This window comes from Pseudomonas sp. UC 17F4 (assembly GCF_900101695.1).
Lineage (GTDB): Bacteria > Pseudomonadota > Gammaproteobacteria > Pseudomonadales > Pseudomonadaceae > Aquipseudomonas.
The window spans coordinates 174,882-595,000 of the sequence record NZ_FNKV01000001.1 but is presented as its reverse complement, the minus strand read 5'-3'; the positions used below and the strand labels follow the sequence as shown (position 1 = coordinate 595,000).

Here is a 420,119-nt window from a genome sequence, read left to right as displayed (position 1 = left end):
TATAATGGGTCAGCGACTTATATTCAGTGGCGAGCTTAACCGAATAGGGGAGGCGTAGCGAAAGCGAGTCTTAATAGGGCGTTTAGTCGCTGGGTATAGACCCGAAACCGGGCGATCTATCCATGGGCAGGTTGAAGGTTAGGTAACACTGACTGGAGGACCGAACCGACTACCGTTGAAAAGTTAGCGGATGACCTGTGGATCGGAGTGAAAGGCTAATCAAGCTCGGAGATAGCTGGTTCTCCTCGAAAGCTATTTAGGTAGCGCCTCATGTATCACTGTAGGGGGTAGAGCACTGTTTCGGCTAGGGGGTCATCCCGACTTACCAAACCGATGCAAACTCCGAATACCTACAAGTGCCGAGCATGGGAGACACACGGCGGGTGCTAACGTCCGTCGTGAAAAGGGAAACAACCCAGACCGTCAGCTAAGGTCCCAAAGTTATGGTTAAGTGGGAAACGATGTGGGAAGGCTTAGACAGCTAGGAGGTTGGCTTAGAAGCAGCCACCCTTTAAAGAAAGCGTAATAGCTCACTAGTCGAGTCGGCCTGCGCGGAAGATGTAACGGGGCTCAAACCATACACCGAAGCTACGGGTATCACTTAGGTGATGCGGTAGAGGAGCGTTCTGTAAGCCTGTGAAGGTGAGTTGAGAAGCTTGCTGGAGGTATCAGAAGTGCGAATGCTGACATGAGTAACGACAATGGGAGTGAAAAACTCCCACGCCGAAAGACCAAGGTTTCCTGCGCAACGTTAATCGACGCAGGGTTAGTCGGTCCCTAAGGCGAGGCTGAAAAGCGTAGTCGATGGAAAACAGGTTAATATTCCTGTACTTCTGGTTATTGCGATGGAGGGACGGAGAAGGCTAGGCCAGCTTGGCGTTGGTTGTCCAAGTTTAAGGTGGTAGGCTGAGATCTTAGGTAAATCCGGGATCTTAAGGCCGAGAGCTGATGACGAGTTGCCATTAGGCGACGAAGTGGTTGATGCCATGCTTCCAAGAAAAGCTTCTAAGCTTCAGATAACCAGGAACCGTACCCCAAACCGACACAGGTGGTTGGGTAGAGAATACCAAGGCGCTTGAGAGAACTCGGGTGAAGGAACTAGGCAAAATGGCACCGTAACTTCGGGAGAAGGTGCGCCGGTGAGGGTGAAGGACTTGCTCCGTAAGCCCATGCCGGTCGAAGATACCAGGCCGCTGCGACTGTTTATTAAAAACACAGCACTCTGCAAACACGAAAGTGGACGTATAGGGTGTGACGCCTGCCCGGTGCCGGAAGGTTAATTGATGGGGTTAGCTAACGCGAAGCTCTTGATCGAAGCCCCGGTAAACGGCGGCCGTAACTATAACGGTCCTAAGGTAGCGAAATTCCTTGTCGGGTAAGTTCCGACCTGCACGAATGGCGTAACGATGGCGGCGCTGTCTCCACCCGAGACTCAGTGAAATTGAAATCGCTGTGAAGATGCAGTGTATCCGCGGCTAGACGGAAAGACCCCGTGAACCTTTACTATAGCTTTGCACTGGACTTTGAATTTGCTTGTGTAGGATAGGTGGGAGGCTTTGAAGCGTGGACGCCAGTTCGCGTGGAGCCATCCTTGAAATACCACCCTGGCAACTTTGAGGTTCTAACTCAGGTCCGTTATCCGGATCGAGGACAGTGTATGGTGGGTAGTTTGACTGGGGCGGTCTCCTCCTAAAGAGTAACGGAGGAGTACGAAGGTGCGCTCAGACCGGTCGGAAATCGGTCGTAGAGTATAAAGGCAAAAGCGCGCTTGACTGCGAGACAGACACGTCGAGCAGGTACGAAAGTAGGTCTTAGTGATCCGGTGGTTCTGTATGGAAGGGCCATCGCTCAACGGATAAAAGGTACTCCGGGGATAACAGGCTGATACCGCCCAAGAGTTCATATCGACGGCGGTGTTTGGCACCTCGATGTCGGCTCATCACATCCTGGGGCTGAAGCCGGTCCCAAGGGTATGGCTGTTCGCCATTTAAAGTGGTACGCGAGCTGGGTTTAGAACGTCGTGAGACAGTTCGGTCCCTATCTGCCGTGGACGTTTGAGATTTGAGAGGGGCTGCTCCTAGTACGAGAGGACCGGAGTGGACGAACCTCTGGTGTTCCGGTTGTCACGCCAGTGGCATTGCCGGGTAGCTATGTTCGGAAGAGATAACCGCTGAAAGCATCTAAGCGGGAAACTTGCCTCAAGATGAGATCTCACTGGAGCCTTGAGCTCCCTGAAGGGCCGTCGAAGACTACGACGTTGATAGGTTGGGTGTGTAAGCGCTGTGAGGCGTTGAGCTAACCAATACTAATTGCCCGTGAGGCTTGACCATATAACACCCAAGCAATTTGAGCGAAAGCCAGATTGCGGTGTTGTGAAGACTGCACAGCCGAAGATTTGTAACTCACAAACATCACATACCCGATTCGCTGGAGTGTCTGAACAAGACCTTCTGGCAACAGAATTTCTTGACGACCATAGAGCATTGGAACCACCTGATCCCATCCCGAACTCAGCAGTGAAACGATGCATCGCCGATGGTAGTGTGGGGTTTCCCCATGTGAGAGTAGGTCATCGTCAAGATTAAATCCCGAAACCCCTATCTGCATATGCAGGTAGGGGTTTTGTCTTTAAGGTAGAAGCATCAAGAATTCGCTGGCACGTCGCAACAGACGGATCGGCACACAGAATTTCTTGACGACCATAGAGCATTGGAACCACCTGATCCCATCCCGAACTCAGCAGTGAAACGATGCATCGCCGATGGTAGTGTGGGGTTTCCCCATGTGAGAGTAGGTCATCGTCAAGATTCATTCCGAAACCCCTGTCTGCCCTGCAGACAGGGGTTTTGTCTTTCAGGGACCTGTCGGGAGCTGGCCTTGCCAGCGATGGGCTGCATAGCAGCCCCAGAACAGCCGCTGACTTACCCAGCTCTTCGCACCTTGCCACTGCGCCGCGCCTGCAACTTGCGCCACCAGATATACACCCCGGTCAGCGACAGCACCGCAATCATCACTCCCAACACTGCAATCAACACCTGGCCGGTCATGCCGATGATGCGCCCGCCATGTATGGGTAACTGCAAGCGGTAAAAGCGTTCCCCCAAGGTGCCTTGCCCGGCAATCTCCTTGCCCAGCAAATGCCCGTCAGTGCCGTGGAAGAACAACCAGGACTTACCCTGGGCATCGGTATCGTGCTGGCCAAACCCCGCACCATAGAAGTTGTACTCGAAGCTGTAGTACAGCTCACCGATCGGTGCCGTTAGCCCCAGCCGCTGACCTTCCTGCTGCGCCAGCTGGTAGGCCTGTTGATAGTTCAGCTGGGTCACCCCCAGTTGTTCCTTGGGTAACCCGCCACGGGCTTCATAAACGCTTGGCTCAATCGGTGAAAACAGTGACACCGCCGGTTTGAACACCTGGGCCGGCAGGTTCATTGCCACGCTGCTGATCGCAATCGGCAGCAGCAACAGCCACAACCACAAACCGCCCGCCCTGTGGATATCCATGTTCAGCCGATAGGCATGGCCACCCTTGATCTTCCAGGCTTTCGCCCACTTGCCCCAGAACGGCCGCCCACGCGGCAAGGTCAGCAGCACGGCGATAAAGCAGTCGATTACCCACATGATCGCCACCACACCCATCAGCAGAATCCCCCAGTTGCCGGGCAGGGTCAGGCTGTAATGCAGCTCGAGCATGAACGGCATGAAGTTCTCGCGGGAGAAACAGCATTCACCCCAGTAGCGCTGGCCCAGGGTCAACCCACTGACGGGGTCGAGATAGAACACCGTGTTCTTCTCGGCATAGGGCTCGCCGCTGGCTGGGTCATTGCGCGGCACCATGGCCAGCAGCGCCGCATGCCCGGGCTCGTTCGGGTATTCCATGTACCAGACTTGCAGGCGCGGATGCTCGGCCTGCAACTTATCCACAAGCACCCCGGGTTGCCGGCGTTCACCCACGGTGGGCGCTTCATAGAAGGACGGGTTGAGCCATTCATCCAGTTCGTGATGAAAGGCCAGGACGCTGCCGGTTAGGCCCGCCATGGCCAAAAACAGCGCAGTGATCAGGCCAAGGTAGCGGTGAAGCAGTACGTAAAGCTGACGCATGGGTAAAGGTCCGGAATAAGTCGCCAGATACAACAAAGCCAGCCCCCGGAATCAGGTGCTGGCTTTGGCGTTCATACAGGTGAGGTCAGAACTGGTAGCTGACCGTGGCGCTGACATTGCGCTCTTCGCCCATGTAGCAGTAACTCAGGCTGGCACAGGAGGCGATGTAGCTCTCATTGGTGAGGTTGTTGGCATTGAGCCGCACATCCACGCCCTTGAGCCCGACCTTGCCCAGGTCATAGCCAACCGACGCGTCGAACAGGGTGTAGGAGGGCACCTTCATGGTGTTCTCGGCATCCACCCAGCTGTAGCCGACATAACGCACACCGCCGCCCAGGCGCAGGCCGTCGAGGGCGCCCTGGCGGAAGTTGTAGTCAGCCCACAGCGAGGCCATGTGTCGCGGTGCCTGGGTTGGCGAGTTGCCCTTGTTGTCGAGGTCGCTGCCGAACAGCGTGCTTGGCATCGACTTGGCGTACTCGATGTCGGTGAAGGTGTAGCTGCCGAGGACTTTCAGGTTGTCGGTGACCTGCATGTGGGCTTCCAGCTCCAGGCCCTGGGAACGGACCTGGCCTACAGGACGATAGAACTCTTCCTGCGGCAGCTTGGAGGCCAGGTTCTCCTGCTCGATGCGGAACACCGAAGCGGTAAACAGGTTGTCAGTGCCCGGTGGCTGGTACTTGATGCCGGCTTCCCACTGGGTGCCCTCGGTCGGCGCCAGCGGATTGCCGGCCTGGTCGGCGTAGGAGTTGGGGTTGAACGACTCGGAATAGCTGATGTACGGCGCAATGCCGTTTTCGAACAGGTACAGCACGCCGGCGCGGCCGGTCAGTTTGGTGCGCTGGTCGCTGATCCTGGTGCCCAGCGGGCGGCTGGCTTCGGCGATACGGTTCTCGTCCGAGGTCTTCACCCAGTCCTGACGCAGGCCCAGGGAGAAGCGCCACTGGTCGAGCTCGATCAGGTCCTGCAGGTACACGCCGGTCTGCTGCAGCCGACGCAGGTAGCTGGTGGGGTTGTAGTAGGTGATTTTCGAGTTGCCGTACTGCGGGTCGAAGGCGTTGATCGGCGCCAGCGAGCCACTGCGCCAGTCGACCACGGTTTTGCGCCGCTGATAGTCCAGGCCCAGCAGGGTGGTGTGCTTGGCACTGCCGGTGAAGTATTCAGCCTGGAGCATGTTGTCGATGATGTACGCGTGGAGCTTTTCATCGCCGCCGGTGTAGTAGCGGTTCAGCTCGTTGCTGGTCGGCGTGGTCCAGCCCCAGGCATACACCTGGTCCATTTTCACCGTCGAGTCCAGGTAGCGGAAGTTCTGCCGCGCGGTGAAGACGTCGTTGAAGCGATGCTCGAACTGATAGCCGAACGACTGCTGGTCGCGCTCGTAGCGGTCGACACCCGGCTCGCCTTCGAAGAAGTGATCGGAGATACGCTGGCCATTGCGCTGGTGCAGCGCGCCATCGGCCGGCACGCCGCCGTGATAGCCGCCGTCGGGGTCGTGCTGCAGGTAGGCCTGCAGGGTCAGCGAGGTGTCTTCGCTGAAATTGATGCTGACAGTCGGGGCCAGGGCGAAGCGTTTTTCCTCGTTGTGGTCGAACTGGGTGTCGGACTGATCGGCCAGGCCCACCAGACGGTAGGCGATGCGCTTGTCGTCATCCAGCGGGCCGCTGAAGTCGAAACCGACACCACGCTGGCCCTGGGTGCCAACAGTGGCCTGTACCTGATGGTAGGCCTCGTACAGTGGCTTCTTGCTGGTCAGGGCGACCAGGCCGCCGGGTGAGCTGCGGCCATAGAGCACCGAAGATGGCCCCTTGAGGATGTCCACGCGCTCAAGAAAGTACGGATCGACCTGCATGGTGCTGTAGGTGCCGCTGTCACCCATGGACTTGAGGCCGTCCAGGTAGATGTTATCCACAGAGCCGTCGTTGAAGCCGCGCATGGCTACGTAGTCGTAGCGGTGTGTCGCACCATAAGGGTTGGTCAGCACGCCCGGGGTGTAGCGCATGGCCTGGGCCACGGTCTGCGAGCCCTGGTCGTCCATTTGCTGACGGGTCACCACCGATACAGACTGCGAGGTTTCCAGGATCGGCGCACTGGTCTTGGTCGCAACCTGGCTGTGAGTGGCGTTGTAGCCTTCCATGCTGCCCAGGGCGTTACCCAGGGCGAACTCACGCACTTCGGTGCTTGGCAACGACAGCGCTGCGTCCTGTGCCTGAGCCCGCAGCACATAGCTGCCGCCATCCTGGCTGACGGCCTCCAGGCCCGAACCGTTGAGCAACTGGCGCAGCGCCTGGTCGGTGGCGTAGCTGCCTTGCAGGCCCGGCGACTGCAGGCCCTGGGTCATTTGCGGGGTGCTCGACAGGGTGATCTGAGCCTGGCGGGCGAACTGGTTGAGCACCTCATCCAGAGAGCCGGCAGGGATGTTGTACTGCTGGCTGACACTGCCTGCTGGTGATGCAAGTGTCATTGCCGGCACCGCAGTGATGCCCAGGGCGGTGCCGAGCAGCGCGGCGCGGATGGCCTTGCCGAGGACACTGGAACAGGCAGAATCTAAGGAAGGTTGAAAATCATTCTTCTTGTTGAGCCGCAACAGGGGCGAAGCATTACGCATGGAGAGCATCCGTAGAGTCGGTAAGGGCAGAAAGAGTCGCTTACTGTCCTAGCCGGACTCGTGGGTAAAACCCGCCAAAAAAAAAATCACTTCACGCCAGCCGTTCCAGGCGCACCCACCAGCGGGTGCGATAGCTGACCTTGATCGGCAGTGTCTGTGGCAGCAGTTGCAACAGCTTGTCGGTGTCTGCAAGGCGGAACACACCTGACAGGCGCAAGTCGGCAATGTCGTCGGCGCAGCTGACATAGCCATGGCGATAGCGCCCGACTTCAGCGAGAAAATCACCCAGGCGCATGTCGCGGGTGACGATCAGCCCTTCGGCCCAGGCGCCGGCATCCATGTCCTGATTGTGCAGCAGGGTCGCGCCGCGGGCATCGAGGCGATAGCTCTGGCCGGCGTGAATCCATTGCATCGGGCCTGGCGAGTGGATGGCGACGCTGCCCTGGCTGACGCTGACGCGGGTGCAGTCGTCGTCCTGGCGCACCACGAAGCGGCCGTCGAAGCCTTGCAGCAAGGCTTCGCGGGTGCTGACCAGCAACGGTCGAGCCGGGGTGCTTGTGTCTTTGGCGCAGGTCAGCATCAACTCGCCGTGCTTGAGACGAATCAGGCGCTGATCGGCCTCAAAGGCAAGGTCTGCGGCGCTGTTGGTGTTCAGTTGCAGCAGCGAGCCATCGGGCAGGCGCACGCTGCGACGCTGGCCGGTGGCGCTGGCGAAATCCGCAGTCCAGGGGCTGATTAGCTGCAGGTCCTTACCCAGCCAGGTCGCCGAGCCGAGCACCAGCACGCCGCTGAGCAGCTTCAGGGCCTGGCGTCGTTGCAGGCGCTGGCTGCTGTTCTCAAGGGTCTGCAAGGCCACACTGGCCCCTGGCACGGCGCGCAGGTTGAGTTCCTGCTGCAGCGACTGCACTCGTTGCCAGGCCAGCTCGTGCTCCTGATGGGTTGCACGCCACTGTTCGCATTGCTGCTGCAGCAGCGCGTTGTGGCCGCTTTCGCGCAGCTTGAGCATCCAGTGGATGGCTTGCTTGACCACGCGCGGGCCGGGGTTGAGGGTGGTCATGACGGCTTACGCCTCTGACTCGTAGCGCAGCAGGTAGCAATGATAGAGCGCATCGGCCACGTAGCGTTCGACCGAACGCAGCGACACGCCCATCTGTTCGGCAATGTCCTTGTGGCTCAAGCCTTCGCACTGGGCCAGGAGAAACGCGCGACGCACTTTCGGCTTGAGGCCGTCGAGCATCTGCGCGATGCGCTCAAGCAGCTCCAGCAGCAGTTCGCGGGTTTCAAGCGAAGGCACTTCGGCCTCTGGCAGATGCGCCAGGGCTTCGAGGTAGGCGCGCTGCAGCTCCTCACGGCGCCAGTGGTCGATCACCAGGCCGCGAGCGATGGTACGCAGGAATGCCCGGGGGGCGTTCAGCTCCAACAGTTCACGCCGCTGCAACAGGCGCACGAAAGTGTCCTGGGCCAGGTCCGCGGCATCGGCGGCGTTGCCCAGCTTGCTGCGCAGCCAGGTGTTCAGCCAGCCGTGGTGATGGCTGTAAAGCGTGTGCACGGACTCTCGAGAGGGCATGAAGGTGCGCTGCTGAAGGGGTCATAAATGATAATTAGTCTCATTGTTGGCATCCTTGGAATATTTTGCAACTGTTGATCAGGGCAAGCTCGCTCTTGCCGGAGCGGGCTTGCCCCGCGATCGGGTTTAACTCAGCAAATTCTTCACATTGTTCATTGCCTCATCGGCAAACCCCTGCAAAAACGCCTGAAAGCCAGGCATTGCCTCGCTGCCGCCTTGCCATGGCTCGGCCTGGATGGTCCAGGTCGCCCGCGCCTGACGCTCGCCCAGCGCCTCGACCTGCATCGCCGCCCACAGGTTGCCGATGTTCAGGCTGGTGTAGATCAGGCTCCAGGTCATGTACATGGCCTGGTCGTCGCGGCTGTTGAGCTGCTCGATGACCACGTTGCCGTCCTTGAACAGCTTCTTGCGCACCGAGCGTACGCCGCTACCGGTCATCTCGATGTGCGCCAGGGCCGGGATGAACACCGGGAAGCCGGCAAAGTTGCCGACGATGTTCCAGACGCTGGCGGCAGCGCTGGCGATCTCGACGCTGGCCACTACGTGGCAGCCTTCGGGGTTGTGGATAAGTGTGTCGGGTTGGAGTGCTTGCATGGTGTCTCTCCTGGTTGGGTTGAAGCTGCTCAGATGAAGGCGATGTCGTGCAGGTACTGGCAGCCGCGTTGCAGCAGCTGCGGGGTTTTGCGCGGGTAACGGGCGCCCATGCGCTGGACGCCGGCGCGGGCGTTGTCGTGCTGGATTCGCGAGATGTCGCCGATGTCTTCCTCAAAGCCGTCCAGGTAGAAACCCAGCACATCGAACAGGGCGTTGTCGCGGTCGACCCGCTGCAACTGCCGCTGCCACTGCTCAACGCTGACCAGCTCGAATGGCCTGCCGCTGTCGCGGAACACCGAGACGTAATCGCGCCAGCTCAAAGGCTCGGGGTTGTGCAGGTTGAACACCGCCCGTTCGGGCTGGTAGCGGCTGCTGTGGAAGGCGATGAAGCGGGCCAGAAAGTCCACCGGCATCAGGTCGAAGTTGAGCTCCAGCGCCGGCACCTGGCCGAGTTGCAGCGAGCCTTTGAGCATCAGCATCAACCGGTTGCGCTGGGGCTGGCAGATGCCATTGCGGCTGTCGAAGGTGATGTTGCCGGGGCGGTACAGGTTGACCCACACGCCCTGGGCGCGGGCGCGCTGAAGAATGCGCTCGCCCACCCATTTGCTCAGGTTGTAGCCGTTGCGGATATAGATCGGCGGGGTGGCGGCCGGGTCTTGTTCGAGGACCTGGCCGTCGGCGTCGATGGCGCTGCACGCCGACAGGGTCGAGATGAAATTGAAGACCTTCTTGCGCCGGCCTTCGCACAGGCGCAGGCACTCGAACAGCGGCTCGACGTTGTCGGCGGCGAGGCTCTGGTAATCCAGCACATGGTTGACCTGCGCGGCGTTGTGCAACAGCGCGCCGTACTCGCTGTCGAGGTAGTTGTAGTCGGCTTCGGCGAGGCCCAGGCGCGGCTGGCGCAGGTCGGCGGCGAAGACTTTCACCCGGCTCATGTCCAGCCCATGCAAGCCGTTCTCTACCAGCGCCGCGCTAAAGCGTTGCTCGGCTGACTGACTGGCGTTGGCGCGCACCAGGCAGGCCACTTCGCTGGCGCCCCATTGCAGCAGCGCTTCGACCAGGTGCACGCCAAGAAAGCTGTTGGCGCCGGTGACGATCACCTTGTGCACATCGCCCAGTTGCGCCACTGGCAGCACCTGCAAGCCCAGTTCGCGGCAGGCGTCGCGTTCAGCTTGCGGGTCGAGGCCAGGCAGCTGTGCCTGCTCACCGCTGACCAGGGTGGCCAGGCGTTGCACTGTCGGCATCTCGATAAAGCGGTTGATCGCAATGCCGCGGCCGAACTGTTCGCGAATGGCCAGCAACAGGCGCGACAGCAGGATCGAATGGCCACCGAGGCTGAAGAAGCTGGCGTCGGTGGAAATGTCCTGCTCGGGCAGTTCCAGCAGCGTGCTCCACAGGCCAACCAGCTGCGCTTCGACCGGGGTTAGCGGACCGAAGTGATGCCGGCTCGGCGCCAAACCCAGCGGCAGTGCCGCCAGCGCCTGGCGGTCAACTTTGCCGTTGGCGGTGTAGGGCATCTGCGCCAGTTGCTGATAGAAACCCGGGCGCATGTAGTCGGGCAGCCTTTGCTCGGCGTGCTGGCGCAGCGCCGCTTCGCTGTCATCACCGGTGGCTTGCGCGCAGAACGCCAGGATCCGCCGCTGGGCATCGATGATCACCGCCACCTGGCGGAACAGGCCGCTGCTGCGCAGGCAGTGCTCGATCTCTTCGGGTTCGACGCGAAAGCCGCGAATCTTCACCTGGTTGTCGCGCCGGCCACAAAGCTCGATACCCTCGGCCGTCCATTTGCCGATATCGCCGGTGCGATACACGCGCAACAGGCTGCTGTCGCCTGGGCTGAGGTTGAGGAAGCGCTCGTTGCTCAGGGCAGGATTGTTCAGATAGCCCAAGCCCACGCCCGGCCCTGCGATATACAACTCACCGGGGCAGTTTTCGATCACCGGTTGCAGGTTTTCGTCGAGGATCAGCACCCGCGTGTTGGCGATCGGGCAGCCCAGGTTGCGGTTGTTGTCGCCAGTGTTGAACACCCGGGTGGTGGCCAGTACCGTGGTCTCGGTCGGGCCATAGATGTTGTGCAGTTGGCACTGCCCGGCCAGGCGTGCAATCACCTCCGGTTCACAGACGTCGCCACCGGTGACCAGGTGCTTCAACTCCAGGGTTTGATCGCGCGGCAGGATGCTCAGCAGTGCTGGCGGCAGGAAGGCGTGGGTGACGTGCTGTTCGCGCATCAGCGCCAGCAATTGAGCCGGGTCGCGGCGCTGGTCTTGCGTGGGCACCACCAGTTCGCCGCCGGCGACCCAGGTGGGCAGGATGTCCAGCAGCGAGGCATCGAAGCCGATGGTCGAAAACTGCAATGCCCGGCTGTGCTCATCGAGTTGCACGTGAGCGCTGTACCAGGCCTGGAAGTGGCTGAGGTTACGCTGGCTGAGCAGCACGCCCTTGGGCTGGCCGGTGGTGCCCGAGGTGTAGATCGCCACGCACGGGGCGTCTGGCGCCGGTCGCTGGCGCAGTAATGACGGCAACGGCTGCGCCAACGCTGCGGGCACCTGGCGCAGGTCGAGGCTTTTCACAGCCAAGTCATCCACTGGGACTTGACCGTCATGCAGCAACAGGCTGGCGCCGGCGTTCTTGAGGATGTAACGCAGACGCTCGGCGGGGTGCGCAGGATCCAGCGGCAAGTACACCGCCCCATAGCCGAATACCGCGAGCAGGCTGGCGTAGAGCGCTGCGGATTTGCCCATGCAAACGCCAATCACTGGCGGGTCGGCGTCAATAGCCAAGCCGGCCATCAATTGCTGGATGGCGACCGCCTGGGCGTGCAGTCGGGCATAGCTGATGCGCTGGCCGTTGAGGTTCAGCGCCGGGCGTTCGGCATGAAGTTGCAGGCTCTGCTGCAGGCGCTCGATCAGCGCTACTTCGCCAGTTGCCAGCAATGGCAGGCTGTCGTGCTGGTTGTAGCGATGCAGCCAGGCCAGTTGCTCCAGCCAGCCAAGACCTTGTTGCTGGTCCTCCTGCCCGGGGCTGATGGCGGCTGCCTGCTGCAGGTAGTCGGGGTTTCGCGAGAAACGGCTGACGTGCAGCGCGAGGGTTTGCTGCAGGCTGTCGATGGTCTTCCGGCGCAGTTGCTGGCCATTGCCGGACACCTCCGCTGCCAGCGGCTGGCGCTCGATCAACCGCTGCGCGGTGGCTGTGCCGGTCCAGCACAACAGCTCAAGTGTCGGCAGTTCGCCAGTGCTGTGCAGGTTGAGCCCCAGGCGCAGGCTCAACAACGCGCAGTCGCCGAGCCTGTGCCAATCGCTGGCACTCAGCGCCAGGCTGCCATCATCGATGAGCAGCTGTGGCCGGGGCCACGGGCGATGCTGCAAGGCTGCGGTGCTATCGGCCAGGTACAGCGCGTGCCCATGGTCGAGCAGTTCCTGGTGCAGCAGGGCCAATGCCGGGCTTGTGCCGATCAGACAGATTTGCAGGCGTCTCATGGCGCTCTCCTTGGTTCGGGCAGGTAATGCGCCAGGGCCTGTTGTACGCAAGGCGAATCGAGCATCGAGCTGGCGCGGAACAGGCGCAGGATGTTGCCCAGCAGCGGATGCCGGTGATCGATCGGGTAGGCCATCGCCGTTACCTCCTGGCGCAATGCTTGGCGCGCGGTCTCGCCGATCGGCAGGTGCTCGATCAGGCTGAAATCGAAGGTTTTCTGGATGTCGTTGGTCAGGTACTGGGCGAGGAACACCGGGAGGATGTCGGCAATGCACCGGCGATCCGCCTCCGGCGCGCTGTGCCAGTAGATGCGTACCAACCGCGCCCAGAAGGTCGAGTGGCGCCCCTCGTCGAGCAGGTGGTCGGCCATTAGCCCCTTGACCGAGGGCTTGACCGTGTCATCGCGGGCAAAGGCGGCGACGTCGTCCGTCAGGGTGTTCTCGGCAATACCTACGCAAATCAGCTCAAGGGCGTCGCGCAGATGTTCCGGTGCCAGCGCCAGGGCTGCGGGTATCGCCCGGCTCAGCTCGATCTCCCGGGGCAGGGCAATCGGCTCGATGCCGGTGAGGGCGATGGTCTGGTGCATGAAGTCCATGGCCACCAGGGCGTGGTAGTCCTCATCGACCACCACGGTCATGGCGTCATAGCGGCAGGCGAACGGAAAGCGAATGGCGAAGCGGTCCTTGGCGATCCGCCGGGCGGTGTGATCGACGATCTCGGTCTCGAAAATCACCACGTCGTTGATGAACTTGTAGAGGCTCTGGGCCAGGGCGAAATCGCGCTGCTGCGGGCACGCGCGGACAAAGGTTTCGCTGAGCACCAGCGGCTGGCGGCTGAGCGGGTAGATCAGGCGCTGATCATCCTCGACCAGGCGTCGTGGCCGGGTGCGGATGGTCGCCCGGCTCTCCCAGGCCTCGGCACAGGAGGTGTAGTCGAGGGCGTTCATGCGCTGGTCTCCACGACGTTTTCACGCATCGACAGGCGCAAGCGGTCCCACAGGGCAATGCGGCTGTCGACGGCGGCAATGGCGGCTTCGAGCACCTGGCGTTGTTGCACCGGGTCGCCTTTGACCAGCCTTGCCAGCAAGGCCTCGGCGGCCGGGCCGTGGTCTTCGGAATCGACCTCGATGTGCCGCTGCAGGTAGTAACGGAAGGTGGGCGCCTGTTCGCCGCTGATACCCCAGTCATCGAGGATGCGCTGGAACATGGTCGGGATGACGCTTTCGCGGCCATGCAGAAAGGCTGCTGCGACACCATGGGCCGGTGCGCCCAGGGCGGTTTCCAGCGTGTGGCAGACGAACTGCCGGGCTGCCTCGCTGGCGCCTGCACGCTGCAGGGCACTGGCGTAACCCACGCCTTCACGCTGCAGGCTGACGAAGCGCTCGATCGCCGCTGTGCTGGCGCCGACCTCGCGCATGGCGTCCAGGTACAGCTCGAAATGACTGTAGTGGCCCTGGCCGGGGCGGTCGTCGGACTCCTCGCCAAGAACGATTTCGTTGATCAGGCGTGCGGCGTGCGGGTCAAGCGGTGGCAGCCAGGGCAACTGGATACAGGTCAGCTCCTGCTGCAGGCGCTTGGTCAGCGACATGAAATCCCAGACGGCGAAGACATGGGTTTCCATGAACCGTTGCAATACCGGCAAACAATCGATTTCAGTAAAGATCGGGTGTGCGGCAAGTTCGGCTTTGCGGGCGATAAGAAGCGAAGTCAATGTATTCATGGGGTTTCCTGGTCACTGGCTAACATCCGGTTAATGTCTTTTCATCGGCGGCGGCGAAGTTTTCAGCGGCCGAGCAGGGGCCTCGACTGAATTATTCGATAACAGCGCAATGGCAGACGTATCGATGCAGTTGGCATCGTTTTCTTCGGTGAACGGGCACTTGGCGGTTGAGGTGGCCCGTGCCATTAAAAAGTTAGAACAACTTTTAAGTATTCGGCAACAACTTTGTTAATTATATTTGTAGTGATTGTTTTTAAAGTGTAAGTGGGCGGAATAAAACTTTTATAGTTAGTTTTATTGGCATGTAAGTGCTCCTTCCGGCAACCAAGTGTCAGAATTGAAACTGCATGAGTGAATGCCTCACTCGGAGCACTGAAACAATAAAAGTCGGACCTGATTGACTCTTGAGGGCAGCTGATCGATATCGGTCCTTGCCCGGCGCGCGGCTCCTTCTACAGGTGTGCGATAAGCAGACGACCTGGCCCGCCTGAGGGCGATCAGCGGTCGCTGCGCGGGTAAGAGTGTGCCGAAAATGCAAGAGCCGCCATGGCTGGCTGAAACAGCAAGAGACAAATCAGCGGCGCGGGCGCGCCCTTGGAGGGCAGGGTATCCCTGCGTTTGCAGGGCTCAGAGGCTGAGCAGGCCCAGGTGGGTGTTGATGATTTGAATCAGCCGCTGGTTGAGTTGCGGCGCATCGCCCGCGGCGTCGGGCAGTTCGATCAGCTCGATCTCCCGGCCGCTGTGGTCGTGCCAGCCGAGCATGCGCGGCAGCGATCCTGACGGATACAGCGCAGTGACCGGCACGCTGAGCCCGGCGGCCGCTTCGGCCGGGTCTGCCTGCGGGCTGTCGCTGGTGGCGACAAACAGGTGGCGGGTTTGCCCCGGGTGCAGTTGCTCGGTGTGCCGGGCCAGAGCCAGGGCCAATTGCGCCCCGGCACCCTGGCCGAACAGGGCGTGGGGTTTACGCAGGTACACCTGCAAGCGCTCGATCAGCGAGTCGATCAGGGTGTGGTTGCCGTGCAAGGGCAGTGAACGGATCGGGTCGCCGTAGGCCAGCACGTTGACGGTCACCAGTTCGATATGGTCGTTGAGCGCCACCGACCAGGCACGGTACTGGCTCAGATGATCCTGGCTGCAGGCAAGGCAGATCAGGCGGATCTGCGGCGGCTGGGCAGAGCCCGATACGGTTCTGCGCTGAAGTGTAGGAGCGTGCACTGCCTTTCCTTTCGCTCAAGGGGTGCCCCGAGCGCAATAGCTGCCAATGGCCGGGATTGCCGGCGATGGCGGTGGGTTCACTCTGCCGGTGGTCTGTTCAGGTAGGCCTTGATCGCTTTTGCCCCGTTGTTCAGGTGGCGCTCGAGAATCCTGATGGCATCTTCAACCGACTTGTCGTTTGCGGCGTCCACCAGCCCGATGTGATCGTCCTGGGTCAGCTTGCCCAGGCCCATCGATGACAGGTGGAAGCGCAGGAAGCGCTCTTCTTCGTTGAGCTCGTTTTCAATCAGGCGCAGCAGCTTCTGGTTCGGTGCCTTGCTGTACAGGCTCATGTGGAACAGGCGGTTGAGGCGCCCGATCTCGGCATGCCGGGTTTCGGTTTCAAGCTGGGTGATGTAGTTGCGCGCCCGGGCAATGTCGTCGGCATCGAGCAGCGGGATCGACTGGCGTAGTGCTTCGGACTCCAGAATGACCCGCAAGGCATAGGTATCGACGGCGTCTTCGCCGATCAATGGCGCAACCACCGCGCCCTTGTGTGCCACCACCTGCAACAGCGATTGCGCTTCGAGCTGGCGCAAGGCCTCGCGGACCGGCATGCGGCTGACACCGAACAAGGTTGCCAGCTCCTGTTGGCGCAAGGCCAGCCCAGGGGGCAGGCGGCCATCGAGGATGGCACTGCGCAGCCGCTCTTCAATCACGCTACGCGCCAGGTGTGGCGGCACTTGTTCGCCACCCAGGATTTCGCTCAGGGGTCTGGTTTTTCCGGCCACGCTGTTTTTGCCTGAAGTCGAAGTGAAATAATTGGATCCAATATCCAGCAACACTAGTTAGGGGAGGGATACTTGTCAAATAGCGGCGTTCGCCAACCCTTATTTATTAAGTAAACAGCAATCAACGGCCGCGCGCTTGCTATCGTGAAGGAAGTTTTTGTTCAAGGGAAGCCGGGTTGCAGCCCTCGCCAGACAGGGGGTTGCCCGTGGTCAACGGATTGCTGGCGCAATGATTGTAAGGTGCCATTGTTTTTTCCGGGTCGAGGCCGCACCATCGGCGTTTTTCCACAGGTCTGCGCGGATTATTCGCATTGGCGATACGTTGGGCTGTTCAATTGACCCTGCGCCGGCTCGGCCTGGCCGTGGTGCTCGGCTGCCTGTTACTGGGCGGCCTGCACGCGGATTGGGACTTCTCCCAGATCAGCCGCCGTGCCCAGTCGTTGTATGGCCCGCTGGGGCCTGGCCAGGACCGCATTGATGCCTGGCAGAACCTGCTGGCGACCCAGAAGCAGGGCAGCGAGGCCGAACGCCTGAAAGTGGTCAACCAGTTCTTCAACCAGCAGCTGCGGTATGTCGAAGACATCGACCTGTGGCGCGAAGTGGACTACTGGGCAACCCCGGTACAGTCACTGATCAAGGGCGCCGGTGACTGCGAAGACTATGCTATCGCCAAGTACTTCAGCCTGCGGCGCCTCGGGGTTCCGGCAGAAAAACTGCGCATTACCTACGTCAAGGCCCTGCGCCAGAACCGCGCGCACATGGTCCTGACCTATTATTCAAGCCCGGAGGCCATGCCGTTGGTACTCGACAGCCTGATCGATGCGATCAAGCCCGCCAGCCAGCGTCCTGACCTGCTGCCGGTGTATTCCTTCAACGGTGAAGGCCTGTGGCTGACTGGTGCGGGTGGTAACAAGAAGGTCGGCGACACCAAGCGCTTGTCGCGCTGGCAGGATCTATTGAAGAAGATGCAGGCCGAAGGCTTCCCCGCCGAGCCGGCTTACTGAAGGAGCACAGATGTCACTGTTCAAACAATTGCTGCTTGCCATCTGCCTGTTCCTGGTAGTCGCCTTCAGCGGCAGCTTCATGGTCAGCCTGGAGAGCTCACGCAGCCAGTACGTCAACCAGTTGCGCTCCCATGCCCAGGACGCCGCCACGGCGCTGGCGCTGTCGCTGACGCCGAACATCGACGACCCGGCGATGGTCGAGCTGATGGTCAGCTCGATCTTCGACAGTGGTTACTATTCGAGCATCAAGGTCATCGACACGGCGTCCAACGCCCTGCTGGTCGAGCGCCACGCCGAACCCGACCCCAACGGTGTGCCGACCTGGTTCATCCGCCTGATCGGCCTGGAGGCGGCCGGTGGCGATGCCATCGTCAGCCGCGGCTGGCAGCAGGCGGCGCGGGTCGAGGTGGTCAGCCATCCGATGTTCGCCCTGGCCAAGCTCTGGCAGAGTGCGCTGGGCAGCCTCGGCTGGCTGTTGCTGTGTGGCGCCCTGAGTGCGGTGCTTGGCGCCTTGCTGCTGCGTCGCCAGCTCAAGCCGCTGGACTACATGGTGGCGCAGTCCCACGCCATTGCCCGGCGTGAGTTCCTCAGCCTGCCGGATTTGCCGCGTACCCCTGAGCTGCGCCGGGTTGTGCAGGCCATGAACCAGATGGTCGAAAAGCTCAAGGCACTTTTCCAGGAGCAGGCCGAGCGCAGTGAAAAGCTGCGGGTCGAGTCGTATCAGGACAGCCTCACCGGCCTTGCCAACCGCCGCTATTTCGAGATGCAGCTCAACGCCTTGGTCAGCAACCTCGAAGAGGCGCGCCCGGGCTACCTGCTGTTGCTGCGGGTCAAGGACCTGGCCGGGCTCAACCAGCGCCTGGGCGGCCAGCGAACCGACCAGTTGCTACAGGCGGTCGGCCAGCAACTGCAACGCACTTGCGCCAACTACCCGGAAACCAACAACCTGATCACCCGCAGCCGCGGCGGCGAATTTGCCGTGCTGGCGCCGGGGCTGGTGCACGAAGAGGCGATCCAGCTGGCCCAGGCCCTGGAAGTGACCCTGCAGAGCCTGGCCGACACCGGCGCCAGCGATGTCACCCCGGTTGCCTGCATCGGCATGGCGCCCTACAGCCCGGGCGACGATCCGCAGGCCTTGCTCAAGCTCGCCGACGAGGCCCTGGCCCGCGCCGAGAGCCAGCTGGAGCCGGGCTGGGTGTGCCTGGAGCAAGGCACCGCGCCGCAAGCCGCCGATACCCACCACGCCTGGCATTCCTTGCTGGATGAAGCACTGCAGCAAGGGCGTTTCCAGTTGTTTTTCCAGCCGGTAGTGGCCTGTGAAGCGCCGGAGCGCGTGTTGCATTACAAGGTCATTTCGCGGGTGCTCGATACCCAGGGCCAGGCCATTGCCGCCGGGCGCTTCCTGCCGTGGCTGGAGCGTTTTGGCTGGTCGGCGCGGCTCGATGTGCTGATGCTTGAGCAAGTGCTCAAGCACATGCACAGCCACAAGGAAGCCCTGGCGCTGAACCTGTCGGCCGCAACCCTGGCTGACCCCAAGGCATTGCAGCGGGTCTATGACCTGCTTGCCCAGAACGCCGTGCTCGGCCCGCGCCTGACCCTGGAGATCGGCGAAGAGCAACTGCCGGAACAGGCCGTGCTCGAGCAACTCACCCGGCGCCTGCGGGCCCTGGGCTTCAGCCTCAGCCTGCAGCGCTTTGGTGGGCGCTTCAGCATGATCGGCAACCTGGCGCACCTGGGCCTGGCCTACCTCAAGATCGATGGCAGTTACATTCGCGCCATCGACCACGAACGGCACAAGCGCCTGTTCATTGAAGCGATCCAGCGCGCAGCGCACAGCATCGACTTGCCGCTGATCGCCGAGCGGGTCGAGACTGAAGGTGAGCTCAAGGTATTGCGCGAGATGGGTATTCAGGGGGTTCAGGGACGCCTGGTCGGCGAGCCGGCACCCTGGCGTTGAAGCAGGACGTGCAGGCCCGCAACGGGCCTGCAGCGGTCAGATCAGGCCGCCGTTTTCTTCACTGTCGTCGATCAGGTTGGTCAGCCCGCCCAGCACCTGGCGGGCATTGGAGCGGCTGAGCAGTTTGGCCTGGGCGCCGGGCGGCAGGTCGGTGATGCTGATCACGCCTTTGGTGGTCAGCACTTCGATCAAGTCCTCAAGCACCCGGATCATGTCCAGGTCACTCTGTTTGAGCTGCTTGAGGCTGTTCTCGACCACGTCGTCGGCAAACCACTCCTGGACCTCGGCATGGTCGGCCGGGAGCATCTCCGTGTATTCGGCGTAGGGTGCGGCCTCTACCCGGACCAGTTGGCCCTGTGCATCGCGTTGCACGTAGAACATGGGGTATCCCTCTGAATGTCAGTCCGTATCCGCAGTCAGCAGCATAGGCCAAGCTGGCCGGGCGTCTAGCCCCGGCGAGCGAGTATGCGCTGTGAATACGGTGCAGGCAAAGTCCGCAGCACCGCGCCAGCCCCGGGAGGGCTGGCGCAGGCCGTGGATCAGCTGTTGGAGTGGTCGATCTTGATGGTCGGGTCGGCACCGGTTACCAGCGAGTTGATCGTGGTATTGGCCCAGTTGACGCCTTCCAGCTTGATCGTCACATCGGCATTGGCCAGGCCACCTGTGGCATTGAGCTTGCCTTCGGAGCTGACCTGCAGCGTCGACTCACCGTTGACCGTGGTGATCTTCAGGTAGTTGTCGATGGTGCTGGCCTTCTCGCCCTGGAGCAGGTCGCTCAGGTCCAGACGGTCGCCTTCGGCAGCCTTGAAGTCCTTGATCACGTCCTTGCCGGTGTCGCCGGCCTTCCACACGAAGGTGTCGGCACCGCTGCCACCGATCAGGATGTCATCGCCCTTGCCGCCGATGAGGATGTCGTTGCCTTCACCGCCCAGCAGTGTGTCGTTGCCGGTACCACCGAGCAGGATGTCATTGCCCTTGCCGCCATCGAGGTAGTCGTTGCCACCCTGGCCGAAGAGAATGTCGTTGCCGTCGCCACCGATGAGGATGTCGGCGCCATCGTTGCTGCGCGACACATCGAACTCGCTGACGTGCTCGCTGATGTACTGGTGCAGCACACGGCCATCGACGTCACCCAGGGCTACGCCCAGCTTGCCGGCCACGTAGGCCTGCATGGCCTCGACACCGTTGCCGGCGATCGAGTCGAAGCTGACCAGGTCGCCGAACAGGATGTCGTGGCCGTCGCCGCCGCTGACCGTATCGTTGCCCGGCTTGGTGGCCTCGGTGTGTCCGAGGATCGCCTCGGCCAGCTTGCTCGGGTCGATGTTGGTCTGCGGCTTGCCGTCACTGTCGAACGGCTTGAGGTCGTTGACGTTGACGCCACTGTTGAGGCCGATGGCTTCAACGCTGGACAGCCCGCTGAGGATCTTGAAGCCGTCCAGCGAGTTGTTCCAGGTGTCGTTGCTGGTGCCATTGCCCCAACCGGAACGGCTGGACAGCTCGAAGGTGCCGTCGCCCTGGGCACGAATGGTGCCCGAGGTCGAGGTGTACCAGCTGCCGTAGTACTTGTACTGGGCATTGAGGTTACCGTCGGCGTCGATACTGACCCGGTTGTTGCTGTCCAGCTGGTAGCGGTTCAGCGTATCGCCAGGCTTGTAGTTGATCGCCTGGAGGAAGCTGTCCAGGGTCCAGCCGGAGTTGGCCAGCTGCGGGTTGCCTTGCTCGTTGGCCTGGTGGAAGGTCGGTTGGCCGTCGGTAATGAAGAAGGTCTGGTTGCTACCGGTGTTGCCGGCATTCTTCAGGGTCTGGAACCAGTTGGCCGTGGTCTTGAAGGCGTCCTCATAGTTGGTGCCGCCGTCGGAGTACATGGCCTTGAGCGCATCTTTCAGCGCTTGCAGCGAGCCGGCATCGGACAGGTTGACCGAGACTGACTTGTTCACCTGGCTGGAGAAGTCCACCAGCAGGATGTTCACGGTACCCGACTGCGCACCCTTGACGCTGTTGGCCAGGGTGTCGAACACCGACTGCAGGGACTTTTGCGCAGCGTCGACACCGGCGGCTTTCATACTGCCGGAGGTATCGACGATGAACGCCAGGTTGTAGTCCTGCCCCGGTACCACGTGCAGGCCGTTGACGTCGGCGACGACGATGTCGTTGCCGGTGCCAAGCTCGCGGCTGTCGTTCTCGGCCGTCAGGTTGCTGGTGGTGTAGGTATCCGGGTAAACGGTGACCTTGATGGTGCCCTGGGTGAAGTCGGTGCTGCCGTTGGCCTTCTCGGTTGCCCGCGAAGTGACGGTCACATCGAACTGGCCCTGGTAGTAGGCTGGCGGCTTGATGCTCAGGCCGTTGAGGTTCCAGCCGGTGACATCGACTTCGCCCTTGCCGACGGTGACAGTGTGGCCGGCGCCATCGCTGAGCACCGAGCCTGCCGGAATACCGCCGAGCTTGACGTTGAGGGTTTCCGAGCCATCGGTGTCGGTGAGGTTGGTGGCGATACCGACCAGCTTGACGGTGCCGTTCTCGGCGCCTTCATTGAGCTTGTAGCCCTGGTAGTAACCCTCGCCGTTGGCACCGTGCAGCTCGCCAACGGTAACGCCGGCGTTGGTCAGCTCGTTCACGCCCGGGTACATCGGGATGTTGGCGTTGCTCAGGTCAACCGGGGTGCTGCCGTTGACCGACAGGTTGACGTCATAGCTGCCCGGGCCGCTCTGGTTGGCGTGGTAGATGTCCAGGGTGTAGTAGCCGCTGATGGTCGGCTTGAACGAACCACTGATCGCACCGCCTGCGCCCCAGGTCGCCTGGGCCACATTCTTGCCGCCGATGGTGATCAGCAGGCTGTCATCGCCGACACCGCTGAAGCTGTAGGTCTTGCCCGCTTCGAGGTAGATCAGGCCGGAGGTCTTCGAGCCCGAACCGCCGACGACGCTGGCGTCCGACTGGGCGTTGGTGACCTGCGAGCTGCTGTTGGCCTTGCCCGAGTTGTCGAACACAGTTTTCAGCGCATCGCCGGTGATGCCGTTGCCGTTGGTGCCCAGGCCGTTGAGGCTGTTCCAGGTCTCTTTGACCAGGCCAATCGAGTTGACGTTGTTGCTGCCGATGTTCAGGTCAGGCTTGTCGGCCACCGGGGTGATATCGACCTTGATGGTGGCTTCGTTGCCCAGGCCCTGGCCGTCGGTTGGCTTGTACTTGATCTGTGCGTAGTCGGCTTCTTTGTTGCCGACGCCGGTGCCGCCGTTGGCATCGATGCCCGACTCGTTGCGATCCGGCACGAACTTCAGCTTGCCAGCGTCGATGTCGGCCTTGCTGAAGACCTTGCCAGCGTCGGCTTCAGTCAGGGTTTTCCAGACGTTGCCATCTTTGTACTGCAGCACGCCGTCGGCAGGCAGTTTGGTGATGGTCAGGCCCAGGTTGGCTGCCGGGGTGTCGGCATCGGTGATGCCGAAGTTGGCCCAGCTCAGCACCAGGTCGGTGTCTTCGGTACCCGTCACGGCGCCGCCCGCGGCAACCGGTGCCTCGTTGCTGACAATGGTGGTGGTGACACTGCCAGCGCTGCCGCTGATCGCCAGGTTCTCGAAGTTGCCGCCAGTGGCCGAGTCGATCTTCACGGTGAAGTTCTCGGCGCTCTCGGCAATGCCGTCACGGATGATCGGCACGCTGAAGGTACCGGTGTTGCTACCGGCCTTGATCACCACGGTGGCCACGCCGGTGTAGTCCGCACCATTGGTGGCGGTACCGGTATAGGTCAGCTTGATGACCACATCGGTTTGCGCCTTGTTGGTCAGGGTCAGGGTGTAGTTGGCCGAGTCACCTTCGGCCACCGAGGTGGTGCCGGTGATGCTGACGGTGGTGGTGTCGATGGTATCGGTCACCTGGGTGACAGCTGGCTGCTTGCTGATTGCCAGGTCTTCGAAGTTGCCACCGCTGGCGCCGGTAATGGTCGCGTTGACACTGCCGGCATCGATGTACACGTCATCCGCTGGCGCAGGCACGCTGGCAGTGCCGGTGGTCTTGCCGGCCTCGATGGTGATCGTCGCACCGTTGCTCAGGGTCACGGTGACCGCGGTCTGCGCCTTGTTGCTCAAGGTCGCGGTGTAGATGATGTTGCCACCTTCGGCAACCGATGGCGTGGCGCTCAGGGTCAGGTTGGTGGTGTCGATGGTGTCGGTGACGCTGGTCACGGCGGACGAGCCGTCGATCTTCAGTTCTTCGAAGTCACCACCGGTGCTGCCAGTGATTTTCGCACTGACGCTACCGGCATCGATGTACACATCATCGCCAGGGGCGGCGATGGTTACCTTGCCCTCGGTCTGGCCCTTGGCAATGGTGATGGTCTCACCGTTGCTCAGGGTCACTTTCATCTCGGTGCCCGCCGGGTTGCTCAGCTTGGCCACGTAAGTGATCGAGCCACCTTCAGCCACGGTCGGCGTCGCGGTCAGGATCAGGCTGGTGGAGTCCTTGGTGCCCGGGCCGTCGGTGACGGTGGTGCTGGTGTTGCCAGTGCTGACCAGTTTCTCGTAGTTGCCACCGGTGGTGCCGGTGATGCTGTTGGTCAGGGTCGGATTGGTGGTGTGCACGTTGTTCGGTGCAACGTAGTCCACGGTGCCGGTGCTGGAACCTACAGGGATGGTGATCTTCTGGCCGTTGGCCAGGCTGATGACCAGGTCGGAGCCGGTTACAGGCGCGCTGACTTTGGCGGTGTAGGTCACTACGCCGCCTTCGACCACGCTGTTGGTGCTGGCGGTCAGGGTCACGGTGCTGGTGTCGATGGTGTCAGTGACGTTGGTCACTGCCGGTACGTTGCTCACGGTCAGCTGTTCGAAATCGCCACCGGTGGTGCTGGTGACGGTCACGCTCAGCTTGCCGGCGTCGATGTAGACATCGTCGCTCGGGGCATCGATGGTGATCTTGCCTTCGGTCTGGCCCTTGGCGATGGTGATGACTTCACCGTTGCTCAAAGTGACCTTCATTTCGGTGCCGGCCGGGTTGGTCAGCTTGGCCACGTAGGTGATCTTGCCGCCTTCTGCCACGGTGTCGGTAGCCGTCAGCGACAGGCCGGTGTTGTCCTTGGTACCCGGGCCATCGGTGACGGTGACGGTGGTGTTGCCGGCGCTATCGAGCTTCTCGTAGTTACCGCCGGTGGTACCGGTGATGCTGTTGGTCAGGGCAGGGTTGGTGGTGTGTACGTTGTTTGGCGCAACGTAGTCCACGGTGCCGGTGCTGGAACCTACAGGGATGGTGATCTTCTGGCCGTTGGCCAGGCTGATGACCAGGTCGGAGCCGGTTACAGGCGCGCTGACTTTGGCGGTGTAGGTGACCACGCCGCCTTCGACCACGCTGTTGGTGCTGGCGGTCAGGGTCACGGTGCTGGTGTCGATGGTGTCTTTGACGTCGGTGACTGCCGGGGTGTTATCCACAGCCAGTTTCTCGAAGTCGCCACCGGTGGTGCCAGTGACCGTCACGCTCAGCTTATCGGCGTCGATGTAGACATCGTCGCTTGGGGCATCGATGGTGATCTTGCCTTCTGTTTGCCCCTTGGCGATGGTGATGACTTCACCGTTGCTCAGGGTGACCTTCATCTCGGTGCCGGCCGGATTGGTCAGCGTCGCGGTGTAAGTGATCGACCCGCCTTCATTGACCGTTGGAGTCGCGGTCAGCTTGAGGCTGGTGGTGTCGTCGGTGCCTGGACCGTCGGTGACGGTGGTCACCGGGTTGCCCGCAGTGTCCAGCTTCTCGTAGTTACCGCCGGAGGTGCCGGTGATGCTGTTGGTCAGGTCTGGGTTTGTGGTGTGCACGTTGTTTGGTGCAACGAAGTCCACGGTGCCGGTGCTGGAACCTACAGGGATGGTGATTTGCTGACCGTTGGCCAGGTTGATCACCAGTGCAGAGCCGGTCACCGGAGCAGTAACCGAGGCGGTATAGGTAACCACGCCGCCTTCGGTAACGCTTGGAGTCGCGGTCAAAGTGACAGTCGACGTATCGATAGTGTCAGTCACTTCGGTGACGGCTGGGGTGTTATCCACAGCCAGCTTCTCGAAGTCACCACCGGTGGTGCCGGTCACAGTGACACTGACTTCACCGGCGTCGATGTACACGTCATCCGCCGGCGCCGGCAGGGTAATGCTGCCTTCGGTCTGGCCTTTGGCAATGGTGATGACTTCACCGTTGCTCAGGGTGACTTTCATCTCGGTGCCCGCCGGGTTAGTCAGCGTGGCGGTGTAAACAATCGAACCACCTTCTTCAACCGAGCCAGTCGCGGTGAGTTTCAGACCGGTAGTGTCATCGGTGCCTGGGCCATCAGTAACGGTAGTTACCGGATTACCAGCGGTATCCAGCTTCTCGTAGTTACCGCCGGTGGTGCCGGTGATGCTGTTGGTCAGGTCCGGGTTGGTGGTGTGCACGTTGTTCGGTGCAACGAAGTCCACGGTGCCGGTGCTGGAACCTACAGGGATGGTGATTTGCTGACCGTTGGCCAGAGTGATCACCAGGTTCGAACCAGTTACTGGCGCAGTAACCGAAGCGGTGTAGGTAACCACGCCGCCTTCGGTGACGCTTGGAGTCGCGGTCAGGGTGACGGTGCTGGTGTCGATGGTATCGGTGACTTCAGTTACAGCGGCAGCCGGGTCGACTTCGACTTTCTCGAAATCGCCGCCAGTAGTGCCAGTGATGGTCACACTAACTTCACCGGCATCGACGTACACGTCATCCGCCGGCGCAGGCAGGGTAATGCTGCCCTCGGTCTGGCCCTTGGCGATGGTGATGACTTCACCATTGCTCAGGGTCACCTTCATTTCGGTGCCCGCTGGGTTAGTCAGCGTAGCGGTGTAGACGATGTCGCCGCCTTCAGCGACGGAGCCGGTGGCGGTCAGCTTGAGACCGGTAGTGTCATCAGTACCTGGACCATCAGTAACGGTGGTCACCGGATTACCTGCGGTATCCAGTTTCTCGTAGTTACCTCCGGTGGTACCGGTGATGCTGTTAGTCAGGTCCGGGTTGGTGGTGTGCACGTTGTTCGGTGCAACGAAGTCCACGGTGCCCGAGCTGGAACCCACAGGGATGGTGATCTGTTGGCCGTTGGCCAGGTTGATGACCAACGCAGAACCGGTCACTGGAGCAGTAACCGAGGCGGTATAGGTAACCACGCCGCCTTCGGTAACGCTTGGAGTAGCGGTCAGAGTGACGGTGCTGGTGTCGATGGTGTCAGTCACTTCGGTGACGGCTGGAGTGTTATCCACAGCCAGTTTCTCGAAGTCACCACCGGTAGTGCCAGTCACAGTAACGCTGACTTCACCGGCATCGACGTACACGTCATCAGCCGGCGCCGGCAGGGTGATGCTGCCTTCGGTCTGGCCCTTGGCGATGGTGATGACTTCACCATTGCTCAGGGTGACTTTCATCTCGGTGCCAGCTGGATTGGTCAGCGTAGCGGTGTAGATGATGTCGCCGCCTTCAGCGACGGAGCCGGTGGCGGTCAGCTTCAGGCCGGTAGTGTCATCGGTGCCAGGTCCGTCGGTAACGGTGGTCACCGGGTTGCCGGCTGTATCCAGCTTCTCGTAGTTACCACCGGTGGTACCGGTGATGCTGTTGGTCAGATCCGGGTTGGTGGTGTGCACGTTGTTCGGTGCAACGAAGTCCACGGTACCCGAGCTGGAGCCGACCGGGATGGTGATCTGTTGGCCGTTGGCCAGGTTGATGACCAGCGCAGAACCGGTCACTGGCGCAGTAACGGAAGCAGTGTAGGTGACAACGCCGCCTTCGGTCACGCTCGGAGTCGCGGTCAGAGTGACGGTCGAAGTATCGATGGTGTCGGTGACTTCGGTCACGGCTGGAGTGTTATCCACAGCCAGCTTCTCGAAGTCGCCACCGGTGGTACCGGTCACAGTGACACTGACTTCACCGGCGTCGATGTACACGTCATCCGCCGGCGCCGGCAGGGTGATGCTGCCTTCGGTCTGGCCTTTGGCGATGGTGATGACTTCACCATTGCTCAGGGTCACCTTCATCTCGGTGCCGGCTGGGTTGGTCAGTGTGGCGGTGTAAACAATCGAACCACCTTCTTCAACCGAACCCGTCGCGGTCAGCTTGAGACCGGTGGTGTCATCAGTACCTGGACCATCAGTAACGGTGGTCACCGGATTACCTGCAGTGTCCAGCTTCTCGTAGTTACCGCCCGAAGTGCCGGTGATGCTGTTGGTCAGATCCGGGTTGGTGGTGTGCACGTTGTTCGGTGCAACGAAGTCCACGGTACCCGAGCTGGAACCCACAGGAATGGTGATCTGTTGGCCGTTAGCCAAATTGATCACCAGCGCGGAGCCAGTCACTGGCGCAGTAACCGAAGCGGTGTAGGTGACAACGCCGCCTTCGGTGACGCTTGGGGTAGCGGTCAGCGTGACGGTCGACGTATCGATAGTGTCAGTCACTTCGGTCACGGCCGGGGTGCTATCCACAGCCAGTTTCTCGAAGTCACCACCAGTGGTGCCAGTGACAGTGACACTGACTTCGCCCGCGTCGACGTACACGTCATCAGCCGGCGCCGGCAGGGTGATGCTGCCTTCGGTCTGGCCTTTGGCAATGGTGATGACTTCACCGTTGCTCAGGGTGACTTTCATCTCGGTGCCCGCCGGGTTGGTCAGCGTGGCGGTGTAAACAATCGAACCGCCTTCTTCAACCGAGCCAGTCGCGGTGAGTTTCAGACCGGTAGTGTCATCGGTGCCTGGACCGTCGGTGACGGTGGTGACCGGGTTGCCGGCAGTGTCCAGCTTCTCGTAGTTACCACCGGTGGTGCCGGTGATGCTGTTGGTCAGGTCCGGGTTGGTGGTGTGCACGTTGTTTGGTGCAACGAAGTCCACGGTGCCGGTGCTGGAACCTACAGGGATGGTGATTTGCTGACCGTTGGCCAGGTTGATCACCAGTGCAGAGCCGGTCACCGGAGCAGTAACCGAGGCGGTATAGGTAACCACGCCGCCTTCGGTAACGCTTGGAGTCGCGGTCAAAGTGACAGTCGACGTATCGATAGTGTCAGTCACTTCGGTGACGGCTGGGGTGTTATCCACAGCCAGCTTCTCGAAGTCACCACCGGTGGTGCCGGTCACAGTGACACTGACTTCACCGGCGTCGATGTACACGTCATCCGCCGGCGCCGGCAGGGTAATGCTGCCTTCGGTCTGGCCTTTGGCAATGGTGATGACTTCACCGTTGCTCAGGGTGACTTTCATCTCGGTGCCCGCCGGGTTAGTCAGCGTGGCGGTGTAAACAATCGAACCACCTTCTTCAACCGAGCCAGTCGCGGTGAGTTTCAGACCGGTAGTGTCATCGGTGCCTGGGCCATCAGTAACGGTAGTTACCGGATTACCAGCGGTATCCAGCTTCTCGTAGTTACCGCCGGTGGTGCCGGTGATGCTGTTGGTCAGGTCCGGGTTGGTGGTGTGCACGTTGTTCGGTGCAACGAAGTCCACGGTGCCGGTGCTGGAACCTACAGGGATGGTGATTTGCTGACCGTTGGCCAGAGTGATCACCAGGTTCGAACCAGTTACTGGCGCAGTAACCGAAGCGGTGTAGGTAACCACGCCGCCTTCGGTGACGCTTGGAGTCGCGGTCAGGGTGACGGTGCTGGTGTCGATGGTATCGGTGACTTCAGTTACAGCGGCAGCCGGGTCGACTTCGACTTTCTCGAAATCGCCGCCAGTAGTGCCAGTGATGGTCACACTAACTTCACCGGCATCGACGTACACGTCATCCGCCGGCGCAGGCAGGGTAATGCTGCCCTCGGTCTGGCCCTTGGCGATGGTGATGACTTCACCATTGCTCAGGGTCACCTTCATTTCGGTGCCCGCTGGGTTAGTCAGCGTAGCGGTGTAGACGATGTCGCCGCCTTCAGCGACGGAGCCGGTGGCGGTCAGCTTCAGGCCGGTAGTGTCGTCAGTACCTGGACCGTCGGTAACGGTGGTCACTGGGTTGCCCGCAGTGTCCAGCTTCTCGTAGTTACCGCCGGTGGTGCCGGTGATGCTGTTGGTCAGGTCCGGGTTGGTGGTGTGCACGTTGTTCGGCGCAACAAACTCAACCGAACCAGTGCTCTGACCAACAGGAATAGTGATCTGCTGACCATTGGCCAAAGTAATAACCAGCGCAGAACCGGTAACCGGCGCAGTCACCGAAGCGGTGTAAGTAACTACGCCGCCTTCAGCAACACTGCTGTTCGCTGTCAAAGTGACAGTCGAAGTATCAATGGTGTCAGTAACTTGCGTTACAGCCGGAGTGCCATCTACAGCAACTTTTTCGAAGTCGCCGCCAGTGGTGCCGGTAACAGTGACGCTGACTTCACCGGCGTCGATGTAGACATCATCGGCAGGCGCAGCAACGGTAATGCTGCCTTCAGTCTGCCCCGCAGCAATGGTGATCACTTCACCATTGCTCAGGGTGACCTTCATTTCGGTGCCAGCCGGATTGGTCAGGGTGGCGGTGTAAACAATCGAACCACCTTCTTCAACCGAGCCAGTCGCGGTGAGTTTCAGACCAGTAGTGTCATCGGTGCCTGGACCGTCGGTGACGGTGGTCACTGGGTTGCCCGCAGTGTCCAGCTTCTCGTAATTACCACCGGTGGTGCTGGTGATGCTGTTGGTCAGGTCCGGATTGGTGGTGTGCACGTTGTTTGGTGCAACGAAGTCCACGGTGCCGGAGCTTTGGCCGACCGGGATAGTGATCTGTTGGCCGTTGGCCAGGTTGATCACCAACGCAGAGCCGGTCACTGGCGCAGTGACCGAAGCGGTATAGGTGACGACACCGCCTTCGGTGACGCTTGGGGTAGCGGTCAGAGTGACAGTCGAAGTATCGATGGTGTCAGTCACTTCGGTGACGGCTGGAGTGTTATCCACAGCCAGCTTCTCGAAGTCACCACCGGTAGTGCCAGTCACAGTAACGCTGACTTCACCGGCATCGACGTACACGTCATCAGCCGGCGCCGGCAGGGTGATGCTGCCTTCGGTCTGGCCCTTGGCGATGGTGATGACTTCACCATTGCTCAGGGTGACCTTCATTTCGGTGCCCGCCGGGTTGGTCAGCGTGGCGGTGTAAACAATCGAACCACCTTCTTCAACCGAACCAGTCGCAGTCAGCTTGAGACCGGTAGTGTCATCGGTACCTGGACCATCAGTAACGGTGGTCACCGGGTTGCCCGCCGTGTCCAGCTTCTCGTAGTTACCACCGGTGGTGCCGGTGATGCTGTTGGTCAGATCCGGGTTGGTGGTGTGCACGTTGTTCGGTGCAACGAAGTCCACGGTGCCGCTGCTCTGGCCGACTGGAATGGTGATTTGCTGACCGTTGGCCAGGTTGATCACCAGCGCGGAGCCAGTCACTGGCGCAGTAACCGAAGCGGTGTAGGTGACAACGCCGCCTTCAGTCACGCTCGGAGTCGCAGTCAGGGTGACGGTCGACGTATCGATAGTGTCGGTGACTTCGGTGACAGCAGGGGTGTTATCCACAGCCAGCTTCTCGAAGTCGCCACCGGTGGTACCGGTCACGGTCACGCTGACTTCGCCAGCATCGACGTACACGTCGTCTTCTGGAGCTGGAACAGTGATGCTGCCTTCAGTCTGACCCGCAGCAATGGTGATGACTTCACCATTGCTCAGGGTGACTTTCATCTCGGTGCCGGCTGGGTTGGTCAGGGTGGCGGTGTAAACAATCGAACCACCTTCTTCAACCGAGCTAGTCGCAGTCAGCTTGAGACCGGTAGTGTCATCGGTACCTGGACCATCAGTAACGGTGGTCACCGGGTTGCCCGCAGTGTCCAGTTTCTCGTAGTTACCTCCGGTGGTACCGGTGATGCTGTTAGTCAGGTCCGGGTTGGTAGTGTGCACGTTGTTCGGTGCAACGAAGTCCACGGTGCCCGAGCTGGAACCCACAGGGATGGTGATCTGTTGGCCGTTGGCCAGGTTGATGACCAACGCAGAACCGGTCACTGGAGCAGTAACCGAGGCGGTATAGGTAACCACGCCGCCTTCGGTAACGCTTGGAGTAGCGGTCAGAGTGACGGTGCTGGTGTCGATGGTGTCAGTCACTTCGGTGACGGCTGGAGTGTTATCCACAGCCAGTTTCTCGAAGTCACCACCGGTAGTGCCAGTCACAGTAACGCTGACTTCACCGGCATCGACGTACACGTCATCAGCCGGCGCCGGCAGGGTGATGCTGCCTTCGGTCTGGCCCTTGGCGATGGTGATGACTTCACCATTGCTCAGGGTGACTTTCATCTCGGTGCCAGCTGGATTGGTCAGCGTAGCGGTGTAGATGATGTCGCCGCCTTCAGCGACGGAGCCGGTGGCGGTCAGCTTGAGACCGGTAGTGTCATCAGTACCTGGACCATCAGTAACGGTGGTCACCGGATTACCTGCGGTATCCAGCTTCTCGTAGTTACCACCGGTGGTGCTGGTGATGCTGTTGGTCAGGTCCGGGTTGGTGGTGTGCACGTTGTTTGGTGCAACGAAGTCCACGGTACCCGAGCTGGAACCCACAGGGATGGTGATCTGCTGACCGTTGGCCAGGTTGATGACCAACGCAGAACCGGTCACTGGCGCAGTAACCGAAGCGGTGTAGGTGACGACGCCACCTTCAGTGACGCTTGGGGTAGCGGTCAGCGTGACAGTCGAAGTATCGATAGTGTCGGTGACTTCGGTCACGGCTGGGGTGTTATCCACAGCCAGTTTCTCGAAGTCGCCACCAGTAGTGCCAGTCACAGTAACGCTGACTTCACCCGCGTCGACATACACGTCGTCTTCTGGAGCTGGAACAGTGATGCTGCCTTCAGTCTGACCCGCAGCAATGGTGATGACTTCACCATTGCTCAGGGTGACTTTCATCTCGGTGCCGGCTGGGTTGGTCAGGGTGGCGGTGTAAACAATCGAACCACCTTCTTCAACCGAGCTAGTCGCAGTCAGCTTGAGACCGGTAGTGTCATCGGTACCTGGACCATCAGTAACGGTGGTCACCGGGTTGCCCGCAGTGTCCAGTTTCTCGTAGTTACCTCCGGTGGTACCGGTGATGCTGTTAGTCAGGTCCGGGTTGGTGGTGTGCACGTTGTTCGGTGCAACGAAGTCCACGGTGCCCGAGCTGGAACCCACAGGGATGGTGATCTGTTGGCCGTTGGCCAGGTTGATGACCAACGCAGAACCGGTCACTGGAGCAGTAACCGAGGCGGTATAGGTAACCACGCCGCCTTCGGTAACGCTTGGAGTAGCGGTCAGAGTGACGGTGCTGGTGTCGATGGTGTCAGTCACTTCGGTGACGGCTGGAGTGTTATCCACAGCCAGTTTCTCGAAGTCACCACCGGTAGTGCCAGTCACAGTAACGCTGACTTCACCGGCATCGACGTACACGTCATCAGCCGGCGCCGGCAGGGTGATGCTGCCTTCGGTCTGGCCCTTGGCGATGGTGATGACTTCACCATTGCTCAGGGTGACTTTCATCTCGGTGCCAGCTGGATTGGTCAGCGTAGCGGTGTAGATGATGTCGCCGCCTTCAGCGACGGAGCCGGTGGCGGTCAGCTTCAGGCCGGTAGTGTCATCGGTGCCAGGTCCGTCGGTAACGGTGGTCACCGGGTTGCCGGCTGTATCCAGCTTCTCGTAGTTACCACCGGTGGTACCGGTGATGCTGTTGGTCAGATCCGGGTTGGTGGTGTGCACGTTGTTCGGTGCAACGAAGTCCACGGTACCCGAGCTGGAGCCGACCGGGATGGTGATCTGTTGGCCGTTGGCCAGGTTGATGACCAGCGCAGAACCGGTCACTGGCGCAGTAACGGAAGCAGTGTAGGTGACAACGCCGCCTTCGGTCACGCTCGGAGTCGCGGTCAGAGTGACGGTCGAAGTATCGATGGTGTCGGTGACTTCGGTCACGGCTGGAGTGTTATCCACAGCCAGCTTCTCGAAGTCGCCACCGGTGGTACCGGTCACAGTGACACTGACTTCACCGGCGTCGATGTACACGTCATCCGCCGGCGCCGGCAGGGTGATGCTGCCTTCGGTCTGGCCTTTGGCGATGGTGATGACTTCACCATTGCTCAGGGTCACCTTCATCTCGGTGCCGGCTGGGTTGGTCAGTGTGGCGGTGTAAACAATCGAACCACCTTCTTCAACCGAACCCGTCGCGGTCAGCTTGAGACCGGTGGTGTCATCAGTACCTGGACCATCAGTAACGGTGGTCACCGGATTACCTGCAGTGTCCAGCTTCTCGTAGTTACCGCCCGAAGTGCCGGTGATGCTGTTGGTCAGATCCGGGTTGGTGGTGTGCACGTTGTTCGGTGCAACGAAGTCCACGGTACCCGAGCTGGAACCCACAGGAATGGTGATCTGTTGGCCGTTAGCCAAATTGATCACCAGCGCGGAGCCAGTCACTGGCGCAGTAACCGAAGCGGTGTAGGTGACAACGCCGCCTTCGGTGACGCTTGGGGTAGCGGTCAGCGTGACGGTCGACGTATCGATAGTGTCAGTCACTTCGGTCACGGCCGGGGTGCTATCCACAGCCAGTTTCTCGAAGTCACCACCAGTGGTGCCAGTGACAGTGACACTGACTTCGCCCGCGTCGACGTACACGTCATCAGCCGGCGCCGGCAGGGTGATGCTGCCTTCGGTCTGGCCTTTGGCAATGGTGATGACTTCACCGTTGCTCAGGGTGACTTTCATCTCGGTGCCCGCCGGGTTGGTCAGCGTGGCGGTGTAAACAATCGAACCGCCTTCTTCAACCGAGCCAGTCGCGGTGAGTTTCAGACCGGTAGTGTCATCGGTGCCTGGACCGTCGGTGACGGTGGTGACCGGGTTGCCGGCAGTGTCCAGCTTCTCGTAGTTACCACCGGTGGTGCCGGTGATGCTGTTGGTCAGGTCCGGGTTGGTGGTGTGCACGTTGTTTGGTGCAACGAAGTCCACGGTGCCGGTGCTGGAACCTACAGGGATGGTGATTTGCTGACCGTTGGCCAGGTTGATCACCAGTGCAGAGCCGGTCACCGGAGCAGTAACCGAGGCGGTATAGGTAACCACGCCGCCTTCGGTAACGCTTGGAGTCGCGGTCAAAGTGACAGTCGACGTATCGATAGTGTCAGTCACTTCGGTGACGGCTGGGGTGTTATCCACAGCCAGCTTCTCGAAGTCACCACCGGTGGTGCCGGTCACAGTGACACTGACTTCACCGGCGTCGATGTACACGTCATCCGCCGGCGCCGGCAGGGTAATGCTGCCTTCGGTCTGGCCTTTGGCAATGGTGATGACTTCACCGTTGCTCAGGGTGACTTTCATCTCGGTGCCCGCCGGGTTAGTCAGCGTGGCGGTGTAAACAATCGAACCACCTTCTTCAACCGAGCCAGTCGCGGTGAGTTTCAGACCGGTAGTGTCATCGGTGCCTGGGCCATCAGTAACGGTAGTTACCGGATTACCAGCGGTATCCAGCTTCTCGTAGTTACCGCCGGTGGTGCCGGTGATGCTGTTGGTCAGGTCCGGGTTGGTGGTGTGCACGTTGTTCGGTGCAACGAAGTCCACGGTGCCGGTGCTGGAACCTACAGGGATGGTGATTTGCTGACCGTTGGCCAGAGTGATCACCAGGTTCGAACCAGTTACTGGCGCAGTAACCGAAGCGGTGTAGGTAACCACGCCGCCTTCGGTGACGCTTGGAGTCGCGGTCAGGGTGACGGTGCTGGTGTCGATGGTATCGGTGACTTCAGTTACAGCGGCAGCCGGGTCGACTTCGACTTTCTCGAAATCGCCGCCAGTAGTGCCAGTGATGGTCACACTAACTTCACCGGCATCGACGTACACGTCATCCGCCGGCGCAGGCAGGGTAATGCTGCCCTCGGTCTGGCCCTTGGCGATGGTGATGACTTCACCATTGCTCAGGGTCACCTTCATTTCGGTGCCCGCTGGGTTAGTCAGCGTAGCGGTGTAGACGATGTCGCCGCCTTCAGCGACGGAGCCGGTGGCGGTCAGCTTCAGGCCGGTAGTGTCGTCAGTACCTGGACCGTCGGTAACGGTGGTCACTGGGTTGCCCGCAGTGTCCAGCTTCTCGTAGTTACCGCCGGTGGTGCCGGTGATGCTGTTGGTCAGGTCCGGGTTGGTGGTGTGCACGTTGTTCGGCGCAACAAACTCAACCGAACCAGTGCTCTGACCAACAGGAATAGTGATCTGCTGACCATTGGCCAAAGTAATAACCAGCGCAGAACCGGTAACCGGCGCAGTCACCGAAGCGGTGTAAGTAACTACGCCGCCTTCAGCAACACTGCTGTTCGCTGTCAAAGTGACAGTCGAAGTATCAATGGTGTCAGTAACTTGCGTTACAGCCGGAGTGCCATCTACAGCAACTTTTTCGAAGTCGCCGCCAGTGGTGCCGGTAACAGTGACGCTGACTTCACCGGCGTCGATGTAGACATCATCGGCAGGCGCAGCAACGGTAATGCTGCCTTCAGTCTGCCCCGCAGCAATGGTGATCACTTCACCATTGCTCAGGGTCACCTTCATTTCGGTGCCAGCCGGGTTGGTCAGCGTGGCGGTATAAACAATCGAACCACCTTCAGCAACCGAGCCAGTAGCGGTCAGTTTAAGACCGGTAGTGTCGTCAGTACCTGGACCATCAGTAACGGTAGTCACCGGATTACCGGCAGTGTCCAGCTTCTCGTAGTTGCCGCCGGTGGTGCCAGTGATGCTGTTGGTCAGGTCCGGATTGGTAGTGTGCACGTTGTTCGGCGCAACAAACTCAACCGAGCCAGTGCTCTGACCAACAGGAATAGTGATCTGCTGACCATTGGCCAGAGTAATAACCAGCGCAGAGCCAGTCACCGGCGCAGTAACCGAAGCGGTGTAAGTGACCACGCCGCCTTCAGCAACACTGCTGTTTGCGGTCAGGGTGACAGTCGAAGTATCGATGGTGTCGGTAACTTCGGTGACCGCCGGCTGGTTGCTGACCACCAGGTTTTCGAAGTTGCCGCCATCGACCTTGTCGATGCTGACGCTGACGTTGCCGGCATCGACATACACGTCATCGCTCGGCGCCGGCACGGTGACGCTGCCTTCGGTCTGGCCGGCGGCGATGGTGATCACCGCGCCGTTGCTCAGGGTCACGGTCACCGGGGTGCCGGCCGGGTTGGTCAGGGTCGCGGTGTAGATGATCGAGCCGCCTTCGGCGACGCTGCCGGTGGCGTTCAGGCTCAGGCCGGTGTCATCGATCGAGTCGGTGATGGTGGTGACCGCCGGGTTCGGGTTCGGTACCAGGTTCTCGAAGTTGCCACCAGTGGCGCCAGTGATGGTGGTGCTGACGCTGCTGCCGTTGTTGTAGACGTCGTTCGGCGGCGTCTGCACATCAACGGTGCCGGTGGTCTGGCCGGCGCCGATGGTGATGGTGCTGCCGTTGGACAGGGTGACGGTCACCGGCGTCTGCGCCGGGTTGGTCAGGGTGGCGGTGTAGGTGATCACGCCGCCTTCGGTGACACTCGGGTTGGCCGTCAGGCTGACCGTGGTGGTGTCGATGGTGTCGGTGATCTGGGTCACTGCCGGGGTGGTGTCCGGGGTGATGATCAGGCCCGCGCCGCCGGTGGTGCCGGTGATGGTCGCGGAGATTTCACTGCCGTCCAGGTACACGGTGTCGTTCGGCGGGATGGTCACGCTGACGCTGCCGCTGGTCTGCCCGGCGCTGATGACGATGACCTGGCCGTTGGACAGGGTCACGGTCAGGTCGGTCAGCGGTGGCTGGCCCAGGGTGGCGGTGTAGATGATTACGCCACCCGCCTCGGTGATCGACGGCGTGGCACTCAGGCTCAGGCCGGATTCGCGTGTAGGCGTGGTGGTGTTGGGGTTGTTGGCATCGTCCCGGCCGCCCAGTTCCTGGGTCGCAGCGCCGGTGACAAAGCCGATCGGGCCGGTTGGGAAGCCAATGGTCGGGTCGACCGAGCCTGCCGTGGCGTCGAGCATGACGAAGCTATGGCCACCACCGGCCGCGCCGCCGCTACCGGCGGCCGACGGGCCTGCTGCGGTGGCTTCGAGTTCGGTGGTCGGGTCAGCGCCGGCGGCGATGGCCTGCTGCAGCTCTTCGACCGAAGGCGCAGCCTGGGCGGTTGCTGCCGCCAGGTCAGTGCTGCTGTCCGGGGCCTCGGCACTCCACTGGGTGTCACGGCCCAGGTCCAGGGTGCGGCCGTCGGCCAGTTCCAGGGTGACGGCGCCGGCCAGGCCAGTGAGCACCTGCTCGCCAGCGAACAGGCGGTCACCTTCGATGAGTACACGTTGAATCCCTTCTGGGGATACGGCGATTACTTGGCCAACAATGCTTTTGACGATGGCAACAACACTGCTCATTGGACTCTCCGGGCTACCCGTTCAATTTGGCTTCCATGCCAGCCGGCGCTGAATTGCCGCTTTCTGATGGAATGTTTCAATAGTATGTTTGGTGCTTTTGACGTCAATATATTGTCGATAACTGTTGGCTATTAAGTTTATGCCAAAGTATTGACCTTCCTGCTGCCATCCTAAACAATCAGCACCGTAATGTCACATTGATATTTGAGCGGCTGCCACTCTTCCTCCGTACGAACCAAGTACCCCTTCGGAAGTTTCCGACATAAGGTCATTCCGGTTGCCATTTTCTAATGCAGCAACGATTTCTGCTGTGATTTGGGACAAGACGTCCCTGGGAAAAAAGTTAAATGCGCGCGTCACTGTTCACTGCTCTTCCTTTCGTCCTCGCCACCAGTTTCGTTCAAGCACAGAGCCTGCCAGAGGCCATGCAGAAAGCCCTCGAGGTACACCCGGAAATCCAGGCCGGGGTTAACAGCCGAATCGCTGCCGATTACCAACTGCGCGCCGCCAAGGGTGGTTACCTGCCACGTGTCGATGTGCTCGCCGGTTATGGCCGTGAAGGTACCGACAGCCCGAGCACCGGCAACCGCTGGGAAACCCTCAACCGTGGTGAGTCGAGCGTGCGCCTGCGGCAGATGGTCTTCGACGGTTTTGCCACCTCGAGTGAAGTTGGCCGTCAGCAAGCCACCGTCAACTCCCGCGCCTACTCGCTGCTGGGCGCCTCCGAGCGCACCGCGTTGACCGTTGCCCAGGTTTACCTGGACGTCCTGACCCGTCGCGAGATGGTCCGCCTGGCAGAAGACAATCTGCGTAGCCACGAACGCATCTATGACCAGATCAAGCTGCGCACTGCCCGTGGTGTCGGCCGCCTGGCCGACCTTGACCAGGCCGAAGCGCGCCTGGCCCAGGCCCGCAACAACCTGATCACCGAGCAGACCAACCTGGCCGATGCCAAGACCAACTACCTGAGCGTGGTCGGTCAGTTGCCGGACGAGTTAAGCAGCCCTGCGCCGTTTGTCGACCTGTTGCCGGCCAACCTCGACGAAGCCCGTCAGCAGATGGTCGAGAGCAGCCCGATCCTGCGTTCGGCAGAGTCCGATATCGCCGCGGCGGAGAAGCAATACGAGGCTGCAAAGTCTACTTTCTATCCGCGTTTTGATGCAGAACTCGGACGGACGGCCGATAACGATCTGGATGGCATGAACGGCCACAACAACGAATGGCAGGCTATGCTGCGTATGAGTTTCAACTTGTATGCCGGCGGCAGCAACAAGGCCGACCTGGAATCCAAGTCGTACCTGACCAATCAGGCGCTGGACATTCGCAACAATGCCTTGCGCCAGCTCAATGAGGAGCTCGGCCTGGCATGGAACGCTATGGACAACGCCAATGCGCAGGTGCCGATCGCCCAGCAATACGTCGATCACAGCAACAGTGTGCGCAGCGCCTACCAGAAGCAGTTCAGCCTGGGCGAACGTACCTTGCTAGACTTGCTCGACAGCGAGAATGAACTCTTCACTGCCCAGCGCCGTCTGGCTGAAGTGAAGAACAGCCAAGTGTTTACTCAGTACCGAATCAAAGCGACCATTGGTCAACTGCTCAAGAGCCAGGGTGTTGTCGCACCGATGGCCTCCGTGGTGCAGAACGACCTTAAACCGAAAGTGAACCTGCCAGGCATGAACTGAGGTTCACTGTTATAGCCAACCGCAACCGTTAAGAGAGCCCGCGTGGAATCAGAAGTCAGTCGAGTCCAGCTCAGCCATGATCCACGCAGTCAGCACGACGATCCGTTGCTGGACAGCCTGCTGTCTCTCTGCGTGCTGCACCAGAAGCCCGCCAGCCGGGCCATGCTGACCACCGGCCTGCCGTTGCCGGCCCAGCGCCTGAGCCCGGAGCTGCTGCCGCGTGCGGCGGCCCGTGCCGGCCTGCAGGGGCGCTTGCTGCAACGCAAGCTGGAGCAGATCCCGAGCATCGCCATGCCGGCGATGCTCCTGCTCAAGGACGGTCGCAGCACGGTGTTGCTCGGTTGGGAGAATGAGGACACCGCGCGCCTGTTGCTCAGCGAGAGCGACGGCGGCGAGGTGCACGTCAGCCGCGAAGCGTTGCTGAGCGACTACAGTGGCCGGGTGTTCTTCGCCCAGCCGCAGCACAAGTTCGACGTCAACCACGGCAACCTGATTCCGCGTGCGCGTTCGTGGTTCCGTGACACCCTCAAGCGCAGCCGCTGGCTGTACATCGACGCCATCGCCGCAAGCCTGGTGATCAACCTGATCGCCCTGGCCGCGCCGCTGTTCGTGATGAACGTCTACGACCGCGTGGTGCCCAACCAGGCCACCTCGACCCTGTGGGTCCTGGCCCTGGGGATTTCCGGTGCCTACATCTTCGATCTGATTCTCAAGGGCCTGCGCAGTTTGTGCCTGGACCTGGCCGGGAAGAAGACCGACCTGATCATCTCGGCGACGCTGTTCGAACGCATCGTCGGCATGGCCATGAAGTACCGGCCGGCACGGGTCGGCAGCTTTGCCCAGAACATTCATGAATTCCAGGGCCTGCGCGATTTTCTTGCCTCGCTGACCCTGACCAGCCTCATCGACCTGCCGTTCACCCTGTTGATCCTGCTGGTGATCGCCATCATTGGCGGGCACCTGGTGTGGATTCCGATCATCGCCTTCCCGCTGGCCCTGGGTATCGGCTACGCCCTGCAAAAGCCGCTGGTGGCGACCCTGGAGCGGACCATGGCCCTGGCCTCCGAGCGCCAGTCGAGCCTGATCGAAACCCTCGCCGGGCTCGATGCGGTCAAGGTCAACAACGCCGAAAGCGAACGCCAGTACATGTGGGAGCAGACCATCGGCACCCTCAGCCGCCTCGAGCTGCGGGTCAAGGTGCTCTCGGGCCTGGCGATGAACATTACCCTGCTGATCCAGCAACTGGCCGGCGTGGCGCTGATTTGTGCTGGCGTCTACCAGATCATGGCCGGCAATCTGAGCATGGGCGGCCTGATCGCTTGCTACATGCTCAGTGGCCGGGCCCTCGGCCCACTGGGCCAGCTTTCCGGTTTGCTGACCCGTTACCAGCAAGCCAAGGTGACCATGGTCTCCACCGACCAGATGATGGAGCTGCCGCAAGAGCGCAACTTCGAAGAGCGCCCGCTGAGCCGTCAGGTACTGCAGGGCGCCATCGAGTTTCGCGGCGTCGATTTCACTTATCCCAACCAGCAGAACCTGGCGCTCAAGGGCGTCAATGTGTCGATCCGCCCCGGCGAGAAAATCGGCATCATCGGTCGCAGCGGCTCGGGCAAGAGCTCGCTGGCCAAACTCATCGTCGGCCTCTATGAAGCCGATGCCGGCTCGTTGCTGGTCGATGGCGTCGACATCCGCCAGATCGACGTCAGCGAGTTGCGCCACAACATCGGCTACGTGCCCCAGGACATCCAGCTGCTGGCCGGTACCCTGCGCGACAACCTGGTCAGCGGTGCGCGCTATGTCGAGGACGAAATGGTCCTGCAGGCGGCCGAGCTGTCCGGGGTTCACGAATTCGCCCGGCTGCACCCGCAAGGTTACGAGCTGCAGGTCGGCGAGCGTGGCCAGAATCTTTCCGGTGGCCAGCGGCAGAACGTTGCCCTGGGCCGCGCCTTGCTGCTCAACCCGCAGATCCTGCTGCTCGACGAACCGACCAGCGCCATGGACAACACCGGTGAAGAACGCCTCAAGCAACGCCTGCAAGCGGTTATCGAGAACAAGACCGTGGTCCTGGTGACGCACCGGGCTTCGCTGTTGTCACTGGTCGACCGCCTGATCGTTGTCGATCGCGGGCAGATAGTCGCGGATGGCCCGAAAGCCGCCGTCATGGATGCGCTGAAGAAGGGGCAGATCAGTGTTGCTTAAGATGGATATGGGCCAGATCAAGGACAGCCTGCGCAGGTATTTCAAAGGTTCCGAATCGCTCAGCGGCCAGCCGCTGCCCGAGGTCAACAAGGCGCTGATCGAAGATGCGCCGCGCATCGTGCGCCTGACCATCTGGGGGGTAATCGGATTCTTCCTGTTCCTCGGGCTCTGGGCCAACTTCGCCATTATCGACGAAGTTACCCGTGGCGAAGGCAAGGCGATTCCGTCGTCGAAACTGCAGAAGATCCAGAACCTGGAAGGCGGCATCGTCGCGCAGATCTACGCCAAAGAAGGCGAGATCGTCGAAGTCGGCGACCCCTTGCTGCGCCTGGACGACACCCGTTTTGTCTCCAATGTCGGCGAGACTGAGGCTGATCGCCTGGCCATGGCCCTGCGCGTCGAGCGCCTGAGCGCCGAGGTTGAAGACCGGCCGCTGAAGATCGACGAAGAAATCCGCAAGGCTGCGCCAAGCCAGGCCGCCAACGAAGAATCCCTGTACCAGAGCCGTCGCCAGCAACTGCAAGACGAAATCGGCGGCCTGCAGGAGCAACTGGTACAGCGCCAGCAAGAGCTGCGCGAGTTCAGTTCCAAGCAGGGCCAGTACCGCAACAGCCTGCAGCTGCTGCGCCAGGAAATCAGCATGTCCGAGCCGCTGGTGGCCCAGGGCGCAATCTCCCAGGTTGAAGTGCTGCGCCTCAAGCGTGCCGAGGTTGAAAACCGCGGCCAGCTGGATGCCACCTCGCTGGCGATCCCGCGGGCCGAATCGGCGATCAAGGAAGTCGAGCGCAAGATCGACGAGACCCGCGGCAAGTTCCGCAGCGAAGCCCTGACCCAGCTTAACGAGGCGCGCACCGACCTGAGCAAGGCCCAGGCCACCGGCAAGGCCCTGGACGACCGGGTCAACCGGACCCTGGTGACCTCGCCGGTGCGCGGTATCGTCAAGCAGCTGCTGGTCAACACCGTTGGCGGTGTAATCCAGCCGGGCAGCGACCTGGTCGAAATCGTCCCGCTGGACGACACCCTGCTGGTCGAAGCGCGCATCCGCCCGCAAGACATCGCCTTCCTGCACCCGGGGCAGGAGGCGATGGTCAAGTTCACCGCCTATGACTTCACCATCTACGGCGGCCTCAAGGCCAAGCTCGAACAGATCGGCGCCGACACCATCACCGACGAAGACAAGAACACCTTCTACGTGATCAAGCTGCGCACCGAGCGCAGCCACCTGGGCACCGACGAGAAGCCGCTGTTGATCATCCCGGGGATGGTCGCTTCGGTGGACATCATCACCGGCAAGAAGAGCGTGCTGAGCTACCTGCTCAAGCCGATCATCCGCGCCCGGGCCGAAGCGCTGCGCGAGCGTTGACAGCATCGCGGGGCAAGCCCGCTCCTACAGGGGTGTGTAGGGGCGGGCTTGCCCCGCGAAGAGGCCCGCAACCTCACCATATGCTTATGCACTAAAGATATTTAAATTCTTCCTCTTATGACTTTATAGTCGATCCCCTGCGTACCTGCCGACCAATCGGCGCGCCGCACGACCGAACCAACACGGAACACCGTGAGTTTCTGATCGATGCGCGCACCTTTGGGCGCGCTCTGCGTGGGAGTGAATCATGTCAGCGGCCTCTAACGCCTTGTCGTCCATCGACAGCGCACAGCAGCAAGCCTTCGAAATCCTGCCGTTCAGCGGTGCCGTCGGCGCCGAGATCATCGGCCTGGACCTGAGCAAACCCGTCAGCGGCGAAGATTTCACCCGGATCCACCGGGCTCATCTCGACCACCATGTGCTGGTGTTTCGCGACCAGCGCATCAGCCCCGAACAACAGATCGCCTTCAGCCGCCGTTTTGGTGAGCTGCAGATCCACGTGCTCAAGCAGTTCCTGCTCAGCGGCCACCCGCAAATCCTCATCGTCTCCAACATCGTCGAGAACGGGCAGAACATTGGCCTGGGCGACGCCGGCAAGTTCTGGCACTCGGACCTGTCATACAAGGAACTGCCAAGCCTGGGCTCGATGCTGCACGCCCAGGAGCTGCCCAGCGAAGGCGGCGACACCCTGTTCGCCGACATGCACAAAGCCTGGGACGGCCTGCCCGAGGCCCTGCGCAAAGCCGTTGAAGGCCGCAGCGCCGCGCATTCCTATACCGCTCGCTACAGCGAGACCAAGTTCGAAGGCAACTGGCGCCCGACCCTGACTGCCGAGCAACTGGCGCAGGTGCAGGAAGTGATTCACCCGGTGGTGCGCACCCACCCGGAAAACGGCCGCAAGGCGCTGTTTGTCAGCGAAGGCTTCACCACCCGCATCGTTGGCCTGCCCGACGATGAAAGCCGGCAGATCCTGACCGAGCTCTACGCCCACAGCGTGCTCGAGCAGAACATCTACCGCCATCAATGGCAGCCCCATGACCTGGTGTTCTGGGACAACCGCTCGTTGATCCACCTGGCCAGCGGCTGCCCTGCGCACCTGCGCCGCAAGCTGTACCGCACCACCATCCAGGGCGATGCCCCGTTCTGATCTTTCGAGGAGTACAGCATGCGCAAATCAATCAGCCGCCTGGCGGCCAGTATCGGCCTGGGTGCCAGCCTGCTCGCCGGCAGCCTGGTGGCGCCGGCCACGGCCCAGGCCGAAGGTGAAATCCGCATTGCCGAGCAGTTCGGCATCGTTTACCTGCTGCTTAACGTGGTACGCGATCAGAACCTGATCGAAAAACACGGCAAGGCGCAGGGCATCGACATCAAGGTCGACTGGACGCAATTGTCGGGCGGCGCAGCGATCAACGACGCCTTGCTCTCAGGCTCGGTGGACATCGCCGGTGCCGGCGTCGGCCCGCTGCTGACCATCTGGGACCGCACCCAGGGCCGGCAGAACGTCAAGGCCGTGGCTTCGCTGGGCAACTTCCCTTATTACCTGGTGAGCAGCAACCCGAAGGTCAAGACCATCGCCGACTTCAGCGAGAAAGACCGCATCGCCCTGCCGGCGGTGGGTGTCTCGGTGCAGTCGCGCTTCTTGCAGTACGCCGCCGCCAAGCAGTGGGGCGACAAGGAATACAACCGCCTCGACAAATACACCCTGGCCGTCCCTCATCCGGATGCCACTGCGGCCTTGCTGGCCGGCGGCACCGAGCTCAACGCGCACTTCTCCAACCCGCCGTTCCAGGACCAGGTGCTGGCCAACAAGGACGTGCACGTGGTGCTCAACACCTACGACCTGCTCGGCCCGAACTCGCCGACCGTGCTGTTCGCCACCGAAAAATTCCGCAACGACAACCCCAAGACCTACAAAGCCTTTGTTGATGCCCTGGCTGAAGCCGCCGAGTTTGCCCAGAACGACAAGGCAGCCGCAGCTGACACCTACATTCGCGTGACCAAGGCCAAGATCGACCGCGAGGCGTTGCTGAAGATCATCGACAACCCGCAGTACGAGTTCAGCGTGACGCCGAAAAACACCTACCCGCTGGCCGAATTCCTCTACCGCGTGGGCGCGATCAAGCACAAACCCGAATCCTGGAAAGACTACTTCTTCCAGGACGAGAAACCGCTGCAAGGGAGCTGACCGGATGAACACCCCATTGCCAGGCCACACGGTCAGCAAGCTGAGCAGCGTCGCCACGCCGCCGCTGCTGCAGGTAGATAACCTAAGCCTTGAATACCGCACCACGCAGCGCGTGGTGCGGGCTACCCACCAGGTCAGTTTCGAAGTGGACAAAGCCGACCGCTTTGTCCTGCTCGGGCCTTCGGGCTGCGGCAAGTCGACCCTTCTCAAGGCGGTGGCCGGCTTCATCGAGCCCAGGGAAGGGCAGATCCGCCTGCAGGGCCAGGCCGTGCAGGGCCCGGGCCCGGATCGCATCGTGGTGTTCCAGGAATTCGACCAGCTGCCGCCGTGGAAAACCGTCAAGCACAACGTGATGTTCCCGTTGCTCGCCTCCGGCACGCTCAAGCGCAAGGAGGCTGAGCAGCGCGCCTTGCACTACCTGGAAAAGGTCGGTCTGGCGGGTTTCGCCGATGCCTATCCGCATACCCTGTCGGGCGGCATGAAAGCCCGCGTGGCGATTGCCCGGGCGCTGGCCATGCAGCCGAAGATCCTGCTGATGGACGAACCCTTCGCCGCCCTCGACGCCTTGACCCGGCGCAAGATGCAGGAAGAGCTGCTGCTGCTCTGGGAAGAGGTGCGCTTCACCCTGTTGTTCGTTACCCATTCGATCGAAGAGGCGCTGGTGGTCGGCAACCGCATCCTCCTGCTGTCGCCCCATCCGGGCCGGGTACGCGCTGAAATCCACAGCCACCAGTACAACCTGCAAAGCCTGGGCGCCAGTGATTTCCAGGCCTCGGCGCGGCGTATCCACCGCTTGCTGTTCGACGATGATGCCCAGGTCGAGCACGACCCGGCGTTGGGTTTCGCCGACATTCGCATTGCCTACTGACCGGGAGTTTTGCCATGACCACGATTGTTACGCCGCGTCAGGAATACGAAGTGGTTCTCGAACCGTTGCTCAGCGTTCCGCTTGAGCGCCAATTGCCGCTCGGCCAGCGCCTCTGGCAACAGGGCTGGCTGCGCAAGGGCCTGATCCTGATTCTGCTGGCTCTGGCCTGGGAAGCCATCGCCCGCTATCAGGGCAACGACCTGCTGCTGCCGAGCTTTTTACAAACCGCCGCGGCCCTGTACGACGGCCTGCTCAGCGGCGAGTTGCTGGCCAAGGTTGGGGTGTCGCTGGTGGTGCTGCTCAAGGGTTACCTGCTGGGCATCGTGCTTGCGTTCGGCCTGACCAGCCTGGCGGTGTCGACCCAGTTCGGCCGCGACCTGCTCAGCACCCTGACCTCGATGTTCAACCCCTTGCCGGCGATTGCCTTGCTGCCCTTGGCGCTGCTGTGGTTCGGCCTGGGCGACAACAGCCTGATCTTTGTGCTGGTGCACTCGGTGCTCTGGGCCCTGGCGCTGAATACCTACGCCGGCTTTCTCGGCGTCTCCGAGACCCTGCGCATGGCCGGGCGCAACTATGGCCTGCGCGGCTTGCGCCTGGTCGTGCATATCCTGATTCCGGCGGCGCTGCCGTCGATCCTCTCGGGGCTGAAGATTGGCTGGGCCTTTGCCTGGCGCACGCTGATCGCCGCCGAGCTGGTGTTCGGCGCCACCAGCGGCAAGGGCGGGCTGGGCTGGTACATCTTCCAGAACCGCAACGAGCTGTACACCGATAAGGTGTTCGCTGGCCTTGCGGTGGTGATCTTGATCGGCTTGCTGGTCGAGAGCCTGGTGTTCAACACCCTGGAGCGCATCACTGTGCGTCGCTGGGGCATGCAGCGCTGAGCGGCTCAGGCGCTTTGGTACTGCGCCGCAGCATTGTTGAGGGTTTCGGCAATTTGCTGGCGCAGGCTCAGGGGCTGCTCGACGATCAGCCCGTCACCCTGGCTCAGTAGCCACCAGCGCAGCTGCCAGCTGTTGCTGACGGTAGCTTTGAGGCGGTGCCCGGCGTCCAGCGGGGTCAGGTGCATATCGGCCGACAGCGGCGTCTCGCGCACCAGGCGGGCGAGGTTGTCGCTGATCCAGGCCTGCAGTTCGATCTTGTCGGTATCGCCGAACTGCAGGGCGTCGCTGCGCAGGTACGCTTGCAGGTCGAAGGCGCGCAGGCCTTCGGTGGGGCTGTCGAGAATGCGCAGTTTGCGAAAGCGATGCACGGCGAACTGGCGTATGTCGGTATAGGGCGCAGCGGTGGCAATCAGGTAGCTGACCTGGCCGCGCTGAATCAACGCCAGCGGGTTGAGGGTCAGTTCGCTGAGCTTGTCGTTGTGCGCCGAGTAGTACTGGCAGTGCAGCTGGTATTCCTCAAGCAGCGCATGCTGCACGGTCTCGAGGATACTGTCGGGCACTTCCGGGGCCTGCATGTTCATGTCCGGGCGTACGCTGGCGACCTTGTCCAGCCAGCGCGCCACCTTGTTCGCTCCCGACAGGTGTTCGAGCTTCTGCCGGGCATGGCTGAAGCGCGGGTCCAACACCTTGAGCATGCTCCCCGGCAACAGCGGGCGTACCGCCTCTTCCACCAGCGCCAGGCTCAGCGCCTCACTGACACTGATACCGCGCAATTCAATGCAGGCGTTGGCTGCCCAGTGCCAGCCGTACGGGATGCTCTTGTCGTTGCGCTCCAGCGGAAAAATCAGCGAAAGCTCGTTGAGATCGCGTTCGATGCTGCGCTTGCTGATGGTGAATCCTGCGTCCTGCAGGCGGCCAACCAGCTCGGCACTGGTAATGCCCGGTGAGCGGCTGGGCAACTGGCGCAGCAACTCCCATTGGCGGCTGAGGGTGGCGCGTGTCGTGGCGGAGGGCAAAAGGTGGCGTCCTTGTCTAGGCTTGCGGTTGTAGCATGGCGCCAGCGCAGTGATATGGCAATTAGCCATTTATGTATCCAGATCAAGGATGAAGCAGTTGAGTGCCCTAACTGAATCGTTCGCGACAGGTTTTGTCGTGGCCGTGCGCAGAATCACGCCTCATCACTCCCGCTGTTGGATCTGTGGGTAGTTCAATGAGGACGAACATGTCAGCTGCAAGCAACATCTACCCACTGCTTGAGCGCCTGTTGCCCGAGCGGATCATCCCTGCGCCCGGCCGCCCTGGCCGCCTGCAGCGGTTGTACGCCGGGGTCGGCATGCCCAGCCAGCGGGCAGTGCTGGGCGAGAGTTTCGCCCTGATCAGCCGCCTGGACGAAGCCAGCGACCTGCAGGCGGTGTACGACGACCTGCGCGCCCAGGCCCTGGAAGGCAACGTCGGCGCGCTCAACGACCTGGGCTGGATCTGGCTCAATGGCAAGTACTGGCGCGCCGACCCGACCCTGGCCGGGCACCTGCTGCGTATGGCGGCCCTGCAGGGCAGTGCCGCAGCCTGGTTCAACCTCGGCCAGCAGCATTACTTCGGCAAGGGAGTGGAGGTCGCCTATGCCAGTGCGGCAGAGTACTACCAGCAGGCGTTCGAGCGTGGCCTGGAACACGCCGCCGCGGCGTTGGGTGATCTCTACGAAGAAGAAATCTGTGACAGCGACAGCCAGGACTGGCAGGTCGACCTGCAGCAGGCCTACCGCTGGTTCCTGCGCGGCGCCCAGCGCGGTGACGCACGCTGCCGCTTCGAGGTCGGCTATCGCCTGCTGCATGGGCTGACGGTCAACGTCGACAGCAAGGCCGCCGTGTACTGGCTGGAACTGGCCGCCGTGGCCGGAGTGATGCAGGCTGCCGAAGAGCTGGCGGTGCATTTCAGCGAGGTCAACAACGCCCTGCGTTACCTGTTCTGGCGCGAGCAGGCGATCAGCCTGGGCAGCAAGCTGGCGCTGAACATGAAGCTGGACGATCAACTGCAACCTTGAACATGACGTTTGTCAGCCACTATTGACGGCAGGGGCGGTGATCGAAGAATATTGATAGTTAGCAAACTATGAATATAGCCACGAACCTCCCTTCATGACCCTCGACGCACTGCAACTCAACATCAGCAGCGGCATGGTGGTGGCCGGCCGGCACTGGCGGCGCATATGCCAGGCGACCCTGGCCGGCTACGGCATTTCCGAAGCCTGCGCGGTCCCTTTGCTGATGATCGTGCGCCTGGGCGATGGCGTGCACCAGGTCGCCGTAGCCCAGGCGGCGGGGCTCGAAAGCCCGTCGCTGGTGCGCCTGCTCGACCAGCTGTGCAATGCAGGTTTTGTCTGCCGTACGGAAGATCCGGTCGATCGCCGGGCCAAGGCTCTGAGCCTGACCGCCAGCGGTCGGGTATTGGCCGAAGCCATCGAAGGCGAACTGGTGCGCCTGCGCCGCGAAGTGCTACAGGGCATCGACGAAGCCGACCTGCTGGCCACCCTGCGTGTGCTGCGCGCCTTCGAAGACGCTGCCCAGCGCACCCCGGGCGTGCCGACGTGAACGGTTTTTTCAGCTCGATGCCGCCGGCGCGCGACTGGTTCTACGGGGTGCGCACCTTCGCCGCGTCGATGATCGCCCTGTACATCGCCTTGCTCATGCAACTGCCCCGGCCTTACTGGGCCATGGCTACGGTGTATATCGTCTCCAGCCCGTTCGTCGGGCCCACCAGTTCCAAGGCCCTGTATCGCGCCATGGGCACCTTGCTCGGCGCTGCCGGGGCGGTGTTCCTGGTGCCGCTGCTGGTGCAGACGCCAGTGCTTTTGACCGTCGCCGTGGCGCTGTGGACCGGCACCTTGCTGTTCCTCTCGCTGCACCTGCGCACCGCCAACAGCTATGCGTTGATGCTGGCCGGCTACACCCTGCCGATGATCGCCCTGCCGGTGGTCGACGACCCGCTGGCAGTGTTCGACATTGCCTCGTCGCGGGCCCAGGAGATCTGCCTGGGCATCGTCTGTGCGGCAGTGGTCGGAGCGATCTTCTGGCCACGGCGCCTGACCCCGGTGCTGGTTGGCGCCACTGGCAACTGGTTCAACGAGGCGATCCGCTACAGCGATACCTTCCTGGCCCGCGAGGCGACTGCCGATAAAGTCGGCGGCTTGCGTGCCTCGATGGTCACCACCTTCAACTCGCTGGAGCTGATGATCGGCCAGTTGTCCCATGAAGGCGCACGGCCGCAAACGGTGAAGAATGCCCGCGAGCTACGTGGGCGGATGATCCACCTGCTACCGGTGATCGATGCCCTCGACGACGCCTTGCTCGCCCTCGAAGGCCGTGCCCCGGCCCAGAGCGAACAGCTGCAGCCATTGCTGAGCGAAGCCCGCGCCTGGCTGCAGGGCACCGCGCAGGATCCATCGCCGGCACGCTGGTCGGCGTTGCGTGCGCACATCGAACATATGCAACCGAGCGCCGCCGCCCTTGATGAGCGCGCCTCGCTGCTGCTGTCCAACGCGCTCTATCGCCTGGCTGAATGGGCCGACCTGTGGCAAGACTGTTGTAGCCTGCAGCACGCCATCCGCAACGAAGACCTCTCGCCCTGGCGCGCGGTGTATCGGCACTGGCGCCTGGGCCGGCTGACGCCGTTCTTCGACCGGGGGCTGATGCTCTACTCGGTGTTCTCCACCGTCAGCGCGATCATCGTTGCCACCACCCTGTGGATTTTGCTCGGCTGGGGCGACGGCGGCAGCGCGGTGATTCTCGCCGCCGTGGCCTGCAGCTTCTTTGCCGCCATGGACGATCCGGCGCCGCAGATCTACCGGTTCTTCTTCTGGACTTCGCTGTCGGTGCTGTTTGCCAGCCTTTACCTGTTTCTGGTGCTGCCCAACCTGCATGACTTTCCGATGCTGGTGCTGGCCTTCGCCATACCGTGCATCTGCGTCGGCACCCTGACCGTGCAGCCGCGCTTCTACCTGGGCACCTTGCTGACTATCGTCAACACCGCCTCGTTCATCAGCATCCAGGGCGCCTACGACGCCAACTTCCTGACCTTCATCAACGCCAACCTGGCCGGGCCGGTGGGCTTGCTGTTCGCCTTCGTCTGGACCCTGGTGGTGCGCCCGTTCGGCGTTGAGCTTGCGGCCAAGCGCCTGACCCGTTTCAGCTGGCACGACATCGTCGGCATGACCCAGCCGGCCACGCTGGCTGAGCACCGGCACCTGGGCGTGCAGATGCTCGACCGGCTGATGCAGCAACTGCCGCGCCTGACCCAGACCGGCCAGGACACCGGCACCGCCCTGCGAGACCTGCGCGTGGGCCTGAACCTGCTCGACCTGCTGGCCTATATGCCACGGGTCGGCGCGCAGCCGCGCCAGTTGCTGGAGCGGGTGGTGGAAGAGGTGGGCGAACACTTTCAGGCCTGCCTGGACGCGCGCCGTCGGCTGCACGCGCCCGAGGTGCTGTTGCAGAGCATGGAGCGCGCCCGTCGCGCCCTCAACCTCAACGACCTGGCCGACAGCGCCGAGGCCCGGGTGCACCTGTTGCACGCCTTGAGCGGCCTGCGCCTGGCGCTGTTGCCGGGGGTCGAGGTGGTGCTTGAGCCATCCGACGATCAGCAACAACTGCCCTATGGCATCGATGGAGCGCCGCTGTGATCGGAGATCTGGATATCAGCGGGGTGTTCCTGCCCACGCTGCTGGTGATGATGGTCGTCACCTATTTGCTGTTTCTCGGTGTGCACGCGCTGCTCAACCGCGTGCATTTCTACCGCCTGGTCTGGCACCGGGCGTTGTTTAACGTTGCGCTTTACGCCGTGCTGCTCGGCACGGTCGATCACTTTTGCCGAAACCTGATGCTGCCATGAAAAAACCCTTGTTGACCCTGGGCCGCGTGGTCCTGACCCTGCTGGTAGTGACGCTGGCGACCGTGTTGGTCTGGCAGATGGTCATGTACTACATGTTCGCCCCCTGGACCCGGGATGGGCACATCCGCGCCGACGTGATCCAGATCGCCCCTGATGTTTCCGGTTTGATCCAGCAGGTAGAGGTACGCGACAACCAGGTGGTCAAGCGTGGCGACGTGCTGTTCACCATCGACCAGGACCGCTTCCACCTGGCCCTGCGCCAGGCCCAGGCGACCCTGGCCGAGCGCAAGGAAACCCTGGCCCAGGCCCAGCGCGAAGCCCGGCGTAATCGTGGCCTGGGTAACCTGGTGGCCGCCGAGCAACTGGAAGAGAGCCAGTCGCGCCAGGCCCGCGCTGAATCGGCCCTGGCCGAAGCCCAGGTGGCGGTGGATGCTGCGCAGTTGAACCTCGACCGTTCAGTGGTGCGCAGCCCGGTTGATGGCTACCTCAACGACCGCGCACCGCGTGCCCACGAGTTTGTCAGTGCCGGGCGGCCGGTGCTGTCGGTGGTCGACAGCGACTCCTACCACGTCGATGGCTACTTCGAAGAAACCAAGCTGGCCGGCATTCACATCGGCCAGGCTGTGGATATCCGCGTGCTCGGCGACAACACCCGCCTGAGCGGGCGGGTGCAGAGCATTGCCGCCGGTATCGAGGACCGCGACCGCAGCAGCGGCGCCAACCTGCTGCCCAACGTCAACCCGGCGTTCAGCTGGGTGCGCCTGGCCCAGCGGATCCCTGTGCGGATTGCCTTCGATGAGGTGCCGGCAGACTTTCGCATGATCGCCGGGCGTACGGCGACGGTGTCGATCCTTGAGGACAAGGGCCAATGAAACGGCTGTCACTGCTCGGCTTGAGCCTGCTGCTGTCGGCCTGCCAGATGGTCGGGCCGGACTACAACGTGCCCGAGGATGCCGCGATCCAGCGCGCCGACTTGCAGGGCCAACTGCGCCAGGACGCCAGCAGCGTGGTCTCGGCGCCCGTGCCGAAAGACTGGTGGCACCTGTATCAGGACGAACGCCTCAATGAGCTGGTGCGCCAGGCCCTGGCGGCCAACAGCGAACTGCGTGTGGCGGCGGCGAACATCGCCAAGGCCCGTGCCCAGGTCGAAGAGGCCGAAGCCCAGGGTGGCCTGAACGGCGGTGTGAAGCTGGGTGCCCAGCGTTTGCAGGAGTCTGGCGAAGCCTTTTTGCAACCAGAGAAAGTGCCGGTGGCCAACATCGGCGAGGCGATCATCAGCGCGTCTTACCAGTTCGACCTGTGGGGCACCCTCAAGCGTGGCGTCGAGGCCGCCCAGGCCAATGCCGACGCGACCCAGGCCGCCGCCGATACCGCACGCATCACCCTGGTGGCCGACGTGGTACGTGCCTACACCCAGGTCTGCGCGGCCAACGAGGAATACCATATCGCCCATGAGTCCCTGGACCTGCAGCAGCAGAGCGTGACCCTGACCCAACGCCTGCGCGATGCCGGGCGTGGTGACGAAACCCAGGTGACCCGCTCGCAAACCCAGTTCAAATCCTTGCGCGCCGAGCTGCCGCGTTACCAGGCTGCGCGTGAAGCGGGCCTGTACACCTTGTCGATGCTGCTGGCCAAGCCGCTCAACCAGTTGCCGGCCGGAACCGCCGATTGCGCCGAGCTGCCGCATATCGCCCAGGTGCTGCCAGTGGGCGATGGCGCCGCGCTGCTCAAGCGCCGTCCGGATATCCGCCAGGCCGAACGCAGCCTGGCCGCGGCCACGGCGACTATCGGCGTAGCCACCGGGCAGTTGTATCCGGACATCAGCATCGGTGCCCAGGTGGGCACCATCGGTATCCTGGAAAACCTCGGCAAACCTGCGACCAACCGCTGGGGCTTCGGCCCGCTGCTGACCTGGAATGTACCGACCAACGGTTCGCGGGCGCGCATCCGTGAGGCGCAAGCTTCGACCCAGGCGGCGCTGGCGCATTTTGACGGGGTGGTGCTCAACGCCATTCGCGAAACCCAGACCAGCCTTGCGCAATACAGCGCCTTGCTGGAGCGCCGCGATGCCTTGGCCGATGCCGAGCGTTCGGCGCAACTGGCGGCAGACCAGACCCATAGGTTTTACCAGGCCGGGCGTGAGTCGTTCCTGGCGGACCTGCAGGCGACCCGCACCTACACCGAGATGCGCGCGCAACTGGCGGCGGCCAATACCCAGGTGGCGATGGGGCAGATCGGCTTGTTCCTGGCGTTGGGTGGTGGCTGGTAGCTCGCGATGAGTCTCACTTATCCACAAGCCCTTTAAGCATCTCTATCGGCAACGGAAAGACAATCGTCGACGACTTGTCGCCAGCAATGCTGCCCAGGGTCTGCATGTAGCGCAGCTGCATCGCCCCCGACTGGCGGCCGAGCATTTCTGCCGCTTGCATCAGTTTCTCCGAGGCTTGCAGTTCACCTTCGGCATGGATCACCTTGGCCCGCCGCTCACGTTCAGCCTCAGCCTGGCGGGCAATGGCGCGGATCATCGACTCGTTGAGATCGACATGCTTGATCTCGACGTTGGCCACCTTGATGCCCCAGGCATCGGTTTGCGCATCCAGCACCTGGCGGATGTCCAGGTTCAGCCGTTCGCGCTCGGCCAGCAGTTCGTCCAGCTCATGCTTGCCCAGCACCGCGCGCAAGGTAGTCTGCGCCAGTTGGCTGGTGGCCATGAGAAAGTCCTCGACCTGGATGATCGCCTTCTGCGGGTCGAGCACGCGAAAGTACAGCACCGCGTTGACCTTGACCGAGACGTTGTCGCGGGTGATGACATCCTGTGGCGGCACATCCAGCACCACGGTGCGCAGGTCGACCCGGACCATCTGCTGGATCCCCGGAATCAACAGCACCAGCCCCGGCCCTTTGACCCGCCAGAAGCGCCCGAGCTGGAACACTACCCCGCGCTCGTATTCACGCAGGATGCGAAAGGCCGACAGCAACAATACCGCCAGCAGCGCCAGCAAGGCGCCAAAGCCCAGTTCGAAAAACATCTCAGTCTCCTTGCGCCGGTGGTTGTGCCTCGGCGCTGACGTCCAGTAGTACGCCCTTGCGTGTCATCACCCGGACGCGTTGCCCCACCTGCAGTGGCGTCTGGCACTGGGCCTGCCACTGTTCACCCTGCGCCTGCACCGAACCGATGAACGGGTCGCTGTCATTGACCGCCATCACCGTCGCCAGGCTACCCACCAGCCCGGCATCGCCACTGACCAGCGCGCGCTGGCGCGCCTTCATGGCCATGCCCAGCACGCCGCCGAGCAGCAGCGCCGAGAGCAGGGCGAGGGTCAGGATCAGCGCCAGGGGGATGCCGAAGCCGGGCACGTCGGTGTCCATCAAGATCACCGCGCCGACCACGAAGGCAACGATGCCGCCAAAGCCGACCACGCCAAAACTGGGCAGGAACGCCTCGGCAATCATGAAGGCGATGCCAAGCAGGATCAGCGCCGCGCCGGCATAGCTCACCGGCAACAACTGCAAGGCATACAGGGCCACCAGCAGACAGATGCCACCGATCACCCCGCCGACCCCGGAGCCCGGGCTCATGAACTCGAACATCAGCCCGTAAATGCCGATCATGATCAGGATCAGCGCCACGCTGGGGTTGGTGATCACCGCCAGCAGGCGCGTGCGCCAGTCCGGCTCGCGTTCGATGATGCTGACGTTGGCGGTGTGCAACTGCACGGCTTGGCCGGCGGCTTCGAGGCTTTTGCCATCGAGCTGGCGCAGCAGGTCGGGCAGGTCGTTGGCGATGCGGTCGATGACTTTCAGGCGCAAGGCTTCGTTGGCCGGCAGGCTGACCGATTCGCGTACCGCCTGTTCCGCCCAGTCGGCATTGCGCCCGCGCAGTTGCGCCAAACCGCGAATATAGGCGGCAGCGTCGTTGATCTGCTTGCGGGTCAGGGTGTCTTGTTCGCTGCTCGGTGCTGGCTTGTCGCCGGTGGGCGCAGCCGGGTCTTTCGGTGGGCCTGGCATCCCGCCGATCTGCACCGGCGTGGCGGCGCCGAGGTTGGTGCCCGGGGCCATGGCCGCGACATGGCTGGCGTAGAGAATATAGGTGCCGGCGCTGGCCGCCCGGGCGCCACCGGGGGCGACGAAGGTAGCGACTGGCACGGGGCTGGCGAGGATCGCCTTGATGATCGCGCGCATCGAGCTGTCGAGCCCGCCCGGGGTGTCGAGGCGGATGACCACCAATTGCGCCTGCTGCGTCTTGGCCTGCTCCAGGCCGCGTATCAGGTAGTCGGCACTGGCCGGGCCGATGGCGTCGTCGATACTCAGTACCAGCACCGGATTGCCGGGCGCAGCCCCGCCGCTCGTCAGGGCGCCGAGCATCAATAAAACCAGCAGGTGCCGACACCAGCGAGCGATCACCTGAATTCACCCGGGCTGTGCGTGTCCAATAAGTTTAGTCGGCTGCTTGCGGCAGCACGGCCTAAACTTCAGAAGTGGGGGCGCTGTATCCGGAGGTGCATCATGCGTATGGCAAAAACCCTGCAGCAGTGCCTGGACAAGGCCGGCTGCGACTACGACATCATTTCTCACCCGCACTCATCCACCAGCCTTGAGTCGGCCCGTACCGCTGGAGTGCCCGCCGAGCGGGTGGCCAAGTCGGTCATGCTCGACGACCGCCATGGCAACTATCTGATGGCCGTGCTACCGGCCAACCGTCACCTGGACATGAGCAAGGTGCGCGCCACCGGCGCCTGGCAAATGACCCATGAAAGTGGGCTGCCCCATCTGTTCGGCGACTGCGAGCGTGGCGCCATTCCGGCACTGGGCGATGCTTACTCGATCAAGATGCTGCTCGACCCGACCCTGACCCGTCAGGGCGATATCTATGTCGAGGCTGGTGATCACGATCACCTGATCCACATGAACATGACGCAATACCTGAAACTGGTGCCGAACGCCGAAGTGCGTGAGGTTTGCTGATGATCAACCCACTGCCAGGCTGGCGTCGTGGATGCCCGGCCTGGCCCCCAAGGAGTCACGCATGGAATCAAATATTCATCCGTTTTCGGAGCTCTTCAAACAGCTGGGCCTGGCTGATGATCCCCAGGGCATTGACCAGTTCATCACCAGCCACTCGCCGCTCAAGAATGAAATAAAGCTGGTTGATGCACCGTTCTGGACCGAGAGCCAGCGGGCATTTCTCAAGGAAAGCATTATCGAAGACTCCGACTGGGCCGTGCCGTTCGACCAGCTGAACGAGGCGCTGCGGCGTCCGAAAAAATAAACGCCGAGCGGCACATCGACCGGCGAATGGCGTTGCTATGCTCAGGAAAAACAACAAGGGGACAGCGCCAATGAAAGATCCCTATGCCGCCGGTTTCTGGTGTGCCGTGACCGCCCTGGGGCTGCTGACCGTCGGTTATTTCTATGGAATCAAACAGACCCACCAGTTGGGTCAGGCTCTGGTATTTCTTTACGCCGCCGGGGGCGTGATCGGGGCGCTGGCCCTGACCGCGCTGGCGTGGATTGCCTGGCAGCAACTGCGGGTGAGCAAACGCCAGTTGGCCCAAGGGCGAACCTTGGTGGCTATCTGGAACACCAAGGTTGCCTTGCGCCGGGTCGAAACCGTCTTCGACCGTTATTTCTGGGGCAGTTACTGGCAGCCCGGGCGTACCTTCCAAGAGGTAATGGGCGAGCTTGAAGGCACGCCGCTGGAGCAGAGCCTGGAAGCGCTGAAACGCCAATGCCGCGAGCTCGACCGCGAAACCCATGACCACCGCCGCCACTGGCTGGACAACGCCCGCGAGCTGTCTACGGTTGCCACTGCAATGGCCCGGGAGCGTTATCAACTGGACTTGTGCGACTCGCAGCAGAGCAGCGGGCGCGGCGCCGCGGTGCTCAACCGCGACCTGGAAGTGCTGGTGTACACCTGGTCAGCGCGCCTGCGCAGCTTCGACCACCAGCTCGATGAGCTGGAGGGCGAATACCGCTGAGCGTGCCGCGAATCAGTCGCCGCGAATGTACTGTTCCAGTTGCAGAATCATGTTGGCCTGTTCGGCGATGGCTTCCTTGACCAGGTCGCCAATCGACAGCAGGCCCAGCAGCTCGCCGTTCTCGACCACCGGCAGGTGGCGCAGGTGACTGTTGGTCATCATGTTCATGCAGTACTCGACGTTCTGGTGCGGGTCGACGGTAATCACCGGCGCACTCATGATCGCACTGACCGGCGTGCCTACCGAACTGCGGCCCTTGAGCACCATCTTGCGCGCGTAGTCGCGCTCACTGACGATCCCCACCACACACCCATCCTGCACTACCGGCAGGGCACCGACGTTCTTCTCGGCCATCAACCGCAGCGCATCGAGCACCATGTGGTCGGGGCCGATGGTGTGAACCTGGTGGTGCTGCTGGGCTTTTGTTTTTAGAAGCTGTGCCACGGTTTTCATAGAGGCCTCTGCGATGCTGGGAGTGGGTGACGGCAGATAGCTAAAGAATCGTGTACAGATCGCTGCAGGGCAAGGGCGAAAGCGGCATCGATGTGATTGAAAAACGTCATGGGCGCAAAAATGCCAAAGCGGCCAATGATGGCCGCTTTGCTTTGACTCTCGATCAAGCCGTGATCAGGTGTTTTTCGGGTTTGGGCCGAAACGGTTCGGGCCACGCTGGCTGTCCTGGCACAGGAAGATCAGGTTGACGAGCGGGAACAGCAGCCACCAACCGCTACGGTCGGTGTCGTGCATGCGCCGAACGGCTACGGCAATGCCCGGGACCAGCAACGCCACGCTGTACAGGTAAGCGAAGAGCGTGCCGGTACGGAGCTCGCGGTCGAGATAGGGCACCAGCATGTACACCAGGAAGGTGACCAGGATGAACAGCCAGTATTCCTGGCGGCGTGACCGACCGGAGAACAGGGCGTATTTCTTCAGTAGTTCAACGTACCAGATGCCGGCTGGCGCAGGTGCTGCAGTGAAGGTTGCAGCAGGTTGCGGTGCACCGCAGGCTGGGCAAGCCACGGCGCTGTTGTGGATTTCCTTGGCGCAGCCACGGCAAAAAACCATATTCATGTGTTGTCCCTTACATGACTAGCCAGATCAGCAAAATGAGCAAAATGCCTGACAACACCGCGCCAGTAATTGCCATGTAGGTTCGCGGTTCTTTTTTGACCAGGCTGAGCGAGCTCAGGACCAGCCCGGTGAGTGCAAACAAGCCCATCCCCCACAGGGTGTTACGATCCCAGCTGGCTGGTTCGAACAGCGTCAATACACAGGCGATGCACAGGATCAGCGAGCTGGCTGCCATCCAGGACAAGCGCTTGCCGGCAGGTTGCGTGGTGGCAGAGGGAGTCTGAGGGGCGCCGCACTGTGGGCAGCTGGGCGCCGTTTCATGGATTTCCATGGCACAACCGCGGCAAAAAACCATTGCCATGACAATTCCTTTTGATAGTTCCGCTTGCGTGGCGCAGCGCAGGGCGCGGCGGAGTTTATCAAAGACTTCGACGTTGGCGTAACAGCGACGGCGCCCTGCTGACCTCCCGAGGGATTCGGCAGGGCGCAGTACCTCAGCTCTTCTGCACGATCACCTGACTGTTCAGGTCATTGAGCATGGCGTCCAGGGTTGGCTTCATCTTCTCGAAGTCTTTCACGCTGCACACCGCTTTCGGGTTGTGGAAGTCCAGGCGGCGTTTGATCACCAGGCTGTTGCCTTGCAGGGCATAGTCGGCGCTGTAGTCGAAGTGTTTGTCCTTGAGGCTCACAGGCTTGGGCGCGGCGATGATCTTGACGTCGGCCGGGAACTCGAAGCGCGCTTGTTCTTCGGTGATGCCGGAGATGCAGGTGAAGTCCTGGGTGCGCTGCTTTTCAGCGATAAAGCCGAAGATATTCTGGGCGATGCCGCCAGCCAGGCTGGTCAGGGTCGGCACGCCGATCGGGCCGGGCAGGTTGACCAGGTTTTCGCTGCGGCCGTTGATGTGCATCTCGAAGGCGCCGCTGGTTTCCAGGTCGTCGCTGCTGATCTTGCCGCTGCCGCGCTGGCCGTAGGCGGCGAGGATGCGCTGGGTCAGCAGGTCGCGCTCGGCCGGCTGCATGTTGCGCATCATCCAGCGGTTCATTTCGGCGGCCCAGCCGTCGATTTTCGAAGCGTGACTGAAGTCGGCGGCGCCGCTGCTGGCCACGGTGTAGGTGGTGCTGTTGTGCACCAGGCCTGTTTGGGTGGCCGGAGTGTGGCCGAGCTTGCCGGAGCGGGTCAGCACGGTGGGTTTGTCCAGCACCGGAGCGGGCAGGTAGCCGCTGGCAATGGCTTCGGCGGTGGAGTCCAGGTACAGGTCCAGGCTCGGGATGTAGGTGACCACATGGTTGATCACGCCCAGGGTCGGCACCTTGGGCAGGGCGTAGGCATTGCCGAGGTTGATCAGCGCCGGGGTGCTGTCGATATTGACTGCGGCCAGCAGCGCTTCGAGCAGGGCCACGTGGTCCTTGCAGTCGCCATAACGGTTGCTCAGCACGGTATCGGCGGCATGCGGCACCACGCCGCCAGCACCGATGTAAACCGCCACGTAGCGAATGTTGCGGCGCACCCAGTCACCCAGGGCCAGGGCCTTGTCGCGCGGGTCGTCGATCTTGGCCGTGAGCTTTTCCGCCAGTTCGCGGATGGCGGGCGTCACTTCGCTGTTGGCGCGCGCCGCGTAGGCTTTGGCGAACTCGCTGTAGTCAGCGAAGGTGGAAACCGCCAGGTACTTGCCGTAGTCCGAGTAGGCTACTGCGCCCAGTTCTGTACGGGCGTTGTCACCCTGCACATAATCCCACTGGTAGACCTTGCGCCCAGGCTCGGCCTTCGGGCTGGACGCCTTGAAGCCCTTGGCCTCGGCATTGAGCTTGAGGTTCTTCGGCAGGTCGTAGATCAGGGTGAACTGCTGGGTCGGGTGGAACTGCGGCATCGCCAGGTCTTCGAACTGGCCAGGGAACAGCGGGGTCTTGCGCTGTTTCTTGAAGCTCAGCACCAGGCGATCGCCGACGGCGACTTCGGGGAAGATCACTACCTTGACCAGGCTGTCATGGAACATCGGCGCCTGGGACGATTGCTGCTCCTGTTGCTCCTTGATCTGCTCGGGGCTGACCTGCACTTTGCGGCCATCGGGCTTCTGGGTGTAGGCCTGGGTCACCTCGAGGGTTTCCAGGGTGCGGTTGTAGTACAACGACTGCTGGGCCTTGGCCTGGATCGCGCGTTCTTCATTGATCAGCAGGACCAGGTCCTGGGTGGCGGCGTAGCTGCCGTCTTCGGCCACCACGGTGCGTAGAATGTCCTTTTCGATGGTGACGGAGGGGTCGGTACCGTCGTCCTTGGCCTGTGCGATGTTCAAGGCGAACAGGCAGCACAACATCCCGACCCACCGGGCCGGGGTCACAGCGAACCGCTTCATAAAGATCCTTCTTGCTGGTGTATTCCAGGGGTCTGACTCGTTAAATGCGAATCAGTTAGTAGCATTTTGCCTTATAACTGGCTGTTGCTGCTGCGCCAATTTTTTCAGCGCAGGTTTTCCTGCGTTTTCTGTCCCTATCGATTCAAGGATTCAGCATGTTTACCAGGCGGCACTCCGTCATGACCCTCCTGTTGCTCGGCGCCGGTAGCGCCTGTGCCGACAGCGTCGAACTGGCGCCGCTGGAAGTGACCTCGACCCGGGTCAATTCCGCCTGGTTGCAGACCCCGGCTTCGGTAAGCGCCGTGGACATCGCCGAGAAGCCCGGCGAGCAACTGCTGACCCTCGATGGCCTGCTTTCGGCCGTGCCCGGCACCGTGTCGCAGAGCCGCTACAACATGGCCCAGGGCATGCGCCTGTCGATTCGTGGCTTTGGTGCGCGTTCGAGCTTCGGCATGCGCGGCATTCGCGTGATGGTCGACGGCGTACCGCTGACCATGCCCGATGGCCAGACCGAAATGGACGGCGTTGACCTGGGCCTGGTGGAGCGCATCGAAGTGATCCGCGGCTCGGCCTCGACGCTTTATGGCAACGGTGCAGGCGGGGTATTGGCAATCCAGACCCGAGAGCCGTCGCTGACACCGCAATCGTCCATCGATGTCAGTGGTGGCGAGTATGGCTACCAACGCCTGCGTGCGGAAACCAGCGGCACCTCCGGCAACCTTGGCGGCCTGCTGGCGCTCAATGTCACCAACCTCGACGGCTATCGCCAGCACTCCAGCTCCGAGGCGCGCAACCTCACCGGCAAGCTGCGCTGGCAGGGCGATGCAGGGCAACTGGGGGTAACGTTCCAGGCGCTCGACAACCGTTCCGAAGACCCTGGCGCCCTGACCCTCGCCGAAGTGCACGCCAAACGTGACCAGGCCCGCGCCCAGAGCCTGTTGTACAACTCCGACGAAGACATCACCCAGCAGCGTCTGGCGCTGAACTGGACCGGCGATCTTGGCGAGGCCGACAGTTATCAAGTGCGCAGTTGGCTGGGGCGGCGCGAGTTTGGCAATCGCCTGCCTTACGCCAATGGCGGGCAGACCTCCTACACCCGGCTGTTCGCCGGGGTAGGCGGGCAGTACACCCATAAGGCCAGCTGGTTCGGCCTGGATCAACACGTCACCGCCGGTGTCGATCTTGAACAGCAGCGCGATGAGCGTGAACGCCACAACAACCAGATCGGCGGTGGCACCGGGGCGCTGACCCTGCGTCAGCAAGAGAAGGCCGGCAGCGTTGGCCTGTACCTGCAAGACAGCATCGACCTCAGCGAGCGCTGGCAACTGACCCTGGGCGGGCGCTACGACAGCATGCGCCTGGCGGTGGACGACCGCTTCGAGCGTGACGGCGACGACTCCGGCTCGCGCACGCTGGATGACTGGAACTACAGCGCCGGCCTCAGCTATCGCCTGAGCGAGCATTACCTGGTCTATGCCCGCGTCGCCACCTCGTTCGAAACGCCCACGGTCAACGAACTGGCCAACCCGGCAGGTGGCGGCTTCAACCCGGGCCTGCAACCGGCCAAGGCGCTCAACCGTGAGCTGGGAATCAAAGGCGAATGGAGCGACGTGCGCGCCGAGGCGGTGCTTTACAGCATCGCGCTTGAGGATGAGCTGGTGCCTTACGTCGACGGCGGCCAGACCTTCTACCGCAACGCCGGCAAGTCGCGCCGCGACGGCGTTGAGCTGAGCGCCGACTACCAGGTGCTGGAGCACTGGCGGCTGTCCATGGCCTACAGCTTCAACAACTACCGCTACACCGACTTCAACGGCTTTGACGACAACCGCCTGCCGGGCATCCCGCGTCAGACGTTGTTTAGCGAAGTGGCTTACGAGCGTGATGGCTTTTATGCGCGCGTTAACATGAATGCCTACGGCCCGCAGTACGCCGACAACGCCAACAGCGCGCGGGTGGCCGGGGTCGCTTTGCTCAACTTGCGCCTTGGCAAGCAGTTTGATCTTGGCGGCCAGACCCTGGAGCCGTACCTGGGTGTGGATAACCTCAGTGACCGCCAGTACTACGACAACCTGCGCATCAACGATGGCGCCGGGCGCTACTACGAACCGGGGCCTGGGCGCACGCTGTACGCCGGTGCGCGCCTGAGTTTCTAACCCGGTAGGGGCGGCGGTGCGGCGACCCGACTTGCCCCGCGATTGCGGTCTGCCTGCCGTATCGGATCGCGGGGCAAGCCCGCTCCCACACAGGGAGTAACTGGGCCGGAAAACAAAAAAGGCCCAGGTATTCACCTGAGCCTTGATCGATATGGCGCACTCGGCGGGATTCGAACCCACGACCCCTGCCTTCGGAGGGCAGTACTCTATCCAGCTGAGCTACGAGTGCAACGCGGGCGCCATGATACCCATCTAGGCTGGCGGCGTCCATCGTCGAAATGGCTGTGGTCGATTTCGCACACTCCACGGGCCAAAAGTGACGTTGATCCGAAAAAATTCGCCGCACAGCGCTTTTTGTTCTTTTTTTCGAACACCCTATTGTCCTTTCTCGTCGTTGATCCTAGGATTCGTTTGAGATTTCAAACGCTCTCCTTTTTCTACAATCAATAATTCGCTCCGTGCCTGCACGGTGCAGTTAAGGAAGCCCGACATGCAGCTTAAAGACGCCCAGTTGTTCCGCCAGCAAGCCTTCATCAATGGAGAGTGGCTGGACGCGGACAACGGCCAGACGATCAAGGTCAACAACCCGGCAACGGGCGAGATCATCGGCACTGTGCCGAAGATGGGCGCCGCTGAAACCCGCCGTGCCATCGAGGCCGCCGACAAGGCGCTGCCGGCCTGGCGTGCGCTGACCGCCAAAGAACGTGCTGGCAAGCTGCGTCGCTGGTTCGAGCTGATGATCGAGCACCAGGATGACCTGGCCCGCCTGATGACCACCGAGCAGGGCAAGCCACTGGCCGAAGCCAAGGGCGAAATCGCCTATGCCGCTTCCTTTATCGAGTGGTTCGCCGAAGAAGCCAAGCGCGTGTACGGCGACACCATCCCGGGCCACCAGCCAGACAAGCGCCTGATCGTGATCAAGCAGCCGATCGGCGTGACCGCAGCCATCACCCCGTGGAACTTCCCGGCGGCGATGATCACCCGTAAAGCCGGCCCGGCCCTGGCCGCTGGCTGCACCATGGTGCTCAAGCCTGCTTCGCAAACCCCGTACTCGGCCCTGGCCCTGGTTGAGCTGGCCACCCGTGCCGGTATCCCGGCTGGCGTGCTCAGCGTAGTCACCGGCAGCGCCGGCGACATCGGCAGCGAGCTGACCGGCAACCCGATCGTGCGCAAGCTGTCGTTCACCGGCTCCACCGAGATCGGTCGCCAACTGATGGCCGAATGCGCCAAAGACATCAAGAAGGTTTCCCTGGAACTGGGCGGCAACGCGCCGTTCATCGTGTTCGACGACGCTGACCTGGACAAGGCCGTCGACGGCGCGATCATCTCCAAGTACCGCAACAACGGCCAGACCTGCGTCTGCGCCAACCGTATCTACGTTCAGGACGGCGTCTACGATGCCTTCGCCGAGAAGCTCAAGGCCGCAGTGGCCAAGCTGAAAATCGGCAACGGCCTGGAAGACGGCACCACTACCGGCCCGCTGATCGACGGCAAGGCCGTGGCCAAGGTCCAGGAACACATCGAAGACGCAGTCGCCAAGGGCGCCAAGGTGCTCAGCGGCGGCAAGCTGATCGAAGGCAACTTCTTCGAGCCGACCATTCTGGTCGACGTACCTAAGAACGCCGCCGTGGCCAAGGAAGAAACCTTCGGCCCGCTGGCGCCGCTGTTCCGTTTCAAGGACGAGGCCGAAGTCATCGCCATGTCCAACGACACCGAGTTCGGCCTGGCCTCGTACTTCTATGCCCGTGACATGAGCCGCGTGTTCCGTGTCGCCGAAGCCCTGGAATACGGCATGGTCGGTATCAACACCGGTCTGATCTCCAACGAAGTCGCGCCGTTCGGTGGTATCAAGGCTTCGGGCCTGGGCCGCGAAGGCTCCAAGTACGGCATCGAGGACTACCTGGAAATCAAATACCTGTGCATCAGCGTCTGATCGCAGCGTAAGGCTTTACCTCTGCCAGCGGGGCGCGAGAGCGACGTCTCGCTGGCCTTTTTTACACCGTACATCCAGTGGCCTGGGCCCCTGCAGCAGTCGATCAACGCATGCTGCCTGCAGTTGAATACCGGCCACTCCGACTTGAATCGCGCCACCTTGTGTGTGGCGAATTGAGGACATTATGAGCAAGACCAACGAATCTTTGATGCAACGTCGTGTCGCCGCTGTTCCACGCGGTGTTGGCCAGATCCACCCGATCTTCGCCGAGTCGGCAAAAAACGCCACCGTCACTGACGTCGAAGGCCGCGAGTTCATCGACTTCGCCGGCGGTATCGCGGTACTGAACACCGGTCACGTGCACCCGAAGATCATCGCTGCCGTTGAAGCCCAACTGCACAAGCTGACCCACACCTGCTTCCAGGTACTGGCCTACGAGCCTTACGTCGAGCTGTGCGAAAAGATCAACGCCAAGGTGCCAGGCGACTTCGCCAAGAAAACCCTGCTGGTTACCACCGGTTCCGAAGCCGTTGAGAACGCCATCAAGATCGCCCGTGCCGCCACTGGCCGTGCTGGCGTAATCGCCTTCACCGGCGCCTACCACGGTCGCACCATGATGACCCTGGGCCTGACCGGTAAAGTCGTGCCTTACTCGGCCGGCATGGGCCTGATGCCAGGCGGCATCTTCCGCGCCATCTACCCGAACGAACTGCACGGCGTGAGCATCGACGACTCGATCGCATCCATCGAACGCATCTTCAAGAACGACGCCGAAGCCCGTGACATCGCCGCAATCATCCTCGAGCCAGTTCAGGGCGAAGGTGGTTTCTACGTTGCGCCGAAAGAGTTCATGAAGCGCCTGCGTGCCCTGTGCGACCAGCACGGCATCCTCCTGATCGCCGACGAAGTTCAGACCGGCGCTGGCCGTACCGGTACCTTCTTCGCCATGGAACAGATGGGCGTTGCTCCAGACCTGACCACCTTCGCCAAGTCCATCGCTGGCGGCTTCCCGCTGGCCGGTGTGTGCGGCAAGGCCGAGTACATGGACGCCATCGCTCCAGGCGGCCTGGGCGGCACCTACGCTGGTAGCCCGATCGCTTGCGCCGCGGCCCTGGCCGTGATGGAAGTGTTCGAAGAAGAAAAACTGCTGGACCGCAGCAAGGCCGTTGGCGAGCGCCTGGTCGCCGGCCTGCGCAAGATCCAGGACAAGCACCCGATCATCGGTGACGTGCGTGCCCTGGGTTCGATGATCGCTATTGAAGTGTTCGACAAAGCCGGTTCCCACACCCCTAACGCTGCCGCTGTAGCCTCGGTTGTGGCCAAGGCGCGTGACAAGGGTCTGATCCTGCTGTCGTGCGGCACTTACGGCAACGTCCTGCGTATCCTGGTTCCGCTGACCTCGCCTGATGAGCAACTGGACCAAGGTCTGGCAATCATCGAAGAGTGCTTCGCAGAACTTGCGTAAACTGTGACGCATTAGAAGAAAAACCCGCTTCGGCGGGTTTTTTTTCGCCCAAAGGAAGGCCAGGCGGCTAAGGTTGCCTGTAAGGAGACACCTTGGAAGGTGCACAGGATTGCGTGTAGCGGAATATCGGGAGAGTTGTGTATGAGCGTTGTAGAGCCCGCCCAGGCACCTTGCGTGCTGATTGCCGAAGGCGACCCCTGGGTCCGGGACATGCTGAGCCAGATGCTGCTGAGCGTGCGCTGCGATGCGCGTTTGCAGGTGTGTGCCGATGGCTCGCAGGCGCTGGCAGCGCTGGCCAGCAAGCCGGACCTGATCATCGCCGCGCGCGAGCTGCCCGGCGGCGACGGCCTCGACTTGCTGCGCAACGTACGGGCCAAAGGTCGCCAGCCGGCACTGCCGTTCATTCTCATGAGCAACCGCAGCGATGCCGCCAGTGTCCGCGAGGTGCTGCCGTTCGCACCCACCGCTTACCTGAGCAAGCCGTTGAACATGGATTCGCTGCGTCAGCGCCTGGAAGACCTGCTGCTCAGCGCCGGCGAGGAGGTTGCCTGTCCGGTGCCGCCGTTGCAGCCGGGCTCGACCTTGCCGCGTTTTCTCGAAGGGCGTCGCGCCAATTCCGATGGCGGACCGCTGTTTGCCGACGTGAAACTGGCGATCAAGCGCAGCCTGCAACCCCAGGGCCTGGACCTCAAGGTGCTGGAGGCCGAGATCCGCAATGACCCGCAGGTTACCGCCGTGCTCATTGCCGCCGCCAACAGCGCCGCATTGCATCGCGATGGCGCGGTGCAGAGCCTGATGCAGGCGCTGAACAAGCTGGGCACCACCCAGAGCATGAACTTGATACTGGGGCTTGCGCTCAAGCGCAGCGCCAAACTCAGTGATCCGATCCTGTCGCGTCATGCCGAGCATTTCTGGGAGTTGTCACTGCACACTGCCGAATACGCGCGAACCCTGGCCCGCATGCTCGAGCTCGATCAGGAGCGCTGCTATTGCGCCGGCTTGCTGCATTGCCTGGGCGATCTGGCGCTGTTGCGTTGTTTGCAGGAATGGCAGCAGGCCGGCGGTGAGCTGGATGAAGACTCGGTGGAGCTGTCGCTCAACGAGTTTGGCGCGGCGTTCGGCTCGGCGCTGCGCACCCGCTGGCGCTTGCCGCTGGAGCTGCGTGAGCTGATTGCAGCGATCTACCAGTTGGGCGGCGGCGTGTATTCACGCGATGCGCTGGTGATGAACCTGGCCGGGCAACTGGCGCGCCTGCCGGCGGATCAGGGGCTCGAAGGCCTGGCTGAAAGCAAGACGGCGCGCTTGCTCAAGGTGGGGATGGCGGAGCTGGGCAGGTTGCGCAAGGTTTGAGACTCTGGGGCCGCTGTGCGGCCCAATCGCTGGCAAGGCCAGCGATGCTTTTCAGCCTCTTACAATCTGATTCTTGCCCTGGCGCTTGGCCTGGTACATGGCCGCATCCGCCCGGGCGAACAGGCTGTCCAGCGACTCATCTTCTTCAGTAATCCCGGTCAGCCCCTGGCTCACCGTCACTCCAAATACCTTGTCGTCATGGCTGAAGCTCAAGCGCTGGATCTCGCGCTGCAGGCGTTCGGCAATCTGCTGGGCGATCTCTGGGGTGCAACCCGGAAACACTGCGGCGAATTCTTCACCGCCAATGCGCCCGAACTGATCACCACGGCGCAACACCGCCTTGCCGGTGTCGGCGATGCGCTGCAGCACATAGTCGCCTTCCTGATGGCCGTAGGTGTCGTTGATCTGCTTGAAGTCATCGATGTCGAGCAGCAGGAACGCCAACGGCGTCTGCTCCAGTCGCGCGGTTTCGAAAGCGTGCTGGGCGCACTCGAAAAAGTGCCGGCGGTTGCTGCTCTGGGTCAGGACGTCGGTGGTGGCCAGGCGCTGCAGCTCGCCTTCGAGCTGCTTCTTTTCGGTGATGTCCTCGGCCATGCCAACGATGATCACCCGCTGGCTGGGGTCGGCTTGCTGGTTGATGAAGCATTTGTCGCTGATCCAGCGCACCTGGCCGTCGGCGGCGATGATGCGGTATTCGCGGTCTTCCACTGCGCCTTTGACCAGCACTTCGGCCAGGCTGCGTTCGGCGTAGTCGAGGTCGTCGGGGTAGATGCTGTCGCGCCATTCATTGAAGTCGGCCAGCAGCAGGCCGGCCGGGCGGCCAAAAATGCGTTCGTAGGCGGGGCTGACGTAAAGCACCTGGCGGCTTTCCCAGTCGAAGGCCCAGAGCACGGCGTTAACGCTGTCGAGCAACGAGCTGAACAGCTGTTCGCGCTCGCTCAGGCGCGCGACTTCGCCTTGGGCGTGCATCAGGGCCAGCAGGGTCTGGGCGGCTTCAGGTGGCGGATTGCAGGCCAGGGTTGTTGGTTTGTTCTTGACCATTTGCGCGGAAATTCTCACGACGGGGGCGTGCGGCCACGACCCGGCCCGCCACGCGGGCGATATGCCTGTCAGAGTGAGATTAGGCGGCTAAGTTCCGGTCGGCGCGCCGCGGGACGGGCGCGCCGATCAACGGCATCAGACCAGGGCAGGGCGCAGCGAGTAGGTCTTGAGCTGGGCGGCGAAGTCGCGCAGCGACTGGATACCGCTGGCTTCGGCCTCGTGCACCCAGTCTTTCATGGCCGCGAGCATGTCGTGGCCGTTGGCGCTGGTACGTACCCAGATTTGCTGCAGGGCCAGGCGTTTTTCGTAGATGGTCTTGAGTGCCTGGCTGTGCTCGAGCATGGTCTGGATGCGCAGGTGATGACGGTCTTCCAGCAGGCTGGTCTCCCGCGACAGCAAGCGCTTGGCACGGCGGAACTGGTGGCGCACCGAGTCGTCGACGCGGGCCAGCTCCTGCTTGACCAGCGGCGCGATCACCAGCTTGCGGTACTGGGCCATGATCTGGAAGCGGTTGTTGAGGATCGCCATGGCGGTGTCCATGTCCAGCTGGCCCTTGCCTTCGACCCGGTGGGCGATGGGCGCGACGCGTTGCACCTTGGCCAGGCGCAGCCAGCAGAACAGCTTGATCCAGGCCCAGCCCATGTCGAACTCCCAACGCTTGACCGAGAGCTTGGCCGAGTTGGGGTAGGTGTGGTGGTTGTTGTGCAGTTCTTCACCACCAATGATGATGCCCCAGGGCACCAGGTTGGTGGCGGCGTCGCGGCATTCGAAGTTGCGATAGCCGACCGCATGGCCCAGGCCGTTGACCACGCCGGCAGCCCAGAACGGAATCCACATCATCTGCACCGCCCAGATGGTGATGCCGGCGGTGCCGAACAGCAGCAGGTCGATCAACGCCATGAGGGCGATGCCACCGAGCTTGTAGCGGCTGTAGAGGTTGCGTTCGATCCAGTCTTCCGGGCAGTTCTTGCCGTAGATACGCAAGGTTTCCGGGTTCTGTGCCTCTTCGCGGTACAGCTCGGCGCCCTTGCGCAGGACCGTGGACAGGCCTTTGATCACTGGGCTGTGCGGGTCATCGACGGTTTCGCATTTGGCGTGGTGCTTGCGGTGGATGGCAGTCCACTCGCGGGTGTTCTGCGCCGTGGTCAGCCACAGCCAGAAACGGAAAAAGTGCTTGAGCCCGGCATTGAGTTCCAGCGAGCGGTGGGCAGAGTAACGGTGCAGGTAAACGGTGACACTGACGATGGTCACATGCGTCATTACCAGGGTAACTGCCAGCAATTGCCACACTGACAAGTTGAGCAAACCTTCGTACCACATAGGCTAAATGGCCCTCAAAAACATAGGGAACAGCGGGAAACATTATCCCTGCGCCAGCAAATAAAACCAGTCGGCCTTTTAGATAGGAGGTCACCGGATGTTTCTACCCTATAATCCCCCACAAATTTTTGTGGGTTTGCCCGGGACCTTATGTCTGCTTCCATTCGAGACGCCATGCGCATGGCGGCGCTCTACCTCGTGCTGTCGGTACTGTGGCTGGCTCTGTCTGATCAATTATTGAACAGTCTTTTCGATGCTCCCGAGCAAATCGCCCGCTGGCAGCTGATCAGCGCGCACTTCTGGGTGCTGTGCAGCGCCTTGCTGATTTTTGTCTCGCGCGCCCGTTTGCTCAACTTCATTGGCGTCGGCGTGCGCTTGCGCCGCGAGGACCGCGAGCGCCTGCGCATGGCGGCGGCGGTGTTCGACAGCACCCTTGAAGGGGTATTGGTCACCGACCGCGATGGCCTGATCGTGCACGTCAACCGGGCGTTCATGCAGATCACCGGCTACGACAAGGACGAAGTGCTCGGCCAGCGCCCGAGCAAGTTCAAGTCCGGCCGCCACGGTGCAGCGTTCTACCAGCAGATCTACGCCACCCTGGCCGAAAAGGGTGAGTGGAGCGGCGAGATCTGGAACCGGCGCAAAAGCGGCGAGGTGTATCCGCAATGGCAGACCATCTGCGCCATCAGCGATGACAGCGGCGAGTTGAGCCATTACGTTGCGGTATTCAGCGACATCAGCGCGATCAAGCATTCCGAGCGCGAGCTGGCCTATCTTGCCCATCACGATCCGCTCACCGACCTGCCCAACCGCCTGCTGTTCAACGACCGCACCCAGCAGGCCCTGGCCGCAGCGCAGAGCAACAAGCGCGGTTGCGCCTTGCTGCTGCTCGACCTCGATCATTTCCAGAGCATCAACGACAGCCTCGGTCACAACATCGGCGACCAGTTGCTCAAGGTGGTCGGCGAGCGCTTGAAGGCGCTGCTGGGCAACGGCGTGACCCTGGCGCGCCTGGGCGGTGACGAGTTCGCCGTGCTGGCCGAGAACTGCCCGCAGGTCGGCCAGGCCGCGGCCTTGGCCCAGAGCATCATCGACGGCATGAGGGCGCCGTTCGAAGTCGACCGCCAGCGCCTGTTCATCAGCGTCAGCATCGGCATCAGCCTGTTCCCCAGCGACGCCCTGAGCGCCGAGCAATTGCTGCGCAATGCCGACTCGGCGCTGTTCAAGGCCAAGACCTGCGGGCGCGCCGGTTATGCGCTGTACACCGAGGAGCTGACCGCCCATGCCCAGCAGCGGGTCGAAACCGCTGGTGAGCTGCGCCGCGCCCTGGAGCAGGAAGAGCTGCGGGTCTATTACCAGCCGGTGCACGACCTGTTCAGCAGCAAGATGATTGGCGTCGAGGCCCTGGTGCGCTGGCAGCATCCGCAGCGCGGGCTGGTGCCGCCCGGGGAGTTTATCCCGATTGCCGAACGCACCGGGCTGATTGCCGATATCGACACCTGGGTGCTGCGCCAGGCCTGCCTGCAGATGGTTAAGTGGCAGGCCGAGGGGCGGGCGCTGGAGTTTGTCGCGGTGAATATATCCAGCCGTCTGTTTGGCCATCGCGACCTCTATCAGCAGGTCGCGCAGGTGCTGCACGACACTGCGCTGGACCCCGCCCTGTTGGAGCTGGAAGTGACCGAAAGCGCGGTGATGGAAGACCCCGAGGTGGCGCTCGAGCAACTGCATCGCTTGCGTGAACTGGGCTTGCGCCTGGCCATCGATGACTTTGGCACCGGTTATTCGTCGCTGCTGCGGCTCAAGCGCCTGCCGGTGCAGAAGCTCAAGATCGACCAGGGCTTTGTCGCCGGCTTGCCTTGTGATGAAGACGATGTGGCGATCGTCCGGGTGATCATTGCTCTGGCTCGGAGCATGGGCATGCTGGTGCATGCCGAGGGTATCGAGCAGGCCGAGCAGGCGCGCTTTCTGCTGGAGCAGCAATGCCAGCTGGGCCAGGGCTACTGGTTTGGCCGGCCGGTGCCGGCGCAGCAATTGCGCTGGGCTTGAGGGCCCTATCGCGGGGCAAGCCCGCTCCTACAAGTGCAGGTGCGGCGGGGCGGCGATCCGACTTGTCCCGCGAAACTCTATTTCAGTTATATAAAAATTCTTAAATAGTATTTTTAAGAATATTCGCGCCCCCCTAAGATTGCCCTCAAGCCAGGCGCAGTCGCTCCCCTTCACGCACTGCACGGCACCCATATCACAGGAGCACGAGCATGAGCGCATCTCTGCGTAGCGTTGACGGTCAGGACGAAGCCACCATTCTGCGCGAAATCCAGAGCGCCCTGCGCGACCTGCGGTTTGGCGCGGTGGAAATCACCGTGCACAACGCCCAGGTCGTCCAGATCGAACGCAAGGAAAAGTTCCGCCTGCAGAACCCCGGCAACAAGCCCAGCTGATTATCGCGCCACCTAATTAGAAAAATACGCCAATCGGGAGCTTCACCATGTCCATCCGCCGTTATGCCCTGGCTGCACTCGCCAGCGCCGTTTTTGCCGGTTCCGCAATCGCCAAGGACTACGAACTGCTGAACGTGTCCTATGATCCGACCCGCGAGTTGTATCAGCAGTACAACGCCGAGTTCATCAAGCACTGGCAGCAGGCTCACCCGGACGACAAGGTGAAGATCCAGCAGTCCCACGGGGGTTCGGGCAAGCAGGCCCGCGCGGTGATCGACGGCCTGCGTGCCGACGTGGTGACCCTGGCCCTGGCCGGCGACATCGACGAAGTGGCCAAGCTCGGCAAGACCCTGCCGGACAACTGGCAGACCCGCCTGCCGGACGCCAGCACCCCGTACACCTCGACCATCGTCTTCCTGGTGCGCAAGGGCAACCCGAAAGGCATCAAGGACTGGGGCGACCTGATCAAGAAGGACGTCTCGGTCATTACCCCGAACCCGAAAACCTCCGGCGGCGCCCGCTGGAACTTCCTCGCCGCCTGGGCCTACGGCCTGAAAGCCGGTGGCAGCGAAGCCAAGGCCCAGGAGTACGTGAAAGAGCTGTTCAAGCACGTACCGGTCCTGGACACCGGCGCCCGTGGCTCGACCATCACCTTCGTCAACAACGGTCAGGGTGACGTGTTGCTGGCCTGGGAAAACGAAGCCTTCCTGGCCCTCAAGGAAGACGGTGGCGCCGACAAGTTCGACATCGTCGTGCCGTCGCTGTCGATCCTTGCCGAGCCGCCAGTGGCGGTGGTCGACAAGAACGCGCAGAAAAAGGGCAACGAGCAGATCGCCGAGGCGTACCTCAAGCACCTGTACAGCCCGGCCGGGCAGAAGATCGCGGCCGAGAACTTCTACCGTCCGCGTGATCCGAAAGTCGCCGCCGAATACGCCAAGCAGTTCCCTAAACTGGACCTGGTGACTATCGACAAAGACTTCGGTGGCTGGAAAACTGCCCAACCCAAGTTCTTCAACGATGGTGGCGTGTTCGACCAGATCTACACGGCGCAGTGATGCCCGGCAGGATAATCGCCGTTCAGTAGCCAGCATGGGCCCGGGATTCGTCCCGGGCTTCGTGCGTTCAACCAGGGACCTTTATGTCACGTCGTATTTCCCCCGTCATACCCGGCTTCGGGCTGACGCTGGGCTACACCTTGGTGTACCTCAGCCTGATTGTGCTGATACCGCTGGCCGCCATGTTCATACATGCCGCCCAGCTCACCTGGGAGCAGTTCTGGGCCATCGTCAGTGCCCCGCGGGTGCTTGCGGCGCTGAAGCTGAGCTTCGGCACTGCCCTCTACGCTGCCATCATCAACGGCATCATCGGCACCCTGCTGGCCTGGGTGCTGGTGCGCTACACCTTTCCCGGGCGCAAGATCATCGATGCGATGATCGACCTGCCGTTCGCCCTGCCTACTGCGGTTGCCGGCATTGCCCTGACCGCGCTGTACGCACCAGCCGGCCTGGTCGGCCAGTTCGCCACCGACCTCGGTTTCAAGATCGCCTACACCCCCTTGGGCATCACCCTGGCGCTGACTTTCGTGACCCTGCCGTTCGTGGTGCGCACGGTGCAGCCGGTGCTGGCCGACATTCCCCGTGAAGTCGAAGAGGCCGCCGCCTGCCTGGGCGCCAAGCCGCTGCAGGTGTTCCGCTACGTGCTGGCGCCGGCGTTGTTGCCGGCCTGGCTGACCGGTTTTGCCCTGGCCTTTGCCCGTGGCGTTGGCGAGTACGGTTCGGTGATTTTCATTGCCGGCAACATGCCGATGAAGACCGAAATCCTGCCGCTGCTGATCATGGTCAAGCTCGACCAGTACGACTACACCGGCGCCACCGCCATCGGCGTGTTGATGCTGGTGGTTTCCTTCATCCTGTTGCTGCTGATCAACTTGCTGCAGCGGCGCATCGAAACCCCTTGAAGGAGGCCACGTCCATGTCTGCGACTTCTATTGGCGCGGCCGCTTCGGCCAATGCTGCCCGCCGTGGCAGCGCCACTTCACGGCGTATCCTGATCAGCCTTGGCTGGTTGATCTTCGCCCTGTTCCTGCTGCTGCCGCTGGTGATCGTGGTGTCCCAGGGCCTGAAAATGGGCCTGGGCACGTTCTTCGAGGCGATCTTCGAGCCCGACGCCCTGTCGGCGTTGAAGCTGACCCTGATCGCCGTGGCCATCTCGGTGCCGCTGAACCTGGTGTTCGGGGTCAGCGCTGCCTGGTGTGTGAGCAAATACAACTTCCGTGGCAAGAGCATCCTGGTCACGCTGATCGACCTGCCATTCTCGGTGTCGCCGGTGATCGCGGGCCTGGTCTATGTGTTGATGTTCGGCGCCCAGGGCCTGTTCGGGCCGTGGTTGCAGGATCACGACATCCAGATCGTCTTCGCCTTGCCGGGTATCGTTCTGGCGACCATCTTCGTCACCGTGCCGTTCGTGGCCCGTGAACTGATCCCGCTGATGCAGGAGCAGGGCACCCAGGAAGAGGAGGCCGCGCGCCTGCTCGGCGCCAACGGCTGGCAGATGTTCTGGCACGTGACCCTGCCCAACATCAAATGGGGCCTGATCTACGGCGTGGTGCTGTGTACCGCGCGGGCGATGGGCGAGTTCGGTGCGGTGTCGGTGGTGTCCGGGCACATTCGCGGGGTCACCAACACCTTGCCGCTGCACGTCGAGATTCTCTACAACGAATACAACCACGTTGCGGCCTTCAGCGTCGCCAGCCTGTTGCTGATCCTGGCGCTCTTCATCCTGCTGCTCAAGCAGTGGAGCGAGTCCCGTATTAACCGTCTGCGCCATAACGCGGCGGAGGAATAATTCATGTCGATCGAAGTTCGTAACGTCAGCAAGCGCTTCAACGCTTTCCAGGCTCTGGACAGCATCAACCTGGATATCCACAGCGGCGAGCTGGTGGCTTTGCTCGGCCCGTCCGGCTGCGGCAAGACCACCCTGCTGCGGATCATCGCCGGGCTGGAAACCCCCGACCAGGGCAGCATCGTCTTCCACGGCGAAGATGTCTCGGGCCACGATGTGCGTGATCGCAACGTCGGTTTCGTGTTCCAGCACTACGCGCTGTTTCGCCACATGAGCGTGTTCGACAACGTCGCCTTCGGCCTGCGCATGAAGCCCAAGGGCGAGCGCCCGAACGAAAGCAAGATTGCCGAGAAGGTCCACGAGCTTCTGAACATGGTCCAGCTCGACTGGCTCAGCGACCGTTACCCCGAGCAACTGTCGGGCGGCCAGCGCCAGCGTATCGCCCTGGCCCGCGCCCTGGCGGTGGAGCCCAAGGTACTGCTGCTCGACGAGCCGTTCGGTGCCCTGGATGCCAAGGTACGCAAAGAGCTGCGTCGCTGGCTGGCGCGCCTGCACGAAGACATCAACCTGACCTCGGTGTTCGTTACCCACGACCAGGAAGAGGCCATGGAAGTCGCCGACCGTATCGTGGTGATGAACAAGGGCGTGATCGAGCAGATCGGCTCGCCGGGCGAGGTCTACGAGAACCCGGCCAGCGACTTCGTTTATCACTTCCTTGGCGATTCCAACCGCCTGCACCTGAGCGAAGGCCAGCACGTGATGTTCCGCCCGCATGAAGTGTCGCTGTCGCGTCACGAGATCGAAGGCCATCACGCGGCGCAGGTGCGCGACATCCGTCCGCTGGGGGCGACGACCCGGGTGACCTTGAAGGTCGAAGGGCAGAGCGAGCTGATCGAGGCCGAGGTGGTCAAGGACCATGACAGCCTGAGCGGTCTGGCGCGTGGCGAGACCTTGTTCTTCAAGCCCAAGGTCTGGCAGAAAGTGGCCAATATCTGAGGGCCTCATCGCGGGTCAAGCCCGCTCCCACAGGTACTGCATACACTGAACCCTGTGGGAGCTGGCTTGCCAGCGATGGGCTGCAAAGCAGCCCCTACCACACCCCGATCTTCACCACGCTGTCCTCGCGCGGTTCGCCATAGCGAAACCATTGCCCACGCCGCTCGATCTCGGCATGGCTGATGGTGGTCCGCCGCTTCAAGCTCCTGAGCCATTCGAACAGATAACCCTGGTGGGCCTCGCGCACGCTGGCATAGGCCGGGTCCGCACCCAGGTCGTGCAGCTCTTGCGGGTCGTTGAGCAGGTCGAATAGCTGTGCGCGAAAGCCGTCATAGGCCAGGTACTTCCAGCGCTCGCTGCGCACCATGGTCATCCGGCAACGGTCGATCGGCTGGCCCAGGCGCTCGCGGGCCGGGGCCTGGAAGGCGTAGTCGTATTCGGCAATGGCGTAGCTGCGCCAGGCGCTGGCGGTGCCATGCAACAGCGGAATCAGCGAACGCCCCTCCAGCCGATGCTCGGCACTCGGCAACCCCAGCGCGTCGAGGAAGGTCGGCAGCGCATCGATGGTCTCAACCAATCGCTCATCCACCGTGCCGCGGCTGACATCCGCCGCCGCCCGTGGATCACGCACAATCAGCGGTACGCCCACCGCAGGCTCTAGCAAAAACTCCTTTTCGCCCAGGCCATGGTCGCCGAGAAAATCACCGTGATCACTGGTGAACACGATCAGGGTGTCGTCCCAGCGGCCATTGCTTTGCAGCACATCGAACAGGCGCCCGAGCTGGTCGTCGATCTGTTTGATCAGGCCCATGTAGGTGGGGATCACTTTCAGGCGCACTTCTTCGCGAGAGAAGTTGAGGCTTTCCTGGTGCTGGCGGAACGCGACATACACCGGATGGTCGTTGCCTGGCTGAACAGCTATCGGCGCCTGCACCTGGCTGGCGTTGTACAGCGCGTGGTAAGGCGCCGGGGCGATGTAGGGCCAGTGCGGCTTGATGTACGACAGGTGCAGGCACCAGGGCTGCTCGCCCTGGGCCTGGATGAAGTCGATGGCGCGGTCGGTGCTGTAGACCGTCTCGGAGTGCTGCTCGGGCAGGCGTGTGGGCAGGTCGGCGTTGCGCATGTGCCAGCCGCTGAGAATTTCACCGTTTTCGCCTGCGGCGGCATTGGCCCAGCTGTGCCAGGGGTTGTCGCCGGTAAAGCCGTGGTCGCGCAGGTAGCGGGTGTAGGGCGCGCTTTCGCGCTTGTCGGCGAACAGCGGGTCGTCGGGGAAGATGCCATCGTGGCGGGCAACCGGTTCGAACCCCACCTCGTTGAGCTGCTCGGCCATCAGCGGGTCGATGGCCAGCTGTTGCAAGGCGTCCTGGTTCGGCGTGGCGTGGGTCTTGCCCACCAGCGCGGTGCGGATGCCGGCAGGGCGCAGGTAGTCACCGAGGGTCAGTTCATCCAGCGGCAGCGGCACGCCGTTCCAGGCCACCTGGTGGCTGCTGACATAACGCCCGGTGTAGGCCGACATCCGCGACGGGCCGCAGATGGTGCCCTGGGTGTAGGCGCGGCTGAAGCGCACCCCGGCGGCGGCCAGGCGGTCGATGTTCGGCGTGTGCAGATGGCGGTGGCCATAGCACGAGAGGTAATCGCGACGCAGTTGGTCGCACATGATGTACAGCACGTTGCGCACGGCAGTGGGGTGGGGCATGGCAGTCACCTGGGCAGATTTCAGCTGACTGTTTTCGCCGCCCGGGGCGCGCATCACAAGCGCATTTGCCGAATGCAGTCGATGCGTTTTGCGCAATGGCTCAGATCGCCAGTTGCTCCAGGTTGCAGGCGTCGAGGGCGCGGTCGGCCTGATCAGTGAGGATGATCTGTTCGATCATCGCCTCGGCCAGCGGCGACAGGCGCAGGCGCGCCTGGCTGACGATGCCGTAGCGGGTGTAGAGCTCTTCGCAGTCGTCACTCAGACCGTCGATGCTCAGCCGCACCAGTTTGCCGTTGGCGTTGTGCAGGGCGTCGCTGTAGGCGCCGCAGATGCCGATGGCATCGGAACTGAGCACCACCCCAAGCAGGCTGTAGCTGTTCTCGCACTCGACGTTGGCGACGAAATCCGGGCGGCCGCTGAGGTCGGCGATCACCTTGCGCAGGTTGGGTGGGCGCAGGGTGACGGCCAAGGGGTAGTGCAACAGTTGCTCGGCGCTGACGCTCGATAGCGCCGCCAGCGGGTGCCCGGCGCGGCAGCAAAAATGCCAGCGTCGAGGCCGCAGGCGCAGGGTCTGGTATTGCGGGTCGGCCTCGAAGCTGCGGGTGTCGGCGACGAAAAATTCGAACTCCTCGGCCAGCAGGCGCTTGTTCAGGCTCTGCCAGTCATCGACCTGAAACTGCACCCGCGCCTTGGGGTAGCGGCCGATGAAGCCGCCAATCGCCCGTGGTACCAGGCCCGCAGCGGGCGCCGGGCCGCAGCCGAAGCGCAGTTCGCCGGCTTCCAGGCCATTGAACTGGCTGATCTCGTTGCTCAACTGGCGCGCGCCGCTGATCAGCCGGCGCGCGTGTTCGAGCACCACCAGGCCCTGCTTGGTCGGTGGCAGTTCTTTGTGTGAGCGGTCCACCAACTGGCAGCCGGCGCTGTGCTCCAGGGCCTGGATGCTGCGGCTGAAGGCCGATTGCGAGAGGTTCACCGCGGTCGCCGCGGCGACGAAGCTGCGGTGCTCGGCAAGGGCAATCAGGTGGCGGAGTTGGCGCAGGTCTATATGCATTTTTCACATAAAAAGTATCGGGCAAATGCATTTGCTCTGCCTCTGGTGCACTCCTTATAAAGGCAATCTCTTATGCAGTAAATGTATGTCGAATCATAAATAAATAACTTAAAGGAATATAAATTCCTTTGCCAGGAGCCGCCCATGAGCCCGACCCTTCGCGCTGCACCCTTGTCTTCACGGCGGCTCCAGCGCCTGCCCCTGGCCTTGCTGCTGGCTGGCAGCGCGCACTGGTTGCCGGCTCAGGCCGCCGACTCGGCAAAGCCTGAGGTCAAGGCCAGCGACAGCCAGCTCAAGACCGTCACCGTCACCGCCCGGCGCCGCGAAGAGAGCGCCCAGGACGTGCCGACGCCGATCAGCGTGCTTGACGGCCAGGCCCTGGAAAGCCAGCGGGTGTATCGCATTCAGGACCTGCAGCAGCTGGTGCCCAGCGTCAACGTCGCCTATATGCACGCGCGCCAGTCCAGCGTGTCGATTCGCGGCCTGGGCAACAACCCGGCCAGCGACGGCCTGGAAGGCAGCGTCGGCCTGTACCTGGACAACGTCTACCTCGGCCGCCCGGGCATGGCCGTGTTCGACCTCATGGACATCGAGCAACTGGAAGTGCTGCGCGGCCCGCAGGGCACGCTGTTTGGCAAGAACACCACCGCCGGGGTGATCAACATCAGCACCCGTGCGCCGAGCTTCACCCCCGAGCGCAGCATCGAAACCTCGGTGGGCGAGGATGGCTACTTGCAGACCAAGGGCACCTTGTCCGGGCCCTTGAGCGAGACCCTGGCCGGGCGCATTTCGGCCTACCGAACGCGCAACGATGGCGACATCAAGAACGAATTCGACGGCCATACCCTCAACGGCGGTTCGCGCCAGGGCTTTCGCGGCCAGCTGCTGTACAAGCCCAACGAGCAGTTCAACCTGCGCTGGATCGGCGACTACAACGAAGAAGATTCCAGCGCCGGCACTCGCCTGCTGTACAGCACCGGGCCGACCATCAATGGCGTCAACCGCTATGAAGCGCGGGCCCAGGCGGCCGGGGCGACGCTGGTCGATGGCAGCAAGCGCAAGGTCAACCTCGATGACGATCAGCAGGTCACGGTGTTCCAGGGCGGGACTTCCCTGGAAGCCAACTGGACCCTGGACAACGACTTCACCCTGACCTCGGTAAGCGCCTACCGCTGGTGGGACTTCACCCCGCGCAACGATGATGGCCTGAACGTGCCGGCGGCCTACAACGCCGGGGTGTCGGTGCGTGATAAACAGTACTCGCAGGAATTTCGCCTGGCCTCGCCAACCGGCGGCTTCTTCGACTATGTACTGGGTGCCTATTACTTCGGCTCCGACCTGGACAACAAATCCTTCGTCCATTACGGGCCCCAGGCGGATATCTGGAACGGTACGCCAGCCGGGGCTCTGGCCAATGTCAGCAGCGTCGGCAAGGGCCATATCAAGACTGACAGCTTTGCCCTGTTCGCCCAGGGCACCTGGCACCTGACCGAGCGCCTGGATTTCACCGCCGGGGTACGCGGCACCTATGAGGAGAAAAGCGCCTGCGTCGATCGCGCCGCGGCCGTCGGTGGTGCGGCGGTTGCAGGCGCTGCGGCAACTGCGCGCCAGGGTCGGGTGGGTGCCTATGAATCGGGCGACCTCAACCAGTACAGCACCAGCCCTTCGGGCTTGCTCAACCTGAGTTATCGCTTCAGCGATGACCTGCTTGGCTACGCCACCTTGTCCCACGGCGAGAAGTCTGGTGGCGTCAACCTGGCGGTCGGTACCGCCCCGGTTGCCGGCGCCGATTCGCTGCTGATCGGCACCGAGCGCGCCAACAACGCCGAACTGGGCTTGAAGAGCACCCTCTGGGACCGTCGCCTGCAGCTCAACGCCAACCTGTTCTGGACCGAGGTGCACGGCTACCAGACCAACGCCTACGACGACGCCAACCGCGTGCAGTACCTGACCAATGCCGGCTCCGTGCGCTCACGTGGGGTCGAGCTGGAAAGCACGCTGATTCCGGTGCGTGGCCTGACCCTGAACATCAACGGCTCCTACAACGACGTACGGTATCTGTCTTACAAGGATGCCCCGTGCGCGCCGGAAGTCGCCCTGCAACCGGGGGCGCCGGCGGCCTGCGACCTCAGTGGCCACCAGGTAGTCGGCGCGTCGAAATGGATCGCCAACGCCAACGGCCAGTACCAGTGGGATCTGGACAACGGCCTGCAACCTTACGTCACCGCCAGTTACGCGTTCCGCTCCAATGCGGTGGGCACGGTCGAGGACTCGGACTTCGCGCAGATCCCCAGCTACGCCGTGGTCAACCTCTCCACCGGCTTGCGTGGCGACCTTGGCCTGGGCCAGTGGGATGTCTCGCTGTGGCTGAAGAACGCTTTCGACAAAACCTACTACACCACCCTCTGGAGCGCGGCCAACGGCGGTTATGAAGGCTTGCTCGGCACCCCGCGGACTTTGGGTGTGACCGGCCGCTACGACTTCTGAAACGGTGTTTTTCGATGCCTTTGGCGAATATTTTTCATGCCCTGCAGGCATGGCGTTTCAGGGCGTTGGCGCCAGCCCTTGAAGGGCGCGGCTTAGAGCGGTTCGACCCATTTGTATATGTATTTTGGTTCTATCCATAACTTTAAAAATTACTTTAAGACATAAGTAACAGAAGTTGATGATCCACCCCAGCGAAGGCAATTGACCTGCCTTCGACGAAACGCACTCACGTCCCAGGAGTTGATCAATGGGTAATGTCCAGACCGCCGCCAGTGCTCACGATGTGCTTTGGCGCCAGTCGCCGAGCGGCGAGCTGGTCGACCTCGGTCGCCCGCTGCGGTTGCCGCTGGCGCAGTTGCGTCTGCAAAGCACGCCGAAAAGCGCGCTGAGCCGTCGGGAGAAGATTCTGCTCGGGGTGTTTGCCCTGGCCTTGCACGGTGCGCTGGCGTACTGGGTGAGCCAGGCGCCGACCCCGGTGTTGCCGGTGGTGCCGCCGGAAATCCCGCCGATGACCATCGAGTTTTCCCAGCCAGCGCCGCCGGCCGTCGAGCCGCCTCCGCCACCGCCACCGGCAGTGGTCGAGCCGCCGCCACCGGTGGTTGATGAGCTGGCCGCCAAGCCTGCGCCCAAGCCGGTACCCAAGCCCAAGCCTAAACCTGTGCCTAAACCGGTACCCAAGCCTGCGCCCAAGGCGGTCGAGCAACCGCCCGTACCGCCACAACCGGCAGCACCACCAGCGCCCCCGGCTCCGCCGGCACCAGCGCCGGTGACCCCGGCGTCGGCCAACGCCGCGTACCTGAAGAACCCGGCGCCGGAGTACCCGTCGCTGGCCCAGCGTCGCGGCTGGGAAGGCACGGTGTTGTTGCGGGTGCGGGTACTGGCCAGCGGCAAGCCGGGTGATATCCAGATTCAGAAAAGCAGTGGCCGCCAGCAACTCGACGACGCCGCCCTGGCTGCGGTCAAGCGTTGGAGCTTCGTCCCGGCCAAGCAGGGCGACGTGGCCCAGGACGGCTGGGTCAGCGTACCCATCGACTTCAAGATCCGCTAATTCGCGCTAACAGAAGAGAGTATTGATCATGACTGTATTGGCATCCCCCCTCGAATCCATCGAAAGCGCGGTGATCTGGCTGCTGGTGGGCTTCTCCGTCGTCACCTGGGGCCTGGCCCTGGTCAAGGGCGTGCAGTTCGTGCGCCTGAAGAACCAGGACAAACGCTTTCACAAACAATTCTGGGCGGCTTCAAGCCTGGATTCCGCTGCCGAGCTCAGCCATGCGCAACCCGGTGCCGCAGCCCGGGTCGCCCAGGCCGGTTACGCCGCTATCGCGGTCGGCGAGCCAGGCCAGCAAGCCAGCGACCTGAGCCAGGCGATCAACCATCAGGACCGCCTCGAACGTGCCCTTCGCCAGCAGATCGTGCGTGAGCGTCGCTCGCTGGAAACCGGCCTGGCGGTAGTCGCCAGTATCGGCAGCACCTCGCCCTTCATCGGCCTGTTCGGCACCGTCTGGGGCATCATGGAAGCGCTCAAGGGCATCAGCGCCGCAGGTTCGGCGAGCCTGGAAACCGTGGCCGGGCCGATCGGTGCGGCGCTGGTCGCCACCGGTGTCGGTATTGCCGTCGCGGTGCCGGCGGTACTGGTCTACAACTACTTCTTGCGCCGCCTGAAGCTGACCGCCGCCGACCTCGATGACTTTGCCCACGACTTCTACAGCCTGGCGCAGAAGAGCGCGTTCCGGGTACTGGTGCACCCGACTGCCTACAAGGCCGCCGCTGGCCAGCACACCCAGAAAGTGAAGGAGGCATCCTGATATGGCCTTCTCGACCCAGGACAGTGACGAAGTACTCAGCGAGATCAACGTGACGCCGCTGGTGGACGTGATGCTGGTGCTGCTGGTGGTGTTCATCGTTACCGCGCCACTGCTGACCAACGCCATCCCGATCAACTTGCCCAAGACCGAGGCCGTGGCTCCGGTGGAACAGAAGGATCCGCTGGTGGTGAGCATCGACGGCGGCGGCAAGCTGTTTATCAACAAGGACGAGATCCAGCCGGATCTGCTGGAAACCAACCTGCAGGCGGCCAAGGCCAAAGACCCGGAACTGCGCGTACAGCTGCAGGCCGACGATGGCGTTAATTATGGGGAGGTGGCGCGCGCCATGGCCTCGATCGAACGTGCCGGTATCACCAAGTTGTCGGTGATCACCGCCCGCTGAGCAACATCTCTCAGGCAATGCTTCAGGGACCGGTCCTTCGGCAGGGGGTGGTCCCTTTTTTTATGAAAAATTTATATTTTGGTTATTAATAAATAGCTTCTTATTCCTTTACGAATATAACCACCCCCCTATACTGGGCCTCATGCACGCAAACGCAGCAGGAGGCGTCCCATGCGCAACGAGTCGATCCGTTACCTGATTGTGCCGGGCTGGCAAGGTTCGCCAGACGAGCATTGGCAAACCCACTGGCAGCAGGTGCTGCCCAACAGCGCCCGGGTCGAGCAGGCCGACTGGTTGAACCCGCAGCGCCAGGACTGGGTCGCAACTCTCGAGCAGGCGGTGGCCGCCGATGAGTCGCCGGTGATCCTGATCGCCCACAGCCTGGGTTGCATCACCGTTGCCCATTGGGCCGCGCAAGCCAGCGCTACCCTGTTGCGCCGGGTACGCGGTGCCTTGCTGGTGGCGCCGGCTGACGTCGAGCGGCCGACCTGTGCGCCGGCACTGCGCAACTTTGCACCGATTCCACAGCTGCTGCTGCCGTTCCCAAGCCAGGTGGTCAGCTCCGACAACGACCCGGCTGTCAGTGCCCCGCGGGCCATGCAGCTGGCCCGTGCCTGGGGCGCCGAAACGGGCTTCCTCGCAGGTGCCGGGCATATCAACGTCAAGTCCGGGCACCGTCGCTGGGAGCAGGGCTTCGCTTACCTGTACCGCCTGCAGAACCGTCTGGAACAGCACGCTCTACGCCGCGCCTGAGCTTCAGGCGCTGACCATTTGCCTTGATTCGAACGCCCGGCCGGAAAGCGCCAAGGGCGGGAGTTTGCCATGAGTAATCACGACACCTTCGGCCAGCCTTTGTTGACGTTTCCCGAGCTGGACAAGAGCCCGCTGAGCATCCGCGCCAAGGCGCTGGTATTCGTCGATCCGCGGTCGCGGCAATTGCGCGAAGAGCTCGAGCTGCTAGCGCCCCTGGCCCTGCCAGTGCTGATCCGCGGCGAAACCGGGACTGGCAAGGAATTGCTGGCCCGCCAGATTCATCGCGCCAATGATCGCGGCGGCTTGTTTGTTTCGGTCAACTGCGGGGCGATCAGCCCGACCTATGCCGACGCCGAGTTGTTTGGCTACAGCGCCGGTGCCCACAGCGGCGCGGCCAGCAGCCGGGCCGGATGGTTCGGCTCGGCCAACGGCGGCACCCTGTACCTGGACGAAATCGCCGACCTGCCGCTGCCGATCCAGATCAAGCTGCTCTCGGCGCTGGAAAACCGCGAAGTCACCCGCGTCGGTGCCCAGCAACCAAACCCGGTGGACGTGCGCCTGGTCGCCGCCTCGAGCATCGAGCTGGCCGAGGCGGTGAGCGCCGGCAAGTTCCACGACCGCCTGTACCACTACCTGCGCGAAGGCCAGCTGGAGCTGCCGGCCTTGCGTGAACGGGTCGGCGATATCCTGCCGTTGGCCGAGTATTTCGTTGGTATCTATAGCCCGCGCCTGAACCTGCCGGTGCCGTTGATCAGCGAAGCGGCGCAGCGGGTATTGGAGCTGCACAGCTGGCCGGGCAATACCCGTGAGCTTGAGAACGTCATTCACTTTGCCCTGCTGGTCAGCAGCGGTGAAGAAATCCTCCCCGAGCATTTGAACCTGCCGACACCCTTGAGCGCTCTGGCCAGCCAGCTGGAGCAGCTTCTGAGCCTTGGTGAGCCGGGTGAGCGCAGTGCTCTGCAACAATTGTTGGAGAAGACTCTGTTGCGTCTGACGCAACCCGCTGCCTGATGCCATGTATGGGGTGCATGGCGGCGTCCGTTGAAAATGGCATAAGCAGCAAAATAAAAGATATTGTTCTGGTATAAAAAATCTAGGTATTGTCCGCTTCAAGCCAGCTAGCAAAGTGCTGGCAACCCCCATCTTCGCCGTCGCCCGATGGCCATGTATTCGAATAAGGACTGCGCATGAAAAAGGCTCTGTTGTTGACTGCTCTGGCGGCCGCTCTGTCGGTTGCAGGTTTTGCCCAGGCGGGCGAGAAGCTGGTAGTTGCCGCTACCCCGGTACCGCACGCGGAAATCCTCGAGCTGATCAAGCCGACCCTGGCCAAGGAAGGTGTGGACCTGGAGATCAAGGTATTCACCGACTACGTGCAGCCTAACGTGCAGGTCGACCAGAAGCGCCTGGACGCCAACTACTTCCAGACCCTGCCGTACCTGAAGAACTTCAACGAAGGCAAAGGCACCCACCTGGAGACCGTGATCGGCGTGCACGTCGAACCCTTCGGCGGCTACTCGAAGAAGGTCAAGAGCCTGAGCGAACTGAAGGAAGGCGCTACCGTTGCCATTCCTAACGAAGGCAGCAACAGCGGTCGTGCCCTGCTGCTGTTGCAGAAGGCTGGCCTGATCACCCTGAAGGATCCGAAGAACGCCCTGGCGACCCCGAAAGACATCGCCGAGAACCCGAAGAAGCTGAAGTTCCGCGAGCTTGAATCGGCCATGCTGCCGCGTGTGCTCGATCAGGTCGACCTGGACATGATCAACACCAACTACGCCCTGGAAGCCGGCCTGAACCCGGCCAAGGACGCCCTGGTGATCGAAGGCGCCGACTCGCCGTACGTGAACTTCCTGGTGGCCCGTCCGGACAACAAGAACAGCGACGCCATCCAGAAGCTGGCCAAGGCCCTGACCAGCCCTGAAGTGAAGACCTTCATCGAGAAGAAATACAGCGGCGCGGTACTGCCGGCGTTCTAAGAGGCTACACACACACACATCCTGTGGGAGCGGGCTTGCCCCGCGATGCGATCTACCAGTCAAATCGCATCGCGGGTCAACCTTGCTCCCACAGTGCTTTCAATTCCCCGCATTGACCGCCCGGCGCAATGCCGTCAGCCACTTGATCAGTTCTTTTGCATCGAGAGTGGGGGCGCTATTCATCCTTTGTCTTCCTTGTTGGTGTGATGGGTCGACAGCGCTTGGATGGCATTTTCAGCAGAAAGATCCCGTCACCGCCAAGGATTTCGCAGGTTAGCTGTTTGGGTGATATCAATATGCAATAAAGGTATTTAAAGAAATATTTTTATACCTTTAGAGTCTACCTATTGTGCTCACCCGCACTGACAACCCCTGTGTAGAGCCGCCCGTTTACCCTCGGGCCGGTCCGAGATCCTGTCCATGTCGCATCGTCATCGTCTGCCGAGGCTCACTCCATGAGCTTCGACTTCGCCTTTATCCTTAGCACATTGCCAGCCTTTCTCAAGGCGGTGGGCGTCACACTGCAAGTCGGCCTGATCGCCATCGGTACTTCGCTGCTGGTGGCGCTGGTCAACGCCGCGATTCTGGTTTACCGCACGCCGTACCTGCAGCGCCTGGTCAAACTCTACGTGGAGCTGGCGCGCAACACGCCGCTGCTGATCCAGCTGTTCTTCGTTTATTTCGCCTTGCCGGAGCTGGGCCTGAAGATTTCCGGGTTCGCCGCGGCGATCATCACCATGACCTTCCTCGGCGGCGCCTACCTCACCGAGGTGCTGCGCGCCGGCGTCGAGGCGGTGCCGGTGGCGCAACTGGAGTCCGGCCGCTCGATCGGCCTGTCGGAAAGCCAGCTGCTGCGCCATGTGATCCTGCCGCAGGCGGGGATCCTCAGCCTGCCGGCGCTGTTCGCCAACTTCATCTTTTTGCTCAAGGAAACCACCGTGGTGTCGGCGGTGGCGGTGCCAGAGATCCTCTACACCACCAAGAGCTACATCGCCCTGTACTACAAGACTTACGAGATGCTCGCGGTGCTGACGCTGATCTGCGTGCTGTTGTTCCTGCCTTTGTCGCTGCTGCTCAGCCGCCTGGAACGGAGGCTGCAACATGGCCAGTTCGGGTCTTGAGTTGTTGCTGGTGTCTTTGCCGCAACTGGGCAAGGGCGCTGCGCAAACACTGGCGATTTCGGCGCTGAGCATCCTCTTTGCCACCCTCGGCGGCGTGCTCTACGGCGTGCTGGCGACCTTGGGCAAACGCAGTGTGAACCTGCTGCTGCGCATCTACCTGGAGCTGTTTCGGGCGATTCCGGTGCTGGTCTGGTTGTACCTGCTGTTCTTCGGCCTGCCGATTTTCTTTGCCGTGAGCATCCCAAGCTTCTGGTGTGCGGTGCTGGTGCTGTCGTTGTGGGGCGCCAGCGAAGTCGGCGAGGTGGTGCGCGGGGCGCTGCAGTCGTTGCCGCGCGGGCAGCGTGAAGCGGGGCTGTCGATCGGCCTGTCCGGCGCGCAGCTGTATGGCTACGTGCTGCTGCCCCAGGCGCTCAAGCGCATGACCCCGCCGACCATCAACATCTACACGCGGATCATCAAGACCAGCTCGCTGGCCGTGCTGATCGGCGTGGTCGATGTGATCAAGGTCGGCCAGCAGATCATCGAACGCACCTACGAGTCGGTGCTGATCTACGGCGCGCTGTTCCTGTTCTTCTTCTTCATTTGCTACCCGCTGTCAGCCGCCTCGCGTGCGCTGGAGCGTCGCTGGACACACGCATGAGCGCACTGATCGAGTTCAAGGGCTTCAATAAATTCTTCGGCGAGCAGCAGGTGCTCGACCACGTCGACCTGCAGGTGCGCAGCGGTGAAGTGGTGGTGATCCTCGGCCCCAGCGGCTGCGGCAAGAGCACTTTGCTGCGTTGCCTCAATGGCCTGGAAAGCGCCCACAGCGGCAGCCTGCGCCTGGCCGGTGAAGAGCTGCTGACGCCTGGCACCGACTGGCGCCAGGTGCGCCAGCAGGTCGGCATGGTGTTCCAGAGTTATCACCTGTTCGGCCACATGAGCGTGATCGACAACCTGCTGCTCGGCCCGCTCAAGGTGCAAAAGCGCGAGCGCCGCGAGGCCCAGGCCCAGGCCGAAGCCCTGCTGGCCCGGGTTGGCCTGCTGGACAAGCGCGACGCCTTCCCGCGCCAGCTTTCCGGGGGCCAGCAGCAACGCATCGCCATCGTCCGCTCGCTGTGCATGAACCCGCAAGTGATGCTGTTCGATGAAGTCACCGCGGCGCTCGACCCGGAAATGGTCAAGGAAGTGCTGCAGGTAATCCAGGGCCTGGCGCGCGACGGCATGACCCTGCTCATCGTCACCCATGAAATGGCCTTCGCCCGCGCGGTGGCCGACCGCATCGTGTTCATGGAGGCCGGCAGGATCCTTGAACAGCGCGACCCCGAGAGCTTCTTTACGAACCCGCAGAGCGCACGCGCGCAGCAGTTCCTGGAGAAATTCTCCTTTGTTGAAAGCCTGCCCAAAACACCCGCAAAGGAATTGTCATGAAAACTGCCAAGACGTCGAAACTGCTGTTGTCCCTACTCGGCCTGGCCTTGCTGGCCGGCTGCAACAAGGCTGAAGAACCGGGCAAGCCGGCCGCCGCTGGCGCCGCCCCAGCCACCAGCTACCTGGAAACCATCAAGGCCCGCGACAAGCTGATCGTCGGCGTCTTCACCGACAAGCCGCCATTCGGCTTTGTCGATGAGGCCGGGCGCTATGTCGGTTTTGATACCGACATCGGCCGCCAGTTTGCCAAGGACCTGCTCGGCGACGAGAACAAGGTCGAGTTCGTGGCGGTCGAGCCTGCCAGCCGTATTCCGTTTCTGCAAAGCGACAAGGTCGACCTGATCCTGGCCAACATGACCGTGACCCCGGAGCGCAAGGAAGCGGTGGAGTTCACCAACCCCAACCTGCGGGTGGCCGTGCAGGCCCTGGTGCCGGAAGGCAGCAGCGTGAAAAAACTCGATGACCTGGCCGACAAGACCACCATCGTCACCACCGGCACCACCGCTGATATCTGGCTGACCAAGAACCATCCGGACTGGAAGCTGCTCAAGTTCGAGAAGAACACCGAGTCGCTGCAGGCCCTGGCCAGTGGTCGTGGTGATGCCTATGCCCAGGACAACCTGATCCTGTTCAGCTGGTCGAAACAGAACCCGGGCTACCGCGTGCTGGAAGAAAAACTCGGTGAGGAAGCGCCGATTGCACCGGCGGTGAAGAAGGGCAACATCGAGCTGCGCGACTGGGTCAACGCCGAACTGGCGCGCCTGGGCGAGCAGAAGTACCTGCTCAAGCTGTATGACCAGTATGTGCGCAAGGAACTGAGCGATGACACCAAGCCTGAGAGCGTGATTGTCGAAGGCGGTAACTGGCAGGGCTGATCAATCGCGGGGCAAGTCGGGTCGCCGCACCGCCGCTCCCATCAGTGTCGGTAGGAGCGGCGGTACGGCGACCTGACTTGCCCCGCGAAGCTTTCAAGGCACCAGCTTCAAGGTGCTCTGCGCCGGAATCACCCCCATCTGCGCCTTCTGATAGCGGCCCTCGATATAGTCCTTGGCCTGATCGCCATAGTGGCGGTCAAACAACACCCCGCTTTGCCCGACCGGGTTGATGGTCAGTGCCTGGCCGGCATCGGCAAAGTCGATCAGGCGCCGGGTCGACGGCCCATAGGTCACCGGCCATGGCGCCGGGCCGATTTTCGCCGACAGGTTGTTGGGCACTTCATGGCTGCCCGGCGCGGCGAACGGGCCGACGTTGAACAACAGGTTGAGCGGCTTCTGCAGCCCCAATGGGTGGTTGTGGGTCAGGGTGTGTGCCTTGCCCCATTGCCAGCCGGCCGGGTCGTTGCCGAAGGTCTCGCGCAGGTGCGCCAGGGTGTTGCCCCAGGCCTGCTTCACCGCTGCGGTGCGATCGCCTTGCTCGCTGCTACCCTGTTTGCCCCACCAGGGTGAAGCGACGTCGGCCGCCAGGCGCGGCAATGCGGCGTCGATGGCGCGGGTGCTGATCAGGGTCTGGAACCAGGTGTCGCCCAGCTCGTCGTGCAGCGCCGCGTAGGCCAGTTCGTAGAGGAACTGGTTGAACAGCGTGGCACTGACCGAGTCCACCGGATAGTCACCATTCCACGCCGCCAGTTGCTCGACCAGTTCCTTCTCCTGATCGCCCTCGGCCACTTCGCGCAGCACTGCCAGTAGCGGCGCCAGGGTGCGCGGGCCGTAATCGGTGGCGGTGTCCAGTTGCAGCGCCTGGCTGTTTTGCTGGTCCCACTTGATCTGCGGGTCGGCCAGGTGCTGGTTCAGGCGCTGGCCACGGTCGGCCAGGTTGTAATAGCCCGGCACCGGTATGTTCGCTGGCGGCTGGAAGTTGGCCGAGACGATGTAGCCGCTGGCCGGGTTCTGCGCCTGCGGGTTGGCGCTGAAAGGATAAAAACCGAGCTTGTCGGCCTGCGCCGTACTGCCATCGAGAATGAAGCCCGGGTTGACTCCGGCAGGGCGAATCGGCAACTGCGCCGCCGCCCACCAGCCGATATCGCCACGGGCGTTGGCCCAGATCAGGTTGAGCCCGGGTGCCTGGATCTTCGCCGCCGCGGCGCGCATCTTGTCGAGGGTGTCGGCACGGTTGACCTGGTAGAAGCCATCGAGGATCGGGTTCTCGGTCTCCAGGAACGCCCACCACACGGCAATCGGCGTCGGGCCCGCCATGTCGCCCAGTACCGTGTTGACGATCGGCCCATGGGGCGAGCGGCGCAGGGTGATGTCCACCGGCGCCTCGTTCTTCACCGCGATCTGTTCGTGGGTCTGGCTCAGGGTTTGCCACTGACCGTTGACCTTGACCTGTTCGGGGTTGTCGGGGTTGACCTGTTCGGCGATCAGGTCGACGTCATCGTTCTGGAACATGGTCAGGCTCCAGCCGAAGTCGCGATTGTGCCCGAGTGATGCGAAGGGGTTCAGCGCCTGGTGATAGCCGTAGAGGTTGAAGCCGGGCGCGCTCAGTTCCGCCTCGTACCACACCGATGGCACGGCGAAACTGATATGCGGGTCGCCGGCCAGCAGCGGCTTGCCGCTGCGCGTGCGGCTGCCGGCAATGGCCCAGGCATTGCTGCCTTCGTATTGGGGAATGCCGGCATCGCCCAGGGCTTGCTGGCTGAGCTGCGCAAGCTGCTGCAGGCTTTGCCAGTCGCTGGCGGCCAGGGCTGGCGTGCTGGCCAGGGCGCCTTGCGGGTTCCAGTCGAGGTCGAAGATCTTCAGGTAGTCGGCGCCCAGCTGGTCACGGATATAGGTCAGCGCAGGCTCGGTGCGGAACGCTGCGGCAAAGCTGTAGGCCATGTAGCCGGCGATGCTGATGGTGTCCTGGGCGGTAAAGGGCCGTGGCGAGATGCCCAGCACGTCGAACTCCATCGGCTTGGGATGGCTGTCCTGCCAGGCGTTGACGCCCTCAAGGTAGGCCTGCAGGGCCAGCCAGGCGGGCGAGGTTTTGTCCTGGCGTTCGACGTAAAGCTCGGCCTGCTCGCGAATGCGCAGGCTGCGGAACAGGGTGTCGGTAGCGACCAGTTTGCTGCCAAGGATCTCGGCCAGCTCGCCACGGGCCAGGCGGCGGATGATCTCCATCTGGAACAGGCGATCCTGGGCATGCACATAGCCCAGGGCACGGTACAGGTCGGCCTCGTTCTGCGCCTGGATATGTGGCACGCCGCGGGCGTCGTAGCGCACATTGACCGGTGCCTGCAGGCTGCTCAGGGTAACCTCGCCCTGGCGTTGCGGCAGCTTGCCGTGCACGTACCAGTAACCGCCGCCGGCGGCCGCGGCGATGACCACGGCGAGGAAGGTCAGGCTGCGCTTCATCGTGACTCCTTGTGCTTTTTAGCGGATCGTGTGGTCCGATCATCGAGGTAAAGTCGGACAGAGGATAGCCCCAAAGGAGGGAAGATGAGTCTCAGTGAAAAGCAGAAGATGCTCAGCGGCCAGCTCTATCACGCCAGCTGCCCGCAGCTGCAGGCCGAACAGATCGCCAACAAGCACTGGATGCAGCGCTACAACAACAGCGCCGAGCTGCTCAATGAGCAGCGCCATGGTTTGCTGGTCGAGCATTTCGGCAAGGTCGGTGACGGCGCGGTGATTCGCCCACCGTTCTATTGCGACTACGGCTACAACATCAGTGTCGGCGCCAATGTGTTCATGAACTTCAACTGCGTGATCCTCGACGTCACCCCGGTAAGCATCGGCGATGACTGCCAGATCGGCCCGGCGGTGCAGATCTACACCGCCGACCACCCGCTGGACCCGGCGCTACGCCGCAGCGGCCTGGAAAGCGGGCGGCCGGTGAAGATCGGCAGCAATGTGTGGATCGGCGGCGGCGCGATCATCCTGCCGGGGGTGACGGTGGGCGACAACGCGGTGATCGGCGCCGGCAGCGTGGTCACCCGCGATGTGCCGGCGGGTGCCACCGTGGTGGGCAACCCTGCGCGGGTGCGCTAGGGCTGCCAGGGGCAGTAGCAGCCCACCGCCATGGTGTGCGTGGCGCTGACGGCGCGGCCCTGGCTCAGGGCGAGCAGGATCGGCTCGATGAAGCTGTTGCTGGAGTTGCAGGTGGCGCCTTCGCTGTAGGGGCCGAAGTAGGCCAGTTGGCCGTTACGGTCCCAGATCGCCACGCCGGGGGTGGCCGGCAGGTGTTCGGCGCCGGGCAGCTCGCCCAGCGGTTTGAGCGCACTGAGGGTGGCAGGCAGTTGGCCGCGGGTGCCGGGTTTTTGCACCACGTAGAACTCCACGCCTTGGGGGGCGAAGTGCTCGATCAGCTCGCCCAGGTGCTGCTGGTTGCCGACGTTGCACGGGCAGGCCGGGTCCCAGAAGTGCACCAGGCGGATCGGGCCGGGGCCGGCAATGCCCGCCGGCAGTTGCAGGCGGTCGCCGGAGAACAGCGCGGTCTGGTTGTCGAAGGTGCGCAGGTAGCGGCTCTGAAAACTGTCGTAGGCCCACCACAGGCCGGCGCCGCAGAGGGCGGCGAGCAACAGGCCAAGCAGGGTACGCAGGGGCGAGCGGGGCATGTCGGCAGTGTCCGAAAAAAGTCGCTTAGCTTGCCATGCCGGCGGCGACAGATGAATATCACAGGTCAATAACCCGCTTTTGTGTCTGGAATTCTTTTATGCCCGCGTCATTTCAGCCCGACTCCCTACGTGCCAGCCTGACCTCCCTGGCGGCGCGGCAGCCGCTGTCGACGCAGGGCCAGGTCTATCAGCGCTTCTACGGGCTGGATCTGCCCGCCCGCGAAGAGGCCCCGCAGAGCTGGCTCGGGCGCTTCGACGCCGCAGGTTTCGAGGTGGTCGGCCAGGTGTGGCTGCCGGCAGCGCCAGTGGCAACGCTGATTCTGCTGCATGGCTTTTACGATCACATGGGCCTGTACCGGCATGTCATCGACTGGGCGCTGGACCAGCACTATGCGGTGATTTCCTGCGACCTGCCGGGGCACGGGCTGTCCAGCGGCGAGCGGGCCAGCATCGATGATTTCAGCGCCTACCAGCAGGTGCTGCATGCGTTGTTCGAGCAGGCCCGCAGCCTTGAGTTGCCGCAGCCCTGGCACCTGTTCGGGCAGAGCACCGGTGGCGCCATCGTCGTCGACCATCTGCTGCATCACGGCGCCCAGAGCCCGGCCCAGGGCGAGGTGATCCTGCTGGCGCCGCTGGTACGGCCACGGGCCTGGCGCTGGTCGAAGTTCAGCTACCGGGTGCTCAAGCCGTTCGTCAACGGCATCGAACGGCGCTTTAGCGAGAACAGCAACGACCCGACCTTCTTGCCGTTCCTGCTGGCCGATCCGCTGCAGCCAAGGCGCCTGCCGACGGCCTGGGTCGGGGCGCTGCTCGATTGGGTCAAGCGTATCGAGGCGGCGCCGCTCAGCCCGCGCCAGCCGCTGATCATCCAGGGCGAATGCGACATGACCGTCGACTGGCCGTACAACCTCAAGGTGCTGGGGGAGAAGTTCGCCGCGCCGCGGATCCTGATGATCCCCGAAGCGCGGCATCACCTGGCCAACGAGCTGCCGGCGATTCGCGCGCGCTATTTCGAGTTCATCGACCAGCGCCTGGGCTGATCACTTCAGCTGCGAGGTTTCCTGGCCCACCGCAAGGCCGGCGCGGATCGCCGCCAGGGCCGCCTTGTAGTAAGCCTTGCCTTCAGCGGATTCGGCAAAGGTGGCGAACTCTTCAAGCTCGGCGTCGGACAGGTCGCGATAGACGTACAGCAAGGTGTTGTTCAGCTCGCTGCCGATCTGCTCCATCAAACGCTGGCGCTGGCCGTCGAGCAGGCCCTGGGCCTGGCCGCCACCGAGCAGGCCGGGGATCATCTGGCTAAGGCTGTCGGCGGCGACCCCGGCAATCGCCAGGCTCACTTCGGCACCGGCTTCACGGGCCGGCAGGGCCTGGGCCAGGTGGCCGATGATCAGCAGGCGGTTGTCGCTGGCCTGGACCTTGGGCAGGCCCTTGGCATTCTTGGCCAGCTGGTCGCGACGGGTGGCGAGCAGTTCGGCGGCGACGATCTTGCGCCCCAGCGGCGACTGGAAGAACGCCAGGGCCGGCGCTGGATCGCTGAGATTGGCGCGCAATTGGGCCTCGGCGCGTTTATCCACGGCCTGGGCCTGGAAGCGCTGATTGCTGTTATTGACCAGCGCCTGGTAAACCGCAGGCGGCAGGCTGTTGCGATAGCGCTGCTGGGCGGCATCGAGGGCATCGGTAAAGTGGGCGCGCTGCTCGGGCCAGCCGGCGACCTTGTAGAGTTGGTCGAGGCTGTCTGCCCAGACAGGCGTGGTGCAGATCATCATCAGCAGTAAAAACAAACGGCGCATTCAGGACTCCTGTCGGCAGGGCGCTATTGTCCTTGCCATGGCGGGGCTTTGTCGAGAAGCCATTGCATACTCTCGGCCAAGTGGCGCTGTCGGATTTCGCAGCAGATCGATACTATGCGCGACATGCACATATCCCCTGATGACCCCCTGCTGTTGCGCATCGTCGACGACCTGGCCACCCGTGGCTGGTCGCAGCAAGATACCTTTCTTCCAGAGCCTCTGACCCTGGCGCTGGCGGCCGAGTGCCGCAAACGCGCCGCCGAGGGCGAGCTGGAACCGGCAGCCGTGGGTCGGGGCGTTGCCCAGGAGGTCCGCGAGGGCATCCGCGGCGACCGCATCCAGTGGCTGGAGCCCGGCCAGGCCGAGCCTTGCGACCACTACCTGGCACTGATGGACAGCCTGCGCCTGGCCCTCAATCGCGGGCTGTTCCTCGGTCTTGAGGACTTCGAGTGCCACTTCGCCCTGTATCCGCCGGGCGCCTTTTATCGCAAACATCTTGACCGCTTTCGCGACGACGACCGGCGCATGGTTTCGGCGGTGATCTACCTCAATGAAGGCTGGCAGCCCGAACATGGCGGCCAGCTACGCATGACCCTCAAGGGTGATGTCGAGCACGACGTGCCGCCGATTGGCGGTTGCCTGGTGATATTCCTTTCCGGCGAAGTCCCCCATGAGGTGCTGCCGGCCCATCGCGACCGCCTGTCGTTGACCGGCTGGTTCCGCCGCCGTGGCAACGAGCCGTTCTGAGATGCACAAGGTCCTGGTCAGTGCCTGCCTGCTCGGCCAGCCGGTGCGCTATGACGGACGCGCCAGCGGCCATCCGGATTTGCTCCAGCAGTGGCAAAACCAGGGGCGCATCGTGCCTTTGTGCCCTGAAGTGGCCGGCGGCTTGCCAACGCCACGGCCACCGGCGGAGATCCTCGGTGGCCAGGGCGCAGCGGTGCTCGAAGGTGACACGCAGGTACTGACCGTCACGGGCGAGGATGTCAGTGTGCAATTTCTGGCCGGTGCGCAGCGGGCGCTGGAGCTGGTGCGGCGGCATGGCATCCGTATCGCGGTGCTCAAGTCAGGCAGTCCTTCGTGTGGCAATCTGCTGACTTATGACGGTACCTTCAGTGGCACCAAAGTCACCGGCGAAGGGGTGACTGTGGCGTTACTGCGCCGGGAAGGGGTGCAGGTGTTCAGTGAGCTGGAGCTTGAGGCGGCAGAGCAAGCCTTGAAACAGCTTTAACACCATCGCGGGGCAAGCCCGCTCCTACCGGGCCCGGTGGGAGCGGGCTTGCCCCGCGAAGCTTTTGTTACTTCGGCGGCTTGCTCGCATCCATCCCGAACCACTTCTGCGACAGCTCGCTCAAGCGGCCATCGGCCTTGATTCGCTGCAGGGCGTTGTCCACAGCGCTCTGGAACGCCGGGTTTCCCTTCTGAAACGGAATCGCCAGGGTCAGGATCGGGCCAACGGTGGCCCCCTTGCTCACCGCTTGCTGGCTGTCGCGGATGGCATAGGGCACCAGCAAACGGTCGCTGATGGCGGCATCGATCTGGTCGCTGGCCACGTCTTTGATCGGCTGCATGGCATCCGCGTAGCTGCGCAGGTCCACGCCTTCGACCACCCGCGCCTGTTCGGCGAACTGGCTGCCCTGGACCACGCCCAGGCTATGGCCCTTGAGGGCCTGGAGGGAACCCAGCGGGCGCTTTTCTTCCTTGCGCACGATCAGTTGGGCACTGGAATACGCGTAGGGCTCGCTGAAATCCAGGCGCTCCTTGAGCTCAGGGGTAGCGGCGATGTGGTTGATGGCGATGTCGTAGCTGCCGCTTTCAACGCCTTGCAGCAGGTCTTTGGCTTCAACCACGACAAACTCGGCGCGCACATCCAGTTCGTTGGCCAGCAACTGTCCAAGCTCGACTTCGAAGCCGCTCAGCTTGTCGTTTTCCTTGAAATTGAACGGCGCCATGTTGGCTTCTACGGCAATGCGCAGTTCACCGCGGTCGTTGACGTCGTCGATCAGCTCGGCCTGTGCCCATGGGCTGAGCAGGGTGGCAAGTAGTACCCCAATGGCAAAACGCATTTAAGCCCCTTGAATGCTTGGCAGTGAAATCGAGTCGCCGCGACTTTCTGGTGTTGTCACGGTCGAACACAACTTAAGACCACGTCAGGTGGAGGATGTTTAACGGGCGGCGAAATTTTTCTGTCACCGTTGTTAAACATGTTTTGACGCATTTGGACTATGGTAATCCACCGTTGCCGTTCGTTCAGTGGCAAGGGTTATTGAAGTAAAACACAGGAGAAGTGAATGAAAAGCCTATTTTCGCGTGCAGCCGTCGCCGGATTGCTGATGGGGGTCTCGGCCTTTGCCGCTGCCGCCGATGGCCTGAAAAGCCAGGAGCCGCCAAAAGCCGCCAAGGTCTTCATCGTTTCCCCGGCCGATGGCGCCACGGTCGACCAGACCTTCACCGTCAAATTCGGCATCGAGGGCATGGAGCTCAAGCCGGCGGGTGATCAGACCCCGCATAGCGGCCACCACCACTTGCTGGTGGACGTCGATCAAGAACCTGCAGCCGACCAGGTACTGCCAACCAGCCTGCTGCCGGAAAACAACGCGCCGCTGGCGGCGGGCCCGCAAGTGCTGCACTTCGGCAAGGCACAGACTGAAGTAAAACTGACCCTGACCCCGGGCAAGCACACCCTGCAACTGGTGCTGGGCGACAAGTTCCACGTGCCGTTCAAGCCAAGCGTCGAGTCGAAGAAGATCACCGTTACCGTCAAGTAAGGCGGGCATAAAAAAGGGAGGCCATCACGGCCTCCCTTTTTTGTCGCACGGAAAACTTAGAACAGAACGCGGGAACGGATGGTGCCCTTGATCTGTTGCAGTTTTTCTTGCGCCAGGTCCGAGTACTCGGCGTCAACGTCGATCACCACGTAACCGACTTTCTCGTTGGTCTGCAGGAACTGACCGGAGATGTTGATCCCGTTTTCGGCGAACACTTTGTTGATTTCGCTGAGTACACCCGGGATGTTTTCGTGGATGTGCAGCAGGCGGTGTTTGCCCGGGTGCGCCGGCAGGGCCACTTCAGGGAAGTTGACCGACGACACGGAAGTACCGTTGTCGCTGTACTTGACCAGCTTTTCGGCCACTTCCAGACCAATGTTGGCCTGGGCTTCAGCGGTGGAACCGCCGATGTGCGGGGTCAGGATCACGTTGTCCAGGCCACGCAGCGGGCTTTCGAATTGCTCGTCGTTGGAGCGCGGCTCGACCGGGAACACGTCGATGGCGGCGCCAATCAGGTGCTTGTCCTTGATCGCCGCAGCCAGGTGATCCAGTTCGACCACGGTACCGCGGGCGGCGTTGATCAGGATCGAGCCCTTCTTCATCGCGCGGATTTCTTTCTCGCCGATCATCCACTGGGTGGATGGCAGCTCAGGCACGTGCAGCGAGACGATGTCGGCCAGGCCCAGCAGTTCGTTGAGGCTGGTGACCTGGGTCGCGTTGCCCAGTGGCAGCTTGGTCAGCGGGTCGAAGAAGAACACCTGCATGCCCAGGCTTTCGGCCAGGACCGACAGTTGCGTGCCGATCGAGCCGTAGCCGACGATGCCCAGCTTCTTGCCGCGGATCTCGAAGGAGTTGGCCGCGCTCTTGATCCAGCCGCCACGGTGGCAGGAAGCGTTTTTCTCGGGGATGCCGCGCAGCAGCAAGATCGCTTCGGCCAGCACCAGCTCGGCCACCGAGCGGGTGTTGGAGTACGGCGCGTTGAACACGGCGATACCGCGCTCACGAGCGGCGTTCAGGTCAACCTGGTTGGTACCGATGCAGAAACAGCCGACAGCGACCAGTTTCTTGGCGCAGTCGAAAACCTCTTCGGTCAGTTGAGTGCGCGAGCGGATGCCGATGAAATGGGCATCAGCGATCTTTTCTTTCAACTCAGCGTCGGGCAGAGAACCGGTGAGGTACTCGATGCTGGTATACCCGGCGGCCTTGAGGACGTCCACGGCGGATTGGTGGACGCCTTCGAGAAGAAGGAACTTGATCTTGCTCTTATCGAGAGAAGTCTTGCTCATCTGCGTAAACCTGTGTCCCGGAGAAAAATGGCAGGGAAGTGAAGCTCTCGCAGCATCGGCCTGAAGCACGATCAGCGGGGGGCGTATGCTAGCATGAGTACCCCCCGATACGCCCATCCCTGGGACGTGAAGAGTGCTCAGGGTGACTATGAATAGTTCGAGAGTTCTATCGATGACCGATTCTGCGCTGATTGATGAGCTGATGACCCTGGTAGAGCCCGGCAAGGTGCTGACCGATGCCGCCTCCCTTGAGGCTTACGGCAAGGACTGGACCAAGCACTTCGCCCCCGCGCCCTCGGCCATCGTCTTCCCCAAGAGCATCGACCAGGTCCAGGCCATCGTGCGCTGGGCCAACCGGCACAAGGTCGCCCTGGTGCCGTCGGGCGGTCGCACCGGGCTATCAGCTGCAGCGGTGGCGGCCAATGGCGAGGTGGTCGTGGCGTTCGACTACATGAACCAGATTCTCGATTTCAACGAGTTCGACCGCTCGGTGGTCTGTCAGCCGGGGGTGGTTACCCAGCAGCTACAGGATTTTGCCGAAGACAAGAGCCTCTACTACCCAGTGGACTTTGCCTCGGCAGGTTCCAGCCAGATTGGCGGCAATATCGGCACCAATGCCGGCGGGATCAAGGTTATTCGCTACGGCATGACCCGCAACTGGGTGGCCGGCCTCAAGGTTGTCACCGGCAAGGGCGACCTGCTCGAGCTGAACAAGGACCTGATCAAGAACGCCACCGGCTACGACCTGCGCCAGCTGTTCATCGGCGCCGAGGGCACCCTGGGCTTTGTGGTCGAGGCGACCATGCGCCTGGATCGGGCGCCGAACAACCTCACGGCGATGGTCCTCGGTACCCCGGATTTCGACTCGATCATGCCGGTGCTGCACGCGTTTCGCGCCAAGCTCGACCTGACAGCCTTCGAGTTCTTTTCCGACAAGGCCCTGGCCAAGATCATGGGCCGTGGCGACGTGCCGGCACCGTTCGAAACCGACTGCCCGTTCTATGTCTTGCTGGAGTTCGAAGCCAGCAACGAAGAGGTGGCCAATGATGCCCTGGCCACTTTCGAGCACTGCGTCGAGCAGGGCTGGGTGCTCGACGGCGTCATGAGCCAGAGCGAGCAGCAACTGCAGAACCTGTGGAAGTTGCGCGAGTACATCTCCGAGACCATCTCGCACTGGACCCCGTATAAGAACGACATTTCCGTGACCGTGTCGAAAGTACCGGCGTTTCTCAAGGATATCGACGCGATCGTCGCCGATAACTACCCGGACTTCGAAGTGGTCTGGTACGGCCACATCGGCGACGGCAACCTGCACCTGAACATCCTCAAGCCCGACAACCTGAGCAAGGACGAGTTCTTTGCCAAGTGCGCGACGGTCAACAAGTGGGTGTTCGAGACCGTCGAGAAGTACAACGGCTCGATCTCTGCCGAGCATGGCGTCGGCATGACCAAGCGCGACTACTTGACCTACAGCCGTTCGCCGGTCGAAATCGAATACATGAAAGCAGTGAAGGCGGCGTTCGATCCTAACGGGATCATGAACCCGGGCAAGATCTTCGCGGTCGAGTAAGCCACAGGCACAAGAGCATCCAATAGCGCCAGGAGTCGTAATGAGCTATCAGCACCAGTATGTAGACGGCACGCGTATTCACTTTCCGCTGGGCAAGGTGGTGTGCATCGGGCGCAACTATGCAGAGCACGCCAAAGAGCTGGATAACCCGATCCCGAGTGAGCCGCTGCTGTTCATCAAGCCAGGCAGTTGCGTGGTGCCGCTGGACAGCGGCTTCAAGATCCCGACCGAGCGTGGCTCGGTGCACTACGAGACGGAAATTGCCGTGTTGCTCGGCAAGTCGCTGTCCACCAGCCCCACCGAAGAAGAAGTGCTCGACGCCATCTCCGGCTTTGCCCCGGCCCTGGACCTGACCCTGCGCGACCTGCAGGCGCAACTCAAAGAGAAGGGCCTGCCGTGGGAGCGCTCCAAGTGCTTCGATGGCGCCTGCGTACTGCCGCCGTTCGTGCCGGTCGGTGCCTTTGAAGACCTGACTGACATCGGCATCCGCCTGACCCTCAACGGTGAGGTGCGCCAGGACGGCAACAGCGCGCTGATGCTCAACCCGATCGTGCCGATGATCCAGCACATGGCCACGCAATTCTCGCTGCTGGCCGGCGACGTGATTCTCACCGGTACCCCGGTTGGCGTCGGCCCGCTCAACCCCGGCGACCAACTGGTGCTCGAACTGCCAGGCGTCAGCCGTTTCGAAAGCCAGGTGCTCTGAACCACCGACGTGGCAGCCAGAAATACTGGCTGCCATACTGCCCGTCGGCTTTTGCCATTTTTTTCACAATCGATCCGGATAATGCTTGCGGACCTGGCTCTGCGAAATGTGCCGGTACGGTGTTATCAACTGGCAAAAAGAGCACAAATCCATGGCCACTCCTCTTCCTTCGAGCAATTCCCTGCCGCCTGCGCGCAAGCGTGGCCTGGCCCTGCGCTGGTCCACCTGGCTGGTGGCCGCGGCGATCATCGGCTATGGCGTGGCGATCGCCATGCATTGGGATGACCGTGGCCTGCTCTGGTTGCAGGAGCGTTTCGAAAGTCAGAGCGAGCAACAGGCGAGCATCTGGTTGCCGGACTACCAGGTCGATATCGATGCCAAGGTATTGCCGGGCATGGAGGACGATGAAGCTTCAGACCTGTCCTACAACCCGGTGAGCAAAACTCTGTTCGCGGTCATGGGCAAGAATCCCTTTCTGGTCGAACTGACCCTTGAAGGCGATGTGCTGCGCAAGATGCCCCTGGTGGGCTGGAGCAACCCCGAGGGCGTGGCCGTGCTTGAAGGCGGGCGCCTGGCGATCGTCGACGAGCGCGATCACAAGATGACCATCGTCACCCTTGCTGCCGACACCAAGTCGCTGAACATCGCCGATTTCCCCCAATACGACCTCGGCCCCTCGGCAAACCAGAACAAGGCCTTCGAAGCCGTGGCCTGGGACCCTCTGCAGCAGCGCATCATCCTCGGCGAAGAGCGGCCGCCGGCATTGTTCACCTGGAAAAGCGACGGCCACAGCCCGCTGACCGGCGACAAGCAGCCGCTGCCAAGCGACGAACTGGACCTGCGCAACCTCTCGGCGCTGGGTGTCGACCCGCGCACCGGGCATCTGCTGGTGCTGTCGGCTGACTCCAACATGCTCCTGGAGCTGGACGAGAAGGGCGAGCAGGTCAGCTTCATGACCCTGCTGGGCGGCTTCAACGGCCTGAAGAAGCGAATTCCGCGCGCCGAAGGCGTGGCGATGGACGAACACGGCACGCTGTACATCGTCAGTGAGCCGGACTTGTTCTATCGTTTCAAAAAGCCGTGATTTCAGACTTTTCCTACGTCAGGATTTAAGTTTCGCTTCAGTTGAGTGTGGGAAGATTCAGGCTGTCACCCAAAGAGTCCACCTGAATGCGTCGCTACATCCGCCTGCCGCTGATTTTCCTGGTTGCGAGCCTGCTCGCCTTGCTCCTGGTCGCCGTTGCCGGGCAGCAATACCGTTTGTTCGAGCGCGGCTGGTTCAACCTCAAGACCTGGTGGCAGCCGTTCGAGCAGAGCATCGGCCTGGATCAATACCAGGTGGTGCTTGAGGCGCAACCCATCGAAGGCCTGGACGACGATATCTCGGCGCTGACCTTCGACCCTGACCGCAACAGCCTGTTCACCGTGACCAACAAGCGTTCCGAGCTGATCGAGCTGTCGCTGGACGGGCGTATCCTGAGGCGCGTGCCGTTGACCGGCTTTGGTGATCCGGAGGCGGTGGAGTACGTCGGCGCCAACAGCTACGTGATTACCGATGAGCGCGAGCAGCGCCTGATTCGCGTGCGCCTGACCGACAACACGCCGTTTCTCGACGCCAAGGATGCCGAACAGCTGACCCTGGGCATTGGCCTCAATGGCAACAAAGGCTTTGAGGGCCTGGCCTACGACTCGGCCGGCAAGCGTCTGTTCGTCGCCAAGGAGCGCGACCCGATGCTGATCTACGAGGTGCATGGCTTCCCCCACGACAACCCCGAGCAGCCGTATGCGGTGCATGTGGTACAGGACCAGAAGCGTGATTCGCGGTTGTTTGTGCGGGATCTGTCGAGCTTGCAGTTCGATGAGCGCAGCGGCCACTTGCTGGCGCTGTCGGATGAGTCGCAACTGGTGCTGGAGCTGGATGTGCAGGGCAAGCCGTTGAGCACCTTGTCGCTGCGCAAGGGTTTTCAGGGCTTGAACAAGAGTGTGCCGCAGGCCGAAGGCATCGCCATGGACGATGCCGGGACCATTTACCTGGTCAGCGAGCCGAACCTGTTTTACGTGTTCAAGAAGCCGGCCGAGTAGGCATTATCGCGGGGCAAGCCCGCTCCTACATTGTAGGAGCGGGCTTGCCCCGCGATGCTATCAGGCCTTGAGGCTCTTGACCCCTTCCGAAGTCCCCAGCAACAGCAGATCCGCCGGGCGCGCCGCGAACAGGCCGTTGGTGACCACGCCGACAATCGCGTTGATCTGGCTTTCCAGCTCGACCGGGTTGGTGATCTGCAGGTTGTGCACATCGAGAATGATGTTGCCGTTATCGGTCAGCACACCCTCGCGGTACACCGGGTCGCCGCCAAGCTTGACCAGCTGGCGGGCCACATGGCTGCGGGCCATGGGGATGACTTCGACCGGCAGCGGGAAGGCGCCCAGCACCGGTACCAGCTTGCTGGCGTCGGCGATGCAGATGAAGGTCTTGGCCACGGCGGCAACGATCTTCTCGCGGGTCAGGGCCGCGCCACCACCCTTGATCAGGTTCAGGTGCTCGTCGCTTTCGTCGGCGCCGTCGACGTAGAACTCCAGGTCGCTGACAGTGTTCAGCTCATACACTGGAATGCCATGACCCTTCAGGCGTGCCGCGGTTGCTTCGGAGCTGGCGACCGCGCCGTCGAAGGCGGTCTTGTGCTTGGCCAGGGCATCAATGAAGCAGTTGGCGGTCGAGCCGGTGCCGACGCCGACGATGCTCTTGTCGTCGAGCTTGGGCAGAATGAAATCGACAGCGGCCTGGGCGACAGCCTGTTTGAGTTGGTCCTGGGTCATGCGGGCTCCGAAGCGGGGAGGAGTATCGTGAAGGCGCGTAGTATAGCGGCTAAAACCCCTGCCTTGCTGTGGTCGCCCGACAGGGCGCTGGGGTAGACTCGCAAACCCCGCCCAACCGCTCAGTGATGCTTTCCCGATGCTCGAACAGTACGTCAAGAAGATCCTCACCTCGCGCGTTTACGACGTCGCCGTCGAAACTCCGTTGCAGACCGCCGGCCAGCTGAGCAAGCGTCTGGGCAACAACATCCTGCTCAAGCGTGAAGACTTGCAGCCGGTGTTCTCGTTCAAGATTCGCGGTGCCTATAACAAGCTGGCCCAGCTCAGTGCTGAGGAACTGGCCCGTGGCGTAGTCACCGCATCGGCTGGCAACCATGCCCAGGGCGTGGCCCTGGCGGCCCGTGAGTTGGGGATCAAGGCTACCATCGTGATGCCCAAGACCACCCCCGAGATCAAGATCGAAGGCGTGCGTTCGCGCGGCGGCAAGGTGGTGCTGCACGGTGACTCGTTCCCGGAAGCGCTGGCTTATTCGCTGAAGCTGGTGGACGAGAAGGGCTATGTCTACATCCACCCCTATGACGATCCGCACACCATTGCCGGGCAGGGCACCGTGGCCATGGAAATCCTTCGTCAGCACCCGGGGCAACTGGACGCGATCTTCGTCCCGGTTGGTGGTGGCGGCCTGATTGCCGGCATCGCCGCCTACGTGAAGTACCTGCGCCCGGAAATCAAAGTGATCGGCGTCGAGCCGGACGACTCCAACTGCCTGCAGGCCGCCATGGCTGCGGGTGAACGCGTGGTATTGCCGCAGGTCGGACTGTTTGCCGATGGCGTGGCGGTGGCGCAGATCGGCCAGCACACCTTCGACATCTGCAAGGACTACGTCGACGCGGTGATTACCGTCAGTACCGACGAGATCTGCGCAGCCATCAAGGATATCTACGACGATACCCGCTCGATCACCGAACCTGCCGGCGCCTTGGGCGTTGCCGGGATCAAGAAGTACGTCGAACTCAATGGCGTGGCCGGCCAGACCCTGGTGGCCATCGACTCCGGCGCCAACGTCAACTTCGACCGCCTGCGCCATGTTGCCGAGCGCGCCGAGCTGGGCGAGGGCCGCGAAGCCATCATCGCCGTGACCATCCCCGAGCAGCCGGGCAGCTTCAAGGCCTTCTGCGAGGCGGTGGGCAAGCGCCAGATCACCGAATTCAACTACCGCTACCATGCCGACGGCGAAGCACACATCTTTGTCGGCGTGCAGACCCATCCGGATACCGACCCGCGTAGCGCGCTGATCCAGAGCCTGACCGAGCAAGGCTTCCCGGTGCTCGACCTGACCGACAACGAGCTGGCCAAGCTGCATATCCGCCACATGGTCGGCGGCCATGCGGCGCGGGTCAGCGACGAGCTGGTGCTGCGTTTCGAGTTCCCGGAGCGTCCGGGGGCGCTGTTCAACTTCCTCAACAAGCTCGGCGGGCGCTGGAACATCTCGATGTTCCACTATCGCAACCATGGCGCGGCCGATGGTCGCGTGGTCGCCGGCCTGCAGGTACCGGATGATGAGCGCCACCTGGTGCCGGCGGCGCTGGCCAAGATTGGCTACCCGTACTGGGACGAAACCGATAACCCGGCGTACCGGCTGTTCCTGGGCTGAGCGTCTACGCTGTTGGGCAACGCCTGAGGAAGAAATAAGAAATGGAACTGCTGACTACCCTGAAAATCGCCCACATCCTGGCCACCGTGTTGCTGCTGGGCAGCGCCCTGGGGCTGGCGATCTGGACCTTTATCGCGCGCCGCAAGGGCGATGCCAGTGCCCACACCCGGCTGATGGCCCGGCCGCTGGTGTTTGTCTGGCTGTTGATGGGCATCTGCCTGGTGAGCATGCCCTTTACCGGCTGGTGGCTGGTGCACCTGATCGGCTGGCCGCTGGGCCAGACCTGGGTGCTGGGGTCCAGCGTGATCTACACCTTCGCAGCGTTCAGCTGGTTCTGGCTGCTGGCGCGGGTCAACCGCCTGCGCACGGCGCCGACTGTGGGCAACCCGAAATTCACCCTGGCGCTGGCGGTGTTCAGCGGTGTCTGTTTTATCGCCATCGCCGGGCTGATGGGTGCCAAGCCGGTCTGATCATGCGGGCTTCGGTGGGAGCGAGCAGTCGCTCCCATAGCGGCGATCAATCGCGCAGGCTGATCACCGGCCAACCGCGCTTTTCAGCTTCGGCGCGCAGGTTCGGGTCCGGATCGACGGCGACCGGGTTGGCCACCTTCTCCAGCAGCGGCAGGTCGTTCATCGAGTCGCTGTAGAAGTAGCTGTCGTCCAGGCTGTAGCCGTTTTCCAGCAACCAGCGGTTCAGACGCGTCACTTTGCCTTCACGGAAGCAGGGTATATCGGTACTGCGCCCGCTGAAACGGCCGTCGAGCATTTCGCATTCGGTCGCCAGCAGGGTCTGTACGCCCAGGCGCTTGGCGATCGGGCCGGTGATGAAACGGTTGGTGGCGGTGATGATCACCAGTTTGTCGCCGGCATCCTGGTGCTTTTTCAGCAGGGCCAGGGCCTTGGGCAGGATGATCGGCTCGACGCAGTCGCGCATGAAGTCGCGATGCCATTCGTCGAGTTGCGCCATTTCCGTGGTCGCGAGGATTTCCAGGCTGAAGTTCAGGTAGGCGTTCAGGTCCAGCTTGCCGGCCAGATAGTCCTGATAGAAGGCGTCGTTGCGGTTCTGGTACTCGACCGGGTCGAGAATGCCGCGTTCGCACAGGTAGTCACCCCAGGCGTGGTCGCTGTCGCCACCAAGGAGCGTGTTGTCCAGATCGAATAAAGCCAGGCGCATTTAAGTCACTCGCATAACATCTGAAAAGTCCCACAGAATACGGACTTTTCACATCGGTGCACATAAGGTAAACAGGCGCGTTGCTGGCCTTGTGACCTTTGTGGAACAATGCCGTGACATGCGTTTGCGAGGTTGCTGCCGTGATCGACCCCGATGGTTTTCGCCCCAATGTCGGGATCATTCTGACGAATGATCTTGGGCAGGTGCTATGGGCTCGACGGATCAACCAGGATGCCTGGCAGTTTCCCCAGGGAGGTATCAACCCCGAGGAAACGCCGGAAGATGCCCTGTACCGCGAGCTGAACGAAGAAGTGGGGCTGGAGCGAGATGATGTTGAAATTCTTGCCTGCACCCGCGGCTGGTTGCGTTATCGTTTACCCCAACGCCTGGTCCGTACCCACAGCCAACCGCTGTGCATCGGCCAGAAACAGAAATGGTTCCTGCTGCGCCTGGTCTCCAACGAGCAACGGGTGCGGATGGACTTGACCGGTAAACCGGAGTTCGACGGCTGGCGCTGGGTCAGCTATTGGTATCCGCTGGGCCAGGTGGTGACATTCAAGCGCGAGGTTTACCGCCGCGCTCTCAAAGAGCTTGCCCCGCGCCTGCTGGCGCGCGACTGACGACGGAGTTCGACCCCGAGCCATGCTCAATACGCTGCGCAAGATCGTCCAGGAAGTTAACTCCGCCAAGGATCTCAAGACGGCGTTGGGGATCATTGTGTTGCGCGTAAAAGAGGCCATGGGCAGTCAGGTCTGCTCCGTCTACCTGCTCGACCCCGAGACCAACCGCTTCGTGCTGATGGCCACCGAGGGCCTGAACAAGCGCTCGATCGGCAAGGTCAGCATGGCCCCCAACGAGGGCCTGGTGGGCCTGGTCGGCACGCGCGAAGAGCCGCTGAACCTGGAAAACGCCGCCGACCACCCGCGTTATCGCTACTTTGCTGAAACCGGCGAGGAGCGCTTTGCTTCCTTTCTCGGTGCGCCGATCATCCACCACCGTCGCGTGGTCGGGGTGTTGGTCATCCAGCAAAAGGAGCGGCGCCAGTTCGACGAGGGCGAAGAAGCCTTCCTGGTGACCATGAGCGCGCAGCTGGCCGGGGTTATCGCCCATGCCGAGGCCACCGGTTCGATCCGTGGCCTGGGCCGTCAGGGCAAGGGTATCCAGGAGGCCAAGTTCGTCGGTGTGCCCGGTTCACCCGGCGCTGCGGTGGGCAAGGCGGTGGTCATGTTGCCACCGGCCGACCTCGATGTGGTGCCGGACAAGACCGTTGATGACATCGACGCCGAACTGAAACTGTTCAACAACGCCCTGGAAGGGGTGCGCGAAGACATGCGCAACCTCTCCGCCAAACTCGCCACCCAGTTGCGCCCGGAAGAGCGCGCGCTGTTCGACGTCTACCTGATGATGCTCGAAGACGCGGCCCTGGGCGGTGAAGTGGTGCAGGTGATCAAGACCGGCCAATGGGCCCAGGGCGCGCTGCGCCAGGTGGTCGGCGAGCACGTCAATCGCTTCGAACTGATGGACGACGCCTACCTGCGCGAGAGGGCTTCGGACGTGAAGGATCTGGGCCGGCGACTGCTGGCCTACCTGCAGGAGGCCCGTCAGCTGTCGTTGGTCTATCCCGACAACACCATTCTCATCAGCGAAGAACTCACCCCGGCGATGCTCGGCGAAGTGCCGGAAGGCAAACTCGTCGGCCTGGTCTCGGTACTGGGCTCGGGCAACTCCCACGTTGCCATCCTGGCCCGGGCCATGGGCATTCCGACCGTCATGGGCCTGGTCGACCTGCCGTATTCCAAGGTCGACGGCATCGACATGATCGTCGATGGCTACAAGGGCGAGGTCTACACCAACCCCAGCGAAGTGCTGCGCAAGCAGTACGCCGAAGTCGTTGAAGAAGAACGCCAGCTGGCCCAGGGCCTTGACGCCCTGCGCGAACTGCCTTGCGTGACCCTCGATGGCCACCGCATGCCGCTGTGGGTCAACACCGGGCTGCTTGCCGATGTCGCTCGCGCCCAGCAGCGTGGCGCCGAAGGCGTCGGCCTGTACCGCACCGAAGTGCCGTTCATGATCAACCAGCGCTTCCCCAGTGAGAAGGAGCAGCTGGCGATCTATCGCGAGCAACTGGCGGCCTTCCACCCGCTGCCGGTGACCATGCGCAGCCTGGATATCGGCGGCGACAAGGCGCTGTCGTACTTCCCGATCAAGGAAGACAACCCGTTCCTCGGCTGGCGCGGTATTCGCGTCACCCTCGACCACCCGGAAATCTTCCTGGTGCAGACCCGCGCCATGCTCAAGGCCAGTGAAGGCCTGAACAACCTGCGCATTCTGCTGCCGATGATTTCCGGTATTCACGAACTCGAAGAAGCCCTGCACCTGATCCACCGGGCCTGGGGCGAAGTGCGCGACGAAGGCACCGACGTGCCGATGCCGCCGGTGGGGGTGATGATCGAAATCCCTGCGGCGGTGTACCAGACCCGCGAGCTGGCGCGCCAGGTGGACTTCCTCTCGGTCGGCTCAAACGACCTGACCCAGTATTTGCTGGCGGTCGACCGCAACAACCCGCGCGTCGCCGACCTCTATGACTACCTGCATCCGGCGGTGCTCCAGGCCCTGCAGAACGTGGTGCGCGATGCCCACGCCGAAGGTAAGCCGGTGAGCATCTGCGGCGAGATGGCCGGTGACCCGGCGGCGGCGGTGCTGCTGATGGCCATGGGTTTCGACAGCCTGTCGATGAACGCTACCAACCTGCCCAAGGTGAAGTGGATGTTGCGTCAGGTCAGCATGAGCAAGTCCAAGGAACTGCTGGCCCAGGCCATGGGCATCGACAACCCGCAAGTTATCCACAGCTCGCTGCAGCTGGCCCTGAAGAACCTGGGCCTTGCGCGGATGATCGGGCCAGGAGTGGGCAAGCCTTTGTGAGGTTTTGGGGCTGCTTTGCAGCCCATCGCTGGCTTGCCAGCGATAGCGTCAGACCTGCAAACACACCTCCCCCAGATGCCCGCCAAGCGGCCCAAAACTGCGCTCCACCATTTGCCGTCGGCCATCGGCCTCGACAATCAGCACGGTACTGGCTCGGGTCCCGTAGTTCTGGCTGGCAATGAACACGCTCGACAATAACCGCTCGGTACCCAGGCCGACGCCGGTCTCTGGCAGCTCGCTGTCTGCCGCCGGCAGGTTATCCCCAAGTAACTCCAGCAAGCGCTGTGGCTGTGGATCGGCCAGTTGCAATTGCAAGCCCGCCCGCGCCTTGACCAGCTTTGGCCAGGGCGTATCCAGGCCGGCGTTGGACAACCCGTAAACCCCGGCGCCCAGCAGCTGCGGCGTGGCTTGCCGGGCATTCAGGTAACCCAGTTGCGTGCTGTCGGCGACCAGCAGGTTGAACCCCGAATATTGCTGGCTGCGGCTGGCCACCTGATCCAGGTAAGCCTCAACCCCAAGCTCCCCGCGCAAAAACGCCGCCACCAGCTCGCCGCGCGAGCGCGTGCCCTGGGGTTGCTGCGGGTCGCGGATATTGGTCAGCGCGGCAAAGCGGCCGTTGGGGCCGACCCCCAGCCAGGTGCCGCCGGCTTCCAGGTCGCGCCCGGCGTAAACCCCGGGCGCATCTTCCCAGGCCCCCAGTACGCGGCTGGGGCGGGCGTAGAACTCATCACGGTTGGCCGCGACGATCAGCGGCTGGGCATGCCCAGGCCGCCAGGCAAAGGCGATCAGACACATAGGTGGACCTCTGTGTTTTTGCCCACTCTACCGATAGCGTCCGACGCGATCCATCGACTTAATGTGTCTTCACTAGAGCCGCAGGCCTACCTTCCGTTACCATGCCGGACTGAATTTACGGGGGCGACAATGGAATTCGTGCTCTATCTGGCGCTGGGCGCCTGCGCAGGCGTGCTGGCCGGGCTGTTTGGGGTTGGTGGCGGCATTATCATCGTGCCGGTGCTGGTGTTCAGTTTCACCCTGCAAGGCTTCGATGCGTCGGTGCTGACCCACCTGGCGGTGGGTACCTCGCTGGCGACCATTGTCTTCACCTCGGTCAATGCCATCCGCGAGCACCACCGCAAGGGCGCGGTGCAGTGGCCGATCTTTGTCTGGATGACCCTGGGGATCCTGGTCGGTGCGGGTATCGGTGCCAAGACCGCCTCGGCCATTCAGGGGCCAATGCTGCAAAAGATCATCGGCGTGTTCGCTCTGGTGATCGCCGCGCAGATGGCCCTCGACCTCAAGCCCAAGGCCAGCCGCGGCATCCCTGGCAAGCCCGGGCTGACCCTCGCCGGCAGCGTGATCGGCTGGGCCTCGGCGATCTTCGGCATTGGCGGCGGTTCGTTGACCGTGCCGTTCCTGACCTGGCGCAGCCTGCCGATGCAGCAGGCGGTGGCAACCTCGTCGGCCTGCGGCTTTCCGATTGCGGTGGCCAGCGCCCTGAGTTTCATCTGGCTCGGCTGGCACGACCCGCACCTGCCCGCCCATAGCCTGGGTTTTGTGTACCTGCCGGCGCTGCTGGGGATTGCCCTGACCAGCATGTTTTTCGCCCGCTTCGGCGCGCGCCTGGCACATAAACTGTCGCCACGCCTGCTCAAGCGGCTGTTCGCCGCGCTGCTGTTTTGCGTCGGTCTTAGCTTTTTGCTTTAACGAGAGGAGTCACCATGCTGCCTTATCCGCAGATAGATCCAGTAGCCCTTGACCTGAAATGGATCAAAATCCATTGGTACGGTCTGATGTACCTGGTCGGCATCGGCGGCGCCTGGCTGCTGGCCTCGCGTCGCCTGAACCGCTTCGACCCGACCTGGAGCCGCGAAAAACTCTCGGACCTGGTGTTCTGGCTGTCCATGGGCGTAATTGTCGGCGGGCGGTTGGGCTACGTGCTGTTTTATGACCTGCACGCCTACCTGGCCAACCCGACCTTGATCCTCGAAGTGTGGAAGGGCGGCATGTCGTTCCACGGCGGCTTTATCGGCGTGATGCTCGCCGCCTTGTGGTTCGGCAAGCGCAACAACAAGTCGTTCTTCGAGCTGATGGACTTCGTTGCGCCACTGGTACCGATCGGCCTTGGTGCGGGGCGTATCGGCAACTTCATCAACGCCGAGTTGTGGGGCAAGGCCACTGATGTGCCGTGGGCGATGGTCTTCCCGCCGTTCAGCGACCCGGCGCAGTTGCCGCGTCACCCGTCGCAGCTGTACCAGTTCGCCCTGGAAGGTGTGGCATTATTCCTGATCCTTTGGCTGTACTCGCGCAAACCGCGCCCGACCATGGCCGTTTCCGGCATGTTCGCGCTGTTCTACGGTATTTTCCGTTTCATCGTAGAGTTCGTGCGGGTACCCGATGCCCAGCTTGGCTACATCGCCTTCGGCTGGTTGACCATGGGTCAGTTGCTCTGCGTGCCGATGATTGTCGGTGGCATCTTCCTGATCTGGTGGGCCTACAACCGCAAACCCACGGTCAAGGCCGCCGTTTGAATTTCCACGGCAGGGCGATCCCCTGCCGTCTTTGCTACAGGTAAGCCATGAAACAGTATCTAGATCTGGTCCGCGACGTCATCGAAAACGGCACCCTTCAAGGTAACCGTACCGGTATCCGCACCATCAGCCTGCCTGGCGCCATGCTGCGCTTCGACCTGCAGAAGGGCTTCCCGGCCATCACCACCCGCAAGCTGGCGTTCAAGTCGGCCATCGGCGAGATGGTCGGCTTCCTGCGTGGCGTGAAGAACGCCGGCGAGTTCCGTGAGCTGGGCTGCAAGGTCTGGGATCAGAACGCCAACGAAAACGCCCAGTGGCTGGCCAACCCGTTTCGCCAGGGCCATGACGACCTCGGCGAGATCTACGGCGTGCAATGGCGCCAGTGGCCGGCCTACAAGCGCATCCCGCTGAGCAACCCGGCGGCCATCGAACTGGCCAAGAGCCAGGGCTTCCAGCAGATCGCCCAGGCCGAGGAAGACGGCGAAGCCTTCGTGGTGCTGTACAAGGCCATCGACCAGATCCGCCAGTGCATCGACACCATCCACAACGACCCGGGCAGCCGGCGCATCCTGTTCCACGGCTGGAACTGCGCCCAGCTCGACGAAATGGCCCTGCCGCCGTGCCACCTGCTGTACCAGTTCCACCCGAATGTCGAGACCAGGGAAATTTCCCTGACCCTCTACATCCGCTCCAACGACCTGGGCCTGGGCACGCCGTTCAACCTCACCGAAGGCGCCGCACTGCTGTCGCTGATGGGCCGCCTGACCGGCTACACGCCGCGTTGGTTCACCTATTTCATCGGTGATGCGCATGTCTACGAAAACCACCTGGACATGCTGGGCGAACAGCTCAAGCGCGAGCCGCTGGCTGCGCCGAAGCTGGTGATCAGTGATCGCGTGCCGGAATTCGCCAAGACTGGCGTGTACGAGCCAGAGTGGCTAGAGAAGATCGAACCGAGCGACTTCAGCCTCGAAGGCTACGAGCACCACGCGCCAATGACGGCGCCGATGGCGGTCTGATCCTGTAGGAGCGGGCTTGACCCGCGATGCGATGTGATTGACAGACCGCATCGCGGGTCAAGTCGGGTCGCCGCACCGCCGCTCCTACAGGTACCTTAATCAGTGCCCGTGGCTTCTGCCCACATGTGAATGCTCCGCCTCTGGCGCCGTTACTGCGCCATTGACCTCAAGATGCTGCAGGATCGAGCACTGGACCTCCTTGGGATGGCAGTGCTGACGCAGTTCCAGCAGTTGCGCCTGCAGTGCCTGCAGCCCATCGATGCGTGCCTTGACATGCTGGATGTGCTCGTCGATCAACGCATTGACGCTTTCGCACTGGTCATCCGGGCTGTCGCGCAGGCGCAGCAGGCTGCGGATTTCTTCCAGGGTCATGTCGAGGGTGCGGCAGTTACGGATGAAGGTCAGGCGCTCGACGTGGGCCTGGGTGTACATCCGGTAGTTGCCTTCGCTGCGCGCCGGCTCCGGCAGCAGGTTTTCCCGCTCGTAGTAACGGATGGTTTCCACCGCGCAATCGGTGGCCTTGGCCAGTTCTCCGATCTTCATCTGCAAATACCTCGACAAGTGGCTTGACCCTATAGTGGCTACAGGGTGTTCACTTGGCAACAGGACATTTAAGGATGAACCCATGAATCAGCCTGTCAGCCACACCCCCGGTAAAGCTCCTCACGATCATGAGCACAGCCATGATCACGCCAGGCATGAACATGCCGAGCACGCCCACAGCTGCTGTTCCCACGACGCCGCACCGGCGCTGGTGCAACTGAGCGAGGCGAGCAGCGCCGGTGCGCGCCTGAGCCGCTTTCGCATCGAGGCCATGGATTGCCCGACCGAACAGACCCTGATCCAGAACAAACTGGGCAAGCTGGCCGGGGTCGAGCAGCTGGAATTCAACCTGATCAACCGCATCCTCGGCGTGCGCCACACTCATGCCGACACTGTCGCCATCGAGCAGGCGGTCGCCTCGCTGGGTATGCAGGCCGACCCGTTGAGCGAGTCCAGCGACGAAGCTGGCGCTGCGCCTGCGCCGGTGAAAAAACACTGGTGGCCGCTGGCGTTGGCCGGTGTTGCGGCACTGGGCGCCGAAGCAATCCACTTTGCCGAGCTGGCGCCGTCCTGGGTAGTGGCCCTGGTCGCCCTGGTGTCGATCCTCAGTTGCGGTCTGGGCACCTACAAAAAGGGCTGGATCGCCCTGAAGAACGGCAACCTCAATATCAACGCACTGATGAGCATCGCCGTGACCGGCGCGGTGCTGATCGGCCAGTGGCCGGAAGCGGCCATGGTCATGTTCCTCTTCACCGTCGCCGAGCTTATCGAAGCGCGCTCGCTTGACCGCGCGCGCAACGCCATCGGCGGTCTGATGCAGTTGAGCCCGGACCTTGCTACCGTGCAGCAAGCCGATGGCCAGTGGCGTGAGCTGGACGTCAAGCAGGTCGCCCTCGGTGACCTGGTGCGCGTGCGTCCTGGCGAACGCATCGGCCTGGACGGCGAGGTGGTCAGCGGCCAGTCGAGTATCGACCAGGCACCGATCACCGGCGAGAGCCTGCCGGTAGAGAAGGGCCCCGGTGACAAGGTGTTCGCCGGCACCATCAACCAGGCCGGGGCGTTGGAGTACCGGGTGACGGCGGCGGCCGGGCAATCGACCCTGGCGCGGATCATCAAGGCCGTGGAAGAAGCCCAGGGCGCGCGGGCGCCGACCCAGCGCTTCGTCGACCAGTTCTCGCGCATCTACACCCCGGCGGTGTTTGCCTTCGCCCTGGCGGTGGCGGTGATTCCGCCGCTGTTCATGGCTGGCGCCTGGTTCGACTGGATCTACCGCGCGCTGGTGTTGCTGGTGGTGGCCTGCCCCTGTGCCTTGGTGATTTCCACCCCGGTGACCATCGTCAGCGGCCTGGCCGCGGCGGCGCGCAAAGGCATCCTGGTCAAGGGCGGGGTGTACCTGGAGGGCGGGCGCAAGCTCGACTTCCTGGCCCTGGACAAGACCGGCACCATCACCCATGGCAAGCCGGTGCAAACCGACCATGAAGTGCTCGAGCCGCTGTTCGAAGGCCGCGCCCAGGCGCTGGCGGCAAGCCTTGCCGATCGTTCCGACCACCCGGTATCCCGTGCCATTGCCGTGTTTGCCAATGAGCAGCGGTTGCCCCTGAGTGAAGTAACGGCCTTTGAAGCGCTGGCAGGTCGCGGTGTGCGTGGCGAGATCGACGGTGAGCTGTATCACCTCGGTAACCATCGCCTGGTCGAGGAGCTGGGCCTGTGCTCGGCACAGCTCGAAGCCCGGCTCGATACCCTGGAGCGGCAGGGCAAGACCGTCGTGCTGCTGCTCGACAAGTCCGGCCCGTTGGCGCTGTTCGCCGTCGCCGACACGGTCAAGGACAGCAGCCGCGAGGCAATTGCCGAGCTGCATGAGCTGGGTATCAAGACTGTCATGCTGACCGGCGACAATCCGCACACGGCCCAGGCGATTGCCGCCCAGGTCGGGATCGACCAGGCCCATGGCAACCTGCTGCCGGCCGACAAGCTCAAGACCATCGAGGACCTGTACGCCCAGGGCCATCGGGTCGGCATGGTCGGCGACGGCATCAACGATGCGCCGGCACTGGCCCGCGCCGAGATCGGCTTTGCCATGGCCGCGGCCGGTACCGACACAGCCATCGAGACCGCCGACGTGGCATTGATGGATGATGACTTGCGCAAAATCCCGGCCTTCGTCAGGCTCTCGCGCCAGAGTGCGGCGATCCTGACTCAGAACATTGTTCTGGCGCTGGGGATCAAGGCGATCTTCCTGGCAGTCACCTTCGCCGGCATGGCAACCATGTGGATGGCGGTGTTTGCCGACATGGGCGTGAGTTTGCTGGTGGTCTTCAACGGCCTGCGCCTGCTGCGTAAATAGAGGATCTATGTTGAGTTCCGAGTTGAAAGCCTTCTACATGGTTGCCCGCCTGGGCAGCATTACCCTGGCGGCGAAGAAACTCGGGCTCAGCCAACCGACGGTAACCACGCAGATCCGCAACCTCGAAAGCCAGTACGCGGTGGAGCTGTTCTACCGTGGCGGTCGCCGCCTGACCCTCAGTGACGACGGCACGCGGCTGCTGCCGATGGTCAAGGCGCTGCTGCAGCAGGAGGCCGATATCGAGTTCTTCCTGCGCAACAGTGGCCAGGGTCAGGGCAGTTTGCGTATCGCTGCCACGGCGCCGTACTACATCCTCGACCTGGTGAAGATCTTCCGCGAGCGCTTGCCGCAGGTGGAGGTGTCGGTGGAGATCGGCAACTCCCAGCAGGTGCTGGAATTGCTCGAGGACTACCGGGTCGATCTGGCCGCCTCATCGCAACTGGTCGAGGATGCACGGCTGGTGCGGCGGGTGCTGGGTACCGATCCGCTGGTGGTGGCGGTGCATCGCAACCATGTGCTGGCCAGCCGCGAATCGCTGCCGCTGTCGGCGCTGGCCGGGCATTGCCTGCTGGTGCGTGAGCAGGGCTCGACCACGCGCAAGCTGACCGAGCAGATGCTTGAAGCGGCGGGGGTGAAGGTCGGCTCGCTGCTGGAGATCGGCAGTCGCGAGTCGATTCGCGAGGCGGTGCTGCGCAATATCGGCATCAGCATCATTGCCCGCCATGAAGTGCCGCATAACCCCGAGCTGCGGGTGCTGAGCCTGGAGGGCGCGCCGCTGATGCATGAGTATCTGTATTGCTTGAAGGAGCGGCGCCAGGCGCGGTTGCCGGCGGCGTTTCTGGGGTTGGCTCAGGAAGTGGCGGCGGTAGAGGTGTAGGAGCGGGATTTGCATCACACCAAAATCTGCCTATACCACTATCGGCAACTTTTGCCTCTGCGCCACAGAACCTTCGCATTGTCCGCCTAGCATGGCCCTCATTCGTTCGATGAGGTCCTGCCATGAGCACTCCGGTCGCAAACCCTGGCGCACAGATGAAAGTGCGCGGTATCCACAAGCGCTTCGGCGCCTTTACCGCCCTGCACGATGTTTCCCTCGACGTCGCCGCTGGTGAGCTGGTGTGCCTGCTGGGCCCCTCCGGCTGTGGCAAGACTACCCTGCTGCGCTGCATCGCCGGCCTCGAGCGCCAGGATCGCGGCACCCTGTACATCGGCGACCGTGATATCTCCGAGCTACCGCCCCAGGCCCGCGACTACGGCATACTGTTCCAGTCCTATGCGCTGTTCCCCAACCTGACCGTCGAAGCCAATATCGCTTACGGCCTGGCCGGCAGCGGTCGTGACGAAGTGCGCCAGCGGGTGGCGCAGATGCTTGAGCTGGTGGGCCTGAGCGGTAGCGAGAAGAAGTACCCCGGCCAGCTTTCCGGCGGCCAGCAACAGCGCGTGGCCCTGGCTCGAGCCCTGGCCCCGGCACCGTCGTTGCTGCTGCTCGACGAGCCGATGTCGGCCCTCGACGCCCGGGTGCGCGAACACCTGTGCAGCGAATTGCGCCAACTGCAACGCCAGCTCGGCATCACCACCCTGATGGTCACCCACAACCAGGACGAAGCCATGTTGATGGCCGACCGTATCGCGGTGATGAACAACGGCCAGGTCGAGCAGTACGCCACCCCGCAGGAAATCTACGACAAGCCGGCCACGCCGTTCGTTGCCGAGTTCGTTGGCCAGGGTAACTGGCTGCCGTTCCAGCGCCACAGCGACAGCCATGCCCAGGTCGGTGCGCTGAACATGCGCCTGGCCGATGGCGGCAGCCAGGCCCGCAGCGGTCGGCTGTTCTGCCGCCCGGAAGCGATCAGCGTCAATCCGCCGGTGCATGAAGAGAACCTGTTCCCGGCGCGGGTGCGCGAGATCACCTTCCTCGGCAATCGCTGCCGCATGAGTTTCGAATTCAACGAACTGCCAGGCCATGCCCTGCTTGCCGAAGTCGCCCCCGAGTCGATGCCGCGCCTGGGCTCGCAGGACATCTGGGTCGCCTTGCCGCCGCGCAGCCTGCAGGTGTTTGCCTGAGATGGCCGCGCCAATCGCCATGCCGATCGCGCACGCGAAGGCAACCCGGCGCGCCGGTGTTTCGCTGGGTGATCGACTGTTCGTGGTCGGCGGCAAATGGTTGCTGCTGCTTTTGCTCACCGTCGCGGTATTGATGCCGCTGCTGGCGATCTTCTGGCGCGGTTTCAGCAGCGATGCCGGCCAGGGCGGCGGCCTGGTCGCTGCTCGCGAACTGTTTGCCAGCGCCAACTTTCACTGGCTGCTGGGCAATAGCCTGAAGGTCTCGCTCAGCGTTGCGGCCATTGTGGTGCCGCTGGCCTACCTGTTCGCCTACGCTCTGCAGCGTACACTGATTCCGGCCAAGGGCCTGTGGCGCGGCATTTCGCTGCTGCCATTGCTGGCGCCGTCGATGCTCCCGGCCATTGCCCTGGTCTATCTGTTCGGCAACCAGGGGCTGCTGCGCGAGCTGCTCAGCGACAATATCTACGGCTTCTGGGGCATTGTCCTCGGCGAGGCGATCTACACCTTCCCGCATGCGCTGATGATCCTGCTGTCGGCGCTGTCGCTGGCCGATGCGCGCTTGTTCGACGCCGCCTCGAGCATGGGCGCCGGGCCTTGGCGGGCGTTTCACAGCATCACCTGGCCAGCCACCCGGCAGGCGGTGTTCGCCGCCTTCTGCCTGGTGTTCACCCTGACCATCACCGACTTCGGTGTGCCGGTGGTAGTCGGTGGCGACTACCAGGTGCTGGCGCTGGAAGCCTACAAGGCCGTGGTCGGCCAGCAGCAGTTCGGCCGTGGCGCCTTGATCGGCATGGTCCTGCTGGTGCCGGCGCTGCTCAGCTTTGCCGTCGATGCCTGGCTGCGCCGCCGTCAGGGCGATTCGATGAGTGGCCGGGCGCAGGTGTTCCAGCCACAGCCGTCGCGGCGTCGCGATGCCTGCTTCATGGCCGTGGTCATCCTGATTTGCGCGGTGCTGTTGCTGGTGGTGGGCATGGCGGTGTACTCATCGCTGGTCAAGTTCTGGCCTTACAACCTGTCGCTGTCGCTCAAGCACTACCAGTTCGACGAAACCGCCGGTGGCGGCTGGCTGGCCTACCGCAACAGCCTGACCATGGCCCTGGGCACGGCGCTGATCGGTAGCGCGGTGATTTTCACCGGCGCCTACCTGATGGAAAAAACCAAGGGCCAGCGCAGCTTGAACCTGCTGCTGCGCCTGCTCAGCTTCGTGCCGATGGCGGTGCCGGGCCTGGTGCTGGGCCTTGGCTACGTGTTCTTCTTCAACCTCAGCAGCAACCCGCTGCATGTGTTCTACGGCAGCATGGCGCTGCTGGTGGTGTGCACCATTGCTCACTACCTGACCACCGCCAACATGACCGCGACCACTGCCCTGCGCCAGCTCGATGGCGAGTTCGAGGCTGCCGCGCTGTCGCTCAAGGCACCGCTGTACCGGCACTTCATGCGGGTCACCGTGCCGATCTGCCTGCCGGCATTGCTCGACATCATTCGCTACCTGTTCGTCTCGGCGATGACCACGGTGTCGGCGGCGATCTTCCTCTACAGCCCCGACACCATCCTTGCCGCGGTCGCCGTGCTGAACATGGATGATGCCGGCAACGTCGGCGGCGCCGCAGCGATGTCGACCCTGATCCTGATTACCAGCGCCACCGTTTCGCTGCTCCTGGCCTGGGCCTCGCGCGGCCTGTTGCAACGCTCCCAAGCCTGGCGCCAGCGCGCGCCGGGTCACTGATTGCCTCTCCCAACCTGTACTGTTCAAAGGAACCGCATCATGTTCAAGCCACTTGCTCTTGCCGCTGCCGTCCTCACTGCATTCAGCGTGCAGGCCTTTGCCGCCGATACCCAACTGACGGTGTACACCGCGCTCGAAGCCGAACAGCTCAAGAGTTACAAGCAGGCCTTCGAAAAGGCCAACCCGGACATCGAAATCAAGTGGGTGCGTGATTCCACCGGCATCATCACTGCCAAGCTGCTGGCCGAAAAAGACCGCCCGCAAGCCGATGCCGTGTGGGGCCTGGCGGCATCGAGCCTGGCAATCCTCGACCAGCAGGGCATGCTGCAAAGCTATGCACCGAAAGACCTCGGCAAGATCGGCGCCAACTACCGCGATGCCGCCAATCCGCCGGCCTGGGTGGGCATGGACGTCTGGGCCGCGACCATCTGCTTCAACACCGTCGAGGCCGAGAAGCAGGGCCTGAGCAAGCCGCTGAGCTGGCAGGACCTGACCAAGCCTGAGTACAAGGGCAAGATCGTCATGCCTAACCCGGCGTCTTCCGGCACCGGTTTCCTCGATGTCAGCGCCTGGTTGCAGACCTTCGGCGAGAAGCAGGGCTGGGCGTATATGGACGGCCTGCACCAGAACATCGGCCAGTATGTTCACTCTGGCTCCAAGCCGTGCAAGCTGGCTGCTGCTGGCGAATTCCCGATCGGCATCTCGTTCGAATACCCGGCCGTGCAGCTCAAGCGCCAGGGTGCGCCGCTGGACATCGTCCTGCCGAAGGAAGGCCTGGGCTGGGAGATCGAAGCCACCGCGGTGATCAAGGGCAGCCAGCATGAAGACGCGGCCAAGCGCCTGGCCGACTTCTCGGCGAGCCCGGCGGCCATGGAGCTGTACAAGGAAAACTTCGCCGTCCTGGCCCAGCCGGGCATCGCCAAGCCGCAGACCGAACTGCCGGCCGACTACGAACAGCGCCTGATCAAGAACGACTTCGCCTGGGCTTCGAAGAACCGCGACAACATCCTCGCCGAATGGCGTAAGCGCTATGACGGCAAGTCGGAGAAGGTCGCGCAGCAGTAACCGCATCGCGGGGCAAGCCCGCTCCTACAGTAGGAGCGTGCTTGCCCCGCGATAGCACTTTTGAAGGAACCTCAGATGACCGATCTACTCATCGTCGGCGCCGGCATCCTCGGCCTGTCCCATGCCTACGCCGCTGCCCGGCGCGGGCTCAAAGTGCGGGTCTTCGAGCGCAGCGCGACGCCCCTGGGCGCTTCGGTGCGCAACTTCGGCCAGGCCCTGGTAACCGGCCAGCCACCCGGCCAGATGCTCGAACTGGCCAAGGCCAGCAGTGGTATCTGGAAGCACTGGGCGCAGCAGGCCGGCTTCGAGCTCAAGGCCAATGGCTCGCTGCTGTTTGCTCGCACTGCGCTGGAGCTGGAACTGCTCGAAGCCTTCTGTGCCGAGCGCGCGCCACAACATGATTACCAGGTGGAACTGCTCAGCGGCGCCGCCTTGAACGACCTGTACGGCGGCCAGTTTCGCCACCACCGCGCCGCCTTGCGTGGCTTGCAAGACCAGCAGTTGTATTCCCGCGAAGCGCTGCCGAGCCTGATCCGCTTCCTGCAGCAGGAACTGGATGTAGCGTTTCACTTTTCAACCTTGGTACGTGCTATCGAACCTGGTCGCGTATCGACCACGGCGGGGGACTTCAGCGCCAGACAGATCGTGGTCTGCTCCGGCCACGACTACCAGACCCTGCTCGCCGAACCCATCTCCGCCCTGCAACCGCAGGTTTGCCGTCTGCAGATGCTGCGCGCCCGGCCGCGCTTCAAGCTCGACCTGCAGCACGCCTTGCTGACTGGCCTGAGCTGTGTGCACTACGGCGCCTTCGCCGACCTGCCGCAGGCCCAGGCGCTGAAAGCGCAACTGCAGGCCAACAGCCCGCACCTGCTGGAGCATGGCATCCACCTGCTGATCAGCCCGACGCCCCATGGCGAGCTGATCATCGGCGACTCCCATGCCTATGGCAGCGATGCTTCACCGTTCAACGCCGAGCAGGTCGACAACTGGATGATCGAGCTGGCCGAGCAGACCCTGGGCGGGCGCATCGAGGTGGTCGAACGCTGGCAGGGCGTCTATGGTTCAGGCGGGCCGGGGCCGTTTTCCTTGCTGCAGGTGGCGCCGGGTATCAGCGCTGCGCTGATGCACAGCGGCGTCGGCATGAGCGTCGGCCCGGCCCTGGCCGAGCAACATATCGCCCGTTTGCTGGAGGAGAGTGACTGATCATGGTTAGTGCCGAACAGATTGTCAGCGAGGTCTTCGCCTTGTATCAGCAGCATGGCAATGAGGACTACATCGGCGAGCCGGTTTCGCAGCTCGAGCATATGTCCCAGGCGGCGCAACTGGCGTTGGCCGAGGGCTATGACGATGAGGTGGTACTGGCGGCGTTCTTCCATGACATCGGCCATATCTGTGGCAGCGCCGAAGGCGACATGGGCGGCTATGGTGTGGTCAGCCATGAGCGTGTTGGCGCCAACTACCTGCGCCGCTGCGGCTTCAGCGAGCGTTTGGCCAGGCTGGTGGAGTACCACGTCGAGGCCAAGCGCTACCTGACCTTGCGCCAGCCGGGTTATTACCAGCGCCTGAGTGAGGCCAGCCGGCGCACCCTGGAGTACCAGGGCGGGGTGATGAGCGAGGCCGAGGCCGATGCCTTCGAGCAAGACCCGCTGTGCACGTTGAGCCTGCGCATGCGCCAGTGGGATGAGCTGGCCAAGGAGATGGATGTGCCGGTGATTGACCTGCAACTGCTCAAGGGCAAGGCGCTAAAGCTCCTGCACTAGCGCATCTATCTGCTCCTGGCGCTCGGCCTGATTCACTTTCGCCCCGGGATTGAGCGACGACCACTGCGGATGCGCCCGGGCCTTGCCCAGCGCTTGCGGCAGCTTGCCTTCGCGCCAGGTCTGTTCTTGTGGCGCCGTCAGCTTGATTCGCTCCAGCGCCGCATGGCCACGGGCATCCAGGGCGTGAATCAGCTGATGCTGACGCAACGCCAGCAGGCGCAACACACTGTCATCTACCGTCAACTCGCGCTGGCCCTTGAGTTTGCCGAGCAGGCGTGAGCCGTAGCTGCGGGCAGTCTGTAGCGCACCACCGGCTATCGCCCCGGCCAGCGCCGCGGCACCGAGGGTCAGGCCGCCGACCAGCAAATCGACCCCGGCCCCGGCCGCCGCACCGGCTGCCACGCCACTGCCCAGGCGTACACCGAGCAGCTTGAGGGTTTCCGGGTTGAACAGGTCATCGCCCCAGCGCCCGTCGAGCAAAGGCAGGTCGCTGCTGGCGGCGTCTTCCTTGCGAAACGCATAGAGCTTGAGCAGCGCTTCGACGCAGCGTTGCTCGCGCTGGCGCACATCGCGGCGCAGGGCTTCGATGGCCACGGCTTCGGCGCCAGGCTCGGCGACCACACTGCGCCGGCAAGCGGCGCAGTCGAGCAGCAGGTCGGCGACCAGGCGCTTGGCGCTTTCACGCCGGGCCTGGCGCTGGGCCTGCTGATCGTCGATCAGGCGTTGCAGCGCTGGTCGTGAGTGCTCCAGCATCAACGCCAGGCTTTCGTACAGGCGGCGCTCGCCGTCTTCTGGCGGGGCGACGCTGTCGAAGCGCACCAGCGCATGCAGCCCCAGGCGCGCCAGGGCTTCGCGCCAGTCAGCTTCGCGATGGTCGCTACTGGCGACGAAGTTGAGCACCGGTAGCAACGGCCTGCCGCAGCCGGCCAGCACTTGCAGTTCGTCGCGGTACTTGGCCAACACCGGCTCGCGGGCATCGATCACATACAGGCCGGCATCGCTGGCCAGCAGTTGGCGCAGCACCTTGGCCTCCTGCTCGAAACGCTGGCGCGCCTCGCTACCCCGCAGAAAGCGCTCCAGCCGTGCCGGGCCATCGAGGCGTTCGCCCGGCCGTTCCAGGCGCTCAAGGTAGTCGAGCAGGGCGATGGCGTCTTCCAGCCCCGGGGTGTCGTAGAGTTCGAGCAACGGCTCGCCGTCCACCGACAGGCGTGCGCCCTCGACATGACGGGTGGTGCTCGGCCGATGCGAGACCTCGCCGAAGCCGACATCGCGGGTCAGGGTGCGCAGCAGCGAGGTCTTGCCAACGTTGGTGTGGCCGACCACGGCCAGTTTCAGCGGCTTAGTCATGGCCATGCTCCAGCCAGTTCAGCGGGGCGCTGTCGGCGTAGCTCAAACCCAGCTGTTCCAGGGCCTGATGCCAGTCGCCCAGGCGTTCAGCGTCCAGCGCCTGACCGGGCATTGCCTGCAGCAGCCAGATGCGCGTGGCCCCGGCATTGCGCGCAAGCTCGGCGAGTAGCGCCAGGCTGCCGCGGTCGGGCGAGCGGCGCGGGTCGCAGGCAATCGCCAGGCGCGCTGGCGGAAAACGGCTGAGCTGTTCCAGCAGTTTGTTGCGCGACTCGCGGCTATCGAGGATACCGGCGTTGCTCACCGTTGCCGGCAGGGTAGGTGGCCACGGGCGTTTGTCGTCCAGCTCCAGGCCGACCAGCAGGGCGCCTTCGCTGTGTTCTTCACCAACGCCACGCACGATCTGCGGCAAGGCATCAGGCGCGGCGTCGTTGACGCCCAGGCGTTCGCTGCTGGGCATCAGCACATCGCGCAGCTGGCTGTAGCCGGGCAGCTTGAGGTCAAGTTGCAGGCGTGCCCGGCCACTGCGCCAGCGCCACAGGCACAGGGCGGCAAGCAGCAGGCGCGGAACGATACCGTATACCAGCAGCACGCCGAGCAGCCAGCCGGCCCAGGCCTGGCGGGCCAGCTCAAGTGCCGGTTGCGTGTCGCCGCTGGCGCGGATCATGGCCACGTCCGGCACGCTGAAGCCGAGTAATGCGGGCAGGGCGCCAAGGGCCTGGGTCAGGGCGACGAAGGTGTCGGCGCCGAGAATGGTGGTTTCCCAGACGAAGCCGTAACGTCGGGTGGCCAGCAGCATCAGCAGCATCAACAGCGCAGCGCTCAAGGCCAGCAGCCACAGGCTGTGCACCAACAGGCCGAGCAGCCAGCGATTGAGTTTTTGTCGCTGCAGCATCACCAGCAGGGCGGGGGCCAGGTGTGCGGCCTGGGCATCGCGGGCGAATTTTTCGCTCAGCCACAGCCACAGGCGACCAAGGCTGGCGCCCTGTTCACCGGCCAGAAAAAAGCCCAGCAGCCAGCCCAGCAACAGCAGCAGGTTCAACCCGAGCAGGCTGCCCAGGGCCCAGAACACGTTGACCGGGCGCAGGCTGTCGCCGAGGGCGGCCAGGGCCAGGCCGGCGCCGCTGAGCACGGCCAGTACCACCAGGGCTGCCAGCGCCAGGCGAGCGCCTTGTTTCCAGTGTTGCAGGGCGCTGCGCATGCCGTCGCGTTCGGCCAGCCACAGGGCGCGGCTTTCGATGCGCGCCGGCAGGTCGCCGCCTGCCTGGCGGGCGCGGCGGTTGGCTTCCTGGTCTTCCAAGGGGCCTGCATGTTCTTCGCGCAGGCGCACGGCTTCGGTGAGCCAGCGTTTGTCCAGGTCAGTCAGTGCAGTCACACGGTCTTCCATTGATCAAGTCAGCCCAAAGCATAACCCAGGCATCGAAGATCGGGCTTTGCTATCCTCGCCGGCATGAAAACATCACTCCCCCTCAGCCTGATCGCGGCCCTCGCCGAGAACCGCGTGATCGGCATCGACAACAGCATGCCCTGGCACTTGCCGGGGGATTTCAAGTATTTCAAGGCCACCACCCTGGGCAAGCCGATCATCATGGGGCGCAAGACCTGGGATTCGCTGGGTCGCCCACTGCCGGGGCGCCTGAACCTGGTGGTCAGCCGCCAGCCGGGCTTGCAGCTCGAAGGTGCCGAAGTGTTCGCCTCGCTGGAGGCTGCCATTGAGCGTGCCGAGCAGTGGGCACTGGCGCAGGGCGTCGACGAGCTGATGCTGATCGGCGGCGCGCAGCTGTATACCCAGGCCATCGAGCGCGGCCTGGCGGATCGCCTGTACCTGACCCGGGTTGAGCTCAGCCCGCAAGGGGATGCGTGGTTTCCTGAGTTTGATGCGGCGCAGTGGAAGCTGGCGTCGACTCAGGCCAATCCGGCTGAGGGTGACAAGCCGGCGTATCACTTCGAGGTCTGGGAAAAGGCCTGAAATGCATCGCGGGGCAAGTTGTGGCCCCGCGATGAGGTCGTCAGGAGTGCGTCAGCTGCGCATGTTCCTGCGCATCCAGCACCGACTTGTCGGTCTGTTTGAGCATCTGGCTGGTAATCGCCCCGGCCGTCATTGAGCCGTTGACGTTCAGCGCCGTGCGGCCCATGTCGATCAGCGGCTCGACCGAGATCAGCAAGGCCACCAGCTCCACCGGCAAGCCCATGGCCGGCAATACGATCAGCGCCGCGAACGTCGCACCGCCGCCGACACCGGCAACACCTGCCGAGCTCAGGGTGACGATCGCCACCAGGGTGGCAATCCACAGCGGGTCAAACGGATCGATGCCCACCGCTGGCGCCACCATCACCGCCAACATTGCCGGGTACAGGCCGGCACAGCCGTTCTGGCCAATGGTTGCGCCAAATGACGCGGCAAAGCTTGCGATCGACTGCGGAATACCCAGGCGCAGGGTTTGCGCCTCGATGCTCAGCGGGATGCTGGCGGCGCTGGAGCGGCTGGTGAAGGCGAAGGTCAGTACCGGCCAGACCTTGCGGAAGAAGCGCAGCGGGTTGACGCCGCTCATCGCCAGCAGCACGCCGTGTACCACGAACATCAGGCCCAGGCCGATGTACGAGACCACCACGAAGCTGCCGAGCTTGAGGATGTCGTCGAGGTTCGAGCTGGCCACTACCTTGGTCATCAACGCCAGCACGCCGTAGGGGGTGAGCTTCATCACCAGGCGCACCAGGCGCATCACCCAGGCTTGCAGGGTGTCGATGGCGGCCAGGGCGCGGTTGCCCTTCTCGGCGTCATCCTTGAGCAACTGCAGGGCGGCCATGCCGAGGAACACGGCAAAGATCACCACGCTGATGATCGAGGTCGGCTTGGCCCGGGCCAGGTCGCCTACCGGGTTGCTGGGGATGAACGACAGCAGCAATTGCGGGATGTTCAGGTCGGTGACCTTGCCCACGTAGTCGCTCTGGATCGCCGCCATGCGCGCGGTTTCGGCGGTACCGGCCACCAGGCCTTCGGCGGTCAGGCCAAACAGGTTGGTCAGCACGATACCGATCAGCGCGGCGATGGCCGTGGTGAACAGCAGCGTGCCGATGGTCAGGAAGCTGATCTTGCCCAGCGACGAAGCATTGTGCAGGCGCGCCACGGCACTGAGGATCGAGGCGAAGATCAGCGGCATGACGATCATCTGCAGCAACTGTACGTAGCCGTTGCCGACCAGGTCGAGCCAACTGATGGTGGCCTTGAGGACCGGGTTGCCGGCGCCGTAAATGGCATGCAGGGCAGCGCCAAACAGCACGCCGAGGACCAGGCCGACCAGCACTTTCTTGGCCAGGCTCCAGTTGCCATGACGGGTTTGCGCCAGGCCTAGCAGCAAGGCCAGGAACGCCAGCAGATTGAGAGACAACGGCAGATTCATTGAAGCTCCAGGAAAAAAGGCGGGGCATCGCCTCTGTGTGCGATTGCGAACAGAAATGCTAACAGCATGAAAACCAACGAATTTATATCGAAATGGAATTTCGATAGTCGTTTTTGGAATAACGCCAGGTCGCAAACAGAATGCTCGTGGCCGCTCAGGGGCGTGTCGGTGTCGCTGTCGGGTCGGTGCGCATTGCAGGCTTTGCTAGCGTGGGCGGGCCACTTTTCTGGAGAAAAGCACATGACGTCTGCTCCGAAAATCCTCGCCGCCGGCCTCGCCCTGTTGCTTACCGGGCACAGCTGGGCCACCGAGCTCAAGCACTGGCCGGCCGAGGCTGCCAAGCAACTGGACAGCATGATCGCGGCCAATGCCAATAAGGGCAACTATGCGGTCTTCGACATGGACAACACCAGCTACCGCTTCGACCTCGAAGAATCGCTGCTGCCGTTCATGGAGAACAAGGGCCTGCTCAGCCGCGACAAACTCGACCCGTCGCTCAAGCTCATCCCCTTCAAAGACACCGCCGAGCACAAGGAGAGCCTGTTCAGCTACTACTATCGGCTCTGCGAAATCGACGACATGGTCTGCTACCCCTGGGTCGCCCAGGTGTTTTCCGGTTTCACCCTCAAGGAGCTCAAGGGCTATGTCGACGAGCTGATGGCCTCGGGCAAGCCGGTGCCGAGCACCTATTACGAGGGTGATCAGGTCAAGCCCATTGAGGTGCAACCGCCGAAAGTGTTCGCCGGCCAGGCCGAGCTGTTCAACAAGCTGATGGAGAACGGCATTGAGGTCTACGTGATCAGCGCCGCCTCCGAAGAGCTGGTGCGCATGGTCGCTGCCGACCCCAAGTACGGCTACAACGTCAAACCGCAGAACGTGATCGGCGTCAGTTTGCTGCTCAAGGACCGCAACAGCGGCGCCCTGACCACCGCGCGCAAGCAGATCAGCGCCGGCAGCTATGACCCGCAGGCCAACATGGGCCTTGAGCTGACCCCGTATCTGTGGACCCCGGCCACCTGGATGGCCGGCAAGCAGGCGGCCATCCTCACCTATATCGACGAATGGAAGAAGCCGGTGCTGGTCGGTGGCGATACTCCGACCAGTGACGGCTACATGCAGTTTCATAGCGTCGACGTGGCCAAGGGCGGCATCCACCTGTGGATAAACCGTAAGGCCAAGTACATGGACCAGCTCAACGGCATGATCGCCAAGCATGCCGCGGCGCAGGCCAAGGAAGGCTTGCCGGTGACGGCGGACAAGAACTGGGTGATCGTTACGCCGGAGCAGATTCAGTAAGCAAAATAGATATCAATTGCGAATTCATCTCATCTTCTGCTAGCGTGCGCGCACCTTGAGGTCCATCGCCAGGAAGTACCGTGTCTTCGTGGAATACGCAGATTGCCCGCCTGTTTGCCGAGCACAAGAAAGCGCTGGAAGCCTTTGTTGCGCGCCGCACGGGCAATTCGCAGGTGGCAGCCGACCTGACCCAGGAGTCTTTCCTGCGCCTGGCGCGGCTGCCTGCCGACAAGAAGATCGACAACCTGCCGGCCTTTCTTTTCACCATTGCCAGCAACCTGATCCGTGACCACCAGCGCCAGGCCATCCGCCGCGAGCGCCTGGACGGCGGTGAGCCCAGCGACGAGCTGGCCTGCGAAACGCCCGGGGCCGACGAGCAACTCTCGGCGCTGCAGGAACAAGCGCTGATGCACGAGGCCATTCAGGCCCTGCCCGAGGCGACCCGGCATATCTTCCTGCTTTATCATGTCGACGAATGTTCCTACCGGGAAATTGGCGAGCGGCTGCAGATTTCCCCGCGTAGTGTCGAATACCAATTGCGCCGTGCGCTGATCGACTGCCGGGCCTTTATCAAGGCGCGCTTGCTCAGTGGCACGCCGGGGCCGCGTCCATGAACCGGCCATTTGCAGTGACGGATAGCCCGATGACCGACCCTCACGCCACGGATGCCGACGACCTGTTCGCCGAAGCCAGTGGCTGGTACTACCGCCTGCAGGCCGACGACGTCACGCCCGCAGAGCGTGAGGCCTTCAGCGCCTGGCTGGGCCAGGGCCCGGAACAGGCCCAGGCCTGGGACGAGGTGCTTGGCCTGCTCGGGGCCCTGCGTGAGCCGGCACGGCAACTGCGTCAGGCCCAGCGCGCGCGTTGGCGCCGACCGCGGCTGCAGCTCTGGGCGAGTGCCGCGGCGGTATTGCTGATGGTCGCTTTACTGGTGAATAGCCCCTGGCCGGACCGCTGGCGTGCCGACTACGCCACCGCCACTGGCGAGTCGCGCAGCATTGCCTTGGCGGACGGTTCGCAACTGCAGCTCAACACCGACACGGCCGTGCAGGTCGAGCTGGCAGGTGGCGAGCGGCGGGTGCGGCTGCTGCGTGGCGAGGCGTGGTTCGAGGTCAGCCATGATCCGGCGCGGCCATTCGTGATTCGCTCCGGCGATGGCTGGGTGAAGGTGGTGGGCACGCGTTTCAGCGTCGCCCGGGAAGGTGACCAGACCCGAGTGCGGGTTGCCCAGGGCAAGGTCCAGGTCGGTGCCGACAGCCATCAGTCGGTGCTGCTGGAGCCTGGTCGCGCCGTCGAGTATCGCGGCACACAACTGGGTTCGGCACATGCTTTCGATGTGGCCGCCGAGTTCGCCTGGCGCCAACGCCAGCTGGTGTTCCGCGAGCAGCCGCTGGTCGAAGTGGTCGATGCTCTCAACCGCTACTGGCCGGGGCAGACCCTGGTGCTGGGCGAGGGCCTGCGTCAGCGCAAGGTCTCGGGGGTGTTCGAGATCGACAAGCCCGAGGCGGTGCTCAAGGCCCTGACCCACACCCTGGGCCTGCGCGCCGAGCATTACACCCCGTATCTGCGGGTGTTGCGTGAGGGCTGAAAAATTTCTTACGAAAGTTTCAGGGTTTCCCCAGTAGCTGACGTCCTTGATCTCGTAGGCGCAAATAATAAGCACTCTCAGACAGTGCGGCGCTATTCAACGACTTCGACGATTCTGGGGAGCTTCACTGATGGAACATACCACCGCCACCCGGCGCCTGCCCGGCGTGCCCACCCTGCTGAGCCTGGCCATTGCCCTGGGCTGCGGCACACTGGCAACGCCGATACTGGCCGTGCCTGCCGCGCAAGCGCAGGAGTATCGCTTCGAGATTCCGGCGCAATCGCTGGATGCAGCGCTGGCGGCTTTCAGTGCGGTTACCCGGGTGCAGGTGCTGGTCGGCGCCGAGGTCACTCAGGGCTTGCGCTCCCCGGGCATCAGCGGCAGTTATCCACAGGACCAGGCACTGGCCCGCCTGCTGGCTGGCACTGGCCTGAGCGCCAGCTACATCGATCGCGACAGCGTGACCCTGGAAAAACGCCAGGGTGAAGAGGCGGCGCTGCAGTTGGGCGCGACCATGGTCGGCGGCAAGGTGCTTGGGGCTACTACCGAAGGCAGCCAGTCCTACACCACCGGTGCGTTGACCATCGGCAAGGGCGAACAGAAGCTCAAGGACATTCCGCAGTCGGTGTCGGTGGTCACCCGCCAGCGCCTGGACGACCAGAACATGAACAGCCTGCAGGACGCCATGCGTCAGGTGACCGGGGCGACGATCAAAAGCTACAACTCCGGCTCCAGCCTCAACGACGTGTACATGCGCGGCTTCCTGGTCGATCAGGTGCAGGTCGATGGTGTTTCGCAAATGACTGGCCAGGGCGACCTGATGACCAGCTTCGACCTGGCGATGTTCGACCGCGTCGAAGTGCTGCGCGGGCCTTCCGGCCTGTACCAGGGCGCGGGTGAACCTGGTGGCACCATCAACCTGGTGCGCAAGCGCGCCCTAGGCCAGTTCGCCCTGAGCGGCGAGCTGTCGGCAGGCTCCTACGATCATTACCACTCGACCGTCGACATCACCGGCCCGCTCAACAGCGACGGCAGCCTGCGCGGGCGCTTCGTCACCGCCTACGAAGACAACAAGTCCTTCGTCGACTACGCCCAGAACGAGCGGCCAATGGTTTACGGCCGGCTGGAATACGACGTGACCCCGGACACCACCCTGTCGCTGGGCGGCGCCTATCAGAAAAACCATTCGACCCCGGCGTTCGGCCTGCCGGCGTACGCCAATGGCAAGCTGCTGGACGTCAAGCGCTCGACCTTTGTCGATGCCAAATGGAACGAACTGGACGAGCACGTCTGGGAAAGCTTCTTCGAAGTCGATCATGCCCTGGACAACGGCGGCCAGTTCAAGACCTCGCTGACCTACCGCGACGCCGAGACCCCGACCCGCAACTTCACCTGGAGCGACGGTGCGGTCGACCCGGCCACCGGCGCCAGCTCGGCCGTGGCCTATTCCTACTACACGCACATCAAGACCCTGGGCCTGGACAGCTTCGTGACCTTGCCAGTGGAAGCCTTTGGCCGTACCCACGAGCTGACGGTGGGCGCCGAATACCAGCACCTGGACAAGGACTTCACCTACGGCGGCGGAGAATACTTCGACACCAACGTGTTCGACCCGGGCAGCATCAATATCCCTAAGCAGAAGTACCAAATGGACAACGGCAACTGGTCGAAATCGCACCAGTACGGCCTCTACGCCCGCACCAAGATCAGCGCCACCGACTGGCTGGACGTGATCCTCGGCAGCCGGGTGACCTGGTTCGAAAGCGAAGCGCACAACGCCAACGCCTTCTTCAACAACTTCAACAGCACCGAGTCGAGCATCAACCGCAAGGTCATCCCCTATGGCGCGCTGGTGGCCAAACTGACCCCGGAACTGTCGGCCTATGCCAGCTACACCAGCGTGTTCAAGCCGCAGACCGATGTGAATGCCGGCGGCGAGACCATCGCCCCGCGCAAAGGCAAGCAGTACGAAATCGGCCTCAAGCGCGAGTTTTATGAGGGGCGCTTGAATGGCAGCGTGGCGCTGTTTCGCATCTACGACGAAAACCGCGCCGAGCTGGTCGCCAACAACCAGTACTACGAGCCGCAAGGCAAGATCCGTAGCCAGGGTTGGGAAACCGAGCTGAGCGGCAACCTCACCGACAACTGGAGCATCAGCACCGGCTACGCCTTCACCATGCTCAAGTCGCTGAGCGGCGAAGACACCAACCAGGGCACCACCATCACCCCCAAGCACAACTTCAACCTGTGGACGCGCTACGAGTTCGCCGATGGCCCGTTGAAGGACTTCAGTGTCGGTGGCGGGCTACGGGCGGTGAGCGCCACCTACTACAAGCGTGACGTCGACTTCGTCCAGGGCGGCTACAGCATTGCCACGGCCCAGGTAGGGTACAAAATCAACCAGAACCTGTCGGCAACGCTGACGGCCAACAACCTGTTCGATCGTACCTACTATGAGCGGGTGGACAGTTCGTGGGGGTCGAACTTCTATGGCGAACCGCGCAACCTGACCTTTACTGTACGGGCCAAGTACTGAGTTGAGGCCATCGCGGGGCAAGCCCGCTCCCACACCTGTAGGAGCGGGCTTGCCCCGCGATGCTTTTCTGCTTACAGCCCGTCGAGCAGTGCCTTGTTGCGTACCGCGCCCTTGTCGGCACTGGTCGCCAGCAGGGCGTAGGCCTTGAGCGCCGTGGTCACTTTGCGTGGCCGCGCTTCGACCGGCTTCCAGCCTTTCTTGTCTTGCTCGACACGGCGCGCCGCCAGCTCTTCATCGCTGACCAGCAGGTTGATCGAGCGGTTGGGGATGTCGATCAGCACCTTGTCGCCGTCCTGCACCAAGCCGATAGCGCCGCCGGCTGCGGCTTCTGGCGAAGCGTGGCCGATCGACAGGCCCGAGGTGCCGCCAGAGAAACGGCCGTCGGTGAGCAGGGCGCAGGCTTTGCCCAGGCCCTTGGACTTGAGGTACGAGGTCGGGTAGAGCATCTCTTGCATGCCCGGGCCGCCTTTCGGGCCTTCGTAGCGGATGATGACGATGTCACCGGCCTTCACTTCGTCAGCAAGGATGCCGCGCACGGCGCTGTCCTGGCTTTCGAAGATCTTGGCGTTGCCTTCGAAGACGTGGATCGACTCGTCGACGCCGGCGGTTTTCACCACGCAGCCGTCCAGGGCGATGTTGCCGTACAGCACGGCCAGGCCGCCTTCTTGCGAGTAGGCGTGCTCGACGCTGCGGATGCAGCCGTTTTCACGGTCGTCGTCCAGGCTCGGCCAGCGGGTCGACTGGCTGAACGCGGTCTGGGTCGGAATACCGGCCGGGCCCGCCTTGAAGAAGTGGTGCACCGCTTCGTCGCTGGTCTGGGTGATGTCCCACTTGGCGATGGCTTCTTCCATGCTCGGGCTGTGCACGGTCGGCAGGTCGGTGTGCAGCAGGCCGCCACGGGCCAGCGAGCCGAGGATGCTGAAGATGCCGCCGGCGCGGTGGACGTCTTCCATGTGGTACTTCTGGATGTTCGGCGCCACTTTGCACAGCTGCGGCACTTTGCGCGACAGGCGATCGATGTCGCGCAGGTCGAAAGCGATCTCGGCTTCCTGGGCGGCGGCCAGCAGGTGCAGGATGGTGTTGGTCGAACCGCCCATGGCGATGTCGAGCATCATGGCGTTCTCGAACGCCTTGAAGTTGGCGATGTTGCGCGGCAGTACGCTCTGGTCGTTGTCGCCGTAGTAGCGCTTGCACAGCTCGACGATGGTGCGTCCGGCCTGCAGGAACAGCTGCTCGCGGTCGCTGTGGGTGGCCAGGGTCGAACCGTTGCCCGGCAGGGCCAGGCCCAGGGCTTCGGTCAGGCAGTTCATCGAGTTGGCGGTGAACATGCCGGAGCACGAACCGCAGGTCGGGCAGGCGCTGCGCTCGTACTCGGCGACTTTTTCATCGCTGGCAGTGGAGTCGGCGGCAATGACCATGGCATCGACCAGGTCCAGGCCGTGGCTGGCCAGTTTGGTCTTGCCGGCTTCCATCGGCCCGCCGGAAACAAAGATCACCGGGATGTTCAGGCGCAGGGCGGCCATCAGCATGCCGGGGGTGATCTTGTCGCAGTTGGAGATGCAGACGATGGCGTCGGCGCAGTGGGCGTTGACCATGTACTCGACCGAGTCGGCGATGATCTCGCGGCTTGGCAGCGAATAGAGCATGCCGTCATGGCCCATGGCGATGCCGTCGTCGACCGCGATGGTGTTGAATTCCTTGGCCACGCCACCGGCGCGTTCGATCTCGCGAGCCACCAGCTGGCCGAGGTCCTTCAGGTGCACGTGGCCCGGGACGAACTGGGTGAACGAGTTGGCGATGGCGATGATCGGTTTCTTGAAGTCTTCGTCCTTCATCCCGGTGGCACGCCAGAGGGCGCGGGCGCCGGCCATATTGCGGCCGTGGGTGGACGTTTTCGAGCGGTAATCAGGCATGAAGCACTCCTGGCGGCTAATCAGGTAACAAAAAGGGGAGTGAGCTTCTCTTGTCCTTTGCACCGAAGGCAGGTGGCCGCTGGTACGGATGAAGCCGAGATCGCCGCGGGATCGCCGTGCGCTCGGCCAGAGCTCATAAACCCGCCGGGGATGACTGGCGATGAATAGCCCGATTCTACACCGCTGCGGCCTTGAGGGAATGGCGTTGTGATAATTGGCCGTTGGCGCAGCCCGCAAGGTAAAGGCCTTGGCGTCGGCTGCCAGGCTTTGGGTAGACTTGCGCGCTTCGCACCCCACTGGCCAAAAGGATTTGCAATGCCTGCGATAAGTCGATCTTTACTGTTCTACCTGGCCATTGGCCTGCTGCAAGGCCTGGTGTTCCTCTTCGCCAGGCACATCCAGATTGATATCGCCGGGCTGCCATTTGGCCTGTGCGCCGCCGTGCTGGTGGCCGGGGTCAACCTGCAACTGCTCGGCAGTGCGGTGTTGCAACGCGGTACCGCCTGGCTGGTCCTGGGCCTGACGCTGCTGATCGGCTTTATCAGCAGCTGGACCTTCAGCCAGGACACGCTGGGCTGGGTCTGGCAGAGCTCATGGCTGGCCGCGGTTGTGGTGACCTACATCGGCACCGCCTTCATCCTCAGTTGGCCGACCCGCGAAGGGCTGCGGCCGCGTTATGAAGACCTGTTCCGGCATGCCTGGAACAACATCTTCATCGTCCTCCTGGCGCTGCTGTTCACTCTGTTGTTCTGGCTGCTGCTGTGGCTGTGCGGGCGCTTGTTCCTGATGCTCGGCATCCCCCAGGTCGAAGATGTGCTGACCTCGGCGCCAGTGGTGCGTATCGGTCTGGCTGTGGTGTTCTCCCTGGGGATGCGCATGGGCCTGGAGAACGAAAAGGTCATCGGCCTGTTGCGCGGTGTGCTGCTGACCCTGTGCCGTGTGTTGCTGCCACTGAGCGCACTGATCGCCTTGCTGTTCAGCCTGATGCTGCCGTTTACCGGGTTGCAGCCGATCTGGAACACCGGCTACTCGACCACCATCCTGCTGTTGCTGGTGGCTATCAACCTGTTTTTGGTCAACGGCGTGTTCCAGGATGGCCATCAGGCCAATCCTTATCCGGGTGTGCTCAAGCGCCTGGTCGAGGCCTGCTTGCTGTGCTTGCCGGTGCTGGTGGCGTTGGCGGGCTATTCAAGCTGGTTGCGGGTGAATCAGTACGGCCTGACGCCTGAGCGTATTCTCGCCCTGTTGCTGATCGGTGTGATGCAGGTGCACAGCCTTGCTGCGTTGTGGGCGGTGTTCGCCTCGGGCAAGGGCTGGCTCAATAGCCTGCGGGTCAGTAACCCGTGGATTGCCCTGCTCAGCGCGGTGCTGGTGGTGCTGTTCTATACGCCGCTGCTGAACCCTTTGCAGCTCAGTGCCAACAACCAGGTCGAGCGTCTGCTTAGCGGGCGCACCGCGATCCAGGAATTCGATGCCAGAACCTTGTATCACGGCCTGGGCAAGCCGGGACGTGAGGCGTTCACGGCGCTGCAAGAGCGGCTCAAGACTGACGAGCTGTTCGACGCTGAAGGCCGCAAGAGGCTGCAGTGGATCATGGAAGAATCCCACGCGCGGTACGGCGAAGACACTCGCGGGCCGAAACTGGAATGGTTGGGCCCCGAGCAGCCTGGCAGCGAGGCGTTCGCCAAGATGGTCATGGCCGAGACTCAATGCACCGGCAGGGGCTGCTTTTTGTGGGGCGTGGACATGGATGGCGACGGGCGCAACGAAGTGTTGATGATCCCGCGGCACACCTACGCATCCAGCGTTTTTCTGTTTGCCCGCGAGGGCAAGGGTGAGTGGCGCGAAGTCGGTAGCCTGCACAGTATTCGCGATAACACCGAGCGCCTGGTTCAGCTGATCCGCCATGGCCAGATGAAACCGGTGATGCCGCGCTACAAGACGCTGACCATTGATGGTGTTGACCTGACCTGGCAGCCCAACCGCTAGCGTCTTGCAGGCGAAAAAATCCCGGCACCAGGCCGGGATTTTTTATTGCACCACGCCTTAGCTGTTAGGCAGCAGGCGGCAGGTGATGCTCTTGATGTAGCGGGTTTCCGGGATCGCCGGGTGCACCGGGTGATCCGGGCCCTGGCCGCCGCGCTCGAGCAGCTGGATGTTGCGGTCCAGGTGACGGGCGCTGGTCAGCAGGATGTTCTGCAGGTCGTCTTCAGGCAGGTGCATCGAGCACGATGCGCTGACCAGAATGCCGTCCTTGGTCAGCAGGCGCATGGCTTGCTCGTTCAGGCGGCGGTAGGCGCCTTCGCCGTTTTTCAGGTCTTTCTTGCGCTTGATGAAGGCGGGCGGGTCGGCCACGATCACGTCGAAACGCTCTTCGGAGGCCTTGAGCTCTTTCAGCGCTTCGAACACATCGCCTTCGATGCAGGTCAGCTTCTCGGCAATGCCGTTGAGCCCGGCGTTACGCTCGACGCCGTCCAGAGCGAAGCCCGAGGCATCGACGCAGAACACTTCGCTGGCACCAAAGGCACCGGCCTGCACGCCCCAGCCGCCGATGTAGCTGAACAGGTCGAGCACGCGCTTGCCCTTGACGTACGGCGCCAGGCGCGCGCGGTTCATGCGGTGGTCGTAGAACCAGCCGGTCTTCTGGCCTTCCATGACCGGCGCTTCGAACTTCACGCCGTTCTCTTCAAGGGCCACCCATTCCGGCACCAGGCCGAACACGGTTTCAACGTAACGGCCCAGGCCTTCGGCGTCGCGCGCGGCCGAGTCGTTCTTGAACAGGATGCCGGTGGGCTTGAGCACCTGGACCAGCGCGGCAACCACGTCATCCTTGTGCTGTTCCATGGTCGCCGAAGCGAGCTGGACCACCAGGATATCGCCGAAACGATCGACCACCAGGCCCGGCAGCAAGTCGGAATCGCCGTACACCAGGCGGTAGAACGGCTTGTCGAACAGACGCTCGCGCAGCGACAGGGCGACGTTGATGCGGTGCACCAGCAGCGATTTGTCCAGGGCCAGCTTGGCGTCACGTGACAGCAGGCGGGCGCAGATCAGGTTGTTCGGGCTCATGGCGACGACGCCCAGGGCCTTGCCGCCGGCGGTCTCGAGGATCGCCTGGTCACCGGCCTTGAAGCCATGCAGCGGGGTCGCGGCGACGTCGATTTCGTTGCTGTAGACCCACAGGTGGCCGGCGCGCAGGCGGCGGTCGGCATTGGCTTTGAGACGAAGGCTGGGCAGGGACATGACGTCGCTCCGGGAAAAAAGAGCGGGATTATAACCCGATGCCTGACGCCTCGATGGGGAATAGCGACAAATTGCAACAGAGCGATGGCCTTTAGCTTCACCGCTGGCCAGTACGATCAGGTTAGAATCGCCGCTCAGCCCCGAGTGTGTACTTATGTCCCAGGAACTCTCCGCCGAACAGATCCAGCATGCCCTGCAAGGCATCAGCGTACCGCCGCAGCCGCAGATCATGGTTGACCTGCAGTTCGAGCAATACATGCCCGACCCTGACCTGGAGGTGATCGCCAAGCTTATCTCCCAGGACCCGGGCCTGTCCGGCGCGCTGCTCAAGCTGGTCAACTCGCCGTACTACGGCCTGACCAACAAGATCGCCTCGATCCAGCGCGCGGTGAACCTGCTCGGCAGCCGCTCGATCATCAACCTGATCAACGCCCAGTCGATCAAGGGCGAGATGAGCGACGACACCATCGTCACCCTCAACCGTTTCTGGGACACCGCCCAGGACGTAGCCATGACCTGCCTGACCCTGGCCAAGCGCATCGGCTCGCAGGCGGTGGACGAAGCCTATGCCCTGGGCCTGTTCCACGATTGCGGCGTGCCGTTGATGCTCAAACGCTTCCCCGAGTACATGAGCGTGCTCGAGGATGCCTACGCCAGTGCCGGTGCCGAGCAGCGGGTGGTCGACACCGAGAACCAGGTGTTCAACACCAACCACGCGGTGGTCGGTTACTACACCGCCAAGTCGTGGCGCCTGCCCGAGCACCTGAGCAACGCCATCGCCAACCATCACAACGCCCTGGCGGTGTTCAGCGATGACTCGGCGCGCAACAGCCAGCTGAAAAACCTGCTGGCGATCCTGAAAATGGCCGAGCACATCTGCGCTTCGTACCGGGTGCTGGGCAACCAGAGCATCGACCACGAATGGAATACCGTCGGGCACCTGGTGCTCGATTATGTCGGCCTGTCCGAGTATGACTTCGAGAACCTCAAGCAGACCATTCGCGAACTGGGCGGTCACTGATCCATGCCGGAATTGCCAGAAGTCGAAACCACCCGGCGCGGTATTGCGCCTTACCTGGAGGGCCAGCGGGTCAGCCGGGTAATCGTGCGCGACCGGCGCCTGCGCTGGCCGATCCCCGAGGACCTCGACATTCGCCTTTCCGGGCAGCGCTTCGTCAAGGTCGAGCGGCGCGCCAAGTACCTGCTGCTCAATGCCGAAGTGGGCACCCTGATCAGCCACCTGGGCATGTCCGGTAATTTGCGCCTGGTCGAGATTGGATTGCCGGCGGCCAAGCACGAGCATGTGGATATCGAACTGGAGTCGGGCCTGGCCTTGCGCTACACCGACCCGCGGCGCTTCGGCGCGATGCTCTGGAGCCTCGATCCGCTCAACCATGAGCTGCTGATCAAGCTCGGCCCGGAGCCATTGACCGATCTGTTCGACGGCGAGCGGTTGTTCCAGCTGTCGCGGGGCAAGTCGATGGCGGTCAAGCCGTTCATCATGGACAACGCGGTGGTGGTCGGGGTTGGCAATATCTATGCAACCGAGGCGCTGTTCGCTGCCGGTATCGACCCGCGCCGCGAAGCCGGGGGCATTTCCCGGGCGCGCTACCTGAAGCTTGCGATCGAGATCAAGCGCATCCTCGCCTGCGCCATCGAGCGCGGCGGCACCACCTTGCGCGACTTTATCGGCGGCGACGGCCAGCCGGGCTACTTCCAGCAGGAACTGTTCGTCTACGGGCGCGGGGAAGAGCCTTGCAAGGTCTGCGGCAGCATCCTGCGTGAGGTCAAGCTTGGCCAGCGCGCCAGCGTCTACTGCCCACGCTGCCAGAAGTGAAGGTGCTCAGCGCGGGCTGAGCACTTGTGCGGCACCCACGCCGCGGGGGTCGCTGGCGGCTTCGAGGGTTTGCCCGGCCTTGTCCCAGTACAGCACTTGCTGATTGCCATAGCTGCGGCCCAGGTCCTTGAGCGGGTAGCCGCGCGCCTGCAGCTCGCGCTGCTGCCCGGTGCTGAAAGCCCCCGGTTCGTGCTCGACCACATCGGGCAGGTACTGGTGGTGATAGCGCGGCACCGCCGGCCATTCGGCCACCGGCCGGCCCTCAAGAAAGCCCATCATCGACAGCAGCACCATGCTCGGAATACGGCTGCCGCCCGGCGTGCCGAAGGCGGCGAACTGGGTCGGGCTCTCGATAAAGCTCGGGCTCATGCTCGACAGCGGCCGTTTGCCGGCGGCCACGGCATTGGCCTGGCTGCCGGCCAGGCCGTAACTGTTGCTGCCACGCGGGTCGGCGGCAAAGTCGTCCATTTCGTTGTTCAACACCACGCCGGTGCCCGGGGCAGTAAACGCGGCGCCGAACGGCAGGTTGACCGACAACGTCGCGGCCACGGCATTGCCGTCAGCGTCGATCACTGCAAAGTGGGTGGTGTGATCGCCCTCGCGCCAGGCCGGGGCGGGCGGCAGGCTGCTGCTGGGCGTGGCCTGGCGGACGTCGATGCTGTCGGCCAGCGACGTCAGGTAATTACGCGCGAGCAGCTGTGGTATCGGATTGCTGACGTAGTCCGGATCGGCGAGCAGGCCGCGGTCACGGTAGGCCCGGCGCAATACTTCCAGTACGTAATGGCTGCGCTGTACAGGCTCGGCGCTCTGCCAGGGCAGGCGCTGCAGCATCGCCAGGCTCTGGGCCAGGGCCACGCCACCGGCCGAGGGCGGTGGGGCGCTGATCAGTTCGCGTTGATTGGCCAGCTGGTAGCGCAGCGGCTCGCGTTTGGCGGTGCGGTAGTTGGCCAGGTCATCCAGGCTCCAGATCCCGCCCGCGGCCTGTACCCCCTGCACCATGGCCTGGGCGCTCGGGCCGGCATAGAAACCGTCGCGGCCCTGGCTGGCGATACGTTCAAGGGTTATGGCCAGTTGCGGTTGGCGGATTTTAGCGCCCAGGGCCGGCACTTCACCGTTGATCAGGAACAGACGGGCGCTTTCTGGATCGTCGCGCAGTGCGCTCAAGCGCATCTGCGCGCGGTCGCGATAGATGCGGTCGACGGCAAAGCCCTGGTTGGCCAGGCGAATAGCCGGGGCCAGGGTACTTTTCAGTGGCAGCTTGCCGTAATGGGCAGCAAGGTCGGCGAGGGCTGCCGGCAAGCCGGGAATCGCCGCCGCCAGCGGGCCATTGATCGACAAGCCCGGCTGGACCTTGCCGTCCTTGAGGTACATGGCTTCGCTGGCCTTGCCAGGTGCGCGCTCGCGGGCATCGATAAAGGTATAGCGGGCGGGGGTGTCGCCCTCGCGCAGCAGGAAGAAGCCACCGCCGCCCAGGCCTGAACCATAAGGTTCGACCACCGCCAGCGCGGCGCTGACGGCAATGGCGGCGTCAAAGGCGTTACCGCCTTGCTCGAGAATTTCGCGTGCGGCGGCAGTCGCGTCGCTATGCGGCGTGGCAATCGCCGCGCGGCCCGGGCCTTGTGCCTGGGCACTGGCCATCCCCAGCGCCAGTACGGCGCCAAGGACCAGCGGGGCAAGCCGGGCGACGAACGGCATCAGGCCTTGCCGGTAATTCGGCGGTATTTTTCCATCAGCTGCTCTTCGCTCTCCGGATGTGCTTCATCCAGCGGGATGCAGTCAACCGGGCAGACTTGCTGGCATTGCGGCTCGTCGTAGTGGCCGACGCACTGGGTGCACAGGTTGGGGTCGATCACGTAGATCTCTTCGCCTTGAGAGATCGCAGCGTTCGGGCACTCGGGTTCGCAGACGTCGCAGTTGATGCAATCGTCGGTGATGATCAGGGACATGGGGACTCCGGCCAGGGCTCAGAACCCGGGCATTTGAAAACCAATGGGCACAATTGTGCCGCATTAGCGCCCGCAGTGCACGCGGGCGCCATGGTCAAATCACCGATGTCACTTCTTGAAGCGTTCGGTCAGGGCCTCGGCCACCACCGGGTGGACGAATTTAGTGATGTCACCGCCCAGCGCCGCGATTTCCCGGACCAGGGTCGAGGAAATGAACGAATAGCGCTCTGAAGGGGTGAGGAACAGGCTCTCGACGTCGGGCGCCAGTTGGCGGTTCATGTTCGCCAGCTGGAACTCGTACTCGAAGTCTGAAACAGCCCGCAGGCCGCGCAGGAACACATTGGCCTGCTGTTCCTTGGCGAAATGCGCCAGCAAAGTGGAGAAGCCGATGACTTCGACATTGGGCAGGTGCTTGGTGACCTCGCGAGCCAGTTCCACCCGTTGCTCCAGCGGGAACAGTGGGTTTTTCTTCGGGCTGGCGGCGACCGCAATGATCACCTGGTCGAACAGCCGCGAGGCACGCTCGACCAGATCGCCATGGCCCTTGGTAATAGGGTCGAAAGTACCTGGGTACAACACTCGGTTCATCGCGTCGTCCTGGCAGGAGTGCGTTGGGGAGTCGGATGGTATCGCAGCAGTGGCGGTCGGCCAAGTCGCCCGACCACGCTGAAGGCACTATAGACAGTGCGGCCATTTGTTGTCATCTGCCAGCCACCAGGCGCGCGGCCAGGGCGTCGCTGAGCCGGGCACTGAGGCCGTACACCGACAATTGCGGGTTGGCGCCGATGCTGGTGGGGAACAGCGAGCCGTCGTGAATCGACAGGTTTTCCAGCTGATGGTGCCGGCCCAGGCTGTCGCACACCGCCTGGCGCGGGTCTTCGCCCATGGCGCAGCCGCCCATGACATGGGCGCTGCCCAGGCGGGTACGAAACAGTTCAAGGTTCAGGCCGTCGATCATCTGCCGCGCCTCGGCCAGGTTTTTTGCATGGCGGGCATCGCTGTGCACCGGCATCACGCTGTCGGCGCCAGCGGCGAACTGGATCTCGGCCATGCTCTGGAAAGCCCGGCGCACGCCGTCCCAGGCATAGGCCGACAGCGGGTAGTCGAGCACCGGCGAGCCATCGCCGCGCAACTGCACCTCGCCGCCGACGCTGTCGGGGTGAAAACCGTCGCGCAGCAGGGCGAGCATCACGTGGGTGTGCGGCAGTTGCTCCATGCGCAGGGCGTTGTCCTTGCCGAAGCTGCCCAGCAAGGTGCTGGCCAGCGCTGGGTGCAGGGGCGGCACCTCGAGCTTGTAGCCGATCGGCCCGTTGACGCCGTCGCGCCACTGGAAATGGTCGGAGTAGATCGACTGCGGCGCGCCGTAGAACGGATTGACCTTGTCCTTGAACAGCCCGGCGCTGAAGTTGACCAGGTGCAGGAAGGTCCGCTTGCCCAGGCGCTCATGGGGGTCCGGAGCGTCCGAGCGCAGCAGCAGGCCGGGGCTGTTGATGCCGCCACCGGCAAGGATGTAATGCCGGGCCTTGACCCGGATCTGCCGGCCAGTGGGCTCGACGCAGCGCGCGTCCATGGCCACGCACTGCAGGCCGCTGATCTGTTCGCCGTTGTGTTCCAGGCGCTCGGCGCGGGCCAGGTACAGCAGCTCGCCGCCGTGCTCAAGGGTCGCCGGGATGCTGGTGACCAGCATCGACTGCTTGGCGTTGACCGGGCAACCCATGCCGCAATAGCCCAGGTTCCAGCAGCCGCGCACGTTGCGCGGGATCACTTTCCAGCTGTAGCCCAGCGCTTCGCAGCCGCGGCGCAGTGCTTCGTTGTTGGCGTTGGGCGGCATGATCCATGGCTCGATACCCAGGCGCTGTTCCATGCGTGCGAACCAGGGCGCCAATTCGGCGCTGCTCAGGCCTTTTACCCCGTGTTCGCGGGCCCAGTGCTCCAGGGTTGGCGCGGGGGTGCGAAAGCTCGAGGTCCAGTTGATCAGGGTAGTGCCGCCGACTGCGCGGCCTTGCAGGATGGTGATGGCGCCGTCCTTGCTCATACGCCCGATGCCTTCCTGGTAGAGGCTGGCGTAGGCCTGGTCTTCGAGCATGTGAAAGTCGCTGCTGGTTTTCAGCGGGCCTTCTTCGATGAGCAGTACCTTGAAGCCTGCAGCACTGAGCAGCTCGGCACTGGTGGCGCCGCCGGCGCCGCTGCCGATAATGGCGATGTCGGTTTCAAGGCTCAGGTCCTGGTCCAGGCGCGAGGCGTCACGGGTTTTCCAGCCACGGCCAAGGCCGTCGCGAAACAGGTCGGGTAAGGGCATGTTCAGCCTCTTGTGGTTATCGGTGGATCAGACCTTGGGTGGCCCTGGGTAGCCGCAATGGGCCCAGGATTGCGGCAGTTCGTACCAGGCCATGTGCAGCAGTTGCAGCAGCGAGGCATGGCCCATGCGCAACAGGTTCAGCGAGCTGTCCTGCCAGCGCTGCAAAAAGGCTTCGATCTGCACGCTGCTGGCGTTGTCCCAACTGCCCCAGATGCCGGTCAACGGCCCGCGGGTGAGCGTCATGGCGAGCACGTCGAACAGTTGCCGGGTCAACTTGAGCATGGCCGGCGACAGCGCGGCGAGCTTGTTGTCCAGCCCGCGCAGCAAGGCTTCGCGGTTGTCCGCCGCCTGGGTGCCAGCCAGGACTACCGGAATCAGCGCGTGGAGGATCGGCAAGTCGTTTTCGCGCAGGGTAATGAAGCCGCTGGCCGGTGTTTGCGCCGAGCAGCCGCTAAGGCTGGCGCCCAACCCGGCGGTGGCAAGCAAGGCGCTGGCGCCGAGGCTGAACTTGAGCAGCCCACGCCGGCTCAGCGCGGGGTTTACAGGCAGGCTTGTGGTCATTGTTATCAGGCCCGAGGGTGGTTTTTCAGCGAATGAACAGTGTGTACACCAGCTTGAGCAGCCCCTTGCCGTAAGGCGGGTAGATCAGCCGCGCGGCGTTGAAACGCTGCTTGGCGAACACCGCCTTGGCCTTGCTGAAGGTCAGGAAACCTTCATGGCCGTGGTAATGGCCCATGCCCGAGGGGCCAATGCCGCCGAACGGCAGGTCGTCCTGGGCGACGTGCAACAGGGTGTCGTTGAGGCACACGCCGCCAGAGTGGGTCTGTTCCAGTACCCGTTGCTGCTCGCTGCGCTCGTAGCCGAAGTAATACAGCGCCAGTGGGCGCGGGCGTTGATTGATGTAGGCCAGCGCCTGGTCGAGGCTGTCGTAGGGCACCAACGGCAGCAGCGGGCCGAAGATTTCGTCCTGCATCACGCGCATGTCGTCGCTGACTCCGAGCAGCAGGTGCGGCGGCAGGCGCCGGCCATGGCGTGGCTCTTGTGGGTACAGGTCGATGATCTCGGCGCCCTTGCTGCGGGCATCCTCGAGGTAACTCTCCAGGCGGGCCAGGTGGCGCGGGTTGATGATCGCGCTGTAGTCCGGGTTGTCGGCCAGGGTCGGGTAAAAGCGCCGTACGACGTCGCGGTAGGCCGTGGCGAAGTCCCCCAGGCGATCACGTGGCACCAGCACGTAGTCGGGAGCCACGCAGGTCTGGCCGGCGTTGAGGGTCTTGCCGAAGGCGATGCGTTCGGCTGCGTCGGCCAGCGGCACGCTGGCCGAGACAATGGCCGGCGATTTGCCGCCCAGTTCCAGGGTCACTGGCGTTAGGTTGTGCGCGGCGGCGAGCATCACCTGGCGGCCGACGCTGGTGGCCCCGGTAAACAGCAGGTGATCGAACGGCAGGCGCGAGAAGGCCTGGGCAACGTCGGCCTCACCCAGCACCACGCTGACCAGGTCTTCGGGGAAGATCTTGTCGAGCAGTTGCTGGAGCAACAGGCCGGTCGCCGGGGTTGCTTCGCTGAGCTTGAGCATTACCCGGTTGCCGGCGGCCAGGGCGCAGGTCAGCGGGCCGATGGCAAGAAACAGCGGGTAGTTCCACGGCACGATGATGCCGACCACTCCCAGCGGTTGGTACTGGACCTCGGCGCTGGCCGGCTGAAAGGCCAGGCCGACCTTGCGCCTGGAGGCTTTCATCCACTGCTTGAGGTGCTTTTCGCCATGGCGCAGGCCCTGAATGCTCGGCATCAATTCGGCCAGCAGGGTTTCGTTGGCACTACGGCCAGAGAAGTCCTCGTTGATCGCTGCGATCAACGCGTCCTGTTGCTCCAGCAGGGCTTCGCGCAGGCTTTTCAGCCATTGCCGGCGCTGTGGCGCAGAGGGCAGGGGGGTGCCGGCAAAGGCCTGGCGCTGGGTGGCGAACACCGCGTCAAGGGCGGCGAATTCGGTGGGCGGCAGGGAGCGGGTAGCGTCGGCGAGCATGCGAAACTCCACGGCAAGGCAGGTTTTCTAGAGCATATACTCTAATATGTGCCCGGTGCGACTGTTTTTCACAGCGCCTGCGGGTACATACCGGTGTGGATACACCGTAAGATGGACCTATTCATTCAAGCTCAACGCCTGGAATTGATCATGGCCCCGCGTATCAAGACCCGCGAGCGCATCGTGCAGAACAGCCTGGAGCTGTTCAACCAGCAGGGCGAGCGCAGTGTCAGCACTAACCACATTGCCGCGCACATGGAGATTTCGCCCGGCAACCTGTACTACCACTTCGCCAACAAGCAGGAAATCATCGCCGTGCTCTTCACCCAGTATGAAGAGCTGGTGGAAAGCTTTTTGCGCCCGCCCCAGGGGCGTGTTGCAACAGTCGAAGACAAGCGCTTCTACCTCAAGGCGTTGCTGGCGGCGATGTGGAACTACCGCTTTCTGCACCGCGACCTGGAACACCTGCTCGACAGCGACAAGGAACTGGCCGCCCGTTACCGGCGCTTCTCCCAGCGCTGCCTGCTGCAGGGCCAGGCGATCTACCGCGGCTTTGTCGAGGCCGGCATCGTCGAGATGGACAGCGTGCAGATCGAGTCGCTGACCCTCAATGCCTGGATCGTGCTTACGTCCTGGGTGCGTTTTCTCTGTACCACTCGCGAAAATTCCGCGCACTTGAGTGAAGAAGCCTTCAAGCGCGGTGTCTATCAGGTATTGGTGCTGGAGCTTGGCTTCGTCACCGCCAAGGCGCGCCCCGCCGTCGACGCCTTGTGCCAGGAATTCTACGTTTCGCTTAACCAGGCGCTGGAGCAATAACGCCCGGGCCTTATCCGTTCAATCGTTCAGGAGACTGTCATGCCCCTCGCGCAACTGATCACCGCCCAGCAATTGGCCGAACGCCTGGAGGCGCCGGCGCTGGTGATTCTCGATTGCCGTTTTGCCCTGGAAGACATCGATTATGGTCAGCGCAGTTATGCCGAGGGGCATATTGCCGGGGCGCACTTTGCCGACCTTGAGCGCGACCTCAGCGGGCCGATCATCAAGGGCGTGACCGGCCGCCACCCGTTGCCGGACCCGGAGCGTCTGGTCGAGCGCCTGCGGGACTGGGGCATCGACAACGACAGCGAAATCGTCCTCTACGACGACGGCCCAGGTGCCTTCGCGGCCCGGGCCTGGTGGCTGCTGGCCTGGCTGGGCAAGCGCAGTGGTGTATTCATCCTCGATGGCGGCCTCAAGGCCTGGCACGCGGCCGGGCTGCCGCTGAGCCTTGATCCGCCGGTCAAGCGCGAAGGCAACTTCAGTGGTGAGCCGGACGCCAGCCTGGTGCTGGATGCTGCGCAGTTGGGCGAGTGCCTGGGCAAGCCGGAGCTTACGTTGATCGATGCCCGTGGCCTGCCGCGCTTTCGCGGCGAGGTCGAGCCGATCGATCCGGTGGCCGGGCATATTCCCGGTGCACAATGCGCAGCCTTTACCGACAACCTCGGCGCCGACGGGCGGTTTCTGCCGGCCGAGCAGCTCAAGCAGCGCTTTGCCCAGAAGCTGGACAAGCGTTCGCCAGAGCAACTGGTCGCTTACTGCGGGTCGGGGGTGACGGCTTGCCACAACCTGTTTGCCCTGGCGCTGGCGGGGTATCCGCTGGGCAAGCTGTATGCGGGCTCGTGGAGTGAGTGGATTACCGACTCCAAGCGGGCGGTGGCCACTGGCGACTGAAAAGCATCGCGGGTCAGTTTCCAGCCAGCCACTGCGGAATCCGCCGCTCCAGGTAATACCCCGGATTCCGCACGCTGCCATCGACAAACCCTACATGTCCGCCCCGCGCATGCAGCTCAAAGGTGGTCTGCGCCGCCAGTTCATTGGCTGCTGGCAAGCTATGGGCGAACACGAACGGATCATCGCTGGAATGGATGATCAGCGTCGGCGTGCGGTTCTCGCCCAGAAAATACCGGCTGGAAGCACGTCGGTAGTAGTCCTTGGCATCGCTAAAGCCATTGAGCGGCGCGGTCACCCGGCCGTCGAAATCCCAGAAGGTGCGCAGGTTTTCCAGCGGCCCCAGGCGCTCCAGCGCGGCCAGCCCTTCGTGGTGGCCGTGATGCTGGAAGTGGCGCTGCTTGTCCTTCACATAAGCGAGCATGGCGCGCATGAAATGCGCCTGGTACACCCGGGAAAAACCCAGGCCGATGCGGTCGGCGCACTGGTCCAGGCGAAACGGCACCGACACCGCCACCGCCGCCTGCAACTGGCTGGCCGAGCCGGCTTCGCCCAGGTGCTTGAGCAGCACATTGCCGCCCAGCGAGTAACCCACGGCGTATAGCGGTGCCTGCGGACGCTGCGCACGCAGGTGATCAATGGCTTCGGCCAGGTCTTCGCTGGCACCGGAATGGTAGCTGCGTGGCAGCAGGTTGGGTTCGCCCGAGCAGCCGCGCCAGTTCAGCGCCACGCTGGCCCAGCCACGGTCGGCCAGGGCCTGCTGCATGCCGATGACGTACGGCGAGCTGGACGAGCCGGTGAGCCCGTGCAGCACCAGCACCACCGGGGTTGTCGCTTCATGGGGGCCGTGCCAGTCGAGGTCGAGGAAATCGCCATCAGCCAGCCACAGACGTTCGCGCTGGCGGCTCAGGGCCGCTGACTTGCGCCATAGTGGCCCCCAGAGCGTCTGCATGTGCGGATTGCCCAGCCCCAGGGCGGGTTTGAAGGGGCTGGGGGTTGAGGCAAACATCGTGGCGTACTCGCAGATCTGTTTCAGACAAGTGTATGTCCGGTTACTGGCAGTTGCCCGCACCGATCAGCCGGTTGCAGGCTCGATGTTCGGCAAGGCGTCTTGTTCGACCGTCGGGCCGACACTGATTTGCACCAGCTTGTCGAGCTTCAGGTGTTTTTTCAACGCGACTTTCAGCTGATCCAGGGTCAGCGCCTGGAGCTTGTCGAGAAACGCCTGGCGGTTGTCCAGCGGCAACTGGTTGACCCCGGTGTGGGTCAGGATATCGCTGATCTGCTGGTTGCTCACTGAACCCAACAGGTAGCTGCCGCGCAGCTTGTGCTTCGCGCCTTCAACCTCCTGCGCGGTCGGCCCCTGTGCGGCGTAGTCTGCAAGTAATTGCTCGAGCAACGCCATGCTGGCATCGCGGTACCTGGCCTCGACCGCAGTGGTAAAGGTCCAGAGGCCGCTGGCAGGGTGCTGGATCAGCTTTGATCTGGCGCCATAGGTCAAACCACGTTGGCTGCGCAGTTCATCGAACAGGCGCGAAGTCGCACCGGGGCCGCCCAGAATCAGATTGGCCAGGGTCAGCGCCGGTGCATCGGCATGGTGCACGTTGATGCCGGGTATGGCAAACAACAACAGCGCCTGGCTGCCCGAATGCTCAAGGTGATAGATCTCCGACTCGAAAGCAGCGGGCACGGGTAAAGGTGAGAGTGCCGGCCCGTCGGGCAGTGCTGACGAAACTTGAAGCGCAATGGCTTGAGCCTGCTCAAGCGAAAGGTCACCGACCAGGGTGATCAGTGCATTGCCCGCAGCGAACGCTTGCTGGTGAAATGCGCGGATATCGGCAATGGTCAGCGATTCAATTGCCTGGCTGGTGCCGGTGCTGTTCGTCGCATAGGGGTGATTGGCGTAAGCATGCTGGTAAAGCAGGTCGGTGGCCCTGTAGTTCTGGAACTCCTGGCGTTGTATGAGCTGGCTGGTGAGCTGATCCTTGATCGCCTGCAGCTTGTCATCGGCAAGTTGCGGTTTGCCGAGCACACCTGTCAGCAAGCCGACGGCTTTGCTGCTGTGCTCCTGGCTGCTGAGGCTGCGCAGGGTTACGGCCAGGCTGTCTCGCCCGGCCTGCTTGTGAAACTGTGCGCCGACCGCATCGAAGCCTTCGGCAATCTGCAGGGCATCGTACTGGCCTGCGCCCTCATCGAGCATGCCCAGGGTGAGTTGTGCCAGGCCTGCTGCGCCATCATCGCGGGCGCTGCCGGCAGCGAATACAACCTGCAGGTCAAACATCGGCAAATGGTTGTTCTGCACAAACAACACCTGGCTGCCCTGAGGCGTGTGCCACGATTCGATCGGCAATTGAGGGATGCTTGTCAGGGGGGCGGTGGATTTCAGGGATTGCAGCTCAGCCGCAGCGCTCTGGGCGTATGCAGTGACAGATGCTATCAACAGGACGATAGGTAAAAGGTTTCTCCTGAACTTATTCATCATCGACCTCCTTGGCCTGCAGGTAGGCGACCGTAAGCCGTTCGCGGGTGAAGTAGGTGTTGGCAGCCTGCTGTAGTTGTTCAGGCGTTATTCGCGCCAGGTCGTCGGCATCATTGTCCAGTTGAGCGGCTGGCAAGCCACTGCCGAGCAGGGCAGCCAAGTCGCCGGCCTGATAGTCGAGGGTGTCGCGGGCGAAGGTGTTTTCTGCCAGCAGCAGTGTTCGCGCCCGGGCAAGTTCGTCAGGTTCGGGAGGGTTTTTTTTCAGTGCCTGCAGTTGTGCCCAGATCGCCGCTTGCAGTTCGTCCAGTGGTCTGGGCTGAACGGTATTGATTGAAGCCTGGATCTCGAACAGGTTATCGCCCCTGGCCACCGGGTCGTAGCTGACTTCAGGGCGTGTCAGCAGAGTTTGCTGGCGCTCCAGCCGGGTGCTGAGGCGGGCGCTCAAGCCTTTGCCCAGCAGGGCCGAAAGCAGGCGCAAGGCATGTACGTCGGTTGCCGACGCTGCGCTGGCATAGGTCGGCACGTTGAAGGCCATGACCAGGGTTGGCGTACTGACATCTTCGTAGACCGTAACCTGACGGGGGCCGGGGGCAGCGGTCTGAAGGGGCTTCTTAATGAACGGCAGGTCTTGGCGGGGGAAACCGGCAAAATACTTTTCAACCTCGCGTTTCACCGCATCACGCTGTACATCGCCAACGATGATCAGCGTGGCATTGTTGGGCGCGTACCAGGTGCGATACCAGGCGCGCAGTTCTTCGTTGTGCATGCGCTGCAGATCGCTCATCCAGCCGATCACCGGGGTGTGATAGCTGCTTTGCGGGTAGGCAATGGCCTGCAGTTGCTCAAAGAGCCTTAGCAATGGATCGTTATCGACATTCTCTCGCCGCTCAGCCTTGACCGCTTCGATCTCGCGAACGAACTCGTGTTCGCTCAGCACTGCGCCTTTGAGCAGATCGGCATTGAGCTCCAGCGCTACAGCCAGCCGATCACTGGGGAGCGTCTGATGATGCACGGTGAAGTCACGGAGGGTGTAGGCGTTGTCCTCGCCGCCCAGGCGTTCGATGATCTGGGAGAGCTGACCCGGGGCGGTCTTGGCACTGCCTCGGTAGAGCAGGTGTTCGAGGGCGTGGGATAAGCCGGACTGCCCGGGGTATTCGTGACTCGAACCGACCTTGACCAGCATATGTGTGGTGACCACGGGCGCCCGGCGGTCTTCGCTGATGACTACGTGCAGGCCGTTGTCGAGGGTGAACTCATGGCGAATGGAGGGTTCGGCCAGGGCCTGGCCGGATAGCAGAAACAGGCCGAGCAGGTTGCTCCTGAGGGAGGTGCGTCGATCCATGACAGTGGTCCTTGTGGTTGAAAACAAGGCGCACGATCAAGCAAGCGTAAAGGTGAAAGGCGTTAGATATTTAGCGGGCACGACCCGGCGGCGGCCGGGTCGTGCTGATTGCTCAGCCGCGCTGCCAGAGTGCGTAGTAGACCTGGCCGGCCTTTTTCTCGCGGTGCAGGCGCCAGTTGCCGGGCAACTGCAAGGTCGATGGCGGGGTTTCGCTCTCGGTGTAGATCCAGGCGTTTTCGGCCAGCCACTGACGCTCTTCAAGCAGGGCGCAGGTGGTCGGCAGCAAGCCCTGGTTGAACGGCGGATCGAGGAACACCAGGTCGAAGGCCAGCTTCGGCTCACCCTGCAGGTAGCGCTGGGCGTCGGTCTGGATCACCTGGCCGCGAGGGCAGCGCAGGGTCTCGAGGTTCTGCCGCAGGCTGGCGATGGCCGCCGGGTTGCTGTCCAGGGCCACGGAATCGCCCGCGCCACGGGACAGCGCTTCGAGGTACAGGGCGCCGCTGCCGGTGTAGGCGTCGAGCACCTTGGCTCCTTCGATGTGCGGGGCAAGCCAGTTGAACAGGGTCTCGCGGACCCGGTCCGGGGTTGGGCGCAGGCCCGGCGCGTCAGGGAAGCCCAGGCGCCGGCTGCGCCATTCGCCGGCAATGATGCGCAGCTGGCCCTGGCCGTGGTGCGGCTTGGCCGGTTTTGCGGATGGACTGGCCATTAATGCTCCGGTACGCCAAGCGGTTGCTCGGCGGGTTTGTCAGTGGGCGGCGGCAAGGGTTTTTGCGGCACGCTTGGCCCGGCGGTGACGATAACCATCTTGTCAGCGGCCAGGTGTTTGTTCAGCGCTGCCTTGACCTGTTCAGTGGTCAGTTGCTGGGACTGCTGCATGTAGTCTTCCAGCCAGGTCAGTGGCAGGTTGTAGAAGCCGATGGCACCCAGTTGGCCAACGATGCTGGCGTTGCTGGCATTGGACAGCGGGAAGCTGCCGGCCAGTTCCCGCTTGGCGTCGTCCAGCTCAGCCTGGCTCGGGCCGCTCTTGAGGTAGTCGGCGAAGATGTCCTGGACCAGCTGGAGGGTGCCTTCGCTGAGCTCGGCACGGGTCTGCAGGTTGATCATGAACGGGCCACGCACCTGCATCGGGCTGAACACCGAGTATACGCCGTAGGTCAGGCCGCGTTTCTCGCGCACTTCGCTCATCAGGCGGGTGCCGAAGGTGCCACCCCCGAGGATCTGGTTGCCCAGCGACAACGCCGGGTAGTCCGGATCGTTACGATCAATGCCCAGTTGCGCGAGCATCAGGTGGGTCTGCTTGGACGGGAAGTCAATGTGGGTTGCGCCGGCCTTGGGTTCGCTTGGCTGGGCCACTTTGGCCAGGGCCGGGCCTTTTGGCAGGGCCGAGGACACCTGTGCGGCAATGGCTTCGGCTTCGCTGCGGCTCAGGTCGCCGACCAGGGCGATCACCGTATTGCCAGCGGCATAGGCCTTGGCGTGGAAGGCACGCAGTTGCTCCAGGGTGATCGGCGCAATGCTCTTGGCGGTGCCGTCACTCGGGTGGGCATAGGGGTGGGTGCCGTACAGGCGCTCGAACAGCTCGATGCTGGCCAGCTTGCCGGGGTTCTGCTTCTGGTATTCGAAGCCGGCCTGCATCTGGTTCTTGATGCGCGCCAGGGCGTCCTGCGGGAAGGTCGGCTTGCCGACCACTTCGGCGAACAGCTTGAGCGCAGGTTCGCGCTTGTCGGCCGCGCTCAGGCTGCGCAGCGAGGCCACGGCCATGTCGCGGTAGGCGCCGTTGCCAAAGTCGGCGCCCAGGCCTTCGAAGCCTTCGGCAATGGCGGTGACGTCCTTGCCGGCCACGCCTTCGTTGAGCATGGCGTTGGTCAGGGTCGCCAGCCCCGGGGCATCGCCGTCCTGGCTACTGCCGGCGGCGAAAGTCAGGCGCAGGTCGAACATCGGCAGCTCGCGGGCTTCGACGAACAGCACGCGGGCGCCTTCGGCGGTGTTCCAGGTCTGGATGTTCAGCTGCCGGCGGCTTGGCGCCTTGCCATCCAGCTCGGCCAGCGATTGCAAGGTGTTGGCCGCCTTGGCTTCGGTGACCGCAGCCGGTTGCGCGGCGTTATCCGATTGCGCAGGTTTGGCCAGGAAGAACGCCAGCAGGCCAATCAGCAACAACAGGCCCAGGCCGATCAGGGTATAGCGGGGTGCGCTGCGTTCACTCATGAGCGTTCTCCTCGGGCAGTACATGGGCAACGCTCAGGCGTTCACGGGTGAAATAAGTACGGGCGGCGTTCTGGATGTCGGCCGGGGTCACGCTTTTGAGCTCGTCCAGCTCGCTGTCGATCAGTTTCCACGACAGGCCGACGGTTTCCAGTTGGCCGATGGCGGTGGCCTGGCTGCTGATCGAGTCACGGTCGTAGACCAGCCCGGCGATGACCTGGGCACGTACGCGCTCAAGCTCTTCAGCCGACGGCGGGGTGGTTTTCAGCTCGTCGAGCAGCTTCCAGATACCGGCTTCGACGTCGGCCAGGGTCTTGTGCTTTTGCAGGTTCGGCATGGCCGAGATCACGAACAGGCTGTCGCCGCGGGTGAACGGGTTGTAGCTCGACGACGCCCCGGTGACCAGCTCCTGGCCGCGCTCCAGGCGGCTTGGCAGGCGCGCGCTGTAGCCGCCGTCGAGCAATGCCGAGATCAGCCGCAGGGCGTGCACGCTGCGCGGGTCCTTGGCGGTGGCCAGGCCCGGGGTGTTGAAACCGTAGATCAGGCTCGGCAGCTGGGTTTGCACATGCAGGGTGGTTTCCCGCAGGCCCGGCTCGGCCAGTTCGAGTGGCAGCTTGGCCGGTGGCACCGCGCGTTTCGGGATGGCGCCGAAGAAGCGCTGGGCCAGGCCCTTGACCTCGTCGACGGTGACATCGCCAACCACCACCAGGGTGGCGTTGTTCGGCACGTACCAGGACTCGTACCAGTGGCGCAGTTCCTCGACCTTCATGCGGTCAAGGTCTGCCATCCAGCCGATGGTCGGGGTGCGGTAGCTGCTGGCCGGAAAAGCCATGGCGCTGAACAGCTCGAAGGCCTTGGCGTTGGGCTGGTCGTCGGTGCGCAGGCGGCGCTCTTCCTTGATGACCTCGATCTCGCGGCTGAACTCGTCGGCCGGCAGGCGCAGGCTGGCCATGCGGTCGGCTTCAAGCTCCAGGGCCACCGGCAGGCGGTCGCGGGCCAGTACCTGGTAATAAGCGGTGTAGTCGTCGCTGGTGAAAGCGTTCTCTTCGGCGCCCAGGTCGCGCAGGATGCGCGAGGCTTCGCCAGGGCCGAGCTTCTCGCTGCCTTTGAACATCATGTGTTCCAGGGCATGGGAAAGGCCGGTCTGGCCCGGTGATTCGTAGGTCGAACCGACCTTGTACCAGATCTGCGAGACCACCACCGGCGCCCGGTGGTCCTCGCGCACGACCACTTTCAGGCCGTTGTCGAGAATGAATTCGTGGGTGGGTTGCGTATCGGCGGCGAAGGCCGCGAACGGCAGACAAACTGTGCTGAGCAACAGGCCAGCGGCGCGGCGGGCTAGAGCATTCATACGTTGTTTAACCTGTAGGACTGCCCGCGTGGTCTTAGCGTCGGCGGGCTTGGAGGTGCTAGGATACTGATCCGGTTGCCTGAGGACCATGCCTGTCATGGAACCAGCCCGAAGGCTTGATGACAAAATGCTGCGCAAGAACGAGCCGGATTAAAAGTAGACTGTTCTGCGTTAAAAGAATTTAAGAAGCGCCGCAGTGGCGCATCGCTACCCTGAGATAGCCGTCTTCCATGTTTGGTTCCAACGACGACAAAAAGACGCCGGCCGCGGCTGGTGAAAAGAAAGGCCTGTTCGGCTGGTTGCGCAAAAAACCGCAGCAACCCGTAGCCGAACAGCCGCAAAACCCCATTCCGGCTGAAGCGGAGCAACCGGCTGCGTTGCCGGTCGAAACGCCGGCTGCCGTTGCCCCGGTCGAGGTGGCTGCAGCACCTGTTGCTGCGCCTGCACCGGTTGCTGTTCCAGAGCCCGCTGCCGTTGCGCCCGTTGCGGCGCCGGTCGAGGTCCAGCCCGCAGCGCCCGTCGGCCTGGTGCTGCCCGTGCCGGAAGAGCCGGTTGCCCTGGTCGCCGACCTTGAGCCACACACACCCCCGCCGATTCCGCCGCGCCAGGAGCCTGCTCCCGCGCCAGTGGTTGAGCCAGTGTTCATCGCGCCTGAGCCGGTGGTGGTTGCACCTGAGCCGGTTGTAGCGCCGGAACCAGTGGTAGTGCCCGAACCCGAGCCTGTACCTGTAGTTGCTGCTGTTGCAGCGCCAGTTCCGGTTGCCGAGCCAGCCCCGGCCGAGCCAGCCGCACCTGTGCGCAGCGAAGAGAGCAAGGGCGGCTTCTTCGCCCGCCTCAAGCAGGGCCTGTCGAAGACCAGCGCCAGCATTGGCGAAGGCATGGCCAGCCTGTTCCTCGGCAAGAAGGCCATCGATGACGACCTGCTTGATGAAATCGAAACCCGCCTGCTGACCGCCGATGTTGGCGTCGAAGCCACCTCGGTTATCGTCCAGAGCCTGACCCAGAAGGTCGCGCGCAAGCAGCTGGCCGACAGCGACGCGCTGTACAAGTCGCTGCAAGACGAGCTGGCCGACCTGCTCAAGCCGGTCGAGCAACCGCTGCACATTCAAGCCCAGAGCAAGCCGTTCGTGATCCTCGTGGTCGGCGTCAATGGCGCCGGCAAGACCACCACCATCGGCAAGCTGGCGAAGAAGCTGCAGCTTGAAGGCAAGAAGGTCATGCTCGCCGCAGGTGACACCTTCCGCGCCGCAGCGGTCGAGCAACTGCAGGTCTGGGGCGAGCGTAACCAGATCCCGGTCATCGCCCAGCACACCGGTGCCGATTCGGCTTCGGTTATCTTCGATGCCGTGCAAGCCGCCAAGGCCCGTAACATCGATGTGCTGATCGCCGACACCGCCGGCCGCCTGCACACCAAAGACAACCTGATGGAAGAGCTGAAGAAGGTTCGCCGGGTCATTGGCAAGCTCGATGCCGACGCGCCGCACGAGGTGCTGCTGGTGCTCGACGCCGGTACTGGCCAGAACGCCATCAACCAGGCCAAGCACTTCAACCAGAGCGTTGAACTGACCGGCCTGGCCCTGACCAAGCTCGACGGTACCGCCAAGGGTGGGGTGATCTTTGCCCTGGCCAAGCAGTTCGGCCTGCCGATCCGCTATATTGGCGTGGGCGAAGGGATTGACGATCTGCGCACCTTCGAAGCCGAACCCTTCGTGAAAGCACTGTTTGCCGAGCGGGAGCATCCATGATTCGATTCGAACAGGTCGCCAAGCGCTACCCCAATGGTCACGTTGGCCTGCATGAGTTGAGTTTTCGGGTGCGTCGGGGCGAATTCCTGTTCGTGACCGGCCATTCCGGCGCCGGCAAAAGTACTCTGCTGCGCCTGCTGCTGGCCATGGAACGCCCTACCAGCGGCAAGCTGCTGCTGGCCGGGCAGGACCTGGGGCAGATCAGCAACGCGCAAATCCCGTTCCTGCGCCGGCAGATCGGCGTGGTGTTCCAGAACCACCAGTTGCTGTTCGACCGTACCGTATTCAACAACGTCGCCCTGCCGCTGCAGATCCTCGGCTTGTCCAAGGCCGAAGTCGCCAAGCGGGTCGACTCGGCGCTCGAGCGCGTGGCCCTGTCGGACAAGGCCGAGCTGTACCCGGGTGACCTGTCTACCGGCCAGCAGCAGCGCGTCGGCATTGCCCGCGCCATCGTTCACCGCCCGGCCTTGCTGCTGGCGGACGAACCCACCGGTAACCTCGACCCGCGCCTGGCCGCGGAGATCATGGGCGTTTTCGAAGATATCAACCGCCTGGGCACCAGCGTACTGATCGCCAGTCACGACCTGGCGCTGATCGCGCGCATGCGCCATCGCATGCTGACCCTGCAGCGCGGCCGCTTGATCGGCGATGGGGAGGCCGGGCAATGAGTGCGACACGCAGTCCCAAGGTTTCCGAGCGGGTAGCGCCAAAAGCCGCTGACCCTGCGCCGGAAAAGAAAAAAACCGGCGGCGGCCACGACGATGACGGCCCGGATTTCCGTACCCTGCTGCACGCCTGGCTGGAAAGCCACCGCTCAAGCCTGCTCGACAGCCTGCGGCGCCTGGGCAAGCAGCCGATCGGCAGCTTCTTTACCTGCCTGGTGATGGCCGTGGCCCTGAGCCTGCCCATGGGCCTGTCGTTGCTGCTGAGCAACGTCGAGCGCCTGGGTGGCTCGTGGCAACGCGCGGCGCAGATTTCCCTGTACTTGAAGCTCGATGCCAGCAGCCACGACGGCGAAGCCTTGCGCGAGCAGATCAAAGGTTTGCCAGGGGTTGCCGAGGCCGAATACGTCAGCCGCGAGCAGGCCCTCAACGAGTTCCAGCAGCAGTCCGGCCTGGGCGAAGCCCTGCGCGAACTGCCGGAGAACCCGTTGCCTGGGGTCGTGGTGGTGACTCCCGCAGAGGTCGACAAGCCGGCGCTGGAAGCCCTGCGTCAGCGCCTGGCCGAGCTGCCCAAGGTCGAAGCCGCGCAGCTGGACCTGGTGTGGGTCGAGCGCCTGGCGGCGATTCTCAAACTGGGCGACCGCTTTGTCTTCGGCCTGACCGTCTTGCTGGTCTCGGCGCTGCTTTTGGTAATTGGTAACACAATTCGCCTGCACATCGAGAACCGCCGCACCGAGATCGAGGTGATCAAGCTGGTCGGCGGCACCGACAGCTATGTGCGCCGGCCTTTCCTGTACATGGGCGCCTTGTATGGCCTGGGTGCCGGGGTATTGGCCTGGGGCGTGCTGGCGTTTGGCCTGAACTGGCTGAACGACGCGGTTATCGGGCTCTCCGGGCTGTACGGCAGTGATTTTGCCTTGGCCGGGGTTCCGTCAGCCGATGGTCTGTCCCTCTTGCTTGGGGCGGTGTTGTTAGGGTATATCGGTGCTTGGATTGCGGTCGCCCGCCACTTGAGCGAGCTTGCACCGCGATAGTGTCTTTTTGCTGGTATTGACTCTTTTCATTTTTAGGGAACTTGTTTCGCGGTTCCCGGTCAATGTTGGCAGTGCCTTTGGCACGAGTTTAGTGAGTCGGAGGTTTTTTCGTATGACCACTTCGTTGCAACCTGCCTATGCCCTGGTTCCCGGCGCAAACCTGGAAGCCTATGTGCACACGGTCAACAGCATTCCATTGCTGACGCCCGAGCAGGAGCGTGAACTGGCCGAGAGTCTCTACTATGAGCAGGATCTTGGGGCGGCTCGGCAGATGGTGCTCGCCCACCTGCGTTTTGTTGTACACATCGCTCGCAGCTATTCCGGCTACGGGCTGGCCCAGGCCGACCTGATTCAGGAAGGCAACGTTGGCCTGATGAAAGCGGTCAAGCGCTTCAACCCGGAAATGGGCGTGCGCCTGGTGTCCTTTGCAGTGCACTGGATCAAGGCCGAGATTCACGAGTTCATCCTGCGTAACTGGCGCATCGTCAAGGTGGCGACCACCAAGGCCCAGCGCAAGCTGTTCTTCAACCTGCGCAGCCAGAAAAAACGCCTGGCCTGGCTGAACAACGATGAAGTTCATCGTGTCGCCGAAAGCCTGGGTGTCGAACCGCGTGAAGTGCGTGAAATGGAGAGCCGCCTGACCGGTCAGGACATGGCCTTCGACCCGGCCAGTGAAGCCGACGACGACAGTGCATTCCAGTCGCCGGCCAACTACCTGGAAGACCACCGTTACGACCCTGCGCGTCAACTGGAGGATGCCGACTGGAGTGACAACTCCACCAGCAACCTGCACGAAGCCCTGCAAGGCCTGGATGACCGCAGCCGCGATATTCTCTATCAGCGCTGGCTGGCCGAGGAAAAGGCCACCCTGCATGACCTGGCCGAGAAATACAGCGTGTCCGCCGAGCGGATCCGCCAGCTGGAAAAGAACGCGATGAACAAGGTGAAAGCCTTGATCGCGATCTGAGCCGCGAAACGGCAATACCCAAAAAGCCCCGACGTGTCGGGGCTTTTTCATGATTCTCCGCCACCCTTGTCGAGACTGCTATGACCATTTCCTTGTATGCCGCTTCTGTTCCTGTCTTCAAGCAAATGCTCAACGCCTTGAGTGATGTGCTGAACAAGGCCGAAGCTCACGCCACGGCGAAAAACATTGATCCAAGCGTTTTCCTCCAGGCTCGCCTGTATCCGGATATGTTTCCGCTGGTTCGCCAGGTGCAGATCGCTGTTGATTTCGCCAAGGGCGTTTCGGCGCGCCTGGCTGAGGTCGAGTTGCCGAAATACGATGACAGCGAAACCACCTTTGCCGAGCTGCAAGCGCTGATCAGCAAGGTCCTGGCTTTCCTGGACGGCATTGCGCCGGCGCAGATCGACGGCAAGGAAGGCATTGAAATCGTGACCCGTCCGGGCACGCCGAAAGAGAAGCGCTTCAGTGGCCAGGCCTATTTGCTGACCTACGGCCTGCCGCAATTCTTCTTCCACGTCACCACCACCTACGCAATCCTGCGTCACAACGGTGTAGAAGTGGGCAAGCGTGACTACATGGGCGCGTTCTAAAACGTTTACCCAGTAATGGGCATGCAGTAAAAACCCGGCAAAGCGTGCGCTTTGCCGGGTTTTTTATTGCTTCCAAGGTGCCCGACGTGGGCTGTCCAGCTGGGCCAGGTAGCTGTTACCGCCGAGCTGGCGCATCTGCTGGCGAATCCAGCCTGCGCGTCGCGCCACATAAGTGCTGGGCCGGCTGGCGCTCCAGTTCAGCGGGCTGGGCAGCACCGCAGCCAGCAGGCTGGCCTGCTGGCGCGAAAGCTGGCTGGCATCGACGCCGAAGTGGTGCCGGGCGGCCGCCTGTGCACCAAACACGCCTTCGCCCCACTCGGCGCTGTTGAGATAGACCTCAAGAATCCGCTCTTTCGACCATAGCAGCTCGATCAGTGCGGTGAACCAGGCTTCGAGCCCCTTGCGCAACCAGCTACGGCCGGCCCAGAGGAACTGGTTCTTGGCCACTTGCTGGCTCAAGGTGCTGGCGCCGCGGATGCTGCCGCCGCGCTCGTTATGGGCCAGCGCCGCCTGGATGGCGTTGAAGTCAAAGCCCCAGTGGTTGGCGAACTTCTGGTCTTCGCCAGCAATCACAGCCACTTTCAGCTCATCGGAGATTCGCTCCCACGGCTCCCAGTCCCGTTGCAAGTCGATCGGCTGGCCATCGACCCAGGACTCGACCTTGCGCTCGACCATCAGGGCGGTGCCGGGCGGCGGCACCCAGCGAAACACCAGCACCAGCAGGGCGCTGCCTGCGGCAAACCACAGCAGGGCACGGGTGAGGCGACGGAAAATGGAAGACAGCATAGGCGATGGCTTGGCCGAAGCGATGGAGCGGGCCATTATACAGACCCTGTGCTGACTAGGAGTCTTCCCAATGCTGCGTAGTTTTCTGCTGCTTTCGGCGTTTTTCGGCTTTACCGGCGTGGCCCTGGGCGCCTTTGCTGCCCATGGCCTCAAGGGCCGGCTGAGCAGCGAATACCTGGCGATCTTTCATACCGGCGTCACCTACCAGCTGGTACACGCCCTGGCCCTGCTCGCGGTAGCAGTGCTGTCGGTGCACCTGCCCGGGCGTCTGGTCGGGTGGGCCGGTGGTCTGTTCACCCTGGGGATCCTGCTGTTTTCCGGTAGCCTGTATGTGCTGACCCTGAGCGGCATCGGCAAGCTCGGTATCATCACTCCCTTTGGCGGCCTGGCGTTTCTCGGCGGATGGCTGTGCCTGGGCCTTGCAGCCTGGCGCCTGAGCTGACCCGCGAGTCCGGATCGAGACGAATGGCGCGGCCCGGCCTTGGGTTTGCGCCCTGATCAGGGCTAGAATGCGGGCCCCTAAAAATAATGGCGGCCGTGCGCATGCGCATTCAACTGAACGGTGAACCTTTCGAATTGCCCGATGGCGAAAGCGTCGCGGCCCTGCTCAACCGGCTTGACCTGGCGGGTCGCCGGGTGGCGGTCGAACTCAACCTGGACATCGTGCCGCGCAGCCAGCACGACGTCACCACGCTGAACGACGGCGACCAGGTTGAAGTGGTGCACGCCATTGGCGGCGGCTAGGCCTTCGCGCTTCACCTGCAAGTCCCTCAACCTTCAAGAGGATTACCGATGAGCAACGTTCGTAGCGACAAGCCCTTCACCCTGGCCGGTCGTACCTTCCAGTCGCGCCTGCTGGTTGGCACCGGCAAGTACCGTGACCTGGAAGAAACCCGCCTGGCCATCGAGGCCTCCGGCGCCGAGATCGTCACGGTTGCCGTGCGCCGCACCAACATCGGCCAGAACCCGGGCGAACCGAACCTGCTCGACGTGCTGCCGCCCGATCGCTACACCATCCTGCCGAACACCGCTGGCTGCTATGACGCGGTCGAAGCCGTGCGCACCTGCCGCCTGGCCCGTGAGCTGCTCGATGGCCACAACCTGGTCAAGCTCGAAGTACTGGCCGACCAGAAGACCCTGTTCCCCAACGTGATCGAGACCCTCAAGGCCGCCGAAGTGCTGGTCAAGGACGGTTTCGACGTGATGGTCTACACCAGTGACGACCCGATCATTGCCCGCCAGCTGGCCGAAGCCGGTTGCATCGCGGTAATGCCACTGGCCGGGCTGATCGGTACGGGCCTGGGGATCTGCAACCCGTACAACCTGCAGATCATCCTCGAAGAATCGAAAGTCCCGGTGCTGGTCGATGCCGGTGTCGGTACCGCGTCCGACGCCACCATCGCCATGGAAATGGGCTGTGAGGCGGTGCTGATGAACTCGGCGATCGCGCACGCACAGCAGCCGGTCATGATGGCCGAAGCCATGAAACACGCCATTGTCGCTGGCCGCCTGGCTTACCTTGCCGGGCGTATGCCGAAAAAACTCTATGCCAGCGCGTCGTCGCCGCTGGATGGTCTGATCAAGTAAGAGCCCCTGATGACTGAATCGCAAGAAACGCCGATCACCACCGAAGGCGAAGAGCGCCAACACCGCCGCATCAAGAGTTTCGTGATGCGCGCCGGGCGCATGACCGAAGGCCAGCAGCGCGGCCTGGACCAGGGTGGGCCGCTGTTCATCCTGCCCCTGGCCGAGAGCCCGGTGGACTACGACCAGGTCTTCGGCCGCTCGGCGCCGCGTACCCTGGAGATCGGCTTCGGCATGGGCCACTCCCTGCTGGAAATGGCTGCTGCCGCGCCGGAGCAGGACTTCATCGGTGTCGAAGTGCACCGTCCGGGTGTCGGTGCGCTGCTCAACGGCGTGCTGACCCAGGGCCTGAAGAACCTGCGGGTGTATGACTGCGATGCCATCGAAGTGCTGAACAAGTGCGTGGCTGACAACAGCCTCGACCGGCTGATGCTGTTCTTCCCCGACCCTTGGCACAAAAGCCGTCACCACAAGCGTCGCATCGTCCAGCCGGAGTTCGCGCAGCTGGTGCGCAGCAAGCTCAAGGTGGGGGGCGTGTTCCATATGGCCACCGACTGGGAGCCCTATGCCGAATACATGCTGGAAGTGATGAACGTCGCCCCGGGTTATCGCAACCTGGCCGCCGACGGCAAGTGCGTAGAGCGTCCGGCCGAGCGCCCGATCACCAAGTTCGAACGCCGCGGCGAGCGGCTTGGGCATGGGGTGTGGGATCTGAAGTTCGAAAAACTGGCGTAGGTGATGTCAATCGCGGGGCAAGTCGGGTCGCCCCGCGATGCTTTTCAGCGCCGATCGGCAACCACGCCAATCAACACCAGCACAATCAGCAACACCGGCGCCAACGCATAGTTGTTGAACTGTGCCAGCCCCTTCACCACCCACGGGGTGGCATAGATCAATGCCGCACCGCTGCCGATCATCACCAGCAAGGCCATGAACGGTACGCGCAAGGCGCCTGCAAGGCCGCCCAGGCGTTGTTCGACCCAGCCTTTGATATCGGTGCCAAACAGCACCAGCAAACAGCCCACCAAGGCCAGGGAAATCTCCGACAGGTTGCTGCGACTCCAGCGGGAAACGGTCGAGAGCAGGTCGAGTACCAGGTCCATTCGCAATCCTTAGGTCAAGAAATACTGCAGCAGGTCGTTGAGGAACAACTGGCCACGCGCGGTAGCGACCAGTCGCGTCGGTTCGACCTGCAAAAGCCCTTTTTGTTCGGCTTCCCGCCGCGCCGCCGCCAGTTGCTCCAGGGGCAGGCCGGTACGCTGGCTGAACAGCTCGATGTCTACGCCCTGGGTCAGGCGCAGGGCGTTCATCAGGAACTCGAAGGGCAGCTCGTCCACTGGCAGCAGCTTTTCGCCGGCCTTGAAGGGCTTGGCCGGGTTCAGGTAGTCCTTGGGCAGCCGCGTCTTCCAGGTGCGCAGGATCCGTCCGTCGGGGTGGCTGAGTTTGCCGTGGGCGCCGGCGCCGATGCCGATGAAGTCGCCAAAGCTCCAGTAGTTGAGGTTGTGCCGCGCGGCGCGGCCCGGCTGGGCGTAGGCCGAGACTTCGTACTGGGCGTAGCCGTGGCTGGCCAGCAGGGCCTGGCCGGCTTCCTGGATGTCCCAGAGGATGTCGTCTTCGGGCAGCAGTGGCGGCTGGTTCCAGAACACCGTGTTCGGCTCCAGGGTCAACTGGTACCAGGACAGGTGCGTGGGGTTCAGCGCAATCGCCTGGCGCAGGTCGCCCAGGGCGTCGTCCAGCGTCTGGTCAGGCAGGCCATGCATCAGGTCGAGGTTGAAGTTGTCGAAGCCGGCATTGCGCGCCATGTCGGCGGCGCGAATCGCTTCGTCACCGTTGTGGATGCGACCCAGGGCTTCGAGCTTGGCCTGCTGGAAGCTCTGGATGCCGATCGACAGGCGATTGATGCCCAGTTGCCGGTAGGCCTTGAACTTCTCTTGCTCGAAGGTCCCAGGGTTGGCTTCGAGGGTGATCTCGATGTCGCTGGCAAACGGGATGCGTTGCTCCACACCGACCAGCAAGCGCCCCAGCGCGCGGGCGCTGAACAGGCTCGGGGTGCCGCCGCCAAAGAAGATCGAGCTGATCGGGCGGCCATGGACGTTGCCCAGCTCCTGGTCGAGGTCGGCGAGCAGGGCGTCGACGTAGGCTTCTTCCGGCAGTTCGGGGGTGGCGGCGTGGGAGTTGAAGTCGCAGTACGGGCATTTACGCACGCACCAGGGGATATGGATGTACAGCGCCAGGGGCGGCAGCTGTGGCAGGGCCGCCCGCGGTGCTTGGGAAGTAAAGCCAGCCTCGCCCAGGTGCAGTGGCTGTGCCGGCGAATGCTCGGTCATGCCAGGCCCAGACGTTGACGCAACAGGCTCATGGCGCGGGCACGGTGGCTGATCTGGTTCTTGTCGGCAGGGCTCAGCTCGGCGCTCGAGCAATCGCGCTCCGGCACCCAGAACAGTGGGTCATAGCCAAAGCCGTGCTCGCCGCTGGCCTGGGTCAGGATGCGCCCGTGCCACAGGCCTTCGCAGAGGATCGGCAGCGGGTCGTCGGCATGCCGGACCAGGGCCAGGACGCAGACGAACTGGGCGCCGCGCTGCTCCTGCGGGACGTCCTTGAGCACGTCGAGCAACTTGGCGTTGTTGGCCGCATCGCCTTTGCCATCGGCATAACGAGCGGAGTAGATGCCCGGCGCGCCGCCGAGAAAGTCCACCGCCAGGCCCGAATCATCGGCCAGCGCCGGCATGCCGGAAATGCGCGCGGCATTGCGCGCCTTGAGGATGGCGTTTTCGACGAACGACAGGCCGGTTTCTTCCGGCTCGACGCTGCTGAATTCGCCAATGGAACGCAGTTGCACGGTGTCACCGAGCATGGCCTGCAGTTCCTTGAGTTTGCCGGCGTTATGGCTGGCCAATACGATTTGCTGAAAAGTCATCATTCGCCTGGAAAAAGCTCTTGGTTGAAGCTGATGGTTTCGGTCTTGCCACCAATGCCAACGTCGATGGTGAAGGTCCGGGTTTCCTGTTGTTCAACAGGGAACTGGGCGATGTAGTAGATGGCGCCCTGTTCGGTGATCTGCTTGAACTTCAACGGCACCGAGTTGCTGGTCAGGTCCTTGACGGTGCCGCTGACCTGGGTGACCAGTGGCTTGCCAGCCTTGATCACCGAGACGTTGATCACGCCCTGGTTCTTGCTGCGCACCAGTTCCGCAGCCTTGGCAATATCTGGTTGCAGGAAGGTCGAAATGAAAGTGCTGTAGTGCACCGTGGTGTCACCGAACACTTCCTGGCGCTCGCCCTTGATGGCATCGGCGGCGACCGCCGTCACACTCAGGCAGGCAGTCAGTAAAAAACTCAACAAGCGGCCCATGATCGTTCTCCTCCGGTGTGCGGGTTAAACCGCGACCTTGTGTTCGGTAAGGCCGGGGCTGCTGACACGGTAAATGCCGATCTCACCTAGAAGATTAGGCCATAGCTTGCTCGCCCACCCGTGGCGGTGCAAATGGTCGACCGCCAGGCGGTCGAGGACCTGGGCGCGGCGTTCGCTGCACAGGGCCTCGAAGTCTTCGAAGGTACAGAAGTGGATGTTCGGCGTGTTGTACCAGGTATACGGCATGAAGTCGGAAACCGGCATGCGACCTTTGGTCGCCAGGTACCAGCGGCAGCGCCAGTGGCCGAAGTTGGGAAAGGTGATGATGCACTGGCGGCCGACGCGCAGCATTTCGTCGAGAATGCGGTCGGGGTATTCCACGGCCTGCAGGGCCTGGGTCATGACCACCACGTCGAAACTGTTGCTGGCAAAGTTGCCCAGGCCCTTGTCGAGGTCCTGCTCGATGACGTTGACGCCCTTGGCCACGCACTGGGCGATGTTGTCGGGGTCGATTTCCAGGCCGTAGCCGGCCACCTGCTTGTGGTCGCGCAGCGACGCCAGCAGTTCACCGGTACCGCAACCGAGGTCGAGTACCCGGCTGCCGGCGGGGATCCAGTCTTGGATGATTTCCAGGTCGGCTCTCATAGGCTCCTCAGCAGACGATGCGGTTCATGTAGTTCGTGAATCCCGTGATGTAGCGCGGGGTCGGGATCAGGAAGGCATCGTGGCCATAGGGCGAATCGATATCCAGGTAGCAGACGTTCTTGCGCGCGGCGATCAGCGCATCGACGATCTCCCGCGAGCGTGCTGGCGAGAAGCGCCAGTCGGTGGTGAACGACATCACGCAGTAATCCGCGGTGACATGCGCAAGAGTCGCTGCCAGGTCGCCGCCGTGGCTGGCAGCCGGGTCGAAGTAATCCAGTGCCTTGGTCATCAGCAGGTAGGTGTTGGCGTCGAAACGCCCGGAGAACTCCTCGCCCTGATAGCGCAGGTAGCTTTCAACCTGGAACTCGACGCTGTGGAAGTCGTAGTTGAGCTTGTCGCTTTTCAGCTCGCGGCCGAATTTCTCGCCCATGGAGTCATCGGACAGGTAGGTGATGTGCCCGACCATGCGCGCCAGCATCAGGCCGCGCTTGGGGATCACGCCCTGATCCTGGAACGAGCCGCCGTGGAATTCCGGGTCGGTGAGGATGGCCTGGCGTGCCACCTCGTTGAAGGCGATGTTCTGTGCCGAGAGCTTGGGTGCCGAGGCGATGTCCAGGCAATGACGCACGCGATCGGGGTAGGTGATGGTCCACTGCAGCGCCTGCATGCCGCCCAGGCTGCCACCGACGACGGCGGCCCATTGTTGGATACCCAGGCGATCGGCCAGGCGCGCCTGGCTGTGCACCCAGTCTTCCACGGTCAGTACCGGGAAATCGGCGCCGTAGGGCTTGCCGGTGAGCGGGTTGATGCTGCTGGGGCCGGTGCTGCCGTTGCAACCGCCAAGGTTGTTGAGGCTGACCACGAAGAAACGATTGGTATCGATCGGCTTGCCGGGGCCGATGCAACTGTCCCACCAGCCCGGCTTGCGATCGTCGGGGCTGTGGTAGCCGGCGGCATGGTGATGGCCGGACAACGCATGACAGATCAGCACGGCGTTGCTGGCGCTGCTGTTGAGCGTGCCGTAGGTTTCGTAGATCAGTTCATAGGCGGCCAGCGAGCGACCGCAGGCCAGCGCCAGCGGCTCGCTGAACTGTGCCAGTTGCGGTGTTACCAGACCGACCGAATCTTCGGGAAAGACAGTGGACATCGACCCTGCTCACGCTTGAATGAGGCGTAAGTCTAAAGACCACTGCGAAGTGCGGCAAGGAAAGCATCGCGGGTCAAGCCCGCTCCTACAGAAGTGCTGTGGGAGCGGGCTTGCCCCGCGAGTGATCAGACCAGCAGTCGCAGAATCTCCGGCATCCCGCTCATCGCCGCCAGGTTGTTGATCACCAGCATGTCGATCAGCTTCAGCGCCATGAACGCCAGGATCGGAGAGATATCCAGGCCGCCGAGGTTCGGCAGGATGCGGCGGAACGGCGCCAGAAACGGGTCGCAGATCTGGTTGATCAGCTCGGCGCCCGGGTTGTGGCTGCCCGGCGCGACCCACGAGAGGATCACGCTGATGATCAGGGCGAAGAAGAAAATCTTCAGAAACAGCGCGGTCACGCCAATGATCGACCAGACCAGCAATTGCAGCGGGTTGCCGGTGGTGCCGTAGGCCAGCAGCAGGGTCAGGCCCATCACCAGCAGCTGGATGATGATCGCCAGCAGCAGCGACGACATGTCCAGGCCGAACAGGCTCGGTATCACCCGGCGCATCGGCTTGAGCAGCGGTTGGGTGGCGCGTACGGCGAACTGGCTGAGCGGGTTGTAGAAGTCCGCGCGCACCAGTTGCAGGACAAAGCGCAGCACCACGATCAGCAGGTACAGGCTGCCGAGGGTCTGCAGCACATAGATTGCAGCGGTGTTCAATCCGATCATCTTCGGCTCCTTAGTTGCCCAGTTGTTCAGCCATTTCGGCCGAGCGGTGCGCAGCGGCACCCAGCGCCTGTTCCACCAGCGCTTCGAATCCATTGGCCTGGAACGACTTGATCGCCGCTTCCGTGGTGCCGGCCGGTGAGGTGACCCGACGGCGCAGTTCGGCGGCGTCAACATCGCTGCTGACCGCCATGTGCGCAGCGCCCAGGGCGGTTTGCAGGGTCAGCTTGGCGGCGGTTTCTCGTGGCAGGCCGAGTTTCTCGCCGGCGGCGGTCATGGCCTCGATCAGCAGGAAAAAATACGCCGGGCCACTGCCGGACACCGCAGTCACGGCATCCAGCTGTTGTTCGTTGTCCAGCCACAGGGCGATGCCCACGGCCGACAGCAGTTGCTCGGCCTGCTGGCGCTGGGCCGGCGAAACCTCGGCGGTGGCGAACAGGCCGCTGACGCCCTGGCGCAGCAGCGCCGGGGTGTTGGGCATGCAGCGCACGATCGGCTGGGCGCCGAGCCAGCTGTTCATGCTCGCGCAGGTGATCCCGGCGGCGATCGAGACGACCAGTTGCTCGGGCTTGAGCTTGGGCTTGAGCGCTTCGCACACGGCTTTCATCGCCTGTGGCTTGACCGCCAATACCACCACATCGGCGCCTTCGATGGCCTGGGCGTTGTCGGCGAACATCTCGATGCCGTGCTCGGCATGGATTTTCGCCCGCTGCTCGGCGCCCGGATCGCTGGCGCGGATCTGCGAAGCTTCCAGGCCCTGGGCGCGCAGGCCGCCGATCAGGCTGGCAGCCATGTTGCCGGCGCCGATAAAGGCAATACGAGTCTTGCTCATGTCAGGTCCTTGATAGGGAAAGAGGGAAAAAGCATGGGTCAGGGCTGGCCGTAGTCGCGGGCACCGAACAGCGCGGTGCCGATGCGCACCCAGGTCGCGCCCTGGGCAATCGCGGCTTCCAAGTCATGACTCATGCCCATGGACAGGGTGTCGAGGGGTAACTGAAGGCTCGCCTGCAACTCGCGAACCCGGGCGAAGGCCGCTTGTTGGGCGGCCTCGTCGTCGGTCGGCTCGGGAATCGCCATCAACCCGCGCAGGCGCAGGCGTGGCAGCGCGGCGATGGCGCTGGCCAGGGCCGGCAGCTCTTCGGGCGTGCAGCCAGACTTGCTGGCTTCGCCACTGACGTTGACCTGCAGGCAGATGTTCAGCGCTGCAAGGTTGTCAGGGCGTTGCTCGGACAGGCGTTGGGCGATTTTCAGACGGTCCACGGAATGTACCCAGTCAAAGTGCTCGGCAATCGCACGAGTCTTGTTCGACTGAATGGGGCCGATGAAGTGCCAGGTCAAGGGCAGGTCGGTCAATTCGCCCTGTTTGTTCAGGGCTTCCTGCAGGTAGTTCTCACCGACATCGCGCACCCCGGCGGCGAAGGCTTCGCGCACGGCAGCGGCGGGTTTGGTCTTGCTCACGGCCAGCAGCTGCACGGCCGCAGGCTCGCGCCCGGCGGCCAGCGCGGCGGCACGGATGCGTGCGGCGAGCGTGGAAAGGTTGTCTGCTATGGTGGACATTGATCGATGCCAGCGGCTCTTTGGGTCTGCGGCATTCTACCTGCTTGGCGGCCTTTGGGGAGTCTCATGGATGTGACTGAACTGCTGGCGCTGGCTGTGCAAGCCGGTGCCAGTGACCTGCACCTGGCGGCGGGCGAGGTGCCGGCGCTGCGTTTTGGGGGGCGTTTGCGGCCGCTGGAGCTGGCGGCGCTGACGCCGCAAGACATGGACGAAATGCTCGGGCAGGTAATGTCCGCGGCGCAGCAAAAGGATTTTGAAACACATCTGGATATCGACTTTGCCTTTGCCGTGCCAGCATTGGCGCGCTTTCGGGTCAATGCTTTCCAGCAACTGCATGGCGCCGCTGCAGTGCTGCGGGTGATTCCGGCGCAGGTCAGCAGCCTGGCAGAACTCGACCTGGGGGATGTGTTTCGGCAAATTGCCGAGCTGTCGGGCGGGCTGGTGCTGGTTACCGGGCCCACAGGGTCGGGCAAATCGACCACCCTGGCGGCTCTGGTCGATCACCTGAACCGTGAGCGGGCGCTGCACATCGTCACCCTCGAGGACCCCATCGAATTTATCCACAGCTCGCAGCGCAGCCGCATCAGCCAGCGCGAGATCGGCCGGCACACCCGGGGTTTTGCCCAGGCCTTGCGCGCAGCATTACGTCAGGACCCGGATGTGATCATGCTCGGTGAACTGCGCGATCCGCAGAGCATTCGCCTGGCCCTGACTGCAGCGGAAACCGGGCACCTGGTGCTGGCCACGGTGCATACCGGCTCGGCGGCTAAAACCATTGACCGCCTGGTGGATGTGTTCGCCGCCGAAGAGAAGCAACTGGTACGCGCCATGCTCGCCGAGTCGCTGCAGGCAGTGGTCTCGCAGGTTCTGGTGGAGAAGGTTGGCGGCGGCCGGCTGGCAGCCCACGAGATACTCCTGGCAACGCCTGCGGTGCGCAACCTGGTGCGCGAGGGCAAGGTGGCGCAGATTTATTCGGCGATACAGACAGGCGGGGCACAGGGGATGCAGACCCTCGACGCGTGTCTGCAGGGCCTGGTGCGTCAAGGGCTGGTCAGCCCTGAAAGCGCCCGGGAGCGGGCGCCGGGGCGTTTTTAGCGTTTGGCCAGGGCCAGTTGCTGGCTTTTTGGCAAGACACGTTTGGCAACCACGTAACGGCTGTTCCAGTACGGCTTGTTCAGGGTGTCGATGCTTACCCGTTTGCCAGTGCGCGGCGCGTGGATGAAGCGGTCGTTGCCCAGGTAGATGGCGACGTGGTTGACCCGGCGGCTCTTGATGTTGAAGAAGATCAGGTCGCCGGGCTTGAGGTCGTTGCGATCGACTTTTATGCCGTGGCCGCTGGCCATGGCGTTGGAGGTGCGGGGCAGGTCGACTTCATCGATGTCGTTGAAGGCGTACTTGACCAGGCCGCTGCAGTCAAAGCCCTTGCTCGGGCTGCTGCCGCCCCAGCGATACGGGGTGCCGAGCACGTTGACCGCGCGGCTGAGCACATCGCTGCTCTGCTGCGGCGACATGGCCGCGGCAACCGGCAGCGGTTTGCCCGGGCGAGCGCTGCGCTTGGGGCTGTGCTGGACTTTGTTGCTGCTGACGTTCTTGTGTGGACGCGCAGCAGTGGAATTGGAGGTGTACCCGGAGAAACCGTTGGGTAACCGTTGCTCACGATTGGTGGCGTGGGCAGCCAGTGGCAATAATAGGCAGATGGTCAGCCATGTCTTGAAAAAAGGACGCATAGGCAGGGCTCTGGTTGGTTAGCGCGCAACTTTATAACAGCTTTTTGATCAAATTCTGATCCGTTGGTCGATTCCAGGGGGCGGCAAAAACCGGCAGAAGCGGCGATTGGCCTGCATTCGAAAGGCGCGGGCCAGACAGGATAGGGGTTTGCGGCGGGTAGGGTGGCAAATGACCACACGTCGGCTTGCCACAGAAAAGTCACATTTTTCTTTAGAAAATTTATCGATAACCCACAGGGGCTATGAATGAACAGTTATCAACAGGGCGGTCAGCTACACGACACCCACAGCAAGGTGATCGGTTATCTGCTGTGGATTTTCGGCTTCACCGGTTCGCACCGCTTCTACTATGGCAAGCCGGTCACTGGCACGATCTGGTTCTTTACCCTGGGCCTGCTCGGCATCGGCTGGTTGATCGACCTGTTTCTGATTCCGGCGATGGACCGCGAAGCCGACCTGCGCTTTCAGCCGGGCCCACTGGACTACAGCCTGGCGTGGATCCTGCTGACCTTCCTCGGGGTGTTTGGCGTGCACCGCATGTACCAGGGCAAGTGGATCACCGGCCTGATCTACCTGTGCACCGGCGGGTTATTCCTGGTGGGGGTGCTGTATGACTTCTGGACGCTCAATACCCAGGTGTCACTGGCCAACGCCCAGCGGCGTTAAGGCCTGAAGCCTTGTCGCAGCGAATGCGACAAGGCTTTTGCGGCGGGGTTACTGGCGGGTCTGGCGCTGCTGCAACAGCAGATTGCTGAAGCCGCTGCCAGCCAGTTGCTTTTGCGCCACGGTCAGCTGCTCACGGTTGCTGAACGGGCCAACCAGCACGCGGTACCAGGTTTCTTCCTTCACCGTGCCGGACTCCACCTTGACCGCCTGGCCGAGCAGGATGATCTGCGCGCGGACCTTGTCGGCGTCGGCCTGCTTGCGGAACGAGCCGGCCTGCAGGAAGAACTGGGTGGTCGCCGCCGGCTTGATCACCGGTGGTGCTGGCGGAGGCGTCTGGCCCATTAACGCGGCCTGGGCACGAGCGGTGTCGATCTTCGCCGCTTCCGCCGGGGTGACCGGAGGTTGCGCCGGCACCGGCGGGGTTTTTTCCGGCACCGCTTCAGGCGGCACGATCACTTCCGATTCCGGCAGCAAGGTATAGAAGTCGTACTTGGGCTTCACCGGCTGCTGCGGGCTTGGTGCGGTCTTGTTGGCTTCGGCGACCTTCTCGGCCTTCTGCTGCTCGGGCTTGGTGCGCTTGACCTCGCCGTTGCCAGGCTCGAGCTTCATCAGGAACACGACAAAGGCGCCCACCGACAAGCCGATTGCCAGCCACAGCCAGCCCGGGATCGGCTGCTTGGCAGGTGCCTGATAGCGACTCGCGCCGCGCTTGGGTGCGGGTTTTTTCTTGGCAGCCAACTTACATGCGCTCCAGGGTTTCCAGGCCGAGCAGTTGCAGACCTTGCTTGAGGGTACGACCGGTCAGGGCGGCCAGACGCAGGCGGCTCTGCTGCTGTTCAGGGGTGTCGGCGGCGAGGATCGGGCAGTTCTCGTAGAAGCTCGAGAACAGGCCGGCAACGTCGTACAGGTAAGCGCACAGCACGTGCGGCGTGCCCTTCTCGGCGACGTTGTTGAGGATCTCGCCGAACTGCGCCAGGCGTGCAGCCAGGTCCTGCTCCTGCGGTGCTTGCAGGATGATCTGGCCGTCGACTTCTTCAAAGCTCTTGCCCAGCTTGCGGAACACACCGGCGACGCGGGTGTAGGCGTACAGCAGGTAAGGCGCGGTGTTGCCTTCGAAGTTGAGCATCAGTTCGAAGTTGAAGCTGTAGTCGCTGGTGCGGTGCTTGGACAGGTCGGCGTATTTCACCGCGCCAATGCCGACCACTTCGCCGATGGCGCGCAGGTCGGCCTCGGCCAGCTCCGGGTTCTTCTCCTTGACCAGGGCGTAGGCACGCTCCTTGGCTTCGGTGAGCAGGTCGATCAGCTTCACCGTGCCGCCGTCGCGGGTCTTGAACGGACGGCCGTCGGCGCCGTTCATGGTGCCGAAGCCCATGTGCTCCATTTGCATCGGGTGGCCGACGAAACCGGCGCGGCGAGCCACTTCGAACACCTGGTTGAAGTGCAGGGCCTGACGCTGGTCGACGAAGTACAGGGCGCGGTCGGCCTTGAGCACGTTGCTGCGGTAGCGCACGGCAGCGAGGTCGGTGGTGGCGTACAGGTAGCCGCCGTCGGCTTTTTGCACGATCACCGGCAGTGGCTCGCCTTCGGCGGTTTTGAATTCTTCAAGGAATACGCACTGGGCGCCCTTGCTCTCGACCAGCAGACCCTTGGCCTTGAGGTCGCTGACGACATTGGCCAGGTCGTCGTTGTAGGCGCTTTCGCCCATGACGTCGGCCATGGTCAGTTTGACGTTGAGCAGTTCGTAGGTCTTCTGGCAGTGCGACAGCGAGATGTCCTTGAAGCGGGTCCACAGCTTCAGGCATTCCGGGTCGCCGGCTTGCAGCTTGACCACCAGGCCACGGGCGCGGTCGGCGAACTCTTCGGACTCGTCGAAGCGTTTTTTCGCCGCACGGTAGAAGTTCTCCAGGTCCGACAGCTCGTCGCTGGTGATCGGGTTTTCCTGCAGGTAGGCCATCAGCATGCCGAACTGGGTGCCCCAGTCGCCGACGTGGTTCTGGCGGATTACGTCATCGCCGAGGAACTCCAGCACGCGGGATACGGCGTCACCGATGATGGTCGAACGCAGGTGGCCGACGTGCATCTCCTTGGCCAGGTTAGGGGCCGACAGGTCGACCACCACCTTCTGCTGCGGGCCGGCTTTCTTCACGCCAAGCTTGGCGTCGGCCAGGGCCGCGTCCAGGCGCGAGGCCAGGGCCTGGGTGTTCTGGAAGAAGTTGAGAAAGCCTGGGCCTGCGATCTCGACCTTGCTTACCTGCTCGTCGGCAGGCAGGGCGGCGATGATCTTCTCGGCCAGGTCGCGCGGTTTCATGCCGGCAGGCTTGGCCAGCATCATCGCGATGTTGCTGGCGAAGTCGCCGTGGGTCTTGTCCCGGGCGTTCTCCACCTGGATCGCCGGCGTCAGCCCGTCAGGCAGCACACCGTCGGTGACGAGTTGGGTGAGGGCTTGCTGGATCAGCTGGCGAATGGTGTCTTTCATGGGCTTCTCTTTCGACCGCAAGCGCGGCGGCGCTTCGATGCGCAGGTGGAAAAACTGGACATTATCCGTTGCCGGGGCGAGGTTGCCAACCTTTGGGGTGTTCTGTTCGGCCCTCATCGCTGGCTTGCCAGCGATGAGGCCAATGCTGTCAGTACAAATCCACCGGATCGACATCCAGCGACCAACGCACCTGGCGCCCGGACGGCATCTGTTCCAACACTAGCAACCAGGCGCTGATCAGTCGATGCAAAGGTGCCCTGGCATTGGCCTGGAGCAACAATTGCGCACGAAACCGCCCGGCACGGCGTTCCATCGGCGCCGGCACCGGGCCCAGCAGCTCGATGCCGTGCAGGTTCTGTTCGGCCAGCAACTGCTCGGCGGCGCTGCAGGCTTCATCGAGAAACCCCTCGGCCTGCCCCGGCTTATGCGCTTCGGCGCGCAACAGCGCCAGGTGCGCGAAAGGCGGCAGGCCGGCGGCGCGGCGCTCGCTCAGGGCCTGCTCGGCAAAGGCGAAGTAACCCTGCTCGGTCAGTTGCACCAATAAAGGATGGTCGGCCAGGTGGGTCTGGATGATCACCTTGCCCGGCTCCTCGGCGCGCCCGGCGCGGCCGGCGACCTGGACGATCATCTGCGCCATGCGCTCGCTGGCGCGAAAATCGCCGGAGAACAGGCCGCCGTCGGCATCGAGGATCGACACCAGGGTCACCCGCGGAAAATGGTGGCCCTTGGCGAGCATCTGGGTGCCAACCAGGATGCACGGCTGGCCGCGCTGGATGGTGGCGAACAACTGGTTCATCGCATCCTTGCGCGAAGTGCTGTCGCGGTCGACCCGCAGCACCGGGTAATCCGGAAAAAGAATGCTCAGGCGCTCCTCGGCGCGCTCGGTGCCGGCACCCACCGGGCGCAGGTCGACTTTGTTGCACTGCGGGCACTGGCGCGGCACGCGCTCATCGTAGCCGCAGTGATGGCAGCGCAGCTCGTTGGAGCGCTGGTGCACGGTCATGCGCGCATCGCAGCGTGGGCATTCGGACATCCAGCCGCAGTCATGGCACAGCAGCGTCGGCGCAAAGCCGCGGCGGTTGAGGAACACCAGTACCTGCTGGCCGGCCGCCAGGGTCTGGCCGATGGCTTGCTGCATCGGCCCGCTGATGCCGCTGTCCAACGGCCGGCTCTTCACATCCAGGCGCAGGAAGCGCGGCTGCTGGGCGCCGCCGGCGCGCTGGTTGAGGCGCAGCAGGCCATAGCGGCCGCTGTGGGCGTTATGCAGGCTCTCCAGCGACGGCGTGGCCGAGCCCAGCAGGATCGGGATGTTCTCCTGGCGCGCGCGCACCAGCGCCAGGTCGCGAGCGTGGTAGCGCAGGCCTTCCTGCTGTTTATACGAGCCGTCGTGTTCTTCGTCGATGATGATCAAGCCGGGGTTTTTCATCGGTGTGAACAATGCCGAGCGGGTGCCGATGATGATGTCGGCCTCGCCGTCACGTGCGGCCAGCCAGGCATCCAGGCGCTCGCGGTCATTGACCGCCGAGTGCAGCAGGGCGATGCGCGCGTTAAAACGCTGCTCGAAGCGCGCCAGGGTTTGCGGCCCCAGGTTGATCTCCGGGATCAGAATCAGCGCCTGCTTGCCGGCCTCCAGGGTTTCGCGGATCAGCTGCAGGTAGACCTCTGTCTTGCCGCTGCCGGTGACCCCGGCCAACAAGAAGGCATGAAAGCTGTCGAAGCCTGAGCGTACCGCATTGAAGGCGGTGCGCTGCTCGTCGTTGAGCGGCAGCTCCGGCTGCGCCAGCCAGTGTTCGTGGCGTTCCTGGGGCAAGTGGCGGCGCACCTCGACCTGCACCAGCTCCTTGGCCAGCAGCAGGTCGAGGCTGTCCTTGCTCAGCATCAGCTTGCTCAGCAGGGTATGGGCCACGCCATGGGGGTGCTGCGCCAGGGTTGCCAGGGCTTCGCGCTGGCGCGGCGCGCGGGCGATGCGCGGGTCGTCCAGGCGCGCGCCTGGGGCCACTTGCCAGAAGCGCTCCTGGCGCGCTTGCGCCGGTTCGCCCTGGCGCAGCAGCACCGGCAGGGCCCAGCTCAGGGTATCGCCGAGGCTGTGCTGATAATACTGCGCAGTCCACAGGCACAGCTTGAACAGTGCCGGCGGCAGCGGCGACACCGGATCGAGCAGGGCGATTGCGGGCTTGAGCTTGTCGGCCGGCACCTCGCTGGTGTCGCTGATCTCGATCAGGATGCCGATCATCTCGCGTCGACCAAACGGCACGCGGATACGCATGCCCGGGGTCAGTGCCTGGCGCGCCATGCTTGCCGGTGCCCTGTAGTCGAACAGCCGCCGCAGGGGCGAGGGCAGGGCAAGGCGTAGAATGACGTCGGACACGCGAAAGGTTCTCTGCAGGGGGAATTCCAGGGTCCGGCGAGCCTAGCAGACGACCGCCGGTCTAAGCGACAACTTGCGTTGGCTGTTTGCTCTGGTATTATTCCGACCCTATTTTGCGTGCGGTATTCAACAATGGTGTTGAGTGGCGGCACGTCAGCACTGAGGAAACACCATGAAAGCCGATATCCATCCGGTATACGAAGCTGTAGAAGTTACCTGCAGCTGCGGTAACAAATTCGAAACTCGTTCGACTCTGGCCAAGGCCCTGCCGATCGACGTTTGCAACCTCTGCCACCCGTTCTACACCGGTAAGCAGAAGGTCCTGGACACCGGCGGCCGCGTACAGAAGTTCGCCGATCGCTTCGGCATGTTCGGTGCCAAGAAGTAAGATTGCGCGACGCTGGCCCGATGGGTTTGGCATTGCTGCTGAAAAAGGCGTCCCTCGTGGGCGCCTTTTTTATGGGCGCGATCTGGCAGTTGCCGGCCCTGGCATTCTGCGCGGCACCGGTCGATGCGCAGGTGGTCAGCGTGCGCCAGGTGGTCGATGGCGATACCTTGCGTCTGAATGATGGCCGCAGTGTTCGCCTGATTGGCATTAATGCACCGGAAATCGGTCGCAAAGGTCGCAGCAGTGAAGCCTTCGCCGAGGCTGCACGGCAGCGCTTGCAGGCCCTGGTCAAGGCCAGCGGCGGGCAGGTGGGGCTGGTTCCTGGCGTCGAGGCGCGGGACAAATATGGCCGTACTCTGGCGCATGTCTACGGCCGCTCTGGCGACAATTTCGAAGCACAACTGCTCAGTGAAGGCCTTGGCTACCGGGTTGCGGTGGCCCCCAACGTCGCGTTGGCCGGCTGCCAGGCGCAGGCCGAGCGCGCCGCTCGTCAGGCCGGTAAAGGCCTGTGGCGGCAATCGCCATTGACCCCGGCAAGCGCCGTGCGTCAGTCCGGTTTTGCCCTGATAAGTGGCAAGGTGATGGATATCCAGCGCAATCGCGGGGGTATCTGGATCGAAATCGACGATTCTCTGGTGCTTCAGGTGCCGGCGCGCCTGCAGCGCAATTTCCCCTCTTCGTTCTTCACTGATCTGAAAGGTCGATCGATCGAAGCCCGCGGTTGGGTGCTGGATCGTTCCCGCAAAGGTGGCCTGAAGCCGGGACAGCAACGCTGGTTGCTGCCCCTGACCGATCCGTCGATGCTGGAACGGGTCGAAAGATAAAAAATTGTCTACATTTTTAATTTCGATTGTACACATCGAAACCCTTGCAGGCCGTGGCTCTTGGCGGAAAGTCGTAGGTTAAAGGCCTTGACACAAGTGACCGGGCAGTCTTGTCGGCCCTTTGCTCTTTGCGTATCCTCGGCGGTCCGTCAGAACAGTAAATAGCGGAATGCCCACCATGTCAGATTTGAAAACTGCCGCTCTCGAATACCACGCTCAACCTCGTCCGGGGAAACTGAGCGTCGAGCTCACCAAACCTACCGCGACTGCTCGCGACCTGGCGCTGGCCTACAGCCCTGGCGTGGCTGAGCCGGTTCGCGAAATCGGTCGCGATCCGGAACTGGCCTACAAGTACACCGGCAAGGGCAATCTGGTAGCAGTCATTTCCGACGGCACCGCCATCCTCGGCCTGGGTAACCTCGGCCCACTGGCCTCCAAACCGGTCATGGAAGGCAAGGGCGTTCTGTTCAAGCGTTTCGCCGGTATCGACGTGTTCGACATCGAAGTCGACTCCGAGAGCCCGCAAGCCTTCATCGACACCGTCAAGCGCATCTCGATCACCTTCGGTGGCATCAACCTGGAAGACATCAAGGCGCCAGAGTGCTTTGAAATCGAGCGCGCGCTGATCGAACAGTGCGACATCCCGGTATTCCACGATGACCAGCACGGCACCGCGATCGTTACCGCCGCCGGCATGATCAACGCCCTGGAAATCGCTGGCAAAACCCTGGCCGACGCCAAGATCGTCTGCCTGGGCGCCGGTGCCGCCGCCATCTCCTGCATGAAACTGCTGGTGAGCATGGGCGCACAGATCGAGAACATCTTCATGGTTGACCGTACTGGCGTGATCCACGCTGGCCGTGACGACCTGAACCAGTACAAGGCGGTGTTCGCCCACGCTACCGACAAGCGCACCCTGGCTGACGCCCTGCAAGGCGCTGACGTGTTCGTCGGCCTGTCCGGCCCGAACCTGCTGAGCCCTGAAGGCCTGAAGTCGATGGCGCCGAACCCGATCGTGTTCGCCTGCTCCAACCCTGATCCAGAGATCTCCCCGGAGCTGGCCCACGCCACCCGGAACGACGTGATCATGGCTACCGGTCGTTCCGACTACCCGAACCAGGTCAACAACGTACTGGGCTTCCCGTTCATCTTCCGCGGTGCCCTGGACGTTCGCGCCAAGCGCATCAACGAAGAAATGAAAATCGCTGCCGCCAACGCCCTGAAAGACCTGGCCAAGCTGCCAGTGCCTAAGGAAGTCTGCGCAGCCTACGGCGTCGACGCCCTGGAATTCGGCCGTGAGTACATCATTCCGAAGCCAATGGACGCTCGTCTGATCACCGTGGTTTCCGATGCCGTGGCCAAGGCCGCGATCGAGACTGGTGTGGCGACCCTGCCGTATCCGAAGAACTACCCGCTGAAAAGCGTGGATGACGTGTTCAACGGCTAATGTGTGGGCGGTGCGGCGACCCGACTTGACCCGCGATTAGCTGCAACGCGTAGTAAAAAGCCCCGGCTCGTGAGAGTCGGGGCATTTTTGTGGGTGGGTTGTCACCTCTATCGCGGGGCAAGACCGCTCCTACACCTGCGATGGGTTGCCATCAGAACAGATCGATCGGCGCTGCCTCGTCCGCTGGCAGCGGGCTGCCCGGTGCGCTGCCGTTACCCAGCTCGTTGACCGAAGGCGGTGTGTCTTCGGCCTTGAACAGCTCGAAGTAGGCGTTCGGCGTGCTTGGCGTCGCCGCCCGGCCGCTGACCGGGTCGACGCGCAGGCTGAGGATGCCTTCCGGCTCGGCCGGGGCATGGTTGGGCTTGTCTTTGAGTGCAGCGCCCATGTAGCTCATCCAGATCGGCAGCGCCACGGTGCCGCCGTACTCGCGGCGGCCGAGGGTTTCCGGTTGGTCGAAGCCGGTCCAGACGGTGGTTACGTAGTCGGCGTTGTAGCCGGAGAACCAGGCGTCCTTGGATTCGTTGGTGGTACCGGTCTTGCCGGCCAGGTCGGTACGGCCCAGGGCCAGGGCGCGGCGCCCGGTACCGCGCTTGATCACGTCCTGGAGCATGCTGGTGAGGATATAGCTGGTGCGCCCGTCAATGATGCGCTCGGCCACGGCCGGCGGCTGGGCGACGGCGGCGGCCGGATCGCTGGCCACGGTGCTCAGGCCTTCGCCCGGCAGCTGGGTGCTGATCGGCTGCTCGGGGGCGGCGATGCCGGCTTCGACCTGTTCGCTTTGCGGGACCCGTGGCGGGTTGGCAGTGAACAGGGTCTCGCCGTTGCGGCTCTCGATGCGTTCGATCAGGTATGGGCTGATCTTGTAGCCGCCGTTGGCAAAGGTGCTCCAGCCGGTGGCGATTTCCATCGGCGTCAGGGTTGCGGTGCCCAGGGCCAGCGACAGGTTGGGCGGCAGGTCCTGCTTGTTGAAGCCGAACTTGCTGATGTAGTCGATGGTCGGGCCTACGCCCATGGCCTGCAGCAGGCGGATCGATACCAGGTTGCGCGACTTGTACAGCGCCTCGCGCATGCGGATCGGGCCGAGGAAGGTGTTGGTGTCGTTCTTCGGCCGCCAGACCTTGTCCAGGTATTCGTCGACAAATACGATCGGCGCGTCGTTGACCAGGCTGGCGGCGGTGTAGCCGTTGTCCAGCGCAGCGCTGTACACGAACGGCTTGAAGCTCGAGCCCGGCTGACGCTTGGCCTGCATGGCGCGGTTGTAGTTGCTCTGCTCGAACGAGAAACCGCCGACCAGGGCGCGGATCGCACCACTGTTCGGGTCCAGCGATACCAGCGCGCTCTGCGCCCCCGGCACCTGGCTGAATTTGAGGCTGCCGTCGTCCAGGCGCTGCACGCGAATCAGGTCGCCGACCTGGGCAACGTCGGCAGGCTGCTGTGGTGCACGGCCCTGGCTGTTGGTGTTGAGGAACGGGCGGGCCCACTTCATGATCTCCCAGGCCACCGACTCCTGGTTGCCGGCGCGGGTCAGCACCTGCAGGCCGGTCTTGCTGACTTCGGTGACGATCACCGGCTCCAGGCCGCCCAACGGGCGTTGCTTGCTCAGTTCCTGCAGCCAGGCGTCACGGGTCTTGCCCGGGAAGCGCGACTCGGGGCCACGGTAACCATGACGCTCGTCGTAGGCGGTGAGGCCGTTGAGTACGGCTTTGTTGGCGATTTCCTGCAGGTCGCTCGGCACCGTGGTGGTGACGCGGAAGCCTTCGGTGTAGGCATCGCTGCCGTAGCGGCCGACCATTTCGGCGCGGGCCATCTCGGCGATGTAGGGTGCGTTAACTTCTGGGGTCGGCACGTGGTAGCTGGCGTTGATCGGTTCGGCCAATGCTGTCTGGTAGCTGGCTTCATCAATTTTGCCGAGCTTGTACATGCGCCCCAGGATCCAGTCGCGGCGCTCTTTGGCGCGCACCGGGTTGGCCAGTGGGTTGAAGCGCGACGGCGCTTTCGGCAGGCCGGCGATCATCGCCATCTGCGCCAGGCTGACATCGCGGATCGACTTGCCGTAGTACACCTGCGCGGCGGCCTCGATGCCGTAGGCGCGGTTGCCCAGGTAGATCTTGTTGACGTACAGCTCGAGGATCTCGTCCTTGGTCAGTTCGCGTTCGATCTGCAGGGCCAGGAGAATCTCGTTGGTCTTGCGCGAGAAGCTGCGTTCGCTGCTGAGGAAGAAGTTCTTCGCCACCTGCATGGTGATGGTGCTGCCGCCGGTCTGGATGTGCCCGGACTTGAGCAATTGTGTTGCAGCACGCATCAGGCTGCTGGGGTCAACGCCGTAGTGATTGGCGAAATTGTCGTCTTCAGCCGACAGCAAAGCCTGGATGAAATGCGGCGGAATGTCGGCAAAACGGATGGGCGAGCGGCGCATTTCGCCGAACTCGGCGATCAGCTTGCCGTCGCTGCTGTAGACCCGCAAAGGGATCTGCAACTGGATGCTTCTGAGGGCCTCTACCGAGGGCAAGCTGGGGCTAAGATACAGAAATGCGCCGCTCAGACCGAGCACGAGCGCGCAGATGACTGCGACGAAAGACCACCAGAAGAACTTCAGCAGGCGTATCAAGGCTTTAGGGCGTCCAGATAAAAGAATGGGTTGCGCGCGGGGCCAGCGGACAAAGGATAAACGCTGGGCATTATAAGCATTTTTCAACTCGCCGCGTTACGCACGCGGCTGTCGCCAGCAAGGAAAAAACCAATGCTTGGACGCTTCGGCATGGATGCCGGTTCACTCCTGGGGGTAGAAATTGCCCCGCCGTCTATCCGACTGGTGCAATTGCACCGGCGCAAAGGCGCGTGGCGCGTGCGGGCCTGGGCGCTTGAACCGCTGCCTGTCGGGGCCATGCTCGACGGCTGGATTGCCGACCCTGAGGTGGTCGGCCTGGCCCTGAAACGCGCGCTGCAGCGCAGTGGCAGCCGCTGTCGGCAAGCCGCCGTGGCCTTGCCGGCGGCGCGGGCTATCAGCAAATCTATAAGCTTGCCGGCGGGTCTGGCCGATGCTGAAGTTGCTGCGCAGGTGCACGATGCCGCTGAGCAGTTCATTCCCTTCGACCTTGAAGACACCGCGCTGGATTACCGGCTGCAGGCGCCGGCTGGCGCTAATGCGGTGAGCGTTCAGGTCGCGGCCTGTCATCGCGGTTTGCTGGAAACACTTGAGGCCACCTTTGAAGTCGCCGGGCTCAATGCACGGGTGCTGGAGATCGATAGCCAGGCGCTGCAGCGTGCTCCGGCAGTAGCGCTCGACGCCGAACTGGGCCACGCGGGCTCGAGCCTGGACGTGGCCTGCGCCCTGGCCATGGGCGGCGTGCGACTTAATTTGTTGCCATGGCGCGAGCGCCGCCAGCGTCTGCGTACTCGAGGGTTTCAGACAGGCTGTGCAAGTGTTGTGCTGCTGGTTGCCGTTGCCAGTGGTCTCATCGACCAGCATTTTCGTGGCGTCATGCAGCAGTCGCTCAGCCCGCCCGGCGGGCAACTGGAGCCCGAGGCTTTGCGGCAGGAACTGAGGCAGTTGCAACGCTTGCAGGCTGGCCGGCATTTCGCCGTGGATGTCTTCGAGCAGGTTGAGCGGGCCATGCCCGATGGCGTGTACCTGACCGCACTGAGCCAGGAGCCAGCTGTGCTGAGGCTTGCCGGCATGGCCGGTTCGGCTGCACTGGTTGCGGAACTGGCAGACCGCCTGAAGTCTTCATCCTTGATCAGTACTGCCGAATTGCAGCAGCTAAGTGCGGTCGAGGAGGGGCATGCGTTTGAGCTGGTAGCAGCCCTTGAGGTTGCACCTTGAGCTTCTGCGGTGTGCTGGCAAGTCGAGCCTGGCCAGTGCAGGCGTTGATACTGACGGGCTTGCTGGCGCTTCTGGCAGGCCTGGCTTACGCCGTGCATTTACGGCCGCTGATGACGCAGGCGGCGCTGATGGTCGATGCCTTGGCGCACGCCAACGCAGACAGCGTTGAGCCGACGGCCGAATTGCACAGCGGCTTGCAGCAAGCGCGCTGGCAATTGTCGGCAGGGAGCGCCGAGCCTGCCGTGTTCGAGTTGCTCTCCCGCCTGGCCGAGGCCCATGAAGTGGCCATTGAACAGTTGCAGGTAGTCCAAGCGTCGACCGCTGAGCATTACTTGGAACTGCCCGTGCAACTGCGCTTGCGTGGCGCCTTTTCGGCGCTTGCCGAATTTTTCGCGGACCTGGCCGCGCAGCCGCGGCTGATTACCGTGCAAGGGCTTTCGCTGAAGCCGGCCGATGCGCAGTTGCTGCACATGGAATTGCAGGTTCGCTCATACCAGCCTCGCTCGCAGCCGCAGTTGGCCCCTGGCGCGCAGCCACAGGCGGCGCAGCGACGGCCGGTTGCGATGCTGCGCAATCCATTCGGTCCATCTGCGCTGGCGGTGCATGCCGATGTCTTGCAGCGCCTGGCGCTGGAGCAGCTGGAAATGGTCGGCAGCCTCGCCAGTCGCGGCGTGCGTTACGCGCTGATCCAGGCTGATGGCCGCGTGCATCGGCTGCAGGTCGGTGACCGCTTGGGGCGTGACCAGGGGCAGGTGGCCGAGATTGGCGAGCGCCATGTCGAGGTCATCGAACAGGTTTTTGTTGCCGGCCAAGGCTGGCAAGCGCGGCGGCGAACTCTCGCCCTGCGCTGAAGGTGCCGACCAGGGAGGTCATCGATGGGCAAGGGGGCTGTGGTTGGGGCGCTGATAGGCTGTTGCCTGTCTGCCGGCGCGTTTGCGGGCAAGCAACAGTACGGCGGTGAGCCGTTGTCATTGAATTTTCAGGATGTCGAGGTGCGTACGGTACTGCAGGTGCTGGCTGATTTTTCCGGGGTCAACCTGGTGGCCAGTGATGCGGTGCAGGGCAAGGTGACCTTGCGCTTGCAGGATGTGCCCTGGGACCAGGCGCTGGAGCTGGTGCTGCGCAGCAAGGGCCTGGAGCAGCGCAAGGATGGCAATGTATTGCTGGTCGCACCGCTTGCCGAACTGGCCGGGTCCGCGCCGTCGCGGCGCGAGCTGATACCGATCCACCACGCCAGGGCCACCGATATCGCCGAGCTTTTCCACAGCCTGATGGCCCATGAGGCCGGCGGCGCCAGCCATGGTTCGCTGAGTGTCGATGAGCGCACCAACACCCTGGTCGCCAGCCAGTCGCCGGAACGTCTGGAAGAGCTGCGCAGGTTGATCGGCGAACTCGATGTGCCGGTACGCCAGGTCATGATCGAGGCGCGGATCGTCGAGGCCAACGTCGATTTTGAAAAGAGCCTGGGTGTGCGCTGGGGTGGCCAGGTGCAGTTGGGCAAGGGCTTGAGCCTGGGTGGTGGCGATACCTTCGTCGACCTTGGCGCGGACCGGGCATCGTCGAGTATCGGCTTTGGCCTGGTGCGCAACAGTGCGCTGCTCGACCTGGAACTGAGCGCCATGGAGCGCACCGGCAACGGCGAAATCATTTCCCAGCCCAAGGTCGTCACCGCTGACAAGGAAACTGCGCGGATCCTCAAGGGCACCGAGGTGCCGTATCAGGAAACCAGCGGCAGCGGCGCTACCTCGGTGACCTTCCGCGAGGCCTCGCTGTCCCTTGAGGTCACCCCGCAGATCACCCCGGACAACCGGGTAATCATGGTGGTCAAGGTGACCAAGGACGAGCCCGACTACCTCAACGCCCTGGATCACGTGCCGGCGATCCGTAAAAACGAGGTCAACGCCAAGGTGCGTATCAATGATGGCGAGACCATCGTCATCGGCGGCGTGTACTCGACGGTGCAAAGTAAAGTTGTCGACAAGGTGCCATTTTTCGGCGATGTGCCGTATGTTGGGCGGCTGTTTCGTCGCGATGTTCTACAAGAGAAAAAATCCGAGCTGCTGGTCTTCCTGACTCCGCGTATCATGAGTGACCAGGCGATTGCTGTGAGTCGTTGATTCTGTGCGAAATTTGATACTTGTGGGGCCGATGGGTGCTGGCAAAAGCACCATCGGCCGCCTGCTGGCCAAAGAGCTGCGCCTGCCGTTCAAGGATTCCGACAAGGAAATTGAATTGCGCACCGGCGCCAATATCCCGTGGATCTTCGATAAGGAAGGCGAGCCGGGCTTTCGTGACCGCGAGCAGGCGATGATCGCCGAGCTCTGCGCGTTCGATGGCGTGGTGCTGGCTACCGGTGGCGGCGCGGTAATGCGCGATGCCAACCGTCAGGCCCTGCATGCCGGCGGGCGAGTGGTGTACCTGCACGCCTCGGTCGAGCAGCAGGTCGGGCGCACCTCGCGTGATCGCAACCGGCCGTTGCTGCGCACCGCCAACCCGGAGGCGACTTTGCGCGCGCTGCTGGAAGTTCGCGACCCGCTATATCGCGAGATCGCCGATCTGGTGGTGGAAACCGACGAACGGCCACCGCGAATGGTGGTGCAGGATATTCTCGAGCGCTTGCAGAAGTTGCCGCCCCGTTAAGCCAGGACTATCCTCGGCGACCAGTCATGCCGTGACAGGGCACACCGTTATCGCGCGGTTCGAGCCATCGATGCCGCGCCTAGTTCATTGTGGGGACACATGCAGACACTAAAGGTCGAATTGGGCGAACGTAGCTACCCGATCTACATTGGCGAAGGCCTGCTGGATCAACCTGAACTGCTGGCGCCGCATATCGCTGGCCGGCAGGTCGCCATCGTGTCCAACGAGACTGTCGCACCCCTCTATCTCGAACGCCTGAGCAAGACCCTGGGTGCCTATTCGGTACTGCCGGTGGTGTTGCCCGACGGCGAGGCCTACAAGAACTGGGAAACCCTGCAGTTGATCTTCGATGCGCTGCTGACCGCCCGCCACGACCGCCGCACTACCGTGGTAGCGCTTGGCGGCGGGGTGATCGGCGACATGGCCGGCTTTGCCGCCGCCTGCTACCAGCGCGGCGTGGATTTCATCCAGGTGCCGACTACCTTGTTGTCTCAGGTCGATTCGTCGGTAGGGGGCAAGACCGGCATCAACCACCCGCTGGGCAAGAACATGGTCGGTGCCTTCTATCAGCCCAACGCGGTGCTGATCGACACCCGCAGCCTCAATAGCCTGCCGCCGCGCGAGCTGTCGGCAGGCCTGGCCGAAGTGATCAAATACGGCCTGATTTGTGACGAACCCTTCCTGGGCTGGCTCGAAGAGCATATGCAGGCCTTGCGCGGCGTTGACCAGGTGGCGCTGACCGAGGCCATTCGTCGTTCCTGCGCGGCCAAGGCTGCGGTAGTGGGCGCCGATGAGCGCGAGTCGGGCGTGCGTGCCACGCTGAACCTGGGCCACACCTTCGGTCACGCCATCGAGACCCACATGGGCTATGGTGTGTGGCTTCACGGTGAGGCCGTCGCGGCGGGCACTGTAATGGCCCTGGAAATGTCCATGCGCCTGGGCTGGATCAGCCAGCAGGAGCGTGACCGTGGTATCCGTCTGTTCCAGAACGCAGGCTTGCCGGTGGTGCCGCCCGCCGAGATGACCCCGGCGCAGTTCATGGAACACATGGCAGTAGATAAAAAGGTACTCGACGGTCGTCTGCGTCTGGTCCTGCTGCGCCGCATGGGCGAAGCGGTGGTCACCGACGACTATCCGAAAGAGATTCTTCAGGCCACGCTGGCCGCGGATTACCGCGCGATCGTGGCCCAGCTTTGAGGTTGATGAGCGTCCGATGACTAGTTTGCATGCCGACGAGGCCTTTCTCGGCCATTACCAGTTGAACCACGACCCCTTCGCTGCACGGGTGCCGGGTTTCAAATTCTTCCCAGCCCAGCGCAAGCCGGTACTCGGCCAATTGCACCACCTGGCCCGCTACAGCCAGTTGCTGCTGGTGGTCACTGGCCCTCAAGGCAGTGGCAAGACCCTGCTGCGCCAGGCCCTGGTGGCCAGCACCAACAAGCAATCGGTGCAGAGCGTGGTGGTTTCCGCCCGTGGCGCCAGCGATGCCGCCAGCCTGCTCGGCCAGGTGGCCCAGTCATTGGGCGTGGCCCAGGCTGAAGTCCCGGACATCCTTGCCCAGGTGGTACAACTGGCGCTGACCGGGCAGGAAGTCTATCTGCTGGTGGACGATGCGGAACAACTTGGCGAGTCGGCACTCCAAGCCTTGCTGGAGTTGGCGGCGGGTACCCCGGAAGGGCGTCCGCATGTCTTCCTGTTTGGCGAGCCGTCACTGATCGCCGGGCTGGAAGAGCTCAATGCCGAGCAGGAGCGCTTTCATGTCATCGAGCTTGAGCCCTACAGCGAAGAAGAAACCCGTGAATACCTCGAGCAGCGCCTGGAAGGTGCCGGGCGGGGCATCGAAGTGTTCAGCAGTGAGCAGATCGTTGATATTCACCAAAACTCTGACGGCTGGCCCGGGACTATCAACCAGGTTGCCCGCGATACCTTGATCGAAGCCATGATCGCCAGCCGGACCACGGCGAAGCGACCATCAATGGGGTTCAATATGCCGAAGAAACATGTGCTGGCGCTGTCTGCAGTTGTCGTGGTCGCCGTCGCGGCCGCCGTGCTGATGCCGAAGAAGGGTGATCAGGCGCCAACTGCCCCTGCCGAACAGGCGCAACTGCCGCTGGGCGAAGGTCAGCCAGGCAATGCCCAATCGAACAACGGCGGCCCGGCGATCGAATTCGCCGGCAATTCGCAGCCGATGCCACTGCCGCTGGTAGGTCAGTCGCAACCGGTCATGCGTGGCCCGCTGGCCGAGTCTACCGGCATGGGTGAAGGCGAAGAGTCGACGCCAGCCGGCGAAACCGCGCTGCAGCCGTCTACTCCGCCGACCGTCACCACTATCGCGCCACCGGCAGGTGTCACCGCTGGCCCCGCACCAACCCCTGCGCAACCGGTTGCACCTGTGCAGCAGTCGGTAGCACCTGTTGCCAGCAAGCCGGTTGCTCCTGCAGCCAAGCCTGCGCCAACCCAGGTTGCAACCGCCAAGCCTGCGCCCAAGCCTGTCGATAAGCCGGCCGCCAAGCCCGCAGCCGGTGGTAGCTGGTACGCCGGGCAGAAGCCGGGCAATTATGTCGTGCAAATCCTCGGCACCAGCTCCGAAGCGTCGGCCCAGGCCTACGTCAAGGCTCAGGGTGGCGACTATCGCTACTTCAAGAAAACCCTGCAGGGCAAGCCGCTGTACGTCATCACCTACGGCAACTTCGCCAGCCGTGATGCCGCCCTGGCTGCAATCAAGGCCTTGCCAGCCAAGGTCCAGGCTGGTAAACCTTGGCCTCGTACCGTCGCCAGCGTCCAACAAGAACTGGCCTCGACCCGCTGATATAGCCTGGTGGCACTACCCCCGCCACCTGCTGAGCGACTCCTGAACATCGGTCAAGCCTGCTGCGTACTGCGCGGCAGGCTTTTCTGTCCCAGACTGCCGGCCACAAGCCGTTCTTGCAGTCCAGGCTGAAACGCTTCAGACTCAAGCCATGCCGTTACCACGGCGCACGCTTAAAAACATTCAAAAATGCGACATGAACTTACGGCAATTCGTCGTAAATTTGTGGGCTTCCCTGTCGCTGTGCAACAATGGCTCCCCTATTGCCCCCGCAAAGCTGGCATTCGTTCGGCGTGGATGGTAAGTGGTTGTACTAAAAAAAGATTTGCCTTGGTGAGAGGCGAACCTGGTGAGAAAGTGTCTATGAAAACAGGTCTGTACCATCCCGAAGAATTCAAGGATAACTGTGGTTTCGGCCTGATCGCCCATATGACGGGCGAACCCAGCCACCACCTTTTGCAAACGGCCATCCAGGCCCTGACCTGCATGACCCACCGCGGTGGGATCAACGCCGACGGCAAGACCGGCGACGGTTGCGGTCTGCTCATGCAAAAGCCCGATCAGTTCCTGCGTGCCGTGGCCCGCGAACAGTTCGCCACTGAGCTGCCCAAGCAATATGCGGTCGGCATGGTGTTCTTCAATCAGGACAACGCCAAGGCTGAAGCCGCGCGCGCCAACATGAACCGCGAGATCCTCGCGGCCGGCCTGCAACTGGTGGGCTGGCGCAAAGTGCCGATCGACACCAGCGTCCTCGGCCGCCTGGCCCTGGAGCGCCTGCCGCAGATCGAGCAGGTGTTCATTGGCGGTGAAGGCCTGAGCGATCAGGAATTCGCCATCAAGCTGTTCAGTTCGCGTCGTCGCTCTTCGGTGGCCAACGCCGCCGACACCGACCACTACATCTGCAGCTTTTCGCACAAAACCATCATCTACAAAGGCCTGATGATGCCGGCGGACCTCGCCGCCTTCTATCCGGACCTCAGCGACGAGCGCCTGCAAACCGCGATCTGCGTGTTCCACCAGCGCTTCTCCACCAACACCCTGCCGAAATGGCCGCTGGCGCAGCCGTTCCGCTTCCTCGCCCACAACGGCGAGATCAACACCATCACCGGTAACCGCAACTGGGCCCAGGCGCGGCGCACCAAGTTCGCCAACGACCTGATCCCGGACCTCGAAGAACTCGGCCCGCTGGTCAACCGCGTCGGTTCCGACTCCTCGAGCATGGACAACATGCTCGAACTGATGGTCACCGGCGGCATCGACCTGTTCCGCGGCGTGCGCATGATCATTCCGCCGGCGTGGCAGAACGTCGAGACCATGGACGCCGACCTGCGCGCGTTCTACGAATACAACTCCATGCACATGGAAGCATGGGACGGCCCGGCCGGCGTGGTACTGACCGAAGGCCGCCATGCGGTGTGCCTGCTCGACCGCAACGGCCTGCGCCCGGCGCGCTGGGTCACCACCAAGAACGGCTACATCACCCTGGCGTCGGAAATCGGCGTGTGGGACTACAAGCCTGAAGACGTGATCGCCAAGGGCCGGGTCGGCCCGGGGCAGATCTTTGCCGTGGACACCGAAACCGGGCAGATCCTCGACACCGACGCCATCGACAACCGCCTCAAGTCGCGCCATCCGTACAAGCGCTGGCTGCGCCAGAATGCCCTGCGCATCCAGGCCGACCTCAGCGATGACCAGGGCGTGGCCAGCTACGATGCTGACCAGCTCAAGCAGTATATGAAGATGTTCCAGGTCACCTTCGAAGAGCGTGACCAGGTGCTGCGTCCGCTCGGCGAACAAGGCCAGGAAGCGGTCGGCTCGATGGGCGACGACACGCCGATGGCGATTCTTTCGCAGCGCGTGCGCTCGACCTACGACTACTTTCGCCAGCAATTCGCCCAGGTCACCAACCCGCCGATCGACCCGCTGCGTGAAGCGATCGTCATGTCGCTGGAGATCTGCCTGGGCGCCGAGCGAAACATCTTCCAGGAATCCCCAGAGCACGCCTCGCGGGTGATCCTCAGCTCGCCGGTGATCTCGCCCGCCAAGTGGCGCTCGCTGATGAACCTCGACCGCCCCGGCTTCGAGCGTCAGTTGATCGACCTCAACTACGTCGAGAGCCTGGGCCTGGAAGCGGCGGTGCGCAACATCGCCGATCAGGCCGAAGAAGCCGTGCGCAGCGGCAAGACCCAGCTGGTGCTGAGCGACCGCCATATCGCCCCGGGCAAACTGCCGGTGCATGCCTCGCTGGCCGTTGGTGCGGTGCATCACCGCCTGACTGAACTGGGCTTGCGCTGCGACAGCAACATCCTGGTGGAAACCGCCACCGCCCGCGACCCGCATCACTTTGCCGTGCTGATCGGCTTCGGCGCTTCGGCGGTGTACCCGTATCTGGCTTACGAAGTGCTGGCCGACCTGATCCGTACCGGCGAAGTGCTCGGTGATCTTGAAGAAGTCTTCAAGTACTACCGCAAGGGCATCTCCAAGGGCCTGTTGAAGATCCTCTCGAAGATGGGCATCTCGACCGTCGGTTCCTACCGGGGTGCACAGCTGTTCGAAGCCGTCGGCCTTTCGGAAGAGGTGGTCAACCTGAGCTTCCGTGGCGTTGCCAGCCGCCTCAAGGGCGCACGCTTCGTCGACATCGAGAATGAGCAGAAGCTGCTCGCCGCCGAAGCCTGGAGCGCGCGCAAGCCGATCCAGCAGGGTGGCCTGCTGAAGTTCGTCCATGGTGGCGAGTACCACGCCTACAACCCGGACGTGGTCAACACCCTGCAGGCCGCCGTGCAGCAGGGCGACTACGCCAAGTTCAAGGAATACACCGCGCTGGTCGACACGCGTCCGGTGTCGATGATTCGCGACCTGCTCAAGGTGAAAACCCTGGAGCAGCCGCTGGAGCTGAGCGAAATCGAACCGCTGGAAGCGATCCTCAAGCGCTTCGACTCGGCCGGTATCTCCCTCGGCGCGCTGTCGCCGGAGGCTCACGAAGCTCTGGCCGAGGCGATGAACCGCCTGGGCGCGCGCTCCAACTCCGGTGAGGGCGGCGAAGACCCGGCCCGCTACGGCACCATCAAGAGCTCGAAGATCAAGCAGGTGGCCACCGGCCGCTTTGGCGTCACTCCCGAGTACCTGGTCAACGCCGAAGTGCTGCAGATCAAGGTTGCCCAGGGCGCCAAGCCGGGTGAAGGCGGCCAGCTGCCAGGCGGCAAGGTCAACGGCCTGATCGCCCGGCTGCGTTACGCCGTGCCTGGCGTGACCCTGATTTCGCCACCGCCGCACCACGACATCTACTCGATCGAAGACCTCTCGCAGCTGATCTTCGACCTCAAGCAGGTCAACCCGCAGGCGCTGGTCTCGGTCAAACTGGTGGCAGAAGCCGGTGTTGGCACCATCGCCGCCGGCGTGGCCAAGGCCTATGCCGATCTGATCACCATCTCCGGCTATGACGGTGGCACCGGCGCTTCGCCGCTGACCTCGATCAAGTACGCCGGCGCGCCGTGGGAACTGGGCCTGGCCGAAACCCATCAGACCCTGCGCGGCAACGATTTGCGCGGCAAGGTCCGGGTGCAGACCGACGGCGGCCTGAAAACCGGCCTCGACGTGATCAAGGCGGCCATCCTCGGCGCCGAAAGCTTCGGTTTCGGTACCGCGCCGATGATCGCCCTGGGCTGCAAATACCTGCGTATCTGTCACCTGAACAACTGCGCCACCGGCGTCGCCACCCAGAACGACAAGCTGCGCAAGGATCACTACATCGGCACCGTCGACATGGTGGTGAATTTCTTCACCTACGTCGCCGAAGAAACCCGCGAGTGGCTGGCCAAGCTGGGTGTGCGCAGCCTCGGCGAGCTGATCGGGCGTACCGACCTGCTGGAAATGCTCCCCGGCGAAACCGAGAAGCAGAAACACCTGGACCTCAGCCCGTTGCTGGGCAGCCCACACGTGCCGGCCGACAAGCCGCAGTTCTGCGAAGTCGACCGCAACCCGCCGTTCGACAAGGGCGTGCTGGCCGAGAAGATGGTCGACATGGCCCTGCCGGCCATTCGCGACCTGTCGGGCGCGGAGTTCGAGCTGGACATCTGCAACTGCGACCGCTCCATCGGCGCGCGGATCTCCGGCGAAATCGCCCGTCTGCACGGCAACCAGGGCATGGCCAAGGCACCGATCACTTTCCGCTTCAAGGGCACTGCCGGGCAGAGCTTCGGGGTGTGGAACGCCGGTGGCCTGAACATGTACCTCGAAGGCGATGCCAACGACTACGTCGGCAAAGGCATGACCGGTGGCAAGCTGGTGATTGTGCCGCCTGCGGGCAGCCCGTTCGCCACCCAGCACAGCGCCATCATCGGTAACACCTGCCTGTATGGTGCCACGGGCGGCAAGCTGTTCGCCGCCGGTACCGCGGGCGAGCGCTTTGCCGTGCGCAACTCCGGTGCCCACGCGATTGTCGAGGGCACGGGCGATCACTGCTGTGAGTACATGACCGGTGGCTTTGTCTGCGTTCTGGGCAAGACCGGTTACAACTTCGGCTCGGGCATGACCGGTGGTTTTGCCTACGTGCTGGACATGGACAACAGCTTCGTCGACAAGCTCAACCACGAACTGGTCGAGATCCAGCGCATCAGTGGCGAGGCCATGGAGGCTTATCGCAGCCACCTGCAGCGCGTGCTGGCTGAATACGTCGAAGAAACCAACAGCGAATGGGGTCGTGAGCTCTGGGAAAACCTGGACGATTACGTGCGGCGCTTCTGGCTGGTCAAGCCGAAGGCGGCCAACCTGAAGAACCTGCTGTCTAGCACCCGTGCCAACCCGCAGTAGCGGCAAGCGGCAAGCCTCAAGCTGCAAGTTCAAAGCAGTACGAGGTTTGCCGGCCCACGTGATCGTCTTGCAGCTTGCAGCTTGAAGCTAGCAACTGCGGTAAAGAGGTATTGAAAATGGCTGAACGTCTCAGCAATGACTTCCAGTTCATCGAGGTCGGGCGCAAGGATCCGAAGAAGAAACTGTTGCGTCAACGCAAGAAAGAGTTCGTGGAAATCTACGAACCCTTCAAACCCCAGCAATCGGCCGAGCAGGCCCACCGCTGCCTGGGTTGTGGCAACCCGTACTGCGAGTGGAAGTGCCCGGTGCACAACTTCATCCCCAACTGGTTGAAGCTGGTTTCCGAAGGCAACATCCTCGCCGCCGCGGAGCTGTCGCACCAGACCAACACCCTGCCGGAAGTCTGCGGCCGGGTGTGCCCGCAGGACCGCCTGTGCGAGGGTGCCTGTACCCTTAACGACGGCTTCGGCGCGGTGACCATCGGTTCGGTGGAGAAGTACATCACCGACACCGCCTTCGCCATGGGCTGGCGCCCGGACATGTCCAAGGTCAAGCCGACCGGCAAGCGCGTCGCCATCATCGGCGCCGGCCCGGCCGGCCTGGGCTGCGCCGACGTACTGGTGCGCGGCGGGGTAACCCCGGTGGTGTTCGACCGCAACCCGGAAATCGGCGGCTTGCTGACCTTCGGCATCCCCGAGTTCAAGCTGGAAAAGACCGTGCTGAGCAATCGCCGCGAAGTCTTCACCGGCATGGGCATCGAGTTCCGTCTCAATACCGAGGTGGGCAAGGATGTCAGCATGGAGCAACTGCTCGAGGAATACGATGCGGTGTTCATGGGCATGGGCACCTACACCTACATGAAGGGCGGCTTCCCCGGTGAAGACCTGCCGGGCGTGCACGATGCCCTGGACTTCCTGGTGGCCAACGTCAACCGCAACCTGGGCTTTGAAAAGTCGCCGGAAGATTTCGTCGACATGAAGGGCAAGAAGGTCGTGGTCCTCGGTGGTGGCGACACGGCGATGGACTGCAACCGCACCTCTATCCGCCAGGGCGCCAAGGCCGTGACCTGTGCCTACCGTCGTGACGAGGCGAACATGCCCGGCTCACGCAAAGAGGTGAAGAACGCCAAGGAAGAGGGGGTGAAGTTCCTCTACAACCGCCAGCCGATCGCGATCGTCGGGGAAGACAAGGTCGAAGGTGTGAAGGTGGTCGAGACCCGTCTTGGCGAGCCGGACGCCCGTGGCCGCCGCAGCCCCGAGCCGATCCCGGGTTCTGAAGAGATCATCCCGGCCGATGCCGTGGTCATCGCCTTCGGTTTCCGTCCGAGCCCGGCGCCGTGGTTCGAGCAGTTCAGCATCCAGACCGACAGCCAGGGCCGCGTGGTGGCGCCGGAGAAGAACACCTACAAGCACCAGACCAGCAACCCGAAGATCTTCGCCGGTGGCGACATGGTCCGCGGTTCCGACCTGGTGGTGACGGCGATCTTCGAGGGGCGCAATGCCGCCGAGGGGATCTTGGATTACCTGGGCGTCTGAAACAGCTTCGCGGGACAAGCCCGCTCCTACAGAACCTGTGTAGGAGCGGGCTTGACCCGCGATGAATTCAACAAAATCTATTGACCTGTCACAAGTCGATAGACAAAAGGCACGGTTGATACCGTGCCTTTTACGTTGGGCTCTGAGAAAATGCCCCCACTTTTTTTCCGGATGCCGACATGACTGCCTTGAAGAACGATCGTTTTCTGCGCGCCCTGCTCAAGCAACCCGTAGACGTCACCCCGGTGTGGATGATGCGCCAGGCCGGCCGCTACCTGCCGGAATACCGCGCCAGCCGCGCCAAGGCCGGCGACTTCATGAGCCTGTGCATGAACCCGCAGTTTGCCTGCGAGGTCACCCTGCAGCCGCTGGACCGCTACCCGCTGGACGCCGCGATCCTGTTCTCGGACATCCTCACCATCCCCGACGCCATGGGCCAGGGCCTGTATTTCGAAACCGGCGAAGGCCCGCGCTTCAAGAAGGTCGTCAGCACCCTGGCCGATATCGAGGCGCTGCCGATCCCTGATCCGCAAAAGGACCTGGGCTACGTCATGGACGCGGTCAGCACCATCCGCCGCGAGCTCAACGGCCGCGTGCCGCTGATCGGCTTCTCCGGCAGCCCCTGGACGCTGGCCACCTACATGGTCGAAGGCGGCTCGTCGAAAGACTTCCGCAAGACCAAGGCCATGCTCTACGACAACCCGCAAGCCATGCACCTGCTGCTCGACAAACTCGCGCAGTCGGTCATCAGCTACCTCAATGGGCAGATCCTCGCCGGCGCACAAGCGGTGCAGATCTTCGACACCTGGGGCGGCAACCTGTCGGCGGCGGCCTACCAGGAGTTCTCCCTGGCCTACATGCGCAAGATCGTCAGCGGCCTGATCCGCGAGCACGAAGGGCGCAAGGTGCCGGTCATTCTCTTCACCAAGAACGGCGGCCTGTGGCTGGAAAGCATCGCCGATGCCGGCGCTGATGCCCTGGGCCTGGACTGGACCTGCGACATCGGCGAAGCGCGCCAGCGCGTCGGCAGCAAGGTTGCCCTGCAGGGCAACATGGACCCGACCGTGCTGTACGCCAAGCCAGAGGCCATTCGTGCCGAAGTCGGGCGCATCCTCGCCAGCTACGGCAAGGGCAGCGGTCATGTGTTCAACCTTGGCCACGGCATCACCCCCGAGGTTGATCCGGAGCACGCCGGCGCGTTCATCAACGCCGTGCACGAGCTGTCGGCGCAATACCACCAGTAAGCAGCGCTGCAACACGAAAACGCCCGGCCTATGCCGGGCGTTTTGCTATTAAGGTTCAATTCAGCCTGCATGGGTAATCTGGCTCCATCGAAACCCAGACAGGATCTTCACCATGAAAACCCGTTACCTCGCTCTGCTGCTTGCCCCGCTGTTCAGCACCGCTGCCCTGGCCGCCGGCTACACCGGCCCTGGCGCCCAGTCGGTGACCACGGTGGCTGCCGCCAATGACGCCGCTGACGACACCCCGGTTGTGCTGCAAGGCTACGTCATCAAGAAAGTGAACAACGATGACAAGTACGAGTTCAAGGACACCACCGGCACCATCACCGTCGAGATCGATGACGAAGACCTGCCGGCAGTAGCCTTCAACGACAAGACCAAGGTCAAGCTGACCGGTGAAGTCGAGAAGCACCTGATGAGCCGTGAAGTGGATGTCGACCTGGTTGAAGTGATCAACTAAACAATGCATCGCGGGGCAAGTCGGGTCGCCCCGCGATTTGCATTTCAGGCCTTGGCCGGCAACCGGCTCAGGTGCACCGCCACCAGCAACGCCACCACCAGCAAGCTGCCAATGAACAGGCCGATGCCGTTCCACCCCGCCTGATGCCAGAACACCCCGCCCGCTGTACCCGCCACACTCGACCCCGCGTAGTAACTGAACAGGTACAACGACGACGCCTGGCCCTTGGCCTTGGTCGCCCGGCGGCCGATCCAGCTGCTGGCCACTGAATGCGCGCCGAAAAAGCCGAAGGTGAACACCAGCATGCCGACGATAATCAGCGCCAAGGGGCTGAGCAGGGTCATCAACAAGCCGCTGAACATCAGCAAAATGGTTGCCCAGAACACCTTGCGCCGGCCCAGCTTGTCGGCCAGGGCGCCGATCTGCGCCGAGCTGTAGATGCCCGACAGGTACACCACCGACAGCAGCCCGACCAGCGCCTGGCTCATGTGATAGGGTTCGGCCAGCAGGCGATAGCCGATGTAGTTGAACAGGGTGACGAACGCGCCCATCAGCAGGAAGGCTTCGAGGAACAGCCACGGCAGGCCTGCATCGCGAAAGTGCAGGGTAAAGCCGTCGAGCAGGCTGCGTGGGTGCAGCGAGCGCGGGCGGAAGTTGCGCGATTCGGGGAGGATCTTCCAGAACACCGCCGCAGCAATCAGCGCCAGGCCACCGATCACCAACATCGCCGTGTGCCAGCTGACGAAGTCGATCAGCACCCCGGTGATCAGCCGCCCGCTCATGCCGCCGATGGCATTGCCACCGATGTACAGGCCCATGGCCAGGCCAATGTGCTGGGGGTGGATCTCTTCGCTCAGGTACGTCATGGCTACCGCCGCCAGGCCGCTGAGCGACAACCCGAGCAGCGCGCGGGTCAGCAGCACGCCGTGCCAGCTGGGCATCAGGGCGCTGACGATGGTGCACAGCGCGGCGCAGAACAGGGCGAAGACCATCACTGGCTTGCGCCCGATGCGGTCGGAAATCGGCCCGGTGATCAGCAGCCCGAAGGCCAGCATGCCGGTGGACACCGAGAGGATCAGGCTGCTCTGCGCGGCACTGATGGAAAATTCCTGCGACAGCAGCGGCATCATTGGCTGCACGCAATACAGCAGGGCAAAGGTGGCAAAGCCGCCGCAGAACAGCGCCAGTACGGTGCGCAAAAAGGCCGGGGTGCCTTTTTCGATCCAGCTTTCGTTGAGGGTGGCGACGATTTCGTCCAGCGGAGCAGGGGGCAATTCGTGGGCGTGTGGCGCAACAGCAGTTTTCACGGGTGACCTCGGGGGCGCTACGGCCTGTCAGGCAGTGAAAAAAGCATATAGCTGGCTAATGATCATTTCCAATATATTGTTCGACCTGTTTAAGAGGTTTTACGACCTATTGGAGCCGCCATGGAATTGCGTCACCTGCGTTACTTCATTGCCGTCGCCGAAGAGCTGCATTTTGGCCGGGCGGCGCAGAACCTGGGGATCTCCCAACCACCGCTGAGCCAGCAAATTCAGGCCCTGGAGCAGGAGCTGGGGGCGCGCCTGTTCGAGCGTACCAATCGTCGGGTCGAGCTCAGCGAGGCCGGGCGGCTATTCCTTGAAGAGGCGCGGCTGGTGCTGGCGCAGGTCGACAAGGCCGCCGATGTCGCCCGGCGCGCGCAATTGGGCGAGCTGGGCGAGATGAAGATCGGCTTCACTTCGTCGGCGCCGTTCAATTCGAGCATCCCCAAGGCCATTCACGCCTTTCGCCAGCGCTTCCCGGCCGTGCACCTGAACCTCAAGGAAATGAGCAGCCGCGACGTGGCCGATGCCTTGCTCGACGAGTCGATCGAAGTCGGCCTGATGCGGCCGTTGGCGTTGCCCGAGAGCCTGAATGCCGTCGAGCTGTTTCGCGAGCCGCTGGTGGCGGTGATCAATGCCGCTCACCCGTTGGCCGAGGGCAGCGAAGCCGGGGTGCACATGGCCGAGCTGGCCCACGAACCCTTTGTGTTTTTTCCGCGTAGCTACGGCAGTGGCCTGCATGCGCAACTGCTGAGCCTGGCACGTCAGGCCGGGTTCAGTCCGCATTTTGCCCAGGAGGCGGGGGAGGCGATGACCATCATCGGCCTGGTGGCTGCGGGGTTGGGGGTATCGGTGTTGCCGGCTTCGTTCCAGCGCATGCGTATCGATGGCGTGGTGTACCGGACCTTGCTCGACGACGACGCGGTGACGGCGGTATGGCTGGTGCAGCGCCGCGCTGCGCCGTCGGCGATGGCCAGGGCGTTTGCCGAGCTGTTGACCCGGCAAGCCCTGTAACGCAGCTGAGTTACTGGACCTTGGCCAGGTCGCCCTTCAGTGCAACGCCCGCCATGACCGCGCCGGCGTGGCATTCGTAGGTGGTGGCGTCCTTGCGCTCGTTGCGCTTGTAGTAGCTGCTGATGTTGGTCACGGCGTTGGCGCCGACCTTGCGCGCGGCGTCCTGCATGGTCAGCAGCGCCGATTGCAGGGCCCATTCGCAGGCCGCTTCATCAGACTTGTTGAAAGCGTTGGTCTTCTTGTTGGTGATCGCCGCCGGGCTGACCACGGTGACCTTGCCTTTTGGCTGCACGCCGGCCAGGTAGAACTTCACCGAACCGTCGAGCTTGTTCTCGGCGGTCATCTGCGCCACGACTTTCTCGAACGGCAGGTAGTGAGTGGTGTCGCGAGCCTGGCTCAGGCCGGGCAGGGCGCAGAGCAGCAGAGTGGCGGTGGCGGTCCAGGTTTTCAGACGCATTGTGTCGTTCCTTGATTATTTGACAGTGTTCGAGTGCTGTTCGTTGATGGCGCGTTGCACCATGTTTTGCGCTTCCATCCTGTTCAGCTCTTGCAGGATGCTTTTGTCGAGGTTGTTCACCCAACGGTTGTAATTACGGTGAATCTTGCCGTTCTTGTAACCCAGCTCGCGGCTGTCGCGGTAGTTGATGCGAAAGTTGCTGACGCTGTAGCGGATGTCGATGGCGGCATAGAAGGTATTGCGCACCAGGATGTCGGCCTGGATCAGGTTCGGGCTGACCGTGCGTGCGGTCCAGCCGCGCTCGGCGACGGCCTTGAGGATGGCCTGCTGCACTTGCTCGTGGCTGTAGTTGTGGCCGACCACAAGTTGCTCTTGCGGGGTCAGTACCGGCTTTGAGGTACAGCCAGCCAGGCCCGCCAGGGCCAGGCCGAGGACAGCGGCGCGAATCAATGAAGACATTCCTTTCTCTCCAGCAGGTTTGAGGTCAGGTCCAGCGGCGGAAAATCAGCGAGGTGTTGACCCCGCCAAAGGCGAAGTTGTTGTTCATCACGTAGTCGTGACTCATGCTGCGAAACTCGCCGCACAGGTAGTCCAGCTCGCCGCAGCGCGGGTCGATGTGCTCAAGGTTGAGGGTGTGCACATAGCGGTCGCTGTTCATCATCTCGATGCTGAACCAGGACTCCAGCGCGCCGCAAGCACCGAGGGTGTGGCCGAGGAAGCTTTTTTGCGAGCTGATCGGCATGCGCGGGCCGAACAGGCTGCTGGTGGCCAGGGTTTCGGCGATGTCGCCCTGCTCGGTGGCGGTGCCGTGGCCGTTGACGTAGCCGATGGCAGCCGGCGTGAGGTTTGCGTCTTCCAGCGCCAGCTCCATGGCCCGGCGCATGGTCGCCTGCTCCGGGCGGGTGGTGTGCTGGCCGTCGGCGTTGCTGCCAAAGCCGACGATCTCGGCATAAATGTGCGCGCCCCGGGCCAGGGCGTGCTCGAGCTCTTCGAGCACCAGCATGCCGCCGCCTTCGCCGATTACCAGGCCATCGCGACCGCTGTCGTAGGGGCTCGGGCTCTTGTGCGGGGTGTCGTTCTTGAGGCTGGTGGCGTACAGCGCGTCGAAGACCATAGCCTCGGTCGGGCACAGCTCTTCGGCGCCGCCGGCGAGCATCAGCGGCAGGCGGCCGAACTTGATCGCTTCATAGGCATAGCCGATGCCCTGGCTGCCGCTGGTGCAGGCGCTGGAGGTCGGGATCAGGCGCCCGGTGAGGCCGAAGAAGATACTGATATTGGCTGCGGTGGTGTGCGGCATCATGCGCACGTAGGAGTTGGCGTTGAGGCCTTCGGCCACCGAGTTGAGCAGCATGTTGCCGAACGCCTTGATCTCGTCGGTACTGCCGGTGGACGAGCCGCAGGCCACGCCCATGCGCCCGTCGCGGATCGACGGGTCGTCGAGCAGGCCGGCGTCGCGCAGGGCGTTCTGCGCTGCCGCCACGGCCAGGCGCGAGACCCGACCCATGCTGCGCAGCTGCTTGCGGGTCCAGCCGCTCGGCACCTTGAAATCGTCGATGGGGCCGGCCAGGCGCGTATTGAGCTCCTCGAAACGGTCCCATTCATCCATGCGGCGAATGCCGCTGCGGTTGCTGGCGAAGTTGCCGGCAATGGTCTGCCAGTCGCTGCCCAGCGAGGTGATACCGGCCATGCCGGTGACGACCACACGTTTCATCAGCACAGGCCTCCGTTGACCGCCAGCACCTGACGGGTGATGTAGGCGGCTTCGGCCGACATCAGGAAGTTCACCGCGCCGGCGACTTCTTCCGGGGTCCCCATGCGTTGTGCCGGGATCATCTTCAGCAGCTCTTCAACCGGTACGTGCTCGTCGAGCATGGCGGTATCGATCAACCCCGGGGCAACGCAGTTGACGGTGATCTTGCGCTTGCCCAGCTCGATTGCCAGGGCCTTGGCGGCGCCGATGACGCCGGCCTTGGAGGCGCTGTAGTTGACCTGGCCACGGTTGCCGATCATGCCCGACACCGAGGTGATGCAGACGATACGCCCGGCTTTGCGCCGGCGGATCATCGGCATCATCAGTGGGTGCAGGACGTTGTAGAAACCGTCGAGGTTGGTGCGCAGCACCTGGTCCCAGTCGTCTTCGGTCAGCGCCGGGAAGGCGCCGTCGCGGGTCAGGCCGGCGTTGCAGACCACACCGTAGTAGGCGCCGTGGGTTTCTACGTCATCAGTGAGGATGGCCGCGCAGGCGGCGCGGTCGGCGACGTCGAACTGCAGCACGCGGGCTTGCTGGCCCAGGCCCCGGACTTCTGCGGCAACGGCGTCGGCTTCACTGCGCCCGTTTCGGCAATGCAGGACCAGGTCGAAACCGGCGTGCGCCAGGCGCAGGGCAATGGCCCGGCCAATGCCACGGCTGGAACCGGTGACCAGGATGGTGTCAGTCATGGGGGGACTCCTCAGGGCCCGCTTCGGCCAGGTAGCTGGCCACCTGCGGCGGGCGAAAAACGTTCAAACGGGCCATGGCATGGATGCCCGGGCCGCGCAGGTGACACTCGAACACGCCCATGCCGTTGTCGTCTTCGAGCGAGCGCAGGGCATGGATGCGCAAGTGGGCACCGGCAGGGAAATGTTCGACATTGCATTCGAATTTACGCGTGCCGAGCAAAAAGCCCAGCTCCACCGGCTGGCCTTGCTGGCGCGCGCGGCAACCGGCATAGGCGGCCACGCTCTGGGCCATCAGCTCGATGCCGACCCAGGCCGGCAGGCTGCCGTCGGCGCGGTTGAACAGGCCGCCGGGGCGTACGGTCAGGTGGGTATGGATCTGCTCTTCATCGAACGACTCGACCTGATCGATAAGGATCATGTCGCCGGCGTGCGGCAGCAGTTCGGCCAGTGGCCAGGTGATCATGGGGTGTCTCCGAGAATCAGGCTGACATTGTTGCCACCGAAGGCGAACGAGTTGCTCATCAGGCGTCGCGGGCCGCTGGCCGGCAGGCGCTGGCTGGCATCGGCCAGGTTCAGGGCTGGCAACTGCGGGTCATCGACGCCATCCCAGACATGCGGCGGCAGGCGCCCTTCGGTATTGCCGGCGGCCAGGCTCAGCCAGCAGAACGCCGCTTCCAGTGCACCGGCGGCGCCCAGGGTGTGGCCGGTCATCGGCTTGCTCGACGAGCAGGCCAGCTGGCTGCCAAACAGTTCATGCACGGCCAGGCTTTCCATGGCGTCGTTGTGCCGGGTGGCGGTGCCGTGCAGGTTCAGGTAGTCGATGTCTTGTGGTTGCAGGCAGGCATTGTCCAGCGCCTTGCGCATGGCCTGCAAGGCGCCCTTGCCGCCGGGCTCTGGCGCCGAGATATGGTGCGCATCGGAGCTGGCACCGGCACCGAGCAGGGCAATGCCGGGGCCTTCGTGGTTGGTATCGCGAGTCATCAGGAACAGTACCGCCGCTTCGCCGATGTTGATGCCATTGCGGTTGACCGAGAACGGGTTGCAGCGCTCGGCGCTCACCGCCTCGAGGGCGCTGAAGCCGTTGAGGGTGAGCTTGCACAGGCTGTCGACACCGCCGCAGATCACCGCATCGCACAGCCCCAGGTCGAGCAGGCGCCGGGCGCTCATCAAGGCCCGGGCGCTGGAAGTGCAGGCGGTGGAAATCACATAGGCCGGGCCGCTCAGTTGCAGCCAGTCGGCAAGGAAATTGGCCGGGGCGCTGAGCTCCTGCTGGGCATAGTCGTAGCTGGGCGAAAATTGTTGCTCGCGCAGGTAGTGGGCGATGCCCTCGCTGGCCTCCTTGATGCCCGAGGTGCTGGTGCCCAGGACGATACCGATGCGCGGGCGGCCAAAGCGGGCGATGGCCGCTTCGATCGCTGAGCTGATCTGCAGGCAGGCCTCCAGCAGCAACTGGTTGTTGCGGCTTTGGTGGGCCTGCAGGCCGGCAGGCAGCTCGGGCAGTTCGCCGTGCACGGCTGCTACCGGCAGGCTGCGCTGCGCTACCCAGCCCTCCTCCACGCGCATGCCAGAGCAGTCGCCGGCAAACAGTTTGCGGGCAACTTCGGCCTGGCCGCGCCCGAGGGCGCAGACCAGGCCCAGGGCATTGAGGTAAGCGGTCATGGCGTGTTCTCGCTGGGCAGTGGGCTGACTAGATAACGCAGGCCCTGGCCCAGGTTCAAGGTGAAGTCGTCGGCTTGTCGGTAGTCGACATGCCAGCGCTCACCCAGCCAGCGTTGCTGGCCTTGCTGGCGGGCGCCGGGGTAGAGCGTTTGCACCTGCTCGGCCGGGGTCATGGCGAACAGCAGGGCGGCGAACAGTTCACGGGCACCCGGGTTGGGTGGCAGCAGGCCATCGGCTTGCCACTGGCCGTCGTTGAGCAACTGCCGTGCCTGCGGAATGCCCAGCAAGTCCAGCAACGACCAGCGCAGGCTGGCGTCTTCGCGCTGGATCACCAGCAGCCAGTCCTGGCTTTGCCCCGCCTGTTGGCGCTGAATATGCAGCTGCATCGGCAGCGGCAGCGCCGGCATTTGCGTGGGCAGCGGCACCCGGCTGGCGCAGGCGCTCAGCAGGGCAAAGGCGAGGATCAGCAACAGGCGTTTCATGCACTCGGCTCGGTGGGGTTCAATGGTTTGCGCGCCACCACGTTGACCAGGGTTTCTTCGCGCTGGCCGACGGGCGGTGGCTTGCGCAGGCCGAAGCGTTCGAGCAGGCCGAAGTCGCTGGAACGGCTCCACCACAGGTACGGGTAAGAGACATTCTGCGCGCCGAATTCGAAGCCCTGGTCGCGCAGCATCTGCAGGTACTGTTCGGCGCTTTTCTGTACATGCATGGGGTGACGGAACAGCCAGCGGATCACCCAGGTGTCGATATAGGCTTCGGTGGACTCGGCGAACAGCAGGTAGCCGCCGGGCTTGAGCACCCGGTAGAACTCGGCCAGGGCCTGTTCCTGCTCGACCAGGTGGTGGAAGGTCTGGTGGCAAAAGAGCATGTCGACGCTGTTGTCGGCAAACTGCAAGGCCGCGCAGTCACTGCCGCGCAGCTCGACATTCAGCCCCAGGCGCCGGGCCTCGGCCTGGCTCAGTTCGAGGCTGTGCGGGTCGGCGTCGGTGCCCAGCAACTGGCCGGGGCTGAACACCTGCTGCAGGTACTGGAACGACTTGCCCTGGCCGCAGCCGGCATCGAGCAGCACCGGTGCTTGCGGCAGCGGCGCGTCGAACAGCCGGCGCAGGTCGTTGATCGCCACCCGCAGCACGTGGTGCTGCCAGGTATGGCTACGCAGGAACCAGAAGCCGAAGCGGGTTTCCTCGACGTAGCTGTCGCTGAGGAAGGGTTGTTGGCTCATGCTGCCGTCCTTGCACAGACTTCGGCGAGCATGCGCAGGCGCCGCTTGGGCTCGGCCACGAACGGGTTGCGCGGGTCCCAGGCATAACCGGCGAGGATCGAGCTGATCATCGCGCGGATTTCCGGCGAGCTGGCCGGGTGGTAGATGACGTCCTGGAAGCTGCCGTTGTACCAGCCTTCGACATAGGCGCGGAAGGTATCGACGCCGCGCTTGAGCGGCTCGGCGAACTCGCTCTGCCAGTCGACGTTTTCACCTTGCAGCTGGCGGTGCAGCACGCCGGCGGCCATGCTCGCCGAGCGCATGGCGATGGTTACCCCGGAGGAAAACACCGGATCGAGGAATTCGGCGGCGTTGCCGAGCAGGGCAAAGCCCGGGCCGTGCAGGGTCTTGACGTTGGCCGAGTAGCCGCCGATGGTCCGCGCCGGGGTGTCCCACACGGCGTTGGCCAGCACCTTGGCCAGGCTTGGGGTCTGGGCGACGAAGTCTTTCAGGCAGGCATCCAGGTCAGCCGGCGCGGCGGCAAAGTGCTCGGCGGCGGCGACCACGCCCAGGGAGCAGCGGCCGTTGCTGAAGGGAATGGTCCAGAACCAGATATCGCGGTGCTGCGGATGGGTGGTGATGAGGATTTTTTCGCGGTCGAACGCCGGGTGGTCGATGCGGTCTTCGATGTGGGTGAACACCGCCTGGCGCACCGGAAAGCTCGACGGCGCTTCGAGGTCCAGCAGGCGCGGCAGGACGCGGCCATAACCGCTGGCATCGAGGACAAACTCAGCTTCGACGCGGTACTCGCTGCCATCCAGGCGGCGCACGCGCAGCTGCGGGCGGGCACGCTCGAAGTCGGCGGCGATGATCTCTTCTTCGTAGCGGATTTCCACGCCCTGGGCAGCGGCCTGGTCGGCCAGCAACTGGTCGAACTGGGCGCGCTGGACCTGGAAGGTGCTTGGCTTGCCGTTGCTGAAGGTGTCGCCAAAATCAAACGCGCTGTATTCCTCGCCCCAGGCGAAGGCCGCGCCGTTCTTGCGCTGGAAGCCTGCCGCTTCGAGGGCCGGGAGCATGCCGGCTTCCTCGACGAAGTCGATGCAGTGCGACAGCAGGCTCTCGCCGATGGAAAAGCGCGGAAAGCGCTGGCGCTCGATGATCAGTACGTCGTGGCCATTGCGCTTGAGCAAGGCCCCGGCGATGGCGCCGGACGGACCGGCGCCGATGATCAATACCTGCCGTTGTTGCAGTTCAGTGTTCGGCATAAGGCCTCCTTGCCGGTTGGGCAGTCTTCAATGGAATCCGGTGCAGGCCGGCCAGCGCGGGCATCAGCGTGGCGACCAGGCTCATCAGCATCAGCGCGAAGTACAGCGCCGGGCTGATCAGCTGTTGTTGCAGCAGCAGGTTGAGAAAGACGATCTCGCTCAAGCCGCGAATATTGAGCAGCAGGCTTTCCCGCCATTTGCTCGCGCCGGCGAACGACGGCGTCGCCCAGCACAGGCCCAGCCAGTTGCCGAGCAGCTTGCTGACGATCGGTAACAGCAGCAAGGCACTCAACTGGATGGCATCGAAGCCCTGCAGCACGTTGTGGATATCGATCTGGATGATGCCGAAGGTCATGATCAACGGGATCGCAATGCCGTTCTGCAGGTGTTTTATCCACAGCGCCGACAGCGGCATGTGCAGTGGCAGCTTGAGCCAGGCCAGGCAGCACAGGTAGCCGATACCGAAGATCAACGCATTGAGGCGGTAGTGCTCGGCAACGAACAGCAGGGCGAAAAAGCCCAGGCTGTAGACCCACGGCCGGCGCAGGCCAAGGGCGTACAGTGGCAGCGGCAGGCAGGCGCCCAGCACGGGCAGCAGCAGGCTCACGGGGTCGAGGCTACCCTTGCCCAGGCCAAACAGCAGCCAGCAGGTCAGGTCGATGAGGATCGCCGACTGCATCAGACGCCGGGTCGCTGCGGGCGGATAGTCAATGTTGCGCAGGTACAGGTAGAGCACCGGAATGGCGGTGATGGCGAACACCAGCCCAAGCGCCAGGGTGGTCAGCCAGGGCTGCGTCGGCAGCAGCAAGGCGCCGCAGGCCAGGCCACAGGCAAAGGGCACCAAGAAGCTCGGCAGGGCGATCTTCAGGCTCTGGCGGTCGAACTTCAGCTCCACCACGTCAGCCAGAATATGCCCCAGCAGCAGGGCGAAACTCAGGCCATACAGGGTTTTCAGCCAGGACGGCGCCACCAGCGCAGCGCCACTGAGCTGCCAGTGCGGCTCGACCCAGAACAGCATCAGCAGCGGCAGGCCGAGGGTCGCCAGCAACAACTGGCTGACAATCGGGATCAGCCCCAGGCGCCGGCCCAGCTCACTGGCGATCCAGAACAGTGCCAGGGCCAGGACCCAGAACAACACGATACTCATGCCGCCTGTTCCTTGTGGCCGGTGGCAGCCCAGGGCGCCAGGACAAAACTGAAGGCCAGGCCGAGGCTCACCGCCAGGCCAAAGTTGCTCACCGCCGGGGTGCTCGACACCGCCAGCAGGCCGAACGACAGCCAGGTGGTGGTCGCCGCCAGCAGGGTGCCGAGCAGGCTGACGGCGGCGCCGCCGATCTGCTCATGCATGAGGATCGCGTAGTCTACGCTGATGGCGGTCACCAGCAGCAGGCCGAACAGGCTGAACAGGGTCAGCGGCTGGCCCAGCCAGCCCAGGCAGGCCAGGCTGCACAACGCGGCGAGTAGCGGCAGGGCGACGATGCGCAGGGCACCGCCGAGGCCGAACGGCAGGATCAGCAACACCACGATCAGCGCGCACGACAACAGCTTGAGCTCGGCGGCGCTGACCTGGGTGGCGGCAAACACCCGGTTGAGGTCGCCGAGGCGGTCGACCAGTTGCACGCCGTCGAGGTCGTCGGCTTGCAGGCGCAGCAATGCCGGATCGTTCAAGCCCTGGAGGCTGACGATGGCGGCCACGCCCTGGCCATCGGCGCCCAGCCACAGGGTGCGCCAGGGCTCGCCCAGCGGGCCGCTGAGGGCGTGATCGATGTCGAGGGTAGGCAAGGCCTGCACTTTTGCCAGTTCCGCCTGTAACGCGCTTTGCGGTACGCCCAGGGCCAGCAGCGGCTGCAGTGGCAGGCTGCCCAGTGCATCGCGTACCTGTTGCTGCTCGGCAGGGCTGGCGACCAGTTGGCTGAGGGCCATGTAGCCCTTGAGCTTGTCGGTTTCGACCAGTTCATCGAGCCGCGTGCTCAGCGCTTGCAGGCGACCCAGCAACTGCGTCTGGTCGGCGCCGCGAACCAGGTAGAACTGGCTGGTGGGCTGGTAACCGGTGATGCGTGCCACGGCCTGGGCTTCTTCGAGCAGTTGCGGCGGGCTGCCGACCCACTGGCGGATGTCGTTGCGGCTGTCCAGCTGCCACAGGCCCGCCGCGCAAAACAGGATCAGCAGGCCGAGCAACACCGGGCTTGGCACGTTGTTCAGTAGCTTCAGACGCAGGTCCACCAACCATTGGGCAATGCGCAGCGGCCATTGCGCCGGCTGCAGCTCGATACCCTTGAGCAATGCCGGCAGCAGGCACACGGCGCTGAGGTAGGCGCCGACCAGGCCGGCGGCGGAAAACACGGCGATCTGGGTCAGGGCCGGGAACGGCGTGAAGGCCAGGGCCAGGTAGCCGATGCAACTGGTGGCCAGGCTCAGGCTCAGGCCCGGCAAGGTCAGCCGCAAGGCCGGCCAGGCACGCCAGGGGCGCAGGCTCCAGCTCTTGGACAGGTAGTGCAGCGGGTAGTCGACGGCGACACCGATCAGGCTTGAGCCGAGCACCAGGGTCATCACGTGCATCTGGCCGAACAGCGCCACGCAGGCCACCGCACCGAACAGCATGCCGACCAGCACCGGCATGAACGCCAGCAACACCCGCAGGCGCCGGAACGTCAGCAGCAACAGCAAGAGGATGCCGACCGTGGCGCCGCCGCCAACCCAGGTGATTTCCTGGCTGGCCTGGCGCTGGCCGCTGGCGGCATACAGCAAGCCGCTGGCGGCCAGCAGGCGGGCGCCGCGCTGCCCGGCTTCAACCCGGCTGGCGGCGAGCAGGTCGGCGACCTGCAGCGGCAGTTGCAGGTCGAACGCATTGCCCAGGGTGCGCGCGCGCAGCAGCACCCAGTGCTGGCCGTCGGCCTCGGCCAGCAGCGCGCCGCTGGCGGTGTCCAGTTGTACCGCAGCAGGGCGTGGCTGGCTGTTCTGGATGCGCCCGGTCAGGCCCAGCCAGTCGTCCTGGCTGGGCACCAGGCTGAAGCCGGCAAAGGGATCGTAGAGGCTCTGCACGCGCTGCTCGATAAAGCCTTGCGGGTTATCGACCAGGCTGCTGCGGTCGGCGCGCGAGAGCATCGCCAGGCGCCCTTGCAGCAACTGCTCGCGCAATGCCTGCAGGTCGGTTTGCAGGCTCCACTGGACCTTCTCGAACAGGCCGCTGGCCTGCCATTGCCCGGCCAGGCGCTGGGCCAGGGCGATGGCCTGGTCACGCTGGGGATGGCCGACCAGCACCAGCATCTCGCGGTTCAGCGGCTCCTGCATACGCTGTTCGGCGCGTTGCATCAGCGGGTCCTGGGTGGCGCCGGGCACCAGCGTCATCAGGTCGGCAGACAACGGCGCGGCGCGGTGCCATTGCCAGCCGGCGAGGGCCAGCACAGCGATCAGCAACAACAAAAACAGCCGTGGCAACAGGCGCTCACTCGGCAAAATCGCGGCGCTCCGTGTCGGTCAGGCTGGCGCTGCTGCTCGATGGCATGCGTAGCACCGTGCTGTCGCCCTGGGTTTCCAGCAACTGGATGCGTTCGACGTAGCGCCCGCCCTCGATATCGATCTGGCTGAACACCTGCTTGAGCAGCAGCGAGCGCGGAGTCAGGCGCAGTTGCCAGTGCTGGGCATCGCCTTGCAGGCTCAGCTCGAAGTCACGCTGCAGGCCGCTGCTGTCGCCTTGCAGCACGGCGAAGAACAGGCGGTTCTGCTCGGCGCCGGCGCTCTTGCCCGGCAGCATCTGCCAGCCGGACGGGTCGCGGCGGGCGATGCCCTGGGCGTTGAGGCGGTAGTCCTGCTTGAGCGGCGTTTGCAGCAGCCACAGCAGGCCATGGTCACGGGCGAGCACGAACTGGCCTTTGCTGACCAGTGGCTGTGGCAGGGCACGCAGGTGCTTTTCCTGGATGAACGGGCCCTTGATGACCGCAGGTTCGCCCAGTTGCTTGCTCAGGTCATCGAGGCCAAAGGCGTGGGCCAGGGTGCAGCTGGCCAGCAGGCCAAGGCACAGCAGGCCACGCAACAGCGTCTTCATGGCAGCACCTTGTTCACAGCGTCGATCATCACCTGCGGCGAGGCCAGTTGCATCTCGCCGCTGGCGATCTCGACCGCGACCTGCACCGAGCTGGCGCGGGTCATGCGTGCGCCAGTGACGGCATCGCTGATCAGGTAGTTGATCTTCAGGCGGTTCTCCCACTCCACCAGGCTGGCGCGCACGTTCAGGCGCTGGCCGAAGGTGGCGCCACGCACATAGCGCAGCTGCAGGTCGATCACCGGCCAGGCGAAGCCGGAGGCCTGCATCTGCAGGTAGTTGTGTTCGAGCCTGTCGAGCAGCGCGCAGCGCGCCACCTCGAGGTATTTGACGTAGTGGCCGTGCCAGACCACCAGCATGCTGTCGACATCGAAGAACGGCACCAGCACTTCGCTATCGACGTGCAACACTCCCTGACTACGCATGCAGCCTCCAGTGTTGTTCGGCTATTCGGCTCAGGCACAGGCGCAGGTCGCCTTCCAGGGCACGGTCTTCGATGACCGGGGCGAAGTCTTCGAGCAGCGCGGCGTGCATCTGGGCCAGTGCTGGCGGTAGGTCGCGGGCGTCGGCTTCGCGGCCGCGCAGCCAGACACCCTGGTTGGCCGCCAGCAAGGTCGCGGCGGCAACCTGTTCGGTCAGTTCGAGCGTGCGCAGGGCATCGCGGGCGGCGATGGTGCCCATGCTCACTTTGTCCTGGTTGTGGCACTCGGTGGAGCGCGAGAATACGCTGGCCGGCATGGTGTTCTTCAACGCTTCGGCAGTCCATGCGCTGGCGCCGATCTGCACCGCCTTGAAGCCGTGGTTGAGCATCGCCCGCTCGGCGCTGGCGCCCGACAGGTTGCTCGGCAGGCCATGGTTGTAGCGGCTGTCGACCAGCAGCGCGAGCTGGCGGTCGAGCAGGTCGGCGACATTGGCCACCAGGTTCTTCAGGCTGTCCATGGCGAAGGCGATATGGCCGCCGTAAAAATGCCCGCCGTGCAGCACGCGTTCGGCTTCGGCGTCGATGATCGGGTTGTCGTTGGCACTGTTCAGTTCGGTCTCGATAAAACCGCGCAGCCAGCCCAGGCTGTCGGCCAGCACACCGAGCACATGCGGTGCGCAGCGCAGCGAGTAGCGGTCCTGCAGGCGGTGCAGCGGCGCGGTTGGTGCGTCGATGGCCAGATCCTGGCGCAACCAGGCGGCCACCTGCATTTGCCCCGGGTGGGGCTTGGCGGCGAACAGGCGCTCGTCGAAGTGCTCCGGGTTGCCTTGCAGGGCGACCACGTTCAGCGCGGTGATGCGCGTGGCCAGCTTGAGCAGGTAATCGGCGCGGGCGAAGGCCAGGCAGGCCAGGCCGGTCATCACCGCGGTGCCGTTCATCAGCGCCAGGGCTTCCTTGGGCCGCAGCACCAGCGGCTGCCAGCCCAGTTCACGATGGACGTCGGCGGCGCTGCGGCGCTCGCCGCGGTACAGGACCTCGCGCTCGCCCGACAGGGTGGCGGCCACGTAGGACAGCGGCGTCAGGTCGCCGCTGGCGCCCACCGAGCCTTCCTGGGGAATCAGCGGCAGGATGTCGTGGGCAAGAAACGCCTGCAGGCGCTCCAGCAGCTCGACGCGCACCCCGGACACGCCATGGCACAGCGACTGCAAGCGGGCGGCCAGCACCGCGCGGGTGGCCGGTGCATCGAGCAATTGGCCGAGGCCACAGCCGTGGAAGGTGTACAGGTGCTTGGGCAGCGCTTCAACATGCTCCAGCGGCACCGCCACCACGCACGAGTCACCGTAGCCGGTGGTCACGCCGTAGATCACCCCTTCCTTGTCCAGCAGCGAGTCGAGGAACTGCGCGCCACGGGCAATCCGCGCGCGGTACTCGGCGTCGTCCTGCAGGCGGGTTTCGGTCTGGCGATTGGCCAGGGCGAGGACGTCTTCGATTGCCAGCGGCAACGCGCCGAAGGTCACGGGCTTATGCGGATGCATCGTCATCGGTCTTCCAGAAAGGGTAGAAATTGAACCATTGCTGCGGCGCTTGCAGGCAATAGTGGCCCAGGCGCTCGGCATAGCGCCCGGCCCAGTCGGCGATCACCTGATCGCGCTGGCCGCGGCGCCATTCGATGGCCTCGGCGAAGGGTTCGAGAATCACCTGGTAGCGGCCTTGCTGCTTGAGGCAGAAGAACAGGTTGAGTCGGCACTTGAGCAGCCCGGCCAGTAACCACGGGCCTTGCGGGAAGGCGGCGCGGTGGCCGAGAAAATCCGTCTCGACCGTGCGCGCGCCATGCAGTGGCACGCGGTCACCGGCAATCGCCAGCCATTCGCCGCGGTCCAGGCGCTGGCTCAGTTGCAGCATGATCGCCGGGTCCAGCTCGCTGACCTGGATCAGGCGCAGGTTGCTCGCCCCCGATTCACCGAGCAGGCGATTGAAGCGTTCGGCGTGCTTGGTGTGCACCAGCACGTTCATGGTCACTTGCTCGCCGAGCTCGGCCAGGGCGCGGCAGACTTCAAGGTTGCCCAGGTGCGCGCCGACCAGCATCTGCCCGCGCTCGGCGCGCAGTTGAGTGCGCAATTGTGCCGGGTCGACGATTTCGATCTGCTCCAGGCGCAGCTTGCCGTTCCACACGTCGAGCTTGTCCAGCAGGGCCTCGGCAAAGGCCATGAACTGGCCGAACACCCGCCGCTGGCTGGGGCGCAGGCCGGCTTGCCCGCTCCAGTCGGCCAGGCGCTGCTGGTATTGCCAGATGCTCTGCCGGGCGCGGCGGCCAAACACGAAGAAGTACAGGACGATGCCATACAGCACCGGGCTGAGCAGGCGTCGGCCGAGCAGTTTGATACCGAAGGCGGTCAGCTTCATCAGCCAGAAGCTGCCGCGCTCCTGGTGGTCGGCCCAGTGTTGTTCGCCGTTGCTCATGCCTGCCACCGCCGCCAGAGGATCGCCGGGGCACGCAGCAACATGCCGAAGAACAGCTTGGTGTGCATCTTCGAGATCAAGGCGTTGTCGTGGAACAGGCGAAAGTGCGAAAGGCCATCGGCCGGGTAATGCACCTTGGTCGGCAGCCAGCGCATCGGCTGGTTGCGCCAGGCCAGGCGCACGAGGATCTCCGGGTCGAAGTCCATGCGCTTGCCGAGCTTGACCGCATCGATCAGCGCCAGGGTCGGCGGCAGCGGGTAGACGCGAAAGCCGCACATCGAATCGGGAATCTGCAGCGACAGGCTGTTGATCCACACCCACACGTGAGTCAGGTAGCGCGCGTACAGGCGGCCTTTGGGCACGCTGGCGTCGTACTGTGGATAACCGCAAATCAGCGCCTGTGGATAAGCCTGCGACTGCTGCAGAAAACGGCTGACATCGGCCAGGTCGTGCTGGCCGTCGGCATCCACCTGCAGGGCATGGCTGAAGCCCAGGCGTGCCGCTTCGCGCAGGCCGGCCATGACCGCGCCGCCCTTGCCCTGGTTGACCTGCAATGTCACCAGATAAACCTGCTGCTGTTCGGCCAGCTGGCGCAGCACGGCGGCGCAGGCCGGGCTGCTGGCGTCGTCGACCAGTACGCAAGGCAGGCCGGCTGCGAGCAAGTCGGCAACTACCGCTGGCACCGCCAGTTCGTGGTTGTACACCGGGATCACCGCGCAGGGTTTATTCACCGATGGCCTCCAGCACGATGCGGCCGCTGGAGCAGGCTGCCCCGGCATTGCTGTAGGCAAAGTAGAGCTTGCCGCGCTCGGCATCGAAGCGCAGGGTCAGTTGCAGCGGGTCGCCGGGGCGCACCAGTTGCTGGAACTTCAGCACTTCCATGCCGGCGAACTGGCGTGGCCGGTCGAGCAGTTGTTGCCCGAGCGCCAGCGCCCAGTCGACCTGGACTACCCCCGGCAGTACCGGCGTCTGCGGGAAGTGGCCGTTGAAATAGGCAAGGTCTGCCGACACCGCCAGTTGCAACTGCAGTTCGCCGTTGACTTCGGCCTGGCTCAGCACTTCCGGGCCTTTGGGCCGTGGTGCCAGCAGCAGGGCTTCGAGCTCGGCCTGGGGCAGTTTGCCCTGGGCGTTGAACGGCAGTTGCCGCAGCAGCCGCCAGCGTCGGGGCAGGGCCAGGGCTTCGCAGTGCTGGCTGAGGTGCTGGCGCAGGCCTTCGGTGAGTGCGCGTCGGCCCTGATTGCGCAGGGCATGCAGGCCTGCGGCGCTGAGCACCAGCAGGGCGCCAAGGCTGGCGCGGTTTTCCTGGATCACCGCCAGGCGCGCTTCCTCGACCCAATCGTGGGCGACCAGGGCCTGTTCGAGCATTGGTAGGGAGATGCGTTTTTCTTCCAGTTTGACGATCCGGTCCAGGCGCCCGAGCAGGCGGAAGCGCCCGTCAGCGGTGAACTCGACGGCATCGGCGCTTTGCTCGATATGGCCGGGTGGCAAATAGGTCGATTCGATACGCAGCGCACCCTGTTCATTCTGGCTCAGGCGCACCTCGGCAAAGGGTTGCCACAGGCTGTCGCCCTGGCGCCAGGCAATGCCGCCGGTTTCCGAGCTGCCGAGAATTTCGCTCGGCCATTGCTGCAGGCGCTGGTGCAAGGCCTGGGCGGCGCTGGCCGGCAGCTCGCCGCCGGAGGAAAACACCCGGCGTACCGCGCTTAACGCGGGCCAGTCGAGGTTGTCGCCCATGCGCTTGAGCAGCGCCGGGCTGGCCACCCAGGCAAAGGCCGGGTGCTCGCGGCTGGCGCGCTGCAGGTCTTCGGGGAAGGGCAACTGCCGACGCACGAACGGGCGCCCGGCACACAGCGGCCAGAGCACGCGAAACAGCAGGCCGTAGATGTGCTGGGCGGCGACGCTGCCGATGATGCACGCAGCGCCCAGCTCTGTGCCCCATAGCTGTTCCAGGGCCTGCACTTCGTTGGCCAGCTGGCGCAGGCTCTTGTCGATACGCTTGGGTTCGCCGCTGGAGCCGGAGGTGCACAGGCTCAGCAGGCAAGCGTCCAGGTCCAGTTGGGCAGCGGCCAGGGGCGTTTCCAGCAGTGCATCCAGCGCAGTGTCTTGCGCCTGGTCGCTCAGCCACAGCTCGACTTCGCCTTGCCAGCGCTGGCGGGTCTGGACTTGCAGGTCGGCCGGCAGCAGCACCTGTACGCCGGCGCGCCAGGCGCCGAGCAGGGCCACGGCCAACTCGGCGGCGTCTTCCAGGTGCACGGCAATGCGCTTCACACCACGGCGCTCAAGGCCAGCGGCCAGTTGCAGGGCTTGCTGGCGCAGGCCCGCGTGGTCCAGCGCCGGGGCGAAGGTTACCGGGCGCGGCGCGTCGCTCGGGTGCAGCAGTTGCTCAAGAGCAATCCATTTCATGAGCGTCCTCGCACGCGTTGTCTTATCAGCCATTCAATGGCAAACAGCAGGCCCATCAGCCCGTAGGCGATCAGGCCGTTGTACAGGGTCCACCAGCTCAGCGGCGCCCACAGGGTCAGGGCGGCGGCGACCAGGCCGTTGGCCAGGAAGAACAGGCTCCAGACCTTGGTCACCTGGCGTGTGTAGTGGATCGCCACCTCGGGCAGTTGCGGCTCGCGCAGGCGCGCCAGGCGCTCGGCCACCGGCGGGCCGAATTTCAGGCTCAGGCTGAACAGGCCAAGCATGAACGCGCTGATCAACACCGGGTACCAACGCAGCAGCTGCGGGCTGTTGAACAGCGCCAGCAACGCGCAGAAGGCAATCGCCGCCACGGCCATCCAGTGCCCGCCGGGGCGCTGCGGTTCGCTCAAGGCGCGCGCCAGCCACAGGCCGCCGAGCAACAGGCCGAACTGCCAGGGGGCAAAGTGGGCCATGCCAAAATGCACCGCAAAGGGGTACAGCAGACCGGCCAGCAGCAGGCCGAGGCCGATCAGGCGTTTCATGCCGCGTTGTTGACCAGGCGGTAGACCGCCTCGACCACGTCGTTGACCGTACGTACGGCCTTGAACTCGTCGGCGGCGATTTTTTTGCCGGTCTGGCGCTTGATGTGATCGATCAGGTCGACCGCGTCGATGCTGTCGATTTCCAGGTCCTGGTACAGGTTCGATTCCAGGCTGATGCTGGCCGGGTCCAGTTCGAACAGTTCGACCAGGGCATCGCGCAGGGTGTTGAAGATGTCTTCGCGGGTTTGCATGGTGCTGTCTCAGGCTGCCTGTTTGGCGGTGACGAAAGCCGCAAGGCTGGCCACGCTGGTGAAGTGGTTACGGGTGTCCTTGGCGTCGGCGTCGATCTTGATGCCGTACTTCTTCTGGATCGCCAGGCCGAGTTCGAGGGCGTCCACCGAATCCAGGCCCAGGCCTTCGCCGAATAGGGTCTGCTCGTCACCGATGTCCTGGGCGCTGATGTCTTCAAGGCCCAGGGCGTCGATGATCAACAGCTTGATGTCGTGGTTAAGGGTGTTCTGTGGATCGCTCATCTTCGGCGAGCTCCTTGGTGAAGTGCTGATGCAAATAGTCGTTGAGTTTGCGCGAGGCCTGCGGGGCGGGGCCTTGTGCGGCGAAGGCCTGCGGGTCGATGTCGGCACCGACCTGCAGGCTGAAATGCACCCGGCGCTGGGGTATGCGGTACCAGGGTTCGGCCTTGGTCAGGGTGCTGGGGGTGACCTTGATGGTTACCGGGGTAATGATCTGCGCACCGCGCAGGGCGATGGCCGCTGCGCCGCGATGGAAGGCCGGCGGTTGGCCCGGCTGGGTGCGCGTGCCTTCGGGGAAGATGATCAGGGTCTGGCCGCCTTGTAGTGCGCCGACGGCGCTGTCGAGCATGTCCATGCTGCCGTCGTTGCTGATGTATTCGGCCGAACGCACCGGGCCGCGGGTGCAGGGGTTGTGCCAGAGGCTCTGCTTGACCACGCAGTTGGCCTGGCGAACCAGGCCGATGAGGAACACCACGTCGATCAGCGACGGGTGGTTGGCAATGATCATCTGCCCCGGGCGGCCGAGTCTTTCCGCGCCCTTGACCTCATAAGTGAGCACGCCGCTGGCGGCCATGAAACGAATGAAACGCCAGAACAGCCAGCTGATGGTGTGCCGCGCGCGCTGGCGATGGCGTACGCCGTCGCCGGGCAGGCAGGCCAGCAGCGGGAACACCAGCAGGCGCAGGCACAGGCCGCCGACACCGAACAGCAGGAAGCTGACGGCGGTGGCGAGCAGGCGCCAGTAATAGGCGTCGCGTGGTCTGCTTATGGCTTGCGTTGCCAGTTCCATGTGCGACTCTTCCAGGTGTGGGTACAGGTGCTTTCGCCCTTGAGCATGCAACGCAACCAGCTCAGGGCATGGGGTTCGCTCGCGGCTGAGCCGGCGCTGTTATCGCCCAGGGTCAGTTGCCAGTCGTCGCCAGGCGTCAGCAGCAGGCCCAGGGCGTAGGCAAACGGCACGTCATCGATCCACGGGCCGTAGGCCGCGGGCGGCTGTTCTTCAGTGATTATCAGCAGCACTGCCGGGGCGCCTTCGCGCAGCAGGCAGGCGGCTTCCATCACGCCGTGTTCGAAACCGTCACCGGCAGCGGCCAGGGCGGTCATTTCGCTGGTTTCGCCACGCATGATCGACCACAGGCCGATCACCGCGTTGTGTACCGACAGGCTGAACTGGGTTGGCGACAGCGGCTGCTCGTTGGCCAGGTCGCTGAGTATCTCGAAGGTGCGTGGGGTTTCGCCATGCCGGGAGACGAACACCAGCGGCAAATCCTGCATTCCTTCGGCCAATGGCCAGCCCACGGCAAAGGCCATGCGCGCCAGTCGGCTCAGGCGCCGGCGCTGCATGGCCGGCAAAAACGACACATCCGGTGCCTGTTCAGCCACTGCCGGGCAGTGCTGTGCCTGGCTCCAGGCCTGCCAATCGGCAGCCGTCTGCAGGCCTGGCGCCCACGCGCGCCACTGGCTGATATTGAATGTGATCACTTAGCTGTACTTCCCGCCCTGAGGGACTTCCTTGCCGAGGGAGTGACTCGGAACAACGACCTGACAGGGGTGTGGCGCAATCGCCGAGTGGCGCGCATTATCCCGGTGGAGTTGGTGTGTAGCAAATATTGGTTGTACGGATTGTCGTCTGCAACAGACAGCGGTCCCGAAGATTCGTCGGACCGATCCGAGGTTTCCCGACCAATGGCGGTGTTGTTTATTCGGTCGGATCGCCGAAAACTTGAGCCATTGGCGGCTGGTCAAGCCGTCATTGGCCGCACATACTCGCTCATCCCCAGACACACGGAGGTCTTTCCATGCGGCGCGTGGTATTCAATCAGAAAGGTGGCGTTGGCAAGTCGAGCATTGCCTGCAACCTGGCAGCGGTGAGTGCCAATGAAGGCTATCGGACCCTGCTGATCGACCTGGATGCCCAGGCCAATTCGACCCAGTACCTCACCGGGCTGACCGGCGAGGACATTCCCATGGGCATTGCCGACTTCTTCAAGCAGACCCTGTCGTCCGGGCCGTTTGCCAAGAAGAACAAGGTCGATATCTACGAAACGCCCTTCGACAACCTGCATGTGGTGACCGCCACCGCCGAGCTTGCCGACCTGCAGCCCAAGCTTGAGGCTAAGCACAAGATCAACAAGCTGCGCAAACTGCTCGATGAGCTGGACGAGGACTACGACCGGATCTACCTGGACACTCCGCCAGCGCTGAATTTTTATGCGGTTTCGGCGCTGATCGCTGCCGATCGTGTGCTGATCCCCTTCGATTGCGACAGCTTCTCTCGCCAGGCCCTGTATGGCCTGCTGGCCGAGATCGAAGAACTAAAGGACGATCACAACGAAGAGCTGCAGGTCGAAGGCATCGTCGTCAACCAGTTCCAGGCCCGCGCCAGCCTGCCCCAGCAGATGCTCGACGAGTTGATCGCCGAGGGCTTGCCGGTGCTGCCGGTGTACCTCAACAGCTCGGTGAAGATGCGCGAATCACACCAGGCCAGCCTGCCGCTGATTCACCTGGAGCCTCGGCATAAACTGACCCAGCAGTTTGTCGAGCTGCACGCTCTGCTCGAAGAAAACGCCTAGACGCCCTGGCTGCGCAGCCACTCCAGCAGTTGCTGGAGTGGGAATGCACCGCTCTGGCGCGCCACTTCCCGGCCGTTTTTGAACAGGATCAGGCTGGGGATCGAGCGAATCGCCAATTGCCCGGCCAGTTGCTGGTTGGCCTCGCTGTCCAGTTTGGCCAGGCGGCAGCGCCCGCTCAGCTGAGCGGCGGCCTGGGCAAAGATCGGCGCAAACGACTTGCACGGCCCGCACCAGTCGGCCCAGACATCGATCAGCAACGGCAGGTCGCCCTTGATCTGGCTGGCGTAATCGCCCTGTTGCAGATCGAACGGCGTGCTCAGCAGCACCGGGTTCTTGCAGCGGCCGCATTTAGGGCTGTCGCCAAGACGCTCGCCGGGGATGCGGTTGAGGCCGTTGCAGTGGGGGCAGGGGATGAGTAGTGGGTCGCTCATTTGAGTACCTGAGAAGGGTGAGAATGTTGAAACACTAAGAGCATTCTCGGGCAAAGACAAATACCGCCGCCGCTTGCTTGCCGATTATCCGGAATGTTTTGATAAGTATCGCAGATTGCTATATTTGTGTATTGCTCTCAAGCTCCCTCCTGAAAGCACTTTGCGATTCGGGTGTGGCATGCATGTGATAACGGAAAAACGCATCTGGGAGGCCAAGGCGAAATGGCCGCGAGCAGCCTCGGCGCTGGACGCTTGGTATCGACTGGTCAAGGCCTGCAATCCCGCGGACTTTGCTGCGATGAAAGCGACATTTCCTGCCACTGACAAGGTAGGGGCGTTGCATGTATTCGATATCGGCGGCAACAAATTGCGGCTGATTGCGGTTGTGCACTACAAGACGCAGCGCCTGTATATCAAGCATGTGCTTGATCATGGCGAGTACGACAAAGGCAAGTGGAAGGAGTGAAGGCAATGAGCCCACTGATCAAGCAAGCGGCAGCGCATTGGCAGTATGTGTCGCCGTTGCTGCGCAAACCAGCCAGCGAAGCGGACTACGATGCACTGGTCGAATCGCTGGATGAACTGCTGGTTTTGGTCGGCGAGGATGAGAGCCATCCCCTGGCAAGTCTCGCTGTACATCTGGGGGATATGCTGCAGGCCTATGACCATGCGCATCGACCTTTGCCCCGGGCCAGTGGCGTCGACACGTTGCGCTACCTGATGCAGGAACATGGTCTCAAGCAAAGCGATCTGCCGGAGATTGGTTCGCAATCGGTAGTGTCGGAGGTGCTGGCGGGCAAGCGTCAGCTCAATCTGCGTCAGGTGCGTGAACTGGCCAAGCGCTTTTCGGTGCCCGCGGACGTGTTCTTCTAAAGATCAGAGGCGGTGAAGCCTCACGACGAGCAACTGATCTCCAGGTGCTTGCCCCACTCCGGCGGCCGCTGGGCATAGGCCTGCATGCCCGGCTGCTCGTCGAACGGTTTGCTCAGCACTTGGTGCAGGCGGCGTACTTCCTCGTAGTCACCCCCTTCGGCCGCCTCGATGGCGCGCTGGGCCAGGTAGTTGCGCAGGATGTACAGCGGGTTGACCGCATGCATGCGCTCGCGCCGGCCTTCGGCGTTGCCGGGTTCGCGCTGCAGGCGCGCCAGGTAATCGGCTGACCACAGGTCAAAACCGGCCAGATCGATGAAGTCGTCGCGCACCACCTGCAGGGCCTGCTCGGCAGGCTGGTCGCCGAGATGGCGGAAGAACAGGGTGTAGTCCACCGCGCCGGGCTGCATCAGTTGCAGCAGGCGCTCGATCAGCAGCTTGTCGTCGTCTTCTGCCTGGGTCAGGCCCAGGCGCCGGCGCATCAGGTCCAGGTAATGGGCCTCGTACAACGGCAGGAACAGCCCGAGGGTTTCCTTAAGCGCTTCGACGCTGATAAACGGCGTCAGGGCCTGGGCCAGGGCGCTGAGGTTCCAGTGGGCGATGGGTACCTGGTTGCTGTAGCTGTAGCGGCCCTGGTCATCGGAGTGGTTGCAGATGAAATTGGCGTCGAAGTCGTCGAGGAAGGCGTAGGGGCCGAAGTCGAAGGTGATGCCCAGAATCGACATGTTGTCGGTGTTCATCACCCCGTGGCAAAAACCATAGGCCTGCCAGCGGGCAATCAGCTCGGCATTGCGCTCGACGATGGTGCGGAACATCGCCAGGTACGGCTCGGGTTCGTCCTTGCACTCGGCAAAGTGGCTGTTGAGCACGTGCTCGGCGAGGATGCGCTGCTGCTCGGGCTGGCGGGTGTAGTAGAAGTACTCGAAATGCCCGAAGCGGATATGGCTCGGCGCCAGGCGCAGCAGCATGGCGGCGCGCTCCTGGGTTTCGCGCCATACCGGAGTGCTCGAGCCGATCACGCACAGCGCGCGGCTGCTGGCGATGCCCAGGGCCGGCAGGGCCTCGCTGGCAAGGAACTCGCGGATCGACGAGCGCAGCACGGCGCGGCCATCGCCCATGCGCGAGTAAGGCGTCTGCCCGGCGCCCTTGAGGTGCAGGTCCCAGGACTGGCCGGCGTCGTTGCGCACCTCGCCCAGCAACAGCCCGCGGCCATCGCCAAGGCGCGGGTTGTAGGAGCCGAACTGATGCCCGGAATAGACCATCGCCCGCGGTTCGGCCTCGGCCCACAGCTTGTGGCCGCTGAACAGTTCGGCAAATACCGGCGAATGGGCTTCAGTGGGCTCAAGGTCGAGCAGCGCCATGGCTGCCTCGCTGGCGACCACCAGGCGCGGTTCGGCAATCGGCTCGGGCAGCACCGAAGTAGAGAAGGCATCGCCCAGGCGGGCGAAACGGTTATCGAAAGTCAGTTCGTCGAGGGCTTTCAACGGCCATCTCCTGAAGAAAACCTGAGCATTCTGCAAGGGTATGGCCGCTGGCGTCCAGTCAGGCCGGTTTGCCGCTGGCCTCGTCGCCGGGCTTCTCGCCATCGCTGGCGTTTGGCAGCACGGTCTTGTCGAGGCTTTCCACCGGGACCATCTTGTATTCCTGGCCCTGCATGTTCTTCAGGTAGATCTCCATCTGCCGGAAGGAGATGTTGATGTGTTGCTTCTTGAACTCTTTGTTGATGTAGCGGTTGATCTCGTCGAGCACCGGGTTGCGGTCGCCCAGGTCGCGCACGTGCATACGCAGCTCGTGGTCCAGGGTGCTTTCGCCGAAGTTCAGGAAGTAGACGATCGGCGCCGGTTCCTTGAGTACCCGCGGGTTGTCGTTGGCGGCCTTGAGCAGCAGGGTGCGCACCAGGTCCAGATCCGAGCCGTAGTCGACGCCGAGCTTGAGGGTTACCCGGGTGATGGTGTCGGTCAGCGACCAGTTGATCAATTGCCCGGTGATGAAGGTCTTGTTCGGGACAATGATGTCCTTGCGGTCGAAGTCGGTGATGGTGGTGGCGCGGATGCGGATCTTGCTCACCGTGCCCGAGAGGTTGCCGATGGTGATGGTGTCGCCGATGCGCACCGGGCGCTCGAACAGGATCATGATCCCGGAGATGAAGTTGGCGAAGATCTCCTGCATGCCGAAGCCCAGGCCCACCGACAGTGCCGCCACCAGCCATTGCAGTTTGTCCCAGCTGACGCCCAGGGCTGACAGGGTGGAAACAAAGCCGACCCCGGCAATCACGTAGGACAGCAACGTGGTGGTGGCGTAGGCACTGCCCTGGGCCAGGTTCAGGCGTGACAGCACCAGTACTTCGAGCAGGCCCGGCAGGTTGCCGGCCAGGGCAATGGTGATGCCGATGATCACCAGTGCACCCAGCAGGTCGCGCAGGCTGATCGGCACCATGCTCATGGATGCGCCGGTGCCGCTGGTGTACTCGTACAGGGTGATGTTGTCGAGGTAGGCAAACACGCTGATCAGGTCCGACCAGACCCAGTAGAGGGCGGCGATGAAGCCGCCGAGCAGGGCCAGGCGAATCAGGCGCAGCGACTGCTGGTTGACCTGTTCGATGTCCAGGGTCGGCTCTTCGACCAGCACTTCGCCATCCAGGCCTTCCTTGGCCGCCTGGCGCTTGCTCAGCGCCCGCTGGTAGGCCAGGCGCCGGGCAGCCACGGCCAGGCCGCGGACGAAGGCGGCTTCGATCACCAGCCAGAACATCAGCAGGTACAAGGTATCGATCAGGCGGTCTGTGAGCTTGAGCGCGGTGTAGTAATAGCCAAAGCACACGGCGATGAACAGCGCCACCGGCAACGCGGTAAAGGCCACGCCCACGGCCTTGCGAAACAGCGAGGTGTTGCGGTGGGTGGGACTGCTCAGCAGCAGGCGGCTGAGCAACCAGGCCATCAGCGCATAGCAGGTCAGCACCACGCCGATGCCGAGCACGTCTTCAGCCAGCGCCGAGGGTTGATGTTCGGCCACCGCCACCACCCCGACCAGGGCCAGGACCACGGTGCCGAGGCGGCGGATCCAGCCACGGAGGAATTCGACCTGGGGCTTTTCCCAGCGAAAGTGCAGCTCGGCCACGCCGCCCGGGGCGAGTATCCGGTAGGCGGTGTAGAACACCAGCCAGGCCTGGGCCACCTGGAACAGCGCCGAGGCGAGGTTGGCGTTCTGCCCGCGGGCGTCGACCTGCAGGGCATAGCCGCACAGGGCCAGGCCCAGGCTCAGGGGCATGGCCAGGAGGATGTTGATCAGGATCGCCTGGGGCGTGTGCCACTGGCTGTCACGCTTGAAGTGGCCGACATCCTGGTGAACCTTGGTCAGGCGCGCATACAGGTATTTGCGCCGCCACAGCAGGGTGCCGATCAGCAACAGCAAGGGCAGGAACAGCAACGGGCGCTGGGCCAGGCCGTCGGTCAGCTCGCGCAGGCCTGAACCCCAAGGCAGGCTGACAACCTGTTTTTGCAGGCGCTCGGGCACGCTGCGCAGCCATTCCAGGTCCAGTGGCTTGTTGCTGGGAATCCAGAACATCTGCTCATCAAGGGTTGCACGCAGGTTTTGTGCGGTGCTGAACAGTTGCTTTTGGTTCAACTGCAAGGTGATCGATTCGTTGAGCAGCGCGCTCAGTTCACGGTTCAGGCGTTCGAGCAGGTCGCTGCGAGTGATCGCCACTTCCAGCAAGGCCTTGCGCAGTTGCGGGGTGACGGTCTCGGGCGGTTGCGCGGTGAGCAGCTTGTCGACATAGCTGCTCGGGCTGCTGATCTGCTCGCGCTGTTGGTTGATCTCGAACTGATACAGGCGGATGTCGGCGATCTGGTCGGCCAGGTCGCGGTCGAGCTTCAGGTGCGGCAGCGCCTGCTTCTGCTTGTAGAGGATCTTCGACAGCAGCAGGCTGCCCTTGAGCACGCTGATCTGCTCGTCGAGGGCCTGGTCGCTCTGGGTCAGGCTGTCCAGCTGCTGCTTGGTCTTGAGGTTCTGCTGGGTCAGGTCGTTGAGGCTGTCGGTGCTGCGCAGCAGGTAGTCGGAGAGCTTGAGGTTGGCGGCGCTTTCGGTGGCCAGCAGGGTGCTGCCGCCAGCTTTCTGCGCTTCGATCGACTGTTCGGTGACGGTTTGCTGGGACTGGGCCAGGCGCTTCTGGTTGATCAGCGTCTGCAGGTCCTGGATCTCCTGTTCCAGGCGCGCGGCGCGCTCGATCAACAGGTCATGCTGACTGTTGCCCAGGTCTTGCAGCAGGCTGTTGCCGGCCAGTTCCTGGCGGCGCAGCAGGGTCAGGGCGTTGAGCGCGGCTAGTTCGGCGTTGAGCTGATTGCGCTGGTCGGCGCTGAGCGGCTTGCCGCCGTCCTTGCCGATCTTCAGGCTGGTGTTGATCTGCTGGGTGCGGGTCTGGTTGGCGCTGATTTCTGCCTGGGCCCGTTCGGGGCGGGTCTGCGCGGTGATGGTCAGGCTGTTGGCCTCGGACAGCGCTTTTTGCAGTTCGCCCTGCTCGGTGGTGCGCTCGGCCAGCAATTGCTCCAGCTGCGGCACGCTGGAGGCAGCGTAGCGCTGGGTGACCGGGATCACCTTGCTGTCCTTGAGCTTGGCCAGCTCGCGCTGGTTTTCGCTGGTCTGGCGCGGCGCGTCGTTGAGCTGGTGCTTGAGCGCGGCGAGCTTCTTCTCGCTGTCCTCTTTGTTGCCGAGGAAGGCCAGGGTCTTTTCGAGCACCTGCTGCAGGGCTTTCTGTTCAGCCTCGGGCAGCTTGCGTTCGGCGATCTTGTCCAGGCTTTTCTGGATCGCTGCCGTGGTCGGCGGTTCCGCCGCCCACACCGGGGAGAAGGACAGGCACAGCCCGATCAGGGCTGCGCTTAAAAACGTGCGCAGGGACATAGGCAGAAAATTCGTACAGGCAGAGGCGAAGAACGGAGTTTAAAGGAACAACCCTGGGCCGGGTCGAGTACCTTCGGGGAATTTGACGCCCACTTTGAGGATCTTGTTCCCTTCCATCACTGCAACCGTCCACAAGGTGCTGTTCCATTCGATCTGGTCGCCGACCACCGGCGCGCCGCCAACCTTCTGCGCGATGAAGCGGCTGAGTGGCGTGTGCGGGTCCTGACCGTCGAGCTGCAAACCGTACAACGCCGCTACAGCCCCCAGTTCTGCGTCCCCTTCGAGCACGAAGTCACCAAAGAAGCGCAGGTCCAGGCCTCGCTGCGGTGCCTGGCTGAACAGCTTGCCGAGGGCCGGCAGGTTGTGTTCGTGGCCGATCACGCAGAGCAGGTCGTCGACTTCCAGGGTGGTACTTCCCGACGGATGGAGCAGTTGCTGGCCGCGAAACAGTGCGGCGATGCGGGTGCCTTCGGGCATTTTCAGCTCGCGCAGGGCGGCGCCGATGCACCATTTTTCGGCGCCCAGGCGATAGACGAACAGCTCCCACTCGCTGGTGATGTGCACTTCCAGGGCCGAGCGGGAGATCGGCGCCGGGTCTGGCGGTACTGTCACTTTCAGCAGCTTGGCCACCCACGGCAGGCTGGTGCCCTGCACCAGCAGCGAGACCAATACGATGAAGAACGCCAGGTTGAAGAACAGCTGCGCATCGGGCAGCCCGGCCATCAGCGGGAACACCGCGAGAATGATCGGTACCGCGCCGCGCAGGCCGACCCAGGAAATAAAGGCTTTTTCGCGGCCATGGAAAGCCTTGAACGGCAGCAGGGCGGCGATTACCGACAGTGGCCGGGCGAAGATGATCATCCACAGCGCCAGGCCCAGTGCCGGCAGGGCGATGGGCAGCAGGTCGTGCGGTGTGACCAGCAGGCCGAGGACCAGGAACATGCCGATCTGCGCGAGCCAGGCCATGCCGTCGAGCATGTGCAAGATGCCATGGCGACTACGGATCGGCCGGTTGCCGAGCACCAGGCCGCACAGGTACACGGCGAGGAAGCCGCTGCCGTGCAGGGCGTTGGTCAGCGAGAACACCACCAGGCCGCCAGCCACTACCAGGATCGGATAGAGGCCGCCGGCGAGGTTGATGCGGTTGACCAGTTGCAGCAGCAGCCAGCCGCCACCCAGGCCCAGCAGGCCGCCGATGCCGAACTCGCGCAGCAGGTGGGTGAGCAGGCTCCAGTGCAGGCCGGTCTGGCCACTGGCGATCATCTCGATCAGGGTCACGGTGAGGAACACCGCCATCGGGTCGTTGCTGCCCGATTCAATCTCCAGGGTTGCCGTCACCCGCTCGTTCAGGCCTTTGCCGCCGAGCAGCGAGAATACCGCTGCGGCGTCGGTGGAGCCGACGATGGCGCCGATCAGCAGGCCCTGGATCAGGCTCAGGTCGAACAGCCAGGCGGCGACCATGCCGGTCAGGCCGGTGGTGATCAGCACGCCGACTGTGGCCAGCGACAGCGCCGGCCACAGGGCCACGCGGAAACTCGCCACCCGCGTGCGCAGGCCGCCGTCGAGGAGGATCACCGCCAGCGCCAGGTTGCCCACCAGGTAGGCGGTCGGGTAATTGTTGAAGATGATGCCGCCACCGTCGACCCCGGCAATCATGCCGACCGCAAGGATGATGACCAGGATCGGGATGCCCAGGCGCGATGACAGTGAGCTGACCAGAATACTTGCACCTACCAGCAATGCGCCGATCAAGAACAGGCTATTGATGGTGGACGCATCCAAAGGCAGTACTCCGGGGAAAAGCAGGAAGGAGGGGCGGTTTGCTTCGAATATCAAGCAGGTCGCGTGCCAAGGATTCTAACCTGAGGGGTTGGCGGGCTGTAAAGGGTTAATCGCGGGGACAAAAAAAGCACTCCTTGGAGTGCCTTATTGTGTTGCTACTTGCGGGCCTCATCGCGGGTCAAGCCCGCTCCCACAGGTAGGAGCGGGCTTGCCCCGCGAAAAAGGCTTAGGCCTGCTTGACCTCACGCATCGCCTTGCCTTTGACCGGCGCGCCGTTGGCGACATAGTACTTGGCGGTGCTGCGTGGCAGCGGCTGGCGGTTGCGGATCTTGTCGGCGATTTTCTCGGCGATCATGATCGTGGTGGCATTGAGGTTGCCAGTGATAATGATCGGCATGATCGAGGCATCGACCACACGCAGGCCCTGCATGCCATGCACGCGGCCCTGGCCGTCGACCACGGCCATGTCGTCGTCGCCCATCTTGCACGAGCAGGACGGGTGGAACGCGGTTTCGGCGTGCTCGCGGATGAACTTGTCCAGTTCTTCGTCAGTCTGCACGTCGGCGCCCGGGCTGATTTCGCGGCCACGGTAGGCGTCCAGTGCAGGCTGGGCCATGATTTCGCGGGTCAGGCGGATGCCGTCACGGAATTCCTGCCAGTCCTGCTCGGTGGCCATGTAGTTGAAGAGGATGCTCGGGTGCTGGCGCGGGTCTTTCGACTTCAGCTGGATACGGCCGCGGCTAGGCGAGCGCATCGACCCCATGTGGGCCTGGAAGCCGTGTTCCTGTACGCCGTTGCTGCCATTGTAGTTGATCGCTACCGGCAGGAAGTGGTACTGGATGTTCGGCCATTCGAACTCTTCGCGCGTACGGATGAAACCGCCCGCTTCGAACTGGTTACTGGCGCCGATACCGGTGCCCTTGAACAGCCACTCGGCACCGATGGCCGGCTGGTTGTACCAGAGCAGCGACGGGTACAGCGATACCGGCTGAGTGCAGGCGTACTGCAGGTACAGCTCAAGGTGGTCCTGCAGGTTTTCGCCCACGCCCGGCAGGTCGTGAACCACAGGCACGTTGAGGCTTTCGAGCAGAGCACGCGGGCCAACGCCGGAGCGCTGCAGCAGTTGCGGCGAAGCGATGGCGCCGGAGCAGACGATCACTTCCTTGCGCGCACGGGCTTCGACGCGCTCTTCGCTGGCGCCGACCAGGTAGCTCACGCCAACAGCGCGCTTGCCGTCGAACAGCACGCGATCGCTCAGGGCGTGGGTGACGATGGTCAGGGTCGAACGCTTTTTGGCAGTGTCCAGGTAGCCGCGGGCGGTGCTGGAGCGACGGCCTTTAGGCGTGACGGTACGGTCCATTGGGCCGAAACCTTCCTGCTGGTAGCCGTTGAGGTCTTCGGTGCGCGGGTAACCGGCTTGTACACCGGCTTCGACCATGGCGTGGAACAGCGGGTTGTTGCCGGCTTTAGGCGTGGTGACGCTGACCGGGCCTTCGCCACCGTGATAATCGTTGGCGCCGATGTCGCGGGTTTCCGCCTTGCGGAAATACGGCAGGCAGTCCAGGTAGCTCCAGTCTTCCAGGCCTGGCAATTTTGCCCAGCCGTCGAAGTCCATGGCGTTGCCGCGGATGTAGCACATGCCGTTGATCAGCGACGAGCCACCCAGGCCCTTGCCGCGACCGCATTCCATCCGGCGGCCGTCCATGTGCGGCTCCGGGTCGGTCTCGTAGGCCCAGTTGTAGCGACGGCCTTGCAGCGGGAACGCCAGCGCGGCTGGCATCTGGGTGCGAAAGTCCATGCGGTAGTCTGGGCCACCGGCCTCGAGCAGCAGGACGGTAACGCCTTCGTCTTCGGTCAGGCGGGTCGCCAGGGTGTTACCGGCAGAGCCGGCACCGACGATGATGTAGTCATATTCCATGGCTTTCTCCGAAAGCAGCTGCAAGCCTCAAGCTACAAGCCGCAAGAAAAAGCGGTCGTGCAAGGCTCGCGATTTAGTGGGCGCTGCAAGTGCCGGTTGGCATAACGCGCACCGGCTTTTACTTGCAGCTTGCAGCTCGAAGCTTGAGGCTTCAGAGCATCTGGCTACGTGTCACCTCAGAAAACCGAGTTGTACGCACCCAGTTCCACCTGCACCGATTTAATACGAGTGTACTGAGCCAGCGAGCTCACGCCGTTTTCGCGGCCAACACCGGATTGCTTGTAACCGCCAACCGGCATTTCGGCTGGCGACTCGCCCCAGGCGTTGATCCAGCAGATACCGGCTTCCAGCTGGTGGATGATGCGGTGGGCGCGGCTGATGTCGTTGGTGCAGACGCCCGCGGCCAGGCCGTATTCGGTGTCGTTGGCACGGCGGATGACTTCTTCTTCGGTCTCGTAGGAGAGGATGCTCATCACTGGGCCGAAGATTTCTTCCTTGACGATGGTCATGTCGTCGCGGCAGTCGGTGAACACGGTCGGTGCCACGAATGCGCCCTTGGCGAATTCGCCTTCGGTCAGACGCTGGCCGCCGCACAGAACGCGTGCGCCTTCTTCCTTGCCCTTGGCGATGTAGCCCAGCACGCTTTCCATGTGGGCGAAGCTGACCAGCGGGCCGAAGTTGGTGTTTTCGTCTTCAGGGTTGCCAACGCGGATGCGCGCAACGCGCTCGGCGATCTTGGCTTCGAAAGCCGCTTTCATCGAGGCCGGGACGAACACGCGGGTGCCGTTGGTGCAGACCTGGCCCGAGCTGTAGAAGTTGGCCATCATGGCGATGTCGGCGGCGCGATCCAGATCGGCGTCGTCGCAGATGATCAGCGGCGACTTGCCGCCCAGTTCCATGGTGACTTCCTTGAGCGTCGAGCTCGAAGCGCTGGCCATGACCTTCTTGCCGGTGGTGGTGCCGCCGGTGAAGGAGATTTTCTCGATGCGCGGGTGCTCGGTCAGCCAGGTGCCGACTTCGCGGCCGCTGCCGGTCAGGACGTTGAACACGCCGTCTGGCAGGCCGGCTTCGGTGTAGATCTCGGCCAGTTTCAGGGTGGTCAGCGAGGTGACTTCGCTCGGCTTGAAGATCATCGCGTTACCGGCTGCCAGGGCTGGTGCGGATTTCCACAGGGCGATCTGGATCGGGTAGTTCCAGGCGCCGATACCGACGGTCACGCCCAGCGGCTCGCGGCGGGTGTAGACGAACGAGCTGTCGCGCAGCGGGATCTGCTCGCCTTCGATGGCCGGTACCAGGCCTGCGTAGTATTCCAGCACGTCGGCGCCGGTGACGATGTCGACGTAGCGGGTTTCGGAGTACGACTTGCCGGTGTCCAGGGTTTCCAGGGCGGCCAGTTCATCGTTGCGCTCGCGCAGGATGTCGACGGCGCGGCGCAGGATGCGCGAACGCTGCATGGCGGTCATCGCTGCCCAGACTTTCTGGCCACGTTCGGCGCTTTCTACCGCGCGCTCGACATCGGCTTCGGTAGCGCGTTGCACCTGGGCGAGGACTTCGCCGTTGGCCGGGTTGATGGCGTCGAAGGTAGCGTCGCTGGAAGCGTCGACATAACCACCATCAATGTAGAGTTTTTGCAGTTCGAAACGGGCCATAGTGTCCTCGCAAGTGCATATGTGTGTTTGGCTATCCGTGCAGCGCTCCTGCTTGTTTGGCAATCGCGACGCGCGGTGGTTCAGAGGCCTGGTTTTGCGTGTCCGGGCTCGTCTGTTTCGCCAGTTGTAAATCCATGTATTCGTAAGCGATTTGTTTCGCCTGGTCGGTGTCGAAAGCGTCTCCGGACAGCGCACCGCGCAGCCACAGACCGTCGATCAAGGCTGCCAGCCCGCGGGCCGCGCTGCGTGCTTCTGGCAACGGCAGGGCGCGGCGGAACTGGCAGCACAGGTTGGAATACAAGCGGTGATCGTTGATCCGCTGCAACCTGTGCAAAGACGGCTGGTGCATGCTGGAGGCCCAGAAGGCCAACCAGGTTTTCATTGCCGGGCCGTTGACCTGGCTGGCGTCGAAGTTGCCTTCGATGATCACCTGCAGGTGGGCGCGCGGGCTGTTGTCCTTGAGCGCCTGCCGGTTGGCGACGACGTTCTCGTTCAGCACGCTCATCAAGTACCGCATGGTCGCTGCGATCAGGCCGTTCTTGTCCTGAAAGTAGTGACTGATGATGCCATTCGACACACCGGCCAAACGGGCGATCAGCGCAATGCTGGCGTCACCCATGCCGACCTGGTCGATGGCCAGCAACGTGGCTTCGATCAACTGCTGACGGCGGATGGGTTGCATACCGACCTTGGGCATCTTGCAAATCTCCTCAAGCCTGCGAGCAGTCGACGAGCGGCTGCCTCGGCGAAGGCCAGTCTATTTTGTTTTGATTGAACGTTCAATCAACAAAGAATAAGCTCTGCGACAATCTGTGCAATTGACAGGTTTTTCCTACCTGCGGTTTGCACAAATTGGCACCCCAAAAAGACGTGGAACCCCCGGAATACAAGGTGTTGACGGGTGTAAACGGCGCGTTGAACAGATCTGCCGAGCGGTATAGCACCGCGCGGCCAACCCTCGGGACGGGGTTTTCGGCCTGTTTTTTTCAACGCAATCGATTCGGGATCACGGTTTTTTCAAGGTGCTTTTATAACACCTGCAGCTGTGGGGCTATTGCACCATTTGCTCGGGTAACGATTGTTTCGTGTTTCTCTCGCACTGCCCGGAGCATATGTGCAATGAGTTCTGCCTCCCTAATCAAGACCCCTGCCGAGAGGGTCCGGGTCAACAGCGTGGTGTTCTTCACCTCGACGTTGCTGATCCTGTTGTTGACTGCCTTGCTGATCGCAGTTCCCGAAACCGCCGGCCGCGTGCTGAACGAGGCTCAGGCCTGGTTGTCGCGTAGCTTCGGCTGGTACTACATGCTGGTGATTGGCGGCTACCTGCTGTTCGTCATCGTTCTGGCCTTCTCCAACTTCGGCAAGCTCAAGCTTGGCGGCAAGGATGACAAGCCGGACTTCAGCTACGGTGCCTGGGCCGGGATGCTGTTCTCCTCCGGTATCGGTATCTCGCTGCTGTACTTCGGTGCGTCCGAGCCGCTGGATCACTACTTCAACCCGCCTGAAGGCGCACCGGCCAGCCTGCAGTCGGCCCGTGAAGGCCTGCAGCTGACCTTCCTGCACTGGGGCCTGCATGGCTGGGCGATCTATGCCCTGGTCGGCCTGTCCGTTGCCTACTTCGCTTACCGCCACAACCAGCCGCTGGCCCTGCGCTCGGCGCTGTACCCGCTGGTCGGCGAGCGTTGGGTCAAGGGCGCCGCAGGCCACACTGTCGATATCTTCGGCATGTTCGTGACCCTGCTGGGCCTGGTGACCAACCTGGGCATTGGCTCGATGCAGGTATCCTCGGGCCTGGAATATTTGTTCGGCATGCAGCACAGCGACACCAACCTGCTGATCGTGATCCTGGTGATGAGCACCGTGGCGACCATCGCCGCCGTGTCGGGTGTGGAGAACGGCATCCGCCGCCTGTCCAACCTCAACATCATCCTGTTCAGCGGCCTGCTGCTGTTCGTGCTGCTCAACGGCCCGACCCTGCACCTGCTCAACAGCTTCGTGCAGAACATCGGCGACTACCTCAACGGCGTGGTGCTCAAGACCTTCGACCTGTACGTCTATGAAGGCGACAGTGACAAGTCCGAGCGCTGGCTGGGCCTGTGGACCGTGTTCTATTGGGCCTGGTGGATTTCCTGGGGCCCGTTCGTCGGTATGTTCATTGCCCGCATTTCGCGCGGTCGTACCGTGCGCGAGCTGGTCGCCGGCGTACTGCTGATCCCGCTGGGCTTCACCCTGGCCTGGCTGTCGATCTTCGGCAACTCGGCGCTGGACCTGGTCATGAACCAGGGCGCGGTGGAGCTTGGGCGAACAGCGCTGGAACAGCCGGCGATGTCGATCTACCAGTTGCTCGAGCACTATCCGTTCGCCAAGATCGTGGTCGGTGTCGCGATTTTCGTTGGCTTCGTACTGTTCCTGACCCCGGCCGACTCCGGCGCGGTGATGATGGCCAACCTTTCCTGCAAAGGCGGCCATGTCGACGAAGATGCACCGAACTGGCTGCGTATCCTCTGGTCGGCGATCATTACCGTGGTCACCATCGGTTTGCTTCTGGCCGGTAACTTCCAGGCCATGCAGACCATGGTGGTACTGGCGGGGCTGCCGTTCTCGGTGGTGCTGGTGCTGTTCATGTTCGGCCTGTACAAGGCCATGAAGCAGGACAGCCAGGTCGAGCAGGAGCAGGCCGAACTGGCTGCCCGTGGTCGTCGCGGTTTCAGCGAGCGCCTGAGCCAGCTGGACCTGCAGCCAACCCAGGCCATCGTTCAGCGCTTCATGGACAAGCGCGTCAGCCCGGCGCTCAAGGAAGCGGCTGCGCAGTTGCAGACCCTGGGCTTCCAGGTGCAGACCCGGGTCGGCCAGTCGCGCTCGGCCATGGGCCTGCGCATCGACATGGAAGAAGGCAATCCGTTCGTTTATGAAGTGAGCCTGGACGGTTACCTGGCCGCGCCGAGCGAGGCACCGGTGGAAGGCGAGACGGAAGTGCGCCAGCGCTTCTACCGCGCCGAGGTGTACCTGCACAATGGCAGCCAGGAGTACGACCTGATGGGCTTCACCCCGGAGCAGATCACCCGTGATGTGCTCGATCAGTTCGAAAGCCACCGCCAGTTGCTGGGGCGTGTCTATAGCTGACAACGGCTGATGCACCGCAAGGGCTCTGTTCGCAGGAACAGGGCCCTTTTTGTTGTGATACCGGTGCAGACTGGACAGGCGCAGCAGGCCCCGGCACTCTTGGCGTTGCCAAGGAGCCCGGTGCCATCATGTTCAAGCGTCTTGTCCTGTTGTTGTGCAGTTGCCTGTCGTTCAGCCACCTCGCCCGCGCCAGCGAGCCTGTGGTGCTGCTCACCGAAAACTTCCCGCCCTATAACATGGCCATCAACGGCAAGAGCTTCGCCCGTGACGATGGCATCAACGGCATTGCCGCGGACCTGGTGCGCGAGATGTTCAAGCGCGCCGGGGTGCCCTACAGCATGACCTTGCGTTTCCCCTGGCAGCGCATCTACGAGCAGGCCCTGCAAACGCCCGGCTACGGCGTATTCGTCATGGCCCGCCAGCCGGAGCGGGAAAAGCTGTTCAAGTGGGTCGGGCCGTTGGGGCCGGATGACTGGATTTTGCTGGCCCCCGAAGGCAGTCCGATTGCCGTCAGCAACCTCCAGGAGGCCAAGCGTTACCGCATCGGGGCCTACAAGGGTGATGCGATCGCCGAGTACCTGGCCGCGCAAGGCCTTAACCCGGTACTGGTGCTGCGCGACCGTGACAACGCGAAAAAACTGCTGAACGGCGAAATCGACCTGTGGGCCAGTGGCGATCCGGCTGGTCGCTACCTGGCGCGTCAGGTAGGTGTGAGCAAGCTCAAGACGGTGCTGCGTTTTCACGGTGCCGAGCTGTACCTGGCGCTCAACCGCGAAGTGCCGGACGAGGTGGTGAACAAACTGCAGCAGGCCCTTGAGCAGATGCGCCGCGACGGCTTTGTCGAGCAGGTGTTCGCTCGTTACCTGTAAAAGTCCTGAGCAATAGTTAACGCAGGCAATGCGATAGGTGTCGTTATCGTCACGGGTCCCTTACCCAGAGACAACGACAATGACCATCGCCTTGGACTCCTTTGAGCAAACTGTCGGTCTGGCGTTTGCTTCCCGGCCAACGCTGCGCGCTGTAGTGCATCAGCAATTGGTGCAGCGGCTGGCCAAGCAATACCCCGAAATCGACAAAAGCTACCCGCAACTGCGCGAGTCAAGAGAGATTTATCTCTGTACGCGAGAGCCTGAAGATCTCGACACATTGACGACAATGTCACTGGCCGAAGTCTTTCTCGAAAAGCTCATCTCGCAATCAACCTTCAATTTCACCGGGGTTGAGCTGACCAATTGTTTCCTGAGCTTTACCCCTACGCCCCGACCCATTTATGACCGCGACCTGGCCGGTGGTCTGGACAGACTTCCTGATCTGACCCTGGTCACTGACGCGCTCAATGAGCTGCTGGCCAATGTCGAGCCGTTTCTTCATCGCGCCCAGGTCGACTTCTGGCAGGCGCGAAGCCGTTCGGGGGGTACGCCTCTGCAGGAGGTGAGTCACATGCTCAAGGCCGCCCTGGCCAGCGGGGTTGAAGCACAAGGCCTGGATGATGAGCAGCGCAACTGCATTTATGCGCTGTTGGCGGCGAGTAATAGCACCAAGTGGCACAACCCCAGCGGGGTGCCTGAAGTTTTTGTGCTTGATGTCACGGTGGCTAGTGGCGAGGCCCGTTACCAGCAGTTGCTGCCGGACCTGTTGGTGACACTGACATTGGCCGATCGCAACATCGTTCTGTTGTGCAAGCCCAGTGGGCGTATCGATGCCTTTGATTCGCTGGACAGCATGGCCCAAAGCCTGAGTGATGGGCTGGCCCTTGAGTATCAGCTTGATTCATTCGCTTGGGATCGATACCCCATCACAACCGACATGTTCGCGATGCAGGGGGCAGTGCTCCTGAACTTGCTGCTTGAAGGTCTGGAGCCTGTGAACGGGCGGCATTTCAGCACCGTAGTCGAGCTGGAGCAGGGGTACGCTGCCTTGACCGATCCAGCGTCTTTCTTCAGCGCACTTCCTTACCGGCTGTTGCAGTTACGGCAGGGCGAATCCGAACTGCCGCAATGGTTGCGTCAAGCTTCCCTGGCTGATCGACTGGAGTACCGTGCGCGGGTGCTGGATCTGCTGGTCGCGCAAGCCAGCTCCAACGGCAAATCCTCCCTTGATGGCATCCTTGATCTACGCGCCTTCACGCGCAAGTCCCTGCTGGAACTGATGCGCGCTGACCATCCGAGCGAGGCTAACTATGACGCTGACGACCTGGTGCTGGAGTTCTGGTTGGCGCGGGGGGTTGCGGGTACATCGTCAGGGAGCGTTGAGGTCAAGCGGTTGTCCCTGACTGAATTTGCCATTGGCAACCTGGGCTCGGCCAAGGGCGCCAGGTTGGAAAAAATCACGCACAAAACCGACCAGCAGCTGTGGTCCTGGTTGACTACCGATTACCTGAAAGCGCTGGTGCAGCGTGCAGATATCGGTCGCACCTACCCCCAGTACCTGAGCAAAAGGCTTCAGGATACGGACCAGAACGTCGAGCGGATAAGCCTGTTTGCCATGGAGCAGGCAAGCCAGTTGCCGCTCCTTGCGCTCAAGGCCAAGATCGATGGAGCGCTGTCTGAAACCGGTTACCAGCGTGTTGTCGCGTTCTTTCGAGCGGACAGCGGTGAGGGTCAAAGCCTGTTGGCGCCTTTGGCGTTCAAGCGTGAGGAGGCTTCCAGCGAAACCGATCGGGTGACCAACACCTTTGTGTTTATCTCGGCGCATGCTGCGGGAAAGGTCGTGCTCTACCGGCCAATGAGCGCTGAAAAGCCTTTCCAGGAGTTTGCCAACCAGCAGGCGTTGCTTGAACAGATCCTGGCAGACGAGGGGCTGCAGCAAGGCATTTTGGCCTGGATGAGCAGCGACGCTCAGCGGGTATATGCCAATGGCGGTTTCCAGGAGCCGCATCTGCTTCGGCCTGTTCTCGATACTCAACTGGAGCTGGAGCCCGTTCAGCCGGCACAGCTGGAGTTGCAGGGCTGGCAACCGGGGGCGGACACCAACTTGTACATGGCCAATACGCAGATGCTGGTGGAGCTGGCCGAGCGCGAGACGATCTCCAATGCCGAAGACCGCTGGGCGATGCTGCTCGAGGGTGCAGGCTTGTTGTTCAACCTGCTGTTCAGCGTGGCGACGCCGTTTTTACGGGGTCCAGTGGCTGTGCTTGCCTGGCTCGTTCAGGGCGCGCTGATGGTGCATGCTGATGCAGGTGCATTGAAAAATGGCAATGAGTTCGAAAAATCAACGGCAGTGGTCGATCTGCTGCTCAACCTGGTCATGGTGTTGTTTCACGCCAGCCTGCCGAAGGTCGAGCCGCCAGTTGCCGCAGACAAGCGTGAGATCGCGGTCTTTGGTCCGGGTCGCCGGGTCATTCCCTCCCTCCCCCGGGTCAATGCTGTCCAGGGCAAAACCTTTCCGCGCGCTGCTCTGCGGGGGAAAGCGGACCTGGAACTGGACTTTTCCTGGTATGGGCCACGGGGGCTCAAGCTGAGCCCGACGGATTATCCTCGACCGCTCTCCAGTTACCGCTCAGCGACTTCACTGGAGAATCATTCGCCGTTGAGCCAAGGGCCGTACCGAGGGCTTTACCTGCTTGGGGAACGATACTACGCGTCGATTGAAGGTCATGTTTATGCCGTCAGGGCGGACGCCCAAGGGGAGCAGGTGGTCGACGAGCAAGGCCAGACTGGCCCCTGGCTGACCCTGGACAACAATTCGTGGCAGTTTGATCTGAAGCTGCGGCTCAGAGGAGGGGGCCCCAAGCGGCGAGTGGCTGGGCAACAGGACGCCAACCAGGAAGCGGTCAGCAAGCTGCAGTCCGAGATCGGTGAACTGGACCTGAAAAACAATGCACTGGTCGCCAAGATAACACCGCAGTGGGCATCGATGGCGGAGCATTCGAGTGAGTTGCAGAGGTTGCTGAACCTGCGCGATAGCTTGCAGGCGCGTACTGATCAAAGTGATATCACTGAAGGTCTCAGCGCATTGCTCGACAGTACAGGTATGAAGATTGCTGATAAGAAGGGCATGCTGGACACGACACGCAGGGCGCTGATCGACACATTGGAACAGTCAATCAATATCGACCTGAAGGTGGAGGTCAGCATGAAAGAGCTGCTCACGCCGAAGTACGCCAAATTCATGCCTGAAGTCACGGCAAGGCCGATGAAACAGCGACGGGGCATGGTGCGCAAGCAGCTCCTCAGGAACTATGTGTTGGTCCATGATGAACTGATATTGCTGGCCAGGTTCGATGAGTTAGCTGCGCTTCGCAAACAAATAGTAACCTTGCCGGCAACCCCGGAACAGGCGGCGGTGTACAACACCTACCGAGCAAGGCATATGGCTGTGGTGCCATTGCAGCTGCGTATACAGGAGATAATGGAAAAACTGGACGTGCTGCTGATTGATACATTGAACGACGGCACTATTGCCTATGACGGCAAGCAGGAGCAGGTCCACAGTATTGTTGGTCAGCGCTCAGTGACAACATTGCAACTGAGAACAGACCTGATCAGGGACCTTGCCGAGCTCTCGCTGGAACGACTGTCTGGCGCCGATGAGCAGACACTTGTTTCCACCAACGATTACCTGATTGGCAAGTCCGTCAGCGGTGCAGGCAGTACCCTGGATGAATTGATCAGCGGCAACTTTACCTCAGAAGAAACCATCAGCGGTCTGCAAAGCGTGCAGAGTGAGTATGCCAATGCCTTGACCATGGTCGACTATCTTGAGCGCTTTGGTGGTGTGGCGGTAAACAAGCAGGCACTCAATTATTACAAGGAGCAGGTGCGGCTGGTTAAAGCGACGGCGGAGCTTGAGCTGGAGGCGGCCGTTCGCGAGCAGCAATGGAAGACCCCGCTACCGTTCAAGCGCTTGCCGTACAAGCCACGGACCGGCATGCGTCGAGTGGTTCATTTGCGAGGAGGCAAAACACTGGTCGGCGAAGAGACGCAACTGCTCGGCGAGCCAGTGGTCGAGCAGCGTGACCCCGTGAGCAAAAAGGTGCTTGGCACCTACCACCAGCAGGGTGACGTCTGGGTCGAAGTGATGCCGGCCACGCTCCCGGTTGAGTCCGCGCCCGTGACCGCCAGTGAGCGGGCGCAGGCACGTACTCAGGCTCCGCGCCTGAACACCGAGGTTGCCGGTGTAATCGCCCTGGCAAAGCGCTACATCGCCTCGAACGAACCACACAGCTTGTCTTTTGTCATCGAACGTCATGTCGAGAAACTTCAGCGCGTAGCCAAAATGCTTGAAGGCACAGACGCCGCAGCCAATGACAGTGCATTGCGAGCAACTGTGGAGCAGAGCATCAGCCACTTGAATGAGCGCAAGCGCACTCTGCTGAAGACGCTGCATCTGGCCAGCAGTCGACCGACGGGTGAAAGTCTTGCCTACCTTCACGCTGAAGGGCAGATCACCATCGCCAGGACCGTTGAGCGCAAGAGGCTGGCAGCTGACGATTACCTGGATGTCTATGAGGTGCGCAAGGCGCAAGGGCCTGTGCGGGACAGCGGTTTATGGGAAGTGCATCTGCACTACAGCTCCCAGGCCGCCAACCGGCGTCAGTTCAGCAAAGGCCATCTGAAACTCTGGGCCGAGCGCACGTGGGGACGCGAGACGCAGTTGCAGGCGGCGAAGACTAACCAGCAGTTCCTGGAGATCTATCGGGCAGACCTGAAGGCCAGTCAGCTCGAACGAATCCTTCCCTGGGATTGACGAAGGCTCACCGGGCCGCACGAGCAGGGCTGTAAAGGCCCTGCTTGCCGTGAGCCGGCATCGCCCGGTTGCCGCGCTCGGCGATCATCTGCGCTATTTCGATCCATTCGATGCCCTGGGCCTTGAGCTTGGGCAGTTCGCGCTCGAGCACTTCCAGGGTCTGTGGATAAGGATGGCCGATCAGCACTGCTGTGCCCTGCTTGCGCGCCAGGGCGATGCCCTGTTGCAGCTGGCCGGCAATGGCGTCGGTGGTACGCACGTCATCGAGAAAGACATCCCGCGAGACGCTGGCCAGGCTGATGTCCTGCGCGGATTTGGCGGCTACCGTGGCGGCGCTGGTGCGGCTGTCGACGAAGAACAGGCCGCGGCGCTGCAATTCTCCCATCAACCAGGCCATAGCCGCAGGCTCGGCGGTCATGCGGCTGCCCATGTGGTTGTTGATGCCGACGGCATAGGGGACTTTGTCGAGCGCCGCGTTCAGCCGTCGTTCCAGCTCCGGCAGCGGCGTGCCGGGGTGCCAGGCGTAGGGGCCGGTCGCCGGGTCCATGGGCATGTGCAGGATCACCGTCTTGCCGGCGCGATGGGCCTGGCGGGCGAAGTCGGTGGCATGCGGGGTATCGGGCATGATCGCCAGGGTCACCGGCCCGGGCAGGGCCAGGGTGCGTGAGTCGCGCGCAGGGTTCTGCCCCAGGTCGTCGATGATCAGTGTCAGGTAGGCCTTGCCCCCATGAGCGGGCGCCGCCAGGGCGACGCCGCTCATCAGGTACAACAGGGCCAACAGCAGGTAACGCATCGACTGGCCTTATTTACCCTGGGTGATGCTCAGGCCCTTGAGCAGGCTCAGGGCCTGGCTCAGCTGGTAATCATCGTCCTGTGGGCGTGGCTTGGCACTGCCGGCCTTGCCCGACGGACGGTCAGCGCCGCCGTTGCCGTTGCCCAGGTGACCTTGCAGGTCGGCTTCCTTGAAGTTCTCGCTGTCCTGCTCGGCAGTGATCTTGGCGCGGCGCACCTCGATGTCCGGGACGATGCCCTGGGCCTGGATCGAGCGGCCGTTGGGGGTGAAGTACAGCGCAGTAGTGATCTTCAGTGCGCGGTCGTTGTTCAGCGGCAGTACGGTTTGCACCGAGCCCTTGCCGAAACTGTCGGTGCCCATCAGCACGCCGCGTTTCTGGTCTTGCAGGGCGCCGGCGACAATTTCCGAGGCCGAGGCGCTGCCGCCGTTGATCAGCACCACCAATGGCACGCCTTCGCTGGCATCGGCCGGGTCGGCGGAGAAGCGCAGCTCGGAGTTGGCGATGCGGCCCTTGGTGTAGACGATCAGGCCCTTGGTGAGGAAGTGGTCGGCCACTTCCACGGCCGATTGCAGTACGCCGCCTGGGTTGTTGCGCAGGTCCAGGACCAGGCCGCGCAGCTTCTTGCCGTTGTCCTTGCGCAGCTTGGCCAGGGCCTTGCCGACTTCTTCTCCGGTCTTGACCTGGAACTGGGTGATGCGGATGTAGCCGTAGCCGTCTTCGAGCATCTGGCTCTTGACGCTCTTGACCTGGATGACCGCACGGGCAAGGGTGACATCGAACGGGTTGCCGCCGTCGCGCACCAAAGTCAGGGTAATTTTCTCGCCGACCTTGCCGCGCATCTTGTCGACCGCTTCGGTCATGGTCTGGCCACGGGTCGGCTGGCCGTTGATCTTGACGATCAGGTCGCCAGCTTCGATGCCGGCGCGCGAGGCCGGGGTCTCGTCGATCGGCGAGACCACCTTGATGAAGCCGTCTTCCATGCCCACTTCGATGCCCAGGCCGCCGAACTCGCCGCTGGTGCTCTCCTGCAGTTCGAGGAAGTCTTCCGGGCCGAGGTAGGCCGAGTGCGGATCAAGGTTGCTGAGCATGCCCTTGATGGCGTTTTCCAGCAGGGTCTTGTCGTCTACCGGTTCGACATAAGCAGCCTTGATGCGGTCCATGACCTCGGCGAAGGTGCGCAGCTCTTCCAGCGGCAGCGGTGCCTTGGCCGAGGGTGCCGAGACCGTCGTCGCTGGAATCGCGGCGGGCTTGGCCGGCTCGGCCGCGCGGGCCAGGGGCGCGCCGAGGACCATGGCGATGGTCAGGGCCAGCGAGGTGAGGCGAGGCGATTGCAGCATGTCGAACGAACTCCTGATCCTGGTAGCGCTCCGTAGAGCATCGGCGCAGCCCGAAGTTGCGCTACGCCGTCAAATAAGGGGTGTTGCCTATCCCTGGGCACGGCACCATTGTGCGGGGTCACTGGGGCGGCCCTGCTGGCGGATGGCGAAATACAGCCCCGAGCTGTCCTGGCCACCGCTGTTGCCGACGGTGGAGATGGCCTCACCGGCCTTGACCACATCGCCGGCGCTCTTGAGCAGGCTCTGGTTATGGCCGTACAGGCTCAGGTAACCATTACCATGGTCGAGAATGACCAGAAGTCCAGCGCCGCGCAACCAGTCGGCAAACACTACCCGGCCGCCATGCACGGCGCGCACCTGGCTGCCTTGGGAGGCGCTGATCATTACCCCGTCCCACTTGGCCCGTGAGTCATCGCCGCGGGTTTCGCCAAAGCGTGCCAGCAATCGACCATTGACGGGCCATGGAAGTTTTCCCCGTGCAGCAGAAAAAGCCCCGCCGAAGGTTTCGCCGCTGCTGGACACCAGCGGGCCGGGAAGCGCCTTGGGCTTTTTCGGCGCGTCGCTGCTGTTGGCGGCGAGGGCTTCGCGCTGGCGTTGTTTTTCCGCTTCCTGGGCGGCGAGCAGGGCTTTTTGCCGTGCTTCTTCGGCCTCGCGGGCTTGACGGGCGAGGGTTTCCTCGATGGTCTTGAGCACCTTGCTCAGGTCGGCCTGGTCCTGCTCACGGGCCTGCAGCTTCTGGTCGCGGGCCTTGACGTCGTTGTTGAGCTTGGCCAGCACCTCTTTACGCTCGGTGCGGACTTTTTCCAGCTCTTGGCGCTGGCTGTCGAGGGTGCCTTGCTGGGCCAGCAACTGGGCCTGCTGCAGGTTGATGTCTTTTTCGACGTTGGCCAATTGGCGCAAGGTCTCGTTGAAATTACGCAGCTGGGTCAGGCGCGCCTGGCTCAGGTAATCGTAATAAGTCAGGGTGCGGGCGAATTTTTCCGGATTCTGCTGGTTGAGCAGCAGCTTCAGGTACTCCTCGCGGCCATTCTGATAGGCCGAACGGGCCTGGATGGCGATCAGTCGTTGCTGTTCAATGCGGGCGCTCTGGAGTTTTTTTTTCTCGGTATCAAGGCGCTCCAGTTCGCCTTCGGTCTTTTTTAGTTCGAGTTGCAGGGCCTCCACCTGCTTTTCCAGCTTGCCGATGTCGGTTTCGGTTGAGCGCAGGTCTTTCTGCACGCCGGATTTTTCTTCCTGCAGCTTGCCAAGCATCTTTTTCAGCTCGGCAATGTCCTGGCGCGTAGCGTCCAGTTGCTGCTGGGTTTGCGCGCGCTCATCGGCAAAAGCCGGACTGAGCAGGCAAGACAGGGCGAGTACGATCAGGGCGCGAAACATGGGGTGGGCGGCACCAGGCATAGAGACTGGCCTAGTATGCCCGCCATAGGCGGCAAAAAAAACGGCTTTAACTACAAGCGGCAAGCCACAAGCGGCAAGAAAAGCGGGTCAATGGGCTCTTTCTTGCGGCTTGCAGCTTGTCGCTAACGGCTTTAGCCGTCGATCAGAATCGAGGTGCCAGTCATTTCTGCCGGTTTTTCCAGGCCCAGCAGCTTGAGCATGGTCGGCGCCACGTCGGCCAGCACGCCGCCTTCGCGGACCTGCACCTTGCGCTTGCCGACATAGATGAACGGTACCGGCTCGGTGGTGTGCGCAGTGTGCGCCTGGCCGGTGCATTCGTCTTCCATCTGCTCGACGTTGCCGTGGTCGGCGGTGATCAGCGCTTCGCCGCCGACCTTGTCCAGCGCCTCGACGATGCGCCCGACGCACAGGTCCAGGGCCTCGACGGCCTTGACCGCGGCCTCGAACACGCCGCTGTGGCCGACCATGTCGCCGTTGGCGTAGTTGACCACGATCACGTCGTAACGCTGCTGCTCGATGGCTTCGACAATGCGGTCGGTGACTTCCGGTGCGCTCATTTCCGGCTGCAGGTCATAGGTGGCGACCTTCGGCGACGGGATGAGGATGCGCTCTTCGCCTTCAAACGGCTCTTCGCGACCACCGGAGAAGAAGAAGGTGACGTGGGCGTACTTCTCGGTTTCGGCGATGCGCAGCTGGGTCTTGCCGTTTTTCGCCAGGTATTCGCCGAGCACATTGTTCAGGCTGCCAGGGGCAAAGGCGGCCGGCGCCGGGATTTTTGCCGAGTACTGGGTCAGGCCGATGTAGGCAGCCAGTTTTGGCAGGCGTGCCCGTGGGAATTCGTTGAAGTCCGGTTCGACGAACACCCGCGACAGCTCGCGGGCGCGGTCGGCACGGAAGTTCATGAAGATCACTGCGTCGCCATCTTCGACCTTTACCGCTTCGCCAATGCGCGTGGCCTTGACGAATTCGTCGCTCTCGTCGCGGGCGTAGGCGGCTTCAAGGCCGGCCAGGGCGGTGTCGGCGGTGAATTCGGCGCTGCTGTCGACGATCAGGTTGTAGGCAGCCGATACGCGGTCCCAGCGGTTGTCGCGGTCCATGGCGTAGTAGCGGCCGATCAGGCTGGCGATGCGGCCCTTGCCCAGTTTGGCGAAGGCGGCGTCGAGCAGTTCGATCGAGGATTGCGCGCTTTTCGGCGGGGTGTCGCGACCGTCGAGGAAGGCGTGCAGGTAGATTTTCTCGGCACCGCGTTTGGCGGCAAGCTCGGCCATGGCCACCAGATGGTCCTGGTGGCTGTGCACGCCGCCATCGGACAGCAGGCCAAGGATGTGCACCGCCTTGCCGGCGCCGACGGCCTTGTCGACCGCGCCGCACAGCACGGGGTTTGTGAAGAACTCGCCGTCCTTGATCGCCTTGGTCACCCGGGTGAAGTCCTGGTAAACCACGCGGCCAGCACCGAGGTTCATGTGACCGACCTCGGAGTTGCCCATCTGCCCGTCCGGCAGGCCGACATCCATGCCGGAGCCAGAGATCAAGCCGTGCGGCTGGGTGGCGCGCAGGCGATCGTAGACTGGCGTGTTGGCCGAATAGATGGCGTTGTATTCGTGGCTTTCGCTGTGACCGAAACCATCGAGGATGATCAGGACCAAGGGTTTTGGCGTGCTCGTCATCAATCCCACACTCACGGTTGTTCAGATGATAAAGACACGCATTTTAGGGCAAATTGGCCACGAATGACGAATTAACCTTGCAGGCCCGACGGCGCGGGCCGACGGGCTGTAGCCCGGCAATGAGAATTACTGGCGATAACCCTGCCCGGCGGGCTTTGGCCGACCTTGGGGGCTGTGTATACTGGCCAACATTTTTAATGGCCTGGAACACCCTCCGATGGTTGCTCACCTGATTGAATTCGCAACAAATCACTATCTGCTGGTCGGTATCTTCGTCGTTCTGCTGGTTTTGCTGATCGTCACCGAAGCACGCAAGGGCGGCCGCAGCCTCAGCACTGGCGAACTGACCGCGCTGGTCAACGCCGACAAGGGTCTGGTGATCGACATCCGTTCGAGCAAGGACTACGCCGCCGGTCACATCGTGGGCGCCGTGAACATTCCCCAGGACAAGGTCGCCGCGCGCATCGGCGAGCTGGAAAAGCACAAGGCCAACAAGACCCTGATCATCGTCGACGCCATGGGCCAGCACGCCGGCACCACCGCGCGCGAACTGCTCAAGGCCGGCTTCACCGCTGCCAAGCTGTCGGGCGGCGTGTCGAGCTGGAAGGCCGATAACCTGCCGTTGGTGAAGTGACATGAGCAACGTCATCGTCTACTCCAGCGATTACTGCCCTTACTGCTCGCGGGCAAAATACCTGCTTGAAAGCAAAGGCGTGGCCTTCGAAGAGATCAAGGTCGATGGCAAGCCTCAGGTGCGCGCCGAAATGAGCCAGAAGGCCGGTCGTACCTCGGTGCCGCAGATCTGGATCGGTTCCACCCACGTCGGCGGTTGCGACGACCTGTATGCCCTGGAGCGCGCCGGCAAGCTCGATGCGCTGCTCAAGGCCTGAATCAGAAACCCATTAAAGACTCTGGAAAGAAGGATCTGTCATGACTGATCAACAGAACAACGACGCCGCAGCCGCAGCCGACGATAACGCTCCGCAATTCTCCCTGCAGCGCATCTACGTGCGCGACCTGTCGTTCGAAGCGCCAAAAAGCCCGGCGATCTTCCGTCAGCAGTGGGAGCCAAGCGTTGCCCTGGACCTGAACACCAAGCAGAAAGGCCTGGAAGGCGACTTCCACGAAGTCGTGCTGACCCTGTCGGTGACCGTGAAGAACGGCGACGAAGTGGCCTTCATCGCTGAAGTGCAACAAGCCGGTATCTTCCTGATCAAGAACCTCGACCCGGCGTCGATGAGCCACACCCTGGGCGCGTTCTGCCCGAACATCCTGTTCCCGTACGCCCGTGAAGCGCTGGACAGCCTGGTGACCCGTGGTTCGTTCCCGGCGCTGATGCTCTCGCCGGTCAACTTCGACGCCCTGTACGCTCAGGAAATGCAACGCATGCAGGAAGCTGGCGAAGCCCCTTCGCTGCAATAAGCCTTTTGCGATGAAGCAAAAAGCGCCCCTCGGGGCGCTTTTTTCTTGGCTCAGGCAAACCCTTGCTGGCGCCAGGCTTCGTACACCGTCACCGCCACCGTGTTGGACAGGTTCAGGCTGCGGGAGCCCGGGCGCATCGGCAGGCGCAGGCGCTGCTCGGCGGGCAGGCTGTCCAGCACCTCGGCCGGCAGGCCACGGCTTTCGGGGCCGAACAGGAAGGCGTCGCCCGGCTGGAAGGCGGTTTCGTGGTAAGGGTGCGAGGCCTTCGTGGTGAAGGCGAACAGCCGCGGCTGGCCAAGGCTTTCCAGGCAACTGGGCAGGTCTGGGTGGCGCTTGAGCGTGGCATACTCGTGGTAGTCCAGACCGGCCCGGCGCAAGCGCTTGTCGTCCAGCTCGAAGCCGATCGGCTCGATCAGGTGCAGGTGGCAACCGCTGTTGGCGCACAGTCTGATGATGTTGCCGGTATTCGGCGGAATCTCTGGTTGAAAGAGGATGACGTGAAACATGCACGGCTCCGAACATAAAGATGTCGAGCATTCTACTCCTGAACCGGACCCGCGTTCGCAGCTATGGCCGCGCGTGCTGTTTTCCCTGGCGCTGTTCGGCATGCTGGTGGGGCTGATGATCGGTCGCCTGACTGCGCCAGAGCCACGGGTGCTGGAGCAGGTCGAGGTGGTCGAGGCGGGCTTGAACCTGTGGTTCAATGAAGAGCCCAAGCTGCACGGTGAAGAAGTCGAAGGTACCCTGGCGCTGCTGTTCGAGGCCGAGGGCAAGGTTGCGCGGGGTCAGTTGCAGTTGCAGGGCAAACCGGTGAGCTGGCGGGTGCAGCACAGTGACGGCGGCTTGCTTGTGACCCTGGTCGCGGCCCGCCCTCTGCATGGCGAATGGGCCGGTGCAGAGGAGGGCGGACGCTGGCGGGTGCAGGTGAAACTGCGCGAATAAAAGAGGGGATTCCCCGGCCTGCCTGTACCAAGGTCCCCAAAACTGGAAGTACTGATACTAATGCAGGGTGTGTGCCAGTTTTGTTGCAGTGCGGGAAATGGCGGGTTTTAAGGGGTTAGGCGGGGTTAGGCGGGGAATTTGTGCTTTGCTGCGGTGCGCAGGGCACAGGTTCGGTGCAAAAGCATCGCGGGGCAAGTCGGATCGCCGCACCGCCGCTCCCACACCAATTGGTAGGAGCGGGCTTGCCCCGCGATCAGGTTAACGCTCAGGCCTCGTCGTCACCGTCCTCGTCGCCGCCATCGACCTTCATCCCCAACTCCTTGATCTTGCGCGTCAGGGTGTTGCGGCCCCAGCCCAGCAGCACTGCGGCATCGCGGCGGCGGCCGGCGGTGTGCTTGAGGGCGGTCTCGATCATGATCCGCTCAAAACTCGGCACGGCGCTGTCGAGCAGGCTCGACTGGCCACGGGCCAGGGCCTGGTCGGCCCATTGGCGCAGGGCCTGTTCCCAGTTGGTCACCGGCGCTGAATCTTGCGGCAGGTTGAGCAACTCGGGCGGTAGGTCGCCGATATGCACTTCGCGTCCGGAGGCCATCACCGTGATCCAGCGGCAGGTGTTCTCCAGCTGGCGCACGTTGCCCGGCCACGGCAGGTTGCGGATGAACTCCTCGGTTTCGGCCTTGAGCAATTTCGGCTCCACCGCCAGTTCCTGGGCGGCGCGGCCGAGGAAGTGGCGGGCCAGGGTCGGGATGTCTTCGCGACGATCGGCCAGGCGCGGGATGTGGATGCGGATCACGTTCAGGCGGTGGAACAGGTCTTCGCGGAATTTGCCGGCCTGCACCAGGGTTTCCAGGTTCTGGTGGGTGGCGGCGATGATTCGCACATCAACCTTGACCGGCACATGGCCGCCCACCCGGTAGAACTCGCCATCGGCCAGCACCCGCAGCAGGCGGGTCTGGGTATCGGCCGGCATGTCGCCGATCTCGTCGAGGAACAGCGTGCCGCCATCGGCTTGCTCGAAGCGTCCGCGGCGCAGGTTGGCAGCGCCGGTGAAGGCGCCTTTCTCGTGGCCGAACAGTTCCGATTCCATCAGGTCCTTGGGGATCGCCGCCATGTTCAAGGCGATGAACGGCGACGCCGCCCGTGGGCTGTGGCGGTGCAGGGCGTGGGCGACCAGTTCTTTACCGGTACCGGACTCGCCGTTGATCAGCACGGTGATGTTGGAATGGCTCAGGCGGCCGATGGCGCGGAACACCTCCTGCATTGCCGGTGCTTCGCCGATGATCTCCGGGGTGCGGGTCAGGCTCGGGGCGACGTCCAGGCCCTGTTGCTCCTGGGCGTGCTGGTTGGCGCGCTTGACCAGCGATACCGCCTCGTCGACATCGAATGGCTTGGGCAGGTATTCGAAGGCGCCGCCCTGATAGGACGCCACCGCGCTGTCGAGGTCGGAATGGGCGGTCATGATGATCACCGGCAGGCGCGGGTGCTGCTCGCGGATCTGCGCGAGCAAGTCCAGGCCGCTGGCGCCGGGCATGCGGATGTCGGAAATGATCACGTCGGGCTGTTGCCGGGCCAGTCGGCTCATGACCCCGTCGGCGCTGTCGAAGCTCTGGGTGGTCATGCCTTCCTGTTGCAGGGCCTTTTCCAACACCCAGCGGATGGAACGATCATCATCGACGATCCAGACAGTTTCACTTCGGCTCATGAGGCGGTGGCTCCTTGTTCCAGCGGCAGGAAGATCGAGAAGGTGGTGTGGCCAGGGTGACTGTCACATTCGATCAGGCCCTGGTGCTGGCTGATGATGTTCTGGGTAATGGCCAGGCCCAGCCCGGTCCCGTCCGGGCGGCCGCTGACCATGGGGTAGAAGATGGTTTCCTGCAGCTCGGCAGGGATGCCCGGGCCGTTGTCGATGATCTCGATTCGGGCCACCAGGCGGTGACGGGTGTGGCCGATGGTGAACTGGCGCATGGCCCGGGTGCGCAGGCTGATGCGGCCCAGGCGCAGCTCGTTCTGGCCGCTGATGGCCTGCATGGCGTTGCGCACGATGTTGAGCACCGCCTGGATCATCTGTTCGCGGTCGATCAGCACGTCCGGCAGGCTCGGGTCGTAATCGCGCACCAGGGTGATGCCGCCCTGGCTTTCGGCCTCGACCAGGCTGCAGACCCGCTCCAGCACCTCATGGATGTTGGTCAGGGCCAGCGACGGCAGCTTGTTCGAGCCGAGCATGCGGTCGACCAGGTTGCGCAGGCGGTCGGCCTCTTCAATGATCACATTGGTGTAATCCTTCAGGCCCTCCTCCGGCAGCTCGCGGGCCAGCAGCTGGGCGGCGCCGCGAATGCCACCGAGCGGGTTCTTGATCTCGTGGGCCAGGCCGCGCACCAGCATCTTGGTGGTTTCCTGCTTGGACAGCTGGGCCTCTTCCTTGGTGATGCGCAGCAGGCGGTCACGCGGGTGCACTTCGAGCAGCAGCAGGGTCGCGCCCTTGCTGAGGATCGGCGTTACCGCGTAGTCGACGGTCTGGGTCTGGCCGGTCAGCGAGGTCAGCTGGGCTTCACGTTTAGTAAAGGGGTGCGCGTGCTCTACCGCCTGGCGCAGGGAGTTCAGCGCCTCGGGCGATTCGGTGAACAGCTCGCTGATGAACTGACCATGGCTGCGCTGGCCGCTGATGGCCAGGAGCATCTCCGCTGCCGGGTTCATGTACTCAAGGCGCAACTCGGCGTCGAGCAGGATGGTGGCTGTGGTCAGGTTGTCCAGTAGCAGTCGGTGCAGTGCATCGCTGATGGTCATGGGGCGTCGTTGACCTCTTTTGGCTCATACAACCTCGGCCTGGGCCCAAGTCGCGGTCGCTGGTAATCCGCTGGTACAAAGAAAATGCAAAAAGCAAACCAAGGCTCCGAAAAGAAGCGGAATTTCCGGATTAAGACCTGTATTTGCGCGAAAAATGCCTACAAAGTCCTGAGATCACGCTTTTTGTGAACCAAAATGGGCTGAGTTGCTCAGGTGCAGGCAGATGCGTGCACCAATATAGAGCATAGAGGAAGGATTACTGCGGCGAGCACAAATGCGTGGTGGCACGGATCAGTGCCACGGATTGCTGCGGGTCTCGGGCTCGTTGCGCGATGGCCTGGGCAAGGGTTGCCGGGCAGTGGGCCGGGCGGTTGCGATCAAACTCGGCCAACTGGCTGAGCAGGGTGCGCTGCAGGCGATCCAGCTGCGGGCGCAACTGGCTGCCCAGATCGACCCGCGGGGTTTGCGGTGCGCTGCCGACGGCATGCCAGCGCGACAGCGCGCTGTACTGCAGCAGCTTGTTGGCTTCGATCTGGTCGGCGAAGAACAGCGCTGCCCGTTGCCCGTCGACACCAAAGCGCAGGGCCTGGGACTGGGCATTGGCAATCACCTGCTGCTCGCGTTCAGGCGCTTCTACTGGCTGGCCCGAGTCCCATTTGTTCAGGGCAACCGCGTGGGCGATGTGCAGGCGCTGGTCGATGCTGTCGAGCAAGGCGGTGAGTGGTGTGGTGGCTGGCGCGGGCTGGGAAAGCGGCACACCCTGGCTGCCGGCATAAAAAACAATCAGTTCGGCCGCTTGCGCGCCTGTACGCCCGCGATGCACGCCATCGACGATCTCGGCGAGGGCGTCTCCGGCCTTGATGCTTACCTGTTTGTTGCTGTCGCGGGTTTCCACCAGCAGTTCACCTGCAAGCAGGTAGCCGGCGTTGGGCAGCGGATGGCTGTGCCAGTCGAGGGTTGTTTCAGGCGGAATGTGGATTTTAACCAGGGTCAGTTCCGCTGGCCCGTCGGGGTAGCGCGGGTAGGGGCTGCCGTCCCAGGCGGTGTTGGTGCGTAGCAGCACCTGTGATTCGAGCGGTGCTGGCGGGGTACTGCAGCCTGTCAGCAAGGCAAGCAGGGTGAGTGTGATCGGGGTGCGGGTCATGATGGGCTCGGGCGTGGATTGCTGAGCCAGCATGGTCGAGGTCAGGAGGCTGACCTATCGGGAACATCTGAAGAATATGTATGAAAAAGGCCTCCCGAAGGAGGCCTTTTTTCAAGCTACGCCGCTTGCGCGAGCGTCACTGGCTTAGCAGCTGTAGTACAGCTCGTATTCCAGTGGGTGTACGAAGGTGCGGACCTTGATTTCTTCTTCGCTTTTCAGCGCGATGTAGGCATCGATGAAGTCGTCGGAGAACACGCCGCCCTTGGTCAGGAACGCACGGCCTTTGTCCAGCTCTTCCAGGGCTTCTTTCAGGCTGCCGCAAACCTGTGGGATCTCTTTCGCCTCTTCAGGCGGCAGGTCGTACAGGTTCTTGTCGGCGGCATCGCCTGGGTGGATCTTGTTCTGGATACCGTCCAGGCCGGCCATCATCAGTGCTGCGAAGCACAGGTACGGGTTGGCAGCCGGGTCCGGGAAGCGCGCTTCGATGCGGCGGGCTTTCGGGCTGGAAACGTACGGGATGCGGATCGAGGCGGAACGGTTGCGCGCCGAGTAGGCCAGCATGACCGGTGCTTCGAAGCCTGGTACCAGACGCTTGTAGGAGTTGGTAGCCGGGTTGGTGAAGCCGTTCAGGGCCTTACCGTGCTTGATGATACCGCCGATGAAGTACAGGGCGGTGTCGGACAGGCCGGCATAGCCTTCGCCGGAGAAGGTGTTCTTGCCATCTTTGGAGATGGACATGTGCACGTGCATACCCGAGCCGTTGTCACCGTACAGTGGCTTAGGCATGAAGGTAGCGGTGCGGCCGTAGGCGTCGGCAACGTTGTGCACGCAGTATTTGAGGGTCTGAACTTCGTCAGCCTTCTTCACCAGGGTGTTGAACTGCACACCGATTTCGTTCTGGCCGGCAGTGGCCACTTCGTGGTGGTGGACTTCGATGACCAGGCCCATTTCTTCCATGGCGTTGCACATGGCAGTACGGATTTCGTGGTCGTGGTCGAACGGTGGTACCGGGAAGTAGCCGCCTTTGACGCCTGGACGGTGGCCTTTGTTGCCGCCTTCGACGTCCTGGTCGGACATCCACGAGCCTTGCTCGGAGTAGATCTTGAACATCGAGCCGGAGATGTCGGACTTGAACTTCACTTCGTCGAAGATGAAGAACTCAGGCTCTGGGCCGACGAACACGGTGTCACCGATACCGGTGGTCTTCAGGTACTCTTCGGCGCGGCGGGCGATGGCGCGTGGGTCGCGGTCGTAGCCTTGCATGGTCGAAGGTTCGATGATGTCGCAGACCAGGATCAGGGTCGGCTCTTCGGTGAACGGGTCGAGCACGGCGGAGGAGTCGTCCGGCATCAGGATCATGTCGGAGGCTTCGATGCCTTTCCAGCCAGCGATGGAGGAACCGTCGAACATCTTGCCGGCTTCGAAGAAATCTTCATCCAGCGCATCACGAGCTGGCATGGTCACGTGGTGCTGAGTGCCTTTGGTGTCAGTGAAGCGCAGATCAATCCATTTAACGTCATGATCTTTGATGAGTTGAACCGACTTCGACATAGTGTCCTCCGGGTGGGGTAGAGCTTGCCTGTGCAGCCCTTTAATTTGGGTGATGCCGGGCGCGAATAGTCGGCCAAGGCAACCTGCCTCACAAGGGAGCAAATTGCATGCCAGTGCCCCGAGTTGGGATTTTTGCCCCAAACCCAAGCGTTTTCGCCCGATTCGCTGAAATCAGCGGTTTTTTCTGCACCCTTACGATGCGCTAAACAGCCATGATGCACCATAACGGTGCGAGAAAAACCTTCTGTACAAAAGTTGCTCAAAGCTTGAGCAATTTCCGCTATAATCCGCGCCCCACTTTTTTAGTCGGCACCTCGCGCGCTGTTTTTCATGAAACTAATCGTAAAAGTCTTCCCAGAGATCACCATCAAGAGCCGGCCGGTTCGCAAGCGCTTCATCCGTCAACTGGCCCGCAACATCCGCAACGTGCTCAAGGACCTCGATCCTGCGCTCGCGGTTAACGGTGTCTGGGATAACCTCGAAGTGATCACTCACATCGAGGACGAGAAGGTCCTGCGCGAGATGACCGAGCGTCTGAGCTGCACGCCGGGCATTGCCCATTTCCTGCAGGTCGACGAATACCCGCTGGGTGATTTCGACGACATCGTCGCCAAGTGCAAGCAGCACTTCGGTCACCTGCTGGCGGGCAAGCGCTTCGCCGTACGCTGCAAGCGCGGCGGTCACCACGATTTCACCTCGATGGACGTCGACCGCTACGTCGGCAGCCAGCTGCGCCAGCAGTGCGGCGCCGCCGGTATCGACCTGCGCACGCCTGAAGTCGAGGTGCGCATCGAGGTGCGCGACAAGCGCCTGTACGTCATCCACAACCAGCACAAAGGCATCGGCGGTTACCCGCTGGGCGCGCTGGAGCAGACCCTGGTGCTGATGTCCGGTGGTTTCGACTCCACCGTCGCCGCCTACCAGATGATGCGTCGCGGCCTGATGACCCACTTCTGCTTCTTCAACCTTGGCGGCCGCGCCCACGAGCTGGGGGTGATGGAAGTCGCCCACTTCCTGTGGAAAAAGTACGGCAGCAGCCAGCGCGTGCTGTTCGTCAGCGTGCCGTTCGAAGAAGTGGTCGGCGAGATCCTCGGCAAGGTCGACAACAGCTACATGGGCGTGACCCTCAAGCGCATGATGCTGCGCGCGGCGACCAACATCGCCGACCGCCTGCAGATCGACGCCCTGGTGACCGGTGAAGCCATCTCCCAGGTCTCGAGCCAGACCCTGCCGAACCTTGCGGTGATCGACTCGGCCACCGAGAAGCTGGTGCTGCGCCCGCTGCTGGCCAGCCACAAGCAGGACATCATCGACCAGGCCCAGCAGATCGGCACCGCCGAGTTCGCCAAGCACATGCCTGAATACTGCGGCGTGATTTCGGTGAACCCGACCACTTGCGCCAAGCGTCATCGCCTCGAGCATGAAGAGAAGCAGTTCGACATGGCGGTGCTCGAGCGTGCCCTGGAGCGCGCTCGGCTGATCTCCATCGACCACGTGATCGATGAACTCAGCCAGGATATCCAGATCGAAGAAGTCAGCCAGGCGCTGGCCGGGCAGGTGGTGATCGACATTCGCCACCCTGATGCCCAGGAAGACCAGCCCCTGGAACTGGACGGCATCGAGGTCCAGGCCTTGCCGTTCTACGCCCTGAACAGTCGCTTCAAGGAGCTGGATGCCACGCGCCAGTACCTGCTGTATTGCGACAAGGGAGTAATGAGTCGCCTGCATGCCCATCATCTGCTCAGTGAGGGACATGCCAATGTGCGCGTTTATCGTCCGACATAAGACGCCGGGGCTATATGGCGGGAGCATCCGCCATCGCCCTCCCGACCACCGGGCCGTTTGAGCGCCATTCATTCATATTCGCCGCCTAGACTGGGCGGCAACCCGAATCCTCTGATCGAGATACACACGTGATCGAAAATCTGCGTAACATCGCCATCATCGCCCACGTTGACCATGGTAAAACCACCCTGGTCGACAAACTCCTGCGTCAGTCCGGCACTCTGGAGCGTAACGAGCTCAACGACGAGCGCGTCATGGACTCCAACGACCAGGAAAAAGAGCGCGGTATTACCATTCTGGCGAAAAACACCGCCATCAACTGGAACGGCTACCACATCAACATCGTCGACACCCCCGGCCACGCCGACTTCGGTGGCGAGGTTGAACGTGTAATGTCGATGGTCGACTCCGTACTGCTGCTGGTCGACGCTCAAGACGGCCCTATGCCGCAAACCCGTTTCGTGACCAAGAAGGCTTTCGAAGCCGGCCTGCGTCCAATCGTGGTGATCAACAAGGTCGACCGTCCGGGCGCGCGTCCTGACTGGGTTCTGGACCAGATCTTCGATCTGTTCGACAACCTCGGTGCCACCGACGAACAGCTGGACTTCAAAGTCGTCTACGCCTCGGCCCTGAACGGCATTGCCGGTCTGGACCACACCGAAATGGCCGAAGACATGACCCCGCTGTACCAGTCGATCGTCGACAACGTACCGGCCCCTGCTGTTGACCGTGACGGTCCGTTCCAGATGCAGATCTCGGCACTGGACTACAACAGCTTCCTCGGTGTTATCGGTGTTGGCCGTATCGCTCGCGGTCGCGTCAAGCCGAACACCCCGGTGGTGGCTATCGACGTCGATGGCAAGAAGCGCAACGGTCGTATCCTCAAGCTGATGGGTCACCACGGCCTGCACCGCGTTGACGTCGAAGAAGCCCAGGCTGGCGACATCGTCTGCATCAGCGGTTTCGACGAGCTGTTCATCTCCGACACCCTGTGCTCCCCGGACGCAGTTGAAGCGATGAAGCCGCTGACCGTTGACGAGCCAACCGTTTCGATGACCTTCCAGGTCAACGACTCGCCGTTCTGCGGTAAAGAAGGCAAGTTCGTGACTTCCCGCAACATCAAGGAACGTCTGGACAAAGAGCTGCTGTACAACGTTGCACTGCGCGTTGAAGAAGGCGACTCGGCTGACAAGTTCAAGGTCTCCGGCCGTGGTGAGCTGCACCTCTCGGTTCTGATCGAAACCATGCGTCGCGAAGGCTTCGAAATGGGTGTTGGTCGTCCGGAAGTGATCATCCGTGAAGTCGACGGTGCCAAGCACGAGCCGTTCGAAAACGTCACCATCGACATCCCTGAAGACTCCCAGGGCAAGGTCATGGAAGAAATGGGTCTGCGTAAAGGCGACCTGACCAACATGGTTCCGGATGGCAAGGGCCGTGTACGCCTGGAATACAACATTCCAGCCCGTGGTCTGATCGGTTTCCGTAACCAGTTCCTGACCCTGACCAACGGTGCAGGCATCCTGACCTCGATCTTCGACCGTTACGCTCCGATGAAGTCCGGCCACATGTCCGGCCGTCAGAACGGCGTACTGGTTTCGGTTGAAACCGGCAAGGCCCTGACCTACTCCCTGGAAACCCTGCAGGCGCGCGGCAAGCTGTTCGTCGAGCACGGCCAGGAGATCTACAACGGTCAGATCGTTGGTCTGAACAGCCGTGACAACGACCTGGGCGTCAACCCTACCAAGGGCAAGAAGCTCGACAACATGCGTGCTTCGGGTAAAGACGAAACCATCGCCCTGGTTCCACCTGTTCGCTTCACCCTGGAACAGGCTCTGGAATTCATCCAGGACGACGAGCTGTGCGAAGTGACCCCTAAGTCGATCCGTCTGCGCAAGAAGATCCTCGACGAAGGCGAGCGTACCCGCGCTGCCAAGAAAGCCAAGAACTGAGTCTTAGTTCCGGCTGAATGAAAACGCCCCCGGTCGCAAGGCCGGGGGCGTTTTTTTGTGCGCGGAAAGTGTGAATCAGCCGAAGGACTGTTCGAACGGCGCGGCGCTGGCGCGGATGGCAGCAGCTATGTCCGGTGCTTGTTCCGTCAGCTCCTGATGATGCAGCAGTGTGCCTTCGACGGCTTGCAGGATTGCCTGGATGCGGCTTTTGGGGTCACTGACACGGCAGCGTTTGGCGAAGTCGAGAATGGTCAGGCGTGAGGCAAAAAGCGACTTCTGCCCATTGAGGTCCAGCGCCAGTGTGTCTCGCGGAAGGTAGGCGGTGGTATTGACGATGTCATAAGCCGGCGCGAGCACGGCATCATTGGCGTAAGGCGTGCTGTACAGCAGGCCGAAGTTCTTCAGGTGCGCATCGCCGTTGCCGACGATGCAACTCAAGGCGACCATGTCGAACAGCGCCTGAAGGTTCTCCAGCTGTTCCATCGGTGCGGTAAACACCTCTATGGCTTTGGCGATGTGCTCGTAGCTTTTACTGTATTTGCCAGCAGTACCCAGGCCCATCAACACCGCCATGTCTTCGAAGCCAAGCGGATTCAGCTGTGCATCACGGTCGAAGCGGCGCATGACGAACATGCGCTTGTCCTTGGACAAGTAGAACTCTGGTGTGGTTATTCCGGCTGCGCTGGCAATCGACATGCACAGGTACTCGTTGATCGCCAGGTGGGGGAATTCACCCTTGCCGCTTTTTACAATCAGGTCAGCGGTGGTGGCGGTCGCCTTGTAAGGGGCTTCGGCCAGTTCCGGCACCAGCACTTTGGGCTGCACGCCAGAAATACCGGAGCGCAAGATGTAGCGTTGGACCATTTCATTGAAAATATCCTCGGTACCGTCCCAGGCAAGAATCTCGCTTAGGCGTTCGCCTTTGCCCGGGTTGTCTTGCTGCTCGATCAGGCGCTGCACTTCTGGTGCGGTGACGAATACGCGGCCGATAGGCGAGTTGCTGCCGGAGATCGCCAGCAGCAGCATCGGGTTGACGGTTGCTACCTTGGCCAGGCGATTGCGCAGTTGCTCCAGTACATAGCCTTCGGGCAGGTTCATCTGGAAAATCGGATGAAGGTCCCTGGATACGAAGTCGTCGCGGCGAGGGGGCATGGTCATGCTCACCGCAATCGAGGCCGAGGATGAGTCGCTATAGCGAAAGACGTAGTCGCCGTTTGGCTGCTGGTAAATCTTGCCGCTGACGCCTTGAGGCGTTGACACCAGCAGCTCGTCTGCCGCGCTCACCGGAACACGTCCTCAAGCTCATCCAGGGTCGGCAGGGACTTTGCCACGACCTCGACGTCGCAGCCGAGGGCATTCAATGCTCTGCTGTAAAACGAGATAGCGACGGTGCTTGAGCCCTGCTCGATCTCACTGAGCTTCTGCCGAGTGATGCCGATACGTTCCGCCAGTTGCACTTTGGTCAGGCCGCGGCGTTTTCTCACCTGCTCGATACTGTGCCCGATGCGCTGGGAAATTAGCGTGGTCTGCATGTTACGTATCCATAACATTAGCTGGTTAATGTCAGGTAAACATAACATAGTGTCATCGTCAAACGCCCAGCTCGCTTCGGTCGGGCGTTCCGATCAGTGGTCGTCGCTTAGCGCGAGCGCACCGCAGGCTTGGGGATATATGCGCAATACCCCGGGCGCGGGCCGATCCGTGGATGGTTGCGGCAGGTGTCCGGGCGCTTGTCGTAAATGGTGCACATGCGACTTTTACGGTCCAGGTACAGGCAATCGTCGTTGCTCATCTGCGCCAGGGTGAAAATCCCCGACTTCTGGTTGAAGCGCTGGATGATCCCGTCCTTCTGCAAGCGCTTGGCAATGTTCTTCGGCGGCTCGCCCACCTCGAACTCATCCACCACGCCCATGCGGATCAGGTCTTTGATTTTCACTTCCGTCGGCAAGGTGCAGCAGGTCGAGTTGCAGCCTCCGCACATATGGCTTTGGTACTTCTGCCAGGTTTCCAGTCGGTCGACTTCGGCGGCGGCAATCAGGGTCGGTTTCATCGGGCTCAGGCTAGAAGAGTCTTGTGGGCGCGCGATGATACCGGAGTTGATCAAATTGTGAACAACCATTTGCCGCTTTATTCCGGGTTTGTTTGCCGCTGGCCGCAAGAAAGTCGCGAACCAGAGCTTCCCCTCTGTGTCGAACGGTCTAGGCTGAGAAATCTCCATCCGCATTCGTCAACTTGCCCGAGGACGTCGCATGTCTCAGGAACCACTCGCTCGTGACGCAGAGGTGGCCGCTTTTCGCACCGCTGTGCTGGATAAATTGACCTACGCGGTCGGCAAGGACCCGGAGCATGCCTTCGATCACGACTGGTTCGAAGCCATTGCCCTGGCTGCCCGCGATCACATGGTCGACCACTGGATGGACCATACCCGGCAGATCTACCGCAAGAGCCAGAAGCGGGTGTATTACCTGTCGCTGGAGTTCCTGATCGGTCGTCTGCTGTACGACAGCCTGAGCAATCTCGGCCTGCTCGATGTTGCCCGTGAAGCGCTGGACGGGCTTAACGTCGACCTTGAGCGCATTCGCCTGCTGGAGCCCGATGCGGCGCTGGGTAATGGCGGCCTGGGGCGTCTGGCGGCGTGTTTCATGGAGAGCATGTCGACCCTTGGCATCGCCGCCCACGGTTACGGCATTCGTTACGAGCACGGCCTGTTCCGCCAGGCGGTAGTCGATGGCTGGCAGCAGGAGCAGACCGAGAACTGGCTGGATTTCGGCAACCCCTGGGAGTTCGAGCGGGCCGAGGTGATCTACCCGATCAGCTTTGGTGGCAGTGTCGAGACCGTGCACGACGCCAGTGGCCAGCAGCGCCAGGTGTGGTGGCCGGCCGAGACGGTGCGTGCGGTGGCCTACGACACGCCGGTGGTCGGCTGGCGCGGTGCCAGCGTCAACACCTTGCGCCTGTGGCGGGCGCGGGCATTGGAAGAACTACACCTGGAGCGCTTCAATGCCGGCGATCACCTTGGCGCTGTCGCCGAAGTGGCGCGCGCCGAAAGTATCTCGCGGGTGCTGTACCCGGCCGACAGTACCGAGGCCGGCCAGGAGCTGCGCCTGCGGCAGGAGTACTTCTTTGTTTCCGCCTCGCTGCAGGACCTGCTGCGCCGGCACCTGAACATGCATGACAGCCTGCTCAACCTGCCGCAGCAGGCGGCGATCCAGCTCAACGACACCCACCCCTCGATCGCGGTCGCCGAGCTGATGCGCCTGCTGGTCGACCAGCACGAAGTGCCCTGGGACACCGCCTGGCAGCTGACCGTCGAGACCCTGGCCTACACCAACCATACTTTGCTGCCCGAAGCCCTGGAAACCTGGCCGGTGGGTTTGATGGAGCGCATGCTGCCGCGGCACATGCAGATCATCTACCTGATCAACGCCTTTCATATCGACGCCCTGCGCGCCAAGGGCATCCACGATTTCGACGTGCTGCGCGCGGTGTCACTGATCGAGGAAGACAACGGCCGCCGGGTGCGCATGGGCAACCTGGCGTTCCTCGGTTCGCACAGCGTCAACGGTGTGTCGGCGCTGCACACAAAGCTGATGCGCAGCACGGTGTTTGCCGAACTGCACAAGCTCTACCCCGAGCGAATCAACAACAAGACCAACGGCATCACCTTCCGGCGCTGGCTGTTCCAGGCCAACCCGCAACTGACCGGCATGCTGGTCGAGGCCCTCGGCGCCGACCTGCTCGATGACCCGCAGGGACGCCTGCGCGACCTTGAGCCGTTTGCCGACAAGGCGTCGTTCTGCAAGCAGTTCGCCGCCCAGCGCCTGCACAGCAAAAAGGCCCTGGCCAGCCTGGTCCAGGAGCGCCTGGGCATTACCCTCAACCCCGAGGCGATGTTCGATGTGCAGGTCAAGCGCATCCATGAGTACAAACGCCAGTTGCTCAACCTGCTGCACACCGTGGCCCTGTACCAGGCCATCCGCGCCGAACCTGGCAGCGGCTGGGCGCCGCGGGTGAAGATCTTCGCCGGCAAGGCCGCCGCCAGCTATCACCAGGCCAAGCTGATCATCAAACTGAGCAACGACATCGCCAAGGTGGTCAACAACGACCCGACCGTGCGCGGCTTGCTCAAGGTGGTGTTCCTGCCCAACTACAACGTCAGCCTGGCCGAGAGCATCATTCCGGCGGCCGATCTGTCTGAGCAGATTTCTACCGCCGGCTACGAGGCGTCGGGCACCAGCAACATGAAATTCGGCCTCAATGGCGCGCTGACCATCGGCACCCTGGACGGCGCCAATGTCGAAATGTGCGAGCAGGTCGGTGCCGAGAACATGTTCATCTTCGGCCTGACCTCCCAGCAGGTGGAGGCGCGCAAGCGCAGCGGCGACTTTGGCGCCAGTGCCGCGATCGGTGCCTCCCATCGGCTCAACGACGTGCTCCAGGCCATTCGTGGCGGGGTGTTTTCACCGGATGACCCGGCCCGTTATGTCGGTTTGGTCGACTCGCTGGTGGCTTATGACCGCTTCCTGGTGTGCGCCGATTTCGATGCCTACTGGGAAGCGCAATTGCGCGTCGAAGCGCTCTGGCGCGAGCCCAGGCAGTGGTGGCGCATGGCAGTGCTCAACAGCGCTCGCATGGGCTGGTTCTCTTCGGACCGGACCATCCGCGAGTACGCCACGGATATCTGGAAAGCCCTCGACTAAGCTGCAAAGGCCGGCCCGGGAGCGCTGAACTCTCGGGCCGATGTGCCGTCTGATCGGCCAAGCGTGTCTGATTGCTCGCTAGCGCTTCACTCTCCCTGTAAACTGCGTGGGTTTTTATTACCCCCTTCCTTCGGAGCCTTACATGTCCCGCGTTACCCTGAGTCGCTATTTGATTGAGCAGACCCGCAGCAACAGTACCCCTGCCGATCTGCGCTTCCTGATCGAAGTGGTGGCGCGTGCGTGCAAGGAAATCAGCCACAACGTCTCCAAAGGCGCGCTGGGCGGTGTCCTGGGCAGCATGGGCACCGAGAACGTGCAGGGCGAAGTCCAGAAGAAACTCGACGTGATCTCCAACGACATCCTCCTCGAAGCCAACGAGTGGGGCGGTCACCTGGCCGGCATGGCTTCCGAAGAGATGGACAACGCCTACCAGATCCCGGGCAAATACCCGAAAGGCGCCTACCTGCTGGTCTTCGACCCGCTGGACGGTTCGTCGAACATCGACGTCAACGTCTCGGTCGGCACCATCTTCTCGGTACTGCGCTGCCCGAACGAATACCTGAGCCAGAACGAGAGCCTCAACGAGCAGGCCTTCCTGCAGCCAGGCACCAAGCAGGTTGCCGCCGGTTACGCGATCTACGGCCCGCAAACCATGCTGATCCTGACCCTGGGCAACGGCGTCAAGGGCTTCACCCTGGACCGCGAACTGGGCAGTTTCGTACTGACCCACGAGAACATCCAGGTGCCGGAAACCACCGCCGAATTCGCCATCAACATGTCCAACCAGCGCCACTGGGAAGAGCCGGTGACCCGCTACGTGGGCGAGCTGCTGGCCGGTGAAACCGGTCCGCTGAAAAAGAACTACAACATGCGCTGGATCGCCTCGATGGTTGCCGATGTGCACCGCATCCTGACCCGTGGCGGCCTGTTCATGTACCCGCGCGATGCCCGTGAGCCATCCAAGCCGGGCAAGCTGCGTCTGATGTACGAAGCCAACCCGATGTCCTTCATCATCGAACAGGCCGGCGGTGCTTCCACTGACGGTCGCCAGCGCATCCTCGACATCCAGCCAGAGAGCCTGCACCAGCGCGTGGCAGTGTTCCTCGGCTCCAAGCAGGAAGTCGAGCGCGTTACCGGTTATCACAAGGAGTAAATCATGCTCGCACCTTGGCAGCCTTTGCTGGAGTGGTGGTTTGGCTGGGGCACCAGCCCCCAGGATGTGGCTGACGAGAAGAGCACCTTGTGGTTCGGCAAGCACCACGACGACGAAGCGCGTGAGCGCTTCGGCGAGCTGGTCGAGCAAGCGCTGGCCGGCGGCCTCGATGAGTGGCTGCAAAGCCCTCAGGGCTGGCTTGGCCTGGTGTTGCTGCTCGACCAGTTGCCGCGCATGATCCACCGCGACACGCCGCGCGCCTTCGATGGCGACCGACGTGCCCAGGTGCTGGTGATGCAGGGGCTGGACAAGGCCTGGGATTACCAGTTGCTGCCGATCCAGCGGGTGTTCATCCTGTTGGTGCTGGAGCATGCCGAGGTACTGGACTGGCAGAACATCAGCGTCGAGCGTTACCAGTTGCTGCTCGATGCCCAGCCGGATGCCGATCGGCGCTTGTTCGAAGGGTTCCTTGACTACGCCGAACAGCACCAGCGGGTGATTGCCCGCTTTGGCCGCTTCCCGCATCGCAATCTGTTGCTGAATCGGCCGAGTACCGATGAAGAGATGGATTTTCTGCTGGAGCCGGGCTCAAGGTTTTGAGTTGAGCTCAATCGCGGGGCAAGTCGAGTCGTCGCCCCGCGATCAGCTTCACATCAGATCCTGAAACTCCCCACCAATTGCTTCAAACGATTGGCCTGATTCTCCAGGTCATTGCAGGCGCGCAAGGTTGCCTGCAGGTTCTCTACCCCTTCCTGATTCAGCGTATTGATCTCGGTGATGTCGACATTGATCGACTCGACCACGGCCGTCTGCTCTTCGGTGGCGGTGGCTACCGACTGGTTCATGCCGTCGATCTCGCCGATACGCAGGGTTACGCTGCCCAGCCGCTCGCCGGCCTGGTTGGCGATGCCGACGCTGTGCTGGCTGTGGCTCTGGCTTTCGGTCATGGTGCTGACCGCCACCTGAGCACCAGCCTGCAGCTCTTCGATGATGCGCTGAACCTGCTGGGCCGAATCCTGGGTGCGGTGGGCGAGGTTGCGGACCTCGTCGGCCACCACGGCAAAGCCGCGTCCGGCCTCGCCGGCACGGGCCGCTTCGATGGCGGCGTTGAGCGCCAGCAGGTTGGTCTGCTGGGAAATGCCGCTGATCACCTCGAGAATCTGGCCGATGTTCACCGTGTTGGCATTGAGCGTCTCGATGTTGCCGCACGAGTCGCTGATTTTCGCCGACAGTTGGTTCATCACTTCGATGGTCTGCTCGACCACCTGCTGGCCCTGCGCTGCCAGGTTGCGCGCGTCGCTGGAATGTTGCGAGGCGAGGGCGGCGTTCTGGGCGATTTCCTGGGCGGCGGCGCCAAGCTGGTTGATCGCCGCAGCGACGCTGCTGGTGCGGCTCGACTGCTGGTCGGCATTGTGGATCGAGGCGTTCGAGGCACTGACCACGCGCAGCGCCACTTCGTTGACCTGGCCGGTGGCCGAGGCCACTTCGCGGATCGACTCGTGAATACGCTCGACAAAGCGGTTGAACGATTGGCCGAGGCTACCGAATTCGTCCTGGCCATGAATGCGCAAGCGCCGGGTCAGGTCGCCTTCGCCTTCGGCGATGTCGTGCATGGCCCGGCCCATCACGTGCAGCGGCTCCATCAGCACGCGAATCAGCACGCCGAGCAGGGCGATGATGATCAGCACGGCGATCACCGTGGCCACCACTGCCGAGGTGCGCAGTTCGCTGAGCATGGCAAAGGCGAAATCCTGGTCGAGCTCCAGCGCCACGTACCAGTCCGCCGACGCCACGCCGTTGACCTTGGTGAAGGTGATGAACTGCTTGTGGCCGTTGAGCTCGGCTTCTTTCAGGCCGCTACCAACCTGCGGGGTGTCTTGCGGGTAGGCGTCGCTGAGGTCCTTCAGCACCAGGTCGGCTTTCGGGTGGACGAGGATCTTGCCCGCGCCGTTGACGATGAAGGCCTGGCCGTGGCCGTCGAAGTTCAGCGCGTTGATGATCGCGCTGATGCTATCCAGATCGGTGTCGACGCCGTTGACGCCGATCAGCCGGCCCTGGTGCTGCACCGGGGTGGCCAGGGTGATCACCAGCTTGTTGGCCGACGCTGAAATGTACGGCTCGGTAATGATGGTCTGGCCGGCGCTGGTGGCGGCCTTGTACCAGCCGCGCACCCGCGGGTCGTAGTCGGCGGCGCGATTGCCCAGCGGCACCGACTGCATGTAGCCGTCCTGGCCACCGAAGTAGGTCAGCAAAAAATTGCTGCCGTACACCGGCAAGCTCAGGCTGCGGGTCAGGCTGTCCTTGCTGGCGCCATCGATGGCGACTTGCTGGGACAGCGACTGCAGCAGCTGCATGCGGCTTTGCAGCCAGGTCTGGATATTGCTGCTGGTCAGGCTGCCGAGCTCCTGCATCGAGGCTTCGGTGTTGCTGCGCAGGGTCTGGCGCTGGCGGTAATCGTTGAACAGGATGAAACAGGTGAAGGCGACAGCGACCACCAGGGCGGCGGCGAGCAGAATCTTGTGGCTGAACTTCAGGTTTTTTGTCATTGCGAGGTCTGTCTGCACAAGGCGGGTCAACGGGTGGGGCGCGGCAATCGGTCGCAGCGCCTTCCTGTGTCGTCCGTTATGGGCAAAAGATTAATCGCAGAACTCACCAGTCGACCAATGGCGGGGCTTTGACGCCAACAAAACCTGGGCGCTTGGGAACCGGATGAGCTTTTTCCCTTCTAAGCTGTCGGTAGGCCACCGCGCCTGCACCCTCATGTCCAGGAGTGACCCTTCATGTCGTTGCGTTCCCTCGCCCTGCTGTCCTTGTGCGTGTTCCTCACTGCGTGCAACAAGATCAACCAGGAAAACTATTCACAGCTCAAGTCCGGGATGGCCAAGGCCGAGGTCGAAAAACTGCTCGGCGCGCCGACCGATTGCTCGGGCGCCCTGGGCATGTCCAGCTGCACCTGGGGCGACGAGAAGACCTTTATCAGTGTCCAGTACGCCGGTGACAAAGTGCTGATGTATTCCGGGCAGGGCCTCAAATGAAGCGGTTGCATCTGCTGCTGGCGCTGTGCGCCGGGTTGATCCTCGGCGGCTGTGCCAGCACCGGCGCAGGCTCGCTGGAGCCCAAGACTGCCGGCAGCGTCGACCTCAAACGCTACCAGGGCAAGTGGTATGAACTGGCGCGGCTGCCGATGTTCTTCCAGCGCGACTGCGCCCAGTCCGAGGCTCATTACAACCTCAAGCCGGACGGTAATGTCGGGGTGCTCAACCGCTGCCAGACCCTGCTGGGTGAATGGCAGGAGGCCAGCGGCACGGCCACTGCGCAGGTGCCGGGCAAGACCGACAAGCTCTGGGTGGAGTTCGACAACTGGTTCTCGACCTTGCTGCCTGGGGTCGCCAAGGGCAACTACTGGATCCTTTACGTCGACGACAAGTACCAGACTGCGCTGGTCGGCAATCCGGATCGCAAGTACCTGTGGATACTTTCGCGCACCCCGACCATTCCGGCGTTGCAGCGCGAAAGCCTGCTGGCCAAGGCGCGCCAGCAGGGCTACGACACCCAGCGGCTGATCTGGCGGGTGACGGACAAGGACATGGCGGCGCACAAGCCTTGATACCCAAATCGCTGGCAAGCCAACTCCGTCAGTGTAGGAGCGGGCTTGCCCCGCGATGGCGTAATCAGCCCAACAGGCTGCGCAGCACCCCGGCAAATTCCCGTGCGCTGTCTTCTTCCTGGGCATGGCGACCCTGGCGCACGACCCACTGGCCGTTGACCATCACATCGCGCACCTGACGGTCACCGCCGGCAAACAGCCAGCGGTTGAGAATGCCGTCTTCACTGGCTGTCGCCAGGTACGGGTCGTTGCCATCGAGCACCAGCCAGTCCGCGCGCTTGCCCACCGCCAGTTCGCCAATCGGCTGGCCCATGGCCTGGGCGCCGCCACTCAGGGCGGCGTCGTACAGGGTGCGCCCGACCATTGGCTGATCGCCGCGGTACAGGCGGTTACGGCGCTGGTCACGCAAACGCTGGCCATATTCCAGCCAGCGCAATTCCTCTACCACGCTCAATGACACATGGCTGTCCGAACCAATCCCCAGGCGCCCGCCGCGGGCCAGGTAATCCACGGCCGGGAAGATGCCGTCGCCCAGGTTCGCCTCGGTGGTCAGGCACAAGCCGGCGATCGCGCCGCTGCGGGCCATCAACTCGACTTCGTCGGGTTCGGCATGGGTGGCGTGCACCAGGCACCAGCGCTGATTTACTTCGGTGTTCTCGTAGAGCCACTGCAACGGCCGGCGCCCGCTCCAGGCCAGGCAGTCGTCGACTTCTTTCTGTTGCTCGGCGATATGGATGTGCACCGGACAGGCCTTGTCGCTGGCAGCCATGACCTCGGCGATCTGCTCCGGAGTCACCGCGCGCAACGAATGGAAACACAGGCCCAGGGCCTGCGCCGGCTGCTCGGCGAGCAGCGGTGCCAGGCGTGCCTGCAGGTTCAGGTACTGTTCGGTGCTGTTGATAAAGCGCCGCTGGCCTTCGTTCGGTGCTTGCCCGCCAAAGCCGGAGTGGCTGTACAGCACCGGCAACAGGGTCAGGCCGATGCCGCTGGCGCGCGCCGCAGCGCTGATGCGCAGCGACAGCTCCGCCGGGTCGGCGTAGGCCTGGCCCTGGGTGTCGTGGTGAACGTAGTGGAATTCGGCGACCGAGGTATAGCCGGCCTTGAGCATCTCGATGTACAGCTGGCGGGCAATGACCTGCAGCTGCTCCGGGCTGATCTTGCCGACCAGGCGATACATCAGCTCGCGCCAGGTCCAGAAGCTGTCATTGGGGTTGCCGGCCACTTCCGCAAGCCCGGCCATGGCGCGCTGGAAGGCGTGCGAGTGCAGGTTGGGCATGCCCGGCAGCAGCGGGCCGGCCAGGTGCTCGGCGCCTTCGGCCGAGGCATTGGCCTCGATGCGGGTCAGCAGGCCGTCGGCGCCGACCTCGATTCGGACGTTTTCGGCCCAGCCTGTAGGCAGCAAAGCACGTTCGGCAAAGAAGACGGACATCGGCACGGCACCTCATTGTGATTATTTGTATATACATATACAGACGTTTGCCTGCTGGGTAAACTCCGGCAAGCTACCGTTCATTCAACCGAACAAGGATATCTTCCGTGCCGACACCTCCTGTCTCCGCGCTGGTTGCCCAGATGGGCGAGGGTCCGGCGCCGCTGTACGCCCGGGTCAAACAGATGATCGCCCAGCAGATCCAGAATGGCAGCTGGCCGCCGCATCACCGGGTGCCGTCCGAGAGCGAACTGGTCAACCAGTTGGGCTTCAGCCGCATGACCATCAACCGCGCCTTGCGCGAGCTCACTGCCGAAGGCTTGCTGGTGCGCATGCAGGGCGTCGGCACCTTTGTTGCCGAGCCCAAGAGCCGTTCGGCGCTGTTCGAGGTCAACAACATTGCCGACGAGATCGCCGCCCGTGGCCACGAGCACAGCTGCAAGGTGATCATCCTCGCCGAAGAGGCCGCCGGTTCCGAGCGCGCCCTGGCCCTGGACATGCGTGAAGGCCAGCGGGTGTTCCACTCGCTGATCGTGCATTACGAGAACGGCGTCGCCGTGCAGATCGAAGACCGCTTCGTTAATGCTGCGGTAGCGCCCGAATACCTCCAGCAGGACTTCACCCGGCAAACGCCCTACGCCTACCTGTCCCAGGTCGCACCCTTGACCGAGGGCGAACACGTGGTCGAGGCGATTCTTGCCGACCCGGATGAATGCCGCCTGCTGCAAATCGAACCGGGCGAGCCGTGCCTGCTGATCCGCCGCCGCACCTGGTCTGGGCGCCAGCCAGTGACTGCCGCTCGTCTGATTCATCCCGGATCCCGTCATCGCTTGGAAGGACGCTTCAGCAAATGAGCCAGTTGCAGGTATTACGCGCCAAAGACTACCCCCGCATGCCATGGAAGAACGGCGGCGGCAGCACCGAAGAGATTGCCCGCGATGCCGGCGTCGGCCTGGACGGCTTCGGCTGGCGCCTGTCGATTGCCGATATCAGCGAGTCCGGTGGCTTTTCCAGCTTTGCCGGGTATCAGCGGATCATCACCGTGCTCGAGGGCGAGGGCATGCGCCTGCAGGTCGATGGCCAGCCGACGCGGCCGTTGCTGCCGTTCGACGCCTTTGCCTTCAGCGGCCAGAGCCAGGTCAGTTGCACGCTGCTCGGTGGTGCAATTCGCGATTTCAACCTGATCTATTCTCCCGAGCGCTACAACGCGCGCCTGCAGTGGCTCGATGGCAGCCAGCGGCTGTTCAGTTCGGCCACGACCGTGCTGCTGTTTGCCGTGGCTTCCCAGGTCGAGGTGACGCTGGACAGCGGTGTGCAGCTGCTTGGGCGCTATGACTGCTTGCACCTGGAGGCGAGTCAGGGCCTGCAGACCTTGAACATTCAGGGGCGTTGCTGCCTGATCGAGCTCAGCCCGCGCTGAGTGTGTTACGCCTCGGCCGTTCAGCGCGGCCGAGGCTGTTACCGATTGACCCAAAGTGGTGCAACGCCACTGATCCCCTTGGCTTGACCGCTCATCTCCTGGAAAAAATTTTAATTCGCCACAGCCCGCGCATCGCGGGGCTCTAGCACCTGCGTTGGCGCCGGGGAAAGCGCACTGATCAGGAGTTGGCACTTCAATTGCCTATGCTTGTACATACAAGTAAAGATGTGTTTGTATAAGTGCCATGACCCACCCAATGCCTGGGTTGCTCTGGACCGATCGCTTAGGAGCCATTTCCGTGACTGACAACAACTTCAAGAAATTCCGTGACGTCGAAATCCGCGCAGCGCGCGGCAACAAGCTGACCGCCAAAAGCTGGCTGACTGAAGCACCGTTGCGCATGCTGATGAACAACCTCGACCCGGAAGTCGCCGAGAACCCGAAAGAGCTGGTGGTGTACGGCGGTATTGGCCGTGCCGCGCGTAACTGGGAGTGCTACGACAAGATCGTCGAGAGCCTGACCAACCTGAACGACGACGAAACCCTGCTGGTGCAGTCGGGCAAGCCGGTCGGCGTGTTTAAGACCCACAGTAACGCCCCGCGCGTACTGATCGCCAACTCCAACCTGGTACCGCACTGGGCCAACTGGGAACACTTCAACGAACTGGATGCCAAGGGCCTGGCCATGTACGGCCAGATGACCGCCGGCAGCTGGATCTATATCGGCAGCCAGGGCATCGTCCAGGGCACCTACGAAACCTTCGTCGAAGCCGGCCGCCAGCACTACCACGGCAGCCTCAAGGGCAAGTGGGTACTGACCGCGGGCCTGGGCGGCATGGGCGGCGCCCAGCCACTGGCGGCGACCCTGGCCGGCGCCTGCTCGCTGAACATCGAATGCCAGCAGAGCCGCATCGACTTCCGCCTGAGCAGCCGTTATGTCGACGAGCAAGCCAAGGACCTGGACGACGCCCTGGCGCGTATCGCCAAATACACCGCCGAAGGCAAGGCCATCTCCATTGCCCTGCTGGGCAACGCCGCCGAAATCCTGCCTGAACTGATCAAGCGTGGCGTGCGCCCGGACATGGTCACCGACCAGACCAGCGCCCACGACCCGCTCAACGGCTACCTGCCAGCCGGCTGGACCTGGGAGCAATACCGCGACCGTGCGCAGACCGAACCGGCTGCGGTGGTCAAGGCCGCCAAGCAATCGATGGCTGTCCACGTTCAAGCCATGCTCGAGTTCCAGAAGCAGGGCGTGCCGACTTTCGACTACGGTAACAACATCCGTCAAATGGCCAAGGAAGAGGGCGTTGCCAATGCCTTCGACTTCCCGGGCTTCGTACCGGCCTACATTCGTCCGCTGTTCTGCCGTGGTATCGGTCCGTTCCGCTGGGCGGCGCTGTCGGGTAATGCCGAAGACATCTACAAGACCGACGCCAAGGTCAAGGAACTGATCCCGGACGACGACCACCTGCACAACTGGCTGGACATGGCTCGCGAGCGCATCAGCTTCCAGGGCCTGCCGGCGCGTATCTGCTGGGTTGGTCTGGGCCAGCGCGCCAAGCTGGGCCTGGCGTTCAACGAAATGGTCCGCCGCGGCGAGTTGTCGGCGCCGATCGTTATCGGCCGCGACCACCTGGACTCCGGCTCGGTATCCAGCCCCAACCGTGAAACCGAATCGATGCAGGATGGCTCCGACGCCGTCTCCGACTGGCCGCTGCTCAACGCCCTGCTCAACACCGCCAGCGGTGCGACCTGGGTGTCCCTGCACCACGGTGGTGGCGTAGGCATGGGCTTCTCCCAGCACTCGGGCATGGTCATCGTCTGCGACGGTACCGACGAAGCTGCCGAGCGGATCGCCCGGGTACTGACCAACGACCCGGCTACTGGTGTCATGCGCCACGCCGATGCCGGTTATCAGATCGCCATCGACTGCGCCAAGGAACAAGGCTTGAACCTGCCGATGATCACGCGCTGATCTGCGCTAAATGGTTGATACTGATATCTATGCAGGCGCCTACGCCTCACGAGTACGGAGCATTAACGTGACTGAATTGACCCTGAAGCCTGGCACCCTGACCCTGGCTCAGCTGCGTGCGATCTACCAGCAGCCGGTAAAACTCAAGCTGGATTCCAGCGCTGACCAGCAGATCGACGCCAGCGTCGCCTGCGTCGAGCAGATTCTCGCGGAAAACCGCACCGCCTACGGCATCAACACCGGTTTCGGCCTGCTGGCCTCGACCCGTATCGCCAGCCACGACCTGGAAAACCTCCAGCGTTCGCTGGTGCTGTCCCACGCCGCTGGCGTCGGCCAACCGATCGACGACGCCCTGGTGCGCCTGATCATGGTGCTCAAGGTCAACAGCCTGAGCCGTGGTTTCTCCGGCATCCGCCGCAAGGTGATCAACGCCCTGATCGCGCTGATCAACGCCGAAGTCTATCCACACATCCCGCTCAAGGGTTCGGTCGGCGCGTCCGGCGACCTCGCCCCGCTGGCGCACATGTCGCTGGTACTGTTGGGTGAAGGCAAGGCGCGTCACAACGGCCAATGGCTGTCGGCCACCGAAGCCCTGGCGGTTGCTGGCCTTGAGCCGCTGACCCTGGCGGCCAAAGAAGGCCTGGCACTGCTCAATGGCACTCAGGCATCCACCGCCTTTGCCCTGCGCGGCCTGTTCGAAGGTGAAGACCTGTTCGCCGCGGCCATGTCGGTCGGTGGCCTGACCGTCGAAGCCGTGCTCGGTTCGCGTTCGCCGTTCGATGCGCGCATCCACGAAGCCCGTGGCCAGCGCGGCCAGATCGATGCAGCCGCGTGCTACCGCGACCTGCTGGGTGATGGCAGCGAAGTTTCCGCCTCCCACGAGAACTGCGGCAAAGTCCAAGACCCGTACTCGCTGCGTTGCCAGCCACAGGTCATGGGCGCCTGCCTGACCCAGTTCCGCCAGGCCGCCGAAGTGCTGGTGATCGAAGCCAACGCCGTGTCCGACAACCCGCTGGTATTTGCCGCCGAAGGTGACGTGATCTCCGGTGGTAACTTCCACGCGGAGCCGGTGGCCATGGCCGCCGACAACATGGCCCTGGCCATCGCCGAAATCGGTTCACTGAGCGAGCGCCGCATCTCGCTGATGATGGACAAGCACATGTCCCAGCTGCCGCCGTTCCTGGTTGCCAATGGCGGGGTCAACTCCGGCTTCATGATCGCCCAGGTTACCGCCGCGGCCCTGGCCAGCGAGAACAAGGCCCTGGCCCACCCGCACAGTGTCGACAGCCTGCCAACGTCTGCCAACCAGGAAGACCACGTGTCGATGGCCCCGGCTGCCGGCAAGCGCCTGTGGGAAATGAGCGACAACGTGCGCGGTATCCTTGCCATCGAATGGCTGGCTGCCTGCCAGGGCCTGGACCTGCGCGAAGGCCTGAAGACCTCGCCGAAGCTGGAACAGGCGCGTCAAACCCTGCGCAGCAAGGTTGCCTACTACGACAAAGACCGCTTCTTCGCCCCGGACATCGAGGCGGCCATCGCCCTGCTGGCCGAAGGGCGCCTGACCGGCCTGCTGCCGGCCAAGGTCCTGCCTAGCCTGTAATTGCTCCCGGGGCCCCTCGCGGGGCAAGCCCGCTCCCACTTCGGGGGCGGGCTTGCGCCGGGATTGGCGCGCCCGTTCATTCTCACGACCAGAACAAGAATAAGGACGTGACATGCAAGAAGCTCAAGGACTCAAGCGCGGGCTGACCGCGCGACACATTCGTTTCATGGCGCTGGGCTCGGCGATCGGTACCGGGCTGTTCTACGGCTCCGCCTCGGCCATCCAGATGGCCGGCCCTGCAGTACTGCTGGCCTACCTGATCGGTGGTGCAGCGGTCTTCATGGTCATGCGCGCGCTGGGCGAAATGGCCGTGCACAACCCGGTGTCCGGTTCCTTCGGCCACTACGCCAGTACCTACCTGGGGCCGATGTCGGGGTTTATCCTCGGCTGGACCTATGCCTTTGAAATGATCATCGTCTGCCTCGCCGACGTCACCGCCTTCGGCATCTATATGGGCTTCTGGTTTCCGGAAGTGGCGCGCTGGATCTGGGTGCTGGGCATCGTCTTCCTGATCGGCGGCCTGAACCTGTGCAACGTCAAGGTGTTCGGCGAGATGGAATTCTGGCTGTCGCTGCTCAAGGTCGGCGCCATCGTCGCGATGATCCTCGCCGGTTTCGGCATCATGGCCTTCGGCCTGAGCAATGCCGCTGCCGATAACGCCGTGGGCATCAGCAACCTGTTCGAGCATGGCGGCTTCATGCCCAACGGCATTGGTGGCCTGATCGCCTCGTTTGCCGTGGTGATGTTTGCCTTTGGCGGCATCGAAATCATCGGCATCACCGCCGGTGAAGCCAAGGACCCGCAGCGCGTTATCCCCAAGGCAATCAACGCCGTGCCGATGCGCATCCTGCTGTTCTATGTACTGACCCTGTTCGTATTGATGTGCCTGTACCCATGGCCGCAGATCGGCAGCCAGGGCAGCCCGTTCGTGCAGATCTTCAGTAACCTGGGGATTGGCTCGGCGGCGACCGTGCTGAACATCGTGGTGATTTCCGCCGCGGTCTCGGCGATCAACAGCGACATTTTCGGCGCCGGGCGCATGATGTATGGCCTGGCCCAGCAAGGTCAGGCGCCCAAAGGCTTTGCCAAGATCTCCCGGCATGGCGTGCCATGGATGACCGTGCTGGTCATGGGCGCAGCGTTGCTCGGCGGTGTGGTGCTCAACTACCTGATCCCGGAAAACGTATTCCTGCTGATTGCCTCGATCGCCACCTTCGCGACCGTCTGGGTGTGGCTGATGATCCTGGTAACCCAGGTTGCCATGCGCCGCAGCATGAGCCGTGAAGAAGTTGCCCAGCTGAAATTCCCGGTACCGTTCTGGCCTTATGGCCCGGCGGCGGCGATTGCCTTCATGCTGTTTGTCTTCGGCGTACTTGGGTACTTCCCTGATACTCAAGCCGCGCTGCTGGTCGGCGTGGTCTGGGTACTGTTCCTGGTGGTGGCCTACAAACTCTGGTGCAAGCCGCAGGTGGTTGCCGCCGAGCAGCCGCTGGTGCAGGAACCCTCTCAACTCTGATCAAGGAGACTCTGGATGAAAACCCTCTGGCAGCATTGCCATGTGGCAAGCATGGCGCAAGGTACTTACTCGATCATCGAGGATGCGGCGATCGTCACCAGCGCCGGCCATATCGAATGGATCGGGCCGCGCCAGCAGCTGCCGGCCCTGGTCGCTGACAGAACCGTGGACCTGGGCGGCGCCTGGGTCACTCCGGGGTTGATCGACTGCCACACCCACGCGGTGTTTGGCGGCAACCGCAGCGGCGAGTTCGAGCAGCGCTTGCAAGGCGTCAGCTATGCCGAGATCGCCGCCCAGGGCGGCGGCATCGCCAGTACCGTGCGGGCGACCCGCGCGGCCAGCGAAGACGAGCTGTTCGCCAGTGCCCGCCAGCGCGTGCAAGCGCTGATGCATGATGGCGTCACCACCCTGGAGATCAAGTCCGGCTACGGCCTTGACCTGGCCAGCGAGCGCAAGCTGCTCAAGGTTATCCGCCGCCTTGGCGAGGAGCTGCCGCTTACCGTGCGCAGCACCTGCCTGGCAGCCCACGCCTTGCCACCGGAATACAAGGATCGGGCTGACGACTACATCAGCCATATCTGTGACGAAATGCTCCCGGCCCTGGCGGCCGAGGGTTTGGTGGATGCAGTGGATGCCTTCTGCGAGTACCTGGCGTTTTCGCCGGCCCAGGTCGAGCGGGTGTTCATCAAGGCTCGCGAACTGGGCCTGCCGGTCAAGCTGCATGCCGAGCAACTGTCCTCGCTGGCAGGCTCGAGCCTGGCGGCGCGTTACCAGGCGCTGTCGGCCGATCACCTGGAATTCATGACTGAAGACGACGCCATCGCCATGGCGGCGGCCGGGACCGTAGCGGTGTTGCTGCCCGGTGCGTTCTACTTCCTGCGCGAAACCCAGTTGCCACCGATGGATGCGCTGCGCAAGCATGGGGTGAAAATTGCCATTGCCAGCGACCTCAACCCCGGCACTTCGCCGGCGCTGTCGCTGCGGCTAATGCTGAACATGGCCTGTACCCTGTTCCGCATGACCCCGGAAGAAGCCCTGGCCGGTGTCACCCTGCATGCGGCAACCGCTTTGGGCATGGGCGACAGCCACGGTTCGCTGGAAGTGGGCAAGGTTGCCGACTTTGTCGCCTGGCAGATCGAGCGACCGGCCGACCTGGCCTACTGGCTTGGCGGCGACCTGCCCAAGCGGGTGGTGCGCCTGGGCGATGAAATTTCCAATTGAGAGAGGGTCTATGGACAAGGTACTGAACTTTCACCAGGGCACGCTGCCGCTGCTGATCAGCATGCCCCACGCCGGTTTGAAGCTGACCCCAGCGGTGCAGGACGGCCTGGTCGGGCAGGCGCAAAGCTTGCCGGACACCGACTGGCACATTCCGCAGCTATATGAGTTTGCCCAAGGCCTGGGCGTGAGCGTGGTCGCCGCCGAGTACTCGCGTTTCGTCATCGACCTGAACCGCCCGGACGACGACAAGCCGCTGTACGTTGGCGCCACCACCGGCCTGTACCCGGCCACGCTGTTTGAGGGCGAGCCGTTGTTCAAGGACGGCCAGGCGCCGTCGGCACAGGAGCGGGCGGGGTACCTGGAAGCCATCTGGCGGCCTTACCACGACACCATTCGCAGCGAGCTGGCGCGCCTGCGCGAGCAGTTCGGCTATGCCTTGCTGTGGGATGCCCACTCGATTCGTTCACACATCCCGCACCTGTTCGACGGCAAGCTGCCGGACTTCAACCTCGGCACCTTCAATGGCGCCAGTTGTGATCCGCAACTGGCCGAACGGCTGCAAGGTGTTTGTGCAAAATTTGAGCAGTACAGTCACGTGCTCAATGGCCGCTTCAAGGGTGGGCATATCACCCGCCACTATGGCGACCCGGCCAACAACATTCATGCGGTGCAGCTGGAGCTGGCGCAGAGCACCTACATGGAAGAGGTCGAGCCGTTCAAGTACCGCGAGGACCTGGCGGCGCCGACCCAGGTGGTGTTGAAGCAGTTGCTCCAGACCTTGCTGGCGTGGGGCAAGGAGCGCTATTCACGCTGATTGCGCGGCGCCTGCATCGCGGGGCAAGCCCGCTCCCACAGTTCTCGTTGGAGCGGGCTTGCCCCGCGATGAGGCCCCAAAGCCATCACAGGTACATGCTCAAAGCGCAATTCAGGTTTATGATGCCCAACGGCAGAATAATTCCCACACGGAGTGCGTAATGCAGACCTTGTACCCGCAGATCAAACCCTACGCCCGGCACGATCTGGCCGTGGAAGCACCGCATGTGCTGTATGTCGATGAAAGCGGTTCGCCGGAAGGTCTGCCGGTGGTGTTCATCCATGGTGGCCCGGGTGCCGGCTGCGATGCCCAGAGCCGCTGCTACTTCGACCCCAATCTGTACCGCATCATCACCTTCGACCAGCGCGGCTGCGGCCGTTCGACCCCGCATGCCAGCCTGGAAAACAACACCACCTGGCACCTGGTCGAAGACCTGGAGCGCATCCGCAAGCACCTGGGGATCGACAAGTGGGTACTGTTCGGCGGCTCGTGGGGCTCGACCCTGGCCCTGGCCTACGCCCAGACCCACCCCGAGCGCGTGCATGGGCTGATTTTGCGTGGCATCTTTCTGTGCCGCCCGCAAGAGATCGAGTGGTTCTACCAGGCCGGCGCCAGCCGCCTGTTCCCCGATTACTGGCAGGACTACATCGCGCCGATCCCGGCCGAAGAGCGCGGCGACCTGGTCAAGGCTTTCCACAAGCGCCTTACCGGCAACGACCAGATCGCCCAGATGCACGCAGCCAAGGCCTGGTCGACCTGGGAAGGGCGCACCGCGACCCTGCGGCCCAACCCGCTGGTGGTCGATCGCTTCTCCGAGCCACAGCGCGCGCTGTCGATCGCCCGGATTGAATGCCACTACTTCACCAACAATGCCTTCCTTGAACCGGACCAGCTGATCCGCGACATGCCGAAGATCGCCCACCTGCCGGCGGTGATCGTGCATGGCCGCTACGACGTGATCTGCCCGTTGGACAACGCTTGGGAGCTGCATCAGGCCTGGCCGAACAGTGAGCTTAAGGTGATTCGCGACGCTGGCCACGCGGCCTCGGAGCCCGGCATCACCGACGCCCTGGTGCGCGCCGCCGACCAGATGGCCCGGCGCCTGCTCGACCTGCCCCTGGAAGAAGCATGAAGGGCTTGCTGCAACGCGTGCGTGGCGCGCGGGTGGATGTCGAGGGCAAAACCGTTGGCGCGATCGACCAGGGCCTGCTGGTGCTGGTCGCGGTCGAGCCGGGCGATACCCGCGGCCATGCCGACAAGTTGCTGCACAAGCTGCTCAACTACCGGGTGTTCAGCGACCCACAGGGCAAGATGAACCTGTCGCTCAAGGATATCGGCGGCGGCCTGCTGCTGGTGTCGCAGTTCACCCTGGCCGCCGATACCCAGAGCGGCCTGCGCCCGAGCTTTTCGACGGCTGCGCCGCCAGCGCTAGGGGCCGAGCTTTTCGACTATTTGCTGGCCCAGGCGCAGGCGCAACATGCGACGGTTGCCAGTGGTCAGTTCGGTGCTGACATGCAAGTGCACCTGGTCAATGATGGCCCCGTAACATTTATGTTACAAATCTGATGGCAAAAAACCCCTGTTTGCGGGAAAACAAGGGGTTTTGTAGCATAAATAGTTTGATCAGCCTGATGCGTTGTAACGCAGCCTGCTGGATAATCGCGCGCCATGTGGGCCTGCGTTCGTGGGTTCGTTTCACTCTGACTTGAGACTGTCCGGAACCGTTTGGGGAATCATTGCGCCCTTTCGGAGTCCGAACAGTGCTCGCCAACCTGGCATATGTCGCTGGCCGTTGGTTTTATGATCTGTTTTCGGCGAGGGTTGCTCGTGATTGTAAGTCCCTGTAATGCACCAAGAACTCCTGGCAATCGGCTGCGCACGGCGCTGTTGGCAGGCGCAACGCTGGTAAGCCTGCTCGGCGCAGGCCAGCTCTGGGCGTTCAACCTTGACGATGTCGCGGCCAAGGCGAAGGATCTTGCCGGACAAAAGTACGAAGCGCCGAAAAGCAATCTGCCGGCGGTGTTCCGTGACATGAAGTACGCGGACTACCAGAAAATCCGCTTCCTCAACGAAAAAGCCGAGTGGGCCAAGGACAAGACGCCGTTCAAGCTGTCTTTCTACCACCAGGGCATGCATTTCGACACACCGGTCAAGATCAACGAAATCACCACCAAGGCGGTGAAAGAGATCAAGTACGACCCGAGTCGTTTCGATTTCGGCGACCTGCAGTTCGACGCCAAGGCCACCGAGCAACTGGGCTACGCCGGTTTCCGCGTGCTTTACCCGATCAACAAGGCCGACAAGCAGGATGAAATCATGACCCTGCTGGGCGCCAGCTATTTCCGCGTGGTCGGCAAGGGCCATGTGTATGGCCTGTCGGCTCGTGGCCTGGCGATCGATACCGCGCTGCCATCGGGCGAAGAATTCCCGCGCTTCACCGAGTTCTGGGTCGAGCGCCCGAAACCTGCCGACAAACAACTGGTGATCTACGCGCTGCTCGATTCGCCGCGTTCCACCGGTGCCTACCGCCTGACCCTGCGTCCGGGCAGCGACACCATTGTCGACGTGCAGTCCAAGGTGTTCCTGCGTGACCACGTCAGCCGCCTGGGCATCGCCCCGCTGACCAGCATGTTCCTGTTCGGCGGCAACCAGCCGTCCAAGGTTCTCAACTACCGTCCGGCCCTGCACGACTCCGAAGGCCTGTCGATCCATGCCGGCAACGGCGAGTGGCTGTGGCGCCCGCTGAACAACCCGAAACACCTGGCCGTGAGCAACTTCAGCGTCGAGAACCCGCGTGGTTTCGGCCTGCTGCAACGCCAGCGCGAGTTCAGCCAGTTCGAAGACCTCGACGATAACTACCAGAAGCGTCCAAGCGCCTGGATCGAGCCGGTCGGTGACTGGGGCAAGGGTACCGTCGATCTGGTCGAGATCCCGACTGCCGACGAAACCAACGACAACATCGTGGCCTTCTGGAGCCCGGAGAAACTGCCGGAGCCAGGTACCCCGTTCGAATACGCCTACCGCCTGCACTGGACCATCGACGAGTCCAACCTGCATTCGCCGAACCTGGGCTGGGTCAAGCAGACCCTGCGCTCGACCGGTGACGTCAAGCAGTCCAACCTGATCCGTCAGCCCGATGGCAGCGTGGCCTTCCTGGTCGACTTCGAAGGCCCGGTATTGGCTAAACTGCCGGAAGACACCGCCGTGCGCAGCCAGGTCAGCGTTGGCGACAATGCCGAAGTGGTCGAGAACAACCTGCGCTACAACCCGGACATCAAGGGCTGGCGCCTGACCCTGCGGTTGAAGATCAAGGATCCGGGCAAGTCCGTGGAAATGCGCGCCGCCCTGCTGCGTGACGTTCCGGTCGAGCCGGCCAAGCCTGCCAAACCAAGCAAGCAGGACAAAGCCGCGGCCAAACACGCCAAGGCCGACAAGCCTGCCGAGCAACCTGCCGCCGACGCGGCCTCCACCACCGGGGCACCGGCCACCACCGAACAGGTGCTGACCGAGACCTGGAGCTATCAGTTGCCTGCCGATGAGTAATGCCCATACCCGGCCAGAATCGCTCAGCGAATACCTGGCCCACCTGCCCCTGAGCGACGAGCAGCGCGCGGAACTCGCCCGCTGCTCCTCGTTCAGCGAGCTGCATCAACGCCTGTCTGCCCAGCCGGGCGCCGACGCTGCCGAGGCCGTCCAGGCCTCGGTGGGCGAGCGCCTGCACGTGACCTGCGCCGAAGAGCTGCAAGACGCCGAGATGCTCGCGGTGGACGGCAGCGGCCGGGTGTGCCTGAAGGCCACGCCGCCGATCCGGCGCACCCGGGTCATCCCCGAGCCGTGGCGGACCAACATCCTGATCCGCGCCTGGCGCCGCCTGACCGGCCGCACCAACGCCCCGGCCCCGGAAAAACGCGAGCTGCCCAAGGCACGCTGGCGCTGGGTCGGTTCGATGCGCCGCTACATCCTGCTGGCGCTGATGCTCGGCCAGACCATCGTCGCCGGTTGGTACATGAAGGGCATCCTGCCGTACCAGGGCTGGTCGTTCGTCGACCTCGACGAGGTCATGCACCAGCCGCTGCTGCAAACCGCCACGCAAGTCTGGCCGTATGCCCTGCAGACCAGCATCCTGATTCTCTTCGGGATCCTCTTCTGCTGGGTCTCGGCGGGTTTCTGGACCGCGCTGATGGGCTTCCTCGAGCTGCTCACCGGGCGGGACAAATACCGCATCTCCGGCAGCAGTGCCGGCAATGAGCCGATCGAGGCCGGTGCCCGCACCGCGATCGTCATGCCGATCTGCAACGAAGACGTGCCACGGGTGTTCGCCGGCCTGCGGGCGACCTTCGAGTCGGTGGCCGCCACCGGTGACCTCGACCGTTTCGACTTCTTCGTGCTCAGCGACACCAACGACACCGACATCGCCGTGGCCGAGCAACAGGCCTGGCTGGAAGTCTGCCGCGAGTCCAAAGGTTTCGGGCGGATCTTCTACCGTCGCCGGCGTCGCCGGGTCAAACGCAAGAGCGGCAACCTCGACGACTTCTGCCGGCGCTGGGGCGGCGACTACCGCTACATGGTCGTACTCGATGCCGACAGCGTGATGAGCGGCGAATGCCTGACCAGCCTGGTGCGCCTGATGGAGGCCAATCCGGACGCCGGGATCATCCAGACCGCGCCGAAAGCCTCGGGCATGGACACCCTGTATGCGCGCATGCAGCAGTTCGCCACCCGCGTCTACGGCCCGCTGTTCACCGCCGGCCTGCACTTCTGGCAGCTCGGCGAGTCGCACTATTGGGGCCACAACGCGATCATCCGCATGAAGCCCTTCATCGAGCACTGCGCCCTGGCGCCATTGCCGGGCAAGGGCGCGTTTGCCGGTGCGATCCTCTCCCACGACTTCGTTGAAGCGGCGCTGATGCGTCGTGCGGGCTGGGGCGTGTGGATTGCCTACGACCTGCCGGGCAGTTACGAAGAACTGCCACCGAACCTGCTCGATGAGCTCAAGCGCGACCGGCGCTGGTGTCACGGCAACCTGATGAACTTCCGCCTGTTCTTGGTCAAGGGCATGCACCCTGTACACCGTGCGGTGTTCCTCACCGGGGTGATGTCGTACCTGTCGGCGCCGTTGTGGTTCTTCTTCCTGGTGTTGTCGACCGCGTTGCTGGCGACCAACACCCTGATGGAGCCGCAGTACTTCCTCGAACCGCGCCAGCTCTACCCGTTGTGGCCGCAGTGGCACCCGGAGAAAGCCATCGCGCTGTTCTCCACCACCATCGTGCTGCTGTTCCTGCCCAAGCTGCTCAGCGTCATCCTGATCTGGGCCAAGGGCGCGAAAGAGTTCGGCGGGCGCTTCAAGGTCACCGTGTCGATGCTGCTGGAGATGCTCTTCTCCATGCTCCTGGCGCCGGTGCGGATGATTTTCCACACCCGCTTCGTGCTCGCCGCGTTCCTCGGCTGGGCCGCGACCTGGAACTCGCCGCAGCGTGACGACGACTCCACCCCGTGGAGCGAAGCGGTACGCCGCCATGGTCCGCAAACCCTGCTGGGCGTGGCCTGGGCGCTGCTGGTGGCCTGGCTCAACCCGAGCTTTTTGTGGTGGCTGGTGCCGATCGTCGGTTCGCTGATGCTGTCGATCCCGGTCTCGGTGATCTCCAGCCGCGTGCACCTGGGCCTGCGTGCCAAGGACGAAAGCCTGTTCCTGATTCCTGAGGAATACGCCACGCCGCAGGAGCTGCTGGCCACCGACCAGTACACCCACGAGAACCGCTGGCATGCCATGCACGACGGTTTCGTGCGTGCCGTGGTCGATCCGCAGCAGAACGCCCTGGCTTGTGCCCTGGCCACCGCTCGCCACGGTGTCGCGGCGCCGATCGAGGCACTGCGTGCCGAGCGTATCGCCAAGGCCCTGGAGGTCGGCCCGAACGGCCTGGACGGCAACACCCGCCTGGCCCTGCTCAGCGACCCGGTCGCCCTGGCGCGCCTGCACACAGCAGTCTGGGATGGGCAGAACGAGGCCTGGCTGGGCGTCTGGCGCCAGTCGATCGCCAACGATCCGCACTCGCCGCTGCTGCCGCTGCATCCAGAGCCTGCGGCGCAGCCTTCGATGGCCAGCGCCTGATCGTCTGACAGGCTCAAGCAATCGCCGGCAACGCCGGCTCTCACAGGGTTGTATGCACAACTGACCTTGGGGGAGCCGGTGTTGCCGGCGATGCTTTTTCTGGTATCAATGCGTAACAAAGTCATCTTCGGCTATATGTACCGTGCCGTTCATGCGTTAGCATCCCACCCCGAATATCTCGCACCCGTCGCTGTAGGACGGTTCGCGCCAAAAATAAAATTCGAGCTTTCCTGCTAGGGGATCTGGTGATGATTAAGAAGTATCTGTCGATGCTGCTGGTCGGCGTCACGGCGCTGGTTGCGGTAAGTGCCGCGCAGGCGGCTGGTGCCATCGATGACGCGGTCAAGCGCGGCACCCTGCGTGTCGGCATGGACCCTACCTACATGCCGTTCCAGATGACCAACAAGCGCGGCGAGATCATCGGCTTCGAGGTCGATATCCTCAAGGCCATGGCCAAGTCCATGGGCGTCAAGCTGGAGATGGTTTCCACCGCCTATGACGGCATCATCCCGGCGCTGATGACCGACAAGTTCGACATGATCGGCAGCGGCATGACCCTGACCCAGGAACGCAACCTCAAGCTGAACTTCAGCGAACCCTTCATCGTGGTCGGCCAGACCCTGCTGATCCGCAAGGAACTGGCAGACGAGATCAAGTCCTACAAAGACCTGAACAACGACAAGTACCGCCTGACCTCCAAGCTCGGCACCACCGGCGAAATGGTCGCCAAGAAGCTGATCGGCAAAGCCAAGTACCACGGCTACGACAACGAGCAGGAAGCGGTGATGGACGTGGTCAACGGCAAGGCCGACGCCTTCGTCTATGACGCGCCGTACAACGTCGTGGCGGTGAACAAGGCCGGCGCTGGCAAGCTGCTGTTCCTCGACAAGCCGTTCACCTTCGAACCGCTGGCCTTCGGCCTGAAGAAGGGCGACTACGACAGCCTCAACTTCATCAACAACTTCCTGCACCAGATCAAGCACGACGGTACCTACGATCGAATCCACGACAAGTGGTTCAAGGACACCGCCTGGCTCAAGGACATGGAATAAGGCCAAGGCCCCACGCCTGGCTTGAAACCCGACGCGCAGGCTGGTCCTGCGCGTTCGCTTTTACGGAAGTACCCTCGTGATCAAACACAACAAAGCCCAGTGGCCCTGGCACGGGCTGACCGCGCTGGTCCTGATCGGCCTGGCGATCAGCCTGTATTACGCGACCTCGCTGATGTCCTACGAGTGGCGCTGGAACCGGGTGCCGCAGTATTTCGCCTACCAGGCCGAAGTCGCCCAGCGCGTGAGTGAAAACGGCACCATCGAAGCCATCGTCAGCAAGGGCGACATGGCCAGCGTCACCGTACGTGACGAGAGCGGTGGCGAGCAGGTCTTCGAGGTCGAGCAGGCCAGCGTACAGCTGTCGCGCGGCGACGATGTGGCCGAAGGCGACCTGATCGGCGTTACCCACCACTGGGCCGCGGGCCCGCTGGCCTGGGGCCTGTGGACCACGGTATGGATCTCGGTCGCCTCCGGTGTGCTGGGGCTGTTGATCGGACTGTTTGCCGGGCTCTGCCGGCTGTCGAACAACCCGACATTGCGCGACCTGTCGACGGTCTATGTCGAGCTGGTGCGCGGCACGCCGCTGCTGGTGCAGATCTTTATCTTCTACTTCTTCATCGGCACCGTGCTCAACCTGTCCCGGGAGTTTGCCGGGGTGGCGGCGCTGGCGCTGTTTACCGGCGCCTACGTCGCCGAGATCGTCCGTGCCGGGGTGCAGTCGATTGCCAGGGGCCAGGGTGAAGCGGCCCGTTCGCTGGGCCTGAGCGCTGGCCAGTCGATGCGTCATGTGGTGCTGCCGCAAGCCTTCAAGCGCGTGCTGCCGCCGCTGGCCGGGCAGTTCATCAGCCTGGTCAAGGACACCTCGCTGGTCTCGGTGATCGCCATCACCGAACTGACCAAAAGCGGTCGCGAGGCGATCACCACTTCGTTCTCGACCTTCGAGATCTGGTTCTGCGTCGCCGGCCTGTACCTGTTGATCAACCTGCCGCTGTCGCACATGGCCAGCCGGCTTGAGCGGAGGCTTGCGCAAAGTGATTGAAGTCCGTGACCTGGTAAAAGTCTTCGACACCCGTGGGCAGGTGGTGCGCGCGGTCGATCACGTCAGCACCGACGTGGCCAAGGGCGAAGTGCTGGTAGTGCTCGGCCCTTCGGGTTCGGGCAAGTCGACCTTCCTGCGCTGCCTGAACGGCCTGGAGTCGTTCGATGAAGGCACCGTGGCCATCGACGGCCTGCAGTTGGCCGACCCGAAGACCGACGTCAACGCCTACCGCCGCGAAGTCGGTATGGTGTTCCAGCATTTCAACCTGTTCCCGCACATGACCGTGCTGGAGAACCTGTGCCTGGCGCAGAAAGTCGTGCGCAAGCGCGGCAAGGCCGAGCGCGAAGCCAAGGCCCGTGCGCTGCTGGATAAGGTTGGTATCGCCCAGAAGGCCAACGAGTACCCATCACGCTTGTCCGGTGGTCAGCAACAGCGGGTGGCGATCGCCCGCGCCCTGGCCATGGACCCCAAGGTGATGCTGTTCGATGAGCCGACCTCGGCGCTCGACCCGGAAATGGTCGGCGAAGTGCTCGATGTGATGAAGACCCTGGCCCTGGAAGGCATGACCATGGTCTGCGTCACCCACGAAATGGGCTTCGCCCGGGAAGTGGCGGATCGGGTGCTGTTCTTCGATCACGGCAAGCTGCTGGAAGATTCGCCGCCGGAGGCGTTCTTCACTTCACCCAAGGACCTGCGCGCCCAGGCGTTTTTGCGTCAGGTGCTCTAGGGCCTCATCGCGGGTCAAGCCCGCTCCCACTTATGTGGGAGCGGGCTTGACCCGCGATGCTTTCTACAGCTGGAACTTGCCGACCAGCGTCTGCAGATGCGTCCCCAACCGCGCCAGCTCGACGCTCGACGCCGCGGTCTCTTCACTGGCGGCCGAGGTCTGGTCCGACACGTCGCGCACATTCATCACGCTCCGGTTGATCTCTTCGGCCACCGCGCTCTGCTGCTCGGCAGCAGCGGCGATCTGCTGGTTCATCGCCTGGATCGACGACACGGTGCGGGTGATGGTTTCCAGCGAGGTGCCGGCGCGGCGGGTCAGCTCGACGCTGCTGTCGGTCAGGCCGCGGCTGGCGTCCATGACCGTGGCAACCTGCTGGGTGCCGTTTTGCAGGCCGGCGATCAGCTGTTCGATCTCTTCGGTGGACTGCTGGGTGCGCTGGGCCAGGCTGCGCACTTCATCGGCGACCACGGCAAAGCCACGCCCGGCTTCACCGGCGCGGGCAGCTTCGATGGCGGCGTTGAGGGCCAGCAGGTTGGTCTGCTGGGCCACCGACTTGATCACATCGAGCACACTGCCGATCTTGTCGCTTTCGGCCTTGAGCTGGCCCATGGCTTCGCTGGAGTGGTTGACCTCGCTGGCCAGGCGCTCGATCTGGGCGATGGCTTCGCCGACCACCCGATCGCCTTCGCGGGCCTGCTGGTCGGCCATCACCGCCGCCTCGGAGGCTTCCTCGGCGTTGCGCGCGACTTCCTGCACAGTGGCGGCCATTTCGTTCATGGCGGTGGCGACCTGGTCGGTCTCGACCTTTTGATTGTTGACCCCGGCGCTGGTCTGCTCGGTGACTGCCGACAGCTCTTCGGCGGCGCTGGCAATCTGGGTGACGCCGTCGCCGATGCCACCGATCAGTTCGCGCAGGCTCACAGTCATGCGCTGCATGCTGCGCTGTAATTGGCCCAGCTCGTCACGGCGATCGACCTTGAGGTCGTGGCGCAGGTCGCCACTGGCGACGCGGTCGGCGGCGTTGAGGGTCTGGCGCAGGGGGATGACGATCTGCCGGGTAATCGCCCAGGCGGCCAGCAGGCCGAACAACAGGGCCAGCACGGTGGCCAGGGCTAGCATCGACTTGGCATGCTGCGACTCGGCATCGCGCAGGCCGGTGAGGGTGGTGGTCAGTTGCTGGCTTTGCTCGATCAGGCTCTGGCCGAGCACGATCATGTGCTGCGCGGCCTGCTCGGAGGCGCTTTGCGCATTGCCGAACTCGACCACCGCGCCACGGTAGTTGCCCAGGGCACGGGCGGCCTGGTTGAAGTTGCTGGTGTAACTGGCCGGCAGCACTTCGGCCAGGGTCTTGAGCTGCGAGGTGGCCTGGTCGATGGCTTCAAGCGCGGTTTGCTGGAACTCGGGCTTGCCGCTGTAGGTATAGCCACGCACCTGGAAGCGCGCCTGTTGCAGCAGTTTGCTGGCGCCGACCACGCTGTTGAACAGGTTCAGGTCGCTACCGCCGAGCAGTTGTTGCTCGACCTGGGCGATCAGCGCTGCGGCCTCGTCGGCGCTGCTGCCGAGCACGGCCCGAGCGGCTTCGCGCTGCTGGGCGGCTTTGTCGGCACTGGTCAGGGCCTGGTGGTACTGGCGCACGGCGTCGTGCTGCTGCTCGATACGGCGGCGGTTCTCGGGCAGGACAATACGTTGGTCGACCGCTTGCAGCTGGCGTTCAAGCGCCGCCAGGGCGTTGCTCAGGCCCTGCGCTGCAGCCTCGTCGCCCTTGAGCTGGAAGCCCTGGCGGGCAATGCGCAGCTCCAGGGTGGCCTGGTGCACCTGGGAGATGCCGCCCAGGGTGTCGCCACGCTCGGTAATGCCGTTCAGGCCCTGCCAGCCGGTCAGGGTAATGGCCAGGGTCAGCAACAGGACCAGGCCGAAGCCGATGCCGAGTTTGAGATTGACGCTCACGTTACCCAGGTGCTGGGCTAACCAACGGTACATGGTGGGACTCCATTGCGATCGGCAGAGGCGATTATTGTTCTGGTGCCAATGCATCGGCCTGGAGCGGCAAAACTGAAGTCAGAACAAGCGTGCCAATAGCGCGGTGACTGCTGTCTCGACGCGCAGGATGCGTTCGCCAAGCTGTACCGGGGCAAGGCCGGCCTTGCCCAGCAGGTCGATCTCGTAGGGAATCCAGCCGCCTTCCGGGCCGATGGCCAGGGTAACGGGCTCGTTCAACCCGCGTGGGCACGGCGGGTACTGGCCAGGGTGGCCGACCAGGCCGAGGGTGCCCTCGCTGATGGCTGGCAGGCGGTCTTCGACAAACGGCTTGAAACGCTTTTCGATGATGACCTCGGGCAGCACCGTGTCGCGGGTCTGCTCAAGGCCGAGGATCAGCTGTTCGCGGATCGCCTCGGGTTCGAGGAACGGTGTTTGCCAGAAGCTCTTTTCGACCCGGTAGCTGTTGACCAGGATGACCTTCGGCACGCCCATGGTGGCAACGGTCTGGAACACCCGGCGGAGCATCTTCGGCCGTGGCAGCGCCAGCACCAGGGTCAGCGGCAGTTTGGCCGGAGGCGGCTGGTCGAAACTGACCTTGAGCTCGGCCTCGTGACCTTCCAGGCGCAGCACCTCGGCCTGGCCCATCAGCCCGCCGATACGCCCGACCCGCAGGCTGTCGCCCACTGCCACACGGTGGATTTCCTGCATGTGGGTAAAGCGCCGGTCAGCCAGCACCACACGGTCGGCCGCGATGAAATCGGCTTCTTCGAGTAACAGCAGGTTCACGGCTGGGTCGCTGGCGGCTGGTCGTTATGGTCGTCGGCAGCGTCTTGCGGATGCTCGCTGCGCTTGCGGATCAGCCCGCCAAACAGCACGCCGATCTCGAACAGCAGCCACATCGGCACCGCCAGCAGGGTCTGCGAGAAGATGTCCGGCGGGGTGAGGATCATGCCGACCACGAAGCAGCCGATGATCACGTACGGGCGGATCTTTCTCAGGTACTTCACGTCGACCACGCCGATCCACACCAGCAGCACTACGGCCACCGGGATCTCGAAGGCCACGCCGAAGGCGAAGAACAGGGTCATGACGAAATCCAGGTAGCTGGAAATGTCCGTCATCATCGACACCCCTTCCGGGGTGGCGCTGGCGAAGAAGCCGAAGATCAGCGGGAACACCAGGAAATAGGCGAAGGCCATGCCGGCGTAGAACAGGATGATGCTCGACACCAGCAACGGAATGGCGATGCGCTTTTCATGGCGGTACAGGCCCGGCGCGATGAAGCCCCAGATCTGCTGCAGGATCAGCGGAATGGCCAGGAACAGCGAAACGATCATGGTCAGCTTGAACGGCGTCAGGAACGGCGAGGCGACGTCGGTGGCGATCATCGTCGCGTTGGCCGGCAAGTGCGCGCGCAATGGCGCCGAGACCAGGGTGTAGATCTGCTGCGCGAAGGAAAACAGCCCGGCGAAGATCAGGAAGATGGCCGCGACGCAGCGCAGCAGGCGTGTACGCAACTCGGTGAGGTGCGAAACCAGCGGCATCGGCTGGTCGTTTTCCGGAATATCGCTCATGGGGCTCGCGGTGGCTGTGTCGGTTCGGTGGGCGCGCTGGTGGCTGGCGGCGTGGGTTCGCTGCTGACCGGGGCGGGCGCCGGGGCGCTTTCGCTGGTGGCTGCCGGGGTTGCCGGCGGCTCGGGCGTGACGCTGTTGGGGTTGAGGATCTTGCGCGCTTCCTGCTCCATGGAGAGGATGTGCTCGTTGTGCAACTGACGACGGATGTCATCGGCGCCGATTTCGCGCTCGACCTCCTGCTTGATCGCATTGAAGCTGCGCTTGAGCCGGCCGATCCACAGCCCGGCGGTGCGCGCGGCACCCGGCAGGCGCTCGGGGCCGAGCACCAGCAGGGCCACCAGGCCCACGAGCAACAGTTCGCTGAAGCTGATCCCGAACATTGATCAATCTTTCCTGATCGGCTCTTCGACCTTGTGGGCCTGGCCGTCGATGGTCTGCGGCTGGTTCAGCGGCGAAGCGGCCTGGGGCTGGACCGGTTGCACTGGCGGTGGCGTCTGCTCGGCCGGCTTGGACTCTTCTTCGTTCATGGCTTTCTTGAAGCCCTTGATCGACTCGCCCAGGTCGCTGCCGAAGTTCTTCAGCTTCTTGGTACCGAACACCAGTACCACCACGACCAGCAGGACAATCCAGTGTTTCCAGTCAAAAATACCCATGGTGCAATCCCTCGAAATAATTCAGTTAGGCCGACGGCTGACGCGCTGCTTTCTCGGCGTGCCCGGACAGGCCGAAGCGGCGGTCCAGTTCGTCCAGCACCGCCTGCGGGTGCTGGCCCAGTTGGGCGAGCATGACCAGGCTATGGAACCACAGATCGGCGGTCTCGTAGATGACATCGCTGCAGTCGCCACTGTGGGCGGCGTCCTTGGCGGCGATGATGGTCTCGACCGACTCTTCGCCGAGCTTTTCCAGAATCTTGTTCAGGCCCTTGTGATACAGGCTGGCCACGTACGAGCTGTCGGGCTCGGCGCCTTTGCGCGCTTCCAGTACTTCGGCCAGGCGGGTCAGGGTGTCGCTCATGTCAGTGTCCTGCGCTGTAGATGGCATTCGGGTCCTTGAGGACGGGGTCGACGGTCTTCCACTCACCGTGCTCGAAGACCCGGTAGAAGCAGCTTTCGCGGCCGGTATGGCAGGCGATATGACCCAGTTGTTCCACAATCAGGATGATCACGTCGGCGTCGCAGTCCAGGCGCATTTCGTGCAGTTTTTGCACGTGGCCGGACTCTTCGCCCTTGCGCCACAGTTTGCCACGCGAACGTGACCAGTAGATGGCCCGCTGCTCAGCGGCGGTCAGCGCCAGCGATTCGCGGTTCATCCAGGCCATCATCAGCACGCGCCCGGTCTTGTGGTCCTGGGCGATAGCCGGTACCAGGCCATCGCTGTTCCAGTTGATCTCGTCCAGCCAGTCTTTCATCTTCGACTCCAAAACCGGGTTCGATCCTTCGCCGAACCCTTGCGCTAGTGTGCCAGCCAGCGGCCCGGCTGGCTATCGACGCACGATCAGGTAGAGGCCGGCGGCCAGCATCAGCCAGGCCGGCCAGGCAGCAGGGGCGCTGAGGCTCACCGCGCCGGCTGCCAGAGTGGCGCCGCCGCCAAGCAGGCCGGCACCGAGCAGGCGCAGGGCCCAGTGATCGCTCTTGTGCTGCCAGGGTGCTGGCGGGTCGGCCAGGTGCGGCTGCGACATGCGCTCGAGCAGGTCGCGGGTCATGCCGGCCAGGTGCGGGATCTGCTCGACCTGGCCATGCAGGTTCTGCAGCAGGGTCTTGGGGCTGACGCGCTCGCGCATCCAACGTTCGAGGAACGGCTGGGCGGTGCTCCACAGGTCGAGGTCCGGGTACAGCTGGCGGCCCAGGCCTTCGATGTTGAGCAGGGTCTTTTGCAGCAGCACCAGCTGCGGCTGGACTTCCATGTTGAAGCGCCGCGCGGTCTGGAACAGACGCATCAGCACCTGGCCGAAGGAAATATCCTTTAACGGTTTTTCGAAGATCGGCTCGCACACGGTGCGGATCGCCGCTTCGAATTCGTTGAGCTTGGTCTGCGCCGGTACCCAGCCCGAATCGATGTGCAACTGCGCCACACGGCGGTAGTCGCGCTTGAAGAAGGCAAACAGGTTGCGCGCCAGGTAGTCCTGGTCCTCGGGGGTCAGGCTGCCGACGATGCCGCAGTCGATGGCAATGTACTGCGGGCTCCACGGCTTGACCGTGCTGACGAAGATGTTGCCAGGGTGCATGTCGGCGTGGAAGAAGCTGTCACGAAACACCTGGGTGAAGAAGATCTCCACGCCGCGCTCGGCGAGCATCTTCATGTCGGTGCGCTGGTCGGCCAGGGTCGCAAGGTCAGTGACCTGAATACCGTAGATGCGCTCCATCACCAGCACTTTCGGCCGGCACCAGTCCCAGTAGACCTGGGGCACGTACATCATCTCCGAGCCTTCGAAGTTGCGCTTGAGCTGGCTGGCGTTGGCCGCCTCGCGCAACAGGTCGAGTTCGTCGTAGATGGTCTTTTCGTAGTCGTTGACCACTTCCACCGGGTGCAGCAGGCGCGCATCGGCCGAAACCCGTTCGGCACCGCGGGCGATCAGGAACAGCCAGGCGAGGTCCTGGGCAATGATCGGCTTGAGGCCCGGGCGCACGACCTTGACCACCACCTCTTCACCGCTCTTGAGCTTGGCCGCGTGGACCTGGGCTACCGACGCCGAAGCCAGCGGCTCGACGTCGAAGCGGCTGAACACTTCGCTGATCTTCGCACCGAGCTGTTCTTCGATCAGGGCGATGGCTTTTTGCGGATCGAATGGCGGAACCCGGTCTTGCAGCAGCATCAGCTCGTCGGCGATGTCTTCGGGCAGCAGGTCGCGGCGGGTCGAGAGCAACTGGCCGAACTTGATGAAGATCGGCCCCAGGTCCTGCAGCGCCAGGCGCAGGCGCGCGCCACGGCTAAGCCGCAGCTCCTTGCGCGGTAGCCAGCGCCAGGGCATGGCATAGCGCAGGCCCATCAGCCACCAGGGCAGGGGCAGGGCGAACAGCAGGTCATCGAGACGGTAACGGATCACGACGCGCTGGATGCGCAACAGACGGCGGACGGCAAGCAGCTTCATGCGTTATCGCTGGTATCAAGGGATCGGGCAAGGCGCTCGATGCGCGCCTCAAGGCGTTCAATATCGACTTTGAGCGTGTCGAGTTCGCCGAAACGGGCTTCGGCTTCGCGCTGGCCGACCAGGGTCCGGGCCTCTTCGGCGAGGTACTCGGAAAGGTTCTGGTTGAGCGCCGCCAGGCCCTGGCGGGTCCAGTTGGCGCGGCTGCGCAAGTGGCCGCTGAGCAGTTGCGTGGCGACCGGGCCGAGCCAGCGCGAGACTTCGTACTCCCAGTCGAGCTCCAGGTCCTGCAGTACCGCCACTAGGTCGAGCAGCACCGCACTGTCGCCTTCAAGCTCGACCTGCGGGCTGTGCAACACGGCGCTCTTGTCCTGGCTGAGGGCCAGGCGCAGCAGGCTGCTGGCCGGCGCGCGCAAGGTGCAGTCGGCCTCATTGGCCCAGTGCGTGGCAAGCATCAGGCCTTCGTCACTGGGCAGGATGAACAGCTGCAGGGCCGGCTGGCGGCAGTCGATGGCAATCACCTTGCCGTCGAGCGGGCGCAGGCGCGGCAGCGCTGTGCTGTCCAGGCGCAAAACACGGTTGAGGCCGTGTTCGACGCTGGCGAGCAGGCCGGCCAGGAGCATCAGGGCTTGATTCCGCGGTGCAGGGCGACGATGCCGCTGGTCATGTTGTGGTAGGTGACGCGGTCGAAACCGGCCTCGACCATCATCGCCTTGAGGGTTTCCTGGTCAGGGTGCATGCGGATCGATTCGGCCAGGTAGCGATAGCTTTCCGAGTCGTTGGTGATCAGCTTGCCGGCCAGCGGCATGAAGGCGAACGAATAGGCATCGTAGACCTTGGACATCAGCTTGTTGGTCGGCTTGGAAAATTCCAGCACCAGCAGGCGGCCGCCGGGCTTGAGCACCCGCAGCATGGAGCGGATGGCGTCTTCCTTGTGGGTGACGTTGCGCAGGCCGAAGGCGATGGTCACGCAGTCGAAATGGTTGTCCGGGAACGGCAGCTTTTCGGCGTCGGCCTGGACGAACTCGATGTTGCCGGCCACGCCGCGGTCGAGCAGGCGGTCGCGGCCAACCTTGAGCATCGACTCGTTGATGTCGGCCAGTACCACTTGGCCGGTGGGGCCGACCAGTTGCGAGAACTTGGCCGCCAGGTCGCCGGTGCCGCCCGCGATGTCGAGCACCCGGTTACCCGGACGCACGCCCGACAGCTCGATGGTGAAGCGCTTCCACAGGCGGTGCATGCCGCCGGAGAGCACATCGTTCATCAGGTCGTACTTGGCCGCCACCGAGTGGAACACCTCGGCGACTTTCTCGGCCTTCTGGCTTTCCGGCACGTCTTTGTAGCCGAAGTGGGTGGTGGGTTCGGCGTGGTCGCCTTTGCGCTGATCGTTCATATCGCTTCACCGGAAAAAATTACTGGCCATTCTAGGGCGTACGGTCGGATTTGTCTTGGCGGGGTGTGTCGCAGGTGGGGCGCGGGCATAATATAAGTATGCCTTCGAACCCAGGATTGAATGAATGACCCAGATCAGCGTTGAACGCAAACACAGCCTGGGCCGCGACGCGGCCCGGCAAAAGGCCGAGGCACTGGTCGACAAGCTGGCCCGCGAATACGACCTCAAGGCCAGCTGGAATGGCGACCGCGTCGAGGTCAAGCGCAGTGGCGCCAACGGCAGCGTGCAGATTGGCGAGGACAGCATCAAGGTCGAGCTGAAGCTGGGCATGATGCTGTCGATGATGAGCGGTACCATCAAAAGCGAGATCGAGCGGGCGCTGGATAAGGCGCTCGCCTAGCGGCTCAAGGGGGGGAGCTGCAAGCTTTAAGCTGCAAGTGGTTCGCGGTGAGTGGGAGGGGCACGACAGTTTCAAGATCACCGCTGCCTTTCTTGCCGCTTGAAGCTTGAAGCTTGAAGCTTGTCGCTGCCCCCTTTATTAGTGTGCCAATTCTAATTTTTCCCCCTACCTTGTGCTCAAGCCCAACTTCCCTGGGCAGTTCCTCCATTTCCGTTCAGAGCGTGAGGTGCAGAGCATGGCCAAAGTTATCCTGAAGAAAAAAGACGACGCCCAGCGCACGTTGGGTGAAGTGCGCAGCTACGCGCGCAAGATCTGGCTGGCAGGTCTCGGGGCTTACACCCGGGTCGGCCAGGAAGGTGCCGACTACCTGAAAGAGCTGGTCAAGGCCGGTGAATCGGTAGAAAAACGTGGCAAGAAAAAGCTCGATGCCAAGGTCGATGCCGCCAACTCCGAGATCGATTCGGTGAAGGGCGAACTGAGCAGCGTGAAGGGCAAGGTCGAGGTTCAACTCGACAAAATCGAAAAGGCTTTCGACACACGGGTCGCGAGCGCCTTGAATCGCATCGGCATTCCGTCTAAACATGACGTGGAGACACTCTCTGTCAAGCTCGATGAGCTCACGGCATTGCTTGAACGTGTCGCACGTAAACAATAAGGAGAGCGGGATGGCTGGCAAGAAGAATACTGAAAAAGAAGGCAGCTCCTGGGTCGGGGGGATCGAGAAGTATTCCCGCAAGATCTGGCTGGCTGGTTTGGGTATCTACTCCAAGATCGATCAGGATGGCAGCAAGGTGTTTGACAACCTGGTCAAGGAGGGTGAGAAAGCTGAAAAACTCGCCAAGGGCTCTGTCGACTCCGCCAAGGCAACCGCCAAGTCGGCGACCTCGCGCATCAGCGACGTCAAGGACCGCGCCCTGGGCAAGTGGGACGAGCTCGAAGGTGCTTTCGACAAGCGCCTGAACAGTGCGATCTCGCGTCTTGGCGTACCGAGCCGCAGTGAGGTCAAGGCGCTGCATTCGAAAGTCGATACGCTGACCAAGCAGATCGAGAAGCTGACCGGTGCATCGGTTACGCCTATCTCGAAGAAACCGGCAGCGAGCAAGACCGCAGCCAAGCCATTGGCCAAGGCTGCAGCGAAACCTGCGGCCAAGCCTGCAGCCAAGCCAGCAGCGAAAACTGCGGCGGCAAAACCTGCAGCCAAGCCAGCGGCGAAAACCGCAGCGGCTAAACCTGCGGCCAAGCCAGCAGCCAAGCCGGTAGCAGCCAAGCCTGCAGCCAAACCGGCTGCGGCGAAGAAGCCGGCAGTGAAAAAGCCAGCGGCCAAGCCAGCAGCGAAACCTGCAGCGGCGAAGCCGGCGGCCCCTGCGGCCAGCGCTGCACCGTCGCCAAGCCCGGCGCCAGCAGCCGGTGCTGCAGCGGTCGCACCGGTGTCGTCGCCATCGGCAAGCCCGACCAGCCAGGCCTGATTTCAGGCGGCTGTCAGTCTACGCCCGGCCTTGTGCCGGGCGTTTTCATTATGGGTGTTGTACCGGGTTTGTGGGAGCCGGCCTTGCCGGCGAACAGGCTGCGAAGCAGTCCTAGGGTCAGCCATCCAGATACCTCAAGGCCAGCTGCTCTGCCGCATACCGCGACCCCGCCTCCAGGTGCGGCGCCACCAGCATCATCACCTGGTAGACCACCACTCCGACTTCACCTTCGCGAGCCAGCACCCGTTGGTAATCGAGCGAGAACAGCAGGGTCAGGGTGATCTGTTCCACCAGTTGCCCCAGCGCCCGCGTATCGCTGAGCACCTGGCCCTGGGCCTTGAGGCTGGCCAGCAGCGCCGCCAGGGTACGCTTGAGGGCGTTGAGCAGGTTGCGCATGCCGCGGGCCAGCTTGGGCAGGCGCCCGGTCAGGTTCGACAGGTCCTGGAACAGAAACCGGTACTGGGCCATGCGCTCGACGATCAAGTGCAGGAACAACCAGTAGTCCTCGGCATCCAGGCGCACTTCCAGCGGCGGGTCGAGCAGCGGCGTGAGCTCGTCCTCGAAGCGTTCGAACAACCCCAGCACCAGCGGCTCCTTGCCGTGGAAGTGGTAGTAGAGATTGCCCGGGCTGATGCCCATTTCGTTGGCAATCTCCAGGGTCGAGACATTCGGCTCGCCCTGGCGGTTGAACAGTTGCAGGGCACATTCGAGGATACGGTCGCGGGTTTTCATCCGTTCTTCTTGTTCAGCGCGCCTGCACGTAGCTGCCGGGCGCGGGGTCCATGGGAGGGTAGTTCTGGTTGCCGAGGGCCATCAGGGTTTCGCGCTGCACGCCGGAGCGTGCCTGAATCCACTCCAGCCACTGCGGCCACCAGCTGCCGTCGACCTGCTTGCCATCGTAGAGCCAGGCCCGCGGGTCGCTGCTCAGGCGCGGGTTGTCGACGTAGTGCGCCTTGGGGTTGCCCGGCGGGTTGATGATGCTTTGCACATGGCCGCTGTTGGCAAGGATGAAGCGCTTGTCGCCGCCGAGCAGTGCCGCCGAGCGGTACACCGCATCCCAGGGGGTGATGTGGTCGTTGCTGCCGGCGACGCTGAAGCTGTCGACGTTGACCTTCTGCAGGTCGATCGGCGTGCCGCATACCTCAAGGCCTGCGGCGCGGGCCAGCGGGTTGTGCTTGAAGAAGTCCAGCAGGTCGCCGTGCAGCGCCGCCGGCAGGCGGGTGTTGTCGTTGTTCCAGTAGAGGATGTCGAACGCCGGTGGCGCCTTGCCCAGCAGGTAGTTGTTGACCCAGTAGTTCCAGATCAGGTCGTTGGGGCGCATCCAGGCGAACACCCGGGCGATCTCGCGGCCATCGAGCACGCCTTGCTGGTAGGAACGGCGCTTGGCCGCTTCGAGGGTCTGCTCGTCGGCGAACAGGCTCGCCGGGCTGTCGATCTGGCTGTCGAGCAGGCTGACCAGGTAGGTGGCGCTGCTGACCCGGCGCAGTTGGCGCTTGGCTTGCAAATGGCCTTGCAACGCCGCCATGGTCAGGCCACCGGCACAGGCGCCCATGAGATTGACCTCGCGGCTGCCGGTGATCGCCCGGCACACGTTGAGTGCTTCCTCCAGCGCCTCGACATAACTCGACAGGCCCCACTCACGGTGGCGCGGGTCGGGATTGCGCCAGCTGATCATAAAGGTCTGCAGGCCGTTCTTGAGCATGTACTGGACGAAGCTGTTGGCCGGGCTGAGGTCGAAGATGTAGAACTTGTTGATCTGCGGCGGCACGATCAGCAAGGGCCTGGCGTACTGTTTTTCGCTCATCGGCTTGTACTGGATCAGTTCCAGCAGCTCGTTGCGAAACACCACCGAGCCCGGCGTGGTGGCCAGGTTACGGCCGACTTCGAAGGCCTGCGGATTGACCTGGCGCGGCAGACCGTCGTTGTGGCGCAAATCATCGAGCAGGTGGTTGATGCCGCGCACCAGGCTCAGGCCGCCGGAGTTGAACAGCTCCTTGACCGCCAGCGGGTTGAGCAGCGAGTTGCTCGGCGCCACGGCATCGTTGAGCAGGGTGAACAGAAAGTGTGCGCGGGCGCGATCATCGGGTGCCAGCTGGCTTTCATCGATCCACAGGCGGGTCTGCTTCTGCCACGCCAGGTAGGCCTGCAGGCCGCGACTGTAGAGTGGGTTCTGGCTCCAGGCGGGGTCTTTGAAGCGGTTGTCGCGAGGGCCGGGCTGGTAGGGCGTTTCACCCAGCAGCACCTTGCCCAGCTGACCGCCCAGGGCGAGCATGTGCTTGGCGGTATGCAGCGGATGGCGTAAGCCATGACGGCTGACGCTGCGCAAGGTCGAGAGCAGGTCGCGGCCGCGCAGACCGCTGATTGCACTCTGCACGTTCATATAGGTGGCGGGGACCGGTAGCGATCCCTTAGCGGGTTTGTCTTTCATCAGGCAACACTCCGTCGTCAGGCCATCAACAAACACATCAATGCAAGAGCGACACCAACCTCACGCCGCGCACCCGGGGTGCCTGGCATCCTGCCATGGGCTCGGGTGTGGCAGGCGTCTCAGCTGCTGGGGGCGGGCCGAGGGTGCATGACGGCGCGTTGGCGCTCTTGCTGGAGAAACTTCATGATGATCGGGGCGACGGCCTCGGCCCGGGTGATCAGGAACAAGTGGCCGTCGTCGATTATGTGTAGCTGGGCATTGGGAATTCGCCAGGCCAGCAGGCGCATGTTGATCAAGGGAATCAACGGGTCATCGTCACCGGCCAGCACCAGGGTCGGCTGCTGGATCTTGTGCAGCCAGTGAATGCTGGTCCAGCCGAGCCCGGCGAACAGTTGCCAGTAGTAACCGAGCTTGCCACCTGAGCGCACCTTGGCCGCGTGCGACAGGGCCAGGTCCGGGTCCCGGCGAAAGGCGCCGCCGTAGATCTGCGGGGCGATGCGGATCACATGGGACGGTTGCACGTAGCGCCGGGGGCTGGCCATCAACCACAACACCTTGGGCTTGCCCGGCACCATCACCGCGCCAGCGGCGGTGGCAGCCAGCACCAGTTTCTTGCAGCGCTCGGGGTAGTCATGGGCGAACTGCTGGGCCAGCGCCCCGCCCCAGGACACGCCAATGACATTGACCTGGCCATAGTCGAGGTAATCGAGCATGCGCGCGGTAAGCTTGGCCAGGCCCGGAAAACGGTAGGGGTGGCGCGGGGTCGATGAACCGCCGACCCCCGGCACGTCGAAAGCAATTACCTCAAGGTCCGGGTCCAGGGCCTGGATGAACGGGAACACCAGCTCCAGGTTGGCGCCGATGCCATTGAAGATCAGCAAGGGCGTCAAGTGCGGCTTGCCGGGTCGGACGGCGGTGCGGATGGTCTGGCCATCCAGGTCGACGGTCCTGAAAATATACGGTTGCGGCATGCGCGAAGCCCTGTGTTGGATAAACGCCGCAGCCCTCGCGAGCTGCGGCGGTGTTCGCTATCAACGCTCGTGAACGTAGGTCCCTGGCGCGGCGGCACCGGCGACGTAAGCCTTGTTGCCAAGGTTGACCGGGGCTTTTTTCAGCTTGCCGGAACGCTCGGCCAGCCAGGTGTGCCAGTACAGCCACCAGGAATCGGTGTGCTTGGTCGAGTTCTCTTGCCAGTCGAGGGCGCTGGCGGGCATTTCACTGTTGGTCATGTAGCGCGCCTTGGGGTTGCCCGGCGGGTTGAGGATGCTCTGGATATGGCCGCTGTTGGACAGCAGGAACTCGACCTTGCCACCGAACAGCTGCGCCGACTTGTAGCATGACTGCCACGGGGTGATGTGATCGGCGGTACCGGCGACGCTGAAGATGTCGGTGGTCACCTGCTTGAGGTCGATCGGCGTGCCGCACACTTCCAGTGCATCGGGGCGCAGCAGTGGGTTGTTTTTGAACATTTCGATCAGGTCGCCGTGGAAGGCGGCCGGCAGTCGCGTGGTGTCGTTGTTCCAGAACAGGATGTCGAACACCGGCGGCTCGTTGCCCAGCAGGTAGTTGTTGACCCAGTAGTTCCAGATCAGGTCGTTGGGGCGCATCCAGGCGAATACCTTGGCCATGTCGCGGCCTTCGAGCACACCGGCCTGATAGGAGTGGCGCTTGGCCGCCTCGAGGGTCTGCTCGTCGACGAACAGCGCCACCTGGGTATCGAGGGTGGTATCGAGCACGCTGACCAGCAGGGTCAGGGCGTTGACCTTCTTTTCGCCCAGCGCCGCGTAGTGGCCCACCAGCGCAGTGCAGGTGATACCGCCGGAGCAGGCGCCGAGCATGTTCAGGTCCTTGCTGCCGGTGATCGCCAGGATCACGTCGACCGCTTCCTTGAGCGCGTCGATGTAGGTCGACAGGCCCCATTCGCGCTGGGACTTGGTCGGGTTGCGCCAACTGACGATGAAGGTCTGCACGTTGGAGCGCAGGCAGAAACGCGCCAGGCTCTTTTCCGGGCTGAGGTCGAAGACGTAGAACTTGTTGATCTGCGGCGGTACCACCAGCAGCGGCTTTTCCAGCACCTGCTCGGTGATCGGCCGGTACTGGATCAGTTCCAGCACGTCATTGCGAAACACCACCGCGCCTTCGCTGGTGCCGAGGTTCTTGCCGACTTCGAAGGCGTCCATGTTCACCTGGCTGGGCATGCCGCCATTGTTGACCATGTCCTTGGCCAGGTTCGACAGGCCGTCGAGCAGGCTCTTGCCACCGGTTTCGAAGAAGCGCTTGACCGCCGCCGGGTTGGCTGCGGTGTTGGTCGGCGCCACGGCCTCGGTCATCAGGTTGATGACGAAGTGGCCGCGGCTGATGTCCTGGTCGGAGAGGTTGCTGGTATCGATCCAGTCGTGCAGTTCCTTGCGCCAGGCCAGGTAGGTCTGCAGGTAGCGGCGATACAGCGGGTTCTGGCTCCAGGCCGGGTCGTGAAAACGGCGGTCATCGCCCTCGGGCTGCAAGCTCGACTTGCCGAAGATCACATCTTTCAGCTCCATGCCGAAATGGGCGACATGCTTGGCACTGTGCAGCGGTTGACGAATGGCCTGACGCAGGACCATTCGAGCAGATGTCAGCAAATCCTTGCGGCGCAAGCCGATCACCGGGTTCAGACCCAGGGTGTTTTCCGAGGCTTGGCGCTGCAGGTCATCGTTATTCTTGTTACTCATCTACGACGCTCCGTTGTCCTGAGACGAGTACCGGTTTGACTGTGCGCGTTACACAGACGAACGCCCGGTACTGCTGCTCGGGTGACCAGTGATAACGAACTGCGGTCCTGCGGCCGGATGCAAACGACGATGAGCCATGCGGGTTTTTTCTGCGTGAGAAGACTGCCTGCTTTCGCTCGCGACCTCTACATACCAGCCCGACCCTGCATTAAATCCGATGCAGGGAACTTGCCAGATCCATTGGTTACCCGACTTTTTGGTATAGCGCAAGACGGCCATTCATTGGCCGTGGTGCAGGCATTCAAGCAAATAGAATTAGAAAATGCGCTCTAAACCCTGAGGGGCCCGAGCTAGAGCATCAGCTTGACGATCGACTCGTTGGGGTCGCGGGATTTGCCGGCTTTTTTCAGCTCGCCAAGGTAGTCATCCCAGAGTTCCTGCTGGCGCAGGCACAGCTGCTCAAGGTATTCCCAGGTGAACAGGCCGCTGTCGTGGCCGTCGTCGAAGGTCAGTTTCAGTGCGTACTGGCCGGCAGGTTCCAGCCCGCTCAAGCCAACGCCAAGCTTGCCGTACTGGAGGATCGGATTGCCGTGGCCCTGGACCTCGGCGGAAGGGGAGTGCACGCGCAGGAATTCGGCGGGCAGGTTGTACACCTCGCCTGGCCCGTAGGTCAGGGTAAGGGTCTTGGAGGCTTTGTGCAGGTTGATGCCGGTGGGGATTCTGGTCATGGATAAGGGCTCTTGGGCTACAAGCTGCAAGCTACAAGCTACAAGAGAAGGCGTCCAGCGCACTTGACTTGCAGCTTGCCGCTTGAAGCTTGCCGCTTTAGAGAATGTAGCGAGACAGGTCTTCGTTCTGCGCCAATTCGCCCAGGTGGCTGTTGACGTAGTCGGCGTCGATGCGGATCGGCGCTTCGCTGTGGGCGCTGGCCAGGTCGCCGGCGCTGAACGACACCTCTTCGAGCAGGCGCTCGAGCAAGGTGTGCAGGCGACGGGCACCGATGTTCTCGGTTTTCTCGTTGACCTGCCAGGCGATCTCGGCCAGGCGCTTGATGCCGTCGGCGGCGAACTCGATGTTCAAGCCTTCGGTTTTCAACAGCTCGCGGTATTGCTCGGTGAGCGAGGCGTGCGGTTCGCTGAGGATACGCTCGAAGTCTTCCGGGCTCAGGGCCTTGAGTTCGACGCGAATCGGCAGGCGACCTTGCAGCTCGGGCACCAGGTCGCTTGGCTTGCTCAGGTGGAAGGCACCGGAGGCGATGAACAGGATATGGTCGGTCTTGACCATGCCCAGCTTGGTGTTCACCGTGCAGCCTTCGATCAGCGGCAGCAGGTCGCGCTGCACGCCTTCACGGGAGACGTCGGCGCCGCCAACGTTACCGCGCTTGGCAACCTTGTCGATTTCGTCGATGAACACGATGCCGTGCTGCTCGACCGCTTCCAGGGCCTTGGCCTTGAGCTCGTCTTCGTTGACCAGGCGCCCGGCTTCTTCGTCGCGCACCAGCTTGAGCGCTTCCTTGACCTTGAGCTTGCGGCTCTTGCGCTTGCCCTTGCCCATGTTGGCGAACAGGTTCTGCAACTGGTTGGTCATCTCCTCCATGCCCGGCGGCGCGGAAATATCGACACCCACGGCCTCGGCCACTTCGATCTCGATTTCCTTGTCGTCCAGCTGGCCTTCGCGCAAGCGCTTGCGGAACAGCTGGCGGGTGTTGGAGTCCTGGCTGGCGACCTGGTCTTCGTTGAAGCCGGTGCGCGCCGGTGGCAGCAGGGCGTCGAGGATGCGCTCTTCGGCAGCATCTTCGGCGCGGTGGCCGACGCGGATGATTTCCTGCTCGCGGAGCATCTTGATCGCGGCATCGGCGAGGTCGCGGATGATCGACTCGACGTCACGGCCGACATAGCCGACCTCGGTGAACTTGGTCGCTTCGACCTTGATGAACGGGGCGTTGGCAAGCTTTGCCAGGCGCCGGGCGATTTCGGTCTTGCCGACGCCGGTCGGGCCGATCATCAGGATGTTCTTCGGCGTCACTTCAACGCGCAGCTCGGCCGGCAGCTGCATGCGCCGCCAGCGGTTGCGCAGGGCGATGGCGACGGCGCGCTTGGCGTCGTCCTGGCCGATGATATGGCGGTTGAGTTCGTGGACGATCTCGCGGGGGGTCATGGACATGATAGTGATGGTCCTTGGGCTCGATAAGTCAGCGTGGAAAAGCCCGGCCACCGGGGCCGGGCGCCAGAACAGCTGAATTACTCGGCCAGGTCCTGCTCCTCGATGGTCAGGTTGTGGTTGGTGAACACACAGATGTCACCGGCGATGTTCAGCGCGGTCTCGGCGATTTCGCGGGCCGAGAGGTCGGTCTTTTGCAGCAGCGCGCGGGCGGCGGCCTGGGCGTAGGCGCCACCGGAGCCCATGGCGATCAGGCCGTCTTCGGGCTCGACCACGTCACCGTTGCCGGTGATGATCAGCGATGCGTCCTTGTTGGCCACCGCCAGCATGGCTTCCAGGCGGCTCAGGGAACGGTCGGTACGCCACTCCTTGGCCAGCTCCACGGCGGCGCGGATCAGATGGCCCTGGTGTTTTTCCAGTTGCCCTTCGAAGCGTTCGAACAGGGTGAAGGCGTCGGCGGTGGCACCGGCGAAACCGGCGATGACCTGGCCGTGGTACAGGCGGCGGACTTTCTTGGCGTTGCCTTTCATCACGGTGTTGCCGAGAGAAACCTGGCCGTCGCCGCCCATGACGACTTTGCCGTGGCGGCGAACTGAAACGATGGTGGTCAAGGGAGAGTCTCCACGCAGCGGGGCGAAAATGCCTGATGCAGACTCATATGGGGGTGGTGGGAAGGATTTCAACTACACACATGTGTGTGAGCGATAAGCTGCAAGCTTGAAGCGGCAAGAAAAAGCGGACCGGCGACCGGCCTGGTCCGCTTGTAGCTCAAGGCTTGCAGCTTGTGGCTGACCTTCAGGTCTCGTGACTGATATGCCCATCGACCAAGGTATAACGCACCGCACTCGGCAGGCAGTGGCCGATGAACGGGCAGTTATCGCCCTTCGAGCGCCATTGCTCGCCGGCCAGGGTCGAGGCCTTGGCGTCGAACAGCACCAGGTCTGCGGCACTGCCTACCTTCAGCTCGCCCGCTGGCAGGCGCAGCGCTGCTGCAGGGCCTGCAGACAAACGTTGCAACAAAGTCGGCAAGTCAAGCAGACCGTCTTCCACCAGGGTCATGGCCAGCGGCAGCAACAGTTCGACACTGCTGATGCCCGGCTCGGTGGCGCCGAACGGTGCCAGTTTGGCATCCCGCTCGTGGGGCTGGTGATGGCTGGAAATCGCCTGGATCACCCCGGACTTCACCGCCTCGCGCAGGCCGTCGCGGTCGGCGCGGGTGCGCAGCGGCGGTTGCACGTGGTAGAGGCTGGAGAAGTCGCGCAGCGCTTCATCGGTGAGGATCAGCTGGTACAGGGCCACGTCGGCGGTCACCGGCAGGCCCAGTTCCTGGGCCTGGGCGATCAGCCGCGCGCCGCGGGCGCTGGTCAGCTGGCTGAAGTGCGCACGCACGCCGGTCTGTTCGACCAGCAGCAGGTTGCGCGCCAGGGCCACGGTCTCGGCGGTTTCCGGGATGCCCGGAAGGCCGAGGAAGCTGGCCATGGCGCCTTCGTGGGCCAGGCCACCCTGGGCCAGGTCGCGGTCCTGGGAGTGGAAGATCACCGTCAGGTCGAAGGTCGCGGCGTATTCCAGGGCGCGGGCCAGGGTGCGGTTGTTGGCAAAGGCATTGAGGCCGTTGCCAAAGGCCACGCAGCCGGCGTCGCGCAGGGCAATCAGCTCGGCAAGCTGCTCGCCTTCAAGGCCTTTGCTCAGGGCGCCGATCGGGTAGACCTTGCTGTGCCCGGCTTCGCGGGCGCGGTCGAGAATCAGCTCGGCCACTGCCGAGGTGTCCAGCACCGGCTTGGTCTGCGGCGGGCAGCACAGGCTGGTGACGCCACCGGCAGCGGCAGCGCGGGTTTCGCTGGCGATGCTGCCCTTGCGGCTGTAGCCGGGCTCGCGCAGGGCGACGTTGAGGTCGACCAGGCCGGGGGCGGCTACCAGGCCTTGGGCGTCGATGCTGCGCGCCGGCTTGAAGCCTGCCGGGGCGGCGCCGATGGCGATGATCTTGCCGGCATCGATGTGCAGGTCAGTGGTCTGGTCCAGGCCGCTCAGCGGGTCGATGACCCGGGCGCCGAGAATACTGAGGGTCACTGGGCGTTCTCCTGCTCGAATTGACGTTGCGCGGTCTGCCCGCTCATGGCCATGGACAGCACCGCCATGCGCACGGCGATGCCGTAGGTGACCTGGTTGAGGATCACCGAGTGGGCGCCGTCGGCCACCGCTGATTCAATCTCGACGCCGCGGTTGATCGGGCCCGGGTGCATGACGATGGCATCCGGCTTGGCCCCGGCCAGGCGCGCGGTGGTCAGGCCGAACAGGCGGTAGAACTCGCCTTCGCTGGGCAGCAGGCCGCCGGCCATGCGCTCACGCTGCAGGCGCAGCATGATCACCACGTCGACGTCCTTGAGGCCTTGCTCGAGGTCGGTGTAGACCTTCACCCCATACTGCTCGATACCGATCGGCAGCAGGGTTTTCGGGCCGATCACGCGGATGTCCGGGCAGCCCAGGGTTTTCAGCGCGAGCATGTTCGAGCGCGCCACCCGCGAGTGCAGGATGTCGCCGACGATGGCCACCGAGAGGTTCTCGAAGCCGCCCTTGTGCCGACGAATGGTGAGCATGTCGAGCATGCCCTGGGTCGGGTGGGCGTGGCGGCCGTCGCCGCCGTTGATGATCGCCACCTCCGGGCACACGTGCTCGGCGATGAAGTGCGCGGCGCCCGAGTCGGCATGACGCACGACGAACATGTCGGCGGCCATGGCTTCGAGGTTGCGCAGGGTGTCGAACAGGGTTTCACCCTTGCTGGTCGAAGAGGTCGACACGTTCAGGGTGATGACGTCGGCCGACAGCCGCTGGGCGGCCAGTTCGAAGGTGGTGCGGGTGCGCGTGGAGTTCTCGAAGAACACGTTGCAGACGGTCTTGCCGCGCAGCAACGGGACCTTCTTCACGGCCCGGGCGCCGACTTCGAGGAACGAGTCGGCGGTGTCGAGGATTTCGGTCAGCAGTTCGCGGGGCAAACCGTCGAGCGAGAGAAAGTGGCGCAGCTGGCCCTGATCATTGAGCTGCAGCGGGCGCTTGGCGTCGATTGGCGTCATCGCGGGGGACTCTTAAAGGGCGGAAGCGGAGGCGAGGTCCTGGCGCTCGAGGGCGAGCGGTGCGGGTCCGGTCAATTTTACCCGTTCATGGGCAGCCAGCGACAGGGTGGCGCCGACCACATTCGGCCGGATCGGCAATTCGCCGGCATCCAGGTCGAGCAGGCAGACCAGGGTCACGCTGGCCGGGCGGCCATAGTCGAACAGCTCGTTGAGGGCGGCGCGGATGGTACGCCCGCTCATCAGTACGTCGTCGATCAGCACCAGGTGCTGGCCTTCGATCTCGAACGGCAGGTCGGACGGGCGCACCTGCGGGTGCAGGCCGTTCTGGCTGAAGTCGTCGCGGTAGAAGGAAACGTCGAGCGTGCCCAGGGCGGCGTCGCTGCCCAGCTCTTCGAGCAGGGCCTGGGCGACCCAGACACCCCCGGTGCGGATGCCGATGAAACGCGGCTCGGCAATGGCGCGGCGGGCCAGATGGGCGCGAAGGTCGACGGCCATCTGCCGGATCAGTTCGGCGGGATTGGGTAGGCTCATGCTTGCTCCTCAAGAGGCCGGGGAGCGGTGCGCTGGCCCGGCTTGAATGCGATGATCGGGTCTCAGGCCCCGGTATTGGCCTCCAGCCAGCCCTGCAGCAGCAAGGCGGCGGCAATGGCATCCACCGGATTGTCGCGGTAACTGCCGCGCTGGCCGCCACGGGCCATGCGCTCGCCCTTGGCTTCGAAAGTGGTCAGGCGTTCGTCGTGGGTGTGGACCGGCAGGTTGTATCGACCATTAAGGCGGCGGGCGAATTTTTCTGCGCGCTCGCTCATCTCGCTGGGGCTGCCATCCATGTTCAAGGGCAGGCCGACCACCAGGGCGTCGGGTTTCCACTCTTTGATCAGTTTTTCCACCTGGGCCCAGTCCGGCGTGCCGTTCTGCGCCTTGAGGGTGCACAGCTCGCGGGCCTGGCCGGTGATCACCTGGCCGACGGCGACGCCGATCTGGCGGCTGCCGTAGTCAAAGCCCAGCAGTAGACGTACTTCGGCCATCAGGCGTGCCCCGCCTGGTTGGTCAGCAGGCTGAGGTTGATCCCCAGGCTTGCCGCCGCAGCGGCCAGGCGCTGCTCACAGGCCATGCCGAAGATGATCTCGGGGTCGAACGGGCAGTTCAGCCAGGCGTTGTCGGCCAGCTCCGCTTCCAGCTGCCCGGCTTCCCAGCCGGCATAGCCGAGGGTAATCAGGCTCTGTTTCGGGCCCAGGCCGTCGGCGATGGCGAACAGCACGTCCTGGGAGGTGGTCAGCGACAGGCCGTCGAGTTCGACGGTGGCCTGGAAGCTGCGCTCGCTGGTGTGCAGGACGAAGCCGCGGTCGGTTTGCACCGGGCCGCCCATATAGATTGGTACATGAATGCAACTGGCCGGCGGTTCGACGTCCGGGCGCAGCTGTTCGAGGATATCGGCCAGGTTGAGGTCTTGTGGCCGATTGACCACCAGCCCCATCGCCCCATTGGCGTTGTGCTCGACGATGTAGGTCAAGGTCTGCGCGAAGTTCGGGTCGGCCATGTGTGGCATGGCAATCAGGAACTGATGCTTGAGGTAATCCGGGCTGAGGTTCTTCATGCCTGATAGTGTGGCGGTGAGTGGCCACGCTGACAAGGTGCTGGCGTCACCTTGTCAGCTTTACTGCGGGGTTACTTGAACAGCTTGACCACTTCTTCGGTGTACAGGGTTGGCGACTCTTCAGCGGCCGACAGCACGTACTCCTGGACGGTTTGCTGCTTGGCCTGCGGGTACTTGGCCAGGTAGCTCTCCGGGAACGCCGGGGCCTTGAGGCTGGAGCCGGCCTTGATCAGCGCGGCGACGCAGTCCGGGTTGTCCGTGCGGGCGGCTTCTTCCAGCGGCGTACCGACCGGGAAGGTGCCGTGCTGCTCGTGGTAGGCATCGATCGAGCTGCCTTTTTTCAGCAGCAGGGCAATGCGCTCGGCCGCTTGTGGGTCAGGCTGGCCGTTCATCTCAAAGGCGCGTTCGCAAACATGGTGCAGCGGCGTCGTGCCGGTCAGGGTTACCTGGTAGGGATTGGCGCCGGCAGCGACCAGCAGCTTGATCACCTCCAGGTTCGAGGCACCCGGTCCGGTCAATGGGGTAAAGCCGTTCGGCCGGACGGCCTTGGCATCGGCGCCGGAAGCCAGCAGCAGCTTGATCAGTTCGGCTGAGCCCTTGCCTGCTGCGGTGTTCAGCGGCGTAGCGGAATCGCCCTGGGCCAGCACGTTGACGTCGGCGCCGGCCTTGATCAGGCCCTTGACCATGCGCAGGTCGGCCTCGGAGGCCTTCGATTGCTCGGCCTGGTTGAGGACGAACAGCAGCAGGGTTTCGCCGTTTTCCTGGATAGGTGTGTTGACGTCACCGATCTTTGGCAGGAACAGCTCGAACGGCGCGACGATCTTGTAGGAGGCGGCCAGGAACATCGGCTGGCCTTTCGGATCGGCACCCTGGTCGAGCAAGGCCTGGATCTTGGCCAGGCGCGCCGGGGTTTCGTCGTACTTGTACTCGCCAACTTCGTTGTACAGCTTCTGCGACAGCTCGGCGGCGTCGGCGAAGGCAGTAGCAGGCAGGACGCAGGCCGCCAGGGCCAGGCCGAGGGCGGCTGTTTTGCGGGCGAAATTGATGCGCGACATCAACAGAATCCTTTCTTGAGGGGGATATACGGGCGCGCATCATCGCAAAATGGCTATTGTTTTGCCATCAGGCGGAGCCTTAGATCAATTACTCTGCAGCCGGTCGCCGCGGGCGAAACGCCAGGTACGGATGATCTCCAGCCGGTCGATATCGGCCAGGTCGCCGGTGAACGGCGCGAATGGTGCGGCCAGGCGCACGATGCGCTGGGCGGCCTGGTCGAGCAGCGGCTGGCCTGAGGACTCCAGCACCAGCACTTCATACAGCGAACCGTCGCGGTTGATCGACACCATCAGCCGCAGGCTGCCGTAGATCTGCTGGCGCCGGGCTTCGTCGGGGTAGTTGAGGTTGCCGATACGCTCGACCTTCTTGCGCCACTCGTCCTTGTACCAGGCACCCTTGTCGCGCATGGTCGAGGCGGCATTAAGCCTGTGGATGCGCGGGCGCTTGGCGTACAGCTGCTGCTCGTTGGACAGTTCGGCTTCGAGGCTGGCGATCTGGCTGGACAGCTGCGAGCTGTCGAAGTCCGGGGTCGCGGCCTTGGGTTTGGGCTGCGGCTTGGCTTCCTTGGGTCGGGTTTCGACCTTTTCCGGCTTCGGCGCCTTGGTCGCCACTACTGCCTTGTGCGGCGTCGGTTGCGGTTGTACTTCGGGCTTGGCGGCCGGCGGCGGGGTGACCTTGTTGATCTTGCTGTCCTGGAAGGGCGCTACTTCGGTGGTTTTCGGCACCGCCTTCTTGTCCAGGGTGCCGCTGCCTTGCTGATTGTCCTGGGCCAGGTAATCGGCCTTCTGCGGCGCTTTCTCGCTTTTGAAGGTGGCCAGGGTGATTTCCATGGTCCGGCGGATTTCTTCGGGCTTGGCGAAGGTGAAGCCGACACCGAGAATCAGCGCCAGGTGCAGCAGCGCTGCCAGGAACAAGGTAAAACCCAGGCGATCCACCGGGCGTACGCGGGGTGGAGAGAAGTCGGCAGGGATGTCAGCAGGAAGCGTCATCAGGTATCCAGCAGCTGCAAAGACCGAGGGAAACCGGCAGAGCAGGTGCCCAGGTCATAAAAACGACCGGCATGATACCCCACTCTGCGCGGTTGCTCCGCGTCGGCTGTCAGCGCGCCTTGAGCTTGCGATCAATGGCATCCATCAACTGCACGCCGATCTGGGTGCCGAAGGCGTTGTCGATCTCGCGGATGCAGGTCGGGCTGGTGACGTTGATTTCGGTCAGGTGCTCGCCGATCACGTCCAGGCCGACGAACAGCAGGCCCTTCTCGCGCAGGGTCGGGCCGACCTGTGCGGCGATCCAGCGGTCGCGGTCGGTCAGCGGGCGGGCTTCGCCACGGCCGCCGGCGGCAAGGTTGCCACGGGTTTCGCCCGAGGCCGGAATGCGCGCCAGGCAATAGGGCACCGGCTCGCCGTCGATCATCAGGATACGCTTGTCGCCGTCCTTGATGGCCGGCAGGTAGCCTTGCGCCATGATTTGCTGGGTGCCGTTGCCGGTCAGGGTCTCGAGGATTACCGAGAGGTTCGGGTCGCCCGGGCGATGGCGGAAGATCGAGGTGCCGCCCATGCCGTCCAGCGGCTTGAGGATGGTGTCGCCCTGCTGGTTGACGAATTCGCGCAGGATATCGGCGCGGCGGCTGACCAGGGTCGGTGGCGTGCACTGCGGGAACAGCGTGGCGAACAGCTTTTCGTTGCAGTCGCGCAGGCTCTGCGGGCGGTTGACCACCAGCACGCCGGCGGCTTCGGCCTGTTCCAGCAGGTAGGTGCTGTAGACGAACTCCATGTCGAACGGTGGATCCTTGCGCATCAGGATCACGTCCAGCTCGCTCAGGGCGCTGTCTTGCTCGGCGTCCAGCTCGAACCAGTGCTCCGGGTCGGCGAACACTTTCAGCGGGCGCATGCGTGCGCGGGCCTGGCCGGCGCCTTGGTAGAGGTCCTGCTGCTCCATGTAGAACAGCGACCAGCCGCGCTCCTGGGCGGCCAGCAACATGGCCAGCGAGCTGTCCTTTTTATAGGAAATGCGCGCAATGGGGTCCATGACAATCCCGAGGCGAACGCTCATGGGCAAAATCCTCTCAGCGGCAATGGGCCGCATTGGCTCGAATGAAAAGTGGCGTCAGGGTGGCGCTCGCAGCGCTGGCGGTCAAGGGAAAAACGCATCCTGGGCGGCGCTGCGCCGGGTGTCGGCGCGGGCCGATGGAATGCCCCCCCCAGAGTGTGCTAAAAAGGCCTGGCACGTGGCCTGCACGGCCGTCTCCAGCTGCAAGCCACAAGCCATAAGCCACAAGAAAAAGCACGCCGCGTTCACCCTGCTTTTTCTTGCCGCCAGAAACTTGTAGCTTGCCGCTAATAGCGAGCAGCGATGGTAGAGCAATTATGGAACAGCCCGGCGCGGCATTGAAGGTGATGGTGATCGACGATTCCAAGACGATTCGCCGCACCGCCCAGATATTGCTCGGTGAAGCAGGATGTGAGGTCATCACGGCCATCGACGGTTTCGATGCCCTGGCCAAGATCATCGACCACCAGCCGCAGATCATTTTCGTCGACGTGCTGATGCCGCGTCTGGACGGCTACCAGACCTGCGCCCTGATCAAGCAGAACAGCACCTTCAAGGACACGCCGGTGATTCTCCTGTCGTCCCGCGATGGCCTGTTCGACAAGGCCCGTGGCCGTGTCGTCGGCTCTGATCAATTTTTGACCAAACCTTTCAGCAAGGAAGAGCTGCTGGACGCAATCAAGGCCCATGTGCCCGGATTCGCCGCAGAAGAACAACACGCACCCTGACGTTGCGCCGCCGCGCAGGCGTCTATTCCTTATGGGGAACAGCATGGCCCGAGTTCTGATCGTCGACGATTCGCCGACCGAAATGTACAAACTGACCGGTATGCTCGAAAAGCACGGGCATGAAGTGCTCAAGGCCGAAAACGGCGCCGATGGCGTAGCCCTGGCCCGCCACGAAAAGCCCGATGCGGTACTGATGGACATCGTCATGCCCGGGGTCAACGGCTTCCAGGCCACCCGCCAGTTGAGCAAAGACCCGGAAACCGCGCATATCCCGGTGATCATCGTCACCACCAAGGACCAGGAGACCGACAAGGTCTGGGGCCAGCGCCAGGGCGCCAAGGACTACCTGACCAAGCCGGTGGACGAAGACACCCTGATCAAAAAGCTCAACGACGTGCTCAAAGGTTGACCACCCAGCCCATGGGCGAGTCGCTGACGGCCTTCGAGCTGCTGCTGGACATCGACCGGCGCTGCCGGCTGCTGGCCGCCGACCTGCCGTTGCAGGAAACCCGCCTGCAGAGCTGGAGCGGCATCGGCTTTCGCATTGCCGAACAGTGGTTCGTCGCGCCCATGGGCGAAGTCGCCGAAGTGCTGCACGAGCCGCGCCTGAGCCGCATCCCCGGGGTCAAGCCCTGGGTCAGCGGCGTCGCCAACCTGCGTGGCCGGCTGCTGCCGGTGATGGACCTCTGCGGTTTCTTCGCCCTGGGCCTGTCGGCACCGCGCAAGCAGCGACGAGTGCTGGTGCTCGACCATGACGAGTTGTTTGCCGGCTTGCTGGTCGATGAAGTGCTGGGTTTGCAGCATTTCCCGCTGCACAGCCTCGACCTGTCGCCGCCAACGCCGTTGCTCAGTGCGGCCGCGCCCTTCGTCCAGGGGCATTTCCAGCGTGAGCGCAGCTGGGCGATCTTCAGCCCCTTCGCCCTGGCCCAGGCGCCGGGTTTCCTCGATGTCGCGCTGTAAAGGAATGCCACCTCCGTGACCACGACCAAGACGGCTCCATCGCCCCAGGGTTCCCGCAGCAGCGCGCAGATCGCCGCGCTGTTCGTGGTGCTGATCCTGTCGATCATCCTGCTGTTCGCCAACTTCGCCTACCTCAACACCCAGGCCAACTACGACAAGCAGTACATCGGCCATGCCGGCGAACTGCGCGTGCTGTCCCAGCGCATCGCCAAGAACGCCACTGAAGCGGCGGCCGGCAAGGCCGTGGCCTTCCGCCTGTTGAGCGAGGCGCGCAACGACTTCGAACAGCGCTGGGGCTACCTGAAAAAGGGCGATGCCAGCACCGGCCTGCCCGCTGCGCCGCCGGCGGTGCGCAAGGAAATGGACGCGGTGCTGCGCGACTGGGAAAACCTGCGCAAGAACACCGACACCATCCTGGCCAGCGAGCAGACCGTGCTGTCGTTGCACCAGGTCGCCGCGACCCTGGCCGAAACCGTGCCGCAGTTGCAGGTGGAGTACGAGAAGGTCGTCGAGATCCTCCTGCAAAGCGGTGCGCCGGCCAGCCAGGTGGCCGTGGCCCAGCGCCAGTCGTTGCTGGCCGAGCGTATTCTTGGCTCGGTGAATACCGTACTGGCCGGCGACGACACCGCTGTGCAGGCCGCCGATGCCTTCGGCCGCGACGCCAGCCGTTTCGGCCAGGTGCTCGAGGCCATGCTCGGCGGTAACGAAGCGATCCAGGTTACCCGCGTGCAGGATCCGGACGCCCGCGCGCGCCTGGGCGAGATCGCCGAGCTGTTCCAGTTTGTCGCAGGCTCCGTCGACGAAATCCTCGAAACCTCGCCCGAGCTGTTCCGTGTGCGCGAAGCCGCCGGGAGCATCTTCGGCCTTTCGCAAACCCTGCTCGATGAAGCCTCGCGCCTGGCCACCGGGTTTGAAAACCTGGCAGGCGGCCGAACCCTGGATACCGTCGGCGGCTATGTACTGGGTTTGCTGGCGCTGGCGTCGATCATTCTCATCGGCCTGGTGATGGTTCGCACCACCCACCGCCAGTTGCACGAAACTGCCGAGAAGAACGAGCGCAACCAGCAGGCGATCATGCGCCTGCTCGACGAAATTGAAGACCTTGCTGACGGCGACCTGACCGTAACCGTGTCGGTGACCGAAGACTTCACCGGCGCCATTGCCGATTCGATCAATTACTCCATCGACCAGCTGCGCGACCTGGTGGCGACCATCAACCTCAGCGCCGAGGAAGTTGCCGCCGCCGTGCAAGACACCCAGAACACCGCGCGCCAACTGGCCAAGGCCTCCGAGCACCAGGCCCAGCAGATCAGCGATGCCTCGGTGGCGGTGGGCGACATGGCTGAATCCATCGACCGCGTTTCCACCCACGCCTACGAATCGGCCAAGGTGGCCGAGCGTTCGGTGGCTATCGCCAACAAGGGCAACGAGGTGGTGCACAACACCATCAACGGCATGGACAACATCCGCGAGCAGATCCAGGACACCGCCAAGCGGATCAAGCGCCTGGGCGAGTCGTCCCAGGAGATCGGCGATATCGTCAGCCTGATCGACGACATTGCCGACCAGACCAACATCCTCGCCCTCAACGCGGCGATCCAGGCTTCGCTGGCCGGTGAAGCCGGGCGCGGTTTTGCCGTGGTTGCCGACGAGGTACAGCGCCTGGCCGAACGCTCATCGTCGGCCACGCGGCAGATCGAAGCGCTGGTGCGTACCATTCAGGCCGACACCAACGAAGCGGTGATCTCCATGGAGCAGACCACCGCCGAAGTGGTGCGCGGTGCGCGCTTGGCCCAGGATGCCGGGGTCGCCCTGGCCGAAATCGAAGGCGTGTCGCAGACCCTCGCCGACCTGATTCACAGCATCTCCGACGCCGCCCAGCTGCAGACCTCTTCGGCCGGGCAGATCTCGCATACCATGTCGGTGATCCAGCAGATCACCTCGCAAACTTCGGCCGGCTCCACCGCCACCGCCGAGAGCATCGGTAACCTGGCGCGCATGGCCAGTGAAATGCGCCGCTCGGTGTCCGGTTTTACCCTGCCGCCGACGCCACCGCGTTGAGGGCATCATGGTGATGGGAGCAGTTATGGCGGATCGGCACGATACGGTGGCGCTGGCCTGGGTCAGAGGGGCGATCGCCGACTGCCTGGGCCAGGCGCGCCTGACCCTTGAACACTTTGCCGCCGAGCCCGGCGATGAAGCGGTGCTCGACGGATTCGTCGAACAGCTGCACCAGGTGCGCGGCTGCCTGCTGATGCTCGAACTGCACGGCGCGGCGCTGCTCGCCGAAGAAATGGAACAACTGGGCCTGGCCTTGCGCCAGGGCCGCGCCAGCCAGCGCGGTGAAGCGCTGGGCGCGTTGTTTCGCGGCCTTGAGCAATTACCGCTGTACCTGGAGCGCCTGCGCAGCGCCCGCCGCGACTTGCCGCTGGTGGTGTTGCCAGTGCTCAACCAATTGCGTGCCGAGCGCGGTGCCCAGGCCCTGGCCCAGGACAGCCTGCTGAGCAGCAGCCCGGCCGACGCCGAAGAGCTGGCCAACCTCGACCTGTACCTGGGCACCTGGCGCGATCGCCTGCAGGCCGGGCCCGATCGTGATGCCTTGCGTTCGGTGGTCGCCGCCCTGTGCGAAGACCTCAAGCGGGTCAAGGAGCGCCTCGACCAGTTCGTGCGCGGCGACCGCCAGCATCTGGATGAACTGGAGCCGTTACTGGCACCGCTGCGCCAGATCGCCGACACCCTGGCGGTCCTCGGCTTCGGCCAGCCGCGGCGGGTGATCATCGACCAGGTGCTGGTGCTGCAAAGCCTGGCCCAGGGTCAGCGCGAGCCTGCCGATGCGCTGCTGATGGATATCGCCGGCGCGCTGCTGTATGTCGAGGCCACCCTGGCCGGCATGGTCGGGCCGCTGGAGCAGAACAGCCAGAGCCCGCTGCCGGGCACCGACCTGGCGGAGATTCGCCAGCTGGTACTGGAGGAAGCCTTCGCCGTGCTGCAGCAGGTCAAGGACCTGATCGGCGATTGCCTCGACGCCGGCTGGCAGCCGCAGCGTCTGCAGCCAGTGCCGGGCCTGCTGCAACAGGTGCGTGGCGCGCTGGCGATGCTGATGCTGCCGCGCGCAGCGGCGTTGATCGGGCAGTGCGGCGACTACGTGCATGCACAGCTGCTGGGCAGCGAGACCCTGGCGGATACTGCAGCCCTGAGCCACCTGGCCGAGGCCGTGAGTGCCTGTGAATGCTACCTGCAATGGCTGATTGCCGATCCCCAGGCCAACCCTTCGCGGTTCCTCGAGGCGGCGCAGCACAGCCTGGCTGCTTTGGGTTATCGGCCCGAGCCGGAACCGGCGTTGGTGGAAGCGTCTGTTGTTGCGGCGGATGAAGAAGCACCAATCGACGACGAGCTGCGGGAAATTTTCCTCGAAGAGGCCCACGAACTTCTGCCTTTGCTCAATCAGATGTGGACGCGCTGGCAAGCCGACGGAGCCGATCGTGACGCCCTGATCGAACTGCGCCGCGGTCTGCACACCCTCAAGGGTAGCGGGCGGATGGTCCGCGCCCAGGTGCTGGGGGAACTGGCCTGGGCGGCGGAGCACCTGCTCAATCGCGTGCTCGAGGGCCGGGTAGATATCGGTGCAGCGCCCCTGGCCGCCTTGCAGCAAGCGCTGGACACACTGCCTGGCTTGCTCGGCGAGTTTGCCCAGGCACTGGCGCCGGCGCATCCGCAGGTTGAACAACTGGCCGCGCACCTGCACGCCCTGGCCATGAACGACCCGCGCAGCGAGGCCGAGGCCGGCGAAGCCATCGACCCGCAATTGCTGGAGATCTTTCGCAACGAAGCCCTGGGTCACCTGGACAGTCTCGAAGCCTTCCTGCACGAGGCCGACAAGCAGTTGCCGCTGGCGGTCAGCGATAACCTGCAGCGCGCCCTGCACACCCTCAAGGGCAGTGCGGCGATGGCCGGGGTAGTACCGATTGCCGAGCTGGCCGGCGCCCTGGACTTGCTGGCGCGGGAGTTCAAGGCCCATCAGCTGGCCTTCGACCTGGAAGAAATCTACCTGCTGGAAACTGCCGAGCCGCTGCTGCGCCGTGGCGTGCAGCAGCTCTCCAGCGCGCCTCTGGCGCCGATTGCCGGGGCCGCGACGCTGATCGCCGATATTCACCAGGTGGTCGATGCGCGCCTGCAAGCTTTGCTCGAGGCGCCAAGCCAGGGCCTGCGGGTCAAGCGCGACCCGCAACTGATTGCCAGCTTCCTGGCCCAAGGCATGGACATCCTGCTCGACGCCGAATCGTTGCTTTTGCGCTGGCAGGAGCACCCGGGCGAGCGCCAGGAACTCAATGCCCTGCTTGATGAACTGACCACCCTCGGCCAAAGCGCACACCTGGCCGACCTGTGGCAGGTGGATGAGCTGTGTGAAGCCTTGCTCGACCTCTATGGCTCCGTGGAGGAGAGCAGCCTGGCGGTCAGCCCGCGGTTCTTCAGCGAGGCGCAAAGCGCCCATGAAGCGCTGATCGACATGCTCGACCAGATCGCCGCCGGCCAGGAAGTCGACCCGCGTCCGGAACGCCTGCAGGCCTTGCGCGAGCTGCTTGACGAAGGCCTCGACCCATCGGCCATGGGCCTGGTCAATAGCCAGGGCGGGACAATCACCGAGCTTGCCAGTGCCACCGCCGAACTTGCGGCCCAAGCGCCGGACCCGGCCATGCTCGAACTGTTTCTCGATGAAGCCAGCGACATTCTCGACAGCGCCGACCAGGCCCTGGCGCGCTGGCTGCTGGATACCGACAACGCCTCGGCGCTGTCGTCGCTGGCCCGCGACCTGCAAACCCTCAAGGGTGGCGCGCAGATGGCCGCCATGGGCGCGTTCGAGGTGCTGGCACAAGAGCTTGAGCTGCTTTACGAAGGTTTGGTGGACCGGCGCTTCAGCCCTGGCGCCGAGCTGTTTGCCCTGCTCAAGCGCAGCCACCAGCAACTGGCGCAGATGCTCGAACAACTGCAGCAAGGCCAGGTGCCGGCTGCCCAGGTAGAGCTGCTGGCGGCGCTGCGCGAGTTTCGTCATGAGGCGCCGCCGCCGGTGCCTGTGGATAAACCCGTCGAAGCGCAGCAGGATGCCGGCGACAAAGAGCTGCTGGAGATCTTCCTCGAAGAAAGCCTGGACCTGGTCGAAAGCTCCAGCGCGGCCTTGCTGCGCTGGCAGGCCGAGCCGCGTAATGGCGTTGAGGTGGAGAACCTGCTGCGCGACCTGCACACCCTCAAGGGCGGTGCGCGGATGGTCGAGATCGGGCCGATCGGCGATCTGGCCCATGAACTGGAGTTTCTCTACGAACTGCTCGCCGCCGGCCAGTTGCAACCGAGCCCGGCGCTGTTCAGCCTGCTGCAGAATTGCCACGACCGCCTGGCGCACATGCTCGATGCGGTGCGCCTGCAGCAACCGTTGCACGCGGCCACGGCGCTGATCGACTACATCCGCAACTTCAGCAGCGCCGCATTGGCCGATACCGCTGCCGGTCAGGCGCACCCGGATACGGCGCCGCCAGAGCTGCCGGTGACCGCCCCTGAGCGTGGCGCCGGGGATATGGTCAAGGTGGCCTCGGAGCTGCTTGATGACCTGGGCAACCTGGCCGGAGAGAATTCGATCATCCGTGGCCGCATTGAGCAGCAGGTCAATGACGCCCAAGTGGCCCTGAACGAGATGGAAACCACCCTGGAGCGCATGCGCGACCAGTTGCGCCGCCTGGATACCGAAACCCAGGGGCGCATCCTCAGCCGCCAGGCCGATGGCGACGGCCAGGCCTACGACGATTTCGACCCGCTGGAAATGGACCGCCATTCGCAGCTGCAGCAGTTGTCGCGAGCGTTGTTCGAATCGGCCTCCGACCTGCTCGACCTCAAGGAAACCCTGAGCGTGCGCGCCCATGACGCGCACAGCCTGTTGCAGCAACAGGCGCGGGTCAACAGCGACCTGCAGGAAGGCCTGATGCGCACCCGCATGGTGCCGTTCGAGCGCCTGGTGCCGCGCTTGCAGCGGGTGGTGCGGCAGGTCTCCAGCGAGCTGGGCAAGCAGGTCGAACTGGTGGTCGGCAATGCCGAGGGCGAGATGGACCGCAGCGTTCTGGAACGCATGATGGCGCCGCTGGAGCACATGCTGCGCAACGCCGTCGACCATGGCCTGGAGTCGCGCGAGGCGCGCCTGGCAGCGGGTAAGCCTGCGCACGGGCTGATCTCGCTGAACCTGCTGCATGAAGGCGCCGACATCGTCATCGAAATGACCGACGACGGTGCCGGGGTGCCGCTGGAAGCCGTGCGGCGCAAGGCGATCAAGCGCGGTTTGCTCGACCCTGCAGCGGTGCTCAGTGACCACGAGATCATGCAGTTCATCCTCCAGCCAGGGTTTTCCACCGCCGAGAAGATCACCCAGATTTCCGGCCGCGGCCTGGGCATGGACGTGGTCCATGAAGAGGTCAAGCAGCTCGGAGGTTCGATGGTGATCGAGTCGAAGCCGGGCAAGGGCGCGCGCTTTTTGATTCGCCTGCCATTCACGGTGTCGATCAACCGTGGCTTGATGGTGCACTACGGCGAAGAGCAGTACGCGATTCCGCTCAATACCATCGAAGGCATCGTCCGCGTGCCGCCGGCCGAACTCGAGGCGTGCTATCAGCTTGATCCGCCGCATTACCAGTACGCCGGGCATCGCTACGAGCTGCGCTACCTGGGCGAGCTGCTGCAGGGGGCGGCGCAGCCGAAACTGTTGGGCCAGAGCCTGCCGCTGCCGGTGTTGCTGGTGCACTCCCACGACCAGCAATACGCTGTGCAGGTCGATGGCCTGGCGGCCAGCCGCGAGATCGTGGTCAAAAGCCTGGGGCCGCAGTTTGCCGCGGTCCAGGGCTTGTCCGGGGCGACCTTGCTGGGCGATGGCCGGGTGGTGCTGATTCTCGATCTGCTCGGCCAGTTGCGCGGTTTGCAGCAGCAGTTGGCGCTGCACCAGCACAGCAGCGAAGGCCTGCGCCGGGACAGCCATGGCAGCTTGCCGCAACGGCCGCTGCTGGTAATGGTGGTGGATGACTCGGTGACGGTGCGCAAGGTTACCGGCCGCCTGCTCGAACGCCACGGCATGAACGTACTGACCGCCAAGGACGGGGTCGATGCCATGGCCCTGCTGCAGGAGCATCGCCCGGACATTCTCCTGCTGGATATCGAGATGCCGCGCATGGACGGCTTTGAAGTCGCCACGCAGATCCGCCACGACCCCAGGCTCAAGGACCTGCCGATCATCATGATCACTTCGCGTACCGGCCAGAAACACCGCGACCGCGCCATGGCCATCGGCGTCAATGACTACCTGGGCAAGCCCTATCAGGAATCGGTGCTGCTGCAGAGCATCGCCCAATGGAGTCGCCGCGATGCTTGAACAACCGGCCCGGCAAAACCGGCGCAGCAGCCTCACCGGCCTGCTGCTGCCCTTGAGCGATCGCTGCCTGGTACTGCCCAACGTGGCCGTGGCCGAACTGATCGGCTTTCAGGCCGGCAGCCCGGCGCTGGACGCGCCCGAGTGGATGCTTGGCTGGATCGACTGGCGGGGCCAGCGCCTGCCGCTGCTGAGCTTCGAGTCGGCCTGCGACGGCCAGTTGCAGGTTGGCGAGCGGGCGCGGATCGTCGTGCTCAATGCCCTGGGCGACAGCCCGCTGCGCTTTGTCGCCTTGCTGGTGCAGGGTATTCCGCGCTCGTGCAAGCTCGACAGCCAGCTCAACTACGTCGATGTGCCGCTGGCCGGCCTGGAGCTGGCAGCGGTACAGGTGGGCGAACAGGTGGCACGGGTGCCGGACCTGCCCGCGCTGGAGCAACTGTTGGTAGACGCAGGGGTGGTTTGAAGCATTTGCCTGTGTAGGATGGGAGACCTGTTTTAAGTCAGGAGGATCCTGTTGCATGTATCACGGTGAACGTTTCAACGCCTGGACCCATCTGGTCGGCGCCGTTCTGGCCTGCATCGGCGCCATCTGGCTGCTGGTGGTGGCGAGCCTGCAAGGCGACCCCTGGAAGATCGTCAGCCTGGCGATCTATGGCTTTACCCTGCTGTTGCTCTACAGCATCTCGACCCTTTATCACAGCGTGCGCGGCAAGGCCAAAGTGATCATGCGCAAGCTCGATCACCTGTCGATCTACCTGTTGATTGCCGGCAGCTATACGCCGTTCTGCCTGGTCAGCCTGCGCGGGCCCTGGGGCTGGAGCCTGTTCGGGGTGGTCTGGGGGCTGGCGGTGATCGGCATGCTGCAAGAGATCAAGCCGCGCTCCGAAGCGCGGGTCATGTCGATCATCATCTATGCGCTGATGGGCTGGATCGTGCTGGTGGCGGTCAAGCCGCTGCTCGCCAGCCTCGGCGCCGCAGGCTTTGCCTGGCTAGCGGCCGGTGGCGCGTTCTACACCATCGGCATCATCTTCTTTGCCTACGACAGCCGCTTTCGCCATTGGCATGGCATCTGGCACCTGTTCGTGATCGCCGGCAGCCTGCTGCACTTCATCGCGGTGTTCTTCTACGTGCTCTAGAAGTCGCCCCACAGCTGCTGGGCGACGGCCAGGGCCACGACTGGCGCGGTTTCGGTGCGCAATACGCGCGGGCCCAGGCGTGCGGCATGGAAGCCGGTGGCCTTGGCCTGCTCGACTTCGGCCTCGCTGAGGCCGCCTTCTGGGCCGATCAAAAACGCCAGGCTGGCGGGCTGCTGATGGCTGACCATGGGTTCGGCGACCGGGTGCAGGACCAGCTTGAGGTCCTGGTCGCAGGCCTTGAGCCAGTCTGCCAGCGGCTGTGGTGGGTGGATGACCGGTACGCTGGAGCGACCGCATTGCTCGCAGGCGCTGATCGCCACCTGGCGCCAATGAGCCATGCGCTTGTCGGCGCGTTCATCCTTGAGGCGTACTTCGCAGCGCTCGCTGACGATCGGGGTGATAGCGCTGACGCCCAGTTCGGTGGCCTTCTGGATTGCCCAGTCCATGCGCTCGCCGCGCGACAGGCCCTGGCCGAGGTGAACCTGCAGGCTGGAGTCGGCTTGCCCGGCGAAGGCTTCGTCGAGCTGCACGCGGACGGTTTTCTTGCCGACTTCCAGCAATTGGCCGCGAAACTCCTGGCCGCTGCCGTCGAACAGTTGCACGGCATCGCCAACCGCCATGCGCAGCACGCGGCCGATGTAGTGGGCCTGGGCTTCGGGCAGGTCGTGGGCGCCGAGGCTCAGGGGGGCGTCGATGAAAAAGCGGGACAGTCTCATGTACTAACTCTAAAAATGTGTTGGCAGTGCGGGCTTCATCGCGGGGCAAGCCCGCTCCTACAGGGATCTTTGTAGGAGCGGGCTTGCCCCGCGATGCTGTTAGCCCGGATCGCGGAAATCAGGGTGAAAATCAGCCGGCACTGCCACGCTGACGCGGCTGCTGGTGGCGATGTCGATACCCTCGGTGGCCACCTCGGCGAGGAAGTCGATCTGCTCCGGGGTGATCACGTATGGCGGCAGGAAGTACACCACGCTGCCCAGCGGGCGCAGCAGGGCGCCACGGCTCAGGGCGTGCTCGAAGACCTTCAGGCCACGGCGTTCCTGCCACGGGTAGGCGGTCTTGCTGGCCTTGTCCTGGACCATCTCGATGGCCAGGGCCATGCCGGTCTGGCGCACTTCGCCAACTTGCGGGTGGTCGACCAGGTGCTCGGTGGCGCTGGCCATGCGCTGGGCCAGGGCCTTGTTGGCCTCGATGACGTTGTCCTGCGCGAAGATATCCAGGGTCGCCAGCGCCGCGGCACAGGCCAGCGGGTTGCCGGTGTAGCTGTGCGAGTGGAGGAAGGCGCGCAGGGTCGGGTAATCGTCGTAGAAGGCGCTGTACACCTCGTTGGTGGTCAGGCACGCGGCCAGCGGCAGGTAGCCACCGGTCAGGGCCTTGGACAGGCACAGGAAATCCGGGCGGATGCCGGCCTGTTCGCAGGCGAACATCGTCCCGGTGCGGCCAAAGCCCACGGCGATCTCGTCGTGGATCAGGTGCACGCCATAGCGGTCACAGGCCTCGCGCAGCAGCTTGAGGTATACCGGGTGGTACATGCGCATGCCACCGGCGCCCTGGATCAGCGGTTCGACGATCACCGCGGCGACCGTGGCGTGGTGTTCAGCCAGGGTCTGCTCCATGGCCGCGAACATGTTGCGCGAGTGCTCTTCCCAGCCCATGCCCTCGGGGCGCAGGTAGCAATCGGGGCTTGGCACCTTGATGGTGTCGAGCAGCAGCGCCTTGTAGGTCTCGGTGAACAACGGCACGTCGCCGACCGACATCGCCGCGATGGTCTCGCCGTGATAGCTGTTGCTCAGGGTGACGAAGCGCTTCTTCTCTGGCTGGCCTTTGTTCAGCCAGTAGTGAAAGCTCATTTTCAGCGCCACTTCGATACAGGACGAACCATTATCGGCGTAGAACACCCGGTCCAGGCCTTCGGGGGTGATCTGCACCAGGCGCTCGGACAGCTCGATCACCGGCTGGTGGCTGAAGCCTGCGAGAATCACGTGTTCAAGCTGGTCGACCTGGTCCTTGATGCGCTGGTTGATGCGCGGGTTGGCATGGCCGAAGGCGTTGACCCACCAGGAGCTGACGGCGTCGAGGTAGCGCTTGCCTTCGAAGTCTTCCAGCCACACGCCTTCGCCGCGCTTGATCGGAATCAGCGGCAGTTGTTCGTGATCTTTCATCTGGGTGCAGGGGTGCCACAGGACCTTGAGGTCACGTTGCATCCACTGTTGGTTGAGGCCCATTTCGATTCTCCTGGCGACGGCGGCTCGGACATGCCGCGCAAGCCTATGCAATGCGCCGGTCGAGAACAACCCGTGCGCTGCAATCAGGGTGCTGGCGTTGCTGGCGGGGGCGCTTGGCGTGGCGTATCCTTCGGCTACTCTTTCTGGGGGATCCCCCCAAACACTTCTGCTTTGATCCGGAGTTCGCCGAATGTCTGCTGGTTGGCTGCGCGCCTGTGCGCTGGTAATGATAGGACTGTTCAGCGGCACTGCGCTGGCCAAGGACAAGGCCCCGACGGCAATCGTCGTCGGTGGCGGTCTGGCCGGCCTGACAGCCGCCTATGAGTTGCAGAACAAGGGCTGGCAGGTGACCCTGCTGGAAGCCAAGACCGGTATGGGCGGGCGCTCGGGCCTGGCCACCAGTGAATGGATCGGCAACAGCAAGGCCCAGCCGGTGCTCAACCAGTACCTGGATGCCTTCAAGCTCAGCACCTTGCCGGCACCTGAGTTCGTGCGTACCCCGGGTTACCTGATCGATGGCGAGTATTTCAGCGCCGCCGACCTCAGTACCAAGCAACCGGCCACCGCCGAAGCGCTCAAGCGTTACGAGAAGACCCTCGACGACCTCGCACGCTCGATCGACGATCCGCTGAACCCGGCGGCCAACAGTACCCTGTTCGCCCTCGACCAGCTCAACGTTTCCGGCTGGCTCGACAAGCTGCAACTGCCGGCCACCGCGCGCCAGCTGGTCAACCAGCAGATCCGTACCCGTTACGACGAGCCGTCGCGCCTGTCGCTGCTCTACTTTGCCCAGCAGACCCGCGTCTACCGTGGCGTCAGCGACCGTGACCTGCGCGCCGCACGCCTGCCAGGCGGCAGCCCGGTGCTGGCCCAGGCCTTCGTCAAGCAATTGAAAACCATCAAGACCCAGTCGCCGGTCAGCGCCATCATCCAGGACAAGGACGGCGTCACCGTCAAGGTTGGCAGCGTCGGTTACCAGGCCGACTACGTCGTGCTGGCCGTACCGCTGCGCGCGCTGTCGAAGATCCAGATGACTCCGGGCCTGGACACCAAGCACCTGGCCGCCCTCAAGGGCACCAACTACGGCTGGCGCGACCAGCTGATGCTCAAGTTCAAGACCCCGGTGTGGGAAAGCCGCGCGCGGATGTCTGGCGAGATCTACAGCAACACCGGCCTGGGCATGCTCTGGATCGAGCCTGCGCTCAAGGGCGGCGCTAACGTGGTGATCAACCTCTCCGGTGACAACGCGCGCCTGCTGCAAGCCTTTGGCGACAAGCAGATGGTCGACCAGGTGCTGATCCGTCTGCACGCCTTCTACCCGCAAGCCCGTGGCGCCTTCACCGGCTACGAAGTACGCCGTTACAGCACTGACGTGGGTACCGGTGGCGCCTACCTGGCCTATGGCCCTGGGCAGATCAGCAAGTACTGGCGCCTGTGGGAGCGTCCGGTGCAGCGGGTTGCCTTTGCTGGCGAGCACACCGATGCGATGTACCCGGGCACCCTCGAAGGCGCTCTGCGCAGTGGCCAGCGCGCTGCCAGCCAGGTCCAGGACCTGGCCGCGGGCAAGTCGTTCGAGCCGGTCAAGGCGGTTGCCGCCACGGCCGCTGCCGGCACCGCGGCTGCCGCGGCGAGCAAAGGTAATTTCTTCAGCAACCTGTTTGGCGGATCGTCCGACAAGCCGGCCAAGGCCGAAGAGCCGGTGAAGAAGGAAGAGGGCAAGCCAGGCTTCTTCAAGCGCATGTTCGGTAGCGATGACAAGCCTGCCGAGCAGCCAGCGGCCAAGCAGGCCGAGGTGGCTCCGGCCCCTGCGCCGGCGCCAGCACCTGCGGTCGCCCCGGTTGCCAAGGAAGAGCCAGCCAAGGCGCCGGTGAAAGCCGCTCCGGCCAAACCAGCGGCCAAGCAGGCACCGGCGAAAAAGCCGGCAGCCAAGGCGCAACAGCCGAAGAAAACCGCAGCCAAGGCTGCGCCTGCGAAAAAAGCCGCCGCCAAGGCGGAACCAGTGAAAAAGCCGGTAGCCAACACCCAGGCCAAGGCGCAGTAATGCGCTGACTTCATCGCCGGCAACGCCGGCTCCTACAGGGGCAAGTACACACCGAACCTGTGGGAGCCAGCCTTGCCGGCGATGGGCCGCGCAGCGGCCCCAAGGCCCGCAGGGTCTTCCCTTCCCACGTAGTTAATGTTTCCTTAATAGCTTCGTTTCATACTAAAGATCATATTTCTCGATATTTCAGAGCAAGTTTTTCTGCTTTTATTCGATTAATAAATCGTTAGTCTGAGCACAGTTCTTACAGGGAAACACGGCAATGCAACTGCGCAACTCACCTTCTCGTTATGGCTTTGTCAGCATCGTCCTGCACTGGGGTGTTGCACTGGCTGTATTCGGCCTGTTCGGCCTGGGCCTGTGGATGATGGGCCTGGACTACTACAGCCCATGGCGCAAAGACGCCCCCGACCTGCACAAAAGTATCGGCCTGGTGCTGCTCGGTGTGATGCTCCTGCGCGTGCTCTGGCGCTTTCTCAGCCCACCGCCGCCAGCGCTGCCCAACCACGGCAAACTCACCCGCCTCGCCTCCAAGGCCGGCCATGGCCTGCTGTACCTGGGGCTGTTCGCGGTGATGTTCGCCGGCTACATGATTTCTACCGCCGACGGCGTTGGCATCCCGGTGTTCGGCCTGTTTGAAGTGCCGGCGCTGGTCAGCAACCTGCCCGATCAGGCCGATGTCGCCGGCGAGATCCATTTCTACCTGGCCTGGGGCCTGGTGATCTTTGCCGGGCTGCACGGCCTGGCAGCCCTGAAACACCACTTTATCGACCGTGACGCGACCCTGATCCGCATGCTGGGCCGCAAAGCTTGATGTTCAACCTCAACTCCAAAAGGGATATAGACGCATGTTGAAAAAGACTTTTGCCGCTCTGGCGCTCGGTACCGCACTGTTCTCGGCCGGTCAGGCAATGGCAGCAGACTACAAGATCGACAAGGAAGGCCAGCACGCCTTCGTTGACTGGAAGATCAGCCACCTGGGCTACAGCTTCATCCACGGCACCTTCAAGGACTTCGATGGCTCCTTCAGCTGGGACGCCGCCAAGCCTGAAGCCAGCAAGATCGCCGTCGACCTGAAAACCGCCAGCCTGTGGTCCAACCACGCCGAGCGTGACAAGCACATCGCCAGCAAAGATTTCCTCGATGTGAGCAAGTTCCCAGAGGCCAAGTTCGTCTCCACCGCTGTCAAATCGACCGGCGAGAAAACTGCTGACGTGACTGGCGACCTGACCCTGCACGGCGTCACCAAGCCAGTCATCTTCAAGGCCACCTTCAACGGTGAAGGCAAGGATCCATGGGGTGGCGAGCGCGCCGGTTTCAACGCCAAGACCACGCTGAACCTGAACGACTTCGGCATCAAAGGCCCAGGCCCGTCTTCGCAGACCCTGGATCTGGACATCTCGATCGAAGGTATCAAGCAGAAGTAATGCTTGCTGCATAAACGAAAACGCCGCCCCTAGGGGCGGCGTTTTTGTTGGCGCGGTCGCTGAATCAGCGGTTACGCGTCAGCAGCGCAGGCTTCTCGCCACGTGGACGGCTTGGCAGCTGCTCGAGCTGTTCGGCAGTCGGGAAGCGGTCGACCTTCGACTCCTTGTGGACGATCTTCGGCTGCGGCTGGCCCTCACGCGGATTGCGCACGGCCGGCTCTTTGCTCGCTTGATCGTCGCGCGCCGGGCGGCGATTGCGACCGCCACCGTCGCGGCTGCCGCCACCATTACGGGCACCGCCGCCGCGCTTCTCGCCATTGGCCGAAGCACCACCACCGCTGCGCGGACCGTTGTTGCTGCGCGGCTGGCCGCCACGTGGCTGGCCACCGGTGCTGGCGCCGGTGCCGGTCTGGGCAGGTGCGCCCGGACGACGGTTACGGCCCTGGTTGCCCTTGTTCTGGTAAGGGCTGACGTAGTCGGCGCGGTTGCCGAAGTTGTCGACTTCGTCATCCAGGAACTCTTCCGGATCACGATTGGCCGGAACTTGCGGAACACCTGGCTGGCCCGACTGGGCCTGCCGCGGTTTATTGTCGCGGGGCTTGCGCTCCTGGCGACCACCGGCGGATTTCTCCGCGGTTTTTTCCTTGTCCTTGTCGCGGCCTTTGTCTTTGCCCTGGTCCTTACCCTTGTCCTTGCGACCGCCGCTACCGGCATTGCTGCCATCGGCGCGCTGGCCACGGCCACCACGCGGACTGTTTTGCGGACGCTCACGGGTCTCGGGTTTCTCGGCTTCGACCTTGGAGGCATCAAAGCCCATCAGGTCGCCATCCGGGATCTTCTGGCGGGTAACGCGCTCGATGCTCTTGAGCAGTTTTTCTTCATCCGGAGCGACCAGCGAGATGGCCTCGCCCGAACGACCGGCACGACCGGTACGGCCGATACGGTGAACGTAGTCTTCTTCAACGTTGGGCAGTTCGAAGTTGACCACGTGCGGCAACTGGTCGATGTCCAGGCCACGGGCGGCGATATCGGTGGCAACCATGATGCGCACGCTGCCGGCCTTGAAGTCGGCCAGGGCCTTGGTGCGCGCGTTCTGGCTCTTGTTGCCGTGGATCGCGGCGGCGGTCAGGCCGTGTTTTTCCAGGTACTCGGCCAGGCGGTTGGCGCCATGCTTGGTACGGGTGAACACCAGCACCTGTTCCCACGCACCGGTGGTGATCAGGTGTGCCAGCAAGGCGCGCTTGTGGCTGGCCGGCAGGCGGTAGACGCGCTGCTCGATACGCTCGACTGTGGTGTTCGGCGGCGTGACCTCGATGCGCTCGGGGTTGTGCAGCAGCTTGTCGGCAAGGTCAGTAATGTCTTTGGAGAAGGTCGCCGAGAACAGCAGGTTCTGACGCTTGGCCGGCAGGCGGGCAAGGACCTTCTTCACATCATGGATGAAGCCCATGTCGAGCATGCGGTCGGCTTCGTCGAGCACCAGGGTCTCGACGTGGGACAGGTCAACGCTGCCCTGGCCGGCGAGATCCAGCAGGCGGCCGGGGCAGGCCACCAGCACGTCGACACCCTTGGCCATGGCCTGAACCTGTGGGTTCATGCCGACGCCACCAAAGATGCAGGCGCTGACGAATTTGAGGTCGCGGGCGTAAACCTTGAAGCTGTCGTGAACCTGGGCGGCCAGTTCGCGCGTCGGGGTCAGCACCAGTACCCGCGGCTGGCGTGGGCCATGGCGCTGGGATTTGTCCGGGTGACCACCGGGGAACAGGCGTTCAAGGATCGGCAGGGCGAAACCGCCGGTTTTACCAGTACCTGTCTGGGCGGCAACCATCAGGTCGCGGCCTTGCAACACGGCGGGAATGGCCCGCTGTTGCACCGGAGTGGGCTGGGTGTAGCCCGCAGCCTCGATGGCGCGAACTAGAGCCTCGGAGAGACCGAGGGAAGCAAAGGACATGAGTAATCCTGTTTTAATGGGGGCTGAGCCCGATGGGATAATCTTGCCTGGCGCGACGGGCATCAGCTGATGCTATCGCGTCCGGTCCAGCAGGGTCTTCAATGCGCATCCGGGGCGGCGGGCGGGCTCTGGGCCGCGCTGTCCTGCCGGTCGGGATGCCTTTTGCAAGGCCGAGCGTCCGGGCGTAAGCCTGGCGGGAAGGCCCGAGTATAACAGAGCATTCAGCGCATGCTGCTTTCCTGCTGCTCAACGGCGGTTGGAAAGTTTTCCGCAGTGCCGGCGTAGCGTGCATGCAGCGCGGCATAGGCCGGCTCGCGCTTGAAGCGCCGCAGCTCGGCGGCAAAGCGCTGGGCCAGCAGGTCCATGCCGACATTGCGGCGCACCGCCAGGTACTGGCTGTGGCGGCTGATCACCAGAGGCAGTTCGCTGATCTGCTGTTCCAGGCCCAATGTCTTGATCATATAGCGGCCCACACGGCGGTCGGTGATCAACAGGTCGATACGTCCGCGCTGGAGCTTGCCGAAGTTGGCCTCGTGAGTGGGGGCCGGCTCGCGGGTGAACAGTGGTGAGTCGATAAACGCGCCACCATAGCTGTAACCGGGCGAAGTGCCGACGGTAAGGCCGCGCAGGTCTTCCAGGCGCTTGACCTTGTGCGGGCGAGCGTTGGCATAGAACAGGGTAAATTCGACGTCGGACAGCGGCTCGCTGGGGTAGAACAACTGGCTGTCGCGCTGTTCGGTCTGGAAGATGTCCAGCACGCCATCGGCCAGGCCCTGCTCGATCATCGCCAGGCAGCGCTTCCAGGGCAGGAACTGCCATTCCACCTCGACCCCCAGGCGCTTGAATACCTCGGCGGTGACCTCATAGTCGATGCCTTTGGCCTGGCCGTCTTCGAGATAGACGTAGGGGGCCCAGGGTTCGGTGACGATACGCAGCTTCTCGCCGTGGGCAAAGGCACTCAGGCAAGTGAGAATCAGCGCGGTCAACAGGCGGGTGAAATCGGGCATGGCTGGAGATTACGACGTGTGCACGGCTATGGCTAGTAGCCGTGCATGTCGAGCCAGCCTGGCTGTCAGCGCTGTGATCGCTTTAACAGTGAATCACGCACCGTGCGGTGCTTGCGGCCCAGCGACAGGCGCATGCCTGGGTGCTCGAACCATCGCTGCAGGGTATCGGCGCAGATCGGCCGCGGATGGCGGGCCCTGGCGTTGTCCAGGGCCTTGTCCCACCAGGCCGTAGCGCAGGCGCGGTCGAACTCGTTGGGGTAGTCGTAGCAGCCATTGAGCAACTCGCGCATGAACTGGCGCTGTTCGCTCGGCAGGGCCAGGCTCAGCGCCTTGTAGCCCAGGCGTTGCAAGGTTGGCGGCTTGGGCAACTGGGCATTGACGCGGGTGACGTCGGCCAGTGCCTCTTCGCTCAGGGGTGCGTGCTGGTGCTTGGCCAGCCAGGCCTGGACCTTGGCCCGGAACAGCTGCTTGCGGCTCCAGTAGTGATGGATCAGGTCGGTGCACTGGTTAACCTGCATCTGCCGGTAGGCGGCCACGCCCAGGCAGAACTCCTCCAGGGTGTAGGCGCCGTTGGCGTGGGGGTAGTACTCGTCCATCAAGGCGATGGAGCGGTCCAGCAATGGCGCATCTTCCTGCATCAGGCCAATCACCCCGGAGTTCAGCAGCGGCATGTGCCGGTCGGCCAGCCCGCGTTCTTCGAGCATTGCTGCCAGGCTCTGGAACAGCGGGCACTGCGGATCATTGCCATAGGTACTGCCGATGGCATTGCACAGCAGGGTGCCTGGCTTGACCCGGCGAAACAGCTCGATGGGCGACTGATGGAAGAACGTGTCGGTATCGATCAGCACGGCCATGGGCGCGCTGGCAAGCACCTGACGCAGCACCACGTGCTTGCTGCGAAAGTGGTAGCCGTAGGGCTGGTTCCAGGCTTCACGGGTGGCGGCGTCGAGTGGATGAACAGTTACCGGCAGGTGCCGGTAGGGTTCGGGATTGTCGCTGTAGACCTGGATATCAAGTGCTTCCCCGGGTGTCTTGCGCAGGTTGGCCAGGGCGCTGACGATGCTGAACTGGGCTTCCTGGTGGTAGGTGGGCGGCCCGAAGACCAGGTAAACGAGTTGCGGTCGAGCAGGGGTAAGTCCTTGGCGCATGGAAGGCACGAAAATCCGTCTGGGGGCAGGAATGCAGAAAGGCCCTTAGCGTAAGCTAAAGGCCTTTTCAGTATTCTGACGCAATTGTTACCTGCGGTGTAGCGGTTCGATCAGCGGGGCAACTTGAGGTTGTTCCAGATCGCCAGGCTCGGGTCGGCCTGGTTCAAGGTGTAGAAGTGCAACCCTGGAGCGCCGCCTTGCAGCAGTTGCTCGCACATGCGGGTGATGACGTCTTCACCGAAGGCCTGGATGCTCTTCACATCGTCGCCGTAGGCTTCCAGCTGCTTGCGGATCCAGCGTGGGATCTCGGCGCCGCAAGCGTCAGAGAAGCGCGCCAGCTTGCTGTAGTTGGTGATCGGCATGATCCCCGGTACTACCGGAATATCCACACCCAGCTGCTGCACGCGCTCGACGAAATAGAAGTAGCTGTCGGCGTTGAAGAAGTACTGGGTGATGGCGCTGTCGGCGCCGGCGTTGGCCTTGCGCACGAAGTTCTTCAGGTCATCCTCGAAGTTGCGCGCCTGGGGATGCATCTCCGGGTAGGCGGCGATTTCGATATGGAAGTGATCGCCGCTTTCCTGGCGAATGAACTCCACCAGTTCGTTGGCGTAGCGCAGCTCACCGCTGGCCATGCCCATGCCCGACGGCAGGTCGCCGCGCAAGGCGACGATGCGCTGGATGCCGGCTGCCTTGTACTGGGTCAGCAGCGAGCGCAGGTCGTCCTTGCTGTCGCCGACGCACGACAGGTGCGGGGCGGCGGGGACTTTCACTTCGCTTTCCAGCTGCAGCACGGTGTTCAGCGTGCGGTCGCGGGTCGAGCCACCGGCACCGTAGGTGCAGGAGAAGAAATCCGGGTTGTAGCTGGCCAGCTGGCGGGCAGTGGCGAGCAGTTTTTCATGTCCAGCATCGGTCTTGGTCGGGAAGAACTCGAAGCTGTAACGACGTTCCTGAGACATAGAAGGTTCTCTTCAGCGGCAAGCTACAAGCCGCAAGCGACAAGCAGAAGCGGCGCGAACCGCTTGCAGCTTGCAGCTTGCAGCTACCAACTTTCAGTAACGGTAGGCGTGTGGCTTGAATGGCCCTTCAACAGTCACGCCGATGTATTCGGCCTGTTGCGGGGTCAGTTGGGTCACTACACCACCGAAGCCGCGGACCATTTCCAGGGCCACTTCTTCGTCGAGTTTCTTCGGCAGGACTTCAACGGTCAGGCGCTCGGCTTTCTGAGCGGCTGGCAGGTCGGCGTACTTCTGTTCGAACAGGAAGATCTGTGCCAGGACCTGGTTGGCGAACGAGCCGTCCATGATCCGGCTTGGGTGACCGGTAGCGTTGCCCAGGTTCACCAGGCGGCCTTCGGCCAGCAGGATCAGGTAGTCGTCGTTCTGTGGGTCGAAGTCGCCGTGGCCGGTACGGTGGATCTTGTGTACCTGTGGTTTGACTTCTTCCCAGGCCCAGTTCTTGCGCATGAAAGCGGTGTCGATTTCATTGTCGAAGTGGCCGATGTTGCAGACCACGGCGCGCTTTTTCAGGGCCTTGAGCATGTTGGCATCGCAAACGTTGACGTTACCGGTGGTGGTCACGATCAGGTCGATCTTGCCCAGCAGGGCCTTGTCGATGCTCGCTTCGGTGCCGTTGTTGATACCGTCGATGAACGGCGAGACCAGCTCGAAGCCGTCCATGCAGGCCTGCATGGCGCAGATCGGGTCAACTTCGGAAACCTTGACGATCATGCCTTCCTGACGCAGCGACTGGGCCGAGCCCTTGCCCACGTCACCGTAACCGATGACCAGCGCCTGCTTGCCCGACAGCAGGTGGTCGGTGCCGCGCTTGATGGCATCGTTGAGGCTGTGACGGCAGCCGTACTTGTTGTCGTTCTTGCTCTTGGTGACCGAGTCGTTGACGTTGATCGCCGGGACTTTCAGCTCGCCCTTGGCCAGCATGTCGAGCAGGCGGTGCACACCGGTGGTGGTCTCTTCGGTGACGCCGTGGACGCGCTCCAGTACCGCCGGGTATTTCTTGTGCAGCAGCTCGGTGAGGTCGCCGCCATCGTCGAGGATCATGTTGGCGTCCCATGGCTGGCCATCCTTGAGGATGGTCTGCTCCAGGCACCACTCGTACTCTTGCTCGGTCTCGCCTTTCCAGGCGAACACAGGGATGCCGGCAGCGGCAATGGAGGCAGCGGCCTGGTCCTGGGTCGAGAAGATGTTGCAGGACGACCAGCGCACTTCGGCACCCAGGGCGACCAGGGTTTCGATCAGCACGGCGGTCTGAATGGTCATGTGGATGCAGCCGAGGATTTTCGCACCCTTGAGCGGTTGCTCTTCAAGGTACTTGCGGCGCAGGCCCATCAGCGCTGGCATTTCCGATTCGGCAATGATGGTCTCGCGACGGCCCCAGGCAGCCAGGGAGATGTCGGCGACTTTGTAATCGGTAAAACCAGCAGGCGTGTTTACAGCGCTCATTGAGAGCCTCCATTCGTAGTGTGCGAATGGGCGCCGTTGTGCGTTTAGTGTCCGCAGGCAGGCCTGGCGGGACAACGCCCCATCCGAGCCTGACAGGTTGAACCTGCTGCAGCGCCCCTCGGACAGGTGGCGGGAACGGTGGCCAATGCAGCCACCGTCGAATAATGCCGGGCGATTATAGCCGGGCTTTTCGAGCTTCCCAAGCGCTAAAGACAAATCTGCGGCTCAGCCGGTCGGCGCCGTGACCAGCAGGTCCAGGTGCAGGCTCAGGTATGCCAGCGGCTCGCAGCCCTGGGTCAGCAGCATTACCTGCCAGGTCAGCTTGAATTCGCCCGGATGGTCGCTGTGCAGATGCCAGTGGTAGTCGTCGACCTCGCGGCACGACGGTTGCAATGGTGCGGATGCCTCCGGACGTGCCAGGCGCAGATTGTGCTGTTCGATCAGCTCGATTGTCAGCGGCGGCGTGCTGGCAGGGCTGTGGCTGAACAGTATTTCTTCGCCGAGCAGTGCTACCGGCACCATGCGCAGCAGTAGCGGGGTCCCGGCTTCGAGGGTCAGTCGGGGGGAGTCGACAAGCAGAGAGCCGTCCGGCTCCGCTCGGGTGTGCAAGATGCACAGGTGGCGAGGGTTGAGCGCGACGGGCGTACCCGGGTTGCCGGGCAAAGGGTCGAGCGAGGCAAGCAGGCCCTGGGCATCGACGATCAGTACAACGTGTTCAGGTTTCTCCGTAGCCATGATGAGCTCCTTCCATGAGCACCAATTGGGGCGGGTTGCGGTGTGCGCCGCCGGCTGGCCGGCGGCGCTTGCCCTGGATCAGTTGGTGATGGTGATGAACGGATCCCATTCGAAGTAGCCGCAGCACTTGCAATCACGATCGACGATCATGAACTTGAAGTGGTAGGTGACCTTGCCTTGCGCAAGCAAGTCGCCACGCCAGTAGTAGTTGTCGTTGATCTGGCAGGTCGGCACGGTTTTGTTGTTGGCATTGGGCACGGCCGATTGCACTTTGGCCTTCAGTGCCCGAGGGTCTTCCAGCAGTTGGTGATTGGGGTCGTCGCAAACGAACCCATAGAGGATCACCGACTGCTCGAAGCCAACGGAAATGCTCTGTTCACGCCAGCGCACGACATCACCTACGCGACCCTTGAGGTGCAACTCGCCGCCGGCCTGGCCAGAGATGACGTTGTCCTGGTAGGTGACCATGTAGATGTGTTCTGGCGGGATGAACGTGGGCTTGTTCGGGTCTTTGCTCGGATTGGGGAATTTCTTGAGGATGGTTTCGGTGTCGAAGTTGATGCTGACGTCGATAACTCTGGACATGAGTGGATTCCTTTTCACTGTACGAGTAGGTCAATGGTGAGCCTCGGATGCTCTCCACTGGCACTGCCCGGAGCTTCGCTTCCTGCGATGCCGGTGCTGCCGCGCCGTATGCCAAGTTCCGGTGGTCCGACTACCTGGAGTGATCTGCGGATCACATGCTCAGGCTAGCCGCATCGATTGGGCTGTCAAAGCGTGCCGAGCGGAATTTTGCTGGCTACTGACCAATGGTCGTAATGGTCGAATCCCCCGGAATGGGACTACCATGTAACGCAAGAGCCCAAGGGCTGAGATTGCCCTTCGGTGCTTGTTTTTCAGAGGCCAAGGTCAGGAGTAACGATGAATTTCCACACCCGCAAATGGGTAAAACCCGAAGACCTCAACCCCAACGGCACCCTGTTCGGCGGCAGCCTGCTGCGCTGGATCGACGAAGAGGCGGCGATCTATGCGATCGTCCAGCTGGGCAACCAGCGCGTGGTGACCAAGTACATCTCGGAGATCAACTTCGTCAGCGCTTCGCGCCAGGGCGACATCATCGAACTGGGCATCACCGCCACCGAATTCGGCCGCACCTCGATCACCCTCAAGTGCGAAGTGCGCAACAAGATCACCCGCAAGAGCATCCTCACCGTCGACCGCATGGTCTTCGTCAACCTCGGTGAAGACGGCTTGCCGGCGCCGCACGGGCGCACTGAGATCAAGTACATCAAGGATCAGTTCGATACCGCGGTGGAGTGATAGGCGCCGCCGGCAAGCCGGCTCCCATATATCCCTGTGGGAGCAGGCTTGCCAGCGATAGCGGTCTCAAGGCTGCTCGGTAACCCCGCGCACCACCCGGCCGATCGTCAGGCCCTGCAGCAGGATCGACGACAGCACCACGATGTAGGTGATGCTCAGCAGCAGATCACGCTCGGTGCCCGATGGCAGCGACAGCGCCAGGGCCACCGACACACCGCCACGCAGGCCACCCCAGGTCAGCACCCGCACGGTACCGCGCGGAACGGTGCGCCAACGGCGCAGCATCAGGATGGCCGGTGCCACGGTCAGCAGGCGCGACAGCAGGATCGCCACCGCCAGCACGCCGGCCGCCGCCAGGTGCATCCACGAGAATGGCAGCAGCAACAGCTCCAGGCCGATCAGGGCGAACAGCAGGGCGTTGAGCATGTCGTCGATCAGTTCCCAGAAACCGTCCAGGTAGCGGCGGGTCATGTCGTTCATTGCCAGGTTGCGGCCCAGGTTGCCGATGATCAGGCCGGCCACGACCATGGCGATCGGCGCCGAAACGTGCAGCTCATAGGCCATGGCCGAACCGCCGATCACCAGTGCCAGGGTCAGCATGACCTCGACCTGGTACTGCTCGATGCTTTTGATCATGCGGTAGGTGATGTAGCCCACCAGGCCGCCGAACAGAATGCCGCCAATGGCTTCGCGGGCGAACAGGATCGCGGTGTCGGCCACCGTCGGTGTTTCGCCAAGCTGGGCGATGCCCAGCAATACGGTGAACACCACGACTGCAGTGCCGTCGTTGAACAGCGACTCGCCAACGATGGTGGTCTTCAGTGGCTTGGAGGCATTGGCGGTACGCAGTGCGCCGAGAACCGCGATCGGGTCGGTCGGCGAGATCAAGGCACCGAACAGCAGGCAGTAGAGCAGGCTCACATGCCAGCCGAACAGGGCGAAAATCCAGTGGGCGAGAAAGCCGATGACCACGGTGGCGATCAGCACGCCGACGGTCGCCAGCAGCCCGATCGGCCAGCGGTAGCTGCGCAGGTCGGCAAGGTTTACGTGCAAGGCGCCGGCGAACAGCAGGAACGACAGCATCCAGTGCATCAGCAGATCGTTGAAGTCGATCTGGTTCATCAAACCCTGCACGCGCTCTTCCAGGCCGGGGTAGCCGATCACGCTCAAGCCTTGCAGCAGCAGCGAGAACAGCAAGGCGGTGACCATCACGCCGATGGTTGGGGGCAGGCCGATGAAACGGTAATTTACATAGGTGAGGAGGGTGGTCAAACAGATAAACGCAGCAACGAGCTCAAGCATCCTAGGTCCTGTAGTGGCTTCCAAGTCGACACCCGATAGCCTCGGGCATTTCTTTGATGACCTGCCGAGGGCTTCGGGACACACTTTTGACTGGTTTCGTTGACCGCGTTCTTTCGATTTCGTTTCCAGCCGCCTGTGCTGAAGTGGTTATATAGCGCCTGGCCATTGATGACCTCACCTGCCTTGCCAAGGACCATTGCGTGTTAGCCACCTCATTGGTATTGGTCGCGGCGCTGCTGCACGCGACCTGGAACACCCTGATCAAATTCAGCGGCGAACGCCTGCTGGTGATTGCCAGCATGGACGTGGTGGCGCTGGTATTTGCCCTCGCCATGGTCGCGTTCGTCCAGGTGCCGCCGGCCGAGGTCTGGCCGTGGATGCTGGCCTCGGCAGTGTTTGAACTCTTCTACCGGTTCCTGCTGATACAGGCCTATCGGGTCGGTGACCTGGGGCTGGTCTATCCGTTGATGCGCGGCCTGTCGCCGCTGGTGGTGCTGGCGCTGACCCTGACCTTTGCCGGCGAAGCCCTGAGCAGCCAGCAGATCATCGGCATCCTGCTCATTCCCTGTGGCATGGCCTGCCTGCTCTGGCAGGGCGGCGGCGGTGACCGGCTGCCCTGGTCGATGCTGCCGGTGGTGGCCTTGATCGGCCTGTGTATCGGTTGCTACACCTGGCTCGACGGCCAGGCGATCCGCCTGTGGTCGCAGCCGCTGGACTATCTTGTATGGCTGACGCTGATCAGTGCCTGGCCGTTTCCGCTGCTGGCAGGGGTGGCCCGGCGCGCGCCGTTCATGCTGTTCTGGCGGCTGCAGTGGCGCTTGGGCCTGGCGGTGGGTTTTTGCGTGTTGTTCAGCTATGCCCTGGTGCTCTGGGCCATGCAACTGGGGTCGGTGGCCGAGGCGGCGGCGCTGCGCGAGGTCAGCGTGATTCTGGTGGTGCTGTTCGGCATGCGCTACCTCAAAGAACCTTTTGGCGGGCCGAGGCTCTTAGCCTGTGCCCTGGTGCTGATCGGCATGCTGATCATGAAGCTCTGATAATTCTACTGACAAGGACTTGGCCATGACCGTTGCCTTCTGGTGTGTACTGATTGCGTTGTTTTTGCCCATTGTCTGTACCAGCATCGCCAAGGTTGCCAGCGGGCGCTTCAACCTGCGCCAGAACCACGACCCGCGGGCTTTCCTCGACAAACTCGAAGGCTTGCCGCGCAGGGCCCACGCGGCGCAATTGAACAGCTTCGAAGCTTTCCCGGCGTTCGCTGCGGCAGTGATCATCGCCGACATCGTCGGCAACGCCGAGCAGGTGACCCAGGACGTGCTGGCGGTGCTGTACATCACCAGCCGCCTGCTCTACATCATCTGCTACCTGGCCGACTGGGCCGCCCTGCGTTCGCTGGTGTGGTTCGTCGGCCTGGGCCTGATCGCGTCGTTCTTCTTCGTCTCGATCTGAGCCGCGTCACGGCACCTGGGGCACGGCCGGCAAGGCTGCGCCCTTGGGCCACAGCAGCCAGATCTGGCCTTGCTGCTTCATGTCGCCGGCCAGTTTGCCGGCTTCAGTGCCAGTGCCCCAGAACAGGTCGGCGCGCACTTCGCCGGTGATCGCCCCGCCGGTATCCTGGGCGGCCACCGGACGCACCACCGGCGCGCCATCAGGGCGCGTGGTCGAGAGCCACAGCAGGCTGCCCAGCGGAATCACCTTGCGGTCGATGGCCACGCTGTAGCCGGCGGTCAATGGCACATTGAGCGAGCCGCGCGGGCCTTCGTTGCTGTCCGGGCGGGTGCTGAAGAACACGTAGCTGGGGTTGCTCGCCAGCAGTTCCGGAACCCGCGCCGGATTGCTCTGGGCCCAGGCATGGATGCTGCCCATGGTCACTTCTTCTTTCTTCAATTGCCCTTGTTCCACCAGCCAGCGGCCGATCGGGCGATAGGGGTGGCCATTCTGGTCGGCATAGCCGATGCGCAGTTGGCGGCCGTCTTCCAGCTGGATGCGGCCAGAACCCTGGATCTGCAGGAACTGCAGGTCCATCGGGTCGGTCAGCCAGGCCAGTACCGGTGCCTTGGCGCCCTGGGCATTGATGGTTTCTGCGGTGTCGTAGGGTTTGAGTACCCGGCCTTCGAGGCGGCCACGCAGACGCTTGCCCTTGAGTTCGGGATAGACGCTGTCCAGCGCCACCACGATCATGTCGTCCGGTACGCCATAGACCGGCACAGTGGCGCTGTCGGTCTGGGTCAGGCTACCGGGGTAGACCGGCTCGTAGTAACCCGTGATCAAGCCGTTGGCGTTGTTCTCGGCCGAACGCATGCTGTAGACGTCCAGCTGCGCCTGAAGAAAGCTGCGTACTTCAGCCGGGCTGGCAGCAATGGCTGCCGCTGCGCTGCAGGTGTTGGCCCAGATCGCATCACGCTTGAGCCGCTCGCAGGCACTGCGCCAGGACTCGAAACCGGCGACCAGGTCGCTGTCGCTGACCTGTGGCAGGTCTTTCCAGGTGGCGCCGACGTAGGTAGCCAGCGGGTGTGGCTTGGGTTTTTCCGGCGCGCTGCCGTTGCAGCCGGCCAGCAGGGCCAGCACCGACAGGGTCCAGCCGAGGTGGCGCAAAGGAAGTTTCATCAACGGGGTTCCTCGACGGTTGGCGTGGCTTGCAGCCGTTTTCGCAAACCGTAGTTTTAATAAGGGTATTGGTCTTTGCCGGTGAGGCGAGGATACTGGCCGCCTTTTTCCGTGAGCCGAAGTGATCAAGATGCTCAAGCGACTTTCTGTTGTACTGCTGGCGTGTTTGACCCTGAGTGCCTGTGGCGGGGTCGATCCCAACTCGCCACTGGGCCAGCGCAAGACGATCTTCAAGCAAATGCTCAAGACCAGTGAAGACCTCGGCGGCATGCTGCGTGGGCGCCTGGCCTTCGATGGGCAGAAGTTCGCCGATGGCGCGGTCAAGCTCGACAACCTGTCCCGCGAGCCCTGGAAGCACTTTCCACAGGTTCGCGAAGAGGATGATACCAGCGCCCGCGCCGATGTCTGGGAGAAGCAGGCACGCTTCCAGGACCTGGCTCGGCAGATGGAAGCCAGTACCGCCGAACTGGTCGCGGTGACCCGCACCCAGCCGCTCAAGGCGGCTGACCTGGCTGCGCCGATGGACAAGGTCGAGGCGGCGTGCAAAGCCTGTCATACCGAGTTTCGAAATCACTGAGTGGCTGTGGGAGCGGATAAATCCGCTCCGACAATAACGCTGTCAGTTACTTCTCCAGCTCTTTCAGAGCGTCTTGCAGCTCCTGCTTGGACTCTGCCAGCTTGTCCTTGCGCTTGTTGATCTTCTCGGCGTCACCTTTTTTCATGGCCTTGTCCAGGTCCTTGGTGCGCTGGTTCACTTCGTGACGGGCATCGAGGACTTTCTGTTCGCGCTCTTTGCGCAGGCTGGCATCGGTGCAATGCTCGGTCACTTCGCTGAGGGCTTTTTCCAGGCCGGCTTGCTGATTGCTGTTGCCATGGGCGCGAGCCTGTTCGATCTGTTCGCTGATGGCTTGCTTCTTGGCTGCGCAACCGGTCAGGCCTGGCTGTTGTTCGGCAGCCAGCAGGGGCGTGGCCAGGAGTGAACAGACGGTGAACAGGGCAAGCGGGGAAAGCAGTTTCATTAGGGGCTCCGTTGTCGCGGGCTTGGCAGAATCCATGATGCTGCCCTGATCCGGCGAAATTAGAAACCCTCGATTGTGTGTCTGCGCAATTGTTCGGCCACTATCTGCACCTGCGGTGAGCGGAAAAATGCCAGCAATTGCGCGCTGCGGCCTGGGCCAACACCCGGCTCGGCCAGCCATTGCCCGGCATCGCGCTGGCGCAGGTCTGCCCAGGTGGTGTCCGCTGCCAACGGCGTCGCGGCTGGAACGCCGAGGGCACTGAGCCAGCGAACAAAGGGTTGCTGGCGGGCCTGGTCGAAGGCTTGCAGTAACTGCTGGCGGCTGCGTTCGCCAAGCCCTGGCACCGATTGCAAGTCTTCATCCTGCAGGTCGAGCCAGTCGCCCAGGCCTTGCACATGGCCACTGTCGATGAGTTTTTCCCAGGTGCCTGGGCCCAAACGGGGCATGTTCAGGCCTTGCTTGGAGCTGAGCCAATTGAGGCGGGCGACGAATTGGCTACGGCAGCCATCGTCGGGTTGCCAGCAACTTAGCGAGTGGTAGTGGGCAGGGTCAGGGGTTGCGATGTCCATGCGCTGAACACTGCGGTGCACCACCTCATCCAGGCGTGGAATGGTCAGCCCGGCGAGGCTGATGGCCACCTGGTCGCCGGGGCGGATGTCCAGCTGCTGCCAGCGTTGGAAGGAGCCGAGGCTGACCTGGCGGATCTGCCGGTCATCCAGTTGCACCGGCTCGATCTTCAGCACCGGGGTGATACGCCCGGTACGGCCGATGTTGAAGTGTACGCCCCGGACTTGCGCCAGCGCCTGGGCAAAGGGGTATTTCCACGCGGTTGCCCAGTACGGGTCGCGCGCTTGCCAACGACTGCCGTGTGGGCGCTGGCCCTGGCGCAGCACCACGCCGTCGCTGGCGAAGGGCAGCGGGCTGCGGTACCAGTGTTCGCGCCAGCGGGCAGCCTCGGCGAAGCTGCTCAAGGGCTCGCTGTAACGCTCGCTATGCTCAAAACCCAACGCGCTCAAGCCTTTGAGTCGTTCGCGCTGATCGGCCGGCCCCAGTGGCCAGGCCCAGACAAACAAGCCGACCACCGCGCCCTGTTCGGCACTGATACGTTTGCGCGCCAGCAGGCCGGCGACATTGCCGCGGGCGTTGAGGCTGCCGGCATTGGCCTGTACGTGGCCGTCCAGGCGCCAGAACAGTTCGCCCTGGAGCACCAGGTCGAGGGGCTCGGGCAACTGCTGGTTGAGTGTGCCCAGGGCCGGGATGTGCCGGCTCCAGTCGTGGCCATGGACGCCGTCGCCGCGGCTGATCAGTTGCACCAGCTTGCCGTCGCGATAAACCAGGGTAGCGGCCACGCCATCGACCTTGGGTTGAATCCACAGCTCTTGCTTGCCGTGCATCCAGGCTTTGACCGCCGCATCGTCGGCCAGCTTGCCAAGGCCGGTATGGGCAATCGGGTGGCGCAAGGGGCCGACAGCGGTTTTCAACGGGCTGTCCTGCGGCCTGGCTGGCGTCGGGAAGCAGCTTTGCAGATGGCCCAGGCGTGTGCGGCTCTGGTCATAGAGTTCGTCAGCGACCAGCGAGACACCCTGACGGTGATAGTGATCGTCCCAGTCGGCAAGCGTCTGCTGGAGCTGGCGGATTTCAGCCCGGGCCTGAACAGACGGCCAGTCGGGGCAAGTCTGCGCGTGTGCCGGAAGCAGCCAGAAGAAGAGCAGAAGGGACAGCAGGGGCGTGTGCAGCATGGCGAGCATCCTTGCTCGGCGGGGTGGAATACCAAGCCTAGGAAAGATTGAGCGCCTTGAAGGTGTTCAACATGTCAGGTCATGTGTCTAGACCAATGAAAAAGCCCCGACCAGTCACCCGGCCGGGGCTTCGCTTGCAGCTTGCAACTTGCAGCTTGTAGCTTCAGCCCTTACAGACCGGCAGCAGCGCGCAGGGCGTCGACGCGGTCGGTGCGTTCCCAGGTGAAGGTGGTGAAGGTGTCGTCGCCGACAGTCTTCTGCTGCGGGATACGGCCGAAGTGACCGTAGGCAGCGGTTTCCTGGTACATCGGGTGCAGCAGGTCGAGCATGGTGGTGATCGCGTACGGACGCAGGTCGAAGCACTCGCGCACCAGCTGGACGATCTTGTCGTCGGAGATCTTGCCGGTGCCGAAGGTGTTCAGCGAGATCGACGTCGGCTGAGCGACACCAATGGCGTAGGAAACCTGGATCTCGCAACGCTCGGCGAGGCCGGCGGCGACGATATTCTTGGCCACGTAGCGCCCGGCGTAGGCGGCGGAGCGGTCAACCTTGGACGGGTCCTTGCCGGAGAACGCGCCACCGCCGTGACGGGCCATGCCGCCGTAGCTGTCGACGATGATCTTGCGACCGGTCAGGCCGCAGTCGCCTACCGGGCCACCGATGATGAACTGGCCGGTCGGGTTGATGTGGAACTGGGTGTCCTTGTGCAGCAGTTCGGCCGGCAGGGTGTGCTTGACGATCAGCTCCATCACCGCTTCCTGCAGGTCTTTTTGCGACACTTCAGGGTTGTGCTGGGTCGACAGCACCACGGCGTCGATACCCACTACCTTGCCGCCTTCGTAACGGCAGGTAACCTGCGATTTGGCGTCCGGGCGCAGCCACGGCAGCAGGCCGGACTTGCGCGCTTCGGCCTGGCGCTCGACCAGACGGTGCGAGAAGCAGATCGGTGCTGGCATCAGCACGTCGGTTTCGTTGCTGGCGTAGCCGAACATCAGGCCCTGGTCGCCGGCGCCCTGGTCTTCAGGCTTGCTGCGGTCAACGCCCTGGGCGATGTCTACCGATTGCTTGCCGATGATGTTCATGACCGCGCAGGTCGCGCCATCGAAGCCAACGTCGGAGCTGTTGTAGCCAATATCGACGATGACTTTGCGAACGATGTCTTCCAGATCGACCCAGGCCGAGGTGGTGACTTCGCCAGCGATGATCGCGACGCCGGTTTTTACCAGGGTTTCGCACGCCACGCGGGCGAATTTGTCCTGGGTGATGATGGCGTCCAGCACCGCATCCGAAATCTGGTCGGCGATTTTGTCCGGATGCCCTTCAGACACGGACTCGGAGGTGAAAAGGGAGTATTCGCTCATCTCGACGGGTTCCTAAAATTTACCGATGGTGATGTCGCCAGCCGGTCGCTGAAAATGGCGGACCTGAATCTGGAAACCATTACGTAAGCCCACATAGAGGCTGTCCCCGGGAGCCAGTCCCGCAGCGCTGGCCCAACGGGCCAGGTCGTCCTGCTCGAAGCCCAGCCAGATATCGCCACAGGCCTCTCTGGCCCAGCTCTGGTCGTGGCTGCACAACTCTGTTACCAACAGGCTTCCGCCTGGTTTCACGCGGTTGGCCAGCTGCCGCAGGGCTTCGGCCGGGGCGCTGAAATGGTGCAGGACCATGTTCAGCACTACGCAGTCGGCTTCCACATCCGTTGCACTGAGTGCATCGGCCAACTGCAGGTTCACATTAGCCAGACCTTCACGCTCGCAGACCCTACGGGCCAGGTCGAGCATGGTCGGGCTGTTGTCCAGGGCGGTGACCCGGGCAAAGCGCCGGGCCAGCTCGGGAAGAAACTCGCCATCGCCGGGGCCCACTTCAAGGGCCTCGGCGCCGGCTTCAAAACTGAGCTTGTCGAGCAGGGCCAGCAAGCTTTCGCGGTACTGCGGCAAGCCGGCAATCAAATCCTGCTGGGCGCGAAATTTCTCTTCAACACGCAGGAAAAAGTCCTGGCTGGTGGCAGCCCGGCGTTGTTGCACCTGGGCGATACGGGCCTGGACCTCATCGGCCAGACTCAGCCCGTCGACTTCTTCAAGTAATGCCGCATGCAGCTTGCCGCCCAGGCTCAGGCCATCGGGCAGGGCGCGGCGGTAAAAGATCGCATTGCCTTCGCGGCGGGTCGCGACCAGGCCTGCCTGGGCCAGGACCTTGAGGTGATGGCTCATGCCCGACTGGCCAATGGCGAAGATCTGCGCCAGTTCCAGTACGCCGAACGAATCGCTGGCCAGGGCGCGCAATACGTTAAGGCGCAGCGGGTCGCCGCCGGCTTTGCACAGGGCAGCCAGCGCATCGCTTTGCTCTTGGCGGATCGACGGCACGGGTAGGTTCATGGAGCGGAAGTCTAGTCAGGCAACGATTGCCTCGCAAGGCCAATATCAAAAAGTTTTGATATTGCTCGATAAGCGGGGCAATTCGTCGCAGGCCAAGCGACCGATCCGGCTGTTTGCCCGGGTTAACGCCTGATTCTTTGCTCAATCACAGGAAAATCATGCTGCATCGACCATCCGTCATTGCCCCCGGACACGTGCCTGGGCGAAAATGGCCGCCTTTTTTCGTTTCGTAACTAATTCAACACCCAGGAGATAAGCGATGCCCAGCCGTCGTGAGCGTGCCAACGCCATTCGTGCCCTCAGCATGGATGCCGTGCAAAAGGCCAACAGCGGCCACCCCGGTGCCCCTATGGGCATGGCGGATATCGCCGAGGTTCTGTGGCGTGACTACCTGAAGCACAACCCGACCAACCCGAACTTCGCCGACCGCGACCGCTTCGTGCTGTCCAACGGCCACGGTTCGATGCTGATCTACTCGCTGCTGCACCTGACTGGCTACGACCTGTCGATCGACGACCTGAAAAGCTTCCGTCAACTGCACAGCCGTACCCCGGGCCACCCGGAGTTCGGTTACACCCCGGGCGTCGAGACCACCACCGGCCCGCTGGGCCAGGGCCTGGCCAACGCCGTCGGTTTCGCCCTGGCGGAAAAAGTCCTGGCTGGCCAGTTCAACCGCGCAGGCCACAACGTCGTCGACCACCACACCTATGTGTTCCTGGGTGACGGTTGCATGATGGAAGGTATTTCCCACGAAGTCGCTTCCCTGGCCGGTACCCTGGGCCTGGGCAAGCTGATCGCCTTCTACGACGACAACGGCATCTCCATCGACGGCGAAGTCGAAGGCTGGTTCACCGATGACACCCCTAAGCGTTTCGAAGCCTACAACTGGCAGGTGATCCGCAATGTCGACGGCCATGACGCCGACGAAATCCGCACCGCCATCGACACCGCGCGCAAGAGCGAGCAGCCGACCCTGATCTGCTGCAAGACCATCATCGGTTTCGGCTCGCCGAACAAGCAGGGCAAGGAAGATTGCCACGGTGCTCCGCTGGGCAACGACGAAATCGCCCTGGCGCGCAAAGAGCTGAACTGGAACCACGGCCCGTTTGAAATCCCGGCTGAGATCTACGCCGAGTGGGATGCCAAGGAAGCCGGCAAGGCCGTCGAAGCCGAATGGGACCAGCGTTTCGCTGCCTACTCCGCCGCTCACCCGGAGCTGGCCAACGAACTGGTGCGTCGCCTGAGCGGTGACCTGCCGGCCGATTTCGCCGAGAAAGCAGCAGCCTACATCGCTGAAGTCGCGGCCAAGGGCGAGACCATCGCCAGCCGTAAAGCCAGCCAGAACGCCTTGAACGCCTTCGGCCCGCTGCTGCCTGAACTGCTCGGCGGCTCGGCTGACCTGGCCGGTTCCAACCTGACCCTGTGGAAAGGCTGCAAAGGCGTCAGCGCTGAAGACGCCAGCGGCAACTACATGTTCTACGGCGTGCGCGAGTTCGGCATGACCGCGATCATGAACGGCGTCGCCCTGCACGGCGGCCTGGTGCCTTACGGCGCGACCTTCCTGATGTTCATGGAATACGCCCGCAACGCGGTGCGCATGTCGGCGCTGATGAAACAGCGGGTCATCCACGTCTACACCCACGACTCCATTGGTCTTGGCGAAGACGGCCCGACCCACCAGCCGATCGAGCAACTGACCAGCCTGCGCAGCACCCCGAACCTGGACACCTGGCGCCCAGCCGATGCCGTCGAGTCGGCGGTCTCCTGGAAGTTTGCCCTGGAGCGTAAAGACGGCCCGTCGGCGCTGATCTTCTCGCGTCAGAACCTGCAGCACCAAGAGCGTGATGCCGGGCAGATCGCCAACATCAGCCGCGGCGGCTACGTCCTCAAGGACTGCGCCGGCGAGCCTGAGCTGATCCTGATCGCCACCGGTTCCGAAGTCGGCCTGGCGGTTCAGGCGTTCGACAAGCTGACCGAGCAAGGCCGCAAGGTCCGCGTCGTGTCGATGCCGTCGACCAGCGTGTTCGATGCCCAGGATGCTGGCTACAAGCAGTCGGTACTGCCACTGCAAGTCGGCGCGCGGATCGCCATCGAAGCGGCCCACGCCGACTTCTGGTACAAGTACGTCGGCCTCGAAGGCCGCGTCATCGGCATGACCACCTACGGCGAGTCGGCACCTGCATCGGCCCTGTTCGAAGAGTTCGGTTTCACCCTGGAAAACATCCTGGGTACTGCTGAAGAGCTGCTGGAAGACTGATCAACAGTGCTGGAATCATCGCGGGGCAAGCCCGCTCCTACAGTTCTGTAGGAGCGGGCTTGCCCCGCGATTGCAGATAACGCTTCTGTTCCGTGAGCATCCCATGCCCCAATCGCGTCCTTACAAAGTTGCACTCAACGGCTACGGCCGTATTGGTCGTTGCGTCTTGCGCGCACTCTTTGAACGGGGGGCGAAGGCGGGCTTCGAGATCGTTGCGCTGAACGACCTGGCCGACCAGGCCAGTATCGAATACCTGACACGCTTCGACTCCACCCACGGGCGTTTCCCCGGAGAGGTGAAGGTCGACGGCGATTGTCTGCATATCAATGGCGACTGCGTGAAAGTCTTGCGCAGTGCCACCCCGGAAGGGATCGACTGGGCGGCGCTGGGCGTCGACCTGGTGCTGGAGTGCTCCGGCGCCTACAACACCCGCGCCGATGCCATGCGTTTTCTCGACGCCGGCGCGCCGCGGGTGCTGTTTTCCCAGCCCATGGCCAGCGAGGCGGATGTCGACGCCACGGTGGTCTACGGAATCAACCAGGATTGCCTGGACGGCAGCGAGAAGCTGGTGTCCAACGCCTCCTGCACCACCAACTGCGGCGTGCCGCTGTTGCGGGTGCTGGACCAGGCTTTTGGCCTGGAGTACGTGTCGATTACCACCATCCACTCGGCGATGAACGACCAGCCGGTCATCGACGCCTATCACCACGAAGACTTGCGCCGTACCCGTTCGGCGTTCCAGTCGGTGATCCCGGTGTCCACGGGCCTTGCCCGTGGTATCGAACGGCTGCTGCCGGAACTTGCCGGGCGAATTCAGGCCAAAGCCGTACGCGTGCCGACCGTCAATGTGTCGTGCCTGGACATCACCCTGCAGACCGCCCGCGACACCACCGCGGCCGAGGTCAACCGGGTGCTGCGCGAAGCCGCCCTGAGCGGCCCGCTGCAGGGGCTGCTGGCCTACACTGAACTGCCGCACGCCAGTTGTGATTTCAACCATGACCCGCATTCGGCGATTGTCGATGCCAGCCAGACCCGCGTTTCCGGCCCCCGGCTGGTCAACCTGCTGGCCTGGTTCGACAACGAATGGGGTTTTGCCAACCGTATGCTCGACGTTGCCGATCACTTTCTGCACGTCGTCAATCAAACCCGCTCCACTTGTAAACAGCCCTGAAGGACTGCATTCATGACCGTGTTGAAGATGACCGACCTCGATCTGCAAGGTAAGCGCGTACTGATCCGCGAAGACCTCAACGTGCCTGTGAAGGACGGTGTGGTTGCCAGCGATGCGCGCATCCTCGCTTCGCTGCCGACCATCAAGCTGGCCCTGGAAAAGGGCGCGGCCGTGATGGTCTGCTCGCACCTGGGCCGCCCGAGCGAAGGCGAGTTTTCTGCCGAGAACAGCCTCAAGCCGGTCGCCGAGTACCTGAGCAACGCCCTGGGCCGCGACGTGCCGCTGGTTGCCGACTACCTCGACGGTGTCGAAATCAAGGCCGGTGACATCGTCCTGTTCGAGAACGTGCGCTTCAACAAGGGCGAGAAGAAGAACGCCGACGAGCTGGCGCAGAAGTACGCCGCCCTGTGCGATGTGTTCGTGATGGACGCCTTCGGTACCGCTCACCGCGCCGAAGGCTCGACCCACGGCGTAGCCAAGTTCGCCAAGGTCGCTGCTGCCGGCCCGCTGCTGGCGGCCGAGCTGGATGCCCTGGGCAAGGCCCTGAAAGCCCCGGCCAAGCCGATGGCGGCGATCGTTGCCGGCTCCAAGGTGTCGACCAAGCTGGACGTGCTCAACAGCCTGAGCCAGATCTGCGACCTGCTGATCGTCGGCGGCGGCATCGCCAACACCTTCCTGGCCGCGGCCGGTCACCCGGTCGGCAAGTCGCTGTACGAGCCTGACCTGATCGACACCGCCAAGGCCATCGCTGCCAAGGTCAACGTACCGCTGCCAGTGGACGTCGTGGTTGCCAAGGAATTCGCCGAAAGCGCCGCCGCGACCGTCAAACTGGTTGCCGACGTTGCCGAAGACGACATGATCCTCGACATCGGCCCGCAAACCGCGGCCAACTTCGCCGAGCTGCTGAAGTCGTCGAAGACCATCCTCTGGAACGGCCCGGTCGGCGTGTTTGAATTCGACCAGTTCGGTAATGGCACCAAGGTCCTGGCCCAGGCCATCGCCGAGAGCGCGGCGTTCTCCATTGCCGGTGGTGGCGATACCCTGGCGGCCATCGACAAATATGGCGTTGCCGAGCAAATCTCCTACATTTCTACCGGTGGCGGTGCTTTCCTCGAGTTCGTCGAAGGTAAAGTGCTGCCGGCCGTTGAAGTGCTGGAACAGCGAGCCAAGGCCTGATCCATTCGGCCTGGCAAAGGGAGCGACCTGCATGGTCAAGCAATTGCCTGTGATTATCCTGGCCGGTCTGCTCGGCGCTTGCTCCAGTAACCCGGAGCAGGCGCCGGCAAAGCCCGGCGCGCCGAAAGGCGGCTGCTATCAGTCTGAATGGCAGGCTGAAACGGCACCGGTGATCAACAAAAGGCTGGGCCCGGATGGCCTGGAAAAATACGACGACGAACATCAGCGCCGGGCCCAGGGTTGCCCTTGATCGGTTCACGGCAACCTACCGGCCGGTTTGTGGTCTGCTAGAGGATATTGGATGAAAGCGGTTGCGGCCTTGATGGCCCTGGCAGTACTCGGTGGTTGCGCAAGCCTCAAGCCTGCGCCGGCACCGGCCGACAACTGGACCCGCTGGGTCTGCGACAGCCAGGTTGAAGTGCTCTGGCGCTTTGCCGACAGCAGCCAGCAGGAGGTGGACGTACGCCTGGGTGGCGGCGACCAGGTCTACCGGCTCAAGCCGGAGCCCAGTGGCTCGGGTGCGTTGTACAGCGATGGAGTGCTGGCGTTCCACAGCAAGGGTGACGAAGGCCTGGTGTACTGGGTCGCCACCAACGATTTGATAGGGCGGGGCTGCAAGGCGCCGTGACTGGCCGGGCCTCGAAGGCCCACACTACTTGAATAGCAACCGCCGCTGCGGCAGGCTTGCACGAAAAACGACGCTTGTCGGGAGAGAGATACACAATGGCACTCATTAGCATGCGCCAGATGCTGGACCACGCCGCTGAATTCGGCTACGGCGTTCCAGCTTTCAACGTCAACAACCTCGAGCAGATGCGCGCCATCATGGAAGCCGCCGACAAGACCGACTCCCCGGTGATTGTCCAGGCCTCGGCCGGTGCCCGCAAATACGCCGGCGCGCCGTTCCTGCGCCACCTGATCCTGGCTGCGATCGAAGAATTCCCGCACATCCCGGTGTGCATGCACCAGGACCACGGCACCAGCCCTGACGTCTGCCAGCGCTCGATCCAGCTGGGCTTCAGCTCGGTGATGATGGACGGCTCGCTTGGCGAAGACGGCAAGACCCCGACTGACTACGACTACAACGTCCGTGTTACCCAGCAAACCGTTGCCATGGCTCACGCCTGCGGCGTTTCGGTTGAAGGCGAGCTGGGCTGCCTGGGTTCGCTGGAAACCGGCATGGCCGGTGAAGAAGACGGTATCGGCGCCGAAGGCGTACTGGATCACAGCCAGATGCTGACCGATCCGGAAGAAGCTGCCGACTTCGTCAAGCGCACTCAGGTCGATGCCCTGGCCATCGCCATCGGTACCAGCCACGGTGCTTACAAGTTCACCAAGCCGCCTACTGGCGACGTGCTGGCGATCGACCGCATCAAGGAAATCCACAAGCGCATCCCCAACACCCACCTGGTGATGCACGGTTCGTCCTCGGTACCGCAAGAGTGGCTGGCGATCATCAACCAGTACGGCGGCGACATCAAGGAAACCTACGGCGTGCCGGTTGAAGAAATCGTCGAAGGCATCAAGTACGGCGTGCGCAAGGTCAACATCGACACCGACCTGCGCCTGGCGTCCACCGGTGCCATGCGTCGCTTGATGGCCACCAACCCGAGCGAATTCGACCCACGCAAGTTCTTCGGCGAAACCGTCAAGGCCATGCGCGACGTCTGCATCGCCCGTTACGAAGCCTTCGGCACTGCTGGTAACGCCTCGAAGATCAAGCCGATCTCCCTCGAAGCGATGTTCCAGCGCTACGCCAAAGGTGAGCTGGCCGCCAAGGTCAACTAAGCCTGAACAGAAAAGCCCGCAGCGATGCGGGCTTTTTTGTGCCTGCGCGCCAGGAAGGCAATGCGCATGGCCCGGACGGACAGACCGTTAGTCGGCTAACAGGCCATTCCGCCCATGATGGCAATGTGCTGACTTCAGATTTATGGCAGCCGGGTCTAGAGTTACGCACAGATTTCAGCCGAAGCCCGGCATTGGTGCCTTAAGAGAAGCAGCATGGATTGCGCGCAACCTCAGTCACACGATAGCGGCTCAGTACTGCTGGTCGTTGACGATTATCCGGAAAACCTGATCAGCATGCGGGCCTTGCTGGCCCGCCAGGACTGGCAAGTACTCACCGCGAGCTCGGGGACGGAAGCCCTGAGCGCGCTGCTCGAACATGAAGTGGACCTGGTGCTGCTCGACGTGCAGATGCCGGGCATGGACGGTTTCGAGGTTGCCCGCCTGATGCGCGGTAGCCAGCGTACGCGGTTGACGCCGATCATCTTCCTCACCGCCAACGAACAGTCCCAGGCCGCTGTGCTCAAGGGCTATGCCAGTGGTGCGGTGGATTACCTGTTCAAACCCTTCGATCCGCAAATCCTCAAGCCCAAGGTTCAGGCCCTGCTCGAGCAGCAGCGCAACCGGCGCTCGCTGCAGCGCTTGAGCCGCGACCTGGAAGCGGCGCGGGCGTTCAACGCGTCGGTGCTCAACAATGCCGCCGAAGGCATCCTGGTGGTGGGCGAAAAGGGTGGGATCAGCTTTGCCAACCCGGCCATTTCGCAATTGCTCCAAGCCCCGGTCGAGCTGCTGCAAGGTGCCAACCTGCTGGATTTCGTGCAGTCGCCGGGGATGACCTTGTGGGCCGAATCGGCGTTCTACCAGGCCTACCTGGAGCGGCAGATCTTCCGTATCCACGATGCCCTGCTGCGTACCGCCGGCGGCCAGCCGGTGCCGGTAGCGCTGTCGTGCTCGCCATTGACCGACGGCCAGCGCGCCATGGTGGTGACGGTGCTGGACATGTCGGTGGTGCGTCACCTGCACCAGCAACTGGAGTTTCAGGCGGTTACCGACCCCTTGACCGGGCTGCTCAACCGCCGTGGCTTCTACCAGGCCGCTGAAAGCGCCCTGGTGCGTAATGAGCGCAGCGACAAGACCCAGGCGCTGATGTACCTGGACCTGGACGGTTTCAAACGTATCAATGATTTTCTCGGCCATGAGGCCGGCGACCGGGTGCTGCATTGGGTCGCCGAGCAGCTCAAGGATTGCCTGGGCGCCAATGCGATCCTGGCGCGCATGGGCGGCGATGAGTTCACCGCCTTGTTCGATGCCCTGGAATACCCTGAGCAGGCGGCGCGTTTCGCCGAGGGGGTGATCGAGCGCATGTCGATCTGCCAGCAGATAGAGGGCATGGAAGTGACCCTCGGCGTGAGCATCGGCATTGCCACCTACCCCGATTGCGGCGCCAACCTCGACGGCCTGCTGCGCGCGGCCGACGCTGCGATGTATGCGGCCAAGCAGGCCGGGCGCCAGCAGTATCGCTACTACGACCAGGACCTCAATGGCCGGGCGCGCTCGCGGCTGATGCTCGAAGACTCGGTGCGCAGCGCCATCGAGCACAAGGATTTCAGCCTGGTCTACCAGCCGCAGGTGGCATTTGCCGACGGCCGTCTACGCGGCTTCGAGGCGCTGCTGCGTTGGCAGCACCCCAGTGTCGGCGACGTGCCGCCGGGGTTGTTCCTGCCCTTGCTGGAAGAGGCGCGGCTGATTTCGCGCCTGGCCAGCTGGATATACGCCCAGGGCGCGGCGCAGCGGCGTGACTGGCAGGAATGCTTCGAGCCGACACTGGTGCTGGGCATTAGCCTCAGCCGCGTGCAGTTCGCCATGCCCAACCTGGCCGAGGAACTGGGCCGGGTGATCGCCATCCAGGGCCTTGATCCGGCGCAGCTGGAGGTCGAGGTGGCCGAGACGTCGTTGATGGTCAATAACGACGTGGCTTTGAAACAGTTGCACAAGTTGCGCGAGCTGGGCGTGCGCATCGCCCTCGACGATTTTGGTGCGGGCGATTGTTCGCTGCGGCTGCTGCGCGACCTGCCAATCGACACGCTTAAACTCGACCGCCACCTGGTCGCACGCTTGCCCGGCTCGCAAGCGGACGCGGCGCTGGTGCGTTGCGTCATCGACCTGTGTCGCCAGTATGCAATCAGCGTGATCGCCGAAGGTGTCGAAACCCTCGAGCAGGCGCACTGGCTGCAGGCCAACGGCTGCGAATATGTGCAGGGCTTTTTGGTGGCGCGACCGATGACGGCCAGTGATGCCGGGGCGTTTCCGGGCTTTTTTGCCTGGCAGCAGCTGTAGTTGGGTACACTGGCGCCTTTACCGTCAGCCGTTTTGCCCATGACCGTGCTCAAGTACCTGCAAGCCTATCCACCCGCCCTGCAAGACCAGGTTCGCCAGTTGATTGCCAGCAATCGCCTGGGCGACTACTTGCAGCAGCGCTACCCGGACCGGCACGCGGTACAAAGCGACAAGGCGCTGTACAGCTATGCCCAGGCGCTCAAGCAGGAGCACCTGCGCAACGCGCCGAACCTCGACAAGGTGCTGTTCGACAACCGCCTTGACCTCACCCACCGCGCGCTCGGCCTGCACACGGCGGTGTCGCGGGTGCAGGGCGGCAAGCTCAAAGCCAAGAAGGAAATCCGCATCGCTTCGTTGTTCAAGGAGGCGGCGCCGCAGTTTCTGAAGATGATCGTGGTGCACGAACTGGCGCACCTGAAAGAGTCCGATCACAACAAGGCGTTCTACCAGCTCTGTGAATATATGCAGCCGGGCTACCATCAACTGGAATTCGACCTGCGCGTTTACCTGACCTACCGCGAGCTGCCCGCCAGCCTGTAGGCCCTGAGGATTTGCCAATGGAAGTGAGCAAGACCAAGAGCAGTTTCTACCGCCGGCTGTATGTCGCCTGGCTGATCGACAGCCAGACTGCCAGCACCGTCCCGGCCTTGATGGAAGCCACCGGCATGCCGCGGCGCACCGCCCAGGACACCATTGCCGCCCTGGCCGACCTGGACATCGTCTGTGAGTTCGAGCAGCAGGCAGGGGCGCGCAATCATGCCGGGCACTACCGGATTCGCGACTGGGGGGCGATCGACAAGCAGTGGATCACCCAGCATTTGCGCGGTATTCGTGAAGTGCTGGGCTATCCCTGAAGGCCCCATCGCGGGTCAATCCCGCTCTTACATAATTGTGGGAGCGGCGGTGCGGCGACCCGACTTGACCGGCGATGCTGCTAGTCCCGCCGCATACCAATGTGTGGGATATCGTCTTCCAGATACTCCTCTCCCGCCACCTTGAAACCATGGCGTGCATAGTAGCCCTGCAAGTGCGCCTGGGCTGACAGGTACACCGGCACTTCAGGCCAGTAATGCTCTGCGTACTTGAGCCCATGCTCCATCAGTTCATGGCCGAGTCCACGACCACGTGCCTCGGGGGCGATCAGCACCCGGCCTATGACCACGTCACCGCCCTGGGACTGTGGATCGAGCAAACGCAGGTACGCCAGCAACTGGTCACCTTCCCAGGCCATCAGGTGGCAGGTGTCGCCTTCCAGGTCCTGGCCATCGACTTCCTGGTAGGCACATTTCTGTTCGACCACGAACACTTCGGTACGCAGTCGCAGAATGGCATAGAGTTGTTCCTTGCCAATGTCACTGTGGTGTTTGCAGATCCAGTCGATGGCCATGGGCGTCTCTCAAGCGGTTGATAGCCCTGATCATGGCAGACTGCGCGGCGAGGGTCTAATTGCGCCAGGTCAATACAGGCTCGAAGTCGACCGGAATAGAGGCCATTTGATATCATTTGCCTCTGCCCGATTACTTCTTCTTTGTGTAACCTGCGATGGCTGATAGGCACTGAACATTCTCAAGCAGTTGAAATCAACGGCGCGAACCAGGGGTTCGCTAAAGGATTTGAGCATGCGGCCATTGCTTCGAGTCTTGGCTTCAATGGGAATACTGCTACTGCTGAGCACATCGGCGCAGGCCACCCGGCTGCGGCTGGTGGCCGACAGCTGGCCACCGTTCACCGATGCCAGCATGGCCAACGGCGGCCTGGCCACGGCCATCGTCACCACCGCCCTGACCCGTGCCGGTTATACCAGCCAGTACGAGCAGGTGCCCTGGGCCCGGGCGCTGCTGGGGGTGGGGGAAGGCCGCTACGATGTGCTGGTCAACGCCTGGTACAACGACTCGCGTACACAAATTGGCCAGTTCTCCGCCAGCTACCTGACCAACCGTATTCGGCTGCTCAAGCGCAAAGGCGATGCGCTGCGCTTCAATGCCTTGAGCGACCTCCATCCGTTCCCTGTCGCCGTGGTACGCGATTACGCCTACTCGCCCGAGTTCGACAGTGACGCCCAATTGCAGAAGGTTCCGGTGCGCAGTTTTTCCGTTGCTGTCGGCATGCTCGCCGCCGGGCGTGTACGCCTGGCGCTGGAGGATGAGTTCGTTGCCGGTTATTACCTCAAGCGCGAACCGAAAGAGGTGCGTGAGGCGGTGGAGTTCTTCGACAAGCCGGTCAGCGAGAACAGCCTGCATATCCTCGTCAGCCTGAAGAATCCCGAGCACCAGCAGATCGTCGCCGGTTTCGACCGCGCCATTGCCCAGATGAAAGCCGATGGCAGTTATGCCCGGCTGCTCAAGCAGCACGGCCTGTAATCAGGCCGGCGCGCTGTCCTTGATCAGGTGTGCGGCGAGGGTGCGCAGTGGCGCCAGTTGCCGGCAGATCAGCGCCAGCTGGGTTTGCACCAGGCGCTGGTTTTCGTCGAGCTCTTCGGGCATCTGCTCAAGCTCATTGGCCAGGGCCTCTTCGGCATCACTGTGGATCGCTACCGGCAACTTGCTGGCCAGGCCTTCGGCGATTTCATCCAGGCTGCTGGCCAGGCTGGCCCCGGCGCCATCGATCAACTGCTGGCGAACCTCGGCATCCAGGGCCGTGTCGCGGTGCGCGCCGAGGCCCGACAGATAACTGAGCAGGGTGTGCGACAGCACCAAAAAACGGAAACCGACGTCGGCCTCCTTACGAAAATGCCCCGGCTCCATGAGCATGTTGGCCAGGGTGGTCGACAACGCTGCGTCGGCGTTGTGGGCGTTGCGCCGGGCCAGGCGGTAGGCGAGGTCGTCGCTCTTGCCCTGGGCGTACTGCTGCATGATCTGGCGCAGGTAGGTGCTGTTGCAGCTCAAGGTGTTGGCCAGCACCTTGTTCAGGCGCCGGCCCTGCCAGTCCGGGAGGAACAGGAATACGGCGAGGATGGCGATCAGGCTGCCCACCAGGGTATCGAACAGGCGCGGCAGGAACAGCCCGTAGCCATCGCCGATCTGGTTGAAGCAGAACAGCACCATCAGGGTGATCGCTGCGGTTGCCAGGGTGTAGCGGGTGGTGCGGTTGACGAAGAACACCACCCCGGCGGCCACGGCGAACAGTGACTGGATGATCGGGCTGGGGAACAGGTCGAACAACGCCCAGCCGACGGTCAGGCCGATGCCCGTACCGATGATCCGTTGCACCAGCTTGCGCCGCGTGGCGCCGTAGTTGGGCTGGCAGACGAACAGGGTGGTGAGGATGATCCAGTAGCCCTGGGTCGGGTGAATCAGGTGCACCATGCCATAGCCGATCGACAGCGCCAGAGGCAGGCGCAGGGCGTGGCGAAACAGCAGCGAAGTCGGCGTCAGCTGCTGGCGCAGGCGGCTCCAGACGTCCTTGAAGTTGCGCGGCGAGCGGTCGAGCAGGCTGCTGTCGCTGGCATCGGCAAGGTTGTCGGGGTTGCTGGCATCGCTGAGCAGGCGGTCGAGGGTCGCCAGGTTTGCCGCCAGCGCCCGCAGCGAACGCAGCAGGCCACGCCAGGCCGGGTTGCTCTGGATGCGCAGGTGTTCGAGCGAGGCGTGCAGGTCTTCCAGGGCCTGGGCGAAGCTGGTGTCGTAGGTGAACGGCTGACGCAGCTGGATGGATTCGGACAACTGCTGGCACGCAACGCCCTGCTGGCGCAGCAGGCGCTGGCAGCGGAACAGCACGTCGCTGTGGAAAAAGGCTTCGGTCAGGGCGTTGTAGGGGTAGTGCGAAGAACTGGCACGCTCATGGATGTCCTGGGCCAGGAAGTACAGCTTCAGGTAGCGGCTGACCTTCGAGCCAGGCCGGCCATTGCCGACCCGGTGCAGGATGATCTCCTTGGCCGCATTCAGTGCGGCCACCACCCGGCCGTTCTGCTGCGCCAGTTCCAGGCGCCGGGCTTCGACATCCAGCTGGCGGATCGGCTCGAACAGGGTGGCCTTGAGCTTGAGGTAGCGACCCAGTTCGCGGAACAGCCGGGCCAGGCTCTGCTGCACCGGCTGGTTGGAAAACAGCGCCTGCCATAGCACTGAAAGCAGGCCGTACCAGGCGGCGCCGGCCACCAACAGCAACGGCTCGTGCCAGAAGTCAGTGACTTCGCCGCCGCGCTGGTCGACGCCGATCATGGTGTACACCGACAAAATCAGCGTCGCCGAGGCAATCGCGCCGTAGCGCTCGCCGAGCGCGCCGAGCATGGTCAGGGCAAAGCTGGCCAGGGCCAGGGCGCAGCCGAAGATGATCGGGTAGGGGAACAGCAACTCCACCGACAGCGCGGCAACCGTGAAGCACACCAGGGTCACCGCCAGGGCATTCAGGCGCCCCTGCCAGCTGTCGTCGGTCTCGGCCAGGGCGCTGGCGATAATCCCCAGAAACAGCGGGATCAGCAGGCTCATCTCGTCCTTGTACCAGCACAGCAGCATGCTGCCGGTCAGGGCGATGAGAACGCGGATGGCGTAGCTGAACTTGTCCAGGGCCCAGAGGCGGCGCAACGATTGGCTGAACGAGGAAGATGACATGTCGGGTCGGCAGGCCTTGGGCGATGATCGAAATTGAGCCAGTCAGATGGCAGCGGTGTTACCGCCGCCATCTGACCAGCAAAATTTGTTCCTTGATGCGCTGATTCTACCGCGAAGGTTAGACGAACTGCGCGGCCGCGTACGCCGAGGCCCAGGCCCACTGGAAGTTGAAGCCGCCCAGGTGGCCACTGACGTCGAGCACTTCACCGATAAAGTACAGCCCCGGGCTTTTCAGCGACTCCATGGTTTTCGACGAAACCTCGCGGGTATCGACGCCGCCCAGGGTTACCTCGGCGGTGCGGTAGCCCTCGGTACCGGCCGGCACCACCTGCCAGGCCCCGAGCTTGTCGCTGACCTGGGCCAGTTCCGCCGGGGTGTACTGCTTCATCGGTTTGGAGACGAACCAGTGCTCGGCCAGCAGGTTGGCCATCTTCTTGGTGAAGATTTCGCCGAGCAGGGTCTTGAGCTCGCTGTTGGGGCGCTCGGCTTGCTGCTGTTGCAGCCAGCTCAGGGCGTCGTGCTCGGGCAGCAGGTTGATCTCAACCGTGTCGCCGGCCTGCCAGAACGAAGAAATCTGCAGGATCGCCGGGCCGCTCAGGCCGCGGTGGGTAAACAGCAGGTTTTCCCGGAAGCTGCTGGCGTTGCAGCTGGCCACGCAATCCACCGAGGTGCCCGACAGTTCAGTGCAGATCGCCTTGAGCTGCGGCTCGGTGATGGTGAACGGCACCAGGCCGGCACGGGTCGGCAGCAGGGTGTGACCGAACTGACGGGCGACCTGGTAGCCGAAGCCGGTGGCGCCCAGGGTCGGGATCGACAGGCCGCCGGTGGCGATGACCAGGGACTGGCACTGGAACTGGCCGGCGCTGGTTTCCAGCAGGTAGCCGCTGTCGAGTTTTTCGATCTGCTCGATGCGGGTGTCCATGCGCAGCTCGGCGCCAGCGTTGTCGCACTCGTCCAGAAGCATGCCGAGGATGTCGCTGGACTTGTTATCGCAGAACAGTTGGCCGAGCTTTTTCTCGTGGTAGGGCACGCCGTGCTTGCCGACCATCTCGATGAAGTCCCACTGGGTGTAGCGGGCCAGGGCCGATTTGCAGAAGTGCGGGTTGTGCGAGAGGAAATTGCTCGGCTCGGTGTACATGTTGGTGAAGTTGCAGCGGCCACCACCGGACATGAGGATCTTCTTGCCCGGTTTGTTGGCGTGGTCGAGCAGCAGCACCTGACGGCCGCGTTTGGCGGCGCTCAGGGCGCACATCAGGCCGGCGGCGCCAGCGCCGATGATGATCACTTCGGTGGAACGCACTGCAAAATCCTCGAGAATTCGGTGGTGAAGCGATCGCGGGGCAAGCCCGCTCCTACAGGGAGGGTGTGTAGGAGCGGGCTTGCCCCGCGAAAAAAGTAATCAGACGATCCGCACCCGCAACGAGCGGCCTTTGATCTTGCCGCTGTTGAGCCGCTGCAGCGCCTGTTTGGCCACCGCGCGCTCGACGGCGACGAAGGCCTGGAAGTCGAAGATGGCAATCTTGCCGACCTGGGTGCCCGGCAGCCCGGCATCGCCGGTCAGGGCGCCAAGAATGTCGCCAGGGCGCAGCTTGTCCTTGCGCCCGGCAGCGATGCACAGGGTGCTCATGGTCGGCAGCAGCGGTGCACCATTCTGGGCCTTGAGGCTGTCCAGCTGTTCCCAGCGCAGGGCGGCCTTCTGCATGTCTTCGATGGCCTGGGCGCGATGGCCTTCGGCCGGGGCCACCAGGCTCACCGCCAGGCCTTTCTCGCCGGCACGGCCGGTACGGCCGACGCGGTGCACGTGGATCTCGGCATCGCGGGCCAGCTCGACGTTGATGACCATGTCCAGGGCGTCGATATCCAGGCCGCGGGCGGCGACGTCAGTGGCCACCAGCACCGACAGGCTGCGGTTGGCGAACAGGGTCAGGACCTGGTCGCGGTCACGCTGCTCCAGGTCGCCATGCAGGGCCTGGGCGGCGATACCCTTGGCCTGCAGGTGCTCGACCAGCTCCTGGCACTGCTGCTTGGTGAAGCAGAACGCTACGCACGACTGCGGGCGGAAGTGCCCGAGCAGCTTGCTCACCGCGTCCATGCGCTGTTCCGGGGTGATCTCGTAGAAGCGCTGCTCGATCTGGCTGTCGGCGTGCTGCGACTCGACCTTGACGGTTTGCGGGTCGCGCATGAACGCCGAGGCCAGCTGCTTGATGCCGGCCGGGTAGGTGGCGGAGAACAGCAGGGTCTGGCGGCGCTTCGGGGTCTGGCCGATGATGTCGGCGATGGCGTCGTAGAAGCCCATGTCGAGCATGCGGTCGGCTTCATCGAGCACCAGGGTGTTGAGGCCATCGAGCACCAGGGTGCCTTTGCTCAGGTGCTGCTGCACGCGGCCCGGGGTGCCGACGATGATGTGCGCGCCGTGCTCCAGCGAAGCGATCTGCGGGCCCAGGGACACGCCACCGCAGAGGGTCAGAATCTTGATGTTGTCTTCGCTGCGGGCCAGGCGGCGCAGCTCTTTGGCCACCTGGTCGGCCAGCTCGCGGGTCGGGCACAGCACCAGCGCCTGGCACCCGAAGTAACGCGGGTTGAGCGGGTTGAGCAGGCCGATGCCGAAGGCGGCGGTCTTGCCGCTGCCGGTCTTGGCCTGGGCGATCAGGTCCATGCCCTTGAGCATCACCGGCAGGCTTTGGGCCTGGATCGGGGTCATCTGGGCGTAGCCGAGGGCGTCCAGGTTGGCCAGCATGGCGGCGGACAGCGGCAAAGTGGCGAAGGCGGTGGCAATGGTGGTCACGAGACTGGCCTGCAAAACAAAATGTCGCGCAGTGTACCAGCCTCATGGCCTTTAGCCCTAAGGCTCGATCTCCGGTTCCGGACGAGGGGCACGCCTTCCGTCTGCCCTGGACAACTGCATGAAGATCGCCGCCGCCAGCATGGCCATCAGGCCGATGGTCACAAAGGTCAGTTGGAACGCCCCGAGGGTGCTCTCGACGCCTTCGGCACTGCCCGCTGCGGTAAAACCGCCAAGCAGGGCGCCGGCACAGGCCACACCGAGGCTCAGTGACAATTGCGCGACTACCGACAGCAGGCTGTTGCCGCTGCTGGCGCTGTTGTCGTCGAGATCGATCAGGGTCACGGTGTTCATTGCCGTGAACTGCATCGAGTTGACTGCACCCAGCAAGCCCAGTTGCAACAGCAACAGGGCGTAGGGCGTCTGTTCGTCGACCAGCCCCAGGCTTGCCAGCAGCAGGCCCAGCAGCAGGGTATTGCCGGTGAGAATATTGCGATAGCCGAAGCGCTCGATCAGCGGCCGGGCAATCGACTTGGCGACCATCGCCGCCGCGGCCAGGGGGATCATGCTCATGCCGGCCTGGGACGGTGAGTAACCCAGCGCCACCTGCAGCAACAGCGGTACCAGGAACGGCAGGGCGCCGCTGCCCAGGCGGGCAAACAGGTTGCCGAGGATACCCACCGAAAAGGTCCGGGTGCGGAACAGTTTTGGCGAAAACAGCGGGTTGTCGACGCTGCCGGCGCGCAGCCAGTAGGCGGCCAGGCAGGCCATGCCGGCAAACAGCAGCAGCATTACCCGCAGGTGCGGCAGGTGCAGCTCGCCCAGGCCTTCCATGGCAATGGTGATCAACACCATTGCCGCGCCGAACAGCACGAAGCCGATGCCGTCGAAGCGGGTACGCTCTGAGCCGCGCAGGTCGGGGATGAACTTCCACACCGCATAACAGCCGATGGCGCCAACCGGCAGGTTGAGCAGGAAGATCCAGTGCCAGCTGAGAATTTCCACCAGCCAGCCGCCCATGGTCGGGCCCAGCAACGGCCCGAGCAGGCCGGGGATGGTGATGAAGCTCATGATCCGCACCAGCTCCGAGCGTGGATAGGCACGCAGTACCACCAGGCGCCCGACCGGTAGCATCAAGGCGCCGCCCAGGCCCTGGATCACCCGTGCCGCTACCAGCATGCAGAGGCTGCTGGCCAGGGCGCAGAGCAGCGAACCGAGGCTGAACAGGAGGATGGCGCCGAAGAAGATGCGCTTGGTGCCAAAGCGGTCGGCAATCCAGCCCGAGGCCGGGATCAGCAGGGCCACGGTGAGCATGTAGGCGATGATCACCGACTGCATGCGCAGCGGGTCTTCGGCCAGGTCGCGGGCCATGGCCGGCAGGGCGGTGTTGAGGATGGTGCCGTCGAGCGACTGCATGAAAAAGGCGATGGCCACCACCCAGGGAATCCAGCGGGCGGTGGTCGGGTCCAGCGGGGCGCGGTTGGGCATGGGTTAGTGTGCAGTCCTTGAGGGCCTCATCGCGGGTCGGTGGCAGCGGGCTTGACCCGCGATGGGCTAATTACAGTGTCAACGTCAGGCGTTTGACCAACGCTCCCGGCAAATGGCTCGAACTGGTCTGGCGCTGGCCGTAGGTGCTGGTCGACAGAATCAGCTCGCGTTCGGTCGTCAATGCCTCCAGTTGCGAACCCAGCAAACTGTAGACGCTGTCGTCAAAGCGCATGGTGCTCACCGGCGCCTGGATCTCGCCGTTCTCGACCCAGAAGGTGGCGAAGCGGGTCAGGCCGGTCATGCGCGCAGCGGGCAGGTCCGAGTAGTTCAGGTACCAGAGGTTGCTGATGTACAGGCCGGTGCCCAGGCGGGCGAGGACTTCGCTCTGCCCAAGCTCGCCGCCGGCCATGCTCAGCGCGCATGGCGACTCGTAGCTATCGGCACCGTTGGCCGCCAGTTCGAACTCGGCGGCGCTACGGGCGCAGATCAGCCGATCGTGGGCCCGGCCCTGGTCAATCAGGCGCAGGTCGCTGCGCACCAGGCCTTCGTCCGAAAACGACGGGCTCAGCGAGCCGCTGACCTGCTCGCTTATCTGGACCAACGGGCTCAGGCTGGCATCGGCGCTGTACAGGCGTTGCAGCGGGCTGTTCTTGGTGGCGATGGCCTGGGCCGAGAAGCCGCCCCAGCAGAGCATGCCCATGATCTCGTCCAGCGCTGCCGGTGCCAGGTAGGCGCGGTACTGACCGGGGGCGAGCTTTTTCAGCGGGCGGCCGAGGTAGTCGAGCTGTTCGCGGGCCTGCTGCAGGCGCAGGGCGAAGGCTTCGCCGTCCCAGGACTGGCCGGCATAGTTGGCTTTGACCGCCTCGCCGTTGCTGTGGAACAGGCTCCAGTCGAAGTTGAAACTGTTGGCCTGGTGCCAGCCAAAGGCCCCAAACGAGCTGGCAAAACCCCGGCAGATCGGGCCCGCGGCGTAGATGCCAACCAGGTCCAGATCACCCGCGCCTTGCTCGATCTGCGCCAGCACCGCAGCGCTGTCTGGCAGCGCTTGATCCTGCACGCTATGGCTGTGCCAGGCGCTGTCATTGAGTTGCAGGTAAGGGTCGGGCTCAAGCAGCGGCAGGGTCTGGCGCAGTTGCTCCAGGGCTTGTTGCAGGCGCAGCTGATCGACCTCGGCGTCGTTGCCGAGGGTGAACTGCAGCTCGGCCTGGCGCCCGTCGGCGACCAGCTTGAGCACGCAACTGGCCTGTTGCACTTCGCCGGCCTGGCGCACCCTGGCGTGGTTGAAGCGGATGAACTGCGAGTGCTCGCCGCTGTAGCTCAAGGTGAAATGCTCTGGCGCGCACACCGCGTCGCGCAGGCTGGCGACCAGGTGCTGGAAACTTTGCAGTGGGGTGGCAGCCATCAGGCGTCTCCTCCGAATACGTCGATCTGGCTGAATACGCAGGCGGGGGAGGCGTGGCCCACGCGTACCACCTGGTTCGGCTCGCCCTTGCCGCAGTTTGGCGTGCCCAGTACCTGCAAGGTGCTGGCGTCACCGACGGCGCTGAGATTGCCCCAGAACCGGGCGGAGATGCCGCGGTAGTTGGGGTTCTTGACCACGCCCTTGAGCTCGCCGTTTTCGATCAGTTGGCCCCATTCGCAGCCGAACTGGAACTTGTTGCGCGCATCATCAATCGACCACGAGCGGTTGGTGCGCATCAGGATGCCCTGCTCGATACCGCCGATCAGTTGCGCCAGGGTCTTGTCCCCCGGCTCGATGTTGAGGTTGGCCATGCGGTCGATCGGCGCGCGGTTCCAGCCGCAGGCGCGGCTGTTGGCCACCCCTTCAAGGCCGGAACGGAACTGCGACAGGGCACCACCGAGCGGGCGGACCAGCAAACCGTCCTTGATCAGGTACTGCTTGTGCGCAGCGCTGCCGTCATCGTCGTGGCTGTAGCTGGCAAGCTCTTCGCGGATCGACGGGTCGAAGGTCACGTTGAGCAATTTCGAGCCGTACTGCAGGCTGCCGAAGTCGCTGGCTTTGACAAAGCTGGTGCCGGCGTAATTACGCTCGTCGCCGAGGATGCGGTCCATTTCCAGCGGGTGGCCGATCGATTCGTGGATCTGCAGCATCATCTGGTCGGGCATCAACAGCAGGTCGCGCACACCACTGGGGGTGTTCGGCGCCAGCAGCAGTTGCAGGGCCTGCTCGGCGACTTTGGCCCCGGCACCAACCAGGCCGCAACGCTCGATCACATCGAGGCCGCCCTGCTGGCCGAAGTTTTCCCGGCCCAGGGTGCGGGTCTGGCTGTCCTGGCCGTCGAAGGCGGTGGTGCTGAAACCCGGGTAGATAAAGCGCTGGGCCTGGCGCAGTTCGGCGCCGGCGGTGTTCAGGTAGATCTGCTCGATAGTGCTGATGCCAAGGCTTGCCTGCCAGTTCACCAGGCGGCTGTCGTCCGGCACGCTGGCAGATTCCTGGGCAAGCAGGGCGTAGCAGTCGGCCAGGGACGGGAAGGCTTGCTCAAGGTTGGGCGAGCAGTAATCGGCGCGGCCGGTGGCCAGTGGTTGCTCGCGCAGGTCGAGCAGGGCGCGCCCGGCGATTTGCCGGGCCAGTGCCTCAGCCTGCTCCAGGGCACGCTGCAAGCCGGCTTGCGAGAGGTCGGCGGTGGCGGCGTAGGTTTCCACGCCATGGACGCGCACGGTGAGCATCGCGCCTTCGTCGCGGCTGAGAAACGGCGGCTCGGCGATATTCTTGCGCACCGACAGGTGTTGCTGGCTTTGCTGCACATAACGCAGGGAGAAAAATTCGCCACTGCTGCGCAGAGCGGCGAAGCGCTGGCGCAGCAATGCGGTCAACTCGAACATGCGGGAACCTCCGTGTGCGCGGTGGCTCCCCCTCAGAACCACTCGTCGTGCATGCTCAGGCAGGTATCGTCACTGGCCGCGAGCAATGCCAGCTCATTATGGCAGCCCGGCACTTCCCAGGTCAGGAAATAACGCGCGGCCTGCAATTTGCCCAGGTAGAAGTCGCGATCGGCCGGGTTGCCCCGGGCCAGGCCTTGTTCGGCGTGGATTGCCTGCTCCAGCCAGCGCCAGCCGATCACGCAGTGACCGAAAGCCTTTAGATACAGCGCCGAGTTGGCCAGGGCTGCATTGACCTGGCCCTGGGCCAGATCGCCGAGCAGGCCGAGGGTCACTTCCTGCAGGCGATTGAGCAACTGCTCCAGCGGTACCCGCAGACGATCCAGGCTGCTGTGCGGATGGGCTCTCTCGCAGGTGCTGGCGATCAGGCGGACCAGTTGCTTGAGCCCTGCACCACCGTTTTGCGCCAGCTTGCGCCCGAGCAGGTCCAGCGACTGGATGCCGTGGGTACCTTCGTGAATCGGATTCAGGCGGTTGTCGCGGTAGTACTGTTCGACCGGGTACTCGCGGGTGTAGCCATGGCCGCCGAGAATCTGGATGGCCAGCTCGTTGGCCTTGAGGCAAAACTCCGAAGGCCAGGACTTGACGATCGGCGTCAGCAGGTCGAGCAGTTCATGGGCCTCCTGGCGAACCGTATCGCTTTCGCCGCTCTGGGTGTCATCGAACAGCCGCGCGGCGTACAGGCCCAGATCAAAGGCGCCTTCGACGTAGGCCTTCTGGGTCAGCAGCATGCGCTTGACGTCGCTGTGATTGATGATCGGCACGGCAGCGGTGGCCGGATCCTTGTTGTCTGGCAGGCGCCCTTGCGGACGCTGGCGGGCGTACTCCAGCGAGTACAGATAGCCGGCATAACCAAGCATCACCGCGCCCATGCCGACGCCGATACGCGCCTCGTTCATCATCTGGAACATGCAGGCCAGGCCCTGGTGTGGCTTGCCCACCAGGTAGCCGACGCACTGGCCGTTGTCGCCGAAGTTCAGCGCCGTCGAGGTGGTGCCGCGCCAGCCCATCTTGTGGAACAACCCGGCCAGCAACACATCGTTGCGCGGGCCGAGGCTGCCGTCGGCGTTGACCAGGAACTTGGGCACGATAAACAGCGAAATGCCCTTCACCCCGGGCGGCGCATCGGGCAGCTTGGCCAGGACCATATGCACGATGTTCTCCGACAATGGATGGTCGCCGCCGGAAATGAATATCTTGTTGCCGCGCAGCCGATAGCTGCCATCGCCGGCTGGCTCGGCGCGGCTGCGAATATCGGCCAGGGACGAGCCAGCGTGCGGCTCGGTCAAGGCCATGGTGCCGAAGAAGCGGCCTTCGATCATCGGTTGCAGGAACAGGCGCTTCTGCTCGTCGCTGCCAAAGCTTTCAATCAGGTTGGCGGCGCCCATGGTCAGGAACGGGTAGGCCGTGGTACCGGCGTTGGCCGCCTGGAAGTGGGCGAAACAGGCTTGCGAGAGCAAGGTCGGCAACTGCATGCCACCGGCTTCGAAGTCGCGGCTGGCGTTGAGAAAGCCGGCTTCAAGGAAGGCATCGACCGCAGGCTTGACCTCGGGGATCAACAGCGCCTCGCCATTTTCATAGCGCGGCTCGTGCTCATCGCCCTTGCGATTATGCGGGGCGAAATACTTCTCGGCGATGGTCCGCGCAGTGCTCAGAGCGGCATCGAAGGTTTCGCGGTTGTGCTCGGCAAAGCGCGGGCGTTGGGTCAGGGCCTCGGCATCGAGCACTTCGTAGAGTTCGAAGGCCAGGTTGCGGGCGCTGAGCAGGGTCTCGGACATGGCGGCATTCCTGTCTGGGGATGGGCCGAGTCTAGGTAGTGACGATGCTACTGCACAGTGAAATAGATACGGGTGATGGCAAGGCACAAGGCGTTTGGGAATGTTCGTACCCTTGCTTCGGAGCCAGAGGGCAGATCTGTGATGCACGAGCAGGCTTAGATAGTCGGCCCATTACCGAAGGCCGTAGCCATGACCACTAACAGCACCGCTTCGATGAGCCCTGATCTCTCTGATGCCACAGGCAGGGGGCCAATGTTCTTCGTCGTATCGATCAGAAAGTTGATCGTGATGAACCTGTTCACCTTTGGTTTTTATTGGCTTTTTTGCCATTACCAAAGCTGGGCGCTCTACCGGCGGGAAACCGGGGAGCGAGTGTTACCGCTGGTAAGAAGCATCTTCGGCATTCTGTTTCTTTACAGCCTGCTGAGCAGGGTCGATCGGCAATTACACCTGTCTGGTCGAAGCTACAGGTGGTCACCGTTCTGGTTGGTATGCGCCTTGATCCTGCTGACAGCGTTCTCGTTGTGGGCAAACCAGATGATGGAGCTGGCGCCGCTGCCGTTGTTGAGTGCGGTATTGGCTATGGATGTCGTGATTCTTTGGGTAATGGCCAGGATTCAGGGAGCGATAAACACCTGCGTAGGCGACCCGAAAGGCCAGTCTAATTCCCGCTTGTCACTCCTGAATTGGGCCTGGATGTCGGTCGGGATTCTGGTTTGGATAGTGCTGGTGTCTTTTCTCGTGGTTTTGCTGGCAGGTTTTTTCATCGGGATCTTTGTTGATGTCTGAGGCCTTCAGTCGTCAGCCTATGAATCAGCTCCCACGTATGACCCGGTTTTGGTGGGGTGGGATGGATGCATTTTTTATAGTCTTTTATGTCCAGGGTAGTTTTCGTGGCGGTCAGATCCCCTGGTTTTCGTCATTGCTTCCGAGGTCGTGAAGGCGGGTAGCCTGGGGTGGCTGGTGCGTCATCAACGTGCGAAGTTTCTGGGCTAGAAAGCATCGCGGGTCAAGCCCGCTCCTACGCTGTAGGAGCGGGCTTGACCCGCGATAGAGGCGCTGCTGGCTATCAGCCGATAGTCATCAGGCTCGCGTTACCACCGGCAGCAGCAGTGTTGACGCTCAGTGCGCGCTCGATTACCAGGCGCTCCAGGGCAATCGCGGTTTCACCCGACGACAGGCCGTGAACACCGACGATGGCGCCGGCGCGCTTGGCCACCTGCTCGCACACGGCGCGCAGTTGGTCGGAGTCGCCGTGATGGAGGACGGCGTCGAACACCACGTCGTCCTTGTTCCAGTCGGCCACCAGCTGGATGCGCGCTTGCACTTCCTTCGGCAGGCGATTGCGCAGGGTCTTGCTCAGCTCGCCTTCCGGCCACACCGCCGAGCTGCCCACGGCCAGTACCGCCGCCAGTTGGGTCAGCAGGTCAGCTTCGACCTCGGCCAGGCACAGCACGTGCTCGCGCGGCAGGATGGTGTAGCTGTTGCGCTCGCCGGTCGGGCCCGCCAGCAGGCGGCTGATACCGCTTTGCGATTGCTGGGCGAACTGCTCGCACAGGCCGCTCAGGTCGTTCAGCTGATTGCTCGCCGCCCAGGCTTTGAGGGCTTGCAGCGGTTTGCTCAGGCTGTCGCGCAGGCGGGTGTCCGGGGCGTTTTCGCCGTCGGTGCGCTGGAACGACTGCTCGATGGCGCCCGCCGGGCGGGTCGACAGCAGGCGGTACAGGTACAGCGGGCCACCGGCTTTCGGGCCGGTACCGGACAGGCCTTCACCGCCGAATGGCTGCACGCCGACCACGGCGCCGACGATGTTGCGGTTGACGTAGACGTTACCGGCATTGACGTTGTCGATGACCTTGGCAATGGTTTCGTCGATCCGGGTGTGGACACCCAGGGTCAGGCCGTAGCCGGAGGCGTTGATCTGCTCGATCAACTGGTCGAGGTTCTTGCGGTTGTAGCGCACCACGTGCAGTACCGGGCCGAAGATCTCGCGCTGCAGTTCGTCGAAGCTTTCCAGTTCGATCAAGGTTGGCATCACGAAAGTGCCGCGCTTGATCTCTTCACCATCGGCGATTGCCATCTGGTACACGGTACGGCCTTTGTCGCGCATACCCTGGATGTGCTTCTCGATACCGGCCTTGGCTTCGGCGTCGATCACCGGGCCAATGTCCACGGCCAGGCGCTCGGGGTTGCCCAGGCGGCTTTCTGCCATGGCGCCCTTGAGCATTTCGATGACGCGGTCGGCAGAATCTTCCTGCAGGCACAGTACGCGCAGGGCCGAGCAACGCTGGCCAGCGCTGTCGAAGGCAGAAGATACGACGTCGATGACCACCTGTTCGGTGAGCGCCGAGGAGTCGACGATCATCGCGTTCTGGCCGCCGGTTTCGGCGATCAGCGGGATCGGACGGCCCTGGGCATCCAGGCGGCCGGCGATGTTGCGTTGCAGCAGGCGGGCGACTTCGGTAGAGCCGGTGAACATCACGCCTTTGACCCGATCGTCACCGACCAGGCGGGCGCCGACGGTTTCGCCGCGGCCCGGCAGCAGTTGCACTACGCCTTCGGGGATACCGGCTTCGAGCAGCAGGCGCACGGCCTGGGCGGCAACCAGCGGGGTCTGTTCGGCCGGCTTGGCCAGCACCGGGTTACCGGCGGCAAGTGCCGCGGCAACCTGGCCACTGAAGATCGCCAGGGGGAAGTTCCATGGGCTGATGCACACTACCGGACCCAGCGGGCGGTGAGCGTCGTTGCTGAAATCGTTGCGCGCCTGGACGGCGTAGTAACGCAGGAAGTCGACGGCTTCACGCACTTCGGCGATGGCGTTGGCGAAGGTCTTGCCGGCTTCGCGGGCGAGCAGGCCCATCAGCGGCTGGATCTCGGCTTCCATCAGGTCGGCGGCACGCTCCAGGATCGCGGCGCGTTCGGCCGGCGGGGTGGCCTGCCAGATCGGCGCGGCATTGAGCGCGCACTGGATGGCGTTGTCGACGTCAGTGACGTTGGCTTCCTGGACATGACCCACCACATCGCGCAGGTCAGCCGGGTTCAGCACCGGCGCCGCCGCTTCGTTGCTGGAAGCGCAAGCGAGCATCGGCGCGGCTTTCCAGTCGTTGTGGGCGCTGGCCAGCAGGGCGCAGGACAGCGAAGCCAGGCGGTGTTCGTTGGCCAGGTCGATACCGGCGGAGTTGGCCCGCTCGGTGCCATACAGGTCACGCGGCAGCGGAATGCGCGGGTGCGGCAGGCCGGTATTGCCTTCCTGGGTAGCCATCTGTTCGATGGTGGCGACCGGGTCGGCGACCAGTTCCTGGATCGAGATCGACTGGTCGGCAATACGGTTGACGAACGAGGTGTTGGCGCCGTTTTCCAGCAGGCGGCGAACCAGGTAGGCCAGCAGGGTTTCGTGGGTACCGACCGGGGCATACACGCGGCACGGACGGTTCAGCTTGCCATCGGCGACCTTGCCGACAACCTGCTCGTACAGCGGCTCGCCCATACCGTGCAGGCACTGGAATTCGTACTGGCCCGGGTAATAGTTCTGGCCGGCGATATGGTAGATGGCCGACAGGGTGTGGGCGTTGTGGGTGGCGAACTGCGGGTAGATGACTTCCGGCACCGACAGCAGTTTGCGTGCACAAGCAATGTAGGAAACGTCGGTGTACACCTTGCGGGTATACACCGGGTAGCCTTCCAGGCCTTCGACCTGGGCGCGCTTGATCTCGCTGTCCCAGTAAGCACCTTTTACCAGGCGGATCATCAGGCGATGGCGGCTGCGGCGGGCCAGGTCGATGACGTAGTCGATCACATACGGGCAGCGCTTCTGGTAGGCCTGGATGACGAAACCGATACCGTTCCAGCCGGTCAGTTGCGGCTCGAAGCACAGGCGCTCGAGCAGGTCCAGGGACAGCTCCAGGCGGTCGGCTTCCTCGGCGTCGATGTTCAGGCCGATGTCGTATTGCTTGGCCAGCAGGGTCAGCGACAGCAGGCGCGGGTACAGCTCGTCCATGACGCGCTCGTACTGGGCGCGGGTGTAGCGTGGGTGCAGGGCCGAGAGCTTGATCGAGATGCCCGGGCCTTCATAGATGCCGCGACCGTGGGAAGCCTTGCCGATCGAATGGATAGCCTGCTCGTAGGACGCCAGGTATTTCTGCGCGTCATGTTCGGTCAGCGCCGCTTCGCCGAGCATGTCGTAGGAATAACGGAAGCCTTTGGCTTCGAACTTGCTGGCGTTGGCCAGGGCTTCGGCGATGGTTTCGCCGGTCACGAATTGCTCGCCCATCAGGCGCATGGCCATGTCGACGCCCTTGCGGATCATCGGCTCGCCGCTCTTGCCGATGATGCGGCTGAGCGAAGAGGTGAGGCCGGATTCGTTGTGGGTCGAGACCAGCTTGCCGGTCAGCAGCAAGCCCCAGGTGGCGGCGTTGACGAACAGCGACGGGCTGTTGCCCAGGTGCGGCTGCCAGTTGCCGGTGCTGATCTTGTCGCGGATCAGGGCGTCGCGGGTGCCTTTGTCGGGGATGCGCAGCAGGGCTTCGGCCAGGCACATCAGCGCCACGCCTTCCTGCGACGACAGGGAGAATTCCTGCAGCAGGCCCTGAACGATGCCGGCACGGCCGCCAGCGCTCTTCTGGTTACGCAGTTTTTCGGCGATGCCGGCGGCCAGCTTGTTGGTGGCCTCGGCCATGGCGGCCGGCAGGCGCGCCTGCTCCAGCAGCATCGGTACCACTTCCGGCTCAGGGCGGCGGTAGGCGGCGGTGATGGCCGAGCGCAAGACCGACTGCGGCAGGATGCTTTCGGCAAATTCTAGGAAGCATTGGTGGGCGTGGTCGGCCTGTACTTCACCGGCATCGTCGGCATGAATGCCGGGCTGACCGTTGAGTTCGGTCAGGGTGGCGCCACCCTCGAGCTTCTCCAGGTAATTGAAGATCGCTTGTTTGATCAACCAGTGCGGCGTGCGATCGATAGAGGTCGCAGCTGCTTTGAGTCGCTCACGGGTAGGGTCGTCGAGTTTGACCCCAAGGGTGGTCGTCGCCATTTCTTATCCTCATTATTGCCACAGGCTGTGGCTTAAGCTGGCGCCAAGATTAGCCGTGCGCGATTTTGGGTGCAACCTAGTGCAACCCAAAATATGCAGGAAAAAAGTGCTACTCGTCCGGAGGGTAAAACCACACAGCAAAAATGGCTGTTTGTGGTGCATTTTCTTCTGAAAACAGGTCTTCTTGCTCCAAAAGGGAGCAAAAACCCGCTGTTACGCAAAATTTCCGACGAGGTGCAACTTGATTGTAAAAACAGGTTGCACCCTCTTTGCGTTGTTGCATAGGATTCGCGGCCTGGGTGCAACCTCTTCGAGGCTGTCGCTACATAAAAACAAACGCCAGGGCGCAACAATGAGTGTAAGCAATCCAACCTTGATCACGTTCGTGATCTATATCGCGGCAATGGTGCTGATCGGCTTCATGGCCTATCGCTCTACCAACAACCTTTCCGACTATATTCTTGGCGGTCGCAGCCTCGGCAGCGTGGTTACCGCGCTTTCGGCCGGTGCTTCGGACATGAGTGGCTGGCTGTTGATGGGCCTGCCGGGCGCTATCTACATGTCGGGCCTGTCGGAAAGCTGGATCGCCATCGGCCTGATCATCGGTGCCTATCTGAACTGGCTGTTTGTTGCCGGCCGCCTGCGGGTGCAGACCGAGCACAACGGTGATGCGCTGACCCTGCCGGATTACTTCTCCAGCCGCTTCGAAGATAACAGCGGGCTGCTGCGGATCATCTCCGCCGTGGTGATCCTGGTGTTCTTCACCATCTATTGCGCCTCCGGCATCGTTGCCGGCGCCCGTCTGTTCGAAAGCACCTTCGGCATGTCCTACGAGACAGCGCTGTGGGCTGGTGCGGCGGCAACCATTGCCTACACCTTCGTTGGTGGTTTCCTGGCAGTGAGCTGGACCGACACCGTCCAGGCTACGCTGATGATCTTCGCCCTGATCCTGACCCCGGTTATCGTGTTGATCGCAACCGGCGGTCTTGACACCACCTTCGCTGCCATCGAGCTGAAGGACGCGGGCAACTTCGACATGCTCAAGGGCACCACTTTCATCGGCATTATCTCGCTGATGGGCTGGGGTCTGGGCTACTTCGGACAGCCGCACATCCTGGCGCGCTTCATGGCCGCTGACTCGGTCAAGTCGATCGCCAAGGCCCGTCGCATCTCCATGACCTGGATGATCCTCTGCCTGGTCGGTACTTGCGCTGTGGGCTTCTTCGGTATCGCCTACTTCTCGGCGCACCCTGAAGTCGCAGGCCCGGTCACCGAGAACCACGAGCGTGTGTTCATCGAGCTGGCCAAGATCCTCTTCAACCCATGGATTGCCGGTGTCCTGCTGTCGGCCATCCTGGCGGCTGTCATGAGTACCCTGAGCTGCCAGCTGCTGGTGTGCTCCAGTGCCCTGACCGAAGACTTCTACAAGACCTTCCTGCGCAAGGGTGCCTCGCAGCTGGAGCTGGTCTGGGTCGGTCGCGCCATGGTGCTGCTGGTGGCCGTGGTCGCCATCCTGATCGCCTCCAACCCTGAGAACCGCGTGCTGGGCCTGGTCAGCTACGCCTGGGCCGGCTTCGGTGCTGCCTTCGGTCCGGTGGTACTGATCTCGGTACTGTGGAAAGGCATGACCCGTGACGGCGCACTGGCCGGTATCCTGGTCGGTGCGATCACCGTGGTGGTGTGGAAGCACTTCTCCATCTGGGGCCTGTACGAAATCATCCCGGGCTTCATCCTCGGCGCCCTGGCGATCTACTTCGTCAGCCGGGCCGGCAGCCCGTCGAAGGCGATGGTTTCGCGCTTCGAAGCCGCCGACGAGGCGTTCAAGGCCGGTCATTGATCGACTGTTGAGCTTCGCCTGACCACGGCCCGGCCTCGCAAGAGTCTTGTGGGAGCGGGCCTTGTCCCGCGATCGAGCGCGAAGCGGTCGCAATTCAGGTAGCAGCAGGTGGGCTGGCGGCATTGGTCTCATCGCGGGGCAAGCCCGCTCCCACTGGGCTTGACCCGCGATGGCTGACATCGCGGGTCAAGCCGCATCTGCGCATCGCCGCTCCCCCTGTTGTGCATGACAAGGTAAACTGCGCGGTCTTGCAGGAGTTGCCATGAACTATCGTCACGCCTTCCACGCCGGCAACCACGCCGACGTCTTCAAACACCTTGTGCTGACCCGCCTCATCGCCTTGATGTCGCGCAAGGAGCAGCCGTTTGCCTACCTCGACACCCACGCAGGCTTGGGTCTTTACGACCTGCAGGGCGATCAGGCGACACGTACCGGCGAGTGGCTGGAAGGTATCGGCCGCCTCTGGGGGCGCGACGACCTGCCGGAAATCACCGCGGACTACCTGCGCATCCTGCGCAAGATGAACCCCGATGGCGAGCTGCGCTATTACCCGGGCTCCCCGGAACTGGCCCGACGCCTGGCCCGTCAGCAAGATCGCGTGCTGCTTAACGAGAAACACCCCGAAGACGGTCGCCTGCTCAAAGACAACATGAAGAAGGACCCGCGCGTTGCCGTGCACCTGGGCGAGGGCTGGCATGTGCCGCGGGCCTTGCTGCCGGTGCAGGAAAAGCGTGCGGTGATGCTCATCGACCCGCCGTTCGAGCAGGCCGACGAGCTCAAGCGTTGCACCCAGGCGATGAAAGAGACCATCAGTCGCATGCGCCAGACTGTCGCGGCCATCTGGTACCCGATCAAGGACCAGCGCCAGCTGGTGCGCTTCTACCAGGACCTGACCAGCACCGGCGCGCCTAAACTGCTGCGGGTCGAGCTGTATGTGCACCCGCAGGACAGCCCGCAGGGCCTCAACGGCTCGGGCCTGGCCATCGCCAACCCGCCATGGGGCCTGGAAGAAGAACTGCGCACGCTGTTGCCATGGCTGTCGCAGGTGCTGGCGCAGACTCAGGGCAGCTGGCGGATGGATTGGCTGATCGCCGAATAAGCGCGGCAAGCCCGCTCCCACACTTTGCGTTATAATCCCGCTCTTTGGCTGCCGCTCGGCCCACGTGCCAGCGCGCATATATACAGATTGAAGAGGCTAGACCCTTGGCATTGACGATTCTTGGCCTGTCCGGCGCCCTTAGTCATGACCCTTCCGCGGCCCTGTACATCGACGGCAAGCTGATTGCCGCCGCTGAAGAAGAGCGCTTCGTGCGCGATAAACATGCAAAGAACCGCATGCCCTACGAATCGGCGAAGTTCTGCCTGGAACAGGCCGGTATCAAGCCGTCCGACGTTGATGTGGTGGCGATTCCGTTCGCCCCGATCAGCCTGTTCGGCGAGGCTCGCTGGCACTACGCCAAGCGTTACTGGTACGCCCCGGACCGCGCCCTTGACGCGATCCTGATGGGCAACCGTCGCTACAAGCGTTACCGCAAGAAGATCGTCTGGTGCCTGGAGCAACTGGGCTTCGACCCGAAAAAGGTCAAGATCGAGCCGGTCGAGCACCACCTGGCCCACGCCTCCAGTGCCTACCACTGCTCCGGTTTCAAAGAGAAAACCGCGATCCTCGGTATCGACGGTAAGGGCGAATACGCCACGACCTTCTTTGGCTACGGCGAAAACGGCAAGATCCACAAGATCAAGGAATTCTTCGATCCGGACTCCCTCGGTGGCCTGTACGGCGCGATCACCGAGTTCCTCGGTTTCGAAATGCTCGATGGCGAGTTCAAGGTCATGGGCATGGCGCCTTACGGCGACGCCAGCAAGTACGATTTCTCGCGCCTGGCCTCGTTCGAAAACGGCGAGCTGGTGATCAACACCGACTACGCCAACGTCATCGGCCTGCGTCGTTATAAAGAGAAGGGCAAGGGTTTCTACTTCTCGCCAAAACTGATCGAGTGGCTGGGCCCGAAACGCGAAGGCGACATCGCCGACGAGCCGTACATCCACTACGCCGCGAGCATGCAGGCGCTGTTCGAGAAGCTCGCCCTGCAGATGATCGACCACTACCTGGGCGACATCCTCAAGGAGACCGGCAAACTGGCCTTCGCTGGCGGCTGCGCGCTTAACGTCAAGCTCAACCAGAAGATCATTGCTCGCCCTGACCTCAAGGAACTGTTCGTCCAGCCGGCTTCCGGCGACGCCGGCACCGCGGTCGGAGCTGCTGCTTATGTGTCCCACGCCCGTGGTGTACCGGTTGAGAAGATGGAACACGTCTACCTCGGCCCTGCGTACTCCAACGAAGACGTGATCGCCGCCTGTGCCCGTCATCCGAGCCAGCCAAAATGGCGCAAGCTGGAGAACATGCCCGAGCAGATCGCCAAGATCATGGTCGACGGCAACCCGGTGGCCTGGTTCCAGGGCCGCATGGAGTTCGGCCCGCGTGCCCTCGGCGGTCGTTCGATCATCGGTTGCCCGAGCGTGGAAGGCGTTGCCGACCGCATCAACCACCAGATCAAGTTCCGCGAGCGCTGGAGGCCTTTCTGCCCGTCGATGCTCGACACCGTCGCGCCGCAGATGATCAAGATCGATCACCCGGCGCCGTTCATGACCTTCACCTTCGAAGTGGCTGAAGAGTGGAAGACCCGCGTGCCGGAAGTCGTCCACGAAGACGGCACCTCGCGCGCCCAGGTGCTCAAGCGCGAGTACAACCCGCGCTACTACGACATGATGAAGGCGCTGGAGACCCTGACCGGCAACGGTGTGTCGCTGAATACTTCGCTCAACCGTCGTGGCGAGCCGATGATCTGCTCGCCGACCGATGCGCTGAACATGTTCTTCGGCTCGGACCTGCAGTACCTGATCATGGAAGACATCCTGGTGGTCAAGGACGGCGCGGACACTTATGACGTCCAGGGCTGAAAAACGCGTCCTGCAGTTCTGTCATGGTTATGACGGTCCGTTCCTGGACTGTGCGCGCCAGTACGCCAGCCTGTTCGACGGTAGCGGCTACAAGGTCACGACGGTGTTCCTGACCGGCGCTGCCGACCCTCAGGTTGCGGCCGGCTGCGCCTCGGACGAGGTGATCTTCCTCGAGTTCAGCTCCAAGGCCATTCGTGGCCTTAAGCTGGGGGCGATCCGCGCCTTGCGGCGGATCGTCGCCAGCCGCCAGTTCAGCTTCTGCATCGCGCACCGCTTCAAGCCGATCTATATCGCCTTGCTCGGCAGCAACTTGCCAGTGATCGGCGTGCACCACGCCTTCGGTGACTACCTGCGCCGCAGCCGCCAGCTGTTTGCCAACCTGTTCAGCAAACGCCTGAGCCTGCTCGGTGTTTCTGACGCAGTGCGCGACGACATGCGCAAATGCCTGCGCAAGTGGCCGGCCGAGCGTATCCAGACCCTCTACAACCGCATCGACATCGAGGCGCTGCAGGCCAGCCAGGTGCCCGCCGCGCAGGCGCGCGAGGCGTTGGGCCTGGACCCGCAAGCGTGGATCGTCGGCAACGTCGGCCGCCTGCATCCAGACAAAGACCAGGCCACCTTGCTGCGTGGTTTCGCCCAGGCCTTGCCGCAACTGCCGGCCGGCGCTCGCCTGGCCATTCTTGGCAAGGGTCGCCTGGAGCAGCAACTCAAAGAGCAGGCCGCCGAACTGGGAATCGCCGCGCAGGTGGATTTTCTCGGTCAGGTGCCTGACGCTCGTCGCTACTTTCGTGCTTTTGACGCCTTCGCCTTGAGCTCCGACCATGAGCCGTTCGGCATGGTCCTGCTCGAAGCCATGGTCGCCGGCGTGCCGCTACTGGCTACGGCCTGCGGCGGTGCGGTCGAGGTGGTCGAGGGTGTCGGCATCCTCTTCCCGCTGGGCGACGCCGAGCGTCTTGGGCAAGGTTTGCAGCACCTGGCCGCACTGGATGCCGGGCAGCGCCAGGAGTGCGCCGGGCGCATGCTTGAGCGTTTGCGTGAGCGCTTCTCCGATGCCGCAGTGCGCGAGGCCTTCTGGCAACTGCCGCACGTTCGTGCCCTGACAGCGGAGGCTTGATGCTCAACCATATTCAAGGCTGGCGCGAGCGCGGCTGGACGCAGATCGATGCGCCAACCTACGCCCTGGCCTGGGAAAAGTTTGGCGGCAGTGTCGCCACCCATCCACTGGTTGTTGAGCAGCTGGCTGACCTGGCGCAGATCCCGGTGCGTTACCTGGGCTGGGAGCAAAACGGCGAGCTCAAGGCTGCGATTCCCACCTGGGGTCGCTACCTGGCGCTGTCCAAAGATGTGCTTAAGCGTCAGGGCAAAAAAGGCCTGTACGACCTGGGCAATGCCGAGCTGATCCTGCCCGCCGCTGCCGATGCCCAGGCGCCGCTGCGTCATGCCGGGCGTTATCTGTCCGAGCTCAACCAGGGCCGTTTTGCCAACCTCAAGGCGCAGGCCGAATTGCTGGCCATGGCGCGTACGCCGGAAGACCTGTCGAAGAAGTTTCGCTACAACCAGCGCCGTGAACTGCGCCTGCTGGAAGAGGCGGGCGGCCAGGTGCGGCCGGTCACGGATTTTTCCAGTAGCGAACTTGCGGCGATCTACTGCGACCTGTTCCAGCGCCGCTGGGAGTTTCCGGCTACTGGCGCCGAGCGCATGGCCGAGGTGATCGAGCGCCTGCGCGAGCTGTTGATCGGTTCGGTGCTGTTTCTTGACGATGCGCCGATTGCCATCCAGCTGGTTTATCGGGTCGAAGCGCCAGCGTGGATCAGCGTCGAGTACATCAACGGTGGTGTCGATCCGCAAACCAAGGCTTTCAGCCCCGGTAGCGTGCTGAGCTTCCTCAATACCCAGGCTGCCTGGGAAGATGCCCGTACGCGTAACAAACCCTTGCGGTTCTCCTTCGGCCGTGCCGATCGCGAGTACAAGGACCGTTGGTGCAACCCCGTGCCGGTGTTTCAGGTGTGAGCCGCAAGCAGCAGTTGCTCAAGCGCCACCGGCGCAACAAGCGCCTCGGGCTGCTGATCGGCTTGTTGGTGCTGCTTGCCCTGGGGTTTTTTGTCCAGTGGTGGTTGCCGCTGCTGCTGTTGCCGCTGTTGTGGGTCGCCCACGAGGCGTGGTTTGCCGACCATCTGTTCTACTCTCCGGCTGAAGACTATCAGTATCAGTTCCCGTCAGACTGTGTGGCGCATTCGGTCGGACTGGTCGATGGAATTGTGCGCCTGGAATCGCCGCTGCAGCTTGGTGCTGAGCAGACGGTGATTCTTCAGGTGCACCTGAAAAGCAATTGGCTGGGGCGGTTCCTTGATCCTGCGGTAAGCCTGGGCAGTGACGACGTTCAGACGTTCGAGCGGGGCGTGAACGGCCTGCGTTACCTGAACCTCACCGGGCTGGCCGAGCCGTTGATGGCTGGACAGTTGCGCCTGCGTGGACGCCACTGCCGCCTGGTGGGCGAGGCAACGCTATGGGTTGCGCCACAGGCCGATCTTCGCCAGCGCCGGGTCATGGTCATCGCGCCCCATGCCGATGATGCCGAGCTCGCAGCCTTTGGCTTCTACAGCCAGGCCGAGGAGACCTGGGTGGTGACCTTGACTGCCGGTGAAATCGAAGCCGAACACTACCAGCAAATGGGCCTGGAAAAGGCTGAGGCTGCGCGCCTGAAAGGCCGTTTACGAGCCTGGGACAGCATCGCTGTGCCGCGTTGGGCCGGGGTGCCCGAGTCTCGCTGCGTGCAGCTGGGGTATTTCTGCTTGCAACTCCCGGCCATGCAGGCCGCGCCTGCAGAGCCAATGGCTTCGCGCGAGGCCGGGCTTGCCGATACCCGCCTGTTTCGCCAGTTCAACCCGCTGACCCTGCCGGGTGATGAAGACGGCGCGCCAACCTGGAACAACCTGCTGGCCGATCTGCGTGCACTGTTGCTCAGGGCCCGGCCGCAGGTGCTGGTGATGCCGCACCCGACCCTCGATCCGCACCCTGATCATATCTGCGCCCAAGCTGCTGTGCTCGAAGCGCTGCAAGGCCTTGAGTGGCAGCCTGAAACCCTGCTGTGCTATGCCAATCACCTGCATGACAACGACCGCTGGCCCATGGGTGATAGCGGTGCAGGCATTGCTTTGCCGCCGCAACTGCAAGCAGCCCAGGCCTGGTCTCCCTACTGCCTGGTGCTGGGCCTGCCCGCCCAGCGCGACAAAGCCATGGCCCTGGGCATGATGCACGACCTGCAGCCGCCTGCGCCGTTCAAGCGCCGCCTGCGCCGCCTGCTGCAACGCTGGCTGGCCGGGCGTCGTCCTTCGCCCTATGGCGAGAACGAATTCTTTCGCAAGGCTGTGCGTCGACACGAATTGTTCTGGCGTCGTGAGCTCTGATCACGATGCTACAAGATTGAAAGCTGTGGCCTGAGCGCCGCAAGGAAGACAATGAAAGTTCTATTTCTGGTGCAGAAAGAACAACGGGCGATCCTCGACCGTTTGTATGACGGCGTTGCTGCGCACAGCGACTGCGACCTGCGCTGGCTGAGCAGTGACGAGCAGCGCAACCTGCGCCGCTACTTCCGCCGCGAAGTCGACGTCGACAAGTACGACCGGATCGTGTTTTTCCTGCGCTTCAAGCAAGAGATTCGCCAGGTCGGTTTCATTCGTACGGTGCCCAATCTGGTCATCCTCGAACATGATGCCTACCAGAACTACATCCCCTGCAAGTACACCGGCAAGTTCAGCGCCCATTACCGCCAACTGCCTTGGGCGCGGGTCATCAGTTCCGGTTACATGGTCAGTGAGCGCCTGCGTCAGGAGGGTTTCGATGCCGAGTTCGTACCCAAGGGCTACGACCAGCAGCTGTTGGCCGACCAGGGTCGTGAACGGGATATCGAGCTGGCTTTTGTCGGCAGCACCAACAGCGTTGCCTACAGTGGCCGCAAGGCGTTGCTCGATGAATTGGCGCAGGTGGAAAACCTGCTGGTAACCCGTACCAAGTCCGGTGAAGAGTATTGCGACACGCTCAACCGCATCCGTTTTTTTGTTAGCGCGGATGTCGGCATGGGCGAATACATGATCAAGAATTTCGAGGCGATGGCCTGTGGCTGCGTTTTGCTGGCCTTTGACCAGGGTGAGGCGGAAAATCGCGCCCTGGGTTTGAAAGACATGCATAACGTGGTGCTCTATGACAGCATTGCCCAGTTGCAAGAGAAGCTGAAAGTATTGCGTGCCGACCCCGGGCTGGTCGAGCGTATCGGCAACAACGGCCGTGATCTGGCCGTCTCGCAATTCAGCTTCGCCCAGGTAGGTCGTAGCATCGTGGAAAAAATGCAGCCACCTCTTCGTCCCCGTCCAGCCCTGACCGGCTGGCAACGCTTGCGTTTGAGACTGGGCATATGAGCCGGCTGTCCTGAAACCAGGCAAGTAGTCTCGAACATTTGAATACAGTTTATGGGGAGGGAGTCCGGTGCGATTCTGCCAAGATAGCGACGTAACACTGGTTGTCACCAGTTGCGGACGCTTCGATTTGCTAAAACTTACGCTGGAAAGCTTTGACCGCTTCAATACCGCGCCTATCCGTGAAGTGTTCATCACCGAAGATTCGGGAGATGACGCTGTTCACCAGGCTGTGCCCGAGCATTGGAAGCCGCACTGCAAGGTCTTCGTCAATCGTCCGAAACTGGGTCAGCTGGCCTCGATCGATCTCGCTTACAGCCATGTAAAAACCTCTTACATCTTCCATTGTGAAGATGACTGGGAGTTCTACCGTCCTGGCTTCGTCGAAGACTCGCAAGCGATCCTGGCGGTCAGCCCTGAGCTGCTTCAGGTCTGGTTGCGCAGTTATGTCTATGACCTGAAGTTGCATAGCCCCTACATCCACCTTGGTGAGCGCCAGGTGATTGCCGGTGTGCCCTGCTACCCGTTGTTGTCGGACAAGCCTGAGTGGCAGAGTTTTTCTCTGAATCCGGGGTTGCGCCGTTTGAGCGATTATCAGCGCTGTGCGCCGTTCGCCGCCTATGCTGGTGAAAAGGCACTGTCAAAGCGCTATGCAGAATTGAACCTGACCGGCGTGAGCCTGGAAGGTGATGCCGTGTTGCATACCGGCTTCGGCATGCACGTCAGCCTGCCTGAAGAGCGTCAGCGCAAAGCACGCCGGCGTCAGCGCGAGCGGGTCAAGCTGGCAGCTGCCTTGTTGATCGGTTTGGCAGTGGGAGTGGCTATTGGCTTTCTTGCGAATTGATTCAACTGGCTTGCCAGTGATCCAGTCCGATACAAGGGGTACATCCCCGTGAATATCGTCAACATTATGTGGGCTGGCGGTTCGCCGTATGTCTCGGTGCACAAGGTGCATCAACAAATTCTGTCCCAGGCCGGGCCTGGGGCGAAAATCAGCAGTTGGCTGCTGCAGGGGCAGGGTGCCTGCTATGGCGGTGAGTCAACGCGCGAGTGGCATTTGTCCCATCGCCTGCTCAAGGGGCGGCATGTCTGGCGCGCATTGCGTCCCTGGTTGCGGGGGCGGTTTCGCGATGCGCTGGAACAAGCCAATGCTCAGGTGCTGTTGCTTGACGGGTTGGGCGTGTCGCGCTTGATACTGCCGCTGCTCAAGGTCATGCCGAACTTGCGGGCCACCGTCGTGTTTCATGGCAAGACCCGCCTGCGCCGGGCCGATATTGCCTTGTTGCGCGCTTTTCCTGCCTCTCGGCTGACGTTTGTCGCCGTCTCACAAACCCTTGCCGATGCATTGGCGCAAGACCTCGGGGTGCCGGTGCAGGTGTTGCGTACCGCCCTTGAACCAGATGGCTTTCGTCGCAACTTGCTAGGCCGGCAACAGGCACGTCAGGCGCTGGGGCTCGCGGAGCACGGCGTACGCGTCCTGGGCGCAGTCGGCCGGTTGGTCGATAGCAAGGGTTTTGACTACTTGCTCGATGCCTTTGCCCAGGCTGCTCGGCAGCAAGCTGATCTGCGCCTGGTGATCCTCGGTGAGGGCGGCTTGCGCTCACAGTTGCAGGCGCGGATCCAGGCGCTTGATCTGGCTCAGAAAGTCTCGATGCCAGGGCACTGTGTCGGGCTGGAAAAGCTCTACAGGGCATTTGACTGGCTGTTGATTCCTTCGCACTCCGAAGGGTTGGGCCTGGTGCTGCAAGAGGCGGTAATGGCCGATGTGCCTGTCCTGTGCAGCGAGTTGCCGGTGTTTCGCGAGCAGTTGGGAATCGCAGGCTACTATGCGCCGGCGGGTGATGTCGGCGCCTGGAGCAACGCGATTGCCGCGTGCTCGGATCTTCAGGCAAGCACTGTTGCCAACGCTCAATACCAGGCCCTGCAGCCCGAGCAGGCCTGGCAACGCTTCAGTCAGGCTTCCAGGGCGTTACTGGGCAGGGCCTGAGTTCTTTACGGCAGCAGTGCGCGCTCAAGCTCAGCCAGGGGAAACTGGTCAGCCAACTGTTCCCGGGCAATGTACCGGGCAAAATGTTGCACGTTGCGTCGAATCATTCGGCTGGACAACGGGGCTCGCAGGAAACGCATGTCGGCGACATCGATCAAGCCAAGTTGCTGCTCAGGGGTAACAACAATGTTGCCAAGGTGCAGTGAGCGGAAGTAAATACCCGCCTGATGCAGCTGGCGCACCAGTCCGATCAGATCCGGAAGGCGTTCCTGCCAACTGAAACCGGGCTCGCGAGACAGCTGGCTCAAGGTTTTGCCGGGCAGTGGACGGTACAGTACCGCCGTCATTCCAGGTGCGTCCAGCTTGTAGTACTCCAGCACTTCAAGCGTAGGAATTCCCTTTTTCTTTAGCATCACCGCGTTATCGATAAAGCGTCGGGAGTAAGGTCGCAGCAGCGCAGAAGAAATTAACCGCTTGCGCCTGAAGAGCTTGAGGATATTGCCGTCTGTTAACAGGTAGACTTTAGCGCCGTAGCTGTCGGCCTCCAGTATCTGGGCACCAAGCGTCAGCTGATTGAAGTCGACTTGGGGGAGCCGGGAACATTGCATGGTAGGGGCCTTGTTAGCGGGCAAGCAAAATGACCGGCAATAATGCCGAAAAGTTCAGGGTTGCACCATGCCGGTGTTGTTGAATCAATGGGGAAGTGCATGATGTATTCGAGGCGCTGGGCGCAGGCCTGGCTGGCAATTGGCTTTTTCTGGTTTTTGGTGGGCATTGCCCTGGCGCCAAGCAACAAGCTTTACCAGCAAGGGCTGGTTGCGTTTCTGTGGCTGCCTACGCTGGTCATGCTGTGGTCTGCCCGCGCATTGCTGGTCGAGCTTTGGCATGCACAAAAGGCACAGTGCCTGGCGTTGCTGCTGATGCTCGGCTGGACCGCTTTGAGCTTGTCGTGGGCCGCCACAGAGGAGCCCGGGCGTGAACTCAAGCGCCTGCTGTACATAGCGGTATTCCTGCTGTTCTTCCCCCTGTTGGCCCAACTCGGGGAGCAGCGCATTCGCCTGCTGATGCTTCTGGGTGGGGCGGGGCTGGCTATCGGTGCCGTATTGTCGATCGTGCAGTTTTATCTGGTCCGCGGCGAGGAGTGGGCATCCAGGCTGTATGGCATCGGTGAAATTTCCCACCCAATCCTTGGTTCTTACGTCATCGGCGCAGCGATTGTCTGGATGATCCATTGGCCAGTTAAACAACGCCTGATGCAGTTGCTCTGGGGTGTTGCCCTGCTCTGCCTGGGGGCATTCGTGTTGTTGTGCCAGAGTCGTGGTGCGGCCTTGGGCTTGCTGATCACGATGCTGGCCATGCCGCTCTGGTGCCGTGACCGCAGAAGCCGGGTGATTGCTGCAACAGCGCTGGTAGGCGCTGCCATTGGTTTTGCGCTGTTGTACTCGCTGGTCATGTACCGGGGGGCGTCCTACCGGCCGGAGATCTTCGAGGTAAGCCTGCAGATGATCGGTGAGCATCCCTGGACCGGCCTGGGCCTGGGGTCGTTCTACTCCATCAGCGCCGCCGGTATGCAGTTCGACCACACCCACAACATGTTCACCCACATTGCCATCGAACTGGGTATCCCCGGCATGCTGTTGTGGCTGGCGGTGTGGCTGTGCACTTTGCGCGAAATCTGGAAAACCCGCGATACAACCTTTGGCAAAGGTCTGATGGGCCTGTGGTTGTTCTCGACCCTGGCCATGCAGTTCGACGCCGCAAGCCTGACCGGCACCCCGCGTGCCGAGTGGTTCATCAGCTGGCTGCCGGTCGGCCTGGCCACTGTCCTGGTCTGGGTACGTGCCCGGGCGCCAGGCTGTGATAAAATTTCCGGTTCTATCTGAACAGCGAGCTCGACGATGGCCGAAACACCGCGAGAGGCGGAGCAGAGCTCCAGCCTGAAAATCTACTTCCGGCTGCTGAGCTACGTGAAGCCGTATATCGGCATTTTTCTGCTGAGTATCATCGGCTTCGTGATCTTTGCCTCGACCCAGCCGATGCTGGCCGGCATCCTCAAGTACTTCGTCGATGGCTTGAGCAACCCGCAGGCGGTGTTGTTCCCCAACGTGCCGTATCTCAAGGACCTGCAACTGCTGCAGGCCGTGCCGCTGCTGATCGTGCTGATCGCCGCCTGGCAGGGTCTGGGCTCGTTCCTGGGCAACTACTTCCTGGCCAAGGTTTCCCTGGGTCTGGTTCACGACCTGCGGGTCGAGTTGTTCAACAAGCTGCTGGTGCTGCCCAACCGCTACTTTGACAGCCATAATTCCGGCCACCTGATTTCGCGCATCACCTTCAACGTGACCATGGTCACCGGTGCTGCGACCGATGCCATCAAGGTGGTGATCCGCGAAGGCCTGACCGTGGTCTTCCTGTTCATCTACCTGCTGTGGATGAACTGGAAACTGACCCTGGTGATGCTGGCGATCCTGCCGATCATCGCCGTGATGGTCGGTACCGCGAGCAAGAAATTCCGTAAGCAGAGCAAGAAGATCCAGGTGGCCATGGGCGATGTCACCCATGTTGCCTCGGAAACCATCCAGGGCTACCGCGTGGTGCGCAGCTTCGGTGGCGAGAGCTACGAGCAGCAGCGCTTTGCCAACGCCAGCCAGAGCAACACTGACAAGCAGCTGCGCATGACCAAGACCGGCGCGGTGTACACGCCGATGCTGCAACTGGTGATCTACACCGCCATGGCGGCATTGATGTTCCTGGTGCTGTTCCTGCGCGGCGAGGCTACTGCCGGTGACCTGGTAGCCTACATTACCGCAGCGGGCCTGTTGCCCAAGCCGATTCGGCAGTTGTCGGAGGTTAGCTCGACCATCCAGAAAGGCCTGGCCGGTGCCGAAAGCATCTTCGAGCAACTGGACGAGGCGCCGGAGGTCGACAGCGGCACCGTCGAGCTGGACCGTGTGGTCGGGCGTCTCGAGGTGCGCAACCTGAACTTTACCTATCCGGGTACTGACCGCCAGGTGCTGACCGATATTTCCTTTACCGCAGAGCCCGGGCAGATGATCGCCCTGGTGGGGCGTTCAGGTAGCGGCAAGTCGACCCTGGCGGCACTGATACCACGCTTCTATCACCACGATGACGGACAGATCCTCCTCGACGGCGTGGAGATCGAGAACTACCGCCTGCGCAACCTGCGCAAGCACGTCGCCCAGGTGACCCAGCACGTGACCCTGTTCAACGACACCGTGGCCAACAACATCGCTTATGGCGACTTGGCCGGGGCGCCGCGGGCCGAGATCGAAGCCGCTGCCGCCGATGCCTATGCCAAGGAGTTCGTCGAGCAGTTGCCGCAAGGCTTCGACACCCAGGTCGGTGAAAACGGCGTGCTGCTCTCCGGCGGCCAGCGCCAGCGCCTGGCGATTGCCCGGGCGTTGCTCAAGAATGCGCCATTGCTGATTCTCGACGAGGCCACGTCGGCCCTGGATACCGAGTCCGAGCGACACATCCAGGCAGCCCTGGATCATGTGATGAAAGGCCGCACCACCCTGGTGATCGCCCACCGCCTGTCGACCATCGAGAAGGCCGACATGATCCTGGTCATGGACCAGGGCAAGCTGGTCGAGCGTGGCACCCATACCGAGCTGCTGGCAGCCAACGGCTTTTACGCCAGGCTGCACGCCATGGGCCTGGACGAGCCGGCCAAGGTCGACATCACCTGAGTCAACCGCGCCGGGGCCTTGTGCCCCGGCAGCGTTTCCCTGGAATGCCTGGCAACAAGGCGGTAAACAAGCCGTCGCTTTGCCTGTGCTAATATCCTGCCCCTGTTAATTATTTTGTATATGGGTTGCCCATGAAGTTGTCCATGCCGCGTTTCGATCAAGCCCCGGTACTGGTGGTGGGCGATGTCATGCTCGACCGCTACTGGCATGGCGGTACCTCACGGATTTCACCTGAAGCGCCGGTGCCGGTGGTCAAGGTCGAACAGATCGAGGACCGTCCGGGCGGTGCCGCCAACGTCGCCTTGAACATCGCTGCCCTTGGCGCGCCGGCGGCGCTGGTCGGGGTGACCGGCCAGGACGAGGCTGCCGACAGCCTGGCCAACAGCCTGCAGGCTGCCGGTGTGCGCTCGATCTTCCAGCGTATCGCCCATCAGCCGACCATCGTCAAGCTGCGGGTCATGAGCCGCCACCAGCAGTTGCTGCGTATCGATTTCGAAGAACCCTTCGCCACCGACCCGCTGTCCCTGGGCGCCGAGGTCGATACCTTGCTCGACGGCGTCAAGGTGCTGGTGTTGTCGGACTACGGCAAGGGCGCGTTGAAAAACCACCAGAGCCTGATCCAGGCCGCCCGCGCCAAAGGCATTCCGGTGCTGGCCGACCCCAAGGGCAAGGATTTCTCGATCTACCGAGGCGCCAGCCTGATCACCCCGAACCTCAGCGAGTTCGAAACCATCGTTGGCCGTTGTGCCGACGAGGCCGAGCTGGTGGCCAAGGGCGCCCAGTTGATGAGCGAGCTGGAACTGGGTGCCTTGCTGGTGACCCGTGGCGAGCACGGCATGACCCTGCTGCGCCCCGATCACCCGGCCTTGCACTTGCCGGCCCGGGCCCGTGAAGTGTTCGACGTGACCGGTGCCGGTGACACTGTGATCTCGACCCTCGCCGCCGCCATCGCTGCCGGTGAAGAGCTGCCTCATGCGGTCGGCCTGGCAAACCTTGCCGCCGGTATCGTGGTGGGCAAGCTGGGTACTGCAGCTATCAGTGCCCCCGAGCTGCGCCGCGCGATCCAGCGCGAAGAGGGTTCCGAGCGTGGCGTACTGAGCCTCGACCAGTTGCTGCTGGCCATCGACGATGCCCGCGCGCACAACGAGAAGATCGTCTTCACCAACGGCTGCTTCGACATTCTCCATGCCGGCCACGTGACCTACCTGGAGCAGGCCCGGGCCCAGGGCGATCGCCTGATCGTCGCGGTCAACGACGACGCCTCGGTCAGCCGCCTTAAAGGCCCGGGCCGGCCGATCAACAGCGTTGACCGGCGCATGGCCGTACTCGCTGGCCTCGGCGCCGTGGACTGGGTGATCAGCTTCCCTGAAGGTACCCCGGAAAACCTGCTGAGCCAGGTCAAGCCGGATGTGCTGGTCAAGGGTGGTGACTATGGCATCGACCAGGTGGTCGGCGCCGACATCGTCAAGGCCTACGGCGGTACCGTGAAGGTGCTGGGGCTGGTGGAAAACAGCTCGACCACCGCCATCGTCGAGAAGATCCGCAAGAACTGAAGCATCGCGGGGCAAGTCGCCCCGCACTCGGTTCTACTTGCGCAGCCCGCCACGCGCCATCTGCAACAACTCCCTCGCCCTGCCGGTCAGCCGCTTCAAGCCGCTGTCCGGTTTTGCGGGTGTCAGGCCTTGCTGCCTGACCCAATCCTTCCAGCGAATCCGCTCATCCCTGACCAGCCAGCCATCCTGTTGGGCAAAGCTTTCTGCCAGGTACAGCCCGCGGGTGCTGGCCGGCACCAGGCGATCCTTGCTCAGGGTGTAGAGCTCGGCGCGTGGCTGGCCGTCTTCCAGCGGCATCAGGTACAGGTCGGGGCGTTTACGGTTGAGGCGCGCGACCAGTTGGTCGCCTTCAAGGCGTTCGTCGACGTGGAACAGGCTCAGTGACTTGGCCTCGCGTGGTACTTGCAGGCACAGGTCGTAGATCAGTTGCAGCGAGGCAGTTGGCAAGTGCACATATGCCCGTGGCCGTTCCAGCAATTGCAGGTTGGCGCAGCGTACCGGCCGTGCGGCGCCGGACTGCGGCGTCAGCACAAAGGGCAGGGCTTCGCGGTAGTGCAGGGCGTCGGCGTAGGGCGCCGGCAGCCAGGTATCGTTGAAGCGCCCGCCCAGCCAGCCTTCCGGGGTTTCCAGCAGGCATTCCTCGGCCACCTCCTGAATTGCCGTATGCAGCGGCAGGTTCAGCTCCTGGGCCGGCACATAGCCTGAAATCAGTTTCAGCACGACATCGCCACGGTCCTGGCGGCGCTGGCGTACCAGCACCCAGTAATCGCGGTTCTGCCAGCGCAGGGTCAGGCGCACCGAGACGCCGAGGTTGGCCAGTTCGACAGCAAAGTGCTGGCTGTCGGCAACCTGGATCGGCTTGCGCCGTTGCAGGGTCTGGGCGAAGTTCAGCGGCATGCCGATGCTCTGGTACACCAGCCCTTCGGGGCTGGCCTCGACGTGCAAGGGCAGGGTCTTGAAGTTGCTCGGGTTCTTGCGGATCAGCGTTCGCGGCATGTCGGCTCCGTCTTGCGTTGGGGTCGGCCGCGGCGGCGGCGTGAGTGTCAGCGGCGCAGCACCTTGGCAACGGTTGCCACGTTATGGGCCAGGTGCAGCGGATTGATGGTGCCGACAATAGCACTGCTGACCCCGGGGTGGGCGAACAGCAGTTCGAAGCTGGCGCGCACCGGGTCGACACCGGGGCTAAGGCACACATGGCCGCTGGCCAGGGCCTTTTTCACCAGGATCGCCTTGCCGTGCTTGGCGGCGTAATCAATCACCGGCCGTTCGGCCTGCTCGTTCAGATTGTAGGTGACCATGGCGCAATCGCCGCGCTCGAGCGCCTTGAGACCGCCCGCTGCGGTTTTGCCAGACAGCCCGAAACCACGGATCTTGCCCTCCTGCTTGAGGGCTTCGAGGGTTTGGTAAACCTCCTCGTGCTCAAGGATGTGCAAGTCGTTGCCGTCGGAATGCACCAGTACCAGGTCGATGCAGTCGGTTTCCAGGCGCTTGAGGCTACGCTCGATGGAAAAGCGCGTGTGCGCTGCGCTGAAGTCGAATCGCGACTGGCCGTCCTCGAACTCCTCGCCGACCTTGCTGACGATCACCCACTGGTCGCGCTGGCCGCGTAATAGCGGGCCGAGGCGTTCTTCGCTGCGGCCATAAGCGGGTGCGGTATCGATCAGGTTGATGCCCAGCTCGCGAGCCTGGGCCAGCAGCATCCGTGCTTCGTGGTCGTCAGGAATAGTGAAGCCGCTGGGATATTTGACGCCCTGGTCGCGGCCAAGCTTGACCGTGCCCAGGCCCAGTGGCGAAACCGTCAGACCGGTACTGCCGAGGGGCCGATGCAAATCGTGCAGGCTCGGCAGGCTCATGGCAGCAGTTGCTCCCACACCGGCAGGGCCATGGGCGGTCGCGGCAATTCGGGCAGGGCCGGCTGGCCGCCTGGCTTGATGCCGTCGCGCTCAAGGTTGGCCAGCACCCGGTCACTGAAGTCCGGCGCCAGGGCCAGCTTGGTCGGCCAGCCCACCAGCAGGCGTTGCTGCTCGGCGAGGAAGGCGTTGTCGGGGCGCACCAGGCCCGATTGCGCAGGCTCGGCGCGGTCGATGCGCACGGTGGCCCAGCGCACCTGGCTGAGGTCGATCCAGGGCAGCAGGTTGCTGACTTCTTTTTTCGCCGCGGCAATCTGCGCTTCAGGCTCGCGGGCTACGCCGTCGGCTTCGGCCAGGTCGCCGCCCAGGTACCAGACCCACTGGCCATCGGCGCCCGGGTGGCTGGTGACGGTGATGCGCGGCTTCGGCCCGCCGCCCAGGCAATGGGCGTACAGCGGCTTGAGGCTGGCGCCCTTGGCCATGACCATGTGCAGCGGCCGGCGCTGCATGGCTGGCTGGCTCAGGCCCAAGGCTTCGAGCAAGGCGGCGTTGCCGGCACCGGCGCTGAGCACCACGCGCTGGGCGCGAATTTCGCGGCCATCGACGCGCAGGCCGGCCAGTTCGCCATTCTCTTCAAACGGTTCGATGCTTTGCCCGGCAAGCAGGCTGTCACCGGCCAGTTCCGCGAGCTTGTTGAGCAGGCTTGGCACATCGACGACCAATTCGGCCAGGCGATAGACCTTGCCCTTGAAGGCACGGTCCTGCAGGGCGGGTGGCAACTGCTCGCCCTTGACCTGATCGACCCGGCCGCGCACGGCCTTGCTGGCAAAGAAGCTGGTGAGGTTGCCGGCCAGGGTGCCAGGTGACCACAGGTAGTGGGCTTCGGACAGCAGGCGCACGCCGGACAGGTCCAGCTCGCCATTGCCGGCCAGGGCCTCGCGCCAGCGCCGGGGCATGTCGGCGATGGCTTCCGAGGCGCCGGTCAGGGCACCGTGCAGCGCGTACTTGGCGCCACCGTGGATGATCCCCTGGGATTTGAGGGTCTGCTCGCCACCGAGGCTGGCGCGTTCCACCAGAACTGTCGAATAGCCGAGCCGGCGCAGGCGGGCATTGAGCCAGAGGCCTGCGACCCCGGCGCCGACGATCAGCACATCGGTGGAAATTACGGTTGGCATGCATGAACCTCACAAGCGTGGACAGACGCCCAGTATACAGCCTGTGAGCCATTGCACCTGTTGCCGATCAATGCCCGGCGGTTTTCGAGAAGACCTGGATCACCACCACGCCGCCGACGATCATGGCCATGCCGAGCATTGCCGGCAGGTCCAGCTTCTGGCCGTAGATCACCAGCGCGGCGATGCTGATCAGGACGATGCCCAGGCCCGACCAGATGGCATAGGCAATGCCCACCGGAATGCTGCGCACCACCAGGGTCAGCATCCAGAACGCCACCGCATAGCCACAGATCATCAGTAGCAGCGGCAGGGGCGTGCTCAGGCCCTTGACGGCTTTCATTGAGGCGGTGGCGATGACTTCTGTGCAGATGGCGATAGCCAGGTAGGTGTAGGCATTCATGACGGTGATCCTCTGTTCTGGCTGGGCATTCTAGAGCAAGCCTGAATGGGGTAAAGTCATTACCTATCTTTTCTGGAGATAGGTTGATGGCCGAGCAGTGGAATCTGGAGCAGTTGCGCATGTTCGTGCGGGTCGCCGAGCTGCGCTCGTTCTCGGCAGTAGCCCGTGAACAGCGCAAGGCGCAATCGGCGGTGAGCAACGGCATCGCTTTGCTTGAGGCTGACCTGGGGGTGACCCTGTTCGAGCGTAGCAGCGGCCGCCAGCCGCGCCTGAGCGAAGCCGGCGCAACCTTGCTGGAAGATGCCCGCGAGCTGCTGCGCCAGTGCGAGCGCCTGGATGGCCGGGCCCTGGCGCTGATGCGCGGGCAAGAGGCGCAATTGCGGGTGGCCCAGGATGAGGCCATGCCCTATCAACCGGTGATCGACAGCCTCGATGAGCTGGCCCGGCAGTTTCCCTTGCTCGAAGTACAGATGGCCAGCGGCGCCCAGGGCGACGTGGCGCGCAAGCTGATCGAGCGGCGCGCCGATCTTGGCCTGCTGTTCCACCATGACCAGATGCCGGTATCCCTCGAGCGCCGGGCGGTGGGGCGGATCGAGATGGTTACTGCCTGCGCCGTGGATCATCCCTTGACCCGTCTTGAGCGCGTCAGTCGTCAGGACCTGGCCCGCCACCGCCAGTTGCTGATCACCCCGCAGGAAAGCGGCTACCCCGGTGGCGAGCCGATCAGCCCGCAGATCTGGCGCGCCGACAGCTTCTACGCCATGGCCGAATTGCTGATGCGTGGCCTGGGCTGGGCCTGGTTGCCGCGGCATGTGGTGCAGTACCCCACCTACCAGGCGCAGATGGTCGAGCTTGCCAGCGAATGGACACCGCCAGCACTGGTGGTCGAGCTGGTGTGGCGCCGTGACGAGCCACTGGGGCCCGCCGCGCAGTGGTTGGCCGAACGCTTCGCAGTGCACTTGCGCGCCATTGGCTAGTACACTTCGGCGCCATGAACAGAACCCTCTATACCTTGCTGTTTCACCTGGGCCTGCCGCTGGTTGCGCTGCGCCTGTTCCTGCGTTCGCGCAAGGCGCCGGCCTATGGGCAGCGCATCGCCGAGCGTTTTGCCTGCAAGCTGCCGGCCATGGCCAGGGGCGGCATCTGGGTGCACGCGGTGTCGGTGGGCGAGAGCATTGCCGCCGCGCCGATGATTCGCGCCTTGCTGCAGGCTTATCCACAGCTGCCGATCACCATCACCTGCATGACCCCGACCGGTTCTGAGCGGGTGCGGGCGATGTTCGCCGACGAGCCGCGCATCCAGCACTGCTACCTGCCCTACGACTTGCCCTGGGCCGCCGGGCGCTTTCTCGATCACGTGCAGCCCAGGCTTGCGGTGATCATGGAGACCGAGCTGTGGCCTAACCACATTCATCAGTGCGCCAAGCGCGGTATTCCGGTGGCCCTGGCCAATGCGCGGTTGTCCGAGCGTTCGGCGCGGGGCTATGCGCGCTTTGCTGGCCTGACCCGACCGATGCTGGCCGAGATGAGCCTGATCGCGGTACAGACCGAAACCGAAGCCCAGCGCTTTCGCCAGTTGGGCGCGCGACCGGAATGCGTGCAGGTAACCGGCTCGATCAAGTTCGACCTGAGCATTGACGAGCAACTGTTGCCGCGCGCCCGTGCCCTGCGTGAGCAGTGGCAGGCCGGCCAGCGACCGGTATGGATCGCGGCCAGTACCCATGAAGGCGAGGACCCGATCATTCTCGCCGCCCACCGGCAGTTGCGCGAACACCATGCCGACGCCTTGCTGATCCTTGTGCCGCGTCACCCGGAGCGCTTTAACAGCGTGTTCGAGCTGTGCCGCGGGCAGTTGCCGACGGTGCGCCGTTCCAGTGGTGAAGCGGTCGCGGCTGATACCGCAGTGTTGCTTGGCGACACCATGGGCGAGCTGCTGTTTCTCTATGCCCTGGCCGATATCGCCTTCGTAGGCGGCAGCCTGGTGGCCAATGGCGGGCACAACCTGCTGGAGCCGGCGGCGCTGGCGCTGCCGGTGCTCAGTGGCCCGCATCTGTTCAACTTCCTGGAAATTGCGGCGATGCTGCGCGAGGCCGGCGCCTTGCAGGAAGTCGATGATGCCCAGGGGCTGGCGGCCGAAGTTCGCCGCCTGATTGAGTTGCCGCGGGATGCGCAGCGCATGGGCGCGGCGGGGTTGGCGGTGATGAAGGCCAACCAGGGCGCCTTGCAGCGCTTGCTTGAAGGCTTGGGGCGCTTGCTCTGACGTCATCGCGGGTAAAGCCCGCTCCTACAGTAGGAGCGGGCTTTACCCGCGATGCTTTTCAGGGCCGGGCTTCGAAGTTGGCCTTGGCCGCTGCTGCCAGGTCTGGCGGCAGGAAGTCCTTGTCCGGGTTGTAGTCCGGTTTCAGGTAGCGGCTCAAATCGCTCAGGTCCTGCGGGCTCAAGGTGCCGGCGACTTGCTTCAGGCGCAGGTTGTCGAGGATGTAGTCGTAGCGGGTGTTGTTGTAGTCACGCACCGAGGTGTACAGCTGGCGCTGGGCATCGAGCACGTCGACGATGTTGCGGGTACCGACCTGGTAGCCGATTTCGGTGGCTTCCAGGGCGCTCTGGTTGGAGATGATCGACTGCTTGCGCGCTTGCACCTGCTCGACGTCGGTGTTCACCGCGCGGTGCAGGTTGCGGGTGTTTTCCACCACCTGGCGGCGCAGGCTCTCGCGCTGCTGCTCGCTCTGGCTCAGGCGCTGGTAAGCCTCGCGTACCTGCGAGCTGGTCAGGCCGCCGCTGTAGATCGGAATGTTCAACTGCAGGCCGATGCTGGTCTGCTCGACATCGCCGCTGTAGTTCTGCCCGGTGAGGTTGGGGTTGGAAAAGCCCAGGCTGTCGTTGTCGCCCTTCTGGTAGCGCGCTACCGCATCGACGGTCGGCGCGTGCCCGGCCTTGCGCTGGCGCAGGGTCTCTTCGGCGGCGCTCACCGCGTAGTTGGTGGCCAGCAGGTTGAGGTTCTGCTTGCCGGCAGTCTCGACCCAGGCTTTGGCGTCGTTCGGCACCGGCAGTTGCACCGGCAAGGTGTGGACGATGCCCTGCACCGAGTTGTAGTCGCGGTTGGTCAGGGTGATCAGCGCCTCGAAGGCGTCGTCGACCTGGCGCTGGGCAACGATGCGGTTGGCCCGGGCGGTGTCGTAGCTGGCCTGGGACTGCAGCACGTCGGTCTTGTCCGACAGGCCAACGTCAAAACGCTCGTTGGACTGGTCGAGCTGGCGCTTGAACGCCGCTTCCTCGGCCTTGGTCGAGGCCAGGGTGTCCTGGGCGCGCAGCACGGCGAAATAGTTTTCGGCGCTTTGCAGGATCAGGTTCTGCTCGGTGGCCGACAGCTCCAGTGCCGCCTGTTCGTTGACCGCTTCGGCCGCCTGCAACTGGAACCAGCGATCAGCGCGAAAGACCGGCTGGGCCAGGGTCGCGGACCAGGAGTTGCCGCTGCGGTTGGCGGTAATCGAAGGGCTGTCGATCTTGGTGCGGTTGTTCATCATTTCGGCGCCGGCCGAAAGGTTCGGCAGCAGGCCGGCACGGGCCTGGGGCACCACTTCCTTCTGGGCGCCGTAGTTGGCGCGGGCGGCCGCCAGGTCGGCGTTATTGTTCACGGCTTCCTGATAGACGCTGACCAGGTCGGTCTTCGCCGACAGGGGCACGTCCGCTGCCCAGGCCATTCCGTTGGTAGCACAAGACACGGCAAGGGCCAGTGAAAGTTTGCGCAGCATAGGGCAATCCTTGAACGGTGAGAATTTCTGAACTGGTGAGTGTAGTTGCGCAGCCATTTTGCAACAATCCGCTATTTGCGCCATTTATCGTGTCCATGTCCAGGTGCTTGGCTTTGTATGCCACTCCAGCTTAGACTGGCCGCGTTCTTGTCGGGGTGCCTTGTGTTGAGGCTGAGATCGGATAATCCGGATCCCGTTGAACCTGATCAGGTTAGCGCCTGCGTAGGGAACAAGATTTCTCGCTTTCCCGGCGAGTCTCTTGTGCCAGGTCCGGGAATGTCGAGTCAGCCACCACAGCTGCAGGCATCACCGCGCATTTGGCACAGCACCACCCATGGTGCGTCCGTGCCTTTCAGGTTCTCCCCGACATTCCACTGCTAGGAAGCCGTCTGGAGAGCCTGTGATGAGTAAACAAGAAAAATATACCAATCTGAGTGAATCGGCCCGGGTCGATCAACAATCCGTACAGCCATTCACCCGCTCGCGCAAAATCTATGTCGAAGGCTCGCGCCCGGACATCCGCGTGCCCATGCGTGAAATCAGCCTCGACGACACCCCGACCGACTTCGGCGGCGAAGCCAACGCCCCGGTACTGGTCTACGACACTTCCGGCCCCTACACCGACCCTAGCGTTATCATCGACGTGCGCAAGGGCCTGGGCGACGTACGCTCGGCCTGGATCGACGCCCGTGGCGATACCGAGCGCCTGGCCGGCCTGTCGTCGGACTTCGGCCAGCAGCGCCTGGCCGATGCCGAGCTGACCAAGCTGCGTTTTGCCCACGTGCGCAATCCGCGCCGGGCCAAGGCCGGCGCCAACGTCAGCCAGATGCACTACGCCCGCCAGGGCATCATCACCGCCGAGATGGAATACGTTGCCATCCGCGAAAACATGAAGCTGCAAGAAGCCCGTGCCGCCGGCCTGCTTGACCAACAGCATGCCGGGCACAGCTTCGGCGCGAGCATCCCGAAAGAAATCACCGCCGAATTCGTCCGCGAAGAAATCGCCCGCGGCCGCGCGATCATCCCGGCCAACATCAACCACGTGGAGCTGGAGCCGATGATCATCGGCCGCAACTTCCTGGTGAAGATCAACGGCAACATCGGTAACAGCGCCCTGGGCTCGTCCATCGAAGAAGAAGTGGCCAAGCTGACCTGGGGCATCCGCTGGGGCTCGGACACGGTGATGGACCTGTCCACCGGCAAGCACATCCACGAAACCCGCGAGTGGATCATCCGCAACTCGCCAGTGCCAATCGGTACCGTACCGATCTACCAGGCCCTTGAGAAGGTCAATGGCGTGGCCGAAGACCTGACCTGGGAGCTGTTTCGCGACACCCTGATCGAACAGGCCGAGCAAGGCGTTGACTACTTCACCATCCACGCCGGCGTACTGCTGCGCTATGTGCCGCTGACCGCCAAGCGCGTCACCGGCATCGTCAGCCGCGGTGGCTCGATCATGGCCAAGTGGTGCCTGGCGCACCACAAAGAGAACTTCCTCTACACCCACTTCGACGAAATCTGCGAAATCATGAAGGCCTACGACGTCAGCTTCTCGCTCGGCGATGGCCTGCGTCCGGGCTCGATTGCCGACGCCAACGACGAAGCGCAGTTCGGCGAGCTGGAAACCCTCGGCGAGCTGACCAAGATCGCCTGGAAGCATGACGTCCAGTGCATGATCGAAGGCCCGGGCCACGTGCCGATGCAACTGATCAAGGAGAACATGGACAAGCAGCTCGAATGCTGCGACGAAGCGCCGTTCTACACCCTTGGCCCGCTGACCACCGACATTGCCCCGGGCTACGATCACATTACCTCGGGCATCGGTGCGGCGATGATCGGCTGGTTCGGTTGCGCCATGCTCTGCTACGTGACGCCCAAGGAACACCTGGGCCTGCCGAACAAGGATGACGTCAAGACCGGCATCATCACCTACAAGATCGCCGCCCATGCCGCCGACCTCGCCAAGGGCCATCCCGGCGCGCAGATCCGCGACAACGCACTGTCCAAGGCGCGCTTCGAATTCCGCTGGGAAGACCAGTTCAACCTCGGCCTGGACCCGGACACCGCACGCAGTTTCCATGACGAGACCCTGCCCAAGGATTCGGCCAAGGTCGCGCACTTCTGCTCGATGTGCGGGCCGAAGTTCTGCTCGATGAAGATCACCCAGGAAGTGCGTGAATACGCTGCCAACCAGCGCATCGAAGCGGTGGACGTGGCAGTCGAGGATGGCATGCGCGAGCAGGCCGAGCGGTTCCGCCAGGAAGGCAGCCAGTTGTACAAAAAGGTGTAACCCGTTTCGCGGGTCAAGTCGGGTCGCCGCACCGCCGCTCCCACTGCAGGAGCGGGCTTGCCCCGCGATAGGCGCAAAAGAACAACAAATTTCCTCCTGTCGAGACCACACTCGTGAGCACACCCAGCCAGTTTTCCCCCGATCACCCGGTCAGCGCCGAGCAACGCGTGCTCAGCGGCCGCGACCTCTGTTCCTTGTGGTTTTCCCTCGGCATCGGCCTGATGGTGCTGCAGACCGGTGCTTTGCTCGGCCCCGGCCTGGGCCTGGCCAATGCTGTGCTGGCGATCATCGTCGGCACCAGCGTCGGCGTGCTGCTGCTCGCCGCGGTCGCGGTCATCGGCAGTGATACCGGCCTGTCGTCGATGGCCGCCCTGCGCCGCAGCCTGGGCAGCAATGGCGCGCGTCTGCCAGCCATGCTCAACCTCCTGCAACTGATCGGCTGGGGCTCGTTCGAAATCATCGTCATGCGCGATGCCGCCAGCCTGCTTGGCGAGCGCGCCTTCGGCGAAGGCAGCGTGCTGACCAATCCGTTGCTGTGGACCTTGTGCTTCGGCGCGCTGGCCACCTTGCTGGCGGTCAGCGGGCCGTTGACCTTCGTGCGCAAGATTTTGCGCAAGTGGGGCATCTGGCTGCTGATCGGCGCCTGCCTGTGGCTGACCTGGAACCTGTTTGCCAAGGCCGATCTGGCCGCGCTGTGGGCGCGCGCCGGCGATGGTTCGATGCCGCTGGCGATTGGCATTGATATCGCCATTGCCATGCCGCTGTCGTGGCTGCCATTGATTGCCGACTACTCACGCTTCAGCCAGCGCGCCAGCCGGGTGTTTGCCGGCACGGCGCTGGGCTATTTCATCGGCAACGTGTGGATGATGAGCCTGGGCGTGGCCTACACCCTGGCCTTTGCTCCGGCGGGCGAGGTCAATACCTTGCTGTTGGCCCTGGCTGGCGCCGGTCTGGGCATTCCGTTGCTGCTGATCCTGCTCGATGAGTCGGAAAAAGCCTTTGCCGATATTCACTCGGCGGCGGTCTCCACAGGTTTTCTGCTGCGCTTGAAGGTCGAGCACCTGGCCTTGGCCATTGGCGTGCTGTGCACCCTGATCGCCAGCTTGGCGCCGCTGGCGCAGTACCAGAACTTCCTGTTGCTGATCGGCTCGGTGTTCGCGCCGCTGTTCGGCGTGGTGCTGGTCGATCACTTCATCGTCCGCCGCCGGCACAGCGACTCAAGCCCGATCCACAGCCTGCACTGGCCGGCATTGCTGGCCTGGGCGATTGGCGTAGCGGCTTACCATTTGCTGGCGCACTACGCGCCGAACGTCGGCTCGACCCTGCCGGCCTTGCTGCTGGCAGGGGTGGTCTATTGGGCCGCCGCGCCGGCAGTCAGCCGCGACCGGGAAACAACTCCGGCCTGATCACGCCGTTCAGGCGCGGGTAGGGGATTTTCAGCTCGATATGGCCCATGGAGTACGGGGCGATGGCATAGACCTCGTACTTCAGCACCACCGCGCCGTAGGTCAGGGCGATGTGCGGGGTCTGGCGGAACGGCCAGGTCTTGACGAACTCGGCGTCCTTGTCCATGCCGGTGCTGATCAGCCAGCCTTTGTGGGCTTCTTCGGCGGTCTTCCAGAAGGTCGCTTCCTGGCCCGGCACCAGCATGTCCTGCAGGCTCAGTACCTTGTCCTGCTGGCGCGAATAGTTGATGAAGCCGCGTCCGGGCATGCCGTGGGCGCCGCCGGTGTCCAGGTAGCTGGACAGTTCGATGATCACCAGTCCGTCATGCTGCTCGCGTACCTTGGCTTGCAGGTAGCTGCTGTTGCGGCTTTGTGCGCTGGCCATGAACTGCTCTTCGTAGGCTTTGAGCGAGCTGGGCAGGGCGCTGCGCTCGTTGTCCTGGGTCAGTTGCAGCAGGCGTTTCTCGACGATCCCGTCCAGCTTGGGGTTGGCCGGGAAGTGGATGGTGTCGATGTTGACCAGCGGGCAATCGGCATTGCTGCAACCGGGCTTGATGTGCTCCCAACGGTCGCGCTTGACCTCCAGCGGCGTGCGCATGTTGGGCTGGAACAGGCTCTGACAAGCGCCAAGGGCCAGGGCCAGCACGGCCACGGAAGTCAGTTTCACAAGCGTCATGATGATCCTTGTAAGGCAAAGGTGATCGGACTTAGACCGTCGGCAAGGCCTTCAGTTCGCCACTAAGCTGAATAGACCAGCGGGGTGCCTATCCTCGCAGCCTGGACGGTATCTTTAAAGAGGTGAAACGCAGCGGTACGCAGGTTAGGATGGCGCGATGCGGTAAATGAGGTAATGAGGATTCCCATGTCTGACACGTTCAACAACGCTGTGCCCAGCCAGGTCGAGATCGTCGATCGGGCCACTTGCTACAAGGGCTTCTACCGCCTCGACAAGGTGCGCCTGCGCCACGAGCTGTTCGCCGGTGGCATGGGTCGTGAGATCAGCCGCGAGCTGTTCGTGCGCCATGATGCGGTGTGTGTGCTGCCTTACGATGCCCAGCGCGACGAAGTGGTGCTGATCGAGCAGTTTCGCGTCGGCGCCATCGGCAAGGTCGACAACCCCTGGCTGATCGAACTGGTCGCCGGTCTGATCGACAAGGACGAACAACCGGAAGAAGTTGCACACCGTGAGGCCGAGGAGGAAGCTGGGCTGGTGTTCAGTACGCTGTGGCCGATGACCCGGTATTTCCCGTCACCGGGCGGCAGCGACGAGTTTGTGCATCTTTACCTGGGCCGTTGCAGCAGCGTTGGGGCCGGTGGCCTGCACGGGCTGGAAGAAGAAGGCGAGGATATTCGCGTGAAGGTCTGGGCGTTCGAGGATGCGCTGCAGGCCGTGCGCGACGGCAAAATTGCCAACGCGGCAACCATCATTGCCTTGCAATGGCTGGCCTTGAACCGCGCTGAAGTCAGGGGGCTATGGTCGTGAATCTGCTGCGCGAGCGCTACCGGGTAGATCTGGTCGGGTTGCAGGCTGCCTGCGAGGCCAACTATGCGCGCCTGATGCGCCTGCTGCCCGACATGCGCAGCACCCAGAGCTCGCGCCGGATCGGCATGACCCAGGGCGACCAGATGCTTGGCGTGCTGGTCCTCGATGTAGTGCTCGCCTGTCCCTACACCACCACTTTGCGCGTGCGCCAGGAGCACAGCCTGCCCTGGCTGCCGGTGCCGCAGCTGGAGGTGCAGGTCTACCACGACGCGCGCATGGCCGAAGTGGTCAGCGCCGAGCACGCCCGGCGTTTTCGCAGTATCTATCCGTACCCCAATGCGGCCATGCACCAGCCGGACGAAAAGGCCCAGCTGAATCTGTTCCTCGGTGAATGGCTGAGCCATTGCCTGGCCTGTGGCCATGAGTTGGCCGTCGTTCGCTGAAATGTGATGACGGTCGTTTTCGAGTATTTGCTCAACGCCCGCCAGCCGCCATAATCGCGCTGAATCCGTTCAAGGAGTCGGCCCTTGCCGCAACCATCGATCCCCCCTAGCGACGCGCCGGTGTACCTGGTGCAACTGACCGACAGTCATTTGTTTGCCGACGCGCAAGGCACGCTGCTGGGCATGAATACCCGCGACAGCCTGCAGCGGGTGATCGAGCGGGTACGCGACGAGCAGCCGCGGATCGACCTGCTGCTGGCCACCGGCGATTTGTCCCAGGATGGTTCGGTCGAGTCCTACCGCTGTTTTCGTGACCTGACCGCGAGCCTTGAGGCCCCCGCGCGCTGGCTCGCCGGCAACCATGACGAGCCGCTGCCAATGGAACAGGCGGCGCAGGGCACTGATTTGCTTGATCCGCAGGTGGATATCGGCAATTGGCGAATCCTCATGCTCAACTCGGCGGTGGCCGGTTCGGTGCCGGGCTTGCTCGATGACGGCCAGCTCAGGTTGCTAAAGAGCGCCTTGGACGAAGCGCCCGAGCGCCATCACCTGATCTGTTTCCATCACCAACCGGTATCTATCGACTGCGCCTGGATGGCGCCGATCGGCTTGCGCAACGCCGACGCACTGTTTGCTGTGCTGCAAGGTTATCCACAGGTACGGGCCTTGCTCTGGGGCCATATTCACCAGGAGTGGGACCAGGTTCGCGACGGCGTGCGGCTATTGGCCTCACCCTCGACCTGCATCCAGTTCGAGCCGCGCAGCGAAGACTTCAAAGTCGGCGAGCAGGCCCCCGGCTACCGCTGGCTGCGCCTGCAGGCGGACGGCTCGATCGACACCGGCGTGTCGCGGGTCAGCGACTTCGAATTCACCGTCGACTACGAAGGCGACGGCTATTAAGTGTTGCCAAATCGCTGAAACTGCTGCATCTGCCGTCTAACAGGCTAAAATGCGCGCTTTCCTGCCTGGCGATCCAGGCATTCAAGGCGCATCGGGGGCGGCATGTCGGGTTCGATTCTCTATATTCACGGGTTCAACAGCGCGCCGTCGTCGAAGAAGGCCAGCCAGCTGGTAGCAGTCATGGCCCAGCTGGGGCTGGCCGAGCGCCTGCGCGTGCCGGCCCTGCATCATCACCCGCGCCAGGCCATCGCCCAGCTTGAGGCGGCGATTGCCGAGCTCGAATCGCCATTACTGGTCGGCAGCTCGCTCGGCGGCTACTATGCCACCCATCTGGCCGAGCGCCACGGGCTCAAGGCCCTGCTGGTCAACCCGGCGATCAACCCGCACCGGCTGTTCGACGGCTACCTGGGGCCGCAGCAGAACCTCTATACCGGCGAAACCTGGGAACTGACCCTGGACCACGTGCAGGCTCTGGCCGAGCTGGAAGTGCCGGCGCCGACCGATGCCGGGCGCTTTCAAGTGTGGCTGCAGACCGCCGATGAAACCCTGGACTACCGCCAGGCCGAGCAGTTCTACCGTGCCTGTGCACTGCGCATCCAGGCCGGTGGCGATCACAGCTTCCAGGGCTTTGCCGAACGCCTGCCAGCCCTGCTGAGCTTTGCCGGCATTGCCCCGCAGCAGTATCAAACACTCGATTTTTCTGTATTTTGATAACCTATTTTCACCCACGACTGACGACGAGAACCCATGGCCATTCCCAGCGCTAGTGCCTATAACGCAGACGCCATCGAAGTCCTCTCCGGCCTTGACCCGGTGCGCAAGCGCCCGGGCATGTACACCGACACCAGCCGGCCGAACCACCTGGCCCAGGAAGTGATCGACAACAGTGTCGACGAAGCCCTGGCCGGGCACGCCAAGTCGGTGCAGGTGATCCTCCACGCCGACCATTCCCTGGAAGTGTCCGACGATGGTCGCGGCATGCCGGTGGACATCCACCCTGAAGAGGGCGTGTCCGGGGTCGAGCTGATCCTCACCAAGCTGCACGCGGGTGGCAAGTTCTCGAACAAGAACTACCAGTTCTCCGGCGGCCTGCACGGGGTGGGTATTTCGGTGGTCAACGCCTTGTCCAGCCAGGTGCGGGTCAAGGTCAAGCGCGACGGCAACGAGTACCAGATGACCTTCGCCGATGGCTACAAGGCCACCGAGCTTGAAGTAGTCGGCAGCGTTGGCAAGCGCAACACCGGCACCAGCGTGTACTTCGCCCCGGACCCCAAGTATTTCGATTCGCCGAAATTCTCCATCAGCCGCCTCAAGCACGTGCTCAAGGCCAAGGCCGTATTGTGCCCGGGGCTGCTGGTCAGCTTCGAAGACAAAGGCACCGGCGAGAAGGTCGAGTGGCACTACGAAGACGGCCTGCGCTCCTATCTGGTCGACTCGGTCAGCGAGTTCCTGCGCCTGCCCGACGAGCCATTCTGCGGCAGCCTGGCCGGTAACAAAGAGGCGGTCGACTGGGCCCTGCTGTGGCTGCCCGAAGGCGGCGACAGTGTCCAGGAAAGCTACGTCAACCTGATCCCCACGGCCCAGGGCGGTACCCACGTCAACGGTCTGCGCCAGGGCCTGCTCGATGCCATGCGCGAGTTCTGCGAGTTCCGCAACCTGCTGCCGCGCGGCGTCAAGCTGGCGCCGGAAGACGTCTGGGAGCGCATCAGCTTCGTGCTTTCGATGAAAATGCAGGAGCCGCAGTTCTCCGGGCAGACCAAAGAGCGCCTGTCCTCGCGCGAGGCTGCCGCGTTCGTTTCTGGCGTGGTCAAGGATGCCTTCAGCCTGTGGCTCAACGCTCACCCGGAGGTGGGCATGCAGCTGGCGGAGCTGGCGATCAACAACGCCGGCCGGCGCCTGAAGGCGAGCAAGAAGGTCGAGCGCAAGCGCGTCACCCAGGGGCCGGCACTGCCGGGCAAGCTGGCCGACTGCGCCGGCCAGGACCCGATGCGTGCCGAGCTGTTCCTGGTCGAGGGTGACTCGGCCGGCGGTTCGGCCAAGCAGGCGCGGGACAAAGAGTTCCAGGCCATCCTGCCGCTGCGCGGCAAGATCCTCAACACCTGGGAAGTCGATGGCGGCGAAGTCCTGGCCAGCCAGGAAGTGCATAACATTGCCGTGGCCATTGGCGTCGATCCCGGCGCTGCCGACATGAGCCAGTTGCGCTACGGCAAGATCTGCATCCTTGCCGACGCCGACTCCGACGGCCTGCACATCGCCACCTTGCTCTGCGCGCTGTTCGTCCAGCATTTCCGCCCGCTGGTCGAAGCCGGCCACGTCTATGTGGCCATGCCACCGCTGTACCGCATCGACCTGGGCAAGGAAATCTACTACGCCCTCGACGAAGCCGAACGCGACGGCATCCTCGACCGCCTGGTGGCCGAGAAGAAGCGCGGCAAGCCGCAGGTCACCCGATTCAAGGGCCTGGGTGAGATGAACCCGCCGCAACTGCGGGAAACCACCATGGACCCGAACACCCGACGCCTGGTCCAGCTGACCCTCGACGACCTGGACGGCACCCGCGAAATCATGGACATGCTGCTGGCCAAGAAGCGCGCCGGCGATCGCAAGAGCTGGCTGGAATCCAAAGGCAACCTGGCCGAGGTCCTGGCTTGATACGTGTGGCCCTGACTGCGGCTCTGGCGCTGTTGACGCTTCCGGCACTGGCCGCGCCGTGGCCGGAGCTCAAGCTGGTTGCCGAACACCCGGTCGAGGGCATGCGTGGCGGCAATCTGTCTGGCCTGAGCGAATGCCGAGGCGGGCTGTGGGCGGTTTCCGACCGCGATGACGAGCTGCTTTACCGCCTGGATACCTCGGCTGCCGTCTGGCAAGCCGAAGCGCTGCACATGGAGGTACCGCCGGTACCGGACAGCGGTTTGCCCTGGGGCTTGCGCTCGCGCACCTGGGCTGCCGCGCAGGTGCGCGGCGGCGAGCTGGACTTCGAAGGCATCAGCTGTGATGCCGCCGGCAACCATTACCTGGTCAGTGAAGCCCATGCGGCCGTGCTGCAGGTACCAATGGAAGGCGCGCCCAACTGGCTGAAAATCGACCCGAGCATGGTCCGCCAGGCGCGGGCCAGCGGCATGTTGCTGCACTTCAATGCATTGTTCGAAGGCCTGGCGGTGAGCCCGGCCGGCGACCGTATCTGGCTGGCGGCCGAGCGCGAGCGCCGCGGCCTGCTGCTGATCAACCGCCAGCAGACCACCTGGAACTGCGGCAACGGTTGTGTGCTGCTCAGCGAAGCCGGGGTCGAGATGCAGCCGCCGCAGATGCCCAGGCCGCGCCCGGTGTCGCGCGACTTTGCCGACCTAGCCCTGTTCAACGACAAGCTCTTTACCCTGGAGCGCAACGCCTATCGCATTTGCCGGCGTGATGCGCAGACAGCCAAGGTCGAGCGCTGCTGGTCGTTTGCCGCCGATGCCCTGGCCGAACCCCGGCGTTACTCGCAGCCATTCGGCCTGGCCGAGGCGCTGGTGATCGATGACAAGGGCGCCTGGATTGGCCTGGACAACAACGGTGCGACCCGCCAGGACGGCGAATCGCGACCGATTGTCTGGCGCTTTGCCGCGCCGGCCGGCGGCTGGAGTGGCAAATCGTGAGCCAGCCGCCGGGCAAGCGTGCTGGCCGGGTACTGCTGATTCTGGCCTGGGCGGCCGGATTGTTCCTGGCCACGCGCTTTTTCGGCGAATGGGAGCAGCGTCAGGCCAACCCCAATGCCGTGGTCACCTCGCAACACGGCGAGGGTTACATCGAAGTGCAACTGGCCGGCAACGGCCAGGGGCATTTCGTCGCCGATGGCCGGATCAACGGCCAGACGGTACATTTTCTGCTCGATACCGGGGCGACCGACGTGGCGATCCCCGAAGCCCTGGCTGGCAAGCTAGGCCTGGAGCGCGGCGCGCCGGTGATGTTGAGCACCGCCAATGGCCGCACCCAGGGCTACCGCACGCGCCTGGACCAGCTGCAGCTGGGCGATATCCTCCTGCGCAATGTGCGCGCGCTGGTGGTGCCGGGGCTCGATGGCGAACAGGTTTTACTGGGCATGAGTGCCCTGAAACAACTTGAATTTACCCAGCGTGGCGGCACCTTGCTGCTGCGCCAGAACCTGAAATGATGAGGCCCGCATGAGCGACTCCCTTGATCTCAGCCTCGATGGCGTAGAGCGCCGGTCACTGGCTGACTTCACCGAACAGGCCTACCTCAACTACTCCATGTACGTGATCATGGACCGCGCCTTGCCGCATATCGGCGACGGCCTGAAGCCGGTGCAACGGCGCATCGTCTATGCCATGAGCGAACTGGGCCTGGACGCCGACTCCAAGCACAAGAAGTCGGCGCGTACCGTCGGTGACGTGCTCGGCAAGTTCCACCCCCATGGCGACTCGGCCTGCTATGAAGCCATGGTGCTGATGGCGCAGCCGTTCAGCTACCGCTACACCCTGGTCGATGGCCAGGGCAACTGGGGTGCGCCGGACGATCCGAAGTCCTTCGCCGCCATGCGCTACACCGAGGCGCGCCTGTCGCGCTACTCCGAAGTACTGCTCAGCGAGCTGGGCCAGGGCACTGCGGACTGGGTGCCGAACTTCGACGGCACCCTCGATGAGCCTGCGGTGCTGCCGGCGCGCCTGCCGAACATCCTGCTCAACGGCACCACCGGTATCGCCGTGGGCATGGCCACCGACGTGCCGCCACACAACCTGCGCGAAGTCGCCTCGGCCTGCGTACGCCTGCTCGATGAGCCCAAGGCCACGGTCGAGCAGCTCTGCGAGCATATCCAGGGCCCGGACTACCCGACCGAAGCCGAGATCATCACCCCGCGTGCCGAACTGCTGAAAATCTACGAAAGTGGCCGTGGTTCGGTGCGCATGCGCGCGGTTTACCGCATTGAGGACGGCGATATCGTCGTTACCGCGTTGCCGCACCAGGTCTCCGGGGCCAAGGTGCTGGAGCAGATCGCCGCGCAGATGCAGGCCAAGAAGCTGCCGATGGTCGCCGACCTGCGCGACGAGTCGGACCACGAGAACCCGTGCCGCATCGTCATCATCGCCCGCTCCAACCGGGTTGACCTCGACGAGCTGATGCAGCACCTGTTCGCTACCACCGATCTTGAGTCCAGCTACCGGGTCAACGTCAACATCATCGGCCTGGATGGCCGCCCGCAGCTGAAAAACCTGCGGGCGCTGCTGGTCGAATGGCTGGAATTCCGCGTGCAGACGGTGCGCCGCCGGCTGAAGTTCCGCCTCGACAAGGTCGAGCGCCGCCTGCACCTGCTCGAAGGCCTGTTGGTAGCCTTCCTCAACCTGGATGAAGTTATCCACATCATCCGCACCGAGGACCAGCCGAAAGCTGCGCTGATTGCCCGCTTCGACCTTACTGAAACCCAGGCCGAGTACATCCTCGAGACCCGCCTGCGCCAACTGGCGCGCCTGGAAGAGATGAAGATCCGCAACGAGCAGGACGAACTGGCCAAGGAACAAGCCAAGCTGATTGCCCTGCTGGGCAGCGAAACCAAGCTGCGCAAGCTGGTGCGTGCCGAGCTGATCAAGGATGCCGAAACCTACGGCGACGACCGCCGCTCGCCAATCGTCGCCCGTGCCGAAGCCAAGGCCCTGTCGGAAAACGAGCTGATGCCGACCGAACCGGTCACCGTGGTGCTCTCGGAGAAGGGCTGGGTGCGTTGCGCCAAGGGCCACGATATCGACGCCACGGGCCTTTCCTACAAGGCTGGCGATGGCTTCAAGGCCGCCGCTGCCGGGCGCTCGAACCAGTTTGCCGTGCTGATCGACTCCACCGGCCGCAGCTACTCGCTGGCCGCCCACACCTTGCCATCGGCCCGGGGCCAGGGCGAGCCGTTGACCGGCCGTCTGACGCCGCCACCGGGCGCAAGCTTCGACTGCGTGCTGCTGCCCGAAGATGACGCCTTGTATGTGATCGCCTCCGACGCCGGTTACGGCTTCGTGGTCAAGGGCGAGGACCTGCAGGCCAAGAACAAGGCCGGTAAAGCCCTGCTCAGCCTGCCCAACGGTGCCAAGGTCATTGCCCCGCGCCCGGTCGCCGATCGCGAGCACAACTGGCTGGCGGCGGTGACCACCGAAGGCCGCCTGCTGATCTTCAAGGTCAGCGACCTGCCGCAACTGGGCAAGGGCAAGGGCAACAAGATCATCGGCATCCCGGGCGACCGGGTGGCCTCGCGTGAAGAATTTGTCACTGATCTGGCGGTCATTCCCGACGGCGCGACCCTTGTATTGCAGGCCGGCAAGCGTACCCTGTCTCTGAAGGCCGACGACCTTGAGCATTACAAGGGCGAACGTGGGCGCCGGGGCAACAAATTGCCCCGTGGCTTCCAGCGGGTTGACGCGCTGTTGGTCGAAATTCCCGGATAAGCCGGGTTAGACAGCCTGAACGGGTATTTTCGTGCCCGTTCGCGGTTGAAACACTGGAGTCGAGCCGCTATTTCGCGGATGATAGGCCCCTTGCGGTACCAGCGTGGCTGTGTATCCGAACGAATCTATATGAGTATCACTGCGGTTTGCCTTGTGGCGACCGCCTGGATGGGATGATGAAATTTCTGCGCCTTCCGTTGGTTCTGCTGTGTGGCGTGCTCGGACTGGCTGGTTGCAGCATGCACCAACCAGTATCCCTGTATCAGCTCGACAGCGGTGAGCCTGGCCAACCCAAGCAAAGCGCGGGTATGGCAGTGGTTCTCGGCCCAGTGTCGATTGCCGACTACCTGCAACGCGAAACCCTGCTGCAACGCCAGGCCGATGGCAGCCTGACTGCTGCCACCGATGGCCGCTGGGCCGGTAGCCTGTCGGCCGACATCGACCAGTTGCTGGTCCGTCAGCTGGCCTGGCGTCTGGACAGCCAACGTGTGGTCCTGGCCCCGGCCAGCACCGGTTTCACCCCGGATGTACAAGTGCTGCTGTCGATTACCCGCCTGGACTCCGGCACCAACCAGCCAGCGATTCTCGACGCCCAGTGGCGCCTGCTCGATCGCCGTGGCCAGGTCCGTGACAACCGCATCGTGCACCTGGAGCAGCAGCACCAGGGTAGCGAGAGCGCCCAGGTACAAGCCCAGGGCCAGTTGCTGCAAAAGCTCGCCGAGCAGTTGAGCATTGCCTTGAAGCCGCTGGCCAACCAGCCGGCAGTGGTGGAAGAACAACAACCGAAGAAAGCTGCACCGGTACAAGTGCGCAAAGAGCCGGAAAAGCCGAAGATCCCGTTGGCTACGCCGATTCGTACCGACCTGGAAGTGTTCCGCTTCTAAGTCGAGGACTTACAAGAAGCCCGCAGCGATGCGGGCTTTTTTGTGCCCGTGTGGGAGCGGCGGTGCGGCGATCCGACTTGACCCGCGATGCGGCCGGCGCAGGCGACACATCGGGTTGCTAGCGTTTTTGCGGGGCAAGCCCGCTCCTACAGGGCAATAAAAAAGGTTCTTCACGGAATCCCGGGGGCTATGATTCTTGGGTTGGGTTGCGGACTTATCCATTCGGTGTGGGGCAGCTGCTGGCCCCTTCCGCCCTTACGGCGGGTCCCTTTTGTTCTTGGCAAAAGGAACCAAAACCGCTCGCTCCAGCGTAGGGCCGTATGCAGGAGCAAGCGGTTTTGCCTACTTCTTCCCAAGAGAAAAGTAGGCCGCCGTAAAGGCGGAAGGGGCCAGCAGCAGCCCCACACTGAATGGATAAACTCGCAGCCTCAACATCCCAACCCGGGATTCCGTGAAGAGCCATAAAAAAGCCCGCATCACTGCGGGCTTTTGCTCTGCCAAGGGGTCAGCTCTTGACCCGGCGCTCATGCATCCGCGCCAGTTGCCGCTCTAGCATCGATGGGTACGGCTCCATCAGACGCTCGACACAGCAGGCGCCTTCGGGGCTGGCGATCGGACGAATCCGCGCACGCTGACGAACCAGGGCGTCGTCGCTGATCTTGCGCTCGACCAGCAGCAGGTTGCGGCTGTGCTGCGACAGGGCCAGGGCGTCCTGGGCTTTTTCGGTCAGCAGCAGGTCGATCTGGCTCAGGCCGTGCAGGTCTTCACCCAGGGCCAGGCCCAGCTGCAGTTGCAGGGTAATGCCGCTGTCGGCCACTTCGATTTGCAGCTCATGGCCCAGGGCACGCAGCAGCTCGCCACAGCAGATGGCATTGGTGAGGTAGTCCTCGCCGCTGTCCTGGCTGTGGAACAACAGCAGGGTGCTGCCGTCGTTGAGGGTATGCACTTCGCTTTCATACAGTGAGGCTGCCTGGTCGAGGCAGTCGCGGTAGCGTTCCAGCAGCTCGGTCAGGCGCGTGCGCGGCAGGCGTCGCAGTTGCTCCTGGGAGCCCAGTTGCACCGCCAGCACGGCGCTGGCCTGTGGCTCGCGGTTGACCGGGGCTGCCAGGGCAGGGGCGGGGCTGTGGTCCTCGTCGAGCAGGTCGGCGAAGGCGTCATCGCTGTCGTCGTCTGCTACAGGCTTGACCGGTTTGGCGGCCTTGGCCACAGCCGGTTGTTCGTCGAAGCTCGGGTCGCGCAGGTTGCGCACTTCGAACTCCGGCTCATCCTCATCCTCATCGAAGGACTCTTCTTCTTCAGGCTCGATTTCCCGTGGTGGCGGGGCCAGGCGGGTGTGCAGCTGACGCGCCAGGTCGCCGATTTCATCCTGGCGTTCGATGGCCGGGGTGAACTCGTTGATGTCGCGCAGCCAGACCCGCAGCTGCAACAGCGGCGTGGAGATGTAGCGGCCCAGGCGCAGGCTCATGGCTAGCGCCAGGGCCAGCAGGATACCGGCAAGGATGCCCATGCTCTGCAGGCTGATGGTCAGCGGCTGCTGGAACTGGCTCATGTCCAGGCTGATGCGCAGTTGCCCGGCGGTCACGTCCTGGAAGGTGATCTTGGTCTGGTACAGGCCTTCGGCTTCACCCAGCAGGCCGTTTTTCGGGCGCTGGCCGGCTTCGGCGAGGATCCGGTTGTCGACGCTGTAGATCGCTGCATGGGCCACCAGCGGGTTCTTCACCAGGTTGCCCAGCAGCACGTTGAGGCTGAGGATGTCGTTGGACACCAGCAGCTCGGTGGCCGAGGTGGCGGTCTGGGTGGTCAGGCTCTGCCCGAGGGCATCGGCCTGCTCATGCATGGCTTCCTTGAACTGCAGGCCCATCACGCAGGCGTAGATCACCAGCGCCAGTGCCACCAGGAACACGTTATGGCAGGCGATACGCAGCGCCAGCGGTATTCGGCGTTGGCGCAGGGCGTGGAAGATCAGCAGGAAGAAGTTGTCGGTCTTAACGGGCGTGGGCCGGTTCACAGAGCGCGGCTCTTTATGTCGGAGAAGTTGCTGCGCAGTATAGCGAGCGCTCAGGGGCGGGCAAAGTATCGACTGCGCCCGATGGTCAGCGAAAATCGGTAGAATGCGCTTTTTTTCAACGAGTCGGAGCCCGTCTTGCGCGAAATCGTTCTGATTAACATCACCGGTGAAGACCGCCCGGGTCTTACCGCCGCCATCACCGGTGTTCTGGCCCAGGGTGGAGTGAACATCCTCGACATCGGTCAGGCGGTGATTCACGACACCCTGTCCTTTGGCATCCTGGTCGAAATTCCGGATACCGAGAAGGCCTCGTCGGTGCTCAAGAACATCCAGTTTGCGGGTAACGAACTCGACCAGCAGGTGCGGTTTACCCCGGTTTCCGAGGCCGACTACCAGAATTGGGTCGAAGGCCAGGGCAAAGCCCGGCACATCGTCACCCTGCTGACCCGGCGGGTGACTGCCGAGCAACTGCAGCGGGTCAGCTCGATCACCGCCAAGTACGGGCTGAACATCGACCATATCGATCGCCTCTCGGGTCGTGTCGCGCTGGACACCCCGGCCGAGCAGAGCAAAGGCTGCATCGAGTTCTCGGTACGTGGCGAGCCGGCTGATCCGCAAGCCCTGCGCGCCGAGTTCCTCAGCGTCGCCCAGGAGCTGAACGTCGACATCGCCTTCCAGCAGGATTCGTTGTTCCGTCGCAACCGCCGCCTGGCGGTGTTCGACATGGACTCGACGCTGATCGAAGCCGAAGTGATCGACGAGCTGGCCAAGGCTGCCGGGGTCGGTGAGCAGGTATCGGAAATCACCGAGCGGGCCATGCGTGGCGAGCTGGATTTTCGTGCCAGCTTCAAGGAGCGCCTGGCGCTGCTCAAGGGCCTGGACGTTGGCGTGCTGGACCAGATCGGTGCGTCGCTGCGCCTGACTGAAGGCGCCGAGACGCTGTTCGCCGAACTCAAGCGCCTGGGTTACAAGACCGCCATCCTCTCCGGTGGCTTCACCTACTTTGCCAAGCAGCTGCAAGCCAAGCTGGGCATCGACTACGTATTCGCCAACGAGCTGGAAGTGGTCGATGGCAAGGTGACCGGCGTGGCGGTCGAGCCGATCGTCGACGCCCAGCGCAAGGCTGACCTGCTGGGTGAGCTGGCGCGCAAAGAAGGCCTGCAGATGGAGCAGACCATTGCCGTCGGCGATGGCGCCAACGACTTGCCGATGCTGGCGATCGCCGGCCTGGGCGTGGCGTTCCGGGCCAAGCCGCTGGTCAAGCAGTCGGCCAAACAGGCGATCTCGACCCTGGGTCTCGATGGTGTGCTTTACCTGCTGGGTTTTCGCGATCGCGACGCTCGCGCCTGACGGACCTGGCTCCCACAGGTACAAAAAAGCCCGCATCGCTGCGGGCTTTTTCAGTTTCAGGCCTGTGCCGGCAGTGCCAGGCGCTCGCCCATGCTCACCGCAGAGCCGGCGCCGAGCTCTTCGGCCCATTTCACCTGCTCTGGCCCGAACAGCACCACGGCCGTCGAACCGAGTTTGAAACGGCCCAGCTCCGCGCCTTTTTCCAGGTGGATCGGCGCGCGGCTGGCTTCGTCGTAGCGCACCGTCTTCAGTTCACGCTTGGGTGGCGTTACCAGGCCGGCCCAGACGGTTTCGATCGAGGCGACGATCATCGCACCCACCAGTACCACGGCCATCGGCCCGCGCTCGGTGTCGAACAGGCAGACAACGCGCTCGTTGCGGGCGAACAGCTCCGGAACGTTTTCGGCAGTGGTCTGGTTGACCGAGAACAACCGGCCCGGTACGTAGATCATCTCGCGCAAGGTGCCGGCCAGCGGCATGTGCACGCGGTGGTAGTCCTTGGGCGACAGGTAGATGGTCGCGAACTGGCCACCCATGAACGGCGCGGCATTGGCCGGATCGCCACCCAGCAGCTCGAGGGCGCTGAAGCTGTGGCCCTTGGCCTGGAAGATGCGGCCGTGCTCGATAGGGCCGAGCTGGCTAACGGCGCCGTCGGCCGGGCAGAGGATTGCCCCCGGGGTTTCATCCAGCGGACGTGCACCGGGCTTGAGGGCGCGGGTGAAGAAGGCGTTGAAGTGCTCGTAGGCAGTAACGTCTTCGACCAGGGCCTGGGACATGTCCACCTGGTAGCGCTTGGCGAACCAGCTGGTGAAGGCGTTCTTGAACCAGCGCACGCGGCATTCGGCAACGCAGCCGGCCAGGCGCGAGAGCAGGTGGTGGGGCAGCAGGTACTGGCTGATGATAAACAAGCGGGATTTCATTGGGTTTCCTTAAACTTCGACAGGGGTGTCGGGGTGGTTGCCCCATTCGCCCCAGGATCCGGCGTAGGCTTTGACCCGAGGGTAGCCCAGATGCTTGGCCACCAGGTAGGTAAAGCCGGATCGGTGGTGGGTCTGGCAGTGGGTGACCACTTCCTTGTCTTTGCTGATGCCCAGCTGCTCGAGGATCTCGGGCATGTCCTTGCGGATGCGCTGGTGATCGTTCAGGTCCATGCCGGCGGTCCATTCGAAATTGACTGCGCCGGGAATGTGCCCGCCCTTGGCTGCGAGAACTTTCTCGCCGCGGTATTCGGCCGGGCTGCGCGCGTCCCAGATCACCAGGTCGGCAGCGTTGAGGCGGCTTTGCAGGTATTCGCGGGTGGCCGTAGGCTCTTCGTGCAGGGTCAGGTTGACCGTGCCGCTGGCAGCGTCGGGTACTTCAGTGTTGAGGTTGCTCGCTGGCCACGCGTGGACACCGCCGTTGAGGTAGTGGTAACGGGAGTGACCGATTACATCCAGCAACCAGATGAAACGCCCGGCCCAGCCGCCGCCCTCGTCGTCATAGACCACATAGACCGCATTGGCGTTATGGCCGAGCTCGGCGAAGAGTTTTTCCAGGTCGGCCTTGGCCGGCAACAGGCCCGGCGCAGGAGGCTGGCCTAGCTGGGTGCGCTTGAAGTCGACGAAGCGCGCCCCCGGAATATGCCCGCTGGCATAGCGGTTGGGGCTGGTTAGGTCGACCAGGATCAACTCTGGCGCATCCAGGCGGGTTAGCAGGTCTGCCGGCTCGATAACCAGGGGCAGGCCAGAAAAGTCAGTCATCCAGAGTCTCCAGGGCGGAACAGAGGGGGCGATTGTAGCGCATGGCTCAGGCGCTGCGGTTGCTGAAGGCGGTCAGGGCCCGCTCGATGCATTGCGCGGTTTTGCCGAAGGCTTGCACGCTGACGTCCGCCAACGGCTTGCCGCCCTGGTCGGCGACCAGCAGCATCACCACCCGGCCATTGCTCGACAGCGAGCGCAGCAGCACGTGTTCGCTGCGAAACAGGGCGCGCAGGCTGGGCGGCAGCAGGGCTGAGAACTGCGCGTGGTTTTCCGGGGTCAGGCGCAGTTGCGCCGTTTTGCTCAGCAACCGTTGCAGCAGTTTGCTTTGTTCAATCGGCAGCACCAGGCTGGCGGCTTCCGCCGGCAGGCCGGCAATCTGGTGGACCCGCAGCTGGCTCAGGGTCTTGTCGGTCATCAGCAGCATCACCCGCTGCATGCCGCAGGCGACCAGCGCGTCGCGAGCCAACGTCGTCAGGTGGATAGCATTGCTGAACGGGCTGGGCTCGGTCAGCAGCTCCCCGCAGAGTTTGCGCCAGGTGCCCAGGGCCTGGGCCGAAGGCGTTGGCGGGGCGATCTGGCCCTGATGCAGGCGTTGCTGGTGCCATGGCCAGAGCAGCGCCTCGGCCGGGTGGAACAGGCCAGGGCAGGCGTGATGACGGGCGCTGATTGCCGCTTGTTGGTGCACCAGTTGCTGGACATCATCCAGCGGCGTTTGCAGGTAAAGGCTGGTGAGCAGTTGCCAGCGCTGCACATGGGCATTGGTCCAGCCAACCTGCGAGGCCAGGGCCAGGCCGTTGGCCAGCAGCACGGTATTGGCCGGCTGGTTGAACCAGCGGCGCAGGCTTGGTTGATCGTCCAGGCGCTGCTGCTGGTGCAGGCTGTCCTGGTCACGGGCGATGAGGATCGCCTGGGCCAGTAGCCGGCGCTCCTCCTGAAGTAAATGGTAACCGCGCGTTACCCAGTCCGGCAGGCGCCAGTGTTCGGCCAGGGCCTTGCACAGGCTCATGACCCGCACGCCGAACAGCTCTTGTTCCACCCGCAGTGCCGATTCGCCTTTGTGCACCACACGCAGCTCCCACTCATCGAGGAGCTTGGGGTGAGTCAGCGCCAGGGGCCACAGCGGTGACAGAAACAGCAGGCTGCCCCAATGGATTTCCTGCCACAGCCGCGCCAGGCGGCTGGCGAACAGGCCGTTGGCCTGCTGGCTGGCGTGCTGGCTGACCAGCTGCAGCTGACGCAGGGTCGGGGCAATTTCGGCTTCGGGCAGCGCCGGCAGGCGCTCCAGCAGCTCTGCGGTACGCGCCAGCCCCAGGCGGTTGAGGGCGATCTCCAGGCTCTCGGCTGGTTCGCCCAGGCCGGTATTGCTGTGGTGGTTGGCCTCGCGCATGACGCTGAGCACCAGCGCCGGGCTGTCCTGCATCAGTTCGGCGATGTCGCGCAACGAGCGGCGGCTGTCGCCAATGGCGGCTTTGACCCGTTCGTAGCTGGCCAGCGGAACCGGCAGGCGCACGCTATCGAGGAGCTTGACCCAGGCATCGAGTGTTTTTGGTGTTTGACTTGGCACGATGGTTTCAATAGGCATGCTGGAGGTAGGCCGAACTGGCTTTTCGCCTTGACTGACTATAGTCTGGCGCAGTTCTGCCGATAAGTAGAAGAAGAGTTTTTTTAACTTCCGCTCACGACCCTGACCACGACAGTAAGTGCTTTCTATCTATGGCTAAAATTATCGGCATCATCGTCGTATTCGCGAGTGTGCTCGGCGGATATGTACTTTCCCACGGCAAGATTGCGGCCCTGATCCAGCCTTTCGAAGTGCTGATCATCGGTGGTGCTGCTTTCGGTGCGTTCCTCCAGGCCAACCCTGGTTACATGACCATGCATGTAATCAAGAAGTCGCTGAAGATGTTCGGCACGCGCTTTACCCACACCTTCTATATCGAGGTGCTGGGCCTGGTCTACGAGATTCTCAACAAATCCCGTCGCGAAGGCATGATGGCGATCGAAGCCGATATCGAAGACGCCGCTGCCAGCCCGATTTTCGCCAAGTACCCGGCGGTACTGGGTGATGAACGCATGACTGCGTTCATCTGTGACTACCTGCGCATCATGTCCACTGGCAACATGGCCCCGCACGAGCTTGAGGGCCTGTTCGACATGGAACTGCTGAGCATGAAGGAAGAGCTCGAGCACCCGTCCCATGCCGTGACCGGCATCGCCGACGGCATGCCCGGCTTCGGTATCGTTGCCGCGGTACTGGGTATCGTAGTGACCATGGCCTCGCTGGGCGATGGCGACCAGAAGTCGATCGGCCTGCACGTCGGCGCGGCGTTGGTCGGTACCTTCTTCGGTATTCTCGCCGCCTACGGCTTCTTCGGCCCGCTGGCCACTTCCCTGCGCCATGACGCCAAGGAAGAGCTGAACGTCTACGAGGCGATCAAGGCCTCGCTGGTGGCTTCGGCCTCGGGCATGCCGCCATCGCTGGCCGTGGAATTCGGGCGCAAGGTGCTGTTCCCGGCCCACCGCCCGAGCTTCGCCGAGCTGGAACAAGCAGTTCGCGGTCGCTAAGCCATGGAGAACAATCAGCCCATTATCGTCAAGCGCATCAAGCGCTTTGGCGACGGCCACCACGGTGGCGCCTGGAAGATTGCCTTCGCCGACTTCGCTACGGCGATGATGGCGTTCTTCCTGGTGCTGTGGCTGCTGTCGACGGCCACACCGGAGCAGAAGATCGCCATTGCCGGCTACTTCAAGGACCCGATCGGCTTTTCCGAAAGCGGCACGCCGTACATCATCGACCTGGGCGGTTCGCCCCAGCTCGCCCCGGAAAAAACCATCAACCCGGAAGAAAAGTCCGAGCCAACGCCTGAGTCCAGCATCCCGATCGACCAGAATACGGTCGAGAACATGGCCGAGCAGGTTGAGCGCGAGCGCCTCGAGTTGCTCCTGCAGGAGCTGCAGAACAAGGTTGAAGAGAACCCGCAACTGCAGAAGTTCAAGGACCAGATCCTCTTTGAGATCACCCAGGACGGGCTGCGCATCCAGATCATGGATGCCGAGAACCGGCCAATGTTCGACCTTGGCAGCGCGCGCCTGCAGCCGTACTTCGAGGACATCCTGCTGGCCATGGCCGACACCATCAAGGCGGTGCCGAACAAGATCAGCATCAGTGGCCATACCGATGCCAAGCCATACGCCGGCACCGGCGACTTCGGCAACTGGGAACTGTCGGCCAACCGCGCCAATGCCGCACGCCGCGCGCTGGTCGCCGGTGGCTACCCGGATACCCAGGTGGCGCGGGTGGTCGGCTATGCCTCGTCGTCGCTGTTCGACCGGCAGAACCCGCTCAACCCGGTCAACCGCCGGATCGACATCATCGTCCTGACCAAGAAGGCCCAGCGCACCATCGAAGGCGAGCAGACCCAGCCTGCCGCCCCCGAAGCAGGCCTGCCAGGCGCCGCGACTCCGGCTCCAGGGGCGACCCCGGAGCCAGCCCCGGCGGCCGAGCCCGAGCCGATGCAGCCACGGGAGTTGCGCCAGAAGCTGAACATCTTCGAAGACGGTGTGTTGAAGATGGACGAAAACAAGCAGTAAGCCTGCTGGCTGAAAAAAAACGCCCGTGCGCAGCGATGCCCACGGGCGTTTTGCTTGGCGCTACAGGCTAAAAGCCGCGGCGGATCTTGGCCTTGAGGTCGGCATGGAAGAAGTCGGCGTTGGAGCGGTTGGTGGCATTGGCCTCGCAGGCTTCGCTGTCGATCGAGCGCTTGAAGGTTTGCTCGTCATGGTAGGCGCGCACGTAGAGGTCGATGTGTTCGCGGTTGGTCATGGTTGGCCACTTCTCCAGATACCCCGGCAGCGTGGCCTCGCCGCACTGGTAAAAGGCTACCCGGCGATTGACCAGGGTGGCGGCGCCAAGCTGGAAGGGCACCCACCAGGCCTCGGCGGTTTCCGGTGCAAGCACGGCAATCAGGTGGGTGCACTGGCTGATGTTGCGGCGGATGATTCCGCTGATGTCGTCGGTGGTCTGCTGGGCCTCGCTGTCGAACAGGTCCAGCTGGGTATTGATGCCTTCAAGCTTGAGCCGCTCATTGATGATGAAGGCGTCCAGGCGTTCGCTGTGGCGATAGCTGATAAAGACTGGCATCAGAAGTGCCCTCCCACGCTGGAGGGAGTGGCATTGATGCGTAAAGGCTGAATTGTCATGGTTGATTCCTTTCATACGCAGGGCATGGGGTCGATTCGCTTCATGGCGGCGAATCTTGAAAGGTGACAATCAGCGAAAGTCTTTCGCACAGCAAGGTACGACCAGCAAAGCAGATGCTTCCTGCTTTGCTGGGTAATAAATCCTACGGATGAGTCCTACTTTGAACCGTTTGAGGCCCGTTTCCGGGCCTCAGATGTTTCAGTAAGTGTCTTGCGGCAGGCTGGCGATGATCGAGCGGTAGCTGTTCATCCGTTGCTGTTGCACGCGGCCGTCTTCGAGGGCCTTGAGCAGTGCACAACCCGGCTCGCGGTCGTGTTTGCAGTCGCGAAAGCGGCAGGTGCCGAGCAGGTCGGTGAACTCGATAAAGCCGGCTTCGACATCGGCACGGCTGACGTGGCCCAGGCCAAATTCGCGGATGCCCGGGGAGTCGATAAGCTCGCCACCACCGGGGAAGTGGTAAAGACGGGCGGTGGTGGTGGTGTGAGTACCCTGGCCGGACCATTCCGACAGATCGCCGACGCGGGTCTGAACCTCGGGCAGCAGGCTGTTGACCAGCGACGACTTGCCAACCCCGGACTGACCGACGAACACGCTGATATGGCCGTCAAGCTGGGCCTGCAGTTGCTCCATGCCGTTGCCGTGGTGCGCCGACACTTCCAGCAACGGGTAGCCAAGCTGGCGGTAAACTGCCAGCAATGCATTGAGCGCCGGAGCGTTCTGCTCGTCGATCAGGTCGGCCTTGTTCAGCAGCAGCAAGGGGCGGATGCCGGCATGCTCGGCCGCGACCAGGTAGCGGTCGATCAGGTTGGCATGGGGTTCCGGCGCCGGGGCGAAGACGATCACGATCAGGTCGACGTTGGCCGCTACCGGTTTGAGCTGGCCACGGCTGTCCGGGCGGCACAGCTCGGTATGGCGCGGCATCTGCGCGACAATCACGCCAATGCCCTGGTTGCCGGCGCGCCAGACTACCTTGTCGCCGGTGACCAGCGCCGGCAGGTTGGCCCGCAGGTGGCAACGGAACACCTGGCCGGCAACGTCGCCGTCCTGGGCTTCGACTTCGACCTGCACGCCAAAGTGAGCGATGACCAGGCCCATTTGCTCCGGGCCGAGGTCACCGCCTTCGAGCTCCTTCAGGGTCTGTTGTTCGCGTTTGGCGGCGCGGGCAGCGCGTTCACCCTGGATTTTTTCGATGCGCCAGTTCTGGCGTCGATTGAGCTGGCGTTTGGCCATGAAGGTTCCGTGTTCGGGAGGCAATATTTAACCGCGGGGAGTTTAGCACGCTCCACTAGGCTAAACTGCGCACCTACCGAGGAGCAGAATCATGCAGAACCCACAGAACCTGATCTGGATCGACCTGGAAATGACCGGTCTGGATCCGGATCAAGACGTCATTATCGAAATGGCCACCATCGTCACCGACAGCGACCTCAATACCCTGGCCGAAGGCCCGGTGATCGCCATTCACCACAGTGACGAGGTGCTGGCGCGCATGGACGAGTGGAACACCCGCACCCACGGCGCCTCCGGCCTGACCCAGCGGGTCAAGGACAGCCGCGTCAGCATGGCCGAAGCCGAGGCGCAGACCATCGCCTTCCTGGAACAGTGGGTGCCAAAGGGCAAGTCGCCGATCTGCGGCAACAGCATCTGCCAGGACCGCCGCTTCCTCTATCGCCACATGCGCAGCCTGGAAAACTACTTCCACTACCGCAACCTCGACGTCTCGACCCTCAAGGAGCTGGCAGCACGCTGGGCCCCTGAAGTGCGTGACAGCTTCAAGAAAGGCGGCACCCACCTGGCGCTGGACGATATTCGCGAGTCGATCAACGAACTGCGCCACTATCGCCAGCACTTCATCAAGTTCTGATCGCAACGCCGCCGGCTTGTACAGACAATCCGCGCGGCGCCCCCTTTTGGTGCCTGTGGCAACTGGTTAGACTGCGCGCCCCTTTGCACGGATCTGCGCCATGTTGTTGATGC

356 protein-coding genes, 1 tRNA gene, 3 rRNA genes, 4 pseudogenes and 2 riboswitches (2 of these 366 cut by a window edge) are annotated in these 420,119 nt (G+C 63.1%); of the genes and pseudogenes, 191 read left to right on the top strand and 173 right to left on the bottom strand.

Translation table 11 applies throughout. From position 1 onward, the window contains the following. From BLR26_RS02590 to rrf (BLR26_RS02580), 3 genes are all read left to right on the top strand, one after another. Positions 1–2,330 (top strand): 23S ribosomal RNA (locus BLR26_RS02590); it begins 560 nt to the left of the window's first position. Between the two features lie 135 nt (positions 2,331–2,465). Next, a 5S ribosomal RNA gene (rrf, locus tag BLR26_RS02585) occupies positions 2,466–2,581 on the top strand. A 110-nt stretch (positions 2,582–2,691) separates the two neighbouring features. Beyond that, positions 2,692–2,807 (top strand): 5S ribosomal RNA (gene rrf / locus BLR26_RS02580). 114 nt (positions 2,808–2,921) lie between these two features. Here the strand turns inward: rrf (BLR26_RS02580) and BLR26_RS02575 are convergent. The 10 genes from BLR26_RS02575 to BLR26_RS02530 form a co-directional block, all read right to left on the bottom strand. Beyond that, on the bottom strand, positions 2,922–4,100 hold the full coding sequence (locus tag BLR26_RS02575) for a PepSY-associated TM helix domain-containing protein (RefSeq protein WP_093377521.1): 1,179 nt from the start codon (positions 4,098–4,100) through the stop codon (positions 2,922–2,924). A gap of 85 nt (positions 4,101–4,185) precedes the next feature. Continuing rightward, a complete protein-coding gene (locus BLR26_RS02570; protein ID WP_093377518.1) occupies positions 4,186–6,702 on the bottom strand; it encodes a TonB-dependent siderophore receptor in 2,517 nt (838 codons plus the stop codon). A gap of 91 nt (positions 6,703–6,793) precedes the next feature. Continuing rightward, entirely contained in the window at positions 6,794–7,759 is a 966-nt protein-coding gene (locus BLR26_RS02565; protein WP_093377513.1) for a FecR domain-containing protein, read from the bottom strand. A gap of 6 nt (positions 7,760–7,765) precedes the next feature. Beyond that, the gene (locus tag BLR26_RS02560; protein ID WP_093377508.1) at positions 7,766–8,269 is read right to left on the bottom strand and encodes a sigma-70 family RNA polymerase sigma factor; all 504 of its coding nucleotides are present in this window, start codon (positions 8,267–8,269) and stop codon (positions 7,766–7,768) included. A 126-nt stretch (positions 8,270–8,395) separates the two neighbouring features. Continuing rightward, positions 8,396–8,863: an SRPBCC family protein gene (locus tag BLR26_RS02555; RefSeq protein WP_093377504.1), complete on the bottom strand. Its 468-nt coding sequence runs from the start codon at positions 8,861–8,863 to the stop codon at positions 8,396–8,398. 29 nt (positions 8,864–8,892) lie between these two features. Continuing rightward, on the bottom strand, positions 8,893–12,339 hold the full coding sequence (locus BLR26_RS02550; RefSeq protein WP_093377499.1) for a non-ribosomal peptide synthetase: 3,447 nt from the start codon (positions 12,337–12,339) through the stop codon (positions 8,893–8,895). After that, a complete protein-coding gene (locus BLR26_RS02545) occupies positions 12,336–13,283 on the bottom strand; it encodes a diiron oxygenase (protein WP_045197937.1) in 948 nt (315 codons plus the stop codon). The genes BLR26_RS02550 and BLR26_RS02545 overlap by 4 nt, the downstream gene beginning before the upstream one ends. After that, complete coding sequence (locus tag BLR26_RS02540) at positions 13,280–14,056, bottom strand: DUF3050 domain-containing protein (protein ID WP_093377496.1); 777 nt, start codon at positions 14,054–14,056, stop codon at positions 13,280–13,282. The genes BLR26_RS02545 and BLR26_RS02540 overlap by 4 nt, the downstream gene beginning before the upstream one ends. Before the next feature lie 627 nt (positions 14,057–14,683). Further along, positions 14,684–15,271, bottom strand: a complete 588-nt coding sequence (locus tag BLR26_RS02535; protein WP_093377491.1) for a thioesterase domain-containing protein — start codon at positions 15,269–15,271, stop codon at positions 14,684–14,686. Positions 15,272–15,348: 77 nt separating this feature from the next. Further along, positions 15,349–16,041, bottom strand: coding sequence for a GntR family transcriptional regulator (locus BLR26_RS02530; RefSeq protein ID WP_045197932.1), 693 nt, complete (start codon positions 16,039–16,041; stop codon positions 15,349–15,351). 311 nt (positions 16,042–16,352) lie between these two features. Here BLR26_RS02530 and lapG point away from each other — a divergent pair, with 311 nt between their 5' ends. Next, on the top strand, positions 16,353–17,045 hold the full coding sequence (lapG, locus tag BLR26_RS02525; protein WP_093377486.1) for a cysteine protease LapG: 693 nt from the start codon (positions 16,353–16,355) through the stop codon (positions 17,043–17,045). Between the two features lie 10 nt (positions 17,046–17,055). After that, positions 17,056–19,002, top strand: coding sequence for a cyclic di-GMP receptor LapD (lapD, locus tag BLR26_RS02520; protein ID WP_093377481.1), 1,947 nt, complete (start codon positions 17,056–17,058; stop codon positions 19,000–19,002). A 36-nt stretch (positions 19,003–19,038) separates the two neighbouring features. Here lapD and BLR26_RS02515 read toward each other — a convergent pair whose 3' ends face one another. Together BLR26_RS02515 and BLR26_RS02510 are read right to left on the bottom strand one after the other, a co-directional pair. After that, positions 19,039–19,383, bottom strand: coding sequence for a hypothetical protein (locus BLR26_RS02515; RefSeq protein WP_045197926.1), 345 nt, complete (start codon positions 19,381–19,383; stop codon positions 19,039–19,041). 158 nt (positions 19,384–19,541) lie between these two features. After that, positions 19,542–37,310 (bottom strand): immunoglobulin-like domain-containing protein, encoded by a 17,769-nt coding sequence (locus BLR26_RS02510; RefSeq protein WP_256326694.1) that lies wholly within the window; start codon positions 37,308–37,310, stop codon positions 19,542–19,544. A 347-nt stretch (positions 37,311–37,657) separates the two neighbouring features. Here BLR26_RS02510 and BLR26_RS02505 point away from each other — a divergent pair, with 347 nt between their 5' ends. From BLR26_RS02505 to BLR26_RS02475, 7 genes are all read left to right on the top strand, one after another. Next, positions 37,658–38,995 carry a TolC family outer membrane protein gene (locus BLR26_RS02505; protein WP_045201706.1) on the top strand — a complete coding sequence of 446 codons (1,338 nt, stop codon included), beginning with the start codon at positions 37,658–37,660 and terminating at the stop codon, positions 38,993–38,995. Positions 38,996–39,037: 42 nt separating this feature from the next. After that, positions 39,038–41,194: a type I secretion system permease/ATPase gene (locus BLR26_RS02500; protein WP_045201708.1), complete on the top strand. Its 2,157-nt coding sequence runs from the start codon at positions 39,038–39,040 to the stop codon at positions 41,192–41,194. 1 nt (position 41,195) lies between these two features. Further along, complete coding sequence (locus BLR26_RS02495; protein ID WP_176794307.1) at positions 41,196–42,557, top strand: HlyD family type I secretion periplasmic adaptor subunit; 1,362 nt, start codon at positions 41,196–41,198, stop codon at positions 42,555–42,557. Positions 42,558–42,804: 247 nt separating this feature from the next. Further along, positions 42,805–43,704: a TauD/TfdA dioxygenase family protein gene (locus BLR26_RS02490; RefSeq protein ID WP_045201711.1), complete on the top strand. Its 900-nt coding sequence runs from the start codon at positions 42,805–42,807 to the stop codon at positions 43,702–43,704. Positions 43,705–43,722: 18 nt separating this feature from the next. Beyond that, positions 43,723–44,742, top strand: a complete 1,020-nt coding sequence (locus BLR26_RS02485) for an ABC transporter substrate-binding protein (protein ID WP_093377476.1) — start codon at positions 43,723–43,725, stop codon at positions 44,740–44,742. A 4-nt stretch (positions 44,743–44,746) separates the two neighbouring features. Continuing rightward, positions 44,747–45,610 (top strand): ABC transporter ATP-binding protein, encoded by an 864-nt coding sequence (locus BLR26_RS02480; protein WP_093377471.1) that lies wholly within the window; start codon positions 44,747–44,749, stop codon positions 45,608–45,610. A gap of 14 nt (positions 45,611–45,624) precedes the next feature. Continuing rightward, a complete protein-coding gene (locus BLR26_RS02475; protein WP_093377466.1) occupies positions 45,625–46,491 on the top strand; it encodes an ABC transporter permease in 867 nt (288 codons plus the stop codon). Positions 46,492–46,496: 5 nt separating this feature from the next. Here the strand turns inward: BLR26_RS02475 and BLR26_RS02470 are convergent, their stop codons facing one another. Beyond that, positions 46,497–47,507, bottom strand: a complete 1,011-nt coding sequence (locus tag BLR26_RS02470) for a helix-turn-helix transcriptional regulator (protein ID WP_045201720.1) — start codon at positions 47,505–47,507, stop codon at positions 46,497–46,499. Positions 47,508–47,713: 206 nt separating this feature from the next. Here BLR26_RS02470 and BLR26_RS02465 point away from each other — a divergent pair, with 206 nt between their 5' ends. The 6 genes from BLR26_RS02465 (at position 47,714) to BLR26_RS02440 (ending at position 53,644) form a co-directional block, all read left to right on the top strand. Beyond that, entirely contained in the window at positions 47,714–48,532 is an 819-nt protein-coding gene (locus BLR26_RS02465; RefSeq protein WP_045201722.1) for a tetratricopeptide repeat protein, read from the top strand. 94 nt (positions 48,533–48,626) lie between these two features. Then, positions 48,627–49,079, top strand: a complete 453-nt coding sequence (locus BLR26_RS02460; RefSeq protein WP_045201724.1) for a MarR family winged helix-turn-helix transcriptional regulator — start codon at positions 48,627–48,629, stop codon at positions 49,077–49,079. After that, the gene (locus BLR26_RS02455) at positions 49,076–51,166 is read left to right on the top strand and encodes an FUSC family protein (RefSeq protein WP_093377461.1); all 2,091 of its coding nucleotides are present in this window, start codon (positions 49,076–49,078) and stop codon (positions 51,164–51,166) included. The genes BLR26_RS02460 and BLR26_RS02455 overlap by 4 nt, the downstream gene beginning before the upstream one ends. Further along, the gene (locus tag BLR26_RS02450; RefSeq protein ID WP_045201729.1) at positions 51,163–51,375 is read left to right on the top strand and encodes a DUF1656 domain-containing protein; all 213 of its coding nucleotides are present in this window, start codon (positions 51,163–51,165) and stop codon (positions 51,373–51,375) included. Before BLR26_RS02455 ends, BLR26_RS02450 begins: the two co-directional genes overlap by 4 nt. Then, positions 51,372–52,247 carry an efflux RND transporter periplasmic adaptor subunit gene (locus BLR26_RS02445; RefSeq protein ID WP_093377456.1) on the top strand — a complete coding sequence of 292 codons (876 nt, stop codon included), beginning with the start codon at positions 51,372–51,374 and terminating at the stop codon, positions 52,245–52,247. Before BLR26_RS02450 ends, BLR26_RS02445 begins: the two co-directional genes overlap by 4 nt. Further along, positions 52,244–53,644: an efflux transporter outer membrane subunit gene (locus BLR26_RS02440; RefSeq protein WP_093377451.1), complete on the top strand. Its 1,401-nt coding sequence runs from the start codon at positions 52,244–52,246 to the stop codon at positions 53,642–53,644. The genes BLR26_RS02445 and BLR26_RS02440 overlap by 4 nt, the downstream gene beginning before the upstream one ends. A gap of 13 nt (positions 53,645–53,657) precedes the next feature. On the opposite strand, the gene BLR26_RS02435 is transcribed toward BLR26_RS02440, so the two are convergent. Both BLR26_RS02435 and BLR26_RS02430 read right to left on the bottom strand, forming a co-directional pair. Then, entirely contained in the window at positions 53,658–54,404 is a 747-nt protein-coding gene (locus BLR26_RS02435; RefSeq protein WP_038997749.1) for a slipin family protein, read from the bottom strand. 1 nt (position 54,405) lies between these two features. Continuing rightward, positions 54,406–55,779, bottom strand: a complete 1,374-nt coding sequence (locus BLR26_RS02430; protein ID WP_093377447.1) for an NfeD family protein — start codon at positions 55,777–55,779, stop codon at positions 54,406–54,408. Positions 55,780–55,881: 102 nt separating this feature from the next. Between BLR26_RS02430 and BLR26_RS02425 the strand changes: the two genes are divergently transcribed. The 3 genes from BLR26_RS02425 to BLR26_RS02415 all read left to right on the top strand — a co-directional run bounded on the left by BLR26_RS02425 (position 55,882) and on the right by BLR26_RS02415 (position 57,353). Next, the gene (locus tag BLR26_RS02425; RefSeq protein WP_045201736.1) at positions 55,882–56,340 is read left to right on the top strand and encodes an aminoacyl-tRNA deacylase; all 459 of its coding nucleotides are present in this window, start codon (positions 55,882–55,884) and stop codon (positions 56,338–56,340) included. Positions 56,341–56,401: 61 nt separating this feature from the next. Next, positions 56,402–56,644 carry a DUF2789 domain-containing protein gene (locus tag BLR26_RS02420; RefSeq protein ID WP_093377442.1) on the top strand — a complete coding sequence of 81 codons (243 nt, stop codon included), beginning with the start codon at positions 56,402–56,404 and terminating at the stop codon, positions 56,642–56,644. A 70-nt stretch (positions 56,645–56,714) separates the two neighbouring features. Continuing rightward, the gene (locus BLR26_RS02415; RefSeq protein WP_045201740.1) at positions 56,715–57,353 is read left to right on the top strand and encodes a hypothetical protein; all 639 of its coding nucleotides are present in this window, start codon (positions 56,715–56,717) and stop codon (positions 57,351–57,353) included. Positions 57,354–57,365: 12 nt separating this feature from the next. On the opposite strand, the gene BLR26_RS02410 is transcribed toward BLR26_RS02415, so the two are convergent. From BLR26_RS02410 to BLR26_RS02395, 4 genes are all read right to left on the bottom strand, one after another. Then, positions 57,366–57,806: a CBS domain-containing protein gene (locus tag BLR26_RS02410; protein WP_093377437.1), complete on the bottom strand. Its 441-nt coding sequence runs from the start codon at positions 57,804–57,806 to the stop codon at positions 57,366–57,368. 174 nt (positions 57,807–57,980) lie between these two features. Then, complete coding sequence (locus tag BLR26_RS02405; RefSeq protein WP_093377433.1) at positions 57,981–58,424, bottom strand: DUF805 domain-containing protein; 444 nt, start codon at positions 58,422–58,424, stop codon at positions 57,981–57,983. Between the two features lie 10 nt (positions 58,425–58,434). Further along, positions 58,435–58,785, bottom strand: a complete 351-nt coding sequence (locus BLR26_RS02400; protein ID WP_093377428.1) for a hypothetical protein — start codon at positions 58,783–58,785, stop codon at positions 58,435–58,437. A 133-nt stretch (positions 58,786–58,918) separates the two neighbouring features. After that, positions 58,919–60,775, bottom strand: a complete 1,857-nt coding sequence (locus BLR26_RS02395; RefSeq protein ID WP_093377423.1) for a DUF3857 domain-containing transglutaminase family protein — start codon at positions 60,773–60,775, stop codon at positions 58,919–58,921. A gap of 179 nt (positions 60,776–60,954) precedes the next feature. Between BLR26_RS02395 and BLR26_RS02390 the strand changes: the two genes are divergently transcribed. Beyond that, the gene (locus BLR26_RS02390) at positions 60,955–62,928 is read left to right on the top strand and encodes a TonB-dependent receptor family protein (protein WP_045201746.1); all 1,974 of its coding nucleotides are present in this window, start codon (positions 60,955–60,957) and stop codon (positions 62,926–62,928) included. Between the two features lie 152 nt (positions 62,929–63,080). On the opposite strand, the gene BLR26_RS02385 is transcribed toward BLR26_RS02390, so the two are convergent. Further along, positions 63,081–63,157: transfer RNA gene (locus BLR26_RS02385), tRNA-Arg, on the bottom strand. Positions 63,158–63,418: 261 nt separating this feature from the next. Between BLR26_RS02385 and gabD the strand changes: the two genes are divergently transcribed. The 3 genes from gabD (at position 63,419) to BLR26_RS02370 (ending at position 67,676) form a co-directional block, all read left to right on the top strand. Further along, entirely contained in the window at positions 63,419–64,861 is a 1,443-nt protein-coding gene (gene gabD / locus BLR26_RS02380) for an NADP-dependent succinate-semialdehyde dehydrogenase (RefSeq protein WP_045201748.1), read from the top strand. A gap of 184 nt (positions 64,862–65,045) precedes the next feature. Continuing rightward, positions 65,046–66,326: a 4-aminobutyrate--2-oxoglutarate transaminase gene (gene gabT, locus BLR26_RS02375; RefSeq protein ID WP_038997739.1), complete on the top strand. Its 1,281-nt coding sequence runs from the start codon at positions 65,046–65,048 to the stop codon at positions 66,324–66,326. A gap of 141 nt (positions 66,327–66,467) precedes the next feature. Next, positions 66,468–67,676 carry a response regulator gene (locus BLR26_RS02370; RefSeq protein ID WP_045201750.1) on the top strand — a complete coding sequence of 403 codons (1,209 nt, stop codon included), beginning with the start codon at positions 66,468–66,470 and terminating at the stop codon, positions 67,674–67,676. 51 nt (positions 67,677–67,727) lie between these two features. On the opposite strand, the gene BLR26_RS02365 is transcribed toward BLR26_RS02370, so the two are convergent. Both BLR26_RS02365 and desA read right to left on the bottom strand, forming a co-directional pair. Beyond that, the gene (locus BLR26_RS02365; RefSeq protein ID WP_045201752.1) at positions 67,728–68,717 is read right to left on the bottom strand and encodes a GGDEF domain-containing protein; all 990 of its coding nucleotides are present in this window, start codon (positions 68,715–68,717) and stop codon (positions 67,728–67,730) included. A gap of 135 nt (positions 68,718–68,852) precedes the next feature. After that, positions 68,853–70,037, bottom strand: a complete 1,185-nt coding sequence (gene desA / locus BLR26_RS02360; RefSeq protein ID WP_093377419.1) for a delta-9 fatty acid desaturase DesA — start codon at positions 70,035–70,037, stop codon at positions 68,853–68,855. Positions 70,038–70,187: 150 nt separating this feature from the next. Between desA and dibA the strand changes: the two genes are divergently transcribed. The 6 genes from dibA to BLR26_RS02330 all read left to right on the top strand — a co-directional run bounded on the left by dibA (position 70,188) and on the right by BLR26_RS02330 (position 76,312). Beyond that, positions 70,188–72,083 carry a phosphodiesterase DibA gene (gene dibA, locus BLR26_RS02355; RefSeq protein WP_093377414.1) on the top strand — a complete coding sequence of 632 codons (1,896 nt, stop codon included), beginning with the start codon at positions 70,188–70,190 and terminating at the stop codon, positions 72,081–72,083. 209 nt (positions 72,084–72,292) lie between these two features. Then, entirely contained in the window at positions 72,293–72,475 is a 183-nt protein-coding gene (oscA, locus tag BLR26_RS02350) for a sulfur starvation response protein OscA (protein WP_007941032.1), read from the top strand. A 47-nt stretch (positions 72,476–72,522) separates the two neighbouring features. Next, the gene (locus BLR26_RS02345; protein WP_093377409.1) at positions 72,523–73,530 is read left to right on the top strand and encodes a sulfate ABC transporter substrate-binding protein; all 1,008 of its coding nucleotides are present in this window, start codon (positions 72,523–72,525) and stop codon (positions 73,528–73,530) included. An 83-nt stretch (positions 73,531–73,613) separates the two neighbouring features. Further along, positions 73,614–74,432, top strand: coding sequence for a sulfate ABC transporter permease subunit CysT (gene cysT, locus BLR26_RS02340; RefSeq protein ID WP_010222098.1), 819 nt, complete (start codon positions 73,614–73,616; stop codon positions 74,430–74,432). A 14-nt stretch (positions 74,433–74,446) separates the two neighbouring features. Beyond that, the gene (gene cysW / locus BLR26_RS02335) at positions 74,447–75,319 is read left to right on the top strand and encodes a sulfate ABC transporter permease subunit CysW (protein WP_045201758.1); all 873 of its coding nucleotides are present in this window, start codon (positions 74,447–74,449) and stop codon (positions 75,317–75,319) included. 3 nt (positions 75,320–75,322) lie between these two features. Further along, complete coding sequence (locus BLR26_RS02330; RefSeq protein ID WP_045201760.1) at positions 75,323–76,312, top strand: sulfate/molybdate ABC transporter ATP-binding protein; 990 nt, start codon at positions 75,323–75,325, stop codon at positions 76,310–76,312. 94 nt (positions 76,313–76,406) lie between these two features. Here the strand turns inward: BLR26_RS02330 and BLR26_RS02325 are convergent, their stop codons facing one another. Continuing rightward, the gene (locus BLR26_RS02325) at positions 76,407–78,008 is read right to left on the bottom strand and encodes an alkaline phosphatase family protein (protein ID WP_093387217.1); all 1,602 of its coding nucleotides are present in this window, start codon (positions 78,006–78,008) and stop codon (positions 76,407–76,409) included. 100 nt (positions 78,009–78,108) lie between these two features. Continuing rightward, complete coding sequence (locus tag BLR26_RS02320; protein WP_093377404.1) at positions 78,109–79,059, bottom strand: LysR family transcriptional regulator; 951 nt, start codon at positions 79,057–79,059, stop codon at positions 78,109–78,111. A gap of 144 nt (positions 79,060–79,203) precedes the next feature. Between BLR26_RS02320 and BLR26_RS02315 the strand changes: the two genes are divergently transcribed. From BLR26_RS02315 to BLR26_RS02265, 11 genes are all read left to right on the top strand, one after another. Beyond that, positions 79,204–81,546 carry a TonB-dependent receptor gene (locus BLR26_RS02315; protein ID WP_093377399.1) on the top strand — a complete coding sequence of 781 codons (2,343 nt, stop codon included), beginning with the start codon at positions 79,204–79,206 and terminating at the stop codon, positions 81,544–81,546. A gap of 247 nt (positions 81,547–81,793) precedes the next feature. Continuing rightward, positions 81,794–82,594: an energy transducer TonB gene (locus BLR26_RS02310; RefSeq protein WP_093377395.1), complete on the top strand. Its 801-nt coding sequence runs from the start codon at positions 81,794–81,796 to the stop codon at positions 82,592–82,594. A gap of 28 nt (positions 82,595–82,622) precedes the next feature. Beyond that, entirely contained in the window at positions 82,623–83,351 is a 729-nt protein-coding gene (locus BLR26_RS02305) for a MotA/TolQ/ExbB proton channel family protein (protein ID WP_038997727.1), read from the top strand. 1 nt (position 83,352) lies between these two features. Continuing rightward, positions 83,353–83,754: an ExbD/TolR family protein gene (locus tag BLR26_RS02300; RefSeq protein WP_045201768.1), complete on the top strand. Its 402-nt coding sequence runs from the start codon at positions 83,353–83,355 to the stop codon at positions 83,752–83,754. 171 nt (positions 83,755–83,925) lie between these two features. Further along, positions 83,926–84,507 carry an alpha/beta hydrolase gene (locus tag BLR26_RS02295; protein ID WP_045201770.1) on the top strand — a complete coding sequence of 194 codons (582 nt, stop codon included), beginning with the start codon at positions 83,926–83,928 and terminating at the stop codon, positions 84,505–84,507. A gap of 69 nt (positions 84,508–84,576) precedes the next feature. Continuing rightward, the gene (locus tag BLR26_RS02290; RefSeq protein ID WP_093377391.1) at positions 84,577–85,518 is read left to right on the top strand and encodes a sigma 54-interacting transcriptional regulator; all 942 of its coding nucleotides are present in this window, start codon (positions 84,577–84,579) and stop codon (positions 85,516–85,518) included. A 176-nt stretch (positions 85,519–85,694) separates the two neighbouring features. Beyond that, positions 85,695–86,480, top strand: a complete 786-nt coding sequence (locus tag BLR26_RS02285; RefSeq protein ID WP_045201774.1) for a MetQ/NlpA family ABC transporter substrate-binding protein — start codon at positions 85,695–85,697, stop codon at positions 86,478–86,480. Between the two features lie 455 nt (positions 86,481–86,935). Further along, the gene (locus BLR26_RS02280) at positions 86,936–87,601 is read left to right on the top strand and encodes an amino acid ABC transporter permease (protein WP_093377386.1); all 666 of its coding nucleotides are present in this window, start codon (positions 86,936–86,938) and stop codon (positions 87,599–87,601) included. Next, positions 87,582–88,241, top strand: a complete 660-nt coding sequence (locus BLR26_RS02275) for an amino acid ABC transporter permease (RefSeq protein ID WP_093377382.1) — start codon at positions 87,582–87,584, stop codon at positions 88,239–88,241. The genes BLR26_RS02280 and BLR26_RS02275 overlap by 20 nt, the downstream gene beginning before the upstream one ends. Continuing rightward, a complete protein-coding gene (locus tag BLR26_RS02270) occupies positions 88,238–89,011 on the top strand; it encodes an amino acid ABC transporter ATP-binding protein (protein ID WP_045201779.1) in 774 nt (257 codons plus the stop codon). The genes BLR26_RS02275 and BLR26_RS02270 overlap by 4 nt, the downstream gene beginning before the upstream one ends. Then, positions 89,008–89,886 (top strand): transporter substrate-binding domain-containing protein, encoded by an 879-nt coding sequence (locus BLR26_RS02265; RefSeq protein ID WP_045201781.1) that lies wholly within the window; start codon positions 89,008–89,010, stop codon positions 89,884–89,886. The genes BLR26_RS02270 and BLR26_RS02265 overlap by 4 nt, the downstream gene beginning before the upstream one ends. A 93-nt stretch (positions 89,887–89,979) precedes the next feature. On the opposite strand, the gene BLR26_RS02260 is transcribed toward BLR26_RS02265, so the two are convergent. Next, the gene (locus tag BLR26_RS02260) at positions 89,980–92,343 is read right to left on the bottom strand and encodes a penicillin acylase family protein (RefSeq protein ID WP_093377379.1); all 2,364 of its coding nucleotides are present in this window, start codon (positions 92,341–92,343) and stop codon (positions 89,980–89,982) included. Positions 92,344–92,427: 84 nt separating this feature from the next. Here BLR26_RS02260 and BLR26_RS02255 point away from each other — a divergent pair, with 84 nt between their 5' ends. After that, on the top strand, positions 92,428–92,976 hold the full coding sequence (locus BLR26_RS02255; protein WP_093377375.1) for a sugar O-acetyltransferase: 549 nt from the start codon (positions 92,428–92,430) through the stop codon (positions 92,974–92,976). Here the strand turns inward: BLR26_RS02255 and BLR26_RS02250 are convergent. Continuing rightward, positions 92,973–93,542: a DUF6436 domain-containing protein gene (locus BLR26_RS02250; protein ID WP_093377366.1), complete on the bottom strand. Its 570-nt coding sequence runs from the start codon at positions 93,540–93,542 to the stop codon at positions 92,973–92,975. The two genes, BLR26_RS02255 and BLR26_RS02250, sit on opposite strands and share 4 nt — an antisense overlap. 98 nt (positions 93,543–93,640) lie before the next feature. Between BLR26_RS02250 and BLR26_RS02245 the strand changes: the two genes are divergently transcribed. Beyond that, on the top strand, positions 93,641–94,582 hold the full coding sequence (locus BLR26_RS02245) for a phospholipase BipL (RefSeq protein WP_093377357.1): 942 nt from the start codon (positions 93,641–93,643) through the stop codon (positions 94,580–94,582). On the opposite strand, the gene BLR26_RS02240 is transcribed toward BLR26_RS02245, so the two are convergent. Next, positions 94,583–95,332, bottom strand: coding sequence for a DUF2059 domain-containing protein (locus BLR26_RS02240; protein ID WP_045201792.1), 750 nt, complete (start codon positions 95,330–95,332; stop codon positions 94,583–94,585). A gap of 114 nt (positions 95,333–95,446) precedes the next feature. Here BLR26_RS02240 and BLR26_RS02235 point away from each other — a divergent pair, with 114 nt between their 5' ends. Both BLR26_RS02235 and BLR26_RS02230 read left to right on the top strand, forming a co-directional pair. Next, a complete protein-coding gene (locus BLR26_RS02235) occupies positions 95,447–96,079 on the top strand; it encodes a 2OG-Fe(II) oxygenase (protein ID WP_045201793.1) in 633 nt (210 codons plus the stop codon). Position 96,080: 1 nt separating this feature from the next. Continuing rightward, positions 96,081–96,563 carry a 2-thiouracil desulfurase family protein gene (locus BLR26_RS02230; protein WP_093377352.1) on the top strand — a complete coding sequence of 161 codons (483 nt, stop codon included), beginning with the start codon at positions 96,081–96,083 and terminating at the stop codon, positions 96,561–96,563. 67 nt (positions 96,564–96,630) lie between these two features. On the opposite strand, the gene BLR26_RS02225 is transcribed toward BLR26_RS02230, so the two are convergent. Further along, positions 96,631–97,398 carry a transporter substrate-binding domain-containing protein gene (locus tag BLR26_RS02225; protein ID WP_045201800.1) on the bottom strand — a complete coding sequence of 256 codons (768 nt, stop codon included), beginning with the start codon at positions 97,396–97,398 and terminating at the stop codon, positions 96,631–96,633. 225 nt (positions 97,399–97,623) lie between these two features. On the opposite strand from BLR26_RS02225, the gene BLR26_RS02220 reads away from it, so the two are divergent. Next, positions 97,624–98,100: a DUF4399 domain-containing protein gene (locus BLR26_RS02220; protein WP_045201806.1), complete on the top strand. Its 477-nt coding sequence runs from the start codon at positions 97,624–97,626 to the stop codon at positions 98,098–98,100. A gap of 56 nt (positions 98,101–98,156) precedes the next feature. Here BLR26_RS02220 and serA read toward each other — a convergent pair whose 3' ends face one another. Further along, complete coding sequence (gene serA, locus BLR26_RS02215) at positions 98,157–99,386, bottom strand: phosphoglycerate dehydrogenase (RefSeq protein WP_045201808.1); 1,230 nt, start codon at positions 99,384–99,386, stop codon at positions 98,157–98,159. A 172-nt stretch (positions 99,387–99,558) separates the two neighbouring features. Here serA and BLR26_RS02210 point away from each other — a divergent pair, with 172 nt between their 5' ends. From BLR26_RS02210 to BLR26_RS02195, 4 genes are all read left to right on the top strand, one after another. Next, on the top strand, positions 99,559–100,956 hold the full coding sequence (locus BLR26_RS02210) for an FAD-binding oxidoreductase (protein ID WP_093377348.1): 1,398 nt from the start codon (positions 99,559–99,561) through the stop codon (positions 100,954–100,956). Between the two features lie 40 nt (positions 100,957–100,996). Beyond that, a complete protein-coding gene (locus BLR26_RS02205; protein WP_045201812.1) occupies positions 100,997–101,662 on the top strand; it encodes a fumarylacetoacetate hydrolase family protein in 666 nt (221 codons plus the stop codon). Positions 101,663–101,813: 151 nt separating this feature from the next. After that, positions 101,814–102,746, top strand: a complete 933-nt coding sequence (locus tag BLR26_RS02200) for an SdiA-regulated domain-containing protein (protein ID WP_093377345.1) — start codon at positions 101,814–101,816, stop codon at positions 102,744–102,746. An 86-nt stretch (positions 102,747–102,832) separates the two neighbouring features. Next, positions 102,833–103,744, top strand: coding sequence for an SdiA-regulated domain-containing protein (locus BLR26_RS02195; RefSeq protein WP_093377341.1), 912 nt, complete (start codon positions 102,833–102,835; stop codon positions 103,742–103,744). Positions 103,745–103,804: 60 nt separating this feature from the next. Here the strand turns inward: BLR26_RS02195 and rpiA are convergent, their stop codons facing one another. Next, positions 103,805–104,476: a ribose-5-phosphate isomerase RpiA gene (gene rpiA / locus BLR26_RS02190; RefSeq protein WP_010222132.1), complete on the bottom strand. Its 672-nt coding sequence runs from the start codon at positions 104,474–104,476 to the stop codon at positions 103,805–103,807. Between the two features lie 136 nt (positions 104,477–104,612). On the opposite strand from rpiA, the gene ilvA reads away from it, so the two are divergent. Together ilvA and BLR26_RS02180 are read left to right on the top strand one after the other, a co-directional pair. Then, positions 104,613–106,127: a threonine ammonia-lyase, biosynthetic gene (ilvA, locus tag BLR26_RS02185; RefSeq protein WP_045201818.1), complete on the top strand. Its 1,515-nt coding sequence runs from the start codon at positions 104,613–104,615 to the stop codon at positions 106,125–106,127. 41 nt (positions 106,128–106,168) lie between these two features. Then, a complete protein-coding gene (locus BLR26_RS02180; protein ID WP_093377338.1) occupies positions 106,169–106,597 on the top strand; it encodes a DUF2269 family protein in 429 nt (142 codons plus the stop codon). Between the two features lie 46 nt (positions 106,598–106,643). Here the strand turns inward: BLR26_RS02180 and BLR26_RS02175 are convergent, their stop codons facing one another. Then, positions 106,644–107,300: a histidinol-phosphatase gene (locus BLR26_RS02175; protein ID WP_045201820.1), complete on the bottom strand. Its 657-nt coding sequence runs from the start codon at positions 107,298–107,300 to the stop codon at positions 106,644–106,646. Positions 107,301–107,440: 140 nt separating this feature from the next. Here BLR26_RS02175 and BLR26_RS02170 point away from each other — a divergent pair, with 140 nt between their 5' ends. Together BLR26_RS02170 and ptsP are read left to right on the top strand one after the other, a co-directional pair. After that, positions 107,441–107,920: an RNA pyrophosphohydrolase gene (locus BLR26_RS02170; protein WP_010222140.1), complete on the top strand. Its 480-nt coding sequence runs from the start codon at positions 107,441–107,443 to the stop codon at positions 107,918–107,920. Positions 107,921–107,942: 22 nt separating this feature from the next. Next, positions 107,943–110,222, top strand: coding sequence for a phosphoenolpyruvate--protein phosphotransferase (gene ptsP, locus BLR26_RS02165; protein WP_045201822.1), 2,280 nt, complete (start codon positions 107,943–107,945; stop codon positions 110,220–110,222). A gap of 48 nt (positions 110,223–110,270) precedes the next feature. Here the strand turns inward: ptsP and BLR26_RS02160 are convergent, their stop codons facing one another. Further along, positions 110,271–111,017, bottom strand: coding sequence for an NRDE family protein (locus BLR26_RS02160; RefSeq protein ID WP_093377334.1), 747 nt, complete (start codon positions 111,015–111,017; stop codon positions 110,271–110,273). 129 nt (positions 111,018–111,146) lie between these two features. Here BLR26_RS02160 and BLR26_RS02155 point away from each other — a divergent pair, with 129 nt between their 5' ends. The 3 genes from BLR26_RS02155 to BLR26_RS02145 are packed head-to-tail and all read left to right on the top strand — an operon-like array spanning position 111,147 to position 113,772. Next, the gene (locus BLR26_RS02155; RefSeq protein WP_045201826.1) at positions 111,147–111,929 is read left to right on the top strand and encodes a sulfite exporter TauE/SafE family protein; all 783 of its coding nucleotides are present in this window, start codon (positions 111,147–111,149) and stop codon (positions 111,927–111,929) included. A 14-nt stretch (positions 111,930–111,943) separates the two neighbouring features. Further along, complete coding sequence (lgt, locus tag BLR26_RS02150) at positions 111,944–112,753, top strand: prolipoprotein diacylglyceryl transferase (protein ID WP_045201832.1); 810 nt, start codon at positions 111,944–111,946, stop codon at positions 112,751–112,753. 47 nt (positions 112,754–112,800) lie between these two features. Then, a complete protein-coding gene (locus BLR26_RS02145) occupies positions 112,801–113,772 on the top strand; it encodes a thymidylate synthase (protein ID WP_045201834.1) in 972 nt (323 codons plus the stop codon). A 99-nt stretch (positions 113,773–113,871) separates the two neighbouring features. On the opposite strand, the gene cadR is transcribed toward BLR26_RS02145, so the two are convergent. Continuing rightward, a complete protein-coding gene (gene cadR / locus BLR26_RS02140) occupies positions 113,872–114,315 on the bottom strand; it encodes a Cd(II)/Pb(II)-responsive transcriptional regulator (RefSeq protein WP_038997693.1) in 444 nt (147 codons plus the stop codon). 82 nt (positions 114,316–114,397) lie between these two features. Between cadR and BLR26_RS02135 the strand changes: the two genes are divergently transcribed. From BLR26_RS02135 to BLR26_RS02105, 7 genes are all read left to right on the top strand, one after another. Then, positions 114,398–116,659 (top strand): heavy metal translocating P-type ATPase, encoded by a 2,262-nt coding sequence (locus tag BLR26_RS02135; protein ID WP_093377329.1) that lies wholly within the window; start codon positions 114,398–114,400, stop codon positions 116,657–116,659. 7 nt (positions 116,660–116,666) lie between these two features. Further along, positions 116,667–117,536, top strand: coding sequence for a LysR family transcriptional regulator (locus tag BLR26_RS02130; protein ID WP_093377326.1), 870 nt, complete (start codon positions 116,667–116,669; stop codon positions 117,534–117,536). A gap of 122 nt (positions 117,537–117,658) precedes the next feature. After that, positions 117,659–118,723 carry a putative 2-aminoethylphosphonate ABC transporter ATP-binding protein gene (locus BLR26_RS02125; RefSeq protein ID WP_093377321.1) on the top strand — a complete coding sequence of 355 codons (1,065 nt, stop codon included), beginning with the start codon at positions 117,659–117,661 and terminating at the stop codon, positions 118,721–118,723. 1 nt (position 118,724) lies between these two features. Then, on the top strand, positions 118,725–120,449 hold the full coding sequence (locus BLR26_RS02120) for a putative 2-aminoethylphosphonate ABC transporter permease subunit (protein WP_093377317.1): 1,725 nt from the start codon (positions 118,725–118,727) through the stop codon (positions 120,447–120,449). 39 nt (positions 120,450–120,488) lie between these two features. Next, positions 120,489–121,514, top strand: coding sequence for a putative 2-aminoethylphosphonate ABC transporter substrate-binding protein (locus BLR26_RS02115; RefSeq protein WP_045201846.1), 1,026 nt, complete (start codon positions 120,489–120,491; stop codon positions 121,512–121,514). 75 nt (positions 121,515–121,589) lie between these two features. Beyond that, positions 121,590–122,717, top strand: a complete 1,128-nt coding sequence (locus BLR26_RS02110; RefSeq protein ID WP_093377313.1) for a TIGR03364 family FAD-dependent oxidoreductase — start codon at positions 121,590–121,592, stop codon at positions 122,715–122,717. A gap of 2 nt (positions 122,718–122,719) precedes the next feature. Then, positions 122,720–123,274 (top strand): phosphonate degradation HD-domain oxygenase, encoded by a 555-nt coding sequence (locus BLR26_RS02105; protein ID WP_093377308.1) that lies wholly within the window; start codon positions 122,720–122,722, stop codon positions 123,272–123,274. Here the strand turns inward: BLR26_RS02105 and BLR26_RS02100 are convergent. Beyond that, positions 123,257–124,621, bottom strand: a complete 1,365-nt coding sequence (locus BLR26_RS02100; protein ID WP_093377304.1) for a DUF3482 domain-containing protein — start codon at positions 124,619–124,621, stop codon at positions 123,257–123,259. The genes BLR26_RS02105 and BLR26_RS02100 overlap by 18 nt on opposite strands. Beyond that, on the bottom strand, positions 124,614–126,005 hold the full coding sequence (locus BLR26_RS02095) for a DUF2868 domain-containing protein (protein WP_093377299.1): 1,392 nt from the start codon (positions 126,003–126,005) through the stop codon (positions 124,614–124,616). Before BLR26_RS02095 ends, BLR26_RS02100 begins: the two co-directional genes overlap by 8 nt. A gap of 63 nt (positions 126,006–126,068) precedes the next feature. On the opposite strand from BLR26_RS02095, the gene BLR26_RS02090 reads away from it, so the two are divergent. Next, positions 126,069–126,587 carry a dihydrofolate reductase gene (locus BLR26_RS02090; RefSeq protein ID WP_093377294.1) on the top strand — a complete coding sequence of 173 codons (519 nt, stop codon included), beginning with the start codon at positions 126,069–126,071 and terminating at the stop codon, positions 126,585–126,587. 40 nt (positions 126,588–126,627) lie between these two features. On the opposite strand, the gene BLR26_RS02085 is transcribed toward BLR26_RS02090, so the two are convergent. Further along, positions 126,628–128,019 (bottom strand): L-cystine transporter, encoded by a 1,392-nt coding sequence (locus BLR26_RS02085; RefSeq protein WP_045201857.1) that lies wholly within the window; start codon positions 128,017–128,019, stop codon positions 126,628–126,630. 240 nt (positions 128,020–128,259) lie between these two features. On the opposite strand from BLR26_RS02085, the gene BLR26_RS02080 reads away from it, so the two are divergent. From BLR26_RS02080 to BLR26_RS02065, 4 genes are all read left to right on the top strand, one after another. Beyond that, complete coding sequence (locus BLR26_RS02080; protein WP_093377290.1) at positions 128,260–129,315, top strand: HAD family hydrolase; 1,056 nt, start codon at positions 128,260–128,262, stop codon at positions 129,313–129,315. An 80-nt stretch (positions 129,316–129,395) separates the two neighbouring features. Then, positions 129,396–129,929 carry an RNA polymerase sigma factor gene (locus tag BLR26_RS02075; protein WP_093377285.1) on the top strand — a complete coding sequence of 178 codons (534 nt, stop codon included), beginning with the start codon at positions 129,396–129,398 and terminating at the stop codon, positions 129,927–129,929. A gap of 29 nt (positions 129,930–129,958) precedes the next feature. Beyond that, the gene (locus BLR26_RS02070) at positions 129,959–130,903 is read left to right on the top strand and encodes a FecR family protein (protein WP_093377281.1); all 945 of its coding nucleotides are present in this window, start codon (positions 129,959–129,961) and stop codon (positions 130,901–130,903) included. Positions 130,904–131,033: 130 nt separating this feature from the next. Next, complete coding sequence (locus tag BLR26_RS02065; protein WP_093377277.1) at positions 131,034–133,439, top strand: TonB-dependent siderophore receptor; 2,406 nt, start codon at positions 131,034–131,036, stop codon at positions 133,437–133,439. Positions 133,440–133,510: 71 nt separating this feature from the next. On the opposite strand, the gene ilvD is transcribed toward BLR26_RS02065, so the two are convergent. Beyond that, the gene (gene ilvD / locus BLR26_RS02060) at positions 133,511–135,352 is read right to left on the bottom strand and encodes a dihydroxy-acid dehydratase (RefSeq protein WP_093377274.1); all 1,842 of its coding nucleotides are present in this window, start codon (positions 135,350–135,352) and stop codon (positions 133,511–133,513) included. Positions 135,353–135,667: 315 nt separating this feature from the next. Between ilvD and BLR26_RS02055 the strand changes: the two genes are divergently transcribed. Then, the gene (locus BLR26_RS02055) at positions 135,668–137,341 is read left to right on the top strand and encodes a DUF4153 domain-containing protein (RefSeq protein ID WP_045201869.1); all 1,674 of its coding nucleotides are present in this window, start codon (positions 135,668–135,670) and stop codon (positions 137,339–137,341) included. A gap of 57 nt (positions 137,342–137,398) precedes the next feature. Here BLR26_RS02055 and BLR26_RS02050 read toward each other — a convergent pair whose 3' ends face one another. Then, complete coding sequence (locus BLR26_RS02050; RefSeq protein ID WP_010222172.1) at positions 137,399–138,595, bottom strand: class I SAM-dependent rRNA methyltransferase; 1,197 nt, start codon at positions 138,593–138,595, stop codon at positions 137,399–137,401. 154 nt (positions 138,596–138,749) lie between these two features. On the opposite strand from BLR26_RS02050, the gene BLR26_RS02045 reads away from it, so the two are divergent. Both BLR26_RS02045 and mutM read left to right on the top strand, forming a co-directional pair. After that, entirely contained in the window at positions 138,750–139,616 is an 867-nt protein-coding gene (locus BLR26_RS02045; RefSeq protein ID WP_045201871.1) for an HDOD domain-containing protein, read from the top strand. A 3-nt stretch (positions 139,617–139,619) separates the two neighbouring features. Then, complete coding sequence (gene mutM, locus BLR26_RS02040) at positions 139,620–140,432, top strand: bifunctional DNA-formamidopyrimidine glycosylase/DNA-(apurinic or apyrimidinic site) lyase (protein ID WP_045201873.1); 813 nt, start codon at positions 139,620–139,622, stop codon at positions 140,430–140,432. 6 nt (positions 140,433–140,438) lie between these two features. Here mutM and ggt read toward each other — a convergent pair whose 3' ends face one another. From ggt to BLR26_RS02010, 6 genes are all read right to left on the bottom strand, one after another. Beyond that, positions 140,439–142,127, bottom strand: coding sequence for a gamma-glutamyltransferase (gene ggt / locus BLR26_RS02035; protein ID WP_176794199.1), 1,689 nt, complete (start codon positions 142,125–142,127; stop codon positions 140,439–140,441). Then, on the bottom strand, positions 142,127–142,378 hold the full coding sequence (locus tag BLR26_RS02030; protein WP_093377271.1) for a YfhL family 4Fe-4S dicluster ferredoxin: 252 nt from the start codon (positions 142,376–142,378) through the stop codon (positions 142,127–142,129). The genes ggt and BLR26_RS02030 overlap by 1 nt, the downstream gene beginning before the upstream one ends. Positions 142,379–142,486: 108 nt before the next feature. Next, the gene (coaD, locus tag BLR26_RS02025) at positions 142,487–142,966 is read right to left on the bottom strand and encodes a pantetheine-phosphate adenylyltransferase (protein ID WP_038997673.1); all 480 of its coding nucleotides are present in this window, start codon (positions 142,964–142,966) and stop codon (positions 142,487–142,489) included. A 112-nt stretch (positions 142,967–143,078) separates the two neighbouring features. Beyond that, positions 143,079–144,677 (bottom strand): GMC family oxidoreductase, encoded by a 1,599-nt coding sequence (locus BLR26_RS02020; protein ID WP_093377268.1) that lies wholly within the window; start codon positions 144,675–144,677, stop codon positions 143,079–143,081. Between the two features lie 27 nt (positions 144,678–144,704). Next, positions 144,705–145,238 carry a twin-arginine translocation pathway signal protein gene (locus BLR26_RS02015; RefSeq protein ID WP_093377265.1) on the bottom strand — a complete coding sequence of 178 codons (534 nt, stop codon included), beginning with the start codon at positions 145,236–145,238 and terminating at the stop codon, positions 144,705–144,707. A 25-nt stretch (positions 145,239–145,263) separates the two neighbouring features. Next, positions 145,264–146,697, bottom strand: a complete 1,434-nt coding sequence (locus BLR26_RS02010) for a coniferyl aldehyde dehydrogenase (RefSeq protein WP_093377260.1) — start codon at positions 146,695–146,697, stop codon at positions 145,264–145,266. A gap of 150 nt (positions 146,698–146,847) precedes the next feature. Here BLR26_RS02010 and BLR26_RS02005 point away from each other — a divergent pair, with 150 nt between their 5' ends. Further along, the gene (locus tag BLR26_RS02005; RefSeq protein WP_045201895.1) at positions 146,848–147,513 is read left to right on the top strand and encodes a TetR/AcrR family transcriptional regulator; all 666 of its coding nucleotides are present in this window, start codon (positions 146,848–146,850) and stop codon (positions 147,511–147,513) included. A gap of 39 nt (positions 147,514–147,552) precedes the next feature. Then, the gene (locus BLR26_RS02000) at positions 147,553–148,407 is read left to right on the top strand and encodes a sulfurtransferase (protein ID WP_093377255.1); all 855 of its coding nucleotides are present in this window, start codon (positions 147,553–147,555) and stop codon (positions 148,405–148,407) included. 13 nt (positions 148,408–148,420) lie between these two features. On the opposite strand, the gene BLR26_RS01995 is transcribed toward BLR26_RS02000, so the two are convergent. The 6 genes from BLR26_RS01995 to BLR26_RS01970 form a co-directional block, all read right to left on the bottom strand. Continuing rightward, complete coding sequence (locus BLR26_RS01995) at positions 148,421–149,413, bottom strand: hydrolase (RefSeq protein WP_093377251.1); 993 nt, start codon at positions 149,411–149,413, stop codon at positions 148,421–148,423. Positions 149,414–149,479: 66 nt separating this feature from the next. Next, positions 149,480–150,754 (bottom strand): M16 family metallopeptidase, encoded by a 1,275-nt coding sequence (locus BLR26_RS01990; RefSeq protein ID WP_176794198.1) that lies wholly within the window; start codon positions 150,752–150,754, stop codon positions 149,480–149,482. Positions 150,755–150,875: 121 nt separating this feature from the next. Next, positions 150,876–152,225: a M16 family metallopeptidase gene (locus BLR26_RS01985; RefSeq protein WP_093377243.1), complete on the bottom strand. Its 1,350-nt coding sequence runs from the start codon at positions 152,223–152,225 to the stop codon at positions 150,876–150,878. Between the two features lie 112 nt (positions 152,226–152,337). Further along, entirely contained in the window at positions 152,338–152,931 is a 594-nt protein-coding gene (gene rsmD / locus BLR26_RS01980) for a 16S rRNA (guanine(966)-N(2))-methyltransferase RsmD (RefSeq protein WP_045193976.1), read from the bottom strand. Next, positions 152,931–154,430: a M16 family metallopeptidase gene (locus BLR26_RS01975; RefSeq protein ID WP_093377238.1), complete on the bottom strand. Its 1,500-nt coding sequence runs from the start codon at positions 154,428–154,430 to the stop codon at positions 152,931–152,933. The genes rsmD and BLR26_RS01975 overlap by 1 nt, the downstream gene beginning before the upstream one ends. Further along, a complete protein-coding gene (locus BLR26_RS01970) occupies positions 154,423–155,778 on the bottom strand; it encodes a M16 family metallopeptidase (protein WP_045193974.1) in 1,356 nt (451 codons plus the stop codon). The genes BLR26_RS01975 and BLR26_RS01970 overlap by 8 nt, the downstream gene beginning before the upstream one ends. A gap of 230 nt (positions 155,779–156,008) precedes the next feature. On the opposite strand from BLR26_RS01970, the gene ftsY reads away from it, so the two are divergent. The 5 genes from ftsY (at position 156,009) to BLR26_RS01945 (ending at position 160,776) form a co-directional block, all read left to right on the top strand. Beyond that, positions 156,009–157,523, top strand: coding sequence for a signal recognition particle-docking protein FtsY (gene ftsY / locus BLR26_RS01965; protein ID WP_093377233.1), 1,515 nt, complete (start codon positions 156,009–156,011; stop codon positions 157,521–157,523). Continuing rightward, the gene (gene ftsE / locus BLR26_RS01960; RefSeq protein ID WP_010222191.1) at positions 157,520–158,191 is read left to right on the top strand and encodes a cell division ATP-binding protein FtsE; all 672 of its coding nucleotides are present in this window, start codon (positions 157,520–157,522) and stop codon (positions 158,189–158,191) included. The genes ftsY and ftsE overlap by 4 nt, the downstream gene beginning before the upstream one ends. Beyond that, a complete protein-coding gene (gene ftsX / locus BLR26_RS01955) occupies positions 158,188–159,219 on the top strand; it encodes a permease-like cell division protein FtsX (RefSeq protein WP_093377228.1) in 1,032 nt (343 codons plus the stop codon). The genes ftsE and ftsX overlap by 4 nt, the downstream gene beginning before the upstream one ends. 112 nt (positions 159,220–159,331) lie before the next feature. Continuing rightward, entirely contained in the window at positions 159,332–160,186 is an 855-nt protein-coding gene (gene rpoH, locus BLR26_RS01950; protein ID WP_038997660.1) for an RNA polymerase sigma factor RpoH, read from the top strand. A gap of 80 nt (positions 160,187–160,266) precedes the next feature. Further along, positions 160,267–160,776: a DUF1993 domain-containing protein gene (locus BLR26_RS01945; RefSeq protein WP_045193971.1), complete on the top strand. Its 510-nt coding sequence runs from the start codon at positions 160,267–160,269 to the stop codon at positions 160,774–160,776. Between the two features lie 63 nt (positions 160,777–160,839). Here the strand turns inward: BLR26_RS01945 and mtgA are convergent, their stop codons facing one another. Beyond that, a complete protein-coding gene (mtgA, locus tag BLR26_RS01940) occupies positions 160,840–161,598 on the bottom strand; it encodes a monofunctional biosynthetic peptidoglycan transglycosylase (RefSeq protein WP_176794197.1) in 759 nt (252 codons plus the stop codon). Between the two features lie 34 nt (positions 161,599–161,632). Here mtgA and BLR26_RS01935 point away from each other — a divergent pair, with 34 nt between their 5' ends. The 4 genes from BLR26_RS01935 (at position 161,633) to trmB (ending at position 163,881) form a co-directional block, all read left to right on the top strand. Beyond that, positions 161,633–162,004, top strand: coding sequence for a DUF423 domain-containing protein (locus BLR26_RS01935; RefSeq protein ID WP_045193969.1), 372 nt, complete (start codon positions 161,633–161,635; stop codon positions 162,002–162,004). Positions 162,005–162,105: 101 nt separating this feature from the next. Beyond that, positions 162,106–162,306, top strand: coding sequence for a sulfur carrier protein ThiS (thiS, locus tag BLR26_RS01930; protein WP_045193991.1), 201 nt, complete (start codon positions 162,106–162,108; stop codon positions 162,304–162,306). A gap of 48 nt (positions 162,307–162,354) precedes the next feature. Continuing rightward, entirely contained in the window at positions 162,355–163,149 is a 795-nt protein-coding gene (locus BLR26_RS01925; RefSeq protein WP_093377214.1) for a thiazole synthase, read from the top strand. A gap of 9 nt (positions 163,150–163,158) precedes the next feature. Continuing rightward, positions 163,159–163,881, top strand: a complete 723-nt coding sequence (gene trmB, locus BLR26_RS01920) for a tRNA (guanosine(46)-N7)-methyltransferase TrmB (protein ID WP_045193967.1) — start codon at positions 163,159–163,161, stop codon at positions 163,879–163,881. A gap of 44 nt (positions 163,882–163,925) precedes the next feature. On the opposite strand, the gene BLR26_RS01915 is transcribed toward trmB, so the two are convergent. The 9 genes from BLR26_RS01915 to BLR26_RS01875 form a co-directional block, all read right to left on the bottom strand. Continuing rightward, a complete protein-coding gene (locus tag BLR26_RS01915; protein WP_010222202.1) occupies positions 163,926–164,249 on the bottom strand; it encodes a DUF3392 domain-containing protein in 324 nt (107 codons plus the stop codon). Between the two features lie 9 nt (positions 164,250–164,258). After that, a complete protein-coding gene (gene hemW / locus BLR26_RS01910) occupies positions 164,259–165,473 on the bottom strand; it encodes a radical SAM family heme chaperone HemW (RefSeq protein ID WP_093377209.1) in 1,215 nt (404 codons plus the stop codon). Further along, positions 165,470–166,066, bottom strand: a complete 597-nt coding sequence (rdgB, locus tag BLR26_RS01905) for an RdgB/HAM1 family non-canonical purine NTP pyrophosphatase (protein WP_045193965.1) — start codon at positions 166,064–166,066, stop codon at positions 165,470–165,472. Before rdgB ends, hemW begins: the two co-directional genes overlap by 4 nt. After that, the gene (locus BLR26_RS01900) at positions 166,063–166,497 is read right to left on the bottom strand and encodes a DUF4426 domain-containing protein (RefSeq protein ID WP_045193964.1); all 435 of its coding nucleotides are present in this window, start codon (positions 166,495–166,497) and stop codon (positions 166,063–166,065) included. The genes rdgB and BLR26_RS01900 overlap by 4 nt, the downstream gene beginning before the upstream one ends. A gap of 24 nt (positions 166,498–166,521) precedes the next feature. Continuing rightward, entirely contained in the window at positions 166,522–167,142 is a 621-nt protein-coding gene (metW, locus tag BLR26_RS01895; RefSeq protein WP_038997652.1) for a methionine biosynthesis protein MetW, read from the bottom strand. Between the two features lie 7 nt (positions 167,143–167,149). After that, entirely contained in the window at positions 167,150–168,289 is a 1,140-nt protein-coding gene (locus BLR26_RS01890; protein ID WP_045193963.1) for a homoserine O-succinyltransferase MetX, read from the bottom strand. 125 nt (positions 168,290–168,414) lie between these two features. Beyond that, positions 168,415–169,005, bottom strand: a complete 591-nt coding sequence (locus tag BLR26_RS01885) for a YggT family protein (RefSeq protein WP_045193962.1) — start codon at positions 169,003–169,005, stop codon at positions 168,415–168,417. 10 nt (positions 169,006–169,015) lie between these two features. Beyond that, positions 169,016–169,834: a pyrroline-5-carboxylate reductase gene (gene proC / locus BLR26_RS01880; protein ID WP_045193961.1), complete on the bottom strand. Its 819-nt coding sequence runs from the start codon at positions 169,832–169,834 to the stop codon at positions 169,016–169,018. 38 nt (positions 169,835–169,872) lie between these two features. Next, positions 169,873–170,559: a YggS family pyridoxal phosphate-dependent enzyme gene (locus tag BLR26_RS01875; RefSeq protein WP_093377203.1), complete on the bottom strand. Its 687-nt coding sequence runs from the start codon at positions 170,557–170,559 to the stop codon at positions 169,873–169,875. Positions 170,560–170,625: 66 nt separating this feature from the next. Here BLR26_RS01875 and BLR26_RS01870 point away from each other — a divergent pair, with 66 nt between their 5' ends. Continuing rightward, the gene (locus tag BLR26_RS01870; protein ID WP_093377194.1) at positions 170,626–171,654 is read left to right on the top strand and encodes a type IV pilus twitching motility protein PilT; all 1,029 of its coding nucleotides are present in this window, start codon (positions 170,626–170,628) and stop codon (positions 171,652–171,654) included. Here BLR26_RS01870 and BLR26_RS01865 read toward each other — a convergent pair. Next, entirely contained in the window at positions 171,651–172,286 is a 636-nt protein-coding gene (locus BLR26_RS01865) for a C40 family peptidase (RefSeq protein WP_045193958.1), read from the bottom strand. The two genes, BLR26_RS01870 and BLR26_RS01865, sit on opposite strands and share 4 nt — an antisense overlap. 246 nt (positions 172,287–172,532) lie before the next feature. Here BLR26_RS01865 and BLR26_RS01860 point away from each other — a divergent pair, with 246 nt between their 5' ends. Beyond that, complete coding sequence (locus tag BLR26_RS01860) at positions 172,533–172,952, top strand: NINE protein (RefSeq protein WP_045193957.1); 420 nt, start codon at positions 172,533–172,535, stop codon at positions 172,950–172,952. A gap of 48 nt (positions 172,953–173,000) precedes the next feature. Here the strand turns inward: BLR26_RS01860 and BLR26_RS01855 are convergent, their stop codons facing one another. From BLR26_RS01855 to BLR26_RS01845, 3 genes are all read right to left on the bottom strand, one after another. Further along, complete coding sequence (locus tag BLR26_RS01855) at positions 173,001–173,690, bottom strand: SPOR domain-containing protein (RefSeq protein WP_038997644.1); 690 nt, start codon at positions 173,688–173,690, stop codon at positions 173,001–173,003. Between the two features lies 1 nt (position 173,691). Further along, a complete protein-coding gene (argS, locus tag BLR26_RS01850; protein ID WP_093387207.1) occupies positions 173,692–175,428 on the bottom strand; it encodes an arginine--tRNA ligase in 1,737 nt (578 codons plus the stop codon). A gap of 148 nt (positions 175,429–175,576) precedes the next feature. Further along, positions 175,577–177,796 carry a primosomal protein N' gene (locus BLR26_RS01845; protein WP_045193956.1) on the bottom strand — a complete coding sequence of 740 codons (2,220 nt, stop codon included), beginning with the start codon at positions 177,794–177,796 and terminating at the stop codon, positions 175,577–175,579. A gap of 172 nt (positions 177,797–177,968) precedes the next feature. Here BLR26_RS01845 and rpmE point away from each other — a divergent pair, with 172 nt between their 5' ends. The 3 genes from rpmE (at position 177,969) to BLR26_RS01830 (ending at position 180,455) form a co-directional block, all read left to right on the top strand. Next, on the top strand, positions 177,969–178,184 hold the full coding sequence (gene rpmE / locus BLR26_RS01840) for a 50S ribosomal protein L31 (RefSeq protein WP_010222223.1): 216 nt from the start codon (positions 177,969–177,971) through the stop codon (positions 178,182–178,184). 2 nt (positions 178,185–178,186) lie between these two features. Beyond that, positions 178,187–179,008: a thermonuclease family protein gene (locus BLR26_RS01835; RefSeq protein ID WP_093377189.1), complete on the top strand. Its 822-nt coding sequence runs from the start codon at positions 178,187–178,189 to the stop codon at positions 179,006–179,008. A gap of 178 nt (positions 179,009–179,186) precedes the next feature. After that, the gene (locus BLR26_RS01830; RefSeq protein ID WP_045193954.1) at positions 179,187–180,455 is read left to right on the top strand and encodes a malic enzyme-like NAD(P)-binding protein; all 1,269 of its coding nucleotides are present in this window, start codon (positions 179,187–179,189) and stop codon (positions 180,453–180,455) included. A 151-nt stretch (positions 180,456–180,606) separates the two neighbouring features. On the opposite strand, the gene BLR26_RS01825 is transcribed toward BLR26_RS01830, so the two are convergent. Further along, positions 180,607–183,060, bottom strand: a complete 2,454-nt coding sequence (locus tag BLR26_RS01825) for a penicillin-binding protein 1A (protein ID WP_176794304.1) — start codon at positions 183,058–183,060, stop codon at positions 180,607–180,609. 135 nt (positions 183,061–183,195) lie between these two features. On the opposite strand from BLR26_RS01825, the gene pilM reads away from it, so the two are divergent. The 10 genes from pilM (at position 183,196) to BLR26_RS01775 (ending at position 197,775) form a co-directional block, all read left to right on the top strand. Beyond that, positions 183,196–184,278, top strand: a complete 1,083-nt coding sequence (gene pilM / locus BLR26_RS01820; RefSeq protein ID WP_093377178.1) for a pilus assembly protein PilM — start codon at positions 183,196–183,198, stop codon at positions 184,276–184,278. Next, positions 184,275–185,129 carry a pilus assembly protein PilP gene (locus BLR26_RS01815; protein ID WP_093377173.1) on the top strand — a complete coding sequence of 285 codons (855 nt, stop codon included), beginning with the start codon at positions 184,275–184,277 and terminating at the stop codon, positions 185,127–185,129. The genes pilM and BLR26_RS01815 overlap by 4 nt, the downstream gene beginning before the upstream one ends. A gap of 24 nt (positions 185,130–185,153) precedes the next feature. Beyond that, a complete protein-coding gene (locus tag BLR26_RS01810) occupies positions 185,154–186,395 on the top strand; it encodes a type IV pilus secretin PilQ (RefSeq protein WP_093377169.1) in 1,242 nt (413 codons plus the stop codon). A gap of 4 nt (positions 186,396–186,399) precedes the next feature. Continuing rightward, positions 186,400–186,918 (top strand): shikimate kinase AroK, encoded by a 519-nt coding sequence (gene aroK, locus BLR26_RS01805; RefSeq protein ID WP_010222231.1) that lies wholly within the window; start codon positions 186,400–186,402, stop codon positions 186,916–186,918. Between the two features lie 99 nt (positions 186,919–187,017). Further along, positions 187,018–188,115, top strand: a complete 1,098-nt coding sequence (gene aroB, locus BLR26_RS01800) for a 3-dehydroquinate synthase (protein WP_093377165.1) — start codon at positions 187,018–187,020, stop codon at positions 188,113–188,115. Positions 188,116–188,131: 16 nt separating this feature from the next. Next, positions 188,132–189,727: an SPOR domain-containing protein gene (locus BLR26_RS01795; RefSeq protein ID WP_093377160.1), complete on the top strand. Its 1,596-nt coding sequence runs from the start codon at positions 188,132–188,134 to the stop codon at positions 189,725–189,727. A gap of 363 nt (positions 189,728–190,090) precedes the next feature. Next, complete coding sequence (gltB, locus tag BLR26_RS01790; protein WP_093377156.1) at positions 190,091–194,536, top strand: glutamate synthase large subunit; 4,446 nt, start codon at positions 190,091–190,093, stop codon at positions 194,534–194,536. A 116-nt stretch (positions 194,537–194,652) separates the two neighbouring features. Continuing rightward, the gene (locus BLR26_RS01785; RefSeq protein ID WP_045193948.1) at positions 194,653–196,071 is read left to right on the top strand and encodes an FAD-dependent oxidoreductase; all 1,419 of its coding nucleotides are present in this window, start codon (positions 194,653–194,655) and stop codon (positions 196,069–196,071) included. Between the two features lie 179 nt (positions 196,072–196,250). Then, complete coding sequence (gene hemE, locus BLR26_RS01780) at positions 196,251–197,315, top strand: uroporphyrinogen decarboxylase (protein ID WP_093377152.1); 1,065 nt, start codon at positions 196,251–196,253, stop codon at positions 197,313–197,315. A gap of 112 nt (positions 197,316–197,427) precedes the next feature. Beyond that, complete coding sequence (locus tag BLR26_RS01775; RefSeq protein ID WP_093377148.1) at positions 197,428–197,775, top strand: YgiW/YdeI family stress tolerance OB fold protein; 348 nt, start codon at positions 197,428–197,430, stop codon at positions 197,773–197,775. Positions 197,776–197,819: 44 nt separating this feature from the next. Here BLR26_RS01775 and BLR26_RS01770 read toward each other — a convergent pair whose 3' ends face one another. Continuing rightward, positions 197,820–199,049 (bottom strand): MFS transporter, encoded by a 1,230-nt coding sequence (locus BLR26_RS01770; protein WP_371128663.1) that lies wholly within the window; start codon positions 199,047–199,049, stop codon positions 197,820–197,822. A 153-nt stretch (positions 199,050–199,202) separates the two neighbouring features. On the opposite strand from BLR26_RS01770, the gene BLR26_RS01765 reads away from it, so the two are divergent. Next, positions 199,203–200,093, top strand: coding sequence for a LysR family transcriptional regulator (locus tag BLR26_RS01765; protein ID WP_045193945.1), 891 nt, complete (start codon positions 199,203–199,205; stop codon positions 200,091–200,093). A gap of 10 nt (positions 200,094–200,103) precedes the next feature. On the opposite strand, the gene BLR26_RS01760 is transcribed toward BLR26_RS01765, so the two are convergent. The 22 genes from BLR26_RS01760 to BLR26_RS01655 are packed head-to-tail and all read right to left on the bottom strand — an operon-like array spanning position 200,104 to position 218,994. Further along, entirely contained in the window at positions 200,104–200,550 is a 447-nt protein-coding gene (locus BLR26_RS01760) for a hypothetical protein (RefSeq protein WP_045193944.1), read from the bottom strand. A 15-nt stretch (positions 200,551–200,565) separates the two neighbouring features. Next, on the bottom strand, positions 200,566–201,009 hold the full coding sequence (locus tag BLR26_RS01755) for a hypothetical protein (protein ID WP_045193943.1): 444 nt from the start codon (positions 201,007–201,009) through the stop codon (positions 200,566–200,568). 25 nt (positions 201,010–201,034) lie between these two features. Beyond that, positions 201,035–202,261 (bottom strand): beta-ketoacyl-ACP synthase, encoded by a 1,227-nt coding sequence (locus BLR26_RS01750; RefSeq protein WP_093377139.1) that lies wholly within the window; start codon positions 202,259–202,261, stop codon positions 201,035–201,037. Continuing rightward, a complete protein-coding gene (gene fabG, locus BLR26_RS01745) occupies positions 202,261–202,989 on the bottom strand; it encodes a 3-oxoacyl-ACP reductase FabG (RefSeq protein WP_045193941.1) in 729 nt (242 codons plus the stop codon). Before fabG ends, BLR26_RS01750 begins: the two co-directional genes overlap by 1 nt. Beyond that, positions 202,982–203,452 (bottom strand): hotdog family protein, encoded by a 471-nt coding sequence (locus BLR26_RS01740; RefSeq protein ID WP_093377133.1) that lies wholly within the window; start codon positions 203,450–203,452, stop codon positions 202,982–202,984. The genes fabG and BLR26_RS01740 overlap by 8 nt, the downstream gene beginning before the upstream one ends. Next, entirely contained in the window at positions 203,449–204,648 is a 1,200-nt protein-coding gene (locus BLR26_RS01735) for a beta-ketoacyl-[acyl-carrier-protein] synthase family protein (protein ID WP_093377128.1), read from the bottom strand. The genes BLR26_RS01740 and BLR26_RS01735 overlap by 4 nt, the downstream gene beginning before the upstream one ends. Further along, a complete protein-coding gene (locus BLR26_RS01730) occupies positions 204,645–205,130 on the bottom strand; it encodes a hypothetical protein (RefSeq protein ID WP_093377124.1) in 486 nt (161 codons plus the stop codon). Before BLR26_RS01730 ends, BLR26_RS01735 begins: the two co-directional genes overlap by 4 nt. Beyond that, positions 205,127–205,870 carry a class I SAM-dependent methyltransferase gene (locus tag BLR26_RS01725; protein ID WP_093377120.1) on the bottom strand — a complete coding sequence of 248 codons (744 nt, stop codon included), beginning with the start codon at positions 205,868–205,870 and terminating at the stop codon, positions 205,127–205,129. The genes BLR26_RS01730 and BLR26_RS01725 overlap by 4 nt, the downstream gene beginning before the upstream one ends. Next, positions 205,867–207,114, bottom strand: coding sequence for an NAD(P)/FAD-dependent oxidoreductase (locus BLR26_RS01720; protein WP_045193936.1), 1,248 nt, complete (start codon positions 207,112–207,114; stop codon positions 205,867–205,869). Before BLR26_RS01720 ends, BLR26_RS01725 begins: the two co-directional genes overlap by 4 nt. Next, positions 207,101–208,261, bottom strand: coding sequence for a cation:proton antiporter (locus BLR26_RS01715; protein ID WP_093377115.1), 1,161 nt, complete (start codon positions 208,259–208,261; stop codon positions 207,101–207,103). The genes BLR26_RS01720 and BLR26_RS01715 overlap by 14 nt, the downstream gene beginning before the upstream one ends. Further along, a complete protein-coding gene (locus BLR26_RS01710; protein ID WP_093377110.1) occupies positions 208,258–210,570 on the bottom strand; it encodes an MMPL family transporter in 2,313 nt (770 codons plus the stop codon). The genes BLR26_RS01715 and BLR26_RS01710 overlap by 4 nt, the downstream gene beginning before the upstream one ends. Continuing rightward, positions 210,560–211,159 carry an outer membrane lipoprotein carrier protein LolA gene (locus BLR26_RS01705; RefSeq protein ID WP_093377106.1) on the bottom strand — a complete coding sequence of 200 codons (600 nt, stop codon included), beginning with the start codon at positions 211,157–211,159 and terminating at the stop codon, positions 210,560–210,562. Before BLR26_RS01705 ends, BLR26_RS01710 begins: the two co-directional genes overlap by 11 nt. Then, positions 211,156–211,581, bottom strand: a complete 426-nt coding sequence (locus tag BLR26_RS01700; protein WP_045193932.1) for an acyl-CoA thioesterase — start codon at positions 211,579–211,581, stop codon at positions 211,156–211,158. The genes BLR26_RS01705 and BLR26_RS01700 overlap by 4 nt, the downstream gene beginning before the upstream one ends. Next, entirely contained in the window at positions 211,574–213,118 is a 1,545-nt protein-coding gene (gene hutH, locus BLR26_RS01695; protein ID WP_093377102.1) for an HAL/PAL/TAL family ammonia-lyase, read from the bottom strand. The genes BLR26_RS01700 and hutH (BLR26_RS01695) overlap by 8 nt, the downstream gene beginning before the upstream one ends. Further along, positions 213,099–214,037: an LpxL/LpxP family acyltransferase gene (locus BLR26_RS01690; protein WP_045193930.1), complete on the bottom strand. Its 939-nt coding sequence runs from the start codon at positions 214,035–214,037 to the stop codon at positions 213,099–213,101. Before BLR26_RS01690 ends, hutH (BLR26_RS01695) begins: the two co-directional genes overlap by 20 nt. Continuing rightward, positions 214,034–214,768 (bottom strand): glycosyltransferase family 2 protein, encoded by a 735-nt coding sequence (locus BLR26_RS01685; RefSeq protein WP_045193929.1) that lies wholly within the window; start codon positions 214,766–214,768, stop codon positions 214,034–214,036. The genes BLR26_RS01690 and BLR26_RS01685 overlap by 4 nt, the downstream gene beginning before the upstream one ends. Beyond that, a complete protein-coding gene (locus BLR26_RS01680) occupies positions 214,761–216,440 on the bottom strand; it encodes an acyl-CoA synthetase family protein (protein WP_045193928.1) in 1,680 nt (559 codons plus the stop codon). Before BLR26_RS01680 ends, BLR26_RS01685 begins: the two co-directional genes overlap by 8 nt. Next, positions 216,437–216,982, bottom strand: a complete 546-nt coding sequence (locus BLR26_RS01675) for a COG4648 family protein (RefSeq protein WP_045193927.1) — start codon at positions 216,980–216,982, stop codon at positions 216,437–216,439. The genes BLR26_RS01680 and BLR26_RS01675 overlap by 4 nt, the downstream gene beginning before the upstream one ends. Further along, entirely contained in the window at positions 216,979–217,233 is a 255-nt protein-coding gene (locus BLR26_RS01670; RefSeq protein ID WP_045193926.1) for an acyl carrier protein, read from the bottom strand. Before BLR26_RS01670 ends, BLR26_RS01675 begins: the two co-directional genes overlap by 4 nt. Positions 217,234–217,242: 9 nt before the next feature. Next, positions 217,243–217,515, bottom strand: coding sequence for a phosphopantetheine-binding protein (locus BLR26_RS01665; RefSeq protein ID WP_010222262.1), 273 nt, complete (start codon positions 217,513–217,515; stop codon positions 217,243–217,245). After that, positions 217,490–218,302 (bottom strand): lysophospholipid acyltransferase family protein, encoded by an 813-nt coding sequence (locus BLR26_RS01660; protein ID WP_093377098.1) that lies wholly within the window; start codon positions 218,300–218,302, stop codon positions 217,490–217,492. Before BLR26_RS01660 ends, BLR26_RS01665 begins: the two co-directional genes overlap by 26 nt. Continuing rightward, positions 218,278–218,994: a beta-ketoacyl synthase chain length factor gene (locus BLR26_RS01655; protein WP_093377095.1), complete on the bottom strand. Its 717-nt coding sequence runs from the start codon at positions 218,992–218,994 to the stop codon at positions 218,278–218,280. Before BLR26_RS01655 ends, BLR26_RS01660 begins: the two co-directional genes overlap by 25 nt. A 317-nt stretch (positions 218,995–219,311) precedes the next feature. Here BLR26_RS01655 and BLR26_RS01650 point away from each other — a divergent pair, with 317 nt between their 5' ends. Beyond that, positions 219,312–220,085, top strand: coding sequence for a ParA family protein (locus BLR26_RS01650; protein ID WP_038997609.1), 774 nt, complete (start codon positions 219,312–219,314; stop codon positions 220,083–220,085). Here BLR26_RS01650 and trxC read toward each other — a convergent pair. Then, a complete protein-coding gene (gene trxC, locus BLR26_RS01645; protein ID WP_093377092.1) occupies positions 220,082–220,516 on the bottom strand; it encodes a thioredoxin TrxC in 435 nt (144 codons plus the stop codon). The genes BLR26_RS01650 and trxC overlap by 4 nt on opposite strands. Before the next feature lie 178 nt (positions 220,517–220,694). On the opposite strand from trxC, the gene BLR26_RS01640 reads away from it, so the two are divergent. Both BLR26_RS01640 and BLR26_RS01635 read left to right on the top strand, forming a co-directional pair. Next, on the top strand, positions 220,695–220,982 hold the full coding sequence (locus BLR26_RS01640; protein WP_093377089.1) for a type II toxin-antitoxin system HigB family toxin: 288 nt from the start codon (positions 220,695–220,697) through the stop codon (positions 220,980–220,982). Positions 220,983–220,987: 5 nt separating this feature from the next. Next, the gene (locus BLR26_RS01635) at positions 220,988–221,389 is read left to right on the top strand and encodes a helix-turn-helix domain-containing protein (protein ID WP_093377086.1); all 402 of its coding nucleotides are present in this window, start codon (positions 220,988–220,990) and stop codon (positions 221,387–221,389) included. 20 nt (positions 221,390–221,409) lie between these two features. Here BLR26_RS01635 and selO read toward each other — a convergent pair whose 3' ends face one another. The 6 genes from selO to betI form a co-directional block, all read right to left on the bottom strand. Then, positions 221,410–222,870: a protein adenylyltransferase SelO gene (selO, locus tag BLR26_RS01630; protein ID WP_093377083.1), complete on the bottom strand. Its 1,461-nt coding sequence runs from the start codon at positions 222,868–222,870 to the stop codon at positions 221,410–221,412. A gap of 58 nt (positions 222,871–222,928) precedes the next feature. Next, positions 222,929–226,279, bottom strand: a complete 3,351-nt coding sequence (gene mscK, locus BLR26_RS01625; protein WP_093377080.1) for a mechanosensitive channel MscK — start codon at positions 226,277–226,279, stop codon at positions 222,929–222,931. Positions 226,280–226,318: 39 nt separating this feature from the next. Then, the gene (locus BLR26_RS01620; RefSeq protein WP_045193919.1) at positions 226,319–228,061 is read right to left on the bottom strand and encodes a potassium/proton antiporter; all 1,743 of its coding nucleotides are present in this window, start codon (positions 228,059–228,061) and stop codon (positions 226,319–226,321) included. A 226-nt stretch (positions 228,062–228,287) separates the two neighbouring features. After that, positions 228,288–229,979, bottom strand: coding sequence for a choline dehydrogenase (betA, locus tag BLR26_RS01615; RefSeq protein ID WP_093377077.1), 1,692 nt, complete (start codon positions 229,977–229,979; stop codon positions 228,288–228,290). Between the two features lie 176 nt (positions 229,980–230,155). After that, a complete protein-coding gene (gene betB, locus BLR26_RS01610; RefSeq protein ID WP_045193917.1) occupies positions 230,156–231,628 on the bottom strand; it encodes a betaine-aldehyde dehydrogenase in 1,473 nt (490 codons plus the stop codon). Positions 231,629–231,659: 31 nt separating this feature from the next. Beyond that, entirely contained in the window at positions 231,660–232,325 is a 666-nt protein-coding gene (gene betI, locus BLR26_RS01605) for a transcriptional regulator BetI (protein WP_093377074.1), read from the bottom strand. A gap of 422 nt (positions 232,326–232,747) precedes the next feature. On the opposite strand from betI, the gene betT reads away from it, so the two are divergent. The 3 genes from betT (at position 232,748) to BLR26_RS01590 (ending at position 240,439) form a co-directional block, all read left to right on the top strand. After that, positions 232,748–234,751, top strand: a complete 2,004-nt coding sequence (gene betT / locus BLR26_RS01600) for a choline BCCT transporter BetT (RefSeq protein ID WP_045193915.1) — start codon at positions 232,748–232,750, stop codon at positions 234,749–234,751. Between the two features lie 128 nt (positions 234,752–234,879). After that, positions 234,880–235,620, top strand: a complete 741-nt coding sequence (locus tag BLR26_RS01595; protein WP_093377071.1) for a substrate-binding periplasmic protein — start codon at positions 234,880–234,882, stop codon at positions 235,618–235,620. 79 nt (positions 235,621–235,699) lie between these two features. Continuing rightward, complete coding sequence (locus BLR26_RS01590; RefSeq protein ID WP_093377068.1) at positions 235,700–240,439, top strand: dermonecrotic toxin domain-containing protein; 4,740 nt, start codon at positions 235,700–235,702, stop codon at positions 240,437–240,439. 7 nt (positions 240,440–240,446) lie between these two features. Here BLR26_RS01590 and BLR26_RS01585 read toward each other — a convergent pair whose 3' ends face one another. The 4 genes from BLR26_RS01585 to gpmI all read right to left on the bottom strand — a co-directional run bounded on the left by BLR26_RS01585 (position 240,447) and on the right by gpmI (position 245,632). Beyond that, positions 240,447–241,232, bottom strand: coding sequence for a divergent polysaccharide deacetylase family protein (locus BLR26_RS01585; RefSeq protein WP_093377065.1), 786 nt, complete (start codon positions 241,230–241,232; stop codon positions 240,447–240,449). A 9-nt stretch (positions 241,233–241,241) separates the two neighbouring features. Further along, entirely contained in the window at positions 241,242–242,570 is a 1,329-nt protein-coding gene (locus BLR26_RS01580; protein ID WP_045193911.1) for a S41 family peptidase, read from the bottom strand. A gap of 87 nt (positions 242,571–242,657) precedes the next feature. Then, positions 242,658–243,944, bottom strand: coding sequence for a murein hydrolase activator EnvC family protein (locus BLR26_RS01575; RefSeq protein WP_213602693.1), 1,287 nt, complete (start codon positions 243,942–243,944; stop codon positions 242,658–242,660). A gap of 152 nt (positions 243,945–244,096) precedes the next feature. Next, a complete protein-coding gene (gene gpmI / locus BLR26_RS01570; protein WP_093377059.1) occupies positions 244,097–245,632 on the bottom strand; it encodes a 2,3-bisphosphoglycerate-independent phosphoglycerate mutase in 1,536 nt (511 codons plus the stop codon). Between the two features lie 217 nt (positions 245,633–245,849). Here gpmI and BLR26_RS01565 point away from each other — a divergent pair, with 217 nt between their 5' ends. The 3 genes from BLR26_RS01565 to secB are packed head-to-tail and all read left to right on the top strand — an operon-like array spanning position 245,850 to position 247,054. Next, entirely contained in the window at positions 245,850–246,266 is a 417-nt protein-coding gene (locus tag BLR26_RS01565) for a rhodanese-like domain-containing protein (RefSeq protein WP_010222286.1), read from the top strand. A 1-nt stretch (position 246,267) separates the two neighbouring features. Beyond that, the gene (grxC, locus tag BLR26_RS01560; protein WP_045193908.1) at positions 246,268–246,522 is read left to right on the top strand and encodes a glutaredoxin 3; all 255 of its coding nucleotides are present in this window, start codon (positions 246,268–246,270) and stop codon (positions 246,520–246,522) included. Between the two features lie 40 nt (positions 246,523–246,562). Then, positions 246,563–247,054 carry a protein-export chaperone SecB gene (secB, locus tag BLR26_RS01555; protein WP_045193907.1) on the top strand — a complete coding sequence of 164 codons (492 nt, stop codon included), beginning with the start codon at positions 246,563–246,565 and terminating at the stop codon, positions 247,052–247,054. Positions 247,055–247,104: 50 nt separating this feature from the next. Here secB and BLR26_RS01550 read toward each other — a convergent pair whose 3' ends face one another. Further along, complete coding sequence (locus BLR26_RS01550) at positions 247,105–247,560, bottom strand: tRNA (cytidine(34)-2'-O)-methyltransferase (RefSeq protein WP_093377056.1); 456 nt, start codon at positions 247,558–247,560, stop codon at positions 247,105–247,107. Between BLR26_RS01550 and BLR26_RS01545 the strand changes: the two genes are divergently transcribed. Beyond that, complete coding sequence (locus tag BLR26_RS01545) at positions 247,559–247,996, top strand: hypothetical protein (protein ID WP_045193905.1); 438 nt, start codon at positions 247,559–247,561, stop codon at positions 247,994–247,996. The two genes, BLR26_RS01550 and BLR26_RS01545, sit on opposite strands and share 2 nt — an antisense overlap. A gap of 265 nt (positions 247,997–248,261) precedes the next feature. Here BLR26_RS01545 and ntrC read toward each other — a convergent pair whose 3' ends face one another. From ntrC to glnA, 4 genes are all read right to left on the bottom strand, one after another. After that, on the bottom strand, positions 248,262–249,698 hold the full coding sequence (ntrC, locus tag BLR26_RS01540) for a nitrogen regulation protein NR(I) (RefSeq protein ID WP_093377053.1): 1,437 nt from the start codon (positions 249,696–249,698) through the stop codon (positions 248,262–248,264). After that, entirely contained in the window at positions 249,695–250,780 is a 1,086-nt protein-coding gene (glnL, locus tag BLR26_RS01535) for a nitrogen regulation protein NR(II) (RefSeq protein WP_038997586.1), read from the bottom strand. Before glnL ends, ntrC begins: the two co-directional genes overlap by 4 nt. A 256-nt stretch (positions 250,781–251,036) precedes the next feature. Further along, positions 251,037–251,924, bottom strand: a complete 888-nt coding sequence (locus BLR26_RS01530) for a chorismate mutase (RefSeq protein WP_093377049.1) — start codon at positions 251,922–251,924, stop codon at positions 251,037–251,039. A 144-nt stretch (positions 251,925–252,068) separates the two neighbouring features. Then, the gene (gene glnA / locus BLR26_RS01525) at positions 252,069–253,475 is read right to left on the bottom strand and encodes a glutamate--ammonia ligase (protein ID WP_038997584.1); all 1,407 of its coding nucleotides are present in this window, start codon (positions 253,473–253,475) and stop codon (positions 252,069–252,071) included. A gap of 330 nt (positions 253,476–253,805) precedes the next feature. Between glnA and thiI the strand changes: the two genes are divergently transcribed. Both thiI and typA read left to right on the top strand, forming a co-directional pair. Beyond that, on the top strand, positions 253,806–255,260 hold the full coding sequence (gene thiI, locus BLR26_RS01520) for a tRNA uracil 4-sulfurtransferase ThiI (RefSeq protein ID WP_093377039.1): 1,455 nt from the start codon (positions 253,806–253,808) through the stop codon (positions 255,258–255,260). 128 nt (positions 255,261–255,388) lie between these two features. Next, positions 255,389–257,209 (top strand): translational GTPase TypA, encoded by a 1,821-nt coding sequence (gene typA, locus BLR26_RS01515; RefSeq protein WP_045193901.1) that lies wholly within the window; start codon positions 255,389–255,391, stop codon positions 257,207–257,209. Positions 257,210–257,284: 75 nt separating this feature from the next. Here typA and BLR26_RS01510 read toward each other — a convergent pair whose 3' ends face one another. The 3 genes from BLR26_RS01510 to BLR26_RS01500 all read right to left on the bottom strand — a co-directional run bounded on the left by BLR26_RS01510 (position 257,285) and on the right by BLR26_RS01500 (position 259,259). Beyond that, on the bottom strand, positions 257,285–258,493 hold the full coding sequence (locus BLR26_RS01510) for a type II toxin-antitoxin system HipA family toxin (RefSeq protein WP_256326693.1): 1,209 nt from the start codon (positions 258,491–258,493) through the stop codon (positions 257,285–257,287). Beyond that, the gene (locus tag BLR26_RS01505; protein WP_093377034.1) at positions 258,490–258,741 is read right to left on the bottom strand and encodes a helix-turn-helix transcriptional regulator; all 252 of its coding nucleotides are present in this window, start codon (positions 258,739–258,741) and stop codon (positions 258,490–258,492) included. The genes BLR26_RS01510 and BLR26_RS01505 overlap by 4 nt, the downstream gene beginning before the upstream one ends. Before the next feature lie 107 nt (positions 258,742–258,848). Further along, positions 258,849–259,259, bottom strand: a complete 411-nt coding sequence (locus tag BLR26_RS01500) for a YkgJ family cysteine cluster protein (RefSeq protein WP_230090916.1) — start codon at positions 259,257–259,259, stop codon at positions 258,849–258,851. Positions 259,260–259,458: 199 nt separating this feature from the next. Here BLR26_RS01500 and BLR26_RS01495 point away from each other — a divergent pair, with 199 nt between their 5' ends. The 3 genes from BLR26_RS01495 (at position 259,459) to BLR26_RS01485 (ending at position 263,662) form a co-directional block, all read left to right on the top strand. Next, entirely contained in the window at positions 259,459–261,909 is a 2,451-nt protein-coding gene (locus BLR26_RS01495) for a glycogen/starch/alpha-glucan phosphorylase (protein WP_045193899.1), read from the top strand. A 142-nt stretch (positions 261,910–262,051) separates the two neighbouring features. Then, positions 262,052–263,062 carry a class 1 fructose-bisphosphatase gene (locus BLR26_RS01490; RefSeq protein ID WP_045193898.1) on the top strand — a complete coding sequence of 337 codons (1,011 nt, stop codon included), beginning with the start codon at positions 262,052–262,054 and terminating at the stop codon, positions 263,060–263,062. Between the two features lie 3 nt (positions 263,063–263,065). Further along, on the top strand, positions 263,066–263,662 hold the full coding sequence (locus tag BLR26_RS01485; RefSeq protein ID WP_045193897.1) for a DUF924 family protein: 597 nt from the start codon (positions 263,066–263,068) through the stop codon (positions 263,660–263,662). Positions 263,663–263,715: 53 nt separating this feature from the next. On the opposite strand, the gene BLR26_RS27635 is transcribed toward BLR26_RS01485, so the two are convergent. Both BLR26_RS27635 and BLR26_RS27630 read right to left on the bottom strand, forming a co-directional pair. After that, entirely contained in the window at positions 263,716–264,504 is a 789-nt protein-coding gene (locus BLR26_RS27635) for a methyl-accepting chemotaxis protein (protein WP_371128662.1), read from the bottom strand. Positions 264,505–264,570: 66 nt separating this feature from the next. Further along, positions 264,571–265,608 (bottom strand): annotated as a pseudogene (locus BLR26_RS27630) (cache domain-containing protein); the annotation flags it as partial. A 234-nt stretch (positions 265,609–265,842) separates the two neighbouring features. Between BLR26_RS27630 and BLR26_RS01475 the strand changes: the two are divergent. Both BLR26_RS01475 and BLR26_RS01470 read left to right on the top strand, forming a co-directional pair. Then, entirely contained in the window at positions 265,843–266,097 is a 255-nt protein-coding gene (locus BLR26_RS01475; protein ID WP_010222308.1) for an outer membrane protein assembly factor BamE, read from the top strand. Next, positions 266,094–266,669, top strand: coding sequence for a lipocalin family protein (locus BLR26_RS01470; protein ID WP_093377024.1), 576 nt, complete (start codon positions 266,094–266,096; stop codon positions 266,667–266,669). Before BLR26_RS01475 ends, BLR26_RS01470 begins: the two co-directional genes overlap by 4 nt. A 64-nt stretch (positions 266,670–266,733) precedes the next feature. On the opposite strand, the gene BLR26_RS01465 is transcribed toward BLR26_RS01470, so the two are convergent. Further along, positions 266,734–268,098 (bottom strand): formimidoylglutamate deiminase, encoded by a 1,365-nt coding sequence (locus tag BLR26_RS01465; protein ID WP_093377019.1) that lies wholly within the window; start codon positions 268,096–268,098, stop codon positions 266,734–266,736. 143 nt (positions 268,099–268,241) lie between these two features. Here BLR26_RS01465 and hutC point away from each other — a divergent pair, with 143 nt between their 5' ends. The 14 genes from hutC (at position 268,242) to BLR26_RS01395 (ending at position 285,574) form a co-directional block, all read left to right on the top strand. Further along, on the top strand, positions 268,242–268,952 hold the full coding sequence (gene hutC, locus BLR26_RS01460; RefSeq protein WP_176794301.1) for a histidine utilization repressor: 711 nt from the start codon (positions 268,242–268,244) through the stop codon (positions 268,950–268,952). Continuing rightward, positions 268,949–269,518 carry a HutD/Ves family protein gene (locus BLR26_RS01455; protein WP_093377014.1) on the top strand — a complete coding sequence of 190 codons (570 nt, stop codon included), beginning with the start codon at positions 268,949–268,951 and terminating at the stop codon, positions 269,516–269,518. The genes hutC and BLR26_RS01455 overlap by 4 nt, the downstream gene beginning before the upstream one ends. A 298-nt stretch (positions 269,519–269,816) precedes the next feature. Next, positions 269,817–271,496 carry a urocanate hydratase gene (hutU, locus tag BLR26_RS01450; protein ID WP_093377010.1) on the top strand — a complete coding sequence of 560 codons (1,680 nt, stop codon included), beginning with the start codon at positions 269,817–269,819 and terminating at the stop codon, positions 271,494–271,496. Between the two features lie 67 nt (positions 271,497–271,563). Further along, complete coding sequence (hutH, locus tag BLR26_RS01445; RefSeq protein ID WP_045193891.1) at positions 271,564–273,096, top strand: histidine ammonia-lyase; 1,533 nt, start codon at positions 271,564–271,566, stop codon at positions 273,094–273,096. Positions 273,097–273,208: 112 nt separating this feature from the next. Next, positions 273,209–274,612, top strand: a complete 1,404-nt coding sequence (locus BLR26_RS01440) for an amino acid permease (protein ID WP_093377005.1) — start codon at positions 273,209–273,211, stop codon at positions 274,610–274,612. 15 nt (positions 274,613–274,627) lie between these two features. Continuing rightward, positions 274,628–275,833, top strand: a complete 1,206-nt coding sequence (gene hutI, locus BLR26_RS01435) for an imidazolonepropionase (protein ID WP_093377000.1) — start codon at positions 274,628–274,630, stop codon at positions 275,831–275,833. Between the two features lie 10 nt (positions 275,834–275,843). Continuing rightward, on the top strand, positions 275,844–276,647 hold the full coding sequence (gene hutG / locus BLR26_RS01430) for an N-formylglutamate deformylase (protein WP_093376995.1): 804 nt from the start codon (positions 275,844–275,846) through the stop codon (positions 276,645–276,647). 160 nt (positions 276,648–276,807) lie between these two features. Beyond that, positions 276,808–277,779, top strand: a complete 972-nt coding sequence (gene pip / locus BLR26_RS01425; RefSeq protein ID WP_045193887.1) for a prolyl aminopeptidase — start codon at positions 276,808–276,810, stop codon at positions 277,777–277,779. After that, positions 277,776–278,213 (top strand): D-aminoacyl-tRNA deacylase, encoded by a 438-nt coding sequence (gene dtd, locus BLR26_RS01420; RefSeq protein ID WP_045193886.1) that lies wholly within the window; start codon positions 277,776–277,778, stop codon positions 278,211–278,213. Before pip ends, dtd begins: the two co-directional genes overlap by 4 nt. 261 nt (positions 278,214–278,474) lie before the next feature. Further along, a complete protein-coding gene (locus BLR26_RS01415) occupies positions 278,475–280,190 on the top strand; it encodes a glucan biosynthesis protein G (RefSeq protein WP_093387197.1) in 1,716 nt (571 codons plus the stop codon). Then, the gene (gene mdoH, locus BLR26_RS01410) at positions 280,183–282,756 is read left to right on the top strand and encodes a glucans biosynthesis glucosyltransferase MdoH (RefSeq protein ID WP_045193885.1); all 2,574 of its coding nucleotides are present in this window, start codon (positions 280,183–280,185) and stop codon (positions 282,754–282,756) included. The genes BLR26_RS01415 and mdoH overlap by 8 nt, the downstream gene beginning before the upstream one ends. A gap of 251 nt (positions 282,757–283,007) precedes the next feature. After that, complete coding sequence (locus tag BLR26_RS01405) at positions 283,008–283,808, top strand: transporter substrate-binding domain-containing protein (protein ID WP_176794300.1); 801 nt, start codon at positions 283,008–283,010, stop codon at positions 283,806–283,808. Between the two features lie 76 nt (positions 283,809–283,884). Beyond that, a complete protein-coding gene (locus BLR26_RS01400; RefSeq protein ID WP_045193883.1) occupies positions 283,885–284,847 on the top strand; it encodes an amino acid ABC transporter permease in 963 nt (320 codons plus the stop codon). Next, the gene (locus BLR26_RS01395; protein WP_093387192.1) at positions 284,840–285,574 is read left to right on the top strand and encodes an amino acid ABC transporter ATP-binding protein; all 735 of its coding nucleotides are present in this window, start codon (positions 284,840–284,842) and stop codon (positions 285,572–285,574) included. The genes BLR26_RS01400 and BLR26_RS01395 overlap by 8 nt, the downstream gene beginning before the upstream one ends. 63 nt (positions 285,575–285,637) lie before the next feature. On the opposite strand, the gene BLR26_RS27625 is transcribed toward BLR26_RS01395, so the two are convergent. The 11 genes and pseudogenes from BLR26_RS27625 to ubiE form a co-directional block, all read right to left on the bottom strand. Further along, entirely contained in the window at positions 285,638–286,351 is a 714-nt protein-coding gene (locus tag BLR26_RS27625; RefSeq protein ID WP_010222329.1) for a methyl-accepting chemotaxis protein, read from the bottom strand. Between the two features lie 141 nt (positions 286,352–286,492). Next, a pseudogene (locus BLR26_RS27620) lies at positions 286,493–287,554 on the bottom strand (methyl-accepting chemotaxis protein); the annotation flags it as partial. Between the two features lie 78 nt (positions 287,555–287,632). Continuing rightward, positions 287,633–288,340 (bottom strand): 16S rRNA (uracil(1498)-N(3))-methyltransferase, encoded by a 708-nt coding sequence (locus BLR26_RS01385; protein WP_093376985.1) that lies wholly within the window; start codon positions 288,338–288,340, stop codon positions 287,633–287,635. Beyond that, positions 288,337–289,128, bottom strand: a complete 792-nt coding sequence (tatC, locus tag BLR26_RS01380) for a twin-arginine translocase subunit TatC (protein ID WP_045193879.1) — start codon at positions 289,126–289,128, stop codon at positions 288,337–288,339. The genes BLR26_RS01385 and tatC overlap by 4 nt, the downstream gene beginning before the upstream one ends. Continuing rightward, a complete protein-coding gene (gene tatB / locus BLR26_RS01375; protein WP_045193877.1) occupies positions 289,125–289,508 on the bottom strand; it encodes a Sec-independent protein translocase protein TatB in 384 nt (127 codons plus the stop codon). The genes tatC and tatB overlap by 4 nt, the downstream gene beginning before the upstream one ends. 3 nt (positions 289,509–289,511) lie before the next feature. Then, positions 289,512–289,781, bottom strand: a complete 270-nt coding sequence (locus BLR26_RS01370; RefSeq protein ID WP_045193875.1) for a twin-arginine translocase TatA/TatE family subunit — start codon at positions 289,779–289,781, stop codon at positions 289,512–289,514. A 25-nt stretch (positions 289,782–289,806) separates the two neighbouring features. Then, positions 289,807–290,142 carry a phosphoribosyl-ATP diphosphatase gene (locus tag BLR26_RS01365; RefSeq protein WP_010222337.1) on the bottom strand — a complete coding sequence of 112 codons (336 nt, stop codon included), beginning with the start codon at positions 290,140–290,142 and terminating at the stop codon, positions 289,807–289,809. A gap of 1 nt (position 290,143) precedes the next feature. Next, complete coding sequence (gene hisI, locus BLR26_RS01360) at positions 290,144–290,536, bottom strand: phosphoribosyl-AMP cyclohydrolase (protein WP_093376980.1); 393 nt, start codon at positions 290,534–290,536, stop codon at positions 290,144–290,146. 72 nt (positions 290,537–290,608) lie between these two features. Next, the gene (gene ubiB, locus BLR26_RS01355) at positions 290,609–292,216 is read right to left on the bottom strand and encodes a ubiquinone biosynthesis regulatory protein kinase UbiB (RefSeq protein ID WP_093376975.1); all 1,608 of its coding nucleotides are present in this window, start codon (positions 292,214–292,216) and stop codon (positions 290,609–290,611) included. Then, positions 292,213–292,836 (bottom strand): ubiquinone biosynthesis accessory factor UbiJ, encoded by a 624-nt coding sequence (locus BLR26_RS01350; protein WP_093376970.1) that lies wholly within the window; start codon positions 292,834–292,836, stop codon positions 292,213–292,215. The genes ubiB and BLR26_RS01350 overlap by 4 nt, the downstream gene beginning before the upstream one ends. Beyond that, complete coding sequence (gene ubiE / locus BLR26_RS01345) at positions 292,836–293,606, bottom strand: bifunctional demethylmenaquinone methyltransferase/2-methoxy-6-polyprenyl-1,4-benzoquinol methylase UbiE (RefSeq protein WP_045193869.1); 771 nt, start codon at positions 293,604–293,606, stop codon at positions 292,836–292,838. The genes BLR26_RS01350 and ubiE overlap by 1 nt, the downstream gene beginning before the upstream one ends. Positions 293,607–293,730: 124 nt before the next feature. On the opposite strand from ubiE, the gene BLR26_RS01340 reads away from it, so the two are divergent. From BLR26_RS01340 to BLR26_RS01330, 3 genes are all read left to right on the top strand, one after another. Beyond that, complete coding sequence (locus tag BLR26_RS01340; RefSeq protein WP_045193867.1) at positions 293,731–294,006, top strand: polyhydroxyalkanoic acid system family protein; 276 nt, start codon at positions 293,731–293,733, stop codon at positions 294,004–294,006. A 235-nt stretch (positions 294,007–294,241) separates the two neighbouring features. After that, the gene (locus BLR26_RS01335; RefSeq protein ID WP_045193865.1) at positions 294,242–294,661 is read left to right on the top strand and encodes a phasin family protein; all 420 of its coding nucleotides are present in this window, start codon (positions 294,242–294,244) and stop codon (positions 294,659–294,661) included. A gap of 10 nt (positions 294,662–294,671) precedes the next feature. Further along, positions 294,672–295,472 (top strand): phasin family protein, encoded by an 801-nt coding sequence (locus tag BLR26_RS01330; RefSeq protein WP_093376965.1) that lies wholly within the window; start codon positions 294,672–294,674, stop codon positions 295,470–295,472. A gap of 117 nt (positions 295,473–295,589) precedes the next feature. Here the strand turns inward: BLR26_RS01330 and BLR26_RS01325 are convergent, their stop codons facing one another. From BLR26_RS01325 to gshB, 15 genes are all read right to left on the bottom strand, one after another. Beyond that, entirely contained in the window at positions 295,590–296,204 is a 615-nt protein-coding gene (locus tag BLR26_RS01325) for a TetR/AcrR family transcriptional regulator (protein ID WP_045193863.1), read from the bottom strand. Between the two features lie 13 nt (positions 296,205–296,217). After that, positions 296,218–297,900: a class II poly(R)-hydroxyalkanoic acid synthase gene (gene phaC, locus BLR26_RS01320; RefSeq protein ID WP_093376960.1), complete on the bottom strand. Its 1,683-nt coding sequence runs from the start codon at positions 297,898–297,900 to the stop codon at positions 296,218–296,220. Between the two features lie 119 nt (positions 297,901–298,019). Beyond that, on the bottom strand, positions 298,020–298,871 hold the full coding sequence (gene phaZ / locus BLR26_RS01315) for a poly(3-hydroxyalkanoate) depolymerase (protein WP_045193860.1): 852 nt from the start codon (positions 298,869–298,871) through the stop codon (positions 298,020–298,022). 60 nt (positions 298,872–298,931) lie between these two features. Further along, positions 298,932–300,611: a class II poly(R)-hydroxyalkanoic acid synthase gene (gene phaC / locus BLR26_RS01310; protein ID WP_093376956.1), complete on the bottom strand. Its 1,680-nt coding sequence runs from the start codon at positions 300,609–300,611 to the stop codon at positions 298,932–298,934. Between the two features lie 350 nt (positions 300,612–300,961). Next, a complete protein-coding gene (locus BLR26_RS01305; protein ID WP_045193856.1) occupies positions 300,962–301,339 on the bottom strand; it encodes a gamma-butyrobetaine hydroxylase family protein in 378 nt (125 codons plus the stop codon). 97 nt (positions 301,340–301,436) lie between these two features. After that, positions 301,437–302,774, bottom strand: a complete 1,338-nt coding sequence (gene hslU, locus BLR26_RS01300) for an ATP-dependent protease ATPase subunit HslU (protein ID WP_045193855.1) — start codon at positions 302,772–302,774, stop codon at positions 301,437–301,439. 77 nt (positions 302,775–302,851) lie between these two features. Then, positions 302,852–303,382 carry an ATP-dependent protease subunit HslV gene (gene hslV / locus BLR26_RS01295; RefSeq protein WP_028945572.1) on the bottom strand — a complete coding sequence of 177 codons (531 nt, stop codon included), beginning with the start codon at positions 303,380–303,382 and terminating at the stop codon, positions 302,852–302,854. Between the two features lie 184 nt (positions 303,383–303,566). After that, positions 303,567–304,838 (bottom strand): dihydroorotase, encoded by a 1,272-nt coding sequence (locus BLR26_RS01290; protein WP_093376951.1) that lies wholly within the window; start codon positions 304,836–304,838, stop codon positions 303,567–303,569. Beyond that, positions 304,835–305,839: an aspartate carbamoyltransferase catalytic subunit gene (locus BLR26_RS01285; RefSeq protein WP_010221491.1), complete on the bottom strand. Its 1,005-nt coding sequence runs from the start codon at positions 305,837–305,839 to the stop codon at positions 304,835–304,837. Before BLR26_RS01285 ends, BLR26_RS01290 begins: the two co-directional genes overlap by 4 nt. Positions 305,840–305,851: 12 nt before the next feature. Beyond that, positions 305,852–306,370, bottom strand: coding sequence for a bifunctional pyr operon transcriptional regulator/uracil phosphoribosyltransferase PyrR (gene pyrR, locus BLR26_RS01280; protein WP_010221492.1), 519 nt, complete (start codon positions 306,368–306,370; stop codon positions 305,852–305,854). A gap of 62 nt (positions 306,371–306,432) precedes the next feature. Continuing rightward, a complete protein-coding gene (gene ruvX / locus BLR26_RS01275; protein WP_093376944.1) occupies positions 306,433–306,864 on the bottom strand; it encodes a Holliday junction resolvase RuvX in 432 nt (143 codons plus the stop codon). Then, on the bottom strand, positions 306,864–307,433 hold the full coding sequence (locus tag BLR26_RS01270; protein ID WP_093376939.1) for a YqgE/AlgH family protein: 570 nt from the start codon (positions 307,431–307,433) through the stop codon (positions 306,864–306,866). The genes ruvX and BLR26_RS01270 overlap by 1 nt, the downstream gene beginning before the upstream one ends. A 71-nt stretch (positions 307,434–307,504) precedes the next feature. Continuing rightward, positions 307,505–308,488, bottom strand: coding sequence for an ankyrin repeat domain-containing protein (locus BLR26_RS01265; RefSeq protein WP_093376935.1), 984 nt, complete (start codon positions 308,486–308,488; stop codon positions 307,505–307,507). An 84-nt stretch (positions 308,489–308,572) separates the two neighbouring features. Further along, the gene (locus BLR26_RS01260) at positions 308,573–309,478 is read right to left on the bottom strand and encodes an energy transducer TonB (protein ID WP_093376931.1); all 906 of its coding nucleotides are present in this window, start codon (positions 309,476–309,478) and stop codon (positions 308,573–308,575) included. 109 nt (positions 309,479–309,587) lie between these two features. Next, the gene (gene gshB, locus BLR26_RS01255; protein WP_045193851.1) at positions 309,588–310,541 is read right to left on the bottom strand and encodes a glutathione synthase; all 954 of its coding nucleotides are present in this window, start codon (positions 310,539–310,541) and stop codon (positions 309,588–309,590) included. Here gshB and BLR26_RS27045 point away from each other — a divergent pair. The 8 genes from BLR26_RS27045 to BLR26_RS01220 are packed head-to-tail and all read left to right on the top strand — an operon-like array spanning position 310,540 to position 320,758. Continuing rightward, entirely contained in the window at positions 310,540–310,818 is a 279-nt protein-coding gene (locus BLR26_RS27045; RefSeq protein ID WP_143013254.1) for a hypothetical protein, read from the top strand. The two genes, gshB and BLR26_RS27045, sit on opposite strands and share 2 nt — an antisense overlap. A 37-nt stretch (positions 310,819–310,855) precedes the next feature. Continuing rightward, the gene (gene pilG / locus BLR26_RS01250; RefSeq protein WP_045193849.1) at positions 310,856–311,266 is read left to right on the top strand and encodes a twitching motility response regulator PilG; all 411 of its coding nucleotides are present in this window, start codon (positions 310,856–310,858) and stop codon (positions 311,264–311,266) included. 43 nt (positions 311,267–311,309) lie between these two features. Further along, positions 311,310–311,675, top strand: coding sequence for a twitching motility response regulator PilH (gene pilH / locus BLR26_RS01245; protein WP_045193983.1), 366 nt, complete (start codon positions 311,310–311,312; stop codon positions 311,673–311,675). Then, positions 311,672–312,226 carry a chemotaxis protein CheW gene (locus BLR26_RS01240; protein WP_082075373.1) on the top strand — a complete coding sequence of 185 codons (555 nt, stop codon included), beginning with the start codon at positions 311,672–311,674 and terminating at the stop codon, positions 312,224–312,226. The genes pilH and BLR26_RS01240 overlap by 4 nt, the downstream gene beginning before the upstream one ends. 15 nt (positions 312,227–312,241) lie before the next feature. After that, positions 312,242–314,287: a methyl-accepting chemotaxis protein gene (locus BLR26_RS01235; protein ID WP_045193845.1), complete on the top strand. Its 2,046-nt coding sequence runs from the start codon at positions 312,242–312,244 to the stop codon at positions 314,285–314,287. 25 nt (positions 314,288–314,312) lie between these two features. After that, complete coding sequence (locus BLR26_RS01230) at positions 314,313–319,625, top strand: hybrid sensor histidine kinase/response regulator (protein WP_093376924.1); 5,313 nt, start codon at positions 314,313–314,315, stop codon at positions 319,623–319,625. Beyond that, positions 319,618–320,085 carry a chemotaxis protein CheW gene (locus BLR26_RS01225; RefSeq protein ID WP_093376918.1) on the top strand — a complete coding sequence of 156 codons (468 nt, stop codon included), beginning with the start codon at positions 319,618–319,620 and terminating at the stop codon, positions 320,083–320,085. Before BLR26_RS01230 ends, BLR26_RS01225 begins: the two co-directional genes overlap by 8 nt. Positions 320,086–320,140: 55 nt before the next feature. Further along, positions 320,141–320,758 carry a PAQR family membrane homeostasis protein TrhA gene (locus BLR26_RS01220; RefSeq protein ID WP_045193841.1) on the top strand — a complete coding sequence of 206 codons (618 nt, stop codon included), beginning with the start codon at positions 320,141–320,143 and terminating at the stop codon, positions 320,756–320,758. Here the strand turns inward: BLR26_RS01220 and BLR26_RS01215 are convergent. Together BLR26_RS01215 and BLR26_RS01210 are read right to left on the bottom strand one after the other, a co-directional pair. Beyond that, entirely contained in the window at positions 320,755–321,474 is a 720-nt protein-coding gene (locus BLR26_RS01215; RefSeq protein ID WP_045193840.1) for a 16S rRNA (uracil(1498)-N(3))-methyltransferase, read from the bottom strand. The genes BLR26_RS01220 and BLR26_RS01215 overlap by 4 nt on opposite strands. A gap of 99 nt (positions 321,475–321,573) precedes the next feature. Continuing rightward, entirely contained in the window at positions 321,574–322,980 is a 1,407-nt protein-coding gene (locus BLR26_RS01210) for an adenosylmethionine--8-amino-7-oxononanoate transaminase (protein ID WP_045193839.1), read from the bottom strand. 190 nt (positions 322,981–323,170) lie between these two features. Here BLR26_RS01210 and BLR26_RS01205 point away from each other — a divergent pair, with 190 nt between their 5' ends. From BLR26_RS01205 to BLR26_RS01195, 3 genes are all read left to right on the top strand, one after another. After that, positions 323,171–325,021, top strand: a complete 1,851-nt coding sequence (locus BLR26_RS01205) for a flavin monoamine oxidase family protein (RefSeq protein WP_093376915.1) — start codon at positions 323,171–323,173, stop codon at positions 325,019–325,021. Between the two features lie 262 nt (positions 325,022–325,283). Continuing rightward, positions 325,284–325,835, top strand: a complete 552-nt coding sequence (locus BLR26_RS01200) for a cytochrome b (RefSeq protein ID WP_045193834.1) — start codon at positions 325,284–325,286, stop codon at positions 325,833–325,835. A 34-nt stretch (positions 325,836–325,869) separates the two neighbouring features. After that, on the top strand, positions 325,870–326,448 hold the full coding sequence (locus tag BLR26_RS01195; protein WP_093376912.1) for a YceI family protein: 579 nt from the start codon (positions 325,870–325,872) through the stop codon (positions 326,446–326,448). Between the two features lie 64 nt (positions 326,449–326,512). On the opposite strand, the gene BLR26_RS01190 is transcribed toward BLR26_RS01195, so the two are convergent. From BLR26_RS01190 to BLR26_RS01160, 7 genes are all read right to left on the bottom strand, one after another. Further along, entirely contained in the window at positions 326,513–328,396 is a 1,884-nt protein-coding gene (locus BLR26_RS01190; RefSeq protein WP_176794195.1) for an RNA helicase RhlE2, read from the bottom strand. Positions 328,397–328,617: 221 nt separating this feature from the next. After that, a complete protein-coding gene (locus BLR26_RS01185; RefSeq protein ID WP_093376907.1) occupies positions 328,618–329,403 on the bottom strand; it encodes a substrate-binding periplasmic protein in 786 nt (261 codons plus the stop codon). 65 nt (positions 329,404–329,468) lie between these two features. Then, positions 329,469–330,551 (bottom strand): hypothetical protein, encoded by a 1,083-nt coding sequence (locus BLR26_RS01180; protein WP_093376904.1) that lies wholly within the window; start codon positions 330,549–330,551, stop codon positions 329,469–329,471. A 110-nt stretch (positions 330,552–330,661) separates the two neighbouring features. Continuing rightward, positions 330,662–331,507: a methylenetetrahydrofolate reductase [NAD(P)H] gene (gene metF / locus BLR26_RS01175; protein WP_045193827.1), complete on the bottom strand. Its 846-nt coding sequence runs from the start codon at positions 331,505–331,507 to the stop codon at positions 330,662–330,664. A 93-nt stretch (positions 331,508–331,600) separates the two neighbouring features. Beyond that, entirely contained in the window at positions 331,601–333,010 is a 1,410-nt protein-coding gene (ahcY, locus tag BLR26_RS01170) for an adenosylhomocysteinase (protein WP_045193826.1), read from the bottom strand. 21 nt (positions 333,011–333,031) lie between these two features. Beyond that, positions 333,032–333,136, bottom strand: a riboswitch (S-adenosyl-L-homocysteine riboswitch). A 99-nt stretch (positions 333,137–333,235) separates the two neighbouring features. Continuing rightward, the gene (locus tag BLR26_RS01165; RefSeq protein WP_093376898.1) at positions 333,236–333,745 is read right to left on the bottom strand and encodes a hypothetical protein; all 510 of its coding nucleotides are present in this window, start codon (positions 333,743–333,745) and stop codon (positions 333,236–333,238) included. A 78-nt stretch (positions 333,746–333,823) separates the two neighbouring features. Next, positions 333,824–334,330 (bottom strand): inclusion body family protein, encoded by a 507-nt coding sequence (locus BLR26_RS01160; protein WP_093376894.1) that lies wholly within the window; start codon positions 334,328–334,330, stop codon positions 333,824–333,826. A gap of 336 nt (positions 334,331–334,666) precedes the next feature. Between BLR26_RS01160 and BLR26_RS01155 the strand changes: the two genes are divergently transcribed. Beyond that, entirely contained in the window at positions 334,667–335,065 is a 399-nt protein-coding gene (locus BLR26_RS01155) for an acyl-CoA thioesterase (RefSeq protein ID WP_010221517.1), read from the top strand. Positions 335,066–335,131: 66 nt separating this feature from the next. Here the strand turns inward: BLR26_RS01155 and BLR26_RS01150 are convergent, their stop codons facing one another. Continuing rightward, positions 335,132–336,367 carry a cation:proton antiporter gene (locus tag BLR26_RS01150; protein ID WP_045193825.1) on the bottom strand — a complete coding sequence of 412 codons (1,236 nt, stop codon included), beginning with the start codon at positions 336,365–336,367 and terminating at the stop codon, positions 335,132–335,134. Positions 336,368–336,567: 200 nt separating this feature from the next. On the opposite strand from BLR26_RS01150, the gene BLR26_RS01145 reads away from it, so the two are divergent. Together BLR26_RS01145 and BLR26_RS01140 are read left to right on the top strand one after the other, a co-directional pair. Next, entirely contained in the window at positions 336,568–337,401 is an 834-nt protein-coding gene (locus BLR26_RS01145; protein ID WP_045193824.1) for an EamA family transporter, read from the top strand. A 25-nt stretch (positions 337,402–337,426) separates the two neighbouring features. Beyond that, a complete protein-coding gene (locus tag BLR26_RS01140) occupies positions 337,427–337,813 on the top strand; it encodes an MAPEG family protein (protein WP_093376890.1) in 387 nt (128 codons plus the stop codon). A gap of 6 nt (positions 337,814–337,819) precedes the next feature. Here BLR26_RS01140 and BLR26_RS01135 read toward each other — a convergent pair whose 3' ends face one another. Continuing rightward, positions 337,820–338,971: a murein transglycosylase A gene (locus BLR26_RS01135; protein ID WP_093376886.1), complete on the bottom strand. Its 1,152-nt coding sequence runs from the start codon at positions 338,969–338,971 to the stop codon at positions 337,820–337,822. 130 nt (positions 338,972–339,101) lie between these two features. Between BLR26_RS01135 and BLR26_RS01130 the strand changes: the two genes are divergently transcribed. Beyond that, a complete protein-coding gene (locus BLR26_RS01130) occupies positions 339,102–339,548 on the top strand; it encodes a c-type cytochrome (RefSeq protein WP_093387186.1) in 447 nt (148 codons plus the stop codon). Positions 339,549–339,594: 46 nt separating this feature from the next. Here the strand turns inward: BLR26_RS01130 and BLR26_RS01125 are convergent, their stop codons facing one another. The 4 genes from BLR26_RS01125 to BLR26_RS01110 form a co-directional block, all read right to left on the bottom strand. Further along, entirely contained in the window at positions 339,595–339,990 is a 396-nt protein-coding gene (locus tag BLR26_RS01125; protein WP_045193820.1) for a DUF1090 domain-containing protein, read from the bottom strand. Between the two features lie 59 nt (positions 339,991–340,049). Beyond that, positions 340,050–341,738 carry an NAD-dependent DNA ligase LigB gene (gene ligB, locus BLR26_RS01120; RefSeq protein ID WP_371128633.1) on the bottom strand — a complete coding sequence of 563 codons (1,689 nt, stop codon included), beginning with the start codon at positions 341,736–341,738 and terminating at the stop codon, positions 340,050–340,052. 161 nt (positions 341,739–341,899) lie between these two features. Then, positions 341,900–343,090, bottom strand: coding sequence for a methionine adenosyltransferase (gene metK, locus BLR26_RS01115; protein WP_038997515.1), 1,191 nt, complete (start codon positions 343,088–343,090; stop codon positions 341,900–341,902). 12 nt (positions 343,091–343,102) lie between these two features. Continuing rightward, positions 343,103–344,104, bottom strand: a complete 1,002-nt coding sequence (locus BLR26_RS01110) for an ArsR/SmtB family transcription factor (protein WP_045193817.1) — start codon at positions 344,102–344,104, stop codon at positions 343,103–343,105. A gap of 259 nt (positions 344,105–344,363) precedes the next feature. Here BLR26_RS01110 and tkt point away from each other — a divergent pair, with 259 nt between their 5' ends. The 9 genes from tkt to BLR26_RS01065 all read left to right on the top strand — a co-directional run bounded on the left by tkt (position 344,364) and on the right by BLR26_RS01065 (position 353,684). Continuing rightward, a complete protein-coding gene (gene tkt / locus BLR26_RS01105; RefSeq protein WP_093376877.1) occupies positions 344,364–346,361 on the top strand; it encodes a transketolase in 1,998 nt (665 codons plus the stop codon). 103 nt (positions 346,362–346,464) lie between these two features. Continuing rightward, positions 346,465–347,532 carry an erythrose-4-phosphate dehydrogenase gene (epd, locus tag BLR26_RS01100; protein ID WP_093376873.1) on the top strand — a complete coding sequence of 356 codons (1,068 nt, stop codon included), beginning with the start codon at positions 346,465–346,467 and terminating at the stop codon, positions 347,530–347,532. A gap of 12 nt (positions 347,533–347,544) precedes the next feature. Then, positions 347,545–348,708 carry a phosphoglycerate kinase gene (locus BLR26_RS01095; protein WP_093376870.1) on the top strand — a complete coding sequence of 388 codons (1,164 nt, stop codon included), beginning with the start codon at positions 347,545–347,547 and terminating at the stop codon, positions 348,706–348,708. A gap of 31 nt (positions 348,709–348,739) precedes the next feature. Then, on the top strand, positions 348,740–348,958 hold the full coding sequence (locus BLR26_RS01090) for a hypothetical protein (protein ID WP_045193812.1): 219 nt from the start codon (positions 348,740–348,742) through the stop codon (positions 348,956–348,958). Between the two features lie 51 nt (positions 348,959–349,009). Further along, a complete protein-coding gene (locus tag BLR26_RS01085) occupies positions 349,010–349,336 on the top strand; it encodes an MliC family protein (RefSeq protein WP_045193810.1) in 327 nt (108 codons plus the stop codon). A 95-nt stretch (positions 349,337–349,431) separates the two neighbouring features. Then, on the top strand, positions 349,432–350,496 hold the full coding sequence (gene fba, locus BLR26_RS01080) for a class II fructose-bisphosphate aldolase (RefSeq protein WP_043863595.1): 1,065 nt from the start codon (positions 349,432–349,434) through the stop codon (positions 350,494–350,496). A 213-nt stretch (positions 350,497–350,709) separates the two neighbouring features. Next, complete coding sequence (locus BLR26_RS01075) at positions 350,710–352,830, top strand: putative bifunctional diguanylate cyclase/phosphodiesterase (protein WP_093376866.1); 2,121 nt, start codon at positions 350,710–350,712, stop codon at positions 352,828–352,830. Positions 352,831–352,869: 39 nt separating this feature from the next. Continuing rightward, on the top strand, positions 352,870–353,370 hold the full coding sequence (locus BLR26_RS01070; protein ID WP_045193804.1) for a YgjP-like metallopeptidase domain-containing protein: 501 nt from the start codon (positions 352,870–352,872) through the stop codon (positions 353,368–353,370). 17 nt (positions 353,371–353,387) lie between these two features. Beyond that, on the top strand, positions 353,388–353,684 hold the full coding sequence (locus BLR26_RS01065) for a winged helix-turn-helix domain-containing protein (RefSeq protein WP_093376863.1): 297 nt from the start codon (positions 353,388–353,390) through the stop codon (positions 353,682–353,684). Positions 353,685–353,764: 80 nt separating this feature from the next. Here the strand turns inward: BLR26_RS01065 and BLR26_RS01060 are convergent, their stop codons facing one another. Next, positions 353,765–354,217 carry a GNAT family N-acetyltransferase gene (locus BLR26_RS01060; protein ID WP_093376860.1) on the bottom strand — a complete coding sequence of 151 codons (453 nt, stop codon included), beginning with the start codon at positions 354,215–354,217 and terminating at the stop codon, positions 353,765–353,767. Positions 354,218–354,449: 232 nt separating this feature from the next. Here BLR26_RS01060 and BLR26_RS01055 point away from each other — a divergent pair, with 232 nt between their 5' ends. Then, positions 354,450–355,190, top strand: coding sequence for a substrate-binding periplasmic protein (locus tag BLR26_RS01055; protein ID WP_093376858.1), 741 nt, complete (start codon positions 354,450–354,452; stop codon positions 355,188–355,190). On the opposite strand, the gene yccS is transcribed toward BLR26_RS01055, so the two are convergent. The 7 genes from yccS to BLR26_RS01020 all read right to left on the bottom strand — a co-directional run bounded on the left by yccS (position 355,191) and on the right by BLR26_RS01020 (position 366,323). Beyond that, positions 355,191–357,374 (bottom strand): YccS family putative transporter, encoded by a 2,184-nt coding sequence (gene yccS, locus BLR26_RS01050; protein ID WP_093376854.1) that lies wholly within the window; start codon positions 357,372–357,374, stop codon positions 355,191–355,193. A 118-nt stretch (positions 357,375–357,492) separates the two neighbouring features. Beyond that, positions 357,493–358,674: a BaiN/RdsA family NAD(P)/FAD-dependent oxidoreductase gene (locus BLR26_RS01045; protein ID WP_045193795.1), complete on the bottom strand. Its 1,182-nt coding sequence runs from the start codon at positions 358,672–358,674 to the stop codon at positions 357,493–357,495. Positions 358,675–358,773: 99 nt separating this feature from the next. Beyond that, positions 358,774–360,111 carry an ATP-dependent RNA helicase DbpA gene (gene dbpA / locus BLR26_RS01040; protein WP_249744453.1) on the bottom strand — a complete coding sequence of 446 codons (1,338 nt, stop codon included), beginning with the start codon at positions 360,109–360,111 and terminating at the stop codon, positions 358,774–358,776. Between the two features lie 105 nt (positions 360,112–360,216). After that, entirely contained in the window at positions 360,217–361,644 is a 1,428-nt protein-coding gene (gene mdtD / locus BLR26_RS01035; RefSeq protein ID WP_093376851.1) for a multidrug transporter subunit MdtD, read from the bottom strand. A 70-nt stretch (positions 361,645–361,714) separates the two neighbouring features. Then, on the bottom strand, positions 361,715–363,046 hold the full coding sequence (locus BLR26_RS01030) for a TldD/PmbA family protein (protein ID WP_093376848.1): 1,332 nt from the start codon (positions 363,044–363,046) through the stop codon (positions 361,715–361,717). Next, positions 363,046–364,488, bottom strand: a complete 1,443-nt coding sequence (locus tag BLR26_RS01025) for a TldD/PmbA family protein (RefSeq protein WP_093376844.1) — start codon at positions 364,486–364,488, stop codon at positions 363,046–363,048. Before BLR26_RS01025 ends, BLR26_RS01030 begins: the two co-directional genes overlap by 1 nt. A 32-nt stretch (positions 364,489–364,520) precedes the next feature. Continuing rightward, entirely contained in the window at positions 364,521–366,323 is a 1,803-nt protein-coding gene (locus BLR26_RS01020) for an acyl-CoA dehydrogenase (protein ID WP_093376839.1), read from the bottom strand. Positions 366,324–366,512: 189 nt separating this feature from the next. On the opposite strand from BLR26_RS01020, the gene BLR26_RS01015 reads away from it, so the two are divergent. After that, the gene (locus BLR26_RS01015; RefSeq protein WP_143013253.1) at positions 366,513–367,112 is read left to right on the top strand and encodes a hypothetical protein; all 600 of its coding nucleotides are present in this window, start codon (positions 366,513–366,515) and stop codon (positions 367,110–367,112) included. Between the two features lie 280 nt (positions 367,113–367,392). Here BLR26_RS01015 and putA read toward each other — a convergent pair whose 3' ends face one another. Then, positions 367,393–371,346, bottom strand: a complete 3,954-nt coding sequence (gene putA / locus BLR26_RS01010; protein WP_093376830.1) for a trifunctional transcriptional regulator/proline dehydrogenase/L-glutamate gamma-semialdehyde dehydrogenase — start codon at positions 371,344–371,346, stop codon at positions 367,393–367,395. A gap of 352 nt (positions 371,347–371,698) precedes the next feature. Between putA and putP the strand changes: the two genes are divergently transcribed. The 10 genes and pseudogenes from putP to BLR26_RS00965 all read left to right on the top strand — a co-directional run bounded on the left by putP (position 371,699) and on the right by BLR26_RS00965 (position 382,543). Continuing rightward, complete coding sequence (gene putP / locus BLR26_RS01005) at positions 371,699–373,183, top strand: sodium/proline symporter PutP (protein WP_045193789.1); 1,485 nt, start codon at positions 371,699–371,701, stop codon at positions 373,181–373,183. Positions 373,184–373,445: 262 nt separating this feature from the next. Next, on the top strand, positions 373,446–374,282 hold the full coding sequence (locus BLR26_RS01000; protein ID WP_045193787.1) for a 23S rRNA (adenine(2030)-N(6))-methyltransferase RlmJ: 837 nt from the start codon (positions 373,446–373,448) through the stop codon (positions 374,280–374,282). 104 nt (positions 374,283–374,386) lie between these two features. Further along, positions 374,387–376,144 (top strand): carbamoyltransferase family protein, encoded by a 1,758-nt coding sequence (locus BLR26_RS00995; RefSeq protein WP_038997493.1) that lies wholly within the window; start codon positions 374,387–374,389, stop codon positions 376,142–376,144. Then, positions 376,128–377,258 (top strand): glycosyltransferase, encoded by a 1,131-nt coding sequence (locus BLR26_RS00990; protein WP_093376825.1) that lies wholly within the window; start codon positions 376,128–376,130, stop codon positions 377,256–377,258. The genes BLR26_RS00995 and BLR26_RS00990 overlap by 17 nt, the downstream gene beginning before the upstream one ends. After that, on the top strand, positions 377,258–378,154 hold the full coding sequence (locus BLR26_RS00985) for an antimicrobial resistance protein Mig-14 (RefSeq protein WP_093376821.1): 897 nt from the start codon (positions 377,258–377,260) through the stop codon (positions 378,152–378,154). The genes BLR26_RS00990 and BLR26_RS00985 overlap by 1 nt, the downstream gene beginning before the upstream one ends. Beyond that, positions 378,151–378,358 (top strand): annotated as a pseudogene (locus tag BLR26_RS27615) (PIG-L family deacetylase); the annotation flags it as partial. The gene BLR26_RS00985 and the pseudogene BLR26_RS27615, both read left to right, overlap by 4 nt. Positions 378,359–378,456: 98 nt before the next feature. Beyond that, positions 378,457–379,551, top strand: a pseudogene (locus BLR26_RS00980) (PIG-L deacetylase family protein); the annotation flags it as partial. Between the two features lie 51 nt (positions 379,552–379,602). Next, the gene (locus BLR26_RS00975) at positions 379,603–380,559 is read left to right on the top strand and encodes a glycosyltransferase family protein (RefSeq protein WP_045193782.1); all 957 of its coding nucleotides are present in this window, start codon (positions 379,603–379,605) and stop codon (positions 380,557–380,559) included. Between the two features lie 67 nt (positions 380,560–380,626). After that, positions 380,627–381,400 (top strand): glycosyltransferase family 2 protein, encoded by a 774-nt coding sequence (locus BLR26_RS00970; protein ID WP_093376811.1) that lies wholly within the window; start codon positions 380,627–380,629, stop codon positions 381,398–381,400. 48 nt (positions 381,401–381,448) lie between these two features. Beyond that, on the top strand, positions 381,449–382,543 hold the full coding sequence (locus tag BLR26_RS00965; RefSeq protein WP_093376807.1) for a glycosyltransferase: 1,095 nt from the start codon (positions 381,449–381,451) through the stop codon (positions 382,541–382,543). Between the two features lie 5 nt (positions 382,544–382,548). Here BLR26_RS00965 and BLR26_RS00960 read toward each other — a convergent pair whose 3' ends face one another. After that, positions 382,549–383,151 carry a BUD32 family EKC/KEOPS complex subunit gene (locus tag BLR26_RS00960; RefSeq protein WP_093376803.1) on the bottom strand — a complete coding sequence of 201 codons (603 nt, stop codon included), beginning with the start codon at positions 383,149–383,151 and terminating at the stop codon, positions 382,549–382,551. 99 nt (positions 383,152–383,250) lie between these two features. Here BLR26_RS00960 and BLR26_RS00955 point away from each other — a divergent pair, with 99 nt between their 5' ends. From BLR26_RS00955 to hldE, 3 genes are all read left to right on the top strand, one after another. Beyond that, complete coding sequence (locus BLR26_RS00955) at positions 383,251–384,426, top strand: O-antigen ligase family protein (protein WP_093376801.1); 1,176 nt, start codon at positions 383,251–383,253, stop codon at positions 384,424–384,426. A 15-nt stretch (positions 384,427–384,441) separates the two neighbouring features. Beyond that, positions 384,442–386,250 (top strand): lipid A export permease/ATP-binding protein MsbA, encoded by a 1,809-nt coding sequence (gene msbA, locus BLR26_RS00950; RefSeq protein WP_045193777.1) that lies wholly within the window; start codon positions 384,442–384,444, stop codon positions 386,248–386,250. Between the two features lie 131 nt (positions 386,251–386,381). Continuing rightward, positions 386,382–387,803: a bifunctional D-glycero-beta-D-manno-heptose-7-phosphate kinase/D-glycero-beta-D-manno-heptose 1-phosphate adenylyltransferase HldE gene (hldE, locus tag BLR26_RS00945; protein WP_045193776.1), complete on the top strand. Its 1,422-nt coding sequence runs from the start codon at positions 386,382–386,384 to the stop codon at positions 387,801–387,803. A gap of 33 nt (positions 387,804–387,836) precedes the next feature. Here hldE and BLR26_RS00940 read toward each other — a convergent pair whose 3' ends face one another. The 4 genes from BLR26_RS00940 to BLR26_RS00925 all read right to left on the bottom strand — a co-directional run bounded on the left by BLR26_RS00940 (position 387,837) and on the right by BLR26_RS00925 (position 391,228). After that, positions 387,837–388,799, bottom strand: coding sequence for a hypothetical protein (locus tag BLR26_RS00940; RefSeq protein WP_045193775.1), 963 nt, complete (start codon positions 388,797–388,799; stop codon positions 387,837–387,839). 47 nt (positions 388,800–388,846) lie between these two features. Further along, positions 388,847–389,656, bottom strand: coding sequence for an aldo/keto reductase (locus BLR26_RS00935; protein WP_093376798.1), 810 nt, complete (start codon positions 389,654–389,656; stop codon positions 388,847–388,849). Then, positions 389,653–390,828, bottom strand: coding sequence for an NAD(P)/FAD-dependent oxidoreductase (locus BLR26_RS00930; protein WP_093376795.1), 1,176 nt, complete (start codon positions 390,826–390,828; stop codon positions 389,653–389,655). The genes BLR26_RS00935 and BLR26_RS00930 overlap by 4 nt, the downstream gene beginning before the upstream one ends. 67 nt (positions 390,829–390,895) lie before the next feature. Beyond that, positions 390,896–391,228 (bottom strand): DMT family transporter, encoded by a 333-nt coding sequence (locus BLR26_RS00925; protein WP_093376790.1) that lies wholly within the window; start codon positions 391,226–391,228, stop codon positions 390,896–390,898. Positions 391,229–391,314: 86 nt separating this feature from the next. Between BLR26_RS00925 and BLR26_RS00920 the strand changes: the two genes are divergently transcribed. Next, on the top strand, positions 391,315–392,205 hold the full coding sequence (locus tag BLR26_RS00920) for a LysR family transcriptional regulator (RefSeq protein WP_045193769.1): 891 nt from the start codon (positions 391,315–391,317) through the stop codon (positions 392,203–392,205). 14 nt (positions 392,206–392,219) lie between these two features. Next, entirely contained in the window at positions 392,220–393,488 is a 1,269-nt protein-coding gene (waaA, locus tag BLR26_RS00915; RefSeq protein ID WP_093376786.1) for a lipid IV(A) 3-deoxy-D-manno-octulosonic acid transferase, read from the top strand. 58 nt (positions 393,489–393,546) lie between these two features. On the opposite strand, the gene BLR26_RS00910 is transcribed toward waaA, so the two are convergent. Further along, positions 393,547–394,980 carry a TolC family outer membrane protein gene (locus BLR26_RS00910; RefSeq protein ID WP_093376783.1) on the bottom strand — a complete coding sequence of 478 codons (1,434 nt, stop codon included), beginning with the start codon at positions 394,978–394,980 and terminating at the stop codon, positions 393,547–393,549. A gap of 141 nt (positions 394,981–395,121) precedes the next feature. Beyond that, positions 395,122–395,226: riboswitch (TPP riboswitch) on the top strand. 157 nt (positions 395,227–395,383) lie between these two features. Between BLR26_RS00910 and thiC the strand changes: the two genes are divergently transcribed. Both thiC and cytX read left to right on the top strand, forming a co-directional pair. Continuing rightward, the gene (gene thiC / locus BLR26_RS00905; RefSeq protein WP_093376779.1) at positions 395,384–397,270 is read left to right on the top strand and encodes a phosphomethylpyrimidine synthase ThiC; all 1,887 of its coding nucleotides are present in this window, start codon (positions 395,384–395,386) and stop codon (positions 397,268–397,270) included. A 113-nt stretch (positions 397,271–397,383) separates the two neighbouring features. Further along, the gene (gene cytX, locus BLR26_RS00900) at positions 397,384–398,676 is read left to right on the top strand and encodes a putative hydroxymethylpyrimidine transporter CytX (protein ID WP_093376774.1); all 1,293 of its coding nucleotides are present in this window, start codon (positions 397,384–397,386) and stop codon (positions 398,674–398,676) included. On the opposite strand, the gene BLR26_RS00895 is transcribed toward cytX, so the two are convergent. Beyond that, on the bottom strand, positions 398,645–399,391 hold the full coding sequence (locus BLR26_RS00895) for an RsiV family protein (RefSeq protein ID WP_093376769.1): 747 nt from the start codon (positions 399,389–399,391) through the stop codon (positions 398,645–398,647). The genes cytX and BLR26_RS00895 overlap by 32 nt on opposite strands. A gap of 186 nt (positions 399,392–399,577) precedes the next feature. Here BLR26_RS00895 and BLR26_RS00890 point away from each other — a divergent pair, with 186 nt between their 5' ends. The 9 genes from BLR26_RS00890 (at position 399,578) to BLR26_RS00850 (ending at position 408,844) form a co-directional block, all read left to right on the top strand. Further along, complete coding sequence (locus BLR26_RS00890; protein ID WP_093376764.1) at positions 399,578–400,198, top strand: NUDIX domain-containing protein; 621 nt, start codon at positions 399,578–399,580, stop codon at positions 400,196–400,198. Then, positions 400,189–400,641 (top strand): DUF1249 domain-containing protein, encoded by a 453-nt coding sequence (locus tag BLR26_RS00885; protein WP_045193762.1) that lies wholly within the window; start codon positions 400,189–400,191, stop codon positions 400,639–400,641. The genes BLR26_RS00890 and BLR26_RS00885 overlap by 10 nt, the downstream gene beginning before the upstream one ends. An 84-nt stretch (positions 400,642–400,725) precedes the next feature. Continuing rightward, complete coding sequence (cpdA, locus tag BLR26_RS00880; protein ID WP_093376759.1) at positions 400,726–401,541, top strand: 3',5'-cyclic-AMP phosphodiesterase; 816 nt, start codon at positions 400,726–400,728, stop codon at positions 401,539–401,541. Positions 401,542–401,643: 102 nt separating this feature from the next. Then, positions 401,644–402,252 carry a YqiA/YcfP family alpha/beta fold hydrolase gene (locus BLR26_RS00875; RefSeq protein WP_045193759.1) on the top strand — a complete coding sequence of 203 codons (609 nt, stop codon included), beginning with the start codon at positions 401,644–401,646 and terminating at the stop codon, positions 402,250–402,252. A 36-nt stretch (positions 402,253–402,288) separates the two neighbouring features. Next, positions 402,289–404,193 carry a DNA topoisomerase IV subunit B gene (gene parE, locus BLR26_RS00870; protein WP_045193757.1) on the top strand — a complete coding sequence of 635 codons (1,905 nt, stop codon included), beginning with the start codon at positions 402,289–402,291 and terminating at the stop codon, positions 404,191–404,193. Next, positions 404,190–405,176 (top strand): esterase-like activity of phytase family protein, encoded by a 987-nt coding sequence (locus tag BLR26_RS00865; protein ID WP_045193756.1) that lies wholly within the window; start codon positions 404,190–404,192, stop codon positions 405,174–405,176. Before parE ends, BLR26_RS00865 begins: the two co-directional genes overlap by 4 nt. Continuing rightward, positions 405,173–405,691, top strand: coding sequence for a retropepsin-like aspartic protease family protein (locus tag BLR26_RS00860; protein WP_045193755.1), 519 nt, complete (start codon positions 405,173–405,175; stop codon positions 405,689–405,691). Before BLR26_RS00865 ends, BLR26_RS00860 begins: the two co-directional genes overlap by 4 nt. 10 nt (positions 405,692–405,701) lie before the next feature. Then, positions 405,702–407,960, top strand: coding sequence for a DNA topoisomerase IV subunit A (gene parC / locus BLR26_RS00855; protein WP_045193754.1), 2,259 nt, complete (start codon positions 405,702–405,704; stop codon positions 407,958–407,960). 176 nt (positions 407,961–408,136) lie between these two features. Next, the gene (locus BLR26_RS00850; RefSeq protein WP_045193753.1) at positions 408,137–408,844 is read left to right on the top strand and encodes a PqiC family protein; all 708 of its coding nucleotides are present in this window, start codon (positions 408,137–408,139) and stop codon (positions 408,842–408,844) included. A 505-nt stretch (positions 408,845–409,349) separates the two neighbouring features. Here BLR26_RS00850 and BLR26_RS00845 read toward each other — a convergent pair. Then, entirely contained in the window at positions 409,350–410,852 is a 1,503-nt protein-coding gene (locus tag BLR26_RS00845; RefSeq protein WP_093376755.1) for a HAMP domain-containing protein, read from the bottom strand. 135 nt (positions 410,853–410,987) lie between these two features. Here BLR26_RS00845 and serB point away from each other — a divergent pair, with 135 nt between their 5' ends. Next, positions 410,988–412,202 carry a phosphoserine phosphatase SerB gene (serB, locus tag BLR26_RS00840; protein ID WP_045193750.1) on the top strand — a complete coding sequence of 405 codons (1,215 nt, stop codon included), beginning with the start codon at positions 410,988–410,990 and terminating at the stop codon, positions 412,200–412,202. A 56-nt stretch (positions 412,203–412,258) separates the two neighbouring features. Here serB and asd read toward each other — a convergent pair whose 3' ends face one another. The 3 genes from asd to BLR26_RS00825 are packed head-to-tail and all read right to left on the bottom strand — an operon-like array spanning position 412,259 to position 415,523. Further along, positions 412,259–413,122 (bottom strand): archaetidylserine decarboxylase, encoded by an 864-nt coding sequence (gene asd / locus BLR26_RS00835; RefSeq protein ID WP_045193749.1) that lies wholly within the window; start codon positions 413,120–413,122, stop codon positions 412,259–412,261. A gap of 9 nt (positions 413,123–413,131) precedes the next feature. Then, positions 413,132–413,941 (bottom strand): rhodanese-like domain-containing protein, encoded by an 810-nt coding sequence (locus BLR26_RS00830; RefSeq protein ID WP_093376749.1) that lies wholly within the window; start codon positions 413,939–413,941, stop codon positions 413,132–413,134. 46 nt (positions 413,942–413,987) lie between these two features. Continuing rightward, a complete protein-coding gene (locus BLR26_RS00825; RefSeq protein ID WP_093376743.1) occupies positions 413,988–415,523 on the bottom strand; it encodes an HDOD domain-containing protein in 1,536 nt (511 codons plus the stop codon). A 131-nt stretch (positions 415,524–415,654) separates the two neighbouring features. Between BLR26_RS00825 and motA the strand changes: the two genes are divergently transcribed. Together motA and motB are read left to right on the top strand one after the other, a co-directional pair. Then, the gene (motA, locus tag BLR26_RS00820; protein ID WP_038997459.1) at positions 415,655–416,506 is read left to right on the top strand and encodes a flagellar motor stator protein MotA; all 852 of its coding nucleotides are present in this window, start codon (positions 415,655–415,657) and stop codon (positions 416,504–416,506) included. Between the two features lie 3 nt (positions 416,507–416,509). Further along, a complete protein-coding gene (motB, locus tag BLR26_RS00815) occupies positions 416,510–417,532 on the top strand; it encodes a flagellar motor protein MotB (protein ID WP_093376738.1) in 1,023 nt (340 codons plus the stop codon). A gap of 67 nt (positions 417,533–417,599) precedes the next feature. On the opposite strand, the gene BLR26_RS00810 is transcribed toward motB, so the two are convergent. Both BLR26_RS00810 and rsgA read right to left on the bottom strand, forming a co-directional pair. After that, positions 417,600–418,082: a TIR domain-containing protein gene (locus BLR26_RS00810; RefSeq protein WP_045193744.1), complete on the bottom strand. Its 483-nt coding sequence runs from the start codon at positions 418,080–418,082 to the stop codon at positions 417,600–417,602. A 258-nt stretch (positions 418,083–418,340) separates the two neighbouring features. Further along, positions 418,341–419,372 carry a small ribosomal subunit biogenesis GTPase RsgA gene (rsgA, locus tag BLR26_RS00805; RefSeq protein WP_093376733.1) on the bottom strand — a complete coding sequence of 344 codons (1,032 nt, stop codon included), beginning with the start codon at positions 419,370–419,372 and terminating at the stop codon, positions 418,341–418,343. A 91-nt stretch (positions 419,373–419,463) separates the two neighbouring features. Here rsgA and orn point away from each other — a divergent pair, with 91 nt between their 5' ends. After that, positions 419,464–420,006, top strand: coding sequence for an oligoribonuclease (gene orn, locus BLR26_RS00800; RefSeq protein ID WP_045193742.1), 543 nt, complete (start codon positions 419,464–419,466; stop codon positions 420,004–420,006). Positions 420,007–420,106: 100 nt separating this feature from the next. Further along, on the top strand, positions 420,107–420,119 hold the beginning of the coding sequence (locus BLR26_RS00795) for a trimeric intracellular cation channel family protein (RefSeq protein WP_038997454.1). It continues 599 nt past the right edge of the window; only the first 13 of its 612 coding nucleotides appear in the window; the start codon lies at positions 420,107–420,109; its stop codon lies beyond the right edge, outside the window.

What these genes read in the sequence shown, in the direction of transcription:
- BLR26_RS00810 (WP_045193744.1), bottom strand. Translation starts at nt 418,082, where the DNA reads ATGCCAGTCTTTATCAGCTATCGCCACAGCGAACGCCTGGACGCCTTC.
- BLR26_RS00930 (WP_093376795.1), bottom strand. Translation starts at nt 390,828, where the DNA reads ATGCCAACCGTAATTTCCACCGATGTGCTGATCGTCGGCGCCGGGGTC.
- BLR26_RS01160 (WP_093376894.1), bottom strand. Translation starts at nt 334,330, where the DNA reads ATGTCCAGAGTTATCGACGTCAGCATCAACTTCGACACCGAAACCATC.
- rpiA (WP_010222132.1), bottom strand. Translation starts at nt 104,476, where the DNA reads ATGACCCAGGACCAACTCAAACAGGCTGTCGCCCAGGCCGCTGTCGAT.
- BLR26_RS02405 (WP_093377433.1), bottom strand. Translation starts at nt 58,424, where the DNA reads ATGAATATGGTTTTTTGCCGTGGCTGCGCCAAGGAAATCCACAACAGC.
- serA (WP_045201808.1), bottom strand. Translation starts at nt 99,386, where the DNA reads ATGAGCAAGACTTCTCTCGATAAGAGCAAGATCAAGTTCCTTCTTCTC.
- BLR26_RS02030 (WP_093377271.1), bottom strand. Translation starts at nt 142,378, where the DNA reads ATGTCCCTGATCATCACCGACGATTGCATCAACTGCGACGTCTGCGAA.
- BLR26_RS02100 (WP_093377304.1), bottom strand. Translation starts at nt 124,621, where the DNA reads ATGACTAAGCCGCTGAAACTGGCCGTGGTCGGCCACACCAACGTTGGC.
- BLR26_RS00925 (WP_093376790.1), bottom strand. Translation starts at nt 391,228, where the DNA reads ATGAATGCCTACACCTACCTGGCTATCGCCATCTGCACAGAAGTCATC.
- BLR26_RS01760 (WP_045193944.1), bottom strand. Translation starts at nt 200,550, where the DNA reads ATGCGTCTGAAAACCTGGACCGCCACCGCCACTCTGCTGCTCTGCGCC.
- BLR26_RS02180 (WP_093377338.1), top strand. Translation starts at nt 106,169, where the DNA reads ATGGAACTGCTGACTACCCTGAAAATCGCCCACATCCTGGCCACCGTG.
- secB (WP_045193907.1), top strand. Translation starts at nt 246,563, where the DNA reads ATGACTGATCAACAGAACAACGACGCCGCAGCCGCAGCCGACGATAAC.
- mtgA (WP_176794197.1), bottom strand. Translation starts at nt 161,598, where the DNA reads ATGGCCCGCTCCATCGCTTCGGCCAAGCCATCGCCTATGCTGTCTTCC.
- BLR26_RS02445 (WP_093377456.1), top strand. Translation starts at nt 51,372, where the DNA reads ATGAAAAAACCCTTGTTGACCCTGGGCCGCGTGGTCCTGACCCTGCTG.
- BLR26_RS01530 (WP_093377049.1), bottom strand. Translation starts at nt 251,924, where the DNA reads ATGACCCGCACCCCGATCACACTCACCCTGCTTGCCTTGCTGACAGGC.
- BLR26_RS01140 (WP_093376890.1), top strand. Translation starts at nt 337,427, where the DNA reads ATGACCGTTGCCTTCTGGTGTGTACTGATTGCGTTGTTTTTGCCCATT.
- phaC (WP_093376956.1), bottom strand. Translation starts at nt 300,611, where the DNA reads ATGAGTAACAAGAATAACGATGACCTGCAGCGCCAAGCCTCGGAAAAC.
- BLR26_RS02265 (WP_045201781.1), top strand. Translation starts at nt 89,008, where the DNA reads ATGAAAACTGCCAAGACGTCGAAACTGCTGTTGTCCCTACTCGGCCTG.
- BLR26_RS01485 (WP_045193897.1), top strand. Translation starts at nt 263,066, where the DNA reads ATGCTCGCACCTTGGCAGCCTTTGCTGGAGTGGTGGTTTGGCTGGGGC.
- orn (WP_045193742.1), top strand. Translation starts at nt 419,464, where the DNA reads ATGCAGAACCCACAGAACCTGATCTGGATCGACCTGGAAATGACCGGT.
- BLR26_RS01095 (WP_093376870.1), top strand. Translation starts at nt 347,545, where the DNA reads ATGACCGTGTTGAAGATGACCGACCTCGATCTGCAAGGTAAGCGCGTA.
- parC (WP_045193754.1), top strand. Translation starts at nt 405,702, where the DNA reads ATGAGCGACTCCCTTGATCTCAGCCTCGATGGCGTAGAGCGCCGGTCA.
- BLR26_RS02415 (WP_045201740.1), top strand. Translation starts at nt 56,715, where the DNA reads ATGAAAGATCCCTATGCCGCCGGTTTCTGGTGTGCCGTGACCGCCCTG.
- BLR26_RS02125 (WP_093377321.1), top strand. Translation starts at nt 117,659, where the DNA reads ATGAGCACTCCGGTCGCAAACCCTGGCGCACAGATGAAAGTGCGCGGT.
- hslU (WP_045193855.1), bottom strand. Translation starts at nt 302,774, where the DNA reads ATGTCCATGACCCCCCGCGAGATCGTCCACGAACTCAACCGCCATATC.
- BLR26_RS02330 (WP_045201760.1), top strand. Translation starts at nt 75,323, where the DNA reads ATGTCGATCGAAGTTCGTAACGTCAGCAAGCGCTTCAACGCTTTCCAG.
- metW (WP_038997652.1), bottom strand. Translation starts at nt 167,142, where the DNA reads ATGAGAGCCGACCTGGAAATCATCCAAGACTGGATCCCCGCCGGCAGC.
- hutC (WP_176794301.1), top strand. Translation starts at nt 268,242, where the DNA reads ATGGGCGAGGGTCCGGCGCCGCTGTACGCCCGGGTCAAACAGATGATC.
- hutH (WP_093377102.1), bottom strand. Translation starts at nt 213,118, where the DNA reads ATGACGATGCATCCGCATAAGCCCGTGACCTTCGGCGCGTTGCCGCTG.
- BLR26_RS01495 (WP_045193899.1), top strand. Translation starts at nt 259,459, where the DNA reads ATGTCTCAGGAACCACTCGCTCGTGACGCAGAGGTGGCCGCTTTTCGC.
- BLR26_RS01730 (WP_093377124.1), bottom strand. Translation starts at nt 205,130, where the DNA reads ATGAAACGCCTGTTGCTGATCCTCGCCTTTGCCCTGCTGAGCGCCTGC.
- BLR26_RS02085 (WP_045201857.1), bottom strand. Translation starts at nt 128,019, where the DNA reads ATGAATCTGCCGTTGTCTCTCAATCTGCTGGCGTTCCTGGCCTTGCTG.
- BLR26_RS01150 (WP_045193825.1), bottom strand. Translation starts at nt 336,367, where the DNA reads ATGCTTGAGCTCGTTGCTGCGTTTATCTGTTTGACCACCCTCCTCACC.
- BLR26_RS02200 (WP_093377345.1), top strand. Translation starts at nt 101,814, where the DNA reads ATGGCCACTCCTCTTCCTTCGAGCAATTCCCTGCCGCCTGCGCGCAAG.
- gltB (WP_093377156.1), top strand. Translation starts at nt 190,091, where the DNA reads ATGAAAACAGGTCTGTACCATCCCGAAGAATTCAAGGATAACTGTGGT.
- BLR26_RS02255 (WP_093377375.1), top strand. Translation starts at nt 92,428, where the DNA reads ATGAGTCTCAGTGAAAAGCAGAAGATGCTCAGCGGCCAGCTCTATCAC.
- thiI (WP_093377039.1), top strand. Translation starts at nt 253,806, where the DNA reads ATGAAACTAATCGTAAAAGTCTTCCCAGAGATCACCATCAAGAGCCGG.
- BLR26_RS01870 (WP_093377194.1), top strand. Translation starts at nt 170,626, where the DNA reads ATGGATGTGACTGAACTGCTGGCGCTGGCTGTGCAAGCCGGTGCCAGT.
- BLR26_RS00825 (WP_093376743.1), bottom strand. Translation starts at nt 415,523, where the DNA reads ATGCCTATTGAAACCATCGTGCCAAGTCAAACACCAAAAACACTCGAT.
- hldE (WP_045193776.1), top strand. Translation starts at nt 386,382, where the DNA reads ATGAAGTTGTCCATGCCGCGTTTCGATCAAGCCCCGGTACTGGTGGTG.
- ntrC (WP_093377053.1), bottom strand. Translation starts at nt 249,698, where the DNA reads ATGAGCCGAAGTGAAACTGTCTGGATCGTCGATGATGATCGTTCCATC.
- coaD (WP_038997673.1), bottom strand. Translation starts at nt 142,966, where the DNA reads ATGAACCGAGTGTTGTACCCAGGTACTTTCGACCCTATTACCAAGGGC.
- BLR26_RS01675 (WP_045193927.1), bottom strand. Translation starts at nt 216,982, where the DNA reads ATGAAACGCCTGATCGGCCTCGGCCTGCTGCTGGCCGGTCTGCTGTAC.
- BLR26_RS02195 (WP_093377341.1), top strand. Translation starts at nt 102,833, where the DNA reads ATGCGTCGCTACATCCGCCTGCCGCTGATTTTCCTGGTTGCGAGCCTG.
- BLR26_RS01680 (WP_045193928.1), bottom strand. Translation starts at nt 216,440, where the DNA reads ATGAAATGGATTGCTCTTGAGCAACTGCTGCACCCGAGCGACGCGCCG.
- BLR26_RS02155 (WP_045201826.1), top strand. Translation starts at nt 111,147, where the DNA reads ATGGAATTCGTGCTCTATCTGGCGCTGGGCGCCTGCGCAGGCGTGCTG.
- BLR26_RS00940 (WP_045193775.1), bottom strand. Translation starts at nt 388,799, where the DNA reads ATGCCGCGAACGCTGATCCGCAAGAACCCGAGCAACTTCAAGACCCTG.
- BLR26_RS02365 (WP_045201752.1), bottom strand. Translation starts at nt 68,717, where the DNA reads ATGGTCAAGAACAAACCAACAACCCTGGCCTGCAATCCGCCACCTGAA.
- BLR26_RS00985 (WP_093376821.1), top strand. Translation starts at nt 377,258, where the DNA reads ATGCTCAACCATATTCAAGGCTGGCGCGAGCGCGGCTGGACGCAGATC.
- BLR26_RS01025 (WP_093376844.1), bottom strand. Translation starts at nt 364,488, where the DNA reads ATGTTCGAGTTGACCGCATTGCTGCGCCAGCGCTTCGCCGCTCTGCGC.
- BLR26_RS01725 (WP_093377120.1), bottom strand. Translation starts at nt 205,870, where the DNA reads ATGAGCCAACAACCCTTCCTCAGCGACAGCTACGTCGAGGAAACCCGC.
- glnL (WP_038997586.1), bottom strand. Translation starts at nt 250,780, where the DNA reads ATGACCATCAGCGATGCACTGCACCGACTGCTACTGGACAACCTGACC.
- BLR26_RS02320 (WP_093377404.1), bottom strand. Translation starts at nt 79,059, where the DNA reads ATGCATATAGACCTGCGCCAACTCCGCCACCTGATTGCCCTTGCCGAG.
- BLR26_RS02540 (WP_093377496.1), bottom strand. Translation starts at nt 14,056, where the DNA reads ATGAATACATTGACTTCGCTTCTTATCGCCCGCAAAGCCGAACTTGCC.
- BLR26_RS01135 (WP_093376886.1), bottom strand. Translation starts at nt 338,971, where the DNA reads ATGAAACTTCCTTTGCGCCACCTCGGCTGGACCCTGTCGGTGCTGGCC.
- trmB (WP_045193967.1), top strand. Translation starts at nt 163,159, where the DNA reads ATGACTGAATCGCAAGAAACGCCGATCACCACCGAAGGCGAAGAGCGC.
- proC (WP_045193961.1), bottom strand. Translation starts at nt 169,834, where the DNA reads ATGAGCAAGACTCGTATTGCCTTTATCGGCGCCGGCAACATGGCTGCC.
- BLR26_RS02005 (WP_045201895.1), top strand. Translation starts at nt 146,848, where the DNA reads ATGGCCCCGCGTATCAAGACCCGCGAGCGCATCGTGCAGAACAGCCTG.
- BLR26_RS01215 (WP_045193840.1), bottom strand. Translation starts at nt 321,474, where the DNA reads ATGAGACTGTCCCGCTTTTTCATCGACGCCCCCCTGAGCCTCGGCGCC.
- ggt (WP_176794199.1), bottom strand. Translation starts at nt 142,127, where the DNA reads ATGCCGTTCGTCGCCCGGCTTGCCCCGCTGGTCCTTGGCGCCGTACTG.
- BLR26_RS02090 (WP_093377294.1), top strand. Translation starts at nt 126,069, where the DNA reads ATGAAAACATCACTCCCCCTCAGCCTGATCGCGGCCCTCGCCGAGAAC.
- BLR26_RS00920 (WP_045193769.1), top strand. Translation starts at nt 391,315, where the DNA reads ATGGCCGAGCAGTGGAATCTGGAGCAGTTGCGCATGTTCGTGCGGGTC.
- BLR26_RS01200 (WP_045193834.1), top strand. Translation starts at nt 325,284, where the DNA reads ATGCAACTGCGCAACTCACCTTCTCGTTATGGCTTTGTCAGCATCGTC.
- putA (WP_093376830.1), bottom strand. Translation starts at nt 371,346, where the DNA reads ATGGCGACGACCACCCTTGGGGTCAAACTCGACGACCCTACCCGTGAG.
- fba (WP_043863595.1), top strand. Translation starts at nt 349,432, where the DNA reads ATGGCACTCATTAGCATGCGCCAGATGCTGGACCACGCCGCTGAATTC.
- BLR26_RS02000 (WP_093377255.1), top strand. Translation starts at nt 147,553, where the DNA reads ATGCCCCTCGCGCAACTGATCACCGCCCAGCAATTGGCCGAACGCCTG.
- BLR26_RS02015 (WP_093377265.1), bottom strand. Translation starts at nt 145,238, where the DNA reads ATGACCACAAGCCTGCCTGTAAACCCCGCGCTGAGCCGGCGTGGGCTG.
- BLR26_RS02465 (WP_045201722.1), top strand. Translation starts at nt 47,714, where the DNA reads ATGTCAGCTGCAAGCAACATCTACCCACTGCTTGAGCGCCTGTTGCCC.
- yccS (WP_093376854.1), bottom strand. Translation starts at nt 357,374, where the DNA reads ATGTCATCTTCCTCGTTCAGCCAATCGTTGCGCCGCCTCTGGGCCCTG.
- BLR26_RS01775 (WP_093377148.1), top strand. Translation starts at nt 197,428, where the DNA reads ATGAAAACCCGTTACCTCGCTCTGCTGCTTGCCCCGCTGTTCAGCACC.
- BLR26_RS02395 (WP_093377423.1), bottom strand. Translation starts at nt 60,775, where the DNA reads ATGAAGCGGTTCGCTGTGACCCCGGCCCGGTGGGTCGGGATGTTGTGC.
- BLR26_RS02550 (WP_093377499.1), bottom strand. Translation starts at nt 12,339, where the DNA reads ATGAGACGCCTGCAAATCTGTCTGATCGGCACAAGCCCGGCATTGGCC.
- BLR26_RS01130 (WP_093387186.1), top strand. Translation starts at nt 339,102, where the DNA reads ATGCTCAAGCGACTTTCTGTTGTACTGCTGGCGTGTTTGACCCTGAGT.
- motA (WP_038997459.1), top strand. Translation starts at nt 415,655, where the DNA reads ATGGCTAAAATTATCGGCATCATCGTCGTATTCGCGAGTGTGCTCGGC.
- BLR26_RS27625 (WP_010222329.1), bottom strand. Translation starts at nt 286,351, where the DNA reads ATGAACGAAATGGCCGCCACTGTGCAGGAAGTCGCGCGCAACGCCGAG.
- BLR26_RS01580 (WP_045193911.1), bottom strand. Translation starts at nt 242,570, where the DNA reads ATGCTGCAATCGCCTCGCCTCACCTCGCTGGCCCTGACCATCGCCATG.
- rdgB (WP_045193965.1), bottom strand. Translation starts at nt 166,066, where the DNA reads ATGATGACTTTTCAGCAAATCGTATTGGCCAGCCATAACGCCGGCAAA.
- BLR26_RS02145 (WP_045201834.1), top strand. Translation starts at nt 112,801, where the DNA reads ATGAAACAGTATCTAGATCTGGTCCGCGACGTCATCGAAAACGGCACC.
- BLR26_RS02565 (WP_093377513.1), bottom strand. Translation starts at nt 7,759, where the DNA reads ATGACCACCCTCAACCCCGGCCCGCGCGTGGTCAAGCAAGCCATCCAC.
- BLR26_RS02135 (WP_093377329.1), top strand. Translation starts at nt 114,398, where the DNA reads ATGAATCAGCCTGTCAGCCACACCCCCGGTAAAGCTCCTCACGATCAT.
- mdoH (WP_045193885.1), top strand. Translation starts at nt 280,183, where the DNA reads ATGAGTAATGCCCATACCCGGCCAGAATCGCTCAGCGAATACCTGGCC.
- gshB (WP_045193851.1), bottom strand. Translation starts at nt 310,541, where the DNA reads ATGAGCGTTCGCCTCGGGATTGTCATGGACCCCATTGCGCGCATTTCC.
- BLR26_RS02245 (WP_093377357.1), top strand. Translation starts at nt 93,641, where the DNA reads ATGCCCGCGTCATTTCAGCCCGACTCCCTACGTGCCAGCCTGACCTCC.
- BLR26_RS02250 (WP_093377366.1), bottom strand. Translation starts at nt 93,542, where the DNA reads ATGCCCCGCTCGCCCCTGCGTACCCTGCTTGGCCTGTTGCTCGCCGCC.
- BLR26_RS01440 (WP_093377005.1), top strand. Translation starts at nt 273,209, where the DNA reads ATGCAAGAAGCTCAAGGACTCAAGCGCGGGCTGACCGCGCGACACATT.
- BLR26_RS01165 (WP_093376898.1), bottom strand. Translation starts at nt 333,745, where the DNA reads ATGGCTACGGAGAAACCTGAACACGTTGTACTGATCGTCGATGCCCAG.
- ilvA (WP_045201818.1), top strand. Translation starts at nt 104,613, where the DNA reads ATGCTCGAACAGTACGTCAAGAAGATCCTCACCTCGCGCGTTTACGAC.
- BLR26_RS01810 (WP_093377169.1), top strand. Translation starts at nt 185,154, where the DNA reads ATGGGCAAGGGGGCTGTGGTTGGGGCGCTGATAGGCTGTTGCCTGTCT.
- gabT (WP_038997739.1), top strand. Translation starts at nt 65,046, where the DNA reads ATGAGCAAGACCAACGAATCTTTGATGCAACGTCGTGTCGCCGCTGTT.
- BLR26_RS00895 (WP_093376769.1), bottom strand. Translation starts at nt 399,391, where the DNA reads ATGACGCTTGTGAAACTGACTTCCGTGGCCGTGCTGGCCCTGGCCCTT.
- BLR26_RS01575 (WP_213602693.1), bottom strand. Translation starts at nt 243,944, where the DNA reads ATGTTTCGCGCCCTGATCGTACTCGCCCTGTCTTGCCTGCTCAGTCCG.
- metK (WP_038997515.1), bottom strand. Translation starts at nt 343,090, where the DNA reads ATGAGCGAATACTCCCTTTTCACCTCCGAGTCCGTGTCTGAAGGGCAT.
- rpmE (WP_010222223.1), top strand. Translation starts at nt 177,969, where the DNA reads ATGAAAGCCGATATCCATCCGGTATACGAAGCTGTAGAAGTTACCTGC.
- BLR26_RS01735 (WP_093377128.1), bottom strand. Translation starts at nt 204,648, where the DNA reads ATGACCGCTTACCTCAATGCCCTGGGCCTGGTCTGCGCCCTCGGGCGC.
- BLR26_RS02315 (WP_093377399.1), top strand. Translation starts at nt 79,204, where the DNA reads ATGAGCCCGACCCTTCGCGCTGCACCCTTGTCTTCACGGCGGCTCCAG.
- BLR26_RS27045 (WP_143013254.1), top strand. Translation starts at nt 310,540, where the DNA reads ATGGGCAAAATCCTCTCAGCGGCAATGGGCCGCATTGGCTCGAATGAA.
- BLR26_RS01020 (WP_093376839.1), bottom strand. Translation starts at nt 366,323, where the DNA reads ATGTCCGAGACCCTGCTCAGCGCCCGCAACCTGGCCTTCGAACTCTAC.
- BLR26_RS01350 (WP_093376970.1), bottom strand. Translation starts at nt 292,836, where the DNA reads ATGCTCCTGGCCGGCCTGCTCGCCAGCGTCGAACACGGCCTCAACCGT.
- BLR26_RS01370 (WP_045193875.1), bottom strand. Translation starts at nt 289,781, where the DNA reads ATGGGTATTTTTGACTGGAAACACTGGATTGTCCTGCTGGTCGTGGTG.
- ftsY (WP_093377233.1), top strand. Translation starts at nt 156,009, where the DNA reads ATGTTTGGTTCCAACGACGACAAAAAGACGCCGGCCGCGGCTGGTGAA.
- BLR26_RS02045 (WP_045201871.1), top strand. Translation starts at nt 138,750, where the DNA reads ATGTCCCAGGAACTCTCCGCCGAACAGATCCAGCATGCCCTGCAAGGC.
- BLR26_RS01925 (WP_093377214.1), top strand. Translation starts at nt 162,355, where the DNA reads ATGAGCAACGTTCGTAGCGACAAGCCCTTCACCCTGGCCGGTCGTACC.
- BLR26_RS00960 (WP_093376803.1), bottom strand. Translation starts at nt 383,151, where the DNA reads ATGCAATGTTCCCGGCTCCCCCAAGTCGACTTCAATCAGCTGACGCTT.
- BLR26_RS01015 (WP_143013253.1), top strand. Translation starts at nt 366,513, where the DNA reads ATGACCACTAACAGCACCGCTTCGATGAGCCCTGATCTCTCTGATGCC.
- BLR26_RS01995 (WP_093377251.1), bottom strand. Translation starts at nt 149,413, where the DNA reads ATGTTTGCCTCAACCCCCAGCCCCTTCAAACCCGCCCTGGGGCTGGGC.
- waaA (WP_093376786.1), top strand. Translation starts at nt 392,220, where the DNA reads ATGAACAGAACCCTCTATACCTTGCTGTTTCACCTGGGCCTGCCGCTG.
- BLR26_RS02570 (WP_093377518.1), bottom strand. Translation starts at nt 6,702, where the DNA reads ATGCGTAATGCTTCGCCCCTGTTGCGGCTCAACAAGAAGAATGATTTT.
- BLR26_RS01755 (WP_045193943.1), bottom strand. Translation starts at nt 201,009, where the DNA reads ATGTCTTCATTGATTCGCGCCGCTGTCCTCGGCCTGGCCCTGGCGGGC.
- BLR26_RS01505 (WP_093377034.1), bottom strand. Translation starts at nt 258,741, where the DNA reads ATGCAGACCACGCTAATTTCCCAGCGCATCGGGCACAGTATCGAGCAG.
- BLR26_RS01475 (WP_010222308.1), top strand. Translation starts at nt 265,843, where the DNA reads ATGTCGTTGCGTTCCCTCGCCCTGCTGTCCTTGTGCGTGTTCCTCACT.
- BLR26_RS01455 (WP_093377014.1), top strand. Translation starts at nt 268,949, where the DNA reads ATGAGCCAGTTGCAGGTATTACGCGCCAAAGACTACCCCCGCATGCCA.
- BLR26_RS02460 (WP_045201724.1), top strand. Translation starts at nt 48,627, where the DNA reads ATGACCCTCGACGCACTGCAACTCAACATCAGCAGCGGCATGGTGGTG.
- hemW (WP_093377209.1), bottom strand. Translation starts at nt 165,473, where the DNA reads ATGACCGAGCATTCGCCGGCACAGCCACTGCACCTGGGCGAGGCTGGC.
- ptsP (WP_045201822.1), top strand. Translation starts at nt 107,943, where the DNA reads ATGCTCAATACGCTGCGCAAGATCGTCCAGGAAGTTAACTCCGCCAAG.
- BLR26_RS01030 (WP_093376848.1), bottom strand. Translation starts at nt 363,046, where the DNA reads ATGGCTGCCACCCCACTGCAAAGTTTCCAGCACCTGGTCGCCAGCCTG.
- betA (WP_093377077.1), bottom strand. Translation starts at nt 229,979, where the DNA reads ATGGAATATGACTACATCATCGTCGGTGCCGGCTCTGCCGGTAACACC.
- BLR26_RS01860 (WP_045193957.1), top strand. Translation starts at nt 172,533, where the DNA reads ATGAACAGTTATCAACAGGGCGGTCAGCTACACGACACCCACAGCAAG.
- pilG (WP_045193849.1), top strand. Translation starts at nt 310,856, where the DNA reads ATGGAACAGCCCGGCGCGGCATTGAAGGTGATGGTGATCGACGATTCC.
- BLR26_RS01285 (WP_010221491.1), bottom strand. Translation starts at nt 305,839, where the DNA reads ATGACGCCAATCGACGCCAAGCGCCCGCTGCAGCTCAATGATCAGGGC.
- BLR26_RS01945 (WP_045193971.1), top strand. Translation starts at nt 160,267, where the DNA reads ATGACCATTTCCTTGTATGCCGCTTCTGTTCCTGTCTTCAAGCAAATG.
- BLR26_RS01330 (WP_093376965.1), top strand. Translation starts at nt 294,672, where the DNA reads ATGGCTGGCAAGAAGAATACTGAAAAAGAAGGCAGCTCCTGGGTCGGG.
- BLR26_RS00875 (WP_045193759.1), top strand. Translation starts at nt 401,644, where the DNA reads ATGTCGGGTTCGATTCTCTATATTCACGGGTTCAACAGCGCGCCGTCG.
- BLR26_RS01075 (WP_093376866.1), top strand. Translation starts at nt 350,710, where the DNA reads ATGGATTGCGCGCAACCTCAGTCACACGATAGCGGCTCAGTACTGCTG.
- metF (WP_045193827.1), bottom strand. Translation starts at nt 331,507, where the DNA reads ATGTCTCAGGAACGTCGTTACAGCTTCGAGTTCTTCCCGACCAAGACC.
- BLR26_RS02130 (WP_093377326.1), top strand. Translation starts at nt 116,667, where the DNA reads ATGTTGAGTTCCGAGTTGAAAGCCTTCTACATGGTTGCCCGCCTGGGC.
- tatC (WP_045193879.1), bottom strand. Translation starts at nt 289,128, where the DNA reads ATGAGCGATATTCCGGAAAACGACCAGCCGATGCCGCTGGTTTCGCAC.
- cadR (WP_038997693.1), bottom strand. Translation starts at nt 114,315, where the DNA reads ATGAAGATCGGAGAACTGGCCAAGGCCACCGATTGCGCGGTGGAAACC.
- BLR26_RS01865 (WP_045193958.1), bottom strand. Translation starts at nt 172,286, where the DNA reads ATGCGTCCTTTTTTCAAGACATGGCTGACCATCTGCCTATTATTGCCA.
- BLR26_RS02210 (WP_093377348.1), top strand. Translation starts at nt 99,559, where the DNA reads ATGACCGATTCTGCGCTGATTGATGAGCTGATGACCCTGGTAGAGCCC.
- pilH (WP_045193983.1), top strand. Translation starts at nt 311,310, where the DNA reads ATGGCCCGAGTTCTGATCGTCGACGATTCGCCGACCGAAATGTACAAA.
- BLR26_RS01740 (WP_093377133.1), bottom strand. Translation starts at nt 203,452, where the DNA reads ATGATCACCTGGCCACTGGCCGAACTGCTGCCGCACGCCGGCGACATG.
- BLR26_RS01125 (WP_045193820.1), bottom strand. Translation starts at nt 339,990, where the DNA reads ATGAAACTGCTTTCCCCGCTTGCCCTGTTCACCGTCTGTTCACTCCTG.
- BLR26_RS01085 (WP_045193810.1), top strand. Translation starts at nt 349,010, where the DNA reads ATGAAAGCGGTTGCGGCCTTGATGGCCCTGGCAGTACTCGGTGGTTGC.
- BLR26_RS01325 (WP_045193863.1), bottom strand. Translation starts at nt 296,204, where the DNA reads ATGAAAACCCGCGACCGTATCCTCGAATGTGCCCTGCAACTGTTCAAC.
- BLR26_RS00910 (WP_093376783.1), bottom strand. Translation starts at nt 394,980, where the DNA reads ATGCTGCGCAAACTTTCACTGGCCCTTGCCGTGTCTTGTGCTACCAAC.
- BLR26_RS02560 (WP_093377508.1), bottom strand. Translation starts at nt 8,269, where the DNA reads ATGCCCTCTCGAGAGTCCGTGCACACGCTTTACAGCCATCACCACGGC.
- BLR26_RS00890 (WP_093376764.1), top strand. Translation starts at nt 399,578, where the DNA reads ATGTCTGACACGTTCAACAACGCTGTGCCCAGCCAGGTCGAGATCGTC.
- BLR26_RS01720 (WP_045193936.1), bottom strand. Translation starts at nt 207,114, where the DNA reads ATGCCGAACACTGAACTGCAACAACGGCAGGTATTGATCATCGGCGCC.
- BLR26_RS02495 (WP_176794307.1), top strand. Translation starts at nt 41,196, where the DNA reads ATGGATATGGGCCAGATCAAGGACAGCCTGCGCAGGTATTTCAAAGGT.
- BLR26_RS00990 (WP_093376825.1), top strand. Translation starts at nt 376,128, where the DNA reads ATGACGTCCAGGGCTGAAAAACGCGTCCTGCAGTTCTGTCATGGTTAT.
- BLR26_RS01875 (WP_093377203.1), bottom strand. Translation starts at nt 170,559, where the DNA reads ATGTCCACCATAGCAGACAACCTTTCCACGCTCGCCGCACGCATCCGT.
- BLR26_RS01230 (WP_093376924.1), top strand. Translation starts at nt 314,313, where the DNA reads ATGGCGGATCGGCACGATACGGTGGCGCTGGCCTGGGTCAGAGGGGCG.
- BLR26_RS01660 (WP_093377098.1), bottom strand. Translation starts at nt 218,302, where the DNA reads ATGGAACTGGCAACGCAAGCCATAAGCAGACCACGCGACGCCTATTAC.
- mscK (WP_093377080.1), bottom strand. Translation starts at nt 226,279, where the DNA reads ATGTCCCTGCGCACGTTTTTAAGCGCAGCCCTGATCGGGCTGTGCCTG.
- rpoH (WP_038997660.1), top strand. Translation starts at nt 159,332, where the DNA reads ATGACCACTTCGTTGCAACCTGCCTATGCCCTGGTTCCCGGCGCAAAC.
- BLR26_RS02115 (WP_045201846.1), top strand. Translation starts at nt 120,489, where the DNA reads ATGTTCAAGCCACTTGCTCTTGCCGCTGCCGTCCTCACTGCATTCAGC.
- dtd (WP_045193886.1), top strand. Translation starts at nt 277,776, where the DNA reads ATGAAGGGCTTGCTGCAACGCGTGCGTGGCGCGCGGGTGGATGTCGAG.
- BLR26_RS01205 (WP_093376915.1), top strand. Translation starts at nt 323,171, where the DNA reads ATGTCTGCTGGTTGGCTGCGCGCCTGTGCGCTGGTAATGATAGGACTG.
- BLR26_RS02305 (WP_038997727.1), top strand. Translation starts at nt 82,623, where the DNA reads ATGACTGTATTGGCATCCCCCCTCGAATCCATCGAAAGCGCGGTGATC.
- cysT (WP_010222098.1), top strand. Translation starts at nt 73,614, where the DNA reads ATGTCACGTCGTATTTCCCCCGTCATACCCGGCTTCGGGCTGACGCTG.
- BLR26_RS02505 (WP_045201706.1), top strand. Translation starts at nt 37,658, where the DNA reads ATGCGCGCGTCACTGTTCACTGCTCTTCCTTTCGTCCTCGCCACCAGT.
- BLR26_RS01110 (WP_045193817.1), bottom strand. Translation starts at nt 344,104, where the DNA reads ATGAACCTACCCGTGCCGTCGATCCGCCAAGAGCAAAGCGATGCGCTG.
- BLR26_RS01180 (WP_093376904.1), bottom strand. Translation starts at nt 330,551, where the DNA reads ATGCGCCAAGGACTTACCCCTGCTCGACCGCAACTCGTTTACCTGGTC.
- BLR26_RS00850 (WP_045193753.1), top strand. Translation starts at nt 408,137, where the DNA reads ATGAAATTTCTGCGCCTTCCGTTGGTTCTGCTGTGTGGCGTGCTCGGA.
- BLR26_RS01830 (WP_045193954.1), top strand. Translation starts at nt 179,187, where the DNA reads ATGTCAGATTTGAAAACTGCCGCTCTCGAATACCACGCTCAACCTCGT.
- BLR26_RS00885 (WP_045193762.1), top strand. Translation starts at nt 400,189, where the DNA reads ATGGTCGTGAATCTGCTGCGCGAGCGCTACCGGGTAGATCTGGTCGGG.
- BLR26_RS01220 (WP_045193841.1), top strand. Translation starts at nt 320,141, where the DNA reads ATGTATCACGGTGAACGTTTCAACGCCTGGACCCATCTGGTCGGCGCC.
- BLR26_RS01975 (WP_093377238.1), bottom strand. Translation starts at nt 154,430, where the DNA reads ATGAGTGAACGCAGCGCACCCCGCTATACCCTGATCGGCCTGGGCCTG.
- BLR26_RS01305 (WP_045193856.1), bottom strand. Translation starts at nt 301,339, where the DNA reads ATGACCAGAATCCCCACCGGCATCAACCTGCACAAAGCCTCCAAGACC.
- BLR26_RS02310 (WP_093377395.1), top strand. Translation starts at nt 81,794, where the DNA reads ATGGGTAATGTCCAGACCGCCGCCAGTGCTCACGATGTGCTTTGGCGC.
- BLR26_RS00955 (WP_093376801.1), top strand. Translation starts at nt 383,251, where the DNA reads ATGATGTATTCGAGGCGCTGGGCGCAGGCCTGGCTGGCAATTGGCTTT.
- BLR26_RS02275 (WP_093377382.1), top strand. Translation starts at nt 87,582, where the DNA reads ATGGCCAGTTCGGGTCTTGAGTTGTTGCTGGTGTCTTTGCCGCAACTG.
- BLR26_RS02480 (WP_093377471.1), top strand. Translation starts at nt 44,747, where the DNA reads ATGAACACCCCATTGCCAGGCCACACGGTCAGCAAGCTGAGCAGCGTC.
- BLR26_RS02110 (WP_093377313.1), top strand. Translation starts at nt 121,590, where the DNA reads ATGACCGATCTACTCATCGTCGGCGCCGGCATCCTCGGCCTGTCCCAT.
- tkt (WP_093376877.1), top strand. Translation starts at nt 344,364, where the DNA reads ATGCCCAGCCGTCGTGAGCGTGCCAACGCCATTCGTGCCCTCAGCATG.
- BLR26_RS02425 (WP_045201736.1), top strand. Translation starts at nt 55,882, where the DNA reads ATGCGTATGGCAAAAACCCTGCAGCAGTGCCTGGACAAGGCCGGCTGC.
- BLR26_RS02270 (WP_045201779.1), top strand. Translation starts at nt 88,238, where the DNA reads ATGAGCGCACTGATCGAGTTCAAGGGCTTCAATAAATTCTTCGGCGAG.
- BLR26_RS01065 (WP_093376863.1), top strand. Translation starts at nt 353,388, where the DNA reads ATGGAAGTGAGCAAGACCAAGAGCAGTTTCTACCGCCGGCTGTATGTC.
- BLR26_RS01365 (WP_010222337.1), bottom strand. Translation starts at nt 290,142, where the DNA reads ATGAGCGACACCCTGACCCGCCTGGCCGAAGTACTGGAAGCGCGCAAA.
- BLR26_RS01650 (WP_038997609.1), top strand. Translation starts at nt 219,312, where the DNA reads ATGCGGCGCGTGGTATTCAATCAGAAAGGTGGCGTTGGCAAGTCGAGC.
- msbA (WP_045193777.1), top strand. Translation starts at nt 384,442, where the DNA reads ATGGCCGAAACACCGCGAGAGGCGGAGCAGAGCTCCAGCCTGAAAATC.
- parE (WP_045193757.1), top strand. Translation starts at nt 402,289, where the DNA reads ATGGCCATTCCCAGCGCTAGTGCCTATAACGCAGACGCCATCGAAGTC.
- epd (WP_093376873.1), top strand. Translation starts at nt 346,465, where the DNA reads ATGCCCCAATCGCGTCCTTACAAAGTTGCACTCAACGGCTACGGCCGT.
- BLR26_RS02390 (WP_045201746.1), top strand. Translation starts at nt 60,955, where the DNA reads ATGACCCTCCTGTTGCTCGGCGCCGGTAGCGCCTGTGCCGACAGCGTC.
- BLR26_RS01225 (WP_093376918.1), top strand. Translation starts at nt 319,618, where the DNA reads ATGCTTGAACAACCGGCCCGGCAAAACCGGCGCAGCAGCCTCACCGGC.
- BLR26_RS01470 (WP_093377024.1), top strand. Translation starts at nt 266,094, where the DNA reads ATGAAGCGGTTGCATCTGCTGCTGGCGCTGTGCGCCGGGTTGATCCTC.
- BLR26_RS01195 (WP_093376912.1), top strand. Translation starts at nt 325,870, where the DNA reads ATGTTGAAAAAGACTTTTGCCGCTCTGGCGCTCGGTACCGCACTGTTC.
- BLR26_RS00935 (WP_093376798.1), bottom strand. Translation starts at nt 389,656, where the DNA reads ATGAGCCTGCCGAGCCTGCACGATTTGCATCGGCCCCTCGGCAGTACC.
- hisI (WP_093376980.1), bottom strand. Translation starts at nt 290,536, where the DNA reads ATGAAAGACTGGCTGGACGAGATCAACTGGAACAGCGATGGCCTGGTA.
- BLR26_RS01640 (WP_093377089.1), top strand. Translation starts at nt 220,695, where the DNA reads ATGCATGTGATAACGGAAAAACGCATCTGGGAGGCCAAGGCGAAATGG.
- desA (WP_093377419.1), bottom strand. Translation starts at nt 70,037, where the DNA reads ATGTGGTACGAAGGTTTGCTCAACTTGTCAGTGTGGCAATTGCTGGCA.
- BLR26_RS01490 (WP_045193898.1), top strand. Translation starts at nt 262,052, where the DNA reads ATGTCCCGCGTTACCCTGAGTCGCTATTTGATTGAGCAGACCCGCAGC.
- BLR26_RS01070 (WP_045193804.1), top strand. Translation starts at nt 352,870, where the DNA reads ATGACCGTGCTCAAGTACCTGCAAGCCTATCCACCCGCCCTGCAAGAC.
- ubiE (WP_045193869.1), bottom strand. Translation starts at nt 293,606, where the DNA reads ATGAACGATCAGCGCAAAGGCGACCACGCCGAACCCACCACCCACTTC.
- BLR26_RS01550 (WP_093377056.1), bottom strand. Translation starts at nt 247,560, where the DNA reads ATGTTTCACGTCATCCTCTTTCAACCAGAGATTCCGCCGAATACCGGC.
- BLR26_RS02205 (WP_045201812.1), top strand. Translation starts at nt 100,997, where the DNA reads ATGAGCTATCAGCACCAGTATGTAGACGGCACGCGTATTCACTTTCCG.
- BLR26_RS02515 (WP_045197926.1), bottom strand. Translation starts at nt 19,383, where the DNA reads ATGTTCTACGTGCAACGCGATGCACAGGGCCAACTGGTCCGGGTAGAG.
- mutM (WP_045201873.1), top strand. Translation starts at nt 139,620, where the DNA reads ATGCCGGAATTGCCAGAAGTCGAAACCACCCGGCGCGGTATTGCGCCT.
- BLR26_RS02280 (WP_093377386.1), top strand. Translation starts at nt 86,936, where the DNA reads ATGAGCTTCGACTTCGCCTTTATCCTTAGCACATTGCCAGCCTTTCTC.
- tatB (WP_045193877.1), bottom strand. Translation starts at nt 289,508, where the DNA reads ATGTTCGGGATCAGCTTCAGCGAACTGTTGCTCGTGGGCCTGGTGGCC.
- BLR26_RS01500 (WP_230090916.1), bottom strand. Translation starts at nt 259,259, where the DNA reads ATGAAACCGACCCTGATTGCCGCCGCCGAAGTCGACCGACTGGAAACC.
- asd (WP_045193749.1), bottom strand. Translation starts at nt 413,122, where the DNA reads ATGAAATCCCGCTTGTTTATCATCAGCCAGTACCTGCTGCCCCACCAC.
- cysW (WP_045201758.1), top strand. Translation starts at nt 74,447, where the DNA reads ATGTCTGCGACTTCTATTGGCGCGGCCGCTTCGGCCAATGCTGCCCGC.
- trxC (WP_093377092.1), bottom strand. Translation starts at nt 220,516, where the DNA reads ATGAGCGACCCACTACTCATCCCCTGCCCCCACTGCAACGGCCTCAAC.
- dbpA (WP_249744453.1), bottom strand. Translation starts at nt 360,111, where the DNA reads ATGCTGGCCAACCTGGACGCCCTCGGCTACGCCCAGATGACCCCGATC.
- ftsX (WP_093377228.1), top strand. Translation starts at nt 158,188, where the DNA reads ATGAGTGCGACACGCAGTCCCAAGGTTTCCGAGCGGGTAGCGCCAAAA.
- BLR26_RS02070 (WP_093377281.1), top strand. Translation starts at nt 129,959, where the DNA reads ATGACCGACCCTCACGCCACGGATGCCGACGACCTGTTCGCCGAAGCC.
- gabD (WP_045201748.1), top strand. Translation starts at nt 63,419, where the DNA reads ATGCAGCTTAAAGACGCCCAGTTGTTCCGCCAGCAAGCCTTCATCAAT.
- BLR26_RS01885 (WP_045193962.1), bottom strand. Translation starts at nt 169,005, where the DNA reads ATGATCGGATTGAACACCGCTGCAATCTATGTGCTGCAGACCCTCGGC.
- BLR26_RS01465 (WP_093377019.1), bottom strand. Translation starts at nt 268,098, where the DNA reads ATGTCCGTCTTCTTTGCCGAACGTGCTTTGCTGCCTACAGGCTGGGCC.
- thiC (WP_093376779.1), top strand. Translation starts at nt 395,384, where the DNA reads ATGAGTAAACAAGAAAAATATACCAATCTGAGTGAATCGGCCCGGGTC.
- BLR26_RS02055 (WP_045201869.1), top strand. Translation starts at nt 135,668, where the DNA reads ATGCCTGCGATAAGTCGATCTTTACTGTTCTACCTGGCCATTGGCCTG.
- BLR26_RS02300 (WP_045201768.1), top strand. Translation starts at nt 83,353, where the DNA reads ATGGCCTTCTCGACCCAGGACAGTGACGAAGTACTCAGCGAGATCAAC.
- BLR26_RS01750 (WP_093377139.1), bottom strand. Translation starts at nt 202,261, where the DNA reads ATGAAACGTGTGGTCGTCACCGGCATGGCCGGTATCACCTCGCTGGGC.
- BLR26_RS01260 (WP_093376931.1), bottom strand. Translation starts at nt 309,478, where the DNA reads ATGACGCTTCCTGCTGACATCCCTGCCGACTTCTCTCCACCCCGCGTA.
- BLR26_RS01190 (WP_176794195.1), bottom strand. Translation starts at nt 328,396, where the DNA reads ATGTCCTTTGCTTCCCTCGGTCTCTCCGAGGCTCTAGTTCGCGCCATC.
- BLR26_RS01590 (WP_093377068.1), top strand. Translation starts at nt 235,700, where the DNA reads ATGACCATCGCCTTGGACTCCTTTGAGCAAACTGTCGGTCTGGCGTTT.
- betT (WP_045193915.1), top strand. Translation starts at nt 232,748, where the DNA reads ATGAGTTCTGCCTCCCTAATCAAGACCCCTGCCGAGAGGGTCCGGGTC.
- hutG (WP_093376995.1), top strand. Translation starts at nt 275,844, where the DNA reads ATGGACAAGGTACTGAACTTTCACCAGGGCACGCTGCCGCTGCTGATC.
- BLR26_RS01690 (WP_045193930.1), bottom strand. Translation starts at nt 214,037, where the DNA reads ATGAGCAACGGCGAACAACACTGGGCCGACCACCAGGAGCGCGGCAGC.
- BLR26_RS02345 (WP_093377409.1), top strand. Translation starts at nt 72,523, where the DNA reads ATGTCCATCCGCCGTTATGCCCTGGCTGCACTCGCCAGCGCCGTTTTT.
- BLR26_RS01265 (WP_093376935.1), bottom strand. Translation starts at nt 308,488, where the DNA reads ATGTCGCGCATCAATTTCGCCCGCAAAACAGCCGCCCTCGGCCTGGCC.
- lgt (WP_045201832.1), top strand. Translation starts at nt 111,944, where the DNA reads ATGCTGCCTTATCCGCAGATAGATCCAGTAGCCCTTGACCTGAAATGG.
- BLR26_RS01890 (WP_045193963.1), bottom strand. Translation starts at nt 168,289, where the DNA reads ATGTCCACTGTCTTTCCCGAAGATTCGGTCGGTCTGGTAACACCGCAA.
- BLR26_RS02010 (WP_093377260.1), bottom strand. Translation starts at nt 146,697, where the DNA reads ATGCTCGCCGACGCTACCCGCTCCCTGCCGCCCACCGAATTCGCCGCC.
- BLR26_RS02220 (WP_045201806.1), top strand. Translation starts at nt 97,624, where the DNA reads ATGAAAAGCCTATTTTCGCGTGCAGCCGTCGCCGGATTGCTGATGGGG.
- BLR26_RS01705 (WP_093377106.1), bottom strand. Translation starts at nt 211,159, where the DNA reads ATGAAGACGCTGTTGCGTGGCCTGCTGTGCCTTGGCCTGCTGGCCAGC.
- betB (WP_045193917.1), bottom strand. Translation starts at nt 231,628, where the DNA reads ATGGCCCGTTTCGAACTGCAAAAACTCTACATTGATGGTGGTTATGTC.
- BLR26_RS01900 (WP_045193964.1), bottom strand. Translation starts at nt 166,497, where the DNA reads ATGGGCCGCTTGTTGAGTTTTTTACTGACTGCCTGCCTGAGTGTGACG.
- ligB (WP_371128633.1), bottom strand. Translation starts at nt 341,738, where the DNA reads ATGCTCGCCATGCTGCACACGCCCCTGCTGTCCCTTCTGCTCTTCTTC.
- rsmD (WP_045193976.1), bottom strand. Translation starts at nt 152,931, where the DNA reads ATGGCCAGTCCATCCGCAAAACCGGCCAAGCCGCACCACGGCCAGGGC.
- BLR26_RS02485 (WP_093377476.1), top strand. Translation starts at nt 43,723, where the DNA reads ATGCGCAAATCAATCAGCCGCCTGGCGGCCAGTATCGGCCTGGGTGCC.
- motB (WP_093376738.1), top strand. Translation starts at nt 416,510, where the DNA reads ATGGAGAACAATCAGCCCATTATCGTCAAGCGCATCAAGCGCTTTGGC.
- BLR26_RS01545 (WP_045193905.1), top strand. Translation starts at nt 247,559, where the DNA reads ATGCACGGCTCCGAACATAAAGATGTCGAGCATTCTACTCCTGAACCG.
- BLR26_RS01055 (WP_093376858.1), top strand. Translation starts at nt 354,450, where the DNA reads ATGCGGCCATTGCTTCGAGTCTTGGCTTCAATGGGAATACTGCTACTG.
- BLR26_RS01060 (WP_093376860.1), bottom strand. Translation starts at nt 354,217, where the DNA reads ATGGCCATCGACTGGATCTGCAAACACCACAGTGACATTGGCAAGGAA.
- BLR26_RS02175 (WP_045201820.1), bottom strand. Translation starts at nt 107,300, where the DNA reads ATGCGCCTGGCTTTATTCGATCTGGACAACACGCTCCTTGGTGGCGAC.
- BLR26_RS01795 (WP_093377160.1), top strand. Translation starts at nt 188,132, where the DNA reads ATGACTAGTTTGCATGCCGACGAGGCCTTTCTCGGCCATTACCAGTTG.
- pyrR (WP_010221492.1), bottom strand. Translation starts at nt 306,370, where the DNA reads ATGAGCCTACCCAATCCCGCCGAACTGATCCGGCAGATGGCCGTCGAC.
- BLR26_RS01565 (WP_010222286.1), top strand. Translation starts at nt 245,850, where the DNA reads ATGGTTGCTCACCTGATTGAATTCGCAACAAATCACTATCTGCTGGTC.
- BLR26_RS02490 (WP_045201711.1), top strand. Translation starts at nt 42,805, where the DNA reads ATGTCAGCGGCCTCTAACGCCTTGTCGTCCATCGACAGCGCACAGCAG.
- BLR26_RS01970 (WP_045193974.1), bottom strand. Translation starts at nt 155,778, where the DNA reads ATGAATGCTCTAGCCCGCCGCGCCGCTGGCCTGTTGCTCAGCACAGTT.
- phaC (WP_093376960.1), bottom strand. Translation starts at nt 297,900, where the DNA reads ATGAAAGACAAACCCGCTAAGGGATCGCTACCGGTCCCCGCCACCTAT.
- BLR26_RS02065 (WP_093377277.1), top strand. Translation starts at nt 131,034, where the DNA reads ATGGAACATACCACCGCCACCCGGCGCCTGCCCGGCGTGCCCACCCTG.
- BLR26_RS02475 (WP_093377466.1), top strand. Translation starts at nt 45,625, where the DNA reads ATGACCACGATTGTTACGCCGCGTCAGGAATACGAAGTGGTTCTCGAA.
- BLR26_RS01090 (WP_045193812.1), top strand. Translation starts at nt 348,740, where the DNA reads ATGGTCAAGCAATTGCCTGTGATTATCCTGGCCGGTCTGCTCGGCGCT.
- fabG (WP_045193941.1), bottom strand. Translation starts at nt 202,989, where the DNA reads ATGACTGACACCATCCTGGTCACCGGTTCCAGCCGTGGCATTGGCCGG.
- pip (WP_045193887.1), top strand. Translation starts at nt 276,808, where the DNA reads ATGCAGACCTTGTACCCGCAGATCAAACCCTACGCCCGGCACGATCTG.
- BLR26_RS02020 (WP_093377268.1), bottom strand. Translation starts at nt 144,677, where the DNA reads ATGCCCTTACCCGACCTGTTTCGCGACGGCCTTGGCCGTGGCTGGAAA.
- ruvX (WP_093376944.1), bottom strand. Translation starts at nt 306,864, where the DNA reads ATGGCCGAAGTACGTCTACTGCTGGGCTTTGACTACGGCAGCCGCCAG.
- BLR26_RS01185 (WP_093376907.1), bottom strand. Translation starts at nt 329,403, where the DNA reads ATGCCCGATTTCACCCGCCTGTTGACCGCGCTGATTCTCACTTGCCTG.
- hutI (WP_093377000.1), top strand. Translation starts at nt 274,628, where the DNA reads ATGAAAACCCTCTGGCAGCATTGCCATGTGGCAAGCATGGCGCAAGGT.
- thiS (WP_045193991.1), top strand. Translation starts at nt 162,106, where the DNA reads ATGCGCATTCAACTGAACGGTGAACCTTTCGAATTGCCCGATGGCGAA.
- BLR26_RS02105 (WP_093377308.1), top strand. Translation starts at nt 122,720, where the DNA reads ATGGTTAGTGCCGAACAGATTGTCAGCGAGGTCTTCGCCTTGTATCAG.
- BLR26_RS02545 (WP_045197937.1), bottom strand. Translation starts at nt 13,283, where the DNA reads ATGAACGCCCTCGACTACACCTCCTGTGCCGAGGCCTGGGAGAGCCGG.
- putP (WP_045193789.1), top strand. Translation starts at nt 371,699, where the DNA reads ATGAGTGTAAGCAATCCAACCTTGATCACGTTCGTGATCTATATCGCG.
- BLR26_RS02400 (WP_093377428.1), bottom strand. Translation starts at nt 58,785, where the DNA reads ATGGCAATGGTTTTTTGCCGCGGTTGTGCCATGGAAATCCATGAAACG.
- BLR26_RS02095 (WP_093377299.1), bottom strand. Translation starts at nt 126,005, where the DNA reads ATGGAAGACCGTGTGACTGCACTGACTGACCTGGACAAACGCTGGCTC.
- BLR26_RS02285 (WP_045201774.1), top strand. Translation starts at nt 85,695, where the DNA reads ATGAAAAAGGCTCTGTTGTTGACTGCTCTGGCGGCCGCTCTGTCGGTT.
- BLR26_RS02160 (WP_093377334.1), bottom strand. Translation starts at nt 111,017, where the DNA reads ATGTGTCTGATCGCCTTTGCCTGGCGGCCTGGGCATGCCCAGCCGCTG.
- oscA (WP_007941032.1), top strand. Translation starts at nt 72,293, where the DNA reads ATGAGCGCATCTCTGCGTAGCGTTGACGGTCAGGACGAAGCCACCATT.
- BLR26_RS02050 (WP_010222172.1), bottom strand. Translation starts at nt 138,595, where the DNA reads ATGTCCCTGCCCAGCCTTCGTCTCAAAGCCAATGCCGACCGCCGCCTG.
- ftsE (WP_010222191.1), top strand. Translation starts at nt 157,520, where the DNA reads ATGATTCGATTCGAACAGGTCGCCAAGCGCTACCCCAATGGTCACGTT.
- ilvD (WP_093377274.1), bottom strand. Translation starts at nt 135,352, where the DNA reads ATGCCTGATTACCGCTCGAAAACGTCCACCCACGGCCGCAATATGGCC.
- BLR26_RS01210 (WP_045193839.1), bottom strand. Translation starts at nt 322,980, where the DNA reads ATGGGCCTCAACCAACAGTGGATGCAACGTGACCTCAAGGTCCTGTGG.
- BLR26_RS02295 (WP_045201770.1), top strand. Translation starts at nt 83,926, where the DNA reads ATGCGCAACGAGTCGATCCGTTACCTGATTGTGCCGGGCTGGCAAGGT.
- BLR26_RS02420 (WP_093377442.1), top strand. Translation starts at nt 56,402, where the DNA reads ATGGAATCAAATATTCATCCGTTTTCGGAGCTCTTCAAACAGCTGGGC.
- BLR26_RS02510 (WP_256326694.1), bottom strand. Translation starts at nt 37,310, where the DNA reads ATGAGCAGTGTTGTTGCCATCGTCAAAAGCATTGTTGGCCAAGTAATC.
- betI (WP_093377074.1), bottom strand. Translation starts at nt 232,325, where the DNA reads ATGCCCAAGGTCGGTATGCAACCCATCCGCCGTCAGCAGTTGATCGAA.
- BLR26_RS02240 (WP_045201792.1), bottom strand. Translation starts at nt 95,332, where the DNA reads ATGCGCCGTTTGTTTTTACTGCTGATGATGATCTGCACCACGCCTGTC.
- ahcY (WP_045193826.1), bottom strand. Translation starts at nt 333,010, where the DNA reads ATGAGCGCTGTAAACACGCCTGCTGGTTTTACCGATTACAAAGTCGCC.
- BLR26_RS02225 (WP_045201800.1), bottom strand. Translation starts at nt 97,398, where the DNA reads ATGCGTTTTGCCATTGGGGTACTACTTGCCACCCTGCTCAGCCCATGG.
- BLR26_RS01700 (WP_045193932.1), bottom strand. Translation starts at nt 211,581, where the DNA reads ATGCGTAGTCAGGGAGTGTTGCACGTCGATAGCGAAGTGCTGGTGCCG.
- lapD (WP_093377481.1), top strand. Translation starts at nt 17,056, where the DNA reads ATGTCACTGTTCAAACAATTGCTGCTTGCCATCTGCCTGTTCCTGGTA.
- BLR26_RS01340 (WP_045193867.1), top strand. Translation starts at nt 293,731, where the DNA reads ATGACCCAGATCAGCGTTGAACGCAAACACAGCCTGGGCCGCGACGCG.
- BLR26_RS00975 (WP_045193782.1), top strand. Translation starts at nt 379,603, where the DNA reads ATGAAAGTTCTATTTCTGGTGCAGAAAGAACAACGGGCGATCCTCGAC.
- gpmI (WP_093377059.1), bottom strand. Translation starts at nt 245,632, where the DNA reads ATGACGAGCACGCCAAAACCCTTGGTCCTGATCATCCTCGATGGTTTC.
- BLR26_RS01635 (WP_093377086.1), top strand. Translation starts at nt 220,988, where the DNA reads ATGAGCCCACTGATCAAGCAAGCGGCAGCGCATTGGCAGTATGTGTCG.
- BLR26_RS02325 (WP_093387217.1), bottom strand. Translation starts at nt 78,008, where the DNA reads ATGCCCCACCCCACTGCCGTGCGCAACGTGCTGTACATCATGTGCGAC.
- aroB (WP_093377165.1), top strand. Translation starts at nt 187,018, where the DNA reads ATGCAGACACTAAAGGTCGAATTGGGCGAACGTAGCTACCCGATCTAC.
- BLR26_RS01715 (WP_093377115.1), bottom strand. Translation starts at nt 208,261, where the DNA reads ATGAGTATCGTGTTGTTCTGGGTCCTGGCCCTGGCACTGTTCTGGATC.
- BLR26_RS02555 (WP_093377504.1), bottom strand. Translation starts at nt 8,863, where the DNA reads ATGCAAGCACTCCAACCCGACACACTTATCCACAACCCCGAAGGCTGC.
- hemE (WP_093377152.1), top strand. Translation starts at nt 196,251, where the DNA reads ATGACTGCCTTGAAGAACGATCGTTTTCTGCGCGCCCTGCTCAAGCAA.
- BLR26_RS02435 (WP_038997749.1), bottom strand. Translation starts at nt 54,404, where the DNA reads ATGTTTTTCGAACTGGGCTTTGGCGCCTTGCTGGCGCTGCTGGCGGTA.
- BLR26_RS01155 (WP_010221517.1), top strand. Translation starts at nt 334,667, where the DNA reads ATGAATTTCCACACCCGCAAATGGGTAAAACCCGAAGACCTCAACCCC.
- pilM (WP_093377178.1), top strand. Translation starts at nt 183,196, where the DNA reads ATGCTTGGACGCTTCGGCATGGATGCCGGTTCACTCCTGGGGGTAGAA.
- phaZ (WP_045193860.1), bottom strand. Translation starts at nt 298,871, where the DNA reads ATGCCGCAACCGTATATTTTCAGGACCGTCGACCTGGATGGCCAGACC.
- BLR26_RS02260 (WP_093377379.1), bottom strand. Translation starts at nt 92,343, where the DNA reads ATGAAGCGCAGCCTGACCTTCCTCGCCGTGGTCATCGCCGCGGCCGCC.
- BLR26_RS02230 (WP_093377352.1), top strand. Translation starts at nt 96,081, where the DNA reads ATGCACAAGGTCCTGGTCAGTGCCTGCCTGCTCGGCCAGCCGGTGCGC.
- glnA (WP_038997584.1), bottom strand. Translation starts at nt 253,475, where the DNA reads ATGTCGAAGTCGGTTCAACTCATCAAAGATCATGACGTTAAATGGATT.
- BLR26_RS02440 (WP_093377451.1), top strand. Translation starts at nt 52,244, where the DNA reads ATGAAACGGCTGTCACTGCTCGGCTTGAGCCTGCTGCTGTCGGCCTGC.
- BLR26_RS02410 (WP_093377437.1), bottom strand. Translation starts at nt 57,806, where the DNA reads ATGAAAACCGTGGCACAGCTTCTAAAAACAAAAGCCCAGCAGCACCAC.
- grxC (WP_045193908.1), top strand. Translation starts at nt 246,268, where the DNA reads ATGAGCAACGTCATCGTCTACTCCAGCGATTACTGCCCTTACTGCTCG.
- BLR26_RS01665 (WP_010222262.1), bottom strand. Translation starts at nt 217,515, where the DNA reads ATGAGCGATCCACAGAACACCCTTAACCACGACATCAAGCTGTTGATC.
- BLR26_RS01000 (WP_045193787.1), top strand. Translation starts at nt 373,446, where the DNA reads ATGAACTATCGTCACGCCTTCCACGCCGGCAACCACGCCGACGTCTTC.
- BLR26_RS02575 (WP_093377521.1), bottom strand. Translation starts at nt 4,100, where the DNA reads ATGCGTCAGCTTTACGTACTGCTTCACCGCTACCTTGGCCTGATCACT.
- BLR26_RS01585 (WP_093377065.1), bottom strand. Translation starts at nt 241,232, where the DNA reads ATGCGTTACCTGCTGTTGGCCCTGTTGTACCTGATGAGCGGCGTCGCC.
- BLR26_RS02290 (WP_093377391.1), top strand. Translation starts at nt 84,577, where the DNA reads ATGAGTAATCACGACACCTTCGGCCAGCCTTTGTTGACGTTTCCCGAG.
- BLR26_RS01935 (WP_045193969.1), top strand. Translation starts at nt 161,633, where the DNA reads ATGCTGCGTAGTTTTCTGCTGCTTTCGGCGTTTTTCGGCTTTACCGGC.
- BLR26_RS02235 (WP_045201793.1), top strand. Translation starts at nt 95,447, where the DNA reads ATGCGCGACATGCACATATCCCCTGATGACCCCCTGCTGTTGCGCATC.
- BLR26_RS01270 (WP_093376939.1), bottom strand. Translation starts at nt 307,433, where the DNA reads ATGAAGAACCTCAGCCCGGATTACCTCAAGCATCAGTTCCTGATTGCC.
- BLR26_RS01985 (WP_093377243.1), bottom strand. Translation starts at nt 152,225, where the DNA reads ATGGATCGACGCACCTCCCTCAGGAGCAACCTGCTCGGCCTGTTTCTG.
- dibA (WP_093377414.1), top strand. Translation starts at nt 70,188, where the DNA reads ATGTCTGCTTCCATTCGAGACGCCATGCGCATGGCGGCGCTCTACCTC.
- rsgA (WP_093376733.1), bottom strand. Translation starts at nt 419,372, where the DNA reads ATGGCCAAACGCCAGCTCAATCGACGCCAGAACTGGCGCATCGAAAAA.
- BLR26_RS02080 (WP_093377290.1), top strand. Translation starts at nt 128,260, where the DNA reads ATGACGTCTGCTCCGAAAATCCTCGCCGCCGGCCTCGCCCTGTTGCTT.
- BLR26_RS02120 (WP_093377317.1), top strand. Translation starts at nt 118,725, where the DNA reads ATGGCCGCGCCAATCGCCATGCCGATCGCGCACGCGAAGGCAACCCGG.
- BLR26_RS01670 (WP_045193926.1), bottom strand. Translation starts at nt 217,233, where the DNA reads ATGCAAACCCGCGAAGACATCTTCAACACCCTGCGCGATGCCCTGGTC.
- mdtD (WP_093376851.1), bottom strand. Translation starts at nt 361,644, where the DNA reads ATGCCCAACCGCGCCCCGCTGGACCCGACCACCGCCCGCTGGATTCCC.
- BLR26_RS01785 (WP_045193948.1), top strand. Translation starts at nt 194,653, where the DNA reads ATGGCTGAACGTCTCAGCAATGACTTCCAGTTCATCGAGGTCGGGCGC.
- argS (WP_093387207.1), bottom strand. Translation starts at nt 175,428, where the DNA reads ATGAAAGACACCATTCGCCAGCTGATCCAGCAAGCCCTCACCCAACTC.
- BLR26_RS02370 (WP_045201750.1), top strand. Translation starts at nt 66,468, where the DNA reads ATGAGCGTTGTAGAGCCCGCCCAGGCACCTTGCGTGCTGATTGCCGAA.
- BLR26_RS01595 (WP_093377071.1), top strand. Translation starts at nt 234,880, where the DNA reads ATGTTCAAGCGTCTTGTCCTGTTGTTGTGCAGTTGCCTGTCGTTCAGC.
- BLR26_RS01335 (WP_045193865.1), top strand. Translation starts at nt 294,242, where the DNA reads ATGGCCAAAGTTATCCTGAAGAAAAAAGACGACGCCCAGCGCACGTTG.
- BLR26_RS01915 (WP_010222202.1), bottom strand. Translation starts at nt 164,249, where the DNA reads ATGGACCTGGTACTCGACCTGCTCTCGACCGTTTCCCGCTGGAGTCGC.
- BLR26_RS01765 (WP_045193945.1), top strand. Translation starts at nt 199,203, where the DNA reads ATGGAATTGCGTCACCTGCGTTACTTCATTGCCGTCGCCGAAGAGCTG.
- ubiB (WP_093376975.1), bottom strand. Translation starts at nt 292,216, where the DNA reads ATGAAGCTGCTTGCCGTCCGCCGTCTGTTGCGCATCCAGCGCGTCGTG.
- BLR26_RS00830 (WP_093376749.1), bottom strand. Translation starts at nt 413,941, where the DNA reads ATGACTGACTTTTCTGGCCTGCCCCTGGTTATCGAGCCGGCAGACCTG.